The organism is Pyrobaculum ferrireducens, assembly GCF_000234805.1.
GTDB classification, from domain to species: Archaea; Thermoproteota; Thermoprotei; order Thermoproteales; family Thermoproteaceae; genus Pyrobaculum; species Pyrobaculum ferrireducens.
Genome location: NC_016645.1, coordinates 1 through 455,089, shown reverse-complemented (window position 1 = coordinate 455,089; position 455,089 = coordinate 1). Strand labels below are relative to the sequence as shown.

485 protein-coding genes, 12 tRNA genes, 3 rRNA genes, 8 pseudogenes, 1 CRISPR repeat array and 1 other annotated feature (1 of these 510 cut by a window edge) are annotated in these 455,089 nt (G+C 57.0%); of the genes and pseudogenes, 253 read left to right on the top strand and 255 right to left on the bottom strand.

Annotated features, from left to right (window positions below):
• The 3 genes in view from P186_RS02465 to P186_RS02455 are tightly spaced (at most 60 nt apart) and all read left to right on the top strand, a layout consistent with a single transcriptional unit that may run on beyond the window.
• A protein-coding gene (locus P186_RS02465; protein ID WP_014287810.1) for a hypothetical protein crosses the window boundary here: on the top strand, positions 1–83 show its 3' end. Its footprint begins 3,382 nt before the window's first position; 83 of the gene's 3,465 nt are visible here — the last part of the coding sequence; the start codon falls outside the window, past its left edge; its stop codon occupies positions 81–83.
• 60 nt (positions 84–143) lie between these two features.
• Entirely contained in the window at positions 144–302 is a 159-nt protein-coding gene (locus tag P186_RS02460) for a DNA-directed RNA polymerase subunit P (protein ID WP_014287809.1), read from the top strand.
• Entirely contained in the window at positions 302–538 is a 237-nt protein-coding gene (locus P186_RS02455; protein WP_014287808.1) for a hypothetical protein, read from the top strand. Before P186_RS02460 ends, P186_RS02455 begins: the two co-directional genes overlap by 1 nt.
• A 2-nt stretch (positions 539–540) precedes the next feature.
• On the opposite strand, the gene P186_RS02450 is transcribed toward P186_RS02455, so the two are convergent.
• Complete coding sequence (locus tag P186_RS02450) at positions 541–1,209, bottom strand: ABC transporter permease (protein ID WP_014287807.1); 669 nt, start codon at positions 1,207–1,209, stop codon at positions 541–543.
• Positions 1,210–1,539: 330 nt separating this feature from the next.
• On the opposite strand from P186_RS02450, the gene P186_RS02445 reads away from it, so the two are divergent.
• The gene (locus P186_RS02445) at positions 1,540–1,935 is read left to right on the top strand and encodes a hypothetical protein (RefSeq protein ID WP_014287805.1); all 396 of its coding nucleotides are present in this window, start codon (positions 1,540–1,542) and stop codon (positions 1,933–1,935) included.
• 118 nt (positions 1,936–2,053) lie between these two features.
• Positions 2,054–2,183 (top strand) — tRNA-Val (locus tag P186_RS02440).
• 210 nt (positions 2,184–2,393) lie between these two features.
• On the opposite strand, the gene P186_RS14530 is transcribed toward P186_RS02440, so the two are convergent.
• Positions 2,394–2,522, bottom strand: coding sequence for a hypothetical protein (locus tag P186_RS14530; RefSeq protein ID WP_014287804.1), 129 nt, complete (start codon positions 2,520–2,522; stop codon positions 2,394–2,396).
• A 198-nt stretch (positions 2,523–2,720) separates the two neighbouring features.
• Here P186_RS14530 and P186_RS02435 point away from each other — a divergent pair, with 198 nt between their 5' ends.
• From P186_RS02435 to P186_RS02415, 5 genes are all read left to right on the top strand, one after another.
• A complete protein-coding gene (locus P186_RS02435) occupies positions 2,721–3,335 on the top strand; it encodes a PD-(D/E)XK nuclease family protein (RefSeq protein WP_014287803.1) in 615 nt (204 codons plus the stop codon).
• Positions 3,336–3,657: 322 nt separating this feature from the next.
• Entirely contained in the window at positions 3,658–4,287 is a 630-nt protein-coding gene (locus P186_RS02430; protein ID WP_148682642.1) for an HAD family hydrolase, read from the top strand.
• Positions 4,278–4,400 (top strand) — tRNA-Pro (locus P186_RS02425). Before P186_RS02430 ends, P186_RS02425 begins: the two co-directional genes overlap by 10 nt.
• 236 nt (positions 4,401–4,636) lie before the next feature.
• Positions 4,637–5,200, top strand: a complete 564-nt coding sequence (locus tag P186_RS02420) for a hypothetical protein (protein WP_014287800.1) — start codon at positions 4,637–4,639, stop codon at positions 5,198–5,200.
• Positions 5,201–5,314: 114 nt separating this feature from the next.
• Positions 5,315–5,440: transfer RNA gene (locus P186_RS02415), tRNA-Ile, on the top strand.
• Between the two features lie 200 nt (positions 5,441–5,640).
• Here P186_RS02415 and P186_RS02410 read toward each other — a convergent pair.
• Positions 5,641–7,245, bottom strand: a complete 1,605-nt coding sequence (locus P186_RS02410) for an NHL repeat-containing protein (RefSeq protein WP_014287798.1) — start codon at positions 7,243–7,245, stop codon at positions 5,641–5,643.
• 77 nt (positions 7,246–7,322) lie between these two features.
• Here P186_RS02410 and P186_RS02405 point away from each other — a divergent pair, with 77 nt between their 5' ends.
• Positions 7,323–7,973: a hypothetical protein gene (locus tag P186_RS02405; protein ID WP_014287797.1), complete on the top strand. Its 651-nt coding sequence runs from the start codon at positions 7,323–7,325 to the stop codon at positions 7,971–7,973.
• 55 nt (positions 7,974–8,028) lie between these two features.
• Here the strand turns inward: P186_RS02405 and P186_RS02400 are convergent.
• The 3 genes from P186_RS02400 to P186_RS02390 form a co-directional block, all read right to left on the bottom strand.
• Positions 8,029–8,125 (bottom strand) — tRNA-Lys (locus tag P186_RS02400).
• A gap of 405 nt (positions 8,126–8,530) precedes the next feature.
• The gene (locus P186_RS02395; RefSeq protein ID WP_014287796.1) at positions 8,531–8,761 is read right to left on the bottom strand and encodes a hypothetical protein; all 231 of its coding nucleotides are present in this window, start codon (positions 8,759–8,761) and stop codon (positions 8,531–8,533) included.
• On the bottom strand, positions 8,749–9,816 hold the full coding sequence (locus P186_RS02390; RefSeq protein WP_014287795.1) for a glycosyltransferase family 2 protein: 1,068 nt from the start codon (positions 9,814–9,816) through the stop codon (positions 8,749–8,751). The genes P186_RS02395 and P186_RS02390 overlap by 13 nt, the downstream gene beginning before the upstream one ends.
• Positions 9,817–9,950: 134 nt before the next feature.
• On the opposite strand from P186_RS02390, the gene P186_RS02385 reads away from it, so the two are divergent.
• Together P186_RS02385 and P186_RS02380 are read left to right on the top strand one after the other, a co-directional pair.
• The gene (locus P186_RS02385) at positions 9,951–10,454 is read left to right on the top strand and encodes a ribbon-helix-helix protein, CopG family (protein WP_014287794.1); all 504 of its coding nucleotides are present in this window, start codon (positions 9,951–9,953) and stop codon (positions 10,452–10,454) included.
• A 30-nt stretch (positions 10,455–10,484) separates the two neighbouring features.
• Complete coding sequence (locus tag P186_RS02380) at positions 10,485–10,769, top strand: hypothetical protein (RefSeq protein WP_014287793.1); 285 nt, start codon at positions 10,485–10,487, stop codon at positions 10,767–10,769.
• On the opposite strand, the gene P186_RS02375 is transcribed toward P186_RS02380, so the two are convergent.
• A complete protein-coding gene (locus P186_RS02375; RefSeq protein ID WP_148683144.1) occupies positions 10,757–11,482 on the bottom strand; it encodes a hypothetical protein in 726 nt (241 codons plus the stop codon). The genes P186_RS02380 and P186_RS02375 overlap by 13 nt on opposite strands.
• Positions 11,483–11,522: 40 nt before the next feature.
• On the opposite strand from P186_RS02375, the gene P186_RS02370 reads away from it, so the two are divergent.
• Positions 11,523–12,527 (top strand): sugar phosphate transferase, encoded by a 1,005-nt coding sequence (locus P186_RS02370; protein WP_014287791.1) that lies wholly within the window; start codon positions 11,523–11,525, stop codon positions 12,525–12,527.
• On the opposite strand, the gene P186_RS02365 is transcribed toward P186_RS02370, so the two are convergent.
• Positions 12,504–15,290, bottom strand: coding sequence for a DEAD/DEAH box helicase (locus P186_RS02365; protein ID WP_014287790.1), 2,787 nt, complete (start codon positions 15,288–15,290; stop codon positions 12,504–12,506). The genes P186_RS02370 and P186_RS02365 overlap by 24 nt on opposite strands.
• Before the next feature lie 41 nt (positions 15,291–15,331).
• Between P186_RS02365 and P186_RS02360 the strand changes: the two genes are divergently transcribed.
• The gene (locus P186_RS02360) at positions 15,332–15,889 is read left to right on the top strand and encodes a hypothetical protein (RefSeq protein ID WP_014287789.1); all 558 of its coding nucleotides are present in this window, start codon (positions 15,332–15,334) and stop codon (positions 15,887–15,889) included.
• A 636-nt stretch (positions 15,890–16,525) separates the two neighbouring features.
• On the opposite strand, the gene P186_RS14200 is transcribed toward P186_RS02360, so the two are convergent.
• Entirely contained in the window at positions 16,526–16,684 is a 159-nt protein-coding gene (locus tag P186_RS14200) for a hypothetical protein (protein ID WP_014287788.1), read from the bottom strand.
• A 230-nt stretch (positions 16,685–16,914) separates the two neighbouring features.
• Here P186_RS14200 and P186_RS14195 point away from each other — a divergent pair, with 230 nt between their 5' ends.
• Together P186_RS14195 and P186_RS14190 are read left to right on the top strand one after the other, a co-directional pair.
• Positions 16,915–18,066, top strand: a complete 1,152-nt coding sequence (locus P186_RS14195) for a PaRep2b protein (RefSeq protein ID WP_014287786.1) — start codon at positions 16,915–16,917, stop codon at positions 18,064–18,066.
• The gene (locus tag P186_RS14190; RefSeq protein ID WP_237179447.1) at positions 18,021–18,731 is read left to right on the top strand and encodes a hypothetical protein; all 711 of its coding nucleotides are present in this window, start codon (positions 18,021–18,023) and stop codon (positions 18,729–18,731) included. Before P186_RS14195 ends, P186_RS14190 begins: the two co-directional genes overlap by 46 nt.
• 88 nt (positions 18,732–18,819) lie before the next feature.
• Here the strand turns inward: P186_RS14190 and P186_RS02345 are convergent, their stop codons facing one another.
• From P186_RS02345 to P186_RS02315, 7 genes are all read right to left on the bottom strand, one after another.
• Positions 18,820–19,665 carry a CBS domain-containing protein gene (locus tag P186_RS02345; RefSeq protein ID WP_014287784.1) on the bottom strand — a complete coding sequence of 282 codons (846 nt, stop codon included), beginning with the start codon at positions 19,663–19,665 and terminating at the stop codon, positions 18,820–18,822.
• Positions 19,666–19,681: 16 nt separating this feature from the next.
• A complete protein-coding gene (locus P186_RS02340) occupies positions 19,682–20,245 on the bottom strand; it encodes an XTP/dITP diphosphatase (RefSeq protein WP_014287783.1) in 564 nt (187 codons plus the stop codon).
• A complete protein-coding gene (pdo, locus tag P186_RS02335) occupies positions 20,245–20,976 on the bottom strand; it encodes a protein disulfide oxidoreductase (protein WP_014287782.1) in 732 nt (243 codons plus the stop codon). The genes P186_RS02340 and pdo overlap by 1 nt, the downstream gene beginning before the upstream one ends.
• Before the next feature lie 24 nt (positions 20,977–21,000).
• Positions 21,001–21,405 carry a hypothetical protein gene (locus P186_RS02330; RefSeq protein ID WP_014287781.1) on the bottom strand — a complete coding sequence of 135 codons (405 nt, stop codon included), beginning with the start codon at positions 21,403–21,405 and terminating at the stop codon, positions 21,001–21,003.
• A 30-nt stretch (positions 21,406–21,435) separates the two neighbouring features.
• Positions 21,436–22,365 carry an NAD-dependent malate dehydrogenase gene (gene mdh / locus P186_RS02325; RefSeq protein ID WP_014287780.1) on the bottom strand — a complete coding sequence of 310 codons (930 nt, stop codon included), beginning with the start codon at positions 22,363–22,365 and terminating at the stop codon, positions 21,436–21,438.
• A 66-nt stretch (positions 22,366–22,431) separates the two neighbouring features.
• Entirely contained in the window at positions 22,432–23,778 is a 1,347-nt protein-coding gene (locus P186_RS02320; RefSeq protein WP_014287779.1) for an FAD-dependent oxidoreductase, read from the bottom strand.
• 27 nt (positions 23,779–23,805) lie between these two features.
• On the bottom strand, positions 23,806–24,231 hold the full coding sequence (locus P186_RS02315; protein ID WP_014287778.1) for a thioredoxin family protein: 426 nt from the start codon (positions 24,229–24,231) through the stop codon (positions 23,806–23,808).
• A gap of 84 nt (positions 24,232–24,315) precedes the next feature.
• On the opposite strand from P186_RS02315, the gene P186_RS02310 reads away from it, so the two are divergent.
• Complete coding sequence (locus P186_RS02310; protein WP_014287777.1) at positions 24,316–25,191, top strand: UbiA-like polyprenyltransferase; 876 nt, start codon at positions 24,316–24,318, stop codon at positions 25,189–25,191.
• Here the strand turns inward: P186_RS02310 and P186_RS02305 are convergent.
• From P186_RS02305 to P186_RS02295, 3 genes are all read right to left on the bottom strand, one after another.
• On the bottom strand, positions 25,169–26,266 hold the full coding sequence (locus P186_RS02305) for an MFS transporter (protein ID WP_014287776.1): 1,098 nt from the start codon (positions 26,264–26,266) through the stop codon (positions 25,169–25,171). The genes P186_RS02310 and P186_RS02305 overlap by 23 nt on opposite strands.
• Positions 26,241–26,831, bottom strand: a complete 591-nt coding sequence (locus tag P186_RS02300) for a 50S ribosomal protein L6 (protein WP_014287775.1) — start codon at positions 26,829–26,831, stop codon at positions 26,241–26,243. The genes P186_RS02305 and P186_RS02300 overlap by 26 nt, the downstream gene beginning before the upstream one ends.
• 285 nt (positions 26,832–27,116) lie before the next feature.
• Complete coding sequence (locus P186_RS02295; protein WP_014287774.1) at positions 27,117–27,839, bottom strand: DUF72 domain-containing protein; 723 nt, start codon at positions 27,837–27,839, stop codon at positions 27,117–27,119.
• Positions 27,840–27,878: 39 nt separating this feature from the next.
• On the opposite strand from P186_RS02295, the gene P186_RS02290 reads away from it, so the two are divergent.
• Positions 27,879–28,232, top strand: a complete 354-nt coding sequence (locus P186_RS02290) for a hypothetical protein (RefSeq protein WP_148682640.1) — start codon at positions 27,879–27,881, stop codon at positions 28,230–28,232.
• A gap of 31 nt (positions 28,233–28,263) precedes the next feature.
• On the top strand, positions 28,264–28,464 hold the full coding sequence (locus P186_RS02285) for a hypothetical protein (protein ID WP_014287772.1): 201 nt from the start codon (positions 28,264–28,266) through the stop codon (positions 28,462–28,464).
• On the opposite strand, the gene P186_RS02280 is transcribed toward P186_RS02285, so the two are convergent.
• From P186_RS02280 to P186_RS02230, 10 genes are all read right to left on the bottom strand, one after another.
• Positions 28,461–29,366, bottom strand: coding sequence for an isoaspartyl peptidase/L-asparaginase (locus P186_RS02280; protein ID WP_014287771.1), 906 nt, complete (start codon positions 29,364–29,366; stop codon positions 28,461–28,463). The two genes, P186_RS02285 and P186_RS02280, sit on opposite strands and share 4 nt — an antisense overlap.
• Positions 29,363–29,842 carry a 30S ribosomal protein S4 gene (locus P186_RS02275; protein ID WP_014287770.1) on the bottom strand — a complete coding sequence of 160 codons (480 nt, stop codon included), beginning with the start codon at positions 29,840–29,842 and terminating at the stop codon, positions 29,363–29,365. The genes P186_RS02280 and P186_RS02275 overlap by 4 nt, the downstream gene beginning before the upstream one ends.
• A gap of 34 nt (positions 29,843–29,876) precedes the next feature.
• The gene (locus tag P186_RS02270) at positions 29,877–30,338 is read right to left on the bottom strand and encodes a 30S ribosomal protein S13 (protein WP_148682639.1); all 462 of its coding nucleotides are present in this window, start codon (positions 30,336–30,338) and stop codon (positions 29,877–29,879) included.
• Positions 30,339–30,368: 30 nt separating this feature from the next.
• Entirely contained in the window at positions 30,369–31,784 is a 1,416-nt protein-coding gene (locus P186_RS02265; RefSeq protein WP_014287768.1) for an ABC transporter permease, read from the bottom strand.
• Complete coding sequence (locus P186_RS02260; RefSeq protein WP_014287767.1) at positions 31,781–32,851, bottom strand: ABC transporter permease; 1,071 nt, start codon at positions 32,849–32,851, stop codon at positions 31,781–31,783. Before P186_RS02260 ends, P186_RS02265 begins: the two co-directional genes overlap by 4 nt.
• A 50-nt stretch (positions 32,852–32,901) precedes the next feature.
• Positions 32,902–35,532, bottom strand: coding sequence for an ABC transporter substrate-binding protein (locus P186_RS02255; RefSeq protein WP_014287766.1), 2,631 nt, complete (start codon positions 35,530–35,532; stop codon positions 32,902–32,904).
• Between the two features lie 235 nt (positions 35,533–35,767).
• Entirely contained in the window at positions 35,768–36,946 is a 1,179-nt protein-coding gene (locus tag P186_RS02245; RefSeq protein ID WP_148682638.1) for a glucodextranase DOMON-like domain-containing protein, read from the bottom strand.
• Positions 36,947–37,284: 338 nt separating this feature from the next.
• Positions 37,285–37,376 (bottom strand) — tRNA-Ala (locus P186_RS02240).
• Positions 37,377–37,627: 251 nt separating this feature from the next.
• Entirely contained in the window at positions 37,628–37,933 is a 306-nt protein-coding gene (locus P186_RS02235; protein WP_014287763.1) for a hypothetical protein, read from the bottom strand.
• Between the two features lie 25 nt (positions 37,934–37,958).
• Positions 37,959–38,858: a radical SAM protein gene (locus P186_RS02230; protein WP_014287762.1), complete on the bottom strand. Its 900-nt coding sequence runs from the start codon at positions 38,856–38,858 to the stop codon at positions 37,959–37,961.
• Positions 38,859–38,902: 44 nt separating this feature from the next.
• Here P186_RS02230 and P186_RS02225 point away from each other — a divergent pair, with 44 nt between their 5' ends.
• Complete coding sequence (locus P186_RS02225) at positions 38,903–39,466, top strand: transcription factor (RefSeq protein WP_014287761.1); 564 nt, start codon at positions 38,903–38,905, stop codon at positions 39,464–39,466.
• Here the strand turns inward: P186_RS02225 and P186_RS02220 are convergent.
• The 5 genes from P186_RS02220 to P186_RS02200 form a co-directional block, all read right to left on the bottom strand.
• Positions 39,425–39,919: an 8-oxo-dGTP diphosphatase gene (locus P186_RS02220; protein ID WP_014287760.1), complete on the bottom strand. Its 495-nt coding sequence runs from the start codon at positions 39,917–39,919 to the stop codon at positions 39,425–39,427. The two genes, P186_RS02225 and P186_RS02220, sit on opposite strands and share 42 nt — an antisense overlap.
• On the bottom strand, positions 39,916–41,097 hold the full coding sequence (locus tag P186_RS02215; protein ID WP_148682637.1) for a pyridoxal phosphate-dependent aminotransferase: 1,182 nt from the start codon (positions 41,095–41,097) through the stop codon (positions 39,916–39,918). Before P186_RS02215 ends, P186_RS02220 begins: the two co-directional genes overlap by 4 nt.
• Before the next feature lie 220 nt (positions 41,098–41,317).
• Complete coding sequence (locus P186_RS02210; RefSeq protein ID WP_014287757.1) at positions 41,318–42,067, bottom strand: DNA double-strand break repair nuclease NurA; 750 nt, start codon at positions 42,065–42,067, stop codon at positions 41,318–41,320.
• Entirely contained in the window at positions 42,067–42,579 is a 513-nt protein-coding gene (locus P186_RS02205; RefSeq protein WP_014287756.1) for a hypothetical protein, read from the bottom strand. Before P186_RS02205 ends, P186_RS02210 begins: the two co-directional genes overlap by 1 nt.
• A complete protein-coding gene (locus P186_RS02200) occupies positions 42,569–45,427 on the bottom strand; it encodes a hypothetical protein (RefSeq protein WP_014287755.1) in 2,859 nt (952 codons plus the stop codon). The genes P186_RS02205 and P186_RS02200 overlap by 11 nt, the downstream gene beginning before the upstream one ends.
• A gap of 84 nt (positions 45,428–45,511) precedes the next feature.
• Between P186_RS02200 and rimI the strand changes: the two genes are divergently transcribed.
• The 3 genes from rimI (at position 45,512) to P186_RS02185 (ending at position 47,437) form a co-directional block, all read left to right on the top strand.
• The gene (rimI, locus tag P186_RS02195) at positions 45,512–46,000 is read left to right on the top strand and encodes a ribosomal protein S18-alanine N-acetyltransferase (RefSeq protein WP_148682636.1); all 489 of its coding nucleotides are present in this window, start codon (positions 45,512–45,514) and stop codon (positions 45,998–46,000) included.
• Between the two features lie 135 nt (positions 46,001–46,135).
• On the top strand, positions 46,136–46,645 hold the full coding sequence (locus tag P186_RS02190; protein WP_148682635.1) for a hypothetical protein: 510 nt from the start codon (positions 46,136–46,138) through the stop codon (positions 46,643–46,645).
• 24 nt (positions 46,646–46,669) lie between these two features.
• Positions 46,670–47,437: a metallophosphoesterase gene (locus tag P186_RS02185; RefSeq protein WP_014287752.1), complete on the top strand. Its 768-nt coding sequence runs from the start codon at positions 46,670–46,672 to the stop codon at positions 47,435–47,437.
• Positions 47,438–47,535: 98 nt separating this feature from the next.
• Here the strand turns inward: P186_RS02185 and P186_RS14185 are convergent, their stop codons facing one another.
• The 3 genes from P186_RS14185 to P186_RS02170 all read right to left on the bottom strand — a co-directional run bounded on the left by P186_RS14185 (position 47,536) and on the right by P186_RS02170 (position 53,080).
• The gene (locus P186_RS14185) at positions 47,536–50,676 is read right to left on the bottom strand and encodes a PaRep2b-like protein (protein ID WP_014287750.1); all 3,141 of its coding nucleotides are present in this window, start codon (positions 50,674–50,676) and stop codon (positions 47,536–47,538) included.
• 49 nt (positions 50,677–50,725) lie between these two features.
• Positions 50,726–51,280 (bottom strand): hypothetical protein, encoded by a 555-nt coding sequence (locus P186_RS02175; protein ID WP_014287749.1) that lies wholly within the window; start codon positions 51,278–51,280, stop codon positions 50,726–50,728.
• Positions 51,281–51,802: 522 nt separating this feature from the next.
• The gene (locus P186_RS02170) at positions 51,803–53,080 is read right to left on the bottom strand and encodes a Clp1/GlmU family protein (protein ID WP_148682634.1); all 1,278 of its coding nucleotides are present in this window, start codon (positions 53,078–53,080) and stop codon (positions 51,803–51,805) included.
• Between the two features lie 84 nt (positions 53,081–53,164).
• Between P186_RS02170 and P186_RS02165 the strand changes: the two genes are divergently transcribed.
• Genes P186_RS02165 through P186_RS02150 form a run of 4 tightly spaced genes read left to right on the top strand, consistent with a single transcriptional unit; the run spans position 53,165 to position 56,966 of the window.
• Positions 53,165–54,079, top strand: a complete 915-nt coding sequence (locus P186_RS02165) for an AAA family ATPase (protein WP_148682633.1) — start codon at positions 53,165–53,167, stop codon at positions 54,077–54,079.
• Positions 54,072–55,148: a vWA domain-containing protein gene (locus P186_RS02160; protein ID WP_014287745.1), complete on the top strand. Its 1,077-nt coding sequence runs from the start codon at positions 54,072–54,074 to the stop codon at positions 55,146–55,148. Before P186_RS02165 ends, P186_RS02160 begins: the two co-directional genes overlap by 8 nt.
• A 32-nt stretch (positions 55,149–55,180) precedes the next feature.
• Positions 55,181–56,230, top strand: a complete 1,050-nt coding sequence (locus P186_RS02155) for a DNA primase large subunit PriL (protein WP_148682632.1) — start codon at positions 55,181–55,183, stop codon at positions 56,228–56,230.
• Positions 56,196–56,966 (top strand): N-glycosylase/DNA lyase, encoded by a 771-nt coding sequence (locus tag P186_RS02150; RefSeq protein ID WP_014287743.1) that lies wholly within the window; start codon positions 56,196–56,198, stop codon positions 56,964–56,966. Before P186_RS02155 ends, P186_RS02150 begins: the two co-directional genes overlap by 35 nt.
• On the opposite strand, the gene P186_RS02145 is transcribed toward P186_RS02150, so the two are convergent.
• The 5 genes from P186_RS02145 to albA are packed head-to-tail and all read right to left on the bottom strand — an operon-like array spanning position 56,917 to position 60,273.
• A complete protein-coding gene (locus P186_RS02145; RefSeq protein ID WP_014287742.1) occupies positions 56,917–57,210 on the bottom strand; it encodes a hypothetical protein in 294 nt (97 codons plus the stop codon). The two genes, P186_RS02150 and P186_RS02145, sit on opposite strands and share 50 nt — an antisense overlap.
• Entirely contained in the window at positions 57,197–57,547 is a 351-nt protein-coding gene (locus P186_RS02140) for an aconitase X swivel domain-containing protein (RefSeq protein WP_014287741.1), read from the bottom strand. The genes P186_RS02145 and P186_RS02140 overlap by 14 nt, the downstream gene beginning before the upstream one ends.
• Positions 57,540–58,661, bottom strand: a complete 1,122-nt coding sequence (locus tag P186_RS02135) for an aconitase X (protein WP_148682631.1) — start codon at positions 58,659–58,661, stop codon at positions 57,540–57,542. Before P186_RS02135 ends, P186_RS02140 begins: the two co-directional genes overlap by 8 nt.
• A 26-nt stretch (positions 58,662–58,687) precedes the next feature.
• Positions 58,688–59,962 carry a UbiD family decarboxylase gene (locus P186_RS02130; RefSeq protein ID WP_014287739.1) on the bottom strand — a complete coding sequence of 425 codons (1,275 nt, stop codon included), beginning with the start codon at positions 59,960–59,962 and terminating at the stop codon, positions 58,688–58,690.
• Positions 59,963–59,994: 32 nt separating this feature from the next.
• Complete coding sequence (gene albA, locus P186_RS02125) at positions 59,995–60,273, bottom strand: DNA-binding protein Alba (protein ID WP_014287738.1); 279 nt, start codon at positions 60,271–60,273, stop codon at positions 59,995–59,997.
• A gap of 83 nt (positions 60,274–60,356) precedes the next feature.
• On the opposite strand from albA, the gene P186_RS02120 reads away from it, so the two are divergent.
• Complete coding sequence (locus P186_RS02120) at positions 60,357–61,154, top strand: helix-turn-helix domain-containing protein (RefSeq protein WP_014287737.1); 798 nt, start codon at positions 60,357–60,359, stop codon at positions 61,152–61,154.
• A gap of 44 nt (positions 61,155–61,198) precedes the next feature.
• Positions 61,199–61,654: a class I SAM-dependent methyltransferase gene (locus P186_RS02115; RefSeq protein WP_237179446.1), complete on the top strand. Its 456-nt coding sequence runs from the start codon at positions 61,199–61,201 to the stop codon at positions 61,652–61,654.
• Here P186_RS02115 and P186_RS02110 read toward each other — a convergent pair.
• The 3 genes from P186_RS02110 to P186_RS02100 form a co-directional block, all read right to left on the bottom strand.
• Positions 61,623–62,636, bottom strand: coding sequence for a phosphate signaling complex PhoU family protein (locus tag P186_RS02110; RefSeq protein WP_148682630.1), 1,014 nt, complete (start codon positions 62,634–62,636; stop codon positions 61,623–61,625). The two genes, P186_RS02115 and P186_RS02110, sit on opposite strands and share 32 nt — an antisense overlap.
• Before the next feature lie 72 nt (positions 62,637–62,708).
• The gene (locus P186_RS02105) at positions 62,709–63,812 is read right to left on the bottom strand and encodes a DNA topoisomerase IV subunit A (RefSeq protein ID WP_014287734.1); all 1,104 of its coding nucleotides are present in this window, start codon (positions 63,810–63,812) and stop codon (positions 62,709–62,711) included.
• Between the two features lie 40 nt (positions 63,813–63,852).
• On the bottom strand, positions 63,853–65,433 hold the full coding sequence (locus P186_RS02100) for a DNA topoisomerase VI subunit B (protein ID WP_014287733.1): 1,581 nt from the start codon (positions 65,431–65,433) through the stop codon (positions 63,853–63,855).
• 164 nt (positions 65,434–65,597) lie between these two features.
• On the opposite strand from P186_RS02100, the gene psmA reads away from it, so the two are divergent.
• Positions 65,598–66,329 (top strand): archaeal proteasome endopeptidase complex subunit alpha, encoded by a 732-nt coding sequence (gene psmA, locus P186_RS02095; protein ID WP_148682629.1) that lies wholly within the window; start codon positions 65,598–65,600, stop codon positions 66,327–66,329.
• On the opposite strand, the gene P186_RS02090 is transcribed toward psmA, so the two are convergent.
• A complete protein-coding gene (locus P186_RS02090; protein WP_148682628.1) occupies positions 66,326–66,589 on the bottom strand; it encodes a hypothetical protein in 264 nt (87 codons plus the stop codon). The two genes, psmA and P186_RS02090, sit on opposite strands and share 4 nt — an antisense overlap.
• Before the next feature lie 47 nt (positions 66,590–66,636).
• Here P186_RS02090 and P186_RS02085 point away from each other — a divergent pair, with 47 nt between their 5' ends.
• Both P186_RS02085 and P186_RS02080 read left to right on the top strand, forming a co-directional pair.
• The gene (locus P186_RS02085; protein WP_014287730.1) at positions 66,637–67,053 is read left to right on the top strand and encodes an RNA-binding domain-containing protein; all 417 of its coding nucleotides are present in this window, start codon (positions 66,637–66,639) and stop codon (positions 67,051–67,053) included.
• A 14-nt stretch (positions 67,054–67,067) separates the two neighbouring features.
• Complete coding sequence (locus P186_RS02080; protein WP_014287729.1) at positions 67,068–67,292, top strand: hypothetical protein; 225 nt, start codon at positions 67,068–67,070, stop codon at positions 67,290–67,292.
• 25 nt (positions 67,293–67,317) lie between these two features.
• Here P186_RS02080 and P186_RS02075 read toward each other — a convergent pair whose 3' ends face one another.
• Entirely contained in the window at positions 67,318–68,241 is a 924-nt protein-coding gene (locus P186_RS02075) for an AAA family ATPase (RefSeq protein ID WP_014287728.1), read from the bottom strand.
• Between the two features lie 38 nt (positions 68,242–68,279).
• On the opposite strand from P186_RS02075, the gene P186_RS02070 reads away from it, so the two are divergent.
• The 12 genes from P186_RS02070 to P186_RS02015 all read left to right on the top strand — a co-directional run bounded on the left by P186_RS02070 (position 68,280) and on the right by P186_RS02015 (position 75,986).
• Positions 68,280–69,173 carry a thiamine-phosphate synthase family protein gene (locus P186_RS02070; protein WP_014287727.1) on the top strand — a complete coding sequence of 298 codons (894 nt, stop codon included), beginning with the start codon at positions 68,280–68,282 and terminating at the stop codon, positions 69,171–69,173.
• 11 nt (positions 69,174–69,184) lie between these two features.
• Entirely contained in the window at positions 69,185–69,883 is a 699-nt protein-coding gene (locus P186_RS02065; protein ID WP_014287726.1) for a ribosome assembly factor SBDS, read from the top strand.
• Positions 69,883–70,590, top strand: coding sequence for an exosome complex RNA-binding protein Rrp4 (rrp4, locus tag P186_RS02060; RefSeq protein ID WP_014287725.1), 708 nt, complete (start codon positions 69,883–69,885; stop codon positions 70,588–70,590). Before P186_RS02065 ends, rrp4 begins: the two co-directional genes overlap by 1 nt.
• On the top strand, positions 70,587–71,327 hold the full coding sequence (gene rrp41 / locus P186_RS02055) for an exosome complex exonuclease Rrp41 (protein ID WP_148682627.1): 741 nt from the start codon (positions 70,587–70,589) through the stop codon (positions 71,325–71,327). Before rrp4 ends, rrp41 begins: the two co-directional genes overlap by 4 nt.
• A gap of 1 nt (position 71,328) precedes the next feature.
• Positions 71,329–72,150 (top strand): exosome complex protein Rrp42, encoded by an 822-nt coding sequence (rrp42, locus tag P186_RS02050; protein ID WP_014287723.1) that lies wholly within the window; start codon positions 71,329–71,331, stop codon positions 72,148–72,150.
• A 132-nt stretch (positions 72,151–72,282) separates the two neighbouring features.
• A complete protein-coding gene (locus P186_RS02045; RefSeq protein WP_148682626.1) occupies positions 72,283–73,239 on the top strand; it encodes a hypothetical protein in 957 nt (318 codons plus the stop codon).
• A 148-nt stretch (positions 73,240–73,387) separates the two neighbouring features.
• Positions 73,388–73,693, top strand: coding sequence for a 50S ribosomal protein L37ae (locus tag P186_RS02040; RefSeq protein WP_014287721.1), 306 nt, complete (start codon positions 73,388–73,390; stop codon positions 73,691–73,693).
• Positions 73,672–74,217, top strand: coding sequence for a ribosomal biogenesis protein (locus P186_RS02035; protein WP_014287720.1), 546 nt, complete (start codon positions 73,672–73,674; stop codon positions 74,215–74,217). The genes P186_RS02040 and P186_RS02035 overlap by 22 nt, the downstream gene beginning before the upstream one ends.
• Complete coding sequence (locus P186_RS02030; RefSeq protein WP_148682624.1) at positions 74,210–74,428, top strand: hypothetical protein; 219 nt, start codon at positions 74,210–74,212, stop codon at positions 74,426–74,428. The genes P186_RS02035 and P186_RS02030 overlap by 8 nt, the downstream gene beginning before the upstream one ends.
• Before the next feature lie 21 nt (positions 74,429–74,449).
• Positions 74,450–74,830, top strand: a complete 381-nt coding sequence (locus P186_RS02025) for a prefoldin subunit beta (protein WP_014287718.1) — start codon at positions 74,450–74,452, stop codon at positions 74,828–74,830.
• 5 nt (positions 74,831–74,835) lie between these two features.
• Positions 74,836–75,111: a hypothetical protein gene (locus P186_RS02020; protein ID WP_014287717.1), complete on the top strand. Its 276-nt coding sequence runs from the start codon at positions 74,836–74,838 to the stop codon at positions 75,109–75,111.
• Entirely contained in the window at positions 75,096–75,986 is an 891-nt protein-coding gene (locus tag P186_RS02015; protein ID WP_014287716.1) for a DHH family phosphoesterase, read from the top strand. Before P186_RS02020 ends, P186_RS02015 begins: the two co-directional genes overlap by 16 nt.
• On the opposite strand, the gene P186_RS02010 is transcribed toward P186_RS02015, so the two are convergent.
• Positions 75,978–76,520: a hypothetical protein gene (locus tag P186_RS02010; protein ID WP_148682623.1), complete on the bottom strand. Its 543-nt coding sequence runs from the start codon at positions 76,518–76,520 to the stop codon at positions 75,978–75,980. The two genes, P186_RS02015 and P186_RS02010, sit on opposite strands and share 9 nt — an antisense overlap.
• Before the next feature lie 48 nt (positions 76,521–76,568).
• On the opposite strand from P186_RS02010, the gene P186_RS02005 reads away from it, so the two are divergent.
• Positions 76,569–76,739, top strand: a complete 171-nt coding sequence (locus P186_RS02005; RefSeq protein WP_237179445.1) for a metal-binding protein — start codon at positions 76,569–76,571, stop codon at positions 76,737–76,739.
• Positions 76,740–76,759: 20 nt separating this feature from the next.
• Positions 76,760–77,659 (top strand): hypothetical protein, encoded by a 900-nt coding sequence (locus tag P186_RS02000; RefSeq protein ID WP_014287713.1) that lies wholly within the window; start codon positions 76,760–76,762, stop codon positions 77,657–77,659.
• On the opposite strand, the gene P186_RS01995 is transcribed toward P186_RS02000, so the two are convergent.
• Entirely contained in the window at positions 77,652–78,773 is a 1,122-nt protein-coding gene (locus tag P186_RS01995) for a radical SAM protein (RefSeq protein ID WP_014287712.1), read from the bottom strand. The two genes, P186_RS02000 and P186_RS01995, sit on opposite strands and share 8 nt — an antisense overlap.
• A 44-nt stretch (positions 78,774–78,817) precedes the next feature.
• Between P186_RS01995 and P186_RS01990 the strand changes: the two genes are divergently transcribed.
• Together P186_RS01990 and P186_RS01985 are read left to right on the top strand one after the other, a co-directional pair.
• Complete coding sequence (locus tag P186_RS01990; protein ID WP_014287711.1) at positions 78,818–79,447, top strand: KEOPS complex kinase/ATPase Bud32; 630 nt, start codon at positions 78,818–78,820, stop codon at positions 79,445–79,447.
• 376 nt (positions 79,448–79,823) lie between these two features.
• Positions 79,824–81,107 (top strand): hypothetical protein, encoded by a 1,284-nt coding sequence (locus tag P186_RS01985; RefSeq protein WP_237179444.1) that lies wholly within the window; start codon positions 79,824–79,826, stop codon positions 81,105–81,107.
• Positions 81,108–81,115: 8 nt separating this feature from the next.
• Here the strand turns inward: P186_RS01985 and P186_RS01980 are convergent.
• The 3 genes from P186_RS01980 to P186_RS01970 all read right to left on the bottom strand — a co-directional run bounded on the left by P186_RS01980 (position 81,116) and on the right by P186_RS01970 (position 83,019).
• Positions 81,116–81,246, bottom strand: a tRNA-Arg gene (locus P186_RS01980).
• 23 nt (positions 81,247–81,269) lie between these two features.
• Complete coding sequence (locus P186_RS01975; protein WP_014287709.1) at positions 81,270–82,442, bottom strand: PaRep2b protein; 1,173 nt, start codon at positions 82,440–82,442, stop codon at positions 81,270–81,272.
• 124 nt (positions 82,443–82,566) lie between these two features.
• Positions 82,567–83,019, bottom strand: coding sequence for a hypothetical protein (locus P186_RS01970; RefSeq protein ID WP_014287708.1), 453 nt, complete (start codon positions 83,017–83,019; stop codon positions 82,567–82,569).
• 178 nt (positions 83,020–83,197) lie between these two features.
• Between P186_RS01970 and P186_RS01960 the strand changes: the two genes are divergently transcribed.
• On the top strand, positions 83,198–83,530 hold the full coding sequence (locus P186_RS01960; RefSeq protein ID WP_014287707.1) for a 30S ribosomal protein S25e: 333 nt from the start codon (positions 83,198–83,200) through the stop codon (positions 83,528–83,530).
• On the opposite strand, the gene P186_RS01955 is transcribed toward P186_RS01960, so the two are convergent.
• The 5 genes from P186_RS01955 to P186_RS01935 form a co-directional block, all read right to left on the bottom strand.
• On the bottom strand, positions 83,527–84,132 hold the full coding sequence (locus P186_RS01955; RefSeq protein ID WP_014287706.1) for a hypothetical protein: 606 nt from the start codon (positions 84,130–84,132) through the stop codon (positions 83,527–83,529). The genes P186_RS01960 and P186_RS01955 overlap by 4 nt on opposite strands.
• A gap of 30 nt (positions 84,133–84,162) precedes the next feature.
• Positions 84,163–84,387, bottom strand: a complete 225-nt coding sequence (locus tag P186_RS01950) for a FaeA/PapI family transcriptional regulator (RefSeq protein WP_014287705.1) — start codon at positions 84,385–84,387, stop codon at positions 84,163–84,165.
• Positions 84,388–84,469: 82 nt separating this feature from the next.
• Positions 84,470–85,522 (bottom strand): hydroxymethylglutaryl-CoA synthase, encoded by a 1,053-nt coding sequence (locus tag P186_RS01945; protein WP_014287704.1) that lies wholly within the window; start codon positions 85,520–85,522, stop codon positions 84,470–84,472.
• Positions 85,519–85,920 carry a Zn-ribbon domain-containing OB-fold protein gene (locus tag P186_RS01940; RefSeq protein ID WP_014287703.1) on the bottom strand — a complete coding sequence of 134 codons (402 nt, stop codon included), beginning with the start codon at positions 85,918–85,920 and terminating at the stop codon, positions 85,519–85,521. The genes P186_RS01945 and P186_RS01940 overlap by 4 nt, the downstream gene beginning before the upstream one ends.
• 34 nt (positions 85,921–85,954) lie before the next feature.
• On the bottom strand, positions 85,955–87,061 hold the full coding sequence (locus P186_RS01935) for a thiolase family protein (RefSeq protein ID WP_014287702.1): 1,107 nt from the start codon (positions 87,059–87,061) through the stop codon (positions 85,955–85,957).
• A gap of 28 nt (positions 87,062–87,089) precedes the next feature.
• On the opposite strand from P186_RS01935, the gene hmgA reads away from it, so the two are divergent.
• Positions 87,090–88,286: a hydroxymethylglutaryl-CoA reductase (NADPH) gene (hmgA, locus tag P186_RS01930; RefSeq protein ID WP_014287701.1), complete on the top strand. Its 1,197-nt coding sequence runs from the start codon at positions 87,090–87,092 to the stop codon at positions 88,284–88,286.
• Here the strand turns inward: hmgA and P186_RS01925 are convergent.
• Positions 88,279–88,689 carry a hypothetical protein gene (locus tag P186_RS01925; protein ID WP_014287700.1) on the bottom strand — a complete coding sequence of 137 codons (411 nt, stop codon included), beginning with the start codon at positions 88,687–88,689 and terminating at the stop codon, positions 88,279–88,281. The two genes, hmgA and P186_RS01925, sit on opposite strands and share 8 nt — an antisense overlap.
• A gap of 88 nt (positions 88,690–88,777) precedes the next feature.
• Here P186_RS01925 and P186_RS01920 point away from each other — a divergent pair, with 88 nt between their 5' ends.
• On the top strand, positions 88,778–91,345 hold the full coding sequence (locus P186_RS01920) for a DNA-directed DNA polymerase I (protein WP_014287699.1): 2,568 nt from the start codon (positions 88,778–88,780) through the stop codon (positions 91,343–91,345).
• On the opposite strand, the gene P186_RS01915 is transcribed toward P186_RS01920, so the two are convergent.
• The 7 genes from P186_RS01915 to P186_RS01885 form a co-directional block, all read right to left on the bottom strand.
• Positions 91,337–91,750: a DUF2286 domain-containing protein gene (locus P186_RS01915; protein WP_014287698.1), complete on the bottom strand. Its 414-nt coding sequence runs from the start codon at positions 91,748–91,750 to the stop codon at positions 91,337–91,339. The two genes, P186_RS01920 and P186_RS01915, sit on opposite strands and share 9 nt — an antisense overlap.
• Before the next feature lie 49 nt (positions 91,751–91,799).
• Positions 91,800–92,360 carry a CDP-alcohol phosphatidyltransferase family protein gene (locus P186_RS01910; protein ID WP_014287697.1) on the bottom strand — a complete coding sequence of 187 codons (561 nt, stop codon included), beginning with the start codon at positions 92,358–92,360 and terminating at the stop codon, positions 91,800–91,802.
• A 16-nt stretch (positions 92,361–92,376) separates the two neighbouring features.
• Positions 92,377–92,859 (bottom strand): tRNA (pseudouridine-N1)-methyltransferase, encoded by a 483-nt coding sequence (locus P186_RS01905; protein WP_014287696.1) that lies wholly within the window; start codon positions 92,857–92,859, stop codon positions 92,377–92,379.
• Positions 92,856–93,152: a 30S ribosomal protein S26e gene (locus P186_RS01900; RefSeq protein WP_014287695.1), complete on the bottom strand. Its 297-nt coding sequence runs from the start codon at positions 93,150–93,152 to the stop codon at positions 92,856–92,858. Before P186_RS01900 ends, P186_RS01905 begins: the two co-directional genes overlap by 4 nt.
• Before the next feature lie 176 nt (positions 93,153–93,328).
• On the bottom strand, positions 93,329–94,795 hold the full coding sequence (gene proS, locus P186_RS01895; protein WP_014287694.1) for a proline--tRNA ligase: 1,467 nt from the start codon (positions 94,793–94,795) through the stop codon (positions 93,329–93,331).
• Between the two features lie 187 nt (positions 94,796–94,982).
• Positions 94,983–95,747 carry a tRNA (adenine-N1)-methyltransferase gene (locus P186_RS01890; RefSeq protein WP_148682620.1) on the bottom strand — a complete coding sequence of 255 codons (765 nt, stop codon included), beginning with the start codon at positions 95,745–95,747 and terminating at the stop codon, positions 94,983–94,985.
• A 20-nt stretch (positions 95,748–95,767) separates the two neighbouring features.
• Entirely contained in the window at positions 95,768–96,262 is a 495-nt protein-coding gene (locus tag P186_RS01885; protein ID WP_014287692.1) for a hypothetical protein, read from the bottom strand.
• Between the two features lie 196 nt (positions 96,263–96,458).
• On the opposite strand from P186_RS01885, the gene P186_RS01880 reads away from it, so the two are divergent.
• The 15 genes from P186_RS01880 to P186_RS01810 all read left to right on the top strand — a co-directional run bounded on the left by P186_RS01880 (position 96,459) and on the right by P186_RS01810 (position 110,059).
• Positions 96,459–97,067, top strand: coding sequence for a TATA-box-binding protein (locus P186_RS01880; protein WP_148682618.1), 609 nt, complete (start codon positions 96,459–96,461; stop codon positions 97,065–97,067).
• Positions 97,064–97,552, top strand: a complete 489-nt coding sequence (locus P186_RS01875) for a hypothetical protein (protein ID WP_014287690.1) — start codon at positions 97,064–97,066, stop codon at positions 97,550–97,552. The genes P186_RS01880 and P186_RS01875 overlap by 4 nt, the downstream gene beginning before the upstream one ends.
• The gene (gene hjc / locus P186_RS01870; protein WP_014287689.1) at positions 97,549–97,950 is read left to right on the top strand and encodes a Holliday junction resolvase Hjc; all 402 of its coding nucleotides are present in this window, start codon (positions 97,549–97,551) and stop codon (positions 97,948–97,950) included. The genes P186_RS01875 and hjc overlap by 4 nt, the downstream gene beginning before the upstream one ends.
• Positions 97,951–97,971: 21 nt before the next feature.
• Positions 97,972–98,211, top strand: coding sequence for a hypothetical protein (locus tag P186_RS01865; protein ID WP_148682617.1), 240 nt, complete (start codon positions 97,972–97,974; stop codon positions 98,209–98,211).
• Positions 98,212–98,240: 29 nt separating this feature from the next.
• The gene (locus tag P186_RS01860) at positions 98,241–98,918 is read left to right on the top strand and encodes a metal-dependent hydrolase (RefSeq protein ID WP_014287687.1); all 678 of its coding nucleotides are present in this window, start codon (positions 98,241–98,243) and stop codon (positions 98,916–98,918) included.
• Between the two features lie 29 nt (positions 98,919–98,947).
• Positions 98,948–100,309, top strand: a complete 1,362-nt coding sequence (locus tag P186_RS01855) for a digeranylgeranylglycerophospholipid reductase (RefSeq protein WP_148682616.1) — start codon at positions 98,948–98,950, stop codon at positions 100,307–100,309.
• A gap of 58 nt (positions 100,310–100,367) precedes the next feature.
• Positions 100,368–102,626 (top strand): hypothetical protein, encoded by a 2,259-nt coding sequence (locus tag P186_RS01850; RefSeq protein ID WP_014287685.1) that lies wholly within the window; start codon positions 100,368–100,370, stop codon positions 102,624–102,626.
• Positions 102,627–102,728: 102 nt separating this feature from the next.
• Entirely contained in the window at positions 102,729–103,133 is a 405-nt protein-coding gene (locus P186_RS01845) for a hypothetical protein (RefSeq protein ID WP_237179443.1), read from the top strand.
• Positions 103,134–103,387: 254 nt separating this feature from the next.
• Entirely contained in the window at positions 103,388–104,947 is a 1,560-nt protein-coding gene (locus P186_RS01840; protein ID WP_148682615.1) for a hypothetical protein, read from the top strand.
• Between the two features lie 16 nt (positions 104,948–104,963).
• Positions 104,964–105,656, top strand: a complete 693-nt coding sequence (locus tag P186_RS01835; protein ID WP_148682614.1) for a hypothetical protein — start codon at positions 104,964–104,966, stop codon at positions 105,654–105,656.
• Entirely contained in the window at positions 105,613–106,158 is a 546-nt protein-coding gene (locus P186_RS01830) for a hypothetical protein (protein ID WP_148682613.1), read from the top strand. Before P186_RS01835 ends, P186_RS01830 begins: the two co-directional genes overlap by 44 nt.
• 168 nt (positions 106,159–106,326) lie before the next feature.
• A complete protein-coding gene (locus tag P186_RS01825; RefSeq protein WP_148682612.1) occupies positions 106,327–106,905 on the top strand; it encodes a class II aldolase/adducin family protein in 579 nt (192 codons plus the stop codon).
• The gene (locus tag P186_RS01820; RefSeq protein ID WP_148682611.1) at positions 106,881–107,513 is read left to right on the top strand and encodes a DUF120 domain-containing protein; all 633 of its coding nucleotides are present in this window, start codon (positions 106,881–106,883) and stop codon (positions 107,511–107,513) included. Before P186_RS01825 ends, P186_RS01820 begins: the two co-directional genes overlap by 25 nt.
• 20 nt (positions 107,514–107,533) lie before the next feature.
• Positions 107,534–108,892 carry an ATP-binding protein gene (locus P186_RS01815; protein WP_014287677.1) on the top strand — a complete coding sequence of 453 codons (1,359 nt, stop codon included), beginning with the start codon at positions 107,534–107,536 and terminating at the stop codon, positions 108,890–108,892.
• The gene (locus tag P186_RS01810; protein WP_014287676.1) at positions 108,893–110,059 is read left to right on the top strand and encodes a DNA double-strand break repair nuclease NurA; all 1,167 of its coding nucleotides are present in this window, start codon (positions 108,893–108,895) and stop codon (positions 110,057–110,059) included. It begins immediately after the preceding gene.
• Positions 110,060–110,070: 11 nt separating this feature from the next.
• Here P186_RS01810 and P186_RS01805 read toward each other — a convergent pair whose 3' ends face one another.
• From P186_RS01805 to P186_RS01790, 4 genes are read right to left on the bottom strand one after another with little or no spacing between them, the layout of a single operon-like run.
• Positions 110,071–111,144, bottom strand: coding sequence for a radical SAM protein (locus P186_RS01805; protein WP_014287675.1), 1,074 nt, complete (start codon positions 111,142–111,144; stop codon positions 110,071–110,073).
• Positions 111,110–111,658, bottom strand: coding sequence for an ASCH domain-containing protein (locus P186_RS01800; protein ID WP_014287674.1), 549 nt, complete (start codon positions 111,656–111,658; stop codon positions 111,110–111,112). Before P186_RS01800 ends, P186_RS01805 begins: the two co-directional genes overlap by 35 nt.
• Before the next feature lie 42 nt (positions 111,659–111,700).
• A complete protein-coding gene (locus P186_RS01795; RefSeq protein WP_148682609.1) occupies positions 111,701–112,663 on the bottom strand; it encodes a DUF711 family protein in 963 nt (320 codons plus the stop codon).
• A 56-nt stretch (positions 112,664–112,719) separates the two neighbouring features.
• Entirely contained in the window at positions 112,720–113,613 is an 894-nt protein-coding gene (locus tag P186_RS01790) for a hypothetical protein (RefSeq protein ID WP_014287672.1), read from the bottom strand.
• Positions 113,614–113,653: 40 nt separating this feature from the next.
• On the opposite strand from P186_RS01790, the gene P186_RS01785 reads away from it, so the two are divergent.
• Both P186_RS01785 and P186_RS01780 read left to right on the top strand, forming a co-directional pair.
• Entirely contained in the window at positions 113,654–114,034 is a 381-nt protein-coding gene (locus P186_RS01785) for a 6-carboxytetrahydropterin synthase (protein ID WP_148682608.1), read from the top strand.
• A gap of 29 nt (positions 114,035–114,063) precedes the next feature.
• Positions 114,064–114,387 (top strand): ubiquitin-like small modifier protein 1, encoded by a 324-nt coding sequence (locus P186_RS01780; RefSeq protein WP_014287670.1) that lies wholly within the window; start codon positions 114,064–114,066, stop codon positions 114,385–114,387.
• Here P186_RS01780 and P186_RS01775 read toward each other — a convergent pair.
• Entirely contained in the window at positions 114,342–114,764 is a 423-nt protein-coding gene (locus tag P186_RS01775; RefSeq protein ID WP_014287669.1) for a flavin reductase family protein, read from the bottom strand. The genes P186_RS01780 and P186_RS01775 overlap by 46 nt on opposite strands.
• A gap of 29 nt (positions 114,765–114,793) precedes the next feature.
• Here P186_RS01775 and P186_RS01770 point away from each other — a divergent pair, with 29 nt between their 5' ends.
• Positions 114,794–114,955 carry a ribbon-helix-helix domain-containing protein gene (locus P186_RS01770; protein WP_014287668.1) on the top strand — a complete coding sequence of 54 codons (162 nt, stop codon included), beginning with the start codon at positions 114,794–114,796 and terminating at the stop codon, positions 114,953–114,955.
• Here P186_RS01770 and P186_RS01765 read toward each other — a convergent pair.
• Positions 114,947–115,813, bottom strand: a complete 867-nt coding sequence (locus tag P186_RS01765) for a fumarate hydratase (RefSeq protein ID WP_148683138.1) — start codon at positions 115,811–115,813, stop codon at positions 114,947–114,949. The two genes, P186_RS01770 and P186_RS01765, sit on opposite strands and share 9 nt — an antisense overlap.
• 107 nt (positions 115,814–115,920) lie before the next feature.
• Between P186_RS01765 and P186_RS01760 the strand changes: the two genes are divergently transcribed.
• A complete protein-coding gene (locus P186_RS01760) occupies positions 115,921–116,526 on the top strand; it encodes a FumA C-terminus/TtdB family hydratase beta subunit (protein WP_014287666.1) in 606 nt (201 codons plus the stop codon).
• Between the two features lie 28 nt (positions 116,527–116,554).
• On the top strand, positions 116,555–119,302 hold the full coding sequence (locus P186_RS01755) for a DEAD/DEAH box helicase (protein ID WP_014287665.1): 2,748 nt from the start codon (positions 116,555–116,557) through the stop codon (positions 119,300–119,302).
• Here P186_RS01755 and P186_RS01750 read toward each other — a convergent pair.
• Together P186_RS01750 and P186_RS01745 are read right to left on the bottom strand one after the other, a co-directional pair.
• Positions 119,299–119,730 (bottom strand): Lsm family RNA-binding protein, encoded by a 432-nt coding sequence (locus tag P186_RS01750; protein WP_014287664.1) that lies wholly within the window; start codon positions 119,728–119,730, stop codon positions 119,299–119,301. The two genes, P186_RS01755 and P186_RS01750, sit on opposite strands and share 4 nt — an antisense overlap.
• Before the next feature lie 62 nt (positions 119,731–119,792).
• A complete protein-coding gene (locus P186_RS01745; RefSeq protein ID WP_014287663.1) occupies positions 119,793–120,107 on the bottom strand; it encodes a hypothetical protein in 315 nt (104 codons plus the stop codon).
• A gap of 135 nt (positions 120,108–120,242) precedes the next feature.
• Here P186_RS01745 and P186_RS01740 point away from each other — a divergent pair, with 135 nt between their 5' ends.
• The 3 genes from P186_RS01740 to P186_RS01730 are packed head-to-tail and all read left to right on the top strand — an operon-like array spanning position 120,243 to position 122,263.
• The gene (locus P186_RS01740) at positions 120,243–120,722 is read left to right on the top strand and encodes a TFIIB-type zinc ribbon-containing protein (RefSeq protein ID WP_014287662.1); all 480 of its coding nucleotides are present in this window, start codon (positions 120,243–120,245) and stop codon (positions 120,720–120,722) included.
• The gene (locus P186_RS01735) at positions 120,694–121,725 is read left to right on the top strand and encodes an ATPase, T2SS/T4P/T4SS family (protein WP_148682607.1); all 1,032 of its coding nucleotides are present in this window, start codon (positions 120,694–120,696) and stop codon (positions 121,723–121,725) included. The genes P186_RS01740 and P186_RS01735 overlap by 29 nt, the downstream gene beginning before the upstream one ends.
• The gene (locus P186_RS01730) at positions 121,715–122,263 is read left to right on the top strand and encodes a hypothetical protein (protein WP_014287660.1); all 549 of its coding nucleotides are present in this window, start codon (positions 121,715–121,717) and stop codon (positions 122,261–122,263) included. The genes P186_RS01735 and P186_RS01730 overlap by 11 nt, the downstream gene beginning before the upstream one ends.
• On the opposite strand, the gene thsB is transcribed toward P186_RS01730, so the two are convergent.
• Positions 122,260–123,909, bottom strand: a complete 1,650-nt coding sequence (gene thsB / locus P186_RS01725) for a thermosome subunit beta (protein WP_148682606.1) — start codon at positions 123,907–123,909, stop codon at positions 122,260–122,262. The two genes, P186_RS01730 and thsB, sit on opposite strands and share 4 nt — an antisense overlap.
• A 38-nt stretch (positions 123,910–123,947) precedes the next feature.
• Entirely contained in the window at positions 123,948–124,823 is an 876-nt protein-coding gene (gene map, locus P186_RS01720; protein WP_014287658.1) for a type II methionyl aminopeptidase, read from the bottom strand.
• A gap of 81 nt (positions 124,824–124,904) precedes the next feature.
• On the opposite strand from map, the gene dnaG reads away from it, so the two are divergent.
• The gene (gene dnaG, locus P186_RS01715) at positions 124,905–126,134 is read left to right on the top strand and encodes a DNA primase DnaG (protein WP_014287657.1); all 1,230 of its coding nucleotides are present in this window, start codon (positions 124,905–124,907) and stop codon (positions 126,132–126,134) included.
• A gap of 54 nt (positions 126,135–126,188) precedes the next feature.
• On the opposite strand, the gene P186_RS01710 is transcribed toward dnaG, so the two are convergent.
• Positions 126,189–127,754, bottom strand: coding sequence for a PaRep2b protein (locus P186_RS01710; RefSeq protein WP_237179442.1), 1,566 nt, complete (start codon positions 127,752–127,754; stop codon positions 126,189–126,191).
• A 110-nt stretch (positions 127,755–127,864) separates the two neighbouring features.
• On the opposite strand from P186_RS01710, the gene P186_RS01705 reads away from it, so the two are divergent.
• Positions 127,865–128,209, top strand: a complete 345-nt coding sequence (locus P186_RS01705) for a hypothetical protein (RefSeq protein WP_014287655.1) — start codon at positions 127,865–127,867, stop codon at positions 128,207–128,209.
• Positions 128,210–128,322: 113 nt separating this feature from the next.
• Here the strand turns inward: P186_RS01705 and P186_RS01700 are convergent, their stop codons facing one another.
• Complete coding sequence (locus P186_RS01700) at positions 128,323–130,680, bottom strand: DNA-directed DNA polymerase (protein ID WP_014287654.1); 2,358 nt, start codon at positions 130,678–130,680, stop codon at positions 128,323–128,325.
• A gap of 139 nt (positions 130,681–130,819) precedes the next feature.
• On the opposite strand from P186_RS01700, the gene P186_RS01695 reads away from it, so the two are divergent.
• The 4 genes from P186_RS01695 to P186_RS01680 all read left to right on the top strand — a co-directional run bounded on the left by P186_RS01695 (position 130,820) and on the right by P186_RS01680 (position 133,984).
• Positions 130,820–131,170, top strand: a complete 351-nt coding sequence (locus P186_RS01695; protein WP_014287653.1) for a hypothetical protein — start codon at positions 130,820–130,822, stop codon at positions 131,168–131,170.
• Positions 131,171–131,236: 66 nt separating this feature from the next.
• Positions 131,237–131,557, top strand: coding sequence for an archaellum operon transcriptional activator EarA family protein (locus P186_RS01690; protein WP_014287652.1), 321 nt, complete (start codon positions 131,237–131,239; stop codon positions 131,555–131,557).
• Positions 131,547–132,305: a hypothetical protein gene (locus P186_RS01685; protein ID WP_014287651.1), complete on the top strand. Its 759-nt coding sequence runs from the start codon at positions 131,547–131,549 to the stop codon at positions 132,303–132,305. Before P186_RS01690 ends, P186_RS01685 begins: the two co-directional genes overlap by 11 nt.
• A gap of 65 nt (positions 132,306–132,370) precedes the next feature.
• Positions 132,371–133,984, top strand: a complete 1,614-nt coding sequence (locus P186_RS01680) for an ATP-binding cassette domain-containing protein (RefSeq protein ID WP_014287650.1) — start codon at positions 132,371–132,373, stop codon at positions 133,982–133,984.
• Here the strand turns inward: P186_RS01680 and P186_RS01675 are convergent.
• Both P186_RS01675 and P186_RS01670 read right to left on the bottom strand, forming a co-directional pair.
• Positions 133,968–134,132, bottom strand: coding sequence for a 30S ribosomal protein S14 (locus tag P186_RS01675; protein WP_014287649.1), 165 nt, complete (start codon positions 134,130–134,132; stop codon positions 133,968–133,970). The two genes, P186_RS01680 and P186_RS01675, sit on opposite strands and share 17 nt — an antisense overlap.
• Before the next feature lie 30 nt (positions 134,133–134,162).
• A complete protein-coding gene (locus P186_RS01670) occupies positions 134,163–135,062 on the bottom strand; it encodes an ABC transporter substrate-binding protein (protein WP_014287648.1) in 900 nt (299 codons plus the stop codon).
• A 35-nt stretch (positions 135,063–135,097) separates the two neighbouring features.
• Between P186_RS01670 and dpdh the strand changes: the two genes are divergently transcribed.
• Positions 135,098–136,189 carry a D-proline dehydrogenase gene (gene dpdh / locus P186_RS01665; RefSeq protein WP_014287647.1) on the top strand — a complete coding sequence of 364 codons (1,092 nt, stop codon included), beginning with the start codon at positions 135,098–135,100 and terminating at the stop codon, positions 136,187–136,189.
• Here dpdh and P186_RS01660 read toward each other — a convergent pair.
• Positions 136,186–136,686, bottom strand: coding sequence for a DUF429 domain-containing protein (locus P186_RS01660; protein ID WP_014287646.1), 501 nt, complete (start codon positions 136,684–136,686; stop codon positions 136,186–136,188). The genes dpdh and P186_RS01660 overlap by 4 nt on opposite strands.
• Before the next feature lie 28 nt (positions 136,687–136,714).
• Here P186_RS01660 and P186_RS01655 point away from each other — a divergent pair, with 28 nt between their 5' ends.
• Together P186_RS01655 and P186_RS01650 are read left to right on the top strand one after the other, a co-directional pair.
• Positions 136,715–137,446, top strand: coding sequence for an SDR family NAD(P)-dependent oxidoreductase (locus P186_RS01655; RefSeq protein ID WP_014287645.1), 732 nt, complete (start codon positions 136,715–136,717; stop codon positions 137,444–137,446).
• A gap of 20 nt (positions 137,447–137,466) precedes the next feature.
• Positions 137,467–137,967, top strand: coding sequence for a hypothetical protein (locus P186_RS01650; RefSeq protein ID WP_148682605.1), 501 nt, complete (start codon positions 137,467–137,469; stop codon positions 137,965–137,967).
• 17 nt (positions 137,968–137,984) lie between these two features.
• Here the strand turns inward: P186_RS01650 and P186_RS01645 are convergent.
• Positions 137,985–138,062 (bottom strand): annotated as a pseudogene (locus tag P186_RS01645) (peroxiredoxin); the annotation flags it as partial.
• Between the two features lie 8 nt (positions 138,063–138,070).
• On the bottom strand, positions 138,071–139,045 hold the full coding sequence (locus P186_RS01640) for a hypothetical protein (protein WP_014287643.1): 975 nt from the start codon (positions 139,043–139,045) through the stop codon (positions 138,071–138,073).
• A gap of 85 nt (positions 139,046–139,130) precedes the next feature.
• Between P186_RS01640 and P186_RS13740 the strand changes: the two genes are divergently transcribed.
• Positions 139,131–139,268 (top strand): hypothetical protein, encoded by a 138-nt coding sequence (locus P186_RS13740; protein ID WP_014287642.1) that lies wholly within the window; start codon positions 139,131–139,133, stop codon positions 139,266–139,268.
• 345 nt (positions 139,269–139,613) lie between these two features.
• Here P186_RS13740 and P186_RS01635 read toward each other — a convergent pair whose 3' ends face one another.
• From P186_RS01635 to P186_RS01625, 3 genes are all read right to left on the bottom strand, one after another.
• Positions 139,614–140,267, bottom strand: coding sequence for a peroxiredoxin (locus P186_RS01635; protein ID WP_148682604.1), 654 nt, complete (start codon positions 140,265–140,267; stop codon positions 139,614–139,616).
• A gap of 196 nt (positions 140,268–140,463) precedes the next feature.
• Positions 140,464–141,564 carry a branched-chain amino acid ABC transporter permease gene (locus P186_RS01630; protein WP_014287639.1) on the bottom strand — a complete coding sequence of 367 codons (1,101 nt, stop codon included), beginning with the start codon at positions 141,562–141,564 and terminating at the stop codon, positions 140,464–140,466.
• Positions 141,561–142,523, bottom strand: coding sequence for a branched-chain amino acid ABC transporter permease (locus P186_RS01625; RefSeq protein ID WP_148682603.1), 963 nt, complete (start codon positions 142,521–142,523; stop codon positions 141,561–141,563). Before P186_RS01625 ends, P186_RS01630 begins: the two co-directional genes overlap by 4 nt.
• Before the next feature lie 57 nt (positions 142,524–142,580).
• On the opposite strand from P186_RS01625, the gene P186_RS01620 reads away from it, so the two are divergent.
• From P186_RS01620 to P186_RS01605, 4 genes are read left to right on the top strand one after another with little or no spacing between them, the layout of a single operon-like run.
• Entirely contained in the window at positions 142,581–143,999 is a 1,419-nt protein-coding gene (locus P186_RS01620) for an ABC transporter substrate-binding protein (RefSeq protein WP_014287637.1), read from the top strand.
• Entirely contained in the window at positions 143,971–144,714 is a 744-nt protein-coding gene (locus P186_RS01615; protein ID WP_014287636.1) for an ABC transporter ATP-binding protein, read from the top strand. Before P186_RS01620 ends, P186_RS01615 begins: the two co-directional genes overlap by 29 nt.
• Positions 144,711–145,418 (top strand): branched-chain amino acid ABC transporter ATP-binding protein, encoded by a 708-nt coding sequence (locus P186_RS01610; protein ID WP_014287635.1) that lies wholly within the window; start codon positions 144,711–144,713, stop codon positions 145,416–145,418. The genes P186_RS01615 and P186_RS01610 overlap by 4 nt, the downstream gene beginning before the upstream one ends.
• A complete protein-coding gene (locus tag P186_RS01605) occupies positions 145,415–145,849 on the top strand; it encodes a hypothetical protein (protein ID WP_014287634.1) in 435 nt (144 codons plus the stop codon). The genes P186_RS01610 and P186_RS01605 overlap by 4 nt, the downstream gene beginning before the upstream one ends.
• 21 nt (positions 145,850–145,870) lie before the next feature.
• Here P186_RS01605 and P186_RS01600 read toward each other — a convergent pair.
• From P186_RS01600 to P186_RS01570, 7 genes are all read right to left on the bottom strand, one after another.
• Positions 145,871–145,969: transfer RNA gene (locus tag P186_RS01600), tRNA-Asp, on the bottom strand.
• A gap of 177 nt (positions 145,970–146,146) precedes the next feature.
• On the bottom strand, positions 146,147–147,775 hold the full coding sequence (locus P186_RS01595; RefSeq protein WP_158307120.1) for a hypothetical protein: 1,629 nt from the start codon (positions 147,773–147,775) through the stop codon (positions 146,147–146,149).
• A 54-nt stretch (positions 147,776–147,829) separates the two neighbouring features.
• Positions 147,830–148,171 carry a hypothetical protein gene (locus P186_RS01590; RefSeq protein WP_148682601.1) on the bottom strand — a complete coding sequence of 114 codons (342 nt, stop codon included), beginning with the start codon at positions 148,169–148,171 and terminating at the stop codon, positions 147,830–147,832.
• Between the two features lie 459 nt (positions 148,172–148,630).
• Positions 148,631–148,813 carry a hypothetical protein gene (locus tag P186_RS01585; RefSeq protein WP_237179440.1) on the bottom strand — a complete coding sequence of 61 codons (183 nt, stop codon included), beginning with the start codon at positions 148,811–148,813 and terminating at the stop codon, positions 148,631–148,633.
• A gap of 50 nt (positions 148,814–148,863) precedes the next feature.
• Complete coding sequence (locus P186_RS01580; protein WP_014287629.1) at positions 148,864–149,673, bottom strand: DMT family transporter; 810 nt, start codon at positions 149,671–149,673, stop codon at positions 148,864–148,866.
• A complete protein-coding gene (locus tag P186_RS01575) occupies positions 149,670–151,214 on the bottom strand; it encodes a helix-turn-helix domain-containing protein (RefSeq protein ID WP_014287628.1) in 1,545 nt (514 codons plus the stop codon). The genes P186_RS01580 and P186_RS01575 overlap by 4 nt, the downstream gene beginning before the upstream one ends.
• Positions 151,215–151,397: 183 nt before the next feature.
• On the bottom strand, positions 151,398–151,916 hold the full coding sequence (locus tag P186_RS01570) for a hypothetical protein (RefSeq protein ID WP_014287627.1): 519 nt from the start codon (positions 151,914–151,916) through the stop codon (positions 151,398–151,400).
• A gap of 76 nt (positions 151,917–151,992) precedes the next feature.
• On the opposite strand from P186_RS01570, the gene P186_RS01565 reads away from it, so the two are divergent.
• Positions 151,993–152,694 carry a DUF72 domain-containing protein gene (locus tag P186_RS01565; protein WP_148682600.1) on the top strand — a complete coding sequence of 234 codons (702 nt, stop codon included), beginning with the start codon at positions 151,993–151,995 and terminating at the stop codon, positions 152,692–152,694.
• On the opposite strand, the gene P186_RS01560 is transcribed toward P186_RS01565, so the two are convergent.
• Positions 152,659–153,294 (bottom strand): LysE family transporter, encoded by a 636-nt coding sequence (locus P186_RS01560; protein ID WP_014287625.1) that lies wholly within the window; start codon positions 153,292–153,294, stop codon positions 152,659–152,661. The two genes, P186_RS01565 and P186_RS01560, sit on opposite strands and share 36 nt — an antisense overlap.
• Before the next feature lie 91 nt (positions 153,295–153,385).
• Between P186_RS01560 and P186_RS01555 the strand changes: the two genes are divergently transcribed.
• Positions 153,386–154,192, top strand: a complete 807-nt coding sequence (locus tag P186_RS01555; protein ID WP_014287624.1) for an MBL fold metallo-hydrolase — start codon at positions 153,386–153,388, stop codon at positions 154,190–154,192.
• Positions 154,193–154,221: 29 nt separating this feature from the next.
• On the top strand, positions 154,222–155,037 hold the full coding sequence (locus P186_RS01550; protein ID WP_014287623.1) for a carbon-nitrogen hydrolase family protein: 816 nt from the start codon (positions 154,222–154,224) through the stop codon (positions 155,035–155,037).
• 53 nt (positions 155,038–155,090) lie between these two features.
• Here P186_RS01550 and P186_RS01545 read toward each other — a convergent pair whose 3' ends face one another.
• From P186_RS01545 to P186_RS01530, 4 genes are read right to left on the bottom strand one after another with little or no spacing between them, the layout of a single operon-like run.
• On the bottom strand, positions 155,091–155,894 hold the full coding sequence (locus P186_RS01545; protein ID WP_014287622.1) for a 7-cyano-7-deazaguanine synthase: 804 nt from the start codon (positions 155,892–155,894) through the stop codon (positions 155,091–155,093).
• The gene (locus tag P186_RS01540; protein ID WP_148682599.1) at positions 155,891–156,307 is read right to left on the bottom strand and encodes a CBS domain-containing protein; all 417 of its coding nucleotides are present in this window, start codon (positions 156,305–156,307) and stop codon (positions 155,891–155,893) included. Before P186_RS01540 ends, P186_RS01545 begins: the two co-directional genes overlap by 4 nt.
• Positions 156,308–156,337: 30 nt before the next feature.
• Positions 156,338–157,030 (bottom strand): phosphoribosyltransferase family protein, encoded by a 693-nt coding sequence (locus tag P186_RS01535; protein ID WP_148682598.1) that lies wholly within the window; start codon positions 157,028–157,030, stop codon positions 156,338–156,340.
• A 22-nt stretch (positions 157,031–157,052) separates the two neighbouring features.
• Complete coding sequence (locus tag P186_RS01530) at positions 157,053–158,273, bottom strand: acyl-CoA dehydrogenase family protein (protein WP_014287619.1); 1,221 nt, start codon at positions 158,271–158,273, stop codon at positions 157,053–157,055.
• Between the two features lie 25 nt (positions 158,274–158,298).
• Here P186_RS01530 and P186_RS01525 point away from each other — a divergent pair, with 25 nt between their 5' ends.
• Complete coding sequence (locus P186_RS01525) at positions 158,299–158,910, top strand: hypothetical protein (RefSeq protein ID WP_148682597.1); 612 nt, start codon at positions 158,299–158,301, stop codon at positions 158,908–158,910.
• A 166-nt stretch (positions 158,911–159,076) separates the two neighbouring features.
• On the opposite strand, the gene P186_RS01520 is transcribed toward P186_RS01525, so the two are convergent.
• The 8 genes from P186_RS01520 to P186_RS01485 form a co-directional block, all read right to left on the bottom strand.
• Entirely contained in the window at positions 159,077–160,267 is a 1,191-nt protein-coding gene (locus P186_RS01520; RefSeq protein WP_014287617.1) for a CaiB/BaiF CoA transferase family protein, read from the bottom strand.
• Positions 160,264–162,318: a TRAP transporter permease gene (locus tag P186_RS01515; protein WP_014287616.1), complete on the bottom strand. Its 2,055-nt coding sequence runs from the start codon at positions 162,316–162,318 to the stop codon at positions 160,264–160,266. Before P186_RS01515 ends, P186_RS01520 begins: the two co-directional genes overlap by 4 nt.
• Before the next feature lie 325 nt (positions 162,319–162,643).
• Positions 162,644–163,732, bottom strand: coding sequence for a TAXI family TRAP transporter solute-binding subunit (locus P186_RS01510; RefSeq protein ID WP_148682596.1), 1,089 nt, complete (start codon positions 163,730–163,732; stop codon positions 162,644–162,646).
• Positions 163,733–163,967: 235 nt separating this feature from the next.
• Positions 163,968–164,306, bottom strand: a complete 339-nt coding sequence (locus tag P186_RS01505; protein WP_148682595.1) for a DUF1646 family protein — start codon at positions 164,304–164,306, stop codon at positions 163,968–163,970.
• A 498-nt stretch (positions 164,307–164,804) separates the two neighbouring features.
• A tRNA-Leu gene (locus P186_RS01500) sits at positions 164,805–164,892 on the bottom strand.
• Between the two features lie 150 nt (positions 164,893–165,042).
• Positions 165,043–165,169, bottom strand: a tRNA-Ile gene (locus tag P186_RS01495).
• A 22-nt stretch (positions 165,170–165,191) separates the two neighbouring features.
• Positions 165,192–170,045 carry a hypothetical protein gene (locus P186_RS14180; protein ID WP_237179438.1) on the bottom strand — a complete coding sequence of 1,618 codons (4,854 nt, stop codon included), beginning with the start codon at positions 170,043–170,045 and terminating at the stop codon, positions 165,192–165,194.
• The gene (locus tag P186_RS01485) at positions 169,958–175,858 is read right to left on the bottom strand and encodes a hypothetical protein (RefSeq protein ID WP_014287611.1); all 5,901 of its coding nucleotides are present in this window, start codon (positions 175,856–175,858) and stop codon (positions 169,958–169,960) included. The genes P186_RS14180 and P186_RS01485 overlap by 88 nt, the downstream gene beginning before the upstream one ends.
• Positions 175,859–175,915: 57 nt before the next feature.
• On the opposite strand from P186_RS01485, the gene P186_RS01480 reads away from it, so the two are divergent.
• The 3 genes from P186_RS01480 (at position 175,916) to P186_RS01475 (ending at position 178,258) form a co-directional block, all read left to right on the top strand.
• Positions 175,916–176,128: a hypothetical protein gene (locus P186_RS01480; protein ID WP_148682594.1), complete on the top strand. Its 213-nt coding sequence runs from the start codon at positions 175,916–175,918 to the stop codon at positions 176,126–176,128.
• Positions 176,125–176,259 carry a hypothetical protein gene (locus tag P186_RS14525; protein ID WP_014287610.1) on the top strand — a complete coding sequence of 45 codons (135 nt, stop codon included), beginning with the start codon at positions 176,125–176,127 and terminating at the stop codon, positions 176,257–176,259. The genes P186_RS01480 and P186_RS14525 overlap by 4 nt, the downstream gene beginning before the upstream one ends.
• 81 nt (positions 176,260–176,340) lie before the next feature.
• Positions 176,341–177,525: a CRISPR direct-repeat array (repeat unit 25 nt; unit sequence GTTTCAACTATCTTTTGATTTCTGG).
• 364 nt (positions 177,526–177,889) lie between these two features.
• Positions 177,890–178,258 carry a hypothetical protein gene (locus P186_RS01475; RefSeq protein ID WP_014287608.1) on the top strand — a complete coding sequence of 123 codons (369 nt, stop codon included), beginning with the start codon at positions 177,890–177,892 and terminating at the stop codon, positions 178,256–178,258.
• A gap of 239 nt (positions 178,259–178,497) precedes the next feature.
• Here P186_RS01475 and P186_RS01470 read toward each other — a convergent pair whose 3' ends face one another.
• From P186_RS01470 to P186_RS01415, 13 genes are all read right to left on the bottom strand, one after another.
• On the bottom strand, positions 178,498–179,343 hold the full coding sequence (locus P186_RS01470) for a hypothetical protein (RefSeq protein WP_148682593.1): 846 nt from the start codon (positions 179,341–179,343) through the stop codon (positions 178,498–178,500).
• Positions 179,340–179,867, bottom strand: a complete 528-nt coding sequence (locus P186_RS01465) for a hypothetical protein (protein ID WP_148682592.1) — start codon at positions 179,865–179,867, stop codon at positions 179,340–179,342. Before P186_RS01465 ends, P186_RS01470 begins: the two co-directional genes overlap by 4 nt.
• A 30-nt stretch (positions 179,868–179,897) precedes the next feature.
• A complete protein-coding gene (locus P186_RS13735) occupies positions 179,898–180,053 on the bottom strand; it encodes a hypothetical protein (protein ID WP_014287605.1) in 156 nt (51 codons plus the stop codon).
• A 187-nt stretch (positions 180,054–180,240) separates the two neighbouring features.
• Entirely contained in the window at positions 180,241–181,176 is a 936-nt protein-coding gene (locus P186_RS01460; protein ID WP_014287604.1) for a RecA family protein, read from the bottom strand.
• Positions 181,169–181,606 carry a hypothetical protein gene (locus P186_RS01455; RefSeq protein ID WP_014287603.1) on the bottom strand — a complete coding sequence of 146 codons (438 nt, stop codon included), beginning with the start codon at positions 181,604–181,606 and terminating at the stop codon, positions 181,169–181,171. The genes P186_RS01460 and P186_RS01455 overlap by 8 nt, the downstream gene beginning before the upstream one ends.
• Entirely contained in the window at positions 181,596–182,162 is a 567-nt protein-coding gene (locus P186_RS01450; protein WP_014287602.1) for a hypothetical protein, read from the bottom strand. Before P186_RS01450 ends, P186_RS01455 begins: the two co-directional genes overlap by 11 nt.
• Positions 182,152–183,063, bottom strand: coding sequence for an ATP-binding cassette domain-containing protein (locus P186_RS01445; protein ID WP_014287601.1), 912 nt, complete (start codon positions 183,061–183,063; stop codon positions 182,152–182,154). Before P186_RS01445 ends, P186_RS01450 begins: the two co-directional genes overlap by 11 nt.
• A complete protein-coding gene (locus P186_RS01440) occupies positions 183,060–183,836 on the bottom strand; it encodes a hypothetical protein (protein WP_014287600.1) in 777 nt (258 codons plus the stop codon). Before P186_RS01440 ends, P186_RS01445 begins: the two co-directional genes overlap by 4 nt.
• Entirely contained in the window at positions 183,837–184,550 is a 714-nt protein-coding gene (locus P186_RS01435) for a hypothetical protein (RefSeq protein WP_014287599.1), read from the bottom strand.
• The gene (locus tag P186_RS01430) at positions 184,547–186,529 is read right to left on the bottom strand and encodes a helicase HerA domain-containing protein (RefSeq protein ID WP_014287598.1); all 1,983 of its coding nucleotides are present in this window, start codon (positions 186,527–186,529) and stop codon (positions 184,547–184,549) included. The genes P186_RS01435 and P186_RS01430 overlap by 4 nt, the downstream gene beginning before the upstream one ends.
• A complete protein-coding gene (locus tag P186_RS01425) occupies positions 186,526–186,948 on the bottom strand; it encodes a hypothetical protein (RefSeq protein ID WP_014287597.1) in 423 nt (140 codons plus the stop codon). Before P186_RS01425 ends, P186_RS01430 begins: the two co-directional genes overlap by 4 nt.
• On the bottom strand, positions 186,945–187,418 hold the full coding sequence (locus P186_RS01420) for an ATP-binding protein (protein WP_237179437.1): 474 nt from the start codon (positions 187,416–187,418) through the stop codon (positions 186,945–186,947). Before P186_RS01420 ends, P186_RS01425 begins: the two co-directional genes overlap by 4 nt.
• Positions 187,419–187,512: 94 nt before the next feature.
• Positions 187,513–188,217, bottom strand: coding sequence for a ParA family protein (locus P186_RS01415; RefSeq protein ID WP_014287595.1), 705 nt, complete (start codon positions 188,215–188,217; stop codon positions 187,513–187,515).
• A 451-nt stretch (positions 188,218–188,668) separates the two neighbouring features.
• Here P186_RS01415 and P186_RS01410 point away from each other — a divergent pair, with 451 nt between their 5' ends.
• Entirely contained in the window at positions 188,669–189,130 is a 462-nt protein-coding gene (locus P186_RS01410; protein WP_014287594.1) for a hypothetical protein, read from the top strand.
• Between the two features lie 86 nt (positions 189,131–189,216).
• Here the strand turns inward: P186_RS01410 and P186_RS01405 are convergent, their stop codons facing one another.
• The gene (locus P186_RS01405) at positions 189,217–193,356 is read right to left on the bottom strand and encodes a hypothetical protein (RefSeq protein WP_014287593.1); all 4,140 of its coding nucleotides are present in this window, start codon (positions 193,354–193,356) and stop codon (positions 189,217–189,219) included.
• Positions 193,357–193,590: 234 nt separating this feature from the next.
• The gene (locus P186_RS01400) at positions 193,591–194,454 is read right to left on the bottom strand and encodes a hypothetical protein (protein ID WP_014287592.1); all 864 of its coding nucleotides are present in this window, start codon (positions 194,452–194,454) and stop codon (positions 193,591–193,593) included.
• Positions 194,455–194,668: 214 nt separating this feature from the next.
• On the opposite strand from P186_RS01400, the pseudogene P186_RS01395 reads away from it, so the two are divergent.
• Both P186_RS01395 and P186_RS01390 read left to right on the top strand, forming a co-directional pair.
• A pseudogene (locus tag P186_RS01395) lies at positions 194,669–194,809 on the top strand (N-acetyl-gamma-glutamyl-phosphate reductase); the annotation flags it as partial.
• Positions 194,806–194,946, top strand: a pseudogene (locus tag P186_RS01390) ([LysW]-aminoadipate/[LysW]-glutamate kinase); the annotation flags it as partial. The pseudogenes P186_RS01395 and P186_RS01390, both read left to right, overlap by 4 nt.
• 121 nt (positions 194,947–195,067) lie before the next feature.
• On the opposite strand, the gene P186_RS01385 reads toward P186_RS01390, so the two are convergent.
• Positions 195,068–196,198, bottom strand: coding sequence for a hypothetical protein (locus P186_RS01385; RefSeq protein WP_148682591.1), 1,131 nt, complete (start codon positions 196,196–196,198; stop codon positions 195,068–195,070).
• A 93-nt stretch (positions 196,199–196,291) separates the two neighbouring features.
• Here P186_RS01385 and P186_RS01380 point away from each other — a divergent pair, with 93 nt between their 5' ends.
• The 7 genes from P186_RS01380 (at position 196,292) to P186_RS13725 (ending at position 205,408) form a co-directional block, all read left to right on the top strand.
• Complete coding sequence (locus tag P186_RS01380; RefSeq protein WP_014287587.1) at positions 196,292–199,258, top strand: helicase-related protein; 2,967 nt, start codon at positions 196,292–196,294, stop codon at positions 199,256–199,258.
• Complete coding sequence (locus P186_RS01375) at positions 199,248–200,162, top strand: hypothetical protein (protein WP_148682590.1); 915 nt, start codon at positions 199,248–199,250, stop codon at positions 200,160–200,162. Before P186_RS01380 ends, P186_RS01375 begins: the two co-directional genes overlap by 11 nt.
• Positions 200,163–200,536: 374 nt before the next feature.
• Positions 200,537–201,772, top strand: a complete 1,236-nt coding sequence (locus P186_RS01370) for a hypothetical protein (RefSeq protein ID WP_148682589.1) — start codon at positions 200,537–200,539, stop codon at positions 201,770–201,772.
• Positions 201,769–204,507, top strand: coding sequence for a DUF499 domain-containing protein (locus P186_RS01365; protein ID WP_014287586.1), 2,739 nt, complete (start codon positions 201,769–201,771; stop codon positions 204,505–204,507). Before P186_RS01370 ends, P186_RS01365 begins: the two co-directional genes overlap by 4 nt.
• A gap of 2 nt (positions 204,508–204,509) precedes the next feature.
• On the top strand, positions 204,510–204,830 hold the full coding sequence (locus tag P186_RS01360) for a hypothetical protein (protein WP_148682588.1): 321 nt from the start codon (positions 204,510–204,512) through the stop codon (positions 204,828–204,830).
• A 172-nt stretch (positions 204,831–205,002) separates the two neighbouring features.
• Positions 205,003–205,167, top strand: coding sequence for a hypothetical protein (locus tag P186_RS13730; protein ID WP_014287584.1), 165 nt, complete (start codon positions 205,003–205,005; stop codon positions 205,165–205,167).
• Between the two features lie 85 nt (positions 205,168–205,252).
• Positions 205,253–205,408: a hypothetical protein gene (locus tag P186_RS13725; RefSeq protein WP_014287583.1), complete on the top strand. Its 156-nt coding sequence runs from the start codon at positions 205,253–205,255 to the stop codon at positions 205,406–205,408.
• An 8-nt stretch (positions 205,409–205,416) separates the two neighbouring features.
• On the opposite strand, the gene P186_RS01355 is transcribed toward P186_RS13725, so the two are convergent.
• Positions 205,417–205,644, bottom strand: coding sequence for a hypothetical protein (locus P186_RS01355; RefSeq protein ID WP_014287582.1), 228 nt, complete (start codon positions 205,642–205,644; stop codon positions 205,417–205,419).
• Between the two features lie 38 nt (positions 205,645–205,682).
• On the opposite strand from P186_RS01355, the gene P186_RS01350 reads away from it, so the two are divergent.
• The 5 genes from P186_RS01350 (at position 205,683) to P186_RS01330 (ending at position 207,647) form a co-directional block, all read left to right on the top strand.
• Positions 205,683–205,925 carry a hypothetical protein gene (locus P186_RS01350; RefSeq protein ID WP_237179436.1) on the top strand — a complete coding sequence of 81 codons (243 nt, stop codon included), beginning with the start codon at positions 205,683–205,685 and terminating at the stop codon, positions 205,923–205,925.
• 400 nt (positions 205,926–206,325) lie between these two features.
• On the top strand, positions 206,326–206,448 hold the full coding sequence (locus tag P186_RS14520; RefSeq protein ID WP_014287579.1) for a hypothetical protein: 123 nt from the start codon (positions 206,326–206,328) through the stop codon (positions 206,446–206,448).
• On the top strand, positions 206,445–206,708 hold the full coding sequence (locus tag P186_RS01340; protein ID WP_014287578.1) for a hypothetical protein: 264 nt from the start codon (positions 206,445–206,447) through the stop codon (positions 206,706–206,708). The genes P186_RS14520 and P186_RS01340 overlap by 4 nt, the downstream gene beginning before the upstream one ends.
• Before the next feature lie 306 nt (positions 206,709–207,014).
• A complete protein-coding gene (locus tag P186_RS01335; RefSeq protein WP_014287576.1) occupies positions 207,015–207,395 on the top strand; it encodes a hypothetical protein in 381 nt (126 codons plus the stop codon).
• Positions 207,396–207,404: 9 nt separating this feature from the next.
• Entirely contained in the window at positions 207,405–207,647 is a 243-nt protein-coding gene (locus P186_RS01330; RefSeq protein WP_014287575.1) for a hypothetical protein, read from the top strand.
• Positions 207,648–207,816: 169 nt separating this feature from the next.
• On the opposite strand, the gene P186_RS01325 is transcribed toward P186_RS01330, so the two are convergent.
• The gene (locus P186_RS01325) at positions 207,817–208,368 is read right to left on the bottom strand and encodes a YbhB/YbcL family Raf kinase inhibitor-like protein (RefSeq protein WP_014287573.1); all 552 of its coding nucleotides are present in this window, start codon (positions 208,366–208,368) and stop codon (positions 207,817–207,819) included.
• Between P186_RS01325 and P186_RS14615 the strand changes: the two are divergent.
• Positions 208,262–209,455: pseudogene (locus P186_RS14615) on the top strand (hypothetical protein); the annotation flags it as partial. The gene P186_RS01325 and the pseudogene P186_RS14615 sit on opposite strands and share 107 nt — an antisense overlap.
• A gap of 117 nt (positions 209,456–209,572) precedes the next feature.
• Here the strand turns inward: P186_RS14615 and P186_RS01315 are convergent.
• Positions 209,573–210,115 (bottom strand): flavin reductase family protein, encoded by a 543-nt coding sequence (locus P186_RS01315; protein ID WP_148682586.1) that lies wholly within the window; start codon positions 210,113–210,115, stop codon positions 209,573–209,575.
• A 47-nt stretch (positions 210,116–210,162) separates the two neighbouring features.
• Between P186_RS01315 and P186_RS01310 the strand changes: the two genes are divergently transcribed.
• The 3 genes from P186_RS01310 to P186_RS01300 are packed head-to-tail and all read left to right on the top strand — an operon-like array spanning position 210,163 to position 211,104.
• The gene (locus P186_RS01310) at positions 210,163–210,375 is read left to right on the top strand and encodes a hypothetical protein (protein ID WP_014287571.1); all 213 of its coding nucleotides are present in this window, start codon (positions 210,163–210,165) and stop codon (positions 210,373–210,375) included.
• Complete coding sequence (locus P186_RS01305) at positions 210,375–210,884, top strand: hypothetical protein (RefSeq protein ID WP_014287570.1); 510 nt, start codon at positions 210,375–210,377, stop codon at positions 210,882–210,884. The genes P186_RS01310 and P186_RS01305 overlap by 1 nt, the downstream gene beginning before the upstream one ends.
• A gap of 1 nt (position 210,885) precedes the next feature.
• Complete coding sequence (locus P186_RS01300) at positions 210,886–211,104, top strand: hypothetical protein (RefSeq protein WP_014287569.1); 219 nt, start codon at positions 210,886–210,888, stop codon at positions 211,102–211,104.
• Here P186_RS01300 and P186_RS01295 read toward each other — a convergent pair whose 3' ends face one another.
• Positions 211,105–211,317 (bottom strand): sulfurtransferase TusA family protein, encoded by a 213-nt coding sequence (locus tag P186_RS01295; protein ID WP_014287568.1) that lies wholly within the window; start codon positions 211,315–211,317, stop codon positions 211,105–211,107. It lies immediately after the preceding gene.
• A gap of 81 nt (positions 211,318–211,398) precedes the next feature.
• Between P186_RS01295 and P186_RS01290 the strand changes: the two genes are divergently transcribed.
• A complete protein-coding gene (locus tag P186_RS01290; protein ID WP_014287567.1) occupies positions 211,399–211,785 on the top strand; it encodes a metal-sulfur cluster assembly factor in 387 nt (128 codons plus the stop codon).
• On the opposite strand, the gene P186_RS01285 is transcribed toward P186_RS01290, so the two are convergent.
• Complete coding sequence (locus P186_RS01285; protein WP_014287566.1) at positions 211,782–212,219, bottom strand: hypothetical protein; 438 nt, start codon at positions 212,217–212,219, stop codon at positions 211,782–211,784. The two genes, P186_RS01290 and P186_RS01285, sit on opposite strands and share 4 nt — an antisense overlap.
• Before the next feature lie 29 nt (positions 212,220–212,248).
• Here P186_RS01285 and P186_RS01280 point away from each other — a divergent pair, with 29 nt between their 5' ends.
• Positions 212,249–213,463, top strand: a complete 1,215-nt coding sequence (locus tag P186_RS01280; RefSeq protein ID WP_014287565.1) for a DegT/DnrJ/EryC1/StrS family aminotransferase — start codon at positions 212,249–212,251, stop codon at positions 213,461–213,463.
• On the opposite strand, the pseudogene P186_RS01275 reads toward P186_RS01280, so the two are convergent.
• Both P186_RS01275 and P186_RS01270 read right to left on the bottom strand, forming a co-directional pair.
• Positions 213,443–215,250 (bottom strand): annotated as a pseudogene (locus tag P186_RS01275) (aldehyde ferredoxin oxidoreductase family protein). The gene P186_RS01280 and the pseudogene P186_RS01275 overlap by 21 nt on opposite strands.
• A 45-nt stretch (positions 215,251–215,295) precedes the next feature.
• Positions 215,296–216,156, bottom strand: a complete 861-nt coding sequence (locus P186_RS01270) for a TatD family hydrolase (RefSeq protein ID WP_014287564.1) — start codon at positions 216,154–216,156, stop codon at positions 215,296–215,298.
• A 105-nt stretch (positions 216,157–216,261) separates the two neighbouring features.
• On the opposite strand from P186_RS01270, the gene P186_RS14510 reads away from it, so the two are divergent.
• Positions 216,262–216,393 (top strand): hypothetical protein, encoded by a 132-nt coding sequence (locus P186_RS14510; protein WP_257719875.1) that lies wholly within the window; start codon positions 216,262–216,264, stop codon positions 216,391–216,393.
• On the opposite strand, the gene P186_RS01265 is transcribed toward P186_RS14510, so the two are convergent.
• Complete coding sequence (locus tag P186_RS01265) at positions 216,390–217,391, bottom strand: RAD55 family ATPase (RefSeq protein WP_014287562.1); 1,002 nt, start codon at positions 217,389–217,391, stop codon at positions 216,390–216,392. The genes P186_RS14510 and P186_RS01265 overlap by 4 nt on opposite strands.
• 203 nt (positions 217,392–217,594) lie before the next feature.
• Between P186_RS01265 and P186_RS01260 the strand changes: the two genes are divergently transcribed.
• The 5 genes from P186_RS01260 to P186_RS01240 all read left to right on the top strand — a co-directional run bounded on the left by P186_RS01260 (position 217,595) and on the right by P186_RS01240 (position 221,883).
• Positions 217,595–217,888, top strand: coding sequence for a hypothetical protein (locus tag P186_RS01260; protein WP_014287561.1), 294 nt, complete (start codon positions 217,595–217,597; stop codon positions 217,886–217,888).
• Complete coding sequence (locus tag P186_RS01255) at positions 217,885–219,063, top strand: RAD55 family ATPase (RefSeq protein ID WP_014287560.1); 1,179 nt, start codon at positions 217,885–217,887, stop codon at positions 219,061–219,063. The genes P186_RS01260 and P186_RS01255 overlap by 4 nt, the downstream gene beginning before the upstream one ends.
• A gap of 65 nt (positions 219,064–219,128) precedes the next feature.
• The gene (locus tag P186_RS01250) at positions 219,129–219,491 is read left to right on the top strand and encodes a helix-turn-helix domain-containing protein (RefSeq protein WP_014287559.1); all 363 of its coding nucleotides are present in this window, start codon (positions 219,129–219,131) and stop codon (positions 219,489–219,491) included.
• The gene (locus P186_RS01245) at positions 219,488–220,972 is read left to right on the top strand and encodes a DUF4129 domain-containing transglutaminase family protein (RefSeq protein ID WP_014287558.1); all 1,485 of its coding nucleotides are present in this window, start codon (positions 219,488–219,490) and stop codon (positions 220,970–220,972) included. Before P186_RS01250 ends, P186_RS01245 begins: the two co-directional genes overlap by 4 nt.
• Positions 220,969–221,883 carry a hypothetical protein gene (locus P186_RS01240; RefSeq protein WP_014287557.1) on the top strand — a complete coding sequence of 305 codons (915 nt, stop codon included), beginning with the start codon at positions 220,969–220,971 and terminating at the stop codon, positions 221,881–221,883. Before P186_RS01245 ends, P186_RS01240 begins: the two co-directional genes overlap by 4 nt.
• Here P186_RS01240 and P186_RS01235 read toward each other — a convergent pair whose 3' ends face one another.
• The gene (locus P186_RS01235) at positions 221,884–222,792 is read right to left on the bottom strand and encodes an AAA family ATPase (protein ID WP_014287556.1); all 909 of its coding nucleotides are present in this window, start codon (positions 222,790–222,792) and stop codon (positions 221,884–221,886) included. It lies immediately after the preceding gene.
• 39 nt (positions 222,793–222,831) lie between these two features.
• Here P186_RS01235 and P186_RS01230 point away from each other — a divergent pair, with 39 nt between their 5' ends.
• Together P186_RS01230 and P186_RS01225 are read left to right on the top strand one after the other, a co-directional pair.
• Entirely contained in the window at positions 222,832–223,764 is a 933-nt protein-coding gene (locus P186_RS01230) for a DUF58 domain-containing protein (protein ID WP_237179435.1), read from the top strand.
• Positions 223,761–224,240: a hypothetical protein gene (locus P186_RS01225; RefSeq protein ID WP_014287554.1), complete on the top strand. Its 480-nt coding sequence runs from the start codon at positions 223,761–223,763 to the stop codon at positions 224,238–224,240. The genes P186_RS01230 and P186_RS01225 overlap by 4 nt, the downstream gene beginning before the upstream one ends.
• On the opposite strand, the gene P186_RS01220 is transcribed toward P186_RS01225, so the two are convergent.
• Positions 224,218–225,546 (bottom strand): FAD-binding oxidoreductase, encoded by a 1,329-nt coding sequence (locus P186_RS01220; RefSeq protein WP_014287553.1) that lies wholly within the window; start codon positions 225,544–225,546, stop codon positions 224,218–224,220. The genes P186_RS01225 and P186_RS01220 overlap by 23 nt on opposite strands.
• Before the next feature lie 66 nt (positions 225,547–225,612).
• On the opposite strand from P186_RS01220, the gene vapB reads away from it, so the two are divergent.
• The 6 genes from vapB to P186_RS13960 all read left to right on the top strand — a co-directional run bounded on the left by vapB (position 225,613) and on the right by P186_RS13960 (position 230,868).
• On the top strand, positions 225,613–225,837 hold the full coding sequence (gene vapB, locus P186_RS01215; protein ID WP_148682585.1) for a type II toxin-antitoxin system VapB family antitoxin: 225 nt from the start codon (positions 225,613–225,615) through the stop codon (positions 225,835–225,837).
• Positions 225,821–226,240, top strand: a complete 420-nt coding sequence (locus P186_RS01210) for a type II toxin-antitoxin system VapC family toxin (protein WP_014287551.1) — start codon at positions 225,821–225,823, stop codon at positions 226,238–226,240. The genes vapB and P186_RS01210 overlap by 17 nt, the downstream gene beginning before the upstream one ends.
• 85 nt (positions 226,241–226,325) lie before the next feature.
• A tRNA-Arg gene (locus P186_RS01205) sits at positions 226,326–226,413 on the top strand.
• 340 nt (positions 226,414–226,753) lie between these two features.
• Positions 226,754–228,697 carry a hydantoinase/oxoprolinase family protein gene (locus tag P186_RS01200; protein WP_014287550.1) on the top strand — a complete coding sequence of 648 codons (1,944 nt, stop codon included), beginning with the start codon at positions 226,754–226,756 and terminating at the stop codon, positions 228,695–228,697.
• Positions 228,694–230,259, top strand: coding sequence for a hydantoinase B/oxoprolinase family protein (locus P186_RS01195; RefSeq protein WP_014287549.1), 1,566 nt, complete (start codon positions 228,694–228,696; stop codon positions 230,257–230,259). The genes P186_RS01200 and P186_RS01195 overlap by 4 nt, the downstream gene beginning before the upstream one ends.
• A 447-nt stretch (positions 230,260–230,706) precedes the next feature.
• The gene (locus tag P186_RS13960) at positions 230,707–230,868 is read left to right on the top strand and encodes a hypothetical protein (protein WP_162470308.1); all 162 of its coding nucleotides are present in this window, start codon (positions 230,707–230,709) and stop codon (positions 230,866–230,868) included.
• Here the strand turns inward: P186_RS13960 and P186_RS01190 are convergent.
• The 3 genes from P186_RS01190 to P186_RS01180 are packed head-to-tail and all read right to left on the bottom strand — an operon-like array spanning position 230,863 to position 232,573.
• Positions 230,863–231,834, bottom strand: a complete 972-nt coding sequence (locus tag P186_RS01190) for a M24 family metallopeptidase (RefSeq protein WP_014287547.1) — start codon at positions 231,832–231,834, stop codon at positions 230,863–230,865. The genes P186_RS13960 and P186_RS01190 overlap by 6 nt on opposite strands.
• Positions 231,831–232,208 (bottom strand): M67 family metallopeptidase, encoded by a 378-nt coding sequence (locus tag P186_RS01185; protein WP_014287546.1) that lies wholly within the window; start codon positions 232,206–232,208, stop codon positions 231,831–231,833. The genes P186_RS01190 and P186_RS01185 overlap by 4 nt, the downstream gene beginning before the upstream one ends.
• Positions 232,205–232,573, bottom strand: coding sequence for a CopG family ribbon-helix-helix protein (locus P186_RS01180; RefSeq protein WP_148682584.1), 369 nt, complete (start codon positions 232,571–232,573; stop codon positions 232,205–232,207). Before P186_RS01180 ends, P186_RS01185 begins: the two co-directional genes overlap by 4 nt.
• A 47-nt stretch (positions 232,574–232,620) precedes the next feature.
• Between P186_RS01180 and ribC the strand changes: the two genes are divergently transcribed.
• Positions 232,621–233,079 carry a riboflavin synthase gene (gene ribC / locus P186_RS01175; RefSeq protein WP_014287544.1) on the top strand — a complete coding sequence of 153 codons (459 nt, stop codon included), beginning with the start codon at positions 232,621–232,623 and terminating at the stop codon, positions 233,077–233,079.
• 230 nt (positions 233,080–233,309) lie between these two features.
• Here ribC and P186_RS01170 read toward each other — a convergent pair whose 3' ends face one another.
• The 7 genes from P186_RS01170 to P186_RS13980 form a co-directional block, all read right to left on the bottom strand.
• Positions 233,310–234,002 carry a DUF1614 domain-containing protein gene (locus tag P186_RS01170; RefSeq protein ID WP_014287543.1) on the bottom strand — a complete coding sequence of 231 codons (693 nt, stop codon included), beginning with the start codon at positions 234,000–234,002 and terminating at the stop codon, positions 233,310–233,312.
• Positions 233,999–234,892, bottom strand: a complete 894-nt coding sequence (locus tag P186_RS01165) for a phosphate signaling complex PhoU family protein (protein ID WP_014287542.1) — start codon at positions 234,890–234,892, stop codon at positions 233,999–234,001. The genes P186_RS01170 and P186_RS01165 overlap by 4 nt, the downstream gene beginning before the upstream one ends.
• Positions 234,893–234,987: 95 nt before the next feature.
• Entirely contained in the window at positions 234,988–235,605 is a 618-nt protein-coding gene (locus P186_RS01160; protein ID WP_014287541.1) for an HAD family hydrolase, read from the bottom strand.
• Positions 235,602–235,832 carry a ferredoxin gene (locus P186_RS01155; protein ID WP_148682583.1) on the bottom strand — a complete coding sequence of 77 codons (231 nt, stop codon included), beginning with the start codon at positions 235,830–235,832 and terminating at the stop codon, positions 235,602–235,604. The genes P186_RS01160 and P186_RS01155 overlap by 4 nt, the downstream gene beginning before the upstream one ends.
• Before the next feature lie 38 nt (positions 235,833–235,870).
• Positions 235,871–236,362, bottom strand: coding sequence for an MGMT family protein (locus P186_RS01150; protein WP_014287539.1), 492 nt, complete (start codon positions 236,360–236,362; stop codon positions 235,871–235,873).
• The gene (locus P186_RS13985) at positions 236,349–237,563 is read right to left on the bottom strand and encodes a zinc ribbon domain-containing protein (RefSeq protein WP_014287538.1); all 1,215 of its coding nucleotides are present in this window, start codon (positions 237,561–237,563) and stop codon (positions 236,349–236,351) included. Before P186_RS13985 ends, P186_RS01150 begins: the two co-directional genes overlap by 14 nt.
• The gene (locus P186_RS13980) at positions 237,547–237,720 is read right to left on the bottom strand and encodes a hypothetical protein (RefSeq protein WP_014287537.1); all 174 of its coding nucleotides are present in this window, start codon (positions 237,718–237,720) and stop codon (positions 237,547–237,549) included. The genes P186_RS13985 and P186_RS13980 overlap by 17 nt, the downstream gene beginning before the upstream one ends.
• Before the next feature lie 110 nt (positions 237,721–237,830).
• On the opposite strand from P186_RS13980, the gene P186_RS01140 reads away from it, so the two are divergent.
• Positions 237,831–238,103 (top strand): MoaD/ThiS family protein, encoded by a 273-nt coding sequence (locus tag P186_RS01140; RefSeq protein WP_014287536.1) that lies wholly within the window; start codon positions 237,831–237,833, stop codon positions 238,101–238,103.
• Here the strand turns inward: P186_RS01140 and P186_RS01135 are convergent.
• The gene (locus P186_RS01135) at positions 238,100–238,603 is read right to left on the bottom strand and encodes a hypothetical protein (RefSeq protein WP_148682582.1); all 504 of its coding nucleotides are present in this window, start codon (positions 238,601–238,603) and stop codon (positions 238,100–238,102) included. The two genes, P186_RS01140 and P186_RS01135, sit on opposite strands and share 4 nt — an antisense overlap.
• A 92-nt stretch (positions 238,604–238,695) precedes the next feature.
• Here P186_RS01135 and dcd point away from each other — a divergent pair, with 92 nt between their 5' ends.
• Positions 238,696–239,226: a dCTP deaminase gene (gene dcd, locus P186_RS01130; RefSeq protein WP_014287534.1), complete on the top strand. Its 531-nt coding sequence runs from the start codon at positions 238,696–238,698 to the stop codon at positions 239,224–239,226.
• Here the strand turns inward: dcd and P186_RS01125 are convergent.
• The 5 genes from P186_RS01125 to P186_RS01105 form a co-directional block, all read right to left on the bottom strand.
• Complete coding sequence (locus P186_RS01125) at positions 239,223–240,062, bottom strand: metallophosphoesterase family protein (protein WP_014287533.1); 840 nt, start codon at positions 240,060–240,062, stop codon at positions 239,223–239,225. The genes dcd and P186_RS01125 overlap by 4 nt on opposite strands.
• On the bottom strand, positions 240,050–240,754 hold the full coding sequence (locus P186_RS01120; protein WP_014287532.1) for a TatD family hydrolase: 705 nt from the start codon (positions 240,752–240,754) through the stop codon (positions 240,050–240,052). The genes P186_RS01125 and P186_RS01120 overlap by 13 nt, the downstream gene beginning before the upstream one ends.
• Before the next feature lie 484 nt (positions 240,755–241,238).
• Positions 241,239–243,101 (bottom strand): molybdopterin-dependent oxidoreductase, encoded by a 1,863-nt coding sequence (locus P186_RS01115; protein ID WP_014287531.1) that lies wholly within the window; start codon positions 243,099–243,101, stop codon positions 241,239–241,241.
• A gap of 20 nt (positions 243,102–243,121) precedes the next feature.
• Positions 243,122–243,856, bottom strand: coding sequence for an amino acid ABC transporter ATP-binding protein (locus tag P186_RS01110; protein ID WP_014287530.1), 735 nt, complete (start codon positions 243,854–243,856; stop codon positions 243,122–243,124).
• Positions 243,857–243,859: 3 nt separating this feature from the next.
• Positions 243,860–244,549: an amino acid ABC transporter permease gene (locus P186_RS01105; RefSeq protein ID WP_014287529.1), complete on the bottom strand. Its 690-nt coding sequence runs from the start codon at positions 244,547–244,549 to the stop codon at positions 243,860–243,862.
• Between the two features lie 74 nt (positions 244,550–244,623).
• On the opposite strand from P186_RS01105, the gene P186_RS01100 reads away from it, so the two are divergent.
• Positions 244,624–245,010, top strand: a complete 387-nt coding sequence (locus tag P186_RS01100; protein ID WP_014287528.1) for a putative metallopeptidase — start codon at positions 244,624–244,626, stop codon at positions 245,008–245,010.
• Between the two features lie 28 nt (positions 245,011–245,038).
• A complete protein-coding gene (locus P186_RS01095; protein WP_014287527.1) occupies positions 245,039–245,245 on the top strand; it encodes a hypothetical protein in 207 nt (68 codons plus the stop codon).
• On the opposite strand, the gene P186_RS01090 is transcribed toward P186_RS01095, so the two are convergent.
• From P186_RS01090 to P186_RS01080, 3 genes are all read right to left on the bottom strand, one after another.
• Entirely contained in the window at positions 245,242–246,492 is a 1,251-nt protein-coding gene (locus P186_RS01090) for a Glu/Leu/Phe/Val family dehydrogenase (RefSeq protein ID WP_014287526.1), read from the bottom strand. The two genes, P186_RS01095 and P186_RS01090, sit on opposite strands and share 4 nt — an antisense overlap.
• Positions 246,493–246,648: 156 nt before the next feature.
• Positions 246,649–247,626, bottom strand: a complete 978-nt coding sequence (locus P186_RS01085) for an isocitrate/isopropylmalate dehydrogenase family protein (protein WP_014287525.1) — start codon at positions 247,624–247,626, stop codon at positions 246,649–246,651.
• Positions 247,616–248,791 (bottom strand): homocitrate synthase family protein, encoded by a 1,176-nt coding sequence (locus P186_RS01080; protein ID WP_420835143.1) that lies wholly within the window; start codon positions 248,789–248,791, stop codon positions 247,616–247,618. Before P186_RS01080 ends, P186_RS01085 begins: the two co-directional genes overlap by 11 nt.
• Before the next feature lie 66 nt (positions 248,792–248,857).
• On the opposite strand from P186_RS01080, the gene P186_RS01075 reads away from it, so the two are divergent.
• Positions 248,858–249,343, top strand: coding sequence for a 3-isopropylmalate dehydratase small subunit (locus P186_RS01075; protein WP_148682580.1), 486 nt, complete (start codon positions 248,858–248,860; stop codon positions 249,341–249,343).
• 5 nt (positions 249,344–249,348) lie between these two features.
• On the opposite strand, the gene P186_RS01070 is transcribed toward P186_RS01075, so the two are convergent.
• A complete protein-coding gene (locus P186_RS01070; protein WP_014287521.1) occupies positions 249,349–249,747 on the bottom strand; it encodes a hypothetical protein in 399 nt (132 codons plus the stop codon).
• A gap of 217 nt (positions 249,748–249,964) precedes the next feature.
• On the opposite strand from P186_RS01070, the gene P186_RS13720 reads away from it, so the two are divergent.
• Together P186_RS13720 and P186_RS01065 are read left to right on the top strand one after the other, a co-directional pair.
• Positions 249,965–250,117: a hypothetical protein gene (locus tag P186_RS13720; RefSeq protein WP_158307119.1), complete on the top strand. Its 153-nt coding sequence runs from the start codon at positions 249,965–249,967 to the stop codon at positions 250,115–250,117.
• Positions 250,107–250,391, top strand: coding sequence for a hypothetical protein (locus P186_RS01065; protein ID WP_014287519.1), 285 nt, complete (start codon positions 250,107–250,109; stop codon positions 250,389–250,391). Before P186_RS13720 ends, P186_RS01065 begins: the two co-directional genes overlap by 11 nt.
• A 145-nt stretch (positions 250,392–250,536) precedes the next feature.
• Here P186_RS01065 and P186_RS01060 read toward each other — a convergent pair whose 3' ends face one another.
• A complete protein-coding gene (locus tag P186_RS01060) occupies positions 250,537–251,358 on the bottom strand; it encodes a PaRep2b protein (RefSeq protein WP_014287518.1) in 822 nt (273 codons plus the stop codon).
• A 38-nt stretch (positions 251,359–251,396) separates the two neighbouring features.
• On the opposite strand from P186_RS01060, the gene P186_RS01055 reads away from it, so the two are divergent.
• On the top strand, positions 251,397–251,678 hold the full coding sequence (locus P186_RS01055) for a hypothetical protein (protein WP_014287517.1): 282 nt from the start codon (positions 251,397–251,399) through the stop codon (positions 251,676–251,678).
• A gap of 19 nt (positions 251,679–251,697) precedes the next feature.
• On the opposite strand, the gene P186_RS01050 is transcribed toward P186_RS01055, so the two are convergent.
• A complete protein-coding gene (locus tag P186_RS01050; RefSeq protein ID WP_014287516.1) occupies positions 251,698–252,168 on the bottom strand; it encodes an archaemetzincin family Zn-dependent metalloprotease in 471 nt (156 codons plus the stop codon).
• Positions 252,158–253,945, bottom strand: a complete 1,788-nt coding sequence (locus P186_RS01045) for a phosphoadenosine phosphosulfate reductase domain-containing protein (RefSeq protein ID WP_148682579.1) — start codon at positions 253,943–253,945, stop codon at positions 252,158–252,160. The genes P186_RS01050 and P186_RS01045 overlap by 11 nt, the downstream gene beginning before the upstream one ends.
• A 69-nt stretch (positions 253,946–254,014) precedes the next feature.
• Between P186_RS01045 and lysS the strand changes: the two genes are divergently transcribed.
• Positions 254,015–255,445 (top strand): homocitrate synthase, encoded by a 1,431-nt coding sequence (lysS, locus tag P186_RS01040; protein WP_148682578.1) that lies wholly within the window; start codon positions 254,015–254,017, stop codon positions 255,443–255,445.
• Positions 255,446–255,500: 55 nt separating this feature from the next.
• A complete protein-coding gene (gene argF, locus P186_RS01035; RefSeq protein ID WP_014287513.1) occupies positions 255,501–256,418 on the top strand; it encodes an ornithine carbamoyltransferase in 918 nt (305 codons plus the stop codon).
• 82 nt (positions 256,419–256,500) lie between these two features.
• On the opposite strand, the gene P186_RS01030 is transcribed toward argF, so the two are convergent.
• From P186_RS01030 to P186_RS01005, 6 genes are read right to left on the bottom strand one after another with little or no spacing between them, the layout of a single operon-like run.
• On the bottom strand, positions 256,501–257,748 hold the full coding sequence (locus P186_RS01030; RefSeq protein WP_014287512.1) for a 3-isopropylmalate dehydratase large subunit: 1,248 nt from the start codon (positions 257,746–257,748) through the stop codon (positions 256,501–256,503).
• Positions 257,749–257,808: 60 nt separating this feature from the next.
• Positions 257,809–258,999, bottom strand: coding sequence for a S8 family peptidase (locus P186_RS01025; protein ID WP_014287511.1), 1,191 nt, complete (start codon positions 258,997–258,999; stop codon positions 257,809–257,811).
• Positions 259,000–259,036: 37 nt separating this feature from the next.
• Positions 259,037–259,786, bottom strand: coding sequence for an apurinic/apyrimidinic endonuclease family protein (locus P186_RS01020; RefSeq protein ID WP_014287510.1), 750 nt, complete (start codon positions 259,784–259,786; stop codon positions 259,037–259,039).
• The gene (locus P186_RS01015) at positions 259,783–260,448 is read right to left on the bottom strand and encodes a ribosome biogenesis protein (protein ID WP_014287509.1); all 666 of its coding nucleotides are present in this window, start codon (positions 260,446–260,448) and stop codon (positions 259,783–259,785) included. Before P186_RS01015 ends, P186_RS01020 begins: the two co-directional genes overlap by 4 nt.
• The gene (locus P186_RS01010) at positions 260,445–260,714 is read right to left on the bottom strand and encodes a DNA-directed RNA polymerase subunit L (protein WP_014287508.1); all 270 of its coding nucleotides are present in this window, start codon (positions 260,712–260,714) and stop codon (positions 260,445–260,447) included. The genes P186_RS01015 and P186_RS01010 overlap by 4 nt, the downstream gene beginning before the upstream one ends.
• Before the next feature lie 18 nt (positions 260,715–260,732).
• On the bottom strand, positions 260,733–261,320 hold the full coding sequence (locus P186_RS01005; protein WP_014287507.1) for a DUF2067 domain-containing protein: 588 nt from the start codon (positions 261,318–261,320) through the stop codon (positions 260,733–260,735).
• 54 nt (positions 261,321–261,374) lie between these two features.
• Here P186_RS01005 and P186_RS01000 point away from each other — a divergent pair, with 54 nt between their 5' ends.
• Positions 261,375–261,911: an exosome complex RNA-binding protein Csl4 gene (locus P186_RS01000; RefSeq protein ID WP_014287506.1), complete on the top strand. Its 537-nt coding sequence runs from the start codon at positions 261,375–261,377 to the stop codon at positions 261,909–261,911.
• Between the two features lie 30 nt (positions 261,912–261,941).
• The gene (locus P186_RS00995; protein WP_148682577.1) at positions 261,942–262,301 is read left to right on the top strand and encodes a hypothetical protein; all 360 of its coding nucleotides are present in this window, start codon (positions 261,942–261,944) and stop codon (positions 262,299–262,301) included.
• 79 nt (positions 262,302–262,380) lie between these two features.
• Here P186_RS00995 and P186_RS00990 read toward each other — a convergent pair whose 3' ends face one another.
• Genes P186_RS00990 through rpl3p form a run of 3 tightly spaced genes read right to left on the bottom strand, consistent with a single transcriptional unit; the run spans position 262,381 to position 264,510 of the window.
• Positions 262,381–262,626 (bottom strand): 50S ribosomal protein L23, encoded by a 246-nt coding sequence (locus tag P186_RS00990; protein ID WP_014287504.1) that lies wholly within the window; start codon positions 262,624–262,626, stop codon positions 262,381–262,383.
• On the bottom strand, positions 262,623–263,471 hold the full coding sequence (rpl4p, locus tag P186_RS00985) for a 50S ribosomal protein L4 (RefSeq protein ID WP_014287503.1): 849 nt from the start codon (positions 263,469–263,471) through the stop codon (positions 262,623–262,625). Before rpl4p ends, P186_RS00990 begins: the two co-directional genes overlap by 4 nt.
• A gap of 22 nt (positions 263,472–263,493) precedes the next feature.
• Positions 263,494–264,510: a 50S ribosomal protein L3 gene (gene rpl3p, locus P186_RS00980; protein ID WP_014287502.1), complete on the bottom strand. Its 1,017-nt coding sequence runs from the start codon at positions 264,508–264,510 to the stop codon at positions 263,494–263,496.
• A 74-nt stretch (positions 264,511–264,584) separates the two neighbouring features.
• Between rpl3p and P186_RS00975 the strand changes: the two genes are divergently transcribed.
• Both P186_RS00975 and malA read left to right on the top strand, forming a co-directional pair.
• The gene (locus P186_RS00975) at positions 264,585–264,902 is read left to right on the top strand and encodes a DUF2175 domain-containing protein (protein WP_014287501.1); all 318 of its coding nucleotides are present in this window, start codon (positions 264,585–264,587) and stop codon (positions 264,900–264,902) included.
• A gap of 317 nt (positions 264,903–265,219) precedes the next feature.
• The gene (gene malA / locus P186_RS00970; RefSeq protein ID WP_014287499.1) at positions 265,220–267,298 is read left to right on the top strand and encodes an alpha-glucosidase MalA; all 2,079 of its coding nucleotides are present in this window, start codon (positions 265,220–265,222) and stop codon (positions 267,296–267,298) included.
• Here the strand turns inward: malA and P186_RS00965 are convergent.
• Genes P186_RS00965 through P186_RS13715 form a run of 3 tightly spaced genes read right to left on the bottom strand, consistent with a single transcriptional unit; the run spans position 267,259 to position 269,266 of the window.
• Positions 267,259–268,074: a shikimate kinase gene (locus P186_RS00965; RefSeq protein WP_014287498.1), complete on the bottom strand. Its 816-nt coding sequence runs from the start codon at positions 268,072–268,074 to the stop codon at positions 267,259–267,261. The genes malA and P186_RS00965 overlap by 40 nt on opposite strands.
• A gap of 26 nt (positions 268,075–268,100) precedes the next feature.
• Positions 268,101–269,084 (bottom strand): pyridoxal phosphate-dependent aminotransferase, encoded by a 984-nt coding sequence (locus P186_RS00960; protein ID WP_014287497.1) that lies wholly within the window; start codon positions 269,082–269,084, stop codon positions 268,101–268,103.
• Between the two features lie 20 nt (positions 269,085–269,104).
• Complete coding sequence (locus P186_RS13715; protein ID WP_014287496.1) at positions 269,105–269,266, bottom strand: hypothetical protein; 162 nt, start codon at positions 269,264–269,266, stop codon at positions 269,105–269,107.
• Here P186_RS13715 and P186_RS00955 point away from each other — a divergent pair.
• Both P186_RS00955 and P186_RS00950 read left to right on the top strand, forming a co-directional pair.
• Positions 269,259–269,792 (top strand): hypothetical protein, encoded by a 534-nt coding sequence (locus tag P186_RS00955; protein WP_014287495.1) that lies wholly within the window; start codon positions 269,259–269,261, stop codon positions 269,790–269,792. The two genes, P186_RS13715 and P186_RS00955, sit on opposite strands and share 8 nt — an antisense overlap.
• A 204-nt stretch (positions 269,793–269,996) precedes the next feature.
• Complete coding sequence (locus tag P186_RS00950; protein WP_148682576.1) at positions 269,997–270,884, top strand: type I 3-dehydroquinate dehydratase; 888 nt, start codon at positions 269,997–269,999, stop codon at positions 270,882–270,884.
• 34 nt (positions 270,885–270,918) lie between these two features.
• On the opposite strand, the gene P186_RS00945 is transcribed toward P186_RS00950, so the two are convergent.
• Positions 270,919–271,509 (bottom strand): hypothetical protein, encoded by a 591-nt coding sequence (locus P186_RS00945; protein WP_148682575.1) that lies wholly within the window; start codon positions 271,507–271,509, stop codon positions 270,919–270,921.
• A gap of 311 nt (positions 271,510–271,820) precedes the next feature.
• Between P186_RS00945 and P186_RS00940 the strand changes: the two genes are divergently transcribed.
• The 9 genes from P186_RS00940 to P186_RS00900 all read left to right on the top strand — a co-directional run bounded on the left by P186_RS00940 (position 271,821) and on the right by P186_RS00900 (position 278,599).
• Positions 271,821–272,405, top strand: a complete 585-nt coding sequence (locus tag P186_RS00940; protein ID WP_014287492.1) for a hypothetical protein — start codon at positions 271,821–271,823, stop codon at positions 272,403–272,405.
• Entirely contained in the window at positions 272,405–273,643 is a 1,239-nt protein-coding gene (locus tag P186_RS00935) for a hypothetical protein (RefSeq protein WP_014287491.1), read from the top strand. Before P186_RS00940 ends, P186_RS00935 begins: the two co-directional genes overlap by 1 nt.
• A gap of 29 nt (positions 273,644–273,672) precedes the next feature.
• Positions 273,673–274,074, top strand: coding sequence for a hypothetical protein (locus P186_RS00930; protein WP_148682574.1), 402 nt, complete (start codon positions 273,673–273,675; stop codon positions 274,072–274,074).
• A 1-nt stretch (position 274,075) separates the two neighbouring features.
• Positions 274,076–274,438 carry a hypothetical protein gene (locus P186_RS00925; RefSeq protein ID WP_014287489.1) on the top strand — a complete coding sequence of 121 codons (363 nt, stop codon included), beginning with the start codon at positions 274,076–274,078 and terminating at the stop codon, positions 274,436–274,438.
• 57 nt (positions 274,439–274,495) lie between these two features.
• Positions 274,496–274,732 (top strand): hypothetical protein, encoded by a 237-nt coding sequence (locus P186_RS00920; RefSeq protein WP_148682573.1) that lies wholly within the window; start codon positions 274,496–274,498, stop codon positions 274,730–274,732.
• A gap of 96 nt (positions 274,733–274,828) precedes the next feature.
• Entirely contained in the window at positions 274,829–275,176 is a 348-nt protein-coding gene (locus tag P186_RS00915; protein WP_148682572.1) for a DUF86 domain-containing protein, read from the top strand.
• Positions 275,177–275,295: 119 nt separating this feature from the next.
• Positions 275,296–275,964 carry an ArsR/SmtB family transcription factor gene (locus tag P186_RS00910; RefSeq protein ID WP_014287486.1) on the top strand — a complete coding sequence of 223 codons (669 nt, stop codon included), beginning with the start codon at positions 275,296–275,298 and terminating at the stop codon, positions 275,962–275,964.
• Positions 275,961–278,096 carry a hypothetical protein gene (locus tag P186_RS00905; protein ID WP_014287485.1) on the top strand — a complete coding sequence of 712 codons (2,136 nt, stop codon included), beginning with the start codon at positions 275,961–275,963 and terminating at the stop codon, positions 278,094–278,096. Before P186_RS00910 ends, P186_RS00905 begins: the two co-directional genes overlap by 4 nt.
• Entirely contained in the window at positions 278,093–278,599 is a 507-nt protein-coding gene (locus P186_RS00900; RefSeq protein ID WP_014287484.1) for a hypothetical protein, read from the top strand. The genes P186_RS00905 and P186_RS00900 overlap by 4 nt, the downstream gene beginning before the upstream one ends.
• Here the strand turns inward: P186_RS00900 and P186_RS00895 are convergent, their stop codons facing one another.
• Positions 278,600–279,349: a PD-(D/E)XK nuclease family protein gene (locus tag P186_RS00895; protein WP_014287483.1), complete on the bottom strand. Its 750-nt coding sequence runs from the start codon at positions 279,347–279,349 to the stop codon at positions 278,600–278,602. It lies immediately after the preceding gene.
• Positions 279,350–279,397: 48 nt separating this feature from the next.
• Between P186_RS00895 and P186_RS00890 the strand changes: the two genes are divergently transcribed.
• From P186_RS00890 to P186_RS00870, 5 genes are read left to right on the top strand one after another with little or no spacing between them, the layout of a single operon-like run.
• Entirely contained in the window at positions 279,398–280,159 is a 762-nt protein-coding gene (locus P186_RS00890; protein WP_014287482.1) for a prephenate dehydrogenase, read from the top strand.
• 17 nt (positions 280,160–280,176) lie between these two features.
• Positions 280,177–280,995: an FAD binding domain-containing protein gene (locus tag P186_RS00885; RefSeq protein WP_014287481.1), complete on the top strand. Its 819-nt coding sequence runs from the start codon at positions 280,177–280,179 to the stop codon at positions 280,993–280,995.
• On the top strand, positions 280,992–281,435 hold the full coding sequence (locus P186_RS00880; RefSeq protein WP_014287480.1) for a (2Fe-2S)-binding protein: 444 nt from the start codon (positions 280,992–280,994) through the stop codon (positions 281,433–281,435). Before P186_RS00885 ends, P186_RS00880 begins: the two co-directional genes overlap by 4 nt.
• Positions 281,432–283,606, top strand: a complete 2,175-nt coding sequence (cutA, locus tag P186_RS00875; protein WP_014287479.1) for a glyceraldehyde dehydrogenase subunit alpha — start codon at positions 281,432–281,434, stop codon at positions 283,604–283,606. The genes P186_RS00880 and cutA overlap by 4 nt, the downstream gene beginning before the upstream one ends.
• A complete protein-coding gene (locus P186_RS00870; RefSeq protein ID WP_014287478.1) occupies positions 283,603–284,184 on the top strand; it encodes a nucleotidyltransferase family protein in 582 nt (193 codons plus the stop codon). The genes cutA and P186_RS00870 overlap by 4 nt, the downstream gene beginning before the upstream one ends.
• Here the strand turns inward: P186_RS00870 and aroF are convergent.
• Together aroF and P186_RS00860 are read right to left on the bottom strand one after the other, a co-directional pair.
• A complete protein-coding gene (gene aroF, locus P186_RS00865) occupies positions 284,150–285,136 on the bottom strand; it encodes a 3-deoxy-7-phosphoheptulonate synthase (RefSeq protein ID WP_014287477.1) in 987 nt (328 codons plus the stop codon). The genes P186_RS00870 and aroF overlap by 35 nt on opposite strands.
• A 26-nt stretch (positions 285,137–285,162) precedes the next feature.
• A complete protein-coding gene (locus tag P186_RS00860; protein WP_014287476.1) occupies positions 285,163–286,110 on the bottom strand; it encodes a tyrosine--tRNA ligase in 948 nt (315 codons plus the stop codon).
• Positions 286,111–286,210: 100 nt separating this feature from the next.
• Between P186_RS00860 and P186_RS00855 the strand changes: the two genes are divergently transcribed.
• The 5 genes from P186_RS00855 to P186_RS00835 are packed head-to-tail and all read left to right on the top strand — an operon-like array spanning position 286,211 to position 291,136.
• The gene (locus P186_RS00855; RefSeq protein ID WP_014287475.1) at positions 286,211–287,014 is read left to right on the top strand and encodes a transketolase; all 804 of its coding nucleotides are present in this window, start codon (positions 286,211–286,213) and stop codon (positions 287,012–287,014) included.
• The gene (locus P186_RS00850; protein ID WP_014287474.1) at positions 287,008–287,952 is read left to right on the top strand and encodes a transketolase family protein; all 945 of its coding nucleotides are present in this window, start codon (positions 287,008–287,010) and stop codon (positions 287,950–287,952) included. Before P186_RS00855 ends, P186_RS00850 begins: the two co-directional genes overlap by 7 nt.
• Positions 287,949–288,971 (top strand): 3-dehydroquinate synthase, encoded by a 1,023-nt coding sequence (locus tag P186_RS00845; RefSeq protein WP_014287473.1) that lies wholly within the window; start codon positions 287,949–287,951, stop codon positions 288,969–288,971. Before P186_RS00850 ends, P186_RS00845 begins: the two co-directional genes overlap by 4 nt.
• The gene (locus P186_RS00840) at positions 288,958–290,172 is read left to right on the top strand and encodes a 3-phosphoshikimate 1-carboxyvinyltransferase (RefSeq protein ID WP_014287472.1); all 1,215 of its coding nucleotides are present in this window, start codon (positions 288,958–288,960) and stop codon (positions 290,170–290,172) included. The genes P186_RS00845 and P186_RS00840 overlap by 14 nt, the downstream gene beginning before the upstream one ends.
• A gap of 19 nt (positions 290,173–290,191) precedes the next feature.
• Entirely contained in the window at positions 290,192–291,136 is a 945-nt protein-coding gene (locus tag P186_RS00835) for an NAD-dependent epimerase/dehydratase family protein (RefSeq protein ID WP_148682571.1), read from the top strand.
• 57 nt (positions 291,137–291,193) lie between these two features.
• Here P186_RS00835 and P186_RS00830 read toward each other — a convergent pair whose 3' ends face one another.
• Both P186_RS00830 and P186_RS00825 read right to left on the bottom strand, forming a co-directional pair.
• Entirely contained in the window at positions 291,194–292,189 is a 996-nt protein-coding gene (locus tag P186_RS00830) for an alcohol dehydrogenase catalytic domain-containing protein (protein WP_014287470.1), read from the bottom strand.
• A gap of 28 nt (positions 292,190–292,217) precedes the next feature.
• Entirely contained in the window at positions 292,218–293,333 is a 1,116-nt protein-coding gene (locus tag P186_RS00825; RefSeq protein ID WP_014287469.1) for a PhoH family protein, read from the bottom strand.
• A gap of 49 nt (positions 293,334–293,382) precedes the next feature.
• Between P186_RS00825 and P186_RS00820 the strand changes: the two genes are divergently transcribed.
• On the top strand, positions 293,383–293,793 hold the full coding sequence (locus tag P186_RS00820; RefSeq protein WP_014287468.1) for an NUDIX hydrolase: 411 nt from the start codon (positions 293,383–293,385) through the stop codon (positions 293,791–293,793).
• On the opposite strand, the gene P186_RS00815 is transcribed toward P186_RS00820, so the two are convergent.
• Entirely contained in the window at positions 293,776–294,492 is a 717-nt protein-coding gene (locus P186_RS00815; RefSeq protein ID WP_148682570.1) for a pyrroline-5-carboxylate reductase family protein, read from the bottom strand. The genes P186_RS00820 and P186_RS00815 overlap by 18 nt on opposite strands.
• 55 nt (positions 294,493–294,547) lie before the next feature.
• Between P186_RS00815 and P186_RS00810 the strand changes: the two genes are divergently transcribed.
• Together P186_RS00810 and aroC are read left to right on the top strand one after the other, a co-directional pair.
• Positions 294,548–295,336: a shikimate dehydrogenase family protein gene (locus tag P186_RS00810; RefSeq protein ID WP_014287466.1), complete on the top strand. Its 789-nt coding sequence runs from the start codon at positions 294,548–294,550 to the stop codon at positions 295,334–295,336.
• Positions 295,333–296,442, top strand: coding sequence for a chorismate synthase (gene aroC, locus P186_RS00805; protein WP_014287465.1), 1,110 nt, complete (start codon positions 295,333–295,335; stop codon positions 296,440–296,442). The genes P186_RS00810 and aroC overlap by 4 nt, the downstream gene beginning before the upstream one ends.
• A 56-nt stretch (positions 296,443–296,498) precedes the next feature.
• On the opposite strand, the gene P186_RS00800 is transcribed toward aroC, so the two are convergent.
• Both P186_RS00800 and P186_RS00795 read right to left on the bottom strand, forming a co-directional pair.
• Positions 296,499–296,975: a PIN domain-containing protein gene (locus P186_RS00800; protein WP_014287464.1), complete on the bottom strand. Its 477-nt coding sequence runs from the start codon at positions 296,973–296,975 to the stop codon at positions 296,499–296,501.
• Between the two features lies 1 nt (position 296,976).
• Positions 296,977–297,447 (bottom strand): hypothetical protein, encoded by a 471-nt coding sequence (locus P186_RS00795; protein ID WP_014287463.1) that lies wholly within the window; start codon positions 297,445–297,447, stop codon positions 296,977–296,979.
• A gap of 93 nt (positions 297,448–297,540) precedes the next feature.
• Here P186_RS00795 and P186_RS13710 point away from each other — a divergent pair, with 93 nt between their 5' ends.
• The 4 genes from P186_RS13710 (at position 297,541) to P186_RS00780 (ending at position 299,409) form a co-directional block, all read left to right on the top strand.
• The gene (locus tag P186_RS13710) at positions 297,541–297,753 is read left to right on the top strand and encodes a hypothetical protein (protein ID WP_158307118.1); all 213 of its coding nucleotides are present in this window, start codon (positions 297,541–297,543) and stop codon (positions 297,751–297,753) included.
• A 3-nt stretch (positions 297,754–297,756) separates the two neighbouring features.
• Complete coding sequence (locus P186_RS00790) at positions 297,757–298,044, top strand: hypothetical protein (RefSeq protein WP_014287462.1); 288 nt, start codon at positions 297,757–297,759, stop codon at positions 298,042–298,044.
• Between the two features lie 57 nt (positions 298,045–298,101).
• Positions 298,102–298,893: a zinc ribbon domain-containing protein gene (locus tag P186_RS14170; RefSeq protein ID WP_014287461.1), complete on the top strand. Its 792-nt coding sequence runs from the start codon at positions 298,102–298,104 to the stop codon at positions 298,891–298,893.
• 294 nt (positions 298,894–299,187) lie between these two features.
• Positions 299,188–299,409, top strand: coding sequence for a hypothetical protein (locus P186_RS00780; RefSeq protein ID WP_014287460.1), 222 nt, complete (start codon positions 299,188–299,190; stop codon positions 299,407–299,409).
• Between the two features lie 202 nt (positions 299,410–299,611).
• On the opposite strand, the gene P186_RS00775 is transcribed toward P186_RS00780, so the two are convergent.
• The 3 genes from P186_RS00775 to P186_RS00765 form a co-directional block, all read right to left on the bottom strand.
• Entirely contained in the window at positions 299,612–300,712 is a 1,101-nt protein-coding gene (locus P186_RS00775) for a hypothetical protein (protein WP_237179434.1), read from the bottom strand.
• Between the two features lie 152 nt (positions 300,713–300,864).
• A complete protein-coding gene (locus P186_RS00770; RefSeq protein ID WP_014287458.1) occupies positions 300,865–301,134 on the bottom strand; it encodes a hypothetical protein in 270 nt (89 codons plus the stop codon).
• 111 nt (positions 301,135–301,245) lie between these two features.
• Complete coding sequence (locus P186_RS00765; RefSeq protein WP_148682569.1) at positions 301,246–301,527, bottom strand: hypothetical protein; 282 nt, start codon at positions 301,525–301,527, stop codon at positions 301,246–301,248.
• 543 nt (positions 301,528–302,070) lie between these two features.
• On the opposite strand from P186_RS00765, the gene P186_RS00760 reads away from it, so the two are divergent.
• On the top strand, positions 302,071–302,292 hold the full coding sequence (locus tag P186_RS00760; protein WP_148682568.1) for a hypothetical protein: 222 nt from the start codon (positions 302,071–302,073) through the stop codon (positions 302,290–302,292).
• A 141-nt stretch (positions 302,293–302,433) separates the two neighbouring features.
• On the opposite strand, the gene P186_RS00755 is transcribed toward P186_RS00760, so the two are convergent.
• The gene (locus tag P186_RS00755; RefSeq protein ID WP_148682567.1) at positions 302,434–302,826 is read right to left on the bottom strand and encodes a hypothetical protein; all 393 of its coding nucleotides are present in this window, start codon (positions 302,824–302,826) and stop codon (positions 302,434–302,436) included.
• A gap of 150 nt (positions 302,827–302,976) precedes the next feature.
• On the bottom strand, positions 302,977–305,121 hold the full coding sequence (locus P186_RS00750; RefSeq protein ID WP_014287454.1) for a hypothetical protein: 2,145 nt from the start codon (positions 305,119–305,121) through the stop codon (positions 302,977–302,979).
• A gap of 363 nt (positions 305,122–305,484) precedes the next feature.
• Here P186_RS00750 and P186_RS14505 point away from each other — a divergent pair.
• Both P186_RS14505 and P186_RS00735 read left to right on the top strand, forming a co-directional pair.
• Positions 305,485–306,402: pseudogene (locus P186_RS14505) on the top strand (PaRep2b protein); the annotation flags it as partial.
• Between the two features lie 321 nt (positions 306,403–306,723).
• Positions 306,724–307,416: a hypothetical protein gene (locus tag P186_RS00735; protein WP_014287451.1), complete on the top strand. Its 693-nt coding sequence runs from the start codon at positions 306,724–306,726 to the stop codon at positions 307,414–307,416.
• Between the two features lie 70 nt (positions 307,417–307,486).
• Here the strand turns inward: P186_RS00735 and P186_RS00730 are convergent, their stop codons facing one another.
• Entirely contained in the window at positions 307,487–307,783 is a 297-nt protein-coding gene (locus P186_RS00730; RefSeq protein ID WP_014287450.1) for a PIN domain-containing protein, read from the bottom strand.
• Positions 307,784–307,903: 120 nt separating this feature from the next.
• Entirely contained in the window at positions 307,904–308,119 is a 216-nt protein-coding gene (locus P186_RS00725) for a hypothetical protein (protein ID WP_237179433.1), read from the bottom strand.
• Between the two features lie 363 nt (positions 308,120–308,482).
• On the opposite strand from P186_RS00725, the gene P186_RS00720 reads away from it, so the two are divergent.
• Both P186_RS00720 and P186_RS00715 read left to right on the top strand, forming a co-directional pair.
• The gene (locus tag P186_RS00720; protein ID WP_148682565.1) at positions 308,483–308,773 is read left to right on the top strand and encodes a hypothetical protein; all 291 of its coding nucleotides are present in this window, start codon (positions 308,483–308,485) and stop codon (positions 308,771–308,773) included.
• Positions 308,774–308,883: 110 nt separating this feature from the next.
• Positions 308,884–309,342 carry a PaREP1 family protein gene (locus P186_RS00715; protein WP_014287448.1) on the top strand — a complete coding sequence of 153 codons (459 nt, stop codon included), beginning with the start codon at positions 308,884–308,886 and terminating at the stop codon, positions 309,340–309,342.
• Here the strand turns inward: P186_RS00715 and P186_RS00710 are convergent.
• From P186_RS00710 to P186_RS14705, 17 genes and pseudogenes are all read right to left on the bottom strand, one after another.
• A complete protein-coding gene (locus tag P186_RS00710) occupies positions 309,311–309,595 on the bottom strand; it encodes a hypothetical protein (protein ID WP_148682564.1) in 285 nt (94 codons plus the stop codon). The two genes, P186_RS00715 and P186_RS00710, sit on opposite strands and share 32 nt — an antisense overlap.
• Positions 309,596–309,975: 380 nt before the next feature.
• The gene (locus P186_RS00705; protein WP_148682563.1) at positions 309,976–310,491 is read right to left on the bottom strand and encodes an MFS transporter; all 516 of its coding nucleotides are present in this window, start codon (positions 310,489–310,491) and stop codon (positions 309,976–309,978) included.
• 31 nt (positions 310,492–310,522) lie between these two features.
• The gene (locus P186_RS00700; protein ID WP_014287444.1) at positions 310,523–310,903 is read right to left on the bottom strand and encodes a hypothetical protein; all 381 of its coding nucleotides are present in this window, start codon (positions 310,901–310,903) and stop codon (positions 310,523–310,525) included.
• Positions 310,900–311,379, bottom strand: coding sequence for a hypothetical protein (locus P186_RS00695; protein ID WP_014287443.1), 480 nt, complete (start codon positions 311,377–311,379; stop codon positions 310,900–310,902). Before P186_RS00695 ends, P186_RS00700 begins: the two co-directional genes overlap by 4 nt.
• Positions 311,380–312,216: a hypothetical protein gene (locus tag P186_RS00690; RefSeq protein WP_014287442.1), complete on the bottom strand. Its 837-nt coding sequence runs from the start codon at positions 312,214–312,216 to the stop codon at positions 311,380–311,382.
• A complete protein-coding gene (locus tag P186_RS00685; protein WP_148682562.1) occupies positions 312,192–313,187 on the bottom strand; it encodes a hypothetical protein in 996 nt (331 codons plus the stop codon). Before P186_RS00685 ends, P186_RS00690 begins: the two co-directional genes overlap by 25 nt.
• A gap of 15 nt (positions 313,188–313,202) precedes the next feature.
• Entirely contained in the window at positions 313,203–314,993 is a 1,791-nt protein-coding gene (locus P186_RS00680; RefSeq protein ID WP_148682561.1) for a hypothetical protein, read from the bottom strand.
• Positions 314,994–315,020: 27 nt separating this feature from the next.
• Positions 315,021–316,136, bottom strand: coding sequence for a hypothetical protein (locus P186_RS00675; RefSeq protein WP_158307117.1), 1,116 nt, complete (start codon positions 316,134–316,136; stop codon positions 315,021–315,023).
• Positions 316,137–316,211: 75 nt separating this feature from the next.
• A complete protein-coding gene (locus P186_RS00670; protein ID WP_014287440.1) occupies positions 316,212–317,141 on the bottom strand; it encodes a hypothetical protein in 930 nt (309 codons plus the stop codon).
• Positions 317,138–318,214, bottom strand: coding sequence for a hypothetical protein (locus P186_RS00665; RefSeq protein ID WP_014287439.1), 1,077 nt, complete (start codon positions 318,212–318,214; stop codon positions 317,138–317,140). Before P186_RS00665 ends, P186_RS00670 begins: the two co-directional genes overlap by 4 nt.
• Positions 318,215–318,217: 3 nt before the next feature.
• The gene (locus tag P186_RS00660) at positions 318,218–319,792 is read right to left on the bottom strand and encodes a hypothetical protein (RefSeq protein ID WP_014287438.1); all 1,575 of its coding nucleotides are present in this window, start codon (positions 319,790–319,792) and stop codon (positions 318,218–318,220) included.
• Entirely contained in the window at positions 319,776–320,690 is a 915-nt protein-coding gene (locus P186_RS00655) for a hypothetical protein (protein WP_158307116.1), read from the bottom strand. The genes P186_RS00660 and P186_RS00655 overlap by 17 nt, the downstream gene beginning before the upstream one ends.
• A gap of 187 nt (positions 320,691–320,877) precedes the next feature.
• Complete coding sequence (locus P186_RS13700) at positions 320,878–321,048, bottom strand: hypothetical protein (protein ID WP_014287436.1); 171 nt, start codon at positions 321,046–321,048, stop codon at positions 320,878–320,880.
• A 137-nt stretch (positions 321,049–321,185) separates the two neighbouring features.
• A 23S ribosomal RNA gene (locus P186_RS00650) occupies positions 321,186–324,224 on the bottom strand.
• Positions 324,225–324,282: 58 nt separating this feature from the next.
• Positions 324,283–325,696, bottom strand: a 16S ribosomal RNA gene (locus tag P186_RS14715).
• A 129-nt stretch (positions 325,697–325,825) separates the two neighbouring features.
• Positions 325,826–326,356 (bottom strand): annotated as a pseudogene (locus tag P186_RS14710) (hypothetical protein); the annotation flags it as partial.
• Between the two features lie 77 nt (positions 326,357–326,433).
• Positions 326,434–326,621: a sequence feature (16S ribosomal RNA rRNA prediction is too short), on the bottom strand.
• 20 nt (positions 326,622–326,641) lie between these two features.
• Positions 326,642–327,873, bottom strand: a 16S ribosomal RNA gene (locus P186_RS14705).
• The 16S and 23S rRNA genes sit together here, the layout of an rRNA operon.
• A 256-nt stretch (positions 327,874–328,129) precedes the next feature.
• On the opposite strand from P186_RS14705, the gene P186_RS00640 reads away from it, so the two are divergent.
• From P186_RS00640 to P186_RS00615, 6 genes and pseudogenes are all read left to right on the top strand, one after another.
• Positions 328,130–328,552, top strand: a complete 423-nt coding sequence (locus P186_RS00640; protein WP_014287435.1) for a winged helix-turn-helix transcriptional regulator — start codon at positions 328,130–328,132, stop codon at positions 328,550–328,552.
• 21 nt (positions 328,553–328,573) lie between these two features.
• Complete coding sequence (locus tag P186_RS00635) at positions 328,574–329,482, top strand: VIT1/CCC1 transporter family protein (RefSeq protein ID WP_014287434.1); 909 nt, start codon at positions 328,574–328,576, stop codon at positions 329,480–329,482.
• Positions 329,483–329,530: 48 nt separating this feature from the next.
• Positions 329,531–330,965 (top strand): annotated as a pseudogene (locus P186_RS00630) (UbiD family decarboxylase).
• Between the two features lie 28 nt (positions 330,966–330,993).
• Complete coding sequence (locus tag P186_RS00625) at positions 330,994–331,629, top strand: hypothetical protein (RefSeq protein WP_014287433.1); 636 nt, start codon at positions 330,994–330,996, stop codon at positions 331,627–331,629.
• A gap of 34 nt (positions 331,630–331,663) precedes the next feature.
• Positions 331,664–332,623 (top strand): NAD-binding protein, encoded by a 960-nt coding sequence (locus P186_RS00620; protein WP_014287432.1) that lies wholly within the window; start codon positions 331,664–331,666, stop codon positions 332,621–332,623.
• Positions 332,624–332,651: 28 nt separating this feature from the next.
• Positions 332,652–334,100: a lysine--tRNA ligase gene (locus P186_RS00615; protein ID WP_014287431.1), complete on the top strand. Its 1,449-nt coding sequence runs from the start codon at positions 332,652–332,654 to the stop codon at positions 334,098–334,100.
• Here the strand turns inward: P186_RS00615 and P186_RS00610 are convergent.
• Positions 334,069–335,583: a glycosyltransferase family 2 protein gene (locus P186_RS00610; RefSeq protein WP_014287430.1), complete on the bottom strand. Its 1,515-nt coding sequence runs from the start codon at positions 335,581–335,583 to the stop codon at positions 334,069–334,071. The genes P186_RS00615 and P186_RS00610 overlap by 32 nt on opposite strands.
• A gap of 117 nt (positions 335,584–335,700) precedes the next feature.
• On the opposite strand from P186_RS00610, the gene P186_RS00605 reads away from it, so the two are divergent.
• Positions 335,701–336,438 (top strand): FAD-dependent thymidylate synthase, encoded by a 738-nt coding sequence (locus P186_RS00605; protein ID WP_148682558.1) that lies wholly within the window; start codon positions 335,701–335,703, stop codon positions 336,436–336,438.
• Entirely contained in the window at positions 336,428–337,291 is an 864-nt protein-coding gene (locus tag P186_RS00600; protein ID WP_014287428.1) for a hypothetical protein, read from the top strand. Before P186_RS00605 ends, P186_RS00600 begins: the two co-directional genes overlap by 11 nt.
• A gap of 161 nt (positions 337,292–337,452) precedes the next feature.
• Here the strand turns inward: P186_RS00600 and P186_RS00595 are convergent, their stop codons facing one another.
• Complete coding sequence (locus tag P186_RS00595; protein WP_148682557.1) at positions 337,453–338,019, bottom strand: 50S ribosomal protein L15e; 567 nt, start codon at positions 338,017–338,019, stop codon at positions 337,453–337,455.
• A 73-nt stretch (positions 338,020–338,092) separates the two neighbouring features.
• On the opposite strand from P186_RS00595, the gene P186_RS00590 reads away from it, so the two are divergent.
• From P186_RS00590 to P186_RS00580, 3 genes are read left to right on the top strand one after another with little or no spacing between them, the layout of a single operon-like run.
• Complete coding sequence (locus tag P186_RS00590; RefSeq protein WP_014287426.1) at positions 338,093–338,452, top strand: RNA-binding domain-containing protein; 360 nt, start codon at positions 338,093–338,095, stop codon at positions 338,450–338,452.
• Between the two features lie 33 nt (positions 338,453–338,485).
• Positions 338,486–339,019: a hypothetical protein gene (locus P186_RS00585; protein ID WP_237179432.1), complete on the top strand. Its 534-nt coding sequence runs from the start codon at positions 338,486–338,488 to the stop codon at positions 339,017–339,019.
• Entirely contained in the window at positions 339,012–339,335 is a 324-nt protein-coding gene (locus P186_RS00580; RefSeq protein ID WP_014287424.1) for a hypothetical protein, read from the top strand. Before P186_RS00585 ends, P186_RS00580 begins: the two co-directional genes overlap by 8 nt.
• Before the next feature lie 304 nt (positions 339,336–339,639).
• Here P186_RS00580 and P186_RS00575 read toward each other — a convergent pair whose 3' ends face one another.
• The 4 genes from P186_RS00575 to P186_RS14500 are packed head-to-tail and all read right to left on the bottom strand — an operon-like array spanning position 339,640 to position 342,735.
• Positions 339,640–340,539, bottom strand: coding sequence for an ATP-grasp domain-containing protein (locus P186_RS00575; RefSeq protein ID WP_014287423.1), 900 nt, complete (start codon positions 340,537–340,539; stop codon positions 339,640–339,642).
• The gene (locus tag P186_RS00570; protein WP_014287422.1) at positions 340,539–341,135 is read right to left on the bottom strand and encodes a hypothetical protein; all 597 of its coding nucleotides are present in this window, start codon (positions 341,133–341,135) and stop codon (positions 340,539–340,541) included. The genes P186_RS00575 and P186_RS00570 overlap by 1 nt, the downstream gene beginning before the upstream one ends.
• 32 nt (positions 341,136–341,167) lie before the next feature.
• The gene (gene sufB / locus P186_RS00565) at positions 341,168–342,592 is read right to left on the bottom strand and encodes a Fe-S cluster assembly protein SufB (RefSeq protein ID WP_148682556.1); all 1,425 of its coding nucleotides are present in this window, start codon (positions 342,590–342,592) and stop codon (positions 341,168–341,170) included.
• A gap of 17 nt (positions 342,593–342,609) precedes the next feature.
• Positions 342,610–342,735 (bottom strand): hypothetical protein, encoded by a 126-nt coding sequence (locus P186_RS14500; protein ID WP_014287420.1) that lies wholly within the window; start codon positions 342,733–342,735, stop codon positions 342,610–342,612.
• A gap of 914 nt (positions 342,736–343,649) precedes the next feature.
• Here P186_RS14500 and P186_RS00560 point away from each other — a divergent pair.
• The 4 genes from P186_RS00560 to P186_RS00545 all read left to right on the top strand — a co-directional run bounded on the left by P186_RS00560 (position 343,650) and on the right by P186_RS00545 (position 347,739).
• Positions 343,650–344,135: a hypothetical protein gene (locus P186_RS00560; RefSeq protein ID WP_014287418.1), complete on the top strand. Its 486-nt coding sequence runs from the start codon at positions 343,650–343,652 to the stop codon at positions 344,133–344,135.
• Positions 344,136–344,295: 160 nt separating this feature from the next.
• Positions 344,296–345,105 (top strand): hypothetical protein, encoded by an 810-nt coding sequence (locus P186_RS00555; RefSeq protein ID WP_014287417.1) that lies wholly within the window; start codon positions 344,296–344,298, stop codon positions 345,103–345,105.
• Between the two features lie 416 nt (positions 345,106–345,521).
• Entirely contained in the window at positions 345,522–346,295 is a 774-nt protein-coding gene (sufC, locus tag P186_RS00550; RefSeq protein ID WP_014287415.1) for a Fe-S cluster assembly ATPase SufC, read from the top strand.
• A 97-nt stretch (positions 346,296–346,392) separates the two neighbouring features.
• Complete coding sequence (locus P186_RS00545) at positions 346,393–347,739, top strand: acetyl ornithine aminotransferase family protein (RefSeq protein ID WP_014287414.1); 1,347 nt, start codon at positions 346,393–346,395, stop codon at positions 347,737–347,739.
• Here P186_RS00545 and P186_RS00540 read toward each other — a convergent pair.
• On the bottom strand, positions 347,722–347,946 hold the full coding sequence (locus tag P186_RS00540) for a hypothetical protein (protein ID WP_014287413.1): 225 nt from the start codon (positions 347,944–347,946) through the stop codon (positions 347,722–347,724). The two genes, P186_RS00545 and P186_RS00540, sit on opposite strands and share 18 nt — an antisense overlap.
• 200 nt (positions 347,947–348,146) lie before the next feature.
• A complete protein-coding gene (gene nucS / locus P186_RS00535; protein WP_237179431.1) occupies positions 348,147–348,890 on the bottom strand; it encodes an endonuclease NucS in 744 nt (247 codons plus the stop codon).
• A gap of 50 nt (positions 348,891–348,940) precedes the next feature.
• Between nucS and P186_RS00530 the strand changes: the two genes are divergently transcribed.
• On the top strand, positions 348,941–349,321 hold the full coding sequence (locus P186_RS00530; protein ID WP_014287410.1) for a GyrI-like domain-containing protein: 381 nt from the start codon (positions 348,941–348,943) through the stop codon (positions 349,319–349,321).
• A 57-nt stretch (positions 349,322–349,378) separates the two neighbouring features.
• On the opposite strand, the gene rnhA is transcribed toward P186_RS00530, so the two are convergent.
• On the bottom strand, positions 349,379–349,945 hold the full coding sequence (rnhA, locus tag P186_RS00525; protein WP_148682555.1) for a ribonuclease HI: 567 nt from the start codon (positions 349,943–349,945) through the stop codon (positions 349,379–349,381).
• A 47-nt stretch (positions 349,946–349,992) separates the two neighbouring features.
• Between rnhA and P186_RS00520 the strand changes: the two genes are divergently transcribed.
• Positions 349,993–353,064, top strand: a complete 3,072-nt coding sequence (locus P186_RS00520) for a polysaccharide deacetylase family protein (RefSeq protein ID WP_148682554.1) — start codon at positions 349,993–349,995, stop codon at positions 353,062–353,064.
• 25 nt (positions 353,065–353,089) lie between these two features.
• On the opposite strand, the gene P186_RS00515 is transcribed toward P186_RS00520, so the two are convergent.
• Both P186_RS00515 and P186_RS00510 read right to left on the bottom strand, forming a co-directional pair.
• A tRNA-Val gene (locus P186_RS00515) sits at positions 353,090–353,178 on the bottom strand.
• A gap of 89 nt (positions 353,179–353,267) precedes the next feature.
• Positions 353,268–353,480 carry a hypothetical protein gene (locus P186_RS00510; RefSeq protein ID WP_148682553.1) on the bottom strand — a complete coding sequence of 71 codons (213 nt, stop codon included), beginning with the start codon at positions 353,478–353,480 and terminating at the stop codon, positions 353,268–353,270.
• A 279-nt stretch (positions 353,481–353,759) separates the two neighbouring features.
• On the opposite strand from P186_RS00510, the gene P186_RS00505 reads away from it, so the two are divergent.
• From P186_RS00505 to P186_RS00490, 4 genes are all read left to right on the top strand, one after another.
• Positions 353,760–355,070, top strand: coding sequence for a hypothetical protein (locus P186_RS00505; RefSeq protein WP_148682552.1), 1,311 nt, complete (start codon positions 353,760–353,762; stop codon positions 355,068–355,070).
• Positions 355,071–355,648: 578 nt separating this feature from the next.
• On the top strand, positions 355,649–356,113 hold the full coding sequence (locus tag P186_RS00500) for a hypothetical protein (protein WP_014287405.1): 465 nt from the start codon (positions 355,649–355,651) through the stop codon (positions 356,111–356,113).
• 403 nt (positions 356,114–356,516) lie between these two features.
• Complete coding sequence (locus P186_RS00495; RefSeq protein ID WP_014287404.1) at positions 356,517–357,104, top strand: hypothetical protein; 588 nt, start codon at positions 356,517–356,519, stop codon at positions 357,102–357,104.
• The gene (locus P186_RS00490) at positions 357,080–357,322 is read left to right on the top strand and encodes a winged helix-turn-helix domain-containing protein (protein WP_014287403.1); all 243 of its coding nucleotides are present in this window, start codon (positions 357,080–357,082) and stop codon (positions 357,320–357,322) included. Before P186_RS00495 ends, P186_RS00490 begins: the two co-directional genes overlap by 25 nt.
• Before the next feature lie 318 nt (positions 357,323–357,640).
• Here P186_RS00490 and P186_RS00485 read toward each other — a convergent pair whose 3' ends face one another.
• Entirely contained in the window at positions 357,641–357,850 is a 210-nt protein-coding gene (locus P186_RS00485; protein ID WP_014287401.1) for a hypothetical protein, read from the bottom strand.
• Between the two features lie 21 nt (positions 357,851–357,871).
• Positions 357,872–359,206, bottom strand: a complete 1,335-nt coding sequence (locus P186_RS00480; RefSeq protein ID WP_148682551.1) for an ATP-binding protein — start codon at positions 359,204–359,206, stop codon at positions 357,872–357,874.
• 387 nt (positions 359,207–359,593) lie between these two features.
• On the opposite strand from P186_RS00480, the gene P186_RS00475 reads away from it, so the two are divergent.
• Positions 359,594–360,442, top strand: coding sequence for a mechanosensitive ion channel family protein (locus P186_RS00475; protein WP_148682550.1), 849 nt, complete (start codon positions 359,594–359,596; stop codon positions 360,440–360,442).
• Positions 360,443–360,671: 229 nt separating this feature from the next.
• On the top strand, positions 360,672–361,136 hold the full coding sequence (locus P186_RS00470; protein WP_014287397.1) for a hypothetical protein: 465 nt from the start codon (positions 360,672–360,674) through the stop codon (positions 361,134–361,136).
• On the opposite strand, the gene P186_RS00465 is transcribed toward P186_RS00470, so the two are convergent.
• Both P186_RS00465 and P186_RS00460 read right to left on the bottom strand, forming a co-directional pair.
• The gene (locus P186_RS00465) at positions 361,122–361,805 is read right to left on the bottom strand and encodes an HAD family hydrolase (protein WP_014287396.1); all 684 of its coding nucleotides are present in this window, start codon (positions 361,803–361,805) and stop codon (positions 361,122–361,124) included. The two genes, P186_RS00470 and P186_RS00465, sit on opposite strands and share 15 nt — an antisense overlap.
• On the bottom strand, positions 361,790–362,617 hold the full coding sequence (locus P186_RS00460) for a geranylgeranylglycerol-phosphate geranylgeranyltransferase (RefSeq protein ID WP_014287395.1): 828 nt from the start codon (positions 362,615–362,617) through the stop codon (positions 361,790–361,792). Before P186_RS00460 ends, P186_RS00465 begins: the two co-directional genes overlap by 16 nt.
• Before the next feature lie 75 nt (positions 362,618–362,692).
• Here P186_RS00460 and P186_RS00455 point away from each other — a divergent pair, with 75 nt between their 5' ends.
• From P186_RS00455 to P186_RS00440, 4 genes are all read left to right on the top strand, one after another.
• On the top strand, positions 362,693–363,259 hold the full coding sequence (locus tag P186_RS00455; protein ID WP_014287394.1) for a 50S ribosomal protein L22: 567 nt from the start codon (positions 362,693–362,695) through the stop codon (positions 363,257–363,259).
• Positions 363,260–363,571: 312 nt separating this feature from the next.
• Entirely contained in the window at positions 363,572–364,228 is a 657-nt protein-coding gene (locus tag P186_RS00450; RefSeq protein WP_014287393.1) for a 30S ribosomal protein S3, read from the top strand.
• A gap of 41 nt (positions 364,229–364,269) precedes the next feature.
• A complete protein-coding gene (gene rpmC / locus P186_RS00445; RefSeq protein ID WP_014287392.1) occupies positions 364,270–364,476 on the top strand; it encodes a 50S ribosomal protein L29 in 207 nt (68 codons plus the stop codon).
• Positions 364,476–364,718, top strand: coding sequence for a ribonuclease P protein subunit (locus tag P186_RS00440; protein ID WP_148682548.1), 243 nt, complete (start codon positions 364,476–364,478; stop codon positions 364,716–364,718). Before rpmC ends, P186_RS00440 begins: the two co-directional genes overlap by 1 nt.
• Here the strand turns inward: P186_RS00440 and P186_RS00435 are convergent.
• Together P186_RS00435 and P186_RS00430 are read right to left on the bottom strand one after the other, a co-directional pair.
• Positions 364,715–365,380, bottom strand: a complete 666-nt coding sequence (locus tag P186_RS00435) for a methylenetetrahydrofolate reductase (protein WP_014287390.1) — start codon at positions 365,378–365,380, stop codon at positions 364,715–364,717. The two genes, P186_RS00440 and P186_RS00435, sit on opposite strands and share 4 nt — an antisense overlap.
• Positions 365,381–367,684, bottom strand: a complete 2,304-nt coding sequence (locus P186_RS00430; protein ID WP_014287389.1) for a V-type ATPase 116kDa subunit family protein — start codon at positions 367,682–367,684, stop codon at positions 365,381–365,383.
• A gap of 99 nt (positions 367,685–367,783) precedes the next feature.
• Here P186_RS00430 and P186_RS00425 point away from each other — a divergent pair, with 99 nt between their 5' ends.
• The 7 genes from P186_RS00425 (at position 367,784) to P186_RS00395 (ending at position 375,853) form a co-directional block, all read left to right on the top strand.
• Positions 367,784–369,955 carry a sodium-translocating pyrophosphatase gene (locus P186_RS00425; protein WP_148682547.1) on the top strand — a complete coding sequence of 724 codons (2,172 nt, stop codon included), beginning with the start codon at positions 367,784–367,786 and terminating at the stop codon, positions 369,953–369,955.
• Between the two features lie 55 nt (positions 369,956–370,010).
• A complete protein-coding gene (locus P186_RS00420) occupies positions 370,011–371,564 on the top strand; it encodes a GTP-binding protein (RefSeq protein ID WP_148682546.1) in 1,554 nt (517 codons plus the stop codon).
• The gene (gene cas4, locus P186_RS00415) at positions 371,545–372,189 is read left to right on the top strand and encodes a CRISPR-associated protein Cas4 (protein WP_014287386.1); all 645 of its coding nucleotides are present in this window, start codon (positions 371,545–371,547) and stop codon (positions 372,187–372,189) included. Before P186_RS00420 ends, cas4 begins: the two co-directional genes overlap by 20 nt.
• 44 nt (positions 372,190–372,233) lie before the next feature.
• Positions 372,234–373,994: a (Fe-S)-binding protein gene (locus P186_RS00410; RefSeq protein ID WP_014287385.1), complete on the top strand. Its 1,761-nt coding sequence runs from the start codon at positions 372,234–372,236 to the stop codon at positions 373,992–373,994.
• 64 nt (positions 373,995–374,058) lie between these two features.
• On the top strand, positions 374,059–375,114 hold the full coding sequence (locus tag P186_RS00405) for an inositol-3-phosphate synthase (protein ID WP_014287384.1): 1,056 nt from the start codon (positions 374,059–374,061) through the stop codon (positions 375,112–375,114).
• Positions 375,111–375,413: a PadR family transcriptional regulator gene (locus P186_RS00400; RefSeq protein ID WP_014287383.1), complete on the top strand. Its 303-nt coding sequence runs from the start codon at positions 375,111–375,113 to the stop codon at positions 375,411–375,413. Before P186_RS00405 ends, P186_RS00400 begins: the two co-directional genes overlap by 4 nt.
• On the top strand, positions 375,410–375,853 hold the full coding sequence (locus P186_RS00395) for a molybdopterin-guanine dinucleotide biosynthesis protein B (protein WP_014287382.1): 444 nt from the start codon (positions 375,410–375,412) through the stop codon (positions 375,851–375,853). The genes P186_RS00400 and P186_RS00395 overlap by 4 nt, the downstream gene beginning before the upstream one ends.
• Here P186_RS00395 and P186_RS00390 read toward each other — a convergent pair.
• From P186_RS00390 to P186_RS00380, 3 genes are read right to left on the bottom strand one after another with little or no spacing between them, the layout of a single operon-like run.
• Positions 375,850–376,416: a hypothetical protein gene (locus P186_RS00390; protein WP_148682545.1), complete on the bottom strand. Its 567-nt coding sequence runs from the start codon at positions 376,414–376,416 to the stop codon at positions 375,850–375,852. The two genes, P186_RS00395 and P186_RS00390, sit on opposite strands and share 4 nt — an antisense overlap.
• Positions 376,406–376,918: a hypothetical protein gene (locus tag P186_RS00385; protein ID WP_148682544.1), complete on the bottom strand. Its 513-nt coding sequence runs from the start codon at positions 376,916–376,918 to the stop codon at positions 376,406–376,408. The genes P186_RS00390 and P186_RS00385 overlap by 11 nt, the downstream gene beginning before the upstream one ends.
• Entirely contained in the window at positions 376,887–377,345 is a 459-nt protein-coding gene (locus P186_RS00380) for an NUDIX hydrolase (protein WP_148682543.1), read from the bottom strand. Before P186_RS00380 ends, P186_RS00385 begins: the two co-directional genes overlap by 32 nt.
• A 261-nt stretch (positions 377,346–377,606) precedes the next feature.
• On the opposite strand from P186_RS00380, the gene P186_RS00375 reads away from it, so the two are divergent.
• The 3 genes from P186_RS00375 (at position 377,607) to P186_RS00365 (ending at position 379,348) form a co-directional block, all read left to right on the top strand.
• Positions 377,607–377,702 (top strand) — tRNA-Ser (locus P186_RS00375).
• Between the two features lie 241 nt (positions 377,703–377,943).
• Positions 377,944–378,420, top strand: coding sequence for a hypothetical protein (locus tag P186_RS00370; protein WP_237179430.1), 477 nt, complete (start codon positions 377,944–377,946; stop codon positions 378,418–378,420).
• A complete protein-coding gene (locus tag P186_RS00365; protein WP_014287377.1) occupies positions 378,392–379,348 on the top strand; it encodes a hypothetical protein in 957 nt (318 codons plus the stop codon). Before P186_RS00370 ends, P186_RS00365 begins: the two co-directional genes overlap by 29 nt.
• 2 nt (positions 379,349–379,350) lie before the next feature.
• Here P186_RS00365 and P186_RS00360 read toward each other — a convergent pair whose 3' ends face one another.
• Together P186_RS00360 and speD are read right to left on the bottom strand one after the other, a co-directional pair.
• On the bottom strand, positions 379,351–380,262 hold the full coding sequence (locus P186_RS00360; protein ID WP_014287376.1) for a hypothetical protein: 912 nt from the start codon (positions 380,260–380,262) through the stop codon (positions 379,351–379,353).
• Positions 380,263–380,282: 20 nt separating this feature from the next.
• Positions 380,283–380,669, bottom strand: a complete 387-nt coding sequence (gene speD, locus P186_RS00355) for an adenosylmethionine decarboxylase (protein WP_014287375.1) — start codon at positions 380,667–380,669, stop codon at positions 380,283–380,285.
• Between the two features lie 151 nt (positions 380,670–380,820).
• Between speD and P186_RS13695 the strand changes: the two genes are divergently transcribed.
• Positions 380,821–380,994 (top strand): hypothetical protein, encoded by a 174-nt coding sequence (locus tag P186_RS13695; protein ID WP_158307115.1) that lies wholly within the window; start codon positions 380,821–380,823, stop codon positions 380,992–380,994.
• A gap of 17 nt (positions 380,995–381,011) precedes the next feature.
• Here the strand turns inward: P186_RS13695 and P186_RS00350 are convergent, their stop codons facing one another.
• Together P186_RS00350 and P186_RS00345 are read right to left on the bottom strand one after the other, a co-directional pair.
• The gene (locus P186_RS00350) at positions 381,012–382,835 is read right to left on the bottom strand and encodes a threonine--tRNA ligase (RefSeq protein WP_014287373.1); all 1,824 of its coding nucleotides are present in this window, start codon (positions 382,833–382,835) and stop codon (positions 381,012–381,014) included.
• A gap of 31 nt (positions 382,836–382,866) precedes the next feature.
• On the bottom strand, positions 382,867–383,442 hold the full coding sequence (locus P186_RS00345; RefSeq protein ID WP_014287372.1) for a nucleotidyltransferase: 576 nt from the start codon (positions 383,440–383,442) through the stop codon (positions 382,867–382,869).
• Positions 383,443–383,557: 115 nt separating this feature from the next.
• Here P186_RS00345 and P186_RS00340 point away from each other — a divergent pair, with 115 nt between their 5' ends.
• From P186_RS00340 to P186_RS00330, 3 genes are read left to right on the top strand one after another with little or no spacing between them, the layout of a single operon-like run.
• A complete protein-coding gene (locus P186_RS00340; RefSeq protein WP_014287371.1) occupies positions 383,558–384,784 on the top strand; it encodes a phosphoglycerate kinase in 1,227 nt (408 codons plus the stop codon).
• Positions 384,781–385,812, top strand: a complete 1,032-nt coding sequence (locus tag P186_RS00335) for a type II glyceraldehyde-3-phosphate dehydrogenase (protein WP_014287370.1) — start codon at positions 384,781–384,783, stop codon at positions 385,810–385,812. The genes P186_RS00340 and P186_RS00335 overlap by 4 nt, the downstream gene beginning before the upstream one ends.
• Entirely contained in the window at positions 385,805–386,227 is a 423-nt protein-coding gene (locus P186_RS00330; protein WP_014287369.1) for a universal stress protein, read from the top strand. Before P186_RS00335 ends, P186_RS00330 begins: the two co-directional genes overlap by 8 nt.
• A gap of 7 nt (positions 386,228–386,234) precedes the next feature.
• Here the strand turns inward: P186_RS00330 and P186_RS00325 are convergent, their stop codons facing one another.
• A complete protein-coding gene (locus P186_RS00325; protein WP_014287368.1) occupies positions 386,235–387,950 on the bottom strand; it encodes a hypothetical protein in 1,716 nt (571 codons plus the stop codon).
• 258 nt (positions 387,951–388,208) lie between these two features.
• Between P186_RS00325 and P186_RS00320 the strand changes: the two genes are divergently transcribed.
• Positions 388,209–389,282 (top strand): family 1 glycosylhydrolase, encoded by a 1,074-nt coding sequence (locus tag P186_RS00320; RefSeq protein WP_148682542.1) that lies wholly within the window; start codon positions 388,209–388,211, stop codon positions 389,280–389,282.
• Here the strand turns inward: P186_RS00320 and P186_RS00315 are convergent.
• The 5 genes from P186_RS00315 to P186_RS00295 all read right to left on the bottom strand — a co-directional run bounded on the left by P186_RS00315 (position 389,279) and on the right by P186_RS00295 (position 393,701).
• The gene (locus P186_RS00315) at positions 389,279–389,932 is read right to left on the bottom strand and encodes an ERCC4 domain-containing protein (RefSeq protein WP_014287365.1); all 654 of its coding nucleotides are present in this window, start codon (positions 389,930–389,932) and stop codon (positions 389,279–389,281) included. The genes P186_RS00320 and P186_RS00315 overlap by 4 nt on opposite strands.
• A gap of 26 nt (positions 389,933–389,958) precedes the next feature.
• Positions 389,959–390,498 (bottom strand): hypothetical protein, encoded by a 540-nt coding sequence (locus P186_RS00310; protein ID WP_237179429.1) that lies wholly within the window; start codon positions 390,496–390,498, stop codon positions 389,959–389,961.
• Positions 390,468–392,681 carry a hypothetical protein gene (locus P186_RS00305; RefSeq protein ID WP_014287363.1) on the bottom strand — a complete coding sequence of 738 codons (2,214 nt, stop codon included), beginning with the start codon at positions 392,679–392,681 and terminating at the stop codon, positions 390,468–390,470. The genes P186_RS00310 and P186_RS00305 overlap by 31 nt, the downstream gene beginning before the upstream one ends.
• 101 nt (positions 392,682–392,782) lie before the next feature.
• Positions 392,783–393,223: a 30S ribosomal protein S17 gene (locus P186_RS00300; RefSeq protein ID WP_014287362.1), complete on the bottom strand. Its 441-nt coding sequence runs from the start codon at positions 393,221–393,223 to the stop codon at positions 392,783–392,785.
• Position 393,224: 1 nt separating this feature from the next.
• A complete protein-coding gene (locus tag P186_RS00295; protein ID WP_148682541.1) occupies positions 393,225–393,701 on the bottom strand; it encodes a 30S ribosomal protein S19 in 477 nt (158 codons plus the stop codon).
• A gap of 76 nt (positions 393,702–393,777) precedes the next feature.
• On the opposite strand from P186_RS00295, the gene P186_RS00290 reads away from it, so the two are divergent.
• Positions 393,778–394,743, top strand: coding sequence for an NAD(P)/FAD-dependent oxidoreductase (locus P186_RS00290; RefSeq protein ID WP_014287360.1), 966 nt, complete (start codon positions 393,778–393,780; stop codon positions 394,741–394,743).
• On the opposite strand, the gene P186_RS00285 is transcribed toward P186_RS00290, so the two are convergent.
• Positions 394,744–396,105, bottom strand: coding sequence for an MmgE/PrpD family protein (locus P186_RS00285; protein ID WP_014287359.1), 1,362 nt, complete (start codon positions 396,103–396,105; stop codon positions 394,744–394,746).
• On the bottom strand, positions 396,098–397,024 hold the full coding sequence (gene prpB / locus P186_RS00280) for a methylisocitrate lyase (protein WP_148682540.1): 927 nt from the start codon (positions 397,022–397,024) through the stop codon (positions 396,098–396,100). The genes P186_RS00285 and prpB overlap by 8 nt, the downstream gene beginning before the upstream one ends.
• Before the next feature lie 125 nt (positions 397,025–397,149).
• Between prpB and P186_RS00275 the strand changes: the two genes are divergently transcribed.
• The 3 genes from P186_RS00275 to rpl12p all read left to right on the top strand — a co-directional run bounded on the left by P186_RS00275 (position 397,150) and on the right by rpl12p (position 398,403).
• Entirely contained in the window at positions 397,150–397,677 is a 528-nt protein-coding gene (locus P186_RS00275; RefSeq protein WP_014287357.1) for an ATP:cob(I)alamin adenosyltransferase, read from the top strand.
• A 151-nt stretch (positions 397,678–397,828) separates the two neighbouring features.
• Complete coding sequence (locus tag P186_RS00270; protein ID WP_014287356.1) at positions 397,829–398,032, top strand: hypothetical protein; 204 nt, start codon at positions 397,829–397,831, stop codon at positions 398,030–398,032.
• 41 nt (positions 398,033–398,073) lie between these two features.
• Positions 398,074–398,403 carry a 50S ribosomal protein P1 gene (gene rpl12p, locus P186_RS00265; protein WP_014287355.1) on the top strand — a complete coding sequence of 110 codons (330 nt, stop codon included), beginning with the start codon at positions 398,074–398,076 and terminating at the stop codon, positions 398,401–398,403.
• On the opposite strand, the gene P186_RS00260 is transcribed toward rpl12p, so the two are convergent.
• Complete coding sequence (locus tag P186_RS00260) at positions 398,392–399,078, bottom strand: DUF2208 domain-containing protein (RefSeq protein WP_014287354.1); 687 nt, start codon at positions 399,076–399,078, stop codon at positions 398,392–398,394. The genes rpl12p and P186_RS00260 overlap by 12 nt on opposite strands.
• Before the next feature lie 47 nt (positions 399,079–399,125).
• Between P186_RS00260 and P186_RS00255 the strand changes: the two genes are divergently transcribed.
• From P186_RS00255 to P186_RS00245, 3 genes are read left to right on the top strand one after another with little or no spacing between them, the layout of a single operon-like run.
• Positions 399,126–399,698: a hypothetical protein gene (locus P186_RS00255; RefSeq protein ID WP_148682539.1), complete on the top strand. Its 573-nt coding sequence runs from the start codon at positions 399,126–399,128 to the stop codon at positions 399,696–399,698.
• Between the two features lie 27 nt (positions 399,699–399,725).
• Entirely contained in the window at positions 399,726–401,234 is a 1,509-nt protein-coding gene (locus P186_RS00250) for a M50 family metallopeptidase (RefSeq protein WP_014287352.1), read from the top strand.
• On the top strand, positions 401,231–401,743 hold the full coding sequence (locus P186_RS00245; protein WP_014287351.1) for a hypothetical protein: 513 nt from the start codon (positions 401,231–401,233) through the stop codon (positions 401,741–401,743). The genes P186_RS00250 and P186_RS00245 overlap by 4 nt, the downstream gene beginning before the upstream one ends.
• 11 nt (positions 401,744–401,754) lie before the next feature.
• Here P186_RS00245 and P186_RS00240 read toward each other — a convergent pair whose 3' ends face one another.
• Positions 401,755–403,110: a RuvB-like helicase gene (locus tag P186_RS00240; RefSeq protein WP_148682538.1), complete on the bottom strand. Its 1,356-nt coding sequence runs from the start codon at positions 403,108–403,110 to the stop codon at positions 401,755–401,757.
• A 55-nt stretch (positions 403,111–403,165) separates the two neighbouring features.
• On the opposite strand from P186_RS00240, the gene P186_RS00235 reads away from it, so the two are divergent.
• From P186_RS00235 to P186_RS00225, 4 genes are all read left to right on the top strand, one after another.
• Positions 403,166–403,729: a DUF4443 domain-containing protein gene (locus P186_RS00235; protein ID WP_014287349.1), complete on the top strand. Its 564-nt coding sequence runs from the start codon at positions 403,166–403,168 to the stop codon at positions 403,727–403,729.
• A 136-nt stretch (positions 403,730–403,865) separates the two neighbouring features.
• Positions 403,866–404,036, top strand: coding sequence for a hypothetical protein (locus tag P186_RS13975; protein ID WP_014287348.1), 171 nt, complete (start codon positions 403,866–403,868; stop codon positions 404,034–404,036).
• Positions 404,033–405,247, top strand: coding sequence for a zinc ribbon domain-containing protein (locus P186_RS14150; RefSeq protein WP_014287347.1), 1,215 nt, complete (start codon positions 404,033–404,035; stop codon positions 405,245–405,247). Before P186_RS13975 ends, P186_RS14150 begins: the two co-directional genes overlap by 4 nt.
• Before the next feature lie 131 nt (positions 405,248–405,378).
• On the top strand, positions 405,379–406,608 hold the full coding sequence (locus P186_RS00225; protein WP_014287346.1) for a citrate synthase/methylcitrate synthase: 1,230 nt from the start codon (positions 405,379–405,381) through the stop codon (positions 406,606–406,608).
• Positions 406,609–406,612: 4 nt separating this feature from the next.
• Here the strand turns inward: P186_RS00225 and P186_RS00220 are convergent, their stop codons facing one another.
• Positions 406,613–407,917 carry an NAD(P)-dependent malic enzyme gene (locus P186_RS00220; protein WP_014287345.1) on the bottom strand — a complete coding sequence of 435 codons (1,305 nt, stop codon included), beginning with the start codon at positions 407,915–407,917 and terminating at the stop codon, positions 406,613–406,615.
• Positions 407,918–408,156: 239 nt separating this feature from the next.
• Between P186_RS00220 and P186_RS14145 the strand changes: the two genes are divergently transcribed.
• Positions 408,157–408,357 (top strand): hypothetical protein, encoded by a 201-nt coding sequence (locus P186_RS14145; RefSeq protein WP_237179428.1) that lies wholly within the window; start codon positions 408,157–408,159, stop codon positions 408,355–408,357.
• A gap of 81 nt (positions 408,358–408,438) precedes the next feature.
• On the opposite strand, the gene P186_RS00210 is transcribed toward P186_RS14145, so the two are convergent.
• From P186_RS00210 to P186_RS00195, 4 genes are read right to left on the bottom strand one after another with little or no spacing between them, the layout of a single operon-like run.
• Positions 408,439–409,467, bottom strand: a complete 1,029-nt coding sequence (locus P186_RS00210) for a sn-glycerol-1-phosphate dehydrogenase (RefSeq protein ID WP_014287343.1) — start codon at positions 409,465–409,467, stop codon at positions 408,439–408,441.
• Entirely contained in the window at positions 409,454–410,008 is a 555-nt protein-coding gene (locus P186_RS00205) for a DJ-1/PfpI family protein (RefSeq protein ID WP_148682537.1), read from the bottom strand. The genes P186_RS00210 and P186_RS00205 overlap by 14 nt, the downstream gene beginning before the upstream one ends.
• Positions 410,009–410,030: 22 nt before the next feature.
• Complete coding sequence (locus P186_RS00200) at positions 410,031–410,624, bottom strand: adenylate kinase (protein WP_014287341.1); 594 nt, start codon at positions 410,622–410,624, stop codon at positions 410,031–410,033.
• Entirely contained in the window at positions 410,621–411,286 is a 666-nt protein-coding gene (locus P186_RS00195) for an orotidine 5'-phosphate decarboxylase / HUMPS family protein (RefSeq protein ID WP_014287340.1), read from the bottom strand. The genes P186_RS00200 and P186_RS00195 overlap by 4 nt, the downstream gene beginning before the upstream one ends.
• A gap of 47 nt (positions 411,287–411,333) precedes the next feature.
• Here P186_RS00195 and P186_RS00190 point away from each other — a divergent pair, with 47 nt between their 5' ends.
• The 4 genes from P186_RS00190 (at position 411,334) to P186_RS00175 (ending at position 412,886) form a co-directional block, all read left to right on the top strand.
• Positions 411,334–411,777 (top strand): archease, encoded by a 444-nt coding sequence (locus tag P186_RS00190; RefSeq protein ID WP_014287339.1) that lies wholly within the window; start codon positions 411,334–411,336, stop codon positions 411,775–411,777.
• The gene (locus P186_RS00185) at positions 411,774–412,190 is read left to right on the top strand and encodes an aminoacyl-tRNA deacylase (RefSeq protein ID WP_014287338.1); all 417 of its coding nucleotides are present in this window, start codon (positions 411,774–411,776) and stop codon (positions 412,188–412,190) included. Before P186_RS00190 ends, P186_RS00185 begins: the two co-directional genes overlap by 4 nt.
• Complete coding sequence (locus P186_RS00180) at positions 412,187–412,459, top strand: hypothetical protein (protein WP_014287337.1); 273 nt, start codon at positions 412,187–412,189, stop codon at positions 412,457–412,459. Before P186_RS00185 ends, P186_RS00180 begins: the two co-directional genes overlap by 4 nt.
• A 199-nt stretch (positions 412,460–412,658) precedes the next feature.
• Positions 412,659–412,886, top strand: a complete 228-nt coding sequence (locus P186_RS00175) for a hypothetical protein (protein ID WP_014287336.1) — start codon at positions 412,659–412,661, stop codon at positions 412,884–412,886.
• On the opposite strand, the gene P186_RS00170 is transcribed toward P186_RS00175, so the two are convergent.
• From P186_RS00170 to pheT, 3 genes are all read right to left on the bottom strand, one after another.
• Entirely contained in the window at positions 412,883–413,239 is a 357-nt protein-coding gene (locus tag P186_RS00170; protein WP_014287335.1) for a hypothetical protein, read from the bottom strand. The two genes, P186_RS00175 and P186_RS00170, sit on opposite strands and share 4 nt — an antisense overlap.
• Before the next feature lie 363 nt (positions 413,240–413,602).
• Positions 413,603–414,256, bottom strand: coding sequence for a hypothetical protein (locus tag P186_RS00165; RefSeq protein ID WP_148682536.1), 654 nt, complete (start codon positions 414,254–414,256; stop codon positions 413,603–413,605).
• A gap of 796 nt (positions 414,257–415,052) precedes the next feature.
• A complete protein-coding gene (gene pheT, locus P186_RS00160; RefSeq protein ID WP_014287332.1) occupies positions 415,053–416,609 on the bottom strand; it encodes a phenylalanine--tRNA ligase subunit beta in 1,557 nt (518 codons plus the stop codon).
• A 46-nt stretch (positions 416,610–416,655) separates the two neighbouring features.
• On the opposite strand from pheT, the gene P186_RS00155 reads away from it, so the two are divergent.
• Positions 416,656–416,964 (top strand): hypothetical protein, encoded by a 309-nt coding sequence (locus P186_RS00155; protein ID WP_014287331.1) that lies wholly within the window; start codon positions 416,656–416,658, stop codon positions 416,962–416,964.
• Here the strand turns inward: P186_RS00155 and P186_RS00150 are convergent.
• The gene (locus tag P186_RS00150) at positions 416,939–417,529 is read right to left on the bottom strand and encodes a hypothetical protein (protein WP_014287330.1); all 591 of its coding nucleotides are present in this window, start codon (positions 417,527–417,529) and stop codon (positions 416,939–416,941) included. The genes P186_RS00155 and P186_RS00150 overlap by 26 nt on opposite strands.
• 46 nt (positions 417,530–417,575) lie before the next feature.
• Here P186_RS00150 and P186_RS00145 point away from each other — a divergent pair, with 46 nt between their 5' ends.
• From P186_RS00145 to P186_RS00135, 3 genes are all read left to right on the top strand, one after another.
• Positions 417,576–418,526, top strand: a complete 951-nt coding sequence (locus tag P186_RS00145) for a DNA cytosine methyltransferase (protein WP_014287329.1) — start codon at positions 417,576–417,578, stop codon at positions 418,524–418,526.
• A gap of 4 nt (positions 418,527–418,530) precedes the next feature.
• Positions 418,531–419,397 carry an NMD3-related protein gene (locus tag P186_RS00140; RefSeq protein ID WP_014287328.1) on the top strand — a complete coding sequence of 289 codons (867 nt, stop codon included), beginning with the start codon at positions 418,531–418,533 and terminating at the stop codon, positions 419,395–419,397.
• A 136-nt stretch (positions 419,398–419,533) separates the two neighbouring features.
• On the top strand, positions 419,534–420,007 hold the full coding sequence (locus tag P186_RS00135; RefSeq protein ID WP_014287327.1) for a GNAT family N-acetyltransferase: 474 nt from the start codon (positions 419,534–419,536) through the stop codon (positions 420,005–420,007).
• On the opposite strand, the gene P186_RS00130 is transcribed toward P186_RS00135, so the two are convergent.
• Positions 420,004–421,323: an NADP-dependent isocitrate dehydrogenase gene (locus P186_RS00130; protein ID WP_014287326.1), complete on the bottom strand. Its 1,320-nt coding sequence runs from the start codon at positions 421,321–421,323 to the stop codon at positions 420,004–420,006. The two genes, P186_RS00135 and P186_RS00130, sit on opposite strands and share 4 nt — an antisense overlap.
• Before the next feature lie 45 nt (positions 421,324–421,368).
• Between P186_RS00130 and P186_RS00125 the strand changes: the two genes are divergently transcribed.
• The 6 genes from P186_RS00125 (at position 421,369) to P186_RS00100 (ending at position 426,104) form a co-directional block, all read left to right on the top strand.
• Complete coding sequence (locus tag P186_RS00125) at positions 421,369–422,049, top strand: enoyl-CoA hydratase/isomerase family protein (RefSeq protein ID WP_148682535.1); 681 nt, start codon at positions 421,369–421,371, stop codon at positions 422,047–422,049.
• 24 nt (positions 422,050–422,073) lie between these two features.
• Positions 422,074–423,243, top strand: coding sequence for a TGS domain-containing protein (locus tag P186_RS00120; protein ID WP_014287324.1), 1,170 nt, complete (start codon positions 422,074–422,076; stop codon positions 423,241–423,243).
• Between the two features lie 25 nt (positions 423,244–423,268).
• A complete protein-coding gene (locus P186_RS00115; RefSeq protein WP_014287323.1) occupies positions 423,269–423,709 on the top strand; it encodes a hypothetical protein in 441 nt (146 codons plus the stop codon).
• Complete coding sequence (locus P186_RS00110; RefSeq protein ID WP_014287322.1) at positions 423,706–424,665, top strand: replication factor C small subunit; 960 nt, start codon at positions 423,706–423,708, stop codon at positions 424,663–424,665. The genes P186_RS00115 and P186_RS00110 overlap by 4 nt, the downstream gene beginning before the upstream one ends.
• Before the next feature lie 75 nt (positions 424,666–424,740).
• Entirely contained in the window at positions 424,741–425,742 is a 1,002-nt protein-coding gene (locus P186_RS00105; RefSeq protein ID WP_014287321.1) for a transcription initiation factor IIB, read from the top strand.
• 32 nt (positions 425,743–425,774) lie between these two features.
• A complete protein-coding gene (locus tag P186_RS00100) occupies positions 425,775–426,104 on the top strand; it encodes an HIT family protein (RefSeq protein WP_014287320.1) in 330 nt (109 codons plus the stop codon).
• A 319-nt stretch (positions 426,105–426,423) separates the two neighbouring features.
• Here the strand turns inward: P186_RS00100 and P186_RS00090 are convergent, their stop codons facing one another.
• Positions 426,424–426,735 carry a hypothetical protein gene (locus tag P186_RS00090; protein ID WP_014287318.1) on the bottom strand — a complete coding sequence of 104 codons (312 nt, stop codon included), beginning with the start codon at positions 426,733–426,735 and terminating at the stop codon, positions 426,424–426,426.
• 73 nt (positions 426,736–426,808) lie between these two features.
• Here P186_RS00090 and P186_RS00085 point away from each other — a divergent pair, with 73 nt between their 5' ends.
• Positions 426,809–427,282, top strand: a complete 474-nt coding sequence (locus P186_RS00085) for a ribosomal protein L13e (protein ID WP_014287317.1) — start codon at positions 426,809–426,811, stop codon at positions 427,280–427,282.
• Here P186_RS00085 and P186_RS00080 read toward each other — a convergent pair whose 3' ends face one another.
• A complete protein-coding gene (locus tag P186_RS00080; protein WP_148682534.1) occupies positions 427,283–427,996 on the bottom strand; it encodes a helix-turn-helix domain-containing protein in 714 nt (237 codons plus the stop codon).
• Positions 427,997–428,100: 104 nt separating this feature from the next.
• Here P186_RS00080 and P186_RS00075 point away from each other — a divergent pair, with 104 nt between their 5' ends.
• The 3 genes from P186_RS00075 to P186_RS00065 are packed head-to-tail and all read left to right on the top strand — an operon-like array spanning position 428,101 to position 430,861.
• Positions 428,101–429,090 (top strand): coiled-coil protein, encoded by a 990-nt coding sequence (locus P186_RS00075; protein ID WP_014287315.1) that lies wholly within the window; start codon positions 428,101–428,103, stop codon positions 429,088–429,090.
• Positions 429,090–430,085: a DUF373 family protein gene (locus tag P186_RS00070; protein ID WP_014287314.1), complete on the top strand. Its 996-nt coding sequence runs from the start codon at positions 429,090–429,092 to the stop codon at positions 430,083–430,085. The genes P186_RS00075 and P186_RS00070 overlap by 1 nt, the downstream gene beginning before the upstream one ends.
• On the top strand, positions 430,085–430,861 hold the full coding sequence (locus P186_RS00065) for a TRM11 family SAM-dependent methyltransferase (RefSeq protein ID WP_014287313.1): 777 nt from the start codon (positions 430,085–430,087) through the stop codon (positions 430,859–430,861). Before P186_RS00070 ends, P186_RS00065 begins: the two co-directional genes overlap by 1 nt.
• Here P186_RS00065 and P186_RS00060 read toward each other — a convergent pair.
• The 4 genes from P186_RS00060 to P186_RS00045 are packed head-to-tail and all read right to left on the bottom strand — an operon-like array spanning position 430,764 to position 433,537.
• Positions 430,764–431,195 carry an RNA-binding domain-containing protein gene (locus P186_RS00060; RefSeq protein WP_148682533.1) on the bottom strand — a complete coding sequence of 144 codons (432 nt, stop codon included), beginning with the start codon at positions 431,193–431,195 and terminating at the stop codon, positions 430,764–430,766. The two genes, P186_RS00065 and P186_RS00060, sit on opposite strands and share 98 nt — an antisense overlap.
• Positions 431,192–431,701, bottom strand: coding sequence for an AAA family ATPase (locus P186_RS00055; RefSeq protein ID WP_014287312.1), 510 nt, complete (start codon positions 431,699–431,701; stop codon positions 431,192–431,194). Before P186_RS00055 ends, P186_RS00060 begins: the two co-directional genes overlap by 4 nt.
• 7 nt (positions 431,702–431,708) lie before the next feature.
• Positions 431,709–432,788, bottom strand: coding sequence for a tRNA (guanine(26)-N(2))-dimethyltransferase (locus P186_RS00050; RefSeq protein ID WP_014287311.1), 1,080 nt, complete (start codon positions 432,786–432,788; stop codon positions 431,709–431,711).
• A complete protein-coding gene (locus P186_RS00045; protein WP_014287310.1) occupies positions 432,785–433,537 on the bottom strand; it encodes a helix-turn-helix domain-containing protein in 753 nt (250 codons plus the stop codon). The genes P186_RS00050 and P186_RS00045 overlap by 4 nt, the downstream gene beginning before the upstream one ends.
• 148 nt (positions 433,538–433,685) lie before the next feature.
• On the opposite strand from P186_RS00045, the gene P186_RS00040 reads away from it, so the two are divergent.
• Positions 433,686–434,204 carry an RNA-binding protein gene (locus P186_RS00040; RefSeq protein WP_014287309.1) on the top strand — a complete coding sequence of 173 codons (519 nt, stop codon included), beginning with the start codon at positions 433,686–433,688 and terminating at the stop codon, positions 434,202–434,204.
• Here P186_RS00040 and P186_RS00035 read toward each other — a convergent pair.
• Entirely contained in the window at positions 434,178–434,861 is a 684-nt protein-coding gene (locus P186_RS00035) for a serine/threonine protein kinase (protein ID WP_193383986.1), read from the bottom strand. The two genes, P186_RS00040 and P186_RS00035, sit on opposite strands and share 27 nt — an antisense overlap.
• Before the next feature lie 46 nt (positions 434,862–434,907).
• Between P186_RS00035 and P186_RS00030 the strand changes: the two genes are divergently transcribed.
• On the top strand, positions 434,908–435,282 hold the full coding sequence (locus P186_RS00030; RefSeq protein WP_014287307.1) for an Sjogren's syndrome/scleroderma autoantigen 1 family protein: 375 nt from the start codon (positions 434,908–434,910) through the stop codon (positions 435,280–435,282).
• Here P186_RS00030 and P186_RS00025 read toward each other — a convergent pair.
• The 5 genes from P186_RS00025 to P186_RS00005 all read right to left on the bottom strand — a co-directional run bounded on the left by P186_RS00025 (position 435,269) and on the right by P186_RS00005 (position 454,798).
• Positions 435,269–436,426, bottom strand: a complete 1,158-nt coding sequence (locus P186_RS00025; protein ID WP_014287306.1) for a phospholipid carrier-dependent glycosyltransferase — start codon at positions 436,424–436,426, stop codon at positions 435,269–435,271. The genes P186_RS00030 and P186_RS00025 overlap by 14 nt on opposite strands.
• 197 nt (positions 436,427–436,623) lie before the next feature.
• Positions 436,624–439,557 (bottom strand): isoleucine--tRNA ligase, encoded by a 2,934-nt coding sequence (gene ileS / locus P186_RS00020; RefSeq protein ID WP_014287305.1) that lies wholly within the window; start codon positions 439,555–439,557, stop codon positions 436,624–436,626.
• 37 nt (positions 439,558–439,594) lie between these two features.
• Positions 439,595–453,379: a hypothetical protein gene (locus tag P186_RS00015; protein WP_014287304.1), complete on the bottom strand. Its 13,785-nt coding sequence runs from the start codon at positions 453,377–453,379 to the stop codon at positions 439,595–439,597.
• Positions 453,376–454,230 carry a hypothetical protein gene (locus tag P186_RS00010; RefSeq protein WP_014287303.1) on the bottom strand — a complete coding sequence of 285 codons (855 nt, stop codon included), beginning with the start codon at positions 454,228–454,230 and terminating at the stop codon, positions 453,376–453,378. The genes P186_RS00015 and P186_RS00010 overlap by 4 nt, the downstream gene beginning before the upstream one ends.
• Before the next feature lie 4 nt (positions 454,231–454,234).
• Positions 454,235–454,798, bottom strand: a complete 564-nt coding sequence (locus P186_RS00005) for a hypothetical protein (RefSeq protein ID WP_014287302.1) — start codon at positions 454,796–454,798, stop codon at positions 454,235–454,237.
• Positions 454,799–455,089 lie beyond the last annotated feature (291 nt).

The window sequence follows — 455,089 nt, the reverse complement described above, 5'->3', positions numbered from 1 at the left end:
TCCCCGGCATATACACGGTGGTGATTAAGGCTACAAGCGGATCCGTGACGAAATACCACACAATAAACATAATAGTATCCTAAACCCAACCCCCCTTTTTCCCCAAGCCTAAAATTTTTATAAAGCTACCAAACCTACCAAACGTGGCTGAGGAGAGGAAGCTCTACGTCTGCATGCGGTGCGGCAGAATATTTAGTAAGTCCGAGATGGAGATCCTCCCCGGCATAAGATGCCCGTACTGCAACTTCAAGATCATTATGAAGGTGAGGTCGCCGACGGTTAAGAGGATACCCGCCGTGTAATGGCGGCCGACTTCTCCCAAGCCGCCGAGCAGTTTAGAAAATCTAAGCTGGCAGAGGCGCTCCGGGTGGAGGTAGTAGGGGACCGCCTCCTCGTAGACGTGGAGACGGGGCGGGTCAGGGGCTACATAATCGCCGTGCGGAAGGGCAGGGTGAGGATGCGGGTGGACGGCTACACCGTGGTTTGGGACCCCGAGACAGACTCCGTCGTCTGGGCCGGCGGCAGAGGCCAGCAGTAGCGCTACTCCGCCGCCCACTTACCCAGCCTCCTAAACCTCTCGTACGCCGACTCCGCCGCGTATAGAGACCGCAGGCCAAGCCCCGCGGCCACGAGGAGCCCCGCCGCCAGGGTGAAGACCGGGTCCAGCAACCAGCGCCCCGTGGCTGAGTAAGTCACGGGGGCGACCACGTAGTGTAGCGGCGAGTAGGCGAACCACCGCGCCGCCTCCGGCGGCATGGCTGTGGGCGGGATCATGCCCCCCGACAGGGGGACGACCCACTGGACAACATTAGCCGCGAGGCTGGGGTTTCTAAACCTCGCGAAGAACATCGTAGCAGCCGCAGTTATGAAAGAAGACGACGCCAGAAATATTAAGAGGGAGGCGGCGAAATACGCCGGCTGGGCCATCGGAGGCGACTCGCCGAATAGTAGGTAATACACGGCAACTTGAATCCCCAACGCCGGCAGAGCCAGCAGAGAGGAGGCGAGGGAGGCCGCGGTTAGGTAGAGGTGGAGACGCGCCGGGGAGGCAACCACGTAGTCCATCACCCCGCTCCTCACGTAGTTGCTAAATGCCGCGGCACTCCAAGTCCCCTCCGGGAATATTGTAAACACCACACTCCCCCAGAAGACAACCTTCGCCACCTCTCTCAAATCCCCACCATACCACGCGATGGCCAGCAACACCACAGTAAGCTCTTCCTAAGACCAACCCCAACCACGAAACCCATACCAACAAGTACACATACCTATAAAACCCACCCAGTAAAGCCAAATAAACAACAAGGCGGAACCCATGTAAACCACAGACACCAAACCAAGACGCACAGCGGACCGCTCCCCCACAGGGCATTCACCGAAATTCCCCAACGGCGAGCCCTATGACGGCGGCCGCCGCGCATAGCCGCAGACGCCTCCTATCGGCGTCTAGATTCAAGTGGCCTACATGTGGGGTTCCAGCTAAATGGGGCGTAGCCAGACGGAGGCTCTCCAGATTTATATAGACGAGTAGTCTGGGTTGTGATTTACATTTTCTTTACCGTGTTTGCCCTCGTTGCTCTAGACAATGTATTATTTGCGTGGAGGATCTGCGGCGGGAGAGGCGACTTAGTCAAGGCGCACCAGCTCTTCGGAGTCCTAACCCTAGTCATAAACTACTCCACTACCTACGTACTCGCATCCACCGCCACACCGCTGGCCCTCCTGACCACCTCCACACACATCGTTTTCGGCATCCTCGCGCTGTACCTCGCTCTCCTCCAGACGACGATCTCCATGGCATCTTGGATATACGCCGCCACGTGCGTAGAAGGCGCCGCGAGATACACCTACGCCGCTCTCGCCGCCGCGGCGCTCCCGCCAGCCATCATCTACATCCTCTCAATAGAGACGCTGAAAACCCTACTACCGAGCTAGACAGGATACAAGAGGAGAGCGGCGAAGACCTGCGGGGCTGGGACGGCCTAGCATACGTGGCCGAGCGCTAAGCGGCGGAACCTGCAAAAAACTTAAAAATAGTGGAGTAAGGGGGGACGGGCCCGTAGTCTAGCGGTTATGATGCCCGCCTTACAAGGCACACCCGCAACAGCCGGAGAACGCGGGTGGTCCCGTCAAGCCCCCGCGTGGGGGCTTGGGACAAGGTTCGAATCCCGGCGGGCCCACCACAGATATACTAGCCATAGTGGCAGATCTACAATAAGGCTACCCAACTACAACTTAAGAGTATAACTCAGCTGAGGCGCGGGACGACCTCGATCCAGCACCCTTGTAATCCCCACGAGCCGCGACACAGGATTTAGTTAGACTCAGCCACATCGAGTAGGGCCGCCGGCCTCCACACCCTCGCCAGCCGCAACCCGTCGACATCGAGTCTTCTACTCCACCCCCGCCAGATCGCCGGCGTGGAAGCCAGCCGCCACATCTAGAAACACACCAGCGGCGATCCACACGTAACCCCGCGGAGGCGGGCCGCCGCTCCTCAACAGATCTTGACGCCGTCCCACACGTCCACCACAGACATACCGCCTGCCGCGGCTGGCAATCCGGCGCAGAGGCGGGAAACCGCGGTATGCGGCTAGGGGAGATTAAGAGGCGTGGCGATACGCCACAGCGCACTCTTCTCAGACTGAGACAGCCACGGCGATCTAGCCGACTCCGCACAAGCCGGAAAGGCTTTTAAATATCAGCGACGTATTAACCCGGTGAGTCTCGACTGGGGTAGGCTTGAGGAGGTTGTGGAGAGGGCTGTTAGGAGGGCTAGGTCCGATGAGCTTAGGGAAATGGCCGACGCCGTGAAAACCCTCGCCGAGTACATGAAGACGGGCTTCCAGGAGGTGAATAAGAGGCTGGAGTCGCAGGAGAAGCTTCTAGCAGAGCACAGCGAGAGGCTGGAAAAGCTGACAAAGGCCGTCGCTGAGCTTAAGGTTGCCATGGGCTCCCTTGGCCGCAGATGGGGCCGGGATTTGGAGCGCACAGTTCTCGAAATTTACCGAGACGCTCTTGAGAAGAGGGGCGTTGAGCCTGGCCGCGTCGATAAGTTTGTCTATACGGATGTGGATGGGCGTTATCTAAAGCCCGGCGCCCGTATTGAGGTTGACGTCCATATCCACGACGGGAGGACTTATCTCTTGGAGGTTAAGTCGCATGCAGAGCTTGAAGACGTGGAGTGGTTTGCCCAAAAGGCGGAGGCAGTGGAGAAGATACTCGGCAGAAAGGCAGACCGCCTCATAATAGTAGCCGTAAACATAGACAAAGAGGCGCTGGAGAGGGCGGCGCAACTGGGAATAGACGCGGTGTATGGGGCGGTAATAGAATAGGGGCTATTCGGCCAGACTGCCGAAGGAAATACCTGTACTGCCCCCTGGGGGGTGTTGTGGCGTCGCTGAGGGGGCGGGCTTCACGGCGATGTGGCTGGCGGGCGGAGGCCGGCTAGGGCGGCTAGGAGCATTAGCAACAGCGCCGCGGTGGCGGCGAGCAGAGCCAAGTCGACAAAAGTCTTCAGCCGCGTGTCCACGGAGAGGCGGCCCCCTATAAACTTGATTTACCCAAAGTACATCCTTGGCGAGGCGCTGACATGAGCGTGGCGGCGAGCCGGGGCGCCAGCGGGGGGTTATTTATATCTCTGTGGTATCTGCCGGCGTGTACGTCTTCGACCTGGACGGCACGCTTGTGGACTCCGTGGAAGCGCACATGGCGGCGTGGCTAGAGGCCCTCCGCGCCCTCGGTGTTAATAAGAGCTGGGACGAGGTGAGGCCCCTCATGGGACTCCCGGCGCACGACATCGCCAGAGCGCTGTTGCCTGAGCGCGCCGGGGAGCTCGCCGCTTTAAAAAACAAACTATTTCTAGAGAAGTACCTCCCCCTGGTGAGGGCATACGGCGACGCCGAGGTGCTCAGACTGCTCCCTAGGCCAATCGCCGTGGTGACGTCCTCAAGCGGACACGTGGCGAGAAGAGTTCTGGTGGCGGTGGGGCTCGCCCCCCACGTAGATCTGGTGCTGGGAGGCGACGAGGTCCCCAGAGGCAAGCCGGCCCCCGACCCCCTCTACCTAGTGAGCCAACGCCTCGGCGTAGACACCCGCGACATGGTCGTCGTCGGCGACTCAGACTACGACATGGAAATGGCCCAAGCCGCGGGCGCCGCCGCCGTCTGCATCGCCCGCAAGACCCCCTGCAGAAAAGCCCAACACGTGATACACACCCTACACGAGTTGCTAGAGCTACCAGTTAAAATTTTTAAAAACCCGCCATACGAGACACGGGGGCCGTAGTCTAGCCTGGTAGGATGCGTGGCTTGGGACCGGAGGCGGCGAGAACCCACGTGATCCCGTCAAGCCCCCGCGTGGGGGCTTGGGATAAGGTTCAAATCCCGGCGGCCCCACCACCCCACCTCCATAGTTTTACGCATGGCCTCTCCAATGCTTCGCCCGCCGTGGACATATTCGAGGGGCGGTTTCTTCGACCTGCCTTGTCTTTGCCCGCCGAGGCCCCGGCGCCGTGCTTCTCCGAATGTGCCCCGCGGCCGTCGGCAAACGGCGACAAGCCGCGAGGCCGCTGCTCTACGGCCGCCTCGGGGTATATGGCGCCTTAAAGCATTTATAATGTAGGCGTCGTCGAGACGTGGGCTCTGCGGCGGTCTGGCTGAGGGAGAGGCTCGGCTCCTGGTGCTATGTGTATGTGGTGTATAGGAGGGGGGCGCTCTGCTCGGCCGTGGTGAAGGCGCATGATGGGCTGGTCCTTGGCTTCAATAGGTGGGAGGTGGGGCCCGGCGACGTAAGAGCGGCCGGCATGTGCGGAGAGGAGAGGCTCTCCAAGTCGCCGCTTGCCACAGGAGCGGCCGGCATCGCCGTTGCAGTGCTTACGTATGTCTTTCTACGCACGTGGCTCGGGTCGCTGGCCTACGTAGCCGCCATAGCCCTGGGACTCGCCGCGGCCTACCTCTCCTTTCACATACTCGTGCTACTGTGCTGCGCCGCGGCCAAGAGGGGGGTGAACCCTGACCCCGAGCTGGAGAAAATCGCCGGGGAGGCCGCGGCCATTCTAAACGCCGAGGTGGGAGACGAGGTGCAACTAGCCGGCCGGACATACATCGTGGCCTCGAAAGGCTCAGACTTCCGCGGATACGCCGTGAGGCTCGTAGACTCTAGGTGTGTAGAGCCGGCGGTGACGACATCAGTTGGCTAGTCATAAGGAACCTGCGTCGTGGAGATATAGGTGGAAGCTGAGGGGGCTAAGTTCAACGTCTAAAAAGCCAGGGGATAGAGAAAAGCTTAAAAAGGCGTATGATATATGCAGATGGGGCCCGTGGCTTAGCCCGGTTAGAGCGCCCGGCTGATAAAGGGCATCCGCCCGGGCATCCGGGAGGTCCCGTCAGGCCCCCGCCAGGGGGTCTGGGACAGGGTTCAAATCCCGGCGGGCCCACCACCTCCGTTGCCGTAACTTGTCTCACTCAGCCCGGAGGCTGATACGTAACCAATGGCTACACGCCTGGCCTCGCCGAGGGGCTTCGCGGCTCGTGGCACCCAGCCGCCTAGAGGCGTCCCGCGGTGGGGGGTGTATATATCCCGTACGCCTCGTCCCGTGCGCCCGGCGGATTTGAAAGTAGATGAGCAGGTAGCTTGTGGTCAACCGCCGCGTCTTGTGGCTCTCCGCATCCCGACATACAGCACGGAGATGGCAGTCAGCAACGCCGCGGCAAGCAGGTATGCAAATGTCCTCCGCTCCTCTGGCGCCGTGATCACAATAACGTGCGTCTCTCCGGGCTTCAGCTCCACCGCCTCCTTGACGGCTCTCCCGCCGGCGTATACCTCGACAGTATACCTCCCAGCGGGCACCTCAGACCTTCCTGGGGCGTCTAGGCTGATCTCCACGGGGCCGCGGAGCACCACTACGCGCGGCCCCGCAGGCCGGCCGTCGACCACGGCCACCTCCACCACCGCGGTGGGGACTTGGATAGCCACGTAGCCCTCGGCGGCTGTGAAGGTGGCGTTGTACAGCCACGGGCCGTGGACCCTGGCTGTGTAGTTCTCCCCGGGCAACAGCTGGGCCTCCACCCTTCCCCTGCCTGTGGCCACCACCGCACCCGCCGGGTCCAGCACCTCTACCAGCCAGTCCCGCGGGGCTCCTGAGCCGTCCACCACAGCAACCGTGACGGGGGCCGTCAGCGAGATGGAGAGTATGAGCCAGCCGACGTCTGAAAAGACCCCGGCCTCCACGGCGGCGTACACGACGCCTCTCTCGTAGGCGGCCCTCTGGTGGATAACTCTGTAGGGGGCCTCGCCTACGTATACACGTCTCAACAACTGGGGCGTTAGGTCGGTCTCGTTGATTTTGGCCAGTAGGGAGCCGTAGCTGGGGCCGTAGACAGCCAACCTGTACCCGCCGTCCAGAGCGACGACGTAGAGCCGACCACCTGCGTACACGGCCCCGGTGGGGTCCCGTATCCTTGCCTCGGAGATAGGCTCCCCCTCTGCGCCAAACTTGACGACGCCGCCTACGCCGTAGACGTAGGCGTTGCCCACGCCGTCGAATGCCACGCCCACCGCGGGGCCGAACCAGCCGCCCAGCGCCCGCGCCTTGACCCGCCGTAGCTCTCTGTCTAGTATCTCCACCCACCAGATGTCTAGGGCGCTCCCCACGACCCACAGACGGCCCGTGGCCGGGTCGACGCCGATGCCCTTCGCCATGTCGCCGTAGCTGGTGGGGTTAGACGTGTAGACGGCCGCTAGGGAGAGGTCGCCGAGGCGCCTCTTCTCGACACGCCACTGCCAGTCACGCTCATTTACCTTCTCGTAGCCGGCCACGTAGAGGTACAGCCAGTCCGCCGCCGCGGAGTACGCGGCGCCTTCCACCTCCTCCATCAACTGCGCCAGGGGCTTGAGGTCTGCGTCTAGCACCGCCAGCGCCCACCTGCCGCCCGCGTGCCCCACCACGTAGATCCGGCCCCCTGCGGCGACGCACGAAGTGGGCCAATCGTCCAGCGGCGTGGGGTCCCACGTCCACACGCCCACAAGCCTCCCGTCAGTTGCGTCGCGCCTCTCGACGCGCCACCTCCCGCCGCCCAGAGCCCCATATTCGTACCCCACCACGTAGACGTAGCCGCCAGCGAGGCACAGCCCCCACGGAAGATCCGGGCCGCCGCTCGGGTTGGAAAAGACCGCCCACTTAACCTCAGCGGCGGCTATCAACGCGGCCAACACGGCGGCGGCAAGGAAGACCCGCCACCACACACTGATGCAGAGGGGTCTACTTATAAATATAGCCGTCCGCGCCGGCTGGGGCACATCAAATTTATACCCGAGTAGGTATGTACATGGACTATGGGGAGGTTGCAGACGCTTTTTGGTTGATAAAGAAGGCGTTAGTCATAGGCTTTCTAGTCCTCCTCTTCGCCCTGCCCTCAGCTGTCGTCATCTTCCTCTCGCCGTATGCGCTGGCCGCGTGGCTTGTCGCCGTCGCCGCAGCTTCCGCCTACCCCCTGTATCTGATGTGGAAGGCTTTTACAAAGCTACAGAAAAATTTCGAAAGCAACTTGTACGGCTACGCCTCCTCCCTCCTCCTCGCCGGCATAATTTTCACGCTGGCCGCCGGGCTGGGCTTAGCGATCTACGTACTGCACCTCGCGGCCACGGTGATGGCGGGGGTGCCGGCCGCCACGCTGGAGATACCCGGCGGCCTCGCGGCGTTGACGTGGCTCATCGGCGTAGCCCTGGGGATCTTCTGGTTTAAGGTATGGAGTCAACTGGAGGCCGACACGGGAGTGGGGACTTTCGGCGTCGTGGCTTGGCTACACGTGCTAGGCGCCGTCCTGTCCCCCATCCCAATAGCCTCAGCCGTCCTAGGCATAGCCTTCGTCATCGCTCTGTACAAAGCCTCCGACAGCGCCGAAAAGATCTTCTCCACCTCAGCCAACTCGCCACCCGGCACAGAGCCAAAGGCGCACCACAGCCAGGCCTAGAGATCTACAGAGGGCGAAGGCGCGAACGTTCCCATATCAGATGACACGGAAATACTGGCGGGCCCGGTGGGATTCGAACCCACGACCTACGGGTTACCCGGGCCGTAGCCCTTTAAAAGCCCGCCGCTCTAACCGGGCTGAGCTACGGGCCCCTTTACATATACAGTACGTGTTTTTAAGTTTTTTGGCATTGGCCTATGGCGGCGTATATGAGCTCTAGGCGCATGAGGGCGTCTAGTGCGCCTCCGGTGAGTAGTATCTGTTTTTCTTTTCTGGTTCACTTGTCTACTCCCAGCGTCTTCAGCACTGTGGCTGTTCTCGTGTAGTCTGCCTCGAGTCCGCCCTCAGCGCCGGCGTGTATGACTGCGTAGCACGCTGACTCGTCCCTTTTTATAGAATCTTGCCTCCTTCTCCACGGCCGCGTGGGTAACTGATGTAGGGCCCGTTGTCTTAATCTCAGCGACGGCCTTGACGTATACTGGGGCTGTGGATCTGTGACAGGTTTGTCTCGTCGCGGCGTAGCTGTGAGGCAGGGGCCCGTGACGTCTTAGGTGGGGCTACACCAGCGCTAGGAGTATTGAAATTATGATGGCTATCGCCAGTAGAGGCCCCACTACCCTCCGCGTCTTTTTAAACGCCCCCGATATGAAGAATAGCGCGGCGAATAGAAGCGCGGCCATGACCCGGCCGCCCGCCTCGCCGAGGCCCGGCGCGGCCAGTATAGATGCCGCCGCGTGGAAAATAGTTTTTATGACGGCCCACAGAGCAGAGTAGTCTATTGCCGGCATATCCTCCTCCCCCTCCAGCTGACGCACTTGACAAACGCAGAGGTCCACACTGCGAGTGGGATTACGAAGTTGCCCACTGCCCACGTCGCGACTACTGTGGCGGGGCTGATCGGCACGCCGGCGTGTTTCCTCACGCCCCGCGCCCTCACGGCGTCTTTAAGCAGATTAATTGGGTGGAGGGCGAGCCCGGCGAGTAGCCATCTGTCGCCAGTTAGGAGGCCGGCCGCCGGTAGCGCCACGGAGAGTAGGAAGCCCAGCGTGTATATAACAAGCCCGGCGTACCACCCCGCGGGGGCGTGCCATTTTACCATTAGGATCTGTCTAACTCCCCACCAGAATGCCTCGCCCAGTTTGCAGTCCGGGTCCGGCGTGGGGGCTATGGCGCCTTTTGCGAACCAGATCCCGCCTCCGTACTCCTTAATGGCTGAGTACACCGCGTAGTCGTCGCTTACGTATCTAGGCAGTCTGTCGGCGAGCCTTGTCTTCTCGGCGAAGTCCCTCCTAAAGGCCGTGGAGCCTCCCCACACAAACCTTGATCTCCTGTCTAGCATCGCTGGGAACCCCATGTTGCTGATGGCCAGCCTCACCTTGTGGCAGAGGCCTCTTCCGAGGTACCAGCGGTAGGTGGTCACTGCTGTGTAGCTGGAGAGCGGCGCCGTCATCTCCTCGAGCCAATGCGGCCCCGGCCTGATGTCGTCGTCTGCAAATACTATGCAGTCGCCGGTTGCTTTCCTAAGCGCGGTGGCCAGGGCGGCGCTCTTCCCCTCGCCCTCGCTGTGGAGAACCCTCCCGTATCTCTTGGCGACCTCATAGGCGGGATCCGCCGCCGAGTCTACGACGAAAACGTACTCAACCTCTGTGCTTACCTTCTGCGAGGTCAACGCCCTCAGATTTTCTTCGGTGGCTGCATGGACCCCCCTCATGGGGATCACCACGCTGATTTTTCTACAGGTCTGTACATGTCCCCCGCCTCCCCCCTTCCAGAAGCTGTACTCCCTGGCGAGGCCCGCCGCGGCGAGAAGCACGAAGGGTATTATTACCAACAGCTCCAACACGGCGGCGTTTTGCTGGGGGTTTAAAAAACGTGATTTATAAGGGCAATGGCTACCCCGTGGAGTGGGTGTATCCAAGTTGGTGTAAATATTGAATTTAGGCGTTTGGGGTATATAACTCTGGGAGTTTTTGAGATATGAGCGGCCAGGTTAGGGAATTTGACTTGACGTACAACGACTTGTTCAGGGCGCCGGACAAGGAGGGCGCGATTGTATCCGTAAGGGTGCACAGAAAGGTGAAGTCTGTGCTGGAGGAGCTGGCGAAGAGGGAGGGTCTCGATGGGGTTTCTGAACTAGTCCGCTACCTCATAGCTGGCTACCTTCTGGGCAAGTACAACATAGAGAGGCCTAGGGAGAGGGTCGTGGTGGAGCCTATTGTCCTCACGGTGAATGTGCAGAAAACCTCATCTGTAGACGACGTGGATTTCGAGCTGGCTGTAGACGAGGTGGCGTCTATAATTAGAGACGTGGAGGACTACTTGAGAAAGGTAAGGGCTGGGGTCATTCCTAGGAATCCCGAAATAGCTATGAAGCTGAATAAGAAGCTTGCCAGGGCTTTGAAGACGGCTAAGAGGCTGGGGATGGAGGAGGAGTACATGAAGCTTATGAGGCTCAAGGCTCAGTTGTCTGTAATTGAGTAAACTTTATTAACCGTGTTTTGAGTTGGCGCTATGCCTATCTGTGGCAAGTGGGAGAGGCTCATTATGTGGGCGGAGAAGGAGGGGAACTCCGCTAAAGCTCTTGAGTTCAGGGAGAAGCTGGTTGAGTGCGTCGTGTATACTGCGTATGAGAAGGTGAGGAAGAAGAGGCTGGAGGAGGCGGAGGAGCTTGTTAAGTACGGGAGGGAGGTGGCTAAGAAATTCGCCATTGAGGAGCTCGGCTTCCACCTCTCCCTCATCGAGAAGGAGGTGGCCAGAATCAGAGAGAGGAGGAAAGCCGCGGCTCAGACGAGGTAAACCGCATCTACCACCTTCTTTAACCTATTTAACTTCTTGGAGTTTGCGCCGGTTACCACGACGTATTTGCCGAGTCCCACGGCGAGGATGTCCACCGACACGCCGCCGATCTCCCTCCCCACGAGCACAAGGAAGCCGCGCTCTCTGAACAACCTCCAGTAGAAGTAGAGGTCTCTGAATTTTTTGTTTACAGTGGCTGAGATGGGCACCGAGTCTTCGATGAGCTTCCCGACGTTTGCCGATGTGTATAGGTAGTAGTAGGGCGGCTTCTGCGTCTTGACCACCTCGGCTAATACGCCCTCCGCGTCTGGCGTGGTTGTGATTTGTATAACGCTACGCATGTATTTCCTGCTTTTGGATGCGAGGTACTGCGACTTCCTCTTCTTGTCGAAAATAGGCACCACAGGTGTGTACGTCCCCCCGCCCCTCGCCGCGGCGGGGAGCGTGGAGCCGAACAGCTCTATGAACTCGGCGTGGTAGCCTAGACGCTCTATCAACTCCGCCGTTAGAAAAACCGATGCCTTCCTAATGCTGGCGCCGCCGGGTCGGAACTTGGCGAGGTTTGTTCTGTGCACCTCCGTAATTAACGGGGCTAGGTAGCTCACGGCGCTGTCCACGTCTAGGCCCTCTTCCACTTTTCTCAACACCTCTCTCTCCAGCCACTTAGGCGCGTCTTCTATCCCCAGGATCTTTTTCACGGCTTTTTCGATCATCGCCCCGCCACTTTTTAAAAACGTGTTAATAAGTCTATTCATGGAGATCGCCTTGACCGGCTCCATCGCGCCTGAGCTCGCGGCGCCGCCGCCGTACTTAATCGCTGGTGGGTTTAGGCTCGTGGAGCTGGCGGCGCTGTCGCTGTGCGAGGCGGGGAAGGTGGTCATATACGTAGAGGAGAAGATAGACCTCCCACTTATACTAGAGGGTTGCAGATTTGAAATTAGAGAGGGCATACCTCACGACGTCCCTAAGGTGGAGGTTGGCTGCGTGCCTCATCTACTTAAGACGAGGAATTTGGTTTGTGGAAGTACCCGAATTAATCTAGGCGGGGCGGAGCAGATGGCCACGCCTCTTGAATCTCTTGCAGATATCATAGAGAACAACGTGGAAATTATGCAGACTGCGCTTGCACGGCTGAGGGACCTCGGAGTGGAGTTGGTTAGAGGCGACGTGAGGGGCGACGTGCGCGGCGACGCCTACATCAGGGGGAGGGTGTACGAGCACACTTATATCGAGGGGCCTGTGGTCGTGGGGCCGTCGTCCGCAGTACTCCCGTTTACCTACGTCCGGCCGGGCACCGTTTTGTACTACGACTCCAAGGCCAGGGACGAGGTCAAGAACGCAGTCTTAGACGCCTACACCCGTAAGCAACACGGCGGGTATCTCGGCGACTCCTACGTATCCCCCTTTGTAAACTTCGGAGCTGGGACCAACGTGTCTAACCTAAAAAACACTCTGGGGCTGATAAGGCCCTCGTACACGTCGAAGAGCTACAGGAAGCTCGGGCCCGTAATCGGCGAGTTTGTCAAAACGGCGATAGGCACCTTGATATACGGGGGGAGGTTCATAGGTCCGCTTTCCCATCTCTACGGCGTTGTGGATAGAGACGTGCCGCCGCTCTCGATATACAAAGACGGGGAGGTGGTAGCTATGGATGCAGAAAAGGCGGCGGAGTACGTGAGGCGAGACTTGGCGCAGTTCGGCAGAGGTGATCTCTACGCCTCCTACCTACGCCGCCTATTCAAGAAGTCTCTGTTTTAGATACTCCTTCTCCATCTCCTGTATCTTCTCGGTTAAGCTGTTGATATCGGCTCCGTCGGCCTCCGCCAGCAGGCTCTCCACGGCCTCGATAGGCAGACGCGAGGCTAGTGCGTACAACCCAGCCCAGCCGTGTCTGCGCAGAATCTCGGCGGTCTTCTTCACCTCTTCGTAGTTGCGCCGGACCTCCCTCTCCAGGTTGTCGCTACGCACCACGCGCACGACTCCTATGTTGTTGCCGCCGCATCTGGGGCATGCCACTTCGTTGACCTCGCCGACGCGCACCATGCCGTACCACCCGCATTCTAGACACACGGCTAACATGGCGTAGTTTAGCAACCTGGCTTTTGCGCTGTCTAGCACCAGCCTCCTCAGCCTCTCGGGCGGTATAATCTCCAGCCTATGGGACAGCTTCTCGTAGAGGACGTCGCCTAGGTATGTCGGCGCCGCTGTGTAGACCACCGAGATCTCGCCCGTCTTTATCCTCTGGAGGATCTCCACAGTGTGCGAAAGGTCTAGGTCTTTCTCAAGCGCCTCTCTCAAAGCCTCGTCAAAAACGGGCGTTCCGCTAAACGCGTCGACCAGCTTCGACATGCTGATGTTGTAGACGTCTGCCTCCTTGTCCACGGCCCCCATTCTCTTAGCCACGTGGAGAATTCTGCGTTTAAACGAGCCGGATTTCACCAACGCCGACTTTATCAACTCAGCGAGCTCTCTCACATCCATTGAGGAGAGTTTACGAATCTGCGAGACGACGAGCTCCGCCGGGAGCTTGTCTGCGGACTGTATTATCACCCCGTAGGGGTCTTGGTGGACGCCGACGGGTCTCTCCAGAACTTTTATCAACAACTCGCCCAGAAGTTTGCCAAGTGCTCTGTTGACCAGCGTGCCGAAAGCGGCGTGTACAATAACCACGTTGTCTCTGTACTGCTCCACCACGACCGTCCTCTCGTCGGGCAGAGGCCCCCGGTGCTTCTCCATCTCCTCTACAATAAACCTGGCCGTCTCCTCGTTTATGCCGTACTCCTCCGCTATGGCCCCATAATCAAGCCCATTCCTGGCCATCCTCCGCAACTTTCCAACTTCCTGCGCCACTTCAAATGGCACAGGTATCTCCTCGCCTATCCAGCTCGGTATGGCGCCGGAGGGGTCTGAGACCTCCACCACCTTGATGCTCCTATCCTCGACGGCTGTAATAAGCCAGGGCCTGCCTCTGAATATGAACTTCACCCCCACGTTGCCGTACTCAGCCACGAACGACTCGTCGAGGGCGCCGACGAGCTCGCCCGTCTGGGCGTTTATAACTGCGTACTGCCTCTCGTCAGGTATCATAGACAGGGTCTCGTAGAAGTAGCGGTAGAAGCCGCGCCCCCTCGGCCTCGCCACGGTGTCGCTGTCCTCAAAATACACAGCCAGCCTCGGATAGAGGTCTTGCATAAATTTCACCACCCTCCTCAGCTCGTCCAGCGCGAGGTCTCTATATGGATACGCCTTCTTTATGACGCCGTAGAGCTCTTCAAGCTTCCACCGCGGCTTTAGTATTAAAAACGCCACTACTTGGTTCACCAATACGTCGTAGGGCTTGTTGGGTATCTGCGTCGGCTCTATGAAGCCGCTCCTGGCCATTTTGACGATGACAGCCGCCTCCATGACGTCGTTGACGTCTTCCCCTATCACAACCCCCTTCGGCACCGCGGTCAGTCTGTGCCCGCTTCTTCCCACCCTCTGTAGAAGCCGCGTCACCTGGTGGGGAGAGATGTACTGAATTACCAAATCCACGTGCCCGATGTCGATACCCAGCTCTAGGCTGGAGGTGGCCACCACAGCCTTCAACTCACCCCTCCTCAACCTCTCCTCCACCGAAACCCTCACCATTTTTGACAGCGAGGAGTGGTGAACTGCGGCCGGCAGGTCGGGGAAGAGGTATGAGAGCCGGAACCCGAGGAGCTCCGCCATGCTTCTCGTATTGACAAAAATCAACGTGCTACGGTTCTCCTCCACAAGCCTTTTTATCAGCCGCAACCGAGCCACGACGTCTGGAAACAGGCTGGAGGCCTCCGCCAGCTTCACGTCCTCCTCCTTTGGCCTAGGCCTCACAACGTCGAGCTTCATGTACCTAGTGACGCTGACCATCACGATCTTAAAGGGCCTGTCAGCCCCGATTAAGAACTTCGCCACCTCCACGGGGCTACCTACGGTGGCCGAGAGCCCCACTATCTGGAAGTCCCTACCCACGTGGTACCTCAGCCGCTCAAGCGCGAGGCTCAGCTGGACCCCCCGCTTGTCCTCAGCCAGCTCGTGAACCTCGTCGACTATGACCCACCGCAACTCCTTCAAGTGGCTCAACAGCCTCCTCCCAGTCATGATGGCTTGGAGCATCTCGGGCGTCGTTATCAATATGTGAGGCGGCGTCTTGCTCTGCCTCTGCCTATCAGCCTTGTCAGTATCGCCGTGCCTCACGTCCACCCTCAGCCCAAGCCTCTCGCCCCACCACCTAATCCTCTCCAGCAGATCTCTATTAAGCGCCCTAAGCGGAGTTATGTAGAGCACATAAATCCCGGCGTTCTCCAGACCCGTCGTAAGCATCATAGAAAGTATAGGCAACAGAGCCGCCTCGGTTTTCCCACTGCCCGTGGGGGCTATTATGAGGACGTTGTTGCCAGCCAGCACCTCGGGTATCGCCTTCATCTGAGGCTCGGTCGGCTCCTCTATCCCCCTCTCTCTCAACGCCTCCCTCACGGCGGGGTGAAGTAGATGAAAAACCACGCAATGCATAAGGTTTATTAAATTATCTAACACCGTCCTACATGCCTAGAGGCGCCTTGATCCTGCTAGTGGCCGTGGCCCTCGCCTCCGCGCAGAGCGTGGTGCTCGTGGTAAACGGCACGATCCCCTTCAAGGCAGTTGCGAAAGACAGCGTCTTGTCTATAAACGGCAGCGAGGTAGCTCTACCTCAGAAGCGACTCTCCTGGTATTTCAACGGCACATATACCGTCTTCGGCATAGACTACTCCAACCCACAGTGCCAGTTGGGTACATGGCCTAACCAGCCCAAATTCTACGTGGCGTGTTCAACAGGTAGCGACTTCACAGTAGTGGCTGTGAAAGATCCAAAGGCGAGGGCTGTGTGCTACGTCGGCGGCGGCTCTCGTAAAGATGTGCTAAAACCCGCGGCGGCAACCCCCACCGTGGAGATATACCAAACCAAAGGGCTGTATATAGAGTGCGAAGCGGGCTACCCAGCGGTGGCTTCGGCACCCAGCACGTTGCTGGGGATACTGGCTGGGATAACCAGCGCATCGGCGACGCTACTACTTGTAATGAGTGTGTTGCTACTACGCTCCCTCTTCAAAAAGGAGCATTAGCGTCTAATTTCTCACAGAGCGAGGGCTCTCTCAGCGCTAGGGGCTTGGCTGGCTAGTAATTAAATTAAGACCATGTGTAAAGTTATGGACCTCTTCAGCAGACCTGTGATCGAAATCATCATGGTGCCGTCGGCTCTGATGGGGATTTCTGAGGGCGGCGTTTTAGCTTCATGCCGAGACTGTCCCGTTTACATCCGGCGAAAAAACACCTGGCGAGCGGTTGGGAGATGTAAACTGGGTAGGGGGACGCGCCGCTCCGTTTACAATCAGCGGAGCCCCCGGCGCCCGTAGCCGTGGTGTAAACCGGGGATGGAGCCGTGGCGCAAAACGCAGGTAGCGGAGAGCCCGCTTCTGAGGCGGCGTGCGGGGGCTGGCGCAAGCCGCCGCTACGCCAGCATATGGGCTTCTGCCGGCGACTGTAGCAACCCACAGCGGCGAGGCAGACTACAACCCAACGCCCGTATATCGGAGTTCGCCCAACCCTCCGGCGCGCCACCCGGCGCCTCCCAGCCGCTTTTCGGCGTCTGCGACGCTACACATCTTTACGTACTGAGGTGTAGCCCTTCTCCCTTCTCTTCTTGACTCCTAGCTCCCCCTCGCCCTCCGCCACGGCTTTGTACATCAGGACTGCGGCTTTTAGAGCTGGCTTGTTGGCACCAGCCAGCCGCCCGCCAGCTTAACCACACCCACCACGAGGCCCCCCTCCAGGGCCCACTTCACAGCGCCGTGTATAGTCTCAATACATGAACCGCTACCCCCACAGATGTCGTACGCCACTCTAAACGCAGACCCCATGGGCGAAATCGAGAAGAGCCGTTCCAGAAAGGCCTCTAGAGGCCGCGGCGCCGATGTCTTGAAGACACCGCGCCAAGACGTTTGTAGCGCCTAGCGACGCGGCCCGGCGCGAGGCGCCGCCGAAAGGCGCCTGCGAGCCCCCAGCCTTCGGCGTAGGGGCGGAGGAGATACACTGGGGCCGCGGCGAGAGGGAGGGGAAGCCAGTCAAGATCTACGTCCCGTATTTTGATGTGGCTAGCGAGGGGCTGAGGCCTGTGTACCGTGTAGAGCTACACGGTAAATACGCCGAGGAGGTTTGGGATAGGCTTTCGGCGGCTTCCAACATGTCCGTTGAGGAGAGGAGGGCCGTCATAGACTTCGTGGTCGAGGGCTTGAGGGAGGTTAGGATAGGCGGCCGCGAACTCGACCCCGACCGCCTTGGGCAGAAGCTGGAGAAGTGGCTCGGCGAGTGGCCCAACAAGGCGCCGGAGATCACCGTATTTGATAAGGAATCCCGCATACTCCACACCCTAATAAACGCCTTTAGAGAGCTGGCGGGGAGCGGCGGTGAGGAGGCTAGGAAGCGCGCCGTGGGTATGCTCCTACACGCAGTGCTGGGAGACGGGACTGTGAGGGCAAACGAGATTACGCTGTACGTCGGCAAGGGCGATAAGATGTCGGCGGAGGACAAGGCAGATCTCTACAACGCACTGCTGAGGAGATTGGGGTACCAGCCGAAGATGACAAAAGCCGAGAGAGCAGTCTACATAAGGCTTTACGGCGGGGAGGCGGTGAAGTTCGCCCGGGATGCTTTGCCGTATCTAGCGGCTCTTGAGCCTATGCTTGAGGTAGTGAAGAGCGACGAACAGATTTATTCTAAAGTTGTAAAGATGATTGACATGGCTAAGGCGGAGAGGGTCAAGTCGTGGATAAAGGACTTCACCACAGAGGGCGAGAGGCCGAGGGCTAGGCTAGTTGTCGAGGCAGACGGCGTAGCGGCTGAGTTCTCAATAAGCCTGCATGAGAGTAACATGGTAGAGCTCCACTTCCGCACAACCAACCGCGAGGAGGCTGAGCGGAGGGCGGCAGTGCTTAGGGCTGTGGGGGTGAGGGCTGAGGTGAAGAAAGTTGGCGGCCGCGTTGAATGGCGTATAGTAGTCACCACCAACGCCCTCGCCGCTGAGTCGGTCCACGAAGCGGTCAGAAAGGCAGTGGCGGAGTTCCTTCAGCGGTGCAGAGAGGCCGGCGCCATCGAAGCGCAGACATACAGACGCCTCGCCGCGAAGTTCGAGAGGGGCGTGCCGGAGTGGGGAGACATAAGATTCTCAGTGACGTTGAGAAAAAAGCCGCTGTATTTGTGGAGTACAAACCCAGCGACCCGGAGTCCTACAATAAAGCTGTGAAGCTTCTGCGGGATCTGGGCATGAGGGACAGTTGCGAGGGGGAGTGGTGCGTTGTGCACTTCACAGCGAAAGAGCCGAGAGGGGGCGAGAGGGGCTTCGTACACATAACGGCAGACGGCCTCAGATACATCGGCTGGCTGGCCAGCCGCGGCGATGAGAGGGCGCAGTGGCTGAAGGAAATGCTCCTAAAAGAGGCCGAGGCGAAGGGAGAGGAGGTGCGCCGGCGCTTGGAGCAGTACTTCCGCGAAGGCGAGATGTGGGGCTCCGTAAAGCCGCCCGTCGAGAAGGAGGTCGAGGTAGAGGGCAGGAGGATGAAGGTACGCGTCGAGGAGGTGAAGGCGTGGACAGAGAAGAGCGAAAAGACGGAACACTTGGTCGTCAAGATAAAGGCAAAAGTTGAGGAGGATGGGCGGGAGGCGGCTATGGAGAAGGAGGCCAGGTTCTTTAAAAGCGGCGGCAGGGTCTACGGCTACGTCAACATACACGCCGGCGCCGAGGGAGGACACGAGGCGGACTACGCGAGGACGGCGGCGGTGCTGAAAGCACTAGGCGTGGAGAAGTGGGACCGAGAAGAAAGACGGATACGCCTCACCGGAAGCGCCCTAGACGCCCTAATGCGCCTAGAACCCACATGCGCCGCCCTGGGCATATGCCAAAAAGGTTGAAAAAGACACAAAGGCGAAGGCTGTGCGCTACGTCGGCGGCGGCTCTCGTAAGGAGGTGCTAAAAACCCGCGGCGTGGGCGTGTTGCTACTACGCCCCCTCTTCAAAAAGAAGCATCAGGGTCTTTTCTGTAACCATGCCGATCACGGCTGTGCCCTCTTCGTTTACCACGGGGACCCCACCTACGTCAAATTCCAGCATCTTTCTAATAACGTCTATGACCGGGTCGTTTGGCTTTGTGAGGAAAATTGGGGACTTGGCTATGTTGATGACGTAGTTGTTTACCACCTCCTCGACAGCCCCCTGGCGTATTTTCTCAACTGTCTCATCGTCTGCGAAGTACCTCAAGACGTCCTTGGCGTGCAACATTGACACAACTCGTCCGCTTTCGTCTACAATGGGGTACCGTCTGAATTTGTAAATGGTGATCCCCTCCAGGACGTCCATCACCGTGGAGTACGGGGTTAGGACGTAGATAATGCGCGTCATCACGTCTCTAACTCTGTGCGGGAAGTCTAGCTGGGAGGCGATTTTTAACACATCCCACTCTGTGAATATTCCCAAAAGCCTCCCGGCCTCGTCGACTATGGGCATAGATCCGAAGTTGTGTCTTAGGAAGAGGGAAATCACCTCAGCCACTGGGGTCTCGGGCCTGGCGGAAACTACACTTCTCGTGCCTATCTCAATCACGTTTTTCATATAGATGTCGCTGTAGAGAGAGCCCTCGGCGTTTTTATCACTAACCCATGAATATATCGCATCTAAGATGTCCAGCATTGTTATTATGCCTACTAGCTTATCTCCACGTACAATGGGGAGCCTCCTAATGTCGAGACTTACCATTGTCTTCATCGCGTTTAGGACTTTCTCCCGCTCTCCTACAGTCACTACATTTTTTGTGGCGAACTCAATTACAGGTCTGCTGAAGAGATCCACAACTTTACAAACGGCCTTATTTAAATAAATTCTTTTTAGTCAGCCAAGCCCCCAGCGCTGAGAAAGCCCTCGCTCTGTGAGAAATTTTATTCTTCACCTCTTCTCCGAGCTCTGCAAAGGTTTGGGACATGCCATCAGGTATGAAGATCGGGTCGTATCCAAACCCGCCGCGGCCCCTCGGCTCGTTCGCAATGTAGCCCCTGGCCTCCCCCGTAAAAACCTCGACCCTACCCCCTATACATATAGCCACTGCGCATTTAAAAAGCGCCCGCCGATTGGCCACCCCTTTGAGGAGTTTCAGAACCCCGCCTAGGCCGATGGTTCTGTAGACATACTCGGCGTAGGGCCCTGGGAAGCCGCCTAGAGCCTCTATATATAGGCCTGTGTCTTCCACGGCTACATAGTCGCCGTATCTACTGCATAGGAGCTCTGCGGCTCTCCGCGCGACGGCTTCCACATCGTCGTGTTGAATTTCTACCTTCTCCGCGTCCAGCCTCTCTACTTCAACGCCGAAGGGGGCGAGGATTTGAGAAACCTCGGCGAGCTTATGGGGGTTGTTTGTCGCAAGCCTTATTTTCATCAAGAGAGGCCCATGTGGTACCTGACACGGGCCAGGAGCTCGTGCTCCGGCGGCACGCCGACGAACTCCACATCTCCCACGGCGGCGTCCTCCGCCTGTAGAACCACCGTGGGGACTCCAGTTACTCCGTACATATCTGCCAGATCCGGGTTTTCATAAGCCTCTACAACCACCGACACGACCTTCCCCTTGCTTTCGAAAGCAAACATATTGGCCAACAACGCCGCGTATGGGCAGTAGGGGCAACTCGGCGTGACGAAAGTTAAGATATATACCCTCTTTGGCGCGTTCTGGGCGAGATTCGAGAGCTCGGCCCTGGTCTTCTGCCTCAATCCAGTCTTCCCCGTGCTGAGCCTAACCACAGTCTCTATGAAGGCCCTCACCTCCTCGCCCATGGGGGCCCCCCAGTACCTTATAAACCCGTCTCCGAAATATATCGCTGGGACTCTCTGAGGCTCCACTCCGAACCTCTTAAACGCCTCCATGTCTCTCTCGGCGTGGTACTTCTTGACATTGAGCTTACCTGGAGGCGCCAGTTTCACGAGTAGGTCTAGTAACTCCTCCGTAGGGACACACCAGTTGGTGTCGCGCCCAGCGCAGTTGGAACTTGTAAAGAAGTTTATATCTACCGAGCCCTCCATCTGTGATAACATCTCTTTAATTATTTCCTGAGTCTCCTCATCAACCTCGATATGAGGCACCTCCTCTGGACCTCCTATAGGGACGGCCATGAGCTGATGAACGAGTAGTATATATTAAGCTTGCCTCCTCTTCTTCCCTCCTTTCTTAGCCTTCTTGGTTTTTTTCCTGGATTTCCTCTTCTTCTTAGCTCTCTTCTTCTCCTCGGCAGTTTTAGAGGGGGCCGTCTCGAGGTACTGGAATATCTGATCTATAATCTCTCTGTACTTACCTTCAACCTTGTTCTTAATATCGTCGACATCGACTTGGGACTCCTGCCTCCATGCGGTTAAGTCTAGCAGGAAGCCTATCCCTTCTACATACCTCCACGGATCAAGAGTCATCTCTCTCACCTCTCTTAAAATGGTCGGATTCACCTTTCCGTTGAACGGCATGACGGCGAATACGTGGCCTAGCTCAGAGTCTTCATAAACCGCCACCTTACCCCTCTCACCTGCGACTTCAAACAGAACCTTGTCCACGGAAGGTCACGTAAAGATGTAGTTAAAAAATTATTGGAGGTAGGCCGGCGGGATTGAGGCCACGAGCTTCCGCACAGCCTCTACGCTCTGCATAAACTTCTGTTTCTCCTCCTCTGTGAGCTCCACCTCTAGGATTTTTACGACTCCGCCTCTCCCGAGGATTAGAGGCACCTCGACGGGTATGTCGCGTACGCCGTACTCCCCCTGTAGGACGACGGAGGCTATGAGCGATCTCTTGGCGTCGCGCTTCACAGCCTCTGCCATGATGGCAAGCCCGGCGCCGGGACCCCAGTTAGAGGAGAAGCCCCTCAACTCGGTTATCCTCGCGCCGGCCTTGACGGTGTCCTCAACTACCTCCCTCAGCTGCTCCTCTGTCAGTAGCTTGCTGAGCGGAACGCCGTGGAGGAAGCTCTTGCTCGGCACTGGGAACATGCTCTCGCCGTGTTGGCCAAGGACTATTGGCAGTATTGAGGCGGGGGAGGCGCCCAGCTTCTTGGCCGCGTAGTAGGCGAGTCTTCCCGCGTCGAGGACGCCGCTGAAGCCAATAACTCGCTCTCTCGGGAAACCTGTGGCTTTCCACATCACATACGTCATGGCGTCGAGTGGGTTTGTGGTTAATATCACCACGGAGTTAGGCGCGTATTTCCTAATCTCCCTGCCTATTTCCGCCACTATCTTGGCGTTTGCCTCTAGCAACTGCTCCCTCGTCATGCCGGGCTTTCTGGGGAGCCCAGCGGTGACTACCACCAGGTCACTCCCCTCCATGTCCCTGTACTCGTTGGAACCCACATACTCTACGTCTAGCCCTAGTATAGAACTCATGTGGTTCATGTCCAACGCCTCGCCCTGTGGCAACCCCTTTACAATATCAATAAGCAAGATCTTTGTATCTATCTTCATTAAGCCCATAATTATGGCGGCCGCCGCGCCCACCCTCCCACTTCCAATTATTGTTATCATAGATATCTAAATAAATCTAGGTAAAATGCTTTCTTTCCTATCTAGTCGAATGAGTACTAGCCAAAATTATAATTTACCGCGGCTGAGCACCCTAGCGGCCACTATCAAGGGGTGCCAGACAGGCGCCGTGTCTGGCATATAGCCTATGTCTGAGAAGAAGAGGTCGGAGACTGTGTAGCCCGACTGCAGAGCGACGGCTAATATGTCTGCGTAGGAGGCAACCACCTGGCTCCCCCCGACTATCTGGCCTCCTAGAATTCTACCGGTGGACTCCTCTGCTACCAGCTTCACGTGAACCACCCCGCCGCCGGGCATGTAGTGCGCCTTGGTCCTCGCCTTTATCAACGCGCTCTGCGTCTTGAAGCCCAGCTGAGCTGCCTCCCGCTCGCTTAGACCTGTCCGGGCTATGTAGAGGTTGAAAAACTTGGTGACTGCGGTGCCCACGACGCCGGGGAATTTCAACACGCGGCTCCTCACGGCGTTGCCCCCCGCCACCTGCCCCTCCTTGTTGGCGGTGGGCGCCAGCGGAATCCACACACGTCTGCCGGTTAATCTATGGACTTTCTCCGCCACGTCGCCGGCGGCATAGACGTCGGGAACCGTCGTCTCCATGTACTCATTTACGTAGACGGCCCCGGTCTCCCCAAGCTTAGCTCCCGTTCTCACTGCGAGATCTACGTCGGGCCGCACCCCGACGGCCAGCAGGACCTCGTCGACGGAGTATTCCCCCTTCTCCGTGACCACTTTGTTGACGTGGTCGTCCCCTCTAAACTCCACAACCTTCTCCCCCAGGTGTAGCTCGACCCCCCTCGCCTTCATCTCCTCAGCCACGAGAGCCGCCACGTCGGGGTCCAAAGCCGCGGGCAGTACCTGGTCAAACATTTCAAAAAGCAACACTTTCTTACCCATTTCAAGCATCACCTCCGACATCTCGACGCCGATGTATCCACCCCCAACGACGGCCACAGTCTTCGCCTTCTCTAGGTGTCCTTTCAAGCTGGGGACCTCGTCGGGGTGCCTCATGGTTAGGACGCCCTTCAGCTCCACCCCCGGTATCTTTGGGACTAGGGGCTTGGCGCCTGTTGCGATGACTAGCTTATCCCACGCAATCTTTTCGATGGATCCGCCCCGTTTAACTGTGACATTCCTCTTTTCAACATCAACATCGACGACTTCAGATCTTATGAGTACCTTTATGTTACGCTCTTTTTCAAACTCCTCGGGGCTGTACGTCATCAGATCGTCTTGGCTCTTAACAAGCCCCCCGATTGCATACGGCATGCCGCAGGGCGCATGTGTGATCATTGATCCGCGCTCGATGAGCGTCACCTCGGCGCTTGGGTCTAGCCTTCTGGCCCTAGCCGCCGCCGAGGCCCCGGCGGCTCCCCCGCCAATTACTACTACACGTACCATGGAGCTACACTTTTTCCGTTTTTTAAGTTATTTACAGCCCGCTCTCGAGAGCACCGACTCGACGAATATTTTAAACTGCGGGGCCGTCATGAAGCCGGGGGCGAGATCTACAGGCTGTCCGTTGTAGAAAGCCACTGTCGTGGGTGTTCCCATGACGCCTAGGGAGGCGGCTAGTTGGTAGAACTCCTCTATATCTGCCTTCACGAAATTTGCGACGTCGCTATAGCGCTCGCCTACCTGTCGGAAGATTGGGTCAAACATCTGGCAGTATGGACATGTCTTTCCGAAGAACATAATAAAAGTCACTTTACATCCATAAAGTGCGTTTTTTAGCTGGACCCCGCCTCTTAGGACGTGGCCTGGCGCGTAGCTGACTGTGCAACATCTGGGCTTCCTGTCTCCACTACTGAGCTCCAGAGCTTTTTTCCACAGCAATCTGTCGATTTCATCCATCAAGGGCTTTGTTTGAATCCCATTTTAAAACTATAGCGGCCGCGGCTCCTCATCTAAATTTTTATACTTGTTCCAAGGCGGGGCGTGTCGTTTGACCCCGAGGTCGTCGGCGCGACGACGGTTAGAATACTTAGATTTATTAGGGTTGAGCACACGGTTTTCACACTGCCAATGGCTTACGCCGCCGCGTTGCTAGCGGGAGGCGAACTAGATCTCTGGAGGGCCCTCTTTATAGGGCTTGCTGTATTTGGCCTACGGACCGCCGGCATGTCGTGGAACAACATAGCAGACTACCCGATAGATAAACTCAACCCCAGGACACAGCGCCGCATGTTGGTTTCGGGGAAGGTCAGCTTCAAGGAGGCGTACGGCGTCTTCTTATTCGGCGCCTTGACTTTTGTCCTGTCGGCGGCCGCGTTGGGGCCGTGGCCCCTGGCGCTGTCGATCCCATACCTGTTGGTAGTCGTTTCGTACCCATACGCGAAGAGGATCCACTGCCTCCCCCATATACACCTAGGCGCGGTCTACGCGCTTGTGCCCCTGGGCGCCAGCATCGCCGTGTATCCCTCAGACATCGTAGCCGCCCTGTCCAACACGCCTTGGCTTCTCGTACTCGCCGCAGCACTGTGGGTCGCCGGCTTTGACGTAATGTACTCAAAAAACGACTGTGAATTCGACAAGTCACACGGCCTCGGTAGCATACCAGCGTGCTTCGGCTTGAGGGCTGCCGACTACGCGGCGTTTGCACTACTGGCCACCTCAGCGGCGTTGAACATACTCAACTACCTAGTCCACCGTCTGGGGCCCGTCGGGCTTGCGGTGACTCTCGTAGGGGCGGCTCTTGAGGTCTACTCAGCAGTGCTCGGGGCGAGGGGGCAGGAAGCCACAGGATTCAACCTTAATCTGTCGGTGGGACTGCTGATACCGTTAGGGATATTTATCGGAGTTTTGAACATATAGCGGCGAGGAGCATCATTACGACAAGCGGCGCGACGGCGCTGAAAAAGGGATTTGCCAGCACTCCAGAGGCCGCCGCCCCCATGGCGTAGCCGAGGTTATTTACAGCTTGGTATATCCCGTAACCCCTGCCCCAGTAGGCGCCAGCCACGTACCTCGATAGTGACTGGTCAAGCGAGGTAGAGGCGATCGCCGTCCCCAGGCTCTCCAACACCCACCATAGGGAAAACACGACGGGGCTCTGCGCCGTGGCCATGCCGACTAAGGCGACGGCCATTAAGACGCCGCCAGCCAATAAAAGGGGCGCGTCTGGCCTGGCGAGTCTCGGCCCGTATAGCCACGAGAAGACGGCTGGGAGGTAGACTAGAATTGCTGAAAACGGCGAGAGAGAGAACTTACCGTGTAGATATGGCAGAATCTGAGGTCCGTACAAGCCGGTGGCTAGCCCCAGGAGAAACGCCACGGCGACTATACAACCCGCAACTCTGATATTTTCCTCCTTGTGACGGGCCGCCAGGTGGACAGTTTCACTCGGCAGTAGTAGGAGAGAGGTCGCAGATATTATAGCGAGGGCTAGGGCAGATGTCTTGAAGGCCGGCGCGTAGCCCCACAGCTTGTCTAGAAGGTATGTGATTGGTATAAACGCGCCGCCGCCTACTGCGCCGACAGCCGCCGCAATCCTCATTTTGGAGTACAAGTTGGGATTCTCCAGGCCCCCAATGTCAGATATATAGGCTATTGTGGCCACGTTGACTAGGCTTGAGGCAACCCCGGCGAGGAACAGCGCCATGTATATATGCAAAATTTGGCTGGAGCAACCTAGCAAAGCCATGGCGGCGACCAACACGGCGGCTCCCACCATGTTGGTAAGCCTCCTACCAAGAAGGTCGGCGGAGGCTCCCGCAACAGGACGTATCGCTACCACCGCCAGGGCGTACGTTGAGAACGCGAGGCCAATCTCCAGCTCCCCGCCGCCGAGCTCCAGGATGTAGAATGGGAGTAGGAAAACTACGAGGGAGTAGGGAGTGGAGAGTAGGGAATACGCCCTGAGATCAGCTTTTAATGTGCTCGTGTCCAACGACGTAGATCCCATCCACCACGCCCAGCCCACCCTCGCGGCCGTGGGGTGACGGCCTCTCCTCGCCGTGTAGCTCCGTGGCCGCTTGTATGGCGGCGGCGAACCGGCTCACCAACTCCCTGTCAATACCCTCGACAATTAGATCCTCCTTCCCCTTCACCTCCACCTTCACCCCCTTGGGGATCTCTAACACTATCTTGGACTTGCGGCCAAGGAAGTTTTCAATAATTAGCTGGTTCCCCTGCACCTTCACCAACATGGGGAAGTGCGTGTATATAACCTTGAGCTTATACCTCCACCCCTTAGTCACGCCGAGAAACATGTTTTTAAGAATACCCTTATACGTCCCAATTATTGCATAGTCTCTCTTCCTAGCGTTGAAAACCTCCAGGATAATCCTCCCGTCTTGGAGGCTCATCACCACCGGCGTGTTTCTAAACTCCTTCACAACCTCGCCAAGAGGCCCCTTTACCTTCACTAGGTAGTCAAAGGGCCCAGTCTTCTCAATAGCGACGCTGACGCCCTTCGGCACCTCAACCTCCTCGACGCTGTAAGCCACACGCATAAGCCGCGTTCAACGCCACATTTAAAAAGTTTGTCCACCACCACGCGGCGCCCTACAATACCTCTCAACGCCTCTGAACGACCCTGGCGGCTCCAACACAACTGCCTTCCCCGATAACCACATCCTCTGACGCCCTTGACACACCGGAAACTCGTTTCATTAGCGTACGTGCGCAGAGCGAGTTAGTGCATAAGGCGTTTTGCAGGTAAAGCCATAAGCGGCCGTCCGCAACTGACCGCCGCCCAGCCCCCGGGGGCAAATCTCGCTGACGGCGTCTTTTAGAGCCTATGTGTCCGGCGCCTCGCGGCTCAGCATCTGTTTCAACGCAACTGCGTCGTCATACATATAGATGTTGTTAAACATGACGTATACCGCGTCGCCCCGGAGCTTTCTTATAACCGCGGCTATTTTCTTTAAATCGTCATCGGTGTATTTGTAGCGGTAGTTAACCTCGCCCTTGCCAAGCCCGTGGAGTCTGAAGTAGTATAAATCGGCGGGCAACGGCTCCCTCCTCAACGGATCTACTACGATGAGGATGCCCAGGTCGGCCACCTTCCTTATGAGGCCGGGATCTCTATACGTCTCGCCTCTGGGTTCCCACGCCAGCCTCCAGCCACCGGCTACAGACCTAAAAAAGTCGTAGATGTGCGGCAACGGCTTGAGGCTTGGTGGAGTCTGGAAGACCAACACCTCGGGGCGCAGAGGCGCAACTGCCTCTAGAAACTCCTCCCAGAGCCTAAGGTTTTCCCTAGTCGGTTTTAACAAGCCGTGCCCCTCCCCCGGCTTGAAGCCCCTGGTCCTTTTAAATGTCGGGCTGTCGGGGGGGTGTGTAATGCCTTGAAACACCTTGGCCGTGAAGCGGAATTCTGGGGCCTCCCGCCTAAGCTCCGCCATCCTCTCCCGCCGGGGCATGTTGTAAAACGTCTCCTGCAACTCCACGACGTCTAAGGTCTCGTACACGACGCGGCGGGCTTTGGGGAAGCCGCACGTGCCAACTAACACCTTCACATAGATACTGCCTATTTAACTTATTAACAGTGCAGTGCCGTGGATAAGAAGTCAATATACTCCGGAGTACAGAGTTGCTACGCAACGGCGGAGGGCATGTATGTAGAGGGGGGCAAGATGGACTTAGCAAAGGCGGCGGCCCACCTCTACCTCCATATGAGAGATCTAGAGAGGGGCTATACATACGACCACGAGTGCCGACGTATTAAAATGACGCCTGAGTTATTCGAGGCTAGGTCTAAATTCCTAGTCAAACTATGCAGAGAGCAGACGGGGACAGACTGCGACGAGGTGGAGCGTCTAGTTAACCACGTCTTGAAGAAGTACGAGCTACCGCAGTGGGCATTGGAGATGGCCATGAAGAAGATTGTGAAGATATCGCGGCTTTTCTAAAACATTTATATATCCATAGCCCCATGGCCCAATGAGCGATAAACGGAGAAGCGTCGAGGAGAATCTTCGTAGGCTCCCTGTAGACTACACGGAAGAGGACGGCGAGATTGTGGTTAAGGTGGGCAAGGGGAAGAGGCTCCCAGAGTCCCAGTTTAGAGAAACTATCAACGAGCTAAAGAAGATGGGCTTTAAATTTGACCCAGACACCAAGACTTGGAGAAAGAGGGCTTAAATATCTACATAAATCTCGCCTCCTTTTCCCCACCCCCTCGCCATCCCCTTTGTGTTATAGGCGTAGGCCGGGCTCCCCTTGGAGTCTACTCCAATTATGCCCACGGTGTCTGGGCCGTAGATCTCGGTAACACGTCTCACGACAGTCTCCAGAGCAGTAGCCACGTCGCCCGTCTTTAAAAGCTCGTCGCGCGCCCTCAGCGACAGGGCAGACATTATTATGACCTCGCCCACGCCGGTGGCGCTGAAGGCCCCCACCCCGTTCTCCGCCCAGAAGCCAGCCCCGGGGATCGGGCTGTCGCCAATCCTCCCAGGCCACTTCAGCCACACCCCTCCTGTGGAGGTCGCGGCGGCCACGTTGCCGTCCCTATCCACAGCGACGGCGCCGACGGTGTCCCCCATAAATTCTACAAGTTTCTTGTAGTACCACCTCCCCTGCCTAGCCTCCTGGAGCACCTCGTAGAACCTTTTGTTTTTCTCCTCGGTGTAGAATTTATGGCTGTGATCCAGCAGGCCGGCTCTCGCAGCCAACAGCTTCGCGCCTTCGCCAGATATTATTACGTGGTCGGTGTTTTCTAAGACGTAGCGCGCCAGCCTCACGGCGCTCTTAACACCGTCGACGGCGGCGACGGCGCCCGCCTTCTTAACACGTCCATCCATCACCCCCGCGTCCATGTAGATTCTCCCATCTATGGCGTACACCGAGCCATACCCAGCGTTGAAGACGCCGCTCCTCTCCATATACTCCACAGCGGCGACCACGGCGTCGAGGGCGCTACCCCTCTCAGCCGCGTGCAAGCCCTCTACTATTGCATCTGCGAGGATCTTCAAAACGCGGTTCCTGCGCTGTTCATCAACCCTCCATTGCCCAGCCCCGCCGTGGACGGCGACTACCGGCTTCACTGGATGAGAGAAATCTTATCCTCAAGCTCCCTGGGCACTAGAAAGCCCGGGGAGGTAACCCTCCTCCCCGCCACAGCCACGTGTCCATGTACTATCAACTGCCTAGCGTGGTATATAGACTTCGCCAGCCCCATCCTGTATATAACTGTTTGCAACCTCCTCTCTAATACAGCCCTCACATCAAGCGACAGTATTCTATCTAGAGAGACGTTGGGATCTTCGATAAACCCCATCTTGTAGAGCTTCTCCTTAAACGGCATCTCAAGCGGCGCCCTCTCCTCGGCAGTCATAGAAAGCAGAGAGCGGGCGCGCCTCACAATCCACTTCAGCCTCGCCCTTGCAAGCCACAGCTCCTTCTTATTCCTAAGCCCGTACTCACCCATCAGCTGGAGCTCCTCTAGCAAAAGAGACTTGTTCCAGATCTTCTTCGGCTTACCGGCGAGGTATCTCTTCTTAGGCTTCTTCAAGCCACCCATACACCCGCCTCAGCACTGCACACTTTATAAGTTTTTACTTACCCCCAGCGGCGGCCTTCTTCTTAGTAACGCCGGCAGTAGCCCCAAACCTCCCAGTGGTAACCGTCCTCTGGCCTCTAACCTTTAAGCCAAGAGAGTGTCTGACACCCCTCCAGCTCTTCAACTTCTTCGCCAGGTCCACATCTCTCTTAGCCGCCAGCACGAGCTCAGAGCCAATCAAGTGGATATCTCTACCCGTCTCTGGGTCCTTCCTTCTATTTAAAAACCAGGCGGGCGCCAGTTCGTGGAGGTTCCGCACCGCCCAGTCAAGTTTGTTAATCTGCTCCTCCGGGAGCGCGCCTAGGATGGCGTGGGGATCTATACCCAGCTTCCAACAAATCGCATAGGCAGTGGCTATGCCAATTCCCTTGATTTTAGCCAGGGAGTAAGCCACCTCATTCCCCCCGTTAAGATCCGTATCGCCAATACGTACGATGGCCCTCATTTCCTGAGACACAGAAGGCGGGACGGCAGAGTTTTTAAATTTTTATTGCCGCTTGAGCCTGGGGTTGACAATAGGCTCCAGAGCGAAGAACACCAGCACAAACCCAACCGCCGTCACGATAATCAACAGGCCGGGCGGCAGGATCCACCACCACGCGAAGTTCTGAAGTGCGCCGTTGTCGAAAGCCTGTTGCAAAATCTGGCCCCAGGTGGGTATCGAGGGATCGCCCAGCCCCAGAAAGCTGAGGCTAGCCTCAGACAATATGGCCCCCGGTATTGCAAATATCATGAGGGCAAAGGCGTAGGGCAACACCGGCGGCAGTATATGCCTCCTCATAATCCACCAGCTACTAGCCCCAGCCAGCTTCGCAGCCTCGACGAACTGACTCGACTTTATGCTCAACACCATAGATCTGACAATAATCGCGGTGCCAGCCCAGCCAAAGACCACTAACACCAGTATTATGTTGAAAATACTGCGTCCAAGCACAAAGACAAATAGAATAAGGAGTGGGAGGGTGGGCAGGTTATTCATGACGTCTGCAAATCTCTGAATCCCCTCGTCTACTCTACCGCCGACGTAGCCACTGAGAATGCCCAAAGCCAGCCCCACCAAGGTGGAGAGCAACGCCACCACGCCGCCGATGAAGAGAGCCACGGGGAAGCCAAATAATAGGCCTTGGGCGAGGTCGCGGCCTAGGTAATCTGACCCCATCGCGCCGTAGACAGCGCCCTGGATGACGAGGCGGACGAGACCGATCTCATCTCTCGGGTCTCCCACCATCTCAACCTCGAAAACATAGGTGCCCTTCAGCGTCTTAAACGACTCAGCTACGCAGTTTTTGGAAAGGGGCTGGCCAAAGACTATGTAGGGCAACAAAGAGGCCTCTCTGACGTCCGAGGTGGTGCAGGCAACCCCCAGATCGTTAGCAAAGGCTGTCACCTTCCTTATAGCTTGGGGATCTGCGCTGAGGATAATAGATCTGGGGTTCTCCACAAACCTAACATACGGCGCCGCCTCTCCAGGCCTAGGCGGAGGTATACCTGTATCGTAGTCAAGCAAGACGACCTCTCTGCCGTCTGGCCTCTTTACTTTAAGAGAAATCACTGGGACATCTCCGTAGAAGGTCAGATTTGAGTATTTGAAAATTATCCCAGTGGGGAATTTATCTGAGTCTAGGGTATAATTAAACACCCACCTTTTCACATTTTCAGACACCTCACTAGGCCTATACATATTTTTAACATAATGCTGGGGTAATCTATACGGCACGAAGTAGTTGTACCAAACAGGCGGGACAAGCTTCGGATAGTCCTCCCAGAATTTCGGATTTGACCAGTACTTGGTGCCGTAGTCAAGCGGGAAGGTTAACACCACGTATATCGAAATCAGCGAGAACAGTATCAGAATCGCCGCTCCCGCCAGCCCCGCTGGACTCTTAAAAAACTCCCTAATCATGACAACCTAATACGCGGATCCACCACGACGTAGAGAACCTCCAGGATAAACCTAGCCACGATATAAACCAAGGTGAAGACATACGTCAAGGCGAAAATCACCGGCTCGTCCAGCGCCGTAATCGCTTGGTAATAAAGCGACCCCATCCCAGGCCAGTTGAAGACCCTCTCGGTAATTATGTAGCCAGAAATGGAATATGCAAGGCTTAGAATTAAGTTTGTCAATATAGGCGGCAGAGATGGCCGGAGAATATACCTACTCCTCACCACACCCTCCGGGAGGCCCTTAGCCCTGGCGAAGTTAACAAAATCCTCTTGCGACACGTTAAAGACTATGTTCCTGGTGGTATACGCCCAGCTTCCGAAGAACACAATGAATGAGGCCATGAGGGGCAGTGCTAGGTGCCACAACAAGTCGAGGGCATACGCCAGCGGCTCCTTGGGAGGGGGCACAGACACCATACCCCCCGGCGGGAATATCTGCACACCCCACAACACCTTAGGCCCATAGGCGAGGGCCAGTATTAAAACGAGGCCCGTAAACCACAGCGGGAGGGCGTAGGAAGCCGCCGATGAGATAGAGACAACCCTATCAGATCTGCTTCCAATATTAGAGCCTATGTACAGACCCATCCATATGCCCACAAGAGAGGTGAAGAGTATACCCGTGGTGGTGAGTATGATGGTGTTAGGTAGCCGATCTATGATTAGGTCAGATATCTTGTTAGATCCCCAAGACGACTGTAATGTCCTGGAATACCCCAAATCTAGAAATAACAACCTGTAGATTAACTGAGGCAACCTCACGTACCAAGGCTTGTCGAGACCCAGCGCCGCGGCCCTCTCCTTCTTATACTCCTCAACAGCCCTTTCCAAAACTGTAGGGTCCTTTATCTGCCTACTAAGCTGTTGTTTATATTCCTGCACCTCGGCAGTTAATGTGGAGTTTAGTACCTTATCAGACAGGCCTGTTGCCCCCATTATAATAGCTAATAGAAACAGTACGCCGATTAAAACAATTATGAGAGTTACGGCCTTTACGATAAGCGTTTTTGCAAGAGAAGCCATGGATCCAAAAAACAAGAAGTTTAAAAAAGCTATCGGAGGTTTATATAGATCTATCTAACCTTCGTCTCCTCTTTACCCCCGCCTCTCTTCCTAAGCGCGAAGGCTAAAGCACCTAACACGGCGAGTAAACCAACTACACCGGCGGCTAGAGCCTCTGTAGTGCCGGTGGCAGGCAAAGCCGTCGTGGTAGTCACCACGGTCGGAGGCGGCGGAGAAGTGGGCTGTGGCGATGGAGTTGGAGAAGGCGTGGGCGATGGGGTCGGGGTAGGCGTTGTGGTTGGCGTGGTGGGGGCCGCGGTCTTTGGTATGAATACCTGAGTCGCCTCGGAGACCACCGGCACGTTCTCCGCGTAAGTCAGTAGCCAGAATTTATACGCCTTGTTAGCCGTTAACTTCGACGCCACATCTGCAGGTATCGTAACTGTAAGAGGTGCGGCGCTCGCCGAGGCTAAATCCGATATGTATACAAATTTCCCAGTGGTTGGGTCTATAATGCCCCACTTGTAGTATATCTTACCGGCGTCCGGCGGCACCTCCAGCGAAATAGACACAGAGCCGGATTGGCCCACGGCGATCGTGGGAACATTAATCGCCTTGACAGACACAGGTGACGCGGTACCAAAGTAGAATGCACCTGGCTTGTAGGGGTAGGTGGGATCTCTATACGCCCTAAGCTCGATGTACTGCTTAGCTGTGTCTATCGCGTAGAGATAGAACGGGCCCTGGGATATCACCATGTGGCTGTACTTGTTGTACCAATCCACAGCGGCCCTGTACCTCGCCAAAGCTTCGTCTTTCGTAAATAGGACCTTGTCCCCGATCTTAAACCAGTTTTCTGGGAAAACGCCTTTATCAGCCGCCGACTGTAGAACAGTAGCGGCCGCCTTGGCGTGGTCTTTCAAAATCAGCGACAGCCACTGCACATTGTATTTGGTAGCCCCAGCCCTAGAAGCGGCGTATGTCTGATTCACGTAGACCAGCTGATCCACCGCGTAGTAGACCTCCCAAGGCATGTCTGGAGTTATCACGGCTTGCGCCGCTATGTAGTTGGGGTCGAAGTGCCAGTAGTCGACGTAGACCTCAATCGCCGTGTCGTTTATTATCCTAATCCCCTTAATTATCGCCATCGTGCTATTCACATATGAAGCAACGCCAGACTCGCGGGCCACCTTTTTCGGATCGTTAGAAATATCCCACAGGAATGCATAGATATACAACACATCGGCCAGCTTTATCGGCTGGCCGTCGTGCCACTTGGCACCTATGTATTTAGCGTAGTTGATGACTACCTTTGATTTGGCCTTGGCGCCGCCAGCGCTGACCCAAGCCTTCTGCTTTGCGTCCCATCTATAGGCATCAGCCGGAACGTCGAAATACCCGTCTGGCCCCTTAGTTTCCACAGAGTAGGTGGCCCTAAACGGCATCGGCTCGCCGGTAAACGGATGGTTCCACATCGCTGGGTCGTACATCATCCTGTACCAATCAACCGAATAGACGTCGGTGAAGCCGCCCTGCGGAACCGGGTTCCAGGCACTTGACGCGGTCCAGATCCACAGGTGGCCCACGTTAACCACGTCTTTACCTGGCACGTACCAGTTCCTTGCGTTGTACACAGAAGCCCTCAGCCCGGCGCCTAGGTCAACAGTTACACCTTTTAGGTTGGGTGAGGCTACGTAGGCGTTTAGATTTGTATTGACAAACACCCTTATCGACTCACTGACACACATTAAAGTGGCCTGTCTATAGAGATCTACATATTCTTGGAAGGACTTAAAGGCGCCCTTATATAACGTGTCCGTAATCTTGTCTATTGTCTCATTTGCGTAGTTGTACCAGCCAGTGGTGCCCCACCCGGGCATGTAGCCAAACCACGAGGCGCAGTACTGCGAAATAGAGCTTGTATCCCACCTGTCAAGTGCGCCCTTACCCCAGCCCTCGGTGTAGAAATGCCACTGGAACTCCTTGGGATCGGTTCCGTATACAGTCTGTATCGCCACGTCAAACGTTACATACTTCCTATCCACTGTGAATCCCAATTGCTCAAGGGCCGAGGCGAAGGCGTCGCCGATGTCCTTACGCTCGTCCTCGATGCGGATCAGACCTATTACCGTCACCGGCTTACCCCCACAGTACCACTTGCCGTCGGCGCCCTTCGTGGCGCCCAGCTGGGGCATTCTCCTATCCACCACAGACTTGGCGTAGTCTAGGTCGTACCTTATCCCAAGCTGTGAAATTATGTCAGCCACCACAGAATATGTGGGGTCGTAGGGGGACAGCCAGATGTACATCGGCACGGCGAACCCCTTGAAAATTTCATTCGCCACGTAGTCCCTATCCACAACAAACTGCATGGCGAACCTAATCTCGCGGTCGGAGAACGGGTTGAGACAAGGCGGATTTGTCGGCGCGGGGTTGAGAACTATGTCGTTGAAGCCGGCGGCAGCTGTGTAGAGCGCGACAGTCGGATCTCCCTTAAGCGGAGCCGCCAGCGACGCTCTCATGCCGAATATATAGACATCTATGTCGCCAGCCTTAACCGCGGCGGCCGCCTGGGCAATCGGTACAGATTTACCGATGATTTTATCAACAGCTGGACCTGGGCTTGTGGTGGGAGGCGTGTATTGGGCAAAAAGCGCCGCGCCTAGTATCATTATCGCCAATAGGACTATTTTGATTTTCATAAGTTACACGATTCATGTCCTTTTTAAATTTTCCTCTATTTTTACATTTATAAAAATAGTAACCGAATAGAGAAGAATAACGGCTCCCGCAATAAGTAGAAAAAGAGCCACGAGAACAAACAGAGGATCTACACATCGCCCCTCGCCACAGTGAGCCTGCCGATACGACTGCTGGAATGCGATAAATAAAGAAAAAAAGAGCAGTAAAAAACCTAATGCTATTAGGATTCCTATCCTACTTACGCCTCGCCGCGGCAAGCGCCCCCGCCAGCCCAGCGACGACGCCAAGCCCCATCACGGCGTAGCTAGTCGGATCGACATACGGCTTCTCCACATATATCTGCTGCGTCTGCGTGACGTATGAAGTATGAGTCTGCGTAACAGTACTGACGGACGTCGTAGTGACGTAGGATGTCTCTGTAATGGTTAACGTGTCGGTCCTCGTAACAGTCAGAGGCACAATCCTGTTCACAGTGGTGGTGGTGTACGCCAGCGGGAAGTTGCCCCAGCTCAAAGACTGCGGCTCCAAAACCGCGGAGGCATTCCTCGTGAATGTCCTGAGTGGCGTATTTGGCCCTAGTATGTCTAGGACCCTTGGCACGGTGCCGGAGAGCACCGCCGAGGCGTTAGCCGCGCCGACGCCCACAGTCCACTCCTGGGCCACCGGCCCGAAGGGCCTGATCCGGCCGGGGCCAAAGCCGTCGTATGACGTAACTAAGACGTAGTATCTCCACGTGGGTTGTGGGAAGTCGCTCATCAGCCTAGTGGTGGGAGGTATGAGCTCCCTCGGCACAACAGCCACTATGGAGTTGCCCTGGGCGTATACGCGGGGTAGCGGAGACACGCTGATGATTCCGCCAGTGACGTCCGCCACAGCCACATAGTTAACCGTCTCGTTACCCCACTTAGGCCCAATGAAAATAGCAACATCCCACGGAGCCTGCCCCGAAAATCTCACGCCGGGCGTGTACTTATACTGGGTTAGATTCGCCGGATCCGGACAGAAGAAGCGGGTGGCTTCGTCGAAGAAGGCGTTGCCAGACGCGACATCGCCGTCGTCCGGCCTAAGCACGGAGCAGGACACGGTGCCCCAGGGGTTGCCCGGGAACCCCCGGCTTATGTATATCTGGACGTACTGGAGCGAGAAGCCAGTCTCGGAGCCCCAGGGGTTGCCGCCTAGATCTGCAAAGGTTATTCTAAAGACGAGGGCATCCGCCGTTGCGTTGTAAAGCACCTCGAACTTAGTCAAGTCGAATACCGTGCCGTTTTTAAAAACGGGGTTCTGAGGTGGTGTAAACCAGCCAGGCCCCTTGTAGTCTTCAGTGGGGTCAGTGGCCGTTTGTACAGTAAGCACACCCTGTGCATATATCAATGCGGCAAATATAACTGCTAGGAACATCTTTCCCGAGTTCATAAATAAGTAGAAAAAAGACATATTTATAGATTGCCCCCGCGGCCCGCCAAAACCGCCACTCAACAACACCCTACACAAACCCTTGATAAACAAAAAACAGATCGCGTCAGTGAACCCTTATCCCGCGGATCCCCACGATGAGAGGCCAAGGCGCGGAAATGACGTGCAAAGTAGACATCAACCGCGGGGCTTGGAACCACACAGATTCAACAGATGCACGCATCCGTACCCCCCTCACGTGATGAGACAGGTGGGGTTTTACAAACCTCCTCAGGACTGAACTGAGGCAAAAATCAACTTGCTCCCATTGGGCTCTGCCTCGTAGAACGAGAGAAGAGTGGTGGACCGGCCGGGATTCGAACCCGGGATCTCCCGCAGTTTGGGCGCGGACGCCCGCCAAGCGGGCATCCTTCCGCTAGACTACCGGCCCTTTACATATATAGTACGTGTTTTTAAGCTTTTCTCTGCTGTGGATAGGTGCGGTGTGGGGGGCGAGGCGCTTCGCAGACTGTAGGTGGGCTCAAGGGCGCATCCAAGTTTGCAATTTCTTGTCGCAATGAGGCGGGAGCGAGGTTAAGGCGTCTGAGGGCGTCGCGGTGTTGCTTTTGTGGTGTGTTGTTGAGGCTGGCGGGGCGTCGGTGTATGTGTCTTGGCGTTGGGGCCGGAGAGTGGCTGGGGTTTCTAGAGTGTGCTTACGAATTCTGATAGGAGGTATAGCAGTAGGGCGCCTATTATCATGCCGCGTCCGCCGTATTTATTTAGGCCTGAAAAGTAGAGGAGAGCCCCGACGAGTCCGAGGATTACTGATAGTGTTTTCGAGATGGAGATTATGTGCGTCTTTAGTACATTTTTGAGGTTTTGTAGAAAGCTGTCTATTGACGAGAGTATGTTCTCTATTGTCTGGCTTATCTTGGCAAAGGGGTCTGTGGCGTTTGTAGCGGCTATTACGATGGGTGTTAGGATGAGGAGTGCTGTGAGTATCTTCACGTCTATTTAACACCTTAATAAGCAACTATATCTCGAGTTTTTTCGTGCCTACTGTCAGCCTTATCTTTATGTTGCTCGCCTTTAGGCTTCGCGGATGTGCTCCCCCCTCGTCGTAGTACACGGCTCCGTCGTCGCGCACATATTCGTTCGGCGCGGCCGTGGCCATGGCGTGTCTAAATAGGCGTGATCCAATCTGCACAATGTCTTTCGAACGGCCTGTACATACGTGGGCCGGCACAGCCACCATCTCGGCTATCTTCCTCGCCGCCTCTAGGCTCCCAGCCACGTTGAGGCCCTCCACTCTGAACCCCGCGGCCCTCAGCCTCTCCACGTTGCTTTCAGAGACGTCTAGCTCGTTGATGTTTACGAAGCTTATGTAGGGCGCCAAGGCGTTGACGGCATCGGCGATTTCTCTTTCATATCCCGGCAGGGCCGGCACCTCGGCGCCGAGGGTTTTCCCAGCCGCGGCAAGGGCCTTTAGATACTTCTCCCTCCCAGCCGCCTGCCCCCTCGACGTTATGTGTATCCTAACCTCGTCCACCCGGCTGGACGCCAAGATGCCGACTCTTTTGCCGTTTAGGTTGAGTATGTGGGTGTACATGTGTATGTGGAAGCCGTCGCCGAATTCTCTCTTTAAGATGTCCGCCACGACCTTGACTCTCTCGGCCACCACCGAGGGATCCCCCCCGGTCACGGCGGCGCCGTCGGAGGCGTACTCTGCGACGATTTTGGGTATATCTTCCAGCCTCTGTACAGGCACGTCGTTTACATAAACAACGTCGCGGCCGAACCTCTCGGCGCCCACGGGACAGTAGAAACAGCTAAGGGGACAGAGGCCTGTGATAAATATTACGCTTTTGGCGCCCAGGAGGCACAGCTCGCACCCCCTTGCGAAGCCCCCTCTAAACACCATGTTGTAATACACGTACGGGGCGCGGATCTTTATTTAAAAACTGTAAGTTTGTATACATGGCTGAGGAGGAGAGGACGGTAGAGAGGATACACGTGGAGGAGAGGGCGGGTAAGCAGATCCTCGTCATCCGGTGGAATACGGGTAAGACCTCGGCGGGGAGGCTATTCGGAAGATACGGCGCCGGGGGGAGGCCCGACTTCTTTAGGCTACTGTTTGGCGCAGTGGCGGGCTCCCTTAGGGAGAAGTTCGGGCCCCAGGGGGAGGAGATTTTTAACAAGATTAGGGACTCCGAGGAGTTTAGGAGAACCAGCAGAGAGATCTTCGACGAGATGAAAGAGTGGTTTTTCAACGAACAGGCGCCTAGACACGGCTTGGACAAAGGCGACATATTCATGGTAATAACCGAAATAGAGCTAGATCCCTCCACTGGGGAGCTCCGGTGGCGGAAAGACAAGACAGAGCTCTACTACTGGGTCAGAAGCGACAGGTGTCAACAAGTCGCGGCGCCGAGGGAGTGTAAAGACCTCGCAGAGGAAAACACGAAGCTGAGGCAGGAGGTGGAGAGGCTACGCGCCGAGCTAAACCAGATCAAGGAGAGGCTGGCTAGCCTCCTCAAGTAGGTAGAGGCTCCACCTCCTCAACTTCCATTTTTGAAACTCAAACCTCCCGTAGATCCGCCCTCCTCCCAGCACAACAGGGAGCCAGTAGCGGTCGTCTTCCCACATCTTGTCGTAAGGCACCTCCTCTTTCCTAAACCACTGGGGGATGGCCTCCTCGCTTTCCCGCGGCTCCCCCACGTAGCTATTCGACGTAAACACGTGGACGTAGTGGACGGACTCAACGCCGCCGTCTACAAAATTCCAAAACTCAAGAAGGCCGCCCCAATTCAGCTGCAACGGTTTCACGCCGATCTCCTCCACGGCCTCCCTCACGGCGGCCTCCTCCGGCGTCTCCCCCGGCTTCACCTTGCCGCCTACGCCGTTGTAGAGGCCCGCCCCGAGTCCCCGCTTCTTTAGGATCAGAAGGACCTCCCCGCCCCTGACCAGGTACAGAAGCGTCTCTACAAGTATCACGTGGCTCTAAGCGCCTCGCCGATCCTCCTAATCCCCTCCTCAATCCTCTGCGGCGTCTCCGTCACGAAGGAGATACGTACAGCGGCTTTGTACACATTGCTGAAGTAGGAGCCGGGGACCACCGCGACTCCGTACCTTTCCAGCAACTCCCTCGCGAAGATCTCCCCGTCGCTTATGTACCGCGAGAGGTCTGCAAATACGAACATGGACCCCGACGGCACCACAAACCTCGCCTCTGGCACGTACCTCCTCAACGCCGCCACGGCGACGTCTCTTTTCTGGCGGTATATCTCCACCACCTCCCTTATATACCTCGTCCTAGACTCGGAGCGGAGGTAGATAGCCACGAGCCTCTGGGCGAACGACGGGGGGCAGTAGACCATTTCCTCGTTGACCAGCTTGATTCTGGGTATCACCTCCGGCGGCCCGTATACGTAGCCAAGACGCCACCCGGGGATGGCCGGGTCCTTAGAAAAGGTATTGATTGAAATCGTGCGCTCTGGCGCCATTTTGTAGAGATACACGTGGCTCCCTTCGTAGATCAGTGTTTTGTAGGCCTCGTCGGTTATTAGCCAGAAGTCGTAGTCAACGGCGAGGTCTGCCACGGCCTTGGCCACGTCCTCTTTCAGAGTCCTCCCAGTGGGGTTGTCGGGGCTTACTAGTATCATAGCCTTCGTCTTTCTGCTAACTACACCTTTCAAAATCTCGGGGTCTGGTTGAAAACCGCCTTCCAGCGACGTGACTATGGGTTTTATAACTGCGCCGAAGTACTCCAACAGCGGTCTATAGCCGAAATACGTGGGGTCTGTCACCACGACTTCGTCTCCCGGCTCTATTAACGTCGCCAGTGTGGAAAACATGGCGGCCTGGCCCCCGGCTGTTAGGACTATCTGCTCTGGGGGCACCTCTAGGCCGCCTAGCCTCCTCAAGTCCTCTGATACCGCCTGCCTAACTTCATAAATACCTTGGCTTGGCGTGTACCCGTACAGCTCCATCGACTCTGTCTTGAGTAGTTCCCCGAGGGCCTCCCTCACCTCGCGGGGGGGTGGGATAGATGGCTGGCCTGTTGAGAGTAGAATTACGTCTCTGTTCTCTCTCTTAAGTTTTTCACGTAGTTCGTCAATTTTGCGGGTGGGCGACTCTCTAAGAGCCGAGATTCTGGGAGAAAGCCCTCGCATTATGTCCGTCGGATGGATTGTATATATATGTTTACGTGTACGTTTTTTGTAAAGGGGGTATATAACCAGGGCCATACACTTGGATATGGAACAGGTAGTAATTCCTCTTTCGGAGGAGGAATTAGAACATCTATATAAGATATGCAAGAGGTATAACCTCGACTCTCTTGACGATTGTATTAACATGGCTCTTGCACAACTTATATATGTGTATAAAGGGTTATAGAAAATCCCTGAAACGAGGCGGCGCGCCCAGTACCGTTGACAGCATTATCTTCACTGTTTTTAGATACTCTCTATTAACCTTTGCCAAGTGATGCGCCAGCCTCAGCCTTATGGGATACCTCCTAAATAGCTGGCACAAGACCTCCGGCCTATAGCTTTTTGGAAACTCTACATATATTACCCAGTCTGATTTGAAAAATGTGCCAGCCAGCTCCCCTAGATCCACCGGGGGTAGATACGAGCCTGAGGGGGCTCTGGCTAACAGAGCTTCTACGACTCCCCTCTCCCCTACGTATCTGGAGAGTTTTGTGAATTTGTCTCTTAGATCTGCGTCGGGTATTCTCGGCCCGTATCTCGCAAGCCGCGGATCTTTGGATACCCCCACGATTCTGGCCGTGTTTACATAGGGCGTGAGGGGGCCGTCCACCAGCACTATGTCTGAGTTTATGAACTCTGCAAAGCGTATTTCCCGGATGCGCGCTTCGACGTGGGGATCGCCCGTCACTGTAGTGACGATGTATTTTCTCTTGATGTCTCGCCCGATGGCGACTATTGACTGTATTAGGATGTCTCGTGGGCCTGCCCTCTGCACAACGTAGCCGGAGTCTACCGCGTAGTACTCAATAGGCTTACCCCCCTCCTCACATGGAGTGACTAATTCACTCAGCTCTCTGGGTATCTCCAGGAGCCTCGGCGGGGTCTCCAACTCAGCCAGCCTGAGCACGGCGGATAGGAGGTCTCTCATTAGTAAATCTCCTCAACTAGGCGGTCGAATAATTTCCTTATAGACTCCCTATCCAGCCCCCCCAGTAGATCTGCTAGGTGTGGGGGGAGTTCGTTAATTTCTCCTGCTACGTACTGCCCTAGTATTGAGAGAGTTTGTGACCTCTTGTGGCGCCGCCTCTCGGCGACGACGATTTCTTTTAGCTTTCGAAGCAATATGTCCGTCTCGTGGCTGGTTTTGCTGAGCGCCTCCGTCAACTCCTTTTCGAGAATCCCCATCTCGGCGTATAGGGTGAGGGGTACCCCCTTGATGTATATCTTCTCGCCTATCACCGCCGCCACGGGCTTCTTGGTATACTTACCCACGCCTATGGGGACCCCGGCGCTGACGGCTCCAGTGGCTACTATGGACTTCAGCTCTCTGCCGCTTAGGATTACTACGTCGAAGAACTGGGGCTGGCCTCTTGCGTCTATTATTACGTCTCCCTCCTCCGCGGCGGCTTCTTCTCTCAAAATTGTGATCCTAGGCGACATATTTCTTCTCAATTACACGGGCTTTGTAGAGCTTTTCTAGATCTCTCTCAACCTCCTCTTTCTCAACACCCGACTCCTTCGCCAGCTCGTCGACGTCTAGTACGGCGCCTCTTCCCCGGCGGGCCACGGACTCTAGCAACTTTCTACGTACGCCAGTTTTCGCGGCGGCTATGTCTAGGGCCTTGTCTAAATCCTCTTCCTCAATCCCGAGCTTAGCCCTTAGCCACTCCAAGGCGGCTTTTCTAGCCCTCTCCAGCTCCATCAACGCGCCGTATCTCTTCTCGATCTCGGCGGCGTATATCTTAAGAGCCGCCACGTAGTCGTCGAGCCAGGGCTCCGGTAGCTCCAGCAGAAGCTTTAGGTCCCTCTCCACGTCTAGCCGCGAGCCCACTGCGCTGGCCATCTGCCTAACGCCGCCCCAGATCTTCAACGCCTCCTCGGCCTTCTGGACGATTGACTCCTCTCTTCTTATAGTATTCTCGTCTAGCCTGCCTAGATCTATAAACTTCCTCCTCTGTGGATACTTGTCTAGCACCGTCGATATCTTCCTCAAAAGTTTGGCCTTTTCCTCGGCTTCTCGCTCCAGTTCTTCTTTGACTTTCTCGTACATTTCCCTGGCTTCGTGTAGTTTCAACACAGCTTCTCTCAAGGCCTTGGCATAGTCTTGTCTGTCTGCTACCGAAGTCTTTAACTCGCCTATGTCCATCTTCTTCACTAGTTTCACAGGCCCCAGCGGGGTCTGCTTCTCGACTCTTACCTCTCTGAGAGCCTCTAGCTGGCGCAGGATCTCGGAGATGTATCTCTTGGCTAGGTCGTCTCTGTACTTATACAGCCTCTCGCCGAGCGGCACCACGACGCCTCTTAGCTTCATTAACTCAATGAGGTCCTCTTCCCTCATCTCTCTCCATAGGTTTACTGGGAACAGCGTCGCTATGAGCGATTTCAGTTCTTTCTCATGTATCGACTCTTCGAAGGCTGAGAGTAGAATTTCCTCGATTTCGCGGTATGACCTAAGCCCCTCTACGTCCCCTCCGCCGTCCAGCGCCTCGGCGGCTTTTACAAGCGCCACGATCTTCTTCTCCCTGCCCTTCTTCAGCGCTATGGTGTATTTGAGTATGTTCTCTCTCGCCTTCTCCCTCCCGAGTCTCACGGCGTCTACAAACTCGGGTGGCTTTTCCCCTCTCTTCAACAACTTGTCAATCACGTATTTTACAATTTCCTGTTTCAGCTTCTCGTACTTGTCGGCGCCGTATATCTCCACAGTGGCGAATTTCGACACTGGGTCGCGGAAGTGGCGCTTCCAGTAGGCAGTCATCAGGGGGGCCAAGGCTTGTTGTATCGTGTCGGTGAGCAAGACGCGGCTTACGACAAAGACGTTGAGGTAGTCGACTACGTAGCCGTTTAAGACGCCCTGCGACGCCACTTCTGAGAGCTCTTCGGAGATTTTCCTCAACTCCTCCTCTCTGTCGATGTACAGGAATAGGTAGGCCTCGCGCAGGCCCATGTTGTTATTCCACAGCGCATAGCCACAGCAACGCCTCAGCCTTATTCCCTCCAGAGACAGCGCCCTCTCGGCTTCTTCCAGCAGGGCTACTGGGTTCTCCAGCCGCTGGCTGTACTCCTTTGCCACCGCGGCGATTGTCTGCGCCTCCTCCCAGCCGACGAGCTTCGCCACGTCTTCAGAAACGATGTATCCTCTGCCAAGTGAATATCTCTCTAGGGCAAGATCCTCTTCGGCGATTAGGTAGAGGAAGAGCCTCCCCCCCTCCACCAGGGAGTAGTACAGGTACGGCTCGTAGGATATGTTTTTAGGATCCTTTATGTCCAGCTCCTTGCCTCTCGCCGCGACGTACTCCCTAGCAACACTCATGGCGTCTTTATCCTCGAAGGGTATTCTGTAGAGGTACACCTCTTTTAGATACGCCTTTTTGTATTTCACCGGTATTGCGGCGAATGCGAGTTCCAGAATTTCGTCATCTACATCTAGGTCAAACCCCTCTTCTCTTAGGAGGCGCGCCAGCCTCCCCCCCTCTTTCTTTATCTGGAAAAGCCTTGCCATTAGCTTCAGCAGAGGCCTAGGCGCGGCCTCCCCTCTCCGCTTCGCCAGGTGGTACACCGCCGACAGCTCATGTATAGAGAAGGGGCTCAGCTGGTCTAGCTCGCCTCTCTCTATTTCTCTTATTCTCTCGTCGTCTGAATATGCGAGTAGTCTCTGCTTTACAAGCTCCACAAATTGCCAAAACGGAAATCTCGTGTCTATTACCACCTCTCTGTAGACTCTGCCGCTTGTCAGATCGAAGACATCTGGCACCACGTTCTTAAGTATGGTGTAGTAGAGCTGCGGCGTCAGCGCCGCCACGATAGCCACTTTGTTAAACCTCTCTGGTTCTCCTAGGAGGTATCTGTACGACCTGGGCTCTAGGAGGGCTCTTATGTAGGTGGCGACTTTCTGCACCATTTTGACAAATCTATCGTCGCTCAACGCGCCTAGTTTATGAACCGCGACGATGCGGGAGAGCTCATCTGCCTCGTCTATTAAGACCAGCATCGGCTTGTCCCGTTTTTTCGACGCCACCTCTATGACGAAGTCCTCCTCTAGCGAAAGCGCCGTTCTGTACACGTCGAACCCCTCCCCCTCTGCCAGGGACTCCAGCTCGTCTAGTAACTCGCTCTTGCCCCAGCCATAAGGCGCGATGACCACTGCAAGCACGTTGTTGTTGCCCTCCTTTACCGTCCTCAGCACCTCAGCCAGCTCTCTGAGCTCCTTGTCGAAGCCGACTGTCCTGTGTCTGCGCAGGAGGTGCGTCACCCCGCTGGGACTAAACGGCAGATCGACAAAGGCGTACACTTAACAACTCAGCGCCTCGTCTTATATGTTCTGTAGATAAATTACCGTGTAGAGATGTTAATATAGGTGCTATTTGGGCTTTGTGTGATTCGCCGCTGTCAAGCGCTTGACATTCCTCGTATTCTTGAAATTGAATATGTGTCGTTTAAACAAGACGACGTATATAGCGAGGATCTACTCAGGTTCTTATGCGCCTACTGCAACGATCACTCATATGTATATGTAACCTCCGGGGGCGTAGTCGGGTATATTATAACGTGTATAGAGGGCAACGCGGCGCACGTCATATCCATCGCCGTGGCGCCTGGATACCGGAGGCGCGGCGTGGGCAGGGCGTTGTTGTGCACCGCGTTGCAACTACTGGCAACAGGCAAGGTCGCCGAAGTTTTTCTCGAAGTTAGGGTTTCCAACACACCCGCGCTTAGCCTCTACAGAGCCGCTGGGTTTGAGATCTCGGAGATGATTAAGTCTTACTACGGCGATGGGGAAGACGGCTATAGGCTTGTCTTGAGAGATAAGAAAAGAGCTCGGGAGTTCTGTCTAGACGTCAAAGAGAAGCTTCACCAGGTATAGAGCAGGTCTGCACTTCTTTAGGTGGTGCAGCTTGACGTAGTCTTCCAGCTTTATGTAGCCCTCTAGGAACTTCCTATCCACGTCCCATATACGCTTTTTAGCTAACTATAGGTGGGTATAAATGCAATACAATGTGTGCGGATCTGCGTCACGAGCGGCGCCAAAGGGGGAACTGGAAAAAGTACATTTGCCGAGCTAATGGCGTTTGTCTGGAGGGCGCTGGGCAACCCGGCGCGTGTGGTGAAGCCGCTGGGGGGAAGCCCCGGCTCTGGGCTTCTGATCGTCGACTTCCCAGCCTTTCAATTGACTGATAGGCGCCACCTGGCTGAGCTTCTCCGTTGCAACTTTGTTATCTATGTTGCTGACGAGGACTACCAGACGCTGGCCTCCGTCGAGGTGGTGCACGCAATAGTCAGGAAGCCGGTGTTGGGGGTGGTGCTGAACAAGGTGATTAAGCGTCCAGGTAGAGACTTCCTTAGGCAATACGGCAGATTGGGAGAGATCCATGTGGTGCGTTTCGACGAGAAGATGGCGGTGCACAGAGCCGTGGGCGTGCCTCCCTATAGAGTTAGGTCAATAGCTACACTTGACATGGCTAAGGCGGCAGTGGAGCTTTACAAATGTGCCAACGCTGGGAAAAGATAAAATTGTATAGAACGGTGTAGCTACGTGAGAGGCGTGGTGCTGAGCCTCCGCCGCGAGAAGATCCTGCTACTAGCCGACACCCACGTGGGGTACGAGGTAGAGTTGAGGAGGGAACGCGGGATAAATGTTATGAGCCAGACCCGGAAGCTGATCGACGGCGTTCTCGAGCTTGTGGATCACCACGGCGTAACCTCGGTGGCTATATTAGGCGACGTGAAGCACGAGCTCCCGGTGCCCCGGGAAAGCGTCGAGGAGGTAAAGACGTTCCTCAGAGCCGTGGCGAGAAAGGTGCCGCTCCTCCTAATACCAGGCAACCACGACTCCCTCCTTCAGGAGATTGCAAGCGGCATAGAGGGCGTCGAGGTGGCGCCGGCCAGGGGGGTACTGCTTGAGAAGTACCTGCTCTTCCACGGACATGTAAAGCCGGCTAAGGAGGATTTAGAGCGGGCGGAGGGGGTTATCATGGGCCATACACACCCCGCCGTGGTGATTAGAGACGAGCTAGGCTACGCCGTGAAGGAGCCGGCGATACTCAAGATATATGCCTCACGAACGAAAATATGTAAAGCCCTCTACGAGGAGCCGTGTAGGAGGCGCGGCAGAGTTAAGGTGGTGGTGCTACCGGCTAGCCACCCATTGATTACAGGCGTCGACGTTAGAGAGATACCCAAAATGGCCGCCGAGGGACGTACATTTCTCAAATACATAGAGTGGAACCCGGAAAGCGTAGAGATCTACCTAACCGATTTTACATTTGTAGGAACTCTGTCAGACATAACCAACATAGTCTAGCTACGGCACATTCAACACCTTCTCTTGAGGCGCTATATCTACAAAACATATAAGACGAGGCGCTAGACTACGGCTCCGTTCCCCTTCCTTCACCGTTTTTAAGCTTTTTGGCATATGCCCAAAGCTCTGCACACAGGCTCCAGCCTCATCAGCGCATCCAGGGCGTCTCTGGTGAGCTGTATCTGATTTGGTTTTCTGCTCCACTTCTCCACCCCCAAGACCTTCAACACAGCCGCCGTCCTCACGTAGTCCGCCTCTGGCCCACCCTTGGCGCCGGCGTGTATGTTGACGTAGCCTCTCACGGCACCGCGCCTCTCTTTGTAAAACTTCGCCTCCTTCTCTACCGCTACTTCGCTGTTCCCCTCAAACACCTTTGCCCTTATTTTGACGACTAAGAGCTCTTTTGCTCTGCCGCGTTCTACGCCGGCCTCCACCTCCTCGATTAGCACCTTTAGCCTCCTGCCCTCAACCTCAACCTCCCTCTCGACGGGCGGCCTTACTCTACCCCACTCTTCCCCCTCGCCGAAGCGTTGCTCTAGCTGTTCACGCATCTTGACGCCCTTAACCTCGGCCTCCTTTAGCAACATTTCTTTCAGCCACTGCGCCCTCTCATCGCCGCGGCTGGCCAGCCAGCCGATGTACTTAAGTCCGTCGGCGGTGATGTAGACATAGCCCTCCTTACCCTCTCTAGGCTCCCTAGCCGTGAAGTGGATAAAGCACCAGTCGCTTTCACATGTGTCCCTTAGGCCGAGCTTCCTCAGAAACTCCACCGCCTTGCTGAAGGACTGGGGGTCGTTGGGTCTGTACTCCACAACCACAGCGCCGCCTCTCGTCAGATCCACAGAGAGCCTTACCTCGCCCCACTCCGGCATGCCCCTCTCGAACTTCGCGGCGAGGCGTCTGTACGCCTCCTCTTCGATGGCGCCAGCCTCTCTGCACTGCTTGAGGAACTCCAACACCGCCTTTCTAACAGCCTCGTGTACCGACTCGGCGGCTAGGGCGTTGGTCGAGACCTGTATGCGCCACACGTCGCGGTTGCGGGCTTTGTTGTGGCGTTTGTCAACTTCCACCATCACGCCCACTGCCCTCAGCACCGCCGCCCTCCGCTCAGCCTCTTCGCGGTTAGTTGTGCCGAATTCAAGCACTACTTCATTGTCTTTACGCAGGTACATCTGGTACTCCGCCGCTACGCCGTCTGCCTCAACTACCAGCCTAGACCTGAGCATCTTACCCTCCGTAGTCAAGTCCTTAATCCACGCCTTGACCCTCTCAGCCCTAGCGATGTCAATCATCTTTACAACTTTGGAATAAATTTGCTCATCTCTTTTCACAGCCTCAAGCACGCGTTCGAGGCCCACTAGATGCGGCAGAGCGGCCCGGGCGAATTTCTTAGCCTCTTCGCCATACAGAATTACGTTGATGGTGCCCTTGGCTTTGTACATCTTCGGCTGGCACCCCAACGCCCTCAACAGTGCGTAGTAGAGATCCGCCTTGACCTCCGCCGGCACTTCATCCTCCTCCCCGCCGCCGACGTATAGCACAACCTTGTCCGCCGTCACGGTTCCGTCCCCCAGCACTGCGTGGAGGAGCATACCCACGGCGCGCCTCCTCGCAACCTCGCGCTTTCCAGCATCCTGCTCGCTTCTCGCCATCTCTCTCAAGGAGTTCACCAGAGTGTGGAACACCCGGTGCTCCTTGAGACCCGGCGCCTTTGCAAGCCACTCGCCGATCCACTTCTCCAGCTTCTGCCTAAACGCCTCGTGATCTACGCCAGAGCCTTCTAGTAGCCTAGCCACGAAATCTATGAGCCTCTCCCTCTCCTCCTTAGGCATAGTGCGCGCCGCCGACAGCCTATCCCACGCCTCCTCTGCGTATTTGTCGTAAAGCTCAACTTGGTACGCAGGCCTCAGCCCCTCGCTAGTCACGTCGAAGTGCTTAACATAGATCTTGACAGGCTTCTTCCCCCTCTCGCCTCGGCCCCAGTGTATCTCCCCCGCCCTTACGCCGAAGGCGGAGAGGAACACCACGACCTGCTCCAAGGAGGCTGTTACCATAACTACTCTGCGCCCCTCTTCGCTAGTCTCCTCCACAGTGACATCGCTCAACAGCCAGCCGTCCTGCGCCTCGCGCAGAGGCAGAGGCGCCTTGCCCTTCTTCAGCATCTCCTCGTACTTCTCAACAGCCTTCCTTGCCTCGGCCAGCTTTTTGTCAGCCAGCGGGCCGGTCAGCTCGTCGACGTATAGCATAGCGCCGCCGCCCCTCAAGAGCTTCAGTTCCGCAGTCTTACCGCCGGCGTATATGACGTATTTGCCTTCGCCCCTCTTCTCCACCCTCGCCTTCCCACTCTCGAACGCCTCCACCAGAGGCTTCAGCTCGTCATTCACTTTTGCGTATCTCAAAGCTCTGCCCAGCTCCACCGCCAGCCTCTCCTCGAGCGGAAGGTCCCTCAGCTGCCCGCGTTTAACGCTTTGCGCCCTCCCCAGCAACTTGTTGTACGCACCGTGCGGCGTATTAGCAACAAGCGTGGCTAAGTCCTCCGCGGCGAAAGCCCTCAGCACAGTCAAGCCAACGATGTTGTCGTTAACAATGGCCTTTAGATACGCCACGGCCCTAGTGCCGTAGCTGGCGCCGGAGAATCTAGACAGTTCATCCCTAGTCGCCTCTGCCAGCCTCCTCGCCTCCAACGCGTCAACCTCTATCCACCTCGCCACCTTCTCCAGCGCTTTCGCGCCCTTCTTCTTAGCCGCGGTTTTTAGATGGACGGCGATGGTATTAAGCTCGTTCGCCACTTCTTCAGCGATTTTCAACACCTCCCCCTCGGCCTCCTCCAGCCTCTTCACTAAGCTGTAGAACTCCCTCCACTTCTCTCTGTCGTTACTCTCCAATGCCTGCTTCAAAACCGCGGCGGCTTCTTTTCTCACATTCCACATTTCCGCCAACTTGTCGTACAGCTCATGGGCGCGGCGCTGAAGCACAGCCCAAACGATTAGAAAAGCCGCCTTGGCGTACTCACTCCTCTCATCTTTGCTACGCGCCGGGTTGTACCAATTCCTCATAGCCTCAGCCACAGGCCCCAGCCAAGGCACCTTAACGCCCCCAGCCGCCTCCAGCAGATTTACAAGCCTCATTAGCCTCTTCTCGTCCACGTCGGCCGCGCCTCTGGAGAGCTGGTCAACAATGCTAAACAGCTCCTCAAGCGCCTTGCCCACATCCACACTTCTCTTTTTAGCCTCCTCCACCAGCTCCTCGGCGGCGGGAGGCTTCTCCGAGTCGCCGAATCCTATTGGCCTAAAAGCTAACGCAAACTTCCCCCAGCTCTATAGAGCCGAAGACGTCGCGGGCAAAGGCCCACACGATGATGTCAGCCGCCGCGGCCGCGGCGAGGAAAAGCCAAGCCCTGTGCTCATCCACCCATGCGACTACCCTAGCGATCGCCTCGACGAAAAGCTCATACAGCCTCTCCAGCGCTACCCTCGCCTTTTCGAAAACATCACGCAGAGCCTCATAAGCCGCCTCTGCGGCTCTCTTTACGTACTCTACCGCCCTCTCAAACCTACCCTCCTCAACAAGCGCTATGGCGCCAGCCACCGCCGACACAACAGCCTCGCTGTAGAGGCCGTGGTGGAGCGCAATTATGGATTCTGTAGCCGCCCCGGCAAATGCGGTAAGCCTAAGGGCTTGTTCAACTGTGGCCACCGCCTTGAGAGAGCCCTCGTGCACCGAGATCAACGCCTTAATCACCTCCCTACCCACCGCATACGCATAGCGCCAGGCCTCCCCCGCCGCCTCTCCGCCCAGCTCCGCCCTAATTCTCTCCAGCCTTTCGCGTATGTCTGCAAACACCCTCGCGGCGTCTGCCTCCGCTGAGCTCCTCGGCCCGAGGCCGCGGGCGGCGTCCTCGGCTCTATCCAGCTGTAGTCTTCACCAACACCACGACTCTAAACCAGCGCCTCCGTAAACCCCGCCGAAACTTCCAGAAACCCCCCATAAAGATAGGTAGCGGCGTGGAGAAGGCGGCGGGGGCTGAACGGCTGGGGGCTCGCAGGCGCCCCGCGGCGGCGCCGACGCGTTCCGATCCACGTCGCTGAGTGCTCCAAACGTCTTGGCGCGGGGCCTTCAAGGCATCGGCGCCGTGGCCTCTAGAGGCTCGAATAGTCGCCGACGGACGAGACGTCAAAAAGAAAGCGCCCTACAGCGGCAAATCACACAAAACCCAAACAACACCAACATCTCTACACGGCGTTGATATGGATATATGCGGATCACCGTGAGACGGTCTCGTCACAGCTCTGACGCTGCCCGCACCGCTCATCCAGTTAAATAACAGCGTGTAGGTTATATACGTTTCGCCCTTCGATTGTGGATCTACTCAGACTCGGCCTTGAGTATGTTCATGGCTTTTTCCACTTCGTTGAAATTGTCGTCTAGCCTCACGAGACCTAGCCTAATGCATTTTACCTCTCCCATTCTTTTTTCGACGTCGCTTGACGTATATATGATGGCCTTCCTCTTGTCGTAGTATATTTTCTTCACTACGCCGAGGCCCACCAAGAACCGCTCAGCGTCTTCAAGCCCTACTAACAGTCCCCGCTCGAAGTCGTGTGGCAGTCCTATCACTTGGAAGCCGCTGACTTTTCTCACAACCCATGTGTCGCCCTCAACAATGGCATATACCCGGCTACCCACTTGGTAAGCCTTCTCAACGCCTAGGCCTAACGCTCTGGAGAGTATCTTCCTGAGTTCCTCACCCATCTCGATCCCCTTGAAAATAGGTAAATTACATATTGGTATTTTATCAAGAGATACTGCGATCTCCACAGGTGGGAATATATAGCGGCCGTACCCCATCTCTCTGTGAATTTTCCTATCTTCCCGAGATCTCGACCTGGCGTGTGGAGGCGGCGGGAGAATCAGCACATTACTATACCCGTTAAGTATGGGGGCGAGCTCCTTCTCCACCTGTATCGCCACTATTAAAGACGGCTTTATCTTCTCTATTAACTGGCGCTTGAAAACTACGGCTTCTTCGTCGAGGACCCACCCGTCTGTATTTAGTATTACCGAATCGGCGCGCCACACCCTCCTGGCGTATTCCACAGCTCTGGCTATTTGCTCGACAGCCCTGGGCCATATACGTTCTAGACTAGTCGCCTGGAGGAAGATGCTCTTCTCGGCCACCAGCTGTCTAAGATGGGTGACATACCTCGTTAGCCGGGCCAGGGAGATTGTGGTGGGCGGGCCTAGGTCGTTCTGGCCCACATCTGCGTCTATAACGGCAACTCTATACCCCCGGGCCAGGGCTTTGTTCCCCAGCATAGCCGTCATGGTGGACTTGCCCACGTCTATCATACCAACCACGATTATCACGCCGCTTGGATCGACGGTTGAGATCCCGGCCTCCCACTCGTCGATTATCTCCTCGCCCGGCTCCGCCTTTTCTAACAACGCCCCAGGGCCTAGGACGAGCTCAACCTCCGAGTCTGTAACTGCTCTAACGGCAAGGGAGCGGGCCCTCAGCACAGTGAAGCTCTGCCCATCGGAGTACTCGACTCCAGTGGCGTAGATCCGCCCGCGCCTCACGACGACCTTCGCAGGGCCCTCTATCCTGTACATCTCGCCGGCCTTCATAACGCGGACAGACATACATAATTGGCTACTCAGATGTTTTTAACTTGTGTTTAGCGCCGCCTCCCAAATATCCTTTTAAACTACCTGCCGCGTAGATATGTGCGTCTTTCAGAGCTACTACAACGCCATCCGGTAGACATCGCAAAAAATATCAGAGATCGGGTGCGCCGCATCGGAGTAGACGAGATTAGGAATAGGGTAAATAAAGTGTTGAAGGGTCTCGATGACGTTGTTCTAGATGTATTAAGCGGTTTGATGATAGGCAGACCTGTGGTTTTAGTAGGCACGGTGGGGCTTGGCAAAACCACCCTGGCCGAGGCAGTTGCAGAAATTCTAGCGCTGAGCGATCCGCCGTATATAGAGGTGGCCTGCCACTCGCACATGACGGCGGTGGATCTCACAGGTGATATAGACATCGCCGTGGTGTTGCAGGCGGGGTTTGACCACCCGCTTTCTTACATACCGGGGCCTCTGGTAATGGCGCACGGAACAGTTCTGGTCATGGACGAGATTAATAGGCTAAACCCGTACGCCCAAGCGGCGTTGCTACAGGCAATACAGGAGCACTATGTCTACATTAGAGGATATAGGATTAGGACGGATTTCGCCTTGGTAGGCACGGCGAACCCGAGCGAGTACGAGGGCGTGTATGAGCTCACAGAGGCGCTGGCTGACAGGTTGAAATTTGTGGAGGTCAAAACGCCGGGCAGAGAACTCCTCCGATCTATACTCCTCTGGAAGGCGAGAGAAGCCCTTGGAGAGCTGGAGGTGGAAATACCGCCGCGCCTCGCAGATATACTAGCCAAGTTCGCCCACGAAGCTGAGAAGGCAGGCTACCCGCAGTCTGTGCGCTCTCTCAGCTACGCCCTCGCCGACGCGGCGGCGTCGGCGTGGTCTCAACGTAGAGATGTGGAGATACGCGACTTGAAGAAAGCGCTGATCTTAAACCTGCCTCACGACCAGGAGACGAAAAACATGCTCATTACAATATTCGACAAGGCTATCAATGAATAAAGTTGTTGAACTCCTCCTCGCAATTAGTAGCTGTCTAGGCGGGGTGTCTACGAGAAGTTTGATATATGCCGTGGCTGATGTATACGCAAGGTCGTATCTGGGGGATGTAGACGAGAAGAAGTTGATAGAGGTGATAGCGCAGAACTTGGCGGGTTCTCTAGGCGCCACGCCGGGGGAGGCTAGAAAAATTATAGAGGCCGCTCTGCGGTGCACATCCCCGCCAGCTGAGGCGCCCCCTGCGCCTTCTCTAGTCGGGTCGGTGGGTAGCGAAAAGGCACCCACCCTAGCCCATTTAGTAAATAGGCACGTTCCTGTCGACGCCACGCCTCGGGCTAAGCTCGAGGTGATTAGGAGGCTGAATCTCCCGGCCGAGGCTGTGGACGAGCTAGGTGGCAGGATATACGCGCGCGGGGAGGGGCTGGCTTTGAAATCGGCTGTGAGGCTTGTGAAGAGGTACTACCCCAACGCCTCGGTGGCTGACGTAGACATAATTAGAACCGCCATGTCTATATCAAGAAAATCTCTCCAAGGGAAGCCTATATCAGATGAGGATTTCTACCTACGGGAGTATACTTACATAGTTGACAAGCCTGTATACGTGGCTTTGGACGTATCCGGGTCGATGAAGGAGTACGTAGGAGGAGTCACTAAGCTCAGAGTTGCTAAGAACGTGTTGGCTAGATATCTGAGGCAGATGGCAGATTTAAGAGGCTTCGTATCACTAGTGCTATTTAATACAGAGGCCGACTTCTTGTGGACGCCGTATCCGCCGTATAAATATCTACGTGAGATGCTGGGGATTTTGAAATACGTATATGCGATGGGGGGGACAGAGCTGGCCTCTGCCCTAGAGCTACTTCATGCAAACAACGCCAATAGGGAGGTTGTGGTGGTGTCAGACGGGCGGACAAACGACCCGGAGAGAGTTCTACAGCTAGCTCGGAGGTTTAGACGTATCCACGTAGTGGCTACCGAGCGAAGCCAGTTTTTAAGACAAGTAGCTAAAATAACTGGCGGCAGATACAGAGAGCTTACGCCCACCACAGATCTCCTAGGTCTACATAGCTGAGGTGGTTTATATATCCGCGACCAGCTCAATACGTGTCATGCGACATCTCTTTAGGAGAGCTCTCATGCCACTTCCCATTCTTAAATAAATCTGCATCGTATCTCCAAAAAAGAGGAATGGCGCTAGACGCCGTAATAAATAGCAAAAACCTCCTGGACATGGCGCTTGAGAGGCTTAGGAAGTCGCTTGCGCGGGAGCCTCTTAATCCCAGGTCTTGTATAGACTCGCCAGAGGATTGGGCCGCGGCCGCCAGATTGGCGTTGTATATAGCGGCCGCCACGAAAAACCCCTATCTATTAAAGAGGTTTGCAGATAGTGAAAGTAAACGTTTTCTAGAGTTGATGAGGAAGGTTCCGGGCATCCAAGACCTGCGGTGTAAGATTGAAATTGCGAGAGATCTCGGCGTCGTCGCAAAGCCCGCGCATGAGGTGGTGACCGGCATAGTCGTGGCAACGTTTGGGAATCCGGTTGCCGTCAGATGGACTTCCTATCTAAGATACGCGCCTCAAGACCCCTTCTGGGCTATGATAAATAGGCCTGTCGTCAAGGGGTGGGTTGTGGTGCCCCTCGAGGATTTCGAGAGGTTGCTTGAAGAGGCTTATGAAGAACAGATTCTAAAGACGGCAAGAGAAAACGAGTTGGCCGTAGGCAGGGTAGCCGCATCTATAGACGCCTCCTTGGTAGAGGACTTGTTGAAAAAATACGCTCATAAGCCGTTAAAAGCGCCGTCTCAACCAGCAGAGGGGCCTCACCCCCCGTGTATGAAGGCGATTCTAGACGCCCTTAAGAGCGGCGACAACCTGCCCCACACAGCTAGGTTTGCCATAGCGACGTACCTACTACACAGGGGATGGGATGTGGAACAGATAGTAGATCTCTTTCGTACGTCGCCAGATTTTAATGAAAAGATTACACGCTACCAGGTGCAACACATAGCGGGCCAGGTTGGGGGAAGGAAGGAATACGCCGTGCCGAGTTGCGAGACCATGAATTCCTGGGGGCTCTGCCCCACGAATTTGGGATGCGGAGTGAAGAACCCGGTGCAGTATGGCCGCAAGGTCACAGTTAAGAAGAGTAATTGAGGCGCTTAGGAGCTTAGGTATAAACGCAATTCTGGAGCTGGAGAGGCGCGATCCGCAGTACCGCGCTGTGTGTAGCGTAGTAAGTAAACACGGGGAGTCGATAGGGGCGAGGCTGGCGATGCTAAACGCAGTTATAAGCTACCGCCTCACTGGCAGGGGGGAGGAGCATTGGGAGTTTTTCGGGAAATTCTTCACCAAGTTAGAGATACATGACGTATGCAGAGACTTTTTGAGATATCTAGACGCGAGCCCCTATTTGAGAATAGGCCTGGACGGCAGGAGAAAGAGGGTATTGAAGATTTGTAACTACGCGCCGAATCTGGAGGATCTAGGTGCTACACTGCGCCAGCTATCCAGTTTGTTAGAAGCTAGAAGCGAGCAGAAGACGATAGTATTCGCCGTTAAGATCCTTAACTATGTGTACATGTGTAGCAGGGGGGTGGACAGGATCCTGCCATTCGACATACCCATCCCAGTCGACTACCGGGTTGCCCACCTCACATGGTGTGCTGGGCTTATAGATCTCCCACCTCAGGAGGCGATGAGGCGCTACGAAGTTGTCCAAAGGATATGGGACGAGGTCGCCCACGAGGCTGGGATACCTCCCCTTCACATCGACACATTGCTATGGCTAGCCGGCAGGGCGGTACTCTACGGGGAAAACATACACGGCGTGCCGGAGGGGGTCATCGCCTTGTTCCAGTGGCGAAGAGATTGTAAACCTCTTTTAAAATAGAGTTGAGCGACCGCCCGTGCGTAAACCGCTTTACCAATACCACATACCTCCCCTCTACCTTTATGTACCCGCCTTCCGCCAGCTTCGCCACGATGCCGTCGGCGACGCCCCTCCCCAGCCAAAACACGGCCATTCTATATGTCTTCCAGTACCTGAGCTTCGCCTTGCCGTCTCTCCTCAGCGCCAGCTCCTCTAGCATCAACAAAGCCGCCCTAGCCAACACATCCCTATCAGCACTTGTCATACACCCCACTCTCTAAATCGATATTAATACACTCCTCTTCGAGATCCCCCTGGAAGAGCGGGACGCCGGCGAGTACACAAGCCGAGATAAGCATTAGATCCGGTTTCTGCGCCACTATCGCCAAAGGCGCCTTGCCCCTCCTAGCCGCCCCCCACAGCACGTAAGGCCCCACAGTAGAGCCCTTGACATAGGGCAACACCACTATTTTCCCAGAGACGTCAACCCCCGCAAGCGTGCCCCTCTCTGGATCTAGATCGCCGAGTAGCGACACAGGCGTTGTTATCTTTACAACACGGGAGGCGGCCCGGCCCCAGCCCCTTACTATCGGCTTAAGCATAGGCAAGTTCGAGACACTCCTCGCGTCTGCATGGGACAACTCTAACGCCGTGTAGCTTGGGGATGTAGAACATCGCCTTCAGCGAGTCGGTGGCTATTACCCTAAATCTACGGGTGTAGGGCGACACCACCAGACACGCGCCTGAAAATATCTTCACGTTGTAGCCGCTGACCTCCTCTACGAGTCTCTGTATCTGCTTATAGACGCCAGGGGAGGTGGATATGTACACCGGCCTTTTTGTAGGTCCCCTCCCCCTAACCTCTGCCACTATCTGTAAAACTGTCTCTAGATCTGCGAAGGGGCACCCGATATACACCACGTCGGGCGTCTCGACGTCTCTTACGTAGCTAGCGATGTCTTCTGCCGATATCTGGATCTTGTCTCGGAAATCCGCCAACTCGAGATATTGACGCCAGTTAGGCGTCGCGCCCTCAACCACGGCGAAAACCATGGCGGAGTAGGTGGAGAGGGCTGCGGCGAATTCCCTACGGCTCTCCTCATCGGCGAAGACGGCTCCCTTAATGTAGGGCACGCCGGAGCCGATGCGTTCCCCTATCAATGCCCCAACCACGCCAGCCTCCAGAGGCCCCAGAGGCCCTATGTTGACTTCTACAGCCGCGGTGGGGCGCCTCCCGTCTAGAGTATATAGAGCCGTCTTGGGCACAAACCCAGCAATAGCTCCCAACAGAGCCAGGGGGCCGGGATTCTTATCTGACCAGGAGTCCCTGAAGGTATTTATGTAGGTTATCGCGTTCGATTCCGCCCACGCGTGGTAAGTACGTGGCCTGGTGAGTATAAACTCATACGGCGCGCATGTATAGAAGATGCTCACCCCCATCGATCTAAGCGCCTTCGATATTCTGCTCTGCCCCTCCACCACCTTCTCGTCTACCTGCAACAAGCCGCTGAGGTCAATAGCCGCCGGATTAGACGTAGTTAAGATGGAAACCTTGGCGCCAGAGCTAGCTAGAAATTCGAGAAACTCCACTCCGTACTCTCCAATTGTGAAGTAAGATACCCCAGATATATGGGCGGTCTCCACGGGGACAACCTCTCCGCCCGACACCGCATCTGCAATTCTAAGCACCATCTCACGCGCATACTCACGAGACACATAGATTTATCGAACCCTCTAATTAACTATTCAGGTATCCTCGCCCGCTCGAACAATACTGGATCGACATCCAGTGGCCTCGTGGCGTCGATACCCACCTTGTGGGTCAACCCCTCCTCGTTTAAGGCAACGGGATCCAGCGTGGACCCCCTTACGTAGGGAATAACAAAGAGACCCCTATCCGCCCTGAGCCTCGTGGCCACAGCCCACTCCACCTCCACTGGGTTGTCGGGATCCACATCGCTGTCAACAGCTATGGCGATTTTTAAACTGGGGTGGGCCGCAAAAGCCGCCAGCAGTGCGTTCTTCGCGTCGCCCTCGACAGACTTGTCTAGCGAAATCACCGCCACTAGCCAGCCAAACCCCCCCTTTGTCAGCCTCACCTTCCTCACCATGGGAGCTACAGACTTAACAGCTCTCCAAATCTTTGCCTCTCTCTCGAAACCCATTAGGAGCATGTGCTCAGAGCCCGCCGGCAGTAGGTAGTGGACATACGCCTCCTCCCGCAACACGTATATCCTCTCCACTCTCACAACAGGCTGAAGCCTCACCCTGTCGTATACGCCTACTATATCGACAAAGGGCCCCTCCTCTGCCTGCTCCGAAGTTAAGAAGCCCTCAATAACTACAGAGGATAGAAACGGCGCAACGGCTCCGTTGTCGAGCTCCATCACCTTGAGCCCCCCCAGGAGGCGCGCGGCTACGCCGAGCTCAAAAACGCCGTAGGGCGGGGAGGTGGCGGCGGCGAGGAGCACCAGGGGGTGGACACCCCACGCCACAGCGATGGGCACCTCACGGCCTCTTGCAACGCTGGTCTTGTAGATGTGGTACAAATGCCTCGGGACAAGCCTCACAACAGCTTTCTTGCCTCCCACGGGCGAGAATCTGTGTATAGAGGCGTTGTACACACCGTCTAAACCCAAGCCCACGACGACGCCAGATGTGACGTAGGGGCGCGCCTCCTTCTCGTAGTACCTAACCATGGGCAACTCGTAGAGCGAATCTACAGTCCTATATAGGTCGCGCCACGTGGATATCCTCTCCACGGAAGCCGGGCTCTCTACCGCGGCTAGTAGTTTTTGATAAGCCTCCTCGTCTCTACTAACTCCGAGATATCGATACAGCTTTAACCTTGTGTCTATAATATTGCCTACCCCCACGTAGCCGGGTTTTACCTCTCTAAATACTGGCGTAGATCGGCCCTCTGTCTCTCTCAAAACCCTGGCGATGGTGAACTCGCCGTAGGGCGGGTTGTAGATCTGTATGTCAGGAAGGTTGCTGACCAGGTCGGAGACGCGCATCTAAAAAGATGGCGGTGGCGCGGAAAAAACGTCTAGGCCATTTCGAGTACTACCTCAATAGCCGCAACTGTTCTCTCCCTGCCGCCCTGGCCCTGTACCTTGTCGCTTAGCAACTTAACGTCTTTTATCTGCACCTTGCCTGGGAGGAATCTGTCCCTCACCATTACAGCAGTCGAGACGGCCTTGGAGATAGCTGCACCTCTAGCCTTCAACACCACTTTCTTAACACCGGCGTTGAACGCCATCACCGTTGCAATTACGTAGTTTGTAGCTGGTTTTTTCCCTACTAGTATTGTCTGTTCTGTTGCCATGGCCAACCCTTAACAGCTTGGGTATTTAACAATTTCGCCTCTCACGTAGTTGTGTAATAATTATAAAAGCCCTCTAGTACACAGTGGAACGCGTTATCTACGGAGCCTCTGTGGGAAGGCGGCGCGACATAATCCTCGTACTGCATAGAGAAGGCCCCATGACACTTGCAAGACTAAGGGCGGCGCTGGGGACGTCGGCATCCACCCTACTATTTGAACTCTCGGCTCTCGAGAGGCTGGGCATCGTGAAGAGGGAGGAGTCTCTGGTGTCTCTCACAGAACTTGGAGAGAAGGTTGCCTCTATCATCGCAACGGCGGAGCCTCTTAAATCGCTTAACTTCCTATCGGTAATAGGCCTGAGGCCGTTGGTTGTGTGGCTACTCATGTCGCCGTTGCTACCGGCGGCCGCCTTAGTTCTTCTAACTGGCTGGATTTTCAGCATTGTAGTAGGGAGTCTTCAAAATCCATCCCTCTCGATGATCTACGTACTGTATGTTGGGTACTACCTTCCACTTTCAATAAATCTACCACCACAAATATCAATGGCCGTCTCTCTACTTTCGTTATCGGGAATAATCCTTGCGATCTATCTCATAACTAATAAGAAGATGTCTCTCTATAAAACAGCGGTGGGGGTATCCCCCCTATCGATTTACCCAGCCACCCACCTAACCCTAGTACAACTCGCCCGCTCTCTCGACTATGTCTACCTCATCACCCTCTCTCAAATCCTGCTATTCGTAGCTCTTCTCTTCACTGCGACCATCTTCGCCACGGTTTACTCCCTTGAAGTTGGCACAACTTATGAAGCCGCTCTGGCCCGCTCCCTCTTGGCATTTTTCGTAATCCCAGCGCTCTTCTACCTCGCTCCACTACGCTAATGCCATATACACCAGCTGAAGACACATACCTAACTCTCGAGTCTGTGGAGGAGATAGAAGAAGGGGATATCTGCGTCGACGTCGGAACCGGCACTTGTATCGTGGGGATGGCGCTGGCCGCGAAGTGTAGAGTCACACTGGCCGTCGACATAGACCTGAATTCATGTAAAATGTGTAAACCACCTGTCGATGTTGTGTGTAGCGACGTGGCTAACGCTGTGCGGAGGGCAGACGTCGTAGTGTTTAATCTGCCATATCTACCGCCTGAGGAGCCAACTGACGCCGCGGTGCATGACACAGGCGTTGTGCCCCGGTTCTTGAGGTGGATATCGATGGTTAGACCCCGCGTCGTCGTTTTGACATTTAGCTCCCTTGGTAGGGCGGACTTTATACTAGACGCGTTAAGAGCGCAGTGCGCCGTAGTTAGAGCTAGGAAGATTCACCTCTTTTTCGAGACCATATACACAGTTACTGCTGTCTGCCCAAAGCCTCGCCAATGACTAAGGCCTTGTCTTTAAGCCTTATTCTCCCGAGCGACTCTACTATATCGCCGACATATTCGCCAATTCTCAAGGCGCTCTCCTTGGCGATAGTTGTGGCGGGGTCAGACGGCATCTCCTCCCGCCTCGCCTTCTGGCTCCACGCAATTATTTCGCCTTGCAACTCGGCTACCCTCTGCGCAGGCGTTTCGCTTACCAGCAAATTTTCAGCCTGTCTTAAAAACTCGGAGACCTTGGACAAGATCGGACCCAACAGGCGCATGTCCACCTTCTCCTCTTGATTTACATAAGCTATTCTACATATGTGGTCAGCCATTCTCTCAATAGACTTCGCTATTATTACATACTCCACTAAATCCCGCGGATCGTCGATCTTGAGTTCCAGCATCACATATCTAGACATAGCCGCCCTCTTCAATTGGCGCTCTATTAACCAATACAGCCTATCAACCTCGTCGTCTCTCTCTATAATATCTCTCAACATAGCCACGTCATCTCTCTCCAAGCCCGCCACTAAGTCGCTGAGCATGTTACTCACCAGCCGTAGCATTTTCACTGCTATGTCCATGACGGCCAGCTCCGTAGTCGACACCATTGACTGTACAATCAGTTTATCGCTGGCCTCCTCCACAATCTCCATATCGACTATACGCCTCCGTATAAACTCCTTAATCTGCTTTCGCAGACTCATAGCCGCTGGCGAGAACCTCACCACAATAACCTCTGCGCCGCCTATGTATAAAGTCATGAAGAGCCTCTCCAGCTCGGCCACATCCACCGGCCGGTTGATGACGAGTTCAGCCATCACCCCAGCCCGCTTTCCTAATTTCTTCGGTATGAGGACCAGCGTGTCGTCGGGCTGAGTCACCACCATCACCTCGTCACCTGGGGATAGCGAAATGCGCTTCGCCCACTCCTTCGGAAGACTCACAATGAGAGTCGCACCCCCGGTTAGCTGGACCTTTCTAACCTCTCCTCGCATAGCTCTAAATAGAAAACATATATAAATATACTACACCCAACTCCAAAAGAGCGGTATCTGACCTCTATATATCTAGTCGATAAACTTCCTGCCGCGTATCTTATCCCTGAGGTAGTCATGTAGAAACTTCAGGCCGTGCGTCGAAAGCGCCTCTATTTCCACCTTCTTCTTTTTCCTCAGGAACAGATTCACTTCACGAGTCCACTCAGGCTTCTGGAACCAGGGATACCTAAGCAACTCCTGGGCTCTCTTAATATCGCGATCATTTGCCGCAATGACGTAGTTGTCAGATATTTTATAAGCGTCTATGTCCGTGGCGGTCAACCCCAGAAACTTGGCATCCGGCGTAGCTAAGCGCTCACTTTCATAACTCAGCTTAATTGACCCACTTTTATAGACAGAGTATATGTACCACCCATAGGGATCGCCGTCTGTGAGCACATATACCGGGAGCTTGTACTCCTCATTCAACCTCCTAATAAACCGCCTAGTCGCTCTATCCGGCATGCCCTTCGCCGTAACTAATATGGCGTTTTCCTGGCTCCAGAACTTCTCTCTCACAAGACGCTGGAATATCGCGTCTTTCTCTACCACAAGTACGTAAGTAGCCTCCACCTTCACTATCTCCAAGGCGTCTACGTTAACTGGCAGGCTGAGAGCAGTCTCGCCGAACTTACTGGCGTCGAGCTCATAACCTTGAGACCTCACCACAATAGGCCCCACGATCTTTCCCTTAACATCAGCCGATACTCCCATCTCCTCCCGCAACACATTTGCAGCCACTTCAATATCCTCAATCACCGCATTGGACTCGGCTTGCTCATCCCACGTATTCTCTCTATGCGTCCTACCCAGGGGATCCTTAAAGACTATAGTGTGCTTCCCGTTGTAGTAGAGATCACGTATCGTGGGATACACGTCCTCCCTAATAGCCTCCACAATGAGACGCAACATCAAGACTGTCTGCATAAACCGCCTCGCCTCTTTCATGTCGAGAAATCTTCTCTGCAACTTCTCGGGGCCAAGTCTCAACATCCTCGCCTTCTCATCCCAAATAGTATTGCTAAGCGTACGCGCCGGTATCTCCATCACAGGTTCCTGAAGCTTGAGAATAGAGTTGGTCAGAGCGGCCCCCCAGTCCTCCAGACGCTTTAGAAACTCAGCCCGGCTACTCACAGATCGCCTAACTAGGCGCGGAATATAACTTTTTCACTCCCTACTGAGGCGCCGCCTCGGCCATCTCCTGCTGTGCCGACGACATTGATAGGGTGTGCTTTACTAATTCATCGACGGTGAGACCTATCTTCTTCTCAATCAACTTATGGAGATTCCTAGCTATCGACTCCTTATCTATCCGCGTGACAAGAGCAAGGTTGTAGGCTACCTCGTCTATGTACTTGGCAAGCGTAATGTAGCGGTTTAACATCTCCATCTCCTTCTCCTTTCTCGAGAGGTATAGCCTAAGCTTCTTTGCGGCGTCTCTCAAGGCGAGCCGCATCTCCTTCTCTATCTCGGGCACCTCTGCTATGGCCTCCTTCCCCGCGGAGGCGTAAGGTATTTTAGTGGAACAGACATGAATTATGACTGCGAGTGGCGCCGGGAATTTTACCTTGTAATTCTGCCAGTTAAACTCGTCAACCACCTTCCTCGCGACGTCAGCCCCCTCGTCGTAGAGCAACGGGATTTTGTTTGCGTAGCGGAGCAACACCGGCCTGTCGCCGGGGGGTATCTGCCCGCCCCACGCCACCGCAGCCTCAACGATAAAGGGATGGCCGCCGTAGGACTCCGGCTTCCGCGTCACGGCAAAGACGGCCTCCGCGCCCAGTATGGCCTTGGCGCCTATCTCCAGAAGCTCCGCACCGGCTGGGGAGAGCCAGTCGGAGCGCGGTCTCCGCCACCCCTCGTACTGCTTCATCTTCTCCACAAGCCTCACCAACTCCTCGGGTGTAAGCGCCCTGACCTTCATATTTGGGTTAAACCCCGCCCACTCCAGAAAGGCCTTGGCGGTGCCCTCGCCCACGGCGTCGAAGTTCTCCATTAGGAATTCCTGCAACGTCAGCCCTCTGCTTTCCTGAATCATCTGCTTTAATGTATCGACGTCAACACTTCTCGGGTGAGGAAGACCCTCCTTGGGAGCCGGCGGCAGTTTGGTAGTCCTCCTCTTTAGCCACAGCTCTAAATCAGGCCCTTTGAAGATGATCTCGGCGTAGGGGGCAATTATAGCGGTTCTCCTTAGATAGTCCTCAATACGCTTTTTGGAGGCTAGCCAGTTACCCTCTAGATACACCTTTACCGCAGTGCCGTGCCACCTGTACTTATTCGGATACTCCCTCCTGTCGAGGATAATGGGGCTGTTGCTATTGGTATCTATCATTATTTGATATTCAAAAATCTTGTCGGATTTCAGCGTAGCCGATCTCACTAGAACCGGCTTGTTTGTAGTGCTCTGGGCGTACAGCACCACCATCTTGAGACCTAGGCCGAAGACCCCTCTGTGTTGCTTAATGCGGTATTTGCTACTATAGAAAACCCGGCCAAAGACATTTGGGATCTCGTTGCCAGGTATCCCAATACCGTTGTCTTCTGCGTACACAGACACCCACCCCTTCTGCTCATCCTCTACGTTAACCCTTAGTAGTATAGTGGGGAGTATGCCGTACGTCTCCGTGGCGTCAAGAGAATTCTCCGTCAACTCCCTTATTGTCTGGTACAGCGCCCTAGTCGGGTTGTGAAAACCCGCCAGCTCCCGGTTCCTACGGAACCACTCAGCCACCGGCAAAGCCTCGTAAGCGTACATTGAGGTCACGACGAGCCACATGGTGAATTATTAAAAGTTTAACGCCGGCCCCTCTGACATGCGGCTATTCACAGAGACTGCACGCCGCTAGGCCGCCCTATTTTTAGACTGCGCGACATCCCCCTGGGTCATTATATTTATAAAGCCACAATCTCAGTGCGTGCATGTTTCCGCCTGCAATGGCCGGCTACGATAGAGCAATAACCATCTTCTCTCCTGAGGGTAAAATCTACCAGGTTGAGTACGCTGGCGAGGCTGTAAAAAGAGGGTGGCCCACCGTGGGGGTTAAGTGTAAATCTGGCGTCGTGCTTGCCGCTGAGAAAAGGAAAATATCGGCACTTTTCGACTCGTCGTCACTTGACAAAATTTATCTAATTGACGACCACGTCGCGGCGTCTCCCTCAGGCCTCCTTGCCGATGCGCGGATACTAATAGACTACGCCCGCGACGTGGCGCTGAGCCACCGGTTTATTTACGACGAGCCTATCGACGTTGAGTTTTTGACAAAGGCTGTGTGTAACCTGAAGCAACAGTACACACAGTTCGGCGGCGCGAGGCCCTTCGGCGTCGCCCTCCTAATCGCCGGCATAGACAGACACGGCGCGAGGCTGTACCAGACAGATCCCTCAGGAGTATACATCGGCTACTTTGCCGCAGCCATAGGCGCTGAGTCGGGCACAATCACCGAGTACCTAGAGAAGAACTACAAATTCGATCTAGAAATGGGCGACTGCATTGATCTGGCCGTGAAGGCGCTGGCGTCTGCCGTAGAGATCTCAGACAGCGCCAACATCGAGGTGGCGTATGCAACTATAGATGAGAAAAAGGTTAAGAAGTTGAGTCAAGACGACGTGGCCACGTTGCTGGCTAAGCTAGGCTTACTTAAGAAGAGTTAACACAGTCGTAGCAATACGAAAAGCTCCTTCACTAACTCCCCCGGTGTCTTACCAACCTTAAATACCGACGTCGAGATGTACAGCATAGTCGCATCCCCCCTCACGACTTTCATATAGTCGGCGTAGCTACTCCTCTTAACTGCTCCCTCTACACACTCCTGTGCTGCGCCTCTTACAATACACACGACTTCCTTGCCAGCGCCGTACTCCATGTCGCACTCAAGAGACACATCACTGCTTTGAAGAACATACACACTCACGGGCCCACCTCCAGAGCGGTTTAAATACATTTCAACACGTATCACACATGTCATGTCCAGTTTCCCTCCTCCACGCCAGGGTCTACATACACGCCACGGAAGATCCCGACAGGGTAATACAAGCACTTAAAAACGTGGTTTCTGGACGCTACGTCGCGACAGTCGCCAGAGGCCACCACGGCAATGTCATTAATATAGTACAAGTCAGGCTAGAGGACTGCGAGGCGTTGGAAGCCTTGAAGTCCATCGTGGCGAGGCTTGACGATATCGAGTTTTTAGTAATGCTTTCAGGTATAGAGGGGACTAGGCTATATGCAAAATTTGACAAACAGTATGCGTATAGGGGCGTCTTGAAGATTTCCCACAGCGACGATGTGGTCTACGTGGAGGTGCGGGGGAGGGCGCTGGCCGTCGACGACATGAGGAGTTTTCTTCTCTCGATGAGAGAAGCGTTAAAAAGATAGCTAAAAACCTCCATATGGAATACCTACCTGAAGATGTGGTAAAGAGACTCAGAGAGGTGGCAAACAGGCTAGAAGGCGCCGGGGCCAGGTCTATAGTAAACTACGTAATCTTCGAACTGGAGGTGGGGGGGCCCTCGAAAGAGGTTATACATGGGGCGGAGCAGATGGCTCGGCAAGAAATAGAAGAATTAAAAGAGCTTCTGAGGATTCTCGACGAGTTGAAAAACCTAGTTGCATAAAACAAAGTTTACGTGTAGTATACGTTTACAGCCTAATTTCAACTATGGCCTTGTCAGGTACTCCAATCCAGTCAACCACATCTCTGTGATGTACCTCTGCCACCAATTTAGTTGGTCTCTGTCTAAGTATTGAGGTGAGCGCCTCCGCTACGCTGGGCGTCAGGCAGTAGTCTAGGTTATCCACTACGAGAATGTCGGGCTTTAGCTCCAGCGCCACGGCGAGGGCGAGAAGGCTCTTTACAGAACACGGCGCCTTTCCCAGCGGCATCTTCAAGGTGCCAGTAGCAACAAAGGCGCCGATCTTGCCGGGCTTAGCCAAGCCCACAGACACCGTGAAGCCCACCTTCCTGAGGATGGCCCTTATCGAGTCATACGCCGTGGGTCTATAGAGCGCTAGATTTGACAAGACGGCAACTAAATTACGTCCATGGCGTTCAAGTAAATTCACGTTCTTAACCTCGGCGTCTACCACAGATCTGGGGGCTATGTAGGGGCCTAGAAGCTGTATCTTGACGCCGAGGGCCTTCCTGGCTGTTGCCAGCATGGAGTTAAACCTCTCGATATCCTCATCGGCCACCATTGACACGTGCTCCTCAGCCCTAACCAGCGGGATGACGACGTCGGCGTCGGCCACCGACATGTTTATAGGCTTCACTATCCGGTGCGCACTTCTCGAGGGGATGTACTCAAACACCAACTCCTCACCTCCCACAGCTACAGACTGTCTTACACGGCTTTTGCCCACAGTGATTAAATAAGCCACATCCCCGCTCTGCGCGTAGAAGCTCCACCCTCCTCCCACCCTTGGCAGTTTTTTACCCACGCTGGACAAAACTCTATACATAATCTCGATAAAGGTCGACTTACCTGTCCCCGTTATAAAAGTCGCGCTGGCGAGGCGCGCAGCCGCCTTCCTGCCGCGTATCTCGACCTCTACATAGTCCACCATCAAGCGAAAATCTATAATTGTATTAAAAATGTCGTACTGTGTTGCCCTTAGAGTTCGTCGTTGAGGTCGTGGTGACGCCCCTGAAGGGACTGGTAGCGCACCAACTCGCCGAGAGGGGGTACTCCCAGAGCCGTATAGGCCAGTTGCTGGGAATTTCGCAACCAGCAGTTAGCTCATATCTCAAAAATCCCAAACATCTCTACGAAGAGAAGTTGCTAAAGGTATTAGAGAGGCAGGAGCTCCAGCGCCTGCTCAGGACTTTGACAACCTTGGTGGAGTACGCAAGTGTGGAGGAGTTTCTGCGATATGTAAACAACTACTCGGTGGGACTCCTCTCCTCGCTACGGCTGTGTCCCCTCCACAGATCTGCGTATCCGGAGCTGGGTAATTGCGAAATATGTAGAGATCTCCAGGTGTATACAGAGACGGCAAAGAGGGTGGAGATGGCCTTCGACCTCCTGAAGAGGTGTAGAGACTGCTACAGACTGGTGCCCAAGGTGTTGATGAACATAGTAGAGCTGGGCCCCGAGGGCGGCGTCGGGTACCCGGGCAGGATCTACGTAGAGGGCGCCCAGATCATGGCGCGGGGGAGGCCTAGACCAGGAGCCTCCCGCTTCTTAACAAATTTAGTAAGTGAGGTGAATAAGCTACACCCAGAGATAAAGGCCGTGGCCAACGTGGCGTACGTCGCTAGAGACTGCGCGGGGAAAGTGTTTTCTGTGGCCGAGGTAGGGCCTAGCAACAGTGAGGAGGAGATCGTCGCCAACGTGACGGCGGCGTTTCAGAAAGGGATCTACGACGTCGTGTACGACATGGGAGGTAGCGGCATTGAGCCTAACGCCTACATCTTCGGCATCGACGCAGTCGACGTGGCGACTAAGGTTATTGAGCTGGCGAAGTGCCTAGGGCCTAAAGATTATAAACACGTCTAGAGAACAAGGCGATGACTAAAAAAGTCGCCGTTGCGAAGCTGGAGAAGGGGGGAGAGCACTTCGAGATATTGATAGATCCAGACGCGGCGTTGGAGCTAAAGATGGGGAAGCCCCTTGGGATAGACAAGGTGTTAGTTCACGAAGAGATATACAAAGACGCCAAGAAGGGGCTACGTGCCTCGGAGCAGGCGTTGAGAAAGGTGTTCGGCACCTCCGACGTGAGGAAGATCGCCGAGATTATTATAAAAGAGGGCGAGATACCACTCACCGCCGAGCAGAGGAGGAAGCTTATTGAGGATAAGAAGAGGCAGATAATTGAGTGGATATCCCGCAACTGTATAGATGTGAGGACGAAGACGCCGGTCCCCCCACAGAGAGTGGAAAACGCCCTAGAGCAAGCCCGGGTATCTATCGACCCATTTAAGTCCGCCGAGGAGCAGGTGCAGGAGATCTTAAAGGAGATACAGAGAATAATCCCAATAAAGATAGCTACGGCTAGGATAGCTCTATCAATCTCTTCAGCCTACGCCCAGAAGGTAAAGGGGCTGGTGGCTAAAATGGCTAGGATAGTAAACGAGAGGTACAGATCCGACGGCTCGTGGGAGGCGGTACTAGAGCTACCCGCAGGTCTGCAAGACGTCTTGATTGCCAGGGTAAACGACGTAACCCACGGCGACGCTGATATCAAAATCCTCGAAATAGTATACTAATGTACTTCGTAACCCCACGCCAGCTGATATTTCCAGGTGACGTAATAGCCACGACAGACAGCAAAGTCGAGGGGCCGGTGTATGTGGACAACGGTAGGTATAGAAGTCTAGTGGTTGGCCTCGTGGAGTTTCGGGAGGACGGCGTGGTTGTGGTCCCGCTCGAGGGGACCTACAAGCCGAAGAAGGGAGACGTCGTGGTGGGCTACGTTACAGACGTCCTGGCCACCGGCTGGGAGATCGACGTGAGGTCCTTCATGCCCGCCTACCTCCCCGTAAGCGAGGCGTTGCATAGACACGTGGACCTCGAGACCACGCCGCTTACAACCTTCCTCAACATAGGAGACGTGGTAATTGCCAAGGTCAAGGACGTCGATTTAACAGATGAATATCCCATAATCCTCACGCTGAAGGAGGAGCGCGTTGGCAAGGTGGAGAGCGGGACGGTCGTGGAGATAACCCCTGTAAAAGTCCCGCGGCTAATCGGAAAGAGGGGTAGCATGCTCAACACGTTGATGGAGGTGGGGTGCGACATAATAGTCGGGCAGAACGGCAGGGTGTGGATAAGGTGTAGGGATACAAGAGACGAGGTGTTTCTGGCAACGCTTATCAAGAAGATTGAGGCGGAGAGCCACGTCATGGGCCTCACCGACAGAATAAGGGCGGAGATAGAAAAGTATAAAACGCAGAGGCAACAAGGCGCCGTATGAAGAAGCCGCCGGTACCTTTACTTCAAAACGGTGTGAGGGCGGACGGAAGGGCGCCCGATCAGATGAGGGAGGTGAAGATCTCCGTGGGGGTCGTGAGCAACGCCGACGGCTCTGCCATGGTTTCCTACGGCACCACCACCGCCGTGGCCGCCGTATACGGCCCGCGGGAGATGCACCCCAGACACCTCTCGCTCCCCGACCGCGGGGTTATGCGAGTTAGGTACCACATGGCCCCCTTCAGTACCAAGGACGAGAGAAAGAGCCCCACCCCCAGCAGGCGCGAGATAGAGATTAGCAAGGTGTTGAGGGAGGCGCTTGAGCCCGCCATAATGCTTGAGCAGTACCCCAGATCTAGGATAGATGTCTTCGTCGAAATACTACAGGCAGACGGATCCACTAGAGTGGCCTCGCTAACGGCTGCGTCGCTGGCGCTGGCAGACGCCGGCATATACATGAGGGACTTGGTAATAGGCGTATCGGTAGGGCTTGTCGACGGCACTGTGGTGTTGGATCTCAACGGACTCGAGGATCAATACGGCGAGGGTGACCTCCCTGTGGGCTACATGCCCAACCTAAAGAGGTTTACCCTCCTCCAGCTAGACGGGGCGTGGACAAGAGAGGCGTTCCTCCAAGCGCTCAACCTCGCCGTGAGAGGCGCGGAGCACGTCTACCAAATAGCGAGAGATGCGTTGAAGACAAAATACACGTCAATCGCCGAGGAGATATACGGGAGGTAGCATGGCGTCGATAAGCCCCTACGGGAAGCGGTTTATCTCATACCTCAGACGGGAGCAGATCAGAAAGCTCCTCGCCGCCAAGTACAGGATAGACGGGAGGGGGCCCGATCAGATGAGAGATGTGGAGATAAAAACCGGCGTTGTGAAGACCGCCGACGGCTCCGCCGAGGTTAGGCTAGGCAAGACGCATGTAGTCGCCGGCGTCAAGGTGGGGCTGGGCCAGCCCTTCCCCGACGCCCCCGATGAGGGCGTGTTGGTGGTAAACGCAGAGGTCCTGCCCCACGCGTCGCCCTACACAGAGGTGGGCCCCCCCGACGAGTCGGCTATAGAACTCGCCAGGGTTGTTGACAGAGGCATAAGACACTGCGGATACGTAGACTTCAAAAAACTGGTCGTGGAGGGGGGGAAGGCGTATATACTCTGGATCGATCTATACGTAATAAATGACGACGGGAATCTAGTAGACGCGGCTAACCTAGCCTCCGTAGCCGCCCTCAAAAACACCCAACTCCCCACAGCTGTGAAAGACGAAGCCGGGGCTGTGAAGCTAGATCGCAATAACAAATTACCACTGCCGGTAGATGTCGCCAAGGCCCCCGTCGCGGCCTCGGTGGGGAAGATAGGAAACGTCCTATTCCTAGACCCCACCTTCGAGGAGGAGCTCAGCCTAGACGGCAGAATCACATTTACATTCTCAGAAGACAAAATAGTCGCCGCCCAGAAGACGCTCGGCTACTTCACACAGGCAGAGCTAGAAACAGCCCTCAGCCTAGCGCTAAAGGGAAGAGAAAAATTCCTCGAAACACTCAAGAGCGTTATTTAACGCCAGAGGTCCCGCCCTGAGCCCCGAAGTGCTACACGCGAAACGCTAGATCATTAAACCTTACCTTAAAATCGAAAGATTTACGTCTTTCCACAAGGAAAGGAATAAAAATCCATATGCACAACTAATAATGTGGATAGCTTATACAGATGGTTGCCACTGATAATAGGGATATCAGCAATAGTCGCTGTCGTATATGTTGCAACGATTATAATGGCCGTTGTTCCATATGGCTCATCCAACCGCCACACCGATATGATTCGTATTACACTAATGCATACTGATGGTGCCTTTGAACGCTTTCTTAACGGCTCTAATTTCTACTTCAGGCTGTATATAGACGGGGAGTGGTGTGACTTATGGAGTAGAGACGCCGCGTTTGTTGACAACGGCACGCACATCACGTTGATGTTAAAAGACGGGAGGGCTCAATGCCGCACGGGTTCGTATAGGGGGCGGGAGGAGGGCGGCTGGATACTCTTCGAGGTATACAACATAACTAAACAAGGCACCGTACGAGGTGTGGAGCCCTTCTACGTGCCCCCCGGGGTAAACGCGGTAGTTGTGTACAGAGACTACCAGTTGCCCGGCCTTACTGTTCTAAATAAAACAGCCTTCTTCGTAATCGTTGAGGAAGGCTCTATGAAGTACAACGCTGTGGTGATTGAGAGGGAGATTTCTGTCAGCCGGGAGACTGCCATGCACATGCTCAACGAAACGGCTAGGTTGGAGCCTTGGCTACGTAGCCAGGGGATAATACTGGCGCCTTTCAAGTGGCGTTATGAAGGCGGCAAACTATATCTAAAGCCAGACATAGAGCTGAGATTTTCAAGACCCGTAGATAGGCGGCCGCTGGCTACGGGAAACACCACCTACTACTTCTACTTCGACGGCGACGTGATGCTACTACCGGCTATGGACATATACAGATCGGCCACCTACATCCCCGAACACGGCGGCTGGTATAGGCTCTCGCGCCTAGTAGTGGCCCACAACTCGCTAGGCTACTTGCCACATCCACTGCCAGAGATATTTATGATACACCCAGCGTCAACAGGCAAGGGAGAAATCACAGTAATTCTAAAATAAGCCTCTTTTTCCCAAGGCCGCATTCACTAACGCTGTACACGGCGCTTTAGGCGCGGCAACCTAAGCACTTGGTCGAGTCGATGGGTAGTTGCCGACTCCCCATCCCCCCAGTCTTAAAATATATAAATTGCCTGTAGTCAAGTCCGTTATGCCCTTTAGCCACACGAAGATCGTTGGGCCTGCGGGGAGGTACGGCGCTAGGTACGGAATGGGCCTGCGCCGTAAGGTCGCCGCGATTGAGGTTAAGCAGAAGGGCAAGCACAGATGCCCGAGCTGCAGATCTCTTGTTAGGCTTGAGAGGCTGGCCTTCGGCATCTGGAGATGCCCGAAATGCGGCTTCACATTCGCCGGCGGCGCGTGGACTCCGCAGACCATAATGGGCAGAGCCCTCGCCCCCGAGGAGTTGAAAGAGGTCGAGGCGCAGAAAGCTAAATGGAAAGAGGCTGTGAAGTAGTTATAACCACCTCTAGAAACCCCTCTAAAAAAACCCTAGAGCTTGTAAATGACCTAGCTAACTCCCTCCCAGGCGCCAGGAAGATTGTACGCGGCAAGAGGTCCTTCGCCGCGCTTCTCGAAGAGGCTGTGGCCTGCGGGGCGCGGTACATAGCTTTTATCTGGGATAGACGCGGCATGCCCTCGGCGTTGCTCTTCTACGACGTAGCAAACAGGCGGTGGAAGCCCTACATGTTGAAAATCTCCGGCATCAAGACGCGTAGAGAGCTCCCCGTGTTCGTAGCCAGGAGGCCGCCTGCCAAAAGCGCCGTGATCGTAGACATGGCCGGCGGGGAGCTCGCCGAGATACTCGCCGAGGTATTTCACTACCCCATCATATATAGCCTGGACGCCGTGAGGGGGCTGTTCGACACGGTGATACTAATCACCCGCCGAGAGGGCTACCTAGTGGAGTTGCTCGGAGGCGACCTGGGGCCTAGGGCCTCCACGATAAAGATAAGAAAAGTGGTGTATAGACATGTATAGGCTAGTGATTAACGTAGGCGACGACGAACTCGTGCTACGCATCTTCAAAATCCTGGAGGGCGAGGTGCGCTTTCCCCGAGGCCGCCTCTACGTAGAGGGGGGAAGCATAGTGGCGGAGGCGGCCGACGCGGCGAGCCTCAGGTCGCTCCTCCACACAGTAATGCGGGCGTTGTACGTAGTGGAGCACATTGGGGAGTGGAAATCTTTATAAAGCAGAGGGTGCGTGTTGCCGATGGCGCAGATACCACCATCTCTCCAAGACCTAATTAACAGATTTAACCAAGCACAAGCCCAGTTGCAAAGCGTCTTGTTGAGGAAGCAGCAGTACGAGGCGGAGTTGAGAGAAGTGGAGAAGGCCATTGCGGAAATCGAGCGTCTATCTCCAGACGCGAGGATCTTTAAAAACGTCGGCAACTTCCTCGTGCCGCAGAGCCGCGACGCGGCGTTGCAGGAGTTGAAAGACAGGAAAGAGCTACTTGAGCTACACGTGAAGACGCTTTCGAGGCAGGAGTCCATGCTGAGGGAGCAGATTGATAAGCTCCGCGACGAGATAAACAAAGAGCTGGCGAGGCTCAAGGGAGGCGCCGCCGAGGCCGCGAAGGGCGGGGGCTAACATAGATGGATGACGTCAACGAGTTTATTTCTTCCCAAGTCCTTAGATACATAGAGAAGAAGCTGGGGGACGCGGTCAAGCACGTCACGGTCTTCGTTTCTTACACAGGTAACGACGTCGAGGTGGACGTGGACGTCGACGCAAGCGTGCTGGTGGACGACTCCTACCTGCAGAAAGTCGTCGAGGAGGCCGCCGAGTTGGGCGTGTGCATCGCAGATTTGGTAAAGGAGCGGGGGTGGCCCCTAGATCCAAGAGATGCCGAGAAATGTTGGAAAAGCTAAGGGATTTGTTGAGAGGCGCTGAGAGGGCCGCGGTAGTGACGCATAGGAGAGCTGACGCAGACGCCTTGGCATGTGCAGAGATAATGAAGCTGGTTTTGGAGAGGCTTGGCGTTGAGGTTGTCGCCGTCGTGTGTCCAGAGGGCTCCCCGCTGGGCGGATGCGTAGAGGAGGTCCCCAGCGGCGTTGATTTATACGTGCTGGCCGACGTGGCGTCTCTCAGCCAAATTCCCCCTATATGTGGGAGATGTGTGAGAGTGGATCACCACTTGGTCGGGGATGAGATACCCGGCGTCGTGGCCAACAGGCCGAGCTGTACCGAGGTCGCTCTGACGCTGGCCGAGGAGGCCGGCGTCGATATTCCGCCGGAGGTGGCGAGGCTAGCCGTTTTAGGCATCTACACAGACACCGGCCGGTTGAGGAGAGCCGATGCTGAGACTCTGAGGTGGGTTGCCTACCTCATGGAGAAGGTCGGCGGGGTCCTGGGAGATTTGGTAGGCGCCGAGGAGGGCCAGAGAGGGGAGCACGTGGCAATTGCGCTGTTGAAGGGGATGCAGAGGCTGGAGATTTACGAATCTTCATTAGGGATAATCTGCACGTCGCACGTAGGCGCGCACGAGTCCGACTTGGCGGCGTTGCTCCTATCGGCTGGTTGCAAGGTGGCTGTTGTGGCCTCTTTGAAAAAAGACGGCGTGCACCTCGTCTTTAGATCGCGGGAGGTGAACGTAGCCGAGATGGCGAAGTCGCTGGGGGCAGGCGGGGGGCATAGAGAAGCCGCAGTCGCCGTGCTGGGCGAGAGGACAAGCAAGAGAGAGTTGCCAAGCCTTCTGAGAGCGGTGATAAAGAAGCTGTTTCCCGACGCCGTCCCCCTAGTCTAGGAGATCTACCCTCCTGGCTTTGAAACTACAGCTGGGACACCCATATATGCTCTGCACAACCCGCCCCCTGTACCTCCTGGAAAAGTACTTCTCCTGTCTATATAGGTGGAGGAAATCCCGCCCGCATTGAGGACACACGTACTCCGTCTTAACCCCCCTCCCGAGCTTCGAGGGCTTCTCCACCAAAGCCCTGCCCAGAGCCTCCTCCAGACCCGTCTCGATCTCCACGGAGCTCACCCCCAGTAGCTTTAGGTCAAGCCGAATTCCATACCATCTATGAGCCCTCTCTAGCAAAGAGTTCAGGTAGTCAACCAACACGTAGGGCCTGTACGAAACCACCACCAACACGTCAAGCGAGTCGATACCCAGCGTCTTTCTAACCTCGTCGATATCATCAAAACCCGGGAACTCGTCCCGGGGGCACCAGAACCCTATCCGCAGATCCCCCACCGAGGCGAGCACGAGCTCCGCCCTCTCCCTCTTCGCCCCTATCCCCCTTTCGCCTAGATACTCCACCACAACGTCGCACTCCACACCTCTGGGAAAGGCAAACATATAAAAACAATGTTAACAAGGCGGCCTGTGCGGTGCCCCATGTTGCGCCCCACGGCAGACGGCTTGAGGTGCGTACTGATGCCGCCAGAGGAGTGGCGGACCAGGAAGACGCAGCTAGAAAAGTACTGTAACAACGGAGGTAGCGGTTGCGCGGTCTACGCCCAGTACCTCGCCAAGAGAGGGGGCCCACATTTATAAATAGCCGCTTACAAGCGGCCATGTTCTGCGCCTCTCTCCAGGAGTGTATCGAGTATATAAAGCCGGCGCAGGTGCTAGCCGCGTCCACCCCCCTCGGGGGGCTGGGCGTGTTGGCCCTGGCGCAGATTACCAAGCTGACCGTGGTGACGTCGGGCCCCATCTTTAACAAAATCGCCGTTCTAGAGGCCGTAGATAACTACGGCGCCGAGGTGAGGTACGCGCCGAGGCTACACACCTCCGTCTACAAGATGGTGGGCGAGAGGGAGTGCTGGGTCGCCGGGCCCCCCCTAGTGAAGTCCACGGTGGCGGGAAGCTCCACCTCCCTCTCCCTCTACACATGTACAAGGGTGGACGGGCTGGATAAACTCTTCACGGGGGGGAAGCCGGTGGAGTCGCTCAGCTCTAAGGTGGTGGGGGGAGGCAGAGACGGGCGCGACTTCGACATAGTGGTCAGACTGAGGGCGCTTCAAGTCAAGGGTGACGACGAGGAGGACGTGGCCGACAGGATAATAAGAAGCGGCGCCGTGGAGGCCGACGACCCCGACATAGTGTCGCAACTCCTGTGGCGCATCGCCTCTAGGTGGAGAAACAGATCGGCCATAATCTACAGAGACCCCTCCACGGGGCTGGGCATCACGATACCAATGCTCTACTACGCGGTGAAGGTGGTAGCCGCGGGCCGGGACTGCCCCAAGGGGCAGTGCGTCAAGACCACGACGAAGCTCCTAGAAAGAACCCTTAGACTTACGCCGCCGTCGAAAATACACGAGGCGTGGCAGACGGCGTTGAAAGACCCGCAGACGCGGAGGCGGATAGAGGAGAGCCCCCACATCCCAGCCCTGTTGATACTCACGGGGAAAATAGACGTGGAGCGCGAGGGGGCGCCCCCCGCCAAGCTCTACATGCTGAGAATCACCTAGTGACCTCCCGCCAGGCGAGGCCGAGGGCGTCTGCGTATCTATACGCCTCCTCCATCTCCTCCTCAGAGACCCTGCGCCTAAGCTCCCTGTAGCGGTTTAGCTTTACAACGAGGTACTCGGGCCTGTACTGATCCATGATATTCACAAGAGCGTGTCTACAGTTCTCCGCAAGCCACCTCAACACCGGCTTGGTGCAACACTCCACGTGGCCCGGCAACACCAGATGCCGCACAATGATATCCTCCCGCCTCCTGCAGATCACCGAGAAATTCCGCGTGGTTACCTCCCAGTACCGCGGCGCAACGGAATACCTAAGGGCATGCGAGTCGTCGCCGTATTTAAAATCCGGTAGCCATATGTCTACGACGTGGAGAATGAGAGAGAGGCCCTGGGGCGTGAGGTACATGTTGGAATTCCAAAGCTGAGGCACGTTCACACCCCTCCCAGCCAGGATTCTCAACGACTCGAGTATGTAGGGGATGTTCGGCGTTGGCTCGCCCCCAACCCAGTTGATGTTGCGGGCACCCTCCTCCCTCAGCCTCACTTGAATAGCCGCCAGAGCCCCCGCAGAGGCCTCCACGCCCGAATCTGGAAATTGGGAAATATCCCAGTTCTGGCAGTACACACAGCGGAAGTTACACCCGGCGAAAAACACAGTCCCCGACGGCACCAGCGGCGCCTCCTCCCCCAGGTGGTGGAAGTAGCTAGCCACCCTGGCCCTGGCGTCTAGAAGACACGCCCCGGCCCTCGCAGTCCTATCCACCCCACAGCGCCTCTCGCAGAGCATACAACGCCTCAGCTGCCTCCTAGCAAGCTCGATCTTAACATCTAGAAACGAAGCCCCCGGGAGGCCCCTCTTCACCAGCGAAATATCCGGCCTCTCCCTCTGGCGGCTCCACTCCTCGTCAAAGACGCGGCCCAGCTCGTCGTGCACCCTCCACAGCTCGTCGTCGCCCATCGAGGAGTAGTCCGCCGGCGCCTCCACCCTGGCGGCGATGTGAAACTTAGCCGGCGCCTCGTCCCGCATCACCGAGTAGTACCACCTAAGCCTCTCCCGAACCACCGGCTCCCGCCACACAGCCACCGCGTCGGGCCTATACAACACCCACGACACGTATAAGAGGCGAATCAGTTTAAAATCTTTAACAAGGCGACGCCGTGCAACTCATAGCCAAAGGCGCCGAGGCCGAGATTTACCTGATGGAGTGGTTCGGGCTTAAGGCCGTCCTCAAGTGGCGAAAACCCAAAGCCTACAGAGACCCCGAGCTAGACCGCTACATAAGGCGGAGGCGCACCATCAACGAGGTCAGGAATATGTACACGGCGCACACCCTCGGCGTGAGGACCCCCGCCGTGTATTTCTTCGACCCGGAGAAGGCCGTCATAATTATGGAGTACGTAGAGGGCAAAAACCTCCGAGACTTGATAGGCGAAGGCAGGTACAGCCACCTCCGCGACGTGGGCCGCCTCGTGGGGAGGATGCACAGCGCGGGCTTGATACACGGCGATCTCGCCCCCACAAACATAATCCTAACAAGGGGAGGGCTGTGCTTCATAGACTTCGGGCTAGGTGAACACAGGAAGGGCTGGACTAGGAGAACCGCGGTCCTACTCGCCCGAGACGTCAACGTGCTCCTACGGACACTCGACCTCTACGGCGAAAAAGCCGAAGAGCTGAAGGCGCTGTTCTGGGAAGGCTACCGCCAAGAAATGCACGAAAAAGCCACAGCCGTGGAGAAAGAAGTCGCGCGGATAAGAGCCTCGGGACGCTACGCCGAGCGCAGTTGAGAAAAGTAGCGGGCCCGGTGGGATTCGAACCCACGACCTACGGTTCAAGCTATAGACCAGATTTATAATTTGCTCAAGCCAGTCTTCTGTTGTTCTTGTGTGTAGAGCTTGGAGCCTGCTCCGATAGAAATATCGCTGGCCGTTTTTGAACAGGACAAGGGAATAGTGGCGAGTAAGGCGAAGCATAGAGGGAGGGCAAGACGCCGTAGTTGACTTTAATCTGAGTAAACATATGTGCCCACATCTACCACATCTACACAGCACAACCTATCTGATAGGAGTTATATGGAAATGTAGATCCCCATACCCATGGGGACTCTGCTTAGCTGGCATCTAGCGGAATTTTAATATGTCAAGCGAAGATGTTACCAGGCTGGTGGAAAGGTTGAAAGAGAGGTGTAGGTTGGCGTTGAGCAGTGAGGCCGAGCCGACTTTTGAGTCTGTGTTGAAAGAGTCTAGAGAGCGCGGAGTGTTGCGCGGCGGCGTCTATACGCTATTTAAAAAGTGGAGTCTGTATATGCAGTACGTAGCCGATGCAGTGCCTAGAGCCTTATCCTTGCCAGATGATGTTGCGGCGCAGTTTAGACAGTTCGTAGACAGCCTGTTTCCGTTGCTGGACAACGCCGAAAATCAATCTAGAGAAAAATTAGTAAAGATATGTAGAGCTGTAGAGGAAGGTAGTGTTAAAGTAGAGAAGGGGGACGGGGCTACTTTTTACGTTTGTTCTGGTGAAACATGTATCCACACGTATATGAGTAAGTCTGTAATATATACACTGCATCTACGTGGCGCGTCGGGAGAGCTGTATTTTCCCAACATATTACAAGGAGAAGAGTTAGAGGCGTTGCAGATCGGGTGGCGGGCATCTGACGAAGGCGTATTGAATAGTAGACCCAGGTTAAACACGACACAGCCGTGGCAAATTCTAGCCTGGGCCGCCACGCGACCCGGTAGGTTGTGGGTGCGTATAGACTTCATCGCCCTCACGGCAAGGGGACTATCCACGGTCTTTCACTTAATCGCCAAGGACTGGGAAGAGAGGTGGACTAAGCAAGAGGCCCAGCGCCTCGCCTTAGCCATGGCGAAAAGGGGCGTATACAGACCTCTCCTCACCTGGTGGCTTGGAGACGGCGTAGTAGATCGCCGCAGATGTCTCCAAATATCAATAAAAGACGTGTCAGGGCTAGAATCTGAACTAGGAACATTTACAAGCGGCCGCATAATTATATGTGGAGCTGAGGCTAGGCGGATTGCAAGAGCCATGGCGGAGGCTGGGACCTACGCACCGCTTCTCGATGTGCTACACTCTCATAAATGGGCCTACTTAAAGTGGCTAACCTCCTCCTCTGTCAGACGCTTTAATCCAACTTACATATTAATAAGCGGAGTAAAGATGCGCCTCCACCTCGCCGCCAAGACGCTGTACGCAGAGACGCGGCTAGCCAGCGAGGAAGAGGCTAAGAAGACCGCGGAAAAGCTCGCGCCGTACGCTAAGATGTACAAAGACAGAAGTCGATATGTAGTATACATCCCAGGCGGGGCGCTAATCCAGATGGCGAGAGGCGATCCAGAACTAAAGAAGAGAATTGCAGAATATTTGAAGACGGCAGAAAAGCCAATTGCGAAAAAGCTATTACAGAAACTGCTCCAACACTTATAAAATTCCTCTGGCGGGCCCGCCGGGATTCGAACCCTATCCCAAGCCCCCACGCGGGGGCTTGACGGGACCTACGGCTTAGGAGGCTCGGCGGACCTAGGCCGGGTCCACCGCCGCTCTATCCTGACTGAGCTACGGGCCCCCTTTACAATTTTTTGTGTGTTTTTAAGTTTTTCTGCATTGGCCTAGGGTGGTGCACACGGGTTCTAGGCGCATGAGGGTGTCTAGGGCGCCTCCGGTGAGGCGTATCCGTCCTTTCTGTCTGCTCCAGCTCTCTACGCCGAGGGTTTTCAGCACGGCGGCGGTGCGTATGTAGTCTGCCTCGCGTCCTCCCTCGGCGCCGGCGTGTATGTTGACGTAGCCCTTAATCATGTTGCGACTGGCTTTGTAGAACTTTGCATCTTTCTCCACTGCCGCTTCGCTGTTCCCGTCGAACACCTTTGCCTTCACTCTTACGACTAGGTGTTCCCTTGTCTTGCCTTGCTTTACGCCGGCTTCCACCTCCTCGATGCGTACCTTCACCCTCCTGCCCTCTACCTCGACCTCTTTCTCAATGGGCGGCTTTACGGTGCCCCACTGCTCGCCTTCGCGGAAGTACTCCTCCAGCCGCCGGCGCACCTCCCTCCCCCTTGCCTCCGCTTCCTTTAGCAACATTTCCTTCAGCCGCTGGGCTCTCTCGTCGCCGTGTAGGGCGAGCCAGCCGACGTACCTAAGGCCGTCGGCGGTGATGTATACGTAGCCCGGCCTGCCGCCCTCCGGCTCCCTAGCGGTGAAGTGTACTATGCACCACTCCCCTTCGCACGTGTCCCTCATGCCAAGCCCCAGCAGAAACTCCACCGCTTTGTTAAAGGACTGGGGGTCGTTGGGTCTATATTGTACTACCACGGCGCCGTCTTCTGTCAGCTTTACGGAGAACTTTACCTCTCCCCACTCCGGCATGCCCCTCTCAAACTTCGCGGCGAGGCGTCTGTAGGCCCCCTCTCCAATGGCGCCGGCCTCTCTGCACCGCTGAAGGAACTCAGCGACGGCCTTCCTAACAGCCTCGTGTACCGACTCGGCGGCTAGGGCGTTGGTCGAGACGTCTATGTGCCACTGGTCGCGGCCGAGGGATTTGTGGTAATATCTACCTACCTCCGCCCTCACCCCCACAGCCCTTAGCAAGGCGGCCCTCCGCTCAGCCTCCTCACGGCGAGTTGTGTTGAATTCAAGCACTACAGCGTTGCCTTCACGCAGGCGTATTGCGTACTCGGCCACGTCTCCGCCGAGCCTCACCACAAGCCTAGCCCTGGGCCTCTTGCCCTTGGCGGTGAGGCCCTCTATCCTCGCCTCCACGCCCACGGCCTCCAGGGCCCTGGAGTACTTAATCCTTATCTCGTCGCTTCCGCCGGCCAGCTCCGGCGCGTACAGCCAGAGAGAGGCGCTGGACAGAAAGCCCCTGGCCGCGTCGACGCCCCACGCCAGCTCAAACCACCGGCTCTCCCCCGTCGGCCTTGGCGTACACCCTCTCCGGCTCGTGCCCAGCCGCCTTCAGAACGGCCAGCGCCAGCGCCGCCTTGTGGACGTGGGTTACGGGCCCAGTCTTTTCCTCATCCGCGGAGAATCTGCCTACCGCCAGCGTCACCTCTCTAGTCTGTATGCTTCCGTCTCCCATCACCGCGGCGGTGAGGAACTCCGCTACCGCCTTATTGGCGGTGAGGGAGTCAGCCACCGCCTTCTCGTCGCCCTCCACAGCCCAGAGGTACATAGACAGCCACGAGAGGAAGTAGCGGGTCAGAGAGGCGTTTTCGAAGGCCATTTCCCGCACCACCCCGGCCCAGTGCTCCCCCGGCTGTGTGTAGCGGTCGAGGGTTATGCCAGCTTTTCTCGCCGCCTTCTCGTAGGCTTTCCTCAGCTCTTGCACCACCTCTTCAGCCACCTTCCGGGGATCTACTCAAGACCTCGGCGCCGCGGCCTCTAGAGGCGTTTCTGAAACGGCTCTCCTCGGCTGAGCCTAGGGGGTCTGCGTTTTAAGTTTTCTGTGCTTATTCGCAGACGCCGGATCGTAGATCTGTGGTGGGGGTAAAGTTTTTAATATAGTTGCGTCGTTGGTGGGTATGGGTGGTAAGAAGAGGCCTACGCTGTCTCAGCTTGCGAAGAAGGCTGAGAAGGAGAAGGCTCAGCCTGCCCAGAAGGGTAAGAAGGAGGTGAAGAAGGAGGAGGCCCCTGCTAAGAGGACTATTCAAGCGCTTGATGAAAAGGTGTTTCAAACTATTGCAAAGGAGGTGCAGAATATGAGAGTTATTACGCCGTACGATATTGCCTCTAAGTACGGTATCAAAATGTCGGTGGCGTTTAAAGTGTTGAGAAGTCTTCGTGAGAGGGGGGATCTAGTTCTGGTGGCTAAGGGTCACAGGACTGAGATTTATATACCGGCGAGGGGTAGCTAGAGTGGTATTTCGCCTCTTTTTAGGGGTTTTTTGAGGTTTACGACGCCCTCCTCCTTTAGCTCAATTACGTCGGCTGATCTTAGGATTTCTATTGTGGCTCTCACCGCCCTCTGGTCGGCTTTGGCGATGCGGGCTACGTCTTCTATTAGCCTAATTACGCCTACGCTGGGGTAGACGGCTAGGTAGTTCGCTACGGCGTCTAGTACAGACTCTGCCTTTGACTTGTCTATCTTTGCCTCGTTGGCTAGTAGAGTTGCGAGGGTGTCCCAGCTGGTTGTCTCTCTTGGCGGCTCTTGGCTCGGGGGGGTCTGTAGGGGCTTTTCTGCTGGCTGGCGGGGGGCCTCCTGCTTGGGGGCCTGCCTCGGCGCGGGTTGGGGCTGTCTGCGTTGTGTGGTGGTTTGCTTGGCTTGTTTTGTTTCTTTCTGGGGTGGCCGGGTCTGGGGGGTGAGGGTTATCGTCTCGGCGAGCTGTATCGTGGAGCCGGCGAAGGTTACCTCGGGTCCTGAGGCGAGGCAACCAGTTTTTATACATATTATTGTTTTGGCGAGGACTCCCAACGCCTCTCGCCTCACCTTGCCTGTTTTGTACAGCTCCGAGAGCACTGTCTATACCGGGGCTTGGGGGTTAAAAAGCTACGCCTCCTTGGTCTCTACAAGCCTCCAGTAGGCTATTTTGCCTCTTTTGACCTCCTTGACTATGCTTTCTTTTTCTAGGAGTTTGAGTATGTAGAATATCTGGGAGTGGCTGAGGCCTGTGAGTTGTATTAGTCTGCTGGTTGTAAGCTCGCCGTAGGTCTTGAGGTATTCTATTACCTGCTCCTTTCTCTCGAAGACCTTGTCTGTCTGTCTTCTAGGCATGTATATCTCGGGACGTGTGCTTTTTTTGCCGTTGTTTAATCAAGATAATACCTGGGTAATGTTGGAGTTTTTCGTGTCTGGTTTAGTCGAACAGCTTTATCATTTTCCTCATTTTTAAGTATTGGGCGTAGTCTACGTATATCTTGTCGCGTAGCATCTCCTCGACCGTCGGCACGCCCGCTTTCTGCCTTTCTGTTATTAAGTCTGTGGTTGTGAATACGAAGGCGTTTGACCCGGCGCCGCTGCCGAAGGGCACTAGTAGTATTTTGTCTCCCGGCTTTGCCGAGTCTAGCACCTTGGCGAAACCCATCAGCGCCGAGGCGTTGTAGGTATTTCCGATGTGCGTCACGACGATGCCGGGCTTCACCTTATCCATTGGTATGTTCAGCATAGACGCGGCGCGGACTGGGAATCTGCCGTTTGGCTGGTGGAACACGACGTAGGTGAAGTCCGAGGGCTTGTAGCCGTGTCTCTCCATTAAGCCCTTGGCCGCGCCTATTATGTGTCTGAAGTAGGCGGGTTCCCCGGTGAAGCCTTCGCCGTGCATTGGGTAGGGGGAGCCCTCCCTCCTCCAGAAGTCTGGCGTGTCGGACACGTACGAGTACACGGCCTCCAGCTCGGCGACGACGCCGTCCCGACCGACTACTAGAGCCGCGCCGCCGCTACTCGCCGAGTACTCCAAGTGCTCCCCCGGCTCGCCTTGGGACGTGTCGGTGCCTACCGTCATGCCGTACTCCACGCGTCCCGACTCCACCAGCCCCATGGCGGCTACGAGCCCCTCGCTACCCGCCTTGCACGCAAACTCCATATCCACGGCGAAGACGTTGTTGCTGAGGCCCAAGGCGTCTACTAGTATCGACGATATGGGCTTAACAGCATAGGGCTTGGACTCGGTGCCGGCGTACACAACGCCTATCCGCCTAGGATCTATCCCCGCCCTCTTTATGGCCCTCCTGGCCGCCTCGACGGCTATCGTCACGGCGTCTTCGTCAATTCCCTCTACGCTCTTCTCGTCGACTAGGTAGACGTCTACTATGCGGAGCGGGTCGTCGCCCCAGATCCTCGCCACCTCCTCGGTCCTAATCCGGTACTTTGGTATATAGGCGCCCCAGCTTACTATCCCCACCCTGCTCATACCCCCACGGGTCTGAATTTGTATCCGTACATCACGAGGCCGTGTTTGCCGTCGACGACAACTCTCCTAAATACAGCCTCTACCTTGACCCCCGGGGCGAGTTTCTCGGGTTGCGCGTCGACTATCTGGGCCACTATCTTGACTCCGTTTGTCAGCTCCACTAGGCCCAATATCAGCGGCTTCTGTTTTAAGAAATCGGTCCCCACCTGGTGCAAGACGGTGAATTCTAGTAGCTTCCCCTCTCTGGGGAGCTCCACGTCTTCCAGATCTTTGGAGCCGCATCCGCACCTAGCCACCGGCGGGTAGTGTATAGAGCCGCATTTTCTACACCTCTTGGCCACCAGGCGGTAGTACTGCGGTATGTTTCTCCAATATATCGGCACAGATTCGTGTCTCATATCTTTGTTCTTTCGTTATCCTTTTTATGTATTGTCATGATTCTAATACAACAACTGTCGATATCTTATCTATGCCCCCCATGCTGTGGATCACTCCGTGGCTACCGTCGACGCGCTTGAACTCCTTCCCCATCAACTGCCAAGCCACCTCCACCAGCTGGTATACCCCCGTGGCGCCGAGGATGTTTCCCCTGGCTTTAAAGCCTCCGCTTAGGTTCACCGGCAGGTCGCCCTCTCTCAAAGCCGCCAGCGCGCCGCCTCTCTTCACGAGGCCGAGGCCCTCGACGGCCAGCACCCCGAGTATTGAAAAGGAGTCGTGCACCTCAGCCGCCGCCACGTCTCTTGGGGTGACGCCGGCCTTGTCTAAGGCGCGTCTTGAGGCCTCTTGGAGGCTGTACAAGACGTCGTATTCCTGCCTGGCGTTGAAGCTTCTTGTGTTGGTTGCGGTGGTTGCGGTCAATATCCTCGGCCCATCTTTCTTGTTTGCGCATAGCACGGCCGCGGCGGCTCCGTCTGCGAGGGGGCCCACGTCGTATAGGCGGAGGGGCTCGCTGACCACTTCGCTGTTCGTTGCGTCTTCCAGCTTTATTGGGCGTTTAAAGTAGGCATAGGGGTTGCCCGCGCCGTGCGCGTGCATGTAGACAGCCCACCTGGCTAGGTCTTCGTATTTGTATTCGTATTTCTTGAGGTACATCTTGGCCATTAACGCGGCGAGTGAGAGGGGCGTGAAGCCGAAGTATCTTTCGAAATACGTGTCGAGGGTTGTGGTGTAGATATCTTGTTGCTGGTTGCTGAGGACGTCGTTTGGCTTGTCGACGCCCACCACGGCGACGCAGTTGTACTCCTCAGACTTCAAGGCGTGGTATGCAAGAGCCACGGCGGCGCCGCCTGAGCCGTCTCCGTTTTCGATTCTGAAAACTGGTATTTTATCTATGCCAATGGACTCCAGTATGTAGGCCCCCAATATTTGTTGCCTGTTGGCGAGCTCGGTAGTGGACGAGGCCACGAAGAGGGCGTCTATATCCGCCTTGGCGTCGGCGATTGCCTTGTCGAGCACGGCGGCGGCGAGGTCGTCGTGGTTCTTGTCGTAGTGGCGCCCCGCCGGGTAGAGCGCCCCGCCTACAACGTATACGTCTCTCATCGAAGAGTTATAAAGACAACTTATTAAAATGTTTCTAATGGAAGTGAAACTACACGAGTTTGAAAAGGTTTACGGCGACGCAAACAAAGCCGCCGAGGCGAGGAGGCAGTATCTGGAGAAGGCCACGGGCGCTAGGCTGGAGAACATTGGCAAAACGGTGATAGATCTCAACACTGTGGTTGGGAGGAATATTGAAAATGTGATTGGCGCCGTGCAGATCCCCGTAGGCGTCGCCGGCCCCCTCCTCGTCAGGGGGGACTACGCAGATGGCTACTTCTACGTCCCCCTAGCCACCACCGAGGGGGCTCTCGTGGCCTCGGTCAACAGAGGCGCCAAGCTAGTGACCGAGTCGGGAGGCGCCAGGGTGAAGGTGTTGAGAGACGGCATGGCCAGGGCCCCCCTGTTTAGACTGCCCTCGTTAACCGACGCCGTCGAGTTCGTCGACTGGGTCACGCAGCACTTTGAGGAGTTGAAGAAGGTGGCCGAGTCGACCACTAGGTTTGGCAAGTTGAGAGAGGTGCAGCCTTTCGTCGTGGGGAACTACGTGTGGCTTAGGCTGGTCTTCTCCACGGGGGACGCCATGGGGATGAACATGGTCACTATAGCTTCAGACGCCGTGGCTAGGTACATCCATGAGAACTTTCCGAAGGCTAGGCTGGTCGCGCTCAGCGGCAACATGTGTGTAGATAAGAAGGCTAACGCCGTCAACTTCATACTGGGGAGGGGGAAGACTGTGGTGGCCGAGGCGCTGGTCAAGAGGGAGCTGTTGGAGAAGATGGGGACCTCCCCCGAGGATGTTCACAACGTGAATGTTAGGAAGAATCTAGTAGGCTCGGCCTTGGCCCACTCCTACGGCTTTAATGCGCATTTCGCCAATATAGTCGCGGCGATTTTCATAGCGACGGGTCAAGACGCGGCGCAGGTTGTGGAGTCGAGTATGGGGATAACCTCCACGGAGGCTAGGGAGGAGGGGCTTTACATAGCTGTATATCTGCCGAGCCTGGAGGTGGGCACTGTAGGCGGCGGGACTGGGTTGCCCACGCAGAGAGAGGCGCTGGAGCTCCTGGGCGTGGCGGGCCCCGGCGATCCGCCGGGGAGAAACGCGTTGAAATTCGCCGAGATTGTTGCGGCCACCGTGCTGGCGGGGGAGCTGAATTTGCTGGTGGCACTTGCCAGGAACGAGCTCGCGTCGGCGCACCAGAGGCTGGGCAGGGGGGCTAGGTGAGGCTCTGGGCCATTCTGTGGGCAAACTGCCGGATTTTTGGCAACAAGTTTTCAATATGCCAGAGGGGGTTGACGAAAACTATGAGCCAGCCCCTTTTGTTTGGTAGCTCGAAGATGCCCACCTTGTAGTTGGCGTACTTGACGGTGACGTAGTTAAATTCCCCGAGGCTCTCGTCTTGGTTCTGCCTAATTATGTTGATGATCTCTATAAGGTTTGAGACTTGGCGGAGGGTCTTTGCCGTTAGGGTGTTTGGCAGGTGGTGTATAATGGGGACCCCTCTCTCGTCGAGGATAGTTACGCCGTGGATCGCCTCGTTTATTATCTCGGTTACGATAATTCGCTTGAGATCCGTCGCCATGGACATCTTGTTGTCCTTCTTATGCGGCGAAACATAAATTACCACGAAACTCAATGATAGAGCTCTTTATAAGCTTTTATACTGTGGAGGTAATACGCCGTTTTAGTTTTTAACCACTTCGACTACAACATATGTGGCCGAGTTTGAGGAGGAGTTTGAAGAGTTTGAACAAGAAGAGGTCAGAGAGTACGAGGGCGAAGCCATAGAGGAGGGGAAGATAAAGGGCATAGTCTCTGCCACGGCGCCGCCCTCTATCGTGCTGTCGGTTGTTTACGACGGGGCGGAGGGCAAGGCTTTGGTAAAGCTCTACGACCCCGTGACGGATAACGTGTACTACTGGTACGACACCACCAGCCACAAGCCGTATCTCATAGCGACAAAGACACCCGAGGAGATAATGGAGAAGTTCCCCAGCGTCCTGCGCCACCCGGGGTTCAGCCACTTCGGCGTAGAGGAGAAATACGACGCGCTAAACGACCGGAGGATTCTCGTGACTAAGGTATATGCAAAAGACCCTCTGTCGGTGGGCGGCGGCAGAAACTCGCTGAGGGACATCCTCAAGGAGACTTGGGAGTCGCGGATAAAGTACCACCACAGCTACCTCTTCGACAGAAACGTGATTCCAGGCATGTGGTATAGATCCAACGGGGGCGGCCTCACGCCCATCGAAATTTCAATACCCACGGAGGTCAAGTTCTCACTCGCTAACATCTTCAAACAGGAACACGGCAAGGTGGCAGAGGAGTGGATACCTCTATTCCAGGCACCCATCCCCCACATCAAGAGGGTCGCCATAGACGTGGAGGTCTACACCCCGCAGGAAAACAAAATCCCAGACCCAAAGAGCGCCGAGTATGAAATAATCTCGGTGGCTCTGGTGGGAAGCGACGGGCTGAGGCGGGTGTTGATGCTTAGACGCCCTGGCAGGGATGCCGAGCTGAGGTACAGGCCGGACTACGAGATTCTGTTTTTCGACAGCGAATACGATCTCTTAATGGAGGTCTTCAAAACCATAGTCCAGTACCCGATAGTCATCACCTTCAACGGCGACAACTTCGACCTTCCCTACCTCTACAACAGAGCCATTGCGCTCGGCATACCCAAGGAGGACTTGCCAATAGCCGCCAAGCGGGACTACGTCAGTGTAGCCCCCGGCGTCCACATAGACATGTTCAAGTTCTTTGCTATAAAGGCAATCGAGGCCTACGCCTTTGGCGGCGTGTACAGGGGGGAGAGGGGACTAGACGGGATAGCATACGCAATTCTAGGCGTCGGGAAGGTGGAGAGGCAGAAAAACGTCTCTAGAATGGGCTACTGGGAACTCGCCGAGTACAACTACAGAGACGCCCTCATTACCCTCTACTTCACGCTGTACAACAACGAAATGGTGATGAAGCTAATAATCCTCCTGTCTAGGATAGCTAAAATGCCCATAGAGGACATCACCAGGTCCCAGGTCTCGGCGTGGATCCGCAACATGCTGTACTACGAACACCGCAGGAGGGGGTGGCTTATACCAAACAAGGAGGATATTCTAAACGTAAAGGGGCAGACCCACACAAAAGCCATAATCAAGGGGAAGAAGTACGCGGGGGCCGTGGTGCTGGACCCCCCGCTTGGCATCTTCTTCGATGTGTACGTCCTCGACTTCGCCTCTCTGTACCCCTCGATAATCAGCAAGTGGAACCTCTCGTACGAGACCGTTAACTGTAGGCAAGACGCGGAGAGGCCGATACCGGAGCTACCCCACACAGTCTGCCGCGACAAGCCCGGCCTCACGAGCACCCTGGTGGGCATCTTAAGGGACTTAAGGGTGCACGTCTATAAGAAACTAGCCAAGAAGGCGCCGACGCCAGCCGAGAGGCAGCTGTACGACGTAGTCCAGAGCGCCATGAAGGTTTTTATAAACGCCTCCTACGGCGTTTTCGGCGCCGAGACATTTCCCCTATACTGCCCGCCAGTCGCCGAGCTCACAACAGCCCTGGCTAGGTACATAATGACCAGCACGGTGCTCAAGGCGACGGAGCTGGGCCTAATACCAGTATACGGGGATACGGACTCTCTCTTTCTCTGGAATGTCTCCGAGGAGAAGTTAAAGAAGCTCGTGGCCTACACAGAGGAGCTGGGGATAGATATAGAGCTTGACAAGGTGTATAAATTCGTCATGTTTAGCGGCCGCAAGAAGAACTACCTAGGCGTGACTAGCGACGGGAGCGTCATAGTCAAGGGGATCGTGGCGAAGAAACGCAACGCGCCGCCGCTTGTGAAGGAGCTGGTTGAGGAAATTATAGAAAGTCTAAAGAATATAAACACGGTGGAAGACATCACTAAGGTTCGCGATGCCGTTGTAGCTATGGTTAAAGATACGGAGACCAAGATCAGGGAGAGGAAAACCACTCTGGATAAGCTCGGGATAAAAATCGTTCTGAACAAGAACTTGAATGAATACACGAAGAACAAGCCTCAACACGTCAAGGCGGCTGAGCAGCTGTTGAAATACGGAATTAACGTGGGGCGGGGAGACGCCATAGTCCTAATCAAGACTAAAGACGCAATTGGAGTAAAGCCCATACAATTGGCGAGGATAGACGAGATAGACGAGAAGAAGTACCTGGAGTACATAAACACGTCGCTAGAACAGATACTGGAGGCGATGGGCGTCTCTATCGAGGAGCTACGCGGCGCTACTAGGCTACTCTAAATCCTCCCCCTCCTCCTGGCCAGCGAGGTTTTGCACCACCCCCCTCAGCACCTCCTCAGTCGTGGCGTCGTCGATATGGGGGAATACAACAACTGCGTCTCCGACGCTTAAGCTGTCCCCAGCCCACTGGGCCCCGTGGACAATTTCAAAAACCGGCAGGGTTACCTCCACTCTATTCTCTATTCTCTTCGGCGAGTACTTCCGAACTTTTTCGAGGAGCTCCTTAGAGAGGGGCGCTGGGTACGAGACTGAGTAGAAATCCCGTAGTATTATGAAGTCGGAGACCGCGGGGTTCCACGCCTTTAGGAGTTCTATCGCGACGTCCTTAACCGCCTCCATGACATCTTTATTAATAACCTCGCGCTTAGCCACTGTGTTTTTTGTGATATGCGCAACGACGCTCATTGATCCACGTCTAGGTGTGCTATATTAATATTTCTCCATAGGCGCCGGTTTAGGAGAGCTTCAGTTTTTTAAAAACGGCGTAGCCTCTATACGCCGCCGCGGAGTTGACCAGAAGCGTGTATAGGTACATCAACGGGTTGACGAGCTGGGGGAAGAAACCCAGCACCAACGAGAGTGCTAGGAGATAGAGAACTCTCTCTCCCCGCTCCATGAAGCCGACCCCCCTGACCTCCACCCCCAGAGACTCCCCCCTGCACCGCGCGTAACTTATCGCGAAGGTTCCCAAGAGGGCTAAAAACGCGGCGAGATGATCTACGTAGTTCCAGAAGTAGAGTATGTAGGCCGCGTCTGTATATCTATCCAGGTACGAATCTATGAACGCGCCCCTTCTAGATGCCCTGCCGCTACTACGGGCAACTGCGCCGTCTAACACATCCAAGACGCCGGAGGCCGCTATGAAGAGCCAAGGCGGCGCGGCGGACAGCCACACCGGCAAGACCCCACCCCAGGCCGCAAGTACAGACAGGAGAGTTAAGACGTTTGGGTTTACTGGGATGTATCTACCCAAGGCGTCTAGGTTAATTCTCTTCCTCAACCGCTCCAACACCACGGCGCTGGGGGTTGCCCTATATTAAACTTAATCGTCTCAATAAATATGCCAAGTACGCCGCGGCTTGCCAAGACATGTAGGGCGTCGCGCCCAGCGAGACCCGGGTGGCGTGTTTTTCCAAAAACTCCTCGTCTTCGCGGCTCAGCCCGTCGTGGTCGCCGAATACATACAGCCCCTCGCCGTCCAGCTTCACCTCCGAGACGTCTCTGCCACGTTCATGGAGGTAGTACACGTTTCTATACCTCCCCACGAGGGCCTTTAGGTTGGTTTTAAAAGGCGGATTCGAGAGCAACCACCTGGCCGCCTCGCGGGCCCTGAGCGGAGGCGCCGCAGACACCCGGTAAGTTGTGCCGTCGCACAACATTACATACACCTCGCGGGCTCCCCCTCTGATAGACTCAACAACGAAGTCAACTAACACGTCAAGTCGGTTTTTCACAAGCTCCTCCGGGCTTATCGACCAGGGACAAGCTACGTCGCTTTTTATTAAAAAGCTCAAACGACTTGCTGAAGCGGTATTTTCTTCTTCCTCTCCTCCCTAGACCTTACCTTTATTATGCCGAAGAAGACGGCGCAGTTTATACAGTAGGTCTTGGTCACCAAATACCGGGAGATTATGGCGCCCTGTTTCTCCAGCTCTCTCGCCAAATCTGGAGGCACCGGGGAATGCGGAACTGTTACCCTCACAGACTTCGACCTAGGCATAACCTTGCCGCAGTTATCGCAGTGGACATAGGGCTCCCGGCCCTTGTCGCCTTTTTTCCTACCTCGATTCTTCCTCTTTTTAGGCATAGCGGGACCAAAATTACGAGCCATTTAAAAAAATTTTGCCAAAGAGGCGCCGCCTCTGCTGAGTTGATAAACCGAGACTCACCTTTACTACAGACCGCGCGTAGTAAGGATACGGCCTCACAGCGCCGCCATATGTGATGCGTTGCGAGTGCGGCTGGGGCTTCTACACGGCGTGGTTAGTACCTTTCGGAAAGCCTCAGCCACACCTCGGCTCGCTTGTCTCTACACGCGAGGTCGCGTAGATCGTAGCCGCCCACTGATGTATCTGCGTCCATCGCCACCCCCAACGCGTCTGCGCCTACGAGCTCCTGTATCTTCATCCCACATTCGTTATCGCCGCTCCAAGGCACCTCCACCACCTTGCCCTCTCTTATCGCCGCCTTGGCCGCCTCCACTCCCTCTGCCTTCACCACACGCCTCCTCAGCTCCTCCCAAGCGTTCTTGCGTAGGTTTTCCTCGACGGCCCTCATCAACTCCCTAACGGCGTCTACCAAATTACCTAGGCCGACTGCGTATTTCTCTAGAGTATCTCTCCTAGTGACAACAGCCTGCCTCTTTTCGACATCTCTCTTACCGACTTCTACACGGAGGGGCACGCCCTTGAGCTCCCAGTAGTAGAACTTCCAGCCCGGCGTCTTGTCGGCTCTATCGTCGAGGTAGACGCGCACGCCGCCGCTTGCTAAGGAGTTAACCACCTCTCTCACGAAGGACATCACTACAGAGAGCTCCTCCTCCCCGTAGTAGATGGGAACTACGACTACTTGTATAGGCGCTAGCTTTGGAGGTATCGTGGTGCCGCCGTCATCGCCGTGGGTAATAAGCATCGCGGCTATGCTTCTCTCGGAAATCCCGTAGGAGGTTGTGTGAGCCAGCTTCCTCGATCCATCGGCGTCGAGGTACGTGACCTCGAACACCTCGGTAAAGTTTGTGCCTAGGTAGTGGACAGTTCCGATCTGGAGCGTCCTGCCGTCGGGCAGTACAGTGTCGAAGGCGATTGTGTACTCGGCGCCGGCGAACTTGTCCCAGTCAGGCCTCTTGTTCACCATATAGGCTAGGCACATCTCGTCGAAGATCTTCTTGTAAATCTCCACAGCCTCCCTCACCTGCCTCTCGGCGTCCTCCCTATCTACGTGGACTGTATGAGCCTCTTTAAACATGCTGATCTCCCTTAGCCTAATCATTGGATGCGTCATCTTGGTCTCGGCTCTAAACACGCTGACAATCTGGTAAAGCTTGAGGGGCAGATCCTTGTAGTCCTGCACCCACAGCTTCACCATCGGCATAATGGCGGTCTCTGAAGTGGGGCGCAGGACAAGCCTCTCGCCAGCCTCGCCGCCTTTAGAAACCCAAAACACCTCTTTCTCGAAGCCTCTGATGTGCTGGGACTCCTTGCCGAAGTACTCATAGGGTATAAAAACAGGAAATAAAACCTCCTGGTGACCCGCCTCGTCGTGTAGCTGTCGTATTAAGTTCTCGACGTTCCGCCTCAGCTTCATGCCATATGGACGCCAGACGTATGCCCCCTTCACGGGGTACCTCACGTCGTACATCTCCGCCTCTCTCAAGAGCCAGTGAAACCACTCAATCAAGTTGCTCCTCAGCTTATCACGGCCATGAGGCCTCGCGCCTCTGACAAGCTCCATAGCGACCTCTAACAACGGCAATAAAAAGTTTCACCTTAGACACGATACTAATCACAGATCCGGGAGGGCGGGCGCCGCCCTAACCACCCGCCACGAGATGCCGAAAATGCCGAAGTAGCTCAACAGAGCCTAGATAGGTTGGAGAATAATGCCGCCAAGGTTCTGCGTCGACGTCCTACTTCACAACTTAAACCAACCTCGCAGATATGATCCAGCCGGTGTGCGTGACATCGAAGGTTTCTGGCCTCAGCTCGCCAGGTACGCTCTTCCAGCGCCTGACCAGCACCTCCTCTATGGATATATTGACATAGTTCCTCTTTCTTAAGGCCTCGACGCTCTTAGCCATGTGCTCCACAGTCGTGGCGAAGATCACGACAACCCCGCCGGGTTTTAGAGCTTCTGAGACGCGGTCCAGCGCGTTCCACGGATCTCCCATATCGAGTACGACGGCGTCTACCCGTATAGAGCCGAAGCCTGTCCTTACCACGTCCCTCACCTGTAAATCGACGTAGTTCAGTAGGTCGATCCTTCCGAGATTGCGCACAGCGACTTTCATATGCTCTATTCTGTTGTCGAAACTGTACACAACCCCCCAAGGCCTTACGTACCAAGCCAGCACGGCAGTCAGGAAGCCCGAGCCGGTGCCGGCCTCAGCCACTCTAAAACCCGGACCTAGGCCTATTGCCTTTATGATGTAAACAGCGTCTTTGGGGTATATGGCTTGGGCTCTCAGCTCGAACTTATTCTCAATTACGTCGAAAATAGTAGCCGAAAGGGCTCTAAACTTGACGCCCAGCGAGGTTGTGATTTCGGAGCCGTGGGGCGCTCCTACGAGCTTATCGGTGTCTATAAAGCCTCTGATAGTCTGGATCCTCCCGCCGCCCACTCTAGCCACAGTTTTGTAGCCCCCCCGCTCCTCCACCAACAGCGCCCAGTCCCCCTTCCTAAACACGTGCGGCTTCACTCAGATATTTAAAACCTAGCCACAATGGGCCACCTGTCAAAATACCTCATCACGGCGGCGAGGTCCCTCTCCCCTCTGTATGCCGCGGCGCGGTAGCTTGCCAGGAGGACATCTCCCTCCTCGTACCCCGCCGCCGAGGCGGACACAGCCAGCGGCACAACCACCTCAGACACCACCTTGTACATAGGCTCGCGGCCTCTAAGCCGCAGGGCGACGCAGAGCTGGTACAGCTCTGGCAGAGCCTCGTACATAAGCTCGCACTTAGGGATGCCTCCCAGCCTCATCCCAAGCGCTGAGTTTAACAAGACGTCTGGAACGTCGCCCCCAACCTTTGTCGCGAGGAGAGACAACAGCTCCGGCCGTACCACCCTCTCCAGCCGCCGCCTCAATAAGCTACAGGGCGGAATCACCGAGGTACCCACCACAGCCAGATACGCAAACTCCGACGCCAGCCCCCACAAAACTTTTCTTAACTCGCTGTCTAAAACCGGGAGCACGTCCATCGAGAACCACGTCAAATATAAAGCCCGTGTGTAATCCCCGCGGGTGTAGACGCCGCAAGGCGCGTGGCGGCTCCAGCACGTCTAGCGCGGGCCGTATACTGCCGGTGCGGGGGTGGGCGGCCACTAGCCTGCTTGTGTGCCGTATTAGTGATATTTCCACTCAGGCATATTTAAATATGGGTTTATAAACTCTCATATGTCTCACTCAGGGCCGTCTTACCGTATTGAGAATATCGTCGCAACTGTGAACCTAGGCGTCGAGCTTGACCTTGAGCAGCTGGCAGAGAGGTTGACAATGGCCGAGTACAACCCGGACCAGTTCCCAGGCCTCATCCTACGCCTCACCAAGCCCAGGATCTCCGCCCTCATTTTCAGAACAGGTAAAATGGTCTGCACGGGGGCTAAAAACGAAGAGGATTTGAAAAACGCGGTGAGGGCTCTTGTAAAACTGCTTAAAGACCACGGGGCAGACGTGCCCTTCGACCCGGAGGTGCAGATCCAAAACATCGTTGCCAGCGGGAATCTCCACGCCGAGGTTGATCTCGAGCAGGCGGTGTTGATGCTGGAAAACGCCATGTATGAGCCGGAGCAGTTCCCAGGCCTCATATATAGGATGTCGTCCCCCAGGGTGGTGATCCTTATCTTCGGCTCGGGGAAGATTGTGTGCACCGGGGCCAAGTCGGAAAAGGACGTGGCCACGGCGGTGCAGAAGCTCTACGCCCAGTTGAAAGACTTAGGAGTCTTGTACGTCGAGGAGGGCGGAGAGGAGCTGGTGGAAGAGGAGGAGTTTGAAGAAGAGTTGTGATTCTGCTATACAGCGAAAAGTTTCTAGACGTTGATCTTCCCCAAGTGGTGCCTATCTGCGACGTCCACGATCCCAGGCTAATCCCGTTGGTAGGCGAAGATCTGCACTGCCTCCACAACGCTCTTAAAAAAGCAACCCGTGGAGTTGTTTTAAAGACTGCCAAGAGGCTGTGGGTAGGCCTCGCCCGGGAGTTGCGTCCAGATCTCACGATATACGTCTGGGGGGCCGCCGTGCGGGGCAGGAATATCGTCCCCATACGTGGGGCTGAGGAATACAGAGGCTACGGGGTGTACTACGTTAAGAATAGAGAGGGGCTTAAGTTGTTGGTGGGAAAGTCCGTGGCCGGCTTGTTGCTAGACGCGAGGCACTTTGACCCCCACCTAACTGAGCTCGTTGTGAAGGGTAGGGTTTCGTGCGGCTGTGAGAGGTGTAGCCTGGTCGAGAGGTTGTTGTGCAACCCGTATAGAGAGGTGGAGGTGCTATGAGCGTCAAGAGGAAGGGCTCCGCCAAGGAGAGGGAGCTGGCCAACTACTTTTGGGAGCGTGGGTGTGCGGTTTTGAGGGGGTGTTCGTCGGGGGGTGGTGTGAGGAAAAGGTACGTGCCCGATATAGTGGCGGTGTGCAGAGGGAGGGTCCTCGTGTTTGAGGTTAAGTACAGGGCTAAGTACGCCCCCGTCAAGATAGAGGCTGAGAAGGTGGAGAAGCTTCTAGTGTTTGCCAAGAGGGCTGGCGGCGAGGCGTATCTACTCGTCAAGTTCGGCAGGGGCCCGTGGAAGGTGCTGGGCGTATCGGAGAGGGTGGGTAGAGAGGAGTATGAAAAGGGGGTTGAGCTGAGGGCCTTCGTCGAGGCGTTGTTCTCTGAGAAAATAGATCAGTATTTTTAAACGGGTGGCATGACGCACGGCGTGAAGGATATTGAAAGGGTGGTTGAGCTTGTGAAGAAGCTGGGCGCCGGATCCGTGAAGTATGTGAAATACAGCTACTCCCCCGCCACCGACACCCACCACGTCAAGATAGTCCTGTTGCGTCCCGTGGAGTGGCGCCTCTTTAGCGAAGTGGTGAAGGAGCTGGAGCGGAGCTACACAGTGAGGGTATACGCGCCCCATGCAAACGCTATAAGACTTGACTTGAAGAAAAGGAGCTAAAGTTAAATACTAGACACAGGTCCCGCTATATGCAGATCAAGTGGTTTGGACACGCCGCGTTTCTAATAGAGACCGGCGGGCTTAGGATGTTGATAGATCCGTGGATCACCAACCCGCTGTCCCCCGCCTCCCCCCAGGAGGTCATAAACACAAAGCCTACCCACGTCTTGATAACACACGACCATTTTGACCACCTGGGGGAATCCGTCGACATCGCCAAGGCGGCGAAGGCGCCTATAGTTGGGACGTTTGAGCTTACGCTTGAGGTGGCTGAGAAGGGCATACCGGAGGCGCAGACGATGCCGATGAACATAGGCGGGACTATTAAGCTGGGGGACGGGGTGGAGGTCTACATGACGCCCGCCCTCCACACGGCGAATAGAGGCGCCCCCTCCGGCTTCGTAATAGCCACGCCTGAGGGTACGGTGTACCACGCCGGGGATACCGCGCTGTTTAGAGACATGGAGCTGATAGGGGAGCTGTACGACATAGACGTGGCCCTGTTGCCGATTGGCAGCGTCTTCACCATGGGACCCCGGGAGGCTGCGATAGCTACGCAACTACTGAGGCCTAGGAGGGTTGTGCCGATGCACTACAACACCTTCCCGCTGATTAAACAAGACCCCGAGGACTTCAAGACGCGTGTGGAGGCTGTGTCAAGAACGAAGGTTTTCGTGATGAAGCCAGGCGACGTTTTGAAAATATAATTTTAATACCACAAATCGCTGTGATTTCCATGTCTGAGAGATTTGACGTCGTCGTGGCCGGCGGCGGCACGGCCGGGGCATACGCCTCGTACCTCCTCGCCAAGGCTGGGTTCAAGGTGGCTCTTCTGGAGTCTAAAAGCGGCGAGCAGATAGGCGTAAAGACCTGCGGCGACGGCCTCGGCCTTCACCACGTGGAGAGGATGGCAAAGTATCTAACGCCCAACCCCAGGGTGTTCCAGAACAAGATAGAGGGGGTGGAGCTGATAAGTCCAGATGAAAAGACGAGGTTGATAATCAAGGGCGAGGGCTATGTGCTGGATCGATTTGCGTGGGGTAAGTGGCTAGTCGAGGAGGCGGTGAGGGCGGGCGCCGCGTTGTTTGAGGGGCACACGGCTACGGAGCCTATTGTAGAAAACGGCGCGGTTGTCGGCGTGAAGGCTGTGGAGAGGAGAAGCGGCATGGCTAAGGAGTTTAGGTCAAGGGTTGTGGTGGACGCCACGGGCTCAGCCGCGGTCCTCCGTAGCAAGTTGGCGGGCTGGCTCATATCCGAGCCGCTGCATCCCGAAGACGTGTCCCACGCATATAGGGAGATTGTGTACGTAGACGAGGCCCTTGAGAGCCCCCAGTACATCAAGATTTATCTCAACATGACGGTGGCGCCGGGCGGCTACTGGTGGATATTTCCGCGCAGCGCCACTATGCTCAACGTAGGCCTCGGCATTTGGGGCATTTTGAAGCAGAACCCCAGGAACTACTACGAGAAGTACATACTCCCACGCTTCAGAGTCAGCAAGAAGTACCACATAGGAGGGGGCTTTATACCCACTAGGAGGCCGTTGAAGTCGCTAGTGGGCAACGGCATAGTGGCCCTTGGCGACGCCGCGGCTGCCGTAAACCCCATCCACGGCGGCGGCATCGGGCAGGCGTTGCTAACCGCCGAGCTGTCCTCCAGGGTTATAGCAAAGGCCTTTGAAAAGGGCGACTTCTCCGAGAAGACGCTGTGGGAGTACAACGTGCTTTACATGAGGGAGTGGGGCCATAGACAGGCGCAGCTCGACGTGCTTAGGCTTATGCTACAAACCCTCGACAACGACGACCTCAACTTCGGCCTCTCCCGCAAGATTCTAAACGAAGACGAGATATACCACCTAGCGGCCAAGGGGACCAACCTATCCCTCATGGACAAGTTCAAGGTTATGATGCAGTTTTTAGGCAGACCCGCGCTTTTGAAAAAACTCAGCATCTCGATACAATACGCCAAGGAAATCGGCGACCTCTACCTGGCGTATCCAGAGAGCCAATCAGACCTCGACAAGTGGCACGCCGAGGTAGTCAAGAAGTATAACGAATTCCGCGAAAAAATAGGCCTCGGCCCGTTGCCACTGGCGTAATTAATCTATTGATATTAGCTAGCTACCAAACGAAAAAAGTCTTAGTTTTAGAGATACTATGCGGGAGGCGTGTCTGGTAACAACCATACTGGCGCTGTCTGCCCTAGCGTTGGGAGTCCCGTTGGACAATGTCTTGCTCGTGGCTGTTGACAAAATTCCAGACCATGTCTACGTCATCTTGAACAGCACGCCTGTGCCACTTCCAAAAGTCTATATCCTTGAGTTAAAGGACGCCATCTGGGCCGAGGGCACCTACAACCCTAAGAAGCCAATTAATTTAACTGTACCCATATTCTCTGGGCCTTACCTCGCTGTGCCTAAGAGAGCCGAGAAGGTCAATGTAGAAAGGGGCAAGAAGGCGGTGTTGGAAATCAACGGGGAGGCTTATGAAATATTATACACTGACAACCCGGAGAGAGACGGGCTCCCGCCAACGCGCATTGAGCTAGTTATAAAAGGGCGTGAAATACAGCCGGGGGTCTATGAGATAGATAATAGAACTGTGGCAATTGCCAGAGGTAGGTGGCGCGTCCAGCCAGAGGCGTCAACCGCAACCGTTGCTACCCCGGCCTTTGACAGGTATATATTCAGAATTCATTCACCGCCAGTATCCACCAGGGGCAGTTTCTCGGTGAGATTCACATACGCCACGGATTTCAACACAGCCGCAAAAACATACAGCTACACCACACAGACATACGCTTATGTCGGCCGTGGCGTTACTGCCATTAACGTGGCAATCCGCGGCGCGCCCGTCAGCTCTGTTCGCCTGAACATTTACTATAGCGACACCCCGACGGCACAGCCACCGGCATACACACAATCGCTTACAGCAAACGCCATTGTGAGCACAAACTATGGGTACATCTATTCTTTCCAAATACCCTCAAGTTTACGCTCAAAATACTTATGGATATCTGTAGACATCTCTACAGGCCCGTGGGATTTACCCGTGACATTTGAGCCTACAGTAACAGTGGAGTACGAGAGGCCTAGTCCCTTAGATTCCACATGGAGCCACATGGTTTATAGCTTTATAAGCGCCTTAGTCGAAGACAACTTCTACTCAAAGTACCAATACAAGACATCGCGCATATTTTTCATAGGCAAAGTGCCACAAGGCGCCGCGCCTAGCTATGTGACGTTGTATATCGGCGATATGGAGGTATACAACTGCGCCGGAAAGACCTATCAGTATGTGAGAGTTTATGTAGGAGGAACGCTTGCGGGGACTATATCCATGATCCTAAGCCAAAACGGGGGGCTTTGTCAAGTCTTTAAATCTCCTGCCATGTTATTTTACGCCGCCGGCGCGCTGAGGTTATTCCAATTCAACTCAAGCTTGACGGACATTACTCTTGAGTTCGATCCGCCGCTAATTCCACCCAGCGGGAGCAACTACTACCCCTATGTGAAGATGACATCGCTTAAGCTATACGGCTACAAATGGCCAGAGATCTGGGTGCATAACTCAACCACGTGGTCTCTTGGCAAGTTCATGATTAGAAGCAACCTGCTCCTTTACAATATAACTGGGGATGAAATACTAGTTAACATATGGAGAACCACGGCCGGCGGCGGCGTATATGATCCAAAGACGAATAGAAACGAAACCAACCCTCATATTCTAGCCAAGGCGGAGCTCACATCGGAGATCCCAACGGGCATATATGCAACGAGTGGTGAGTGGCCATTAAGGGCTACCTACACCCATGTGACTTACAACCTACCAGGCAACACTTATTTGTTATCGATATGTTGGGCCACCACGGCGCCTGCAGTGCTGTTTCCAAATACTAAGAGTTCTTCTGACTACTGGACGCCAATCAACTTCCTTATAGCCGCCACCCAGGCCTTTATAACAGGTATTCAAGCTTATAATGAATTAGCAGTGTTGTTGGGATGGACTACACTTTACTCAAACCCACTTGTTGGGCTTGGCCTTACTGCTTTATCCGTAATACTGTCCGCGGTTCAAGGGCCGTCGTATGGCGGGTGTTCGGTCACAGTTGGGGGCGTCACGTATAATGGTCCTTACTACTCCGCTGGTGTCGACCTTAACGTAGCCGTTAGAAGCGCCTTCGTGATATTGCTAGCGCCTGGCACCACGGGCGGCCTGACCTCTTACACTATTCCCAGCTATGTAAGAGTTTACTACTACAGAGATAACGAAGATAGTGCAAATTTCCTCATTGACGCTAAGTTTAAAGCGCCTGTCATTTCACTAAATTATTGGCAGGAGTATTTTAATGGTCCAAGGGAGTACTATGCGTATGGTTCTGTCGGCGGCGTTATCATACCGCTCGTTTATCCCTGAAATAGTCCCTTTTTCTGCGTTTTCTCCCTCTATATTGCTAAGTTCTTTATTTACGCACCCCAGTTGCTGGCGGCCGCGCCTCTTTCGGCTTACGGCTTTGCGGTGGCGTGGATAGCGAACCCGCTATTGGGACTCCCCCGCTGGTTGGCATTAGTACATCTATCGGCGCCCTACCTCTCCCTCCTATTTGGCTCTCTGGGCTGGTGGCTTCTCCTCTTCTGGCTTCTATATCTTATACTATGCATCTTTCTTCTGCCGCTATTTGTAATCAAGCCAGCCAGGGTGTTTTACAAGCCTTTCCTAACTGCTCTAATTCTCGTAACGCCATTGGCGGCGTTTCCATATACAGCGGGGTTGTTAGTGCCGCCGTCCTTCCTCTGGCACATAGGTGTGCCGCCGGAGTACGCCCGGCTGAGTTATGTACGCTACATTCACGACGTAGCTCTGCTCAGGGCTGTATACTGCTACGTGGGACGTTACGTGAGAAATCACGGTGCCGAAGAGTAAGGCATAAATGTGTAAAATTAAGTCTCTGTGTCTTAAAGATGTTCTTTTACGCATATAGAGAAATTAATCTCTCGTATATCCCCAAGAGGGGTCTGGTTCGGAGAGGTGGCACGCCGAGGTGGTCAAGCGCTACGACGAGTATAGAGAGAAGATAGGGCTAGGGCCTCAACCAACTATATAGTTTTCATGATTTGACAAATAAACTTATCGGTTATTGTCCAGCGATATATATATACAAATTCGCCTGGCATGGTATGAGGTGGGCAGAAGTGACGACAATAGTTGTGTTGGCGGTGTCCGCCATAGCCATGGCGATATCAAATTCGTTTGATGACGTAGTTCTCGTTGCTGTGGATAGAATACCGGAACATATATACGTTGTAATAAACGGCACGCCGGTTCCCCTCATCAAGGTACATATACTTGAGTTTAAAGACGCCGTATGGGCTGAGGGTAGTTTTGATCCACGGAGGCCCGTGAATCTCACCGTGCCCGTGTTCTCAGGCCCATTCCTGGCAATTCCTAAAAAGGCAGAAAGAGTACACATAAACAAGGGCAAAAGGGCTGTGTTGGTGGTGGGTGATAGAAAGATTGAGATTTTGTACAGCGATAATCCCGAGAAAGACGGCTTACCATCTGCATCAGCTACAATTATTCTGAGTGGCCGCGAAATTTCTCCTGACGTCTATGAGGTTAACAAGACCGTCATTAGGGTTTTAAGGGGGAGGTGGCAGTCACCTCCCGAAGTCTCGGTAGCCGCTACGGCGTCTTCGTATTCAAGATATATATTCAGAATTCATTCACCGCCAGTATCCACCAGGGGCAGTTTCTCGGTGAGATTCACATACGCCACGGATTTCAACACAGCCGCAAAAACATACAGCTACACCACACAGACATACGCTTATGTCGGCCGTGGCGTTACTGCCATTAACGTGGCCGTACGCGGCGCGCCTGCCTCCTCCGTACGTCTAACGTTGCACTACAGCGACATTCCCACCCAGACACTCCCCAGCCAGACATACGTCATGACGGCGACGTCCTACGTCACCACGAACTTTGGCTACATCTACACATTCCAGATACCTACACAGTTGCGTTCTAAATATCTATTCATCAGTGTAGACGTGTTCACAGGTCCGTGGGATGTGACGATACTCTTTGAGCCAACAGTGACCTTAGAGTACGAACGCCCCTGCCCATTTGACCCCACATGGGGCAATATAGTGTTTGACTACGTCAGCGCTTTAGTGGAGGATAACTTCTACTCAACATATTTCTACAAGACAAGGCGTATTCTCTTCATCGGAAAAATTCCTCAAGGAGCTTCAGTAGATTTTACATCATTATACATTGGAGATTTGGAATTATATAACTGTGCGGGAAGGACGAGTCAAACGGTAAGGATATATATTGGTGGGTATCTTGCTGGAACACTATACATGACTCTGACGAGCAACTCCGGTCTCTGTCAGACATTTAAATCTTCGGCTACCACTTTCTCAGCGCAAGGTGGATTTACACTGTTTAAGTTTAACTCGAGTTTGGTCCCCATAGTGTTGGAATTCGATCCGCCGTTGACACCCCTCAGCGGGAGTTCCTACTACCCCTACATTAAGATGGGCACCTTGAAGCTAAGTGGCTATAAATGGGCCGAGATATGGCTACACAACTCATCCACGTGGGTATACGGCAAATACATGTTTAGACGCGGCTTCCTTCTGTTTAACATCACGGGAGACGAGAGGTTTGTTAATATCTGGAGAAACGGCGTCTTCACATCTAACCAACAACCCCACGCAAAACCGCGGTGAAACAAATCCACACATAATGGCCAAGGCCGAGCTAGCCTCGCAAATTCTTCATGGTATACCAGTGTCATCTGCAGATTGGATATTCAGGGTGTCGTACACCCATGCGACTTACGACTTGCCAGGCAAGACCTATCTAATGAGCGTATGCTGGGCGTCGCCGTCAAATGCACTTAAACAATTATATGTAAATGCGGCCAGCTCTACGGGCTATTGGACGCCTGTAAACTTCTTAATTTCCATCGCCCAACTTACCACAGGTATACAGGTGTATAGCGAGTTGGCCGTGTTGTTAGGGTGGGTTGCACTTTATACAAACCCGCTGGTGGGACTAGGCCTAACTGCGTTCTCCATAATACTTTCCGGCGTGCAAGGGCCGGCTTACAGCGGTTGCTCCGTGACGGTAAACGGAGTCGCATACAGCGGGCCGGGATATTCGGCTGGGGTCGATACAAATGGAGCTGTGAGAAGCATGTTCTTGGCACAGTCTGTGCCTGGCTCGTTAGGTGGCATCAGATCCACTACGGTTACGTACTACATAAGGGTTTACTACTACCGCAACAATAACGACGATTCAAATTATGTAATAGGCACGACCTTCAAGGCGCCCGTGGCCTCGCCTTACGACTTCCAGAACTTATTTAACGATGCCCGCGAGTTCTATGCATATGGCTCCACGGGCGGAGTCATTATCCCGCTGGCTTATAACTGAACTCACGCCATTTTTTGGGGCCTTCTCCCTCTTCTCAGCTAGGTTCTTCCCATACGCACCGACTCTCCTTGCGGCGGCGCCCCTCTCCGCATACGGCTTTGCAGTTGCCTGGATCGCCAGCCCGATTATTGGATCTCCACGCTGGCTTTCTCTAGTCCATCTGCTCGTGCCTTACCTATCTATATTCATCGGAATTGGGGGTTGGTACTTCTTACTATTCTGGCTGATCTATCTCGTCGCTTACCTGCTTATACTACCCGCCTTCAGAATAAGACCCCGGCGGCTCTTCTACAAGCCTTTCTTCATTTCAATGATATTGATTACGCCTCTCTCCGCAATTCCCTACACCGCCGGCCTCGTAGTGTCGCCTAATTTTCTGGCTCATCTAGGAATTCCGCCTGAATACGCTAGGCTGAGCTGGATTCGCTATATCCACGACGTCATTCTACTTAGATTTGCGTTCTACTACATAGAACGGTATATGAAGAGGCATGGAAAATAAGTCAACAGCTAAAGCCGCGGTTCATAGAAGCCGAGGGCTTCCCTCGACATGGGCAACTTAAAGGTTAGAATTGTTGTTCCGCGTCGAATCCGACTCCATTGAGAGTTCGGCGTCGCCGGCTAGTGTAAGAGGACATAAAGCACAAATATGTCTATACCTCTTCTGCGTGTGTCTGTGGTAGATGAGTTGGTTAGATACACTCGTCTGCTTTATGAGAGGGGGCATTTGACTCTGCTCTCTGGTAATGTTTCTGTGTCTGTGGACGGGCTGTTTGTCGTCACGCCGACCTCCTACCCGAAGCCGTTTCTCGAGGCGGGGGACCTGGTGTGGATCAACGGCGAGGGAGAGGTGGTCAAGGGGAGGCTCAGGCCCACAAGCGAGTGGCGTATGCACGTCGCAATATATAGAAGGAGGAGGGATGTCGGCGCCGTCGTCCATACCCATGACGTATTGCCTACGCTACTCGCCGAGAGGATAGAGGCGGATCTCCTCTCCGAGGCCGAGGCCTACCTGGGGTCGGGGATAGCCGTGGTGCCCTACATCCAGCCGGGGACTGCCGAGCTCGCCGAGGCCGTCGCCGCGGCGCTTGAGAAGAGCAACGTGGCTATCTTGAAGCGACACGGCGTGGTGGCCGTGGGCAGAGACCTAGCCGAGGCTGTGAACAGGATAGAGGTCGTGGCTGATCTGGCGAGGGCCACGTTCTACAAGTGGGTAATGGAGTTATGGAGTGCCAAGAGAGGCGACTAGTGGGGGATCTAATAGCGCTCGCCTCGGTGGAGGGGTTGCCCGTAGCCGAGGCGGCTAGGAGGCTCTGCGTCACACGCCAGGGTTTATACAAGTTGCTAAAACAGCTGAGGGAAGAGGGCTACGTGGCAGAGAGTCCGGTGGTCAAGCTTACCCCAAAGGGGAGAGATCTCCTGAGTTCTGTCCTTAGAGATCTCCTACGCTACTTTAACATAGCTTCTATTAGGCTGGTGGGGCGCGTCGTAAGCGGCCTCGGCGAGGGCGCCTTCTACATATCGCTAGAAGGCTACAAGAGGGCTATAGAGGACAAGCTTGGCTTTGCGCCCTACCCGGGTACGCTTAACGTAAAGCTGGATCCGCAGTACCTCCCATACAGGAGGTATCTAGACGGGTTGCCTGGCGTCGTAATACCTGGGTTCTCAAACGGTCTGCGGACTTATGGAAGCGTCAAGGCATTTAGAGCGAGGGTCAACGGCGTCGAGGGCGCAGTCGTTATGCCGGAGCGGACTCACCACCCAACTGACGTCATCGAAGTCATCGCGCCTGTGAGGCTCCGCGACGTGCTGAACGTGAAAGACGGCGATATTGTGGAAGTGGAGGTTCTTTTATAAACGGTGGCTGTGTACCTACTGTGAAGGAGCTGGGGATAGTTGTGAGCGGCGCCACTATAGGCTCCATACCCGTCCAGATTTACCGCTCTGCCGAGCGCTACGCCGTCGAGGAGCAGCTAGTCGGGGTTGTGGATCGGGAAAACCCGGGCGAGGTCATCGTGGGTTTTCTGCGGCGCGTGACCAAGCTGGAGCCTGTGATACGCGACAGGGTGAGGACTCCGTATGTGGATAGGCCTGAGATGGTGGACTACGGCATACTCCTCCCCTACACCTCTGCGGTTGTTAAGCCCTACGTGGCGATTAGAGACGGCAGATTGACTGAGGTGACAAACGTAGTGACGCCGGGCTCAAAAGTGTACCTCCTAGACGCCTCGGCGCTGGAGGGCGTCTTCAAGGGGGACTACATCTACGTGGGGGCGCACAAATACTCAGGGTGGGCTCTTCCGCTTGACGTTCGCTACGTGACGCACCACGTGGGGGTCTTCGGGGCCACGGGCATGGGCAAGTCTAGGCTGGTGAGGGCGTTGATAAACGAGCTCTCGGCGAGGGGCTACAAGGTGATTGTTTTCGACCACACCGGCGTGGACTACGCCCCCTACTACGGCGCTGTTATAAAGTCCACCGAGGTTAAGATACCGCCGAACATCCTCGCCTCTGTGATAGCCAGGGTGGCTCAGCTTCAGTGGCAGACGCACGGGGAGTATCTCGAAATAGCCACCATGACGTATGAAGGGAAGTGGTCTAAAGATGCGTTTGTGGCACATCTGCGGAGAGTTATGAAGAGGCTGAACGCGCGGGACTCCACTATAGAGAAGGTGGAGCTGTACCTGAGGCAGCTTGTTGACAACGCCTTTTTTGAAGAGCTAAACAACAGAGTTAAAACTCCCGAGGACATCCTCTCTCTCGACGCCTCTCCCGTGGTTGTGGATCTAAGCTACGACACAGACCTCTCGGTAAAGCAAGCCATAATTGCCACAGTCATCGAAGCGGCTTGGGCGAGTGTGAAGAGCGGAAAGGCCCCGGCCCGCCTAGTGTTTGTGGTTGACGAGGCGCAGAACTACGCGCCACAGACCTGGACAATTTCAAAAGACGCCATAGAGACCACCGTCAGAGAGGGCCGTAAGTGGGGCCTCTCCATAATCCTGGCGAGTCAGAGAATAGTAGGCGACATCGACCCGTCGATAAGGGCAAATCTAGGCACCGTATTCTTCTCCCGCCTCACGGCCCCCACCGACGTGAGGGAAATATCCACATACCTAGATCTCGCCGACATAAACGAAGGCGTGTTAGCCCAGCTACAGCCCAGGGAGTTTTTCGTCGCCGGGCTTATGAACCCGCTGAGGAGGCCCGTGTTGATAAAGACAAAAGAGGTGGCGTAGATGGAGACCCTCGACTACTGGCTAGAGCCCGATCTGATAATCGCCTTAAGACACGACGTGGAGAGGCACGCCGAGAAAATCTCGCGGCTACGCAAAACACTGGAGGAACTCGCTTCTTTAAGAAACGCAGTTGAGGTGAGGCAGATCGGCCCCCCGCGGAGCTTCGACGTGTACGCCGTGGACTCCTCCTACGGCTCGCCCTCCCTTGAGCTTGTCGGCGGCGTCTTCACCGTCATCGCCTACGGCTACGTAGGCGTCTCCGGCGGGGTGCAGGACAGGTTTCTAACGGGGACGCTATACTTCGCCGACAGCAGAGAGGGCGATGTTTCGAGATATGCGGCGTTGCTGGAGAAGCGCCTCGCGGCGAGGCTCTTAGCGGGTAGGTTGAGGGGGGAGAAGAGGTTCGATCTTCTGGTGCTGGATGGCGAAATAGCTATCCACCCCCTGCCCTTCAACCTCGCCGTGAGGGGAGGGCGCCTCGAGGAGGTCAACAAGGTGGTGGATAGACTCCTCAACTACGCCGCGAGGAGCGGCGCCAGCATCGTCGCTGTGGCAAAGAGGGTTAGGTCGAGGTATCTATCCCTACTAGCTGGGAGGTGCCTACCTGTAAACGACAAGGTCGCCGCCTCGGCGATGCTGAGGCCCGGCGAATACTTCAGCCTAGGCAAGTTGCGAGATCTTCTGCCTAGGTGGGTTTCTATACACTATGCAGACTGCGAGGGAGGTCCGGAGAGGGAGGCTATTCTGAAATGCTACAAGGGGGAGCGGGTAGGCCTCAGTCCTAAGGGCGAGAGGCTTTGTAGAAGGCTGGTGGAGTTCGGCCAGAACTTTAACGCGGTGCTCACCACCTCGACGTATCCCCACTTGCGTCTGCTTGGCGACGTGGAGGTCGTGTACTACATGCCGCCGGGTCACAGAACGGCGGTGCGAGTAGAGGTCTTAGATATGGGGGGCCTGGGCGTGGGGGAGATAGTGTCCTACCTGGCGTCCACCACCTCGACGGTGACCGGATACCCCCAGATTCTCGACGCCGTGGATCAATACGTGAGGGTGAGCCCCGACCTCGTCGAGGCTGTGCTGACGGCTCTGCTGTCGAAAACGCCGGAGTCGCTCACACACCTCATGTGGCCTACGAATATGCAGAAGAGGCTAGCCAGCCGCTACTGACGACAAACGCCTCAGTTGCGTCCAGCCCCCTCCTTCACCGGTAGCCTCGTCGCCTGCTCTAGGAATATCTTGTCGACACGTGATATCTTTATGTTGAGGCGGATGCGTAGCCCCTCCACAGCCACGCCCGCGCCTCTGTAACCACGCGCCTCTAGATACTCCCTAATTTCCTCGGGGTCGGCTCTCAGCTTCTTTAAGTCGCCGCATGGCCCCCAGCGGCACAGGGCACACGCCTGTCCGTGGGCGACTACGTTGGAGGCGCAGGAGGCTGGCAAGACCTCAAATCCCAGCTCCTTCGCCGTAGCCACGACCCGGCTCTTGGGGTAGTTAATCGCCGTCTGCCGCCTCGGATGTAGCTCCTTGACATACGGCCTAACGTCGACCCCGAAAGCTTTGAGCCTGGCGGCTATTCCCGCCGTCACTCGGAGGGTGCCGAAAACAACCCTGCGGAAGCCCAGCTCACGTGCATAAGCTAGGAGCCGTGTCAGCTCTCTATCCGTGACGTCGGGCACCACCGGCCGGACGAAAAGTGTGACGTTGACGCCCCGCCTCAGCAACTCAGCACCCGCCCTGAGCCTATCCGCCGGGCTGGGCGCCTTCGGCTCCAGTCTACCGCTTAAGTCGGTGACGCTTATCAAGACGTCAAGCCCCTTCTGAACATCTGCGAGCTCGGCGGGAGGCGGCATTTTTGTCGAAACTTGGATCGGGTTGCCTAGGTAGGCGGCCACCGCCTTCATGTAGCCCACCGCCAGCTCTTTCGTCTCTGGGAGAAAGGGCTCCGTAACAGATCCCACAGCAACCAAGGTGCCCCACTCCCCCACCGCCACGTGGGGGTTCGCCGCAATGGCGTATGCCATTTGTAGAGGCGTTAGTCTGTAGGGCGACGCGGCACCGGGGAAACCCATGTCGTATATGTAGCAGTACGCACACGCCAGAGGGCAACCGACACCTGTGTGTATAGTTATGCCACAGGGCCTGGGCGGCCTCTTTGCGTGGTGGTCTCTCCTAGCCTCTAGAGTCTCCTCTCTGGCCAGCCTCTCCTCCAATGTCTTAATAGTCTTTAATTTCGCGGTCCAGGCCTCCATTCATGAGTAGCGACGCGGCTTTTCTTAAAATCTTCCTAATCACCCCCCTCTTCTCCACTGTTCCGTAGAGCTTAATCGCCGCCTTTCTGAGGCTCCCGGTCTCCACCACGGCTTTCAGCACTTTCTGCTCGCGTGGGCTTAGCCTAAGCTTATTCAAAGCCAGCGTCGCTATCTCCACCGGCGTCAGCCCTCCGTAGTGGGCGTCTTCTGGCATCTCCAACCTGCTCACCTTGCCGAATTTTACAACTGTGACCACCGCGTCGTCCCGCAGGCCGGGGTACCTCTTTTTTAGGTAAGCCACCAGCTCCTCCCGGGAGCTGAAGCCGTCTAGCAGGGCGTCTCTCTCGGTCAGCTCGGAAACCCGCTTGTACACCACCTCAGCCACCTCAGCCACGGCGACGATTTTCCCTCCGCTGTGTATGTAGACTCTCTCGGCTACCCTCAAGACCCCCGGCCTAATCGTGGACTTCTTGCTTCCCTCCAGCAACGCCTTGAGATACCTCTGCGACAGCATGAGGTGGCGAATCACGACCCCTCCCACTCTGCAATTTAAATCTTAGAGGCGGAGCGACGGAGTAGCGCCGAAGCCCTCGACGTCGTACTCATCCACGTCGACGGGGAATATCCGCACGCCTACCGGCCTCCCCTTGGCCTCTGCAACTGCGGCAAGGTCGTACAACATCTTCTTCAACGCTCCCCAATCCCTCACCCTTATCGGGGCCATGTCGAGGCCTGGGATGCACACCGATGTGTAGCTCACGAATTTGTCCAGCCCCAGCGCGCCTGCCCTAACCAGCCGCTTCAACTCCTCGTCCTCTGCCAGGGGTAGCATCACCTCGTTGAACCCCACCTTCCTAGCCCGGGCGGATTCAATAGCTTTGTTTAGCCGACGTATTGCATGGTGGGAGCCGGGCTCTCCCAGTCTTATCTGAAACAGCCGCTCCAACGCCTTGGCTACGCTCTCCTCGCCCCATGGAGATAGAGAACCGTCGACGCCGAGAAACTCGACGCCGAGCGAAGAGGCGATCTGCCTCCCGATCTCTTCCCCCCTCTTTAAGACTCTGTCCACGTCGTCTAGGCTTTCTAGGTCGCTTGGATACAACAACGACACCGAGACTCCCCTCTGCGTGGTGATGGATGCGGGGAAGTAGGGCGAGTTGAAAACAGCTCCCCCAAGCATTAGGGAGACGTAGCGGGAGAGGTGTACCTCGCCTTTGGTGTATATTTTCTGCAAGAATTTTATGTATTCACCAACGTCACTTAAGGAGGCGAATACATTGTATTGCGATACGTAGCGGTAGACCTCATCAGCGTCGTAGTAGAGGTGAATCACTGATATGTACTTAACGCCGCGCTCCTTCAGACTGGCTATCACTCTCTCCGCCTCATGCGGAGGAGGCGGCGACACCGAGACGCGTATAGTCAGAGGCGACGCCGCTTCCGCCCTCTGCAGAAACTGGTCTACTAAGGAAAAGTCGTCGTTCCACATCAAGTGCAAAGTTACAGATCTAACCTTCATAGCCACCCCCGAGGCACAGGTATATATCTACCTCCCCCGACGCCGCCATTAAACAGCTAATAGTACCACGTCAATAGGTGGAGGTGTTCAGGTGGGTATCTGCCCAGTCTATGAGCCCTGCAGACCTCTCTAAAGGGGCAGATCCCGCACTGCGGCCCCTCTCTTTTGCATATTTTCCTACCGAAATTCCAGAGGAAGTCGTCAAGCGCAAAGGGGTGCAGATCGGCGAATTTTGCCACTATTCTCCACGCGGTCTTTACCAGTTCTCTCAGCCTTATGTCCTCCTCCCGCGTCACCTCCACGCCGCTTTCCAGAAAGCCGAAGTCTATCTCCACAATCCCAAGCCTATACGCCACTCTACTTAGGTGGTTGTCGACCGGCACGTCGGCCTCCGCCGAGTCTCTGAAGCTCGCCAGGCCCCTACCCTCGAGAAACTTTGCGAGGAGCATGACTTTCTTACCCACCGGATCTTCGTAAGCTCTGAAGCTGGAGAGGGCGTCCCGAAGCTTCTTTACGCTGTCTACAGAGATAAGAGCCTCGAACCCGCCTCTCGCCGCCGCCTTCCTCCCGACATCTCTCAGAAGGAGGACCCTGGTGTGGAAATCCCACAGCCTTCTCCCGCCCAAGGTGAAGAGGGGCTCTGCCTCCGCTGGCGTTAGCTCGGCTAGTCTTCTTGCCTTGAAAAACCCTTTGTCATATGCTAGTCTGCCTAGGCGGTATAGGGCGTCGGTGCCGTGGAAAAACTCCCCCTCTATCACCCCCTCGAAGGGTTCCCACAGACTTGTGCGGTGGTCTACAGCCACCATCGAGACGAAGTACGCTACTTGGTCCTCGACTGCGTCGCCGGGAGGGGGGTAGAACCTCTGGTCTGTGTAGCTATCACGCCTCACCTCCAGCCCCTTCAGAATGTTGGCCACAGCCTCTGCCGCGTCTACGTCTATCGCGGCCACGGGCGTGTGTATAAAAAGGGATTAAAGCAATGCGTCCACTATGCGTACATGTGTCGAGTTGAGGGGAAGCATCTCCGTGGCTCATAGACCGGCTTTCTCGCCGGCGTGGGGGCGTGTTCACGGTCACGACTACCACATCACGGCTGGCTTCTGTAGAGACGGCTATCACGAACTGGTGGCGGACGCCGCCGAGGTCGGGGAGAGGTTTAGAGAAATTCTAGCCAGGATGGACGGCAGATACTTAGCATCTAGCTCCGAGCCCACGCAGTTCGGCGGGGACGAGGTATACGTAGTGCCCTGCGGCCTGGCGGGGGTCAGCGGGGAGTGTCTGGCGAGGCACATAGCCGAGCTGATCGGAGCGACGTGGGTAAGGGTGTGCGAGTCCGGCTTATGGTCACCTTGCTTCTATTTCGAGAGATAAGCCTTATAAAGCAGACACGCGGTGTAGACGTGAAAATCCGGGTTAAGTTCCTCGCCACACTCTTCGACTTAACGGGGGTGTTGAAGACTGAGGTGGAGGTCCCCGACGGCGTCACGGTTAGGAAGCTCATCGATATATTAGATGAGAGATTCCCCAGGCTTAAGTCCGAGTTGTTGCAGAATGGCGACCAGCTGAGGCCTATGTACAACATCTTGGTTAACGGCAGGGCTGTGGAGTGGCTCAGGGGGCTTGACACTGAGCTTAAAGACGGCGACGAGGTGGTGTTTATACCCCCCGCCGCGGGGGGCTATTTTGAACAGGGGTCCCACACGGCGTATTCGCCGCATCCGTAGGTTGCAACTGCTCTGCAGAAAACCACTACGTGGTCGCCTACCTCAACCTCGTGGCTGTATATACACTCCACAACTCTCGAGGCGTCGCCCAGCCTCCGACAGGGCACGACTTTACACTCGGCCGCGTTACCCCACCTATCCAGCTTATTCTCCCCCGGCTTTCCGAATATCTCGTAGGCCCTCTCGGCGTCTTGAACCAAGTTGATAGAGAAGACGCGCGCCTCTCTAACCACCTGGAGCGTCTTCCTAGCCTTATGCAGAGGCAACCCTATAAGGGGCTGGTCGCCGGGTATTACCAGAGGCCACCCCACCACTGCCCCGTGGCCAGAGGCCACGATCACCAAGACGGGGGTGGGGAGGGGGGAGCGCTCGCACACTCTTTAAAAAGAGGACCTAGTTAATATACATGGAGGCCGAGAGGGCAGTCTTGACCACCGTCACACTTCCCGCGTCTCTTGTAAAAAAAGTTGATAAGCTTGTCTCTAGGGGGTTTTTTCCAAATAGATGTGAGGCTGTGCGGTATGCTGTAGAGAAGTTGTTGGAAAAGTACGAGGGATCCCTAGATTAGCTCGTAGCGACCGTCTGGGTACACCCTGGCCCCGGCCCGTCTCGTGGCCCAGCAGGAGAACACGATGCCGATGGAGAACGTGGCTGGGTGGCGGTATACGTATTCGATGTGTACGTCGAGAGCTGTGACCTTCCCGCCCACGCCGTGTACCCCCATCCCGAGCTTGTTTATCGCCCTCAGAAGCTCCTCCTCCATCTTTGCAATTTCCGGCTCTGGGTGCCTCGAGCCGACGGGTCTAATGGTTGCGGCTTTTTTAGCCAGCTTAGCGGCTATGTCGACGGAGGGCCCTATGCCGACGCCCACTATCACCGGGGGACAGGGCATAGGCCCCGCGTCTACGACAGCCTCCAGCACTAGGCGCGGTAGCTCCTTCATGGCGACTCCGGGGGGTAGCGTAAAGGCTTTGCTCGGTAGCTCCGTGCCGCCTCCCTTCGGCACGTAGTAGAACTCTATGTAGTCGCCGTCGAAGAGCTCCACGTCGAACCAAGGTGCGCCTATTCCCGTGTTGTCTCCTGGATTCCTCTCGCTGAAGGGGTGCACCGTGTTAGGCCTCAAGGGAAGCTCTTTGGTGACTTCTCGCACCGCCTGGGTTAGTATGTCGTACACCCTGCTTCTGAGGGGGAAGCCGTCGCCGAGCTTTATGTAGAAAGTTGGGAATCCTGTGTCTTGACAGACCGCAATTTTCTCTGAGGTGGACAGCTCTATGTTTTTTAATATGGCGCTTAGCTGTATCCGGGCGGCCTCGCCCTCTTCCGCCTCGTGGGCCTTCTTAAGCGCGTTGTTTATATCAAAGGCTGGGCCTATGCTCGCGCGTATAATCGCATCTTTAGCAACTTTGAGGAGGATTTGCTCAAGCATGGCAATTTCCCTATTCATGTTAAAAATATTTTTCCTGGACCCCCTATCTAGTCTATTTACGTGGATTGTCGTTACTCATTTTTTTAATATGCCAGACACTTAGAGACATGCCTACGTACTACCTAAAGACGCCTCTCACGGCTGAGGAGGTTTCTAAGCTAAGGGTTGGAGATACGGTGTACGTCACAGGGGTGGTGATCAGTGCAAGAGACTCGGCGCATAAGCGGATGCTGGAGTACGTGGAGAGAGGCAACAGACTCCCGGTGGATCTGCGGGGTGGGGTTATCTACCACGCGGGGCCCGTGGCTAGAAAGAGAGACAGCACGTGGGAAATCCTGAGCATGGGGCCAACCACCTCTGCACGTATGGAGGCGTTCGAAGCCGAGGTGATAGAGAAGCTCGGCGTCAAGCTCGTGGTGGGTAAAGGCGGCATGGGGAAGAAAACGGCGGAAGCCATGAGGAGGCATGTGGCGGCCTACGCCATATTCACGGGCGGCGCCGGGGTCCTCGCAGCCAAGGCGATTAAGAGGGTGGTAGACGTCCACTGGCTTGACTTAGGCATCGCGGAGGCCATGTGGGTGCTGGAGGTGGAGAACTTCGGCCCCCTCACAGTGATGATCGACCCGACGGGTCGAAACTACTACGACGAGTTGAGAGAGGCGGCGAGGGCAAAGATACCAGAAATCCTCTCTGCAATTGAGTGGCCTCATTAGGACTTTATATCCAGGTTTTTTACGCTCCGTGGTTTTCCACCTCCTACATCCAGAGCTACGAGATGCGATAAGGGAGCTGGGCTACACAGAGCCCACACCGGCGCAGGCGGCTGGCATCCCCAGAATTTTGAGCGGGGCGCACGTCCTCCTCATCGCGCCGACGGGGTTCGGCAAGACCGAGGCGGCGCTGTTCCCGATTTTTTCTAGGCTTCTTGAGGCGGGGCCTGGGCCCGGGGTTAGGTGTCTATACATCACGCCGCTGAGGTCGCTGAACCGCGATCTGCTTCGCCGCCTTGTTGCCCTCTCCGAGAGGGTGGGGCTGTCTATAGGCGTGAGGCATGGGGACACGCCTGAGGGCGAGAGGAGGCTGTTGGCGTCGAGGCCGCCTGACGTCCTCATCACGACGCCGGAGACGTTGCAAATTCTGCTTCTGCATAAGCGGTTTAGGCAGAGTTTGAGAAATGTGAGGTTTGTCGTAGTTGACGAGGTTCACGAGCTTGTGAATAGTAAGAGGGGGGTCCAGCTGGCTGTTGGGCTAGAGCGGCTGGCGGAGCTCGCGGGGGAGTTTCAGCGGGTTGGCCTCTCGGCGACTGTGGGCTCGCCGGGGCTGGTGGCGGCCTTCCTGGGTGGGTACAGGAAGGTGGAGGTTGTCGACGTTTCGGGGGAGAAGAGATTTGAGATTGAGGTGGTTCTGCCGACGCCTGTCGACGAGGATTATATAGAGGCTGAGAAGTTTGACGCGACGCCTGAGGCGGTGGCGCGTGTTAAGAAGGTGGCTGAGTACGTCAAATCCGCGAGGGGCTCTGTCTTGGTTTTTACTAATACTAGGGATGGGGCCGAGTTTCTCGCCTCTCGTCTTAAGTTCGTCATGGGCGACGTGGTGGACGTGCACCACTCGTCGCTCTCCAGAGAGCACAGGGTGGCTGTGGAGGAGAGGTTGAAGAGGGGCGGGCTGAAGGCTGTGGTGGCCACCTCCAGCCTGGAGCTGGGGATTGACGTGGGGGAGGTGGATTTGGTGGTGCAGTACGGCTCGCCGAGGCAGATGTCTAAGCTTGTGCAGAGGGTGGGCCGTAGCGGCCATAGGCTGGGGCTGGTGTCTAGGGGCGTCGTAGTGGCGTCGGACGTGGAGGACTACCTCGAGTCTGAGGTAATTACAGAGTGGGCGTCGGGTGGAGTTCTTGAGAGAGATGTGGAGTACCATGAAAATGCGCTTGACGTCTTGTTGCATCAAGTTGTGGGTATTGTGCTGGAGGCGAGGCTGGAGGGGAGGGAGGTAGACGTTGGCTACGTGGCGAGGGTGGTGAAGAGGGCGCATCCCTATAGGAACTTGACTGAGGAGGATATCCGACTGGTGCTGGACTTCGCCGAGAGGCACGGCTTGATGAGGGGGATGCGGCCGAGGAGGGGTAGTATCCGCTACTATTTTGAAAATGTCTCGACTATCCCAGACGAGAAGAGCTACAGAGCTATGGATGACACTACTGGGAGGGTGGTTGGGGAGCTGGATAGAGAGTTTGTATACTCCATAGAGCCGGGCACGAAAATTGTCTTGTCCGGCCGCGTGTGGACTTTCGCCAGGCGCGAGGGCGACGTGGTGTACCTATACCCCGACTACGACGTCACCGGGGCCCTCCCGGCGTGGCTTGGCGAGCAGATCCCAGTGCCTTACGAGGTGGCTCAGGAGGTCTGCAGGCGGCGTGCCGAGGTTCTCCGCAGATCGCTCAGTGGCGAGGAGGAGCTTCCAGTAGACACAGAGGGGCTCACCCCAGACCTAATTCCAGAGCCGGAGAGGCTCCACATCCACGTCGTTGAGAATAGATATGCGGTTGTCCACAGCTGTCTTGGGCACAAGGGCAACGAAGCGCTTGGGGCGTATCTCTCTCATGCGCTTTCTGGCTACGTGGGGCCTGTGGGGTATAGATCCGATGCGTATAGAGTGCTCCTAATCTTCAGGGAGTTCGTACCGGTGCAGGCTTTGGAGGAGGTGTTTAAAAAACCGCAGTCTTTCGTATACACAACAATTAGAAACGCGGTGAGGAGCTCGAAGATGTCTAGATATAGATTTCTACAGGTGGCTAGGCGGGTTGGCCTAGTGTCGAAAGACGCCGAGGACGTGCCAGCTAGGCTTCCAGAGGTGTACGCCGACGATCTCCCGGGGGTGGAGGCTCTAAACGAGTTGTTTGTAGAGAGGCTGGATGTCAAGGCGCTTACGGAACTGCTCGGGAGAGTGTCCAGTGGGGAGGTGCCCCTAGTGGTGAAGAGGCTGGCGAGGCCTACGGCGTTGGAGAAGCCCATCTTGGAGGAGGCGTTGCGCCTCGACTTTTCCTTTAGGGGCCTGTCGAGGGAGTCCCTGGCCGACTTGGCGAGGAGGAGGATTTTGAATAAATACGTCACGTTGCTGTGTCTAAACTGTGGCTGGGTCTACGCCTCTAGGGCGTCTATGCTTCCGGAGGATGTACAGTGCCAGCGCTGTGGCGTGAGGGCGCTGGCGGTTGTTAAAAACATTGATTTGGAAAAGGCGAGGCTTGTGGTTAACAAGTTTAAAATTAGGCAGAGGCTGGGCCCCGACGAGAGGAGGGTTTTGGAGAACCTGCAGCTAAGCGCATCCCTCGTCTTGGAACACGGCAAGCTGGGCGTGTTGGTGCAACTAGCCCACGGGGTTGGGCCTAAAACCGCGGTGAAGATATTAAACAAGTTTCTCGAGGGCGCCGATCTCTGGGTGGCTATAATAGATGCGGAAAAACAGTTCGCGGCGACCAGGGCCTTCTGGGACTAGGTAAATCCCTGGGATTTTAGAAACTCTTCGAATAGCCTCTTTGCCCGCTCCGCCACAGGCCCTACGCCCTCTACGCCGATTTCGCTAACCCGGACCTTGTCGCCTATTAAGACTGTGTTGGTCTCCTCTACGTACTTCACCATGCCTGGGAATATCTTCTCCGCGTGTTTGGCGAATTCTCTCATGTCTATGCGCCTCTCCATGCTGTCTATGTGGACGATGTATCTATACATTATGAAGACTCTAGTGAACTTCTCGCCGGATTTATTCACGGCGTTTGCGAGGACGATGTTCAGCTGGTTGTCCACGGCGTGTAGCACGCCTCTGTAAACCTCGCCGTTTGAAAGAACTACCTGCACCTCTCTGCCTAATACGTTGTTGAGCTCCGCAACGAATCGCTTGCTGGCCTCCGCCAGTGTGCTCGCCATATGGGGGACAGTGCCCAAGTATTAAAATTTACAAGGCGGGGGCGTCAACGGGGCTCCGCCAGCTATTTTATACCTATGTAAACCTTCTCCCCCACCTTTAGCGGTAGCTCCGTCAGTATATCAAGTTGTAGCCCGCCGATTGATATACGCGTAACCCCGCCCCCGACGTGGTATACAAGGCCCCACATGTAGATCCTGTACTGGCTAAGATCTCCGTCTTTCTCCTTCCGGATTACTAACTTCACCTGGTCACCCGCCGCTAGCCTTACACCTATTTTATCAAGAGGTAGCTCCAGCGTGGCCTCCACATCACCCTTTAATTTTATTGTATTTGGAAAATTGTCGTCGACCTCAACGACGCGCAGTGAGAACTCCATGAGGTTTGGCCTATGGTGGCTTTATTAAAGTTTTAAGCCCGGCTCTTGGCGTCTACTGGTTCAAAACTTTTGATTAACTCTCTCCATAGAAAAAATATAAGTAGTTGTTTTAATAAATATAGGTTTCTCCCTTACGTGAACTGTCCATACTGCAAGTCAGAAAATATAGTATTAGTAGATGGCGAATATGTTTGTAAAGATTGTGGTAGCGTCATAGGGCCTGAGGTAGTGCCGCCTCGCGTCAAACAGATCAGCGCTGTAGCTCTTAGACGCCGCGTCGTGCTTATTCTACTAGAGAAAGAGACTAAAGAGAACGTGAAGAGGCGCTACGGCGAAGTGGTGGAGTTTTACATTACTAAAATTGCAAATGAGCTGGGTAGAGGAGACGTAGGAAAGGTAGCCATGGAGATATTTAGAAAACTAGACAAGAGGATCTACCAAGGGAAATCCCCCAGAGTGATAGCGGCGGCCCTCTCCTACCTAGCGGCTGAGCAGATAGGCTTTTACGTACATAAGCAAGTTATTGCAAAAATTCTGGGAATCAGTAAGTTCAGTATAAGAGACACCGCGTCGCGCCTCCGTAGATATGTACCACGTATTATTGAAAATTCTTGAGTGCGCAGAGTGCCGCTCATCTTGCGTAGAGAAGGGGTTCTGCGACTTCTCGGCAAGCGAGCTACCCGCAGTGCTGAAGATACTCTCACGTATATACAAAAAGACAATAGATGACACTCTCGATTTTAGATACGGAGTGTTGAAGAAGATAAATAAAGAACTGGCGCTGAGATGGACGCTGGCCACAGTCGGCCTAGTGGAAATCGCCGAGTTTCTAGAAGACGAGGATGTCGAGGACGTGGCTCTGATCCCCGGCAGGCCGATATACATAACGCGCAAGTGGGGGAAGGAGAACAGCGGAAAGATGTGTAAAGGAAAGGCGATAAGAGCCATACTCAAAATTGCCCACCTCAAATCTGTTGAGCTCTCCACCTCCACCCCTTCGCTGAGATACGGCCTCAAGATCGGCCCCCTTAGGCTGAGAATTTCGCTAGACCTCCCGCCGATAGTGCCGCTACCCCAGGCCTACTTGAGGATACACAGGGGTAGAATCACCCTAGCCCAGTTACTGAGATCCGGCTTCCTCACCGAGGATCAGCTCAGGGAGATATATAGATGGGTTAGAGAGGGCAGACACATAGTAGTCACAGGACCGCCCGGCTCGGGCAAGACCACGCTACTGTCTGCGCTTGATGACCTAATCCCGGGTGAGTGGCAGAGGGTCTACATAGACGAGGCGGACGAGTTCGAGGACGATCCTCAGAAGAACCAGATAAAGATTAGAAATGTCAACAAGGTGAAGGAGATCTACGCATCCCTCAATCGCAATATAGACGTAATCTTCATCGGCGAGCTTCAATACGAGGAACACTTCGCCGCGTTTAAAACCGCGGTGGAGATAGGGTTGCAGACCCTCGCGACGATGCACTCGGTAAACGTAAACGACGCAGTTACGCGGCTGAGGAGGAGGGAGATAGACGTCAAAAACCTCGGCATTGTCCAGCTAGGCAAGAAATACGCCGGCACAATAGAGAGGAGGGTAGTAGAGCTGTATGCTGAGTGAGTACATAGCGCGGAGAGTAGCCGAGATACATGAAAAAACCTACCACAGGCTAGTGGTGGCGCTGGCCGTAACCTCAACGACAAGCGTAATGTTCAGCGGCATCGCACTGTTTTTCAACCCTGCCTACAAATATATAGCACTCGCCGTGCTGGCCCTGGGAATAATGGTCTCTAAACGTATCCTCAGAGCGGGGGAGAGAAAAATAAGAAAAATATTGACACATTTTGATAGAGAGCTACTAGCCCAGAGGTACACCGCCGTGCTCAAAGACCGGTACGATCCCAGAGACTACATAGCTAGAATATTCACAGAGCCTCATATCGACGATCCGGTAATTAGCGGCGAAAGAAAGCGGCTTAAGGCGGCGCAGTCACTCTTTGCACAAGGCTACACATCACTAAGGACGAGGAATAGGCTGGTCATATTAGTCACGGCGTCGTCAATTATACTCCCACACGTATTAATAAGCCAAGATATAGAAATTATAATATTTACATTAGTATTAGTTATATTGTCACTTGAAAAAAGACTTGTTTAGTCGAACTCCTCCTTCTTCTCTTCTTTCTTCTCCTCCTTCTCCTTCTCTAGCTTGCTGGCGGCTATGATCTCGTCAATTCTGAGAATCATTGAGGCGGCCTCCACCGCCACCTTCAACGCGTTTAGCTTAACTGTGAGAGGCTCTATCAAGCCCAGGGAGACCATATCCACGACCTTGCCCTGGTACACATCTAAACCGTACCTCCAGCCATCGCCCTGCTCATGTTTGTGAGTCAGCTCAGTCAGTATGTCAATTGGGTCGAGACCTGCGTTCTCGGCGAGGGCCTTTGGAATAGCCTCCAGAGCTCTTGCAAAGGCCTCCACTGCGTACTGCTCCCTCCCGCCGACCTTGGTGGCGAAGGCCCTCACGGCCTTAGCCGCCTCGATCTCCGCCGCGCCGCCCGCGGGCAGTATATACGGATCCTCTACGACGTCGGCCACCACGGAAAGCGCGTCGTCGAGGTTCCTCTCAGCCTCGTCAACAAGCCTCTCGAAGCCGCCTCTCACTAGGATGGACACAGCCCTCGGGTTCTTACACTGCTCCACAAACACCATCTTCTCATCGCCTACACGCCTCTCCTCCACCAGGCCGGCGAAGCCCAGATCCGCCTCCGTCAAGTCCTCGATACTTGTGACCAGCCTGGCGCCGGTGGCCCTCACCAGCTTTTCAATGTCGCTACGCTTCACCCTCCTCACGGCGAGGATACCCGCCTTGGCTAGGTAGTACTGCGCAATATCGTCAATACCCTTAGTGGTGAACAGCGCCGTGACGCCGAGGGACCTCAGCTTATCAACATAGCCTCTGAGTATCTTCTCCTCCTCCTCTAGAAACGCCCTCATCTGAGTCGGGTCGTTTATCCTAATCTCCGCATCTATCTCCGGCTTCTCTACCTCCAGAGGCGCGTCCAGCAATGCAATCTTGGCATTTACAACACGCTTAGGCATAGCGGCGTGGACGACCTCCTTATCGACAACAATCCCGTAGACCAACTGCGTATCTAGCAGAGAGCCGCCGTGCTTCTTCACAATCTGGATATTGTCAAGATCCACATACCACTTGCCATTCCTCTCCTCGGCGACCTGCAACACAGCCTTCACAGCCAAATCCGCGAAGTACTCCTTCACAGTCTCCGAGATCTTCCCACCCATCGACGTCATGGCGATCTTCTTCAAGGTATCGACATCGCTACGGTTTACGGGAACCGCCGACTTGCGGAGGTGCTCGGCGGCGACGTCGAGAGCCTTCTTGTAGCCGCTCACAATTACCGTCGGGTGGATGTTCTTCTCAAGCAACTTCTCAGCCTCCTCCAGCAACGCGCCGGCGAGGACCACAGCTGTGGTGGTGCCGTCGCCAGCCTCCTCCTCCTGCGATTTAGAAATCTCAACAAGCAACTTGGCAATGGGATGTTGCACGTCCATCTCGTCGAGGATGGTGGCGCCGTCGTTAGTTATCGTGATGTCGCCGAGCGAGTCGATGAGCATTTTATCCATACCCTTCGGGCCGAGAGTGGTTCTCATAACCTCCGCAATAGCTCTGGCAATCATAATATTCAGCCTAACAGCCTCCTTTCCAAACGCCCTCTGGGTACCCTCCTTCAACACTAATACCGGGACGCCGCCAATTTGAGTTAACACTGCCTGACTCATGGCTTTGACAAAAATTGTGTATATAAAAACTTTTCCGCTTAGAGCAACTCCAGAGTACGCGCCAGCGGCACAACCTCGCCCTCGCCCACATAAACCGTGTCCTCAAACTGAGCCACAAAACCCCTGGACCTCTCCACCAAAACCTCGTAGCCGTGCAACACGCCGGCCTTCAGAGCCGTAGCTATGGTGGAGTCGTCCAGCTGGGGAAACCACCTAGGGGTAAAGGGCAGAGGCCCCACCTCGGCGCTCACCAAATCGATAACATGTTGCAGATTCTTATGCCGCATCCTCAACAACCGGTATATAGTCACCTCCCGGCCGTCGGCGACGTAACCCTCCCCATTAGTGACAAACGGCTCAATGGCGTACACATCCCCCGGCGCCAGCGCCTGCGAAGCCGACTTATCTGGATAATTAGGAATTACATAGCCGGCGTGGAGAATGAACCGCTCTATCTTATGCCCGGTGAGGTTGTACACCGGGTTAAAACCAAAATTCTTAATAACCTTCTCAACAGAGTCGCCGATCTGCCACGCCTTGACCCCAGGCCTCGCCGTGTTTAAAGCAGCCTCCAGCGCGGCCCTAGCCGCCTTCTGCAAATTTACAAACACCGATCCCAGCGCCACGGTGACAGCGGCGTCGACAATATAGCCATCACGCTGAGCCCCCACGTCTATCTTAACAAGACCCGACCTCGGAATCCTAAGCTGGTCCCCCCTCTTCGCCGTGTAGTGAGCCGCAACCTCGTTAATACTTACGTTCACCGGAAAAGCAGGCTTGGCGTCGCTAGACCTAATAAAAGCCTCCACCTTCTCGCAGAGCTCAAGCACAGGCATGTCCGGCTGCGCCAAGTCCATAGCGTACTTCAGCGACTTATGAACAACGTCGCCAACCTGCCTCAACGTCCTCAACATCGCCAACCCCAAGGGCAATGTGTTTAAATCTTTAAAATGCCTAGAGGAGAGAGTTTATAAAGGTAATAGTAGACCCCATCCATGGGCGCCCTAACAATAGTAGCCAAGTACATGATAGTCGCACAGATAGAGGTAAACGGCGGCGTAGACAAATCAGACATAATAGGAGCCCTCTTCTCACAGACAGAGGGACTACTGGGAAAAGACATGGACCTCAGAGAGCTACAGATGATGGGCAGAATAGGGAGAATTGAGGTGGACATATTCGAAAAAAACGGAAAAACAAAAGCAAAGATACACATACCAAGCAACCTCGATAGATACGAAACGGCGCTCGTCGCCGCGTTGATAGAAAGCATCGAGAGAGTAGGGCCCTACCCCGCCACCATCAAGGTAATAGAAATAAAAGACCTAAGAGAGGAAAAAAGAAAGAAAATCATTGAAAAAGCAAAAGAGCTGGTAAAACTAATAGAAGAGGAGATACTACCCGACACCAAGGAAATCATCGAAAAGCTGAAAGAAGACGTGGCAAAAGCCGAGATAGTCGAATACGGCCCCGAACGTCTGCCCGCCGGCCCCGACATAGACAAGTCAGACTCCATAATAATAGTCGAGGGCAGAGCCGACGTCGTCAACCTAGTAAAACATGGCTACAGAAACGTCATAGCCCTCGAAGGCATCAGCAGAGGCGTGCCCCAGACAATAATAGATCTCAGCAAGAAGAAAAACGTCACGGTATTCATCGACGGAGACAAAGGCGGAGAGCTAGTCCTCAAAGAGCTACTCAAAGTCGCCCACGTAGACTACATAGCCAGGGCACCACCAGGCAAAGAAGTAGAACAACTCACAGCGAAGGAGATCACCAAAGCCCTAAGAAATAAGGTAACGCTGGAGGAGTGGCTGGCCCAGCAGAAAGCCGCCGGCGAGAAAGCCGAAGCGCCGGCCCCGCAGCCGCCCCCCACACAGGCGGCGAAGGAGGAGGCGCCGGCTCCGCAGTTCCCCTTCGACGTAAATAAAAAAATTGAAGAGATGCTGGGGACGCTCGAGGCCGAGCTCTACGACGCCAGCTGGACCCCCATAAAACGGCTCCCAGTTAGGGAGCTCCCCGACTACCTCGCGACGTCGGCGGACTCCATACACGCCATAATACTCGACGGCATTACGACACAACGAATCGTAGACCTAGCCGCGAAAAAGGGAGTCAAGCTAATAGTCACAGCCCGCACAGGTCCGCTGACCAAGGTGCCTGAGGAGATGAAAATCGTCACATTTGATCAAATAATTACTTCATCTACGCGGTCGACGCCGTGAAAGTGTCTAGAATAAATGTCTTGAAAGCTCAGGTATGATTTTTCCAATTGGCTTTTACCGGCATATGCCCAGGGCGGCGCATACGGGTTCCAAGTTCATTAGCTTCTGCAGGGCGCCGCCTGTGAGTTTTATCTGCTTTGGTTTTCCTCTCTCCTTGGTTACCGACCACTCCTCTATTCCAAGGACTTCCAGCACGGCGGCTGTCCTCGCGTAGTCTGCCTCGCGCCCACCCTCCGCGTTGTCGTGTATGTTGACGTAGCCGTAGACCCTGCCGCCGCTCTCTTTGTAGAACTTTGCCTCTTTCTCCACTGCTACTTCGCTGTTTCCTTCAACCACCTTTGCTCTTATCCTGACAACTAGGTGCTCCTTCTTCTCGCCCTTCTCTCTCCAAGCCTCTACCTCTTCGACGCGCACCCTCACCTTTTTACCCTCTACCTCCACCTCTTTCTCAATGGGCGGCTTTACGGAGCCCCATATCTCGCCTTCGCGGAAGTACTGCTCTAGGCGTTCACGCACTTCCACGCCCTTCCTCTCTGCCTCCTTCAAAAGCGTCTCCTTCAGCCACTGCGCCCTCTCGTCGCCGCGGCTTGCCAGCCAGCCGATGTACTTAAGGCCGTCGGCTGTGATGTAGACATGGCCCGGTCTGCCGCCCTCCGGCTCCCTCGCCGTGAAGTGGACAAAGCACCACTCTCCTTCACAGCTATCCCGCATGCCCAGCTCCCGTAGGAAGTTTACCGCCTTGTTGAAGGACTGGGGATCGCTGGGTCTATATTGCACTACCACTGTGCCGTCTTTTGTCAGCTTTACGGAGAACCTAATTTCGCCCCACTCTGGCATGCCCCTTTCGAACTTCCCGGCGAGGTATCTGTATGCATCCTCTTCGAGGGCCTCGGCCTCTCTGCACTGCTTGAGGAACTCCACCACCGCCTTTCTAACCTCCTCGTGGACAGAGTCGGCGGCGAGGGCGTTTGTCGAGACGTCTATATACCACACGTCGCGACTACACTCCTTCTTCACCTCCGCCCTCACGCCAACGGCCCTAAGGAGGGCAATCCTCCGCTCAGCCTCGGCGCGGTCGGTGGTTATGAACCGCAACTTCACAGCACTACCTTTAACAAGGCGTATCTGGTACTCAGCCGCCGCGCCGTCTGCCTCAACTACAAGCCTAGCCCTCGGCCTCTTTCCTACGGTAAATCCCTCCACCCGCGCCTTTACTTTCTCCGCCCTGGCCATCTCAGTAAGCTTCGCCACCTTTGAATAAATTTGTTCGTCGCTCTTCACCACCTCAAGCATACGCTCGAGAGCCAATAGATAGGGTAGAGCCTCCCGGGCGAATTTCTTCGCCTCTCCGCCGTACAGCTTTATGTGGACGACGCCTCTCTCTTTGTACATCTCTGGCTCATATCCAATTCTCTTAAACAGCGAGTAGTAGAGATCCACCTTGTCCTCCGCCGGCACTTCATCCTCCTCCCCGCCGCCGACGTACAGCCTAACCTCCTTAGCGGTCACGGTCCCATCTCCCAGCACGTCGTGTAGGAGCATCCCCACGGCGCGTCTCTTCGCAACCTCGCGCTTTTCGGCATCTTGTTCGCCTTGCATCAGCTCTCTGAGGACGTTCACCAGTGTGTGGAACACCCGGTGCCCCTTGAGGCCAGGGGCCTTTGCAAGCCACTCGCCGAGCCACTTCTCCAGCTTCTCTCTAGACGCCGCGCGCCGGGCCGCGTCGCTGAGTGCTCCAAACGTCCTGGCGCGGGGTCTTCAAGGCATCGGCGCCGCGGCCTCTAGAGGCTTTTGTGGAGCGGCTTTCTGCAATTGCGCCTAGGGGTTCTGCGTTTAGAGTGGCGTACGACATCTGTGGTGGTAGCGGTTCATGTATAGAGACGATACGCGGCGCGGTGAAGTGGGCCGTGGAGAGGGGCCTTGTGGAGGGTGTGGTGAAGCTGGCAGGCGGCTGGCTGGTGCCAGCCAGCTGGCTCCCCTCTCTAAAAGCCGCCGTTTTGATGTACAAAGCCGTGGTGGAGGGAGAGGGGAAGCTGGGAGTCAAGAAGGGGAGGGGTGCGAGAAAGAGGGGATAATCGCCGTGTCGCTACACCCCCGTCGCCTCTACGTTACACGAGCTAAAAGTAACACGTGCTGTACACAGCTACATAGTTGAGTGGCTTATCAAGAGGCTTGAAGAAGTATAAAGCTATAGAAAGTCGAGCAGTGATTTTTCAACTCTACCGCTTTTCAAATCGGCCTCCTTGACGCCGATTACCTCGGCTATCCTAAGCGCCGCGGGTATGACCTGCCTCTCGATGTAGTAATCCACGTCGATTTTCTTCACATCGTCGACGAGGATGTACGGCACAGCCCTCTCCGAGATCTTCTCTCCGCCTTTCACAACGACGTAGCCCACAGTCGTGCCCTTCCCAACCTTGTAGCCCCTCCTCTTTAAGAGCAACGCCGCGTGGAGATGCGGGGTGTAGGCCTTGTACTCATCAAGCTCCTTATCCAGCGTCTTCCATATAACCAGGTCATCTAGGTCGAATCTGTAGTTCTTCAACGCGTCGACCACCTCCCTGACGTATTGAGTCACCCTACGCCTGGCCTCAGCCGCGTCCCGGGACTTGAGTATCAGCTCGATAACTCTAAGCTGGACCTCCTTGGCCAGCTCGCTCCAGTCGCCCCTGACCACTTCGAATCCAACTATGTCGATCCTCCCATCTCTCAACAGCCCGGCGTACCTCTTCTTCGCCTCTGTGAAGAGGACTGTAGAGTAGTCTTTATCCACCTTGATGTCGATGCCGTACTTCTCTTCTACGTACTTGACGAGTTTCTCGACGTCGCCGCCCCTCTTGACGAATAGGCTGTCTGTGTCGCCGTACACCACCACAACCCCTAACCTCTTCGCATAGTCGATCACGTCCCTTAGGATAGACCTGGCGAAGGCTGTGACGGACTCCGCCACCTCCCTCTTGTACCACCTAGCGCCCACCCAACCCATGTATCCATACATGGCGTTGGCCATGACCTTCAACGCCTTCTGCCTCTCGTCCAGAACTCTGTACTCCGGAGAGTCTGGGCTGTACCTCTTCATCTCCTCCCTAGCCAGCCTCCTAAGCTCCACCAATTGCCTAAGCACCTGCGGCACGAAGCCGGGGGGCTCCCTCCTAAACCTGTGCCCCACTTCCGGCGCTATGTAGACGCCGCTCGGCGGCTCCGGCTCCCCCGGCTCTAGATAGGTGTCGGGGGAGAGGTTGTACCTCATCATCACGTTGGGGTACATTGAGGAGAAGTCGAGCACCAATACGTCGTTGTAGAGGCCTGGCTTCGGCTCTAGCACAATGGCCCCCTTATACGGCTCGTACTCCCTCTCCTCTCTATTCGGCGCCACCTCGCCCATCTTATACGCATAGCGGAGGAGCATCCACTCCACACGGTTCCCCACGCTCGCCGCCGCCACCTGGTCTAGAGGCAGGCCCGACACGGAGGAGAGCTGAATCAAGAACGGGAGCAACCTCTCCGCCAAGCCGTAGGTAGACTTGACGTCGTCTACAACGTATTGACGCAACAGGGGCCTCTTAGATTCGTCCCTCCAATACTCGTAAATCTTGTGCCCCGGGATCAGCACCCGCTCATCCCTCCGCATCACGCCAAAGTACTCCGCCACCCTGTCCAAGGTCTTTAGCTTAATCTCGGGAAACTCCTCCACTATGTTAAACAGATCTACGTTAGCCCTCCCGACAACAGACCAGTGGCCGTATACGCTCTGCTGAGGCGCCCCGCCGACTCTGTCAACCCTCAGCGGGACCCCCAGCGCCTTAGCCCTCTCAGACAGATACGGCCAGTCGAATTTATTCGAGTTGTAGCCAACGACGACGTCTGGGTCGAACTCCCTCAAGGCGTCCACGAAAGAGCGGAGGACGCCCCTATCGTCGCGCCCAGACGCCTCGAAAACCTCCACACGCCCATCGCTGGTTTGCACAGCCAACATCACGACGGGGTCCCTCAACGGGTCCGGCGTCCCCCGCTCGTTGTACACCTCCACGTCAAACGCCAGCACCCGCAGAGGCGGCGGGAAGCCCCCCACCACGCCTCTCCACTCAGCCACTCTATAGACCGGCAGGCGGCCCAGCCTCTCCCCAGCATCCTCCACATCAGCCACATTCCAGCTACAGGGCACCACACCCATATCCACCAGATACCTCATGTAGAAGCGGATATCCGCCTCGTACACCCCCGACACCCCCGGCAGAGAGGCCGCCGCCTCCCTCAACCTACGCACATCCTCCGGTACCCTGGCCACCACCTTGACAAACCTCCTAGGCCTGCCGAGGAAGAGCCTCTCCACCACCTCGACCCCCTCCACTGGGGCGACCCTCCCAAGCTGGGATTTGACAACGGCGAGGTCACAGGAGGGGCAGTCCACGTAGAAGTAGGGCCTGAACCCCCTATCCACCAGCACGACCCTCCCTCCCCCCTCAGCCACGCCGAAGATCCTCACCTCCGGGACGCCGCCTACGACCGTATAGGTGGCGTCCAGAGGCCAGAACTTAATCTCCATAATACTTAAAACGCCTATAAATTAATTACCCAGTGGAGTCAATGGAAAATTTAAAGAGGTGTCTAGAGCAGATGCCGAGGAGGCCGGGGACTGCGCACAGCCACATAATTGAGTGGCTCATCAAGAGGCTTGAAGAGCTATGAGGCTATACGCCGCTCTGGCGGTGTTCACCGCCGTCTACGCCGTCGCCACGACGTTCGGCGCTACGGCGGACGCGCAGGCATTGGTCTGGAACGGCGTCGTGGGGGCCCTCCTGTCGCTAGCCCTCGCCGTCTCGCTAGTCCCACTAGCGGGGCCCGCGCTTTACGAGACGGCGCTCAGCGTACTGACAAGCGCGGCGAGGCCCCCGATAGAGCTCGGGCCTCTGGCCCACTTCCTACGGGCGGCGTCGTGGGGGATAAACATCGCCTTCACCGCCGCCTTGATACTCTACGTCGCGAAGATCAGAAGGCCGGTTGCGAGGAGGGTAATAAGAGCTCTGCTGTTCTAGCTCCCTGCGTACATCGCGGCGTGTTTCTCCAGCGAAAAGTTTATAAATAATCATGTGATTGATCACGTGATTCTGGCAAGTGCAGTACAGGGCATTGGGAGGGTGTTGAGGGCGCTTAGGAGGAGCAGAGTCAAGAGAGATGTGCTGAACTACCTATGCTCCATCTACCCAGAGTCGGCGTACCCCGCGTTGATCGCAGACGCAGTGGGGGCGAGCTATGAAAACGTCGTGGGGGCGCTGAGAGGGCTTGGGGAGAGGTACAGGAGGGAGGACTCGTTGCTGGGGCTGGGGCTCGTCGAGGAGGTGAACATGGGCAGGGCGAAGTTCTACCGCGTTAGAGACGGCGCGGTGGAGATCTGCAGATCGCTGGCCGGCCATGGGGGGTAGAGACTCCATTGAGAAAAAGGTGGTGAGGCACCTCTTTCTAAAACATCACGACTTAGACACGTCGATACGCAACCTCTCCCGCCAGCTGGGGGAGCCCTACAGCACAATCCGCGACGTGGTCCATAGGCTGGAGGCGGAGGGGGTAGTGGAGGTGCTGAGGCTGGAGCGGGAGTATATTGTAAGGCTGAAGGACGTCTCCAAGGCGCTGGAGAGGGGGTATCTCGACGAGGAGTTCGTGGCTGAGAACTTCGGCTATATAACGCCCGTAATGGCCCGGAAAAACGGCGTCTATCTAAGCGACGAGCTCTACGTCACCCTCCCCTTTAAGATCAAGAGGCACGAGGCCCACGCCAAGCTCGCAGAGCTCGACCTAAGGGCTAGGGAATTCATGGACCCCTACCTTGCCAAGCTGGGCGAGTGGCCGAGGCTCAGCCTCCTCTTCTACCGCATAGCCCTGGCGCCTGAAGACGACTTAAGAAGGCGGTGGATAAGTGAAAGAGGGCTGGAGAGCCTCGGCTACTACGAGCCGGCCTACGGCTTCTTTGCGTTCCTGCTCTACGCCCTGAGGAAGGCCGCGGGGCTGAGCTGGGAGGAGGCGTACTGCAGGGCCGCCCAGCTGATAAGAGAATATGTAGAAGAGACGAGGAGGGGGGACAGCGTCGTGGAGAGACTTGTAGACAGGGTGATAGAGGGTATGGAGAAGGCGTGCCGGCTCCATAAAAGCGGCGGCGCGGCCGGCGGCTTGTAGCTACAATATCAACTACATCAGCACCTGCAAAGCGGCGTATTTAAGCCAAGAAGCGGTAGAGGCGTATGAACGCCGCATCCCCGGCGGCTACCAGAGGCGGGGGTGTAAAGAGCTACTGGCACTACGCCCTTGGCTTCGCTAAGAGGTACTGGGTAGACGAGGCGGTGATCTTCTCGCTGTGGGGCGCCATGATTATACTCGGCGTCGCCCAGGCTCTGCTCATAAAGCAGATTGTCGACGAAGTTGTCTACGGGGCGGGGGACGCGGGGACGCTAGTTTTCCAGATCTCCGCCGTCGTCGGCATCGCCTTTCTCATACCCATTCTTAATTTCCTATCGGAGTACAGAGCCGCGGTGTGGGCGCAGAGAGCCATCATAGACATTTCGCACCGCATCGTCCACTCGGTGGTCTTATCCCCCGCCCACAACAGGGGGGAGGCGCTGTCGCGGATAAGCGGCGACGTTTTAAACGTCGTGTTGTACCTAGCCCTGCCGCTGGACGTGGCCCTACAGGCGGCGAGGTTCATAGCCGTGGTGGCCGCGTCGCTGTACATATCGCCGGAGATTACCCTCTTCGTAGCGCCTTTAATAGCTGTGTACTTCCTAGTGGCGAAGAAGCTGGGTCCGCCCATACTGGAGTGGGGGAGGAGGGAGAGGGAGCTCTACAGCCAGTGGTTTAGACGGGTAAAGGAGGTCGTGGACGGGGCCCACAGCCTCTACAGAGCCGGGGTAAGAGCCCTCCTCAAGATCCTACTGGAGGCCTCGGAGAAGTGGCTTGCGGGGTATAGAAAGTACGAGCTGTATTCAAAATCCCTCGGCTTCGGGGCCAACGCCATTACATTCGGCGTGCCCAACCTAGCCTTCGGCCTTGGACTTCTTCTGTCCCTCCAGGGGGTTGCCACCGTAGGCACGGCCGTGGCAATGAGGACGCTTCTAGCAGAGGCGTTTGAGCCGCTTGCCCAAATTATGATGAAATCGGGCTCGTACTACCAGCTTAAGAGGTCGTTTGAGAGGGTGGCCCCCTACCTCGACGCCGTCGTATCTAAAGAGCCGGCGCGCGGGGAGGCGCCGGTAGTAAAGGTGGAGAAAGTTACGCTGAGCTACGATGGCAACGTGGTGTTGCGCGGCGTACATCTTGTCTTTGTGCCAGGGGATTTTGTCTGGGTGCGCGGCCCCACCGGAGGCGGCAAGTCCACTCTTGGGAAGGCACTGGCCGGTTTGGTGAAGCCCCTGGAGGGCGAGATAGAGGCGCCGAGGGCGATCTACGTCGGCAACGACGACTACGTCTTCGACGCCTCTGTGTGGGATAACATCACGCTTTGGGAGGAGTTCCCGGAGGAGGAGGTGAGGAGAGCCGCCGAGCTCGCCCAGATAGACTTCCCACTAGACAAAAAATGCGGCGAAGGAGGCTCCGAGCTCTCCGAAGGCCAGAGACAAAGGGTGTTGATAGCCAGAGCCCTACTGAGGAGGCCGCGCGTCCTTGTGCTGGACGAGGTTACCTCCGGCCTGAACCAGGAGGTTGAGGAGAGGGTGCTGGACGCCTTGAGGAGGGTTGTCCCAATAGCCGTGGTGATTTCCCATAGACAAACCCCGGCGAGGTACGCCACGAAAATTGTAGAGGTGTCTGGCGGCGCTGCGAGGCTGGTGGAGGCCCGGCCCCTCCTTAGTAGTACTTCTTGAAGCCTAGCTGCGGCGCTACTTCGCGGAAGCACCTTCTGCAGAGGTATAGGCCGTATTTGCGTATAACGGCTTCCCGCGTGCCGCATCTGAGGCATCTTATCTTGCTCTTGCCGAACGGCCTCTCTTTTGGTGGTTTTATGGAGGGCACGGTGCGAAAAAGGGGTTTGTATTTAAAATTTTACGACTGGAGAAACAGCTCGAAGTTTTTCTGCATTATCTCATCAAGCCTCCCGGTCTGCATCAGGTTTTCAATAACCTGGTCAACAGCCAGCTTCAGGTCCTGGGCGCATTTTGGCATGGCCACGGATATGTATCCTGCGGATCCGGGGAGCTCAAAGGCGATTTTGAGATCTGGGAACTTCCTCACAAGCGCGGTGGCGATGGAGCGGTCTAGTATAATAGCGTCGACGTCGCCCCTCCTCAGCACCTCCACCATGTAGGGATACACCTTGTCGTATCTCCTAACGGAGGCCTTGCCAGGCTTCTCCAGGTTGGCGGCGGCCCACTCCTCGTGGGTCGTCCCTATCTGCACCCCCACGGTCTTGCCGTAGAGATCCTCCACCTTGTTAATATCATTGCGGGTGGCCTTGGTCACCACCACGATAGACTCGAGGTAGTAGGGCATCGAGAACTCCAGCACCTTCTCCCTCTCGGTGGTCCAGGTAATGGCGCTGATGGCGAGGTCGACGTCTCCGTTTCTCACAGCTTCTAGAAGCCCGGCGAACCTCATGTCGCGGATCTCCAGCTGTACACCAAGCGCATTGGCGATCTCCCTGGCGATATCCACGTCCCAGCCCACGATCTTGTCCCCCATGACCCACTCCCAGGGAGGCCAAGTAGCGTCTGTGCCTACGACAAGCTTACCACGTTTTTTAATAGCCTCCACAGACACGCGGCACGGAGCCGCCGTCTGGGTAACCGTCACCGTCGTGGTTGTGGCCACAGTGGTGGCCTGGGCGGTGGCCTGAGGCGCCGCCGTCTGGGATGGAGCCGCCTTCGGCGCTGTGTACATCCCCGCCAGGTAGCCTATGACTATGCCGAGGACCAACGCCACTACAGATAGCGCTACGCTTCTCATGCCAATACATTTAAACGTCTTTATAACTGTTAGCGATGAAAGTTGTCGTAGTAGGCGGCGGCGTCGTGGGGCTCTTCACCGCCTTCTACCTCGTAAAGGAGGGCGCGGAGGTGGTTATAGTAGAGCAGGACAAGCCGGGGGAGCTGTCCCGCGCCGCCGCCGGAATTCTCGAATTTACACGCTTTGTAATCAACCGGATAAACGTCAAGTCCTACCCCAAGAGGTATCTTACAATGATGCTCCGGGGAGACGCCAGGGTAAAGACCTGGGACTGGGGCTGGATCTCCACATACCTAAAGGTCTGGGGCAGGGAGCCGAGCCAGGAGATGTGGGAGGCCGTAAAGGCGCTGGGCGACTTCTCGCAACGGCAGTACAGAGCGCTCGCCGAGGCGGAGAACGACTTCGACTACGCCGAGGAGCCCCTCTACGAAGTTGGCGTAGACGTCGAGAAGGCGCTGGAGGAGGCCAAGAGAGACCCCCTGTCGCCTAAGGTGGAGGCCGGGGAGTGTTGCGGCAGAGAGGCGCTGGTGTACCTCGACGCCGCCAAGCTCTCCACAGACGCCTTCATCGAGAGGATGCTGAGAGAGTTGCGTGGGGTGCAGATAGTCAACAAAAGGGCCACGGAGGTAGCCGGCAGAGAGGTGTGGCTAGAGGGGGGAGACGTGGTCCAAGGCGACGCCGTAGTCGTGGCGGCGGGCTACTGGGCGAGGAAGTTCGGCATACCCGTAGCCCCCTTCAAAGGCTACGGGTTCAGGACGACGGCCAAGTCTCAAAAGATGTTTATAGAAATGGCTAAGGGCGTCGCGGTGGTGCCCCTCTCAAAGTGGACAAAGGTAACGGGACGCTTCGACCTAGACGGTAGCGGCGACCACAGCCCCGCGCAGAAAGTCCTCGAGAGGGCGAGGGAGGTGCTGGGGGACTTCGACGTGATAGACATGGCGGTGGGCTACAGGCCGTGCACCCCCGACGGCTTCCCGGTAGTGGACAGGATGGGCTCCGTGGTCGTCGTGACCGGGGCCTGCAGACTGGGCTGGACATACGGCCCGGCGCTGGGGAAGCTGGCCGCGGACCTAGCCCTCGGGAGGCGGGGCATAGAGGCGCTGTCCGCCGGCCGCTTCCGCCGCTAGAAGCACACCCTCGCCGTGGGGAGTATGAAGGGCCCGATCTCCCGGTAGAAGCCCCTGGCGTAGGCCACCGCGGTCAGCGCGGCCGCCGCCGCGTCGAGAAGATCTCTATGCCTCAGCCCCAAAACGCGAGAGAGCTCCTCCCTGGACATCCCCATAGCCCTGAGGCTGGTCAGTGGATGCACTTCTATAACCCTTCCGCCGAGCATTTTGCTGAGCCTAATCCCGCGCTCCGTAAGCCCCCGCATCGGCCCCATGAGCGGCGGCAGTAGCCTGTAGCCAAGGCGCCTCAGCTCCCTCTCGACATCCCTCAGCCCCCCGCCCCCCTCAGGCTTGGAAAGCGGCGCGTCTATAGCTACGATCGAGGGGCCCAGCAACGAGGCGACAGACACAATGTCGACGTCCGTCTGCGCCAGTCCGTAGTAAAGCGGCGTGCAGTCTCTAAAGACGGCTATAGCTGTGGGTCTGTTAACCGCCAGGTCGATACCGGCGACGATCACGTAAATAAACAACCAGTTTATAGAGTATATGCCCGTGGCAGTGGTGACGGGGGGCTCCACCGGCATCGGAGCCGCCACAGTCAAGGCCCTGGCTAGGAGGGGCTACGACGTCGCGTTTACCTATCTACGGAGCGAGGCCCAGGCCCGCGCCGTGGCTAAAGAGGCGGAGGGCCACGGAGTCCGCGTCCTCTACCGCAGGGCAGACGCCACGTCGTGGAACGATATGAAGATGTTCGCCGACGAGGTGGGCCGTACCTTCGGGAGGGTAGACGCACTGGTGGCCAACGCCGGGGGCCTGCCGCAACGCAGAACGCTGGAGGAGTCAGATCTGGAGTACTGGAGATCTTTGATAGATCTCAACCTCACCAGCGCCTACATAGCGACGAGGCTCTTCGTGCCATTGATGAAGGGGGGCGCCGTGATCTATGTAAGCTCGGTGGCGGCCTACACGGGGGGCGGCAGAGGCGCCTTTGCCTACGCCGCCGCCAAGGCGGGGCTCCTAGGCCTAACCAGAGCCCTCGCGAAGGAGCTGGGGCCGCGGGGGATTAGAGTCGTCGCTGTGTTGCCCGGCCTTATAGACACGCCGTTTCACGAAAAAGCGCAGACCGGGGATATAGAGACCTGGGCGAGGAACATGGTATATATTAGGAGGGTTGGGAAGCCCGAGGAGGTGGCTGAGGTAATCGCCTTTCTTGTGGGCGACGGGGCCTCCTACATCAACGGGGCCTTTATAGACGTCAACGGCGGGTGGTATGGTTAAATCTGCCACACGGATTCTACGTGGAGCTGAGGTCTAGGGCTGAGATAAGGGGAGTCTTGAAGATAAGAGTCGCCGAGGTGGAGAGGGCAGCGTATTTCACAGAGGTGACGTACGGCGGCGTGTGGAGAAGTAGGCCGGTCATCTCGGCGGAGGTCAGCCTCAGAGAGCTGGGGGAGGTGGTCAGGAGAGGGACTATTTGGCAAAACCAGTGGTTCCAGGACGCGGTGAAGATAGCCCTAGAAGACAAGACTGCGTGGTTCTTCGCCGCGTTTTCAGCATTCGACCGCTTCGTCTACCGCTTCAAGCTAGACCTCGGCATGGAGGTGGAGAAGACGGCGAGGGGCACGGCGCCCCTGGGCTGTGTATACGCAGACGCCGGCCTGCCGGGGTACATGTGGAGGGCCGCCTACGCCGCCTACAGAGGAGGGCTGGAGGAGCTGGAGAAGTGGCTACCAAGGCGATTTAGAAGGAGAGTGAGGTACGTCTATGAGACTTGGAAAAAGCTTGCGGATTGGTTTTAGGCCTTGACGACAAGCTCGTAGTTGGTGTCGACGCTGAGGCCCAGCAACTCGACGCCCCTCTTCCTAAACTCCTCGTACTTTCGGCTAAATGCCACTGGGGGATTTACTTACCGGGAAACGTAGGAGGATAGACAGTTTGTACGTTATTACATTGACAGTTTGTTATACTCCACGATTTGTCAGCTGGAATCCCATTTGGATATATCCACTGCCCAGTTACGCCGTCTATGCCTATCCATGGATAGCTGTAAAGCCATGTAGCGCCCGGACACATGAAATTAGAGTGGACCGCCACTGTCTGCACTGCTCCGTATCTATAATTAGCCGAATAATAAGCCTTACCTGGCGCATCTCTGTAACATACAGTTAGCCCAATATTGTAATTTGTGTCTAACCAGCCAGCTGGTAGTATATCCTTTACGCCTGTCTGCATATCTATAGCAAAGTAGCCAGCGGCGTATACCGATGTTGCCCATTGGTTGCCGAAGTACCACGTAACGCCGTAGTAGTTGTATACGGTGACTACTGCTAGCGGTTGAACTTGTGATTGATCATCTATATTAATTTTATATATGATACCGCGTATATTTATTACTATAGTTGTGTTTTGATCTATAGGTACCTTATATTCACCAGTTACTCTACTTTTTACAACTGTCCTAGACGGCACTCTCCTACCAGTTTCGACATCATACACTTCAAATCTTTCAGTGGGGTTTGTTACGCCCTGTGGAAGCGCCACCGCATACGTTTTACCATTAGCTTCTACAACAGCTACTGTGCGATTTAAAAGATGCTCAACAGCGGTGCCGCGTAGCTTAGACCTATTCAGATACCTAACGTTACTCTCTGACAACGCGGCTCTTAACCTTGAACTGAGAAAATCAGACACTCCCCTCAAGAAATTGTTTATATATTGAGTGGCTTCCTCATAACTATTGAACTCTACCTTCTGCCCGGCCGCCTCCGTGGGGTAGAAGCTTTCAGCGGCCTCTCTACCTGCGTAGGCCATATAGCCAGTAATTGCTAATACAACCACAGCAACTACGGCGATATACACCGTGTATTTATTGACCATGTAACTACACTTTCACACCTATTTTGTATTTTACTTACAGCAAAAAGATAAAACATCGACATAGAGGCTTAGGCGAGAACTAGACATGAAGCGCGTGGGGAGGCCCGAAGAGGTGGCTGTGGTAATTGCTATTTTCGCCAGTAGCACCTACATAGATGTAAACTGGGGTATAGATAAATCTTCCACACAACTAGAGACGTGTGGAGCCACGCTCCAGAGTTGAGATAAGAGGCTCTTTAAAAATACGTGTAGGAGATGAAGAAAAAGGCGCCGAGTTTAAATAAGTGGCATAAGGCGGCGCAGTGAAGATATCTCTCAAGTAGAGAACTGCATGGTTCTTTGCGACGTTCGCCGCTTTTGATTGATTTATCTACCGCTTCAAGCTAGACATGGGGATGTTAGTTGGACAAGTCGGCGGCCGTCTGCAAGCTGTATATATGCTGACGTGGGGTTGCCTTGGCGAATGTGGAAAGCGGCCTATAGAGGGGGAGCTTGAAAAATAAATCCCTGGCAGGTATAGGAGGATGAAATATGTGGTGGAGACTTGGAAAAAGCTTGTTGACTGGTTTTAGGCCTTGACGACTAGCTCGTACTTCTTTGTACAGAACCACCAGTATTTACAGTCGATGTCAGGCTCCTTAAGCCTCTTCTCGGCGGCCTCCGCCGTCGCCGGCGGCGGCACGATGACCGGGTCGCCGGGCTTCCAGTCGGCGGGGGTGGCGTAGCCGTACTTGTAGGAGAACTGAATTGCGTCGATGACTCTCAGTATCTCGTCGATGTTCCTGCCGTTGGTGTAGGGATAGGCGGCGAACCATGCCAGTTTCAAGTCGGGATCTATCAAAGCGACGGTCCTCACAGTGAGGTTTTGGCCCGGCGGCACGGCGTTGAAGATGCTGGCCACCTTCATATCCACGTCGGCGATTATCGGGAACGGCACCTTGACGCCGAAGGCCTGCTCAATCTGCTTCTTCCACTCTATGTGGCTGTAGGTGGTGTCGACGCTGAGGCCCAGCAACTCGACACCCCTCTTCTTAAACTCCTCGTACTTCCTACTAAACGCTACGAACTCCGTGGTGCACACCGGCGTGAAGTCGGCGGGGTGGCTGAAGAGCAACAGCCACTTACCCTTGTAGTCTCTGAAGCACTTCTGGCCGTGGTCGGTGTTGAAGCACAGATCCTCCGGGATCTTCATTCCGAGGTATGGACCCTTTATCTCTGTCATGTCTCTACTGCTGAACATGTATTTTTAAGCGTTTCTACTCCGAAGCAACTTCTAACAACACTAAATCGAAGAAATCGTGCGGACTGCGCTAACCGCTCGTGGAGAGCCGCAGGCATTGTAGCGGCATACAGGAAAGCAAGGTCGGACTAGGACGGCGCCCGGCGTACGCGCCGTCTCGACACGCCCCAGTTGGCGCCTATGAGCCCTGCCCCTCCCGCCTGGCGGTTGCCAGCCCCGCGGCTAGGGGCTTTACCTCCTCTGGGCGTATCCCCCTGGGCATTGTCAATATGATCACCATGGCCATGGCGCCGAACAGTATGTAGCCAAGCCACACCGGGTCGAAGCCCACCACGGCGCCCACTTCGTATTTGTATATATCGAGGAGGCGGTATATCACTATAAATATAAACACGCCCTCCACCACCCCGCGGCTGTTGCCCATGCCTCCCATCACCATTATAAGCCACGGGTAGAAGGTGAAGGTTATCCTCTCGAAACCCCTCGGATGCACGGCCCCCACGTAGAGGGCGTAGAGGAGACCCGCCACAGCCGACACGGCGCCGCCGATAGCCATGGTCCACGCCCTCAGCACCGCGGGGTCCCTCCCCAGCACAGAGACCAGTTCGGGATCTTCCCTATGTATTCTCAAAATCCTGCCAAAGGGCGATCTGTCCAGCCTCAGTAATAGGACGTAGGCGGCGGCCGCCACGGCGGCTGACACCAGCGCGGCCCCGATTGCCCTCGCGGCGCCGCCTCCAAAAAGCCTCTCGTATATCGGCGGCGTCGCCACGCCTAGAGTGCCGCCTACAAGCGGCTCGTAGTTGAGCCCCACGTAGTAAGCCACGTCGCCAAAGGCGAGCAACGTGATCGCCAGGTAGTCAGCCGACAGCCTCCTCGCCGGTAGAGAGGTGAGGGCGCCCAGCGCCGCGCCGACCAAGGCGCTGGCGGCCAGCCCCATGAGTAGGAGGAGGGCGGCTTGGGGTTGTGATAAGCCTCTCGCGAGGGCAGACACAGCGGAGGGGTTATCGGCCACGTAGTCGTAGTTAAGGCCGGCTATCCACAGCGCCGCTCTCCCCACGACGCCGCCGGCGATGTAGGCGCCGAAGGCAACGGTGAGCACCCTGCCGAAGTTGGGGATGCCGGCGATGCCAGCCTCTAGGTTAAGTGAGAGAGTTATGAGGAGATATACAGATATGTCAACCACTGTCGTGAGTAGGTAGCTAGCCGCGTCGCGTCCAGTGGCCCACACAAGCGCGGCGCTGGCCAGATACGCTACGAGTCCGACGTAGGGCCTCATCTCCCCAACAAGCCCCGCGGAGAGATAAGCAACGTCACGGCGATCGCAAGGAGAGGCACCAGCGGCCTGTAGGCAGTGACTTGGTACTGGGGGATTCCAAACAATAGGTAGAGGAGGCTGGCGAACTGAACAGTCCCCAGCACCTCCACAAAACCCATCAATACCCCCCCGGCCAAGGCCCCGTAGATATTGCTAAGACCACCCACTATACTCGCCGCGAAGAAGCTGGCGAGTAGCAACCACCCCACGTCCGGCGTGGCCTCGATGTAGAGCGGCAGAAAGACCCCAGCTATCCCCGCCACGGCGCCCGCTATGGCCCAGGCAATGGCGTACATCCTCTCCACATTTATCCCCAGAGACCTGGCCAGCTCCTCGTTCTCCACGGCGGCCCTCAAAGCCGCCCCCACCTTAGTCTTGAGAAAAAGATGTAGAGCGGCCGAGGTGGCGACCGCGGCTAGCGGCGCCAGGAGGTAGACCCCGGGTTGGCCCCCTATGGAGACGTCATACGGCATCAGGGTAATCCCTCTTGTAAATATGCCGTACGCCCTCCCGGCCCAGTCCGCATAGGCGTTTAAGACGCCTATAAACACAATGTTGTAGGCCATGGTGGCCATCATCATAACCTCCGGCGAGCTCTGCCGCCTGTAGAGAGGCAGGAGGAAGAAGTACAGCCCCAGCGCCGCGGCGGTGGACAGCGCAACGGCGAGGGGCAGTGCGACGTACGGCGCGGTTTTGTAAATCTGCGCCACCGAGAGGGCTGAGACCACGCCGATGTTGATAAAAACGCCGTGGGCAAAGTTGGGCACCTTCGTGGTCAGATAGGCGAGCGTCAAGCCGATTGAGGCCAGCACTAGAATAGAGGCGTACACCACGGCGTCCGCCACCTCCCTAGGCCAGAAACGCCAAGACACGGCTACCCACGCGGCGAATACGCCCCCCACTAGGTAGATTATCTTCATAAAGCCGAGACTAAACCAGCTTTTAAAAAGCTTAAAAATACAGCAAAACATCCAAGCATGAATAAGACGGTGATGGGAATAATCATAGCTGTTGTTGTAGTGGCAGTGGCGGCGCTTCTCTACTACGCCAGCGCCCCGCCTCAACAAACCACAACACCCAGACAGACACCCCCAGCCACCACCTCCACAGCGACGACGCCCCCCGCCGCAACCACTACACAGACAACGGCAACCACATCGCCGACAGCGACGTCCACCACGTCAGCCGCGCCTAGCTACAAGTGGACACTTATCGGGATGTACATAGCGGCCGACGACAAGGTGGTGAAGGGACAGCCCCCCGCGCAACAGCCCCCCTCCGGCTACCTCACCCCAGTCATAGTCGACGTCAAGCCCACCGAGGCGCCGAACGTCGTCGAGATCGGGGTGCTGCAGCCTCTCAGCGGGCGCCTCGCCTCCCTAGGCGAGTTGGCCGCCGCCGCGGCTAGGCTGGCGGAGCAAGACGTAAACGCGTATCTGACCAAGATAAACGCCACTTTTAGAGTTAGGGTAGTGGTGGCGGACACGGCGGCCGACCCCACAAAGGCCCTTGACCAGATGAAGGCTCTCCACAGCAGAGGCGTGAAGTTCTACGTGGTGAGGACCTCCGGCGAGGTTAGGACCATGAAGCCCTACGCCGACGAGAATAAGCTGGTCACAATATCCATATCCTCCACGGCGCCGGCGCTGGCGATACCTAACGACTACATATTCAGACTCCCGCCAGACGACAACAAACAGGTGAGGGCCATATCTAAGATTCTACAGGACGCGGGGGTGAAGGCCGTCGTGGTGATATGGCGCAACGACGACTGGGGCAACGGCCTCGTTAAGGGCCTGGAGTCCCTAGTCCAGTCCAGAGGCTTCGAGGTGGTCCGCGCCGCGACTTACGACCCCCAGAAAGGCGAGTTCTCCACTGAGGTAAGCGTCTTGGCCCAGAGGGTTAGAGACGCCGTGTCTAAATACGGCGCAGATAAGGTAGCCGTCGCCGCCTTTGGATTCGCCGAGTTGCAGACCATATTCATCACCGCCGCCAAATACCCCGAGCTGAGGCAAGTCAAATGGTACGGCGCAGACGGCTCCACCGGACTCAAAGAGTTGCTAGTCCCCGACGCCGCCGAGTTCGCCGCGGTGGTCGGCGGGTTTGTCAGCCCCAAGTTCGCCCCGGCCCGCAGCCCCTACTACGACAGAGTCCGCAACTACATACTCCAGAACTACAACAGAGAGCCAGACTCCTATGCATACAACGCCTACGACGCCATCTGGCTAATCACATACTCCATACTACAAGCCGGCACCACAGACACCCAGAAGATACAGCAGATATTCCCCGAAGTCGCCGGCAGGTACTTCGGCGCCTCGGGATACACCAAGCTAAACGAGGCGGGGGACAGAGACAGCGCCGATTATGAAATCTGGGCCATTACTAAGAGCTGAGCAGGTAGTCAAGCGCTTCGGTGGGGTCAAGGCCCTCGACGGGGCCACCGTCGAGGTAAAACCAGGTTTTTTCACCCTCCTAGCCGGGCCAAACGGCTCTGGGAAGACGACACTCATAAACGTAATCACCGGCGTAATCCCCCCAGACGGGGGGAGGATATACTACGGCGGGAGGGATATAACAAAGGTGCCGCCCCACGAGCGGAGGAGGCTCGGCATATTCAGAACCTTCCAGACCCCCCGCATTGCGCATAGGCTCACAGTCCTAGACAACGTGGTGGTGGGCCACCTCCAGCAGGAGAGGCCGACCCTCGGCGGGTGGCAGAGGGGGGAGAGGGAACTCGCCGAGAGGGCCCTCCAGTTGCTGAAACTAGTGGGGCTAGACCACATGTGGGACAGGCCCGCGGGGGAGCTCAGCGGCGGCCAGATGAAGCTACTTGAGCTGGCCCGGGCGGTGATGTCAGGGGCGGAGGTCCTCCTACTAGACGAACCGGCGGCGGGGCTAAACCCGAGCCTCGCCCTAGACCTCTTCAAGAGGCTCAGAGATCTGGCCAAGAGCGGCGTGGCGCTCCTAGTCGTGGAGCACCGGCTCGACCTAGCCATAGACTACGCTGACTACGCCTACTTCATGCACGAAGGTAAAGTAGTGCTCGAGGGGCCGCCCCAGCAAGTCTTCACAAACCCCCTAGTAGCCCAGATATACCTAGGGGAATGATCGCCGCGAAATCCCTCAACGCGGGCTACGGAAAGTTGCAGATACTCTACGAGGTGGATCTCGAAGCTAGGCCCGGCGAGATAACCGCAGTCGTGGGGCCAAACGGAAGCGGTAAATCCACCCTCCTCAAAGCCATCGCAGGTATCGCAAAGATCTTCGGAGGCCGCGTCTACATAGGAGACAGAGACGCCACCAAGATGCCCGCACATGAACGGGCCAGGCTCGGCCTAGCCTACCTACAGCAGACAAAAAACGTCTTCCAAAACCTCACAGTACTAGAAAACCTCAGAATGGCCGCCTACACCCTAGACGCCGAGAGGTTCAGAGACAAGCTGGAGGAGGTGCTGGAGATAGTCCCTATAAAACCCTACCTAAACAGACCAGCCCGCGAACTCAGCGGAGGCTGGAGGCAGATGGTGGCTGTGGCAATGGCCTTGATGAGAGACGCCAGATACTTCCTATTCGACGAACCCACCGCCCAGCTATCCCCCAAATTCGCCGCAGACATCCTAACCCTCATCCAGAAACTCAGAGACATGGGCCACACCATAATACTCGCAGAGCAAAACGCCAAAAAGGCACTCGAAATCTCCGACAAAGCCTACCTACTGGTATCAGGACGCGTAAACTACGCAGGACCCGCCGGCGATCTACTAAACAACAAAGAGCTAGGCAGACTCTACCTAGGCCTAGTCAAGCCGTGACTAGATATCTATCGGCGACTCTTGGACTCGCAATATACCTATACCTAGCCCTGGCCGTAGCCACCGGCGAGCGGGGTCTTCTCTCAGCTTCACTAGCGGCCCTAGCCGCGCTCGGCTACAGCATCTACATACGCAAAACACACAACTACAGAGTAAGGGAAGTGCTGTGCAAGCTATCCAATCAGCGATACATTTCCCTTACGCTACTGATCATGATACTGGCTTTCGCAACCGCTGTATACAGCTCCATAAATAACTACGCTCAGATATTCCACATAGTTAACACTATCAATTACATACTTGGATACGCACTTCTCACCTTCATGATTAGCTTCTTTATGTGTATCATATCAGAACACGAAGAAGAGACACAGCGCCAAAAACAACAAACCTCCACCAAGCGGCCATCAGACACTCGTGAGGATAATTAACGCAACGAGAAGTGAAGAGTGTGGCGCCCCGGCCGGGATTTGAACCCGGGTCACGGGCTCGACAGGCCCGCATCCTAGACCAGACTAGACTACCGGTTGGAGCGGCCGGCACGCCGCGGCTCCCCATGTTTCAGGCGGGGCTGTGTTGCCCAATTTGGTTGTTTATAAGTTTTTTGTGTCTGTAAATAATACTAGCTGACGCGCCTGTGATCCTCGCGGGACTCCATCATTGCAACAACATAGCGGCTTTTCTCATTGACTAGAGCAATAAACCCCACCATAAGATGGTCGTCACTCTTAGCCGGTCTTATGCCCGCTCTTCAAGATTTCAAGTATGCCGAGGTGCTTCTTCTTTATCTCGTCTTCACTACCGCCTAGCTTTGTGGAGTATAGGTGAAGCGTGGCGTTGGAAAAGATCTCCCTTGCCCCCTCTAGATCCCACTTTAGTTCAAACCACTTACCTGTCTTACCAACTTTAGCATATATGGCCACCGGCGCCTTGTTGATAGCTTGGAGAATCCCAAGTACTAGCGCCGTCTTGTGAATGTGGCTCATCCTTAGCGCATCCCCCTCCTCTGTGGACGACTCACCTATGGCCAATCTCACGTCATTCCCAATTGTCCCATCTCCTACTATCGTAGCGGTTATAAAGTCTGCAACAGCCCTATTATTTCCCTCCTTAGCCCATAGATACGCCATTATCCACGGTAAAAATAATCTACTCACTAAGCGATGTCCAAATATCTTATCCTCTAGAGCGCCACCTTCTTCTATGTATCTTTTCAATGAAGTGTACATGTCGGCGGCTACCTCACTAGGCTCCACTTTTCTCAACTCGTCAGCCCCTCTTCCACTGGCTTTCTCTCGTAATAACTTCATACCATTCCTAACAAGCTCCTTAACCTCCTCTGTGCCACCCTCCCTAAGCCACCTCAACACACGGCTATACTCAGAAACTATTTCAGAGGATAGCTTTACCTTGACTACCATCTGTGGTCTCTCGCCCTTATCCGTGTGTATGAACCCCCCTATGTAGAAGTGTTTAAAGCCAGCTAATTTCACGAAAAGCTCGACCAACCCCAGTTGCGTCGTAGTTACTCTCAGAGATTTACTGTCTTTGTCAAAGGAAAAATCTGTTGCAATAAAGCCCATAAGCGCTGGCAAGTTGTATATTCTCTCTATCTTTTCAATTTCTTCATTAAGAATTTCCTTTAGTTTAATACGTATAATCTTATTTGTCTTTTCAAGAACTTCTTGTTCTACTCTTGCGACGGCCTCTTCTAGCCTTCTTTGAAGATCTTCAACAGCCAAGCCAGGCGCCAGCTTAACACCTAGCTTAACTTTTTCAATATAGCTTTGTCCATAGCTGGCGTATCTGCTATAAGCTGTGTAGGGCGCCACTCTTAATAAGTGTACGAGCTCACCCTTATAAAAGGCACCCGCCACAGCCTTCGCGTAGGCTCCACCCCTCATTAGCGTATGAATAACAGCCATGCCCTTCTCAGCCACAGTAACACCACCATATTGAGAAAGCTCATCTCTATTAGCGTTAGCCAAAGTCTTAGCTCTCTCCTCATCAAGCTCTAATTGTTTAATCGCCTCGTCGATAAACTGCCGTATATTTGACGGACTGCCCTCCAGTTTCTTCCTCAGCCTCTCAAGACCTCTTCTCACGTCGTCAAGCTCGAGTCTTAGCCACCTCTCCACCTCTCTCCACCCCTCTCGCAGATACACCTCAACCGCCCCCTTAAGAGCATGGGCGACTAGCATAGCCGCGATGTGTTTAGAGCCCAGTGCTGTGTCTTCATCAAGCTTTACACCTTTTAAATCGCCTGTCCTTACGGCTTCATACAGCCTCTTAACCTGTCCTAGTAGCGGCTCTCCCCGCCTCAGCCACTCCTCCACCACCTCCCTCCTCACCCTCACCGGCCTCGCCGGAGCCACCCTAGCTTTTGCGATATCTGTGGCTAGTGGCGCCATTTAGCCTACAAACTCCGCATAAGTCTTGTCCAATGTGGCGTCCATAAATGCCGACTTGGTAAACCCCAGCTGTAGACAGAGAAACGGCAAAATTGAGATATTGCTAGCGCTCTGTGGCCCAGCCACAGCTACTGATTCCATGGCCATGCACATGTATCCACTGAGAGAAAATTTCCAGAAACCTCCGCCTAACAACATCGATTCATGCAGAGCATCGGCTTTGGTTACTATATACATTTTCCAATCATGCAGATTATCTAAGTCGCCATGTTTCTGGAGGGAAGATTTTCTCGTACAAGCCATAGCGGAGATGTCTGATCCATGGCTTACATCTACATCCACACAGTATACACCTCTTAAAAACCAGCTACTGCGCGAAAACTCAACTAGCGACGTCAATACCTCCTGTAGAGTTGGGTGAAGTGTTGTATGTCGTGAAAATCGCCGTGACTTTGGTGAGGAGGTTTCGTAGAGAGACCTCCACAAGTCATTTGGAGGGGGGTTTCTATGCTGAAGGCGGCCCAGTGACTTGGCCTACTCAAGTGGACTAGGGTGGAGAGGGGAGGCGAGACTAAGGAGGTAGACCACCTCGCCAGGCGGACGGCTAATGTGTTCGACATCGAAAAATAGACGTCCCATTGACTCAGAGAATATGTAATGCCAATATATGGACTGAAGCTAATAAACATGAGCCGTGATAGGCCGTGATAGGTCAAGTCCATCTGGCTTAGTTGGAGCTGTAGAGAACGACCAAATATTAGCGCATACGTCGGAAAAATACAGAAGTGTCAACTGCCAGCCTCATCCTGGGATACGCCCCGCCTCAGCCACGGCCGCGGCCAGCCCCTCGACGTCGGGGCTCTCGGCGCTGTCTAGGAGGTAGCTGACGGCTAGCGACACCCTGCGCCCCAGCCTGGCCTCCAGCTTGACTCTGAACTGGATGAGTCGGCGCTTCGTGTCGCCCCTCACCTTGATAGACTCCACATTTTCCACCTTCTCAACCTAATCAAAAATTACGTTCGCTGAATGAGACGCTATCTCCCTTCGATTGTTGAAATGGCGCCAGCCGCGATTATCAAGGCGCCTCCTAGCAACGCGCCCGGGGGCGGCGTCTGGCCGAGGAATATGTATCCGAATACTGTGGCGAATACTGGGTCTAGGTAGCTCAGCACTGCGGCTAGGTGTATGTCTAGTTTTTTCAAGGCGTCGTACCAGAGGGCCAGCGCCAGCAAGGTATTTACAATCGATGCGAATATGGCCGCGGCCAGCGCCGTGGGGGTTATGTCTATGTGTGTAATTACGAGGAACGGCGACGTGATGACGGAGGCGTATACCGCTTGGTTGAATACCAGATCTAGGGGCCTAGTCTTGGCGGAGGCGTATTTATTTGTGACGATCAGCCCGCCGTAGGCGGCGCCGCTCGCCAAGGCGACGGCCGCCCCCGCGCCGGCGTTGCTGAAGCTGGGGGCGACTGTTAGCGCGACGCCTGTAAAAGCCAGCGCGGCGGCCAGCGCCTTAGCCTGCGTCAGCCTCATGCCTAGGAGGTGTGCGATCAACATCGCGAAGATGGGCCCTGTGTAGTAGAGCAGAACCGCCTCCGACACTGTTACCAGCCTCACCGCGTAGAACAGCAGGACCCAGTTGAGGGCTAGGAAGACGCCGGACAACGCCACGTGGAGATCTAAAACGAGCCGCGCCTTTAGCAGGAGCCAGAGAACACACGCGGCTATAGATACTCTAAAGAAGACGAAGACAGGCGCGGGCAGTCCCGAGTATATAGCCACTACGGGGACGCTCCCCCACAGGGCGGTTACCACAACCATCTCAAGAACCCCCAGCTTCATACCTTCTTGAAGACAAGGACGTGGGTTCCGCTCCCCCACTTCCCAGGCCCCGTGGAGTAGACCTTATAGTGGCTCAACAACCTCAGCCCGTGCTCTGCCGCCTCATCTATAAACCTCGCTACTGAGGTCTTCCTCTCCTCTATGTTGGCGACGCCTAATAATAACGCCGAGAGTTCTAGGTAGAAGAAGTTAAGAAACGCCTCTTCTACGCCGATGCTCAGATCTCCGATTTTTTCATATACTTCTATATACGCCTTAGCTGTAAATGCAAGCGCTGGCCTTAGCCGACCCCTTGACGCGTAGAAGTAGGCGAATTCGAGAGCTTCGCGGCAACACTTAATAGGTATGTCTAGGAGGTAGGTGAGGTGGTGCTGTATGAGGCTCAGCGCTCTGCTCTTCTCGTCGTGGTGCTCTCCGATAAATTCGTCGGATACTATTAGAATGCCCCCCTCTCTTAGGCGGCTACTTACCTCTCCAAGGAAATTTGGTATGTGGTGAGAGGCGCCGAATGAAATAACGGCGCCGGCCCCGCTGGGTATCTCGTCCACTGTTTTATAGCCGGAGAGAGCCCTAAACACGGCGGTGGGCTCTACGCATAAGATTTCAATTCCGAGTATTTCCCTGAGCGCCGCCTCGCGTATCCCGGGGCCGCACCCCACGCTGACTGCCCTATCTACGCCGCGGCGGTACAGCTCGTAGGCCACGTACACCACCTGCTCGGCGTAGCCCGGGTGCAGAGGCTCATATACGAAATACCGAACTGCATCGATATTAGACTCAAACGTCGAGCTCCCCCTCTCGATCCCGGCCCCTTTGACTTTTTTAAAGTTGTCAGCCACCACCTGGGGCACCGCAAGCCTCCCCGACAGCGTCTCTAACTCTGCGGTTAATATATCGCCGGCTAGACTTTCGCGCTCCGGCCGCTGCCGGGTGTTGACTGCACTCACCAAGTCAGAGAGTAGCTCGTTGCTGACCACGTCATCTATGAGATCTCTATAACGCGGGAAGTGTGGAGCGGCACGCCTCGCGGGCGGTGGAGATTCCTCAAACCTCTCGCCGTATCTCATTACGACAAGGGCGACCGTTTCGCCGGCCACCCCCAGGTATATATGTTCTAGACCTCCATTAAAAACTGCCCTCTTCCCCCGCCGTACGAACTGGGGATTCTCTACACATCCCGTAACCATCGCCCCCTCCACCACATACACCTCCTCAAGGGGATTGCCCCCGTGGGGCGCAGCCCTCCTGTAGCCGCCGCGGCCTAGCTTCATTAGATACACCTCCCGGCCGTGTCTACGTTCTATAAGACGAACCTCGATGCCGCCGTCTTTGACTACAATATCGTAGGGCGCCAGTTCGCCAAAGGTGACCCCCAACGCGTTGGCGATGCTCCACAAAGTGGTTATGGTTGGCATAATCTTGCCGTTTTCAATATCCCACAGAGTAGATTTCGACACGCCGGCCAGCTTCGCCAATTGAGTAATGCTCAGCCCCCTCCTCTCTCTCAATTCAGAAATCCTTCTCCCCAGCGAATTATCCACGCCAGTTCGAAATTACGAACTTAAAAACATTCTAATCTCGGATACAGCCTTGATGCATTTGAGTTTTGACAACTTAGTACAAGACGTAGCTACACCCCGTCTAATAGTGAAGTGGCCTAATAAGGTGCTAGCTGAGATACAGAAGAAAGACTAAAGTGTGGAGGGGAGGAAAAAACCGGGCTTTTAGGATATTTGGAGCGTGGCTGTGCCGTTGTATGTAGCGTAGCCGGGCTGGCCTAGTGTCTTGACCACGGCGCGGTACTGCCCGTTGTAGTAGTGGAGGGATATCAAGGCGTTGCCGGTGTAGATGGTTAGGCGGGCTCCGCGGGGGCCGACGGCGCCGTACACGCTCTTGGCCGTGTATGTGTTGCCGCCTAGCTGGACGGTGCCTGTGCCGTATACAACCCTGCCGTAGGGCGACGTGGCGTTGGCGTTTACCACGTCTACGTCTAGGCTGACGTTTATGCCGTCTCCGCTCATGGTAAGCTTTCTACTGGCCGCGTATAGGGTGGCGTTGGCCCCCCACCCTCCGCAACGGCCGGCGGCGGTCCAGCCGCTCTTGGCTCCGTGCCACCAGTGCTTGACCGTGGATTTTTCCGCGGCCACCTGTGCCGTGTTGGCCGTGTTTTGGGCGTAGGCCAGCGCGGCCGCGGCGATTACGAGCGCCGCGGCCACCGCCAGCGCCGCTGTTCGCGCCTTCATGGGTGTGGGTTGTGCCGCGGTTTATAAAGTGGACTCACTTTTGGTGAGTTTTTTAAGGCCGGGGGCTGGGCGTTGTGTGGAGGTTTACGTGGGGACCTCCGGCTGGCTGTATTCGTGGAATTTGGGGAGGTCGCTGAGGTGGTATGTGGAGAACTCGGGCCTCAACGCGGTGGAGCTCAACGCCAGTTTCTACAGAATGCCGACGGCGAGGCAGGTGAGGGGCTGGGCTGAGGTGGGGCGCGGGTTGAGGTGGTCTGTGAAGGTGTTCCGGGGCGTCACCCACTTCGGCAAGCTCTCAGAGAGGTCGATGGAGCTTCTAAGGCGGTTTCTTGCGCTGTCCGAGCCCATGGAGGGGCTGGTGGATTTCTACCTATTCCAGATGCCGCCCGCGTTCCGGAGAAGCGGCGTCAACATGTCCAGGGTGGAGAGGGTGGCCTCCCTCCTGGGCGGGAGGGCCGCCTTCGAGTTTAGACACCCCTCTTGGTTTGTTGAGGACGTGGTGGAGTGGGCTGAGCGAATCGGCGTCACCTTAGTGTCTGTGGATTCGCCCGACGCGTCGTGGGTCGTGTCCACAGGCGGCGTCGTGTATTTGAGGATGCACGGGAGGACTTTCTGGTACTCCCACTACTACGAGGCTGAGGAGCTTAGGGAGGTCGCGGAGAGGGTAGCCGCCCTCCGCCCCCGCAGGGTGTACATCTTTTTCAACAACAACCACGCCATGCTTGAAAACGCGAGGTCTATGCTAGCTCTTCTGCGGGGCGAGTACGCCCGCTATTAGCTCCGCGCCGAAGTACATAAGGAGCGCCGCCAGCGCCGCGAGGAACACGGCGTACAGCCTGGCAGAGAGCAGGCGGGCCGCGGCGCGGCCTAGGGAGGCCATTAGGGTCAGCCAGAAGTAGTCCATCCAGACGTGCGCGGCGTATACAACCGCAAAGACGTGGAGGGGCTGCGCCGAGAGGGCGGTGACTACGGGCAGAGCCACGGTGACCCACCAGATTAGGAAATAGGGGTTTAGGGCGGTCAGCGCGAGGCCAGCGACGAGGGGGTTCGCAAACCGGGAGGCCGGCAACGACGGCGGGACCCCCCTCGCTATGGCCCAGGCGTCTCTCAGCAGGAGGTATGAGAAGTAGGCTATGAAGAAGACGGCGGCCAGCGCCATGGGGATTTTGTAGCCCCCCACGTCTATCTGCTTTAGGATGTAGGCCAACGCGGCTACGTAGGGCAGTTCAAAAGCCATGTGGCCCAGGGCAATCAACAGCCCCGCCCTCCACCCCCTCGCAGAGCCCAGGGCCACAGCAGAGGCGGTTAGGGGGCCGGGGGAAAAGGCCCCCGAGGGGGTGATGGCCATAACCGAGATGACCAGGGGAAGCGCGTCCATGACCACTAGATATATTGCTATTATATCTTTCGCTACGGTTTCAATAGAGCAGTCGTTGTATATGTTTTAATAGAGCAATCGGAGCATATATATGCGGGTTGCGGTATTAGTAGATAACTACTTAACAAACCTCACCACCCTCAGGCTTAGGCTGTTGGCCGAGTGGGGCTTCGCGGCGTATCTCTACGACTACAGAATTCTATACGACACCGGCCTCTCCGGCAAGGCCCTTCTCAACAATATGCAGGCCCTCGGGATCGGGCCAGACGAGCCGGAGGTGCTGGTGTTTAGCCACCGCCATATTGACCACACGGGCGGGCTAAAAGCCCTGCTCAATGCCAGGAGCAAGCCCCTCACCATCATAGCACATGAAAATCTCTTCGCGAAGGCCTACGCCAAGGACGACATGGGGGAGGTGGAGATAGGCGTCGACTTTACAAAAGACTTTCTAGAGTCGAGGAGGGCAAAGCTCATCCTGGTAAAGGGGCCGTATAAAGTGGCGGAGGGGGTATGGGCCTCGGGCGAGATTCCGAGGCGCTGGGGGCCGAGCCACACCGGCGCCGTGGCGGACCCCGTCCCGGACGACATGGCTCTCTACGTTAAGCACCCCCGCGGGCTGGTTGCGTTGACCGGCTGCGGCCACGCGGGGGTTGAGAACATAGTGGAGCACGGCCTGGAGGTGACCGGGGCGGAGAGGCTCTATGCCATAATCGGCGGCCTCCACCTCATAGGCCTTCCAGAAGCCAGAATTCGCGAAGTCGCGGAGTACCTAAAGAAGAGGAGCCCAGGCCTAGTGGTGGGCACGCACTGCACCGGCATTTCCGGCATCGCCGCGCTCCAAGCGGCGCTGCCCGGCGCCGCGAGGCAGGGCGGGGCCGGCCTGGTGCTGGATCTATAGCTTTTAAAAAAGGCCTTTTTTAAACCGACATGTTTAGGCTTGGGATTGTGCAGAGGGCGCCGGGTCCTGTGGAGAAGGTTGTGGACATGGTGGCTGGGGCCAGGGCTGACCTAATCATACTGCCGGAGTATTCTCTCTTCGACCCCACGGGGATGGGGCCGGAGGAGGTGTGGAGCAACGCCTCGGCGCTGGATAAATTCGCCGAGGGGCTGGCTAAAATCGCCGCTGAGACCGGGGCCTATGTGGCTGGCGCGTTTCTCGAAAGGGGGCCGCGGCCGAGGGTGTACAACACCACCGTGCTCGTGGAGCCTGGCGGCGGGGTCGTCGGCCTCTATAGAAAAACCCACCTCTTCGACGCATACGGCTACAGGGAGTCCGACGTGGTGGAGCCGGGCGCCGAGCTTTCTCAGATATACGACGTGAGGGGGGTAAAGGTGGGCTTCGCCGTGTGCTTCGAGCTGAGGTTCCCCGAGGTGTTTAGAGAGCTGGCCCTGGGGGGCGCCCAGCTGGTGGCTGTCCCCGCCGCGTGGTACTCGGGGCCACTGAAGGAAGAGACCCTACACATCCTGGCACGGGCCCGGGCCATTGAGAACGGCGTATATGTGGCGGTGGCCGCATCGTACAGCCAGCGCTTCACCGGCCGCTCGCTGGTGGTCAACCCCTTCGGCGTGGTGGAGGCCGAGCTGGGGATAGGCGAGAGGTTTAGAGTAGTGGAGGTCGACCCCAGCCTGGTGGAGGAGGCGAGGAGGACGGTGCCAGTTTTAAATCTCAGGAAGCCCCACCTCTACAAGAGGACCTGCGGCTGTGATGAACATGGGAACGGCCGACAGGTGGCGAAGGCTTGATTAGCTGATCAGCTCCGCCGGAATTATCACCGCTCCTAGCAGCGAAGAGCTCATCACCGCCGTTTACAGCTTATATGGATATAAAACTGTCCCCGCCTCTCGAAACCCTGGCCGGGGGGCTTGGCATATGTAGTGCAGTCAGGGATCCCCGCCTCTAGAAACGCGGCGTGTCTATTCCTACAGCTCTCGCACTCCCCGCAGTGGGCCTCGCCAGATTTGTAGCACGACCAGGTCTCGTACACCAAGTCGCCGACCTCGTCGTAACACATCTTAAGCAGTTGCGACTTCCTGAGCCCCTCTCTGGATGGTGTCCAAATCTCTACCGTACGCTCGGCGCGGAAGTGGCAGATGCGCAGGGCGGCCTGCAGAGCCTCTACACATTCGGGCGAGCAGTCGGGGTACAGAGGCTCCCATGTATCCTCCCGAGGCCTCACGTCGTCGTAGTGGGAGCCCAGTATTACATAGGTCTTCACTCCCCTCCCCACGGTGTAGGCGTAGGCCGCGGCCACGGCGGCCATCACCACGTTCCTGATGGGCACCACGACCGTTGGGGTGTAGCTCGCCTCCACGTTCACCGCGGCGTCTGTAAGCTGAGTGCCGCGCCAAAGCTCCCTCAGCGATGAGAGGTCTACCACTCTGTGCTCCACCACGCGGCCCCAGCCCCTCCCCGCCGCCACCTCGTCGAGCCTCCGGAGGAGGACCTGCGCCCTCTCAACCTCGACAACGGCCTTCTGGCCGTAGAGGAAGGAGAGGGCGTGGACGTCGCAACCCCTCCTCAGCCACAGCGCCGTGTAGCAGGTGCTGTCAGGCCCGCCTGAGACCACCGCGACGGCTTTACAAGGCTTTTCAATAATCACGGCGTCGCGGGCGCCTCGGCGGCGGCCAGCTCGATAAGGATTGCCCTTTCAAAACAGAGATCGCGTATTGACAAGACGCCTACAAGATCGCCGTTTCTATCCACCACCACCACGTGCCTAATATTGTGCCGCCTCATCTTCTCCGCGGCGACGCGGACCGGGTCCGTGTCCAGCACCGTAATCGGCGGGTTAGCTATCGACGAGGCGGGGCCGTCGAGATCCAGCCTCTGCGCCACGGCCCTCAAGACATCTCGCTCGGAGACCACCGCCACAGGCTTTTTAGGATTATCCCTAGCAGTAAGCACGGCAAGCCCCACCCTGTTCTTCGCCAGCTCCACAGCGACCTCCCTAATCGTGGCCATCTCCGGAAGAGAGACAGCGGGCCTCTTTAGAAGATCTCTGACTGCCAACATATACACAACATGTCCCTTTGTTTATATACTTTAATACGTGTAAAGCACATCGACGGGAAACCCCAGATCTATATTCAGCCCGCTCCTCGCCACCAGCACAGAGGCCCCCACGACGCGTGCCCCCGCCTTGGCGGCGAGGCCCGCCAGGGCTCTCAGCGTCTTGCCAGTCCGCGCGATGTCGTCGACTATGAACACCGCATCGCCGCGCCTCAGCTGGGCGGCGGGCACGTAGAGAGTCACAGGCCTGCCCTCCCTGAGGTATGTATATTCGTAGTTCTCCACCCCCGGCTCCCTATACGTCTTAGCCACCACCAGCGGCGCCTCAAACCTCGACGCCGCCGCCACGGCGAGGGGTATGCCGTCTGCCGCCGCCGTGAGCACCACGTCCACCTCCACATCGGGGAACCTCCACGTGAGGTAGATCTCGTAGAGGCGCCAGAAGTCCGGCGTGTTTACAAACGACATGTCGACATACGTGTCGTACATCCGGAACCTCGCCCTAACAACCTCAGTTATTGGATACCTCTCCCTCAACCTCGCCAAAATCTCCCCCGCAGTCTCCACAGATGGAAGCATATCGCCAGTGACGTAGCGGGATAAGACGCTCTCGGGTATGTCCAGCACGGCGGACAGCTCCCTGTAGGTCACCCCCAGCAGGCCCTTGACGGACTTCAAGTAGCCAACGGCGTCCAGCTGTGTCCTCACCCCCTCAATCCGCTTCACATACACCAAACACTGGGAGAAATTAAACAAATTCCCTGCCTACCACATTCCTCGCGATGATTAGCTTAAGGATATTTTCAGCACCTTCCGCCCCCACGTAGTAGGACAGCACCCCGAGGAGGGACCTCGCCACGTTCGTCTCCTTGAAATAAGAGGCGCCGCCGAACCACTTCATAACCTCCAGCCCCACCTCCACCGCCAGGCTGACAGCCAGGAATTTAGCCGAGGCCCCCGCGGTGGCGACCTCCTGCATCGAGAAGGCGGGGTCCCCGCCGTAGTGCCTATCCGCCACCCACGCCGCTTTATAGACCGCGAGCCTAGCCGCCTCCAGCCTCGCGTACAGCTCGGCGAATTTAAACGACACCGCCTGGTAGGAGGCGATGGGCCTCCCGAAGACAACTCTCTGCTTAATCCACTCCAGCGCCCGGTCCATAAGCCACCTCGCCGCCCCGATGGAGGCGGCCCCTATGATGGTTCTCGCCAGGTTGAAGCCCTCCATCGCCACCTTAAACCCCCCATTCAGCTCACCCAGCATAAAAACCTCCTCCACCGGCAGCCCCTCCAACATGAGGTAGCCAGTGGGCAGGCCGTGCCTCCCCACCTCCTCCCAGTCCCTGTGGCTGAAGCCCGGGCTCACCCTCCCCCTCCTCTTCAACATGGCGAGGAACACCGTCACCCCCCTGTGCTTCTCCTCGGGTCTGCCTGTCCGCGTAATAGCCACCACGCCCCCGCCGTACGGCAGGTTTAGGATAGTGGACACCCCCGTAACCATGTTCTTCTCCCCGTAGAGCCTCCAGACGCCGCCATCCTCCCTCACAGCCTTCGTCTGCACAGAAGCCACGTCGCTACCCCCCTGCGGCTCTGTGGAGCCTATGCCGATAAACGCGCGGCCCCTGGCCACCTCCGGCAGAACCTCGCCCTTCACCTCCTCCCTACCATAGCGCTGAACCACGTAAGGCCACGCAGTCTCCAGCAACATGTAGACAGCGGTGGCGAGGGAGGGATCCGCGTAAGCCAGCTCCTCAGCCGCCAAGGCGGCTTGGAGAAACGTGCCGTCCTGACCCCCGTATTTAGAACTCAGAGGAATCCCCAACAGGCCCACCTCCCCAAGCCTCGCCGCCACCTCCTCAATAGGCCACTTCCTCTCGTCAATCTCAACCCACCGGGGGGCAATAACCCTCTCCGCAAAAGCCCTAACCGACTCTAGAAAAAGCTTGTCCTCCCTCGACAAGCCGAAGTCCATATATTCCACTACATACTCTATTTAAATGATGCTCTACCAGCTGTACCAAGACAGCTTCGCCATCTACTACAAAGGCCGGAAAATACCCACCATAGCACTATATACAACCCCCACACTCCACTACATACAACACGTCGCGCCGTACGTAGCCAAGAGGCTGGCGGAGGCGGGGATAACAGAGTTCAGACACGACAACCCCCACGCGGCGAGAATAATCGAAATCGCATGCAACTGGCAATGCAGACAATCCCCAGCAGGCGCCGACATAGACAAGGTGCTGGAGGAGGCGTACTACAACCACCTAGCCGACAGAATAATGGCACAGACCCCCTCGGCAGACGCGCTGGTAATACCCTGCGCAGACAAGCCCCTGGCGCGCGCCCTAGCCAAAAGAGCGAGAGAACACGCCCCAGACCTCACCCTAATAGCGTCGAGATACGGAGGAGACTGCCCCCAGGCAGACTACACCCACGACCCACAGCCCATAGACACCCCCATCCCCCTAGGCCCCACCTCCAGAGCCGCCCTACACACAGCCACCTGGGCCATAGACGAGGGAGTGGCAGAGGCCCCCCTAACGCCACTATTAGACGCGGATTGCGTCATTGCGCACCAGAGAGAAAGCCAGACCTCATGAACGTCGAAGCCGCGAAAGATAGCAACGGCGGCTTCTGTAGATCTTTCCTACTGTCGCCCGCTACCTAACGCACCAAATCAATGTATGAGCTACGGGTCTGCACACAGGATCTTTAAAAAGTAGACGGAGCTAGAAGTGTCGAGTCTGAGGAGGTTTATCAGGATAACTACGGCGGCGGCTTGTGCGTAGCTATGACGCCTTTTTCGGCGAGCGTCTTTATGTCGTCGTCGGTGTACCCCAACTCTCTTAGTACTTCTTCTGTGTGCTGGCCCAAGGCCGGCGGAGGTGTGTAGTTGCCTACCTCCATGGAGTGGGTATTTATCGGCGATCTCAACATCTTTACTACGCCGTGAGGACCCCGCCGCTCTATTACAACCCCCCTATAAAGCATATGGGGATCTGAAAAAACTTGTGCAAGGTTGTACACCGGAGCCGCTGGGACCCCGCTACTCCATAATAACTTAACCCAGTAACTAACCTCCCTATCTGCAAATAACTGCTCTAGTATTTTCACTAGCAACTCCCTATTTCTTACTCTGTCCGTATTTGTCTTGAAGCGCGGGTCCTCGGCGAGATCGGGCCTGCCTATTGCATCGCAAAACCGCCGCCATATATGGTCACTACCAACAGCGAGTATGAAGTATCCGTCTTTTGCCTTAAAGGCTTGATACGGCACTATGGTGGGGTGAGCACTTCCCATGCGCCTTGGCACCTCCCCACTGGCGAAGTAGTAGCCAGCTTGGTGTGTTAGTAACGAAACCGCTACCTCTATCAGCGGAATCTCAATGAAACCATGAAGGTTGCTGAGGACAGCCGCCGTCACCGCTAGGGCACAGTAGAAGCCCGCGGCTATGTCGGTAATAGGGACGGCAAATTTTACAGGTGGGCCATCTGGCTCACCTGTTAAGTCCATCAAGCCAGACATAGCCAAAGCCACTAGATCGTAGGCCGGTAGCTCCCTATAGGGCCCCTCCCCGAACCCCGAGATAGAGCAGTAGACAATATTGGGGTTGTGTCTCTTTAATGTGTTGTAATCAACACCTAACTTCTCAGCCACGCCAGGTCTGAAGTTTTCCACAACTACACGCGCCGTCTTTACCAAGCGGTACACCACCTCCCTACCCTCGCTCCTCTTCAAGTCTAGAACAACAGACTTCTTACCTCTGTTAACACTTGCGAAATACGCGCTGTACTTCTCCCCATAGGAGGGCGGCCCCCAGTCTCTGGCGTGATCCCCCTCCGGGGGCTCTATCTTAATCACGTCGGCGCCAAGATCTGCCAAAAGCATAGTGGCGAAGGGACCTGCCATCGCAGCTGTGAAATCCAAAACCCTAACACCTGAAAGCGGTCTGCTCATAGTAACCTAAACCTAGCCAATAGGTAAAACACTGCCAATGCTACTGCGCCCACGGCGTTCAGCACCCAGCTCGGCGCGATTAACAAAACGCCGGTGAAAAGCGCGAGCAATCTATACAAAGTCCCTATATCCCTGCCAGCCACCCACCCAACATTAGCAATTGTAAAAGCCCATATAGCACCTAGCGTTAACAACATCTTCATAGTGAACATAGTTATGGTAAACTGTACGCCGGTTGTGAGTAGAGTAGGCATTATTAAAATCGCCGTAGACTCGTAGCTTGTTAGGAACAGCGCCACCACTATGTACTTAGGAAGCGCCACCTTGGCGGCTTTTATACCAACATCAATTGGATTGGTCCCAAAGACCGAGGCCGCTGCGAAGTTTGAGAGTCCCACCGGGGGCGTAATGTCGGCTAACACAGCGTAGTAAAACAGGAACATGTGGGTAGCGAGTACAGCAGCCTGCTCCGGCATACCCGAGGCCGTGGCGAATCTTATAACCGCAGGCGCGGTCAGTAGCGAGGCAGTGATATAGGTAGCGGTCGGCGGTACCCCCATGCCTAGTATTAGAGAAAACACTGCTACAAATAACAGAGCGACGTAGAGAGACTTCGCGAGATTCATCAGAAAAACTGAGAAAGTAGTCCCTAATCCAGAGACGACTACCATAGACATTATGAAGTTGGCCACGACTATCGAGCTACCGACTGAGATAAGGAGTTTAAATCCATTAGCCAGCCCCTCTATAATCGCGCCTCCACTTGGCTTCGTCTTAGTAAAAAACGCTATAATAATTGATATAATTGTAGAAATAACCACCGCAGCTGTGATAGTATAGCCTAGAAACAATATGGCAAGAACTGAAATGATAGGCAGAACGCCGGCCCAGCCATCGTTTTTAAACCAGTCAAGCAACCTCTCTTTTTCAATATCCAGCTCTCTCAGACCAACCTTTGCGACGTAATACTCATTATAAAGCAGAATAGAAGTTATGTAGAGTATAATTACCGGTACTGACATTACCATAATCCAAGCGTATGGTATAGCTAGTATCTCAGCCATTACAAAGGCTACAGCTCCAAGAATCGGCGGCGTGATCAACGCCACAGTTCCAACATTAGCCACAAGCCCAGCGGCTGTGACGTCATCATAGCCGGCTTTTCTAAAGGCATCTTTCAAGGCATTGCCTACATACGCCGCATCAGCAGCACCTGACCCAGACACCATGCCCTGCACAACGCCCATAATAGCCGCGGCGCGGCCAACACTCTGAGGCCTTCTGCCCAATACCGCAAATACTCCCCTAGCCAGCTTATCGCCGAGCTTCAGAGAGGACAGCAACGCGCCGAATATGGCAAAATAAACTATGTAAGAAACCGACACGTCGGTGACGGTGCCAAAGAGTGCTGCCTCAGTCTCGATATAAGTTTTGCCAATCAGGAAGTCGACGCCGAAGCCGGGTATCTTCCAAGGCGGAGGAAATATGAAGCCAAACATGTTATAAAGCATGAAAATTAACGCGAGTATTGACAACACGCCACCCACAAATCTGTAAACCACGCCCATTAGCAACAGAGTGAGACCCCAGCCCATTGCTAGATCCCAAGGCTCCGGCGTGACCGCCCTATAAATCAACTGCTCGTAATTAACGACTAGATATACATACGGCAAGAACGCCATGGCCGCCCCCACCAAATCCAGTTCCTTCTTGTATCTAGCAGTCAGCGGCCCCACGGCTATGATATAGGCGAGGAACACGAATAAGATCTCAAGAGGCCCAATATGCGGTATTAGGTAAAGCGTCGGTATCAACGCAAGCACCGCTATTAAATACCCTGCGAATGGGGATGGCCGCGGCGGATATACATATGAGTGGAGATACCCAGCGGTGACTATAAACCACACGTGCGTAGCTCTAACGACCTGAGTGAGGTCAAAAATTGGTATCCTGGCTACATAGCTTAGGGGAGTGTATGGGTGGAAGAATAGGTAGAGGTGGTAAACAGAGGCAACTGCCAGATAGTACTGGAGAAGCTTTGACTTCTCCATATAACCGCTATTAGGCAGTCTTTTATACGTTTAAACTTAATCACTCCACTATCTATACGAATTGCAACGTCATATTCTAGCGAGCTACAGAAATATACTCTATTTAATCTTGTAGAAATCGCTACGCTACCCAGTTGGTACAGCCCAGATGTGTAGTAGTCATAAGTTTTTTCATCTGTCATCATCCAGGGCACGAAGCCGTCTGGCGATACGTCAAAATTGAGAATCACAGGTGACAATGTTACAGAATTTACAAAATAAATCTGTATTGTATATATTTTATAAGAAAAAATTAATGTGTTATTCAGTAAAACTAATATCTCAATCACTTTAGAGCCCCAACCTCCTTGTAGTAGCGGAGCGCGCCGGGGTGATAGGGTATGGTGCCTCCGTAGTAGAGCAAAGCGTTCTTAAGCGTGGTGTCTTTAGCCGCGGCGACCGATTTTTGGAGTATGTCAAGGTGTTCAAAAACTGTCTTTGTTATCTGGTAGGCTAATTCATCTGGCATGTCCTTGTGGCATACAAACATATTCCAGAAGGACAAAGTCTGCACATCCTTATCAGTACCATAAACGTTTTTAGGAATCACGCCCTTAGTAGCTAGACCCGGGAATTTTTGGGTAAAGGCGTTTATCGCATCGTCCGGCACCTCCACCAGCACTATGCCCCCACGTTGCTTCAACGCGGCTGCCAGCTCCACTATTGAAGACGTCGGGAGGCCCCCGCTCCAGAAGTAGGCATCTATAGCGCCGTCCTTAAGAGCGTTGGCGCTTTCAGCCGCGCCCAGCCTCTCCCACTTGGAGAAGTCCTTCGCCGGGTCTATGCCCAACACCTGCAACAGTAGGAGAGCCTCTACCTCAGTCCCGCTCCCCGGCGCCCCGGTAGATACGCGCTTGCCCTTGAGGTCGTACACCGTCTTGATGCCCGTGTCGCTCCTAGTAACTATATGTAGATAGTTTGGATACATAGCCCACATTATCGCAATCGGCGCCCTCCTGTCCTTGAATCTACTGTCCTGGCCCGTGTAGGCCAGGTAGGCCGAGTCAGGCAGAACTGTGGCGCAGTAGTATATCCCCTTCGTGGGATCAGACTTGTCTCTAATCAAGAGCAAGTTGTCTATAGAAGCCGCTGTTTGTATCGACGTCGCGTCGATATTTGTGAAGTTTTTGAGCATGCCCGCAACTACGCCGCCGTAGTAATAATAGACGCCTCCTGTGCCCCCCGTGGCTATAATCACGCTGTAGCTAGCAGGCGCCTTCTGCTGTGGCTGAGACGTCTGGGTCTGCGCCGTCTGTGTGGACCCGGTACGCGTCTGTGTAGTGGGAGGAGCTACGTTCTGCCCAATAGTAGCCACCAATATTGCTATAATTGCTAGAACCACCACAACACCAATCATCAATAGTGTGGTCCTCATGCTCCCTATACAAATTCGACATTATTAAATATTGACCTCGTTGAACTCTTTATATTTATTGAAGCGATGGCACTTCACCACTAAAGAAATTTATAAACTTCTGCCAATATAAAACCGCAGAAATAAAACATCTCTATAGGGCTAGGAAAACTAGGCTAACAAAAGTCAATACAGATCTCTAGAGACAAAATCACTAATAATCATAAGGCCACGAAATCAAAAATAATACAAAAATCTAAAGTAAGGGATATGGAACGAGCCATAATACATATATGCCAGCGGCTATGAAAATCATGATGCCTATTGGCAGTGCCAGCTTCATCCACTCTCTAAAACTTATTTTCAAGACATTCGCCAGCACTATGTTAGGCGCGTTCCCAGGTATTGTGAAGCCCCCCGATATGACTATCGACACTACAAAACTCCTCAAGGCGTCAACTGCAATATCTCCGTTTATCAGCGCGGCTACTAATGTGGCGTTGTCTGCTACAGCGGACATCAAGTCAAAAACGTACAAAGCCTCTCTGCCCAAACCAGCCGCGGCCTGGGTTAGGGGTTTAAAAAACTCCCCCAGAGCCGACGTCCACCCGCACCACTAACAACACAAAGAAGAGCCCCCTACAATACGTCAGCCCTCCAGGTGGCTATCACCAATCCATAGTGTCCCGACGCCCTCATCACATCCACGAAACAGACACCACTAAATAAACCCACACGATATACAAAACAGGCAGGTGCTAGATACTCAAGACAGACGCCCACGTCACACAACACAGCCATAAAACAAAACACCACATCAGCCAGACGACAAACACCCACACAAAGGCGTCGCCACACCTAGCACCGCAACGCCAAAAGAAAGAACACCCTCAAAACAAAACACCACACCGCTAATCATAAGCCACATCTGAGAAACACAGGCCACAACAACCCACATGTTGAGCCGACAAGAAGCCAGACCGGCAACGGCCAAGAACCCCCACGTAACCCCCCGAAGGCAAGGCACTAGCCCGGCCACCCCCAGATACAGGAAGACACAAACCCCGCCCTAAAGCAGAGAACAAAGGCGAAGTGGTGCGGGGGGTGGGATTTGAACCCACGCAGGCCTACGCCACAGGGACCTGAACCCTGCCCCTTTGACCTGGCTCGGGCACCCCCGCCCAATGCCAAATGGATACAGAATTTTAAGTTTTACTCCCCGTGGCGGCGCCCTAGCGCAACTACTCGTTGCCGGTGGCTTTGTGACGACATAAGAAAGCATCACTGCTACAACCACTCACTGCTCCAAAACCTTAACTCAAGCGCAGAAATGGTGCCGCCGCCGGGATTTGAACCTTATCCCAAGCCCCCTGGCGGGGGCTTGACGGGACCTCCCGGTTATGAGCCATACACGGGGCGCCGCCCCAGGGCGCACTAACCAGGCTGTGCAACGGCGGCGTTTCTATATATTTGTATGTTTTTAAGTTTTCTTCTGGTATATGCCTAAAGTAGCGCACACTGGCCCTAGGCGCATGAAGGCGTCTAGGGCGCCGCCTGTGAGGCGTATCCGTCTTTCCTCTCTGCGCCATTTCTCCACGCCGAGGGTCTTAAGCACTGCGGCCGTTCTCATGTAGTCAGCCTCGCGCGTCTCTTCGGTATCACCGTGTATGTTAACGTAGCCTCTCACAGCGCCATGTCTCTCTTTGTAAAACCTCGCCTCCTTCTCCACCGCTACTTCGCTGTTCCCTTCAATCACCTTTGCCTTTATCTTGATGACTAGGAGCTCTTTTGTCTCCCCGCGTTCAACGCCGGCCTCCACCTCCTCGACGCGTACCTTCAGCCGCTTGCCGTCTACGTCGACTTCCTTCTCTATCGGCGGCTTTACGGAGCCCCACATCTCGCCTTCGCGGAAGTACTCCTCCAGCCGTTCACGCACTTCCACGCCCTTTGCCTCGGCTTCCTTTAGCAACATTTCTTTCAGCCGCTGGGCCTTCTCGTCGCCGTGTAGGGCGAGCCAGCCGATGTACCTAAGGCCGTCTACGGTGATACGGATGTATCCCTGTCTGCCGCCCTCCGGCTCCCTAGCGGTGAAGTGGACGATGCACCAGTCGCCCTCACAGCTATCCCTCATGCCAAGTCCCCGTAGAAGCTCCACCGCCTTTGTGAAGGACTGGGGATCTCTGGGTTCAAATTTTACATCCACGACGCCGTCTTTTGTCAGCCATATGGAGAACCTTAGATCGCCCCACTCCGGCACACCCCTCTCGAACTTCGCGGCTAGGCGTCTGTAGGTGTCTTCTGCCAATCCCCCCACCTCTCTGCACCGCTGAAGGAACTCAGCCACGGCTTTTCTAACAGCTTCGTGTACGGAGTCGGCGGCTAGGGCGTTGGTGGTTGCGACTATGTGCCACTTGTCGCGGTTGCGAGATTTCTCATAGTGTTTACCTACCTCAGCCCTCACCCCCACAGCCTTAAGCACCGCCGCCCTACGCTCAGCCTCCTCGCGGTCGGTGGTTTCGAAGAGAAGCTGTACGGCGTTGCTTTTACTGAGGCGTATTGGGAACTCAACCTCCTCTCCGCCGAGCCTCACCACCAGGCTGGCACTCGGCCTCTTTCCCTTCGCGGTGAAGTCCTCTAGCCTCGCTTCTACGCCCACGACCTCCAGTGCCTTCTGGAATTTTTGTTTTATGTTGTCGTTTCCGCCAGCCAGCTCCACCGCGTACAGCCAGAGAGAGGCGTTAGACAGAAAGCTCTTGGCCGCGTCGACGCCCCACGCCAGCTCAAACCACCGGCTCTTCCCCTCAACCTTGGCGTACACCCTCTCCGGCGCATAGCCCGCCCTTGCCAAGACGCCCAGCGCCAGCGCCGCCTTGTGGACGTGGGTTACGGACCCGGTCTTCTCCTCATCCGCGGAGAATCTGCCCACCGCCAGCGTCACCTCTCTAGTCTGTATACTCCCGTCGCCCATGACGGCGGCGGTGAGGTACTCCGCCACCGCCTTATTGGCGGTGAGGAAGTCAGCCACGGCTCTCTCCTCCCTACCCTCCGCCGCCCAGAGGTAGGCGGAGAGCCACGAGAGGAAGTAGCGGGTCAGCGACGCGTTTTCGAAGGCCATTTCCCGCGCCACCCCGGCCCAGTACTCCTCTGGCTGTGTGTAGCGGTCTAGAGTCTCGCCGACTTCTTTCACCGCCTCCTCGTAGACCTTCCTCAACTCATGCACCACCTCCTCAGCCACCCTCCGCGGATCTACTTTCCGCACCTCGCCGTCCCCCTCACCCACAGCCTTCTTCAGCATCTCGACGCCTTCCTTCACTATATTCCTGAGCTGTTCCCAGCCGCCTTCCTCCGCCAGCCACTTCAGCACGCGGCCGTATTGTTGAAGCAACTCCTGTGGCGGCTCGGCCCTCAGCTCCATCTGAGGCCTCCCGCCGTGCCTCGTCTCCCTGAAGTTGACCGAGATGCTGGAGAGACCGAACACCCTCACAAACAGCTCCGCCATACCCAGATGCGTAGTACTCAACTTCACCGCCCTATTCTCCTTCTCGAAAGTTACGTCTGTAGCCAGCAGGCCGGCGAGAGCCAGCACGTTAACCGGCGCCTTCTCCACCCCTCTAAGGCGGCTCTGCAGTATCTCCCCGACTCTTTTAGCGGCCTCTTTTTTGTTGGCCGCTTCGGCGGCCGCCCTCTCCAGCTCCTTTTGCAACTCCTCCTCGGCGAAGCCGGGGGCTAGCCGTCTTTCGAGCTTAACCTTTTCTATGAGGTTTTGGACTGTGCCGCGCCAATTTTCATAATACCTCTCGTAGGCCGTCTTTGGCTCCGTCTCCAGAAGCTCTACGAATTTGTGCAAGTGCAGGGCGCCGGCCACCGCCTTTGTGTAGGCGCCTCCCGCCTCCAGCGTGTGCAGAGCCGCCAGAGCCTTCTCTGCGGCTGTGGCGCCCTCCAGCCCCCTCACCACGTTACGATTTCCGTAAGCCAAAGCCTCAACCCTTCCCTCGTCTATCTCAAGCTGTTGCAAAACCTGCTGGATAAACCCGCCACCCCAAGGCTCCTTCTTTATGATCTTTTTGAGGCCCTCCCTCACGACGTTCAGCTCTTGCTTAAACACAACCACAGCCCTCTCCGACCCCTCCCTCAGATACGCCTCAGCCGCCTTCCTAAAGGCGTGGGCCACCAACACAGCCGCCGCCCTCTCGGGGCTACCGAGGCTACGCAACTCTTCCGGCCCAGCCTTCCCCTCCTTAACAGCTTCGTAGAGCTTTTCCCTCTCCCTAAGCAAAGGCTCGCCCCTCTCCACCCATGCCTCCGCCACCTCCCTCTTCACCCTCTCCGGCCTAGCCGGCGCCTCCCGGGCAAAGAGAGGCGCTACGCTGACAGCCTCAGCCAGCTTGCCGAGTTGCACCGAGCCGAAGACGTCGTGGGCGAAGGTCCACGCGATGATGCCGGCGGAGGCGGCCGCCGCCAAAAACAGCCAAGCCCTGTGCTCATCAATCCAGGCTACTACCCTGGCGACAACCTCTACAAACAGCTCATACACCCTCTCCAACGCGATTTTAGCCCTCTCCAGCCACTCCCGCAGAGCCTCGTAGGCAGTCTCGGCGGCTTTCTTTACGTGTTCAACTGCCTTGTCGTAGGCGCCTTCTTTGGCCAGGGCTATGGCGGCGGCTGTGGCTGAAACCACCGCCGTTGAGAGCAGGGCGTCGTGTGTAGCCGCCAGCGCCGCGGCCCCCGCGGCCGTTGCGGCGGCCGCCGCCAGGGCCCTCTCCACAGAGGCCACTCCTCTATACGCCTCGTCCCACAGCCTCTGGGCCTCCTTAAGGACGGCCTCCGCCACAGCTCTTGCAAAGCTCCACACAAGCAACCCCTCGCCGAACTCCGCCTCTGCCCTCCTCACATACTCCCCCACCTTTGCGAAGATCTTCGACGCGTCTGCCTCCATCGGCGTCCTCGGCTTGAGGCCGAAGACTGGGCCCTCCGCCGCGTCCAGTAGCTCTAACACGTAGGCAACCGCCCCCCGCGAGCTTGCCACAGCCAGCGCGGCGTCGTACGCCCACCGCGCCGCCTGCTCAGCAAGCTCAAGAAGAGCCTCGCCGCCTCTCCTCAACCTCTCCCCATACCTCGCCTTTACCCTCTCCACCGCCCTGTCAGCCCTCCTCTTAAACACCTCCCCCAGCTCCCCCCGGCCCATACGCCCGGCGAGCCACTCAGCCGCCTCCACATCCCTAAGCCTAGGCGGAATAACGCCGACGACCACCGCCGCGGCCCCTTCCCGCCCCCCGGCCGCCTCCGCCCTCCCGGCGTCTCTAGACGCCTGGGCGGGCTTCTCAACGGACTTAGCCGCGTGCGCCTCTGTGGTTTTTCCCCTCTCCTCCTCCCTAAGCGCTGGGGGCTGTATTTCTCTTAACCTCCTCACCGCCTCGCCCCACGCGGCGTCAAACCTCCTTCCCGTCGCCTCTGCGTATATCCTCACCGCGGTTTGAAACAGCGGGTTGTCTGTCCTCCACTGGCTGGGGTCCGTCTCGGGGGCCAGCTGGCTGGGGGAGGCCAGCCATTTAAGAAAGGCTTTTAACACCTCTAGCTTGTACTGAGCCTCCGCGGCGTTTCTCTCTGCGATGTTCTCCGCAACCGCCAGGAGGACTCCCGGGGCGATAGGCGGGTCTACAAACCACTCCCACAACACAGATCTGTCTCTGCCGGCCTCCCTCCTCCACAACTCCACAAGCCTCCTCCCAACCTCGTAGCCCACCGCCGCCTCTACCACCCTCCACCACTCGCCCCTGGCCTCAACCCCCTCGTCGCCTTTTAGCAACTCAACCACCGGCTTGTACCTCTCCTGCGCCTCTACCCACTTGTACAGCCCGTAGTTTAACAAAAGCCTCAGCTCCCTCCCCACAGAGGGCCTATACTCCCCCAGCCTAGGCGCATGCCTCGCGATTTCAAAAACTCTATCTACTACGCTACGGAACGCCTCGACCGCCCCCTCCACCTCCCCCGGAACCCCCAGTGTGTGTAGAAACTCCCTCGGCGCGATGCCCAGATGCCTCAAGCCGCCGGCGGCGGCCATCCCCAAGAGGCGCTCCACCACCTCCCCCAGCGCCGGGTGGTAGACAAAGAAACGCACCGCGGCCCCCTCCTCCCCCGCCACCAGCGCCGGCGCCGCCACAAGCCTACGCAACGCCCTCAGCGACTTGGCCATAAACACCACCGCGAGGCCCTCGGGGACGGGGGCCCGGCCCCTCTCTAAATACTTCATATAGACATCTCTCGACACCTCGGCCCACCTGCCGAGCGCCCTGTAGACGGCCTCAGCCGCCAGCTCCTCGCCGCCAGCCCCCACTCCCCCCTCGCCATCGCCTCCTCTACCCCGGCCACCGTCTGCGAGAGCGTCTTTACGAGAGAGGCGTGTTCCTCCGCCAGCTTGGCAGTTTTCTCAACGTCGGGCGGCCTCAGCTGTTTTACAGCTTTTTTCACAAGCCTCTCCACCTCCCTCGCCCGCCTCTCCGCGGCGCGGGCCTCCCTCCTCGCCCTCTCCACGTCTCTCTCCAGCTGGACTACCCTCTCCGCGGTCTTAAAAGCCTCGGCCAAGGCGCCTAGGGCGTCTTCATCCACCCGCACTACGCCCAGCTTCACCTCCAGCTCCCTGCCTCTATACACCTCTCTCAACACGGAGAGGAACTCCCCCCTCCTCTCCCTTACCAACTCCCACAGCGCCTCAGCTTCAGCTTTTATCTTCCCCACGTCGCCGCTGGCGCGGGCCGCCTCCCACCGCTCTCTTAACGCAACGGCGACAAGATACAGCAGAGGATCTGGGAGATACCCACCGCTCTCCTCCGCATACACAGCTCTGTACAACAACCTACCCAGCTCCTCCACCCCGGCGCCTTGGAGGTCGCGGATGTAGTAAAGGGCCATGGGCGCCTCCTCCGCCTTTTCTAAAACCTGCATCTGTCTAACCAACTCCCTCAGCCTAGCCGCGGAGAGGGCCGCCTCGGCCCCCACCGCTTTTAAATACGCCTCGGCTCTACGCGCCTCCCCCTCCGCCCTCGCCAGCCTAGCCTCCGCCTCTCTCAACGCCCTCTCGGCGTGTACAAGCCTCTCCGGGTTGAGGGAGGCGGTGGCTTTTAGATACTCGGCCTCTTGCCTAAGCCTCTCCGCCTCGGCAAACCCCCCGGCCTCCACAGCCCTCTCCGCCAGCCTTTCCAACTCCTCAACGCGCCTCGACAGCTCCCTCCTCCACTTCTCCACCTCTTCGCTGATCCTGTCGAACTCCGCCTTCAGCCTCTTGTACTCAGCCTCGGCCTCCGCCACCTCCCTCCTCCACTTTAGATACTCCTCCAAGGCCCGTCTCAGGCTCATCTTGTGTTGTTCAAACCTAGCCAGCTCCTCCTCCGCCTGCCTTCTCAACGCCGCGTGTTCCCGCGCCACCCTCTCCAGCTCGGCTAGCGTGTTCTCCACCTCTACTAAGACGCGCCTCGCCGCCCAGGCCGCCTCTGCCAGATGCCCCTCGCCTCTTGCATACAGCTCAAGAGCCCTCTTGGCGGTCTCCACGTCGGCGGTTTTCTCCAACAGCTCTCTAAGCGCGGCCGCCCTCTCCCCCGGCTTCACCACGTCTACAGAGGCCATCTTCTTGGCGACGTCTGTAGGCAACTTCTCTAACAGCTTGGCGTACTCCCTCTCCAGCCTCTCCACGGTCTTAACCTCGTCGACGCCGCCGCGTTGTTGATAAAACACGCGTAGCTCCCCGGCTCTCTCGTGTAGAATTCGAATTGCCTCCTCCCTCCCCCTCTCTACAAACACTCTCAACGCCTCGTCGAAGGCTCTCCGCATCTCAGCCGCGCCGGGCCTCTCGACGGCGTATATCCTCTCGCCGACGTACTTAACCCAGAGGTACCGCTCGCCAAATTCTCTAAACCAGCGCCAGCTCTCTTCAAGAACCTCCCTCCTCACCTCCTCCAGCCTCTCAAGCGCCTTCTCCACGGCCCCTCCGCCTCCCCCCGCCCTCTGCGCCTCCTCCACAGCCCTCACAGCTTTTTCCAAAAGCCGCAGGGCCCTCCCCTCCGCCTCGTGGAGTTCTCTAACTCTCTCCACTCTCACCAGCTCCACCTCGCCAGCCTTGACGCGGCCCAGCTCCGCCGCGCCCTCGCCGAAGAAAGACGGCCCGACGGCCTCGCCAGGCCTCACAGCCACCACCTCCACAGACTTAACCCGCGCCGTCTTTGTCTCCAAAACCCTCTTACCCTCCTCCAGAGAGCGGGCGCCCAGCACAAGCCCCCTGGCCAGCCCCACTACGTACAGCGTCGGCAGTTCTAGATGCATTCGGCGCAACGCCTCCGCCTCTGCATATCTGTGGGCTGAGTAGGGCGTCTTGGCCGAGCTCCAGTGGGCAATCCACACATCTCTCCACGCCTCCAGCAACCTCCCCCCAGCCTCCAGAACCCTCTCCCTATTCTCCACAAGCCACTGGGCCAGCTCCCTCGGCCCGCTGATCTCCCTAGGCGCCCCGGCGCCTAGAAACACCTGGTGCAGTCTGTCGAAGGCCCTGGGGTGCATTCTGGCAACAGGCTGGTAGACAGCCCTCAGCCTAGCCTCCACCCGCTCCACAGCCGTCTTTAGATCTGAGGCCTCCAGCACCGCCAAGTCGTATAGAAGGGCGTAGAAGGCCCCGGTGGACTGCCTCACAGCTCTTTCGTGTAGCTCCACGGCGGCGCGGAGGGCGGCCACCTCGTCGACTCTCTCCCTTACGTACTTCGCCCACTGAGCCGCCCTAGCCGCGGCTACGTACCGCCTAAGCTCCATGAGCTGTTGGTACTGCTCTTGGCTAATCCTCCCCTCAGCCAGCAGTCTGTGGAGATAAGCAGGGTTGATTAGGGCAATCCAGCGGGGCTTGTCGTCTATCTGCGATAGAAATAGGGAGTAGGCCGCGGGACGTCTCTGGGCTACCTCGCGCATCCACTGCTCAAACCTCGCGTCGAACTGCGGCCAGAGCTGTCTCAGCCACTGCAACGCGTCCATCTCGGTGTAGGGCTGCGCCCTCTTGTACAGCTCATACGCCCACCTCCCCGCCTCAGCCGCAACCGCGACCCCCCTCTCCACAGCCCTCTCGGCCCTCGTAAACGCCTTCTCCACCACCTTCCCTATCCTCTCGTGTATCCTCTCCTCTATGTAGGCCTCGAATCTGCGTCTAACAGCCCGCTCCCCCGGCCTCTCTCTGTACTTAGCCCACCCCCTGTGGGCGAGCCTCCTAACCAGCCTGGCGGAGGCCCTCTTGACTGGGGAGCCGGCGGCCCTGCCCAGCCTATACGCCAGCCTCGCCTTGAGAAACAGCCTAATGCCCAGCCAGTAGGTGAGGTCTTGAATTACGTTTATAACTATGTAAAGCAGATAGCGAGAGGCGGAGGGGAAGCCGAACACCGCCGCCAACGCCTCGAAGACAAAAACCGGCGTCAGCAACGCCACGTAGATACTCCACCAGAGCCTACCCAGCAACGTGCCGAAGAGCTCGATGGGGTTTAGAACAAGCCCCACGTCCCACATAGACACGCCCCACCTGGGGTCGGGCGGCGGCATTGGGGGCGCGTCCGCCGGCTTGTATGGGAGGGAGGTCCAGTTATTCCAGGGAATGGGCCAGCGAGGCGCCAACGAGGCGGGCGGGGGAGGGGGCGGGTGCGCCAGCATCCACCTCCACCTCTCCGCCAGGGCTGAGATAGACTCCCTCGTGGCTCTGGAATCCCCCAGGGAGTAGCCGAAGAGCCACACCTCCTCCCCCGGGTGCAGGAGGAGCCTCCCCCAGGCGGCTTTGCCGCCCTCGCCGTTGTTATCCCAGGCGAAGCGGGCGCAGAGTATTTTAAACTGCCCGGCTTTATAACTCCTCGGCTCTAGGTCAGGCATTGGGAAGAAGAGCCTCGGGGCAATAGACGCGAAGTACCCCAGCTCGCCCCCCGCCGCCTCAGCCACCGGGCTTGAGGTATTCGGCGGAATCAGCCGGGAGAGGGCCTCTACGTATCTACGGCTGTAGTTCCCACCTGCGAGGACAGATAGGAAGTAGTCCCGGGAGGTTTTAGACATGTTTCCAGCCGCCATGGGCACGTGGCGCCAATTTGGCTCATCTGCGCCGTAGTAAGCCACGTGGCACTCTTGGTCGTACTCCGCGCCGCGGAGGAGATTCACCACCGCCACCCCGTCGCCGTCGGCAACCGGCGCGTCTCCGTATTCATCTGGAAGCGCGGAGCGGCGGTCGTCCACCTCCACGGCGACCCCCCGCATCCAGACAAAACCGTAGACGTATCTAGCGGCGCGTTGGACGTCCCAAAACCTAATTCTCATATAGGTGCGGTTGTCGTGTACGTAGCAGTAGGCGGCGGGGGGAGGCTCCCCGTCTCCCTCCCAATCGCCGTATTTCACCTCGTGCCAAACCTCCCAGTCTCTATAGGTGTAGGGCATAGCCGCGTCCACCTTCGGGATCTCTGCGCCGTTCCGCACCTCCAAGGGCTCCCAGGGCTTACCTAGGTGTATAGTAGCTATCTGTAGCTGGCGGGTTTCCAGCTTCTTGCGGTACCGCGGCTCCTGCCACTCCTCTCTAGTTGAGGAACACCGCTCTACACACGTGCCGTTGACGTAGCGGCAACACCACTCACAAGTCCGCCTCCACTTGTAGAAGTCTATAGAGCCGTCTTTTACAGGTCTGGGGGCGTTGGGCAGAAGAATAGAGAAGTTTGACCACGCCGTGTTTAAAACTGGCCTCCTCCACTCCAGCCTGTCCCAGCCTACGTCGTATTTCAACTGGCCTGGCCTCTCGGCGACGTCTAGCGCGCGGCAGTCCCCAGCGGCGTTGCCGACGCCGCACGCCTCGACATCCGGCTTAACAACCCAGCCCCAGACCCCGACGGCGCCTCTCCTCTCCCCCCTTTCTAACTCACCGCCGTATGTCACCGTGGCGTTGACCCCGGCGTGTAGCAACCGCCAATGGCTGGGCTTAGAGGTGTCTACAACGTAGAGGGGGTAAAGCGCCGACAGCAGTCGGCACTCCTCAGCCCTAGCCCTCCTAAGCCACCGCTCGCCGCTCTCTCCGGAGGGCATCGTGCCGTTGGGCAGGGGGGTCTCCGGGTAGTTGAGGCAGAGGGAGGCGTTTGTAATAGAGGCTGGGTAGTCCAGCCAGACGTAGACGGCGTATGGGGAGCCAGCCCCCAGCCCTGTGAAGTTCTTCCTCCCCACGTAGAGCACGGCAGGCGCCCCCGGCCCCGCCGCCGCCCAGTCACTACCGTTAACCGCCAGTATCTTCACGCCGCTGAGGAGGTCAAATCTGGGAACCCCCCTAGAGAGGTTTAGAGAGGTCCAGGTTTTGTTAAGCTCCTCCACAAGCCAGCGGCGTGAGAAGTAGTTGTGGTAGCGGAGGAGGGCGACCCCCTCCCCCCGCGTTGCGAGATACGAGAGAGAGCCCGTGGAGCTGGGGGCCGACTTAGCCCATTCTGCCGTCTCCTCCGCCCACTGGGCCACCGCCAGCCCTAACGGCGAGAGGTAGGCGCCCACCGCGGCGGCTGTGTATAACGCCAGCGCCAGCGCCGTGAGAAAGGCGCCCCAAGTCCTCACGCGGGGGAACAGCAGGAGGAATAGCCCAGCCGCCATTAAGAGGCCAAACCACTTCTCAGCCCAGGAGGCGAGTATCTCTAGCAAGTGGAACACCATATACACCCCAACGGCCGCTTGATACGCCGCGTTGGCCAACTGAAACACCGGGTCCATGTAGCGCCAGGCGGCGAGCGCGAAGACAGCCGCCGCCAGAGACCCCCCGCCGGTGAGCGGAGCCGCCGCCACCGCGCCGAGGAACATCAAAGTCTGTAGTACAGAAGAGGCCACCGCCGCCCCCTCCAACGCGGAGGCCGCCGCCTCAGCCGCCAGCCTTGCCGCCTCGGCGGTGGCTCTAATTCTCTCCGCCCACCCCCCAGGCGCCTCGTAGAAGCCGTAGATGTAGAGGGGGTTCGGGACGTAGGGGGCGGAGAACTGAAGCACAAAGCCCGTCACCAGCGGCACAGCCCACACCACAGTGACAACTGCAAATATGGGAAAATACCACTCCTCATCCCCCCTCCACAACAGTAGATACAGAGCAGACAAGGCAGCCGCCAGGTGGAGAGCCGCAACCCAGTCAGACACGAAGCGAGGCCCCCCACGAGGCGGGAAAAACCTTACCAGAGCCTCAGAAGAGAGGCCGTGAAGGGGGCTCGGAGCGCGGGGAGGAGTGGAGTAGTTGGGAGTCTAGGAAAAGGGGGCCGTCCCATCTACGGCGCCGTCCCAGAACGCCGTACAGATTACCACATCCCTACCCTGGCGGCCGGCTGTATGTCCGCAGAGAGGCGCTTTACTAGCAGGAGAGGGGGTGGGGAGGAGTGCTGGGAGCACTACAGCTACTACGACCAGCCTTGAGGTCGGAGTCCAGGGGCTTCACAACCCCAGCCTCTACCCCATACGCCTCTCCCGGCGGCGCATGTGGAGGTAGATTGCAACTGCTGGCCGGAGCCGCGGACTCCGCCGTTGAGCGCGCGAGGCCAGCTTAAGTATATGCCCCCAACGGCCAGCGGCACGTCCGCGCGCCGCACGTCGAAATCCCTACTCACTCCTTTTTTTCATAACAACTAGTTTCAACTATCTTTTGATTTCCGGGCGCCCCCGATCTCCTGCTGGACTACACTGGGACATCGCTGGTGGGGTTTCAACTATCTTTTGATTTCTGGGTGGCGTCTATAGAGATGGTCTACACTACCGGTGGTAAGTACGAGTTTCAACTATCTTTTGATTTCTGGAAAGACGGAGCACGCGGGCATACCGCCGGGCAACCCCATTGCGTTTCAACTATCTTTTGATTTCTGGCCACGACACCCTCCTGCGGGAGGCGAGAGACGTCATAGAGCACGCGTTTCAACTATCTTTTGATTTCTGGGAGATGGCTGAGGGATCACTGCCAGCCTATGAAGTTGCTCTACGTTTCAACTATCTTTTGATTTCTGGAGCAAGATTCCAGATTTACCCAAGCTTCTGCTTGAAAATCTGTTTCAACTATCTTTTGATTTCTGGGGCGACGCAGGTGCCAGCAACCACGTGGCAGGTGCAGAGGCCGTTTCAACTATCTTTTGATTTCTGGACGTCTACAGAGGCTTACTACACATTGAACTTCATGGTGGACGTTTCAACTATCTTTTGATTTCTGGTTAGGTTGGTTGCCTTGGACATGTACCTACCTGCGCAAAGGTATTGTTTCAACTATCTTTTGATTTCTGGCGGCCCACCTGGCACGGGCAAGTCATACGCGCCAATATTCTTTTCGTTTCAACTATCTTTTGATTTCTGGGTAAAAAACTGAAGCGCCGGGATTATGACTGAGGATCCCATCATCAGTTTCAACTATCTTTTGATTTCTGGCTGCTGGTTTTCCGGGGGGCGCGACAGCGCTGTGGCGTGCGCTCTGGCGTTTCAACTATCTTTTGATTTCTGGTCCGTCTGCGTTTGTGTGGATTAAAGACAGTCAGTATGCGTTTCAACTATCTTTTGATTTCTGGTGGATAGCCAAGCTAGTATCTTTCCTGGCGAAAGAAGAGATCAGTTTCAACTATCTTTTGATTTCTGGCCACTGTAACCCTCCGATTGGCAACCGCCGAGATACTCGCGTTTCAACTATCTTTTGATTTCTGGTCGGCCGCCCCCCACCACCGCCTAACTCCCTCCCCCAAAATAAGTTTCAACTATCTTTTGATTTCTGGGCGAGCAAACCCACACCCCCACGCCGATCCGTTAGATATATGTTTCAACTATCTTTTGATTTCTGGGGCTGGTTTTGATTGTTTTTGTGGGTTTTTAAGTTTTTCGTCTGTTTTTTGCTTCTTCGGTGGACGCTTTTCCGCCACGCTTTACATTCATACATGTCTCTTTTCAGGCTTGCCGATCGCCATTCTTCGCAGAGGCGGCGGGCCAGAGGTGTAGAGAAAGCCGAGACCCAGCGCCGTTCTTCGCCGCGCCGTGCACATGTTTATATGTTTGTAAATGGGGTTCTGGACTTGTAAAAATGGTTAAATGCCGGGGCTCCCAGGGGGGTATGTTTAGGGAGATTAGAGCGAGGGTGTTGGAGACAGCGGCTCAGAAGGCGCGGGTTGTTGCGGAGGCTGAAGGCGCATGCTGTCGGTACGGGGCGGTATGTACCTATACATAGGGAGGGTTGATATCGGCGGCGTCTCTGGCTATATGTGGGTTTTGGGGTTGAGGCTTTACGTGAAGCTGGGGTGGCGTCCCAGCGACACGGTCTATCTAGGCAACCTCTCTGACCCCCTCTCCGTGGCTCTGCGGATTAGGCGCCTAGCCCCCAGGCTGGTTGACGTGAGGAGGCTGGCGTATACAGTGGCCAGGGCGCTGGCCGCGGCGCGTTACGTGGCGGAGCGCTGCCGGGACAGCCCGAGGTGGAGGATAAGAACCTGGGAAGCCCTAGCCCTCATCGACGAGGCGATCTCCGCAGTTGTAAACGCCTGGCCCCCCACGGCGAGAGTATTTTGGAAAAGACGCTGGTGAGAGAAGCCCCGCGGGGCAGATTGCCAGGCGGAGGTAGCAAAATATCGGCGCCAGGCGGCTGCGGAGGGCGCAGGCCAAGCCCAAATCTTCGGCGCAGATACGTCTTTCAACCTCGTCTATGTTTTTCCTTACCCGTCGTCGTATTTCTTAACAGGAAGAGTGTTAAATACAAACGCTGACAGCTCGGCGCCGGCGCGCGGGGCTGGCGCAGAGAGGGCGGAGGCGCGGCGGAGGGGGGTTTACTCTATTGCTAAATGCGCCCCGGCGTGGTCGAATATTCTAGATATGGCGTAGGCGGCGGCTGCGGCTACTGATAGCGCTGTCACCGTCACGGCGGCTACCGCCGCGGCGTCTGCGGCGACGCCTATCAGTGAGCTGAAGAGTATGTACTTACTCCAGTCTACCTCCGGCACTTTTATAGTTTGTAGGACGTCTGCCCCTCCCGCCAGCGCCGGGGGGAAGCCCGCGGCGACTCCTAGTATCAACGCGCCGAGGTGTCTAGTTTTTTCTTCAGCGACTAGAACGGCGCCTAGGCCCATTAATAAGACAAAGCCGTATGTGACGTATGTGGCCGCCACGGCGGCGGCTAGGGCTAGCAACGCGCTTGTGGCGGCGGAGCTGTAGGGCATGGCGGCTTGGGAGAGGCCCATGGAGTAGCCCCCAGTTATTACCAACACCCCCGTCAGCGCCGTGGCTGTGAATATAGAGCCGTAGCCGCTGGCTATGGCGTCGAAATAACGCCTGTAGACCCCGACGGCGCATTGATAAGCCTTCTCCACGGCGCGGAGGTAGTCTCTATCTGTAAAGTGGGAGAGACACACGGGTTTAAACTCCCCCGCCACCTGCGGCGTCTTGAAGGCGGCGGAGGCCTGGCTTATGAAAAAAGTCACCGCGGCGCCTAGGGCGATGGTGATCACCGTGGCGGCGGCGAAGAGTAAAAACCCGACGCCTCCTCTATGCCACACGTCGAGAGCCCTCTCCTTGCCGTGGGTGCCGCCGAAGGAGTACAAGACGGCGCCGTACAGCAAGTAGGCGGAGAGGACGGCGAGGGGGAAAAAGAGGTGTGGGGGGAGGTCGAACATCACCAAAACTTTAGATTCCCAAATGCGTCCACCAGCGATTTTACTAACAGCCCGTTTAGAAAGTCCAGAGCTGTTCTGCCGGCGTCTGCGATGCTCCCCGCGCCGTAGCCCGTGGTGATTAGATTGGCGGCGAATATCACCGCGGCTAGGATAAAGGGTACCGCCGCCAGGCCGATTAGTATCGATTTGTAGTGGTCGACGATGGTCACAATAGCCGACCAACGCGCCCAGGTAGTGGGGCTTGCTATCCAGCTAACTGCGGCGTAGATCGCCAGAAGCACCACGACGGTCCAGAATATGAGGGCGTAGGCCGCCGCCAGGTTCTTTACGGCTTGTTGCACCTGCTCCTTAAATGGGAAGTTGTAGACACCGCCGCCGGCGCCGCCGGTCTTATTGCCGCCTTGCTGAGCCAGCGCGGCGGGCGCCAGCACCATCAACAAAAACAGCGCCGCCGCCACCACAGCCCTCCCAGTCCTCCCCTCCTCCTTTTCGGCTTTGGGCTCCTCCTTGGGTTTTTTCAAAGGCATGTAGAACCCCAACCAGTGAGCGGAAAAACCTTAGAAAGATCTCATAAACGCTCCAGACCGCCTCTCTACCCTCCCAGCCTCTAGTATATGAGATCTGCCGTGGGGCCTTATGGGTACACGTAGAGCCCCCGCGGCGTTTTTCAAAGCGTGGACGTGGAGGCGTTGCGACAGCTGTTCTGATGCCATGTACTGCGGCCGCCTAGAATTCCGCCGGGTGTAAACTGTGCGCCGTGTCTCCTCCCCAGTTTATACCCGGCGGCAGAAACGCCGCATCTAGGCTGAGTGTAAACAGGTCGCCGGGCGTACACGCGGCACAAAACGCGTCCCGGCTCCTGTGTAAATAAACACTGCCAACCAGCCGGAGGCGCGGCGGTTAGTAGAGGCCGTCGCTCCGTATTTCATACTCAATTTCTGTATCTGGAGACATCCCGGGCACGTCTAGAGGCCACATCTTTCCCTTAAGCTTCTGTTTAGATGGCCTCTCCATCATAAACAACGCGTGGACGGTATGTAGCAGTACGTTGCCTCCGGCGGGTCTTTTTGTAGAAAACATAGTGGGCACGTCCATAACTTGGTCAGTGACAATAGCCAACTTGCCCAGTCTCGTATAGCGCTGTAAAATATTCAAGGCGTAGAGCATGGCTTGTTGCCTAGGGGCTAGCAACTGCCTCCCCCGGTACTCCGCGCGGAACGGGGCCACTAGGGAGTCTACCACTATCACGTCCACGTCCTCTGGAAGCTCCCTAATTTGTTCTATCAACTGGAAGGAGTCTGTGGGGCGGTAGAGATAAAACTGGGTAACAGCCTCGTTAGAGACGCCGAATCTTTTAAAGAGGTTTTCTATTGTGGCGGAATCCACGTCGAAGGTGCCTTCTGTGTCGAAATAAGCCACTTTAAGCCCTCCCGCCAGCGCAACCGCCGAAATCTGCTTAGCGAATAACGACTTGCCAGTGCCGTACTCCCCGGCGAATCCATATATGAGGCCGAATTTCACCCCCCTCCAAGGGGTTTTAGAATCGAACTCCTCAACGCCGGTTTTTAAAACGCGGTCTTGTCTCTGCCTCAGCTGGGCAAGGGTCACCGGCCGGGAGTCGACGCCGGCCGCCTCTCTCAGCCTCCTAGCCGCCTTCTCCGCGTCAGTCACCTCGTCGTAGCCCAGAAGATCTGCCAGCTCCATCGGCGTCAACAACGCCATTTTCCTAAGCGTATAGCCCCGGAGGCACAGCTCCACAGCCCTCTCAGCCTTTTCTCCACTAAAGACGTCAAACACCCACCTACACTCCTCCGGCGCGTTAGCCCTCTTAGGCACGGCTACCGCCAGCGCCCGGGGGGAAATACCTTACCCTCCACATGCGGCCTCTGCGGAGTAGCAACACGGCGCATTTCCCCGCCCTAAGAGCCGCGTCGTAATCCCTAGTCAAAACTGCGCACCCCACCCCGCACTCCGCCTCGCAGAGCTCAACGGCGTAGAGCTCGGCGGGCTTCTGCTCAGAGAGGCGGCAGTCTACGCTGTGTCTACGGCACAGCTCGAGGAAGCGCCTTGCAAGGGGCATGTGGGTCTCGCTCCAGGCGTCTACCACGAAGACGGCGTCGAGCCCCGCCTCAGCCGCCGACTTAAAAAGCTCTTCAGGCTGGCTCAGCGCCGCCGCTATGGAGAAGACGTCTACGTAAAGGCGGCGGTACCTCTGCCAGGCGTCTGGCACTAACTCAAAGACTCCCTTCCTCGTCTTAACTCTCATAACTCTCCGCCAGGAATTTGGCGGTGGCCAGGGGGACTTCCTCCCCCTCGGCCTCCGCTACGACGTAGCCGCCGCATTTAATGACAATACGCCTCTCCTCTGATATGACAAATACGCGGTAGCGGGGGCTGGCGAAGAGGGGGAGGCTTCTCACAGGCTTTAGGTAGAGCTCTCCGTTGGCGGCGATTTTCTGCCGGCGCTCCACCTCAGCCTCGGCGATGTAGACCCGCCTATGTTGAACCCTCTCCAATGCTTTCTTGTAGCGCCTAAAGAGAAGCACAGCGGCTACGTGGGTGCATATATCCCGCCTTCTGCGGAGGCCGAATTGCGTAAGGTAACAACTGCAGTACCACCTCCTGTCGGCGTTGGAAAACCAGACTTGATACAGAGGCTTCCAATCGCCGAGCTCTCTACGGCCTTCGACGAGGTAGAGGCCGTCCCTCACCTCTCTCACGTCGCCGAGCCTCAGCAAGGCCCTTTTAATCCAGCTGTGGGACTTGCCTGGGAAGTCGCGCCTCAGCTTCTCCACGGCGTCTCTAAGGGGGTCACGGCGCATAGGGAGGCACGGTTATTCTAAACTGGCCCCACGTGCCTCTCAGCGGCACGAGCCTAGAGAGGGCCTCCATCGCCTTGACGGAGGCCGCTCTGACAACCACCAAGGCCTCCGAGGGCTGTAGCGGCGTTGTTTTGGACTCGTCTAGGTCCCAGTCTGGGAATCGGATAATGAGCTTGACGTAGCCTAGGTGCCTCTGGAATTCGCGAAAGCTGTGGCTAATAAGCACGAAGAAGCGCCCCGAAGCGCGGCCGGTGCGCATGTGGTCTGTCAATAGGCTGTACCGATTCACGAACATCAAAAATCTATGCGCCTCGTCCACCACATATATCACGTTTTTGACACCGCGGGTTAGTTCTAAATGCGCCAGCACGTAGGCCAGCCTCCCCACGCGGTCTAGCCCGCTGATGTCAATACAAGTAGAGCGGCCGACCTCGAGAGGCGCCTCCGTCTTTTCGAACTGTTGCGTATCAAAATGGGCTAATCTACGGCGCACTGCATAGGCCGTGTCCACCTCGTGGGCCTCCGCCACCTCCACAACGCGGCGCCGGATTTCGCCAAGCGTCTTCATCCCCCTCTCAACGCTACGTAGCAACAGCTCAGCCATCGCCGGAGTGAGCAGATACGGATACTCCCCGTAAGTGGCAGTGAGGCTCTCCTCAAGAATTTCAACAACCCTAGGCGCCGGGAGGTCCAGGGGGTTTACCGGAAAGCGGCCGTGGTAGTCGCAGAGGCCGTGTTGCTGGAAGTCACCGGCGGTGTCGTATACAACAACGGCGTAGTCCGGGGGGAGGTCTCCCAGGCTCCACTTGACGAGAGAAGTCTTGCCGCTCCCCGGCAACCCAGTAATTAAGGCGTTTCCCTCCGCGGAGGCCACTAGGCGGAATAGGTAGCGGTGTATCACGCCCCCAGCGCCCTAAGACCTAAATCCGTAATCCTAACAGTGAGGGTGAGGGCGTCTATCTTCACAAGCCCCATTTGACTAGCCCTAACCACAGCCCGGCCGTGCCTCTCCAGGGCGTATTTAAGCGATAGGAAGCCCCCAGACTCCCAAATAGTCTTCAACAACTCCAACACCTCCCCGTCTCTAATCTCCACAACTGGCTCAGGTACGGAGGTCCTGCACAGCGGGGCGCCGGCCCACTGCCTCTTCACCGCGAGGGCCTCGTACGTCAGAGAGGAGGCGGCCATGACGACGCGGTCTGCCACCAACGCCCGCTGGTCGTATACAGAGGTGTAAATTCGGAGAACTCCCCCCAGCGCCTTGGCCGCGGCTAGTACGTCAGTGAACTGAGGCCACACGTCGCTGTACACCTCCACGGCCCACCCCCCGCCGTATTTTGAATCTAGGTGGTGGGCCAGGGCGAGGCCGAGGGCTAGTTGCACAGGGTCGGCCAGGGCTATCCTCAGCTGGTACCGGCCCGGCCCCTCCGCGAGTTTAGAATAGTCGACAAATCTAAACAATAGACACAGCGGCGCCGAGCACTGAGCCAGCTCAGAGGTGTGGCGGGGGAGGGGGATGGGGCTGTTGTATCTAACAAAAATTGTAATTAACGCGGCGGCGCCCCCCGGCGTCAGCTCAAAGCCGAGGCCGCTTACGCGATCCGCCGGGCAGATGGTGTACCGCATCTCTGCGGGAGGCGGATCTGCGAGGCCGCCTACGACAATCTCCAGCATTTAACAAACTAGCTGAATTGAAACTCCTATCAGTTGCAACAGCTGGTTTGCCCAGAGGCTGTATATGGGACAGCCCTTGTTGAAGAAACTCAGCGCTATCCTGGGCTTCGCACCGCCGCCGAGGCGGACCACCGCCAGCCTAGCCGGAGAGGCGTTGACGATGTAGCCCTCGTGGCGCCATATTTGCTGTAGTTCAAAACTGCGGGGGGGCTTAACAACGGCGCGGCGGTCGCAACCCAGCACGATGGCGTACATGCCGGAGCGGAATAGCTGGGCTATTAGCTCGACAGAGCCGCGTAGTATGAAGCCGTAGATGCAGTACTGTTTTTCAACACGGCCCTGGATGTAGAGAGAGCCCGGCGGCTCCAGCCACCTCTCCGCCTTTTTCTCACGCCTCAAGACGTACGCCTCCTGGGGGCTCTTCACCACCACCACGTCCCCCAGCTGGGCAAACGGAGTGTTGACGAGGCGCCAATACGTGTTGAAAATTCTCCTCACCCTTATCGGCGCCTCCCACTGGAAGTGGAGAGGCGTCGGCAACGGAGGGGCGGGGACGGGGGGCGGGCCCGGCGCCGCGGGCAACTCCGGCCCGGGGGGGTGTCCGAGTAGCTCTCTGGCCGCCTCCGCCGCGCCGGGGCCCGCGGCGCGGGGCTCCTCTCTGGCCAGGCCTTGGGGGTCGCAGAGATCTGGCCTTTTTGTACAGATCTCAGTCATTTTCTCCGCGGCTTCAGCTCCGGGTCTAGGGGGATTTTCACCTGGTATTTAATCTCCCTGGGGGCCAGCAACAGGACGCCCGTGGCGTACGGCCTCCCTCCCAGCGAAGCCTCGTAGGGCGTGAGGGCGCTTGTGAGATACGCGAGGTCTGACTGGCTGAGGCCTAGTATCTCCGCGGCGCCTCTAATTGCCCGGGAGGTGCCCCCCAGCACCAGAACCAGAGAGGCGCTTCTCAGCAGGTCGCGCTCCAGCTGAGTTTCTAGCTGTATAATAAACCACGCGGCGTACCCCTCCTTACGGCCCCCCTGCACCAGCTCGAGCAGCGCCCTCACAAGCTCGCCGGAGGCCGGGTTTCTCGGGTCGCCGACGAGCCTAGCCTCGTCGATTACAATTATCCTCCGGAGCATCTCAGGAGGCTCCTCCTCCGGCGCCTTGAACTTGCGGAATAGGTAGAGCATGAGAGCCGCCGTGAAGAAGGCGGCTACGTCATACGCCTCTCTAATAGACCGCAGGACGAAGACCGTGTGGCTGGAGCCGTCCCACTGGATGTACTGCGGCGCCGCGCCCACCAGCGATGCCACCCTCTCCACGGCCGACCTCGCCGACTCGGCCCCCGCCACCTCAAAGCCGTACGCCCTGGCCACCCTCTGGAAGTCTAGACTGGCGGCGAGCACCTCGGCGAAGTCGGCAGGCAGTTGCCGGGGCACCTCAACTACCACCGCGCCGTTTAGCTTAGCCCAGCGGCGGAAGTCCCCGTGCGGGTCGACGACGGTGATAACAACGCCGCTACGGACAAGGGCGTTTAGCCACGACCCGACTGTCCACGACTTGCCCATACCCGACGGGCCGATAATAACGCCGTGTGCGTTAGGCAGAGAGTCTATGGGCACCGCCACGGGCCTCCCAAATCTGTCATACGCCAACGTGACGTACCTCCCCCTACCCAGGAGCTGCCCTCCGTAGAATATGGGGAAGCGCATGAGATCCCCAGTGAGGGCCTTAACTCCGTCTCTCAGCCGCCACAACTCCGCCTGCGCCAGAAGGTCGTGGGAGACGTTTTGTGTGTGGACGTCCGCGGTGCCGAAGGGGTACAGCAACACAGGCCTCTCGTTGTGTTGCGAAACGCGTTCAAGCACCGGGGCCAGCTCCCCAAGCCTCACCAGCCTCTTCCCGGTGTCCCTCCCCTCGTAGATACGTTGAAACTTCTTCACCACCTCCAGCGGCGGCCTGTCGGCCACCGCCACAGCCCAGCGGGGCATGTTGGCATACACCCTCGCGTCGGGCCCCGACAGAAGCTCCAAAACCTGCCTAGAGGCCGGCCAGCTCTCGGCCGTGGATCTGTGGGTGAACCTCACCATGAGGGGCACCTCCAGATACCCCCTGGCGAATCTACGCACAACCCAGAGCCAGACGGGGAGCACCACCGCCAGCGCCCAAGGCCCGGCGAAGGCGCTGTAGAAAAGCCAGAAGAAGGCGGTGGCGTATACCCTCCTATCCACAGGCCTCCCCCAACCGACCCAAGCCCCCTCTCTCGTGGCGACGTAGAACTCCTGCAACACCGCCTCCACCTGGCTGACCCGGGCGGGGTCGAACCTCCGCGAGGTGAACCGTATAAACTTCTCGTCGCCAATTACAACAAACGTCAGCCACTCCCCCCTCTGCAGAGACAGCTTATTGTAAAACTCGTGCACAGCCTCGGCGCTCTCCACCCCGAATAGACTGCGGTTAGGCTCCACTCTCCAAAGCCAGTGGTACAGCCCGCGGCGGGGGTCGTAGGCGCATCTCTCGTCGTCTGGATGTCTGACTCTAACCGGCTCAATCGGGGCGAATCTAGAGTAGAGCCACACTAAGAGATCCTCTCCGTGTATGTAGACAAGCGGCAGGAGCAGAAGCGCCGCCGGAGGCCACTGCGGGGCGAGGAGGGCTACGAAAAACAGCCCCCCGGCGAAGTAGAGCAACACCCGGCTGTAGAACTTCATCTCCGCCCCGCCACAAGCTCGTCTATTTGTTGCGCGGGAGCCCTGCCTCTGTAGACGAGCTCCCTAGCCTTCTGAAAATCGCCGCGGCTCAGCGCGTCCACCACCGCCTTGACGTCGGCGCCGAACATAACGGCTCTCAGCACCAGGGCGTAGGCGTCCTTGTTGCCCCACAGCTTAACCGCCTTGTGGTAGCAGTCCAAATCCCCCAGGAAATTTACACAGAGATCCCAAGCCTCAGGATTCCTCGGCCTCACCCGCAACGCCCTGGGCCAGGCCTCCGCCGGCAAGACGCCGATTTTCAACCCAGGCGGCTTGGGATCCGGCAACACTCTGACGCCCCTCGCCGCCTTCCCCAACTCCTCCATCTTCCTCTTAAGCTCCCGCCTAAGCTCTAAGTAGCCCGCCTCCCCCCGCCTCATAGCCCATCCCCGATCTCCTTCACCACCTTCACAATTCTCTTCCTAGTCCTCTCGAAGCCCTTGATGTCTGCGACCACGGGCGGCACGCCCGCCTGCATAGCCCAGGAGATTCTGCTGTCGAAAGGTATCCCTCTTAGAGACCACCGCGAGGTTTTGTTCACCACCACGTACACCCCCTCCCCCGTGAAGTATCTGAGGTCTGTGGGCTCTAAGACGAAGATGTATACATCCGCCGGGGGCACGTCGTAGGGGGCCGCGTCGATGACGACGTAGTCAACGCCCAGCTCCGCCGCCTCCTCCACGTCGGCGGCCAGTGGCAGGTAGCTCTTCACCAAGCCGGCGCCCGCCTTCGTAACAGACTTGTCTACATAAGCCACGCCGGCGGTGGCTAGGTGTAGGTAAAGCGCCAGCGACGTGGCCACCAGCGTCTTGCCAGCGCCGGGAGGCCCCACGACGGCCACAGACTTCACGCCCACCTGCGCCTGGCGGGGGGAAAAACTTTCTACACACACGCCGCTCCCGCGGAGCCCCCTCCGCCTCCAGCCGCACGCCGGCCGCCCCTCATCACGACGTTTTTAACGCGGCGAGCACGTAGTCTATCGACTTGCGGTTTTCTCTATCTCTCAACACGGCTTCGGCGACGGACACGCCGCGGCGGTCTCCGACGGCAACCCTCTTAATAGCCGCGGGCGTCAACTTCCTCGCGATTTTCAACTCGTCCCTCTCCAAAAGATTCAACACAGCCACCGAGGAGTAGGCCAGGTACCGGCGGTACTGCTCAGCCTTCGCCTCTGAAATTTTTGAGACGAGGCGGCGGTCTCCCACAAACACGCCGTAGACCCCCATCTTCCGCATCTCTGCCAGAATCCCCAGCCGCAGCGCCGCCGCGGTGTCGATTACCACGAGGTCTACGGGGATTCCCAGCCTCTGAGCCAGCGCGGGGAGGCGCTCGGCGAAGTCGAGAAAAGCCTCCTCCACCTCTCTGGCGAAGTCCTCCCCACGCCTCGTGTAGAGAAGAGCCGCCTCGTAGCCCGGTATTAGGTAAAGCGTTGGGGAGACGCGGTGTACATACGGCACCCCCGCGCCTAAATACGGCGCAAGCCAACCCGGCCTCCTAGGCGCTTTGAAGAGCTGAGACAGCCCAGCCCTCTCCCAGTCCATATCAACCATGAGGACATACCCCCTAGCCACAGAAAGGACAGCGGACAAGGTGGTCCTCCCCACCCCTCCGTCTAGGGAGTAGACAACCACAGTTTTAACCGGCCTCACCTCCCCTTGTACGACACGGCGTATTGTACAAAAACTCGGCGCCTCTCAAAATTTGTACAAACCGCCGCTCCGCACACGCCGGCTTCGACTCAACACACACCACGTCTAACAAGCCGTTTAAAAACAGCTAAACGCGGCGGAAGACTCCAAAAGGCCCCTCCACAGCCGGCGGATGCCCCCTTCTGACGGCCCAGCCAAAACTCCGGCGAGGACTGGGCAACGAGAGGTCAAAGGGCAGGCTGGCCGAGTCCGCACCCAATGCCCTCTCCCAGCCCGTGGGCAGGCGCCTAAATACGCGGCTGTTAATTAAGTCCGCTGTCGACCCCCGGCGCCCCGCTTTACTTTCCCCCACTCAGTGTTTATAGGGGAAAGGCGTGTTTTTAGTTTCGGTCCACCCCTCTACCTGTGTAAAATACCTGATGGGGATTTTTGGCGGTGCTATACATACGGAGTGGATTTTGTGGAGCTTGGCAAGGTCTGGCGTGCGGTGAAAATCGCCGTTGGGCTGGGCGGCGAGGTGTCTTACTGGGATCTGCACAGGGCCTTCGGCGGGGATGCTGTCTACGTGTTGGAGAAGGCCCAGGAGCTATGCCTCCTCAAGTGGACGAGGGTTGAGAGGGGCGGGAGGACACGCGTCGTCTACCGCCTCACGAAGAGGGCCATCGAGATGATAGACATGACAATGGACCGGTGCCCCGTGGAGGCGGAGGTGAGGAGGGGCCGTTTGTTGATCAGAACCCCACTCGGCTCCTACGCCGTCGGCTACAGCCCGTCGGCTCTGCTGTCTCTGGCCGAGAAGCTGGCCGAGGCATGCGGAGAAGACAGAAGGGAGATGTACGACAAGTTGAAGAAGGCGGCGGAGAGAGCGGTCAGGTGTGCCAGAGGGCTGGAGAAGTGGCTGGTCCAGGCATAGCTCCACCCAGCGAGGCTTATTAACCGCTGTGGTGAGGCGGGGTAGTCTAAAGACGCCTCTGCCAGCTATCCACCAGCTTCGGCCGACTAGATGTGAAGGTAGTAGAGCTTGAGCAACGCCAGCTTTAAGTCCTCGCAGTTGTTCGTATAGCCGCCGCATTTCTTAACAGCATCGGCTACCCAGCCGAAAAGCGTCTCGCCTATAGTCCCCCTATACTCATATTTGCCTGCCAGCGCGTGTGTCCGCGCCAGCTCGAGAAGCCTCTCCCGCTCTGCGCCCTCGGCGCCTCTAGCCTCGTCGAGGGTCCTAAGCAGAAGAATAAGCCGGCCACGTGAGCGTATAGGCGCTAACACTTGCACCAGCCCCACAGCATCAAGCCGATCTAGTACAGAAAGGAGCTCTGACCCTTCCATTAACCACTCTTTTACACGCTCACGTATTCGGTTAAGCGCCTCCATGTCGCCTGTAACGGCTTTGTAGGCGTCGAGACAAAACGCGAAAGGCCAAGCGTATTCCCCCAGTTGAGACAGGTCAACATCCCCCTCTGTAGTTTCAATCACACGTTTGTACAAATCGGGTGTCACCTCGGCGGCTTCAGCACACATCGACGCTACATCTATGGGCTTTGGCGGAGCGCCAAGCGAAGCCGCTAGAGCTGGCTTAAGAAGCGGATGGGCGTATCTTTCCAACGCCTTTAACAGCTCGCCGGTGTCTGGCGCCTCCGCCACAACGCCTAACAATCTCAACATATAGAGAGTTGCGATGTGTGCATCGCTTCTATAACTAAGCAACCAACCGAGTTCTCTTAACGCCTCAGCCGCCTTTTCTATACTGCCGGAAGCCGCCAGGTAGACAAGATACTTAGCTAATACGCCAGAGGCAACATACATCATACCAGCAGTCGGCTCTATGTGCTCTTTCGTTTCTTTCCACAGTTTTTCAAAAATCTCAGCGGCGTTAAGAAGGTCAACAGCTTTCAACACACCGGCTCTAGCGGCCAAAGAAGAAGCAACTAAGTAGTTTTCCCACTGCCCCAGCTTTTTATAAAGTTCAGCCGCCATGGTATAGTATTTCTTTGCCTCTTCTAGCTTGCCAGCATATAGTTTGACCCTCGCAAAGCTGTGGTACAGCGTAGCCTCAGCCACTGACAGCACTATCTGAATCGCCACTGGTGGCCTCGCTAGAGATAAGGCGGCTAGGTACTTCTCCAGTTCCGGGCTTAGTTTGTTTTTCTTCACTTTTTCCCTCAGCTCCTCCAGTTTTGACAACAGCTCGCCTTTCTTCCTTTCAAACGCCTTTTCCAGAAACTCCATACAGCCCTCTCTTGCCTCTTCTGTACACATGTCGACACCACACGGTGAGAGGCCTCCCTCGGCAAGGGGCATAAGCGTATTTATCTCTGCCAGAGTTTTTAAATCAGGGTCATGAATACCGCCTAGAAGCCGACATAAATCTCCACGTGATTCCTCAGACCCGGTATATTTTGTAGGCACTGTTGCATAGGCAACGGCGAGTAGCGCTCTTGCCCAGTCTTCTTCCACACGCTCCTTAGCCCACTCAACCTCTTCTAAAATACGTTCTGCCAGTTCCTTTTGCTCAACCACAGCCGGCGTAGCCGCGGCGTAAAGCACGGCGACCCACCAGCTCGGCGCGTGTTCCTTCAACTGCGAAAGCACGTCGAGAATAACACCAACAGCGATCGGAGATCCCGCCCGTTGCACAGCTGGCACAGCCGCCTCCAGCGCCTTTTCAGCCGCATCTCTATCCAGCGCCTCCGCCCTCGCAACCACTGCGGCCAAGCCAAGACCGTAGATAGCCTCCCACCGCTTGAAGCCTCCCCTCTCCCTCCACGTCTTTACCAGCTTCTCCACCTCCTCCAGAGCTTTGCCGTGTTGGCTTGCGAAGGGCTTCGGCATCTTGCCTTCTAAGGCCATTGCCCGCAGAAGCTCGCGGGTGAATGGCGTCAGCTCGCCGTCGGCCAGCAGATAGCCGTCTATCACACACCTCCTCCCTATCCTTTCGGCGGCGTCCTTTAGGTCTTCTTCAGCCTCCTCTGCCGCTTCGGCAAATGGCTTGTATGGTTGGTCAGCGATGGCGGCGCCGAGCATCAATGCAAATTTCTCTAGACAGGTGGCCCCCTCCCACTCCCTTTCTAAATCGGGGCCGTATTCTACAAGAAAGTGGACAACGGTGTAGGGGCTTGTCTTCGCCCTTTTCCAAACTCTCAACTCCACCTCCGCGTCTTCAACTATTTTACGGACGTCTTCTCTATCCGCTTTTTCTAACAGATTTGCATACGCGGCTAGAGTCAGTGCGGTTTCTATCAGGTCGTGGTGCCTCCGGGAGAGCCAGCTGTACACCTCTTTGGGCGGGAGCTCTCTGGGACATCTCTCGCTCTTAAATAACTTGGCACATCTCCACCTAGCCCATCTCTCCAAGAGAAGCGGCGGCGCGACCACGCGCCCCGGGCCTAGGTCTCGGCTGTAGTATTGCCTCGCCGCTAGAATTTGTGAAAAAATCTCGGCCACATCCTCGTCTTCATACGTGCCGGAGGGATCCCTCCACCTAACTCTCAACATCTCGTTGACGTAAATAAGCATAAACCTAAGGGCCTTCCCCCCGGCCGCCTTCACCATCTCCTCCACCTTCTCAAGCTGGCAGCCCCGCCTGCCCAACTCCTCGCCGACTAGTCTGGCGATTAGGGTGTGGCCCTCGTCGGATTTCGCAATTTCCTCGGCCAGCGCCCTCAGTCTCTCTCCTTCCAGCTGGCAACCGGAGTACCGCCTCATTATCTCGGCGAGGAAATCCACGCTCCTCAAGTCAAGAACGACGGGAGTAATGCGCCTCTTCACCTCCTCGCCCAGCGCGTTGTAGACGTCCACCGGCAGTACCAAAACCGCCGACGCTATGTGCCGCCCCCCGCGGTGCGCTAAGTTGACAAGCTCAGCCACTACGCCGGGGGCCTCAGGACTCGGCCCTTCCAGTGGCTTTTCAAGACCACCCAGCTCGTAGAATCTAGGCGTAGAGGGATCGTAGAACAGGACATAGCTACGGCCTACTCTCTCAACCACATATGGCAAATCCTTGTGCCCCAGCCTCCCCACGTCCACGACGCCTCTAACCGCCGCCCTTCTCAGAACCTCCGCCAGCATGGCCCTAGCCAGTGTGGACTTGCCGACTCCTCTTGGGCCGACTATGGCAAGGACGCCGCCCCTCTCCACCACCTCCCGCACCTTCCTCTCCACCTCATCCACGGCTTGTGCTAGGCCGTGCCGCGCCGGATCTACGTACGGCGCGCCCATTACGTACAACACGCCGTCTCTGCGCTCCACGCCCAGCTCCTCTGGCTCTGTATAGACGGCGTTGACGGGCTTGAGCCTATCCTCAAGCCTAGAGACCCCACTCTCCAGCTCGGCGAGCTTCTCCTCGATTTTCTTCACCACCTCCTCCAGCTTTGTGGTGTCTATTCCGTAGAGCGCGTCCAGCGCCTTCTCCACCTCCTCTCCGCTTCTTCCCAGCTTCGCGGCGGCTCTCCACGCCAACACCTTCCGCAGGTCTTCGTGTAGGCCTCTCCACCTCTCCCCCTGCTCTATCCACTGCGTAATCCAGTTTTTGCCGAAGACTTTTATGACAGCCGCCACCAGATCTAGAAATTTAGAAACGAGGGGGACGGATTTAGAAACGGGGAGAGCGCCGGCGATACACAATACCTCCGTCAAAAACGACACCGCCTCCCTCAAGGTGAAGTAGCCAATTCTCTTAAACACTTCACGTACCCTATCCCACTTGTCCGGCGCCAGCAACGTGGAGAATTTTTCGTAGGCCTCCCGTTGCTCTTCTAGGTACTTCACGGCGGCTCCCTCGCCGCCCTCCTCCAGCCTCCTCACCACCTCAGCCACGAAGCCAGGCGGCATGTATCTTACCCCGAGGTACTCCACAGGCGTAAAATGCCGTTTGATTAGCTCGACGGCCCTCTTTGCGTCGCCGCTGGCGTATCTCTCCGCGTCGTCCCACGGGATGTAGTAGACCAGCCTATACGGCCCCCCACCCGCCTCCTCGGCGAGTTCGCTCTTCTCGACGGCGATCTTCTCCCCGGCCTCCACCCCGTAGTTAGTTCTAAAGAATGTCTTGCCGCTACGAGGCGGTCCAACCACCACAGCGGGGAAGGGGTACCGGTCAGCCCTCTCCTTATTATACGGCGCAAACAAGTCGCCAGCGACAACCACGGTGATGTGGGCGGGTTTATATATATCACTTATCTCTCAGCCGGGTTGTTACAGCGGCCGCCTCTAGCTCTCTGTATATGTATTGTGTGGGAGTTTGGAAGTCTTGGCACGGTTTTAGATTGGGGTTCACTAGTACATTTTCGAAACCTCTGCCACTTCTAAAAGCGGGAAAGAGGAACAGACACTTCTCTAAACCGGCGATCTGGGGCTTAGACGTCTAGGGGTGTAGGTGGATTACCCCTCCCCTCCTCCTCCCACCATATCTATGAAGTCGCGTAGTGGAATTAGCTCTAAGGTAGACGTTAGGACATATAGATATGGGGCCTCGTGTGGAGCTTCTTGCAAATAAGACGCTACCATTTTCAACAAGTCCTTGGCTTCTTCATCCAGTTTGCCAAATTTACACTTTATTAGACAACAAAGCAAATTGGCTAGATCTATTATTTTTAGTTGTCCGCACTCTTGAGTCCATATTCTGCCTATGGCGTAGTTACAAGCATATCTTTCACATGTACAAGTGGCAAAATAGCGCCATACAAAATCCCGCCGGTATGTAACACGTGTAAGATCTACAAAGTAAACACGTCTAGGATCTATATCACAATCGCGAAATAGATAACGAAACCAGATATATCCACTAGTTATATTTAACGTCGTAGTGTTCTTTTGACTTAGCATTGTTAGGCATCGTCCGGCGTCGTTTGGAGGTACGAAGGCTGTGGTTAGAGGCGCGTAGCGAAATGTCGCGTCGCCGTTAGGCGGGGCTCTGGATGGCTTGACCAAGCCGTGTACCAGACCTAAGAACAGCAACCCTTTACTGGCTAGCTGTAAGTATTTGTTAAAGAGGCTACTCCTTACTTGTCCAATTTCATACCTCCAGCATTTCCTCCAGTTGCACGTAGCTAGCTCTGGGGCTTTAAATTCAATTACTACAACCTTGGCGTTTTTGTAGACTAGGGATAAATCCCCAGGACCCTTGATGGTCTGTTTTAGATAACTCTCATAAAGCCTCTCCCCCAAGATAAAGTCGACGACGGCGACAGCTGAAATAATAGCCCCGATCGAGGGGTCTTCGTATACATACCGGCCTCTAGACATGAGGCGTGGGGTTTAACAAATTATTAAATGAACTACTACATCTACACCCTCCATGCCCACATCTTCCTACTGCCTGCCATCTGGTAGTTGAAAGGAAATTAGGCCCTACGAGTGTAGCCCTGTTGAAAGGGGGGGCGCCGGAGACCAAAGATAGTTGAAACACATACAGGCACCGAGCTCACGCCGACGACGTAGCCAGAAATCGAACTGCCACCGCCTCGGCTGGGCAGTCGCCTTTGCCGCGATAGACATCCTAGTTAGAGGCGCCGCAGGCCAGGCTGTGCAGGCTTTTAACATCGCCATGGGCTTCCCAGAGGATGAGGGGCTGAGGACAATACCCACCGCCCCCATATGATAGTCATAAAGATCGGGGGGTCGGTAGTCTTCAAAGACCCCACCAAGACAATACAAAACCTCCCTAAATACGCAGACCGAGCCGTCGTGGTAAACGGAGGCGGCTACATGGTAAACGACCTGATGAGGCGACTAGGCCCAGATCAACAATCGCAAACGGATTCGTCGATAACCCTATAGGCACAGCCCTAAATGGAACCGGAACACACAAGCCGGCGTAATACAAAGTTATATATCTACAATACTTTCATTATCAACCCTAAATTTTTTCCTCTTTAGAGATTAAAATCTTGCAAAGGCCCTTCATTATATACAAAGATCGATAAAATACAGAATTAGCCTCTACAAAGTCTACATCCGGCTTCGGGGTATGAGCCACATAATTCCGCATCTTGCGCATCTTCTCTAACTCATGTGGGTCAACGTTAATGTCAGCTATTCTCCTCAACTCCTCAGAAATTCTGTCGTAGTCTATACGCTTCTTTCCATCTTTTGCACCGCTCTCTTTAAAAGCACCAAGAAGACTAGCGACTTTGTCAAGAGCCGAGTCAAGACATATTAACACCCGTTGCAATGCTGATTCCAGATGACCATTCACGTATTCCCCAATTGCAGTAATTACACAGCTTTTCCACTTATCTGGGCACTCCAAGTCCCTCAACCACTTGCCTAAATCTCCCACAATCTGTATTATTTCTCTCCCCCCACTTACTGATGTATCTAGTTCCCAAAACCACGTAGGAACTAAAACCCTACTTCCATGAGGTACAATTATTCCAACTCTACTTAGGCTCCAAGCCACATATTTCTTTGTATCAGTCCACCAATACACGTATAGAGCTCGATGTTGCTCCACTGGTTTGATAGGCGAGAGTAGAGACTTAAACCCTTTTACATATTTTTCTAACCCGTGGATCTTTATCAAGTAGCGTGCTACAGAAATATAGCCTTTCATTATTTCCTCCTCATATTTATCCAACCATGTGAGAACGGTTTCACGAATAACCCGCCTCACTACCCCTTCGTCAGAATACCTACCTGCTATTTGCAACATCTCTTCAAGCCAGCGCTTCGCATTTTCCATAGCTAATGTCTTTAATCCTTCATCACCCCAATTCTGAACGAGACGCGAAAGGCGTCGATCAACGACTTCTTTTAGTCTTTCGATAGAAGAAAACCTAGAACTATGAGTGTACAAAAATACCAAACTGATTATTATGAATAAGACAAATCCACCTATACTAATAATAGCTCTATTTCTAAGATCATCTATTTCAGATATATCACTTATATTATTTAATCTACGTGCAGTTGCTTTTAACTCAGCAATTGAAGTGGATGATGATGTAAGCCGGCCAGATCCTCCATGCCTATTGGTGGGCAGGGTCATCTATAGATGGAGCGTGCTGATTTATAAGACCATAAATTACAGAGTGATCATAAACGCGTAATAAAGTTAATTTGTCCGTTTTTGCGCGTTTTTATGGCCTCTAGCGGGGGATATTCCCCGTATCCATATAACTTGCTTTCACTGCTTGCCTTGAGGATTCATCTACTTAGTAACTACACGCCGTGTGTAAATCCTTCGCATAGTAGAGTTGATGCTCTTAGGTATCAGCTTGATTTTGTAAATTTTGGACTGCGTCGCTACTACGAGGAGGGGGCAGTTAGGCTGTTACTCGCCGACGATGTCGGCCTCGGCAAAACCGTCATGGCCGGCCTCTTGATAAAAGAGCTAATGATGAGAGGCCACGTAAAGAAGGTGCTACTCGTCGTGCCGAAGATGCTGGTCTTCCAGTGGATGAGAGAACTGGCGGAGAAATTCGACATAGAGTGCCAAGTCTGCAGAGAGCGTTGCGATACCAACTGCGGCATCGTCTCCATAGATTTCTTGAAAAGGAGGGTAGATGACTTTCTTCAACAGGGGTGGGACTTCGTGGTATTCGACGAGGCACATAACCTAACCGCAAGGGGCCGCGAACCCACCAAGAGGTACCAAGCCGCCGAGAGGCTGGCCTCCGCTACGAAAAACGTCCTGCTCCTCTCGGCCACTCCACACCACGGGGATAGGCTAGACTTCATGGCACGGATAAGGCTCATAGACCGCTCAGTTACAGACGACGACTCTCTTAGACTTGCCGTTAAGAGGTACGTCGTTAGGAGACTAAGAGAGGACGTCCACGACGAAACCGGCATACCAGAGAGACACTCCACAACGTTGAAAATAGCCCCCTCACCTGACGAGGCGCAGTTCTACGGAGAGGTCGAGAAGTACGTCCGGTACTACTACGGAATAGCCCAGAAGTACAAGGGGAAGCGCAGGGCGGCCATAGGCCTCGTGGCTACGGTATTCCTAAAGAGAGCGTCCTCAAGCACATACGCCGCCATGAGGACCATCGAGAGAAGACTAAAAGCCTTAGAAGCCATAAAGAGGGGCCTGCTCAAGCCAACCGAAACCCCGAAAAGCGAGCTTGAGGCTATACAACGCGTAGTCGACGAGACCCAGCTAGACAAGGAGATTGAAATGCTAAGGAGATTACACCAGCTTGGCCAAGCCCTCGCCACTGACACCAAGTATAACACATTGAAAAAGGTACTAGGAGAGGTCTTGGGAAAGGTCTCAGAAAAGATAATCGTCTTCACCCAGTACAGAGACACAATGCACTATCTCGCAGAGAGGCTAAGAAAAGACGGCTACCACGTAGTTCTCCTCCACGGAGGCATGTCAGACGAGGAGCGCAAAGCGGCCGAGGCCGAGTTCAGAGACAAAGGCCAGATCCTAGTGGCAACAGACGCCGCCTCAGAAGGCCTCAACCTCCAAGTCGCGAATCTCCTAATCAACTACGACCTCCCGTGGAACCCCACACGCATAGATCAGAGAATCGGCAGAGTGCACAGATACGGCCAGAGGAGGCCCGTCTTAGTCTACAACTTCCTACTCGACGGCACCATAGACGGACGCGTCTACGAACTCCTCCTCAAGAAGTTAGAGGAGATAAGAAAAGCGCTCGGCAGAGTGTTTGAATACCTAGGAAACCTCGCCGACGAGAGAGACTTCGCCAAGCTAATCGACGCAGCGCTGAAAGGCCGAGACCCCTCAGAAGAAGTAGAACGCCTCGCGCAGTCAAAAGCCACCCTTAAAGATCTAGAGGACCTGCTAGTAAAAGACCGAGTCAGACTCCAAAAAGATCCTAGATGTATAGACTACGTCACGGATGAGGAACTCCAAACCCTGGTACTCGGCACGCTAAACACCCTCGACCCCAGATCATACGACGAGGCAGGTGGTTGCTTCAGAATAAAATACCTACCAAAAGAGCTAGCCAGTCTCTGCCGCGGGGCGTGCACAGGCCTAGTCGGCTTCGGCCTCTCGTCAAACTGCCCCGAGAGGATAACTGTAGAACACCCCCTCGCCAAGGCAGTAATTCAGTACCACCTAGAAAAACTCCCAAGCTCCATATTGGCAGAGGTAGACAAGCCGTGCTACGCAGACGGCAACCTCTGGGTCATAAAAGGCACGGCAGAGGTTGCTATTCCCGAAGGACACCGCTTAGAAAAATACACACTAAGCCACGTAGCCGCCTACTACCAGCCCAACACCACCCAGTGCCAAAAAGGCCAAGTCCCACTCTCCGCTATTACCCTCCCCATATATATACAGGAGTCAAAACAAAGCCCACAGCCACCCGAAGAGGCACTAGGTGAAGTGAAGGCAAAGCTACAGGAGCAAGTCAAAAAACTCTGTCAAAACAAGGAAAACGCCATACTCGCCGAGTACACCTCCATGCTAAAAGCAATAGACAAGAAAAAGGGCCTAACAGAAGCACAAAAAGCCAGCCAAAAAGAAGAGCTCCTACAGAAACTAGAGGCAACAGTTAACATGCTGAGAGAGGCATGCGGCAATGCCAAGATAGAGACGGCAACCTTATTCACAGCCATATACAAGCCACTAGGCTACCTCACGCTAGGAGTCGAGTGGGGAAGCGACTTGATGGAACAAGGCGCCAAAGGCGAGGAAATAGCCATGGAACTAGATAGAAAAGAGGGGTGCCACATAGTTGATCTGAGACACATACCAATGACAGGTGTCGACTACATAGCTGTATGCCCCGACGGAGTCAGACTGGTGGAGGTAAAGACGGTAAAAGGCCCAGACAGCAAAATCCACATTCAGCCAGTGGAGTGGGCCGCGCTGTGCGCCAGCAAGACAAACCGCGCCCGCCGCGCCGCCCTACTCGTAGATCTACAGTACACAAAGGCGCTTAAAAACCACATGTATCTATACGTGGTAGACCTAAGCAACAATACAGTGAAAAAATACCGCGATCCCTGTACCCACTTGGCAAACCACGTACGTAAATACAAAGTAACACAAGAGAAATACGTAATACCCTACAACGAATTCACCAAACTAATAACACCAACAGTAGAGCTACCATATGATAATTGAGAGACCTTTTTCAGGACCCTGGAAAGAAATAAAGAGACAAGTAGACGCACTCGCGGTCAAAGAGAGAAGTTACAGACCCCCTCACTTCGAAATGGCCACCTCCCTTGCACGAGCCCCCCTAATAGTCTCCAGATTCATACTACTCACAGCCCTCTTCGAGGATCTGGATCACCAACTGGCAAAGAAGGCGTTAGGCCTACCAGAGGAAGGCTTTGAGAAAAATCCCCCAGCTGAAATCAAAGAAAGGCTCAAAGGCGTCAAAATCCTTGATCCATTCGCCGGAGGGGGCTCCATCCCCCTCGAAGCTATAAGGCTTGGGGCAGATGCTGTAGCTATAGACTATAACCCCGTACAGTGGCTGGCACTGAAAACCATTGAAATAATCCAAAGGAGACGCGATCTCATCAACGTAAAAGTATGGGAAGAGCTAAAGAAGAGGTACAGAAGGGGCTTCGGAGCAGATATGAAGGCCTTATGCAACGATCCCCAGGTAGACAAAGCCGGCGTCTTGCTCAAAGAGGCGTGTAGAATAGCTAAAGAGTTAGAGGAAGAATTGGCGCAGTACTACCCCCCATATGACGGGGATGAGGTAGCCCACTACCTGTGGGTAAAACAGGTGAGGTGTCCAAAATGCGGAGCGTGGGTCCCACTAGTGCTGGATTACGGCCTTGACTCAAAGCGGGGCGTTTATTGGAGGCCCGTTTACAAAGACGGGGACTACGAAGTTGAAATAACCAATGAGGATATAGAAGGGACAATCAGAGAAGGAGACGGGAAGTGTCCCAAGTGCGGAGCCGCCATAAGCAACAGCTACATAAGAGAAAAAATAAAGGGAAACGATCGGCTCGTCTTAGTCATCACCAAAGATAAAAAAATAAAAAGTTTTACCCCGCAAGATCGGTAGACAGACAGGCCTACGATGCAGTTCCACACACCGATGTAATAGAGGAGCTGATAGCGCCGAACGATCCACGTAACGTCGTTCCGCCTCTATATGGATACAAGAAGTTCGGAGACTTATTCAATAAGAGGCAACACTACTACCTGAATAAACTAGTGGAGAAAATTAAATCTCTAAATGATGGCGACATTAAGACTGTCCTAGCGTGGCTGGTGGCCAAACAAGCAGACTACAACTCGCTCCTTACGACATGGCATAAATCTAAATTAATAGTAGGGCACACGCTTTCACATAAGGTGTTGAGGATGTCTTGGGATTATGTTGAAACAAATCCATTTTCGTTAAGTTCTGGATCGCTGTGGGGGGCGTTGCATGACGTGATTGATGGCGTGGCTTTTCTCCACAGCGCCACTGAAGGGGCTGGGAGGCTTGACGCCGTTCTCGGCTCTGCTCTAAGACTGCCGTTTCCCAATAAGTCTATTAAGTATGTCGTCACGGATCCTCCCTATTTCGATAATATACCGTATCCAGAGTCTTACGACTTTGTGTACGTATGGCTTAAGAGAGTAGTGGGAGATCTGTATCCAGAGGCCTTCTCTTTCTTGACGCTGTGGCGCGACCGTTCAGCAGAGGACTTAAGTGTAGGTGGCGGGAGAAGCGAGGAACACTTTAGGAATCTCACAAAGTTGGCGTTTAAGGAAATCAGAAGAGTGTTACAAGACGATGGGCTACTTGTGCTGTATTACGCCCACTCTAGGAGAGAGGCTTGGGTCTTTATTCTCGAGGCCTTGATAGAGGCGGGTTTCAGAGTTGTGAACGTCTTTCCCATTAAGTCCTTTGCAGAGGCAGACGTGCAAGCTGTTGGTAAGGCCTCTTTTATTTCGTCGCTTATCATAGTGGCGAAACCTCGTCTGGAGGAGTCTGTGGCTTACGTGGAGAAGCTGAAGCCGTCGATGGAGAGCGAAATTAAGAAGACGGTAAGGGAACTGTGGGGGGAGGGCTACAGGGGGGTGGATCTTACAATTGCGGCTTACGGCGTGGCGCTTAAAATCGCCACCCAAGCGGGTAGGCTGGAGTCTCTTAGGGGGAACCCGGTGGAGAATGTAATCACCTTTGCCGACGAGATAGCGGCAAAAGCCGTAGTGGAGTTTCTATATGGGGGATCTGCGCCAGATAAGTACACAGCGTTTTACGTATACGTCGTTAACAACTATCCTGGAGGTTTCGATAGTGATACTCTCCACCTCCTTTCTAAAATCTTTGCCTCCAGCACAGAGCTTCAGAGAATGGGCCTGATAAGAGAGCGGAAGAAGACCAAAGAGAAGGTGTTTGAGCTGGTGGATTTTACCGATAGGTGCAAAGTCGCTGGTAAGTTCCCCAATGCCCTCGTCGACGTGGTTCACGCCATGTTGTGCAAATTCAAGAGCAAAGGTAGTCAGGAGGTGAATAGCTATCTGCAGAATGCTAACTTTCCGTTTACCATGCAGGATGTGTGTAGGTTTATTGAGGCTGTGTACAAGAACTGGGGTGTTGACAAGAATACTGTCAATAACTTCGCCGCTATGTTTTGTAGATCGGTCTTTAAAGATAGGGGTGTTCTAGAGTTTGTATGATTGAGTTGAGGGAGGAGATCGCAGCTGGGCGCTTTACTAAGGAGGACGTTGCTGTTTCTCTGTGGAGGATCTTGAGGGGCAACGCCCCGCCGCCGTACGACGACGCTGTCAAGTTTTTTGAATATACCCACTTGACTGAGACTTTACAAAAGGTTTTATCAAATGTGTTGGGTAGGGTTTCTGGGAGGGGTGGTGATACGGTTTTGATTTTGAAATCTGGCTTTGGCGGGGGTAAGACGCATATCTTGGCCGCTGTGTATTACTTGTTCAGGGTGGATCTAGGGCGTATTGAAAACACAGAGGTGGGGAGTTTTGTTAGCCGATATGGTGTCCCCGAGGCCTCGGTGTGCGCGGTGGATATGTCTGCTGAGAATCTGTGGCCGCCGTGGTTGTTTCTAGAGCGTTGTCTTAACCGGAGTCTTGGCCGCGAGGTGCCTGAGACCGATGTGTTGAAGTCAGCTCTTGAGGGCAAGGGGCCTGTTGTTATTATCGTTGACGAGCTGGGTGAGTTTTTCAGGTTTTTGGAGACGCGGAGGCCCCAGCAAAGGGATCAGGAGGCGTCGGCTACTCTGCTTTTCTTCCGTAGGCTTACTGACGCTCTTGGAAACCGCGATATTCTCGTCGTGTCGATGCCTGATGATTCCGCGCCTTATTCTGATTGGGTTAAGAAGAAGCTGTCGGATTTGTATGAGGTGCTTAGAAGGGGTGGGACCGACCATGTGCCTATTGCCAGTGTTGAGGAGGTCTATAAGATTATCAAGAGGAGGCTGTTTAGACGGGTTGATGAGGCCGATGCCGAGGCCGCGGCTGCTGAATACGCCAATTACTACAAGAAGTGGGGTGAGTTGTTTAATAGCGGGTGGGTGGGCATTAATGAGCTGAGGCTGGCTTATCCGTTTCACCCAGCTTTTATCAGGACTTTGTGGGAGAGGACGTCGACGATACCGGAGTTTCAGAGGACTCGTGACTTGATATATATCTTGTCGCTTGCCGCTTATAAAAAGCTGTCTGGCGTCAAGGAGTTCCGCGACTTTATTTTGCCCGGAGATCTGGATCTGCTGGATAGGGAGTTTAAGGACTTCTTTACGGTAGGTGTAGGGAGGCCTTCGTATGCGGGTATAATAGATCACGACTTGGCGGAGGCTCGGCGGCTTGGGGAGTTGCATTACTACGCCGCGGCTGGGCTATACGTGTATTCCCTCATTGGCGGCGACGTGAAGAAGACAGGTGCGACTCTTGCCGACATCAGGACGCTAGCCGCCAAGCCGAAATTAACAGATCCAAAAGCGGTTGACAAGGCGGTGGAGGAGTTGCTGGAGAGGCTGTGGTACATGGAGACTGAGGGGAATAGGTACTGGTTCCAAGCAGAGCCTAATATTAACAAGGTTCTTGAAGAGAGCAAGAACGCTGTGCGGGACGACGAGGCTTTTGAGGTGCTGGCAGAGGAGGTGGACCGCCTCAAGAGATCTCTCAAGTGGTGGAGATTCCACATAGACGTCTTGACGGCGCCCTCTGAGGTTAAGGACGAGAAGGCGTTCCGGCTTTATATATGGTCGCCTAGGTCCCCCGGTGTTGACTGCAATCGAGGTTTGGAAGAGCTTGTGAGTATGGCTGACCGCCTGAAGTATAGGAATAGCTTCGTTGTGCTTCTACACGGCGGGGTCCCGCTTGACCAGGCTAAGTACCTAGTGGCATGTGAGTCGCTTAAGAAGAGGTTTCAGGGTGATCAGTTGAGGAGATTAGAGGCGCTCTGTGAGAAGAAGGCTCTTGACTTCTACATCACGTTCTATAGATCGTTTAACTGTCTTGCTATTCCATATGGAAGGGATGTCTTGTTCCAGAAGATTGAGCTGGAGCTCGGGGGGCCGTTGGAGAGGGGGGAGAAGGCGGCTGTTAAGCTTAGGGAGCTTTTATCAGCTCAGATAAAGAGGACGCTGGAGGATATAGCAAAATTCGTCGAGTCGCTTAATGACAAGTTTTACTTCCAGACCTATCTAGAGCCTAGGTTAAGAAATGCTGGTAGAGTCCTTATATCTGAGGCAAAGGAAGACTTATACCGAGATCCCGACCTCCCCATCACCAGCCCAGACGAGATAGATAGTGTTTTGAAAAGGCTCGCAGAGGAGGGTAAAGTCGTGCTGAGTTGCGGTACCACGTATTACTGGCCGCAAGCTGAGAAAGAGCTGAGGAGTCTGCCAGATTCGGAAATCGTTAGGAAGGCGTTAAAGATGCTTGAGTGTGATCCTAGAGATGCGCAGTCCATCCTACTGAGTCCTCCGAAGGAAGTGGTTGATCGTGTCGAGACGGCAAAAAAGGCCGTCAAGCCTGTTGAAGTTGTTGATGTAGCAAAGCCGCAGCCTACGTGTGTAGAGAAAATTGTCCCGCTGGGCGAGGCTGTGGGCTCCTCTCTACTCCACCTGAGTATAAGCGGCGAAGACGTCTATAGGGTGAAGTTGTTGATAGAGCAACTATCCACCGTGGGGGTAGAGGTGGTAGACGCCAGCGCCTCTGCGGAGTTTAGCGACGAGGGGATCACTTCTACATGGAGCGCCAAGGATCTCGCCGCAGTAAAGAAGCTTTTGTCGTATCTAATCACCTTAGGGAGTGAGGGGGGTAGGGCTAGTGTTTCGCTAGAGGTTGATGTGAAGGAGAAAGAGATAACGCAACCGGTGGCGAATCTTGCTAAGATTTACAACGATGTGAAGATACTGGCACGCGTAAGGAGTTGCTCATGATAGTGCTGAGAGTTGTAGGTCGCAGGGCTGTGTTGATGCAGAGGGGTACAAAGCTTGCATCGTTTAGCGCAGAGGGTGTGAAGTGGTGGTATGAGCTCTTTGGCGGAACTCTTGAGTTGAGGGATGACTGGAGTAATCTCCCACAGGTAGCCAAGGCGTACGTCTTCGCAAAAATATACCCCTACGTGGAGGACAAGTATCGCCTTGTTAAAGTCTTAAGAGAGGAGATTGACGACTTTGAAGCTGTGTATTGGAAGCTTATGATAAGACGAAAGGGGTTAGTCGCTGTTTCGGCTTTTAAAAAGCTATACTCACTTAGGTAGGACTTGACTCAGCCGCTCTTAACGTTGTTCAAAGTTTTGGTATACTTGAGAGGATTGTTCCGAGCTTTGTCAGTATTTTATGGCGGTTTGGGAGGTGGCTGGGGAGTGGAGGTGATCGAGGATGGCGAGGAGAGGAAGGGGAGGGTTAAGTACCCGTGGATTGTTGAGGCCGGTGGCCCGCGGGATCCTGAGGATAGGCGACGCCTCACAGAAGCTTAGGGAATTCGGCGTGGGATCGCCTATGGCGTCGGTGGAGGTGGAGCGTCTAGAGCATCTAGAGGAGCTCATAGACCTCAGAGCCTCCACCGTGGACAGCTTCCAGGAGAGGGAGTTGTGATATACTCCATGGTGGCCGATAAGATACACGACGCCTTAACTACGCGCGGCTGAACGTAGCCATCAGCAGAGTTAAGAGGAAGATCTTGGTTGTATCGTCTTTAAAACACGGCCTCGAGATCCTCTCCTGGATCGATCTGCTTAGGAGGAGGGCTAGAAAAGCCGCCATCGACCGGAGTAGGCTAGAGTCGTCGTGGAGAGAGCCGCCGCGGCGTTGCAAGAGGCCTAGACGAGGGGCGTAGAGGCTTTGTCAGTTGCCGTGGGGGTATTGCCTAACTGCCGCTATCGTTGCCTCCACCAGGGCTTTTATCTGCTGGTCTTCTGTCGGCTTCCCGTCGACGTATATCCTCTCCCCGTCGTACTCAATCACTGTCTTGTCTTCTAGCACGATGAAGGCGCCTACCTCGAAGAGGTGCACCTCCGCGGTTTTGTCGCCTATTTTGACGCGGTAGGCGGAGGGGCCTATTCTCTCCACCACACCCCCTCAATATTTAATACTTAAAGATGTTTGGGGGTGTGTGGCTCTACTACATGGATGAGTTTGTAGAGGTGGACTGCGGCGGCCTTTCTCTACTGGAATGCGCCTTGGCTAAGGCCGGTGAGGCCGGGTGCCGCGCCTCCAGAGCCTGCCTCTGGGACGGCGTAGTTGAGATCTTCTGCGCCGGGGGAGGCGCCGCCAAGCTGTTGCCAACCCCCCACGCGCTTTACCAATACTACCAACACCAAACCGAGGCGCGCTGTCTAGAAGGACTAAACTAACAGCCGGCGTCACGCCGAGAGCTGAAGAGACAAACACGTAAAGCCGCCCCGGCGCCGAGAGGAGGATCCGTAGCTAGAAGACTGAGGGGTGGGGCCATGACTCCACCGCATACCTAACATACCTAGTCAACTCCAACTCTTCGGCCGGTGAAGGAGGTGTTTGATTTGACCTGGGGCCCTATGTACTGTTGGGATTTCCCGAGCTGTTTTAGCGGTCGGCGCGGCGCTGGAATAACCAAGCCGCCGCGTCAAGTTCTGCTACATGAAGGGGCTTTGGCTGGCCTCTGCCGACTTTCTGTTTTTCAATAAATCACGGTTGTCTATAGAATTTGTACATATGTACGCCGTATATATTTGTAGGTTTTGCAACAGGTTTTTAAAGCCCCCTGCATGGGTGGGCATGGGCTGGGCAAAAAGCAGGGGGGTGGGTAAAACCAGTGTTTTTCCCAAGGCGGGTGCCCCGCAAGGCGGGGCCGCGGCGGCTGGGTGTGTGCTGTGGGTGTGGCGTGGGGGTGGGGTATGAGGGTGCTGTCTGTTGCTGAGTTGAAGAGGTGCGTCGAGGGGTGTAGGTGGGTCTGCGGCGGCGTTATCGTCGCCGACGTGGGGGGCGCGGCTGAGCTGGCGCTTGTATTGAAGAAGGCGCTGGGGGGAGAGGCCTACGTAAATGGGAGGGACATCCACCTAATCTCAGAGAGGTGTTACATTGTGTTGACTGTGGAGGAGGGGGCCGGCGGCGTGGCCGTAAGAGACGCGCTGGGATGGGGCTCCGTGGAGAAGAGCTGAGAAACGCGGCGCCTCCACCGAGATGGCTTATTCAGACGCGGGTTGCGGTGCCCAGAGGAGTGGGGCAACCGCGGTGAAAAAAGCGGCTTTAGTTGGACCCGCGTTGCGGGGCGCGGCGGGTGGCCGTTCGCTAGGTAGAAGAGGCGTATCTAAAGGCCGTGTTGCCGGAGGCAGATTTGCAACAACAGGTTTTTCGCCGTTGATTTTTCCAAAACCTTTAGATATTTGTCAAACTGTACATAATATCAACTGATATTTTTAACGCTTTCAAGAAAAAGTTTATAAATTCCAGAGTTTCTTCAGGTCATGGCCGGGTTTATAAAGGCAGTGGCTAAAATAAACAGGGCGCGGGGTCTTCCCAAGCCTCAGCGCTACGGCCTCTACCTAGAGGCTTTTGTGGAGTGGCTCTCCTCTATTGCGCCTAGGGGGTCGGCGTTTAGGGTGGAGTATGAAATCTGTGGTGGTAGCGGTTCATGCATAGATACGATACACGGCGCGGTGAAGTGGGCCGTGGACAGGGGCTTGGTGGTGGGTGTGGTGAAGCTGGCCAGCGGCTGGCTGATACCAACCAGCCAACTCCCCTCTCTAAAAGCCGCCGTCTTGATGTACAAGGCGGTGGTGGAGGGAGAGGGGAAGCTGGGAGTCAAGAGGAGAGGGGAGAGGAGAGCTAAACCCCCCAGTACGTAAGGATATGTAATGCCGCAGGCGCCGAGAAGTGGCTGGGAGACGCCGGGCATGAGCGGCGGGTTGAAATTTACAAAAGGCATGGGAGACCCGCCGGGTGAGGAAAAGCGCCGGGCGGGGCTGGATGTGGGGGGTCTGGCTATACGCAAGCTCACACACGCCGAGCGCTACTGGTGTACGGAGACGGGAGTCAGCAACGTAGCTTTCTCAGCCTGGAAGAGCGCTCTGGGGCCCAGCCCCGCGTACGGCTCATAACCGGGTCGTCCCGACGAGCCCCCTACGGGGGGTTCGGAACAGGGTTCAAATCCCGGCGGCGGCACCAATGGTCTGTGTTTTAATGTATCTAGGCGTGTTTAGCCGGAGGTGTCGGTGGTTGGGGGGCGTGGCGGCCATGTGTCTTGGTTTTGTGGCTGTGGGGTTGGAGCTACCTTCTGTAGAGTCCTACTAGTTGTCCGGCGGCTATTATGTGTGGGGTGGCTTCTCTGATTACGTCTTGGTGTGGGGAGCCGGGGGGCGTTCTTAGCTTGGTGTCTAGGGCGTATATTGTGAATATGTATCTATGTGGGGGGCCTGGGGGTGGGCAGGGGCCGCCGTAGCCGACTTTTCCGAAGTCGTTCATGGCTTGGTGTCCGTATCTGGTGGTTGGGGTCTTCTCCAGGTTTGGGGGTAGTTCGGTGGTGTTTGGGTCTATGTTGTAGATTACCCAGTGTGTGAAGGGTCCGCGGGGGGCGTCTGGGTCTACCACTACTATCATCAGCGACTTGGCGCCTGGCGGCACGCCGCTCCACCTCAGCGGCGGGGAGGCGTCGGCGCCGTCGCATGTGTACTGTGGGGGTATCCGGGTGCCGTTGGCGAAGGCCGGCGACTCTATGTATATCTTGAGGGGCGGCTGTGTCGCCGGGCGTGGGGCGAGGTATATAGCCGCGGCTATCAACAGCGCCAGGGCGGCGCCGATCAGTACGACGCGTCTTTTCATTATGTGGTGGGGAGCTGAGGTTTTTATAGCTGTAGTAGGTAACGTGGGTCTCCTCTTGAATGTGGACTACGGGGATGCGCTTGTCAGGGCTAGGGCCTTCAGGGTTTTGAGGGCGGCTGGGGTTAAGTCGGTGGGCGTCGAGGAGGCGGCCGACGCGTACTACATTCACTACCGGACGCCTATCTTCGGCGGGAGGTCGGCCAGCGCTGTGTGGAGGAGGTTTGTGCTTGACTACGTCAAGTCGCCGTACTACGAGGCGGTGGCGCGGGTGTGTAGGCTGAGCCACAGGGCGTCTATGGAGGCGGCGGTTAGGCTTTTGAGGGCTTTCGAGGGGTATCTGCGCTACCTCGACGCCGGGGGGCGCGCGTGGTTCGGCAGGGGGAGGCGCGAGGCGTGGGTGGAGGCCATGCGGCACATCAGGAGGCACCTGGGCGACCCCGCGGACGTGGAGGAGCTCCACCGCGTGTTTAAGAAGCTCGGGGAGGTGCTGGGGAGGGGCAGGTCTGGGGACCCGGCGGCGCTCGCCCTGTCGGTAGCCTCGGATCCCCGGAGGCTGAGGCTCGCCGGGGTTCTGGCCAAGGCGCTTCGGCTGGCCCCTAGGCTCGGGGCGTTTCTTGAGGGCCGCGGCGCGTCTGGCTTCGAGGCGGAGAGGTCGCACGGCTCGTTGGAGAGGGTTAGGAGAGCCACGCTGTTCGCCAAGGCGCTGTCGGTGGGGGCCCCCCTCCTCTTTCTCCACAAGGCGGCGTCGGCCGAGTTGCCCGTCCTCCGCGCCAGGTGGGGCGGGGACAGGGGGGTCTATCTCCTGGTGGATAAGTCGGGATCTATGTACGGCGCCGTGAAAGGGGTGGAGAGGATAGCTGTGGCAACGGCATATGTCATAGCGGTGTTGAGGAGGTTTAGAAATGTTGTTGTCCGCTTCTTCGACGCGGATGTGTACGAGCCTGTGGGCGATGTGGAGAGGCTTGTCGATGTGCTCACCAAAGTGGTTGCCGGCGGCGGCACCGACATCACTAGAGCCGTGGAGGCCGCCGTTGGCGACGCCAGGGCGCGGGGGCTGAGGGGCTACACGCTCGTCGTTGTTACCGACGGGGAGGACGATAGGGTGAATCCTTTTGTGGTTAGGGAGGCCAGGGCCGTGTTTAGAGACGTGGTGTTTATCTTGGTGGGCGACGCGAAGCCGCCGCCGTATGTGCGGGCGGTTAGGCTACTTCTTGGCGAAGACGGGCTTGGGGTCGACGCGGTAGAAGGCCCTCCCCGCGCCGTGGAGGGGGATGTTGACCTTTTTAAAGTCGAATCCCCACTGGTCGGCCGCGCCCGGGGCGGCCCAGGTCTCTAAGACGTGGAAGATGTAGAGCGTCACCTCGCCCACCTCCACCTCTTTGTACACCTCCACCTCGTAGACCGCCAGGGCGCCGGCGACTCTCGGCACGTCTACCTTTGTGGAGGGCTCCAGCTTTACCCCGAACTGCGACGCCTTGTCCACATCTCTGCCGCTTACGGTGCCGAGTTTGTATATCAAGTCGGCGGCGTCTATGGGGAGTACGTTGAGGGTGGCGTATCTGTGGTGCTGGAGGCACTGGTGTGTATACGCCTCCCTCTCCACGGCCACGGCGATCGTGGGCGGCTCTTCTGAGACGGGGGTGTTCCAGGAGGCCGGCATGAGGTTTACGCGGCCGTTGGGGCATCTCGACGCGATGATAACGGTGGGCCTCGGGTGGAGGAGGCGGTAGAACTTCCCCTCGTACATGTCTGGAGCGTGGGCAAAGGTTTATAACACTACGCCCCCGGGAGTGCGTGGCAGAGTGGCTGGAGCTCCTCAAGGAAGCCCGGGAGATTAGGAGGAGGGAGGCCGACTGGGATTTTATAAATAGGCAACCGCCTAAGCTTAAATACGCCCTTATCTACTACGTCGAGACTGGCGATATATACGTGGCGTCGCGGATAGCCGGCATGAGGGTGGAGCAATTCGACGGGCTGAGGAGGAGGGCCAAGATACCTACTGTGTAATGGAGGCAATAGCCGATACCTCCTTTCTGATAGACTGGGCGCGTTACAGCAGGCGCAATCTTCTGTACACCCTCTTTACGGTGGTAAACATTCCTGAGTCTGTACTCGCCGAGATTTTCAGCGAGAACACGCTGGCGTGGATTACAGAGGGCCTCGCCTCGGGCAAAATGGCGCTTTTCACAGAAACAGAAGAGTTGGTTACGTACGCTAGGCGTGTCGTATCGCTGTCCCGCGCCCTCCCCATGAGAGGCGTGGACTTGCCGGAGGCCGTCTGCCTGGCGGCGGGGGTTAGGTTTGGATACACGGTGCTTACGGAAAATGGAGGGGCCGCGATGGCCCCCAGCTTTGTTCAAGAGCTTAGCGGCGTTAGGGTGATGCGCGCCGTAGACGTGCTCCACGCCCTCGCGCAACGCGGCGTAATTAGCCTAAGGGAAGAGATAGAGAGGTACCAGGCGGAGACGGGCCACCGCTTCGCCAAAAGAGATTTAAGAAGGCTGGGCGTTGAGTAGCGTGGAGAGGGAGTTCTGGCTGGCGTTTATAGAGGAGGCCAGGCAGATTAGGAGGAGGGAGGCCAACTGGGACTTCATAAACAAACTGCCGCCGAGGCTGAGGCACGCCCTTGTCTACTACGTGGAGACTGGGGACTTCAGAACCGCGGCGAGGCTGGCCGGGCTCGGGGTTGAGGAGTTTTTAGAAAAGGCGAGGGAGGCGGGGATACCCCTGGTCTAGCTACTTCTCTACTACCAGCACGTAGGGCCCGCCCTCCTCGGCTTCTAGAATTTTCACGTCGTTGAGGGCCATGAGCCTCCTGAGCATCATGTAGCACATGTAGTCGTCAGTCACTATCCTGTACCTGGCACCCGCCGGGGCGTTGGCCAGCGCAGACGCCACGGTTTTGAGGGGGTCGGGGCACTGCTGTCCGCTTACATCAATCACCTCCACGCCCGCCTCTACGTTCTGTTTATTAAAGTTAACCAGCTAGGCCCCCCTTAACGTTTTTAACTGTAATTCGACAAGTTGACCATGGAAGACGAGAAGCCTATATTTGAGACAAATCTCCCGCCGGATAAGGCTAAGAAGGTGGTGGAGGTGCTTAGAGAGGTTTTCGACCCGGAGATCCCGATAAACGTCTACGACCTGGGGCTGATTAGGAAGGTGGTGCTGGAGAACGGCGTCTTGAAGGTTGTCATGACCCTGACCGCTGTGGGTTGCCCCGTCGCCGGTAGCGTGGCGCAGGAGGTGGGCTACGCGATTCAGTCGGCGGTGCCCGAGGCCCAGGACGTGGAGGTGGAGGTTGATTTCGAAAGGCCCTGGGACCCGACGCAGATGACGCCGCGCGGCAGGGAGATGTTCAAGGCGATCTACGGCTACGACATCGTCGAGCAGTACCTAGCCGCGCAACAGGCCTAGAGAGACAGGACCCCGGCGAGGGAAATCGAGGCGGCTACCCACAGTATATACCGCCCCCACTCCACCTTCCTCCTCTTTCCTAGCTTCTGCGCCAGCGGGTGCCACCTAGCCGCCTCTTCCATGAAGAGGAGCGCCACGTGGTAGACCGCGGCGTGGAGAAGCGCCTGTGCGGCCCCGAGGGCGGCGGCCGCCGCGGCTGTCGCCGCGCCGTATACAGTGGCGGCGTATAGAAGCGCGGGGTAGGACAAGGCGGCGACTATGGCGAAGTCCGCCGCGGCTTGGGCGAACCTCTGCTCGTAGGGTAGCGACGAGGTTTCGTTTATCGCCTGGGCCACCGCCTCCGGCCTTATTGGCGGGTGCCCCGCGGCGGTTAGCAGAAGCGCAATGAGGAAGGCGGACCAGTACACCACATATGTGAGGTAGAGCCACCTCACAGCTTTAATATGTCTCTACTTTAAAACCTATGCTCGCCATAGAGGGCGGCAAGCCGGTGAGGGAGACGCCAATCGTGGCCAGGCCCGTGGTGTACAGCGACGAGGTCCTCCAGGCTATTGCCGAGGTGCTGAAGTCCGGGGTCTTGACGGCGCAGCACGGCAGGTGGGTAAAGGCCTTCGAGTCGGAGCTGGCCTCCTACCTGGGCGTGAGGCACGTCCTCGCCGTTTCAAACGGCACGACGGCTCTCCACACCGCGCTGAAAGCCGTGGGGGTGGGGCCGGGGGACGAGGTGATAACGACGCCTTTCACCTTCGCCGCGTCGGCGACCGCCGTCCTCCACGCAAACGCCGTGCCCATATTTGCAGACATCGACAGAGAGACGCTGAACCTAGACCCGGCCTCCGTCGAGGAGAGGATTACGGACAAGACCAAGGCCGTGGTGGTGGTGCACCTAGCCGGCATGCCCGCCGAGATGGACCAGTTCATGAAGCTTGCCGAGAGGCACGGGGTCAAGATCGTGGAGGACGTGGCCCAGGCCCTCGGCGCGGAGTACAGGGGGAGGAGGGCCGGCTCCATAGGCCACATCTCCACCTTCAGCCTATACGCCACGAAGCACATAACCTCGGGCGAGGGGGGCGCCGTCGCCACGGACACGGCGGCCTACGCCGAGAGGGCCCGCCTCATAAGGGCACACGGCGAGGTGGGGAAGTACAGCTACGAGATGCTGGGCTACAACTACCGCATGACGGAGATACAGGGCGTGCTGGCGTATTACCAGCTTAAGCAACTGCCGGAGATGCAGAGGCGGAGGGAGGCCTACGTCAAGACTCTGCTTGAGGAGCTGGCGCCGCTGGAGGGCGACCTAGTCACAATACCCAAGCCGAGGCCCTACATGAAGCACTCCTGGCACCTCGTCCAGATCCTCGTCGCCGTGGAGAAGCTGAGGAGGCCCAGGGACTACATCGTCGAGGCGCTGAGGGCGGAGGGCGTGGGGAACGTCTTCGTGGCCTACCCAACCCCCCTCTACAGAACCCCCCTCTTCCAGAGACAGGAGGGCCACGGCCTCGGCTGCCCCTGGACGTGTCCATACTACAGGCGCAGGGTGGAGTACAAGCCCCTCCCCAACGCCGAGTGGGCCGCGGAGCGGGTAGTCACCCTGCTAGTCATGCCAAACCTCACGGAGCAAGACGCCGTGGACACGGCCGCGGCAGTGAAAAAGGTGCTAAACGCCCTGCGGCGTTAAGAAGTCTAGTTGTAGCCTCCGCAACGTCTCGGGCAGAGGCCTCCCCTCGCCGTCCCACCCCCTCAGCCCGTAGTAGATCTTGAGCGCGTTTTCCAGCTCCTCGCGGGTCAGCACGTACTCCTTGTCCTCGAACCGCACCGGTTTGAAAAACCTCTCGGGGAGGGAGTCGGGGCCCGCCCCCATTTGGAGATTTAGGAGGCGCGTCATGTTCACTATCCTAACCGCCGCCTCACGCGCCGAGGCCCCCGTCCACGACTCCCCGGTGACGTAGGTAAGGAGCTCGGCTATTGTGTCAAAGCCCCTGCCGCCTGGATACATGTCGTACACCCCCCTGCCGAATTTACACAACACAAGCGAGTCGAACAGCGCAGAGACCTCCTCCATATACGCCACGGCCCTCACCTTCTCCTCGCCGAGGCTCTGAGGCCCGCCGGCGTAGCCTCCGATGTCCAGTGCATAAGCCATAGTGGCCAGGTGGTCGGCGCCCCGGTACCCAACGGCGTAGTTAAGCGCCATCCCCTTCAAAACCCTCGGGTCGTAGCCAGCCGGCTCGAGCCCCCGCACATGCACAGCGACGTGCTCAAGCCCCAGCCTCCTCGCCGCCTCCCTAACCCCCTCGGCGAGCAGATCCCCCACCCCCCTCCGGTAGGCAATGTCCTCCACAAGCCTCGCCAAGCCCCCCGCAACCCCCAGTCAACCACCATATTCAGCCTACCCAGCTTCGCCGCCTCGATGGCGAACGCGACCACGCCCCCCAGCGAGATGGTGTCCATCCCCAGCCTATCAGCCAAGTCATTTAGCTTAATAAGCTCGTCGGGGTCGGCGCAACCCGTGAGGCCCCCCAGCGCGAATATGGTCTCGTACTCAATATCCACATCCATCCCGTATTTCCTCGACCTCACGAGGCGGTGGCAAGCCGCTGGGCAGTGCATACACGCCGCAGGCTTCACGAAGTATCCCTTCTTAAAGGCAGGCCACGCGACGGACTCCCAGCCGTCTAGAGACACCCTTTGCCAGTTGTAAGCCGGGAAGAACCCCATCTGATTGGCAATCTCCACGAGGCGCACCGTGCCTCCCTCGAAGAGCGCCTTTACGCTCTTCTCCCCCACGAAGTAGGGCGTAAACCTCCTGAGAAAGTCGCTGAGCTTCTCCGGCATAGCCACGTCCACCTGCCTCTTCTCCGGCACGAAGATCACCGCCTTCAGCTTCTTAGCCCCCATCACCGCGCCCCCGCCAGTCCTCCCAAACTGCCTCCACATATCGTGATTAATAGAGGCGAACCTCACAAGGTTCTCCCCCGCCGGGCCTATGGCGAGGACGGCGGCGTTGCGCCCGTGCTCCCTAAGCAACACCTCCTCAGTCTCAATAGCATCCATCCCCCAGAGGTGCGACGCGTCTCTAAACTCGACGCGGCCCTCCTGCACAACGAGATAAGTCGGCCTCACGGCCCTGCCCAGCACCACCAGCACATCAACCCCCGCGAAGCGCATAACCGGGCCCAGCTTACCACCCAGATTAGAAGCCCCGAGAATCCCCGTCAGCGGCGACCGGAAAACCGCGGCGGCCCTCCCCGACATAGGGACGCCGGTCCCAGTAAGAGGCCCCGCCGCGAAGATGAGCGGATTATCCCCAGACAGGGGATCGGCCAGGTGGCCCCCAAACCTCCAGAAGTAGTAAGTAGCCACCCCCCGGCCGCCCCCAAACAGCCTAGCCGCCCTACCGACGTCTTCGAGAGGATTCGCCGCTCTTTTCGATAGGTCAACTGCCAACCCTCTAACTGACTGCACTACCAGTAAACTTCTGTAAAATATAAATATAATTACAGATGGCCTCTATAGAGGGAGCCTCCATCTGTATATACTCCTCACGTTTTCTACGCATATCTTGTACATATCGTCCGCCGAGAGGACCCCCTTCGATACATACTGCCTAAGCTTCGAGGCCAGGGTCCACGGCGGAATCACAGCCCCCGGCCTAGACCTGTCGTCTATGTAGTCGCTCTCCACCACAAACACGGGGCCAGCCTTAAGCGCCTCTTCGAACTCCCCCCTGCGGCCCATGGGCACGGACGGCGAGAGGCCCCTGGCGTGGGCGTACCCCGCCAAGGCCCCCTCTATGTGGTGCATAACCACCCGCCTGGGATCGACCCCTGCCTCCGCCGCGAGGCGCGCCACCGAGTCCACAGTGGCCTGGCCCTCCCGCTCCAGGTGGAGGTGGACAGCCGCGTCGACGTCCCTAGCCCTCTGCAACACATAGAGGACAACCCTGTCGCAGAGCTCCCTCACCTCCCGCGGCACGGGCCAGTGAGGCCTCCCAAACTCCCCCAGCCCCACCGCCCTCCCCTCCTCCACGTACCTAGCCGCGAGGTCGGCGGCCCACCGCATAAACTCCTCCACCTCCCCCGGCGCCCACCCAGCCTCCAGAAGCTTCACACACTCGGCGGGGTGCACCCCAACCACGGCCCCCGACACCAGCCCAGCCCCCCGAGCCACCTCCACGTTCCTCACAGTGTGGTCGTACAGCTTCACAACCCAGTACCTGTCCCCCGGCCTCCCACCGATAGACCACGTGAGAAGCGAGACAAATATTATGCCGCTCCCCCCAGCCGCCCTAAACCTCCTCACCACCTCAACAGCACCAATACCCAAATACTCATTACCATGAGCATGGTTGTCAAAAACCCCAAACTCCATGTAGAGAGAGGAAACTTCAACCTTATTCTATTTTTTGGATTGCCAAACAAAAAATATTACACGCCTACTTGTATGCACCCACCGGAGAGGTGCAGAACACAGTACATGAAGGTGGTTAAAACATTTGAAACAGTCAGGGTGGTAATGAAATTCGGAATATTTGGAGTATCTGTGGTATTAGCGCTCACGGGCGTGCTACCCACCAACGGCGTAGACGTCGGCTTTGGCATATTCTAAACTTCAATAATATCCTCACAGTATTTTTTAAGACGATCTGTCTCTTCTTTTGATCCCACATCTACAAGCAGTAGGAAGTCCACAAAGTTCAGTGCTATACCTAGGGTGAGAAGATACTCTTTGCGGTCTTCTTCTGACATGTTGAGGAGACCTCCCACTACTAGGTAGCTTGCTTTTGGGCCGTTAGTGGCTAGGTCATAAATTAATTTGTAAATATCGTGAAATATCCTTACAATCTGTATCTGATCTTCCTTTATTTCTAGTCCGTGGAATGATGTCCAATAGCTTACCTTTAAAAATATCGACCTATCTTTTATTTTAGAAAGAAGATCCACAATATTCTTTACTTTCTCTGAGTGTATGCATATTATGCTTCGGCGTGGCGCCGTGATGCCTAGCTTCTCGTCTTCGATCACTTCGCCTTTTCCTCTTGCGGGGGTGGGGTATATGTACATTATGCCTGCTCCCTCAATTATTTCGAACATGTAGCGGGGGCTTGGTGGTCGTGTTCTTGATTTTTCTAGCTGTATGTATCTGACTATGTGGCCTAGGCTGTTTATCCTGTACCACACGTGTATTACGTGGTCTGCCACGTATGCCACTCGGGGTGTCTCCTCTTCTGCGACTAGGATGACTGGCTTCTCCTTCGCTACTTGATATAGGACTGAGTGGGTGACGACGTCTATGTTCTGCCGGCCGGCGACGCCCTCCACTGAGTCTATTACCAAGGCGCTGTAGCTGGGTACGTGGTCTAGGATGTAGCGGGCTATGTCTTTTTGGAAGGCGCGGGGGAAGTCTAGGAAGTTGAATTTGGAGGGGTCTACCGCCAGCCTCTTGGCGGTTTCTGTTAGGAGGTCGGGGCCCTCCGCGGTTGATATCCAGAGCACTTTGCCGTCTATTTTGCTGGCTAGGCGCATGGCGATTGAGGTCTTTCCCGAACCTGGCGGCCCATATATCAGAGTCATGCCGCGCGTGCCGACTTCTGCTATTTCAAACACGGCGTTTTATATCCGCCGATTTATATACTCTTTGGTATAGATCGCGGGGTGTAACGTAAGGGTCAGCCCTCTCGAGCTGTCTTCACTTGTCGGCAGCGCCTGGCTACATCACTGTATGTATCTGTGGCGTGGTTTAAATGCTTCTTCTGGTGGGGTCCGCCGTGTATATAGTAAGGTATTTAAGGTGGTGGTAGTTGAAGCCCGTGGACGCGTATCAACTGTTTCGGGAGTTCTACATGTCGCTGGGGGTGCCGCTGAGGGCGGTGGTGGAGTTTAAGGTCAGGCGGAGAGGTGGAAACCCTGGGGAGGTTTTTGAAAAGCCGTGGCTTTTTCTGCGGTATGTGGAGGCGGCTATGGGGCGGCACAACGCCGAGCTTATCTCAATGCTTTTTGTAGAGTTTGTGAGGAGGTATAGGGTTGACGCGGGTGCGGCGGCTGAGGCGCTTTGGAGTGAGGAGGGGTGGCGGCGTTTTGTCCAGAGGCTCGGCGGGGTATGAAGGATTTCTTCCAGGGGTTTACCCTTGTCTACGGCCCGCCTGGCTCTGGGAAGACCTCTCTGGCTCTCTACGCCGCGGCTCAGATGGGTGGGCGGGTTTTGTACGTGGGTTTCTACGAGACGGGGGATAAGGTGCGGGGGAAGATAGAGGGGCTCGGCCTCGACTCCTCTAGGTTCGTGGTGCTGGACTACGTCTCGATTTCAGACGCCGACCTTCTGCTGAACGGCGTGGTGGAGCAGTACGTCAAGGTTTCTCCCGACGTGGTGATTCTCGACGGCATCAACGCGCTTCCGCAGAGCAGGGAGGCGGCGTCTTCCATGTACCGCCTCTTCAGCGGCCCGGTTATAGCCATCGGGGAGGAGGGCGTCGGGGGTTCCCACTTCGCCTACATGGCCGACGCCCTGCTGGAGGTGGCTCAGTTCTTCCACCGGGGGGCCCGCTACAGGCGGATTAGGGTTGTCAAGACTAGGCTGGGGCCGGCGCCGGGGGCGGAGTTCTACTTCACGATTTCTAGGAGGGGTGTGCGTATAATTAGGAGGTGGTCTCAGAGCGAGCTTGGGGATAGGTCTGTGGCTGTGGCGTCTGGGAGGAGGGTGGTGTTTGCGGAGGATGTGGCGAAGTCTCTTGCCGAGCTCATGCCTAGGGTTAGGCGGCCGGGGTTGTTGAATAATAGTAGGGTTGCCACGTTTATCTGTGAGCACCCCAAGTGTCTCAGGATCAGCGCGGGGTACCTCTGCGACTATATGGATAACGTGAGGGTGGGCGTCTTGTCCACGTCGCGTTTCATCGGCCTTGTGGCGAGGCAAATGGGTTGCGATGTGGAGGAGGTGGTGGTGCCCGCGTCGGCGCTGGCGGAGGACTACGTCTTGGAGGAGGCGGTGGAGAAGTTGGCAGGGGCGCCGGTGGTTTCGCTGTACGGCTTGGAGGAGGTGCTGGCGATGTACGGCCCCGAGAGGGTGGCCTACGTCCTCGATTTTATCCAAAGCGCTTTGCCGGGGGTGGCTGTGCTGGCCACCTTTAGGGGCGTGGAGCCGACTCCGGAGTTGCTCAACTTGTTCAACACTGTGTGGAGGTACCTCCCCGACCGCGCCGTCGTGGTGAAGTCGGCGCTTGGGTGGCCCATCCACGAGCTTAAGGTGGTGGAGGAGGGGGGGAGGATCGTGTTTAGGGCGTAGCCGGCGTCGCTGGCCTTTGTTGTAATTGTGGCGTTAGGTTAATAAATGGGGCTTCTACACACACTGTGGGGAGTAGGGACCCCAAGGAGGCTATTTTGGATATTCTGCGCCGCGAGGGCCCTGTGCCCATATACAGGCTGGCGAAGGAGCTGGGGCTTTCGTACGGCGCTGTGCAGTGGTACGTCTTTTCTCTGGAGCGGGACGGCGTCGTCGAGACTGTTAAGATAGGTAAGAGGCGCTACGTGGCGCTGAAGGCCACGGACTGGATGGGCAACGTGAGGGTTTCCGACGTCCTTGAGGACTTCCTCCTCACCCTCTCGGCTTTTGGAGTGAAGCCTGATATGACCGTCGGCGAGGCCCTTGGGGTTCTAGAGAGGAAGGCTCCCCACATCGCCGAACTTTTGAGAAAGATGATGGGCAAATCGTGAGGTGGGTACTCGCCGTAGTCGGAGTCCTCCTCGCCGCGGTGGGGTTGACATCCCTAATCCACCCCGCCTACGCGCCCGGCCGGGCCCCCCCGTTTGGCCAGGGCGGCTTCGCGGCGCCGCAGCCCCCGGTCGTCAGCGTGTCGGGCGGGCTGTACTTCAAGGCATACATAGAGGCGAGGGGGGCGGGGGGCGAGATGTACCTCAGGTGCTACGTCTTCGACACATACGCGGGGGGTTTGTGGAGCTGGTCGGGGCAGGGCGGCCGCGCCTTCGGCGACGGGGTGGTGACCGTGGGGGCCGGGCCGCTTAGGCTCGGCGGCGAGCTGAACCTCTCCGGGCCACTCATGGGGAGCTGCGTCCCGGTGGCGTCTCCCCCAGTGGACGGCTTGGCCATCGGCTCTTTTAGGGAGGTGGCGCCGGGGGCCAGGCTTTCTGCAGACATAGAGGGCCTCTACGTCTCGCTGGCGGGTGGCTCGCCTAGATACGTGGCCTCGTACATAGGCCAAGGCACTGCCGTGGAGAAGCCGGACGGGCGCTATCTGCAGGTGCCGCCGGAGCTGAGGCCCGTCCTTGAGAAGATCGTCGCCAACGTGACCGCCGGGTGCCGCGACGCCGCCTGCGCGGCGTCGCGGATTAAGGAGTACCTCACCACCGGCTTTAAATACGACGGCACAATGGACGCCTTGTGGCCGGAGATCCCACCCGGGGCCGACCCCGTGCTGTGGTTCCTCACCGAGGGGAGGCGGGGGGTTTGTATACACTTCGCCTCGGCCTTCGTGTTGCTGGCCCGAGCCGCCGGCGTCCCCGCCCGCCTCGTGATCGGCTACCTGTCCGACGGCCCCGTCCCCCAGGAGTGGTCAGTCAAGGCCTTCAGCCCCCACGCCTGGGCGGAGTACTACGTGGAGGGGGTGGGCTGGGTGGGCGTCGAGGCGACCCCTGGCGGAGGGGTGCAGATCCCCGTCGCGCCCCCGATACCCCTCACCGCTCTGCCTCCGCAACCCAGCCCACCGCAGACCCCCGACCTCCCCGCGCCCCCCTCTCCGGCTTTGCCCACCTGGCTTTTTATAGCGGTTGCCTCTGCCGCCGCCGCGGCGTCGCTGGCCGTGTTTGCCTCTCGTAGGTACGTCACCTTGGGCCTCGGCGAGGAGTTCGTGGTGAGGGGGCCGCCGTGGTTTTCGGTATATGTAAACAAGAGGCGTGTGGGCAGGCCGCCGGTGAGGCTGGTGTTTGACAAGCCTGGCCTCTACCTGGTGAGGGCAGGACCCGTGATCTACCTGGTGAGGGTGCTGGACTACAAGAGGCTGGCGGGGGCTATCTATCTTAGGGTGTTGAGGAGGCTGGGTCTGCCGCCTACGGTGACGCCGAGGGAGCTCGCCGCCATTAGGCCGGAGTACGGGGAGTTTGCCCTCATCTTTGAGAGAATTAGGTTTGGCCCCTCCGCGGGGAGGGGTGACGTGGAGAGGCTGAGGAGGGCGTTATGACCTACATAGCGCTGGGTCTTCTCCTCCTACTCCTGGGCTATATGGAGCCTGTGCTGAGGCTGGTCTCCCAGCCCCTGGGGGCCTTCTTCACGGCGTTCGGCGTGGGCCAGCTGTTGCACAGGCGGGGGCGGCACGTCTGGGGCTACCTAGCCGCCTTTCTGGGGGTCGCGGCGGCGGTGTACCTCATCCCCCTGCCTGCGCTGACTCCTAGGCACAGGGAGTACCTCGTGGTGGTTGCCTTCGGCTTTTTTCTCAACTCGGCGAGGTTCTTCACCCGCCGGCTCAAGAAGCCCCTGGCCCCGGTCTCCATAGCCGTGTCTTCCTGGGGGCTGGGCTCGTTTCTGCAACTCACCCACCTCCACTGGCTCTCCTCCGCGGTCTGGGGCGTAGGGGCCGGCGGCGCCGCCGCCTCTGCGCTAGGGTTGCTGGGCGGCCGCCTGCGGAGAGTAGGGAGGTTCTTCGCCCGGCACACAGCGGCCTTCGGCGTCCTCGGGGGCCTCCTATCCGTGTTGTACCAAGTGGCTTCTCTGACGGGGGCGACGTGGCTGTTCTACTCTGTGGCCGTCGGCTCGGTGGCGGCTATATTGTTGCTGGGCGGCGACGCCGTGAGGCCGCGCCCAGTCCGGCTCTACGACGACCTCGACGTGGCTGAGGTGAAGAGGCTAGAGAAGAGGTTTATCGAGACCGGCGACGTTGCCCTCCTGGCTACCTACGTGGCGTACCACATGGCGCGCGGCGGCGTGGACGAGGGGAAGGCGCTGGAGGTGGTCAGAGCCGCTCTCGACTATAGGGATGTCACCCCCTCCCCCTTCGCGCCTCCGCTGGTGGTTAAGCTCCTGCGCCGGCTGAATAGGCGCAGACGCGCGCGGCACCTCAAGAGGGTGATGGCTCTCCTGGAGAGGTACCTGTAGCTACTTGTAGGGTATCGGGGTCTTGTCCAGAACCTCTCTCACGAGGTCTCTGGGGTCCCCCTCCTTCGGCGCTATTCTGTGGGCCAGCGCGGCCGCCGCCGCCTTCTTGACGTCGTCGGGCGTGACGTAGTTTCTCCCGTCGAGGAGGGCCAGGGCCCTCGCCATCTTCATCAAAGCTATGGAGCCCCGGGGGCTGGGGCCGTAGGTGTTGAGGGGGTGGGTTCTGAGGCTCTGCGAAATCTTCACAATGTACTGGACCACCGCCTCGTCGACGTACACAGCCTCGGCGTACTGCGCCCACTGCATAACCTCCTCCCTGGTGGTCACCGGCTTTACATACACAGAGGGGTCGTCGCCGCGCCATGAGAGGCGGCGTTTTAAAATCTCCGCCTCCTCGGCCGGACCGGGGTAGCCCACCGAGAGCTGTATTAGGAACCTGTCGAGCTGGGCCTCTGGCAATGGGTAGACGCCGCGGAACTCCACCGGGTTCTGGGTGGCCAGGACGATGAAGGGCTCCTCCAGCCTGTAGGTCACGCCGTCCACCGTCACCTGCCTCTCCTCCATGGCCTCTAGGAGGGCCGCCTGGGTCTTCGGAGGCGCCCTGTTTATCTCGTCGGCGAGGAGGACGTTGGTGAATACGGGCCCCCTCACAAACTCGAACCTCCCCTCGTGGGGCCTCCACACGTTTACGCCGATGACGTCGCTGGGCAACATGTCTGGCGTGAACTGTATCCTCTTGAAGGCGAGGCCGAGGGCCCTCGCCACCAGCTTAGCCAGGGTGGTCTTCCCCAGCCCAGGGGGGTCGTTGAAGAGTATGTGCCCCCTGGCGATCACCGCGGCGAGGATGAGCTCCAGCGTCTGTCTCGGCGCCACGTAGAAGCTAGACAGCACCTCCACCACCCTCCTCACGGCTGAGAAGTGTTATATCTATAAAAGATGTTGAGAGGCGTGGCTAGGAATCTGCTGGCGGCGGCCGCGGTGTTGATAACGGCGGGCCTAGCGCTGGCTAATACAGACCTGGCCCTCCTCTCCCTCATCCCGCTATTCGCCTACGGCGTAAACGCGGCGCTTGACCCCCCGAAGGTGTCTGCGTCGAGGAGGCGGGTCGGTAGCGAGGTGGAGGTGGTGGTGGAGGCGGACAGGCGCCCCGGGGTCCTCTACATATACGACGCGGCGCCAATCGACGCCCCCGTGGAGGCGCCTCGGTGGAGAGTTTTCAAACCCCCCTTCAAGAGGGTGGTGAGGCTGAGGTACCGCCTGACGGAGAGGTCTCAACCCCTCCCCCTGGTGGTTGTGTCGTACAACCCCGTATTCACAAGGAGGAGGGACGTGGTGTATGTAGAGGATCGGCGCCCCGCCGCGAACCCCGCACAGCGGGGACGCGGCGTCGAGGAGTTTGTGGAGGTGAGGCAGTACCAGCCGGGGGACCCGATGAAGCTTATCAACTGGAAGGCTTCTGCAAAAACCGGGGAGCTCTATGTAAATGTGCGCACGGGCCCCGAGCTGAGAAACGCGGTGGTGGTGGTAGACGCGAGGCGCCTCCGCTCCCTAGTCGCGGCCGAGGCGGCCAGAGCCGCCGAGATACTCTCAGAGAAGGGTTTTGAGGTGACTTACTACGTCCTGGGACACGGCCCGGCCACCTCGCTACCCGGCGACTTCACGCCTACATGCGGCGGCAACCCGCCGTGCGGCGACGTGACTGTGTACGTCGGCTCGCTGTCCGACGTATGCATCGTCATGAACTGCAGGCCTATGTACTACGTCGACGTCGCGGGGGCCAACGCCTTGGTCGCCCTGAGGAGGCTCGCCCTCTACAAGAGGCTTAGAGGCTCCGGCGCAGTAGTCCTGAGAGGCGCCGAGGCCCTCAGGAAGGCGCTATGAGGCCCATCATCGGGGCTCTGTCGGGAGTTCTCCAGTACATGATGTTCAGCGCCCACCCCATACTCTCGATATACCCCAGGTCCGTGGACGGGGCCCTGGGGCAGGGGGCCTTCGCCGCGTTGCTAATAGTGGTAAACCTCGCCGTCTCTACGCGCTACCCCTACACATCGGCGTTCAGCACGCTGACCCTCTATCTGGCTGAGGCGGCGCTGTCATCGCCGACTCTGCGCCTGGCCCTGCCCCTCCCCGAGCTACCGCCCCCAGACACGGCGCTCGGCGTAGCCGCGGTGTTGTTGCTCGTCGCGTCAAGCGCCGAGGGGATTCACGGCCTTTACCTAGCCTCGGCGGCGGCGCCCGCAGCCGCCCTGATCCTGCTGAAAGATCTCGCCCCCCGCCTCGACTACCCAGCGGCCCTCGCCCTCTTCCTCTTAGGCCTCTCCCTGGTGGTGTACGCTACAAAATCTTCCCGGGGTTGAGTATGTTGTAGGGATCGAAAACTCTCTTCAGCTCCCTCATGTAGTTAAGCGCCTCCTCTCCCAGCTCCATTTTTATAAGGTCTTTCTTGAGGACGCCGATTCCGTGCTCAGCCGACACAGTCCCGTTTAGCTTCACCACGAGCTCCGCCATGTCTCTGAGGAATTTCTCAACTCTCCCAGGCCCCTCCCCCCTCCTGTACCAAGTGGCTGGGTGCAGGTTGCCGTCGCCTATGTGTCCGCCTAGCAGTAGCGGCAGGCCGTGTCTCTCCGCCAACTTCTTCAACCCGCGCACAGCCTCGGGAAGCTTCGAAATTGGGACGGCCACGTCCTCAATTACAAGCACCCCGCCGTCTCTCTGGGCGGTGGATATCTGGCCGTAGAAGAGCCTCCTCCTCGGCTCTAGTAGCTTCATGGCGTTGCCCCAGTCCAGTGCCCTCTGCGCCACCTCGCCCCTGACCAGAGACTCCAACCTCCTCAAGGCCCTCTCCTCGGCGCCTCCATTGACGTCCACCCCGAGGAACAGGGCGTTCCTACTCTCCAGCCCCACGACGGCCGAGGTGGGGGCGTCGAGGAACTCGGCGAACAGCGGCCACAGCCTCCCTGCCCTCACCCTAACCACGTCCTCCACCAAAGTCTCGAGGTCGTCGTAGTAGGCCAGCACAGCCACGGCGGACTCCGGCACCGGCGCCAGCTTGAGGATCGCCTCCGTAACGAGGCCGAGAGTCCCCTCGCTACCCACGAAAAGCCTCACCAAGTCGTAGCCGTTGCGGCACTTATACGTCCTGCAGCCAACCCTCAAGAGGTCCCCCCTGCCCGTCACCACCCTCAGCCCCAGCACCCAGTCCTTCATGGTGCCGTACTTGGCCCCCCTCATTCCCCCCGCCCCGTTGGCTATGGCGCCGCCCACCGTCGCGCTCTTCACCGAGCCGGGGTCCACCGGGAAGAAGAGGCCGTATCTCGCCAGCTCCACGTTCAGCTCCTCCAGCCTCACCCCAGGCCCCACCACCGCGACGCCGTCCACCGGGTCCACCTCAACCTTATCCATCTTCTCGAAGCTCACCACAACGCCCTTCGCAGTGGCCGAGGCGTTACCAGAAAGGCTGGTGGCGCTCCCCTGGGGGAACAGAGGCACCTTGTTTCTCGCCGCCCAGCGCACCAGTTTAACCACCTCCTCCTCGTCGACGGGGAAGACAACCCCGGCGATGGACTCGGAAAACTCCATAAAAGAGGCGTCGCGTACGTACAGACGCGCCGTCACCCCGTCCTCGATAAACCTCTCCCCAAACTCCTTCCTCAAAAACTCCACACATCTCTCGACGCACAGCTTATAAAGTTATACGTTAACTTTTTAAAGTAAACATTGTATGTAAACGTGAGCGTGGTAATCGGCGTGAGGGTGCCCAGGAGGCTGAAGGAGGAGCTTGAAAAACTCGGCATAAACTACGCAGAGGAGATAAGAAGGTACCTAGAGCAGAGGGTGCGGGAGGAGAAAGCCAGGAGGCTGGCCGCCGCGCTGGACAGCCTATCAGCCGGGCTGGAGATAGACAGCGACTACTCCACCCAGTGGATAAGAGAGGAGCGTGAGGCTCGTAGTTGACGCCTCGGTAGTCGTCAAGTGGGCGCTCCCCGAGCCCCACCACCAAGAGGCGAGGAAGCTGAGAGATGATCACCTAGCCGGCAGAGTGAGGGCCTCCGCCCCGCCGTGCCTATGGCTTGAGGTGGCCAGCGCCCTGCGGAAATACGCACTCAGAGGGATAATCAGCAGAGACAAGGCGGTAGAGGCGCTTAAGCTCCTCCACCAGACGGATATCGAGATTATCGACGTCGAGCCGGCGCGGGTGCTAGAAACGGCGCTGAGGCTGGGCGTCACTGTTTACGACGCGGCGTACATATCGCTGGCGGAGTCCCTGGGCGTTGACTTCTACACAGCAGACGAGAAGCTACTAAACCACACAAACGCGAAGCACATCACACAGTACAAAAGACCAAGGGGGCAGTAGCCACGAAACTTAACCACATCGCCACCTCTCCGAATTTCATGATCACTTCAAGAAAATATTTAAAAATCCACATGATAAATGTAAAGGGCCCGTGGCTCAGCCCGGTAGAGCGGCGGCCTTCGGAGCGCGGCGGAGAGAGCCGTAGGTCGTGGGTTCAAATCCCACCGGGCCCGCCTCGACGCCGTCGCCTATGTCACTCCTGATGACTTAGCTGTGTGCATGTGGTACCGACAACGGCGTAGCTTCATATGTGTCGTATCATCGCTGTTGAATAATTGTAATAACACACGACTTTCATCGCTGAGATGCATCCCATACATGCCCGCGCCGCTGGACTCTCTGCCACTTATCAATTAACCATGCCATTTTTTGCGGCGGCCGCCTCCCTCATCACGACATGGACTCCACAACGGGCAGATGGTGAACGCGGGGCAGGGCTTCTCAACGCATCTATTTATATAGTCGTTCTACACCTATGACAGCCATTATATTTGGAATTTTTAGGAAGAGGTCGTGATAGTCGCAGTAGACGTGGGTGGTACCTTCACCGACTTCGTGGCGGTGGATGAGGAGGGGCGCCTCTTGGCGTACAAAATCCTTTCGACGCCTAGAAAGCCGGAACAAGCTGTCATCGACGGCCTCTCCCGGTTGCCGAAGGTGGAGGAGGTCCTCCACGCCTCCACAATAGGGACAAACGCCTTGCTGGGGCAGATAGGGCTGGAGTTGCCGAAGGTGGCTCTCTTCACCACAAGGGGGTTTAGGGACGTGATTGAAATTGGGAGGCAGAACCGGCCGAGGCTGTACGATCTCTATTTCGACAAGCCCAGGTCCATAGTGCCCAGAGAGCTGAGGTTTGAAGTTGACGAGAGGACACTCGCCGACGGGACCGTGCTGAAGGAGGTGGACCCCGGCGAGGTTGAGCGGTACGCGAAGGAGGCTGTGGAGTCGGGCGTGGTTTCCGTAGCCGTGTCTTTCCTCCACTCGTATATAAACCCTTCAAACGAGGCGAGGGCCGGCGAGGTTCTGAGGAGGTTTTTCCGCTACGTGTCCCTATCCAGCGAGGTGGCGCCGGAGCCTAGGGAGTACGAGAGGACCTCGACGGCGGTGGTCAACGCCGCCTTGATGCCGCTGGTGGGCCGCTACCTGGAGGAGCTGGGGAGATATGTAGAGTCGCGGGGCGGCAGGCTCTACGTCATGTCCAGCTCCGGCGGGCTGGTGACCGTGGAGGAGGCCGCCAGGAGGCCGGTGCATTTAATAGAGTCCGGCCCGGCTGGCGGCGTCGTGGCCGCGGCGGAGTTCGCGAAGATTCTCGGACTGCCCCGTGTGATAAGCTTCGACATGGGGGGCACCACGGCCAAGGCCGGGACGGTGGTCAACTCGGAGCCCAGCATCACCACGGAGTACGAGGTGGGCGGCGAGGCGCACCACGGCAGGTTGGTAAAGGGCTCGGGGTACCCGGTGAGGTTTCCGTTTATCGACCTGGCGGAGGTGTCAGCCGGGGGCGGCACCATCATATGGAGAGACGAGGGCGGGGCGCTTAGGGTGGGGCCCGTCAGCGCGGGGGCGGAGCCCGGCCCGGTGTGCTACGGACGGGGCGGCGTGGAGCCCACTATCACAGACGCAAACGTCGTCCTGGGTCGCGTGGCGCAGTTGCTGGGGGGAGAGATGAAGCTAGACGCGGACGCCGCCTATAAATCCTTCAGGCGGCTGGGCGACCCCGTGGAGGTTGCCTGGAGCGCCGTCCAGCTCGCCAATCTCGAAATGGCCAGGGCTGTGAGGCTGGTTACCGTGGAGAGGGGCCTCGACCCGTCCGAGTTCGCCCTGTTTGCCTTCGGCGGCGCCGGCCCACAGCACGCCGCGGAGCTGGCAGAGGAGCTGGGCGTCAAGACGGTGGTGATCCCCCCAGGGCCCGGCGTCTTCACGGCACTCGGCATGTTGTTTGCAGACAGCAAATTCGAGGCTAGGGCCTCCTACCCGAGAGACCTGGAGGAGGCCTACAGAAGACTTGAGGAGTCTCTCTCGCCCGTCGGCCCCACTTACTACGTCAGGCTGGCGGACGTGAGGTACCAAGGCCAGGGCTGGGAGCTAGTGGTGCCGGTGGGTAGACCCGCCTCTCTGGAGGAGGTGAGGAGGGCGTTTGAAGAGAAGCACCTCGCCACCTACGGCTTCAGGCTAGACAAGCCGATTGAGGTTGTGACGGTGAGGGTGTTCGCGGTGGTGGCGCGGAGGAGGCCGAGACTGCGCGAGCCGGAAGCAACCGGCGAGCCCAGGCCTACATACCGCAGGGTATACTTCGGGGAGTGGGTAGAGACTCCCGTATACAAGAGGGAGGAGCTACCGCGCGGATTTAAGACGGAGGGGCCGGCTGTTATAGAGGAGAGGCACTCGGCGACGGTGGTGCCGCCTAGGTGGAGAGTGGAGGTGGGTCCGCTCGGATCACTTGTGCTGAGGTTATGAGCTGGGAGCTTATCTACAGGGCCACGGTGTATATAGCCGAGGAGGCGGGGATTGCGCTTAGGAATTCTGCGTTTTCTCCAAACATAAGGGAACGTATGGATCACAGCGTTGCCGTGCTGAACGCCGATGGGGAGATAGTGGCGCAGGCTGAGCACATCCCCGTACACCTGGGCTCGTTCTACATCGGCGTGAAGAACATGTTCAAGGCTCTGCGCGGGGCTGGGGTTGAGCTTGAGGAGGGCGATGTGGTGGTTTTAAACGACCCGTACATATCGGGCACCCATCTAAACGACGTCATGGTTGTCACGCCGGTTTTCTGGCGCGGCCGCCTCGTGGCGTATTTGGTGAATAAGGCCCACCACGTAGACGTAGGGGGGCCCGTGCCGGGGAGTATAAACCCAAATGCCAAGACTATATACGAAGAGGGCTTCGTACTGCCGCCGGTGAAGATTATGAGGAGGGGGGAGCTCAATAGAGAGGTCCTCTCCGTCTGGCTGTCTAACGTCAAGACACCTGAGGCTACTCTAGGCGATTTAAACGCCCAGATAGCGGCTAATGTGGTGGGTAGCCGCCGCGTCGTCGACCTCTTTGAGAAATACGGCGGACGCGTCGCGGAGGCTTGGAGGGCGGCCATCGACTACGGGCGCCGCGTGGCGGAGGAGGAGATAGCCAAGTGGCCGAGGGGGGTCTACGCCGCCGAGGACTATCTAGAACTCGGCGATGGGTTTGTAAAGATCTCCGTGAGGCTCGCGGTGGATAGATGCGTCGAGGCGGATTACACCGGCACAAGCCCGCAGGTGGAGGCCCCCCTCAACGCGGTTCTGGGGGTAACCTACGCCGCGACTTCCTTCCCCATTAGAAGCCTCATGCGGGGCGAGGTACCCACCAACGAGGGGTTCTACTCATGCATCTCCGTGAGGGCCCCCGAGGGGAGTCTGCTCAATCCCAGAAAGCCGGCGCCCGTGGCTGGGGGCAATCTCGAGACTAGCCAGAGGGCGGCTGACGCCGTCTTTAAGGCGCTGTCGCAGGCCCTGCCGGACAGGGTGCCCGCGGCGGGGTCTGGGACGATGATGAACGTGATGATGGGCGGCGTCTACCAAGGGAGGTACTGGAGCTACTATGAAACTATCGGAGGAGGGACCGGCGGGAGGCCGGGTAAGCACGGCGTCTCGGGGGTCCATGTAAACATGACAAATACGCTAAACACCCCCATAGAAATCGCTGAGAGGGTATACCCACTGATATTCACGGCGTACAGAATAAGGGAGGGTAGCGGCGGCCGGGGGAGGTGGAGGGGAGGCGACGGCATTATAAGAGCTTTTAAAGTGGCGGCGCCCGCGCGTCTGGCAGTACTTGCAGATAGGTTCAAAACAGGCCCCTGGGGCCTACACGGGGGAGAGCCCGGCAAGCCGGGCCGCGTCTACATAAAGAAGGCAAGCGGCGAGGTGTTGGAGCTCCAGAGCAAGTCGGTGGTAGATCTAGATCCAGGAGACGAGGTTGTAATCGAGACGCCGGGCGGCGGGGGCTGGGGCCCGCCCGATAGGCAACCCACAACTTTTTAAACTAATACTCTGTGCTATACCGGCGGGGGGCTGCACGGCGTGCCTGCCGTGCTCCGCCGACAGGCGGACCCAGGCTAGGGGGCCCGAAACCGGGGCCGGGCGCGGCCTCCAGCGACGTGCCGTCTGGGCTTACCGATGAGCCCCGGTCCAGGGGGGCGCCGGTCCCCAGGCTACTCCGGCCGTAGGACCGGGGGGACCTGGGCATGCGGGGAAACGGCGGAGGTCCGGGAGGGAGCACGCCTAACCCGCAGCCGGCGCGTTCCCTGGGAAGCCGGGGGGAGAGACGCCTGGGCGGGCGCCGTATGGAGGCCGCGTCGGCTCCGGGTAGCCGCCGCCTATCCCCCGACTCCGGCGGATTCGACACTCTCAACGGCGTGTTTAGACGCTGGGCGCCTCGGCGGCCACGGCGCTACGGAGGATTTTTTAAAATGGATGTACGGTGTACACATGGCCTTGGTTGCTGAGGTAATGGGGATCCACACCCACGTCTTGAGGAGGTATGGAGTGTCTCCAAACGACGACGTCGACACCGCCGTCGCGAAGCTCTCCAACGTAGCTCCACATCTGGCGAAGTTTCTCAGAGAGGCGAGTTGCGTACTCTCGTCATAAAACCTCCACCCCTTTTTCCCTAACCACCACGTCTATTTCAAGCCGCGCGCCGTAGCGTCCCGGCAGGTAGATGCCGGGCTCTATTGTAAATACCATGCCTGGGCGCAGGACATCTCCCGAGCCCGGGGAGATGTCCGGCGCCTCGTGGATCTCCAGACCCAGCCCGTGCCCTGTCCGGTGTATAAAATACCGGCCGTATCCCCCCTCCTCTATCACTCGACGAGCCGCGGCGTCTACCTCACGCGCGGCTACGCCCGGCGCCGCGGATCTCAGAGCCGCCTGCTGAGCCTCTCTAACTATTTCAAGTAGCTCTGCGTACTGGGGAGGCGTGTCGCCGTAGAAAAAGGAGTTGGTCAAGTCTCCGAAGTAGCCGCGGTAGGACGCGGCGACGTCCAGCACCACCGCCTCACCTACTTGGAGCCTCTTGTCTGTGGGCTCCTGGTGGGGCACGGTCGTGTTGGCTCCGAACTGCGCCAAGATGGGCCCCGGCTGGAGACCTGCGTTGTACAACGCGCCGTATATTCTAAAGGCCACCTCCCGCTCCGTGACGCCGGGAGAAAGCTCCACAGCCTCCAAAACCTCCCGTATCTTCGCAACGGCCGTCCTAATCCTCTCGATCTCCTCTTCCCGCTTCACGGCGCGCATCTCTCTCAGCAAATCGTCGGCGAGGCGGAACTCCGCATGGGGGAACGCTCTCTTTATAATTTCAAAATGGCGGAGCGTGGTGCCGCCGTCGACGTAGACCACCTCCTGTGGGCAACCCCGCGCCGCATCCCTCAGCACAAGCGCCGGGTCCTCCCCGTCTCTATACGCATACACCTCGCCGCCCACCCTGCCCGCGTCCAGGGCCGGGACAACCACAGCGATGCGCTCTCCGCACCTCACCGCCGCCTTGAAGCGCTCGTAGGACTCGACCCACACCCCCGTGAGATAGGCGAAGTTGACTGTGGTGGTCGCCACTATCATACAAACTCCAGCGGCACCTCTCTCAAATCCCCACCCCCCGCCCGCCACGCCGCGGTCCTCCAGCTGTAGACGTCGGATATCACCCAAACCACAGGCCAGAGCCTCATGTAGCGCATATCCACAGCGCTCGGCACGGGGGGGCCCGGGTGGCTGTGGAATATGGCCAGAAGCTCCAGGCCGGACTCCTCCGCCTCTGTAATGGCTCTGTACATCTCCTCGGGGTCTATCCTGAAGGCCAGGGGGCTCCCCGCCACGTTCCTCACCCACGTCCACCTCATAACAGTGTCCCCCCTGCCTAGTAGAAGCGCGACGCACTCCTCCCTGGGCACGCACCTCTGCCTCGCCTCCTTCAGGAATCTGCCGGGTATCTTCATCTAAGCGGCACGTAACGGGTGAGCTGCGCCTTTCTAGACATGGCTAGGCTTAGCCTCTCGATTTCGCTACCGCTCCCCCTAACCACCGCAATTGTCAAGCACTTTCCGTCTACATGTAGGTGGGTGTACGCCACTATGTGCCCCTTGTTGTCTTCAATAATCTCCCCTATGTCTGAAAAAGAGTCGCTGACCGCCAGCACGACGCCGAGGCACTCATGGGCGGCGTCGGCGTGGTCCCTCCTCGCCTCTAGATACTCCTGCAGAGCAACCGCCACGATCTCGCTCCTCGTGACGCCCATGTCTTGAGACATCTTCTCCACCTCCTCAGCCACCTCCTTAGGCAGTGACACGCCAAACCTCTTCACACCAACCACCTGGAATCAGCTATTTATATACTATGCTCTATTAAGCCGTGTCTTGCATAGGCGTCGTCGACACAACCTTCGCCAGGGTGGACATGGGCGCGGTGGCTATCGACGAGCTGAAAAGCCTGCTCCCACACACCGCGGTGCGGAGGCTGACTGTGCCTGGCATAAAAAACACCGTGTGGGGGGCCCTGAAGCTGATAAAAGAGGGGTGCGACGCGGTGATCGTGCTGGGGTGGGTGGGCCCCACCCCGGTGGATAAATACAGCTACCTAGCCACCTCCATAGGCCTCATGCATCTACAGATAGAAACCGGCGTCTTGGTGCTAGACGTGACTGTACACGAGGAGGAGGGGGGCGGCGACGACAAGAAGTTGAAGGAAATTGCGCTGGATAGGACGAGGAAACATGTATGGAACCTGGTGCAGATGCTGAGAGGCGGCTTGGAGCAGTACGCGGGGAAGGGGGTGAGACAGGGGTACCCCCACGCGGGGGAGATTATATAAATTTTTATCAATGTTACACTATATGACATATTTAAAATCCATCTATATTAATAAAGGGGACGCCGCGCCAGACCTATAAAAAACAAATAAAAGAAATATAATTTTTAAATTTGACTCATCTTTTATCTTTTTCAATAGAAATCTATTTAAAGTATTGAAGTCTTAAACCCAGGGCGGCTACGGCAAGGCGCCCCCACGCCTCCCGCCGTTGCCGTAGATCCGCCTCCTCTCTAGAATAATTTTGAGAGGAGGGTAGCGACGACTCCGCTTAGGAATATGCCGTCGAAGACGCCGGCCCCGCCGATAGAGACAAAGGGCGGCTTGTGCCTGAGCACCCTCCTTAGATTTAGCAAATCCGCCCCGATGATGGTGCCATACACAGCAGTTATGTAAGTGGCTACAGGCCCTCCTCCGGCAAGGAGGGCGGAAAGCACGGCGATGATGGGGGGAGCCAGCGCGGGGGTCACAACCCCTATGTTAGGCACCACGCGGCTCACTGCGTTTGTCAACACAGACGCCGCCGCTATGGAGGCTAGGAGCTCCGGCTTAAAAAACTGAGCCATGAGGAAGGTGGCCACCGCCAGCGGAACCACGGCGCCGCCTAGGTTAACAGCCAGGTAGGATCTCTCCTCTCTAAAAACCACCTGGGGTATCGGCACGGGGATTCCGAACACAACTACGTAGTCCACCACTGGGAGGTACTCCCTCCGAGAGAAGGAGTACACCACGACGTTGACGGGGCTCGTGACGAGGCTCAGGAGCGTTATTGAGCTACCTAGAAGTAAAGCCGCGACTATGTGCATGCCCGAAGTCCTCAAGACGTCTACAAAGGAGAGTGTGAAGAAGGGCATGAGCAAGACGGCCAGCCCGGCGTAGAGCAGGCCCAGCACCCCGTAAAAAGGCCACGCTATGATTATCCTCATCTCCTCACCGCCTTTGAATAGGCGGCCTCCGCAATATCGGCCGCGAAACCTACAATAGAAGCCGCCTCGTGCATGATGGCCGCGGCCTGCGGACATATGATCTGGAGAGCCTCCTTCTCCAGCTTGGCGCGCCTAGTCAAGACGGCCAGCGCCTTCCCCGTCTCGTTGTTGTAGAAGGCGTTGAACGCGTCCTGCATAAATGTATACACCTTTTTGAAGAGGTCCAGCACCTCCGCCTTGCAAGCCACGACGTTCTGCAGATAGTAGTTAGTGGCGCGGTCAATCGCGTCGCCGACATGTTCAAGATTCTTTATCGTAATTACGTAATCCACGTAGTGCTCAGGCCTCTGTACAATATTCCGCTTAACAGTCCTAAGAGAAAAGAAGTAGAGGCGGTCGAGCTGATCGTCGAGGCGGAGGATCTCCTCAGCCAGCTCCCTCCTGTCTAGGCTAAGCATCTGGAGAAACAAGGCGAACATGGCGTCCACCGTGGTGTACATACTCCTAACCGCCTCGTCGATGTTTATATCCTCCCTAGTAACAATCCTCAGCCTCAAGACGCCGCTGAGCTCCATCAACACAACCCCCGGCAACTTGCCCTCAATCCTCGTCACAACCTCCGAAATATTCCTCGTCTCAATCTCCAACTCATCCGCCCCCTCTATATAGTACGCAATAACGTCACGCACAATCTTCTCCACGTCGTCGCCCTTGATCGACACCCTCCTCGCCGCCCCCGCCTCCGAGCTAGGCAAAACAGTTATCTTCTCCCTATCCACAATAACCTTCACAGGTGAGCCCACCCCCAGCCCGTGCACCTCAACCCACTCCTTAGGCAGAGTAATCCCAAAAGACCTCTCCCCCACCCTGATAATTCTCCTCAACTCCACAGCCCACCCAAATACCCGCTATATATCTCTATAGGGCTGATCGTCAGCCTGGGACGGCCCCATCACAACTCAAAATCGGATGTGGTCATCACAACCTATCTTAACAAGGCCTTTAAAAACTTGGCCAGGGGGTGAAGCGACTCAGCCCTAATAACCGCCTTAGCCGCCCTGGCGACCTCCTCGCTGGCTGGGTTAAACGCAATGGAGTAGCCAGCCCTCCTCAACATGGGCAGGTCGGCCTCGCCGTCTCCCACCGCCACGGCCTCCTCCCACCCCACGCCGAGGTGCTCAAGAATCTTGCCGGCCACTTCCTCCTTATTTTTGTCACTCACGGAGACAGACACCGAGTACACAGCCCCGTCTCTATACACCAGGTCGTTCACCACGTAGAAGTGGAAGCAGTGAGACACCCTCCTGGTGTAGCCCACCCCCGCCGAAACGGCGACGGTGTACACACCCGCCTCCCGCAACACGTTGCACAAGGCCTCCAGCCCCCTAGTCGTTTGGAAATACGCCTCCACAACCCCCCTCGGGGCGCCGTGCCAAAGCAAGGCGTCGTAAAGCGCCCACTCGTAGTAGTCAATAACCCCCAGCTTGTACAGCGCCCGGTTCAGAGAGCCGTCGGTGCCCAGAACCGCGTGTAGCCTCTGCCACGCGGAGCGGAAAGGCGTCACAACGCCGTCGACGTCGAGGATAACCGCCCTGTACCTCATTCCCTGTACACCTTAATAGCCCTCGAGGGGCAGTGCCTCTCAGCCTCCCTGACCTGTTCGTAGAGCTCGTCAGGCACAACCCCCTCCTCGACGCTACCGTCCTTTGCATACTCAGAGGAGACAACCGGCTTCCCCCCGTCTCCCGGTATGAAGACCGTGGGGGCGTAGAATAGGCAGAAATGCGCCACGACGCACCTAGATCTGTCAATTCTCACTCTCACTGGCATAGTCCAAAAAGCGAAGTCTATATATAACATTACCCCCCTCAACGAAGTCCCAGGCTTTCCAGAAGCGCCACTCCCCAGTCCTCCACAAGCCGAGGCCTGGCGACGCGGCAAGGCCTACCCCCACACAGCGCACCTTCGTAGGCGAGGAGGGCCCTCTTCACCTCCACCCCTGCCGTGTAGCCCCCCAGCGACAGATCGCTCTTAACCACCCGGTGGCAGGGCAGGACGACGGGGAGGGGGTTTGAAGCCATTAGCCTCCCCACGTGCCGGGGGCTCGTGCCCAGCACCTCGGCGTATAGCTTGTAGGTCGTGACGTAGCCCCTCGGCACCCCCAGCAGATATAGAAGCCGCCTGTCCACTCCCTCCAGCCTCACCTCGCCGACAAGCTCCCGGAGAGACACCCACCGAGAGCAACCAGCGGGGTTCGTGAAGATCCTAGCGCCGTCCCACCCGACGACGACGGGGCCGTATTTGGAGCAGCTGACCTCCTCCCCGCCCTGAGGGGCGGAGGTTCCCTTAGGGCGGCTCATGGGCGCCCTCGATCCCCGCCGGGATCACCGTCTCCTCGCCCGGCGGGGTCATGGGGCTGGCCCGGGCCAGCACGTCGGGCCCTTCGGCTTCGAGGACTGTCCTGCTCCACTCCTCCAGTATCTTCTCGTCCACAGTGGATAGTGCTTGTTTTACGATCTCCGAGTATTCCGGCTCTAGCCTCTCCACAGCCCTCCACAGCATATTCAACACAGCCGCGACATCTCTGTGTACCCAGTGTCCCCTTGGGCAGAGGCCTATCTTAGGCTCCGTCGGGAAGGACAGCCGCTCTCCGTGTATTGGGCAGATCTGCGAGTTCTTGTACGAAGACACAAGCACCAACCTTAAGCCGCGTTCAGTCGCCTTGTCGGCTACCTTGCCGACTACTGCCTTCATAGGCGTCTGCTTTATGCGGTGCCTCAGCTGTGGACTCCTTTTGTCCACAATCATTTCCTCCTGCGGCTTCTTGCCCACGTTCTCCGTTACTAGAATGGTAGGCTCTTTAGTAAGCGCGTGAGCTATCCTGTTGACCCTATCCCGCTTTCTGTCCCCCTCCCTCAACCTCTTGACTCTCTTCTTGTACTCCCTCGTGTGGGCGCCAGACGTTCTCTTCCCGTTTATCTCTACGGAGAGCTCCTCCGCCCACCTCCTTCTGATCGCGCCGTAGCGCTTGGCCAGCCTTCCGAAGTCGGTGAGGAGCACCTTAATCGAGATGGGGGGTTGCACCCACTGCCGGTTCCACTGGGCGACTCTGTCTACCGTGGCTTTAAGGTCGACTCTAGCCGCGACGATGGTGTTCTCGTTCACGTCGAAAGCGACTACAGCTGTAGGCTCCCTCGGCGCCTCCGGCTCCACCTCGTATACGAAGACGGCGTAAACTCGGTTTCCGACGCGCCTCAGCCTAATCGTGGAGGCCCTTGTGGCCCTGCCCGTCTTGGCAAGCCACTCGTAGAGCCAGAACCGCTTGTGAGGCCAGAGCTCCGCCACTATGCGGCCGCTCATAAGACGTAGAGAGATGGCAGTTAGTCTATCAAACCGCCAAGCCCTTTCGTCTCCGTAGGGGGAGACGCGCCTAACCGCGGGAGGCTTTCCCCCAGCTTCAGCCCACGAGTTGTAGGCCTCCACGGCGTCCTTCACTGCCTGTTGCTGGTAGGCGAAGGGGAGTCCAGTCTGCTTGACGGCCTCCTTAACCTCGCCCCACACCTTGAAGAAGTTTTGCCTTCTTTCCCCTATACGTCTGGACGAGGTGGCCCACCACGGCCTTCTTCGCTTTTCTGTACCCTCTCTCCAGCTCCAGGTAGTCCAGAAGCTGGTTCCCGTCCAGTAGAAGCGGGACGGCGACGGACCTCGTTACCACCATGCTTAAATTAATGTCTGCTAAAAAGCTTTACCCCGCCCTAAAGGTCGAGGCTTGCAGTTGCCTTTATCGCCTTCCTAAACAGAGTTATATATTAAAGCTACTACATAGAGGTGCCCAGGGTTAAGCTCGCCGGGGTGCTTGTGGCCCTCGCGGGTGGAAGGGACGAGCTAGAGGTGGAGGGGGCTACGGTCAAGGAGGTGCTCAGCAACTTGTCTGCCGTTTCCCAGAAGCTGTACCGACGCGTGGTGGGGGAGGACGGGAGGCCGAGAGCCGACATATACATAGCCGTGAACGACGTAGACATAAGGCTACTGTCCGGCCTCTCTACGCCTGTGAAAAAAGAGGACGTGGTTTTGATACTAGCCTACATCCACCCGGGCTAGCGCCTCTTTTTCCTGTTGTCCACCACCACTACCGGCGCCTTTCTCTTCTCGGCCTGCGGCGCCGCCACGTTGGCGTCGGGGTTCGCGATAACCACCTCCTGTCTGTAGTAAACAACGCCGCTGGGGAGCTCCTCACGTGCGAATATTGCTCTGAGCAACAGCGTAGACCCGAAGAAGAGGAAGGTGGCCATCCCAGTCAGCACCGCGCTCCACACAGAGGCGTACTCCAGGTAGCCCTCGAGCGGCGTGAAGGGCAGTATCAGCCTCTGCCCCATGACTTCCCGTATGGCCCATATCCCGTTGACCACGAACCACACCAGAATCCCGGCCAGGCCCCACTTGATGAAGAAGTCGCCAACCCACCCGGACAGCGGCCGCCTCGGCGGCATCGATGCTATGAACGCGATGGCGAAGGCAATTATCATAAACCACATCCAGCCCCCCACAACGGGGTGGCTCATGTACTGCGATACTGACTCAACTAGCTGTCTCAGATCCATCGCCACCACCCCGCCGGGGGAATATAAGAGTATTGTTGGGAATGGCGACGTATACTGGCTACAGCCCTTTTAACGCACCCCATTAATTAGGCATGATTCTGGCAAACGACGAGTTGAAAAAACTAATCTCGACGGGGAGGCTTAGGGTGGATCCCCTCTACCCGGACACGGTCAGGGAGAACGGCCTCGACTTGCGGATAGGCGGCGAGTATGCACTCTACGCCTACGAGGGGTCCGTGGTGGCCCCATGTGAGCTTGAAAACGCGAGGCATCTATTCCGCATTGTGAAGGCCGACGAGGTGGTGATACCGCCCCGCAACTTCGTCCTGCTCACAACGGAGGAGTACGTCAAGATGCCCGACGACGTGGTGGGCCTCGCGAACCTCCGCTCCACCCTGGCTCGCTACGGGCTTGTCATACCTCCGACGATCGTCGACGCGGGTTTTGAGGGCAACATAACGATAGAAGTTGTAAACAACAGCCCCAACACCATTGTGCTGAGGAGGGGCATGCGCTTCCTGCACCTAGTCCTCGTCAAGGCGGAGGGCAGGGCGCAGTACGCCGGCCTCTACCAGGGGCAGAGGGGCGTCACCCCGCCCAAGGGCTTAAGGGGCGAGTGTTAAAACACGTCTACGTCCTCGGGGCACTGGGCAGGCTTCTTTGCATCTAAGTCGTAGACCTGGACCGCGTCGTCGACCAGCGCTATCTTGGGTCTGGTTTTTCTGTAGGGCCCCGCGGTTGAGGTGAAGACCGTGACTACGGCGCCTCCGTGGTGGGAGGCGCAGCCCTGGGGTATGTAGGTGTGGCCCCTCAAGACAGTGGCCGTGTTGTGCGTCCTGTGGAAGGCCTTGGTGGCTTCCCTCCCGAAGAGCCATATGCCGGGGCCCCGGGGGCTTGGGGCGTATTTGTCGCAGGGACAGGGGTCGTTCCACAGTACTTGGAACGCCAGTGGGTCTTGGGGGGTGGTTAGGTCTCCTGATATTTTTTCTAGTTCTCCCAGCGTCGCGGGGCTCATGTCGTCTCTCAGCGGGATGCCGCCGTGCAACGCAACCACCCTGCCGTTCAACAGCGCCGCTAACGGTAGAGAGGCGAAGGTTTTTTCAAACTCCTTGTAGATGTAGCCGCACCGCCTCCCCAGTTTTTCGCAGAGCTCGTCTAGGAAGCCGCCGTCGATGTTCATGAGGGGCGACTCGTGGTTGCCTCTCAACACAACCGCCTTCCCCTCGACGTATAGCTGGAACACCTGGGTCACCACCTCCAGGCCTCTGTTTCCCCTGTCCACGTAGTCGCCTAGGAAGAGGTAGGGCGCGGGCCACTCCTCCAGTACCTTCTCCAGAGTGTCCACGTCGCCGTGCAGATCCCCAACCGCCGTGTATCTGCCCTCTAGGCGCAGGACAAACCCGGCGCCTCTCGCCCTCACCCTGGCCAGGAGGTCCACTATCTCCTCTACAGACGCCATAGGCGCCTGGCGTTTGCCTCCACGATCTCTACGACGTGGTCTGTGGGGGTTCCCCAGAGCTCCGCCAGCTTCTCCACCGTGTTTCTAATGGCGGGGGGCGCCAGTCTCATCCCCCTATATTCGTACGGCCCGTCGCTCTCCAGAAGGACAATTCTCCGGTCGGCGTTTTTGGCGACCTCCTGGTGCTTCTTCTGTATGGCCACCGCGGGGTTTATCGAGATGTAGTAGCCGAGGTCGCGGATGGTTTCTAGCAGGTCGAGGGGCCCCGTGTACCAGTGGATGAGGGCCCTGTCCACGTCTGCCCTTCTCAGCATATCTACGGCGTCGGCCCACGCGTCAGGGGCGTGGACGTTCACAACCAAGTCGAGCTCCCTGGCGAGGCGGAGGAACTCGCGGAAGAACTCCACCTGCTTCCCGTAGCTGTGGGGGACGAACTTTTTGTCCAGCCCTACCTCTCCCACGCAAGGCGCCTCCGACTTCTCCACCATGCGGAGGACTGCGGACAGGTCCCCCGGCTCCGCCTTCTCCACCTGCCACGGGTGTATCCCCAGACACCGCACCACACCGTCTAGCTCCGCCGTCTTTCTCGACGACGCAAGGTCGTCTGAGACGCACACAAGAGTCCACTCCCCCCTGTACTGGGAGAGCTCTTCCCCCGGAAATTCGTGGCAGTGGATGTGATTGTCGAACACGTACCCTCCACGCGAGTGGGTTAAATAAAGTCTCGCTTCCCCACACCCACATACGCCACCCGCCCCCCGGCCACGGCCAGATAGACGTAGTGGACAGCCCCCACGTATACGCCAGGGTTTAAAACCAGCTACAGCTTTCTACTCTCCCTTCTATATTCTTCCTGACTCGCCGCCGTATGTTCTTCCTGAATCAAGAAAAATGTCAAACGTTAACTCAAGAAGAGCGTCTGACGTGAACAGACGCCGCCTCTGCGTAATTAAGTGCCGATCGTTAATTCATAAATAGGGGATCTGTTTCTAGAAACATGGATATGCCGACGCCCGCCCCGCCTCCCGCGAGGGCTCCGGGAGGCGAAACTGCGCTTATATTCGGGCTCGCCGAAGGGGCGGCGCCGACCCTCCTGGCGGCCCCGTCCGGGGAATCACCAGGGACCCCCCAGGCCCCTAGGGACGCCCGGAGAGCAGAAAGGGGGCATAAATAAAGTCAACACCTCCTCATTTTTACGTAGGTTGTGTACAGCTTGGGGGTGCCGCCGTACGGGCCCGGCTCGCCTCTCGCCACCGCGTTGATGGGCTTACCTTTTAGATCTCTGCCGATGCCGTAGTATGCCAACACGCCGCGCGGGACGTCTGGGCTCTGCCTAGCCCTCAGGACCACCTCGCCGGCGTCGTTGTACAGCACCACGCAGTCGCCGACGTAGTCCTCGGGGTTTACATAGATCACGGGCTCAGGTTCGCCGTAGACGTCTCTAAACTGGCTGTTTGTGTAGAGTGGGTTTGGGGGGAAGGTTAGTATGTAGAGCCCCTCGGGGGGCCTTCTGTACTGTGGCAGGGGGTGTAGCCCGCGGCTGGCGGCGGTTACGCTGTAGAACTCCACCCTGCCCGTCGCCGTGGGGTAGCTGTAGTAGTCGGGGCTTCTCAGCTTGACGACGCCCCGCTCCTTGAGCTCCTTAAGCGTGACGCCGGTGCCCTTGATGGCTCTGTCCACCGCGTCCCAAGGATCTTCCTTCATTAATGGGTGCTCGGCGGCGCCTAGAAGCTCGGCGAGCTTCTTCACCACCCACGTCTCCCTCCTCGCCTCGCCGGGGGGGTCGGCCACTGCTGAGTTGTACACGAGGTAGTTGTGCCAGTAGCTGTACACCACATCGTCCTTTTCGAGGTAGAGGGGGGCGGGGAGCACTATGTGGGCGGCCTCGGACGTCTCGTCCATGAGGGGGGTGTGCACAGCCAGAGTAACGTCGCCCCTCGCCGCGGCCTCCGCTATTCTATCCCCTTGGGGGAGCGTCAGCACCGGGTTGGCGTTCCACACGTACACCACGTCGAACTGCTGTATTAACGTACCGACGAGGCCCATGGGCACCGTTCTGCTCGGCTTGGAGGCGTAGAGGCCGCGGAGGTACGCGAAGTCTATCCCCCACGCCCCCGTGTTGGAGTAGTAGAAGCCCCCGGGATCCCCCAGCAACGCGTGCAGTAGCGATATGGCCCTCGCCGCCTCGCCGCCGTTCTCAGTGCGGCCAATGGCGAAGCCAATGACTGTCACAGGCTTCTTGAGGTAGAACTCAGCCAGCCGGTGGAGGACCTCTCTGGGCACCCCCGCCTCCTCCTCCACGTACTTGGGGGTGAAGCTCTCTATGTACTGTCTAAACTGCTCAAAGCCGTATGTGTACCTCTCCACGAACTCCCTGTCGTAGGCCTCCAGCCGGATTAACTCCCGGGCGAGGCCCAGCGCCAGCACGACGTCCCGCCCCGGCCTCACGAGGACGGGGAGGTCCACGTGCTTCATCGTGTTTGTCCACAACACGTCCACGGCGGCGGTAGGCTTCCTCCCCCTCTTGGCCAGGGCCCAGCCGTGGATGAAGGAGGCCGCCGCGTCGAGGGCCCAGAAAACCACCGGCCTCCTCCCCAGCTCCTCGGGCATGGCGCCGTAGGACCTCCCCCAGTGTAGCTTAATCGCCTCGTGCCCCTCTGCGCTACATATCGAATAGTCGGTGGAGGCGGTTTTGAGGAGGTTGAAAAGCCTCTGGGGGTAGTACCACGTCAGCAGGCCCTGGTTCCCGTCGTAGTCTATGTGCAATACGCGGCTCGGATCGGCCTCTCTGATCCTCTCCGCGAGCTCGGACAAGGCGCGGCCCCAGCTGACCTCCACCACCTGCCTCTCCCCTCTGAGCAGAGGTGCCTTCACCCTCCTCGGCGAGGCGAGGCGCTTCACATCCGCACGCCCCCTCGCGCAGGTGAAGCCAAGGGTTGGAAACTCGCCTATCGGCGTCAGTCTGAGGCCCCCGTTGCCCGCCTCCGCCTTGAATATACAGGTGTCGTAGCAGTCCCTCGTGCAAGCTACGACTGGCATATACTTCCCGACTTCCCTTCTTAAGCTGTTCTCTTGTGGAGCCTTTTTAGGAATTGTCTAAAACGCTCCGTGGCTGGGTTGTATAAAATGTCGGGGGGGCCCTCCTCCACGATCTTGCCCCCGTCGAAGAAGACCACCCTGTCGGCCACGTCTAGGGCGAAGTCCACTTCGTGGGTAACTATCAGCATAGTCGTCCCCCTCCGCGCGACGTCTTCCAGCACCTGTAGCACCTCCTCCACGAGCTCGGGGTCGAGGGCGCTGGTGGGCTCGTCGAGCATCAGCAACCTGGGCCTTATGGCCAGCGCCCTCGCTATGGCTACCCTCTGTTGTTGCCCGCCGGAGAGCTGTAGGGGGTAGGACCTGGCCTTCTCCAAGAGGCCCACCACCCTCAGGGCCTCTTCAGCCCTCTGGAGGGCCTCGGCGCGGGTGAGCTTGTGGACTTTTACGAGGGGGAGCACGATGTTGTCCACCACTCTGAGGTGCGGGAAGAGGTTGTAGTGCTGAAATACAAAGCCGATCTTTTTCCTAACCTCCATGAGGGTTTGCGGCGAGACCTCGACGCCGTCGATCACCACGCGGCCGCTTCTGGGCTTTACCAGCCAGATAAGCGACCGGAGGAAGGTGGATTTGCCTGAGCCGGAGGGGCCCATTATCACCACCTTCTCCCCCTGTGCCACGTCGAGATCCACGCCTTTCACAACCTCCAAGGCTCCGTAGGACACGTGGAGGTCTCTTACGGAGACTATGGCGGACATGGCCTATATTATGCCTCTTCTTAAATATCCAGGTATGGCGTACTTCCGCTCGATGAGGTGGCTGATCTTCACCATGGTGTAGCAGATTATGAAGTATATAGTCGCGGCCGCCATGTAGGCTTCGAAGTAGGCGAATTTAGACGCGGAGTAGTAGTCTGCTCTTCTAAATATGTCGGGGGGCGTGACGCCTATGACGGCCACTAGGGAGGAGTCTTTTATCAGGAGGACCAGCTCATTCATCAGGGCGGGGAGGGCGATTCTAAGGGCTTGAGGCATGATGATGTGGCGAAACGTCTGGGTTTTCGTAAAGGCGTAGGCCTCGGCGGTTAGGTACTGCTCCATAGGGATGGCTTGGACCGCCGAGCGGAATATCTCGGCTTGGTAGGCGGCGCTGTTGAGCCCCAAGGCTATCACCCCGGCGGTGAACGGATCTATGTTAATGCCGTAGCTCTTCAAGTAGCCTCCCACCCCGAAGTATATTATGAATATCTGCACCAGGAGGGGTGTTCCGCGGAACGCCTCTACGTAGGCGGAGGCCAGCCAAGGCAGCGGCTTCGGCAGGAAGAACCTGACCAGCAGGAGTATGGAGCCCAGAACTAGCCCTATTACAAAAGAGAGGAGTGCAAGAGACATGGTTGTGGGTATGCCGAGTACGACGTATTGAAGAGCTTCTAAATAGTTTTCTATAGCCATACCGCGGCTAGTTCGCCGATTTAAAAAGCTTTTTACGGCGCGGCTGATTTATAACCTACTATCTGGCGCGCGACGTGGCTTATATCAGACTCGCCGAGGTGGAGACAGATCTAAAAAACGCCGTTGTGAGACACGGCATAGGTCACCTGCTCGGTGTCGACATCGCGGTGGTCTACAATCCCAACTCCCGCTCCCGGGCTGTGGCGAGGATCTGGGGGCTAAACAAGATATTTCAGGAAGTCTACGGGCTACGCCCCCTCTACGTCGTGGAGCTTCTGAGACACTTCGCAGAGCTTAGTTGCGAGGCGAGGGTCCGGGCTGTGGCCCATGAGCTGGCGCACATACCCTCTACAGGTAGCGGGGCGCTGAGGCCACACAATAGATACTTCTGGAGGGACTACAGGAGATACGTCAAGCTTTTTAAATGCGACGACTTTCCCTCTCTCAAAAAGCAACTATAGGCTTAAAAAACACGAGGCAACGAAATACGTGTACTACCTCGCAGACGCCAGGCTGAAAGCCGCTGTGGAGAAATTCACAGCAGACCTCACGTTGAAGTGCAGAACTGTATACCAGCTCTACAAGCTGTATAAACAAGGCCTCGTGACTCAGAAAGTAGGCGAGCGGGCGCGGGAAATCCTCGAGACAGAGTGCCCGAAAGACCTAATCGAGCTTATAGCCCCCACCGTGGACTAGATCCATCCTCTTGTTTTCATTGTTTTGTATATTCTCTCTAGGGCTGTGACTATCGCTACGTCTCTCATAGTCCACTGCTTTTCCCTTTCCCACCTCTGGTATACCCGGTTGAAGTTGGTGGTCATTATAGACTCCAGCCTGCGCCTAGTCTCTTCCTCGTCCCATATATACCACTGGAGATTCTCCACCCACTCCAAGTAGGACATCACCACCCCCCCGGCGTTTGCAAGGATGTCTGGCACCACCAAGACACCCCGCTGGTACAAAACCCGCTCAGCCTCCGGCGTAGTAGGGCCATTAGCCCCCTCCACCACAACCCTAGCTCTAACACCACCCACATTATCCCCACGAATAACATTCTCAATAGCAGCAGGAATAAGCACGTCGGCCTCTACATAGAGCGGGAGATCTGTACTCTCGCTTTTCTCCCCCTCAAGCTCCAGTATCGATTTCTCGCGCGTATAGACTTTCAAAATTTCGTCGGCAGGTATACCCACCTTATTGAAGACAGACCCCTTGGTATTCGACACCGCTACGATCTTCGCCCCCATTTTCTCCAGCCAGTAGGCGGCCCATGCGCCCGTGTTTCCCGCGCCGTGGATGGCGACAGTTCTACCCTCGATCCCACCCCACAGCTTGTCGGCCGCCGCCTTCGCCGCCGCCGCCACTCCGAAGCCTGTGGCGTATTCTCTTACTGGGTTTCCCCAGAGCTCTGGGGGTTTGGAGGTGAATACGCCGGGCACGTTGTAGCCCTTTAGTTTGGAGTATTCGTCTACCATCCATGCCATTATCTGGGCGTTTGTCCCCACGTCTGGGGCTGGGATGTCAACCACGTCTCCTATCAGCGGGGCTATGGCTCTGGCGTAGCCTCTCGACAGTTCTTCAAGCTCCCGCTGGGAGAGCTTCTTGGGGTCAACTCTAACAGCCCCCTTAGCCCCTCCGTAGGGAAGACCCGCGAGGCTGTTTTTAAGCGTCATCAAAACAGCCAAAGCCACGTCGTCGGCAAGAGTAACCTCAGGATGAAAACGAACACCACCCTTAAAAGGACCAAGAACGTCACAATGCTGAACACGATAACCCTCAAACACCTCGTACCTGCCGTTATCCATTTTCACAGGGATAGAGACTTGGAGTATTCTCTTCGGCTTAGAAATTATTTTATAGAAGTCCTCTGGAAAGCCGCCGAGCTCAACCCCTCTCTTCAAGTTTTGAAGCACGTAGCTAAGGAATTTACCGTTTTCCGCCATATTGAGACATATTATGATGTGTTAATAAATATTTACAAACCATATATATATACCATATTTATACTGCGTGGCGTTGAAAATATATGAAATTCGCACAGCAACGAGACGGAAAATTACTGCGAATGTTCAACAAGTTGCGCAGTAACTTCTTCCGTACTATAGAATTGATGCAATATACTTCCCTACTTCTATTGTTGAGCTTCTGCCACCAATATCTGGAGTTTTTATACCAGCCTCTAAACTTTTCTCAACAGCTCTTCTTATGGCTTCGGCGGCGTCTCTCCTCCCAAGCCATTCAAACATCAAGGCGGCTGAGAGTATTGTGGCGATGGGGTTGGCCACCCCCCTGCCGGCGATGTCGAAGGCCGCCCCGTGCACAGGCTCGAACATGGCCTTATAGTCGCCGATGTTGCCGCTCGGCGCTAGGCCTATCCCCCCGGCCACCTGCGCCGCGAGGTCGGTTAATATATCGCCGTACTGGTTGGTCGTCAAAACCACGTCGAACCTCGCGGGGTTCCTCACAAGCTCCATAGCCGCCGCGTCGACGTACATCTGGTCAACTTCAAGCCCCTTCAGCTCCTCCAGCGCCACGTCTCTAAAAAAGCCGTCTGTGATCCTCAGCACGTTGGCCTTGTGGACGACAGTCACCTTCCGCCGCCGCGCCTCGGCGTAGCGCCTCGCCACCCTCGCCACGCGCCTCGTGCCTTGTTCGGTAATGACCTTAAGCGCAATGGCGACGCCCCCCACTTTATACTCGGCGCCTACATACACGTCCTCCACGTTCTCTCTGACGAACACGCAGTCTATATCCTTGACCGCAGGCACGCCGGGCAGGTTCTTCACCGGCCTGATATTTGCGTAAAGGGTGTACCGCATCCTAATTAGCGAAGTCACGTCGTAGGCAGATTCGCCGATAGGGCCTTTAAAAATGACGTCGGCGGCGTCGGCGAGTTTCAAAACATCCTGCGGCATCGCGGCGCCGTATTTCCTCAAAGCAACGTCGCCAGCCTCTCCCGTCTTTATCTCAAACTCAACGCCGTATCTAGACGCCGCGGCCCTTATGACATGCATAGCCGCCTCCACAACCTCCGGCCCGATGCCGTCGCCGGGGATTACCAGTAGTCTATACGGCATGAGTCGCTGAAACTCCCCGGTTATATCTATTCACGAGTTCCCTAAGCACCACCTCGTCGACTCTGACCTTCCTCACAGCCAGCTCCTTGACGGCGTCCAGCACGTAGTCCACCAGCTCGTCGCTCGGCTCCACGCCCATGTTCTTCAACGCCCACGCCACTGAGTGCCGGCCCGAGTGCTTGCCCAGCACAATCCTCCTTTTATTGCCAACGTCTTCGGGCCTCATGGGCTCGTAGGTGAAGGGGTTGTTCAGCACCCCGTGTACGTGGATGCCCGCCTCGTGGCTAAAGGCGTTTTCCCCCACCACCGCCTTGTTAGGCGGGACCGGCACGCCGAACAGCTTAGAAACCAGCTGAGACAGCCCGTACAGCTTCTCAAGCTTTACGTTAGTTCTCAAGCCCAGGAGGTAGTGCACCGCCGCCACCACCTCCTCCAGCGCCGCGTTGCCCGCCCTCTCGCCGAAGTTGTTAACCACAACCTGCGCCACGTCCGCGCCGTTTTCAATGGCGGTGACCGTGTTGGCCACAGCCATGCCGAAGTCGTCGTGGCAGTGCACGTGCATAGGCACAGGAGGCAGACGCTCCTTTAGGTACCTCACCAAGTAGGCCATTCTGCTGGGGGTCATGACCCCCACGGTGTCGGGCACGTTTATCTCGTCAGCCCCCGCCTCAACGGCCCTCCTATAAGCCTCCGCCAGGTACTCCAAGTCGCTCCTCGTCGCGTCCTCCGCGCTGAACAAGACCTCCACGCCGTGGGACTTCGCATAGGACACCACCTCCTCTATCCTCCTAAGAGCCTCCTCCCTGGAGATGCCTAGCTTGTACTTCAGATGGATGTCGGAAGTCGCGATAAATACGTGGACCATGTCCACGTCGGCATCCAACGCGGCGTCCACGTCGGCTTTAGACATCCTGGCTAGGCTGACTACCTTTGCGGTGGAAACCTCCTTAGAGATCTGCCTAATCGCCATCTTCTCGTCTCTCGAAACGGCGGCGAAGCCCGCCTCAATCATATCCACACCAGCCTCGTCCAGCGCCAAGGCGATCTGGAGCTTCTCGCCGGGGGATAAGGCGACGCCGGGCATCTGCTCGCCGTCTCTCAGAGTTGTATCGAAGATCCTTATTGTACGAGCCCCGAAGCCATATGTGCCTAAATCTGCATCTATATAAATCTTTCCTCTTATATATCACCCACAAGGAATGTATATATACCCACGCCCATTAGCCACTCTATGAAGATTAGAGGGAGGGCAATTACATACGGCGACAAAATCGACACAGATGTCATTATCCCTGCTAAATATCTCGTGTACACAGACCCAGCCGTGCTGGGCCAACACGCCATGGAGCCACTCGACCCAGAGTTCCCCAAGAAAGCGAAAGGCGCGGTCTTGGTAGCCGGCAAGGCGTTCGGCATGGGCTCATCGCGGGAACAAGCTGCCATCGCCCTAAAGGGCGCCGGGGTGCTGGCCGTGGTGGCGGAGAGCTTCGCCAGGATATTCTTCCGAAACGCCGTCAACGTGGGGCTCCCAGTCCTCCAAGCGCCCGGAATAAGGCAGAGGGTCAGGGAGGGAGACGAGCTAGAGGTCGATGTGGAAAGCGGGACTGTGAAGAACCTGACGACGGGCGAGGATGTAGTGGGCAAACCGCTGAGAGGCCTGCCTCTTGAGATACTGAAAGCAGGGGGACTCCTCAGCTATCTAAAGAGACCTCAGTAGACATTTCATTTTGGTTTTTGGCATATGCCCATGGCGGCGCATACGGGTTCTATGCGCATGAGGGTGTCTAGGGCGCCGCCGGTGAGGCGTATCTTTTTCAGCTTTCCCCCTTCTTTACTGACTGACCACCCCTCTATCCCCAGGGTTTTCAGCACAGTTGCCGTCCTCGCGTAGTCCGCCTCGCGCTCTTTCTCTGTGTCGCCGCGTATAATTACATAGCCATAGATCATGCCGTCAGTGATCTTGAAGAAACTCGCATCCTTTTCTAATGTAACTTCGCTACTCTTTTCCACAGCCACCCCCTGCCCCTCCTCGAACACCCTTGCCCTTATCTTAACGACTAGGTGCTCCCTCGTCTTGCTTTGCTTTACGCCAGCCTCTACCTCCTCGACGCATACCTTCACTCTCTTGCCCTCTACCTCAACCTCCTTCTCGAAAGGCGGCTTTACGGAGCCCCACTGCTCTCCCTCCCGGAAGTATTCCTCCGTTTGCCATGTTCGAAAACGGTATGTCTGGCTACTCCGTTCACTACCCCGAAAGCGAAATAATAGACAATATTAACCAACTTTTTGAGAATTAGTAAAGCGAAAAACTTAAATGTTGCTTTTTCTTTCGTCTCTTATGAAAAGTGTGGGGATTTCTCAGAAAGTGTATGAGAAACTGAGGGAGTTGGGGAATCTCTCAGCATCTAAGAAAATAGAGGCCTTATTGGAACTATGTGAAAGACATAAAGAGGAATGCATAGAGCTATTGAAGAGCAAATATGCAGAGTAACATATCTCTGTTATTTGCCACAAAAAAAGGTACAAGGCTTAAAGTTAAGCTTTTGGATAATGCCGTAGATTGGCTGAAGTATTACTATTGTATAGGCCGCGTTGACAGGATAATAGTAATTGAACTAAGCGAGAGAAAAACGTCGGATAACTGCAAACAGGCAATACTGTCTTACAGAACATTGCTTATTCCAATCAAGAAGGACTTAATGCCTGACGGTACTTACGTGCTGAAAAAATTAGATGAGACGAGGTGGGTGATAGAGCTGAGATAATACATGCCTAGGGGCATTTCACATAAAGTAGCTGAGAGGGTCAACGAGATATATGAGTATGTAAACAATGTAGCTTGTGTCTTAGAATCTGAAATATCGAGAGTCATAGGTTTAACTTCTACCGAGGCCTACTATGCTTTAAATTTTATAGCCGCCTACGCACCTCCACACCCTTCGCCTCGGCTTCTCTTAGGAGCATTTCTTTCAGCCGCTGGGCCTTCTCCCTCGCCTCGCCATCTCCGTGTAGGGCGAGCCACCCGATGTACTTAAGGCCGTCTACGGTAATGCGTACGTAGCCCGGCCTGCCCCCCTCCGGCTCCCTAGCGGTGAAGTGTACTATGCACCAGTCGCCTTCGCATCTATCCCGCATGCCCAGCCCCCGCAGAAACTCCACCACCTTGCTGAAGGACTGGGGGTCGTTGGGTCTATATTGTACTACCACGGCGCCGTCTTCTGTCAGCTTTACGGAGAACTTTACCTCTCCCCACTCCGGCATGCCCCTCTCAAACTTCGCGGCTAGGCGTCTGTAGGCGTCTTCCGCCAACACGCCCACCTCTCTGCACCACAGAAGGAACTCAGCCACAGCCTTTCTAACCGCCTCGTGCACAGACTCGGCGGCTAGGGCGTTTGTTGAGACGTTTATGTACCACATGTCGCGGCCTAGCGATTTGTGGTAGTATTTACCTACCTCAGCCCTCACCCCAGTAGCCCTAAGCACCGCCGCCCTCCGCTCGGCCTCCTCGCGGTTGGTGGTGTCGAGGCGAAGCCTTACTGCGTTGTGTTCACCTAGGCTTATCGGATACTCCGCCGCCGCGCCGTCCGCCTCGACAACCAGCCTAGCCCTTGGCCTCCCGCCCTCTGCGGTGAATCCCTCCACCAGCGCTCCTACCCTCTCCGCCCTCGCCATGTCGGCCATCTTCTCAACCTTTGAATAAATCTGTTCATCGCTCTTCACCTCTTTAAGCATACGCTCAAGAGCCGCTAGATACGGCTCTAGAGGTTTTTGTGGAGTGGCTCTCCTCGATTTCGCCCATGGGATCTGCGTTTAGAGTGGCGTACGACACATGCGGAGGTAGTAGCTCATGTATAGAGGCGATACACGGCGCTGTGAAGCGGGCCGTGGAGAGGGGCCTCGTGGAGGGCGAGGCGAAGCTGGCCAGCGGCTGGCTGGTGCCAACAAGCCAACTCCCCTCTCTAAAACCCGCAGTCTTGATGTACAAAGCCGTGATGGAGGGAGAGGGAAAGCTGGGAGTCAAGAAGGGGAGGGGTGCGAGAAGGAGGGGATAATTCACGCATTTAGGGTTAATTACCTAAGAGACCTCAGTAGACGTCTTCTACAATTATCACAGAAGAAAGGAGATTTGTAATCTGTGTCAAGCAACGAGTTGCTGAAGTGCATTACGCATCTGGGGTTTTGACAGTGGCCGAGGCCGTATAGGTGTCCTGCCTCGTGTGTAATTTCTTTTACTAGCCTCTCCTCGAACCGGGGCCCTCTGAGTCTGGCCGTGAAGACGGCGGCCGTCTTAAGGGCGGGCGCCGCGAGGCCAAAGACGAAGTTCAGCCCCGGGTAGTAGCCGTCGCAGTCCACGACGTAGACGGTGGGCTCCGCGACGCCGCTGGACAGGGCGGCGACGAGTTTATCTGCTCTGCACTGGCCCCTCGCGGGCTCTATAAACTTCGTATATGGGATCTCCGCGGCGCGCCACTCCACGTCGAATTCGGGCACCTCCAGCGGCCCCACGCCTGGGGGGGCCGCCACCACTAGCCTAGGCCTCATTTCTATAGACGAGGTACTGGGCGGCGGGGCACGCGGCGCTACACATAAGACAGCCGATGCACTTGCTCTCGTCCACCTTGAAGGATCTGCCGGGGCCTGTCCTCCTCAAGGCGCCGGTGGGGCACCACCTCACGCAGAGGTCGCAGTCGCCGCATATGGCAGACCTCACGAGTAGGCCGGCGGCGTCCAGCGCGGTTTTTCTGTCGACGCCGTGGATAAGCCACAGCCTCCCCAGTCTCTCCAGCTTGACGACGCCCTTCTTTGTGTGGACCGCCGTGCCCTCAACCCTCCCCATCATCTTCAGCAACTCCCCCAGCGTCTCCATATTCGGCTCGCCGTCGATATGTATTTTCAACGCCCCGCCGCCGCCCTCTATTCTGACGGGCAACGGCTTGCCCTCGTAGTTCTTAACCCACCTGGCCATGTCCCCCGGCACCCTCCCCCGCCACCTCCAGAGCCCCCACCGGATCTCCTCCTCGCTGTACTGCCTCCTAAGCGCCTTCTCCATCTTGTCGTAAACCTCTGGGTAGCTCCTCTTCACAAGCTCCAGCTCGGCCAGCTCGTTCGCGGGGCACACCACGCATCCCAGCCTGTCGAAGCCTTTCTCATACGCCTTGTTGTACGGAAGCTTGTGGAGGAATATGTAGAGCCACACCTCCAGCGCCGTCCAGTCCTGCAGAGGCGCCGCCACTATGGAGCCGGCGGCCCACCTACTTGGAGACACCCTGGGGAGCCTGGCCCTCTGGAGAGACTCGGCCCCCCTCTGCCCAACCACGCTGATGTAGCCCTCGGGGAACCTCGACTTGAGAGCCTCAGCCGTGGGCCCCAGCTTAATAACCTTGCAACACCACCTGTAGTCCCGCGCGGGCGGGCCGAACCTCTCCATGGCCTCCCAGAACCGCGTTCCCGCCGACCCGGTGACGACCTCGACGCCGTATCTCTCGGCCACCACCTTCAAGTTTTCATAAGTCTCGGGGGGCTCCAGCCCCGTGTCGTTGAAGTAGATGAGGAAAGCCACCCCGCTCCTCGCCGTCAAGTCAAGCGCGACTAGGCTGTCTTTCCCGCCGGAGTAGGAGACGACCACCGGCTTTCTGTACTTCGCCGCGACGGATTTTATAAACTCCACAGCCTCAGCCGCCTTCGCCTCTATATACTCTCGGTTGAACTCCGCGGCCTCGGCTAGAGAAGAGGGCCTCCCCGGCGGAAGCGGCTTCCTGGCCCGCCACGACTTGACCACGTGGAGCCGCCTCCCCCGGAAGAGCTTCGCGACGCCGTGCGTCCTGCCGTCGGCGGTGGCCACCGCCACATGTCTAAACTTTTCCTCCGGCAGGCGCCCCTCCACCACCCTCTCCGGATGTATGTCGTATCCCTCCGGGAGATCAGCCATGTCGACAACAGCCCAGTACCCCCTCCTCATGTCTAGAGCCGTGGCCACCCCCTCGTACAGCGGTCTGAACCTCCACCGGCCCTCCAACACGTCGTAAAACCTGTGGCCGATGAGCCTCCCCCTCACCACCACCTCGTCGGCCTGATCGGCGTAGCCAGGTATCTTGTTTAAGAGAACCACCTCGTCTCCGGGCACCAGAACCTCCGCGAGCTCCCAGTCCCCCAGCTCGTTGGCCACTGCCTCTCTCGTAATGGCTATATCCGCGGGGAAAGCCGGCCTCGGGTCGGCCGGTTGGGTCAGCCTAACTTCTATAAAGCCGTTGCATCTATCCGCCGCCCTCTTGGGGTCCAGCACCGGGATGTTTAAATCCTCGCACCACCAGAGAGGCACCTGGAGATACGAGCTGTATAAATTAAGCTTTATAGCTACTCTATATACGTGGCGAAGGTTTATAAATAGGTGGATTTCGCCATTTATGCACCAGGGGAAAGAAGGGTCAAGATCCTCGACTCCACTCTGAGAGAGGGCGAGCAAACGCCGGGCGTCGTATTTTCAGAAGAGTGGCGTGTTAGAATCGCCAAGGCGCTGTCCGACATCGGCGTTGGAATGATCGAGGTGGGGGATCCCAACGTCGCCCCCGACATTAAATCCGCCATTAAGAGGATTGTCCAGCTGAAGAAGGAGGGGGTCATCCAGAGCGAGATTGTGGTGCACAGCCGGGCGGTTAAGCAGGATTTGGAGACGGCGGCGTCGCTGGAGCCCGACCGGGTGGCGGTGTTCTACGGCGTGAGCGACATCCACCTGAAGTACAAGCACCGGAAGACGAGAGAGGAGGCCCTCTCAATAATCGCAGACATGGTGTCCCTGGTGAAGGCCCACGGAGTGTCTGTGAGGTTCACGGCGGAGGACGCGTCTAGGGCTGACCTAGACTACCTTATACAGGTGGTGAAGATCGCCCGGGACGCCGGGGCCGACAGGGTGAGCATAGCAGACACCGTGGGCGTGTTCACGCCGGAGAGGGCGCGGGAGTACTTCTCCAAGGTGAAGGCCGCGGTGCCCGACGTGGGGTTAGACATACACGCCCACAACGACTTCGGCATGGCTGTGGCCAACAGCCTCGCGGCGGTCGAGGGCGGGGCCGACGTGGTGCACACCACAGTCAACGGCCTTGGGGAGAGGGCGGGCATAACGCCTCTGCAGGTCTTCGCCGCCGCCTATTACTACCACAAGGGGGTCAAGCTGGTGAAGCTTGAAAAGCTACCGGAGATCACCGCCATGGTCGAGGCGGCCACCGGCATCACGCTGATGCCCACCTTCCCCGTGTCTGGGGAAAACGCCTTTACCCACAAGGCGGGGGTGCACCAGGCAGGTGTGCTGTCCAACCCGGAGACCTACGAGCCCATCCCGCCGGAGGTCGTCGGGAGGGCTAGAGACTTCTCCCTGGATAAGTACAGCGGGAGGAAGGCAGTCCAGCACCGCCTGGAGAGGCTGGGCATCTCCGTGCCGCCGGATGTCGTCGACAAGGTTGTGGAGGAGGTAAAGAGGAGCAACGTGCCCAGACTTAGAGACGAGGACCTCCTGGAGATTCTGGAGAGGGTCACAAATATGAAGTTCAAGGCCATTGTAAATAGACACATAGAGGCCTTCGTCTGGCTGAAGGTGGCGAACAACGTCTACACCACGTCAGTGGCTAGGCGGGTCGCCGCGTTGAAAAATGTGGTGTCTGTATCTGAGATCACCGGCGACTACGACGTGGTGGTGAAGGTTGTCGCCGAAAACGCGGAGGAGCTAAACCGCGTGATTGAAAACATAAGAGAGATCAAGGGCGTGGCGGCGACGCTGACAAGCCTAGTTCTAAAAGAGCTACCTGTCAACTCCCATACTATATAGCGGACAGGGTTTCTATACATATCAACGTTTTTAATAGCCGGGGGTTTGTCTCTCTATGAGGCACCTCCTGACGCTTATGGAGTTCGCCCCGCATGAGGTGGAGTACCTACTACGCCTCTCGAGAGATTTCAAGACGCGGTATCTGGCTGGGGAGGTCTACACGCCTCTGTTTCCAGGGAGAATTGTACTGCTCTATTTTGAGAAGCACAGCACGAGGACCCGCCTGTCTCTCACCGCGGCGGCGGCTCAGCTGGGGATGCAGGCGGTGTACACCACGCCGAGCGAGCTCCAGCTGGCGAGGGGGGAGACCATCGCAGACACCATGAGGGTTGTGTCGAGGTACGCCGCGGCCGTCGCCGCCCGGGTATATAGACACGAGACTCTTGAGGAGATGGCTCGCCACAGCTCTATACCGGTGATAAACGCGCTGTCCGACAGACACCACCCACTCCAAGCCCTGGCAGACGCCTTGACGCTGTGGGAGAGAGCCGGCCGGCTCCACCACGTCAAGGTGGCTTTTGTAGGCGACGTCTCTAACAACGTAGCCACGAGCCTCGCGGTTGTAGGCGCCAAGCTGGGCTGGGAGGTGAGGCTGGTGGGGCCGAAGCAACTGTGGAACCAGAAGCTGGTGGACGAACTCGCCGAGGACCTCTCCAAGACCGGGGGCAGGATCTACTTCACAGACTCGATAAACGAGGTGGCCGATGTGGACGGGGTCTACACAGACGTCTGGGTCTCCATGGGCTTTGAGAAGGAGGCGGAGGAGAGGAAGCGCCTTCTGAAGCCCTACCAGGTCAACCAGAGGGTGATGGATATCGCGGGGAGGAGGGCCGTCTTCCTACACTGCCTACCGGCCCACAGAGGCGAGGAGGTAACAGACGAGGTCATCGACGGCCCCCAGTCAGCCGTCTGGGACCAGGCGGAGAACAGGATGCACACGGCAAAGGCCGTCTTCGCCTACCTCCTAAAATAAGGCCGGGGCGCTCTGCCACCGCAACTGCGTCGGGCACATGGGTGGGGCGCGGCGGGGCTACGTATTTAATTTGATGGGGCTTTCAACTTCTGAGGTACGGTCTTGGATCTACTATCTTCCCCTCGGCGGCCGCGGCGGCGGCGACGGCGGGGTTTGCTAGATATACCTTAGAGTCGGGGTGGCCCACCCTCCCCTTGAAGTTTCTATTACTCGTCGTCACCACTACCTCGCCAGGCCCGGCGACGCCGAAGTGTCCGCCGAGGCAGGGGCCGCAAGTGCCGTAGGTTACTACGCAACCTGCCTCTGTCAAGACGTCTATGTAGCCGAGCTTCATAGCCCTCCTGAATATCTCGTAGCTGGCGGGTATGGCTATGCATCTGGTCTTCACCCGACGGCCCTTCAGAATCTTGGCTGCAATCTCCACGTCGCTGAGCCGCCCGTTGGTGCAACTACCTATAAACACCTGGTCCACCTCCACGCCCTCCACCTCCCTCACGGATTTTACGTTGTCTACGCTGTATGGCGCGGCCACCAGCGGCTCAAGCCTCCCGAGCTCCACCGTGTACTTGTCGGCGTATTTGCCGGGCTCTATGCTGGGCGGGGTGTAGTCCACTCCTCTCTCCGTCTTCAGATAGCTGGCGGTGACTGAGTCTGGGATGAACATCAAGGCGTCGGCGCCCATCTCAGTGGACATGTTGGCCACGGTCGCCCTGTCGTCCATTGGGAAGGCCTTTGGCTTCTCTACAAACACCTCTACCGAGTACCCGTTGAAGCCCTCCGCCCCGAACTGGGCCAGTAGGTGCAGAGCCACGTCCTTCCCCACCACGCCCGGGGGGAACTCCCCAGCCACGTCTACTCTAAAAGGCGTGGGGACCACGAGCCAAGTCTTGCCGAGCTTCAGCGCGGCGGCTATGTCCGTGGCCCCCATGCCGTGGGCGAAGGCGCCCACGGCGCCGGCGGTGTTGGTGTGGCTGTCGGCGGCGAAGATCACCTGCTCCGGAAGCGCGTACTTCTCCAGTATTATCTGGTGGAGTATGCCGCCCCCCACGTCGTAGAAGTTGGGTAGGCCCAGCGACTTGACGTGCTTTCTTATGTAGACCATGATCTCCGCCGCCCTCTGGTTAGGCGCCGGCGAGAGGTGGTCAAAGGCCACCACTACGCGGCCCTTATCGAAGACCTCCACCTTCCCCATGTGTTCCAGGACTTCGAGAACGTGGTAGCCAGTCAAGTCGTGGAACCCCACGAGGTCCGGCACCACCTCGACGACGTCACCTGGCGAGGGGACGCGGCCAATTTTTTTGTAGAATATGTACTCGGTCCAGGTTGGCATATAGCCCCGTAGATTTCTATATAAAAAGTTGTCTTCAGGTGAAAAATGGTGGGGTTTCTCTCAGCGGCTGAGTGCGGCGGTGGCGGCGGCGTAGGCGTCTACCAGCCCGTATCCCGTGAAGACGTCAAAGCCGGGCGGCCCGATGTCTCTGGCTGTGGAGGTGATTACTTGGTAGACCTCGTCTGGGGTGAGCATGGGCTTCCCCGCGGCTAGCCTCAGCGCCTGTATCAACGCCACGACACCTGTTACATGCGGCGTAGCCATGGAGGTGCCAGACATGTAGGCATATCTCCCGCCGGGGTAGGTAGATAGTATGTTCACGCCGGGGGCCGCCACGTCTACCTCAGGACCGTCGCTACTCCACGTGGGCGTGGCGTAGTTCTGATCCACGGCGGCTACCGCTATGACCCAGCTGTACCTAGCGGGGTACGCGACGTTGTCTGTGGCGGGGTTGCCGTCGCCTGAGTTTCCGGCGGCGGCCACCTGCACCGCGCCTTGCTGATACGCCCAGTACGAGGCGTCCCTCAGCACTGAGGAGTCCGCCGAGCCGCCGAGAGACATGGAGAGTATCTTCGCGCCGGCCTTTACAGACTCGATTATGCCCTCAGCTATATCGCTGTAGTAGCCCGAGCCCGAGTCGCTGAGGACTTTCACAGCCATTAACCTCACCTTCGGCGCCACGCCTGCCACGCCTGTGTTGTCCAGCGAGGCGGCGATTATGCCCGCCACATGGGTGCCGTGTCCATTTCTATCGGCGCAGTTCCTTAGATCCGTGCCTTTGTACAGCCTTGTACCTACCGTGTAGATACAGTACACCACCTTGCCGTACAGCTCGGGGTGTTTGTAGTCGATTCCCGTGTCCAGAACCGCCACGGTTACGCCGTAGCCAAACGCCGCGTCTCTAAGCGTGGTGAAGTAGTTGTCCCACACCAAGGGGGCGTTGACCATCTTGACGTTCCACTGAACGTCTGCATAGTCGCCGAAGCCCACTGCACGCGCGACGCCGTCCTCCTCTACGTACCTCGCGTTTTTCAGCTTGTCTTTAAGCTCCTTGACTTTGTGATCGGGCACGTTGAGCACAACCGCCTTTATCTCCTTTAGGTGCTTGAGCATCTTCACCTCCCCCGTCTTGTTAAGCTCTGCCAATTCCTTAGTGGGGGGCGCGTCGACGTATCCAACTACTATCCGGGCGGCGTGGGCGAAGACCACCAGCAACACTATCGCCACGAGCACCACTACTTTAGACGACATGGAAGGAGGAATGTCCACAGTTTTATATATTGCTGTGTCAGGTCATTAACTCATTAATGATTGCAGATACGCGTTTTTGGACCTTCTTGGAGACGCCGATGTTTCTGGCGGTGTCGAGGACCTCCGCCCCTATCCTCAGCTGTAGATCCAGCTCGTTGAAGTACTGAGGCGCTTGTCTAATGGTGAGTCTGCCCTCCCACTGGATTAGGTGGAGGACTTGGAGGATCTCTACGAAGTTTATCCTGCCTATGGGGTTGAAGGGCGGGAGGCGGGGCCCCCTCTCCCCCCTCCTGTTGGAGAGGTAGATTTCTCTTATGTAGCCGCTGAGGGCGATGAGGGAGGTGTATATCTCCTTGACGCCGCGGGCCTTCACGGGGTCGTACACTATCCTAGCGGCGGTGGTCCTCACCTGGCGGGCAACCGTCTCCACGTCTTTTATCCTCGTCATCGGCGGCGTTCCATATACCCAGTTGACCTCCACGCCGTACCCCACGGCCCTGTCGTAGAATCTGGCAATGTCTTCGAGGGAGGGGGGCGGCGGGATAACCAGCCTCTTGACCTCCAGCGCGTCTGCAAGCATTACGTACCAGTCTAGCTTCTCTATGGACACCGGCGGCAGAACCAGCGCCTCTGGCCGCGTCTCCTCCAGCTCCACCGCAACGGCTATTGGGGAGCGGGAGGTGTCCAGCGGCCCGGTGTCTAGGACGAGGGGGGCGCCCCGCTCGCTCACCAGCCTCAAGAACTCCCTCCACCTCCCCCGCCGCTTTAGATATACCTGAAACTTCATACCAGCCCCGCCGCCGCCTCAGCCGCCGCAACCGCTCTGCAGACTACCTGAGCCGCGTCTAGACTCTCCTCCCCGAGGCTGTATCTAGCCGCGGCCCTCTCCAACAGCCACCTGTTTTCAAAATCGCCGTGTGGAAAGCCGCCGACCACCACTACGGAGTTTAGCACATCGACGCCTATTTCGTAGAGGGGCTTCCTCGAGCCGGATTCGTGAAACACAACCCACCTACCCCCCAACTCGCCTAGGAGGTCCCCCAGCCCCTCTCTGCGGAGCTCCATAAGCGGCTCACCCCGCGGGGGCACCCTCCCGAGGGCGTATAGCTGCTCCACAAGTGAGACGAAGTTGTTGTAGTTCTTGGGAATGCGGGCTCTGGGGTCCACAGCTATTACGTAGCCGTCGCGTGTGTGTATATACGCCCTCCCCATGCCCCTCCTCGTGTGGAGGCTGTACTGGAAGACCAGCAGAACTTGGTGGACTATGTCGGGCCTCCCCCTCCTCTCAGCGTCGACTAGCCCCGACATGGCTGGGTGGTGCCTCGCCCTGTCTAGCAAAATCTCGCCGGGCCTCTTCCCCCTCCGCCTGGCGTCTGCCAGCACCGCCGGGTGCCGCCAGAGCTCCCTCGGCACGAGCTCAAGGGCAGACTCGGCCAAGACCAGGATCACGAAAAGAAGCTCTTCTCCAGCTCCTCTAGGTCGGACAGTATCGCATTTACCGCCCTCTGCACAGCGTCTAGCGGGTTGCCCCTCTTCATCTTTATTTTGAAGTATACGTTTTCCTGCAGGGGGTGATCTACGTCGAACTGCACGTACTCCACGTCGGGGTCGTTTGAGAGGTACTCCACGAGGGGGGAGAATAGGGTGTACGTGTCCCCCCTGGCCTTGATCTCTAGGTAGCGGTCATCTAGCTTCAGGATTTCGATCTGCAACACGCCTCAAACCACCTAGACTTATTTAAATTTTGATTGAAGCATACGCCTAGCCTCCTCCAGTCTGTACCTCAAGCTGATGACTCCGCCTCTGTTCAAAAACCCCTCGCTTACTAGCTCCTCTACTGCCTTCTCCACCGGCAGACCCTTTGCGAAGGCGTAGACAACGGCTACCTTCTTGGCCTGGGGGGTGAGCGGTAGCTTCTCAGCCTCTTCATACAGCCTTGACAGCTTTTCAGCTGTGGAGAGCACCTCCTCGTAGCTGGCGGATGTTACTAGGACGTCTCCGCGGACTGTGGAGGGGCGCCCCGTCGCAGATAGGGCGTCTGCAACTGCGTCGGGGGGCACAGGCCTCACCAATTCCGCATCTCTAAACAACACAAGGAGGGGGATTTGGAGACTTCGCCGGGCGCCCTTGGCGAGGCCCGCCAAGCTCTTCACCACGGCGGCGGCGTCTTTAAGCTCCCTGGCGTCGCCCTCCAGCTGGATGTAGACGTGTGTAAGGCGCGTGTTCACTAAGTAAGGCGTCTTCACGTGTCTCTCCAGCAGTGTGAGGAAGCGCTCCACCTCCTCTCTCGTTCGGAATTTGAAAGACAGAGTTAAATACACCTACTCCCCACGGGGCTGGGGTTAAAAATTTAAAGAAGCCGATGAAGACAAGCCATGAGGAAGATAATAGTGACGCCAGGCGAGCTGGTGGCATACGCCGAGGAGTTTGAGACAAAGGGCGCGGTGTACGCCGTCGACTACCGGTACATAGCCGCGGCGCTGGGGGTCGCGGCGTACGACGAGAAGACCCACACGGCCGTTGTAAAGCCGGTGAGGCCGCCCGCGATTCCGCAGACGGGCTCCGTAGTCTACTGCCAGGTCACCGGCGAGGGGAGGAGGGCCTACCAGTTGAGATGCTTCGCAGTTGAGGAGGGCAGGGGGCCCTCTGAGCTGAAATATATAGTATCCGGCGTCTTGCCGCACTTCTTCTCAGACGGCGAGGTGGGCATAGGAGACTACATAAGAGGGAGAGTTGTGTCAACACGCGGGCCTCCCATCGTCGTCTCTATAAGAGGCCCCACCTACGGCGTGGTGCTGTCCCGCTGCCCCAGGTGCGGATCTGTACTGAGGAGGAGGGGCTCCGCGCTGTACTGCCCCAACTGCGGTGTGGAGGTTAAGAGAAAGATGGCAATAGGGCACTATTCCACGTAACTTTTATAAAAACACTAAACTATCGACTTGGTGGAGTCTATTTTAAAAGAACTCAAGCAGTACTGGGGCCAGTTTACCTCCACAGACATCGCAAAGGCCTTCAACGCCGAGTTAGAGAAATTCGAAAAGTGGCTAAGAGAGGTGGGTGTGAAGCTCTTCTCGATAAGGGCGAGAGAGGCGGCTGAGAGGGGCAACCCAGTCGCTAGAGACTACCCCGAGCAGTACGTCAAGGGGCTCGTGAGGAGGGGGCAGGCCAAGATTTTGGTAAATATGTTCGCCGCCTACCTAGTCCACAACGGGTTAACGACACAGTACTGGCTAATACGCAATAAATATGTAGCAGGCGGCGAGTCTATAGCCACGTGGCTCAGACTCCTCAGAAAAATATAATAGAGGGCAGGAGGGAGATAGAGGTGATGCAGGTCTTTAGTTCGGATTGGTGAAGAGGAACCCACGAACTGATCAAAGGTTACAACACGCCGAGTCTGCTGAGGAGATCCATTGCGTTATGCTCTTTGGTTAGCTTCACATAGGCCTTCTTCTCGCCCCGTGGCGTTATCACAGTGTTGACCTTCTCTACGTCGACGCCGTAGAGCCTCTTCACCTCATCCGCTATCTGCTTCTTGGTGGCGTCCCTCTCAACGACTAGGGTAATCTTGTTCTCCTTCTCGGCGAGCCGCAGCGCCTTCTCCGTCACAACCAGCCTCCTAATCATAAGAACAACCCGCCGAGTTTTTCTACAGCCGGGACAGTCCAGAGGGTCAGCCTCCCCGGGACGCCTCCAGGCGCGAGAACCAGCATATTTAGGTTATTCACAGCGACTACGTCGACGCCTGGGAAATTCCTCACAGCCGCCACCAGAGGCGCCTTCGCGTCTGAGACCACTACCAACACGCTCTTGGGCTCCTTGTACCGCCTCCCCCTCATCTTGCCCTTGCCAGACCTAATCTTAACCCCCTCCGCGGCCCTTTCGACGTCTAGCCACAGCCCCAGCGCCTGTAACAACTTCCTCGCCTCCCTCGCCCTGCCTATCTTCTCCACGTCTCCCGTAACCACGACCGGAAGCGCCGGCACCTTGTCAACCACGTGGCCCCTCGCCGCCACCCACGACTTGTAGCCCGTGGCCGCGATGGCCGACCTAATAGCCAAGTTCTTCTCCTTCTTGTTAATCTCCTCGTGGAGCTTCTTCTCCACCCTAGGCGGGTGGGCCCTCCTGCCGCCTCTGGTGTTGGGGGCAAAACAGCCCCTGGGCCAGAGAGAGCCCTTGTACCGCGGAATTCTGGCTATCCCAAGCCCCACGCCGAACGACTCACAGCTGTGCTCCTTGCCGGCGCCTTCGTACACGCCCTTTGGCTGGAACCGCGCGCTCAGAGCGCTTAGATACGCCCTCCTGATTAAATCCGGCCGAACCGGCTCTAGGAAGTGTATGGGGGCGTCTATATCCGCCACGTAGGCCCCGTCCGGGCCGTATACCTTCAGCTTGCGCACAGGCCCCTCCGGCAATGGCTGTAGATAGGGGCTGAGATCCAGCAACTTAAACTTAAGCAACACCTCGTTCATCACTGCGCCTGTTGCGCCCCGTTTATAAACTTTGTGAACTTACCCAAACCACCTGCGGCTCCGCGGCGGGCGGCGCCTTGCGAGGCGGCCTCACTGGGTACCTAAGCACCACCAGCCTCTTCCTCGCCCCGGGGACACTGCCCTGCACGAGGATGTACGGCCCCTTCACCACTCCGTAGTGGAGGAAGCCGGACTTCGGCGTAATCTCGGCACCGTTCTCGCCGATTTTCAACAGCCTCTTGTTATACTCAGTCCTCTGGTGGAACCCCATCTGGCCGGGCCTCGGCTGTGTAAACATCAAAGCCGGAGCCTGGGGGCCTATGGTGCCGGTCCTCCTGTGGCCCTTCCTGTGCTTATGCCAACGGGGCAGGATGGTGACGCCAAACCTCTTAACGACGCCCTGGTAGCCCTTCCCCTTGGTAACTGCAATCACGTCGACAAGCTGACCCGCCGTAAACACATCCTTGGGCGACACGGTCTTGCCGAGTAGAGAGACGGCGTATTTTATCCTCTCATCTATGCTCGGCACTCCCCCAACCGGTATCTCCAACAGCTCGGGGGTCTTCTTGCCGATGCCAGAGAGGTGGGGTTGCATCGCGACTAGAGCCCTCACGTCCACCGCTACGTCTCTAAACTCCTCCAGCTTCTTCATCTGCTTCTCCACATCCACCTTCTCCGGCAGTGTCAAAACCCTATGGAGGTACTTCGGCAACTCCGCAGACCAGACCTCAGCCACTGCGCGCCGGTAGCCGTTTGCCGGGTCTAGGGTGTAGAGCCTCACCCCCCAGACGTAAAGCGGCGGGGCATCCAGCACAGTAACCGCCCTCACCACCTCCTTGCCGTAGAGCGGGCTGGTGGGCCTGTCGTCCACCACCACTGCGTGAACCATCCCGGCTTTATACGCCGCGAACCCCAGCAACGTGGGCCTGCCAAGATTTACATCTGGCCAGTTGCGCACCCTGGGCACGATATCCGCGGCGCGCTTCCTCGGGTACACCCCCATCGAGCCGCGGCGCGGCCTATTAATCTTAAGACCCATAGCGCCCCGCAACGGCCTAGTTTATAAACTTTCAAACTCCACCAATCTATAAATACGCAATTCGGTGGCGATACATGCGCCAGTTAAAGAAGTGGAAATGCGCGGTGTGTGGAGAGGAGGTGGTGGAGGGGCAGGTCTTCACTTTCTACGCCAAGGGCCCCGTCCACTGGGAGTGTCTAGAAAAAGAGCTGTCCGGCATGCTGTACAAAGACGTCGACGCCGCGGCGTTGCTCAGACTAGACCACTACCTACACGAAGGCATAGTCCTCGCCAAACAGCTAGAATACCTAGCCCAAAACGAAAAAACCAAAGAACGCATAAGAGAAATACGCAAACAGCTAGAGACTCTAGCCGCCAAGCTGACAAATGAAATCACCACTAGCCAACCCTAGCCCCCTTTTTTAACATAGCCGCATCCTCTACAGCCTTTTAACAAACTCCTCCATCGCGTCGGCGAGATCTCGCTGTCTGGATTAAGGCCGTTGAGCCGAAGAGCGTGTAGGTTAAGGGCAATCTAAACGTGTAACCCAGCCCCGGGGGCCGCCTAACACCTCCGCGTCGCGGAGGGCCTCTCTAAGCCTATCCCGTTTATACCGCTCAGTATCTATCCGCCACTTCACAGGCCCACGGTTTTTCCAGTCTATTAGATCTTTAATGGTCCGGCGCCCGGCACGGGGGGTGATTTAAATAGCGCCAATATTCACCACCGGTGTCTCTGCAGGTGGGAAAGAAAAGCGTAAAGCTGACGTTGGGTAGGCAGATACTTACATTCGATCTACCCCCCGGCGAGCCGCGGCCCCACGCAACCTTCGACGGCAGGTCGCTTAGGGCTTCGTGTTGCGGCGTGGAGACGGAGCTGGTCGTCGAGCAGACACGCGGCGGCGTGGCTATACGGAAGAGGCTGGGAGCCAGGGAGCACGTCTTCGGCCTCGGCACCAGGGCTTATCCGCCTGATAGGAGGAGGGGCCGCTTTGTGCTTTTCAACAACGACCTCTACGGCTACCAGCTAGGGATGGACCCCCTCTACGCCTCAATCCCCCTCCTCGTCTTTGTGGAGGGGGGCAGGGCCTTTGGCGTTGCGGTTAACAGCCCGGCCTACGGCGTCGCCGACATAGGAGCTACTAGATACGGCGAGGTGGTGGTGGAGGTGGAGGACATGCCGGAGGTGTACCTCTTCTTCGGGCCAGCCCCCCTTGAGGTGTACGAGACATACAGCGAGGCGACCGGCAGACCCTTCCTGCCGCCGAGGTGGGCCATGGGGCTTCACATATCGAGATACTCCTACGAGCCCCAGACGGCCGCCGCCGAGGTGGTGAAGGAGGTGCTAGAGGCGGCGCCTGTAGAGGCGGTGTATCTAGACATCGACTACATGGACCGCTACAAGCAGTTCACTTGGGATTTCAAGAAGTTCCCGGACCCCCGCGGCTTTGTGGAGGAGATGCACGAGCTGGGGGTGAGGGTAGTCGCGATTATAGATCCGTACATCAAGGCGGAGCCCGGCTATAAGCCCTTCGAGAAACTGCTAGACTGTCTACTCGTCACGGAGAACGACGAGATCTTCCTCGCGAGGGGGTGGCCCGGCCTCTCGGCGTTGCCCGACTTCCTAAACCCCCGGTGTAGGGAGGCTTGGGCGGCGTTGGTGGAGGAGTTCGTCGCCAGCTTCGGGATAGACGGCGTGTGGCTAGACATGAACGAGCCCACGGTTTTCAACTGCGACGCGCTGGCCACCAGGTCTAGGATCTACGCCCTGGCGGGGGCCACGCCGCACCCCCTCACGAGGGAAGAGCTTTACTGCAGGGCGCCCCGCGGCGCCTACCACGTCTTCAACGGAGAGAAGATCCCCCATGAAAAAGTGCGGGGGCTATACCCCTACTTCGAGGCCGAGGCCACGTACGAGGCGTTGCGGAGGGCTGGGAGGGAGCCCTTCATACTCTCCAGATCGGGCTACCTGGGTATTCAGAAATACGCCGCTTTGTGGACCGGCGACGTGCCCAGCACCTGGGAGGGGCTTAGGCTGACCGTGATGGCGGTGCTCGGCCTCTCGGCCTCCGGAGTCCCCTTCGTGGGGGCCGACGTGGGGGGCTTCGCCGGCGTCGGCGATTACGAGCTGGTGGCTAGGTGGTACCAGGCGGCGGCTCTGTTCCCCTTGTTCCGCGTCCATAGGGACAAGGCCACGCCAGACGCGGAGCTCACCAGACTACCCGCTAAGTACAGGCAGATGGCTCTGGAGGCAGTGAGGCTGAGGCTGAGGCTCATGCCGTACCTCCGCCACCTCGCATGGGCCGCCCATCTACACGGCTACCCCATAGTGAGGCCCCTCGGCTTAGAGTTCCCCGACGACGAAGACGCGTTTAAGATACACGACGAGTACATGGTGGGGCCCCACCTCCTCTACGCCCCCATACTAGACAAGGGGGCGAGGGGGAGGGACGTCTACCTCCCCAGGGGGGCCTGGCTGGAGCTGGAGACCGGGAGGGCCCACCTAGGCCCCAGCTGGGTCGCCTCGGAGTCCCAGATGCCTCTCTACATAAGGGCGGGCTCCGCCGTGCCCACCCAGGAGGGCTTGTTGATATATGGAGAGGGGGAGTGGACCATATACACAGACGAGGGCCCCGTGCGCGTAGAGCGCAGAGGTAACTCTGTGAAGGCCGGATGCAGGTGGCGCGGCATATACATACTGGGGGAGGCGCTGGTGGAGGTTGAGGTAGACGGCGTGAGGGCGCGGGGGGCCGCCGCGAGGATCGGCACCTACGTGGAGCAGGGCGACTGCGGTATGTCCACTACGTAGACCCTGCCGTATTTAGACAGAGCCTCGGCGAGGCCCTCCGGGTCGTCTGTGATAAAGACGTGGGAGGGCCCGGTGCCCGACACCCCGCCCACGGCCCCCCTCCTCAGCGCCTCTAGCCACGGCTCCGGCGGGTAGCCCAGGGCGTAGCCGTAAGCCGCGGCGTTTATCATCATCGCCTCTCTCCACATGCCCAGCCCCGCGTAGGCCACCGCGGTCCTAACCAGAGGCGCCACGGCCCTCATCTCCTCGAGCCTATGCCTCCTCTTCTCGTAAGGCGGTATCAACACGACGGCCCTCCCAGACACGTCCAGCTCTCTAATCACCACAAGCTTGTGGTTGTCGGTGAGGTAGCTCCTCCCCACGGCGCTCGCCACGGCGTCGTCAAAAGCCCCCGTGACGCTTATCCCAGCCCACTTGCTCAACTCGGCGTTTAGCCTAGCCACGTCGAAGAGATCCACCTCGGCCCCGGCCAGCGACGCCGCCGCCCTGATAATTGCGTTGACCGTGGCGCTACTAGACTTAAGCCCACCCGCAGTGGGCAAGTCGCCGGTGATTCTGACGGCGAGTGGCCCAGTCCCGAACCTCTCGGCAACCCTCTCCACGATCCTCACCACAGGCCCCACGTCCACGTCGGCGTAGGTAGAGACCGAGGTCCGGTCGGAGCGGCACACCTCAGCCACCACCCTCAGCGATATGGGGAAAGCCGCCCCGTGCCCAGTGGCTATGGCGTTGATCACAGTCCCCCCTCCGTATGCACACGCAACGGCGCACTGCACTAGAGGCGGTACGCACCTCTATAAATCTATCTACACACCTCGTTCAACACAGAGAAGGCCTCCGACAGGGCCCCCTCCCCCTCCACTAGGGCAATCCTCACGTGGCCGCCCCTCCCGTAGAGCTCCCCAGGAAGGACAGAGACGCCTCTGCCCAGCGCCTTCTCGAAACAGCCCTCCCCCGCCTCTGCAAATATGTAAAACGCCCCCCCTGGCTTCACAAACCGGAGCCTCAGCAACCGCGCCGCGAGCTCCGCCCTGCCGCGGTATATCTCGGAAACCTCCCGCCTCCTCCTCGGCAGTATGTCTATCACAGACGCCACAGCCCTCTGGGCGTGGGTCGGGGGGACATTGATAGTCGCCTTGTTAAAGCGGGCCACCTCCCTAGCCACCTCCCTAGGCGCAATCACCGCCCCCAGCCTAAGACCGGGCACCGAGAAGACCTTAGAAAAGCTGTGCACAACAGCCACGTTAGGCGACATGTCGAGGGGAGAGGTGAACTCCGTAAACACAATGTCGCGGTAAATCTCGTCGCTAATCACAAACTCGGCCACGTCCACAAGCTCCCTCACCCTCTCCCTCGGCAACACAACCCCCGTGGGGTTATTCGGGTAGTTCACCACGTACACCCCCCTCTCCGCGAATCTAGGCAACCACCCATCGCCGGACTCCACAAGCCCCAGCCCCAGCCCGAAGACCTCCGCAATTTCGAAATAGCCCGGGTAGTAAGGCGACGGCGTCAGGAGCCGCCTCCTGCGGAAAGCCCACATAAGCGCGGCGAGGCCGTGCCTCCCGCCGGCCACCGCCACCACCTCCCCAGGCTCCACCCCAAAAACAGAAGCCACAGCCTCTCTAAACTCCGGCAAACCCTCCGGAGGGCCGTAGCGCATATCCCCAACACGCGACAAAGCCTCCAGAAGCTCCCCCGGCGGAGGCACGTCGGGATCCCCAATATCAAGCCTATGACGCGGCCCCGCCTCCCCAATACGCCTAAGAACAGAGGCAAAATCCACAGAAGAGATAAGAAGGGTAATTATACATAGCCACACCCAAAAACACGCCACCGAAAAAGCACGCGGCAACCAGCCAACCACGCCGCAACCACCTGCGGCAACGACACCAGCCCAACGGCAGACGCCCGCCACAACAACACCACCAAGCTTTTAAGCCCAAGCCCCCTCTGTAACATGTCCATCGACCTCAAGACGCTTGAGGAGGTTGTGGAGAGGGCTGTAAAGAGGGCGCTGGAGGAGGCCCGTGGCGAGGAGATGAAGGCAGTGGCCGAGGCTTTGAAGGCGCTTGCGGACTACACCAAGGCAGGCTTCGCCCAGCTGACAATACGAGTTGAGAAGCTGGAGAAACGCGTATCCACGCTTGAGGATAGTGTGGGCTCTCTAACCGAGGCCACTCTCTCCCGGTACGTCTGGGAGGATTTAAGACTTGAGGTGGAGGGGCGTGGGGAGAGGGTGCTCGCCAGACGCCGCAACGCCCGTGTGGACGGCCTCGACGTCGATCTGCTCGTGGAGACGGACAGGGCGGTGTACGTGGTGGAGGTCAAGACTAGGGCGAGAAGGAGAGACGTCGACGCCGTGGCTAGGAAGGCTGAGGCGGCCCGCGGAGCATACGGCAAGCCCGCCGTCGCCATCCTCGCCGGCGTCAGAATAGGAGACGACGTGGAGAAATACGCAAAAGGCAAGGGGGTGCTTGTGTATAGGTACTGAGCTGGGCCTACCGAGTTCTGGCGCCGGCGTAAACAGCTGAGTCAAGACGCAGACGGCGGTAAATGGGGGCCGGTCAGCTACGTCGGACAAAGACCGGTAGCCCATGTGGGTCTCACCCCCCGGGTGCGGCGAGCCGCGCCGGGTCTATATAAGACCGGCGTCTTCTATATTTTAAAGCCCAGACATCAATGGCCACATGGGGTATTGATATGCGGCGCGGTCCCCGTGAGGAAGGCGAGAGACGTCGAGAGAGCGCTTGAGGCCCCCGTCCCGTGCCTCGAGCTGAGACTCGACTACCTAGAGGCCGGCCTCGTCGAGGTCAGACGCGTCCTAGAGGAGGCCGTTGCCAGGCGGACGGTTATATTCACCGTGAGGCGGAGGGAGGAAGGCGGAGCCTGGCGCGGCGGCGAGGAGGAGAGGGCGGAGCTCTACCTCAAACTCCTAGACCTCTCCCCCCACTATATAGACGTAGAAGCCGAGTCTCCCATCATAAGACAGGTGGCCGGGGCCAAGGGAGGGTCACGGCTCATCGCCAGCAGACACGACTTTGAAAAAACGCCCCCCCTCGAGGTGCTGACCCAGTGGGCCCGCAGAGCCGCGGAGCTGGGCGACGTAGTTAAGATAGTGACGTATGCCAGGGAGCCTGGAGACGGCTTGCGGGTCCTCTCCCTAATAGGCGCGGCCCCCAAGCCCACCGTCGCCTTCGCCATGGGCCCCGCCGGCGCCTACACGAGAGTAGCCGCCGCGGCCCTGGGGAGCCCCATTATGTACGTCTCCCTCGGCGAGGCCACGGCCCCCGGCCAGATAAGCGCAGACGCCTACTACGCCGCTCTGCTCGCTGTTGGTATAGCACCGGAGGGGGAGGGGCTACCCGCCATGAGAGAGGCCCTAGACTGGATAGACGGGGGCCTCATGTACCTCCTCAAGAGGAGGCTGGAGGTGTGCAGAGACATGGGCCGGCTGAAGAAAGCCGCAGGCCTCGCCATATACGACGACGCCCGCGAAGCCCAGGTGCTGAGGAGGGCAGGCGACTTCAAACAAATATTCGAGTTAGTGGTCCAGATGTGCAAAGCAGTACAGATAGTAGCCTAGGAAAGGAATAGGAGAAAAAGGGGGTTTAGACCTGTTACTGTATCGTCATCTGGATGTCCACCTGGTAGGTGGCCAGTATAGTCTTGCCGTCGGCGTAATCAGCCGGCAGGTCCGGGTCGATTCTTATGTATACGCCAGCAGTGGCGCACTGGCCTGGATCAATCGTAACAGACGCCGACTGCGGGTAGTTCGTAGTCGTTATGAAGCCGGTGCCCGGCTGGGCGTATGGATCGGTCCAGTAGACGTAGAACGCCTTGACATAGCGGGCGAGGCTGTTTGGATTGTCCACAATGCCTCTGTAGTACATAGTAGCCACCACCGAGGTTGTGCCGTAGTAGTTGCACACGCGGATTACATCAGTATAGTTGACGGGGTCGCCGGTGAAGCCGATGACTGAGATTTTTGTGATGTTGTAGCCGTTGGCGCTGTCGAAGTAGTAGCTGACCTTGGCGTATCTACCCCCAGCAACGGTGGTGTCTACGCCGGGGTACTTCATTGCTGGCGGCCTTGTGGCGTTCACAACCCAGTACGTTATGTTGGTAAACGTAACCGCAGCCGCCACCAGCGCCACCGCGGCCAACGCCGCCAGCACCACCAGCGGTTTGTAATTCCTTTTCCTTGCCATGAGTCCCATAAACACACCTCTTTATATATTCAACGTTGCGCCGTGAAGATTCGCACGACTATCCAGACGGCGCGATACAGGCAACAACACCACCCGCTGCCGTAGATTTATACCACCCACTTATAAAGAATGTTTTTATCATTTGGTGTAGTCAAACAGGGAGACACAGGCGAAATGTCAGAGGGTGGTGTGGCGGGGCGGTTGCTCCGTGCCGTCTGTGTTTTGATATATACAGTCCCTATATTCGTATCCCTATTTGTATATTCTCGTCGCAACGTTGAATATTTAAACCTTGGAGAAATACGCTACACATGGCTGGGAGAAGTAGAACCAGGTTGCTGGGGTTGCTTGCGGTGTTGCTGGGAGCCGCCGCGCTGTTTGCAACTGTGTCTATTCTAAACGTGACGTATTGGTACGTCAACACCACGCAACCCCCAGTCAAGAAGTACGTTGGCAACGACACCTATGTAATGAACGGCGCATTTGTCAAGGCCGACTGGTACTACGACCCCAACACCGGTCTCAACATCACTAGGGTATACGTCACAGGCGTCCCTGGCGACATAGTCAACATCACCAACGCCCTCCGCGTCTGCAACAACTACAACGTGTCGGTGAAGATAAGAATCAAGGACGCCAGCCTACTACAGGACTTCTACCCCGGCTCTAACTATATCAGGTACATGGCTGTAAAGTTCATACAGCCAACCAACGCAACCGACAACCAGGCGGTGATTCAAAACGAGGCTGTGGTGGACCCGTCCACGGGCTACGTGACGCTTCAGCCGGGCCAGTGCGCGATTCTAGGCGTCGACTTGATCATTGACGCCAACGCCCCCTACTACAAGACCCTGGCCGCCTACCAGATAAACATTGAGAAGGTGCCATCTGGCTGATGAGAAGCGAGGCGGCGGCTAGAACCCTACTTCTCTTCTTCCCCGCCCTCGTCTTCCTAATCGCCCTCACCGCGCCGGGGGGCGACTACGCATTCCGCACAGGCCCCCTGGCCGAGGTGGCGGTGGGCGAGGTGCCTAGCCACGTCGCCGTGGAGGGCAAGACTCTGTACCTATACAGCTCCCCATACGCCGTGTGGAGCTACCCGCGGGCCATAGCGGTGAGCATATTCTACCCAACCTCTGTCCTCGTCTCCTCCACCTGCGGCGCCGTTGCAGTGGCGTCTGTGGGCGGGGCGCCGGGCAAGTACTACGTAGACCTGGCCGTGCCCCCCGGCGTCCAGGGCGACTGTTTTATCAACTTCACACACCCCTCCGGGTGGAGAAACGCGGTCCTCCTCAAGATTAAGCTAATCGACTGGTACCCCGGCGCCGTGGAGAGGGCAGTGGTGGTTCTCAACGGCTCTGGCTGGCAGTTCGTCCAGGTGGGGGCAGACGGCATGTTCTACGTGTGGGAGCGGCCCCTGGCGAGGTTGCCTGTGGCTGGCTGCGTCTTTGTGTACAACAAGTCGGTGCTCCTCACCGAGATTCTGAACTACGGCGAGGCTGTGCCGAACATAGTGCCGCCCGTATACGTCCCGTCCCCCGGCGGCCAGCCCCGCTTCGGCGCCTTTATAAAGCTTGAGGGCACCTCCACGCTGTATGTCTACCAGGCCCCGTGCCCCCGCGCCGTGAACCTCACAGTGCCGCCCCCGCCCTCACTGAGGGCGAAGCTCGGCGTGTTGCTCCCCGGCTACGCGGGGCCCTACTTCGACTCGCCGACGCCGCGGACACACAGCGAATATAAAACTGCGCTGAGGGTCGTGAACTATACCGTGTCCGCCGGGAGGTCCTACAGACTCTATATATACAGCTACAGCACCCCGGTGGGCATGTGGGGGGCTGTGCTGAGGTACGACTTCGGAGTGTCTACATTCCTCACCACAGAGGTTTCGCTGTTTAGGCCTGCCGCCGCGGCGGAACCCGCGAGGGCGGGCGACGTCTGGCTTTACGTGGCTAACGGCACTAGGTACTGGGTGTACAGCAGGACGCCGCCGTACAACACCTGCAACCCGCCCTGCGGCGCCCCGTCGGGATGGACTGAGCCGCTGTACGTCGTGGCCGACCCGGGGGGTAGCTGGGGCGGGTGGCCGGCGGTCGTGAAGGCGGAGAGGGAATTTCTAAGGCCTTGGAAAACGTAAAACTTATATAAATAGACTTCGTGGGGGCTGTGAACTGGGTTGCCCTCCTCGTCGGGGTGGCTTCGGGGATGGCGGTGGCGTTTGGCAGGGTGTACGCGGAGCGGCTGACGGCGAGGTACTACGGCCTCGCCCCCCAGCTCCTCTTTAAGCACAGAGACGTAATCGTGCCCTTTTTGGTGCTGGCTGGGGCCGCGAATATATACGCGGTCTGGATAACCGTGGCCTACGGCGGCATCTCGGCGTGGAGGCTGTCGGCGCTTATAGGAATGGCCCTCGTGCTGGCGGCGCAGATAATCCAGCTAAACGTAGCCCTGAGGCCTTCGAAAAAGGACTTGGAGCTCGCCCTCGCGTCGTGCGTCGCCTACGTCTACCTCTTCGCCCTGTACGTAGTTGCCTTGGCAACGGGGAGGTACAGCCTCTGGCTGTTTTGATATGGACGGGGTCGAGTCCCTCTTGATATCCGCCGCGGGCGGCGTGATCGCGGCCCTGGCGCCCCTCATCTACCTGATGTACTATACGAGGCCGGTTACCTTCACCGTGTGGACGGGAGTCCTCGTCTCCTTCATCGCCGGGTTCGTCTTCACGCTCCTAATCCAGCAGTGGAGCCACTTCTACGCCAGATTCACCTACCTACTGGCCCTGGCGCTGTTGCTCACCTCCCTGGCCTACACCTACTGGGGGATGTACAAGAGGCGCTGGACGATGTACCTCTTCGCAGCCGCGGCCTGGATCTACATCATACTCCTCGCAGTGGTGTCCAGGGCCCTGGGGCTGGGAGACCCCTTCATCATATAGCTGTGCCAACGCCGGCGGAACCCGGCTGAGGCGCTTGATCGCGGAGAGGTACGGCTGATGTGTGCTGTTCGCCACGCTTTTCGGCTCCGTAGCCAGGGGGGGACGGGGCCTCTCAGCGACGTCGACGTGGCGGTTAAGCTGGCCAGCGGTTGCGGGTACCTCGAGTTCTTGATAAGCTTTTCAGCAGACGCCTCAGAGGTTTTGGGAATCGACTACGTGGACGTCTTGATACCTACCGACGACTTGCCCTACGTGCCGGGCGGCGTCGGGGAGGCTGATATACGCCAGGGGTAGCTATGTGGAATGCGTGGCGACCTCCTTCTCCCTCTGGGCAGATTTCCAGATCCACCTGGCAAAGACCAAGGCTCGGGAGAGGTTTGCGGAGTCGCTATGGGTAAAATAGCGTCGCTAATCGCCTTGGTGAAGAGGAACTTGGAGACGCTTGACGAGCTGGTGAGGAGGCACGGCGCCGCGGAGGTGGTGGAGGACTATGGGTTGCTAAATGCGTCTCTCCACTTGATGCAGGCGGCGATACAGACGCTGATAGACGCCGCCCACCTGCTCGTGGAGCTAGGGGCCGAGCCGCCGAGCAGATATTCAGACGTGCCCTCCGCCCTAGCTCAGCACGGCCTCTTAAACAGCAACCTTGTTCAGAAAGGTAATTTTTTAGAGACGTCGTGGTCCACGGCTACGGGACTCCGGGCTGGTTCAGAAGATTCTAGAGGAGGGCCTATATAGAGACTTACTACGGCTAGCCTCCGTGATTTACAGAGAGGCGCTTAGACGCGGAGTAGATCCGTAGATATTAGCCCACGCCACAACGTTAAATATTTATCTACCGCACTATCCGTGTCTATGTGAATGTTACAGTGTTTGTTGTCTTGGCGCCGTTGGCTATGTGGATGTTTCCAGTCTACGTGCCGCCTAACTCCACTGCCACGATCTACGCAAGTCTGCCGCCCGGCCTCTGCAACGCCACCGGCGTAATCCACGTGAGCCAGCTGGTGGCGATCGCCTGCGTGAACAAGGCGCTGGCTCCCACCACCGTCAGCGGGTACGTGGCGGTGGAGTACCCCAAGCCCCCGCCTCCGCCCAGCGTCCCGGCGCCTGAGGCGCCTATACTGGCGGTGGCGGCCGGCGCCGCGGCGGCGGCTGGCCTCAGCCACGTTGCTAGCAACCGCCGCGAACTGCTCGCCGCCCCGCTGGCGCCGATAGTCGCCCGCATCAAGAGGGCAACTGGCGAGGATCCCGCTAGGCGTGAGATACTGCGGGTGGTTGAACAGCTGGGCGCCGCGACGCTGGCCCAGATAGCCAAGGCCACGGGCAAGGGCTGGGGCGCCGTCCAGTGGCACGTCTACGTGCTGGAGAGGGAGGGCAGGCTGAGGTCTATTAGGATAGGCCCCATGACCTACTACTTCACAAACCCAAAGAAGGCGGCTGAGGTAATCCTCGCCTCAGTGGATCCAGACGCACTGCCGCTGGAGGATAGGGAGAAGCTAGACTTCCTCGCGGCGTCGGCCTCATGAGGCGCCTGGCTTACCCCCTCTTTTTTCTACTAGGAGTTGCGGCCGCCTACGCGGTTCTTTCATTTCTCAACCCAGTCCACTGGCGCCTCAACGCCACCCTGCCCCCAGTGTCTAAAGACGTCAACACGTCGCTGTACCCCCTCGTGAGGGGGTGGTACACCGCCGTCGATGTGAACGCAACGTATTACTACATGAAGTTTATGCCGGGGTGGCCTGAGCAGTACGTCGTCGGCTTGTTCCGGGCGAGAGACCCCGGGTGGCAGGCCAGGCTTGAGGCCGTCGCTAGGGCGGGGTCGCCCGGCGGCACCTACGCCATCTCCCTGGGGGGTCAGGTGCAGATCACCGACGTGCAGAGCGGGGGGCCGTATGTCCCCACCACCGCGCCGCTGGTGTGGACAACCACGACCACGAGCCGCTACTCGGTGCTGGCCAGGGCCTGGTTTAACCAAGGCGGGATATACGCGTGGCAGTGGGTAAACTTCACAGCGGAGCCCATGGCCAAGCTCTACAACCAGGCGTTTAGTTGCGGCGTTTCCCAATATGTAGATAATTTCGCAAGCTACTGTAGTTGGATCGTCGAGGGATTTGATCAACTCCCGCCGTGGGCCGAGACATATACAACCGGCGGCTCTGAAGTAACACTTGACTATAAAAGGGGGATTCCGCCTCCTTCTATCTACACTGATGGGAAAAACGGCTACGGCGTAGTTTTCATAGACGTTTCTCAGTGGATTGGCGGCTTCCCAGCTACCTCCAGCTTTAAAATTGACTACATGGTTCAAGCCGCCTTGACTGGTAATGACTATATGCAACTTAACTTTTTCATAGATACAAACGGCGACGGCTTTCCCGACATCGAGGTGGTGTGGTACACCTCAGTTGACGGCAGACAGCCAGTTTCCCTATCGAGCGTAATATACGGCAGGTCGCTACCCTACGTCGCCATATTAAACTCCTCCAAGTCGCCCCCCTCGTCAACCTGGCTAACCTGGACTATCAACAAGATCTATGACACCGGCGTCGTCGTCGGCGTCGCCTTTGGTATGTATTCTCCAAATGGCGATACTAAGGGCTACTGGGATAACTTCGCCGCATTAAAGTGTGTCCTCCCGTCTAGCGTCGCGGCGCTGACGAGGGGGGCGGACTCACGGGTATATGTAGACGCCAGCTACAGCCCCTCGACGCCGCCTTCTTTAGCTACTGAGGTGGATGCCTACGGCTCCACCGGCGTCGTCTCTAACGACTACGGCTACTCCGTCGCCGTGTATAGACTGCCGTCCCCGGTACCAGCGGCCGGCGCCTCCATATCTGTGAGGGGGCTGTATGTGAGAGATGCCGCGGATGTTCAGAACAACGCCGCTTTTCTAGCCGTCGGCGTCGACACAAACGGCGACGGGGTTGCCGACGTGGAGTATATCTACTACCGCACAGACGGCGACGCGTACGCCATAGTCTCCTCCTTCGTAAACCCCGGCTCGCTTATATGCACCGACGCGTGTGTCAACACGACGCAGTACCGCTTCATAAACCTCGGCACAATGGCCAGCGGAAGCACCTACACCTGGTCTATCACCCTCGGCGACCTCCCCGGCGCAGTCGTCGGCGTGGCGCTGGGCGTGGCGGACGCCAGCGGCTACCAAGACGGCACCGTAGACGACTTCTGGGTGTTTTGGGACGACTTGACTGTGACGTACAGCGCGTGTCCTCCGCCTGCCGGCTGGAGCTCGCTGGGCTACGTCTGGCAGTCTTACGGCTGCCTGCTGGCGACGGCGGGGGGCGTGGGCTACGCGGCGCTTGTCCCAAACGCCCTTACCTACGTGGCTAACTTCACTGGCGTTGGTACATACGCCGTGTTTGACTCGGCTCTAAACGTGGTCTTCGGCGTGTATAGGGGTGCCTCTGGCTTCAGCGCGGTGTGCGGCTCTGCGCTGTACGCGCTCGGCCCTCTTCCAGCCGCGAGATACGTGGAGCTGAGGCCGCTGGGCGGCTTCGGCGACGTTATAATAAGAGACGCAAACGGCAACATACTGGCGAGATACGGCTGTAGCTACACCACAACACCCACATACATCGGCGTAAAGACGGAAGCCGGAGAGGCGATAAAACTATACACGCTGGAGGCGTGGGGATGACGGAGGTTAAGCCCGTGGAGAGGGCGCAGGCTGTGGAGGAGGTTTTGCCGGAGGATCGTAGGAGGGTGTTTGCGATTTTGCTTCTGGGCGCCTTTGCGGTTTTGGGCTTGTTTTTTGGCGCGTCTGGTGTGGGTGGGGGCGGCGGGGGGGCTCCGGCGGCTTTGATGGGGGTGGGGCTGAACGGTACGCAGATCTTCTGGCTGGAGGCGCCGGGGGGCTCTGTGGTGTTTTTCAAGATGCCGCTGTGCAACTTGGCGGAGTCTCCGGCGGCTGTGTGGGCGCGGGTGGTGGAGGTGCCGCCGGAGGTTAGGGTTTTCGCTGTGCATGTTGACGGGTCTTACTTCGGCGTTAGGTGGGGGAACTGGTCTGAGTGGCGGGGCGTCGTCGAGCCTAGGAGGTGTATCGAGGCCGTGGTGGAGGTGGTTGTCGACGCGAAGACGCCTCTGAACAAGACGCTGAGGGTGGTGGCGCGTGTCAACTCGACGTTGCTGGGCGGGGGCTGACTAGGGGCCTGGCGCCTCCTCCGGCTTTATTATCCTTATGCCGAGTTTCTGCGCCGCGGCGACCACATGCGGCGGGTTTTTGTCGTGTATAAACGGCGTGATTACGTAAACCCCCTCCACCCTCCTCCCAGTCACGTCTTGATACAGCTCGGCCTTCCGCCGCAGATAGGCCAAGTGGGCTCTTCTGACTGCCGAGACTATTTCTACTAGGAAGGTCTTGCCGTCTTTTACAACTACGTCAAGCTCCACCTCGCTTGGGTAGCCGTAGACCTGGCCTTTGTCGTCGAAGTAGGTCCACCGCTCCACCACGTAGCCGGCCTCCCTAAGCAACTCCCTAACCCCCTCTCTGAAGGCCTCCTCACTCCACACACCCCACATAGCACCAAGCGCCTCTATCCTTAGATTCAGCCGCCTCTCAAGCGCCGCGAGATCCTCCTTGGTGGCGAAAGCCTTCAAATCCTCCTTGGTTGCGAAGGCTTTTAGGTCCTCCTTTGTGGCGAAAACTCTTAGATCCTCTTTCGTGGCAAAGGCTTTGAGATCTTCCTTTGTCGCCATTGCGTTTTTAATCTCTTCTAGTTCTTTTTTCGTGGCCATGGTGTTTTTGATCTCCTCAATCTCCTTCATCAACTTCTCCCAGGGTAGTAGCTTGGCGAGGGCTTCGTACACAATGTGAGGCCTAGCGGTCAGCACCTCCACTAAAATCTCCGGGTGCTCTAGCAAGACTCGGCGTATTTCTTCGGCGAGGGACACGTATATGGGTGTGTATCTACGTTTATAAGGTTGTTGGTGTGTCCCCGTGTGAGGGTTGGTGTCGTGGGGGGTGGGGCTATGGGGTCGTGGCTGAGGAGGGAGTTCTCCTCGGTGCATGAGGTGGCTGTGTTTGACGTGGATAGGTCGAGGTCTGACGTGGGGTCTCTGGGGGAGCTTGTGGGGTGGGCTGAGGTTGTTGTGGTGGCTGTTCCTTTCTGGGAGGTTGCCGGGGTTTTGAAGTCTCTTGCGCCTCTGTCCTCGGGGAGGCTTGTGATGGATATAGCGACCTTTAAGGAGGGTGTGGCCGAGGCTTACCGCCTCTTTCCGCCGGACGCGCTCGTGGCTTCGGTTCACCCGCTTTTTGGCCCTGGTGCGCCTTCTATAAGGGGGCAGAGGGTGTTGGTTATGGAGGTGCCCGGGCGCCGGGGGGCGGCTGAGGCTTACCGCTTCTGGGCGGAGCTGGGGGCTAGGGTTGAGTGGGGGGATTTGGAGAGGCACGACTTCTACGTGTCGAGGACCATAGCCCTGAGCTACGCCGTGGGGCTGGCCCTTGCGAGGGTGTACGCCGAGCTGGGGGAGGAGGTCTTTAGGTACGGGGGGACTTCTTTTAGGTACCTCGCCACCTTCGCCTTCTCTCTGCTCCGTGATCCCAACGCGTTGAGATACGCGGAGAAGGCGCCCCTTGAGGAGTTTGTAGAGGCGCTTAGGAGGGGGGACGCCCCGCGTCCTCTTAGGGATCCCGACGCGGCTTACAAGGCGTTTTACGAAGCTCTCAAGGCTATAGAGGCGGTGGGTGACATTTTTAAATAGAGTGGGAGTTGCTCGGTATGATTCCGCCGAGTTTTGACTACGTGAGGGCCTCTTCTCTGGGGGAGGCCTTGAGGATCTTGGATAGGGAGGAGGGGGCCGTCCCCCTCGCCGGGGGGCAGAGCCTCGTTCCCTTGCTCAAGTTGAGGGCCGTCTCCTACAGATTGCTGGTGGATATTGGGCGGCTGGCTGAGCTCCGCTATGTGAGGTATGGGGACGAGGTGGCGGTGGGGGCTTTGGCTAGGCACTACGAGCTGGAGGAGTCGCCGTGCCCCTTTCTTAGACAGGTGGCGTCGAGGATTGGGGATGTGCAGGTCAGGTCGCTGGGGACCGTCGGCGGCTCTCTAGCCCACGCCGACCCTTTCGGCGACTGGCCGGCGGCGGTGCTGGCTTTAGACGCGGTGGTGAAGATCGTCGGCCCCGCCGGGGTCCGCGAGTTGGGGGCGGTGGAGTTTATAAGGGGGCCGTACTCCACCGCGTTGGGGAGGGGGGAGCTTGTGGCTGAGGTTAGGTTTAGGTGCCCTCCTCGCGGTGCGTACGTCAAGTTTTCCAGGAGGCATAACGACTTCGCGCTGGCGGCGGCCGCCGTCGCGGCTGAGGTTAGGGATGGCCACGTGGTGTGGGCTAGGGTGGCGGCGCTGGGGGCTGGGGAGGCGCCTAGGAGGCTGAGGAAGGCCGAGGCCGTGCTGGCGGGGGCTCCGCTGAATAGAGACACAATCGCCGAGGCGGCTGAGGCGGCGAGGAGGGAGGCTGAGCCGCCCGGCGATTTCCGCGCATCTAGCGAGTACAGGCGGGCGCTGGTTGGGGTGGCCGTGAAGAGGGCGCTGGAGAGGTTATGAGGATTGCGCTGAGGGTAAACGGGGTTCTTCACGAGGTGGATGTGGAGCCGAGGAAGTTATTAGTGCACCTCTTGAGGGAGCTGGGCTACACCTCTGTGCGGATTGGTTGCGACACGGCGACGTGCGGAGCCTGTACTGTAATTATGAACGGCAGGCCTGTTAAGAGCTGTAACGTGCTTGCGGTGCAGGCGGACGGCGCCGAGATATACACCGCCGAGTACAGCGACGAGGTTATGCAGAGGCTGAGAGACGCCTTTAAGAGGCACCACGCCGCTCAGTGCGGCTTCTGCACCTCCGGCATGTTGATGACAGCATACCACCTGGTGAAGAGGGGCGTGAGGTCTGAGGAGGAGATTGTCGAAGGCCTCAGCGGCGTTTTGTGCAGATGTACGGGGTACCAGAACATTGTAGAGGCGGTGAGGGAGGCGGCGGGGGTATGAGGTACATCGGGAGGCCCATACCGCGCGTCGAGGACGACGTTATTCTCAGCGGGAGGGCCCAGTATTTAGACGACATCGAGCCCCCCGGCGTGCTCTACGCCGGTTTTGTGAGGTCGCCCTACGCCCACGCCAAGGTGCTGAGGGTAGATCTGTCCGACGTAAGGCAGTCGAAGGGTGTGGTGGCGGCGTTCGGCCCCGGGGAGGGGTTCGACTTCGCGCCGGGGGGCAAGGTGCGGTACCAGGGCGAGGCTGTGGCCATGGTGGTGGCTCGGGATAGGTACTTGCTACAAGACGCCATTGAGAAGGCTGTGGTGGATTACGAGCCCTTGCCTGCCGTTGTGGATATGTTCGAGGCGATGAGAGAGGGGGCGCCTCTAGTCGACGAGAGCCTGGGCACGAACATCGCCTACGAGGCGGTTTACCAGGGGGGCGATGTTGAGAAGGCCATGAGAGAGGCCGAGGTGAGGATTGAGGGGAGGATTTCGACGCAACGCCTAGTGCCTTCTGCGATGGAGCCGCGGGGCGTCCTGGCGGTGTATGACGGGCACAGCTTGACTATTTGGAGCTCGACGCAGGTCCCGTTTGATATTAGGAAGGAGGTTGCGAAGCATCTCGACCTACCCCTCTCGAGGGTGAGGGTCATACAGCCCTTCGTCGGAGGCGCCTTCGGCTCCAAGCTCTTGGTGTACCCCGAGGAGCTCTGGGTCTCCAAGGCGGCTTACCTCATGAAGGCCGCCGTGAAGTGGGTGGCCACGCGGACCGAGGACTTCAAGACGACGACGCACGGCCGCGCCCTGGTGCTGGATTACAAAGTCGGCGCGGCGAGAGACGGCAGGGTGCTGGCCATAGAGGGCGTTGTGTACGCCGACGCCGGCGCCTACTACTGGGGGGAGGGGCTCGCAGACACTGCGGCGCAGATGTTGCCCGGGCCCTACGACATACGCCACGGGAGGGTGAGGGCCGTGGCTGTGTTGACTAACAAGACTCCGCTCAGCGCGTACCGCGGCGCGGGGAGGCCGGAGGCCACCTTCTTCATAGAGAGGATTATGGACCGCCTCGCCGATGAGCTGGGCCTCGACCGGGTGGAGATTAGAAGGAGGAACCTCATAAGGGAGCTACCCTACACCAACGTCTTCGGCATAACATACGACACTGGGGACTATCCAGGCACTTTCGAGAGGGGGCTGGAGAGGCTCGGCTACCGCCAGCTGAAGAAGTGGGCAGACGAAGAGTTTAAAAAGGGGAGGGTGTTGGGGGTTGGCTTCTCCATATACGTCGAGATAACCACATTCGGCTTCGAGGTGGCTGTGCTGAGGGCTGAGAGAGACGGCAGCTTCACCCTCTACACGGCCGTCACTCCCCACGGCCAGGGGCTCGCCACGGCGCTTGCGCAAGTGGTCGCGGACGAGCTGGAGGTGCCTATGGAGAGGGTCAGAGTTGTGTGGGGCGACACGGCGTATGTGCCCGACGGCATTGGGACTATGGGTAGCCGCTCAATAACGGCGGGCGGCTCCGCCGCGGTGTTAGCCGCCAGGAAGCTGAAGGGGGAGCTGGCAAAGGCCGCTGAGAAGTTGCTCGGATGCAGGCCGGAGTACAGGGAGGGGTCGTTTATCTGCGGTGGAAACAGCCTCTCCATCAGCGATGTGGTAAAGGCCGTCTATAGAGGCAAGGTGGAGGCTAACTTGACGGTGGAGGCGGTGTACCAGGCGGACGCCACCTTCCCGTTCGGCGTCCACGTAGCTGTGGTTGAGCTGGATCCCGAAACCGGGTTTGTGAAGCCCCTCCTCTACAAGTCTTACGACGATGTAGGCGTCGTGGTTAACCCGTTGCTGGCCGCGGGGCAGGTCATGGGCGGCGCCCTGCAGGGGATCGCCCAGGCGCTGTATGAAGAGGCCATATACGACCAGTCGGGCAATTTAGTGACGGCGAACCTCGCCTTTTACTACGTGCCCACGGCGGCTGAGGCGCCTAGATACGAGGTGTACTTCGCAGAGCCGCATCATCCCTCTAAACACCCCACCGGCACCAAGGGCATAGGCGAGGCCGCCGCCATCGCCTCCACTCCGGCGGTGGTAGCCGCGGTGGAAGATGCAATTAGGAGGCTGAAGCCCGGTGTGAGGATCGACAAGACTCCCATAACGCCTGAGGAGATCTGGAGAGCCTTGAGGTGAGGTGTGTAGGCGTCGTCCTCGCGGCCGGCGGATCCACGCGCTTCGGCGGCGACAAGCTTTTGACAAACTTCAGAGGGCGGCCGCTGGTCTGGTGGCCCGCTGAGGCGTTGCGGGAGGCGGATCTCGAGACGTATATTGTGGTCAATAGGCGGGAGGTGGCGGAGGCCGCGGGCCCCCTCGCTGGCGTTATCTACAACCCGTGGTGGAGAGGCGGGCTGTCCACAAGCGTAAAGGCGGCCGTAGCCGCGTTGTACGACAAGCCTTGTATTGTGTGGATGCTCGGCGACATGCCGTGTGTCTCCCCCTACACAGTACGCAGAGTTACAGAGGCTTGCAGATCTGGCTTGGCCGTGCCTGTGTATAGGGGGGCTAGGGGGAACCCGGTGGCCTCTGCTAGAGATGTCTACGGGCTGGCGCTGGGGCTCGCGGGGGACGTTGGGCTGAGGGCTCTCCTCGGCGCCGTGCCCGTGGCCTATGTCGAGGTGGAGGATCCAGGCGTGGTTATAGACGTCGACACGCCGGAGGATTTGGAAAAACTCGCCTCTAAGACCTGCCCAGGGCCCTCGCCAGCTCCCTAGCCTTGGCCACCAGCTCTCTAAACTGGTCAAAGGTGAGCTGCTGCTTGGCGTCGCTCCACGCCTTGTCGGGATCTGGATGCACCTCGACTATTAGGCCGTCCGCCCCCGCGGCGAGTATGGCGAGGGCTAGCGGTATTACGTAGCGCCTGTCGCCGGCTGGGTGGCTGGGGTCGCCGATGACCGGCAGGTGTGTCTGTTGCTTGGCGTAGGCAATGGCCCCCACGTCTAGAGTAAATCTAAGAGTTCTGTCAAACGTCCTTATGCCCCTCTCCACAAGCACCACGTCGCCGTTGCCGTGTAGCGCTACGTACTCCGCCGCCAGCAACCACTCATCTATCGTATTTCCAAACCCCCTCTTGAGCAGTACGGGCTTCCCCGCCCGCCCCAGTTTTTTAAGAAGGGTGAAGTTCTGCATATTCCGCGCCCCCACCTGGATGGCGTCTGCGTACTTAGCCACCAGGGGGAGGTCCTCAGGATCCATCAGCTCGGTGGTGATGGGGAGGCCCGTGGCGTCTCTCGCCTTGGCTAAGAGGACGAGGCCTCTCTCGCCGAGCCCCTGGAAGGTATACGGGCTTGTCCTGGGCTTGAAGGCGCCGCCTCTCAGCGCGTCGCCGCCGGCCTCCTTCACCACTTTAGCCGTCGACAAGATCTGCTCCTCTGTCTCCACAGAGCAGGGCCCTGCTATTATGAAGATCTTCCCCTCTTTAATTTCCCTATCCCCAATCTTGACCGGCGTGGGGTCGCGCTTCCACTGTCTAGAGACCAGCTGGTAGTCGGTTTTCAGATCCACCACGGCCTTAACGGGCGTCTTCAGCCCCTCGACTTTGGAGCCGGGCGGCGTGGCCACTATGTAGTTGCCCCAGAGCTCTACATACCACGCCGGGATGCCCCTGGACTCTATCTCCTCCCTCAACGCGCGCCCCCTCTCACGCGTGTCGGCGATATAGAGCATATGTAGAGAAACCTCGGTCTTTATAGCTATTTCAGCTTTGTGAGAAGCTCCACGAGGGCTGCGGAGACCGCCTCTTTTAGGGCTTGGGGCGTCGCGATCCCCTCCCTGTAGTCTTTCTCTAGCGCCTCGGCTGATTCGTACCTCCTCCCGCCGACCTCCAGAGGCCCTCCGTACGGAATTAAGAGGTAAGCCGCTATTTCAAACACCGGGTTGAATCTAGTCTCCTTTGGGGGGCAGTAGGCGGCCCACACCTTGCGCCTCACCTCCTCCTCCGAGTCGGTTATAAATATGGCGCTCTGGGGCTTCGACTTGGACATTTTATACATGGCGTAGACCTCGTCTATCTCTCTGTGGCTACCCTCCATCCTGCCGGTGCCGGACAGCGATGTTATTATCGGAGTGTGAAGCGCCACAGGCTTCTTGAAGCCCAGCTTCTCCGCCACGTCGCGGGCCAGCATGTGGGCCCTCCGCTGGTCCATGCCCCCCACCGCCACGTCCACCCCTAGGTAGAAGATGTCGGCTACCTGCATAATGGGGTATAGCAACTTGGAGAAGTCTAGCTCCACCTCCTCAGCCCGCCTCCCCATGACAGGCGTGGCCCTCCTCACCCTAGCCAGAGAAGTCTCCTTTGCGATCTTCACCACCAGCTCCCAGTACCTGGGGTCTTTCGCCACCTCGTCGCCGTAGACATATCTAAACCTGCCGATTTTATCCAGCACGGCCCTGATCTTCTCGCCCTGGGCCCTCAGCTCCTCCACAGACCCCTTGTCGTTTATCCACGCGTGCCACGTAGCAACCAGCACCACCACGTCGAAGCCAGCCTCCTTGAGCTCCGCCAGCTTGTAGGCCCAGATAAGCCACCCGATGTGTATAGGCCACAGAGGCTCGAAGCCTAGATACGCCAAGCCGCCTCTCAGCGCCTTAAACTCCTCGACGGTCACCACCTCTTCTATATTTCTCAAAAGCTTCTCCATAGAGGAGCCACCTCACCTATTTATTAAGATGTTGCCTAGGTCAAAGGTTAAATATGGCTATTTTCGTCAGTTACATGTCCCAGGGGTATCTGCTGTCGGGGTGGAGAGGAGAGCCTCTGAGCTTGAGCCTCTGATCTGCAAGGCTAGGAAGTACGTCGTGTTGATGGCCGGCTACGATCCCGGCATACACCTCGGCTCCTCCCTCTCGGTTATGGAGATAGTGGCGGCGCTGTACGGCACCGGACGCGTAAAGTTCAACATGGCCAACGGGGTGCACAACCGGAACTACTTCGTGCTGTCGAAGGGGCACGCCATACACGCTGTCTACGCCCTGGCCGCCGCCATGGGCTACCTCACCCTCGACGAGCTTAGGGAGACCGGCAGCCTTGGGAGCCGCCTCCAGAACCACCCAGAGGTGGACACGCCTTTTGTAGACGTGGCGAACTCAGGATCGCTGGGGCAGGGTATTAGCCTCGCCGTGGGGCTGGCCCTCGGCCTGAAGATCAGAGGCGAGAAGGGCAGAGTCTATCTAGTGGTGGGCGACGGGGAGCTTGACGAGGGGCAGAGCTGGGAGTCCTTTGCCGTGGCGGCTCACTATGGCTTGACTAACCTAATCACCATCGTCGACTTCAACGGAGTGCAGCTAGACGGACACAGCGAGGAGGTTTTGAGAAAGGGAGATCTGGCAGGTAGGTTTAAGTCGCTGGGCTACGAGGTGTTTGAGGTAGACGGCCACGACGTCGGTCAGATAATATCTGCTCTAGAGAAGGCCGAAAACGCCGGGAGGCCAGCCGTGATTATTGCAAAGACGGTGAGGGGGAGGGGGGTGGCCGAGATAGAGGACACCGCTAAGCAGAGGCTTTCGAGAGACGACGCCCTTAGATACGCGGGGAATATATGCTAGACATAGAGTCTTTAACCCCTAGGGAGGCGCTGGGGCGGGCTCTGGCAGATCTAGGCGACTTGAGGCAAGACGTCGTCGTCCTCGTAGCCGACACTGGAGAGACGACCCGCGCCAAGTTCTTCGCCGAGAGGCATCCCGAGAGGTTTTTCAACGTTGGCATCGCGGAGCAGGCGCTGGTGGGCATCGCCGCAGGGCTGGCCATAGCAGGGTTTATGCCCTACGCCCTGACCTTCGCCGCCTTTATGACAAGGGCGTGGGAGCAGGCGAGGAACTCCGTCGATAGGCTCGCCCTGCCGGTGCGCCTAGTGGGGACACATGCAGGCTTCGCAGATGCGTACGACGGCCCCTCCCACCAGGCGCTGGAGGACATAGCCCTATTCCGGGTCCTGCCGAATTTCACGGTGATCGCCCCGGCTGATTCCTGCGAGGTGTACAAGGCCGTCACGGCCTCGGCGGCTTTGAAGGGGCCTGTCTACATAAGGGTGGGGAGGGATTTCCACATACCCACCACCTGCGGGCTATACGACAGGTTTGAGGTGGGGCGGGCCTACACAGTCGCGGATGGGGGCGACGTGGCTATATTCACCACGGGGGCTGTGTTGCCCTTCGCCGTGGAGGCGGCCCAGTTGTTGAGAGACAGGGGGGTTTCCGCCGCCGTTGTGCACTTCCCCACTGTGAAGCCGCTGGACTACTCCGCCGTTGAGAAATACGCCGCCTCTACCGGCGCTGTGTTGACCGTGGAGGAGCACATGGTCTACGGCGGCTTCGGCTCCGCAGTCGCCGAGTATCTATCGCAGACTAGGCCTACTAAGATGGCTATAATGGGGCTTAAGTCCTACGGGAGGACAGCCAAAAGCCCCCAGGAGCTGTATCAGTACTTCGGCCTCACGCCTGAGAACATAGCGGCGAGGGCGGAGGAGTTGGTTAAGCTGAGATGAGGAGGTTTTACTACCGACACAGCAGGGGGGTCACAGAGGTGGTGGTGGGGAGGGGGGTCAACTATAGCGATTACGTGGAAAGGCCGGTGGTTGTAATTGAGGAGGGGCTTAGAAACCCCCTCCCCGGCGCGCCCGCCCTGGTGCTGAGAGGCGGGGAGTCTGTAAAAAGCCTCGATGTGTTGACTCAGGTATATCAGTTCCTCCACGACGCAGAGGCCGACAGGAGCTCCACCCTCGTGGCAGTGGGCGGGGGGGCCCTGCTCGACCTGGCCACCTTTGCCGCGGGGACGTATATGAGGGGCATACGCCTAGTCCAGGTCCCCACTACGCTACTGGCCATGGTGGACGCCGCGCTGGGTGGCAAAGGCGCGGTGGACTGGGGCCCTGTGAAGAACCTCGTGGGGGTGTTTCACCAACCCGCCGCGGTTCTCAGCGACTTGGAGTGGATCAGCTCACTGCCGCAGAGGATCTACGTCTCTGCCTTTGCCGAGGTCGTCAAGTACGGAGTGGCGCTGGACGGCGACTTCTACGAATGGCTCATGCGCAACGTCGACCCCCTCCTCGGGAGATCTGAAGCCGAGCTTGAGGAGGCGGTTTTCCGCTCCCTTAGGCTGAAGGCGGCTGTGGTGGAGGCTGACGAGTTCGAGGAGAGGGGGATTAGGCAGGTGCTGAACGTCGGCCACACGGTGGGCCACGCATTGGAGCGCGTCCTCGGCTTGCTACACGGCGAGGCCGTGTCGCTTGGCATCGTCGCAGAGCTCCGCCTGTGGGCGAAGCTCGGGTACCTAGCCGAGAGATACGCCGAGGAGGTGAGGGCCCTCCTCGCCGCGTTCGGACTCCCCACGGAGGTTAAGGCCGACAGAGAGCAGGTCGAGGCGGCTAAGAGCCTCGTTAGGTACGACAAGAAGAGGAGGGGGGACTACATATACGTCCCGGTGGTGGTTAGGCCCGGCAGGTGGTTTCTAGAGAGGCTGAGGCCGGGGGAGGTGGCCGGGGCTGTGGAGTATGTACTGTCTTGAGGCTGGGCGTCTAGAGGGGAGGTTCGCGATGCCCCCCTCGAAGCCGATGGCGCAGAGGCTTCTCCTCGCCTCGGCGCTGGCCGAGGGGGAGACCGTCGTGAGGGGCGTCGAGTGGAGCGACGACGCTGTGGCTATGCTCAGGGCCATACAGCCCATCTCAGTCCTTAGGGTGAGGGGGAGCGACGTTGTCGTCTCTCGACGTGAGCCGGACTTCTTCAGAGCCTTCAGCGTGGGCGAGAGCGGCTTCACGCTTAGAACAGCCGTCGCCCTCTACGCCGGCGTGCCCGGCGTAACCGCTGTCTACTTCGGAGGCACCCTCAGGGGGAGGCCGATAGACGACTTAATAGCCGTGTTGAGGAAGCTGACGGAAGTGGTTAAGTTACCAGGTGCCGTGGTTATACGGGGCAGAAGGCTGGGGAGGTTTAGAGTTGAGGTAAGGGCCGACGTCTCTTCTCAATACATATCCGGCTTGATGTTCCTAGCCGCGGCTGGGGAGGGCGGCGTAATTACGCCCGTCGGCGAGAGGAAGTCGTGGAGTTTTGTAGAAGCCACGGCAGATGTGTTGAGGCTTTTCGGCGCCAAGGTCGAGCTCGGCGACGGCGTTGCAGTAGACGGCGGGCTGAGGAGCCCCGGGGAGGTGGACGTGCCGGGGGACTTCAGCCTAGCCTCATACCTGGCTGTGGCGGCGGTGGCCACCGGCGGAGAGGTCGAGCTGACAGGCCGCCTAACTAAGCTCGACGCTACGCTTGTAGATATCTTCAGAGCCATGGGGGCAGACGTCAGTTATGATGGTCACGTGGTCAAGGCTAGGGGAGCATTTACAAAGGGTGTCGAGGTGGATCTAGGCGGAAACCCCGACTTGGTGATGCCGGTGGCGCTAGCCGCCGCCGTCGTAGACGACGTATCGACTATAAGAGGCGTAGAACATCTACGCTTCAAGGAGAGCGATAGGATAGCAACAGTCGCCGACATCTTGGAGAGGCTCGGCGTAGAAGTCCAGTATAGAGACGGGGCTCTGCACATCCGCGGCCCCCCCAGGCGTAGAGGAGTGGAGTTCAAAACACATGGAGATCACCGAATTGGGCTAATGGCGCTGGCCGCGTCTAGAATCGTGGGAGGCTGCGTAGACGATATAGGACCCGTCGCCAAGTCCTGGCCCTCGGCTGTGTTGTACTTCGCCGCGGGGGAAATCAATAAATAGCCGGCGCGTGGGGAGAGGCATGAGAATTGTCGTCACGGGCGGGGCAGGCTTCATCGGGAGCCACCTAGTGGATCGCTTGGTGGAGATGGGGCATGACGTGGCGGTGGTGGATAACTTGTCAAGTGGGAGGAGGGAGTTTGTAAACAAAGCCGCCGAGTTGCATGTAAGAGATTTAAAAGACGCCGACTGGGGCGTCGGCATACGCGGGGAGGTGGTCTTCCACTTCGCGGCTAATCCAGAGGTTAGACTATCCACAACCGAGCCTGTGGTTCACTTCAATGAGAACGTACTCGCCACTTTTAACGTGCTTGAGTGGGCGAGGCAGACGGGGGTGAAGACTGTGGTATTCGCCTCGTCGTCCACTGTGTACGGCGACGCCGAGGTTATACCGACGCCGGAGGAGGCGCCTTATAAGCCGATTTCCGTCTACGGCGCCGCCAAGGCGGCGGGGGAGGTTATGTGCGCCACGTACGCCAGGCTCTACGGAATTAAATGTCTAGCGATTAGATACGCCAACATAGTGGGCCCCAGGCTTAGGCACGGCGTCATATACGACTTCATTATGAAGCTTAGAAAAAACCCCAACGTGCTGGAGGTGCTGGGCGACGGCACCCAGAGAAAGAGCTACCTCTACATAACAGACGCCATGGACGCCACTATCCAAGCTTGGCAGAAACTCGAAGAGGAGAAGGAGCCGTACATGGCGCTCAACGTGGGGAATCTAGACGCCGTTAGAGTTCTCGACATCGCCAAGATAGTGTCTGAGGTCCTCGGCCTAAGGCCCGAGATTAAGCTAGTGCCGGCGACTGAAGACGGGAGGGGGTGGCCAGGCGATGTTAAATACATGACGCTGTCAATATCAAAGCTGATGAAGCTGACGGGCTGGAGGCCGACTATGACCAGCGCGGAGGCCGTGAGGAAAACAGCCGAGGATTTGGCGAGGGAGCTATGGCGGACACTGTAATATCAGCCGCGCTCCTCGCGGCTGTGATAATCTACACCTGGCTCAGACACCGCAGGTCTAGTTGCCGATCTTGACAACTCTCCTGCCGATGTGAGATGCCTTGGGGGTCTCCTCCAGCAACCTAGGCAATTCGGCAAAGCTGTGGGTTGTGTACACGGGCTTCACGGCGCCTGTCGCCAGTAGCCGAAGAGCCTCTTGCAAATCCGCCCTCCCTCCCTGCAGTACGGGGAGGAGCTCCACCTCCTTTAGGATTAGGAGGCCCAGCGCGATGGGAGTCGGCTGGGGATCTACGTTGCCTATCAGTGCTATCCTGCCGCCCCAGTTCACGGCGCGTATAGTCTGCTCCAGCGTAGGTCCTCCGACTGACTCAACAGCGCCGTCCGCGCCCCCTAGTTTCTTAACCTCGTCAGCAAAAGATTTCCCAGTGATCACGTGGTCTGCGTATTTAGCCACGTATTCAGCCTTCTGGGGGCTTGTAACAGCCACAACCCTCGCGCCGTATGCCTTGGCGATCTGCACCGCGTGTATCCCCACGCCGCCTCCCGCCCCCGTGACTAAAATCTGGCGGCCGGGGGAGACGCCTATCTTCCTCACGCCCCTAACCACGGTGGACAAGACACATGCGGCATAGGAAGCCGCCTCGAGAGATACGCCAGGCGGGATCTTCACAAGCGATTTCCTATCCGCAGAGATGTACTCGGCAAAGGCCCCCGGCAGGTCCTCGCCGTATACCTTTCTGCTTCTACAGAGGTACTCCCTCCCCGTTCTGCAGAATTCACACTCGCCGCAGAATTCATATATCATCCCAGCCACCGCGTCGCCCGGCTTAAACTCGTCGACTCCCTCGCCCACCTCCTCCACCACCCCGGCAAATTCATGACCGGGGACCATGGGCAACTTCACCCTTTGAAAGCCCTGTAGCGCCAGGTAGTCTCTATAGCAAACTCCAGCCGCGGCGACTTTAACCAAAACCCTCCCCGGCCCCGGTTTGGGTTTCTCCAACTCCACAAGACTGGGGGGCTCTTTAAAATTCTTCAGTAGATACCCCCTCATTACTGAGGTGCCTATCCGGTGTTTTTATTTATTCTTCCGCCTCGACGGCCCTTACGCCTATGCCGAAGAGCCTTCTAAACACCCTGTCGATTAGACGTATATAGGCGCCCCTCTGTCCAATAAATGCGCCGAATTCGCTCCTCCTTACCTGCACCTGTAGCTCAGGCCCGGCGAAGTCCACATCTGTTATATGTTTAGATATCCAGCCCACGGGGTGTATAGCCCTAATCCACTGTTTAAAGTCCAGAGACATCTCCAGAAGCCTAAGCCTCGCCCCCACCTCCCCCTCAATCGTCTTTATACGCTCACCCCCCCGGCCCACGACCCTCCCCAGCTGCCCCTCCTTTACGATAATAATGGCGTCGGGAACGTTCTCCCCCTTAATGCCGAGGGAGTCCTTGTCAGCTCTAAACTCCACCGCGGTTATTATGTCGGCGTCCGGGGCGAATATCCTCGCGGTTTCGTATATATACCTCTCCGTCTCCGAGAGGTGGCGCTTCCTCATCCTCAGCTCAAGCGCCAGCTTTATCCCCCGCCTCGCCCCGGGCCTTACGATGTCCTTAACACCCAGGTCCACCACCTCGGCCTTCTCCTCGCCGAGAAGCGCCTCGCGGAGGAGGGTTGCGCCGTCCTTCTCCGCGTCTGTGGGCTTTTGGAAAATGGGGTCGCCGGCGACGATCATCCTACTCCCCCTCCCCAGCCTTATCAAAATCTCAGCCGCGCTCTCAGGCCTCACGTTCTGCGCGTCGTCTAGAAAAATCACGCTGTCGTCGAAAGTGCGGCCCCTGAGATAGGAGACGTCGGTCACAATCACCTTCTCCTCCTTAAGCAAGCCCTCGATGTAGCTCCTCTCGGCGTAGGGCCCCAGTATGTCTTCGAGATAGGCCGCGGCGATGCGGTAGTACATCTCGCCAAGCTTCTCCGGCGTCAGCACCTCGCCAGTCGCCACATCTACAATAGGCCTCGCGATGATGAGGCGCTTAGCCCTCCCGCCCTCCACCGCCCATATGCCGTAGGCGATGCTGATAAGCGACTTCCCAGTCCCCGTCGGGCCGAAGAGGCCAACCAGCTCGTTGTTAGGATCCCTCAAGACGTTCACAGCCCTCTCCTGCCCCACCGTCATCGGCTTAATCTTGTCAAACATAAGACGCCAGTATAAAAAGAGCTTAAAAACATTGAAATAACCAATGTCGATGGATAGGCCAGCCGTCGCCGTCGCCGCGGTGGCGGTGAAAAACGGCGAGGTTGTCCTAGTCAAGAGGAAGTACCCGCCGAACCCAGGCAAGTGGAGTCTGCCGGGGGGCCGCGTGGAGCTAGGCGAGAGGCTTGAAGAGGCGGTGCTGAGGGAGTTGAGAGAGGAGACGGGCCTGGCGGGGAGGGTCGTCAGATTCCTCCAGCCCGTCGAGTATATAGAGAGGGAGGGCCCCCGGGTGAATTACCACTTTGTAATCCTCGTCTACCTAGTGGAGCTGGGGGGCGACGCCAGTCCCACAGCCAGCGACGACGCGGAGGACGTCGCTGTGGTGCCGGTTGGGAAGGCTCTTGAGATGGACTTGACAAAAACCACCAGGGAGGTTTTGGAGAGGCTACTGTCTAAGTTTTGAAATTCTGAGATACGCCTCCTCCACAGCCCTGCCGACTAGTTGCCCCACGGGTGCCATCTCCACAAGCGCCTTTATAGTGGTGCCCCCCGGCGTTGCCACGTACTGCGCCAGCTTCTCCAGGGAGAACCTATCGTCGAGGGAGGGCATGCTCGCCATTAGGGAGAGGACCACCTCCCTAGCCAAGTCCCAGGGTATCCCTATGTTCACCCCCGCCCTAATGAGGGCCGTCGCGAGCTCTGCAACAATTGCGGGGCCAGAGCCGAGCAACACCGTCAACGGGTCTATAAGCCTCTCGTCGACCCAGAACGTGGGGGCGATGTAAGACAGCAGTTTATTAACCTCCTCGTCGTAGGCGCCAGCTACGGCTATGGCTGTCAGCCCCACGTTTGTCATCGCCCTGTAGGGCCTCGACGTGAGTCTCCTCAGCGACTCAAGGGTGGCGCCCGCGACGAAAGATATGAGGGGCTTATCCACGTAGAAGGCCAGCTCCGGCAGGTTGGCCGGCTTGACGGCGACCATAAGCACGTCGCTGTTCTCAACGACAAGTCTGTTGTCGGTATACACCTCAAGCCCCAGAGAGGCGAGGCGTTGTCTAGACCTCTCCGTCTTTACAGAGGCGAGGACCCTCACGCTGTTGCCGTGTAGCCTAAGCGCTATCTGCGAGCCCAACTTACCAGCCCCGATAACCCCAACCGTCAGCTGGGGGACGCATGTGACGAGAAAAACACTTATTTAAATAGTTAAACAAGGAGCTATGTACTTCGCCGTCATCGGCGCCCACGTCCGAGGGAAGTCTGCGAGCCCAGCCATGCATATGGCGTCGTTCAAAGCGCTGGGCATCAACGCGGTGTACATAGCCATAGACGTGCCGAGGCAGGAGCTGGGCTGCTTCGCCCAGCTGGCCCGCCTAAACTTTAGAGGCTTCAACGTAACGATCCCCCACAAGGAGGGGGTGGTGAAGTTCCTCGACGCGGTGTCTGCCGAGGCCCGGGCCGTCGGCGCCGTCAACACAGTCCTCGTGGAGAGGAACCTCCTGGTGGGCTACAACACAGACGCCCACGCGGTGTACCACCTAGCCGGCGGCTATATGAAAGGCGCCGACGTCTATATAATCGGCGCGGGGGGCGCCGCCAGAGCAGCGCTCTTCGCCGCGGTGAAGGCGGAAGCCAGGAGGATATACATCACAAACCGCACGGCCGAGAGAGCCGCGTCCCTCGCCGAGGAGTTCCGCCAGAAGTTCGGACGGACAGTAGAAGCCGTGCCCTGGGGAGGTGGCGTGAAGGCCGACGTCGTGGTAAACGCCACCCCCATACACGACGCGGTACTCGCCGACCTCGGCGGCGCCTCGCTCTACGTAGACTTCGTCTACATACCGACTCCAAGGACTAGGATGGTGGAGGAGGCCCGGAGGCTCGGGGTGCGGGTGGTGGACGGCGTCGACCTCCTGGTGGAGCAGGGAGCACAAGCCGAGAAGATCTGGCTCGGGGTGGAGCCAGACAGAGAGGTGATGAGGAGGGCGGTGGAGGAGTTCCTGGGGATATGAACACCTTCGGGAGGGAGTTCAGGATTACCACATTCGGCGAGTCCCACGGCAGGGCCTTAGGCGTGGTGATTGACGGAGTCCCCGCCGGCCTCCCCATCTCCGAAGAGGACATAAGGAGGGAGCTTGACAGGAGGATGTTCTGCCACATCCACTGGCTAAACCCCAGGTGCGAGCCCGAGGAGTTTGAAATACTCTCAGGAGTGAAAGACGGCCACACCCAGGGCACCCCCATCGCCATTGTGATCTGGAATAAGAAGGCGATATCTAGCTACTACGACGAGCTCTGGCTGAAGCCCAGGCCGGGGCACGCAGACCTCGCCTACTACCTCAAATACGGGAAGTTCTACGACCACAGAGGCGGGGGGCGGGCGTCGGGGCGCACCACCGCCGCGGTGGTGGCCGCCGGCGCCGTGGCGAAGAAGTTGCTAGCCCAGCTGGGGGTGGAGGTGGCGGGGCACATAATCGAGCTGGGGGGCGTCGAGGTAAAAGGAAGCTACACCTTCGACGACGTTAAGAAGAGCTGGGAGAAGCCCCTCCCGGTGGTAGACGGCGAGGCCCTAGCCGCTATGCTCGAGTTGCTGAGGAGGGCCGCGGCTGAGGGAGACAGCGTTGGGGGCGGCGTGGAGGTTTGGGCAGTCGGCGTGCCGCCGGGGCTCGGGGAGCCCCACTTCGGCAAAATAAAAGCGGAGCTCGCCATGGCCGCCTTCTCCATACCTGCGGTGGTGGCGCTGGACTGGGGCGCCGGCAGAGCGCTGGCCAAGATGAAGGGAAGCGAGGCCAACGACCCCATAATAGTAAAGGAGGGAAGACTCGCGCTAGAGAGTAATAAGGCAGGCGGCGTTCTCGGCGGCGTAACAGTCGGCGAGCCTGTATACTTTAGAGTTTGGTTTAAGCCAACTCCGTCAGTGCGAAAACCTCAGAAGACTGTAGACTTGGCCAAGATGGAGCCGACGATTTTAGAATTTAAGGGGAGATACGACGTCTCGGTGGTGCCAAAGGCCTTAGTAGCTCTTGAAGCAATGGCCGCTATTACACTGGCCGACCACGCGCTTAGGGCAGGCCTCGTGAGGAGAGACAAGCCGCTTAGAGATCCCATTGCGCGGTAAAACCCAAGTACTCTAGAGTTGGGAGCAACTAGGGACGTTGGCTTGAGATCCGCCTCTTATGTTCTTCTGTTTCTTAATCTCTTTATTTCATCTAATGACTCTACTATATCAAAAGATCTCTTACTAACAATATTAACTAATTGATCCCTATTTTCCAACATTACTCTATCTGATGTTATAAAATATCTACACTCGCTGTCCGACATGGCAGATGCAAGTATGAAAACATCACTTGGCCCCATCCATTGAAGCCATCCCCTCAAGCTATCTACATACTGACAGAAATCGTCAAAATTCTCCCTCTTTATAATATATAGCTCTATATCGCCGCTTTCTATATAGGAAATCACATCATCTAGCACTACTCGCTCCTCCCTTCTTCTTGATGCTAGGGCGCTAAGCTCCGCCAAGACGTAAGGAGAAATACGTATTTTAAACCTCCCACTTTTCACCAAATGGCTCGAAACCAACCTATTGAGTATATCTCCTTCAACTATCGTGCTTGTATCCAGGTGTATGTACTGAAGCGCCACACTACCCTAGCCCCAGATCTTTGAGAACTTGAAGCGCGGCGACTATATCCTCATCGTCAACCCAGGGTTTTATCCTGCGGGTAAGGCCCTTCGCCTCTTCGAGATTTCCCTTAACGGCTGCTAGCTCAGCCAACGTGGCGGCCACCTCCAGCGTGCGGAGGTCGATCTCGCCGAGGTATTCAAGCAATCCGTCGAGCTTCTGACATTCGGCACACTCCTCGGCGACGCGGCTGATGTACTCGTCGCCCTTCCTGGCGAGCCACATGTAGTCGTCTGCCAGCTGCGTGGAGTAGGGCCCGTGGAGGTACAAGTCAAAGACGTAGCCCCTCATAAGCCCAAGCCTCTGGAGGAAATAGACGGCCTTCTGCACTAAAACCCTGGTTTCAAACCCCCTATCGCCCTGATCCAATAGGTCCTGCGCCCTAATTCCCAATCGGTAGATGACGTAGGCCACGTTTTTTACCTCATCCACGGTGGTATAAGAGATAACAGGTATATATTCCTTATAGAGTCGACTGAAAACCTCGCCATTCAAGGCGAGGTAAAGCTTTTAGCTGGCTTCAATTTGGACAGCTGGTTAGGCGTTCTGTGGCCGTTCCGCTTCTGCTGGACGGCAACCAATACCTGGAGCTGGAGCTGGAGAGGAGGTACAAGAGGGCAAGCAGTTGGTGGTAAGCTACCTCGTGGAGAGGTACGGGGGGCCAGCTACTTCAAGGTGTGGAGCGAGGTGAAAGACTTGACTGGGCAGACCGGTCTGCCATCTGCCTATCAGCAATAGGCTGTGAAAGACGCCGTGGAGGCGTACAGCGCCTGGGCTGAAACAGAGGGAAAGCCCCCCGTGGTTAAGCGCGTAGCGCCTTACTCAGACGAGAGGACGTGGCACTTCGGCTCTCCCACAGCGGTATCGATAAGGCTCATGTCCGGCAGACACATCGTGGAGCTCTGGCCGCGCAAGAGGTTTTGGAGGTTTGAGTGGATGGTGATGACAGGAAGGGCCCAGAGATCGTCCACCATTAGGCTCAAGCGAGTGAAGAACAAGGTGTACGCCATATTCACCTACGAAGTGTAGCCAGAGAGGCCTAAAGAGCCAGCCGCCGTTATCGCCTTTGACGTCAATGAGAACACTGTGGTCGCGGCTAGAGTAGATTTGAAGGCCTCGGCCGATGTGGTGGCTAGGTGGAACGGAGAGTGGATGTCTCCGCCCATCTCGATTAAGGTGTTCCGTACCGACTTCGGCAGGCTGGCCAGGCGCTACGACGCGATCAGAAGGAGGTGGGCCGAGGAGCTCTCCGTGGAGATAAACGGAAAGAGGCTTTCCGGCACCCACACGAGGGAGTACAGAAAGCGCGTCAAGAAGCTGAGGGAGAGGGACAGGAAGCGGGATAGAGTGAACAAGATCGCCCACGAACTGACTAAGGAGCCGGCATTTCTAGTGACTGAGAATGTCGGTAAAAAGCCGCAGGAGGGGATGATTGAGGACAAGGGGAGCCCCCAGTTAAGGCACCGGATAAAGCAGACGCCTATCAAAACTGTGGTGGAGAAGACGAGGGATAAAGCCGCGGAGCGCGGCTTGAGGTTTGTGGTGGTGTCTTCGTACAGGAACTCCAAAACATGTCCCGTACACGGCGCAGAGCTTTCCTTTCCCCTCGGCCCCAAGATAGGCCTCTGCCCGCACAACCACTGGGTGCACCGGGATGTGGCCTCGGTGTTGAACATGCTGAGGAGGGCTGTGGAGAAGCTGGAGCCCGTGTGCGCAGAGGCGGTCAAAAGGGCGCTGTCAGCTGTAGACGAAAAGACGCTGGAGGAGTGGTCTCAGTACGTACTGGAGGCTGAGGGATACGTCCAATGGCCCGACGTGCTGGCCCGGGCCAGCCCCATGACCCCCGCCCGCCTGGGCGGGGGACGAGGGCACCTGTGAGCCGCTCTGAGGGGAACCTCCGCCCTTCAAGGCGGGGAGGAGATCGGCTAATAGTCCGAGCTCTACGGAATATCCCGCCACCCTCGTCAAGACGTTCAGCACCGCCTCGTAGAGTATGTGTCCCATTAGCAGAGGACTGGCGAGACTACAAGGGCTGGCGAAGGGAAGCCCCCCCCCCCCACTATGCCGTTTCACCCACCACACGGAAGACTCGCCACCAAATCTCTCACCACTTGTTGCTGACATCCAGCCTTCCATATAAAGAGTTTTTAAATACCAGCCTTGATTAATGGCGTGGAGGAGTTGGCTAAGTATTTTGAGGATCTGGACGAGGCGAGGCGCATTAGGCGGGAGAGGGCGGACTGGAGTTTTATACACAGCCTACCCCCCAGACAGAGGGCGGCGCTACAGTACTACATAGAAACCGGGGATCTATACATCGCGTCGCGCATCGCCGGCATGTCTATGGAGGAGTTCAACGAATTGAGGAGGAGGGCCAAGATCCCAAGCACGTGATGCAGGCGGTGGCGGACACCTGCTTTCTCCTAGACTGGGTGAAGTTCAGCAGACGCGACCTGAGGGCGACGTTGTAGTACTATGTAGAGATCGGAAATATGAGAAGGGCCGCCAAGCTCGCCGGGATCCCCCTGGAGGATTTTAGAGAACTCATGAGGAGGGCAAAAATCCCCCTCGCCGCGTAGCGCGCGGCCGGCGGGCTCTACATAAACTCGTCGAGCCTCCTCGACTGCTTAATGAGGGCGAGGGGGTCCCTCCCCACCAGCGCCACGTACCTCCCATACTCCTCGTCGAGAGGCTTGAGTCTGATCCGGCGCAGAGTTTCCCTAATCTGCCAATTCCCCACAGACACGTAGTAGCCCTCCCCAATCCACCTAACAATAGAGACAGTCCCCCTCCTACCCAAGGCGGCCAGCGTCTCCAGCACAGCCACCCTCGCCGCCTCGAAGCCCCCGTCCACGGTGCTCCTCCGGCCGCGGGGATCCTCCACCACCTCGATCTCGGCCACCCTCCCCCCGTAGACCCAGCGCTCCAGGTAGAAAAACCGCAGCGGCCCCGGCACCACGGCGACTAGGTAGCGGTTGTCGAGATACTCGCCGTAGCCGTACAGCGCCCCGTCCACCTCAGGCATATCCCTCACCCTACCCGCCAGGTAGTCCCCCACAGCAACGTCCACCGCCGTTATCCCCCAGCGCGTCGGCACCAGCCTACGTCTGTGCCCCGCCCCCAGCAACCCCAGCGAAAACGCCCTCTGGATAATGTAGAGGTCAACCCCCCGGCGGTACAGCTCAACCACAGCCTCCCCCGCCTTTACGTCGTCGGACATCAGCTTGTCGAGAGGCCTCGGGACGGCTGGGTTCCCATCTATACGCACCCTCTCCAGAGGCGCCCTAGGGCCCATGGGCTTCTCCCTAAGGTCAAACCTAACCCCCGGCGCCGGGTCCCTCGCAAGCCTCATCTCCACATCCACCGGCCTCTCAGACACGGCGAGGAGGGGAAGCTCCCCCAGCTCCCACGGCCCCACCGACGTCCTGTATCCAAACGCCATGTAGCTCCTAAGCTTAATAATCTCCTCGAGGCCGCGCCCCCAGAGAAGCCGGGGGTCGTCATACGCCCTAGCCTCCTCCCCCCAGACCTCCGGCGGCTCCCCTATGTAAACCCTCACCCTGGGCCAACCCGCCTCCCCCACTACGGCGCTGGGAGGAGTGGCGCCGAACACCTCGCGGCCCCTAATCCTAAACATAGAAGACTTAACCGCCCTAACCCTCTCCAAAATAGGGCACCGGGGAAGTCCACACAGCATCCTCCGCCCACCACACTTAGCACAGATGGAATACATCCCGTGGAAAACCACCAACGTCAATAAAAACCCCACACTCAACAACCCCCCGTCCATGTGACCGGCCCGCGCCGGGCGGACAACGGCGCCTTAACGCGCCTCTTGCCACAGCGCCGTCAAGTTCCAGTTGCTAAAAAAGAGGGGCACCCCTCCCTCTCCGCAAACGACTTGGCGTATCTATAGTACACATCTCCGGGCGACTCGGCGTAGGCCAGAGCCAGCGCCCTCACGCCGTGGCGGCGCGCCGCCGCAAGCCACCACTTGACGACGCCCTCCTCCACGTATCCAACCCTCCCCCGGGAAGCCACATACGTCCCAAAATCCTCAAGCAAGACAAAATCTATGTACCTCGACATGTTGGAAAGAACTGCAAAGCCCCTATTCATCCCTATGACGGCCCAGGGATAGGACTCCCTAACCCCCTTAATAACTCCACCATTCCCCGCGCGGCAGAGGGGTACTCCTCAGCCACATCCACATCGTCAAGCATAACACAGTCAAACCCCCATCTCCATAACATGCCTAACCTGGCACTTGATATACTCCACCCACTCAGGCGACGAGGCGTTCACAACATGCCGACCCCACAGCTGGTCATACCCCACAAACACGCCACGGCCAACCGCACAGTCCCCCAGCTCCATAGCTACGTATTCCCCAAGATCTAGGTAAGACACCTTCACAGCCCTAATCCTACTCAGAAACCCCCAATCGACATTCGTAGGGTCAACCACCACATGATCATACCTATTCAACACCTCCACGACCGCGTCGTCCACGGGACCGTAATACACGGCGAATCTAAAAACCTGGCCCCCATCCCTCCCCACCACGCCGCGGACCCAGCACGTACACCACAGCAAAAACCGCCAAAGAAACCGCAACACCAAGCAACCCCCTCACCTAGCCCACACCGACACCACAATATAAAAATTAAACCGCCACAAAACACCCCAAGGCGCAACCTCCCCAAGACAAACACCACAATCAAAACAACATAACCCAATCCACCATCTAAAAAATGCCACCAAACCCAGCCGCCAGATTTGGCGCTACCACAGCTATTGGAGACATGACACACGACACCAGTCAACAGACGGAACCCCCCCCGGCTAAGAAATCTCCGGATAGGCCCCAGCCCACCGGCCCTTTACAACTCTCCCTGCGACGCATGCACCTACGCGCTGGAGTTCGCACTCGCCGCTGAGAGGCGCGGGTGGACACCTCAATCTAGGGGTAAGGGAGGTCCCAGTGGGGCGAGCTTGCACTCGGCCGCCTGGCGCAGTCACCTCCGCGAACCCCTCAAGCAAGGCTTTTTAGGTGTGAAAAGCGCTACACGCCATCCACAAGGCGGCAGACAGAAATCCGCTAGCCAGCAGGCATCCAGACGTCGTAAAAATAGAACCGACAAGACTAGGTCCAGGATCCACCTAATAATTGCGGATGTGCCGACCTCCCGGAGGCGGGAGATCGCCGGACTACTAGCGGAGAGACACTACTGGGATATGCTCCACCTTACCGAAATTGCTCTGAGCATACACTAATTCCAGTACAACAACCCCGACAGAGAATGCGACGCCGGCAGATATACGAACCCCGACGACGTGAAAAGAGACGTAGAGCACCTAGTTGATGAGATACAAGTAGGCAGGTCAGCCTAGGGCTTCAATAAAATCGGCGAAGAACTAGGACTGAGAAATCCTCCTTTGGCGAGGACACGACAACTCTCCTCCCCATCTTTTAGCCACGCATTGAATTCTCCACCAGACGTAGAACCCAGCAACGTAGACAGGCACATCGAGGGGCGACGGCACGCCGTAGATAGGCTTGGGATACAGCGGCGGCACCATAAACCTATAGAGGTAGCCTAGTGAGTAGACAACAACGCCGCTCGCCAACGCCCCCAACATGTAAAATACAAGAGAGGCAACCCTCCCCACACCTCTACCAAATAGGAGACCAGCAAAAAACCACAGCAGAAGATATATCTCCATCAACGTAGTTCTTAGTGGAAGATCTAGGTATACTACGAGAAGCTCCAACAGAAGAAAAACCACGTAGGCAAAGACCCAAGCCACCCTCCTCGACACCGCAAACAGATAAGAAGATCCATAAGCAAAAAATGCAGAAAATGCCAGTGCATATAGAAAAACACCATATAATAATCTATATAAAATAAAATTAATTACTGAAATTAAAAAAATAGAAATTAAAAATAAAAAATAGGATTATCTATATTTATCAATATTGCACGAATACGCATTTCCACCTGACGTTAGGTCCTCCTGGGCTCCGCAGGTGAAGGTCCTATACAGATCTATGCCCGCTGTGGCGTAGTTGTAGATATAGCTCTTCGGCATATAGTACTCAGCACCCCCGATACTAGACATACCCTTATCATAAAGCACCTTACCACACATCTCCACCCTCTTCACCACAACCACATAGTCGTCGTAGCCGCCTAGAGAGCTAAGAGGACAGTAAAAGTTCACGCCAAACGCCACGGGCTTGCCCGCGTCTTGGTAATTTACATAGAGCTGTATCACCAAGTCGCCTGCAGACGTCTTGTACCACGACACGCTTGAGGCCGACGACACTGAACTGTAGAGATCCGCGGCGAACATCACCCAACCGAACCACTCACCCAACGCATTTGCTATCCAGCCAGCAGCTTCAAACAATCTTATTAATAACTCGACAACCAGCTTGAAGAAGATCAGCTGTGGCTCGCTGGAGCCCTGCGTCTGGATGGAGGCTTGCCCGACGTCCCAATCCCTTATTAAGGAGCCATCCCACCCTCTATATAGATCTAGATACAGCCTTAATGCAGGATTTCCGCTATCGCTAGTACAGACCAAGTAATTCTGCCACGGCGACAACACGCCGACTAGACGAACGCCATCTAACTGAATAGACCCCGCCCTGTCAACTATTCTTATATCTGCTCTGTACATATACAAATTTGCTACGCCACCATACGGTATATACACGTAAGTAGCCTGCAACCAAGGCGTCGCGGCGTCTCTAAAAATTCTCGACATTGGTCTATTTATCTCAGGCCTTGCGGTGCCCTCTACGCCTATGTTTTCGATAAACATATAGTAGCCGTCGACGGGGCCTATTATCAAGCTGTCCGCTACGCCGCCAGTCCTCAAATGCTCTCTAGCATCAAATGTGGTAGCCACGCTGTACCTTACAACACCGCCAAGATCCGTTCCGGTTACCGTAGCGACAGGCGTAGATCCCAGATATATGTTGACAGTACTTGGATAAACCATGCCGGAGTATCCCACGGTTATGTCCGCCCTTAGCAACGGGTTAATTACAGAACCAGGTGGTATGTGGACACCGGGCACTATCACATATACGCCTCTTCTATAGACCTGGCCTCCTATGCCTCCCATAATTATATTATGCCACAGGGTTGGGTACATGGACACCGCCCCCTCAAGATATATGAAGGCGTCTATAGCGGCGGTTTTGATAGTGTCTATATCCATAGGGCATACTGCAACCGCAATCGTCCTGGGTGACTGTGTTGACTGGAAGTAGTGGCTGACAACGGCGTAGGGAGCACCGTCAGGAAGAGGGGCAACATATTGATGAGTACCAGTATCGTCAGTTACATACACATACCACGTGGTCTTAGTCGACGCCGCCGTTATTACTACATCTATCCGCGGGACCCCCGGCGGCACCTCCACGTTCCCACTACCGCACCTCTTCGTCATATAGTCCAGCCTGGTCATGTCTGTGTTTTTCAGCTTAAATGCACCACCTATGGTGCCCTGCCAGCTCAGCGACCAATCCCTCGAAGACGTGTACTGAAGCGTTGAGTCTGGCAAAGACACAGCCACCTGTGCTACCGCGCCGGCAACTTGCCGCGGTCCCCCTCCCTTGCCGTTTCTCACCACCTCTAAAACTTCTGCGTTCACCATCTCAGCCGTTAAATTCATGGGCACAGCCCCCGGGATGTCGGTGGCTATGAAGATGTAGTACTCATCCCCCGCCTCAACACGCACCCTAGCCATAACACCGGGATGCCCTGGTGGCCCCGGCCTCTGTCGCACACGCAACCTGGGCAGGTACATACAGATCTTTGTCAAATTACTAAACACAGGCGGAAGCAACATCACGCGGTGTATCGAGGGATTTGTTTTATTAAGATCCCATATATACACCGCGTTGACCACATCACCCTCTACAAATATAGGCGTCGATATCCACATAGTGCCATTCCAATACATACCAGACACAACAGGTCTCTCACCAGCGAGGCCCAACCCCCCAGCACTCAGACACACCTTTAAAGAGTGCTGAGCCATGCCAGCAAGCGCCAAAGACAGCATCAAAAACACTAATTTCTTCAACATAAGCCAAAAAAATCATATTTAAAAATATTACTCCCAAAGATAATAGACTTAAGTAACATCTCAGCTTTGTTAAGACATTTAGCTCATGGCTACTCGGAGCTACGCCTCTGTAGCCTTAGACTGAAGCCACCGAGACTGGCACATAATCCCCACTGAGGAAACCACAGATCACGCAACGCTCTAAAACCTCCTCATCCATCAAGTATTTATTAACTGGCGGAATCCGGCACTGTGTTTAATTTGGAGATAGACAGCTTTAAGCTGGGAGGCGGGGCTCCCAGGGCCGTCCTCCTATTTAGAGGCGAGGGCGGGGCCGAGGCGGCTCGGATAACCCTCTACTAGCACCAGGGCAAGCTCTTCGCCAAGTACAAGGGCTCCCGGGAGGGGGCTGAGCGCCTCGCCTCGATGCTCAGAGCGATGGGAGGCGAGGCCGCGGCGAGGCAGTACGGCGGGAGCCGGTACGTAGTCCTCATCACAAACCAGGTGCTGGCCGTGTGAAACCCGGCGTGGGCCGGCGCCGTGAGGCAGTTCCTAGACAAGCTCCGCCAGGCGGAGACCATAGACGAGGCAAGACACAAGTCGCTAGTCGGCAGGCTGGAGGAGGCCGGCGCCCCCACACTCGCCGGAGTCCGCTTCGCGGTGAGCATCGAGAAGTCGGGCAGACTCTCCGCGGTACACAAGCCCAGAAGCGAGACGCGGTTCGCCGAGGCAGTGGAGAGGCTCCGGAGCCGCGGCCTCGCAGAGGGCCCCCACTTCACAGCTGGCAGAACCCCCAGCGGCCGGTTCTACATACGCCTCACCAGACCAGGCCTCCTGGAGGTGGCCAGGAGGGCAGGCGCGGGGGATCCAGAGGCGGCGCGCTTCATAAAACAGCTGAGGCAAAAAGCCGGGGAGCTAGGCGTAGCCGACGCAGTGCCGCCCCCAGCCTCGAGAAGGCTACCCCTCGCCGTCAACACGGGGGACGTCGCCGCCGTCGTCAAGAAGCTCGCCGCGGAAATCGACGCGGGGCGCCTAAGGATTACCGCGGAGTACGAATCGGCAGGGGCGCCGGGCGCCCTCGCCATAACTTTCAGATGGGAAAAAACCACCGGGGGATACGCCGCCAGGGCCGAGGTACGCGTCTCAGACCCCACCAAAGCCGCCATACTCAAGGCGCTGGTAGGAGACTACCCAGCCACCCGGGGGAAGGCGAAGCTCACCATGCGCCACCTAGAACGCCTAAGAGAATTCGAAGGAATAGCCCAGGTGGTAGACAGCTGGCTAGCCACAAAAAACCAGTAAACATCCCCGCCGCCCCCCACCCCACACAGCCACCACGCAACCACCTCAAGCAGACAGGACAAAACAGCCCGGTGGCAGACACGCGTCAGACGCAGAGATCCCGGCAGCTGATCCCATCAGCCGCAGACGCCGAAGCCACTAAAAGGCCACAGTAGTGAAAATAAAGACGGGGACCTCCGCACTAGACGGCCCCCGCCGACACGTCGGGCAGGTGGATAGGTAACGCCGCCCCAAACAGAGACAGCCAGCTACGTAGCCAAAGACACCTCCATAAGCGCCGGCCGAAAGATTAAGTTTATAACCAGCAACGGATACCCTACAGTGGTTAACGTAGATGTTGTAATCAGTTCGCTTATAGCCCAGGCGCCGCTTGTCGCCGCCGCAGTTATCGTGCTGTACTACTCACTCGACAGAAAGATAGAAGATGTAAAAAACAAACTCAGTAAGGAAATTGACTCCGTGAGGGGGGAGCTAGGCGGCCGCATCGACAGCCTAAAGGAGCATATCCATGGGCTAGAGACGCGAGTCGAGAATCTTGAAGGGCGTGTAGATAGAATTGAGAACCGCATCAGCAATCTCGAGAGGCGTATTGACGTGCTTGAGACCCGTGTTGGGGAGGTGGCCAGGGGCCTTCTGGAGTTTAGAGAGGCTTTCTACAGCTACCAAAATACCCTCATCGACTTCCTCGCGGCTAAGGGAGTGGTGACGGAGCCTGAGGCTGTGCTTCTGCGGGGTTCTCTGAAGACCCTCGCCCCCGCCGCTAGGTCGAGGTACTACACAGAGGAGGTGAGGAAGAGGCTTCTAGACCTCCTCGACAAGGAGATCAGAGACTACACCTGGGAGGACGTGGCTGAGCTCGAGAAAATAGCAGAAGCCATAGACAGAGAGGCGCGGGAGACGGGAAGAGAAGACCTAATCAAATACTACCCCAAACTAATGATGTACATAGCAATAGTAAAAGGCCTGCTGAGGAGGAGGGAAATGGAAAAGAAAGAAAAACAAACAAAGGAATAGACAGCCCCCTCCCCGCCCACCCCCACGCCGCCTCCGAAATCCCTCGCCGCGGCGTATCCATCTACTCCATCTACAAATGGTGACCTCTCCACAGCTCATAGACGTGCCCCAGCCGCCCGTCTACGAGAAGCGCCGCGTCACGAGTTTTAGATATAGGCAACGTTGTTACCCTCAGCCGCAGTCCGAGGACACCTGCGGCCTCCGCTATTACGTCGAAATCCCTATCTCTCGTCGCCAGCTCTTCGCCGCGGTTTATCGCCACAGCCGCCACCAGCAAGTCAGAAAACGCCTGCGGCTTGCCCAAGCCGATCAGCGCCAGCTGTAGTCTATGAGCCACTATGTAGTCCTCATAGATGGGGAAAATCACGCCCCCCGAGAAGCGCTTATAATAAATGTTTGGGGTATTCTACTAGTGTGACGGCCGTTATATCCTCCACAACCGATCGCCGCGCCCTTACTCTCTCAATTACGGCACTTGTGTCCAATATCACAGCGGCAACCTCTCCCTCTCCCGCGCCTCAAGGATCTCCACGTCGACCGCCTCCAGATCCTCGACCAAATCCTCAGGCCCTATGCCGAGCCTCCTCCTGAGCTCCTGCACCGGGACCCTCCCCCCCAGCCTCTTAACAACCTCCTCCACAACTCTTCTAAACTCCTCCTCGTCAATCCAAGGCGGGATGCTCACAGCCGCCGTTTTGCCCACGGCCAAACCCCACCCAGCTAATTTAAAAGTTTCTCTCTCCATTGGGAGGGCGGTGGGGCCTAGAAGTCCGGCACGCTGTCCAACGCCGACGCGGCTTCTCAATACGCCGGGAAGTTACGGAGAGGTCTCCAGACATAGGGAGAGCTCCGTGTGTCTACTAAACGACAGCCCGGAGGCTCCCCACATACACCCAAGTGCCGCCGGGTGTATCTGCGCCATCACACAGCCGTGGACCCGGGCAACCTTGCTGTCGGCGAGCACCGGCTCGGCTACAGACAACAAGCCCCTCTGGCGATCTTCGAATAAGAGCCCCCTTCTCCGTTTAGGTATATCATAGGCTTCTGCTCTCAGGCAGAGACGTGGTTGTGGTCGCGGTCCGTAGGAGCGAGGGATAAGCAGACGACCCTCGGCGCAGATCGCCGCGGAAAAAATAGCGCAGAGGCTAGGTACGAGGCACCGCCCCACACCCTCCAAGTTTGTGCAACCGCCAGCCGCACAGCCGAGCACTCCCGCGAAAAGACCCCCGCCAAGACCGTCGCACAGTCATGGAGGCACAGCGCCGGCTTGATCAGACAGGGCACCTCCCTGTTGACGATGCACCACGTTGACGCCCGCCCCACGGCGTGCGGCATGATACCGAGGCCGAAGTATTGAAAGATAGGTAGGGGCAGACGCGCCACGCGGCGCCTGTCGAAAACGGCGGAGGTGGGAAAGGTTTAAAACTCTCTCCACGGTTGTAGACGTACTCTCTCACAAAGCCCTGGGTGGATTTAGAGAAGTACCGGCGAGATCGCCTAAAGGAGGCTATATACGAGGCAGAGCTCGCAGAGGAGTTCCTAAAAAACGGCCTCCTTCGAAACGCCGCCGGCAAGGCATTTCAAGCAGTCAAGGCCTACCTGGCGGCAGTGGCCGCGGCGCAGAGAGATAAGGTAGTAGCCGCCTTCCCAGGCAGGCGCAGGCTCGGACCCAACAAAATCGTGGAGAGGGGAGAGTGGATAATTGCCACAATGCCCACATCTAGAATGCGGAAAGTGGCGGCTCTAGTCGGCGACAGAGAGCTACGGCTAATAGTCGAGCTCGCCCTGAACCTACACGAGTTCCAATACAACGGCCTAGACAGAGACGCCGAGGCGTCCAGATACGCCAACGAGGATATGGTAAAGAGAGACGTAGAGGAGGTAGTGTCCCATATCAAAAGAGCGGCATCCAGCCCACAGTCTTAACACGGAGCCTCAAAAGGCCCCCTCCGGCCCACTCCAACACCCTATCAGCGAGCTCCTCAACCAACCTACTTACTCTTTCAACACCTCTGCTACTCGCCCCCCGCGTAGCCCAGCCCTCGTAGAAGTCTGCATACACGGCATTCCAAGCGTCGTGCACCCAACCGCCCAGCACCCAACTAGCACAGCGCCACAGCTCCCCCATGCGAGGAGAGCCTAGCCCCCCGCCGGCATTCAGACGCCCGACGGCAGGCACAGCCACCCCCAAATCCTCTCACCAGCCCGGCGCAGATCCCCCTAACTACCCCCTCTCCTGCGGCGGGAAGCAACTCCCCCGCCGCCTCTACAAAAGCCCGGCCCTCTCCGGAGGATCTGCCTCTGCCAACGCCGCCATTCCACGCCTCTTCGTCAATGCCTCCAGCAAGTAGAGCAATTCCACGCGTACCCGTTGTCTCAAAAGCGTCGACAACAGGGCGGCATCCTTCCAACTGCAAACCCAGCCAGCGCCTCTGCCAGCAGGCCCCACCCACACACAACTCTTTTCTTAGTCTATGTAGGCCCTATCTGCAGATGCGCCGCCGCTTGTGCTTCTGACCCCTTGCGGCGGGCCGCGCCTCTAAGAACAGAAAGGGGACGTTATTTATAACTCCAAACGCTTTTAATAATTAACAACAACCCAAATGCCGATACTATAATCATTACATAGAAGATGACTGCGGGTCCCAGGGATGTCCACAAAACAGTACTTATACCAGGGCTTATCCACGAGACCAGCCCTGTAGATGTCCCCAACAAACCCATCGCAGAACCTCTAAGATCCTCCGGCGATTTCTTTGCCACATATGAAGTTTCGGGAGCCTCATGCATTAAGAATATCATACTCGCCAAAGCCCACAGCGCCAGGAATGCATACGGGTCTTTTGCCATTGATAGCGAGAATAAAATCAGGACGTTTAGGAGGAGGGATAACGCAATCACTTTACCTCTGCCGATTAGATCAGACGCAAAACCCCCAAGCAAATACCCGACGAGGGTTGCGATATTCGCCGCTGAGAACATAAAACCCAGGGTTAGAGGACCCATGCCGATTATCGTAGCGGCATAAAGCGGCAGTATGCCCACTACCATTTCAGTACCTATAGTGTAAATCATCCAATTTTTATAGAGTGCTCTTTTATACAACTCAGAGGAAGGAGAGAAAGCAGTAGGATAATCTGCCGCCACTGACGTAGTCCCCGCCGATGAAGCGCGTCCAGCGAAACTCGCCGCTGCTTAGATAAGGGGCGGGAGGCGCCGGGTAGTCAGCCACAGGCGGAGGCCCGGACTCTGCGTAGATTAGATAAAGGCCGTCCTGCGCGGGTAGCACCACGTAGTGCCCTCCGCCGCCTTCTGTAAACAGCGCAAGCCCCCACGTTGAGACCCTTCTAAACATCTCCCTCCCCCCAGCCGGTGTGCGGACAAATCTAAAGCCGACCCTCCTCACGCCAGCCGTCAGCCCCAGCCCTCCCTCGAAAGAGAGAGCCTCCCCGCACCCGTCGCCGCAGACAATAACCTCGGGAATCACCGCAGAAACTGGGGAGTACCCACAAATTCCGTAGCCACACGATTAACAACCTCCGGTATTGGCTTGCCCCCCGCGAGCTCCACCTGGTAGAAGTTGTCATAAGCGTCGCCAGCCACACGCTTTAAGAAATCCGGCGTCAGCGAACCCAGCTCAGTCTCCACCGCGTAGACAACCCCCCTACCCAGCCTCATCTCCACAAGCACCAGAGAAAACACAACCGGCGTCTTCTCGCCACGCCAGTTCAGCTTTGCAATACGCGGCTCATATACAAAAGTACTAGTGGCCCCGGAGGCTCCTACCCCGCTGAACCCAGCCCCGTTGAACGCCGCTATGTAATACGACAAAATTTCACCAGCAGATAGCCCACCTCTAGCAAGTTTCCCAACAGAGACAAGGGCGCCCACTTTCCTATACACCTCATACATATCGTTTATAAGCCGCTCCCAGGCGCCCTCCCTCAACACCGCCGGACGCATCTAGCCGCGCTTCCGGCGCGCCTCCGCGCACAAATCCCGCAACCTCGACGCCGCGGCCGACACGTCAACCCGCTCAACCGGCCACATGGTAACCCCCCGGAAAACCTCGCCATCGTCGAGACAAACCCCCTTGTAGCTGACAGAACCACCACCGCCACATATCGGAAAACCCGGCGTCGAAGCCGCCGCAAAGCCCAAATACGGCGGCCCTTCTATTTTCCTTACGTCGTCTTGATAGGGGCCTACCACCTCCACATAGCCAAACCTCTCCCCGTCCTCCCGTCTGTGGAAAACCCCCACATACAAGCCGTCTCTACCCATAAGCACCCACCCCCCATCCACCACGCCCAGAACGAAATTCAAAACAAAATCCACACCCCAAGGAGCCTCCATAAGAAGATACTCCCCCACCCTCCTATACACCACAAACCTCTCACCAAAAAGAGAACCTCTCCCGGGTATACTCAACCCCTCAAAAATGGACTGGGCCGACGCCCCATATTTTCTAGACAGCGGACGGAGGTAGAAGGCCAAATACCTGGCATTTGTCCACAACTTACTAAAGACCTCGCCCAGCCTGCGTTCACCAAGCGGAGGCTTCAACGTGTGGATAAAACTCGGAGATCCGCCGAGGATCTCCCGAGCTGTATAAGCCGAGGTTAGGGTAAGCCTCACGACGTGACACGTCGACGTCAGAGCCAGAACTGGAACAGCTCTGCAACCCCTCCACAGATTGCACTCGGCCACCCCACCTACCCCGACAACCTCTAGATAATATGGAACCGTGTGGTCCTCCTCAACAACAGGCGGAGCTAGTAGGTACACGCCGGCCAACATAGCGTCTGCAAATCCCCCTGCCTAACTTCAAAATAATTATCCGAGTCCTCATACATCTGAACCTCCCCGGGCTTGCACCCAGTCGCCCGGGCCACCTCCTGCGTGCAGAAGACGTGCGGAATCAAGTCGGTAGGCCCTTCTACTTTCCTTACGTCGTCTTGATAGGGGCCTACCACCTCCACATAGCCAAACCTCTCCCCGTCCTCCCGCCTGTGGAAAACCCCCACATACAAGCCGTCTCTACCCATAAGCACCCACCCCCCATCCACCACACCCAAGACAAAATTCAAAACAAAATCCACACCCCAAGGAGCCTCCATAAGAAGATACTCCCCCACCCTTCTGTAGACTGCGAACCTCTCGCCTATGTGGGCGCCGCCGCCAGGCGCCTTGAACTCCAGCAGTATGTGGCCCCCCGCGACGCCGTAGAGCGCCCCCACGGCGCCGGCGTAGAGCACCGGGTACCCCGAGACGCCGCGGATAACAGACTCAGCCCCGCCGGGACGCACCGCGGCGCCGCCCCACAGAAGCCTAGCAGGCCTCCACCCAGCCGCCGCCGAAGGCGGCCAGAGATGGCGCCGCCACCGAGGAGCCGCCGCGCCCACCTCCACCAGCAGAGAGCCGGGTCTGAAGACACCCCCCTCAAAGACGTAGGTCGGCGCCAGGACCCTCCCCCTCCCGCCGCACACCACGTACACCAGGGGGCAGGGGGAGATGTCGATAGGAACCAGGTAGAGCGAAGCCCCGGCGGAGCCCACCTGCGCATACCCCCTGCAACTAGGCGCCGAGAAGTAGACGCGGACCTCCTCCAAGAGGCAGGAGGCGTCGCGCTCCACCGTGGCCAAAAGCCCAACGGAGCTGTCCAAAACCCAGCCGCCGGCCCAGCGGCGGGCGAGGCTCTCCATGAAGAAGACGTCTACCCGAGCCTCCTCCAACACGTCGAAAAGCGGCGAGGCAACGGGGACGGCCACGCCCACAGTAGGCTACTATTTTAAAAACTCTACGTACCACGTGTACGCCCTGTAGCGGTCGGCCACCCTCCCCACAGCCTCCCCTATGCCGTACAGGCGCTCCCGCGCCTCGGCTTCCCTAAACCCGTAGTAAACCTCCTCGGCCACCCTATTCAAAAAGCTGACATCCCGAAGCTGGTCCAGCGACACGTCGTATGTAAAAACCACGGCTCTCTTTGCGTCCGCCGCCACCACGACGAACTTCACCCCGCCGGGGGCGAAGATCTTCTTCAGGTCTGGAAATATCAAAACCTGGCTGGCCATAAACGAGCTGGAGACCCTCCCCCCGCCCGGCAACCTCCCCCCGTTGTATACAGAAACCAACGCGCTTAGCAACGCGGCGTTATCCCTAAGGAGGTCAGCCAGCACCGCAGCCCTACCCGCCATCTTGTCGAGCTCCAAATCTGCAGGTCCGCCCAGGCCCTCCATATTCTTAACCTCCCCAATCAACAACCTGCCGTCGTCCAGAACCCCCAAGATGTCAAGCCGGTAGCCCGCGGGGCTTAGAGGTATGAAGGCACTCTTCCTCCCAAAGGCGGTTTCGCTAATAGCCACGTCCCACACCCACCTCCCATCCCGGTAAACCGCCGGCAGAGTAACCTCGGCACCCACCACGGCGGGGTTTACGCCGGCAATCTCCGGCATCAAAGCCGCAGAGAGGTACTTGTAGAAAGTCTCCGGCTTGCCCTCCAGCACATATAGAGAAGAGCCGTATGAGAGGACGTACACCTCGCGGTTCCGGTACACCCCCCTATACACGTCGCCACTAAACCCACGCGCAATAGCCAAGGCGGTAAACATGTCGTTATAGCCAATAACAACAGGGCGGCCGCTCTTTACATCCACAACCTCACTCACCAGATAACCCGCGGTACCCACACTATATTTCGAAATCCTTATCTCAAACCCACCACCCCCGCCAACCACCACCGAAGACACCCGCGTAAGGCCGGTCACTTCGAAACGCCTCCCCAAATCCCTCGCCCTCATAACCGCCACGTCCCCAGACTCCCTCACCCCCACAATATGTTTCCCAAACATAACCGCATCAACACCACCCTTAACACGGCGCAGAAGCTCACTATCTCTAAACACCGGCACGGGAGGCTCGTAGCTGAAGGCGGCCATTGCGGCGAGCTGTCTGTTGCCTAGCCAGTCTTTGTTGTTGGCGAGGTCGCTGAGGTCTACGAAAGCCGACGCGATGCCCAGCCACCTAGCCGCCTCCACCTCCTGGGCGTAGGTAGAGAAGGCTTGGAGAGCCCCGTCTACGAAACAGTCGGCGTACGCGCCGTACCGCCCCGCCTCCGAGTAGAGCTCCCCAGCGAATTCAGAAGCCGCGTCGAAGGGCTCCCCCAGAAACAGCATAACAGCCCCGCCCCCGGCAAGAGCCGCGGCGATGGGCTTAACCCTAGCCGCAACAGGCCCGCCGGCCAGAAGCGCCGCGTCTGCGACGGCCTCCCACCTGACCCTGCCCGACGACGCCTCTAGATACACGTCCCAGCCCAGGAGGACTCCATGGGCGAGGAGATCCGCAAGCGACAGCGCCTTAGCCACCAGCCACGCCTTCCTAGCCAGCTCCGCCGCCTTAGCCGCCGCCGCGCCGGCGGAGGCCCCCAGCTTAACCGCCCCCAGCGAGCCCCCGGTAGCCACCAGAAGCGCCCCGCCAGCAGCCGCGTCCAGCTCAGTAGCCACCCCAGCCAGCCCCAGCCTCTCCGCCGCCCACCGCCTCCCAGCCCCACGCGCCGACAGACACTGATCCCCAGCCACAAACCCCCAGAACTGCTCCGCGACACCCTAGAGGTAGTTGAGAACCGAGCCGTTCTGCGTCGCCAACCTGCCCCCTACGTAGAACGTATAGCTACCCCACGAAACCGACTCATTCAAAACACGCAACTTATACGAAACGACGTAGAAACCCCCCTCCCTCGCCAAGCCGTAGACATAGAAACTACGCATAGACCCCGCAGGCACAACCACGTCGAAAGACCCCGCCTCCGCCCCCCTAGGCCTCCCCTCGCCAGACTTATTCGACACGTGAAGCTCCAGCCTCCACGCCACAGACACGTTGCTGGGATTCACCAGGAAAAGCCGCCCCTGGCCCCCAAGCTGGACGTCGAAAACAAGCGGCACCACGTAGGTCAAGTCGGGCTGGAGGCGGAAGACGGCCGTGCCGTACCTCCTCTCAACGGCAGTAACGTTGTAGCCAAAAGGCCGCGTGAGAAGCGACGCCTCAGACGCGTTGAGGCCGAAAACCGCGGCGAAGGCGAGAGCCTCCTGGAGGGCAGGAGGGCCGCACGCCCCCTCCACAATATCTTGAGAGACAGAGACGCCGGGGCGGGAGGGCCAGTTAAAGGCGTATGTAATGCGCTGGCCCACGAGCACCCCGCCCCGCCACAAGGCGCAAGCCACGCGCTGAGGCGACACGTCAGCCAGCTTAAGCGACCCGGCCGCCGCGGCGACCCTCACCGTCTGCTGAGCCCACGCGTCGACGAGAACTATGTAGTAGACCCCGGGGGACAGCACACCCGACACACGGCACGTCTGGCCGCCCCCCGTCGAGCACTCCATGACGGAGAGCCCCGCGTCCGACACCACGTAAGCCATCGTACACGGAAGCTGATACGACCACCAGCCCGAGATCTCTAGAGAAGTGTGCCTCCCCAGCTCCACCGCCACCACGTAGAACCCCATAGCCGAGGGGTCACCCGACGTGTCAAAGACAATAGAGGTGGAGTTGAGCGAGAGGAAGCGCCCCTCGGCGTTGGGATAAGGACACGAGCCGACATCGCAGTGGATAAACTCACCCCAGAAGACGCTATACCCAAACACAGAAACCCCAACAACCAGAACAAGCCACCAAACCCCCAGCCCAACGAAAAAAGTATCAAACATCACGTAGACAACATACAACGCCGCGGCGGGATACGCTAGACACAAAGAGGGAGAGAGGCTACGGAGATAAACACCCCACGCCGCCGCTTTTCCCTAACCCCAACATTTGTAACACGTCTCCGTAGTCAACAACCCCAGCGGATCTCTATCCGCGGCCGCCAAGACGTGGGGACACGGATCCGCCAGAGGCCAGTCAAGCAAGACGCGGCTAGGCACATCCACCTCAACCAGCTCCGGGATGACAAACGACCCCCCACAAGACCAGCCGCCGGGGAGAAACCTACCCACGTCAAAAACCCCAGACCCCCTCAAAACACCCTCCACATACTCCAACAACGCCCTGGCCACCTCCACGCCCTCCTCACCACATGCGACAAGCCTGGGAGCGCCGCAGGGAGACTGCACCAAATCCACGTCGCCCACATACGGCCCCACAACCCTAACATAGCCAACCTCGCCAAAAACCTCCAGCGGGTCCTTCACCGTAGGCGTAAACACAGCCTCGTAAAGCCCGTCGTCCCCGACGAGGACCCACCTACCGTTGTCGAGCAAGCCCAGCACCCTGTGCCATGCCAGCCAAGAGCCGACGCGGAGGTAGCCATCCCTGCGCCTAACCACTGGGAGCTCCGCGCCGGTGAGAGAGCCGGCGCCAGGGTTATAACTGCAGTTGGGGTTTTTTCGAAAATGCAAATCCAGTTTCACCACCATGAAATCTTCGGTAACTGCAACATCTCTCAGCCACAGATACAACAAGCCTGAAGATGTCTCGCTCATGAAGACTCCGCCACTAAACCACCAACGAGTAAATCCACTCCCCAACCGCAATGAAGGTATACAGATAGACCTAAAATCGTAGACATTTTCCACCCGTTCACATCTATCGTCAACATATAGACACAAACCCTCATACCACCTACTCCTCAACTTCTCGTAGAAATCCGCGTCGCCGATGTACTTATACCACGTCTCATCACAACTAAATACAACAAAGCCACTACCAGACCTACCAAATACGTATTTCATACACCAACATCTAAAGGAGTCAAGACGCCGTACAGCCCGCGTTTGAGAACAGCCCCACAACTATCACTCAGCGGCCAATCTATCAACTCCCGGCCCAGCTCAACCTCAACAGCGTCTCCCAAAACCACATGCGGAACACCCCCCTCCGCCTCGCACCTATGCCCAGCCGCGGCCAAGGCCTCCCTCGTATCTTCAACACATGCGACAAGCCTGGGAGCGCCGCAGGGAGACTGCACATCGTCAACATCGCCTCTATAGGGGCCGGCCACCCTAACATAGCCAACCTCGCCAAAAACCTCCAAAGGCCTCTCCACAGTGGCCGTAAAAACAGCCTCGTACAGCCCGTCGTCTCCAATCAACACCCACCTACCGCCGTCTAGCGTGCCGAGGACGCGGTGCCATGCCAGCCAAGAGCCGACGCGGAGGTAGCCATCCCTGCGCCTAACCACTGGGAGCTCCGCCCCTAAAAGAGCGCCCCGTCCCGGCGCCGCGACAGGGGGGCCGACTGGGGAGTGGTACACGGCGGCTTTAGCTAGGGAGAATTTACACGAGCTGTGGATATTGGGATCAAACCCGCACTCCTTGCAGTACGTCGAGATGCCCCCCTCGGCGAGTATAAAAACCGCGTCACATACGTCTCTCGGGTAGTTCAGCCCGACGAGTTCAAAAACATCAGAACAGCCAGCGACGTACACCCACCACCTAGACCCCGCCAGGGGCGCCGCGCACAGAGGCTTAAAAAACCCCCCATAAGGCCCTTCAAGCCTCATGACAACTCTATCCAGCAGATAGACAGGCGACGCCGAGAAGAGGCTGCACCTCCCGCCGTAGTCAACACCAGCCGGCCACCTACCCCCCCAAAACTGCGCCGGCTCCCCCCACGCCAAGCCGTGCCTCTCCCAAAAAGATCTGTCGACATCCGCACATACATAAGCCACGAACCCGCCCCCTGCCCTGCCCACCACCGCCGCCGCCGAGCCCTCAACCAAGCCGACGCCGCACACCCCCACGTAGCTCCTCAACCCAAACCTCCCCACCCCCAGCCAGCGCCTCCACAAAAGACCCAAATCCACAGACTAGCTAAAACAGCTCTTTAAAATATCGTAACTTATACCCACTCCATCTAGCAAAACAGCCCTCACCCTGTAACTAGGCCCACTCCCTTGGTAGTCGGCTAAAAGCAAAGCCGCTCTGTTCCTCCCCCCAAGAGCCTCAGCCCACTTCACAAGGCCGCTCCTCGCCTGGGGATATGCGAGGACGGAGTCGTCGACGGGGCCGCTTCCCAAGGCGTTGCCCCCCACAGTAACCCCACGCAAGACGTCAACCCTAAAGGCGGCCAGGGCTATGCCGTAGTCAGTAAATCTGTCACCCGCAAGCACACCTGCAGAAATTAAGTTACCAATTGTGTTAGTTGCTTTCTCAACTAACTTACGGATGAGCTTTGATTGATCCACATCGCTTTGTACAACCTCAGCAATCACAACTCTTAAACCACCCCATCTAATCAGCGCAAGTCCATCAGGCGCTGCCCCGCCCGCCCTAACGCCCTTCAGTTGGTAGTAGTCTCCCACACTACCTAGAGTAACGCTACCAGTATCCTTAAGAAAACCAACAACACCCGACATAGAAACAGGATATTCTAAACGCTCAATAACACTAGTAGGTCCGCCCAGATCCACCTCATACGCCGCTTGCTCAACTCTTACAACCCCGGACAATATCTTGAAAAGCGGCATTGAAGCAAGTCTCTGATCCCAGCCACCACGCGGATCTGTTGACACTAATCCACGCACTGCCGAGAAAAATTCAGAGTCATAATTTACGCTATAATGAACACAGATAAAATTACCCTTACCTTCCAATTTCTCCACAGAGACACTAGCTAATCCCCGACGTTCTAACTCTTCAAAAAACTCAGGTGATGTATGCCTCACAACCTTTTTCACATCGTAGAAAGCCGCGTAAAGGCCGCCGCCTTCTTCACCGCCAAGCTCGTAATACAGCCTCCCCCCTCTGATATCAGCCTTGTCATAGACTATTTTCGTATTGAAGTAATAAGTACTCTTTTTCAGCCCTAGATTTGTCACAATATGTAAATTGCCATCATTCTTCACAAAACCAGCCCTACCAGCAGCAACAATTACGGCATCCACCCTCCCTGTCAGCGCCTCTGCCAGCCTTTCATAAGCCTTAACCCACTCCCTCTCGTCGACGCCGTACGGCCCCCACGCCTTCGCCGCGACGTACCCCAGATGGGTGCTAAAAGAGAAAACTCTACTCCTCTCACCTACGCCGACGAACGACTTGCCGAATTTCTCCAGGGCGTCTTTCGACACCTTGGCGTATAGGTTGGAGGCCAGGTCGACGACGGCGGACACTCTCTGCACCCAGGAAACGTAAACCGCGGCGTAGTACCTGCCGGCGTTGCGGCACGACTGCTCCGTCAGCACCCCGGCGTGGAACCGCTCCACCTCAGACAACTCAACCCCAAAAGCGGAGAACACCTCCCCAGCCTCCTGAGGCGCAAGAAGCCGCCGGAGATCCTCCGCAATGAAGACGTCGGGCAGTACGTAGCCCGCCGCGGACCCCGCAGCCCTAGCCCACCTGCTAGCGGACAAGGCAGTCACGGCAGACCTAACAGCGGAGATCAAGTCGCCGATCTCCCCAAGCCCCCTGGCCCCCCCTCGCCAGCCACTTCCCGAAAAAGCCCACGATCCTCCCCACCGGCACGACGGTGAGAGCCACTTCCCCCAGCAGAGAGTAGTCGTAGGGATCCGCCACCTTGTCAAAAGCATCCCAAAAAGCCTTGTTACACCAATCCACGGCGTCCACAAGCCTCTTCGCCTCAGGCGGGAGAAAAACCGCGTGAAGCGGCCACAACAAAACAGAGCGGTTCCCAGCCACGAGGCGGGGCTTGTCAAAAGAAACAGAGAAGTTGCCCAGCGAGTACGTGCCGGCAGGGGCGTAGAGGAAGAGAGACGCCTCAGACACCCCGTCAACTCCCCGAAACACCGCCGGCGACACCACCACGGCGTCTAGAGCAGGCACCGTGAGGTTAAAACGCAACACCCCGCTGACCCCGCCCCTGGAAAACTTCAAAACAGCCAAATAAGTCACGTTGCCACAAGAGGGGTTACCCACCACGAAAAGCCCCGTCCCGTTAGACTGCACCTCAAAAAACACAGGCACAGACACCACAGAGCCGTTAGACAAGACAAAACGCACCACCCCATCCCCCCGGTCAACCCTCCGCACAGACAGACCAAACCCCCTCAAAAGGGCACCCGCCTCCCCCGCGTCAAGCCCCACAGCCGCCGCCCACCCCAACGCGGCAAGCGGCGACCGGCACAAAGCACCCCGAGAGTAGAAAACAGCATAGGAATCCGCCCGCAGATCCCCAAGAGACCTCAAATCAACCCGCAGAACATCCCCGACAAACTCACCCACCGGCCCACTCCCCATGGAGCCGCCGTAGTGGGTAAAGAAGAGAGACCCATTCACATAAACCTCGTGGCCAAACCCACCCTGGTGCCACAAAACCTGAACCACCCACCTACCCCCACGTAGACAACCCTCAAAATCTCATCCTCAATACAAAGTACCCACATTCTTCACAGGAGGAGGCTCGTCAGAGTCACACCACGTACAATCCTCCCAAAACAAAGCAAAGTCGAGAACAGACCCCTCGATGCGGCTAAACCTCCACTCGGCACCCACAGAAGCCCTCACCAAAACCTCAGAATACCCCCAAATCCCACCAACGCTGAAGATCAAACACCTTCAGATAATACACACCCCTATAGTCACCAGTATCATTACCCACAAAAACAGCCCCACTAGACTCCACATTACCACCCAACACAAACACCACAGCCAGAACCCCCAGAACAAGCCACCAAACCCGCATACCCCACGAAAAAACGTATTATTTAACATTACGTGGACAACGTACGAAGACACCGGCCGCCGCACCCCAGAAAAACGGAGTAAAAAGGAGGCTGAAAGACAGACACCCCACGCCGCCGCCTCGGCCCATTCGCCCGCCGCCCCGCACGCTCGGGCGATTGGGAGGGGCCGGCTCCCCCCTCGGGAAAACCCTCGGAGGTTACACCGCCCCCCCATCAACCCCGTCTTCTACGGGAGCCCTCGTGCCCCGGGGTTGCCCCCAGGGCAACGGCCGCCTCGTCTCGGGGAGGGCTTCCCGCTTAGATGCATTCAGCGGTTATCCCCCACGGCGTGGCTGCCCGGCAGTGCCCTGCCGGACAACCGGCACACTAGAGGCCGCGGCGCCCCGTTCCTCTCGTACTGAGGGCACCTTCCCCTCAGGCGGCCAGCGCCCCCGACAGGTAGAGACCGACCTGTCTCGCGACGGTCTGAACCCATCTCACGTTCCCCTTTAATGGGCGGGCAGCCCCACCCTTGGCGGCTGCTGCACCGCCAGGATGGGAAGAGACGACGTCTGGGTACCAAACCGCGGGGTCGATGGGGACTCTCACCCGCGACGAGCCGGTTATTCCTAGGGTAACTTTTCTGTCATGCCCGGCCCCCACTGGTGGGGGCACGAGCGTTCTCTAGGCCCCGGTTTCCCGCCTGGGCCCCTTGCGTTCAAGGGCCCAGTCAGCCCGGCTTTTGCCCTTACACTCTACGGCGGATTTCTGACCCGCCTGAGCCGAGCTTTGGGCACCCCCGATATCTTTTCAGGGGTGTGCCGCCCCAGCCGAACAGCCCGCCTGCCGCTGTCCCCGCCTTGCGGCGGGTAAGCGGAGGGGCGGAGAGTGGGTGGTGTTCCAGGGCCGCATCCACGGAGCCCGGAGACCCCGTTTCATCGCTCCCACCTACGCTCTGCACCCCCCGCCCCCCCGCAACGACAGGCTGCTGTGAAGCTCCATAGGGACTTCTCGCCCCGTCGGGGGTCCCAGGACTGTGCACCTGGAGGTGGGTTCGCCGGGCCCCGGGCCGGGACAGTGGGGACCTCGTTGATCCATTCATGCACGCCGGAACTTACCCGGCAAGGCATTTGGCTACCTTAAGAGGGTCAGAGTTACCCCCGGCCTTCAGCGGCGCTTCGCCCGGTTGTACCCGGGGTTCACGTACCGCCAGTGGCCAGGATTCAGCCCCCGTACACACCCTTACGGGCTCGCGGGGACCTATGTTTTTGTTAAACAGTCAGGTCCCCCTTGTCACTGCGACCTGCGGCCCCGGGGGTGTACCCCAAGACCGCAGGCACCCCTTCTCCCGAAGTTACGGGGCTAATTTGCCGAGTTCCCTGGCCCGGGGTCACCCGAGCCGCCTTGGGCTTCTCACCCAGGAACACCTGCGTCGGTTCTCGGTACGGGCGCGGGGGCTCGTTCCCCGCCTCCTTTTCACGGGCCCCAGGAGTCGGGCGGACCGGGGAAACCCCCGGCTATTCCCGCCTTCAGCCGGTTCTCGCCATTACGGCACTCCCCGGCCTTCGACGGTTAAGCGGGACGGCGGTCCCGCCCGCCCTATCCCGAGGCGTCGGAGGCGGGGCCTGCGTTGCCGCAGAGCCTACCCCCGCGGCACGGGAATATTAACCCGTTTCCCCTTCGGCGGGTGCCAGCTAGGCCCCGCCTTAGGACCGGCTTACTCCTGGCCTATTGAAGTTGCCAGGAAAACCTGGTCCTTTCCGGCGGAGGGGCTTCTCACCCCTCTTCGCTGCTACTACCGCCGGGATCTTCGTCGGCCGCGGGTCCACCGGACCTCTCGGCCCGGCTTCTGCCCCACGGCCGCGCCCCCCTACCGCACTCCGGCCAACGGCCGGAGGCCCGGGGTATCGGCGGCGGGCTTAGTCCCTCTGCATCTTCGGGGCCCCCCGCCTCGGCGGGTCCGCTGTTACGCGTTGCTTAGCCGATGGCTGCTGTTAGGCCCACGGCCCCGCTGTCTTGGGCGGGGGACGCCCTTTGAGATTGACACTAAGCCCGCACTTGGGGGCCTTAACCCCGGTCTCGGTTGTTCCCGTCTCGGAGCGGAGGCTTACCCCACCGCCCCCGCCTCCCCCCTTCTGCGGCGCCGGCAGGTTCGGAGTTTGACCGGGGGCCGGAGCCTTTCGGCTCCCGCACCCCCGATCAGTGCTCTACCCCACCGGCCGCCTCCGGGGAGGCCGGGCTGGGACCCGCTTCGGGGGGAACCAGCTATCACCGGGCTTGATTGGTCTTTTGCCCCTAGCCCCAGGTCATGGGAACGATTTGCACATCAGAACCCTTTCGGGCCTCCACGGGGCTTTCGCCCCGCTTCGCCCTGCCCAGGGCTAGATCGCCCGGTTTCTGGTCTCACGGCCGTGACTACGGGCCCTTTCAGACCCCGCCCCTCGCGGGTTTCCCCGCTGCGGGCTGTCGGTTTCCCTACGCCTCCGGGGTTGAACCCCTTAGGCTCGCCACGGCCGTGAACTCCCCGGCCCGTGTTTCTAGACGTAAGGGCGGACCCTGGACCCCCTCCCTCGTACTCCCCCGTCACCGGGGTTTCCTTCGGGAGGGGGCATCCTTACAGGCCCGCCCCACTGTAGCCGCCCGGTTTCAGGCTCTTTTCACCCCCCTTCCGGGGTTCTTTTCAGCTTTCCCTCACGGTACTAGTGCGCTATCGGACTCGGGACGTGCTTAGCCTTGCCGGCCAGTGGCCGGCGTATTCCCCCGGCAAAACTAAGCCGAGGTACTCCGGGACCCCGGGACTCCGCCACGGGCGGTTTCGCCTACGGGGCTATCACCCTCTACGGCGGGGCTTTCCAGCCCACTTCGGCTACCGCCCGCCGGCGGTTGCCCAGGCCCACGCACCACATCTCCCCGCGGTTGTCCCGCGGGGATTTGGTTTGGGCTCTCCCCCTTTCGGTCGCCCCTACTCAGGGGGTCCCTTTTGGCTTCCCTTCCTGCGGGTACTAAGATGTTTCCGTTCCCCGCGTTCCCGCCCCTTACGGGGCGCCGGGGCTTGTTCAGCCCCGACGGGAAGCCCCATTCGGGGATCCCGGGTTCTAGGCCTGCCTGCGGCTACCCCGGGCTTATCGCAGCTTGCCACGCCCTTCCTCGGCGCCCGAGCCGAGCCATCCACCGGGCGGCTTTGCCGTGCGGAGCGGCGGCTTGCGGGGCCGAGGAGAAGCCCTTTGGACTACCCACCCCCGGGTGGAGGTGATCCAGCCGCAGGTTCCCCTACGGCTACCTTGTTACGACTTCACCCCCCTTGGGAGCCCCCTGCTCGTCCCCCCACCTCGTCGGCAAGGGGCCTCGCAGGGGACTCCCTCGGGTGGTGCGACGGGCGGTGTGTGCAAGGGGCAGGGACGTATTCACCGCGCGTTGGTGACACGCGGTTACTAGGGATTCCACGTTCACGAGGGCGAGTTGCAGCCCTCGATCCCTACTGGGGCGGGGTTTACGGGATTGCCTCCCCCTTTCGGGGTCGGATCCCGCTGTCCCCGCCATTGCAGCTCGCGTGCAGCCCCGGGGTTTCGGGGCATACTGACCTGCCGTGGCCCCCTCCTTCCTCCGGCTTACGCCGGCAGTCCCCCTAGTGTGCCCCCCGCCCCGTAGAGCGGGGTAGCAACTAGGGGTGGGGGTCTCGCTCGTTGCCGGACTTTCGGCCCCGGGCTGGAGGGTGGAATTTTGGGTGCCGGAGGGGGATGGCTTGGAGAGTTTTTTCTATGTTTTCCTTGCCGTATATGACTACTCTGTATCTCTGCTTTTCACCGTGTTTTGCCTTTCCGTAGGGTTTGACTTCGGCGTTTATGCAGATAGTTTGGAGGATTTTTACAATGGGGTGCAGAAGCTCTGGTTTTGTGTTGGTTATAGCTATTCGTATGGAGCCTTTTCTGGGTTTTTGAAGTGAGCCTTCGGCGTCTATTAAGCCTGCTACGAAGTGTGGAGTTGGACTTTCTAGCAACTGCCGTGTTCGCAGTTTTATTGTGTAATAAAGTTCTTTGTTTGAGATCTCTAGTGTATATGCGTTTTTCTGCCCTTGTCTATAGATGTGGCTTCTGATCCCTATTTTTAGTAACTCATTTTTTAACATTTCTAGGAAGTCTCTGCTTTTGTCAGTGATCCTGACGTAATACTTCCCCTCTTTTCTGTAGTGGTACAGGTAGCCATCCCCCAGGACAAGTCCCGTTAAGTAGTCAAGCCACTGATCAAGATCCATGGAAGTATACTGATCCCGGTATTTAACCCTCCTGGCCCGGGTTAACCGGACACCTCACGGCACGAGCTGACGACGGCCATGCACCTCCTCTCAGCTCGTCCGGCAAGGTCGTTAGCCTGGCCTTCATCCTGCTGTCGCCCCGGGTGAGGTTTCCGGCGTTGACTCCAATTAAGCCGCAAGCTTCACCCCTTGTGGTGCCCCCCCGCCAATTCCTTTAAGTTTCAGCCTTGCGGCCGTACTCCCCAGGCGGCGGGCTTAACGGTTTCCCTTCGCCACCGGCCGGGCCCTAAGCCCGACCGACAGCTAGCCCGCATCGTTTACGGCCGGGACTACAGGGGTATCTAATCCCCTCTGAGCCCGGGCCAGGCCGGCGTGGGGGTGAGAAAGATGATGGGTCACAGAGCTGCGGGGAAAAAGGGGTCGAGCGCGTGGGGATCTTCGTAGGATTTCACGACGAGGTCGAGTAACGTGTTCTTTTCTATTCCGCCGAACCTTTTCGAGTTCCTTGTTACCTTGACCCCGTCGAGGAATCTGATCTCTTGTGCGTATTTCACCAAATCCTCCTTGTTGCTTATGTATATGTGTTTGTCCCTATCGTCGTGTGGCCTATATCCGAGAGTTCTCCACAGCTCCGCTATCTGGCTCCTGATATCTGGGTCTTTGGCGGTGATGAAGACCCTCCTGACTAAGAACCTATACTTGCCCCTCTTTCCGAGCATGACCGAGATACCTCCGTCGCATGATGCGTAGACCTTTATGAACCACTTGGCCACATCCGCGTGTCGGTACAGCTCCTGCGGCAACTTCACCGCGCAACGCGGCTTACAAACCACTTCGGGGACCACATCGGCTAGACACTCGACGTAGCCTCTGCCCTTGATCCTCACCACATACGCGCCGTTGCTCCTCTTCACGACGTACCCTTTATAGCCGAACGCCTCGTGAGCCACGGCTCTGAAGTGCTCCACGAGGGCCTCGTCAGTACTTGTGAAGTAGATCTCCCGTCCCCTATACACACCTCCATCCGACAGGACAAATGGAAGCAACCTTATCGCTGAGCGCCTGTCGCAACCCATAATACACATCTGGCTGTTTGTTAAATCTCTTTCCTCTTTCGAGCCGGCCTTGAGCCCGGTTTGCTCCCCCGGCTTTCGCCCCTCACCGTCGGGCGCGTTCTGGCCGCCCGCTTTCGCCACTGGTGGTCCTCCGGGGATTAACGGATTTCGCCCCTACCCCCGGAGTACCGGCGGCCTCTCCCGCCCCCTAGCCCGGCAGTATCGCCCCCCGCCCCCGGGTTGAGCCCGGGGATTTCAGGAGCGACTTACCGGGCCGGCTACGGGCGCTTTAAGCCCAGTAAACACCCCGACCACTCGCGGAGCTGGTATTACCGCGGCGGCTGACACCAGACTTGCCCCCCGCTTATTCGCCCGGCTTTTTAGACCGGGCAAAAGCCGGGCTCTTCGCCCGGCACTCGGGGTAGCCCCGTCGCGGTTGCCCGCATTCCGCTGGGGGAGGCCGGCGTGGGAGGGATGAAGATTAGAAAAGGGGGGGTCTTGGTTGGGTTTCTTGGTTTGATTGTGTACAGTAGGTTTTTTACCTCGTCTCTGCCTAGGAGAACCGCTGCGTAGATGGGTCTCTCCTTCTCGGCCCATGTGTACAGCTTTGGCTTGAAGCCAAGTGTTGTTAGGCATTTTATGTAGAATTCAATTGTCTTCTTGTTTCTCTGCTTTACGACCACGCCTATTGTTCTCGAAATTTTCTTTATAGAGCCTTCTGTGTCGAAGAGGCCTCTGACAAACGCCTGCATATACCTCTCGTCTGTTAGTATCCACTCTATTAATGGGAGGTCCTCTGTCCCGGTGCGCTGACCTATGGGGAATTTTAGCACTCTGTGTTTGAACGTGCCGATTGCTTGGGACATTATCTCAATTCTCGCGTTTCTTACCGGCGGCTTGTAGCCGTATAGTTCTCCGAGTAGTTCTGCTACCGCTTTGGCGTAGTCTACCTCGGTTTTTGGGTTTAGGCCGATGCCGTATCTGTAGCTGTGGTCTTTGGCGTCGTAGAAGAGGTAGCCGTCGCCTAGATGTATGGCAACTTCCTCGGCTAGGTTTTCTGATGGCTTTTCTGGTATCTTTATGCCTCTTCTACGGTCGAATTTGGAGTAGACTACGGGGCTTAGGTCGAATATGTAGCCCATGGTGAGCCGACCGTCCCCCATTTGCGGAGTATTCGCGCCTGCTGCACCCCGTAGGGCCTCGGCCCTTGTCTCAGTGCCGATCTCGGGGCTCGCGGCTCTCACCGCCCCTACCCGTCTTCGGCTTGGCGGGCCTTTAACCCGCCAACTACCTGATGGGCCGTGCCCCCATCCTCGGGCGGGCGGCGGCGGATCGGCCGCCGCCCCTTTGGGGGAAGGGGCCTTCCAGCGCCCTTCCCCTATGGGGGATTGGCCCCAGTTTCCCGGGGGTGTCCCCCTCCCGAGGGTAGGTTAGGCACGTGTTACTGAGCCGTGCGCCGCTCCCGGGCGCCCCCGGGCGCGCGACTCGCATGGCTTAGCCCTACCCCGATAGCGGTCGGGTCCGGCAGGATCAACCGGTTTCGGACGGCCGCAAGGCCGCCCGGGGGGTGGGTTTGTCCGGGCTTCTCCTCGGCGGCGGCGTGGGGTTTTCTCCCCGGCGCCCCGGCCTGGAGTCTCCAGGGGGGGACGTCCGGGGAACATTAGGGTGATTTCGGCCGGGCTTTTGCCCGGCCTCACTAGAAAGGCGCGCGTCTTTTCTTGAACTTGGCTGTTTATAAATTTTTCTCTGCTCTCTCTCCCTCTTGTCTTTTTATACTGGTGTTTTGTTTGGGGTGTGGAGCCTGTGGAGGTTAGGCGCCGCATCGTGGAGTATCTGAGGGCTACTGGGGGGGCTTCTGTGTACCAGATTGCGAAGGCTTTGGGGATTTCCTACGGGGCGGCGCAGTGGCATCTGTATGTGCTGGAGCGGGATGGGGTTGTGTTTACGGTTTCGCATGGGCGTAAGAGGGTGGCTGTGCTTAGGGATTCTCTGGATGCGTATCTCCACTCGCTTAAGATGGCGGATTTCTTTAAGGAGCTGTGGGCTTTTCTGCGGGCTAGGGGGGTGTCCAGCGAGTCGTCTTTTATGGAGGTGGTGAGGGGGCTGGAGGCCGACTGGCGCGACGTGGCCTCGGCCCTGCTTGCGATTGCCAAGAATTTGTATCACGTGAAGAGGGCCGGTGGGGAGGGGCAGGGGGGAGGGGCGTCAGGTTTATAAACTCCAGTCTGTAGCCACTTCGTGGTAGAAGTGGCTTCTAGTCAGAAGTTGGTTGAAGTTGCGCGGGAGGCGGCGCTGGACGAGTATAGGGAGTATGTGACGTACAGCGTGTTGGCGAGGGTGGAGCGGAGTGCGTCTCGGCGGGTGGTGCTGGAGCGGCTGGCGGCGCAGGAGCTGGAGCACTTCCGCTTCTGGAACAGGTTCGCCGGCGTCAAGCCGCCGGAGGGGCGGACGCGGCTGTATGCCTACTTCATGGCGTTTCTCCGCCTGTTGCTGGGGGTTACCTTTGTGGCGAAGCTGATGGAGAGGGGGGAGCGGGAGGCGATCGCCCGCTACAGGTCTGTGGAGGGGCTCCTGTCGGGCGGGGACCGGGAGGCGCTTCGGCGGATTATCGCCGACGAGGAGGAGCACGAGGGGGCGCTGATTTCTCAGCTTGACGAGGCTATTGTGAAGTACATGGGGGCTCTGGTGCTGGGTCTGGCGGACGCGATTATCGAAATCACGGGGGCCCACGCGGGGACTCTGGGCACCACGAACAGCACGGTGGTGGCGGGGGTTATCGGCCTCATCGTGGGGGTTGGGGCGGCCATCTCCATGGCCTCGGCGTCATACCTCCAGACTAAGCACGAGGTGGGGAAGTCGCCGGCCGTGGCGGCGGTGGTGACTGGGGTTGGCTACACGGCGGCTGTGGCTCTCATGTCTCTGCCGTACTTCCTCCTGCACGACGTCTACCTGGCCTTCGCGGCGTCTATCGCGGTGGGGATCGCCCTGTCCTTTGTCTTGACCTTCCAGGCGGCTGTCTACGGGGAGAGGGACTTCAAGTTTGAGTTTGTGCAGACGGTGGGCCTCCTGCTGGGCACCGCCTTTCTGACCTACCTCCTGGGGGAGTGGCTGGGCCGCCTCTTCGGCATAGAGAGGCTGTTCCACTAGGCGTGTTTTCTCAAACCACTGTTTTTATACCCGGGGCACCCTCCCCCCGTGTTTTCGGACTTGCGGGAGTTTTTGGAGGCGCTTGAGGGGCGGGGGTGGCTTAGGAGGGTTTCGGAGCCTCTGTCGCCTGAGCTGGAGATTCCTGAGGTTCTGCGGGGGGTTATGTACGGGAGGGGGCCCGCGGTGCTGTTTGAGTCTGTGAGGGGGTTCCCGGGGTGGAGGGTTGTGGGGAATCTCTTCGGCTCTCTTGAGAGGATTAAGCTGGCGCTTGGGGTGGGGGAGCTGGAGGAGGTGGGGAGGAGGCTTCTGGAGCCCCTCTCCGCCCCTCCTCCGCTGACTCTCTTGGATAAGTTCAGGGCGGCTGTGGGGTTTTTTGAGCTGGGGCGCTACGCGCCTAGGGCGGTGCGGGGGGGCCCTGTCAAGGAGGTGGTGGAGGAGGCGCCTAACCTCCTCTCCATCCCTGCGTTTAAGAGCTGGCCGGGGGACGCGGGGCGCTACATAACATACGGCCTTTTGGTGACGAGGGATGTGAGGGGGATATATAACGTGGGGGTGTACAGAATTCAGCTTCTGAACGAGAGGGAGGCCCTCGTCCACGCGCAGATACACAAGAGGGCGGCTGACCTCTTCTCGTCGTCCGGCGGCTGTGTGGAGGCCGCGGTGGTGATTGGGGGGGACCCGGCGTTTCTCCTCAGCGGGATGATGCCGACTCCCTACCCCCTGGACGAGTACCTATTCGCGGGGGTCCTCAGGGGGGCCGGTCTTGAGGTGACCAAGGGCGTGGCCACCGACCTGTACATCCCGGCGAGGGCCGAGGCGGTGGTGGAGGGGTGTGTCGACGTCGGCGACTTGCGGAGGGAGGGGCCCTTCGGGGGACCACTACGGGGTTTACGACCAGGGGGGTCTCTACCCCGTCTTCAAGGCCAGGGCTCTTCTGCGTAGGGAGGACCCCATCTACTACGGCACCGTGGTGGGGAGGCCGCCTCTTGAGGACGCCTACATGGGGAAGGCGGTTGAGAGGGTCTTCCTACCCGTCCTCCGCTTCCTACTGCCGGAGGTTGTGGACTTGAACCTGCCTGAGTTCGGCCTATTCCAGGGTGTGGCAATCGTGTCGATTAGGAAGAGGTTTCCGGGGCATGGGAAGAAGGTGATGTTCGCCTTGTGGGGGCTGGGCCACATGCTGTCTCTTACTAAAATTGTTATAGTGGTTGACCACGACGTGAATGTCCACGACTTGAATGAGGTTTTGTTTGCAGTGGCGCAGAGGGTGGACCCGCAGCGGGATGTGGTGGTGGTGCCGGGGGCCCACGTGGACGTCCTCGACACGGGGTCGCCCATCCCCGGGTACGGCTCTAAGCTTGGGATAGACGCGACGCGGAAGCTTCCGGAGGAGTACGGGGGGAGGCGGTGGCCTGAGGAGGTGTCTCCCGACCCGGAGACGGCGGCGCGGGTGAGGGCGGTGGTGGAGAGGATTCTCGGCTAGTTTTATATACCCCGGCGGCTGGCCGTGGGTGTGGCGGCTTGTCGTGGAGGGGGGTGTTGTGAAGAGGGTGGAGGAGCCGGCTTTGAGGGTCCCGAGGGGGCGCGTGGGGGTGAAGGTGAAGGCTTTTCTTCTAGACGACTTTTCTCAGTGGGTTCTGCGGCGGGGGTGGGGTCCTCTGTCTAGGTGGGCCCTGGGCGTGGTGGTGGCCGGGGGGGAGGTGGGGCGGTATGTGGTGGCCTACGCGGAGAACGCCGCGGCGCAGTACATAGCCGCGGACCGCTACGTCTACGTCGGCTCGGGGGATCCGTCGGCGCTTGAGGCGGCGGCTGTGGCCTACGTGGTGGAGGCCCTGCGGCGCGTGCCGAGGTTCGCCAGGGTGGAGGTCCTGGGGGACGACCCGAGGAGGGCGGCGCTGGAGCGGCTGGCGGAGGTGGGGCCTTCTAGATGGCGCGTGGCGCTCAGCGGGGCGTCTGTGGGGGGCGGCCGCGTGGTGGCTCTCTCGCGTCTGGTGGAGCTGGTGGGGAACTGCAGGGTGTATTTCGTAGACGTGCCTAGCCGCGGGGCTTTGGAGAGGGCGGCTTCCCTCGGGCTGAGGCTGGGCCTGCCGGTGAGGGGACTGGGTGGGGAGGCGCCGGGGGGCTGGGCCGTCGTTCTGGTGGACTAACGTAGCGTATATATCACGCCCCCCTCGCTACCTTATGCGCGTGGTGGTGGTCGGAGGGGGCGTGGCTGGGCTTTACTTTGCTAGTGAGTTTCTGAAATTTGCCCCTCACGTCACTCTCGTTGTTGTTGATCCCAAGCCTATTCATGAGTTTGTTATCGGCATCCCTCTGGCCTTCGCCGGGCTTGTGGATTTTGAAGATTTGGCGTTTCCATTTTCAGATTTGAGGAGGGTAGTGCATGTAAAGGCGGCGGTTGTTTCCGTGGAGGGGGGCTGTGTGAGGACTAACACGGGGCCTGTGCAGGTTTGTGGAGACTATGTAGTACTCGCGCCGGGGGGTTATAAGGTGGGGAGTGCTGAGTACTGGAGTGTTGAGGGTTCTAGGAGGCTTTTCCAAGCTGTGGAGGGTAGCAGGGCTGTTAGGTTTGTTGTAAATGAGTTTACCCCGGTTGCCGGCTTTGCCGAAATTGCATATGCTATTAAAACTAGGTTTCCTGAGAAGGATGTATCTATTCATGTAGTTTTCATACACGACGACTATAAAATGTTCATGTCTATACAGCGTGAGCATATGGTTAAATCGGGCGTGGAAATTAGTGAAGAGCCTCCTCCTTATAGAGAGGGGGAGTTGAGAGTTTCTGTCCCCGCTGTGAGGATACACCCCATCGCCGCGGGGCTTGATGTTGATCCTGTGACTTTTGAGACTCAGCACGAGCGTGTATATCTCATAGGGGACTCCTCCTTGTTGAAGCTTGGCTTGCCTCCCATTGGGTGGGGAGCTCTGTGGCAGGCCTCGACGCTGGCGCGGGCATTGGCGCAGGAGGTGTCCACCGGCGTGTTTGAGGTGGAGGCTACTGATTGGGTGGTCGCCGGCGATAGAGAGAGGTTTTTGAAGTGGCTTACGTATCGCATGACGACTGGTACGCCGGTGGTTCACCTAAAGGGGCTTTTCGACCTCTGGAGGGCGAGCGTGTTGAGGCCGCTGTCGGGGGAGTAGTTTTTAAACTGGTTGGTTTGTCTGCGCGATGGCTGAGAGGCAGAGTTCTGAGAGGGTGGAGGAGTGGAGGCGTCTGTTTGCCTCGTTGCGGGGGGCCGGGGTGGAGCCGTTTCCCCACTCCTACTCGCCTACCCACAGCGTGAAGGCGCTTAACGAGCTTAGGAGGCAGGCTCTTCTGGAGCCGTGGCTGGGGATGGTGGTGAGGACCGCCGGGAGGGTCACCGACGTGAGGAGGCACCCCAACGTCGTGTTTATAGATCTTTACGAAGACGGCGCCCGCTTTCAAGTGATGGCGGATCCCAAGTTGCCGATTCTGGAGCACGTCTGGCGGGGGGATTTCATCGGTGTGGAGGGGCCTATTGTGAAGACCCAGCGGGGGGACTACGCGGTTAAGGCGTCGTCGGTGGTTCTGCTGGCTAAGGCGGCTCAGCCCCTCCCCGAGTGGGGGAAGGTGGATAGAGACTCACCGTTTTACATGAGGTACAGGTCGGTGGCGATGGTTCTCGACCTTCAGCTGAGGTGGAGGGTTGCGGCTAGGGCTAGGCTTATACAGGCGCTTAGGGAGGCTATGTGGAGGCGCGGCTTTTTGGAGATCCCCACGCCGGTTCTCCAGCCTATCTACGGCGGGGCGGCGGCTAGGCCCTTCACCACCAGGGTCTGGGCGATTGACGAGGAGTGGTACCTCCGCATTTCTCCTGAGCTCTACTTGAAGCGCTACGTAATAGCGGGGTTTCCTAAGGTGTTTGAAATAGGCCCCCAGTTCCGCAACGAGGATATCGACGCCCTCCACAACCCGGAGTTCTGGTCGCTGGAGGCGTACCAGGCCTACGCAGACTACAAAGACATTATGTCTCTCACGGAGGAGGTGGTGTACGAGGCTGTGAGCTCGGTGCTGGGGACCGGGGTGGTTAGGTACAGGGAGTGGAGCATCAACTTCAGCCCGCCGTGGAGGAGGGTCTCGCTCCACGACGCCTTGAGGGAGTTCGCCGGGGTGGACCCCGACAGGCTGACAGACGACGAGATTAAGGACAGGCTGAGGGAGCTCCAGGTGCCGCTGAGGGTTTACAACAGGGGGATTGCCCTCGTCAAGCTGTTTGAGAAGCTTGTGGAGAAGAAGCTCGTGGAGCCCACCTTTGTTGTGGACTACCCGGAGGAGTCGACGCCTCTCTGCAAGCCCCACAGAGAGAGACCTGGCCTGGTGGAGAGGTTTGAGGCTTTTGTAGGCGGCCACGAGGTGGCGAACGCCTACACCGAGCTCAACGATCCGGTTAGGCAGTACGAGTACTTCGCCAGGGAGGAGCAACTCTTCCCCAAGGAGGAGGCGCATCCCCTGGACTGGGACTTCGTGGAGGAGCTTTCCTTCGGCATGCCGCCCACCGGCGGGGTGGGCATAGGCGTGGATAGGCTTGCTATGATAATAACAAACGCCGAGTCTATTAAGGACGTCATCCCCTACCCAATTGTGAAGAGGGGATAGCCACCCTGGCCAGGGCGTGCAACACGGCCAATATAAGGAACGCGGCGCTGGACGCCAGGACCCAGTTAGAGATGTAGAGGGCGTAGGCCAGCAGGACCGCCAGAGCCGCGGCGAGGCCCAGCTCGTATAGGCCGAGGCGGCCGGCCACCGAGGCGAGGCCCTTCGGCGTGACGTGCCACCTGATCCTCCTCTTGAGGAGCCCCATGAGGACGTAGAGGGTTAGGTATGGGCTTAGGGCTAGGAGGAGGGCTCCCGAGGTTATCAGCTTGCCCGCCACGGCGGGGAAGCTGTAGCCGTCTCTCGCGGCTAGTCTATAGACGTAGTAGCTCTGCATCAACGCGGCTACGCCTAGGGCCAGCTGGAGTATCAAGATGTGGAGGGGTGGGAGGATTATCCCCATGTAGCCCATGGCCACTCCTGCCAGCATTATGGAGAAGGTGGTTAGTATCATGAGGGGGTGGGTGGCTACGTTTAGAAATACGCTGAGTCTGTGGGCCAGGGGCATTTTCAGCTTGAAGATCTCCGCGCCGTATACGGCGAGGAGATACGCCGAGTTGTAGGTCCACCTGGCGTACTGTTTTTTAAACGCGTCGTAGCCCGCCGGCACCTCTACGTAGACCGGGGGCCCCGGAGCGTAGGCCACCCGCCCGCCGTGCAGGTAGGCCTTCATCGAGATGTCGTAGTCGTCGGCCGTGCAGTTGCAGAACCCGCCCACCTCTCTGAAGAACTCCCGTCTGACGGCTATCCCGGAGCCTAGTGCGAATACTGGGTGGCCGGTGTTGTGGCGGCCTAGTATCGACACGTGGAGGAGGAGGTATTTGTAGAGGAATAGCTGTAGCTGCGCCACGGGGGTCTTGACGGGGGCGTAGCCGTCCCACCCGAGGAACAGTATCTCCCTCTCCCCCACCGCCCTGGCCCTCTGGCACATGTCGGGGGGCGGCACGCTGTCGACGTCGAGAAATACCAACACGTCGCCCTCCGCCATCTCGGCGGCCCAGTTCAGCGCCACCCCCTTGTACCCCTGGGGGGTGGGCCTTCTCAACACCTTGACGTTGGGACTGCCCAGGGCCTCCACGGCGCGTTTAACCTCCTCAAACACGTCGGGGGGGTCGTCGGATACGATTAAAATCTCGGCGTGGGGACACTGGAGGGCGCCGAGCCTCTTCACAGCCTCGGCCACGGTTTCGGGCTTCTCGTTTTTCACCGGTATGATTATGGAGAGGGGGACCTCCGCCGGGGCGCCCGCGGGGCCCGGGGGGTCCGACCTGGCGTGTCTGGCGTAGAACACGTAGTGGGCGATGAGGAGTATGGACAGCACCAGCAACGCCATGTAGAGAGAGAGGAGCGCGTGTTGAAGCCACGGAGGTATAACCGGCGCGTTGGGAATCGTCACGGGGCCCTCCCTCGTCTTGTTTAAAACCTGGAGGGTGTCGTTGATGAGATTCCTGGGTACTGTAACAGTGGGAAAGGTTATATTAACCACAAGCCGCGTTGGGAGAATAATTTAAAGTCTTCACGCGGAGGGCCTTGGTGACGTGATACCTAGATACTCCACTAATGTGACGCAGAGGAGGTTTTTATACGCTCCTATAGTAACGTGGTGGCTATCTACGAAACTCCCAGGGTTCTGCTTGTGGGGAGCTGGGGATCCGAGGCGCTTGTGTCCGCCTTCACCGACGCCTTGTATAGGGGGGTGGAGTGGGGGGAGGCTGTGGGGGCCCAGACGGGGGAGCTGGTGGCCAAGCGCATATCTGCCTTCTACAGACAGGGCCACTGGTCTGTCTTCGAGTTTATGGGGGCGCAGTTCCTCGTGGAGTGCTCAAGGGCGTGCCACACCCAGTTCATCCGCCACAGGCTGGCCTCCTACTGGAGCGAGTCCCAGCGCTACGTGGACTACGCCAAGAGGGAGATTAGGTTTGTGGTGCCGAGGGGCTTCCCCGCCGACATTTTGAAGAGGGCCTACGAGGACTACGTAAGGCTGAGGGAGTCCTTCAAGCCGGAGTACGCCAGGATGGCGCTTCCAAACGCCGCGGCTACGGCCTTCGCGGTGCAGATGAACGCCCGGGAGCTCCTCCTCAACTTCGTCCCGCTGAGGTGCGCCTACGCCGCCCAGGCGGAGATTAGACACGTCTGCTGGCAGATGTTCGCAACGGCGTGGAGGCTCTGGCCCACCCTGGCGAGGCACGTGTGGGAGGATCTGCCCAGCCTCCACAGAGACTTCTGCACCAAGGTGCCCAGAGGCGAGGACTGCCGCCTATACGCCATCAAAGACGCCGAGGAGAGACACGGCCCACTGCCAGAGAAGCCCTGGCTCGCCGCGGCTGTGCATGGCCCCTAGGAGGGTGTTGATAAGGGGTCTCGAGGCGGGGTCGGCGTACCTCGCCTACCTCCTAAGAGAGAGCGGGGTGGAGGTGGATGTGCTGACTGCGAACCCCTCAGACCCTCTGCTAGACGTGCCGCCGTTTGAGCCGCTCTTCACTCTCGACTTTCTGAGAGACGTCTTGGCGGTTAGGTTTGTGGAGCAGGTCTCGGGCAACTACGACGCCGTCGTGGACTCCTGCGACGTTTTTAAATTTGAGGAGGTGAAGGGGGCCCTCTCGGGGGACAAGCCGGTCTACGTCGTGGGGGACAGCTGGCTCTCCGCCTCGCTTTCCCTCTACAGATCTCTCCCAGTGCCCGACGTAGATATCGACCTGCCCGTGGAGAAAACCGGCGAGTTTTTAGAGGTGCAGGTGAGGTACAGGCCCTACGTGGGTGGCAGCTACTCCCTCTGCGGGGGCTTCCGCGACGCTTGGGGCGGATGTCTCTACACGCCCATGCGGACCTTGGAGAGGGTGTTCGCCGCCGCCGACGTCTACGCCTCCATGATGGGGCTCGAGGCCCCTGGTAGGAGGCTGAGGCTGGAGTACGCCGTGGGGAGGGATAGGTTCTACGCCGCTGTGGGCTGCAGACCCGAGGGCAAGGTCTCGAAGATAAATATAGGCGATGCCCAGGTGTGGATATACGGCGAGGGGGGCGCGCCGCGGTACGTCTTCTTCCAAGGCAAGCCGGAGCACGCGCCCTGGTTCTTCTCCATGTATAACCTGGCCAGGGCTGTCAACTCGGCGTATTTATACGACTTCACGCAACGCGGCAGAGGGGGGCTCAACCTCGCCTACGTGGGCCACCTCTTCCGGGAGCTGAGGGGCTAGCCATACGGCGTAGAGACGGATCCCCGAGTGGCGTACAGCTCCCCGCTTCAAGATGGAGACTTAAGAGATGTCCCCAGACACCGTCGGGCTGTCTCACGGCGCCGCGTGTGCGGCCCTCCCAGCCCGTCGCGGTGGTGTAAAATGTGTCTATGTTTAAAAACTTACTGCCCCGTCTTGAGCTTGGGGAGCAACGTCTTCTTTAGATACTCGATCGTCTTCTTCTGCCTCTCCCTCAGCCTCCTCGCGACCCTCCTCCTGGGCGCCTCTCTGCCGCATATGCCGGAGTAGAGCGGGTCGCTTCTCACGGTGGGGGCGTTGCAGTCGACTAATATAACTTCAAAGTATCTGTACATGCCGTCGTCTGCTACCCAATAGCTGTTGAGGACTTCTAGGTTGGGGAACTTCCTGGCGGCTCTCTCCTCCGCCACCTGCCGCCAGGATTTCCACGCCGCTATGCCGTAGACGCCCATCCTCTTGGGCCTCCTCCCCGAGTCAGGCCTCCTCCTGTTGAAGGGCCCCCTTATTAACCTCACCCTCACGACCACGACGCCTTGCTTCGCCTTGTAGCCCAGCTTCCTGGCGCGCTCCAGCCGGAAGGGCCTCTCCACCCTCACGATCGAGGGCGCCCTCCTCCACTCTATCAACACTTTTCTCATCAACCGCTCGTGCACCTCCCTCCCCAGCTTCCTGTACCACATCGCCATATAGCTATACGCCGACCGAGCCACGGCCCAGTGCTAAGCCGTCTTTATAAGCTTTTCCCGCCCCGACACAGCTATAAACCCCCAGCCGCCCAGCTCCGTGCGGTGTAGATACGTCGAGATCAGCGTCATAATACACGCCACGGAGTCGCTGGAAAGGGTCCTCGAGGCGCTCCGCAACTTCTTTGGCCCCCTCCCCATAGTGGTTGAGGTCTACGAGGGGCACCACGGCAACCCCATATACCTCGCCACGTCGTACGTAGAGGACTGCGACGGCCTCCTCGACAAGCTCTGCGCCGCCTTCAGCAGAGAGGTGCCGGCCTCCCGGGGGGAGGGTGAGGGGCTGTACTACCTAAGGCTAGACAAGCAGGCTCTGGCGAGGGGCCAGGTCAGGGCTGTGGACCACGACGACGTTGTTAGGCTTAAGATTAGGACAAAAGGCGATCTCTGCACCGGGTGAGGCTTGTTTTTAAATAGGCCTCATGTGTGTCCTGTGTCTGGCGTCGTGGTGAGGAGGGGGTTTGTGGAGTGGGACTTGGCGTCGCCGGGGCCGGCTGTGGAGAGGGCGCTGTGGGAGGTGGGGGTCAGGGCCGTCTTGCTGAGGGAGGAGGCCGAGACGAGTCTGCTGGCCCCCTTTGTCCGGGGGGTGGATGTAAAGTGGGCGGAGGCCAGGGGGAGAGATAAGTTCAACGTCTATGTCTACAAGCCGGACGTTCAGCTCATCAGAGTAAGCCCACACGCCCCGCTCACCCGCGATCAGGTCAGGGCCGCGGTGAGGTATGGGAAGTATGTGGAGCTCCAGCTAAGGCCCCTCCTCTCCAACCTGGCACTCCTCGCCGAGTGGCTCAAAGTCCTCGAGCCTGAGGCTGTTGTCTTCTCCACCCCCGTGGAGGGCCTCCGGGATGTCAAGTCTCCGCTGGACGTGGCGGCTCTTCTTGTGGAGATCAGCGGCGGCGACGACTGGATCTACCCTTTTAAAAACTCCCTCGCGGTGCTGACGGAGCTCGTAGCTGGCAGAGATGACTAAGTGGCGCTACCTCGTCATTAGGAGTCTGGACCCCGCCTCTTGCTACGTGGAGTTGCTCGAACTGTACCCGCTGGTGGGCTTCGCCTCGTTGATACACCCGCCTAGGCTAGTCGCCATGTACGACGACGTGTTGGTAATAGGCGTCCCCAGAGACGTGGCGAGGAGGGTCAGAGCCGCCGTCGCCCTGCTGGACGGTTGCTACACGGTTAAGGTGGTGGGCACCTCTAGGCGGGCGAGGGCCGTGGCGGCGTCTATAAGAAATTTAACCAGGGCCGTTGATCTAGACGTGATGACGAGTACCAAAGCCGATGTGTGACGTGCTCGCGACGGACTGATCCACCATCCCCTGGGCATGGGCACCTTGACAAACGCGCCGTCAGCCGCCTCCAGCGGCCAGCCCGCCCTCAACCTCGAAGGATCCAGCCCTACGCGGAGTGAAAAGCCGAAGAGGTAGAGCACAGAGGCGACTCCATAGCCGCCTCTTAGATACACACCGCCGCCGAAGACTATATTCCTGCCGTCGACCGGAGGCGCGGCCACCGCCTCGCCTGTTTTCAAGTCCAAAGCCCATACCGGCCGTAGGCATTAACCAAGTGCTTTCTTGGATGTGGATTGGGGGCCTATTTTCTAGTCTTTTCTATTAGGTAGTCTATGATGTGTTCCGCTGGGTTTATGCCTGTGGCTTGTTTAAAGCCTTGCCAGCTCATTGTGGGGTTTACCTCTAGTATGTAGTAGCCCTCTTTTGTCTCTGCTATGTCCACGCCTCCGTAGTCTAGTCCAAGCACCTCCACAGCTCTTACGGCGAGTTCTTCAAGCTCCGGCGTGGTTTTGGCGGGCTCGGGCCTCGCGCCCTGGGCCACGTTGCTCTTCCACCCCTCTGCCCTCCTGAACTCTGCGCCGACTACGCGCCCCCCGACCACGACCACTCTGTAGTCGCCGCCGCCTTTTTCAAGAAATTTCTGGACGTATATCGGCTTGTTTATATTTACAAGCATGGAGAATATGTGGAAGGCCACGTCTGGGTTGTCCACTAGAAACACGCCGTAGCCCATGGCGCCGCGTAGTTGCTTGACGACCGCCCTCCCGAACTCCCCCACCGCCCTGTAGCCTATGAACATGTTCTCAGTCACGACGGTGGGGGGCACCGGGAGGTTGGCCTTGGCCAGCTTCATCAAGGCGGCCATCTTATCGCCCGCCGCCACCCACGGCAACACCGGGTTCATTACGTAGACGCCGGCCTCCTCAAGCGCCTTCACAGCCCACACTCTGTAGAGGAACTGTTCAAAATCGCGGAAAATCCCCAGATGTCTAAGAACGGCGCCGGGCGCCTCGACGGCGACGGGCTGCCCCCTCCCCACGGCCTGCCGTATTCTCAAGACGCCTCTCTCAATCCCCACCTCCAGCATATCTACGTAGATCTTCACGGGGGTGTGGCCCCGCCTTCTAACAGCCTCCTCCAGATCGGCGACGTCCCCGGGGTTAAACTCCACCTCAAAAGGCCTAACTATACCTATCTGCATTACGGCACGTAGACCCCCCAGAGATCTCTACAGAGCCCCGGGAGGAGGGCCCTGGCCACAGGCTCGGGCTCGGCAACTTTTAACTGCCTCAAGGCGTTGACCACGGCGGCCACGGGCTGGTCTGTCAAAACCAGCGGCGGGTTGTAAAACATACAGCCGGTGGGGTGTTCGTACAGGGCTATTGGCTCCGGCGCCACCTCTCTGCAAGCGCCCCCTTCGCATATGTACACTCCGTAGGGCCTCTGGACTATATACCCTCCGCCCCCCAGGGGGGCAAGGGGGGCCACTGGACATATACAGCCCCCCCTCTGCGCCTGGTAGAGCCTCAACAGCTCCCTCTCCACCTTCTCATAGCCGTGCACTCTGCCGTATCTAGCCAGGAAGGTGGCCACGGGCCTCTTCACGTGGCCGGAGATCTCCAGGGCCAGCTTCTTCTTTGCCTCCAGCGGATCGGCGCCGAAGGCGACGGCTAGGCCTATCAAGTCGTAGGGAGAGGCCGCCAGCGCCTCGCCGATCTCCAGCGCCGCCTTCAAAACCTCCCCCTTATCCACCTGGGGGTTGCAGAGTGAGAATTTCTCAAATGTGCAGAGAGACACGCAGTGGCTAAACTCTAGGTATTTAAGTTGTGTCAGCCCACTTTAGACAGTCTTCCGAACTCCAGCTCGATGACTCTGCCGAGCACCACCGCGTACTCAAACGGCAGGTCTTTTAGGATGTCTCCGACGAAGCCCAGTACTATGGCGGCCTTGGCGTCGTCCTCTGTGAACCCCCTGGCTCTTAGATACGCAAGCTTCTCCTCTGATATCGTCGAGGCGGTGGCTTCGTGGGTAACCACGGCGGTCTCCTCGAATACTTGGTCGTGGGGCACCGTCAGCGTCGCCGACTCTTTGTCTAGGACTAGGGAGTCGCACTGCACGTGGGACTTGGCGTATTTGGCGCCTCTCTGGACGTGCACCACGCCTCTGTACACCGCCACGCCGCCCTCGGCAGATATGCTTTTGTTCACCACCCTGCTACTAGTCCGCGGAGCTAGGTGCCACACCTTGGCCCCGTTTTCCTTCCAGTGGGGCCCCTTGGCCGCGGTTATGCCTACGATCTCGGTTGAGGCCCCCTCCCCCTTGAGCACTGTGGAGGGGAAGGTGTACGTGGTTTTGCTACCGATGGAGCCCTCTACCCAATGCACCTTGGCCCCCGCCTCTGCGATTGCCCTCTTGTTGTTGAAATTCACCACGTTACGCGACCAGTTCTGCACCGTGGTTATCTTCAGCGTGGCGCCTTCGTGGGCGTAGCCCTCCACCATCCCGTTGTGGAAGGAGTACTTCAACAGACGGGGCGCGGAGCACCCCTCTATCCAGTGGACGTAGGCCCCCCTGTCAGCCACCACTATTGAGTGCTCCATCTGGCTCTCCATCGACTGGCCTATGAAGAAGAAGGTCTCGAGGGGTTGCTCAATCCTCACGCCGGGGGGCACATATATGAAGACTCCGCCGGACCACAACGCGCCGTGGAGCGCGGCGAACTTATGTTCAGGCGGAAACACCTTCATGAAGTACCTCTGTACGAGGTCTGGGTACCGCCTCACGGCCTCCTCCATGGGGAGCATAACGACGCCCCTCTCCTGCAACTTCTTCTTCAAGTTGAAGTAGATGATCTCGCTGTCGAACTGCGCCCCCAGCCCCAGGAGTGCCTTAGCCTCTATCTCAGGCAGACCCAGCTTCTCGTAGTACTGCCTAATCTCCTTCGGCACCTGATCCCAGCTCGACACGGTCTCCACCTGAGGCTTTGCGTAATGCACAAGAGCCTCCAGATCTATCTCCTCCACAGCCCTCACCCACCTCGGCGTTGGGAGCTTTTCAAAAAGCTCAAGCATCCTCAGCCTAAGCCTCCTCATCCAGTCCGGCTCCCCCTTGAGGCGGCTCACCTCCTCCACCATATCCCTAGTAATGCGGCCCTTCAGCTCCACCTGGTACGCAAACTTCTTCTCAAGGCCGAGCGCCTCCTCCACAGACTCCACATGGCTAATCGTGGCGCGGAGAGACTCCATCTCTTGCATGGATACATCCGCGATTGCTAGCTATAAGTCTTTCTAGTAGCTTGTCTGGTGCGGCACAACCCCAGCGCTCTGCATACCAGCTCTGGGCGCATGAGGGCGTCTAAGGCGTCGTCTATGAACTGTAACTTGGTCCTCCTCTTCATCTTATACTGTCGATTAGCTTCACCCACCTTTAGAATAAATTTGTCGGCCGCTTTTCACTCCTTCCGGCAGATGCTCAAGCCCCATTAGAAACGGCAGAGCCTCCCTAGCTAGGCGCCCAGCCTCAACGCCGTGCAGTCTTATATGGACGGTATCTTTGGCTTTTGCCATCTATGGCCGGTAACCCAGCCCCCTCAGCAGTGCGTAGTAGAGAGCCGCCTTCCCCTCGGCGGCCATCTTATCCCTCCTCCCGCCGCCGACGTACAGCAAAACCTCCCTCGCTTCACAGTCCCGTCTCCCAGAACGGCGTCTTCACTGCATATCTCCTCGCATCTTCGCTACCGCCAGCATTCCGAAAACGTTCGCCAGTGTGTGGAAAGGAGTCTTTGTCAAACTCCGTTATATTTGGCGCCCTTTTAGGTCACTAGCCCAGCCACTCCACGAGCTTCGCCCTATATGCCTTGCGATTAGCGCCGCAACCCTATAGGTTCTTAATAACCAAACCGGCGACGACCTTCTTTCCCTCCTCATACATATTCAAAGCGGCGCGTATTCACTCATGAACTTTCTAAAGACGCTCTTTACAAACAAAATTCTACGGCATCACGAAGAAAGCGGATAGCGGCAGGTCATGCTTAGCTGAGAGATATTATGCAAATCCAGATCTCCAGAAACTAGCCAGTCCCACCACACTGAAATAAAACTGGGTATTTTGGATTGGGCGGTTCTAGTTATATGTAATGGCAGTTTGTGCAAATGTCAACACCCCTAGAACTAATAGCGCATTCCCATGTCGGTTAATATGGAGTACATTGGCGGCAGTAACGTATCTGCTTGAGAGAATAGACTATCAACAGCGATAAGAAAACGATTCGTATTGAGTTAAATTTATATAAATAAAGTTTCAAAACTATTTATGAAAAATAGATTATTGAAGGGACTGTATCTCAAAAGAGAAATCAAGGTGAGTGGCGCGGTGCTAGCGACTGCTATACTGTTGCTGTTAATAGCGACTGCCTCACATACATGTGCGGCTGGCGCATGCGATACAGAAGACTTCTATCCCTCGTCATACTACCATTCCAAATGGTCTTACACAGATTCAAGTGGACAAAAAAGAGACTATATATTTACCGATAATCTCTGGACAAAAAAATCTCAATACTTTACAAGTGATAATTACTTCTCCTTTGACTTCTACAGAACCGTGAGCTGTACCGATGGTACCGATAAAGACGTTTATGATTTCTGGAATTACCTCACTAACCTCCCCTCACCTGTTAGAATAGATGTAGAGGAGTGGAGGTGGTGGGATCCGACATGTTACGCTGTGCCTAGGATGTGTAATGAAGAAGTGGAAATAGGTACAAAAAGCCCGCAGAATATACAAACTAATACATAGTATTATGTAGATGCATACTTCATAGTTAAAAAAGAGGAAAACTACGCTATGCGTATCGAGCCTGAGGTGGAGCCCGCATCTACTATTACGCCACCTCCGTGGGAGGAGTGGTGTGAACTAGCTTGCTACAATACAAAAGCTGGATCTAGCGGGTGGTAGTATGAGGTCAAGGTATCTAGGCATACTCATGGCGCTTGCTATAGCTACCGTGGCTATCTACGTGGGCGTGGGTGGGGCTGGCGTAAGAGAGGGGAAAGTGGTGGACGAGCTGGGTGAGGTGCATGAAGTCGTAATGGCTGGGCCTTACGTCGTTATTAAACACGGCCCCAGCGCCTACCAGATAGGCGGGGATTTTAACAAAACGGTAAAATACATAGAGGCGCGGAGAGCCTCCTGGGAGAGGTGGAAGAGGCTTTTAGATAAACATGGAAATGAAACATATAAAGCCTATGTAGTGCCGTGCAGAATATACCAAATAGAGGAGTTCCCCACGCTGGCTAAAAATCTCAGCCTTACAGACAAAATAGTCGAAATTGTGACTTACGTCTACTACAAAAACGGCACCTACACATCGCTAGGCTACAGCGTTAGGCCGGAGGGCTATAGCCTCGACGCGTGGCTGAAGTCGATAAGGGAGGTTGCACTAATCTCAACGGGTAGACACATCTTATTTCTAGAGTGGTGGCGTAGCAACAACGGCACCGGCACGCCCCCGCCCCCCAACATAACTAAGGCTGTTGAGGTGGGCGGCTCCGTGGCTGAGGTGTACGTCGGCGCCTTCGTAGTGGAGGCTCCTCTCAGGGAGCTGTACGCCCTTTCGAAGAAGCCGGAGATACTAATGGTAGACACCCCCCTAGATCTCATATGGAAGTATAGGGAAGAGGGTAAAACCGTAGTTGTGAAAAGAGTAACCTACGGCGAAAAATACCTAATAGAGAAGAAAAACCTCTGCCAAGGTAGAGACAAGTAGCTTTTTTAAAAAAGGCCTATCCGACTTTTTCGGTTCGCCCAGAGGGGTGTGTTTCCTGTCTAGCTACTTTATGTGATAATGGCTCTGTCTGCCTAGCCGCGACACAAGCCGCGGCTTAGAGAGATTTAGCTTATCAGCAACTCCACTCAGCCTCCTAAAAAGGGCTAAGAGCCCGAGCCTCAGAGCGGGGATGGAGGCCTCCAAATCTCTATCCCAGCAGACTCTCCACTGTGTAGATTAGTCTCGGACTCTTCAGCGAGTGAGCACCAGCCCCGCCGTTGTAACTTTGTGGTGGCAACTCTCCCACCCGAGCTGTACACTACATAGAGTGGATCGGCGTATGAGGCGGGGTGGCACTTCTTACGGCCCGACTTTGTAAATCTTTGCACTTTTTAACCTCAATTCGACTCTGCCATATGCACAAACTCGAGGTCAGGAACCTCAGAGTGGCGGTGGGCGGCAGGGAGATCCTCAAGGGAGTGTCGCTGTCAGTCGCCACGGGCGAGGTGGTGGTGTTGATGGGGCCCAACGGCAGCGGCAAATCGACGCTATTCCAGACAATTGCGGGCAACCCGAGATACGAGGTCCTAGACGGCGACATTCTACTAGACGGCGAATCTATAAAAGAGCTACCCCCAGAGGAGCGGTTCGCCCGAGGCATATTCGTGGGGTTCCAGTCCCCCGTGGCCGTGCCCGAGGTTAGATTCGCCTTCCTTCTACAAGCCATGATTAACATAAGGGCTGGCAAAAAGCTCACGGACCCCAACCCCCAGGTGCTGGCGCAGGCCCAGAGGCTGGCGGCGGAGCTGGGGCTTAAGCCGGAGGTTTTCAACAGAGGGGTGGGGGCGGGCTTCAGCGGGGGGGAGTTCAAAAGGGCTGAGGTGTTGCAGGCCCTCCTCCTCTCTCCCAAGTTCACGGTTCTCGACGAGCCGGACAGCGGCCTTGATATAGACGGCATAGCGGCCGTGGGCAGGGCTGTGACTAGGCTGGCCGCCTCGGGGAGCGGCATCCTGCTCTCCACACACTACGCCAGGGTGTTGAAATTCATAAAGCCGACGAGGGTATACGTAATGGCCGAGGGCCGCGTGGTCTTGGAGGGGGATGAGAACGTGATTAGAAAGATAGAGGAGGTGGGTTACCAGAGCTACTTCAACGAAATTAGGCAGGAGCTCGGATCAGCTGGCTCCTAAGTCGCCACATTTCGGAAACCCAGCCCTCATCACCACGCCCCCCGGCCTTCTGGGTTTTAAGTGTGAGTCTTTATATATAGATAAATTTAGCTTATTTATGCCTAAATGGCACTGGCCCATCAACCCTGAGGAGGTGCCTCGTATAGTAGTGGAGCCCCCCGGCCCCAGGGCGCTGGAGGTCGTCAGACGAGACGAGGAGCTGATAATGCAGTCGTTCACGAGGTGGTACCCCCTCGTCATCGCGAGGGGCTACGGCCCCGTGGTGGAGGACGTGGACGGCAACCTGTACATAGACCTCAACGCCGGCATCGCCGTCGCCAACGTGGGGCACTCCCACCCAAAGGTCGTGGAGGCCGTCAAGAGGCAGGCTGAGCTCTTCCTCCACTACTCCCTCACAGACTTCTACTACGAGGTGGCGGTTAAGCTGGCAGAGAAGCTCGCCTCAATAGCCCCCATATCGGGTAGTAAGAGGGTGTTTTTCACAAACAGCGGCACAGAGTCTGTGGAGGGGGTTTTGAAAATCGCCAGGGGGTACTTCAAGGGGCAGAGGCCGTATGTAATCGCCTTTATGGGGGCCTTCCACGGGAGGACCTACGGCTCTATGAGCCTCTCAGCCTCTAAGCCGGTGCACCGGCGGCACTTCTCGCCGCTGGTCCCCGGAGTGATACACGTGCCCTATCCACACCCGGTGCACTGCCCCTTCAAAGCCTCTACTCCGGAGGAGTGCGGCGAATACGCCCTGGCGTTTCTAGAAGACTGGGTGTTTAAGAGGCTGGTGGACCCCTCTGAGGTTTCACTGGTGATTATCGAGCCGGTGCAGGGCGAGGGGGGCTACGTGGTGCCCCCCAGAAACTTCATAAGGGGGCTTAGGAAACTCACCCATGAACACGGCATCCTCTTCGCCGTCGACGAGGTGCAGACGGGATTCGGCAGGACGGGGAGGTGGTTCGCCGTGGAGCACTTCGGCGTGGAGCCGGACCTAGTGGCGACGGCTAAGGCAATAGCTGCGGGGCTCCCCCTCGGAGCCATAATCGGGAGGGCTGAGGTTATGTCTCTCCCCCGGGGGTCCCACGCCAACACCTTCGGCGGAAACCCCGTGGCGGCCGCCGCGGCCCTCGCCTCGATAGAGGTTATCGAGGAGGAGGGGCTTATGCAACACGCCGAGGCGCTGGGGGAGGAGTTGAAAAAATTCTTTTTAGAGGAGGTGGGGGGTAGACACGACGTGAGAGGCCTAGGCTTGATGATAGGCGTCGAGCTCCTAGACGAGGGGGGGAGGCCCGCTAAGTACCTCGACGAGGTTCTTCTAAAGGCGTTTAAACGGGGCGTGGCTGTCATCGGGGCTGGCTTCTCCACTGTGAGGGTGGCGCCGCCGCTAGTTATCCCCCGCGAGATGGCGCTTAGGGCGGCGTATATTATAGCTGAAATTCTACGCGGCTATAGATAAGCCTTTTACAAATTTCTTTTTGACTTCTTCGTCGTAGTACCACTCAACAATCTCGTCGTCTGCTATCTCCATGGCATATTCAAAAGCGTCCTCCCAGTCAAACGACTCGTAGACAAGCTCCCACCCCTCGTCCAACAACCTGAGATCCCTGTCCTTCCCCGTCACGAGAATCCTACCCCTCTCCCGGTTAACCATCACTCTAAACACGTACGTATACGTATACGTATTTAAAAATCGCTTGAGAATTTTAACATATTACCTGAACTCCATGAAACAACCTAATTATATCTATGTAAAATTTATTAAGAAATCAATTAAACTAGATATCAAAATTATACAGAAAATTACGCCTCAATAATTATGAATAAGACTACTCCTAGAATCCTCTGCTTTACAAGTTCAACAGCTTACTTGGAATTTAGTGTATTTTTATTTGTTGATACTGTCAACTCTCTCGGATTGACCTTTACAAATACCAAGTCATATCTTTTTAAATATTCAAGCGCTGTGGAGGAGATGTCGCTGGCCACTAAAACCCCCCTCACCTCGTGGCCCTTCCTCCTGTAGAGCTCTACATACCTCGCCAATTGGAAAACCGCGTCATGCGTAGCTACGTCTCTCTTCACCTCGATAATTACATACCTGCCGCCTCTGTCCCGGGCTAGGATATCTATGTGGCCGACGTCCGTCGGCACCTCGACCCCCACCACCTCCAGCCCCTCCTCAATTATTGAGGGGTTCCTCACCAGGGCCTCCACCACGTCGCTTTCAGTTCCGACGAGGGCGAGCTCCGACGTCCCCACGTCGAACGCCGACGCGAAATCCACCTGGCGAAACACCACCCGCACAGTCTCAAAAGGCCTAGACCTGACGCTCTTCACCACGAGCACGCCCCCCTCCACGTAAGCCGCCGTGAAGCTACCAGGCGGGTTCCAAATCTTCGGCTGGGCCTTCTCAGCCTCGTGCAACAACAAAGTCCCGTCTCTCTTTAAAATTAGGAGGCGGCGCCCAGGCCCCAGCGCCGCCGCGGCCCTCCCCGTGTACGACACCTCGCAGATCCCCACCACAACCACGACACCCCGCCTCTTCCCAGAGTTTATGAGGCGGGCGGCCTCCTCCGGCTTAGGAGCACCTGCCACGTTAGCAACCACAGCCGGTTTAAAGAGCAATAAATTAATATACCACGTAGAAGATCCGCGCCATGTCTAAGGTAGAGGTAAAGGAAGTTCAGGAGGTTAGGGGCTTCAGCGTCGTGAAGAAGGTGCCTAACAGAGCCGCGCTGACCGGCGACTTGAAGCCCAACACCATCCTGGTATTCCACGGCAAGGAGGGGCACGAGATGGTTGTGGAAATCTTCACCCCAAACCCCAACGGCGACAAGACCCTGCCGGCGGCTAAGATGGCCTCTACGAAATTCAGCGGAAACGCTGAGAAGGTAGACAACGCATATGCCACCCTGCTGTTCTGGGCCCTCAAGGAGGGCAAAACCCTCGGCACCCCCACACGGGAGATCTACACAAAGGTAGATGCCAGCCAGAGCCCACCAGAGGTGGAGGTTGAGGTACAAGCACCGCTACAGTAACACGCGCCCAACGGCATTCGCCGCGCCGCACAACCGGCTCCGTGCTTTATATCTGTCCTAGCCACCCCCCAGACGTCTTATCAACCTCGACGCCTCGGCTCTCGTGAGGCACACGTCGGCGTCTACGCCAAGCCGCCTAAGCGCGGCCAGCTGCCTCCCGGTGGCGAGCCACCGGCTGTACCTCTCCCGGAGCTCCGGCCTCGCCTTCAAGTAGTCGCAGTAAGCCCTCTTCGAGTAGTAGTCGGCGCGGCTGTTCTCCCCCCGGGGCACCCAGGAAATGGAAAACCCCTTGAAGCGGCCCGCCAGCTCCAGCGCCCTCTCGTACAGCGGCTTTAGGTGGGGAGCCCTAACCGCGTACTCACCTAAGACCTGCCTCACCACCAGCTGGCTGTCGCCGTAGACAGCCACGCACTCCACGCCGTTTGACAGAGCCCATTCAAGCGCCCTCACCAACGCGGAGTACTCCGCGTAGTTGTTAGTACACCACCGCTCCCCGACGCACACCACACCCCCCTCTCCATACACCTCCCTTTCGCCGTCAAACACGGCGAAGCCATATGCCCCGACGCCCCCCGGGTTGACGGGCTCGCACGCCCCGTCGAAAAATATTTTGAGGCAATTCACGTCGTAAAGAAACAAAATACATATAAATTATTCATTATACAGCTAATATGAACAGACATTTTTTAATGCTACAAGCAGTTCTGTTTGCCGCGGTTGCCGCGGCTCAAAACGTCGTGTTTGTGTGGCATCTACACCAGCCCCCCTATTACATACCAGAAAGCTCCGTCCCTACAGACACCGGCAAGGGAGTGGCAGAGGCTCCCTGGGTAAGGCTGTGGACTGCGAAGGCGTACTACCCTATGTTGTTGCTGGTGGAGGAGACCGGGGTAAAAGTAACTTTTGACGTGACGCCTACCCTGCTCGAGCAGATTGAGATGTACGCCTCAGGTAGGCTGATTGATAGGTATCTACAACTCTCTCTCAAAAGCGCCGAGGAGTTAACAGAAGAAGAAAAGGCGTTTATAGCCAACAGATTTTTCGACATAAGCTGGGAGGTTCAGATCCCGAAGTTTCCGCGGTATCAATGTCTACTCCAGAAGAGAAACAGCGGTCTGCAGTTCGACACGGCGGACTACCGCGACTTACAGGTATTATTCAACCTGGCGTGGATTAACGAGAAGCTACTCGTCGAAGACCCGGAGCTGAGGCCTATATACGAAAAGGCTAGAAACAGCAACTGCGGCACCCACTTCACAGACCTAGAGAAGGCGGTGGTCTTGACAAAGCACCTAAAGTACCCCAAGCTGTTTCTAGACAAGCTAGCGAAGCTGTATAGAGGCGGGTGGATAGATGTAGTCATGACGCCGTACTACTACCCCATAGCTCCACTTGTTGAAAACACCAGCAACGCCCTACTCACAGACCCCGGCATAATAACCCTGCCACGGCCCTTCGCGCATCCTGAAGACGTCGCCGCGCAGATCCAGCTCTCTAGACACAAATTCAAAACGTTCTTCAAGTCGGAGCTCCTGGGCGTGTGGCCCCCCGAGCTGGCAGTCGACGACCTCTTTTTAGAAATACTGTCTCAAAACTCTATTAGGTACACCATAGCCGATCAGGCGGCTCTGCAACGCTACCTGGGTAGGGAGGCGGAGCCTAGGGAGCTCCACACGCCGTGGGTTAGACACGGGGTCTTAATCTTCTTCAGAGATAGAGAGCTGTCGGACTGGATAGGCTTCAGAGGCTCGGAGCTGTCACGGCAATTCGGCGAGGACTACGCCGCGGGGCAGTTCCTACAGATCTTAAGCAGTAGAACCGGCGATGGCTACGTCGTAGTAGCCCTCGACGGCGAAAACCCGTGGGAGTGGTACCCCCACGACGGCTACATCTTCCTCACCAAGATATACAACGCGGTTAAGGACCGCGCCACGACTCTAAGGGAGGTAGCCGGGAGAGCCACGCCGCTACCCATGAACTCGCCGTTGCCCCCCTCCAGCTGGGCCGGGGGGAGCCTCTCCGTGTGGATAGGGGAGTGGGAGGAGAACCTGGCATGGAGGATACTAAAAGAGGCGAGGCAAGCCGCCCAGAACAAGGCCTGGGCGCAGTTGCTATACCCGGCTGAGGCAGGCGACTGGTTCTGGTGGTACGGACGGGATAGGGAATCGCCAGTGGAGAACGTCTTCGACTACCTATTCCGCTATGCTATTAAGAAGTTTTACAACAAGACAGGTCTGCCCTACAGCTACACGTGGCCTCTCGACGAGCCTATTCACTACAGAAGCCAGGTCACAGTTGACTGGGCTGGAGCTCCCTTCAACAGACTGATATTCAGCGAGGTGGAAAACGTGACGGTCACCGTCGAGGTGTATTCACAAACCGCCGGCACCGCCAGCCCCGGCAGAGCCGGGGGCATTAGGGCGGTGGCGCACTGGGGCCCGGTGGATGTGTGGGGCGGGGCGTGGAGGGACTTGTTCTTCGCCCCCATGGCGTACGCCGGGGACGTGGGGAACAACGACGTATATGCGCTACAGCTGAGACTCCCACCTGGTAAGTACGAGTTCACCTTCATAGCCCAGGGCTCCAACGAGGTCTACGCAACGGCGCTTGGGAAGAACTATAGAGTGGAGGTGGTGCCCAGAACCGGCGGCTACGTCTGCGGCGTCGAGCTGAGCCGCGTGGAGGTATACGACTCTGGGGGCAACCTAATCGCTATCTATACCGGAAACGCCACGGCGTACGTCGGCAACGTAATTAAGGCCTACTACAGGATATGCAGAAGCGGCGACGTCTACGTAGCTGCGTCCATGGCCCTCCTGAGGGATGTAGGGGCGCCGTGGGACGAGATGTACATATACGCGGAGCCCGCCGGCGGCGACCTCTACGTGGCCGAGTTTAGGCTCAACTACAGCGGCGTGTTTGTACTAAGGGTCAAGGCCATGGGTAGCAACGTGTCCTACTCGCCGCCGACCTACATCAAGGCGCTCGGCGGCCCAGGCCCGAGATTCGTAGACGGAGACCCCAGCGACTGGATCGGCCAACCGCCTCAGCAGACCCCCGGGGCAACCGCCAGTATGTATGAGCTAATAGTCGCAGACCCCGAGGGCGATCAGTACAGGTACTACCGCCCAGATTGGAACTGGCCCCCCACAGACGACTTAGATGCAGTGGAGCTCAGACTCTACATAGATGGAAACAACCTCTACGGGCTGGTAAAGCTGAGGCAACACGGCAACATCTACGCGCCGTACGTCATGGTGGCGATCGGACTCCCAGGCGGCGGGTTCAGCGAGTGGCTACCCGACTGGAGCGATACGAAGCTCGCCTTTAAGTGGGACTACGTAATAGGCATAAACTATGGAAAAGGCGCTCCACTCTTCCTATTCAACCACTCCTGGGATCCAAAACCAGTGGGGCAAATAGCCAGATCTGGAAACGTCATAGAATTCGCCATACCGCTAGACCAGCTACCACTACTAAAAGACGCAAAAGAAATCTACATAACGGCGGCGGTGTTTGCAAACAGCTACGGAGGCATATGGGACCCCGGCAAAAACAACGCATACGACCCAGCAAGAGGCATATACATAAACGAAGACATCTACGCATCCAACATATACGACGTATTCGGACAGGCGCCGACATGGGAAGAAGTCCACGGAGGCTGGAACGGCGGCGACTACACCATCAACTTCTACATCACAGCACATCTACAAAACGGCAGAATAGTCGCGCTCTCCTAAATCCCCACCTTTTTAGAAAAATCAATGGGCCCGCCGGGATTTGAACCCGGGACCACCCGCGCGCCCAGGCAACCGCCGCGTGAGGCGGGCATCATACCGCTAGACTACGGGCCCCCGAGGATATAAGCCCCTAATTTTTAAGTTTTTCTCCGTAGCGACGGCGCCTGGCGCCGTTAAGGCGGCCAGATACGCCGCTGCCCTCTTCACAGCCTAACATTCAGCCCCAGCGCCCTAGCCCTATTCACAAGACGGAGAACCTCCTGCCAAGATCGGGTTTTATATATGTAAAACCGGCCAGCCGGCTCCGCCTCGACGCCCAGCACCTGCCTAGCGTAGAGCCCCAGCACCACCACGTAGTACCCATCCGGCGTCTTCCTCCTAGAAGTCCACACGGCGTCCACAGGCGGCCGCGCCACGTGATTTATGACATGCTGGTGATCTATATAAAAATCGCGGCCGCCACAGCAGTAGCTGTGTATCACCCCCAGGAACCTGAATACATCTCCAGCGACTAGAAGCGCCGATGCCGCGGCTCCACCCCACCCCGCACCCAGCCGCCTCCGATCCCGCCAGCGAGGTCTACGCCTCTCTCCACAGCCCGGGCCGCCTGAGGGGGAGACATGGTGTAATTGCAATCTTTCGATTAATTCGATTTTTTATAAAAGTAAAAATAAATAGCGGAAGTTATTACCCACATGAATCGGCTAGGGTGGATAGCTGTGGGCTTCGCGCTGGCTTTAGTTACGTTGCTGTCATTCACAACGGCGAATCGGGGAGGCGCCGTCTACGACAAGTTCGGCGTCAAAGTGACGGTGCAACAGTCAAGAGAAGGCGCCGAGGAAATCCAGATAGTCTTAAAGCATAGAGGAGGGAGTCTTGAACACGCCGCGTTTATATACGCCCCGGGCGAGGGTGGGTGGCTCTATCTCGGCAACGGATCCCACAGGAGGGCGGTGCCGCTCGGCAGGTTCGCGGCTGAGGGGGAGAGGCTAATCAACCGGCTGGGGTACAGGGGCGTGAGGGGGGTCAAGGTGGAGCTAGGCCTGCTGGTTTTTGCCCAGGTTTTTAACGTGACGGAGAGAGGCGGCAAGAAAATTCTAGAGATCTACACAGACATATTCGCCGTCCCTCTCAACCCCTCTGAAGTTAGAGGAAGGCGCGTGGTGGTTGAGCGGGAGTTCATGCCCGTCTACAAGATAGAACAACCGCTAGATGAGGACGCCTCCCAGCAGATGGGCGCGTGGACCGGGGGGCCGGGGACGCCGCCCATAGGCGCGAGCCCGTGCTACGACCCGCGCAACCCCAAGCAGTTTGAGTACTGCTACTCGGGAAGCGCCTACACTTATTGCTACTACTGGGCCCAGGCCTCCTCCACATTTGCAGACACCGTAATAGCCCCACTAGCCACAGTATACCTAGACAGCTACGCCGGGCCGAAGATTCAGAGAATGCAAACCGATGTGTGGATATACCTAAGTAGCTCCACAACAACATCTCTCAGTTTCGACATATCTATGGAGGTGCGCGGCTTGAAGCTACCGCGCTTGAGGCTGTCGCTAGCTACTGGAATAAGCTTTACACTCAGCGATATTTCCCAACGCATAGATTTTATAGATGTGTCAGGATTTGTATATAACTCTAGGTACGACTCTACACCGGCCCGGCTCTGGGATTACTTAAGAGGGAGATACGGTCCCGTTTATCCGGGCGACAGCATACACGACGACGGAGTTGTATATATCGGGATTCTGGGCGAGTTGAGGTATACCAAGTGGGTCTATGTGTATAACCGCTTCTCCCCGCCTAATTACTGCGAAGTGCAGAACCTAGACTACGCCGACGGTATTGCGTTCTATCCGTGGGGCGATCCCAGCTACAACGGCGCCTTCTACCCGTACCTGGTGATAGACGACGCGCCGTTTGCATTGAAGGAAACAAAGGCGCTGAGCGCCGCCATGTCGGCCCCAAACGTAATCATGGACATCACTAACTCAGCGTACTGGTAGAGACTACTCAATAAGGCAACACGAAGTCATTGAAAAAGCAAGTACCCTAGACATATCTCTCACCTCAATCCCCCTGGCCTACGCGGCTACTAGTAGCGGATCCGTCAGCGAGAGCCTTGACTATGGACTGCCAATAAACGTAAGGCTGTCTAGTAGCGCGAAGTCGACTAGCGTCACCTACATTCAATTCACCTTGACAGGCTATAAGGACGGCTTGAGCTGGGGTGGTAACGCCTTATCTATTGGCAACATTAAGGCCTATCTAGATCCGTACGGCAACACGATCTTAACAAATCAGCGGCTAGCTGTCCAGCTTATTAAACCGACTGTAAGCGGATAGCGGCAAGCTCTCTTTTCCTTCCCTTCCGCCTATTGTCTGGAAGTCTTGCCCGCCCGAGTGCCTATAACTTCGCGCAGGTGGCCAATAGCGGTGACCACCCGCAGTTTTCAAGGGCGTTGAAGATGACGTGAGAATATATGGTAGCTTTGCTAGTCGTGGCCGTGCACTTCTCTATATACAATGCAAAACCTCTACTTTAAGTAGATTAAGTTTTTAAGTAGAGAGAGGTGGTGTTGCCATGCTGGCGATCCACCTGTTAATAACGCTGGCGGCTGTGGCGCAGATGATGTCGCCAAGCGTAGCGGTAAATACCTGTAGCTTCAACGACGTTGTCTACGTAGTGTCTGGGCAATATACTTGGAAGAGCTACCATTTGCCATCTGCCACAGACGTGTGGATGGGAGACGCGGTAACCAACGTGCCCGAGGTCTACTATACATACTACTGGGACAGCAATTCGAAAACTTTAACAGCCATCTTTTTCGATCTCGGGCCTGAAAGCGGCTACGTTACCTACAAGGTGTACTTCACAACGCAAGGCGCCTGCCCTACAGAACCTCCAAAAGGTACAGAAATAGTGCTAAAGGCGTATCGGCCCAAGGTTGTTGATAAAGTTGAGCCCGTGAGCACCAAGCCGCGGTCTATCACAGCAGTTGAGAGAATTCTACCGGCATATAAAGCACAGATGAAACAAACAAAATAATATTTTTAATTTTATAATTTTTTATGAATATTCATAGTGATTTTTACCTGAGTTATTGATAATGTGGAATATAAGCTTATCCTTGGTTCTCGAGATATCGATAGGTTGGCGGATCGGCTAAAACGCGCTTGGCGGAGATCGTCATGAAAATTGTAGATTATGGGGCGGCGTGTGAATAGCCGTGACTTGTGGTTATAACGAGGCAGAGACTGTATCCCACTCCGAAGATTTCTTCTACAGTTTATAATGCGGCGCGGCGCCGCTCTAGGCGGGTCTCTTTTGTGGTGCTCTCCATGCGCGTGTTTTAACTTGTAGTTTCATGTACTCCACGATACCGCCCCAATCGCCGAATTCCATCTACTTTAAGTAGATCAACTTTTTATCAGAATGATGTTATTGAGTCGTGAGGTTGTTCATCATATTAATAGTAAGCGTTGTCGTTCTTGTCTTTGTTGCATATTCGCTAGTAGACAGGTACTATGGCATATGCGTCTCCCACGGATCCAGCTACGACTGCGTTATCTACAAGGGGTTTAGCGAAGTGGGCAGATTTACCCTCTTCCAAAACGGCACGATGGATCTAAGATGGGGCACGATATCGGCACGCGCCCCCTTGAGGTGTGTAAGCAACTGCACGCCCGGGAGCCTAACCGCCATCGGTGTGAGGGGCATGTATGTCGTTAAGGGCGGAGAGGCCATCAGCGTCGTCTTCTACCACCTAAACGCCTACCTCGGCTACGTCTTGGCGGTGCCCATAGCCCTGTACGCATACGCCCTGGCCCTAATCGCAAGCGGCACCCTCGAAAAAATCTACCGCGGCCTCAAGACCGCAGTCGTAGCCGGAGTTGCGGCCACCGCGATCTCCCTACCCACTGCGCCGCTGGAGCCCATCTCGGCGGCGGCGCTGTCCGCATGCGGCCTATCCACCGCGGCCCTGGGGCTACACGCCATTAGACGGGTGAGGCGATGGGTAACGTCGATGTTGACGTAGTCGTCAGGCTACTATCCCTCCTCCTAGAGAGGCCCATGAGGAAAACCGAGCTGTGGAGACTCAGCAAGCTGAACTACTACAGCTTCGAGAAATACCTCCAGCTGTTAAAAGAGAAGGGACTCGTAGCTGAGAGAGACGGATTTTACCACCTAACTGAGAAGGGGACGAGGGAGACTTTGGCGATTTTAGAATGGTTACGTAGAGTCCTTTACTTCTGACTCCTCTTCCCGCTGAGGGGGCGAGGCTTCCTGGATGGCTTATTGGCGCCCTCTTCTGGCTGTGGAGTTGGCCCAGCTGACACGTCAGATCTCTCCGCTTGAAGCGCCGGACAGATCCACTCTCTAACAGCTTCTCGTCTCGTGTCAAGAGTCTATTTCACTACACTGTGACTCAGCTTTTCAAATGTTTTTCTCAGCAACAAACTATCGCGTCGCCAGAGACATAGGGATTGTGGCAACTAGAAACACCTCCCTTGCCCCAAAGTGTGAAGTTGTTAATCGTCTTGTCAAGAGAATTCTCGCCGGGGGGATTAAGCCCTAGCTTCTGACGTCTAGTCCTAACTCCCGCGCTTTGTTAACTAAGCGGAGGATTTCTTGCCACGACTTGGTCTTGTATATGTAAAACCGGCCTGCTGGCTCTGCATCTACTCCCAATATCTCCTTAGCGTATAGGCCCAGCACCACTACGTAGTAGCCGTCGGGGGTTTTTCTCCTCGATGTCCAGACGGCTTTTATAGGCGGCCGCATGTCCTCTATAGAGGCCGGGGTTTAAGTTGCCTCTGCGCAGAGTTTTATCCTACTGCCGCTCTCCAAGACGTCGAAAATCTCCTGTAGTGTGTAGGAGTTAGCTGTTCTTTTCCTGAACCCCCTGGCCACTACTATATAGACGTCGCCCTCGGCCTTTCTAACGAGATTTCTCATTACAGTTTCTGCGTCGACGTCCTCCGACCACTTCACTTCTCCATATATTCTACAGCCGTGGGCTTCCCCCGCCAAGTCGATGTCGACATTGCCTTTTACATACTTCCCTAGCCTCACGCCGAATATAGACGGCGAGTAGCGCCTTATAAATTCTTCAAACATTTCGCCGAAGTACTGGGAGAGGGCTTCTCCGTCTTGGAGAGGCCTCACGTCGCCTTGCTCCAACGCGGAGAGGTTGGGGTAGACGAAGCGGAACCAAAACTGGAAGAGGTTGTCTGAGATGTAGTAGAGACCTCTCTTCTTGCCCACGGGCACCTCTCTGCGCACAATTTCGAGGTGTTGCAGTACCCACAGATACTTAGACGCCTTGCTCCTGTCCAGCCCCGCCCAGTCGGCTATTTCCCCCAGGGCGTGTCTCCCGCCGGCAATTGCCTCGAGTATAGACACGTACACCCGGGGCTCTCTCAACTCCTCTCTTAACAAAAACATCGGCTCCTCGTAGAGGGGGCCGCCCTTCCTGAAGAGACGCAGTAAGTTCTCCTCAAAGCCCCTATTGGCGTCGAAAAGAGAGAGGTAGTACGGCACGCCTCCCACCACAGCCCACGCCTTAAATACGTCGACGGAGTTCCAGCCGGGGAGAAACTCGCGTATCCTCCCCGGGGGTAGCTCCCCCATTTTCCAACTCCCAGTGCGCCGGCCGTATAGAGGCGACTTACGCGACAAAACCCTCTCTTCGATCATCCCCACGCTAGACCCCACCAATATTAAGAAGATTTTTGTCCTAGACAGCGAGAGGTCCCAAGCCCTCTGCAACACAGAGGGGATAGAGGGGTCCAGCTCCACGAGGTATTGAAACTCGTCTAGCGCCAGCACCACTCTCTCCTCCGCAGACACGCGGGCGAGGACGTCTAAAAAGACGTCAAATCTCGGCTCCAGATGGCGTAGATACTCCAGCCTTGTGAGCTCCGCCAACTTGTCCAAAAGCTCCCGTACGTTTTTCTCAATAGAGTCGTAGGTACACATGTGGTAAATCCCCCTCTTCCCTCTCAAAAACCACACCACCAGCGCCGTCTTCCCTATCCTCCTCCTGCCGTACAAGACGAGCATCTGAGCCGCAGGCGACTTGTAAGCCTCCTCCAACCACTGCAACTCAGCCTCTCTATCGATAAATTTTGACTCCACAAGTATTATACTCAAGAGGTAAATAAATATTAAGGCGCCGGGAAGAAGAATCTCCATCCGGTAACCCGCGCCGCATATCAATACTTTGCACTAACTATATTCTATAATTCAAATTTCTATAAGTCTTACTAATCTACTATTGTAAATAGAATAGTAACTGCTTTCTTCATTTAAATATTTTTTAAATATTATAGCTCGTGGACAAGTTTTAGTTAGCTTAAACATCCTATACAAACCTTGTTTTACACCTGCCGATTTAAATTTCGCAGTGTTAGCTTGTGCCAGCTAACACTGCGGCTGGCACACGCCGTGTTTCCCCTGTTAACTGTGTTAATAGCGTGGGTGTTCGTATCGACAATATTTAAAAAGTACAACGGTAGTAGGGTTATGTTGCTACAGTTTGGGATTAACTGGGACAAACTAGTGAGCGACTTGATAAACTACAGCATAGAGGGCGCAGTCGCCATCTTGATTATCCTCATTGCGTGGGTGGTGGGCTCCGTGGTGGGGAGGGCTGTGAATAGGCTGGTGGAGAGGACTGGTTTAGAGAAGGCTTTTGATAAGACTGACGTTGGTAAGGCTTTTAGGGCGGCGGGGATAGACCTATCCAACCTCATAGGGATGCTCGTGACGGCCTTTATAGTTGTGATCGGCGTGGTCATCGCCATTGGCTACCTGCGGATAGGGGGAGAGGCCGGGGCTCTGCTGGCCCAGGTGGCGCAGTACCTGCCCCGCCTCATCGGCGGCATTATACTGCTCACAGTTGGTGTAATTCTGGTGGCGCTTCTAACCGACTACATCGGCAAGCTCATGACGGGCTTGTTCCCTAAGCAGTTTGTGGAGATCGGCGAGATGCTGAGAAACCTTCTGCTTATCGGGCTGATCGCGTTGATCGTGTCGGTGGCGCTTGACCTAATGCTCTTCACCGGGCCACTCGTATATCCGCTTATCTTAGGCACAGTCATCATCGGCGCCGGCATCTTCATCGGCCACACCATCGTGCGGAACATCGTAGAGGACCACGGCGAGTTCGCAAGCGTGGCTCCCTACGCCAAGTTCCTCCTGTACCTCATATTCCTGATGGTTGGCCTCGGCGCGATCTTCGCCAACTTCCCCAACACGGCGCACGTGGTGCAGAACGTGGCTTGGGGCGTCGCGATAGCGGCCGGCATAATGCTGGCCCCCATTATCTACACACTTGCAAAGAAAATGATCAAAGAAGAGATAAAGGAGTAATCCCCTCCTCTTTTTCCCCTCTCCAGGGTGGTACTCCCTCCTCCTCGCCATTCATCCAACTCGTGTACATACCCGCCTTATTTGGCACACGGCTCCTGTTGATATGTCTAAGGCTTACGGTCATGTCTGTTGCTAGTGCGCGGCTGGTGCACAAGCTGGTAGCGGGGCCTGGCTTTTCCCTCCGCCGTCTGTGTCGTAATCTTTATATAGTTTTATATACTGTGGGATCATGCATATTGAGGTTAGGGATCCCTCGCTGGTGGAGCGTCTTAGGAGACTTCTACCGAGGCCGGACGCCCCTTTTGACGACGTCATTATCAAGCTCCTGGAGCAGCCGTGTAAGCTGAGGATTAGGGAGATTGTGGAGGAGGTATTAGCTACGCTTGACCTGGAAGGGCGGGTTGTAAAAATTGTGGAGGAGGCGGTGGCGCGGAGCGTGGGCGACGTTGAGAGGAGGGTGGCGCGCGCTGTGGAGAGGGCGTTGAGGGATGTGGTGCGTCAGTTGCAGGAGAGGGGCTTGGAGGTGGGGGGCGGCTGGGAGGCGGTGGTTCGGGAGGCCGGCAAGAGGCCGGATGGCTGTCTGACCTTTGCCGAGATTAGGAGGTACTACGGTAAGAATCTCAACAGCGTCATGCTTAGGAAGAGGGGGTTCGTGCAGAGGGAGAGGGGGCTTTGGTGTCTACCTAAGAGCTAGCACGCGCCTCACCGCGTCTGGTAGCTCCTTTAGGTTTTTCACCACATGGTCTGGGCGGACCGCGTCTATAGATATGGCGAGGCGTCGGGAGTGCTCCGCGGCTTCTCTCTCCCAGTCGCCGTAGAATATGGCGAGTAGGCCGAAGCGTTTTGGGAAGTAGACGTCGAAGATCGGGTTGTCCCCCACCATTAGGTCGGCGTCTTGGAAGTACTGGGGGCAAGTCTTGGGGCATCTATAGGCGTCGGAGGTCCTCACTCCGTCGACTATCTCGTCGAGGCCTAGGCGCCGGATTACGGGTAGCTGGTAGGAGGCGTGGCCGTTGGTGGCTATCTCGACGCGGTGCCCCATGGCCCTCAGCTCCCGCAGAGCCTCCAGGGCGCCGTCGGTTGGGCGGAAGCGCGGTAGGTGCTTGTCTAGCACCTCCAGGACGCTTGGCGCCCTCCCGGCCCCCAGCTCCTCCGCCACGGCGTCGAAGAGCTGTTGCCAGTCGAATGCCCGCCAGTCTAGCCTCCTCATGAGGATGAGGTTCTTCTCCCTGGCCCTTCTCCACACCTCGTCGGGCGGGGCGCCGGCCCTCTCGGCTATCGCCTTGCAGATCTCGGCGAAGACTGGGTTCCAAGCGTCGAGGGGTAGCAACGTCCCGTCTAGGTCTACTAGAATAGTCGCCATAGCCCCTCGGCGACTAGAGCCACCAGCGTCGTCCCGAAGGCGGCGAGTGTGCCGTTGCGGAACCTCCGCCAACGCCCTCTCGCGGCTTCGATGGAGAGGTATAGCAACATGGCGCTTGTGGCCGCGGCGCCAGCCGCGAGTAGGTACAGCCCGGCGGAGAGGGAGGCGTACGCCAGCCACAGGCCGAGGGCCGTGGAGGTTGCGGTGGTCCAGGCCCCCAGCGCCGCGGTCTTCTCCGGGCCTATGCGGGCCGCCAGGGTGGTGACGCCGGCTTTTAAATCCCCCTCGTAGTCCATGGCCGTCTTCACAAACTCCCGGCCGAGGTTCGCCACTAGGGACGAGGCGAAGAGGAGGTTGAGGACAGCCGATGCGGCGCCTGCCGCGGCCATGCCGTATATGTAGGTCATGGATGTGAGGAAGGCGACTACTAGGTTGCCGGCGAGGGGTACCCGCTTGAGTCTGGAGTTGTACAACACGCCGAAGACCGCGGCCGCCGTGTATATGGCCAGGGGGGCCGGGCCCAGTATAGCCGCCAGAGCGGCGCCGAGGGCCAGCGACCCGTACGCGACGAGGCGCGCCGCCTCTACGCTGACGTCTCCCTTCACAAGCGGCGCATCTGGCCTGTTAACACGGTCCTCCTCTAGGTTCGCCAGGTCGTTGTGGGCGAAGAGGCCGGCTTCGGCTAGGAAGGTGGAGGCGGCCAGCAACGCCATGGCCGAGGGGTCTCTCCCGCCCGCCACGGCGTAGGAGGCGGTGGACGCCAGGGCTGCCAGGACTCCGTGTTCGCCTCTTATGAGTCTCCAGAGCGACACGGCTTCTCGTTCGTCTGGAGATTAAAGTTATTTACGCCGTGGGCTGTAGGCATCAATTTTATAAATGTCTTTTTCATGGGGGCCGTGCCTCGGCATCAGAACTTCTCGCTTGGCGACGAGGAGGTTGTTAGGCTGGTGTTTAGGGAGTACGGGGTTAAGATTACGGCGGAGCAGATAGCGAGGGCGTATGCCCCGGAACAGAGGATGTCGTGGAAGAAGAGTGTGGAGGTGGCGAGGTTTATAAAGGGCATGACGCTGAGGCAGGCGAGGGCTTGGCTGGAGGACGTGGTGAGGCTCAAGCGCCCGGTGCCGATTAGGACTTTTAAGAAGAAGCAGGCTCACCACGCGGCTCCCTGGGAGGGGTGGCCGGTGGCGAAGTGGCCTGTTAAGGTGGCGAGGCACTACCTCAAGCTGTTGGAAAATCTCGAGAACAATGCCAAGTTCAGGGGGCTAGACGTGGAGCGGGTGGTGATTGTCCACGCCGCGGCTCACAAGGGGATTAGAATCCCCAACATCATGCCGCGGGCCTTCGGCAGAGCCACGCGTTTCGACGAGCAGACGGTGAACATCGAGCTGGTGGCCGCGGAGTTGCCCAGAGAGGTGGTGCCTAAGCACTACAAGCTTAACCTAGTTAAAAAGTAAAATCGACACTACAGTTAGCACGACTCTACGGCTTTTAATAGTGTTATTTACTGAACCACGGGTGGTTGTAGAAGGTCAGCAAGGGGTGAATCGGTCACCTGTCTCCCTAAAGGAATTTCCATCACCGCTTGTTGTATTGCGTTGAGGTTTTAATTTTTTGCGTGTGCGTCCCATGTAGGTGGACGCCGGCTCAAGGCGCACGGTGGCGTTTGGCGCGCCACCTGTGAGTGGCATCTGCCTTTCTTCTCTTGTCCGGCCTGCCAGAGGTGCTGTGGGCGAAAAAGTTTAAATATGGCGTGATGTGTGGGTGCGATGTCTGCCCAGCAGAGGAGGTTGCCTGTCTACAAGAAGATTCTTGAGGAGAATAAGAAGAAGTGGATGATTAAGGAGTTTCTGGAGTATAGGCTTAGCAGGTACGGCTATATCGATTCTGAGATTTTGAAGACGCCGCTGGGGACTCGTATAGTGATATACGCGGAGAGGCCTTCTAGAATTATTGGGAGGAAGGGGGCTATCGTCAAGGAGATTAGTAACATACTTACGACGAAGCTCGGCGTCGAGAATCCGCAGATTGACGTGATAGATGTGTCTAAGATCGAGGCGCCTGAGATGTTCCCCAAGGTCGTGGCGTACCGCATTGCCAACGCCATGGCTAAAGGCGTGAGGTTTAGGAGGGTTATGTTTGTGGCTATTAGACAGCTCATGGAGGCGGGGGCCAAGGGCTTCGAGATTGTGGTAAGCGGCAAGCTCTCCACCGAGAGGGCGCGGTTTGAGAAGCAGACCTACGGCAAGCTGTACAAAATCGGCTACGACGCGAGGAACAGGGTTAGGAGAGCGGTGATCCACATATTGCTCAAGCCCGGCATCTACGGGATTGAGGTTAGGATTGCGCCAGCCACGCTCCAGTACTCCGACGAGTATAAAATTAAGCCGCCGATCAGACCCGAGGCGGCTCAGCAACAGGCCTAGCCCGGGTTTAAAACTTTTAAACCTCCACGAACCGCGCCTCTATGTCGTCTGAGAAGAAGCTTAAGCCCAGCGTGCTTAGGGAGATGAAGCCCGAGGAGCGGAGGGAGCTTCTCAACCAGCTCAGGGCTGAGCTGGTGAGGCTGGAGACGCAACGGGCCCGGGGCTTCGTGGAGAAGCCTGGAAGGATTAGACAGGTTCGGCGGGCTATTGCGAGGATTTTGACTATTGAGAGGGAGTTGAGGAAGTAGTGCCTGCTCGTTGCGTGGATTTGCTGGGGAGGGAGGTCGCCACCTACAAGTGTCCCTATCGGGTTAGGGGGGTGGTTGTCGGCGAGACCTACAACACGTTCCTCGTCTTCGCCCGCGGCCGTGTGGTCACCGTTCCGAAGGCTCTCTGCCACTTTTTTGTCTATGGGGATAATGTCTTGGTAAACGGGATGTATCTAGTCGGCTACCGCGACAAGAGGCTTTTCGACTGCGGGCTCCGCTAGCTCCTCAGCTTTTCCAGGAGCTGTAGAAGGGCGTGGTGGTCCCCGGGCGCGGATAGAACTACACCCGGTGCCGCCTCTTGTAGCTGGTGTATAAGCCCCAGGGCCTCCCCCGGCGTGACTGCCGTCTGTCCCAGCTTCTCTAAAATGGAAGCGTTTCTGCCTGTCTTGACGAGTATGTAGGGGTACACGACCGGCGGGAGGCCTTGTAGTTGCTTTGGCTCTGTGAAGTGTAGGGCTAGGTAGAAGTCAGCCCCTATCTCCAGCCTCTTTGCGTAGTCCCTCCTGAGGCTTAGAAGGGCTCCTGTCTTGAAGCCCATACTCTTCGCGGCGGCTACGGCCTCCTCTGTTGTTATTTCTCCCACTGGCTTGCCCTCGGCGGGGGGATCGCCTTGTAGCACCACGACGTATCTAATATCTAAGATGTGGGCCCCGCCTAGGAGGGATTTGAAGGCCGTCTTGTTTAGGTCTACCAGCCTGATGTGGACGATGGGCTCCAGCCCGAGCTGTTTGGCCAAGACTCCGACGGCTAGGGAGTGGGCTGTGGGCTTCCCCCCGGGGGCCTCTGGTATGTCCACCTTCTCCACATACCGCCTGACGGCCTCTAGCCTCCCTACCAACTTGGCCTTGTTGAGGGACGGGGTTATTTCGGCGATTATCTCCATTTACGGCAACCTCAGCGGAAGGAATAGGCGGCCTCTGCCCTCGTAGAACTTGGAGAGGGTTTCGTAGAAGGAGAGACGTAGCGATTGCACAAGGGAGAACAAGCCCTCCGCCGTGGCTATCAGCGAGTGGCCGAATATGGCGAAGGCTACCCCGGCGGGGCCTAGGGAGAGGGCCACGCCGTTGACTAGCTTGGTCAAGACTCCGTGAATGAGGACGAGAATTACGAGGCGGGCGAAGCTGGGTATGTTTGCCAGAGCTCCGAGGGACCCCTCGACGAAGCCGAGTATAAGCTCCTCGGTGATGGGCGGCGCCTCCTCGTGGTGTCTGTACTTCGCCCTTAGCGCCAGGGCTCCTGCAAAGCTCCAGAGGAGGGCTATTAGGAAGACGTAGATCCAGGGGAGTTGCAGTATTGGCGACATGAACTCTAGATGCAGAGCCTCCTTCACCAGCGAGAAGAAGACCATGGCGAGGGAGAAGAAGAGCACCACCTGTGGCAGTATTAATCCAAGAGCCACGTCGGGCTCTCCCTTCAGCCAGGTGTTGACGAACTTGGCAAGGAACGACAGCAGTATCAAGAAGAAGCCTAGGATGAAGGCGGCTCTAATCGCCATGATCACGCCTTCTGTAGCCACTAGCTGGTGTTCTCCAAACAGATGGAAGAGGGGGGCGCCTGGCACCTCTATGCCGAAGGCGCTTAGGGGGAAGCCGAAGGCCTCTTGGTACACGAACGCGCCGAAGAACATGGCGGTTAGGCCTGTCACCGCCCATATGACGCCCCAGTCTCTGTGGCGGCCTCCGTAGAGCTTAGTCATTAGTAGCACGCCTAGCAAGAACAGCAGGAAGCCGTGGCCTAGGTCGCCGTACATCCAGCCGAAGAACAGCGGGAACATCAGCGCCACGAGGGGCACGGGGCTGATCTCGTAGGGCCTGGGCACCCCGTACATGTATACAATATGGGTAAACTGCCTAATAGGCGCCGGGTACCTCTCCAGGGTGGGCCTTCTCTCCATGGGGACGCTGTCGAAGTACCTGTAGCGTGTTCTCCTGAGTATGTCTAACTTCGCCGAGTTCCGCCTCGCGAATTCAGAAAGGGCGTCGTCGATCTTCTTCACGTCTCTCTCCAAGACGTAGAAGACTAGAGTGGCGACGTCTCTATGCTCCTCCCACCTCCTGTCGCCGTAGAGGGAGAACTCGCCATATTGTTTTTCCAAAACCTCCAAGTCTCTTTTCAGCTTCCTCAGCGCCGCCTCGGCGGAGGCGATGGCGCCCTCCACAAGCTGCCTGCCCGTCTTTATATCTGCGAGGTACTCGGGCGGCACTTCGAGGCCCCTGGCCTCGCCCCTCACGAGGGCCACCTTGACTCCGTTTATCTCCTGGAGCACATGCGGCGCCTCTATGGGCAGTTCGGGATCTACATACAGCTTGAACCCCTCAGGCAGTTTTAGGCTCTCCCTCCCCGAGAGCCCCTCCAGCACCTGTTTAATCCTTCTGAGATCCGCCAGCTGTTTCTCAGTTCTCCTAATCTCGTTTTCATATGACTCGAAGAGGTGGCCGACTTCGGCCCCTTCGTCTATCGCGGATTTGTTGAAGACGTCTATGACGGAGGACGCGGCGTTCCTGAGAGTGTATGCGTAGTTTATCAAGTCGCTGTGCCGCCGCACCGTGGATTTAAGCTCCTCTTCAACTCTCCTCAACCTCTCCTCCACGACGTCGGGCGGCTCGATCTCAGCTACCTCCTGCAACGTGAGGACCCTGGCGCCGAGCTTCTCCAAGGCGGCCCTCAGCTGCGGGGCCCTCCCCCGCTCCGCCACCACCAGGAGGGCGTTGCCCCGTTGCGCCACCGTGGCGTTGGCGGCCTTAACCAGCTCCACCGCCTCCTTCAACGCCCTGCCTGGGATGGCCACGAAGGCGTCCAGCATCTCAGTCCTCGGCTGTTGCTGAGTCTTTACAGTAGCTACCTCACGCGAGGTGGAGAGCTTGCTTCTTAGCTCGTCGAGTAGGCGTGTGTAGTACGCCACCTCCTTCTGCACGGCGCCCAGCTTCTCCAGCACCGAGTCCACTTGGGACTCAAGCGGCTCGAGTGGGAGGCTGACTTGCTGCGGCTGGAAGTAGATCTGTAGCTGGTTGAGAAACTCGTCGATTTTCTTGACTTTGTGAAATAGAGCGGGGTCGCGAGGTCTGGGAAGTTTTTCCGGCCTCTCCTCAAACATGGCGGCGCCTGTTTTCCCCACATAGAAAATCAACTCAGGTAGGAGGTCTACATTGGCGGCTACTCTGAACTCCACGACGCGTTCAAGAGGCACAGATCCGCAGAATTAACTCGTTTTTAAATACATGCCGTATACGTGTTGATTACATATACAGTGCCAATAAAGCTTTTAAACCGCCCCAATAGGGAAGCTATGCAACTGACCGACACCCACGTCGCTGTACTCGGCATTTTTATAGGTCTTGCAGGAATAGCATACGCTGTTTTCCTGGCCAGGTGGGTACTGAAGCAGGATCCAGGTAATGAAAAAATGCGTTTTATCTCCCAAGCCATCGCCACGGGCGCCAAGGCGTATCTCTTCAGGCAGTACAGGACATTGGCGATTCTGCTGGTGGTGTTAGCCGTACTAATCTTTGCTATTATCGACAGAGGACGCGGCACCTTTGGCCTAACCACGTTGGGATTTGTGGTGGGGGCTCTGGGCTCCATGCTGGCGGGCTTTCTGGGGATGTACGTCACGACTAGGTCGGCTTCCCGCGTGGCCCAGGCCGCGGCTACGGGCGGCATGGGCAGGGCTTTGTTAGTGTCGTGGCGCGCTGGCGCGGTGATGGGGCTTTCGCTTGCCAGCATCGCGTTGCTTCTGATATCTGGATTCTACCTGGTTTTCAAGACTATTCTGAAGGAGGGCTGGGAGGTGCCTCTGGTGGCGCTGGGGTTCGGCGCCTCGCTGGTTACTCTGTTTATGAGAGTGGGCGGGGGGATTTACACAAAGGCGGCCGACTTGGGCGCAGATCTCGTCGGCAAGATCGAGGCGGGCATTCCTGAAGACGACCCCCGCAACCCCGGGGTTATTGCCGATAACGTGGGCGACAACGTAGGCGATGTGGCCGGCATGGCGGCGGACGTCTACGAGTCTTACATAGTTACGGTAACCGCGGCTCTGTTCCTAGCGGCGATACTGGGACTGCCGTCTCAATACTACAGCGCAATTATACTATTCGCCACCCTGGCGCTTGTGGCAACTTTCGCCGGTGTCAATCTGCTAAAGACGTCGGGGGTTAAGCACCCGCTCTCTTCGATAAACATGGCTGTATACGCCACCATCGGACTTTCAGTAGTGCTCTTCTTCCTAGGCGCCTTAGCACTAGGCCTCGATACGGCGAAGGCGCTGGCGCTGGCGGCGGCCACATCTCTGGGGGCTGTGCTGGCTCCGTTTATTGTCAAAATCACAGACTACTTCACTTCTTACAACTACGGGCCTGTTAGGAGGATAGCGGAGCAGGCCAAGATCAGCCCGGCCACCGTCATCGTGACGGGGTACGGCATCGGCCTCATGAGCGCTATACCCGTGATAGCGGTGATAGCCGCCGTGCTTGGGATATCCTACATGATTGGCTACTTCACAGTCCCTGTGCAGGGCTTCGGAGAGCTCTCTAAGTATCTGGCTGGCATATTCGGCACGGCCATGGCCAGCGTGGGGTTGCTAGTGATCGCCGGCATAATAATCACGGCGGACTCGTACGGCCCCGTCTCAGACAACGCCGGCGGTGTGGTGGAGATGGCTGGCTTGCCGGATGAGGTGAGGGAAATCACCGACGTGCTAGACTCGGTTGGCAACACGACCAAGGCCACTACGAAGGGGTACGCCATTGCCAGCGCCGCGCTGGCCGCCCTGGTCCTCTTCGTGGCTTTGATATTTGAAATAGTAGGTGCTGCATCGCAAATTACGAAGCAAAACCTGGTCCAGGTCATGTCGCAGAGCTTGACGGGGCTTTCTGTGATTAACGCCAATGTGTTGATAGGCTCCCTCATCGGCGTGGCGCTGGTCTACTTCTTCACGAGCAGGACGCTTGAGGCTGTGGGGAGGACCGCCATGGAGATCGTGGAGGAGATTAGGAGGCAGTTTAGAGAGAAGCCCGGCATTCTTGAGTGGAAGGAGCAGCCGGACTACGCCCGGGTGGTGGACATAGCGACGAGGAGGGCCTTGGGCGAGTTTTTGATACCGGGGCTGGCCGCCATAATAGTCCCGTTGCTGACCGGCTTGTTGCTGGGGTGGAACGCCCTGGCGGGTCTCATCATGGGCGCCATTGTGGCGGGTGTGCCCCGGGCTTTGCTGATGGCAAACGCAGGAGGCGCCTGGGACAACGCCAAGAAGTATATCGAAATCCAGGGCCTTAAGAAGACGGATATGCACAAGGCCGCTGTGATAGGCGACACCGTCGGCGATCCTTTCAAAGACACGTCTGGCCCCTCACTGAACCCGTTGATAAAGGTGTTGAACACGCTGTCTGTGGTGTTCGCCTATGCTATAGTATCTGCCAATTCTGCGCTGGGGATATTCCCATTCGGCTTGTTGCCGCTCTAACCTCTCAAGACTGGTTTTTCATCATTGTTTTTAACTGGACGTAGATATTTTTGTGGTGTTTCCTCCTGAGTCGGAGGAGGGCAATGTGGAGTATAAGCTTACTCTTGACTCTCAAGACGTCGACAGGTTGGCGGGTCAGCTGAAGCGCAGGTTGGCGGAGGGCGGGGGGGAGGCGGTGTATCTAATCGGCGTGTCTAACGACGGGAGGCCGCTGGGACTGCCCGATGAAGAGTTGCTGAGGGCGTTAGGCGTGTTGCGGGAGATGGCTAGGCGTGTAGGGGCCTCTTTCTACATTCTTAGAGTGTCGGATGGCATTAGGGGGAAGGTGGCCGAGGTTCTGCTTAGGATTGCCACTAGAGAGGAGCCTCCGCCTACCGTGACGGTGGTGGCTATGGGGAACGTGGACGCTGGTAAGTCCACTCTAGTGGGCGTGTTGACCACGGGCAGGCTTGACGACGGCAACGGGCTGGCGAGGTCTTACGCCTCTAGGTATAAGCACGAGGTTTTGGTGGGGCGTACCTCGGCTGTGTCGCTTAGGCTTCTTGGCTTCAGCGGCGACAAGGTGGTTAACCACGGGCTGGTGGATCCTCTAGACGAGGCCGAGGTCTACAGGAGGTCTGACAAGCTGGTTCTGCTCGTCGACGTGGGGGGCCACGAGAGGTATTTAAGGACGGCGTTGAGGGGGCTTTTCAGCTCCCAGCCGGACTACGTCATGCTGGTGGTAGCCGCAAACTCCGGCGTCCAGAAAATGACGAAGGAGCATCTAGGCATAGCGGTTGCCCTCGGCGTGCCCGTGTTTGTGGTGGTGACTAGGATAGACATCGCCCCGGAGGAGGTGTTTCGGAGGACCGTCGACGAAGTTGTTAAGATTCTTAAAATGCCCGGCGTGAGTAAAATACCCTATGTAGTTAAGGACGTGAGCGACGTGGTGCTGGCGGCCAAGGCCATGCCGGCCGGCCGGGTGGCGCCCGTGTTCTACGTCTCCAGCGTGACGGGACACGGGCTCGACCTACTGCTTAAATTCTTCTCCCTCCTGCCTAGGAGGAGGCGCTGGGACCTCAACGGGGAGCCCCTTATGTACGTCTCGGAGATTTATCTAGTGAAGGGCGTGGGGGTTGTGGTGGGGGGGCTGATAGAGAGGGGTGTACTGCATATGGGGGAAAGGATATGGGTGGGGCCCTACAGCGACGGCAGGTGGGCGCAGGCAACTGTCAAGTCTATACACCTCAACAGGACGCCTGTTGAGAAGGCCAGGGCAGGTAGCTTCGTCACCATAGCTCTGGATCGGGTTGATAAGATTGAGAAGGGGATGGCCATATCGACGAGGCCTTTAAAAGCCGTGAGGGAAATTACGGCTGAGGTCCTGGTTTTGAGACACCCGACGGTCATCAGGTCAGGATTCTCGGGCGTCTTTCACTACAAGGCTGTGAGGACCGGCGGATATATAAAGGAGATTGATAGGGGGGAGCTCATGGTGGGGGACAGCGGCGTCGTCAAGATAGAGCTGTCTAGGCCGTGGTATATAGACGGAGGGGTTTTCGTCTTCAGAAACGGCCCGACAAGGATATTCGGCCGCATCCTGGGGGTAGATGGAGCTCCTCTTGCCTAAGCCCATCTGTAGCTTAGTTAACTGCGACGATCTGGAGAAAGTTGACGTGGACACGGCGCTGGGCGAGCTCGGGAAGGAGCGGCCGATCTTTAAACTACTGCCAGAGGTATATGCGTATAGATACGACTTTAGGCACATATCCCCCTCAGTTATAAACGACTTCGAGTTTTGCCCGAGGTTTTTGTGGCTGCAGTACAAGCTAGGCCTTAAGCTCTTCACCAGAGACTCGGCGGTTTCCATAATCCGGGGAAAGCTGTTACACGAGAGGTACGAGAGAGCCGTCGCGGCGTTTGACAACGTTATTACAGAGTTTAAGTTAGAGATAGGAGAGTTGGTGGGGGTGGTGGATGTGGTGATTAAGAAGGGCAGGGAGTATATACCGGTGGAGGTCAAGTCTGGGCTGGCCAGCAGGGAGGCCCACAAGAGACAGCTCCAGATCTATATCTACATGTTGAAGTCCCGCCACGGATATCTCGTATATAGAAATAGGGTGGAGAGAGTGGAGAGAGACGACAGGGCGTTGGAGGTGTTGCGCCAGATTAAGTCCGTGCTTGAGATGGATAAGCCGCCTAAGGTGGAGTGCAGACGTTGTCCGTTCAAGCCGCTGTGTAGGAACATAACGTAGTTGTCGAAGTCAATATTTATTTATCGTCTTCTCCGCATTTTTACATGATAAATGAAGTTTTATTGATATTATTTTTAATAACATTAATAATTTTCATAATAAATCTAGTTAAGAGAATACGTTTATATAATATGGAGATAGACTTTATCAATTTGATAATTTATGAGTTTAAAGAAGCGATGAGAGGCGGCGTTGGCTACATGCACTTCTCCATAGCCGCCGGCATTGTGCTGTCCGTGTTGCTAGCCTTGTTGCACCCACTTCAGCCCCTTGCCACTGTCCTGTGGATTATCGGCGTGCCGGTGATGGCGGGCCTCCTCGCCGCGGCGATTTACCGTGTAGGGGTTTTCGTCAGAAGCGGCGTGATACATAGGAGGCTAGGCGAGGGGCGCGGCTTCGTCGCAGAATCTGAGAAAATGCAGCTGGTTTTGCTGTTTATAATAGTGCTGACGTTTACCGACATATTTACCTCAATTTTCCTCAGCTGGCTTTCGCTAGCCGTGGGGGTTGTGAGGAACTTGTTACTCGCGGTTTTCTACGTCAAGCCGGCGGCTAATCTAATAGTTAACCACAAGAGGGAAATTACGTCGTTCAGAACCCCCTTTAAGCTAGAGGACGTAATTGAGGGCAGGGTGAAGCCTGAGGATGTTAAGTTTGGCTACGAGAAGGTGGCAGACGTAGATAGGGACGTGTTGCTGTCGTGCGAGTCCTGCGGCGAGATTGGGGCGTGCGACGCCGGCTGTCCCGCGGTGGCGGCGGGCAGGTTGCTATCGCCTAGGGTAGTGGTGAGGACCGTGGCGCTGAATTCTAAAAACCCCGACTACCAACTGGCGGTTAAGCTGGAGCAACAAGTCTGGGCGTGCACCACCTGCGGCATGTGTGTCTACAGCTGTCCCGTGAGGGTGAACCACCTAGATGTGATCTACGGCGTGAGGAGGGCCCTCGTGGCCCAGAGCAAGGTGGATAAGAAGATAGCAGACGTACTCATGTCCGTATCCCAGTACGGCAACACCATGTCCGTGGCTAACGCAGGTAGGCACGACTGGCTGAGGGAACTCGGCGTGAGGCTGATAGGGGAGAACCCAGAGGCCGAGTACCTGCTCTGGGTTGGCTGCATGGGTAGCTTCGACGGCAGGACTAGGGAAATTGTCAAATCGCTCGTGGAGGTTTTGAAAAAAGCCGGCATGCTTGAGAAAATCGCCGTGCTTGGAGATGAGGAGACTTGTTGCGGCGATCCGGTGAGGAGAATCGGCGAGGAGAGCAGGTTCCAGGAAATTGTGCTGGCGAACAAGGCTGTGTTTGAAAAATACGGAGTTAAGAAGCTCATCACCATCTGCCCACACGGCTACAACGTCTTCAAAAACGAATACCCCAGCTTCGGGGTGAAGCTCGAGGTCTATCACCACTCACAGATTATCCAGCGGCTGGTTGAAGAGGGGAAGATAGCTGTGAGGCCCGGCGGCGAACTTTTGACAATACACGACCCCTGCTACCTAGCGAGATACAACAAAGTGGTAGAGCCCCAGAGGAAGGTGTTGGTGAAGCTGGGCCCTGTGAAGGAGCCTCCGAGACGCGGGGAGAAGACCTTCTGTTGCGGGGCGGGTGGAGGCAACTACTGGTACGACGTCCCCGAGGAGAAGAGAATTAGCCACATACGTTTCGAGGAGCTCGTGGCCACCGGCGCCAAGACCATCGTCACGCTGTGCCCCTTCTGCAACGCCATGCTGTCAGACGCCAAGAGGACAAAGGAGAGCCCAGTAGCTGTGAAAGATCTGGCGGAGGTGATAGCCGAGAAAATGCAGTAGTCCGCCGCTGGGGAAAGCCATCATCTAAACAGAATTGTTTATTAACACAGCTGTTTAGATAGCTATGCCCATCAGAGTTGGTATAGTGGGCGTCGGCAACTGCGCCTCCGCCCTAGTCCAAGGCATAGAGATGTACAAGAGAAATAGGGAGGTGGAGCCCATAGTGGCGTTTAGAGACGTCGGGGGCTACACGCCCCATGATATAGTCTTCACCTCAGCCTTTGAGGTAGACGCGAGGAAGGTGGGGCTGGATCTGGCGGAGGCCATATTCCAGCCGCCTAACAACGCCACTGTGGTCTATAAACCTCCGAAGCTCGGCGTAGTGGTGAGGCCGGGTCCTGCGCTCGACGGCGTGCCGGCGGGCGGCCTCGTGCCGAAGATAGTGGAGGGCACCGTCGAGGACGTGGTTAGGGAGCTGAACTCGACAAATACGGAGGTTTTGGTTAACTACCTGCCCACTGGGGCTCAGAAGGCGGCTGAGGCCTATGCAGAAGCGGCGCTTAGGGCGGGCGCCGCCTTTGTAAACGCCATGCCTGCGTCGATAGCGACGAGTGAGTACTGGCAGAGGAAATTCGCCGAGAGGGGGGTGCCCCTCCTCGGAGACGACACCCAGAACCAGATAGGGGCGACCGTCCTGCATAAAACTTTGGTGAGGTTGCTGGCGCTTAGGGGGGTCAGGATTAGGCATACCTACCAGATAAATGTAGGCGGCACCCCGGATTTCGTGAACTTGATGTATAGGCGGGGGGATAAGGAGAAGACGAAGACCGCCGCGGTGAAGATGATGGCCCTCGGCCAGGAGTTCGACGCCTACATCTCGCCGGTGGCCCACATCGGCTTCCTTGGCGATAGAAAAATAGCGCATACCTTGATAGAGGCGGAGATATTCGGCGGCCTCCAGATAAGGATAGAGGCCACCCTAGACGTACACGACGCGTGGAACAGCGCCGCGGTTGTCACCGACTCGGTGAGGCTGGCGAAGCTAGCGCTGGACAGAGGAGTCGGCGGCCCGCTGATAAGCGCATCTGCCTGGGGCTTCAAAAACCCGCCGGTGCACATGAGCCCAGACGAGGCCTACAGAGCTGTGCTGGAGTTTATAGAGGGGAGGCGCGATAGATGAGGGCATACCAGCGGTTTAAACGTTGCATAGGCCAGGGCAACCTCTGGCTATATGTAGTGAGTACACTTGACAAGAGGGGGCCGCTACATGGATACGCAATAATACAGGAGCTGAGGAGGCTCGGCTTCAACATCAGCGCCGTATATGGCTACGTCCTCATTAAGCGGATGGTCGCCGACGGCGTCCTGGTGGAGGTGGAGAGGGAAGGGAGGAAGCTATACGCCCCCTCGGAAGAGGCGAGAGAGAAGTTAAAACACGTCGTAGATGACCTCCGCAACTTGTTACAACTCCTCACATGACCTGCGTCATACAGCTCACCGGGGGCAAAGACGTGGGCAAGACGGCGCTGGCTGAGAAAATAATTGCAAAGTTAAAAGAGGAGGGATACACCGTGGCCGCCATAAAGATAAGCCACCACGACCCCGAGCCCCCCACCAAAGACACGCACAGGCTGAGGAGGGCCGGGGCGGACAAGGTCTTGTTCTACAACGGCGAGATATATGTACTCTACACCCGCTCTATAGACTGCAGAGATGTAGACGCTGATTATGTGGTGGTGGAGGGACTCCGCGACAAAAAAGTCGGCTACAAAATCCACATAGGCCCAGATCCGCCCCCCGACGCCGACGTAGTTATTGAAGGCCCAGAAGGAGAGGTCGAGGTTAGGTGTGTAGAGGAGGACATCTGCAAAGTCCTCGCAGTAGTAGCGACATACAGAGGCAGGAAGGTCGCAGACTAAAGACAACGGCCACCGCAGTTCGCCACAGCCCCTCGCCTAAGATCGCACGCGATGCGGCCTGGCCTTGTTGTTGCGAGCACAAGCGCCGAGGATACATACGCCGTAGATACTGCAATAAATATCGCATAAGGCATCCACATGCCCACAGCCGCGCCCGCCAGCGCGCCTAGATCTCTCATGAAGTAGTGGAAACCCAAATCCCCACCTCTCTCGGCGGATCTCCGAATAATTAGCCCAACCGAGGCTCTGTATGCGCCAGCCATTATGTTGACGGCGAAATAGACTAGGGCGGCCTCAACTCCTCTAAGTACCGAAAGTAGGTAGAGGAGAAAAGCCTCGACAACTCTAAATACGGCGACTTCCTCCGCCTTGAACTCGGACCGGGCCGCAAGCTGTACAAACGCCCTTATTAAAACCGAGGCCGAGAGTGCGGCTGGGAGTAGCGACTCGCCTACCGAAATCTTCAAAGCCACCGGGACTGTCAAAGCCAGCCCCATGTTGAGAAAAAATTCGGAGACTGCCACTGGAATAATCCCCCGGGAAATAGCCAATCTAAAATCCACACGCCCGCTCTGCATTTTGGCGGGGGAGAAACAGCGCCGTGAGGAGAATGTAGAGAGCGTAGATAACCGGCCGCGGGGCTATATATGCCGAGAGGTAGCCCGCCGCCATGGCTAGCTCCGTGTAGCCGTATAGCTTTCTGAAGTGTATATGGGCGGAGCCTTCCAGCACTCCAACTATCATGGCGCTGGTGGCGAACCCCCTTAAAAAACGGCCTAGCGAAAGCAGGTAGTAGTCGTCTGAAAAGCCTGTAAAAACGCTGGCCGCGATCTGCATCGCCAACGACGTGCGGAGAAGGGCGCCGCCGCCTAACAGATCTACAAAATAGCCGGAGAGGATCCTCGACATGGCGAGCGATAGGTAGTACCACAGAAAGACGCCGAAGAATCTGGCGGGGTCAAGCACGTAGGCTAGGTAGACGGCGTCTGAGGCGTAAGACGCCTGTATTAGAGCGAGGCAGGCGACCAATGCGTTATAGGAAAAACTCGCCGTAGGTCCTGCCATGTAGGAAGTAGTCGGCCACCGCTTTTTTAACATAAGGCACTACGTTACCTGGGAGCGAGTCCAGTTTAAAGTAGGCGAGGTGCTCCGCCTTCTCCGGCTCTGCGTTTGTAGGCACGCCCTTATACTCCAGCGCCTTGAAGAAGAAGTCGACGCGGTAGTGGCCCTCGAACCTATGCATGACGTATGCAAACTCCACAGACCTAAGCGTTATCCCCAGCTCTTCACGCGCCTCGCGGATAACCGCTTGAACCGCGGTCTCGCCCTCCTCGACATGTCCAGCAGGCACGCTGTAGTATCCGTCAAAATAGCCGGTGTTCCTACGCTTTAGGAAAAGAATCCTCCCGTCTTCCACTAAGAAAAGGTGAGAAGCAACTACATGAGGCGGACGCCTATCCAAGCGCTTCTGGGGCCCGCCCGGGCCATTCATATTTCCACTTACGTACTTGTTTAAAAGTTACATGAAGGTTCTATTTTACTCGGCTTAAGGAAAAACATAGAGGAACTATATGCCATACGTAAGGTCCTCGTTAGTAAGTACATAGAGCTGGTTCCAAAAATGTAGTGGCACTCCAGTCGCTTTTTTAAATACGCCTATACCTCTCAGTGAATCGTATACAAAGTTTAAGAACAGTCTGTAAGCCAGTCTCTTTGGACAAGTTTTTAATATAGGACGTGTTGTGTGTTGATAGCCGGGGTGGCCGAGCGGCCCAAGGCGCGGGACTTGAGGCCTCGCAGGAGATCCCGTCCCCGCGAGGGGGCGTGGGTTCAAATCCCACCCCCGGCGCTTTTCTTCACAGCCTCTCTTAAATCCGTAAATCATAATGCTGTGAGGATCTTGAGGGCTAGGCGTAGAGTAGGCAATATGACGGCGGGGTTTCAAACGACATAGATCCCAGACAGGGCTTGCTACAGTGCGGCGCCGCATGTGGGCTGGGGCGTGTAGGCGGCACGCATAGGCGGGCGCCCGACGTGGGGGCGCACCTGGCTAGAATTAAGATTTTAATTTATTAGGCTGTGATTTGTTAGTGAGTGGGGCAGTGTTTTACTACGTAATTCCCTGGTTGAAGAAGGCGGTGGGATTTTACAGAGTTATGGTGATCGCGGATGTGAAGGCTCGGGGTTTTGTTAAGGCGGATGTATATGTCAATGATATGGATAGGCGAGAGGTGGAGTATTCTCCGGATTACGGCGGCTATGTTTGTACTGTGGAGCAGTGTTATGCAGATATTTTAAGTTATGGAGAGGCTGGGCCCTATCTTGTGGATTTGTTGTGGTCTCGGGGGCTCTACGACGTGGATAAGATCTACGCGCTGTCTGGGCCGCGGGGCAGGGCTATTCTGGCCGCGTTGGTGGTGTGGGACATGTTGCTGAGAGGTCGGAGCGTCTCCTGGGGGGCCTTTGACCCTTACCGCGAGGAATTTCTCCCGTGGCTTAACTACGTAGCTAGGTGGGCGACGGGGTATATACTTGAGGATGGGGCGAGAGACATTACGTCAATTTAGAGAGGTTCTGCGCCTAGTCCCTACCATCGACGAGATTAGGCAGGTACTGACACGGCTGGGCTGGCCGCACGCCCCGTCTCAGCAACTGCTTTCTGATGGCGAGAGGGTGGCCTACATGATTAGGTATTCCCAGATTATGAATAGACGCGGCTTCGTTATCGGAGGCGGCTTCTCGATAAACTACGTCGTGTTGCCCGACGTAGGAGAGCCGCCTAGATTTACATTTGATGTAGATACCGCTCCGCCTACGCCTACTTCTAAACTTTCTGTGTTAGAAATGGTGGCAGAGACGAACCGCGAGCTGGTAGAGGAGGGATACGCAGTTGCTGTATGGGTGGGGAGGCATGTCTATTTCGGTTTGTTTGAACACGACGTTGAGAAAGACGTCTTTCCATACCTACTGCCGCTGAGGGTGCCTGTGGTGACTAGGTGGTCTGGTGTGCCTCTGTGGACTTACCTACGGCGTATGGGCGTGGAGGTCGGCTACGACGTTGTTGCTGAGGTGAAGAGAATGTCGGCAGAAATTCTGGGCGTCGACACGCCCAGGGTAGACTTTCTCAGAATTGGCGTCTCGGTCGAGCTAAATCCGCCCGTTGAGCTGTACGGCGGCTTTAAAATCTCTTCAGTGGCTTGGCAACTGGCGGAGAAGGCTAGGCGCAAGATAGTAGACCCCCTGAGACGTGGTTATGTGGATCACGACGTGTTAAAGGCGTTGCTAGATCTAAGAGCTGTGTGGGCCGTGCCGCGTAGTTCTCTCGCCAGATATTTCGACGAGGGGCTTAGGGCAGAGCTGGTGGAACTCCTACCGCAAGCCGCCGAGAGAACAGACATATACTGGCAGAGCCACCACTACGCGCTTGTGAAAGGTAAGTACGGTTCCCCAAGAGAAGTAGCTGAAAGAATTCTAGACTTTTTGAAACGTATCTAATTTCAGAATTCGCCTTTCCACCTGTCTTGTACATATCTTTCTTTTAGTATTCTATAGGCTGCGTATTCCCTTCCCAGGTAGAACGCGTGGTCTGGCAACAGCTTCTGCGCCTCTCTCCTTACGTTGACCTCTGTCAGCTCTATCTGTCTAAGCAACACGCCGCGGGGGCTGTAGTGATACAGCGAGTCGGCCAAGACGAAATTGCCGTGTGGGTCGTATACATCTCTTCCGTAGATCCCCACATCGACTAAGGCGGCCGCTTTTTGTAGCTCCCGTTTCTTGACGTACGCCGGGGTGGCCATGAAAACGTCGGCTCTCCCCAAGCCGCAGGGCCAGTCTTCTAAGAGGTCGCACGGCCCCGCCGCGTAGCCCCCGCCGTCTCCACGTTGTAGTATCAGGACGCTGTAGATGACGTCTCTAGTCTCGACGCCGTAGGTCAAGATATAGTCGACAGCCTTGGCCCTCAGCGTGGCGGGGTCCGGGTCGTAGATCACATGGGGTCCACGGTACTGTAGCCTTTTGTCCGGAGGCTCTAGAGCCACCTCGCGCCTCTCCCTAGCGGGCGTATTCCTTGGCTTATAGAGCATCGCCACGACCTCCCTCAGCGTGTTGTCGTCTCTCCATCTGAGATCCACCACTTGGACCCCGAGCTCTTTTATGTATTGACAGGGGACTCTCACAGCGTCGTTACATTCACCCCTCAGAGCCTGCACAACGTAGTCGCCCGCGCCGCTGAGATCAGGCCCGTATACAACCACCGTGTCGACGTGTGTATAGATCTCGTAGAGAGCCTTGACGACGTGGTTCACTACGTCTGCCGAATACGCGGTGCCGACGTAAGCCGCCTTTTCGCGGATGTCCAAGGGCAGGTCCTCAGCCCTACGCCACAGTACGATGAGTAGAATGTTGGACACGGGGAAAAAGAAGAGAAGGATTACTTATATGAACGGTCCGAGTAGTTGACGGTGAACCGCTTGGGGGATAGTTGCGATACTATGTATCTAAAGGCTGCCATCGGGTCGGAGTGTTCGCCGCATGTATAGACGTCTACAGTAGCAAATCCGTAGGTTGGCCAGGTGTGGATCGCAATGTGGCTCTCCAGCACGAGCGCGATTACGGAAACCCCCTCCTTGTCGCCGCCTTTAAACCTCCACGAGTTTACCTCCACCAGGTGCATGTTGGCTATATGGGCGGCCTCTATAACGACCCTTCGGAGTCGGTCTTCGTCTCGGAGCAACCCCTCGTCGACGCCGTATAGCTCGCCGTAGACGTGCTTACCCACCACGGGGGTTTTCGTCTGGGCTTGGGTTGTTGCTTGCATTGCGACCGCGCCGTAGGTACCCCTATATAAACTTTTCGCTTGAATAAATATATCGGTTACTCACAAACCTCTGGCTCAGGAGCTTCGAGAGTTACTTATATGAACGGTCCGAGTAGTTGACGGTGAACCGCTTGGGGGATAGCTACTACATTTGTGTCGTAGGCGCGGGGCGGACTACGCGAGGACGGTTGCGGTGCTGAAGACGCTGGGCGTGGAGAGCTGGAGTAAACAGAAAAAGCAGATACGCCTCACTGGCGGCGCCCTAGACGCATTGATGAGGCTAGAGCCCGTGTGCACCGCCCTAGGCCAGTGCGGAAAAACATAATAAACAGACAGTCAGAGCTACCGCGACGGCCTCTGGCTTAGGAGCCTCGGCATGTAGAGAGGCCTCTGTGGATAGCCCCTAAGCTCCTCCTTGATCTTCGCCGCAAGCTCCTCCGGCTTCGCCTTGTACTGCCCCCCGCCCCTCTCCCTAACAGCCAAGACCCCCTCGGCCTCCTCCCTGGCCCCGACTACGGCGATGTAGGGCACCCAGCTGGTCTCGGCGTCTCTAATCCTCTTCGACAAAGTCTCCTCCCTGTCGTCGACGTCGACGCGGATGCCCTCGGCCTCTAGGTAGTCGGCAACGGCCATGGCGTATTTCAAGTTCTCTCTAGAGACGGGGATTACGCGTACCTGCACCGGCGAGAGCCACGTGGGTAGCCTCGGAGACCTGCCCTGCCTCTCCGCCAGGGCCATGGTGTCGAACACCGCGTAGAGGTACCTCTCCACACTGCCTAAGATGGCTGTGTGGATAATGACGGGGTGCCTCACCTGGTTGTTTTCATCTACGTACTTAATGCCGAAGCGCTGGGCGTTGCCCACGTCTATTTGAAAAGTGGCGATTTCCCTAGGCCGCCCCAGCTCGTCCACTATGTGGAACTCCACGTTGAGCACCCAATAGTACCTCTGCCCGGGGAGGACCCTCACCAAAATGGGCTTGCCCTCCCTCCTGGCCAGCTCGGCTAGGTAGCTCCTGTGGGTCTTGTAGAAGTCCTCTGTGACGTTGTATAGAGAGACGTAGGTCCTCCCCAGCTTCCCAATTTCTCTAAATATAGCCTCGTGGAGTTTGTAGGTGACCTCAATAGCCTCTCCCAGGTCTTTTGTAAATATGTGGAGGTCGGGCATGTAGAAACGCCTAAGTCTAAACAGGAGCACCGTCTCGCCGGGTTGCTCGTGGCGGTAGGAGTCGGCTATTTCCAACATCCCGAAGGGGAGGTGTCTGTAGCTTATGACCCAGTCCTTCGCCATGGCGAACTGCTGGAAGCAGGCGGCGTATCTAAGTATCAAATCTGTGTCGGACTCCACGATGTAGAGCCTCTCGCCGAAGAGCCTCGCGTGGGACTCAATGGCGCGCTCCGAGAGTTTAAACATGTTGGTGCCTCTGATCTTAAACACCGGGATCCCCAGCGACTTGGCCACTATGTAGGCGTAGTCCTCAACCAGCTCCATCATGATGGTGGCCTCCGGCGCGTAGCGCATATGGCCGGCGTCTGACATAGTCTCCCACTCAAAGCCGAATTTCCTGAGGTAGTCCAGGTACCTGGGCTCCCCCCCGCCCAGCTCTTTCTTAAAAACCTCCTTCTCCACCAAAGCTTTTAAATCGCCGTAGCCGCTGTAGTCGAACTTGGCGGGGTCGTGCTCCTCCCCCGCCGGCGTGATGATTACGTAGTAGTCCCTCTTCTCCTCCGCCTTATTCTCGCTCCTAGACTCGCCAGGCTTAAAACTCCGGCTGAGCTCCGAAAGCGGGTGGCCGAGGCACTTCAGCTCGAAGGCTTTGTAGTAGCCAAAGGGCGCCTTGTAGACCCCGTCGCCGAACTGTGACTTTACCGCTTCATACAGCTTATCTAGCACCTCCCTCGCCACGTAAGGCCTAGCTAAGTCGCTGGAGAGGTGGGCGTAGGGGTATATAACCACCGAGGCCGCCTTGACCCTCCTCGCCATGTCCACCACGTCGCCCGCCACGGCCTTTAGAAAACCCTCGTCTGCGGTGTCGCCCCTCTCCACCGAGACGAAGACCACCAAGGCGTTAGAGGCGGCTCCGGAAGACGGCTCGTCTCTGATGTCGAGAGCCGGTTCTCTAGGCTCCCAGCTAAAACGCTCGGCGTGTATGTAGAGAACTCTCATACTACCCGCCTTCCGCCTATTTTATAACTGTTTATTCTACGTAGATCCCGTTTCTCCTAAGCCTCTTCAAAATACCTTCGGCGTCTTCAGGATACGCACCGGCGTATTTCCTTATCTTGTCGTAGTCGAGCTTGATGCCGCGCTCCAGCACGTACCTAGCCACCTCGTTTATGAAATCCTCAGCCTCCTTAGTCGCTATCTTGGCCTTCAAGACGAGGAGTTGCTCCAGCCCGATAGCCCTAACCCTGATGCCGTCGACATCGACCTCTCTGAGATCTGCCAAAAGCTCCGGCGGTATATATATGTCTAGGATATTCTCCAGCAGATCTACCCTTACGGTCTCCCCACCCACTATCAACTCGTAGTATATAGTGCCGTGGTCAGAGGTGCCCATATCCCAGTCGTTTTCCTCGGCAATTTCTTCAAACAGCTCGTTATCCAACACTGTGGATTTGTTAATTACAAAAATATCCAAGTCCCTGGGGTCGTAGTCTATATTATAGAGAAATGGCAAGATTGCGCTTCCGATCAGCACATGCTCGACGCCTTTCTCATTCAGACTCTTCGCCACCCTTTTCAGCGCGGTTTTGTATTTGTCAAGACGCATAGCCCCAAAGAGGCACTTATTAATAACAGTTTGTGGCTTATCCTAAATATACTATATATTGATAAATAGTGGGTGTAGCCAGTAATACTTATTAACCCTAGTAATAACTTTCCACATGTTGCTTAATGAAATAGTAGATCAGATTCCAAATATAAACAAATGCCTACATAGAGGAAAAACTCTAATTATTAGAATTGACATAAATTCGCCTATTGTAAATGGAAAGATAGTAGATGATTTCAGAATACGTATGCACGCCTACACACTACGCGTCGCCTCCGAGGCCGGGACAAAGGTGGTCGTCCTGGCGCACCAGGGCAGGCCCGGCCAAGACGACTTCACATCTCTAGACCTCCACAAACCCTACATAGAGAAGTACTTAGAAAAGCCGATAAAATTCGTCGACGACGTCATTGGGCCAGAGGCGAGGAGGCAGATACGGGAGCTCAGGGAGGGCGAGATACTGCTACTGGAGAACGTCCGCGTGCTGGCTGAGGAGGTTATTGAAAAAGTCCCCGAGGCCCAGGCCGACACGTTTCTAGTGCGGAAGCTGGCCCCCCTCGCAGACTACTTCGTCTTTGACGGCTTCGCCGTGGCCCACAGATCGCAACCAAGCGTCGTGGGGTTCCCCATGGTGTTGCCCTCATGCGCCGGCCCCGTATTCGAGCGGGAGCTCAGAGCGCTGGGGGCTGTGTTCGAGAAGAAGGGCCGGGGCGTCGTGTTGATGGCCGGCGGGGCCAAGATACCAGACACGTTGAAGGCTGTGGAGCAGTTGTTGAAAAACGGCTTCGTGGAGAAGGTGGCTGTCGGGGGCCTTGTGGGCTTTGTCTTCGCCGTGGCTAAACACGGCGTGTTAAACACGGCGCTTAAGCAGGTGGTGGAGCAAGGCGGCTACCTCCCGTACATAGACAAGGCGAAGCAGTTGCTGGCAAAATACGGCGGGCAGATACACACGCCCGTCGACTTCGCCGTGAACCAAAACGGCAGGATGGACATGGACGTCTACTCGCTAGCCCAGTCGCCGCTCGACATAGGAAGGCTGACGATCCTAGCCTTTAAAGAGCTCGTCGACCAAAGCGAGTTGGTAATATTCAGCGGCCCGATGGGGTATATAGAAGATGAGAGATTTGCAGCGGGCACAATGGAGCTGTTAAAGGCGGCGGCCCGTAGAAAGCTCATTCTAGGGGGCGGCCACACAATAATGGCCGCGGAGAAGGCCGGGGTGCTGGACAAAGCCTTCCACGTATCCACAGGAGGCAGAGCATTCATACAGACCATAGGCGGAGAGGAGATGCCTGCGGTGAAGGCACTTTTAACATCCGCCAGGAAGTTCAAACTATGAAAGTGGGAATAGTTGGCTACGGGACGATAGGCAAGCGCATTGCCGACGCAGTGGCGGCGCAGGACGACATGAAGATCTCCGGAGTCCTGAAGGTGACGCCGGACTACGAGGCGAAGGTGGCGCTGGAGAGAGGCTTCAGGGTGTACACTCTGCCGGATAGGCTGGACAAGTTTAGAAAAGCCGGCATCGAGCCGGCGGGTACGATAGAAGATTTGATAAAAGCCTCAGACGTCATAATAGACGCCTCCCCCGAGGACGTCGGCAGAGACAACAAGGAGAAGTACTACAGCAGGTTTGACAAGCCCGTGGTTTTTCAAGGTGGGGAGGACGCCGACGTGGCTGAGGTGAGCTTCAACGCCCTCGCCAACTACGAAGAGGCGAGGGGCAGGCGCTACGTGAGGGTGGTGAGTTGCAACACCACGGGCATTACGAGAGTTCTCACGTCGCTGATGCTAAACGGCATAGGGATCAAAAAGGCGAGGATATTCATCGCGAGGCGCGGCGCCGACCCCAAGGAGCACAAGAAGGGGCCTATCAACGACGTCGTCCCAAACCCGGCGAGCGTCCCCAGCCACCACGGCCCCGACGTCCAGACGATCCTGCGGAACGTAGACATCGTAACCATGGCTGTCGCGGTGCCAGTAACGATTATGCACATGCACATGGCGTACGTCGAGCTAGACGGGGGCTACACCAGAGACGCGGTGCTCGAGGCCTTTGCAAAGACGCCGCGGCTCTTCCTAGCCGACGTGGGCGCCGGCTTACTAAGCCTCGCGCAGATCATAGAGTATGCCAGAGACCTCGGCAGACCCAGGGGCGACTTTCCAGAGGTTGCCATATTCAGAGACTCCGTGACGGTCAGAGGCGGGGAGCTGTACCTAATGTACGGCGTCCACCAAGAGTCCATCGTCGTGCCGGAAAACATAGACGTGATAAGAGCTATATTCGGCGTCATGCCCAAGTGGCCCTCCATAGAAAAAACAGACAAAACACTTAAACTGATAACAGAGGGGAAGAGATATGGGTGACGAGCCCTTCTACGAGCTGGCTTACAAATTCAGGAGAATTCTAGTCCCCATCTCGCCGATGAGCCCCGCGAGGCTTAGAGAGTTGCTGAATGTGGCCGTGGACTTCGGCGAGAGATACGGCGCGGAGATAGTCTTCCTATACGTGGCCCCCACGGAGGGGGATGCTTCAGAGGAGCTGAAAAAGACCGTGGATGATTTCGTGGGGAAGCGGGGGGTGAGGTACCACTTCAAGACTAGGAAGATGGGGGAGGGCGAGACCGTTGCCTCGGAAATAGTCAAAGAGCTGTCTGAAAACACCTACGACATGGTAATCCTCCTCTCACGCGGCTACTACGGGGCCTCCGCCCTGCTGTACAACAGCACATCCATAGCAGTGGCGCTGGCGGCCAACACCTCAGTCTTGATACTGCGATAGCTCTAGTCTACGGACACTTTGTGGAGTAGGGCCAGTAAGCCGCTGTGACCGGCTGTATTAACTCACCTCTTGTCCAGGAGGTGGAAACTGATGGCTCGAGGTGTATCTGCGGCGCGTAGTACCTCCTAAGCTCAACTGTGCCGCATGCTCCTGCCAGCACGGTGTGGGTTACAGAGGCGTATCCAAACTGAGTAGATGAAGTGCCGAATTCCACACCTAAGCCGAACACTAGTAGTGGAAAGCTAAGCGCGAAGAACTTAACATTCTCCGACGTGTAATACATACCGGCTTGTAAATCTGTTAGCGATTGGTCGGGGGAAAGCATGCGCGTGGCTACTGTGTTATATTTCTGTCCTGAAACTAGCAACCACTTATTCCAGTATTGCGCCAAGCCATCGTCTATAATTGTATAGGGATACCACGTCTGGGTATCAGGATTTAGTTGTGGCGCCACCCAGTGCAACCTATCTGTTAACTTCTTTGTGCAGTAAAACGCCACGGTACTGCAACTGAAGCCATCGCTGGTGGGGCATGAACATTCGAGGTAGTCATATACGCCTATTTTGTACATGCCGTAGGTACCAGTGGCTAAAATAACATCTTTATAAAATGTCGGTAAGTCCCAGGAGCGCGTGGTGCCGTCCTTGGCAATATAGATAGAACATGTACCGGGGGAGCTTATGAAAAATGAGTTTGTGTATACACAGTTCATCTTGAATATGTTCCAGTTAGAGTTGCCAGCTGCAATGGTGAAGCCAGGTCCGGGGAGGTTGAGGTAACCAAGCTGAGTCTCTACTCCTAGCTCAAATCCAACGGCTTTATTAGCATATATCGCTACATCTACGTCGTGAGTTACTTGTTTAATCGCCTCGCCGTCAATACTGTCAAGGTGAGTAGTGGCGAACATTATACCGTCCCACCCGTCGTATTGTGTGTAGCTATATCTCCAGATGTAGCAAACCAGCTTCCAGCTAGGGAGCCCCGGATCAATCCACACACAATAGTCGGTGACCGGGTCTGGTAAGGAGGAAGAGGCTGTAGCGGTTGCCACATTGTGAGAAGCGGCGGCTTGGCTGATGGGCACAGCAGATCCATTTATCTTGTGTCTTCTGTGGGGCTTGAAGTTCACATCTACGACAATATCGCGGCCGGACACTTTCCCGGGGATTACCGGCACGGCAATTATTTGAGTGCCGACGTACGTCTCGTTGCCATCCTTCCAGCTAGTCGTAATGTGTAAAATAAGGCTGGGCCCCGCCTGGTTGGGAGTGTAGCCGAGCTCTCTTACAAGCCTCACGGCTTCGCCCAGGTAGTGGCCTATGGATATTTTTGCCTCGCCCCCTCCACGGGTTCTGCCCACTTCTACAAATCCCTTTGGAGAAGGCGCGGTGACGTACATGCCGAAATCAACAGGCGTACCATTAAGCTTGACTCTAACTATGATATTTGTATCGTTATCAAAAGGCAACTTAGCTGTGTAGTGCACAGCGTAGTCGGGGCGGTTCACTATTCTTTCTACTAGACTCTCAGGAATGGACGATGCGGTCGTCCCTAGGTAGGGAGCCAGGTATGCAAGTTGCATAAGCGCTGTAAGAAACAATATAAGCAAAATAAGTGAACCTGCGGCTCCAATCATTCTTATCAGCTTTGATTGATTGGGCATATACCTAGTATCTAGTTCTATTGACTTATTTATGTTTCTATCTGATCTGTTATCTTCCACGTAATGTACTTTAATTCTGTATATATATTTGACTCAATACGAATCGTATTCGTACCTATGTTTATCGCAAGCTCTTTCGGCGCCGCGCTTGCCCAGACGCCTCTCCCAACAAGGTGGCTGGCGGAGATCCCCCTGATACCTCTTCTTTATCATGAACATATGCCGCACTTTTACTTAGCCATCTGCTGAAATAAAAGGACATCAAAGATCATAAGCTTCGTGGAGCTAATCGTTTTTAAATGATGGCTGGTGTGGGGTGTGAAGATCGGCGCCGCGATTTCGCCTTACCAACACTTCGGCTTCTGTAGGTGCGACATGCCGGACGAGCCGGGGGCTCACCACCTGCTTTTCTACAACGAGGACATAAGCCTGGCCAAGGCTGTTGGGCTTGAGATCTTTAGGACTGGCGTGGAGTGGGCTATGGTGGAGCCCGTGGAGGGGCGCTACGACCGGGAGGCGCTTAGGCTCTTCGAGAGATACCTTGGCGACGTCAAGGAGGCGGGGTTGGAGACCTGGGTCACCCTACACCACTTCACCAACCCCCGCTGGGTGTGGAGACACGGGGGGTGGGAGAGCCGGATGGTCGCGGCGAGGTTCCTCTCATATGTAGACCTCGTGGCTAGGGAGCTGGGGGACTACATAGACGTCGCCATTATCTTTAACGAGCCGAATATGTACACCTACCTGGCGTACGGAAGGGGCGACCTGCCCCCATTCGCCTTCCTCTCTATTAAAAACATGAGAAGAGCCCAGTCGGTGATTGACCACGCCATCACAGAGGCGCGGGACGTGTTGAAGAGCTACGGCGTCAAAGCCACCTTCACCCACTCATACACTAAATTCGAGGCGAGGAGCCCCGTCTTCAAGGCGGTGCTGCACTTCCTAAACAAGCAGAACGACAGGTATATGAGTATGTTTCGGGAGATGGACTACGCCGCCCTCAACTTCTACGTGGTGGGGAAATACGACGACTTCTCGCTGAGGTTCGTGCTGAGGCCCGGGGCTCTTCTGGAGGTAAGGCCGCCCCGGCCCCTCGCCGTGACGGAGTTCGGCATAGCCACAAGAGACGAGGAGCTGAGGTACAGCTACCTATGCGCCATGGCCGGCATATTCAAAGAGGTGAAACCGGAGGCCGCGATATGGTGGAGCTTTCTACACGGCTACGAGTGGGGCCTGGGGTATCAGCCCTTCTTCGCGCTCATAGACGTCAAGGGGACACGCAGAGTGCCTACAAAACTCGCCCACGTATTTAGAGAGACGTTGAGAAACCCCCCCGCCTGTAGGCTGGAGAATCTCGACCTTGGCCATGAGTGGCGCTGGCAACCGCTCTAGCCGAGGAAGTCGTCGAGAGTCGAGCTGTCGCCGTATGGGGTCTCCAGCACCCTTTTTATGGCCATGTGGCTCCTGTCGTCGACATTCCAAGATCTGTAGTTCAGCAGGGCGTTGAGCGGCGTGCCGTACCGCCTCAGCAACTCCTCGGCACGCCTAGGCCCTATGCCGGGGAGCGAGGCCAGAAGGGCAATCTGCAGAGATCTGACGTCGACCCCGCGCTTCCTAGCCACCGGGGCCTTGACCCCCCTCCTAGACGACTCGCGCCTAGCGGCGAGACACACCAAAGCCCCCGTCTGGGCCCTATCCTCGGTGTAGATCAGCCCGACGCCCATAGACGCCAGGGCCAGCAGAGCCCCCAAAACCGCGTTGGGCGACACCCTCCTAAACCTCAGCTCGCCCCACAGATCTCCCTCCACCACCACGACGGGCCTCATGCCGGATGATCTAAGTCTCTCCGCCTGTTCAAACAACCTCCCCTCCACCACCGAGTTTACGAAGTCGTCTACACTCTTCCTCTCAAAGACAAAATCCCCAGCGACGTAGTCGCCCACCTCGAGCCTCGTCTTCAAGACGCCGCACCCCGCCTCCTTTATGGCCCTAACCACCTCCAGAGCCCACTCTCTCGTGTCGACCAGCACCACCGGGTTCACGTCCCACTGCAACCCGGGTCTTAAATCTACTTTCTAGAGCACCAGCACCTGAGCTCTGGCTCCTCAATGTGCCTCTGGCACCGGTTCACAGCTCTTCCGTGGGTTTGGTATATACTCCAGTACACGGCCACGTAGAGGGGGTACTCCCAGAGGTTGGGCAGGGGGGCGCCGAAGACTGGGCCGAACAACAGAAACAGCGGGAGGCTTACGACGAAGGGGGCGACCTGCGACATCAGCCAGAAAACCGCCAGAGACACGAGGCGGCAACCCCTATTTCCCAGAGACAGCGCTAAGAGGTACGCCAAAACGGTGGTAAACACGGTGTACCAGAGAACCCACACAGCGTCGAGAACACCCAGGCGGTATAAGACGGGCACGATGAAGGCGGGGGGCCAGAGTGCCAGAAGCCGCGGCCTAAACGCGGCGATGTAGGCGAGCGAAAACCCGAGTGGTGCGACCGAGTGGAAAGAGGGATCTAGAAAATAAAGCGGTAAAAAGAGTAGGAACAAGACGGCGGCGGAGAAAATAGGCACCATTATCTGAACCCGCCGTAGTTGCAGATCCATCCGGTAGCCGCTACCTCGTTAAAAAGGCAGAAGAAGTTACGGAATAGGTATACATCCTCCGCGGCCCTACTTAGCCTTATAGGCGCGGTGGAACTTATAGCTAACGTATAAGTTCTAACCCAGCTCCCCTCCCATATAGATACACTTTCGATATTGATAATAGCTGGATCATTTCTAGCATCTATTTGTATATATAGCGCAGTCGCGTGCTGTGTGCGCTTCTCGGCCCATCCTATGTTCACCATCACGGTAGTAGTGTAAGACGCGGCACTAGAAGTGGTGACAGTGCTATAGGCGGAGCTTACCACACGCTGCCCTACACTGCTTATGAAAGACATGGCAACGGCGGCGCCAGCCACGTACGGATTCTTAGCAAAATAATTTACAAACTGAAGACCCTTGGCCAAGATCCCAAGGCCGTCGAGCACGGCCGATATAGATTCAAAAGCTTGTCTACCACTAGGATCTGGGATTAGAGTTTTCCCGCCGCCTACGAGTCCAGGTGAGTACATGGCATAGGGGCTTCTCAGCATTATGTCTACCCTATCAGGCTGGCTATACACTATAGAAGAGGTTGGCGTTGTTATCCTAAGTGGAGAGAGGGCTATAGGAATGTATGGGATAGCGCTACTTCCACCTGAAAATTGTGTCCTTACGTCTATTCTAATGCCCACGCCAGATGTGCCCCTCACATTTAGATAGTTTAGTACAACATCTGCGAAGTTGTGGGCGTAGCCTGAGTAAATACTCGAATCCGGTGGCGCTATGTCGGGCCTCCTCTGGCCTCTGTAGTAAAGCGTGTTAATAACGGCGTCCGAGTACACGATGGCGCTGGAGCTGGGTATAGGGCCTAGGATTACTGGGAACCCGAGTGGATTTCTCAGCGAATATGCCGTGGCGACTTGATCCTGGGCGTTTATCCAGCTCCAGGTATTGGCCCTGTAGGTGCAGCAGTAGAGACTGTAGCCGCCAATACTCTGCCAGCCGCAACTCTGCGCCGCCACGGATGTTGAGGCTACCCAGTAGGGGCCGTAGTACAGGTTCAGCGGTCCGAAGTAGGAGGGCGGCGGCGTGGAGGAGCTCGTGGTGCAGAGCTTAATTGTGACGTCGGCGGCCAGCGCGCCGGTTCCTACCCAGTGGCCGGGCGGAGTTTCGAAAGGCGGAAGGACTACGTGAGTGGTGTTAGAGTACATATCATTTAGGCTGGGGCTTGTAAGGGTGTTTTTCACAACAACCACGGCGCCGGGCTGGATGGGGTAGCGCACATAGTCGGCGTAGTAGTCACTCGTCCGCACCCTAAACACGATGTATCCATCTAAAACACCGGGCGGGCCGCCGCAGGTCCACACCTCTAAATATATGATTCTGTCCTGAGCCGCGGGTGGCACATCCACGTGCCTAGCTAGGTAGGTCGGCGACCTCTTATCGACAGTCACACGCTGTCCATATACGTCGTAAAACACCGTAGCGCCCCCCACCGGGGCGTCGTATATATCTATATAAACTGTATAGTCTCCACGCGTCGTCGCGTTGGTGAGGATAAACTCAATCCACAACGTGCCGTTGGGTAGGGCAATCCGGTATGGATTCCTCGTGCAACCGCCCGGGTATCTCGTGAAGTTATACGCAACGCTACGGATGTAGCCCACCACGTCGCCCACGTTAGCCGTGACCGAGGCCACCGGCTCCCCGCCCCTCTTGCCGCCCCGCGGCACGACCTCCCGCCTATCTGTCGGCTTCGCCGTGGCGCCGCCGCCGGGCCACTTAACAAAAGGCGGGATATCAGCAGTTCGGTTCTCCACCAAGAGGTAGCCGCGTCCTTTCGGGGTAGCGACTGCGTATAGGTGCCCCTTTGCCCTCGCGTATGCCTCTGCGGCCCTCTGCACGGAATCTGGCGCAGAGTTAGAAATAGGCAGGTCAAGACAGACCCTCTTAGCTTTTTGCGGCATCACCACTGTATACACCACGTTTGTTATGTTTGGAAAGACTCCTGACACGACATCGCCCTCGACGTACAGGGCGGTTGGGCGGAACCCCTCGCCGTCTACGTAGACGCTCAGCGCGACGCTATGGGGATTAGAAATCCCCACGTCTAAAGCATCCAGACAGATGTAATCCGACGTATACGCTGGCCTGTGTGGAGAGGCGGCTGACATGGCCGCCGCTAGCGCGGCTATCAACAACGCGGTTTGGAAAAAATCTCCCTTCCATGGGTTCTTGGAAATGTGTCCAATATATAATTGACGCAGTACGAATCCTATTCGGGCCTCCTATGGTTGCTAGTTTAGGTCCCCAGGACTTCGTGCTTGGCAGTCCACTCAGTTACGTCCTCCTTTTTGCCTATGACTACCCAGGATATTGTCTTGGAGAGCGGCCTCGTTTCTGCTATGATCACCTTGTCCCCCGGCTTCACCTCGATACACTCGGGGACTCTCACCCTCATTCTCCTCCTCCTGCGCTCATACCTGTTGTACTTCCTGATGTAGTGTACCCACTCGTGGGTCACCACGGCGGCTTTGTGCATCCTCACCTTCTCGACGGTCACCTCGAGGAGCTTCAGCCTAATTTTTAAATGGCCGTGCCACGGGCAGAGCGGGTCGTCGCAGACGGCGGCTGGCGGCAGGACGTAGGGCACGCCTATGTCCCTCACCTCTACCCTCTTTCCATTAGGTAGCGTAAAGGTGTCGCCTGGCTTTGGCCTTGCCTGGAGCTTGACCGTGGTCATACTACTTCGCCGCTATGTGTAGCGAGGACCTCGTGGCCTTCAGCCCGGGTTCGCCGTGTTGCACGACTTTCGTCGTTAGTGCGAATTCGCCTAGGTAGTGCCCTATGTGCCACGGCGATATGTACACAGGTATGTAGGTGATGCCGTTGTACACCTGGATAGTCAAGCCGACCATCTCTGGGAATATTATCATGTCGCGGGCGTGGGTCTTTATCACGACCTTCTTCCCCTGAGCGGCCAGCCTCTTGGCCTTCCTGATCTTCTCCAGTAGCTTTCTGTGCTCTGGCTTCAGCCCCCTCTTTAGGCTCCTCCTCTGGCGAGCTGGCAGAAGTTTAATAAACTCGTCCATTGGCATATTTAGCAACTCTTCCAGCGTCTTACCTCGGTATCTAAAAGTGGCCCACTCCTCCGGCGGTATCACCGCCGGAGTGATCCAGCCCTGCTTGCCTTTCTGAGCCTCCTGCTCTTTTGAAGACACGAAGGTGGCCAATGGACCCCTTTTAAAAACTTTACTGCTGTAGAAATCTTAAAAATGGACATTGGAAACGGTGGTCATGGAGGTGGACTACGATGTGATTATCGTAGGCGCGGGCATCGCCGGGCTGTCCGCGGCGTTGTACACGGCGCGTCAGAGGCTGAAGACGCTGGTGATCAGCAAGGACCTCGGCGGCCAGCTCAACATGACGACTCTCATCGAGAACTACCCAGCTATCCACAAAATCTCGGGGCCTGAGCTCGCCAAGAGAGTTGAGCAACAGGCGAGGACCTTCGGCGCTGAGATTATATTCGACGAGGTTAAGACCGTGGAGAAGCAGGGCGACGTGTTTGTCGTGAGGACCGAGGGCGGCGACGAGTACAAGAGCCTCGCCTTGATACTGGCGTTTGGCAAGACGCCGAAGGAGCTGGGGGTGCCGGGCGAGGCCAAGTTTAAAAACAAGGGCGTCTCCTACTGCACCATCTGCGACGCGCCGTTTTTCAAAGGGCAAGACATCGCCCTGGTCAGCTGGGGCGACTTGGCGAGGGAGCCTGTGACAATCCTCTCCTCCACCTCTAACAAGTTCTACTGGATATTCCCCTCGGAGAGGCCAATCCACGACGAGGAGTTTCTAGAGCAGGCAAAGAAGCTCGGCAAGGCTGTGCTTGTGCCCAACAGCGAGGTGGTGGAGATAAAAGGCGATACAAAGGTGAGAGCCGTCGTCGTGAAAAACAGGAAGACCGGAGAGGTGCAGGAGCTTCCAGTCGCGGCGGTTTTTGTAGAAGTGGGCTACGTCACCAAGAGCGACTTCGTAAGGCACCTAGTGGATCTAAACGAGAGGGGCGAAATCATCGCAGACTGGGAAGGCAGGACGAAGACGCCGGGGGTGTTCGCCGCCGGCGACATAGTGGCCTACCCCTATAAACAAGCCGTGATCTCAGCCGCCATGGGGGTCGCCGCGGCGCTTTCAGCCACGGCGCACGTAATGAAAATGAAGGGCAGGCCTGTGCACAGCCTCGTAGATTGGAAAGCAGAGAAAAAATAGCTACTTTACAAGAGCCTCGAGGAGGTCCGCCGCGCTGTAGTCCTCCAGTCTCCACATAATCTCCAGCGCCCTCCTCCTAGCCTCCTCCGGCAGTACGTCGCGGGTTAGTGTGTTGAACTTATCCTCAAGCTCGGCGTCGGTCATGGGGTTTTTGGGGTGCCCCTTTGCGTAGTCCACTCTCTCGGTGTATTTACCCCCTCCCTTGGTGTAGACCGTAATTACTGTGGGGAAGGCCTGCGGGTAGAGCTTGTCGAGCTCCGGGTCGAGGTTGACCTCTATCTTCTTCATTAGGGAGAGGACGGCGGGGTTCCTCACGTCTCTGTAGTGCTCTATTTTTATCGGGCCCCAGAAGAACGCCGCGGCGGTGATCCACATTATGGAGTGGTCCGCCGTCTCCTTGGTGTGGGGGTCCCACTTCTCGGGGTCTTTGGGGCCGATGATTGTGTAGGCCGCCTCGTAGGTGTCTATCCTAATCTTCTCGATCTCCTCAACTCTGACCCTTTCCCTGAGCTTCAGGGCGGCCTCGACGGCGGTCTGGGCGTGGTACTCCACTGGGTACGGCTTGATGTACGTGTCGAGTATCCTACGGGGCGGCCTCCCCTCCTCCATGCTCTTCAACACACCCAGGTCGAAGTCGCCCTGCAACAGTTGCTTGAAGAAGGCCATCTCCCCCTCAAACGGCTTGTAGGGACCCGTGTAGCCCTCTTGTGCGAGCAACGTGGCGAATACCGCGTTGCGGCTTGAGTTGGCGGCGGCGGCGCCCTTCCACATAGACAGCTCGCCCACCCTCGTCTGGCGCATCGCGGCGTGGGGGACGGCGTAGATGGCCAGGGCGTGCTGTGTCTTGGCCGCGTCGAGGCGTAGTAGCTTGGCGGCGGCCAGCACGCTGCCAATCCCCAGGAAATTGACGTGGTCCCAGCCCCTCTTCCGCAGGGTTCCGCCGTCGCAGAAGGTGACCGACGCCTCGTAGCCTATGGCTACGGCTGTGATGAGGTCTGTCCCCTCCGCGCCGACGTAGTCGCCCACCGCCAGGGCGGCGCCGATCAAGTCGCTGGGGTGGAGGGGCTCTTTGGAGAGGTAGGTGTCGTTGTAGTCGTGGTAGCGGATCATGAGGCCGTTTACAAAAGTGGCCCAGTCTGGCGTGGTTTCGTAGCGCGTGCCCAGCAGCCTGGCCCCCCTCGAAGTGGCGAATTTCGACGCGACTCTCCTGGCGATAGCCACGGGCTCTGCGTTGTACGCCGCGAAGGCCACCGCCATGGAGTCGATGATCCTGCGCTTAACCTCGTGACGAGTCTCTAGAGGCACCTTGGAGTAGTCTACGGCGCTGGTGTACTCCGCCAGGATCTTCGTGACTCTATCCATGGCGCCCACCCCGCCCGCTCTTATAAATATTGTCTATATGTCTAGAAATTTCTGTGTCCAACTTCTCGTAGTCGTAGTACTTAATCAAGTCGTAGAGCTCCTTCCGTGTGAACATCTTGTCCAGCCACCGCTCCTGCGTCCCCTCGTTCATTATAGCTCTGAAGACCTCTCTAATGGCGTGCATAGCCACCCTCAGCGCGGTGACTGGGAAAATTACAAATTTGTAGCCGAACTCCTCCAGCCGCCTGGCCGGTATGAGGGGGGAGACGCCGAACTCCGTCATGTTGGCAAGCAACGGGGCCTTGACCCTCCTGGCGAATTCTCTAAACTCCTCCTCAGTCCGGAGGGCCTCTGGGAATATGACGTCGGCCCCCGCCTCTAGGTAGAGCTGGGCCCGCTCCACCGCATCCTCAAACCCCGTCACCCCAACAGCGTCTGTCCGTGCGATTATGACGAAGTCTGGACTTCTCCGGGCCTCCACGGCGGCGCGGATTTTCTTAGCCATTTCGTCCGGCGGCACGACGGCCTTGCCGCTGAGGTGGCCGCACTTTTTCGGCAGGACCTGATCCTCTAGCTGAATCCCGGCGGCGCCCACCGCCTCAAACTCCCTAACGGCGCGCATGACGTTGAGCGCCTCGCCGTAGCCCGTGTCGGCGTCTACAATCACTGGCACATCTACGGCGTCTACAATGTACTTCACGGTCTTTACCATCTCGTCGAGAGTTATCAAGCCGAGGTCGGGCAAGGCCATGGAGGCCGTGACAGCCGCCCCCGATACGTACACAGCCCTGAAGCCCAGCTGCTGGGCCATTAAAGCAGTCAACGCGTTGAAGACGCCGGGGACCAGCACGATGCCGGGCCTCCGCAACTCCTCTCTCAACAGCGCGGCGCCGTCCGCCCTAGACTTTCTAAACAACATATCCCCCAACTTTCTACACACTCTTAACAATTCAGCCGGCTGAAATTACGTCACCACTCCAAGCTCAGCGGCCTCATCACGGCATTTTGACTGATTCATTTATATTTAGACTTTGGGGAGGTGTAGTGCTGTCTAAACCATGTCTACTGCTCTTTGCATGTCCGGGTGATGGTGGAGAGACTTTGGTATACTGGAGGGGGGAGGCTAGGAGGGCGAGGAAGGACGACCCGTTGATTAAGCTCTTCGGCGCGCTGGACTCGGCGGTGGTGTACAGCCACAAGGCGGCTAACCTCCTGCCCCGCCCCCAGGCCCGGATCATGCGCCTCGTGGCCTTCGCCGTGATGGAGCTCGGCTTCTACCTAGCCACCGGGAAGGCGGAGTACCTAGACACAGCCACCGCGCTGTACAAGAGGGCTCTGAAGCTGGCCTACGCCGCGGCGCCTGAGGAGCCGCTTAGAAGCTGGATAGCCTGCGCCTCCCCCGAGTGCTCGGCGGTGGACGAAGCCCGGGTGTGGATTAGGTGGGCCGAGAGGAGGCTGGTCACGCTGGGAGAGTCCGCCGGGGCCAAGCTGTTAAACCAGCTCTCCAACCTAGCCTTCGAGGTGATGAGAACCCTCCCCCATATCAAGTACAGACACAGAAGCGTGAGCTAGGGGCCTGGAGTCGTGGAGGTATTTGCCGGCCGTAAAGAATATATACATGTGGATATATAGGAAACGCCCTGGGCAACTCCCCTGTAGGGGGGCGAATGAGCCTGGTGGGTTACCCCGGCCAAATTTTATATACCCCTCCCTACTGTGGGCTATGCCAAAAGAGGTGTTCTTGCTGGCGATTTGGAAGCAGTACGGGGAGAAGGCTGAGGAGGTCCGGGTAAGGCGCTATCAAGACTACGTGAAGCTTAAGGCCAGGCTCGCCGGGTATCTCTACACTATTAAACTCCCCCCAGACAAGGCAGAGCAGGTTTTGGCAGAGCTCAAGTCTAAGAACGTGAAGATCGAAGAGGTGTAGGGTGGCTAAAATTTTTAAATGCCTCCTTCCCGACCTTTTCCATGGAGTACATATACGGGGCGTTGTTGCTTCACTACGCTAAGCAGGAGATAAACGAAGAGAATCTGGCGAAGGTACTGCAGGCGGCAGGCATTTCGCCAGACGAGGTTAGGATAAAGACTCTCGTGGCGGCTCTCAAGGAGGTAAACATAGAGGAGGCTATTAAGTCGGCGGCGTTTGCGCCGGTGGCCGCCGCGGCGCCCGCGGCGGCGCCAGCAGCCGGCGGGGCCGCCCCCGCAGCGCCTGCAAAGGCTGAGGAGAAGAAAGAAGAAGAGGAGAAGAAGGGGCCGAGCGAGGAGGAAATCGCCGGCTCGCTGGCTTCACTGTTTTAGAGGCTTAACTAGTTTAGATAAAACACTATCAAGCTCTTTTATATCTTTGTAGTAGATTCTAAATATTTGGTTATTTAGCTTAAATTCGATAAATCTCCTCTCCTCGCTGACTTTGTAATCCGCCACTTCTATAGGCGCCTTGAGGCCCAGACTCTTGTCTATGACGAGGCCGGCGTCGTACACCTTTAGACTCCTCACTATCCTCGGGGCGGTAGGCGGCTTGAAAGTCGCCATGGAGATCAAGGTGAATATGCCAAATACAGCCACGTAGCCGAGAAATCTCGCGGGGAGCTTTCCTATGCTGGGGCCAAGCGCCGACTCGGTTGCGGGCGGCAGTGTTGGAAATAGGAACGTGGCTAGTAGTATAAATAGAGGTAGTGTTAACATCGGCAGAAATGACCCCCTGACCATTTTTTTATACTCATTTACAAGCTCTTTATCTTTTTCTAAGAGTTTATTAACTTCTTTCTCATCTATTTCAATTATGGGGCGGCCTTTAGACACCTCCTGCACCGTTGCCATGCCTCTCCTGTACGACCTCACCCCCATTAGTATAGAGACTCCGAAGAATAGGACGAAGTACAGTAATATAGCTGTGAAGTACTCGCCAGGGAAGAAGGTGAGAATCGCTGAGAAAACTAGTATCGACGCCACGCTCAGCACGGCTCGCCTCATGCCTCGCCATTTGCTAATCAGTTTAAATACGTTCTCCACATCTCGACGTGGTGAGGATAACTGCCGTGTGTTCTGAGCACCCAGGAGTGCTTGAGCCTAGCCACGGATTTGGAGTCTTGATAAACGACGCGGTTTTGTTCGACAGCTGTAGTAGAGACGCCGCCTTGCAATTCGCCGCGAAGTCGAAGGCCAAGCCGTCAATCGGCGTGGTGGGGGTCGCCGGCAACGAGCACCACTCCGGCGGGTTTGGGCTGTATAAGATCCCCGTCGTGAACCCACCCCTCGACGTTGAGCTGGTGGTGCTTGGGGTCAGGTACAAGGTGTTTAAAGAACGTGGGGAGAACATTCTTTATGTAGATGGGGTGGTGGTGTCGCCCTGCGGCCTCTTCTCCGTGCCTTACCACAAGCTCTCGCAGAGGGGGGTGAAGGCCCGGTGTTTTGTCGGGGGGCTGGGCGGCACCAGCTACAGCCCCTACCTGCTCCACAGAGTAGCGGCGGAGCTTAGGCTACTGGGGGTGCGGTGCGTCGTAGCTATGCACACGGCGCCTCAGCTCGCCAAGGAGCTGGAGAAGAAATTCAACGTCTATAGGCTGGGGGCGGGGGCCTCGCTGGAGGTCTAAAATTAATATACAGTTCGTTTAGGGGTCGTGGACGGGCTGTTAGCACTGGCCATCAGCTGGTTCGTGCTGGTTGGCATCGTATACCTGTTGAATAGAAGCGCCGTGAGGTATTTCCTAGCCATCTACTGGAAGAGCGAGAGGCTCGTAAGGTACGTCGAGGCGTTTACTAGGAGGCTGAGTTTTGTACCTCTCAGAGCCTACCTCGTCGTGGCGCTGACTCTCTTCGCGGTGCCTGTATTCGTGGCTATCCCCTTTGTGAGGCCAGACGGGCAGGTCCAGATTTTATGGGGCTTTCTCTACATGTTGGTTGGAGGTACTTTAAACGCCCTCGGCGCGCTCTTCAGAGGGGCGCCGCCGGAGGAGGCCGCGGCGCGCTCAGCCGGGGTTACTCCAATTATCCCAGGAGTCACACTCCCATGGGATCAACTGCCCTACATGGCTGTCGCCGTCGCTGTCGGCGTCGTTCTGCACGAGCTAATGCACGGATACGCTGCCTTGAGATACGGGATCCCGGTGAGGTCCGTCGGGGTCTTCTCCCTCTTCTACATCCTAAGCGGGGCTTTTGTAGAGCCCGACGAGGAGCAGTTCAAGAAGGCAAATACAGAAGCCAAGCTCGCCGTCTTGGCGAGCGGCGTCGCTGTAAACGTCGTTGTGGCGCTGTCGGCGATGTTGTTAGGGGTCGCCGGCGCCTGGGCCGGCTTACAAGGCGCGGTGTTCGGCGTCCCGGCCTACGGCGTCCAGCCAGGAGACAGGGTTATTGGAATCCACGGTTGCGGGCTACAGGACGCCGTCTACACCCCTGATGACCTGTTGACGAAGTTAAATGTGCTCGCCGGCCTCGGGCCGCTTATGGGAATAAACAAAACTGTCAACTGCAAGCCAGGCGACAAGGTGACCCTCGTCGCCGCCTCGTGGCTGCATCGATACGAAGTCACGCTGGATTACACAAGCTTCACCACGCCCCCCAGGATAAACTGGCTCTACACAGACGGCTCGCTGTACCTCGGCGGCGTCAGGCCGGGGGACGTGGTGACGAAGATAGAGGGTTGCGGCAGGACGTGGGAAACGCCGACGAGCGGCCAGCTACTAAGCGCAGTAATTGAGACGAGGGCTGTGTGCAGAGCGGGGGACTCGGTTAGGGTCTACGTGGAGAGAAACGGCACGCTCCACGTCTTTAACGTGACGCTGGTGGAGAAGGGGGGGAAGATTTTCTACGGGCTGGGGCCCGGTAGCCTGCCCATGATCGGCTACGACGCGGGGCCTATAAAAAGGGACCAGTTGTACAACACCGACTTCACAAAACTCGTGTTCTGGCTAATTGTGGTGAACTACGGCCTCGCCGTGCTCAACGCGTTGCCCATATACCCACTAGACGGGGGGCAGCTACTCGCCGCGGCGATTCAGCGGAGGCTGGGGGAGAAGAGGGGCAACGCCGTGGTAAGCGCAGTGACGTGGGTCCTCGCCGCCATGCTTATCTTCAACATAGCCCTCGGCGTGTTGGGAGAGCAGTACAGAATTCTGCAGTCGATAAGATGAAGCTCTGGCTCTTGGTAGCCATAGTGGCGGCTCTCGCCGCGGCGTCCGCCTTTCTGCCAGTTGAGGTATTTGTCTCAGACGCCTTCAGGCCCCCGCCTAACAAAATCCTCACCCCAGACGGCGTCAAGGCCGTGTCTGCGCCGCCTCTGTGGCTGTATATGTGGAGAGTTACGGTGGTCTTTACACTTCTCCTCTTCGCCGCCGTGGTGGCCACCTTCTTCACAAAGCCCAACGACCGCGCCAGGTGGACGCTGGCGACGCTCTCCATCGCAACCGCCGCGTTCCACTACCTAACCCTCCTATTTACATCATCCCCGCCGGGCTACGGCGTGGCGATATACCCACTCTTCTACACCATAACGGTGAAAAACACCACCCAGATATACCTAGACATAGGCCAAGTGTTGATACTATACGCCATCTACAACGTCTACGTGGTGGAGAAGAGGGTGAAAAAGAGAGGCGAGGGAGGTCTAAAAGCCAAGATCTTTACAATAGAAGAGGCTTAGCGAGCCGAGCCCTATCTCAAAAACTTCTCCTCCAGCGACTTGACGTACTCCACAGACTCCTTCACAGATACGAAGTGCCTCTTGACGTACTCCACCTCCTCTCTCGTCACCGTGGATCTGCCCCGCTCCTTGGCTATTATATAAGCCGGCGTGAGCAACTGAAGCGCATATCTCAAGGAGTGCTCCGCGCCTATTGCGGTCAAGAGCTCGAGGGCGTCTCTCCCAAGCGGCACGTTCTGCTCACGAGCCTTAATCGTTATGATTTCCCTCACCTCGTCGGCCGTGTAGGGCCTTGTGCGGATGATAACCAGCCTATCCAACATGTCCTGCGGTATCCCGTGGGGCGACTCCACGTCGGTCCCCCTAATCTTAGCTATCCCCCTATTAGTGGCCATGATGATAATCGGGGCGAACTCAGTCTCCATAGCCCTCATGAGGAACGAGAAGCTCTCGATGTCCAGGAGATGGGCGTCGTCTATAAACAAAACCCCCGGCACAAGCTCCGCCTTGCCCTCCTCCACAGTCTTCTTCACAATTTCATCACTCTGCCTCCTAACCTCGTCTGGGATTTCCTTAACCTCTTCGGCAAATCCGAAAATCATGGCGGAGATTAGACCTCTCTGCCTCGCCAGAGACATATCGACGTCGTGAAGCGTGAAGAACCTCACAATCTCCTTCTCCTTGTAGACGGGGCCCTTGGGCAACTCCGCCCTCTTCCTCACAGCTATGTCGTACTGCTCCCCGCCCTCCCCCCTCCCCACCACAGACACGGCGCCTGTCTCCTCGTCAATCATAATGACGTCGCCCTCCTCCACCCCCAGCTCAATCAGCTGCTGCGCAATCTCAGCCGGGATCCTCAACGTCTTCTCCTCGTCCCTAGTCCTCAGCTTAATAGTGGCGCCGAGCACCCTCTGTATATACGGGTTGTAGGGGTGGCGGCCGTATCTAAACTCCAGCGACCTCACCTCCCCCTCGTACACCTTCCTCCACTCCCTCACCTTTATCCCAATCGCCCTCCTAAGCGCCCTCATCAAAAACTCCGACTTCTTAACCTCCAGGGAATATATCTCCCCGCCGGAAAGCGCCACAAACGGAGTCTCGGAACCCAGCTCCCTCGCGATACCCAGGGCCAGCGCCGTCTTGCCGGTGCCCGGCGGCCCTACGATCAACACGCCTTTCCCAGCGAATTTCCCCTCCTTAATCATCTTCACCACTATGTAAGCCGCCTCCCGCGCCTCTGTCTGCCCCACAAACCCGTCGCCGACGAACTCCACCTTCCCCTCCCTGACGCCGAGGCCCTTAATGTGGCTGTGAGCGGCGAAGCGCTCGAACTGTGTCCTAACTTCCTCAATCTTAACCGACGACATGACACCCTCCATGTATCCCTTTTAAAAATTTTTAAGGCGCGGGAAACTAAGACATGTGAAGAACCGCGAGGTGGCGTATCTACAGCTACTCGCGTTACTCAGCACGTCGAACACCCCACGAGGCCGGAAGAATCTGGCGGAGGAGCTCAAAATCGGCGAGGGAATCGTCAGAACACTACTCGAAGGCGGCCGGGAGTTCGGCCACGTCTTGATAATGAAGGGGGGAGTCAAGATAACCGAGGCAGGTCAGACATTTCTAAAAGACGCACTCGACATCTGCGGAATAGGCGGCATATTCGCCGTAGAGGAAGCCAAAGACCTACTCTGCGGCCGGAGGTGCGTGGCACACGTAGTAAGAGGCGCCTTGGGAGACGTCATCAAGATACGCGACTCGCTGGTGAGGCTAGGCGCATGCGGCGCCTTGATAATTGAGAAAAAAGGCGGCAAGACATACCTCCCCCCCATCGGAGAGCCACTAGAAAAATACCACGCCAACCTCGCAAAAAAACTAGAACACCACATAGCACAAGACACCTCGGTGGTCATCACCTGCGGCGACACCTTCGCAGACGCCCTCACGCCAATAGAGTTGATGTGCCACGACGCGCTAAGACTTTAAAATAGGATCTACACCAAACCTGTGATGATTAGAACCCGCAGGATAGGTGACAGGCGGCATCCTATCTGATTCTAGACGACCACAAGCCTCGCCCTTTAGGGCGGGGTAAGGCTTTAAACGAGGCTTCAATTTGGACATGGTGGCTAGACGCTCTGTCGCTGTTCCGCTTCTGCTGGACGGCAACCAATTCCTCGACTTCCTAGAGCTGGAGAAGGGATACAGAAAGGTGAAGCGGATGGCGGTGGAGTACCTCGTGGAGAAGTATGGGGGAGGAGAGCCAGCTACTTCCGTGTATGGCATGAGGTGAAGGAGGTCGTGAAACAGACCGGGCTACCGTTTGCATACGCCCAGCAAGCCGTCAAGGAAGCGGTCGAGGCCTACAACTCTTGGGCCGAGGCGGGCGGGAGGCCTCCTGAGGTGAGGCGCGTAGCGCCTTACGTAGACGAGAGGACGTGGCGCTTTGACTCGGCGACCGCTCTATCCATAAGGCTCATGTCTGGGAGGCACGCCGCGGAGCTGTGGCCGCACAAGCGGTTCTGGCTCTTCGAGTGGCTTGTCAGGGGTGGGAGGGCCAAGAGGGCGTCTACGATTAGGCTGAGGCGGGTGAAGAACAGGGTATACGCCATGTTTACATACGAGGTGGAGCCAGAGGCGGAAAAAGAGCCCGCCGCCGTTGCGGCCTTCGACGTGAACGATAACACAGTGGTGGTAGCTAGAGTCGATCTTAAGGCCTCAGCCGACAGAGTTGCCCAGTGGAACCGCAAGTGGGTGCAGCCCTCCACCTCGATTAAGGTGTTCAAGACAGATTTCGGCAGGCTGGCCAAGCGCTACGCCGCGATTAGACGCAAGTGGGCCGAGGGGCTCTCCGTGGAGGTGAGCGGGAGGAAGCTCTCCGGCGTCCACACTAGGGAGTTTCGAAAGAGGGTGAAGAGGCTTAGGGAGGGGAAGAGGAAGCGGGATAGAGTTAACAAGATAGCTCATGAGCTTACGAGAGAGCCGGTGATCCTCGTCGCTGAGGACTTGGGCAGAAGGCCTCAGGAGGAGATGGTGGAGAGGGCGAAAAGCGCCGGGCTTAGGCACCGCATTAAGCAGATGCCTATCAAAGCCGTAGTAGGAAAAGTACGGGACAGAGCCGCGGAGCGCGGTTTGAGGTTTGTATTTGTGTCAGCCAGCAGGTACTCCAAGACCTGCCCAGTACACAGAGAGCCTCTGTCGTTCCCCCTCGGCCCCAAGATGGGGCTCTGCCCCCACGGCCACTGGGTCCACAGAGACGTTGCGGCCGTGTTAAACATTCTGAAGAAAGCCGCGGAGGAGCTGGAGCCGAAATACGCCGAGGTGGTCAGACATGCACTATCCACAGTGGACAAAAGACAGCTGGAGGAGTGGTCTGCTATTGTGCTGAGGGCGGAGCGTACTGTTAAAGCCAGGTGGCCCGCCGTGCTGGCCCGGGCCGGCCCCATGACCCCGCCGGGCGCCATAATCCCGGCAGGGGACGAGGGCGCCTATGACCCGCCCTAGAGGAGCCCCCGCCCCTCAGGACGGGAGGAGGTCAGTCCGAGCAGATCAGCACCTAGATTCGACTTAAGTGAAAATATTCTTACACGATTAATCAAACACAATATAAATTTAGAAGTATAGCTAAAATACTTATGAGTGAACAAGCTGTTCAAATAAGAACAGGAGGCAAAATTTTACAGTCTCCATGCGGCCCAATCATCCACGGCCTAGAAGACGTACTGATAAAAAACACATCAATAAGCGACATTGACGGCGACAAGGGCATCCTCTGGTACAGAGGTTACAGAATAGAGGATCTAGCCCAGCACTCAACGTACGAAGAAGTGTCGTACCTCATACTGTACGGGAAGCTACCTACTAAAAAAGACTTCGAGGACTATGTGAGCAGGTTGCGGAAGAACAGAGATCTACGTCCAGAGACCATCGAAGTAATTAGAAACCTCGCAAAGGCCCACCCCATGTTTGCACTTGAGGCGGCCGTCGCCGCAGAAGGAGCCTACGACGAGGATAATCACAAGCTCGCCGAGGCGCTGAGGTTAGGCCGGTACAAGGCAGAGGAAAAGGAGCTCGCGTATAAAATTGCTGAGAAGCTCGTGGCGAAGATGCCCACCATAGTGGCCTACCACTACAGACTCTCCCGCAACCTCGATATTGTAAAGCCCAGGGAGGACCTGTCGCACTCAGCCAACTTCCTCTACATGATGTTTGGAAAAGAGCCCGATCCACTCGCCGTCAGAGGGATTGACCTCTACCTGATGCTTCACGCCGACCACGAGGTCCCCGCCAGCACCTTCACGGCGCACGTCGTTGCCTCTACCCTCAGCGATCTCTACTCCGCTGTGGCCGCCGCCGTGGCGGCGTTGAAGGGTCCGCTCCACGGAGGTGCTAACGAAATGGCGGTTAGGAGCTACCTAGAGATAGGCGACCCATCGAAGGCGAGGGACGTAGTGGAGGCCGCGACTAAGCCCGGCGGCCCTAAGTTGATGGGAGTTGGGCACAGGGTGTATAAGGCCTATGACCCGAGGGCGAAGATTTTTAGGGAGTTTTCAAAAAACTACGTCGCTAAGTTCGGCGATCCTAAGAATCTATACGCGATTGCCAGCGCTATTGAGCACGAGGTCTTGAACCACCCCTACTTCCAGCAGAGGAGGCTCTACCCCAACGTAGATTTCTGGTCTGGCATAGCTTTTTACTACATGGGGGTGCCCTACGAGTACTTCACGCCTATATTCGCCGTGTCGAGAGTAGTTGGGTGGGTTGCGCATATACTGGAGTACTGGGAGAACAACAGAATATTCAGACCCAGGGCTTGCTACGTTGGTCCCCACGATTTGCAGTACGTACCGATTGAACAGAGGTGAAAAACTACTCGATAATTTTTTCCCTCATTAAAATTTCGAGGGTCTTTATGCTCTTCCCGATGACTGTCCTCGCTACTTCTAGCTCCTCGTTGTAGGACCGTGGTATCCTGGCTACCTTCTGCGCCGAGGCGGTTGCGGCGACTGCGGCGGCTTCTCTGACATAGACCTCCCACTCAGTCATTTTGGGTATTATGTACTCCTCGTGTATGCCTTTTTCCTCTGCGAATTTGGCCACCTCCTCCGCGGCCGCAATGAGCATCTCGTCGGTTATAGTAGTGGCTCTCACGTCGAGTGCGCCTCTGAACACCGCTGGGAATATTAGTGAGTTGTTAACTTGGTTGGGGAAATCGCTGCGGCCTGTCGCCACGATTTTAGCGCCGGCTTCTTTTGCCTCCCACGGCCATATCTCGGGGACGGGGTTGGCCAGGGCGAATACGATGGCGTCTTTGTTCATTGAGGCTACCCACTCCTTCTTTATCACGCCGGGGCCTGGTCTCGACGCCGCGATTATGACGTCTGCGCCTTTCATGGCCTCGGGTATGCCGCCGCGGCGCCTCTCTGCGTTTGTCTCAATGGCGTATTTGTACTTCCACGGGTTTTCAATCATCATCTTGTCGATGTCGTCGCGTTCTGGGTGTAGAATGCCTTTGCTATCTACTAGTATGAGGTTGCCCGGCTTTGCCCCGTATTTGATTAATATGCGGGCTGTGTAGATATTAGAGGCCCCGGCTCCCACAAGCGCTATGGTGACGTCGCTGATCTTCTTCCCCACGAGCTTCAGGGCGTTTATTAAACCGGCAAGGGTGGCCGTGGCCGTGCCTTGCTGGTCGTCGTGCCACACGGGTATCTGCAGTTCCTTTCTCAACTTGTCAAGAAGGTAGAAACATTTCGGCGACTCGATATCTTCGAGGTTGACCCCGCCCAGCGCTGGCTCGAGGGCCTTTGCGACTGAGATGAACTCCTCCGGCGTCTTCACTCTTATGGGGATGGGTATGGCGTCGACGCCGCCGAGATATTTAAAAATCAGGGCTTTGCCCTCCATCACCGGATAGGCGGCTTCTGGCCCAATATTTCCGAGGCCCAGCACCCTCGTGCCGTCTGTAATGACTCCGATGATATTCCACCTTGAGGTTAGCTCAAAGGCTAGCTCTGGGTTTTTGTGTATTTGTCTAGAGACTTCTGCGATTCCTGGGGTGTAGTATATGGCAAATTCCTCCATTGAGCTAATGGGGACTTTTGGAATGATCGATATTTTGCCGCCGTATTTTTTATGTACCTCTACGGAGAGCTGATACCACTTCTCTGTCACGGAAACTGTAACAGATATATAATTAAATATTTCGCAGAGCCGTGGTAAGCGGATTCACCAATACCAAGGTAAATATAAAAATCTATAGAAGCAGATTCAATAGTAGTAAATGTATGATAAAAATAAAATATAGAAAAACTATTATGAAAGTAATGTTGTGTAATTTAGCAAAGACCTATATTAAGAAATTATTTGATAAAAATTTTACAAGAAAGATAAAAATAGTAGATATTGAGGGTATGTATATAAAAATAGATAGTAAGCTGTGGGCGTCTGGGTGGCTGTACTTCCCACATAGTAGAAAGTTGATAGGGGCGGTTTTTTATGGGGATAGGGGTGTCGTGGCGTCGCCGAGGCTACCAGAGGAGTACGCAGTCTTTATACCTCTCGACGCGCCTATTATTAATCTGCTTGACGCAGACGTGGCGGATTTCTACTAGTCAGCTCCACGGCTCCGCTCATCTATCGCTCCGGAAACCTCTGCATCACCACGTCTCGTTGCTCCCGAGTTTATAATTTTTCTAGAGAAGGCCTGTGTTTTCCAGGGCGCGTCTAGCGGCTTCGCGGTCAATTCCATCTCCGAGTATTGTGTATCTATCTGGGCGTAGGCTGTGGGCCGTGGTGAGCGCCTCTACGGCGAGGTCGATATCTACGCCGGCTTGTTTTAACGTGGTGGGGAGGCCTACAGTCTCGGCTATCTTCTTTATTCTCTGCCATTTTATTCCGTGGAGGTAGGCCATGACGATGGAGCCTATAGCTACGAGCTCTCCGTGGATAGCCTCGTCGTTCTTCTCTTGTAGGCGCATCTCGATGGCGTGTGCAAATAGGTGCTCCGAGCCGCTACACGGCCGCGAGGAGCCGGCTATGCCCATGGCCACTCCGCAACCTATCAACGCCTTGACTAAGACCCTCACGTCCTCCTCCCTTGCGAAGTTCCGTATCCTCGCGGCGTTGGAGGCCACGATTCTGTAGCTGGTGAGGGAGAGGTGTGCCGCGTATTCGCTGTACTCCTCTCCCTTGAGTCTATGCGCCAGTTGCCAGTCTCTCACAGCCACTATTTTCCCCAGCAGGTCGCCTATGCCGGCTCTCAACAGACGGGACGGGGCGCTTAGTATTACCGAGGTGTCTGCTATGATCGCGGTGGGGGGCGCCACTATCTTGCCGCGAGAATACATTCTCCTCGACAGCACGTAGGAGACGTATGGAGACGCGATGCCGTCGTGGCTTGCCGAGGTGGGGATTACCACCAGCGGCTTCTTATGTATGTATGCATATACCTTAGCCATGTCGAGAGGTCTGCCGCCGCCCACGCCCAGCACTAGGTCGTACCCCGTCTTTTCTAGGTCAACCTCGTCGTATTTAACTACGTCGACGGTGTACCCGCTGAGTAGCTGAGCTACCTGGCTGGCGTAGTGCAACGTCGTAGATCTCCCCGTTACGATGAGTATTTTTCCAGCTCTTAACCCGGCGACGACGAGCGGGGTCTTTGTTATGGCACCAGGTCCAAATATTACTGTACGTGGGATTTCAAAACTTTCAAGTTGCTTCACGGAAAACTTCTATAAACTCTTTTTCGCTTGTGGTGGTGATGTCTTTCACGGTTACCACGCCCCCGCTCCTGACTACCTGGCGGTTTACAAACTTAGCACCCCCCTCTCTAAGTATTTTAATGAGCTCGGTGGTGGGGTATACCGTGGCTTCCTTGCCTCTTAACAGGCCTAGCTGGGCTAGATAGCCCGGCACGGCAAGCGGGGCCACGACTGTCTTGCCTTCTCTGTGGAATTTGTCAACGACTGCGTTTAGCTTTGCTAGGTCTATGTTTAGGTCCCATATCTTCAAGGGGGGCTTTTTTCCCAGCACGTGGTAGTAGATCTTGTAGCCTCCTGCCAGCCCCAGTAGGTCGTACTCGTCGGCGATTTTGGCGGCGTCGTCGGCGGACATGGTCATGAAATCTACGTCGTAGTTGATGTTTACGTCTCTGGAGCCGACGGCGGATTTAACCTCGTAGCCTGCCTTTGTCAAGAAGTTCTTCAAAACGGAGTACTCCTCTCTCTTTGCCATGTCAATTACAAATATCAACGCCTTGGGCATGCCCTCCACAACAAGAGGATATTTAAGACTTCTGCCTAGATCTCAAAATAAGGTTGGCGATGTAGTCAGCCGCGGCTTCTGCATGTTCAAAAGGTCTGCTCTCGGGGCGGCCTCTGAAACTCAGTACATGTACCGTACTCTCGCCGGCGTTCGCGGCGGCGAATGCAAATAGCCTATTGGCTTGTTGTTGCATTTCTATCTCCTCCTCGCTTTCCACGTCTCTAAACCTCCCCGGATCTTTCCTCCTCCTCTCCAGAATGACCTTTGGATCGTACTCAATCAGAAGAATTACGTCGGGCTTCAGCTTTGAGATTATCCTGTCGGGCAGACCGGGGTAGTACCCCCCTCCGATTTTAATAGAAGCGTGGGTGTCTATCAACACGTCGCCGGGGAGAGACGCTATGTACTCGGCGGCCTCCTCCTGTATCTTCCGGTATTCCTCTACTGGAATCTTCTTCCTCATCTCGTCTCTGTGCTGTATGCCGAACCTCTGCTTGGCTATTTCAAACATGACATCTCCATAATTCACGATCTTGACGTCTGGTAGTCGTTGTCTAATGAAATTCATTATTGTAGTCTTGCCGCTCCCCGGCAGAGCGACAACTACTATTTTCACAAAGCCACGGCGTTGGTGTGTTTTAAAATTTTATTAATCATTACAAATTTCGCTCTAGGCGACGGGTCGCCGACGATAGCCCTCCCCACTATTATAACGTCAATTAGCTTCCCGCTTCTAGCTACTAGCTCCACTTCCCGCTCGGTGATGCCGCCGGCGATGGCCACGCCGACGCCTTCGTCTCTCAGCCTCCACGCCACTTCGAGGAGATTTTCAAATCTGAGCCCTGTCCTCCTCTGCACGTCTATGCCGAGGTGCACCACGAAGAGGTCGGGGCGCGCCTTCTGCAGGATCTCCCGCGCCCGGCTCAGCGGGTCGCCGACGCCGATTAGATCCACCGCCGACTTAAGGCCGACGGCTCTGCCCTCCCTCACAAACTCCTCTATAGTCTCTATATTGGTGGCGCCGAGGACGGTGCCCCAGTCCGCGCCGAACTCCCTAGCCATCCTCGCCTCGAGGCTCCCCACGTCGGCGGTTTTCAAGTCGGCCACAACCTCGGCTCTGGGGCACGCGGTCTTCAAGGCGCTTACCGCGGGCATCCCGAACATCTTAATGAGGGGGGTCCCCGCCTCCACCACCTCCAGCCCCGCCTCGCAGAGCTCCCTTGTCAGCTCCACCGCCTTTCTAAGATCCACCAAGTCGAGAGCTACCTGGATTTTCATAACTACGACGAGATTAACGATTTAAAACAGATATCTCCACGGGAGCTGTGACCTGCGGCAAGCCCGGCGACTATAGATACGGCGAGCACACAGCCGACGTCTTGGTGCAGGCCTTCGGCTGTACCTTAGAGGAGGCGTTTAAAAACGCCGCGGTGGCCCTCGCCGACTTGACGTACCACAGCCAGCGGGTAGAGCCAAGGGAGAGCAGGTCAGTGGTGATCGAGTACGACGACTTGGAGGGCCTCTTGTTCAAGTGGATTGATGAGCTCCTCTACCTATTCGATGCCGAGAAATTTGCCTTGAGCAGAAAGATTGAGCTGAGCGTGGATAAGGGCGAGAAATACGTCGTAAGAGCGACGGTATACGGCGAGCGGTACGACATTGAGAAGCACGGCTTCACGGGCCTCATCGTGAAGGCCATGACTTTCCACATGATGGAGATAAGGAAGGTGGGGGACTACTGGGTGTTGCAGTACGTCGTCGATATATGAGCCTCGGCGCGGGACGACCGGCTCTAGAGGAGTTTGGACAACTGATAAGGCTGGGGGAGCCTGTGCGTACAGTAAGACAAGCGGCCAAGGCTGTGGGCGTAGACGAGAGCAGAATTATAAAGACCCTCGTTGTTAACTGCGGCGGCGAGTACAGGGCCTACGTACTCCGAGGCGTCAAGAAACTCGATTTAGAAAGACTCGGGTGCCGCATGGCCACCCCCGAGGAGGTACTCAGCGTCACCGGCTACGCCGTCGGCGGGGTTCCCCCCGTCCTCCCCATACCAGTCTACATAGACAGAGAACTACTAGAGGAGGAGTACGTATATGGGGGAGGCGGCGACGACCACAGTCTTTTGAAATTCCGGCCGCTTACACTTGTGGAGAGAGGCGTCGCCGTGCCGATAGATCTGTGAGCTTCTACGACTTCCTCTGGGAGGCGGTGAGGCGCCCCTTCCTCATCGTGGAGTACGCCAAGGCTGTGGGGGTGGAGTTGCCGAACCCCCCGGAGGACTTCTACGCGCGGCTTGAATACGTGGCGAGGGCCGCGGTGCTTGTGCTCGAGGCCGAGAGGGGGGAGGACGAGTTTTGGCTAAGTAGATGTAGAGAAGTTAAGAAATTCTACCTAGAGGCCCAAGCCGACCTCAGAGAAAGAAAAAACCTGCCGGTATTTACAATTTGCTAGTGTCCCCTGGATTGGGTCTCAGAACATCGCTGGAAGCTATATCACTTCCATGTCGTCTTTTAGCTGTTCTATTAGTTTCTTTTTCTCGGCGCCTACTAGCTTGAGTATGAGTTTTATCACGGCTAGGGGGAGGTGGTTGGTTTAAACGGAGGTGGTTAATTTATCTGTTTGTCTTTTTAAGGGGCGGGGGGCAGGTTACATGGATTTGACCGTTGTCGAGGTGGCTAATAGGTGTCCCCTCTGTGGTGGGGCTTTGGAGATTGTGGAGGATAGGTCGTATATCTGGTTTGGCTGTAGGCGCTGTATGCGTTACGTGAAGAGGGAGAAGAGGGAGCTGGCCCGGAGGTATGTCGACTACGCGTCTAGGAGGTTTGACTGGAGGGGGCTGGTGTCGGAGCTCTACGCGGTTTACCTAGACGGGGGCTAGGCCTCGCCTAGTTTATACTCTCTTCCGTGTCTCACTATCTTCACCTCGGTCTTCACTGGTACCCTCATGCCCGCCCTCAGCAGTATTTGGTAGAGTTCGTAGTCTTCCAACTCCTTTATTACGCCTTGTAGGTGTAGCTCTGCTATTTTTTTGAAGAGTGCGACTGCGTGTTGTTGATACAGAGCCAGGGCGTTTTCAATTATCTCGCCGGCTCTCTCGCCCTTGGTTATCTTCCTCACGATTTGGACAGCCTCCTCGCCTGTTACGACCTTCTGTTTGGGCGGCTCCTCCCTCTTGCTCGTCTTGGCCAGCTCTAGGGCTTTTTTCCTCAGTAGCGTGTCTATCTCGTCCACGTAGTTGGGGTTTTGGCTCTATTTAAGAATTAGCTCATATACAGTTCGGGCGGCGCGGGGCGTGGGCCGGCCTTTCGGCGTGCCCGGGCGGAGTTGCCAGATGAGCGGAGATGGGGGTATATTCCTTAGCTGTTGATGGATTACATAGCCAAGCTCTTTATCCACTGTATAAGTTCCCGATACCTCATAGTTTTTATTAATCCTCTGCATACGCAATCGTTGCACGATAACTTTTCTTCCACAAAGGCGGCGAGTTTTTTGTCTTCTGTTAGAAACAGTAAGATTCCCTTGGTTATGCCGGCGACCGTCCTCCTAGGCCTGTGGCGAGTAGGTCGTATGAGTACAGCAGAGAGGCCAGTACCTCTAGGATATCCTCCGAGGGACAGTAGTGTATTCATTCACTTTTTCGCTCCAACACACCCTACGCGTCTCTCTACTCTCCAGTGCGCGCCTCTGCCTAGCGAGGGCTCCGCCGTCCTCCACGATCCTAATGTGGCGTGATTGGGCGAGATCGGAATAGGCCGTCAGGGCTATGTTAAACATGGACTCTACATCGAGATGCGGCCAGCCGTGCCTCGCCCGATCCACCGATTTTAATATGTTTTTTAACGCATCGGGGAGCTCCCTATTTACGGCTTTATCAATGTAGATAACCAAGCCCTGTTCCATCGCTATTTCTACCAGCGGCTTAGGTCTTTTCGAGACGCGCGTCGCCGCAACTGCGTAGACTATCCGCGCCAAGACGCTTGTGTCAGCGAAGAGGTGTACGTTCTTAAACATTGCTGAAGAGGTCGGGGAATTCTTCGACTTCGTCTGTGTATTTTGTTTTTTCAGGGTCTCCTTCAACCTGCGCCGGAAGTCTAGATACGCGTTTAGATCTACGTTGAACGCCAGGGCTTTTACGTCCCCCTCCAAGCCGAGTTTTTTAAGGGCTAGCTCCGCGAGCTCCTCCTCTGATTTACGGCCGTAGGCCTCAACCACTTTCATGGCCGTCTCGGCGAGCTCGCCGAGCCCCATGCGTCTAAGCGCCGCCGCGCCCTCCGCCGCGACCTCTCCCGGTTTTTGACGTAATACGAGTCGCCTACCCGAACCACGTCTATTCCGCACCTCTCCGCAAGCTTGTCTATAGGCATAAACGGCCCTTTTAGATATATGGTGAAGCGCTCTGGTGATCTTAATACGGGCTCGCCCTCTCCGTAAAGTGTAAAGAATAATAGCTTGGACACCACCTCGGCCGAGGGGCCTCTGCGGTAGAGCTCTAGATACCTTCCAACGATTATTCTGATCTGAGCAGATGCCTAAACACCTCACAGCCTACTTGTATAACTAACACTAGGAAAATATACACAACAGGTTAAAAACTTCTTTCATTGACTTTTAGGGATTGGCTCTTCAAACTCGGCGAACGCGTCGCCGTGGCGGTCTAGGGCATCATGCCTCCGGTGACGTGGGTACTTAAACCTTCATTGCCTTCCAGCTCCTTCAGTTTCCTTCTGTATTCGCCCAGTCTGTTCCTTAGTCGCAATCGCCCCCAGCCTAGCTGTGGAACGAGAGGATTTTCCTCTCCTGCTCCGGTAGCTTTTTCTGCCACTGCGCCGTGCGCGGCCCCTATACATTCTACCTGTCCTCACGTCGTATGAACCTCCTGATTTAGGTAAAACGTGTGACGAGAGGTCGGGAGGGATGTATATGGGGGCAGAAAGCTGCGGCTAGCTTTAAGCCCTGAGGTACGTGAGGCTGGAATCCACTACGCGTGTCTGGCGCTGGCCGGTGGGCGCGCGGCGCATGTGGGTGTGGGGAGGCAGAGAGGGGGCTACGATTGCATGTGTATAAACAGCTCGGCGGCCACGGTGGGCGTTGTGTGTCTCAGCTTTGTCAAGATGTCGGGGTTTACCTCCGCGACGTACCCCGCGACGTCTCCCACAACCTCGGCGGCTCTGCTGGGCAGGGCCCACGCCGCCTCCAGCGGCTTAAACTTGCAGCTCCAGCCGAGGCGGTGGCACAGCGCTTTTATTGCAGATAGCCCGTCTGTAAGCGTCGCCCCCTCGCGGCTTATGAGGAGGGCGAGGGCTCTGACTGTTCTGCCCTCCCGCACCACTTCCCCTACTTCGAATAGCTTAACCTCCCGCCTCTTGACTGCGGCGGCTGTTGCCACGAGTTGCGGAACTAGGGAGCACCTCACGGTGGTGTAGAGCTCAGATATGGGGTTGGCCACCCGCGCCGGCCTGCAGAAATCTCCCACCGAGTCGTCTGTCAAGACGTAGTTATTCACCTCTGTAAAGCCCATCGAGAGTAGGGACTTCCGTAGCTCCTGCGTCGCCACCTCGACGCGGTGCCTCCTCCCAGCCGCCATGACCCTGGGAGCCTCCCTGGGTAGCTGGTTGTAGCCTATCATCACGGCCACCTCCTCGGCCACGTCTACCCACGACAGTACGTTAATGCGGTAGGGCGGCACCACCACGTGGCCGTCCACGTAATCGAAGCGCGCCATTTTGACATACCTAAGAAAGTCGGCCCGGCTGAGCTCCACGCCGAGTAGATCACCCACGGCCCTCTCGTCGGTCTCTATCTTTACGTATTCGTGGCTGTAGCCCGTACCCCCCTCGACCAACTCCACCTGCCTGGGGCCGCTCCGCTCGAGGAGGGCGTATATCAATATGGATAGGGCGTTGACGACGGCGCGGGGATCGGTGCCGGTCACGTCTATCAGCACGTCGGTGGTGCGTTCGGTGATTTTACAACACTCCGAGCCCAGGACTGGGATCACGACCATTATCTGCCCTGCCGAGTCCACCAGCGCCGGGGGCCGCTCTATGTGGATCAAGGGGCTGTACCTACGGCCCTGCTCAGTTAGCTGGTACATGTCTCTAACTTTTATCGGCTTGTCGAAGCCGAGGGGCGTGTACTCGTCATCTTGTGAAATCCTTCTGTAGTATATAGGCGGCTTTATCTTAGAGACGTCGTAGTAGCCGATGGCTATCCGCCGCCTCCCCCTGCCGTAGGTCTCGTGTATCTTTTCTTGTAGCTGTATGAGTTGCCTCACCGCCTCGTCGTCTAGCCGGACTCCCCTAACCACCGCCATGGAGATGTAGGGCCTCTCCTCTATGTGCCCAGCGACGAGTTTAATGGGGGAGGGCCCCAGCTTGATAACTGGGAGTCCCGTCTCGACGCCTGCGACGCCCTTTAGGGTTCTGGCAAGCCCCTCCGCGGAGAAGTGGTCCGGCCTGTCATGAGTAACCTCGACCTTTACCCTCTCGCCGTCGGCCTCCTCCACCTCGCACTTGACGTGTTCCAGTAGCTTCGCCACCTCCTCGAATTTGAGACCTGTCAGCCTCTCTATGTCGAATTTCGCAATGTCTATAACAGGCACTGGTTTAGGAAAGCCCAACTATTTAAAGAGAGATCTAGCTACCCATATGCGGCAGAGGGTAGAGCAGTACTTCAGAGAGCTAGGGGAGAGGATAGATAGGGAGGTAGAGGCCTTCACAGTGGAGTGGCGGCAGAGCGAGGCTCTTGCGCAGATACAGATCGGGGACGACTTCTATGTATTCATCGTCTTTAGCTGGAGCGACGAAGAGGACTGTTATGTCGAGTTTATGATCGGCGACGAGAATGCCGTGGTGCAGACCCGCCACCTGGATAAGCTAGACGCCGCGGTGTCTATAGTGAAGCAGGCCTATCAGCTGGCTAGGGAGAGGTTTACCTGCCTTCGACGGCCCTCTTAAGCCTTTCGCGGAGGACGCTTAGAAGCGTCTCGTCGTCCTTCTCGTCGTTTGGATATATGAACACCTCCTCCTCCGGCGTCACGCTTGTTCCATTGTCGACGAAGTATATTAGGCGTAGCGGGTAGTCGTAGCCAGCTTTTCTGTACAGCATGCGCATTATCTTAGTAGCTAGGGACCACTCGGCCTTGGTCTTCCACTCGCCTTTCTTAAGTATGTGGGACTTGAGCTCCACCAGCTCCCTCTTGCCGTCTGCGTACTTCACAATGAAGTCCGCCTGCGCCGTGATGGTGACCCCGTCTATCTGGAAAAACACGGGAGGGGCCGGCTCTATCTCGACTACTTTCTTCGCCCACGGCGTCAGCTTCACCAACTTGCTGAAGGCGCCGGTGTGGGGCTCGCCGTAGTTCTCTATAAACGTGCGGAGGGCCACAACGGCGTCTCTAGCCTTGATCAGCGTCAGCACAGCCTTCTCAAACGCCTTGCCGTAGCGGGAGCTCCAGGCGTCTGGCTTCTCCAGTCGTATCAAATCGCTAAGGCGGTACTTCAGCCTCTTGGCAAAGCCCATAAAGGGGGTGGGTTGTGTATTTAAATAATTTACTCACTAACGGGAAGTGTATAACGTAGTTGATCTATTTGCAGGTGGCGGGGGGTTCGGCCTGGGGTTCGCCAAGGCCGGGTTTAGAATCAGGGTTGCAGTTGATGTGGATAGAGACGCGGCGCGGACCTACAGCGCTAACCACAGCAAAACGGTGGTGATGCAGGAGGACGTGAGGCTCGTCAGCTACAGAGACTTATTGAAGTATTCAAACACCGTCGACGTTGTGATCGGTAGTCCGCCTTGTGAACCCTTCACGGCAGCTAACCCTGAGAGAATGGAGGAACCTGCCGACAGGCTCTACGTAGACCCCGCCGGGCAACTGACGCTGGAATTTATAAGACTCGTAGGTGAAATAGGGCCGAGGGTATTTGTAATGGAAAACGTCGCGGCGCTGGCTGAGGAGCCTTTAAAGACGTACATAAGGAGGGAGTTCAAGAGGGTGGGCTACGACGAAGTATACTTCAACGTCTTGCATGCCGAGGACTACGGCGTGCCCAGCAGAAGGCGCCGGGTCTTCATATCAAATATCGAGATAAAGCCCCCCAAGACCGGCGGCGTTACGGTCAGACAAGCGCTCCACGGCCTGCCTCCACCCGACAGCGCCTACCCGCCGAATCACGACACTGTGACCATCAGCATAAAGAAACAGGAGAGGATAGCTAAGATGAGGCCTGGCGAGGCCTTGATGAGGTTCCGGGGGGCCGGCGGCTTCTATGAAAACTATATAAGGCTGGTGTGGGACGACGTGGCGCCCACCGTCATGGGCTCCCGGAGGTTTATCCACCCCGAGGAGCACAGGCTCCTCACTGTGAGAGAGCAGGCCAGGTTGATGGGATATCCAGACGACTACGTCTTCCTCGGCTCAAAAGACTCCCAATTCAACCAAGTCGGGGAGAGTGTCCCCCCTCCCCTCGCCTACGCAATAGCGGTAGAAGTGCGAAAATATTTAGAGGGGAGGGGATAGATACGTGGCTAAAGTTCCATGTCCCTACTGCGGCCGTCTTGTGGACAGACTTATTGAGGGTCAGTGTGAAGAGTGTTACATTGAGAGGCACCCCCTGGTGTTGGTGAAGGAGCGGAGGTTGCTGAGATGTAAATACTGCGGCGCGGTGTTCCTAGGGGGTAAATGGGTGAGGGGGAAGAGAGGCGACTTAGGGGAGGTGGCTAGGAGGATCATATCTGAAAAGACCTCGATCAGAGGTGTTTTAGAGAAGGCGGAGGTTTCGCAAAGTGATGGTGAGATAGTAATCAACGTAGTTGTTAAAGGCTCTCCACACCCCTCTATTGAGCCGAGGTCGTTAAGCTACGTAGTGGAGTTCGAATACGAATACGACATTTGTAATACCTGTAGAGAAATGCTGAGTCGTAGAGAGGTTGCTCTACTACAGATAAGAGGCACCCCTCGAGGACTCGATGACACATATAAAAAGAAAATACTTAATATAATTGAACAAGAACTATTAAAATTTAAAGATAAGAAAATCGGATTTATTAGTGAAATAAAATATTTGAAAGATGGGCTGGATATTTATACTACTAATTCAAATTTAGCTAGACATTTAGCATATGTCTTGCATAGGCAGTTCCCCAGTTCTATAAAGGAGACCGCAAAGGTGGTTGGTGTTAAAGACGGCAGGAAAGTATACCACATGACTTATTCATTGCGTCTAGTTACGTATAAGCCCGGCGACGTGGTGAGGATACGGGGGGAGGAGAAGAGGATTGTCGACATCGGTAGTAGGCACGTGGTTCTTTACTCTGTAGAAACAGGTAAGTACGATCAATTGACGATTTCGGAGCTCTTGAATAGTGAAATAATACTTATAGGTCAATAAATAGGCTATACATAATATTAACTTAGTTTTAAATAGTAAATTTTTTATAGAAATAATAAAAGTTTTATATTTATCTTTAATAGACTAAATATTTGGCTATTGGGAATACTTAAAAATGTATTGATAGATCATGTGCATGTATCCAACTGTAGTAATTAGGCCTGCTACAAAAGAAGACCTTGACTCAGCTGTTCAACTAGTAGTGAGGTTGAAGAAGCTAAATGCCGAGTTTGACCCCTTGTTACAGGTGGCGCCAGACATAGAACAAGCCGCCCGTAAGTATTTAGAAAACGCCTTGAATAACCCCTCCTCTGTGCTGGTGGTTGCGGTGGAGGGCAGTAAGGTGGTGGGTTTGCTGAAAGGCGACGTCGAGGATAGGATATTCTACTACCCAAAGTACGCCGGCATTATCAGGGAGTTCTATATACTACCTGAGTACCGGAGGAAGGGTATTGGCAAGAGGTTGATGATGGAGGGGATGGAGCAGCTGAGGAAGAGAGGCGCCGAGGTGATTATGGCCTCTTTCCCGGCCCTTAACGAAATAGCTATTAACTTTTATAAAAAGATGGGCTTTAGGCCTGTCGAGTACCTATTTGCAAAAGAAGTCTAGAGGTTTTTTATTATCTCAACTACTTTATCTGCAAATTCCTGAGTTCCGAGTACCTCCTTAACTCTTTGTTTTCTCTCATCCTCGTCCATCTGTCTAGCGAGATCTCCCGTGAAGTACCCCTCTCTATACGCGGTCTCAACGCCCTTGATTATGTAGTTTGCTGCCTCCCTCCACCCAATGAAGCGGAGTAGTAGCTCCAGGGCTAATATCGTCGCCGTCGGATTGACGTAGTTTTTGCCTCTGTACTTCGGGGCTGTTCCATGCACGGGCTCCGCCATCATTCCCCAGTCCCCCACGTCGATGCCAGGCGCCACGCCGAGTCCTCCGACGAGTCCGGCGGCCTCGTCAGAGACGTAGTCTCCGTTGAGGTTCGGCGCTAGTATTACATCGTACTCGCCTGTCCTCGTGAGTAGTTGCTGTAGCATATTGTCGGCGATTCTGTCATTCACCAAGATCTTGCCTTCAGGCACCTTGCCGCCGTATTGAGCCAGCTCGTCTTCAAACACCACGTAGTTCCTAAATTCATTCCTAGCCACCTCAAAGGCCCACTCTTTGAAGGCTCCTTCTGTATACTTCTGTATATTGCCCTTGTGCATCACAGTTACGACACGCCTCTTGTTCTCCACGGCGAACTTCAGAGCCAGCCTCGCTATTCTCTGCGTGCCGAATTTACTTATCGGCTTTATGGCGATGCCAGCGTCATCTCTTAGGCTGACCCCGAACTCCCTCTTCAAGATTTCTCTCAGCTTAGCGGCTTCTGGGCTGTTGTATGGCCACTCAATACCGGCGTATACGTCCTCGGTGTTTTCTCTGAAAATAACCAGATCAACGAACTCCGGCCTCTTTAGGGGGGAGGGGAGGCCGGGGAAGTACTTAACCGGCCTTATATTGGCGTAGAGATCAAAAAGCTGGCGCAGAGTGACGTTTATGCTCCTGAAACCCCCACCCACCGGAGTCTCCAGGGGGGCTTTGAGGAATACCCTCACCTTTTTCAACACCTCAACGCTCTGGTCCGGCAACCGGCTTCCGAAGATTTTTTCGGCTTTTTCCCCAACCACAACCTCGTACCAGGTTATTCTCCTCGATTTGCCATACGCCTTCTCTACGGCGGCGTTGGCAACCTTTATGGCGGCGTACGCCACCTCTGGCCCTATTCCGTCGCCCTCTATGTACCCTATCACAACCTTGTCCGGCACCTTCAGCTGGCCTGGACCTGTGTATTGTACGTATTCACCCTCAGGCGGCTCTACATACCTACCGGCGTATGGCACTATGTTTGTTATGTTGCTTTTAATTTTCTCAATATCTGTAGCCATATGCCTCTCGACGAATAGTTTAAAATGTCTTTATTAGGCGGAATTGTGATAAGGATAGAAACAATTGGCAAATACGACAGAGTTGTCCTCATAGGTGAGAAGAGAAACGCGTTTACGCCAAATCTTCTCGAGGATCTACTAGGGCTGAGATGTGAGAGAGATGTAGTAATTACGAACGAGGGTCCGGTTTTCTCCGCTGGGCTAGATCTGTCGATATTTCTAGAGGGGAGGGAAAAGGCGTTTGAGTACCTTTTGAAGATTCATGAGCTTGTTAAGAAGTTGCTTGAATGCGAGAGGCGGGTGGTGGCGCATGTACGGGGAGACGTCTACGGCTTCGGGGTCGAGTTATTGTACTTCCTAGACTACGTCGTCGCGGCTCACGAGTCGGTGAAATTTTCTCTGCAGGGCATAAACCTGGGGCTTTTCCCGCCGTACACCGTGGCGATAGGGAGCCGTCTGTTTTCACATGGCCATCTGAGGATTATGTTGAGCAGAGATTTCACGGCGCGTGAAGCTTTATCGTTCGGCGTCGTTTCTGAAATAGGCGGGCTGGAGCTTGAGAAGTTATTCTCGCCGCCTAGCCACGTCGCGAGCTTCGCCTCGCCGAAGAGGCGCCTTCTTGAAGTGGTGGACGACGCGGTTCCCTATCTACACAAACTGGCTGAGGTGGGCACCAGCGAGGAGACTAGAGAGAGGCTTAGGAAGTTCTTCGGCAGGAAAGTCTAAAAAGCCCCGGGCGTAGTTTTTCCAGTGCCGGCGAATTTACCAGCCGAGGCCAAGGCCGCGTGGCTGAAGGTGATGGAGGCTAAGACGCCGGAGGACAAGATCAGGGCCATGGAGGAGTTTCTCTCGACGGTGCCTAAGCACAAGGGCACTGAGAAGCTTATAAAACACGTCAGGAGGAGAATGGCTGAGCTGAAGAGAGAGCTCTACGAGAGGCGGGAGAAAGAGAGGGCAATACGCGGCGGAGGCGGGGCCCGCCTCTACGTGGCTAAGGAGGGCGACATCCAGGTGGCTGTTGTGGGGCCGCCCAGCTCTGGGAAGACCTCCCTCCTCCAGTGTCTTACAAACACAACGCTTAGACCTGACGACCTGCCGTTTTCCACCGTGGAGCCAGTGCCCTCAATGTTTGTAGAAGACGGCGTCTATGTACAGCTGGTCAAGACGCCGAGTCTAGTTTTGGAACAGAGTAGCGAGCTAAACACCATTACCCTGGCCACGGTGAGAAACGCCGACGCCGTCTTGCTGGTGGTGGGCGCCGACGCCGACCTCAGAGCCTTGGAGAAAATTCTCAGCTTTTTTGAAGACGAGGGTGTGCACCTTACGCCGCCTAGCAACTACGTGAAAATTGAGAGGCGTGGCCTCGGCGGTATACAGATAATTGGAGGGGGGAGGGTGCTGGGCGGCACTTTAAACGATGTCAAGAGGATTCTAAACGAGTACGGGATACACCACGCTGTTGTCTACATAGAAGGCGCAGTGGCGCTCGACGAGGTAGAGGAAGCCCTGTACGTCGACAAGATGTATAAACCCACAATCGCCGTGGTCACAAAAATAGACTCCATAAAGCCGGCGGCCGACGTCGTGGATTTCTTTTCTAAAAGCGGCGTTAGGTACTACCTAGCCGACTTGAGGAGTTGCTCTCTAGACAGGAGGAGGTTGCTAGAGGATCTTCTCCAAGCCACGGGGAGGATAAGAGTATTTACAAAACCTATCCACTCAAAGACCTATGTAAACAAGCCTATTGTGGTGAAGGCCGGCTCCACAGTGGGCGAGGTGGCGGCTTTAATACACTCCTCACTCGCCGAGACGTTTAAATACGCAGTGGTGTGGCGCAGAGAGACATTCCCCAGCCACCCAAAGAGAGTGGGGCGCGACTACGTCCTCCACGACAACGACGTGGTAGAGATACACGCCTAGATATTTAATTCGGTACAAGAGTTACGTGGTGTGCGAAGACGTTAAGCGGGTTCTGGAGAGGCTAGACGAGATAGAGATAATGCTAAACACAGTCCTTGAGGAGTTGCGGGAGTTGAAAAAATCGGCGCCGGGAGCGCGTCAGCCCCAGAAGTCTTCTTTTATAGACATGCTCCGGGAGAAGAAGTTTGTACAGCTGTCGGAGATTAAGTCGAGGCAGGCGCTGAGGCAGGCCCTGGAGAGAGGCCTTGTGCTGGTGCTGCGAGACGAAGGGACGAACAGAGAGTATGTAGTGCTGAAAGAAGCCGCGCGTGAGTTGCTAGAGAAGCTCCCCATATCTGTGTCTGATGCGGAAAAACTCGGCGGGAGGGAGTACGAACTTTTACAAATCTTGAACCGCCTTGGCTACGTATTGCTTAAAGGAGGTCAATACATAAAAACAGAGCTGGCAGAGGAGTTCTACATATGAGCGAGTTGTTTTGGTTTGAGAAGTATCGTCCTCGTTCTTTTGATGAGGTGGTGGATTTGGAGGAGGTTAAGGCTAGGCTTAGGGGTTTTGTGAAGAGCGGCGACATGCCGCATCTCCTCTTCTACGGCCCTCCCGGCACTGGGAAGACCACCATGGCCCTTGTCTTGGCTAGAGAACTCTACGGTGAATACTGGCGGGAGAACACGCTGGAGCTCAATGCATCAGACGAGAGAGGGATAAACGTAATCCGGGAGAGAGTAAAGGAATTCGCGCGGACGGCGCCCGTGGGCAAAGCCCCCTTCAAACTAGTCATACTAGACGAAGCAGACAACATGACTTCAGACGCACAACAAGCACTACGCAGAATAATGGAAATATACGCACAAAACACAAGATTCATACTACTAGCAAACTACATCAGCGGGATTATCGAGCCTATCCAGTCCCGCACTGTAATGTTTAGGTTCTCCCCCCTCCCCAAGGAGGCGGTTTTTACACGGCTCCGCTACATAGCCGAGAACGAGGGGGTTAAGATCTCAGACGACGCGCTAGAGACGATATATGAATTCACCCAGGGCGATATGAGGAGGGCTATAAACGCCCTGCAGATAGCCGCCTCTGTAGATAAGGAGGTGACTGAGGAGGTGGTGGCCAGAGCCCTCGGCATGGTGAGCCCCCGTCTTTTGAGAGAGGCTCTTCACGAGGCTGTGAAGGGGAGTTTTGGAAAAGCCGCCACTCAGATATATGGATTCGTGGTGGACGGCGGCGTCGGCGAGCTGGAGATTATAAAGCAGATACACAGAGAGGTGCTGAGGCTAGACGTGCCGGAGTATGTAAAACCCGAGCTTGCCTACATAATAGCCGAGGCTCACTACGCCATCTTGAGGGGGGCCCACGGACTTACACAGATCTACGGCGCGCTTGCTAAAGTTAGGAAACTTCTAAGGTCTAGATAGCTACATCTGTCCCAGAACCAGTCTCGTGTTATAAACGAAAGATTTTTATACCCCAGAAAAGCTTATAAACACGCCATGTCCGGGACTAACCCCACGTCCTCAGGCAAGCCTCTTAAACTCCGCATCAACAGAGATAGTGAGGGGTATTTAAGTCTTGTTACAGACACTGGCGAGGTATACCGATGCCCCATCTGCGGGAATGACAAGTTCGTATACAACTACGAGAAGGGTGAGGTGGTGTGTATAGTATGCGGCGCAGTTGTCCAGGAACAGCTCCTCGACCTGGGGCCGGAGTGGAGGGCCTTTACCTCAGAGGAAAAGGGCCAGAGGGCCCGTACCGGCGCCCCCCTCACGAGACTCATCTCAGAGGCTCTAACCACGGTAATAGACTGGAGAGACAAAGACGTATCTGGGAAAGAGCTCGACATTAAGAGAAAGCTAGAGGTCATTAGGCTGAGGAAATGGCAGACAAGGGCCAGGGTACAGACGTCGTACGAGAGAAACTTCATACAAGCCGCCCAGGAGCTAGAGAGGCTGAGGAGCTCCATGGGCATACCAAGGCCCTGTATAGAACAGGCGCTGGAGATCTACAGACAGGCACTAGAGAAGGAGCTAGTCAGAGGGAGGTCTGTAGAGGCCATGGCAGCCGCCGCCCTCTACATGGCCTGCCGTATGATGAAGATGCCAAGACCTCTAGACGAGCTAGTTAGGTATACAAAAGCGTCGAGGAGAGAGGTGGCTAGGTGCTACAGACTCCTCCTCAGAGAGCTAAATGTAAAGGTGCCTATAAGCGACCCAATCCTCTACATCTCAAGGATAGCGGAACAGTTAAAACTCAGCGGTGAGGTGATCAAGTCTGCAATAGACATACTTCAGAAGGCGAAGAAAGCCGGCATAACCGCCGGTAAGGATCCGGCTGGCCTCGCCGCCGCCGCGGTGTACATCGCCTCGCTAATGCACGGCGACAACAGAACTCAGAAAGACTTCGCGGTGGCCGCCGGAGTCACAGAGGTCACAGTCAGGAATAGGTACAAAGAATTAGCTAAGGCGCTTAACATCAAGGTACCTATAAAGTAAAATTTTTTAAAAACCTCTCCTCTAGGTCCGCGGTGGTAGCTGACGTAGTGGTAGAGGCCGCGGAGAGGCCTTTCAACGGCGGCCACGTGGTGATCAAATTAAAGAACCCCGTCCTCGAACTCGGGGAGAGAGAACTCGCAACTCTAAAAAACGTCATAGATAACGTGGTGAGGTACATGAAGGCCGAGTTCTCCCCGGAGGGTTTTAATATCTACATCAAAGACCGGGAGGTGCATATAATACCTCGTTGGTGTGGGGATGTAAATGTGGCGTTTTTCGGCGGCATAAAGGTAATTCCGCTAGCTCCCAGCGACGTATATGAGAGGGTTATTGAAAAATGTTGCCATGAATCTAACGCTTGAGGCCGTATCCTCGGCGATTGTACTAGCTATAGGCGTTTTCTTAGCCCAGAGAATCCACCACGACTACAAATTAGTTACAATTTTTAAAAATTATCCACTGCCACAATCAGTAAAGAGTAATAGTATAATCGACTTAGATAAACTATATATATTTATTCAGAACTTCAAATACAAAGTAGAGCCTAAAGGCGTTCAGCTAAAAGTGGAGGGTAACCTCATAAAGATCTTATCTGGCGTAGGTGAAGTAGACATAGTACTTGAGGCGTGGGGGTATCTAGATATGTATAGAGTCCGCAGGGTGATTAAGGTGGTGGAGTAGTCACGTCCGTAGGATTTGTCTAAGGAGCATTAGTACCTGGATGTCCCACACCACGAGAAACGCATACGCCAGCACCACCCTCAGCGATAGTAAAGTAAAGGAGAGGAGTAGACCTATAACGTCTATGAGCAGTATAAGCCCCACTAGGATGAAGGCAACCTCGGCCTCCTCAACTATGCGGATAATTAATGCAGATATTGTCATCAACAAGACGCTTACTAGCAGAACCGCGTCGATGGTGGATGTAGTAAAAAACACGACGAGCGATAAGAAAAGCTTAAACACAGCCACCGTGGCTAAGGCTCTGTGCACCAGCAGATGGATAGCACCGGTAAATAAGCTTGTTGCGTGTGAAGATTTATAAAGAGGTCAATAAGAGGGCTTGATGACCAAGGCGCCGAAGCCGCTTGTGAAAGTACCCGCGAGGATAGCCCAAGGCGGCGTGACTAGGTGGAAGACCGGCAGAGGCTACTCTCTTGAGGAGCTACGCGCAGTAGGCATAAACGCTGATCAGGCGAGGTTGCTTGGAATCCCGGTGGACGAGAGGAGGAGATCCTCGTGGCCTCAGAACGTGGAGAATCTGCGGAAGTGGCTTCTCGACGTGTTGGAGGGCAAGATCGCGCCGCCTGAGCCGACGTATCCAAAACTAGTGGAGATAAAGCGGAAGCGCGGGAGGGCGTACAGAGGCTTGACCTCCGCCGGCAGGGCGTCCAGAGGGCTGACCTCTGTGAAGCTCAGAGAGACTCACAACTACAAGTTCAAGAAGAAGGCCAGGGAGAGGGCGTTGAAGAAGAGGCACGAGGCGACGAAGGGATTAGGAAACGTATTGAGAATATCAAAAATTATAAACCGGAAGTAGCTACTTAAACTGTCTCAAGTTCTCTATCAGCTTTTCAATACTCATAGTAGTTGTCGCAAGCGGTATATGGCTTCTCTTTGCAATCTCCACGGCGAGTTGGTCAATGGCGTCGGGCTTCAGCCCGTGGAGCACCACAAGCGACGGCTTTACACTTAGGACAGAGGACATGGACTTTATCGCTATCATCGGAGAGCGGCCGGTGGATACCTTTGTAAATATCGCCGCGCGCTGAGTCGTACTTCCATAAAGCCGGACATACTCGGCGGCAGGCACCTCCAGCACCAGCTTGACGCTGTCGACGACCGTGTAGCCGTGTATGTCGAGGCCCGGGGGCGGGCGGACCACAACCTCCGCCCCTATCGCCTGTAGAAAAGCCGAAGCCGGCACAGGCTCTGAGAATTCCCGCATATCGAGCACCGCTATCCAGAACTTCTCTTTTAACAGCTGGCGCTCGAGGAGGTTTATAACCATGCCGCCCCTCTCTAGATCTGTCTCTATTAGCGCCTGTACAAATTTCTTAACGAATCTAGAGCCTGGGAACTTCCTACGGCCCGACTCGTAGTCGCTGATAACGCTGGGGGATGTGTTTAGCCTAGTCGCTATGGCTGTCTGCGTAAGCCCAAAAATAAGTCTCCACTTCTTTATAGCCTCCCCTGGATTATCCGAGACTATTATATCGCCAGCTATGTATATAGCTACGTGGTGATGACTCACGTGTGTATGTAATATGTGATTTTTAATTTTTACTTTTTGGCTAAACGCCGAGGGAGGCATGTAGTGCCGGGATATAAGATTTAAATTAGGGGTTTTCTATAGGCGTGCTTAGTAAGGAAGAGTTGCTTGAGAAAATCCGTGAAATAAATTCTCGAATTGACGAGGTCCAGAGACAGATAGACGAAACCACTAGCGAAATAAACAACAAAAGAACTCTCCTGGAGGAAATCCGGAAGGAGCTCGCCGAGGTGAGGTCGCATATCGAGGGCGCTAGGGGGCGGCTTCAGAAAACTAGAGAGTTGATAAGCTCCCTAGTGGAGAGAAAGAGTCAGATAATAAACCAGATAAGAAGTCTTAGGAGTGAATTACTAAATATGAATATAACTATGCAGAAATATAGAGAAAAACTAGTTATCTATAGAAATCTATTGAGTACAATAAATGAGTATGTGGGGGGGAAGACGCTTGAGAAGGATAAGTTGAAGCGGATAATTGAACAACTTGAGTACTTCTTCGAAACCTCGCCTACAAACCCCGAGTGGGAGAGGCAGTTTATCAAGTACATAAGTGAGATAGAGAAGGAGTTGAACCTGGCGGACTCCATGGAGAAGATAAAGGCGCATATAGCTGAGTTAAAGTCTCAAATTGACGAATTTAAAAGCAAGAGAGAGGCCATTAGAAGCGAAATAGCTAGATTAGTTCAAGATCTAAATACTGTAAAACAAGAGCTGGCCCAGCTAAAGGCAAGTAGGCAGGAGGTGTACAAGGAGCTTGCGAAGCTGAAGGAGAGGAGAGAAGAGCTGAAAAAACGCCGGGAGGAAATCAAGTCGGAGATTCTACAGCTGGCTCTGAAGCGGAAGGAGCTTAGAGAGAAGAGGAGGGCTCTCCAGGAGGAGCTGGAGAAATACAACGTACTGCTAAAGGCTTTAGAGCTAGCCGAGAGGAACAAGGCGAGGGCTAGGGCGAGAGAGGAGCGGGTTGAGTCTCTGAAGGAGAGGGCGGAGGTCTTGTATAACAGGTTGCTAAATGGAGAGAGGTTGACTCATGACGAAATTAAGATATTGATAGAGGCTGGATACCTGCCGGAAGAGTAGTGCGTGTTCTTGTTTTATACGTCGATAGAGACGGCGATTTAAAGGCCCAGGGATTTGAGACGCCTGTTGTAGGGAGAGACGAGGTGTTGAGGCTGGCAATTAGGTATATACTGGCAAACCCGGACGACTCAGACGCAAACGCCGTGTTTGCCGCAGTGAAGATATACGATAGGCTGACCTCTGAATATGGAGTTGAGAACACAAATGTGGCTGTGATTAGCGGCTCTCCAGACCCGGCTGTGGCTGACGTAGTTGTGGTTAAGGAGTTGGAACAGGTGTTGGCGCTGTACGACGCGGATGCTATTTATTTCGTCTCTGACGGGCCCAGCGACGAGGCGGCGATCCCAGCAATTCAGTCGAAGAGGCCTGTGATGTCTGTCTATAGAGTAGTGGTAAAACAGGCGAGAGGCGTCGAGGAGACGGTCACGCTTTTTAGATACTATCTAAACAAGGCGGTTAAAGAGCCGGAGTATCGCAGATACACCGTGGGCATACCTGCGCTTCTAATCTTTATCCTACTTTTTGGAAACACTTTTAACATAGAAATTATTAGATACATGATAAATATTGTATTTTTATTTATGGCTTTCTTTATAATGATATATGGATTCGGTATTTATGATTTTCTTAGAGACGTGTTAAAGAGATATGAAGTGACTTTTATCATAACGGTGGTATCTATGTTTATAGTAGTTATCTACTTGGCGTCTCTCTTTCTAGGAGTGCAGATAATACCTAACTACGTACTGTTAGCGGTCGTAGTCATTCCCTACGTGTCCTATGTAAGTGAGGCGTATATAATAAACAAGAAAATTAAGTACGGCGGTATAGTAGCGGGGGGCGTAACCTTCTCCTTCTTTTACCTCCTCTTCCCAGTTATTACCAAACAGGAGGGTAATCTCGTAGAGGTGTTGACGGCTATCGGCGAGTTTCTAGCCGCGGTGTTTCTCATCGTGGTGGCGGTTTATATCGCTAGGCGTGTTTTAGAGAGGTAATGGAGATCTGTGTGGTGGGGCTGGGGCAGAGGTACCCGTGCCTCGCGCGCGAGGAGGCGATGGCGCTGGCGGAGATAGGCAGGTGCGAGCCGGCTGAGGTAGGCGCGCGCTACGCGGTATTTACCTGTCCTAGTTGTGAAATTTTCAAGAGGGCTTCCTTGGCTAAGTCAGTAAATGGGGAGAGGATTAGGAAAGAGAAGCCGCAGATCGAGAGGTCCACCAAGACGCTGGACTACATAACAGCCAGGCTCATGGTTAACCTGGCCCGGGTGGCAGAGGGGAGTAGGATCTGGGAGCCGTTCGTGGGCACGGGCGCCGTGGCGCACGAGGTCGAGAGGGCGGGGGGCTACGTGGTTGGGACGGACCTGGACTTGGAGGCCCTGTTCATAGCTAGGCGTAATACGTCTGGCGACGTGGCGCAGGCAAACGCGGTTCTCCCCCCGCTTAGGGGGGGTCTCGACGCCGCCGTGGGCGATCCGCCCTACGGCCGGCTGGCGAAGTCGGAGTTGGAGATAAGAGCTCTTATACAAGAGTTCGCCGAGGTGGCCTCTAGAGTTGTAAAGAGCGGAGGTTACGTGGTCTTCGCCTCTCCCATATATGTGGACGTTCCTGCTCTGAGGAGCTGTGTTATGTATCTCCACGGCGGCCTCTACCGGGTGGTTTACATATGGAGAGTTTCTAATCGGGGGGAGGGGCTTGGTAGTACACCTTGCCTCTGTAAGTCCGCGGCGCCAGCCAGTCGAGAAATTGACGCACATCTCTCGTCCTCACGGTAAAAGTTATGGGGCCTAGGGGGGACTCCCCCGGCTCTGTGACGAAACTAACAACGCCCACATACGCCGCCTGTTTATTAATTGAAAATACTACCGTGTCCTCGCCGACTATCCCCCTGGAGATCACGCCCCTCGCCGCGTCTTGTATCCCCTGGCGCCAGATGGCCCCCCTCATTTTCTCAAGACACTCACTCCCGTCGCACGTAGCGACTAGAACTACTCCGGTGTCTCCCCTCCTCTCCTCTATAGAGGTGGGGGTGAATACGTTTTCCAGCGCCTTCAAAACTTTGTTCTTGTCCTCGGTCAGCCTAACCTCAACCACCGCTTCGACTCTCATAACAAGCCTCTTAACTCGCGTTCAAGCTCCTCAATAGGCTTCTCGTTGACAACGATGTAGTCGGCCCTGGCGAGGAGATCCGCGAGGCCGAACCTCAACTCTCTGAGATCTCTTAGGAGGAACTGGGAATAAACAGCCGGATCATCACTCCTACCCCTCGCCGCGAGTCTCTGATACCTCGTTCTTCTAGAGGCGACTACGTATATGAGAAAGGTGGGGCCTAGGTGCTCCTCGATGGCCTCAACCTCCTCTAGGCTCCTCACTCCGTCGATTACAATCTTTCCGCCAGGCTCGACGTTTTTTAGAAGTATGTTTACCACGGCCCTCCTCCCCATTTCTAGGCGTAGGTTCACCGCCGCCTTGTCAGGCGTGTACCCACGCCTCTGAGCGTCTAGCCTAACCACGTCGCCTAGGCTGTAGTAGCTGTACCCCATCTTCTCAATTAACCTAGCCAGTGTAGTCTTCCCAGCCCCGGGGAGTCCAGCTACAGCTACTACGTCAGCCACGAAGTTTCTAAGTGGCGTAGTTATATGTTTTCAGTACCCTCGCCACCTCGCCGTAGCTAGAGTCGGTTTTGAAACCATCTGGAGACATATGCGTCGCAGTTGAGTATATACCTGCCTCCCTGAGGATCTTCAAGGCCTCTTTTAGAGTTACACTCCTGCCACCCACAGCGAATTCAGGCATTCTGTAGTACCAAGGGGCGGCTACGGAGTACTCCTCAGCCAGTAGTTTCAGGAAATCTTGGTGAGGTCCGAACTCCGCCATTTTGTATATAATCAGCGGCTCCCCCATGGGTCCTATCCACAGAGGCCCCAGGTAGCTCGCGCCGGGCCGCGTAGTTACCCTCCTCAGCCCACCCTTGTACTCGAGGTAGCCGATGTTGCGGAAGTTGTCGTCAGCGTCTCTGGCCCCCCTGACGGCGTATGCGCAGAATCTGAAGTAGTGGCCCTCCCAGTAAGACATCAGCGGCTCTATTTTGTAGTCCTCCGACGCGGCGACCCTAGCCACGAAACCGATTAAGTTTCTAAGACCCACCTCTATATAGAAGGGGGTCCTAAACGCCACAGAGCCGTATCTCCTTAGGCATTTTCGCGGATAGCGCCCAACCAAGACCGCCGTGTCGGTGGCTGTGGCGCAGATAAGTCCCTCCTCCCTCAAGGCTCTGAAGGCCGCCTGCATAAACGGCGCGGGGGAGCCGAAGGGATCTATATCCACCACGTCGCAGGTATCCCTCAGCCTATGCAACAAGACGTTGGCATCTTCATTATATACCTCGGCGTCGACGCCGTTTATCTCTAGGTTCTTCTTAATGAGCTCAGTCGCTTCTTTGGATATGTCGTTAAGCACCAGTCTGCCGACGGCTCCGCTCTCCACGGCATATCTAATCCCCCTGATCCCCGTCCCACTGAGCGGCTCACATACGGTGAGGCCGGTCTTGCCGTACGCCTTTAGTATCAACACGGAGAGAGTCCTGTTCTTCTCCATAGCTGGGTTGTAAAAAACCGGCGCCGAGTATATGCCGCCATACTTCTCGGGATCTGGAGTGTAGAACTCCACGGCGCCCTCCCTCCTCAAAGCTAGGTGCCTCACGCCTTGTCCACCTCTGCGCTAAGCGCCTGCGCCAGCTCAATAGTTTTTCTAAGCCTTTCACGATCTGAAGTAATGAATATGGTCCTGCCGTCGTGTTTAATGGCGTCTGGATGTGACTCGACGAGCTTATATGTATTTGGAGAGATCTGCCTACTAGCCAGCTCCTCAGGTGTGGCCCTTGGCTTCTCGCCCACCTCTATCTTCTTCATAATATCGTCGCCGAATATAGAAGCCAGCCTCTCGGCGACTCTCAGCGGCGCCTCTATCTCGCCGCGCTCGTAGCGGTACACCGTCTCTCTCGTCACGCCGAGGCTGTGCGCCAGCGCGCCTAGACTCATACCCATCTTCTGCCTCCTCTCCCTCAGCTTCTCTCCATCTATCGAGGCTGTGATGATGCCGCGGCTTAGCTTATACACAGGTTCTCTGCCCTCTAACACGTCGGTGAACGTTGCCAGAGACATAAAGACCACGCTGTCCTTTATGTGGACAACGCCGCGTTGCAAAACTTGAGACTTGACGGTAGACACCACACATATACTAGCCGCGTCGGTGTACATACTGAGGAGTTTAAGATCCTTTAGCGAGCTCTGCGAAACTTGATCCGCGTCAGGCGCAATCCTCATTATGTACTTATACCTGTCAAATTTCGCTACTAATGTATAGGCGTAGGGCCTACTGACGTCTATGAACAGTTGTTCTCCCCTACTCCTAACTATATTTACTGTGGCTTCTATCAACTTACTTCCCATCTCCAGTAATTGGGAGTGCGTGAATATTTAAAAGATTTTGTGGCTATCAAAACGGTGAAGAGACCCGGCAAGGCCAATCAGTGACGAGATATTCATGCACAGATCTACGCCGGCTCAACAATTTTAACTTTCTGGAAGTGGTACGCTTGTGAGGAGGATAAGGTTGAGCAACAGGGAGATAAAGGAGCTACGCGAGTCCCACAAATTCGCGGCGCCGATAATGAGTAATGTAGATACTGTTGAAATAGTCCCGTTGACTGAGAAAGAATCCATAATACTTGTAGACGGCGAGCCCCTCCTCTCTAAGGTATCCGTTAAAGACCTGGGCGAGTTCATAATACCCTCGTTATATCTAATTCACAAATCACCAAAGGGGGCGTTGCTACCGCCCCTCCCCAAGGCCGTGGTAGACGCAGGGGCCGTGAAGAGGATCATAGACGGCGCAGATGTGATGCGGCCTGGGATAAAAAAACTAGAGGGAGAGTTTAACAAGGGGGATACAGTCTTTGTTGTTGACGAGAAGGGCCGCGCAATTGCGATAGCCGTCGCCCTCCACTCCAGCGAAGAGATCCAGCAGATGGAGAAGGGGAAGGTACTGCTGAATTTACACTACCTGGGAGACCGCATCTGGCGGGCATCGCTAGAGCTGGCTAAGAAAACCTCTTAAGACCTCGTCGAGGGCGTCGCGGCACATACAAGACTTGTACCTCCTCAAGGCATCTACAGGCGGCTTCAAGCCTAGGCGCATCAAGCCGTTTGCCACCTGGGTGACATTTCTGCCGCCGCCTAGAGTCGCCGATTCGAAATCGATAATGACAGGCCGCCCACCCTCGACTATTACGTGCCTCTCCAGTCTAGACAACTCGTTGTGAGAAACGCCGGCGGCGTCGAGCCTAAAGGCTTGAGTCAACAAATCCTCGACGAGATCCCTCCTCTGCTGACTCCCAGCGCCGCCCCACCACCTCTCCAGCGGCACCCCGTCTACATATCGGTAGGCAATTACGTCTCTGCTGTATGTGTACAGCCTGGGCCCCACGCCAACAGAGTTGGCAATGTGGAGAAGTTGCCCCTCTTGAGCCAGCGAGGGCCTCGTAGAGTCGCCGCGCCTGATCTTACACGCCAAGTCAAAGCCCCCAAGCCTAGGCCTACACCTATACACAACGCTGTTGGTGCCCTTACCCACTACGTAAAAGCCGTTAAGCATCACCGAGCCCCCCTCTAGAACCTCTAGCTGTAGCTCCTCTATCTGGAGAAGCACAGAAGCCACGTGCCTAACCCCGCCTCCCAGAGTGTGGAGGAGCAGAACCGCCGCGCTGTCCGGCACATAACTCCGTAGCAAGAATTTTATAAACACATGGAGGGAGTACGTCGTGGAGAAAGACGTCGTAAAGAAAATAGCCCAGTTGGTGAGGGCGGGGGCTACCCTCACCTCCTATACCTGTCCAGTCTGCGGCACTGTACTAGTCAGACTCAAAACCGGGGAGCTCTACTGCGCAAACTGCGAACGCACCGTTGTTCTCGTAAAGACCGAGGAAGAGGCGCAACAAGCCGTGGAGGTGGTACAGCTGAGAGAGGTGAGGAGAATTGTATTCGACAAGATACTCCAGCTGGGGAGAGAGATCGAGAAGCTGTCTGCCCCGGAGATGATCGAGCATCTAAGGTCGATGAGCCTGCTCCTGGACATATACGAGAGGCTGAGCCGCATCCACACCGAGGCCTCGAAGCAGCAGGCTAAGTCTTTTTAGACAAGTCTGCGAAGAGCCTCGCCAGCACTATATGGGCCAGGGGGGTGAAGTGCGCCGTGTAGAAGCTGTAGAGGGTGTGGTTCCCCGCGAGGTACACAAGCCAGTAGCCGCCGTAGGTAGAGAGGTAGAGGATAGACACGTCATCCCTCCTATACAAACTGTAGATCAGCGCTATTAAGTAGGCCGGCGTGCCGCTGGCGTAGATATCGGGGTTTATGTAGAGGGCGAAGCTGTTCTGCATAATCAGCCAGTCCAGCGGACTAGACGCCGTCGGGCCAGGAGGCCTAGATGTGGTGTGCCAAGACAAGGCGCCGAGGATCTCCCTGACCCACCTCTCCAACCCCAGCCCTCCCGCTATCGGCATATTGACAATGAGGAAGACGGAGACGGCCATTAAAAGCACCGCCGCGAAGTTCCTAACGCCGCGCCTCGCCAGGAGGTAGGCCAGCCCAAAGATGGGGAAGGCGCCCGAGTACTTGACAGAGGCGGCTAGCCCAAGGGCGGCCCCCGTCCCCAGGAGCCTGCCGGAGAGGTAGAGATAGGCCAGCAACGCTGTGAAGAAGCCGAGGTACACGTCCAGCATGGCGATGCCAGCCATCGCTCTAAAGGTGTTGTCAAAAAGCATAAGCGCGGCGGCTATCAACGCGTACAGCTCGCCGGCCACCCGCCTAGCCGCCAGAAACACAAACACCAAGGTCAGAGAACCCAGGACGATAGACGGCAACCTCCAAAACAGAGGCTCATCCCTCACAGCCTCAACGGCGGCGATCACGTACTTGGCTAGGGGCGGGTGCTCCAGGTTGTAGTAGCTAAGGATACCCTCCTTGTCGGGATAGGGAAACCCCCTCCTCAAATAACACGCAACTCCACCCTCGACAGTAACCGCATCTATCTTCGTATACTCCTTGACAATCCTGCTCTCATTAGTGAGGCAGTTTGTAGTTGTTGTGAAATATGGCGAATTAGCAGTTGACCTGAAAAAGTCGTGTAGCAAATTTCTCGCCGAGGTCACATACCAAACCTCGTCAGAGATGTACCCCGGCCCGCCCGGCAACCCGTCGGAGCCAGGCAACTGCGCCACCGTGTAGGCCAGGTACGCAAAGACCGCAACCACCAAGACGAGGCCAGCATAGGCGTATTTCATTAGCCCGGGTCTAAACACCCTTATTAAAGAAAATTTACTAAAACCTAGTAGACGTGTGGAGTGGGTGATGAGTAAGACCGCTGGCGATCGGTGGGCGGGGTATGCAGCGCTGAGTTTTTAATAAGGAGATTTAGAGTGGGTGTGATGCGGTGGTTCTTCGCCGACGCCGACAGATGAGGACGCCCCTACCCAGCTGATCAAGCCTTTTGCACCTCTATGTTGACCTCTTCTCCGGAGATGTCCCACCTGCGCCCGTTTTTAGCCTCGCCGATCGCCACCTCTACGGCCCTTGTCTCGCGGGCGATGTAGTCTCTGTAGCGGCTTACGGCTTCTTTGACGTCGGCTGAGCTGGTGTCCACCACAACTCTGATCGTGTCTCCGATGTCCAGCCCGGCCTCTTTTCTCATCACCTGTATGCGTCTTATGAGTTCTCTTGCCAGCGCCTCGTAGTAGAGGTCGGGCTCCAGCTTGCCGGGGATGCACGCCTCTACTCCCCCCTCGGCGGCTTTTACATAGTCCTGGGGGCAGGGCCCCGTCTTCACCTCCTTCACGTTTCCGAGATATTTCAACAGCTCGGCGTAGCGCTCTGTGTACCTGCCGCCGTTTATATACGCCTCCCTTACCGGCCACCTGAGCTTTATGCCGGCCCTGTTTCTCGCCTCGGCTAGCGCCGAGAAGGCTGTGAAGAGCTCACGGAAGGCCTCCACAAGCTCCCTCTCGACGGGGCCCGGGGTCGGGTACTGGGATAGGTGGACAGACTCGGGGGCCTCCTTGTCGTACTTCCTCACGTAGGCCTGCCACAGATACTCGGCGACGAAGGGCACCATTATCGAGGCGAGGATCAGTACATTTTTCAACACGTGGTGCAGAACGGCGTACGCGGCGTATTTGTCGGGGGTCTGCTCCTCGCTCCAGACGCGCCTCCTGAGGAGCCTCACATAGCGGTGGCTGAGGGTTTCGACAATGAACTCCCTCAAGGCGTTGGCCGCCTTGTGTAGCTCTATGTTCTTCACGTAGTCTGAGAAGTTTGCCACAAGCATGCTTAGCTCTGAGAGGAGCCACCTATCCTCGTCGAGGGCCTTGTCTACCCACTGGCTTAGTGGATACTTATCTGCGGTAAAGCCGTCGAGTGACATGTAGGTGTCGGCGAACCTCACCACGTTCCACAAGATGTTTAAGTCGCTGACTACGTGCTTAACCTCGTCGGGGTCGAAGGAGAGGTCTTCCCAAGGCGCGGCTTTGGAGAGTATGTACAGCCTCACGGGATCCGCGCCGTATTTCTCAAATAGATCCCTCGCCCAGATGACGTTGCCCCTGCTCTTAGACATCTTCTGGCCGTGTTTGTCTAGGATAAGTCCCTGGATCAGCACAGTTTTGTACGGCGCCTTGCCGGTGTAGAGCACCGACGTGGCCAGGAGGGAGTAGAACCACCCCCTCGTCTGGTCAATGCCCTCCGTCACGAAGTCGTAGGGGTAAAGCCTCTGCCAGAGCTCCCTATTCCTCTCCCCATCTACTGCAGCTATCCACGCGATCCCGCTGTCTAGCCAGACGTCCATTACATACGGCTCACGCACCCACTCCTCGCAGTCAGGTGTGGAGATCTTAACTTGGTCTATCCAAGGCCTGTGGACTAGCCTAAAGTCGTCCACTGGGGGCAGCTCCTTGGCCAGCTTCTTCAACTCCTCCAGGGAGCCTACGACCAGTATACGCCCATCTTTTCTACACCTCCAGACGGGGAGCGGCGTGCCCCACACCCTGCTTCTCGAAATATTCCAGTCTCTGGCGTTTTGGACAAACACGTCGAACCTATCCCTCAGCTTCGTCGGCACCACGTTAACTCTCTGCAACTCTGAATACATCCTCTCGCGGATGCGGGAGATGGCGATGAACCACTGCCTGTCCGCCCTCAGTATTAGCTTAGAGCCGCAACGCCAGCAGTGGGGGTACTCGTGCCTCACCCTCTCCTCATGCACCAGCAACCCCTTAGCCCTGAGGTCTTTGATGACTTCCTTATCCACGTCGTATACATGCATCCCCGCATACTTCCCCCCCAGCTCGTTGTACACGCCGTTTATCTCCACGCTGTTGGTAACCGGCAGGCCGTGCTTCTTAGCCAGTTCGAAATCCTCGGGGCCGTGGCCAGGCGCGATGTGGACAAGCCCAGTGCCCTGATCCAGCGTCACGAAGTCGGCGGCAACCACCCGGTGGCTCCTCCCAGCCCTCTCCGGCACCTCATCGGCAAGGGGGTGCACGTACGCAGTCCCCACCAGCTCGGAGCCCCTCCTCGTCTCCAACACCCGCCAGCTCCTAACCCCGAATTTAGCCATTAGAGCGGGCACAAGGGCTTCGGCGAGCCACCACCTCTCACCCCCCTCTACCTCCACCTTAGCGTAGACGTAATCGGGGTGCACAGCCACGGCCTCGTTGTCGACTATGGTCCACGGCGTCGTCGTCCAGATGACTAGATACTCGTCGCGACTCCCCTCCACCCTAAACTTGACGTAGATCGACGGGTCCTCCCTCTCGTCGTAACCCAGCGCCACCTCGTGATCGCTGAGAGAAGTCTCGCAACGGGGGCAGAACCACAACACCCTGTAGTCCTCGACGAGGAGGCCCTCTTCGTGAGCCTTCTTCACGACGCGCCAGGCGTATTCAAGATAGCGGGGTTGCCTAGTCTCGTAGGCGTTCTCCAAATCTAGCCACAGCCCCAGCCGCCTCGTCCCCCACTCCCTCCAGTAGCTGAGATATTCCTCCACCAGCGAGTTGCACTCCAAGGCGAACCTCTCCAGCCCGTACCGCTCAATATCCTTCTTCGACCTCAGCTTGAGCTTCTTCTCAACCTCCCACTCAACCGGCATACCCTGCATATCCCAGCCGCCCTGGACCCACACGTCGTACCCCAGCAGACGGTGGAAGCGTATGACGACGTCTTTATAAGTGCGGCCCCTGATGTGGCCCACATGGGGCATCCCGTTTGTGGTAGGCGGCCCCTCAAGAAACGCGAACACAGGCCCGCCGCGCCACGACTTCCACCTCTCAAAAATCTTGCGCTTCTCCCAAAATTCCCCAACGGCTCTCTCTACTGCGTGGGGGTTGTAGTTCGGAAGCAACCTGAAATCCCCATGCGCCATTTAATGTCGGTAAACCTATATTTTTTAAAAGTAACCCCTATCTGCTCAATACAGCGTAGCACACCGGCTCTAGGTGCATGAGGGCGTTTAGGGCGCCTCCGGTGAGTTGTATCTGTTCTTTATGTCTGCTCCAGCTCTCTACGCCGAGGGCTTTCAGCACGGCGGCTGTTCTCGCGTAGTCCGCCGCGCGTTCCTCATCGGTGTCGCCGCGTATAGTTATGTAGCCTTTAATCCTACCGCCGCTGGTTTTGTAGAACTTCACCTCCTTCTGCACAGTTATTTCGCGTCCACCCTCCATAACCTTCGCCCGCATCTTGACGACTAAGTACTCCTTCCTCTCGCCGCGTTCTATGCCGGCTTCCACCTCATCTATACGCACCCTCAGCCGCCTACCCTCCACCTCAACCTCCTTCTCTATCGGCGGCTTCACAGAGCCCCACTGCTCGCCTTCGCGGAAGTACTCCTCCAAGCGCTTGCGCACCTCCTCCCCCCTCGCTTCGGCCTCCTTGAGGAGCATTTCCTTCAGCCACTGCGCTCTCTCATCGCCGCGGCTGGCCAGCCAGCCGACGTACCTAAGGCCGTCCGCCGTTATGCGCACAAAGCCCTTCTCGCCCCTTCTCGGCTCCCTAGCCGTGAAGTGTACTACACACCACTCCCCTTCGCATGCATCCCTCATCCCTAGCCCCCGCAGAAGCTCCACCGCTTTGTTAAAGGACTGGGGATCTCTGGGTTCGTACGTTACTTCTACAGCGCCGTGTTTCGTCAGCTTTACGGAGTACCTTACCTCTCCCCACTCAGGCACGCCCCTCTCGAACTTCCCGGCTAGGCGTCTGTACGTCTCCTCTCCGAGGACGCCGGCCTCTCTGCACTGTTTGAGGAACTCCACCACCGCCCTTCTAACCGCCTCGTGCACCGACTCCGCGGCTAGAGCGTTCGTCGAGACGTCTATACGCCACACGTCGCGGCCGCGGGACTTGTGGTAGTATTTGCCTACCTCCGCTCTCACGCCCATAACCCTCAGCACCGCCGCCCTCCGCTCAGCCTCGGCGCGGTTAGTTGTGCCGAATTCAAGCGCTACGGCATTGTTTCTTTGTAGATGTATTATGTACTCCGCCGCCGCGCCTTCAGCCTCGACAACCAGCCTAGCCCTCGGCCTGCCGCCCTCGGCGGTGAAGCCCTCCACCCGCGCCTTCACTTTTTCTGCCTTGGCCATGTCGGCCATCTTCTCCACTTTGGAATAAATCTGTTCATCGCTCCTCACCTCCTCAAGCACACGCTCAAGAGCCACCAGATACGGCAGAGCATCCCGGGCGAACTTCCTCGCCTCCCCGCCGTAAAGCCTTATGTGGACGACGCCTCTGTCTTCGTGCATCTTCGGCTCATACCCAATTCTCTTAAGCAATGTGTAGTAGAGAGCCGCCTTGACCTCCGCCGGCACCTCATCCTCCTCACCGCCGCCGACGGTTAGCCTAATCTCGTTTGAATACACAGAACCGTCCCCCAGCACGGCGTGGAGGAGCATACCCACGGCGCGCCTCCTCGCAACCTCGCGCTTTTCGGCATCTTGTTCGCTCTGCGCCAGCTCTTTCAAGACGTTCACAAGGGTGTGGAACACCCGGTGATGCTTTAAGCCCGGCGCCTTTGCAAGCCACTCACCAAGCCACCTCTCCAGCTTCTGCCTAAACGCCTCGTGATCTACGCCAGAGCCCTCCAGGGTCTTAGCCACGAAGTCGATAAACCTCTTCCTCTCATCCTCCGGCATGCTACGCGCCGCCGACAGCCTTTCCCACACCTCCTCGGCGTATCTGCCGTAAAGCTCTACGCGGTACATGGGCTTCAGCCCCTCGCTGGTTATGCTGAAGCGCTCGACGTAGATCTTGACCGGCTTCTTCCCCCTCTCGCCGCCTCCCCAGTGTATCTCCTCAGCCCCCACGCCGAAGGCCGAGATAAACGCCACCACTTGTTCCAAGGAGGTGGTCGCCATAACGACTATGCGCCCCTCTTCGCTGATCTCCACCACAGAGGCGTCGCTTAACAGCCATCCGTCCTGCGCCTCGCGCAGAGGCGGAGGCGCTGTGCCGGCGATACGCATCTTCTCGTACTTCTCCACAGCCCTTTTGGCCTCCTCCAGCTTCCTCTCCGCCAGCGGGCGGGTCAGCTCGCCGACTGACAGCGTGGCGCCGCCCTTCAAAAGCTCCAGCTCCGCCTTCTTACCGCCGGCGTAGATGACGTACTCCCCCTCCTTCTCTGTCTTCACCACCCTCGCCTCGCCCTTTTCAAACGCCTCCACCAGGTGCTTCAGTTCTTCGCGCTCCTCAGCGTCTTTCAGAACTCTGCCCAGCTCCACAACCAGCCTCTCTTCAAGCGGAAGCTCCCTCAGCCGCCCGCGTCTGACGCTTTGCGCCCTCCCCAGCAACTTGTTGTACGCACCATGCGGCGTATTAGCCACAAGCGAAGCCAAGTCCTCCGCGGCGAAAGCCCTCAGCACAGTCAAGCCAACGATGTTGTCGCTGACGACGGCCTTTAGATACGCCACGGCCCTGGTGCCGTAGTTGGCGCCGGAGAATCTAGACAGCTTATCCCTAGTCGCCTCTGCCAGCCTCCTCGCCTCTATCGCGTTCACCTCCACCCACTCCGCCACCTTCTCCAGCGCCTTTACGCCCTTCTTCTCAGCCGCGGTTTTTAGATGGACGGCGATGGTGTTAAGCTCGTTCGCCACTTCTTCAGCGATTTTCAAAACCCTCCCCTCGGCCTCCTCCAGTCTGTTCAATACGTTGTAGAACTCCCTCCACTTCTCTCTATCGTTACCCTCCAGCGCCTGCCTCAGAACCGCGGCGGCCTCCTCTCTCGCCTTCCGCATCTCCACAAGCCTCTCGTACACCTCATGGGCGCGGCGCTGAAGCACAGCCCACACGATTAGAAAAGCCGCCTTGGCGTATTCGTTCTTCTCCTCCTTGCTACGCTTACCCCTCTCCCAGTACTTAAGCGCCTCAGCCGCCGGCCCCAGCCACGGCACCCTAACGCCCCTAGCCGCCTCCAGCAGATTTACAAGCTTCAAAAGCCCTTCCTCGTCTACCTTGGCTGCGCCCCTATAAAGCTGGTCCACAACGCTAAACAGCTCCTCGAGCGCCTTGCCCACATCTACATTCCTCTTCTTTGCCGCCTCCACCAGCTCCTGCACTGTTGGCGGCTTCTTAAACTCGCCGTACTTAATCAGCCCAGCCGCTAAAGCCAGCTTCCCCAGCTGAATAGAGCCGAAGACGTCGTGGGCAAAGGCCCACGTGACTACGCCGGCGGTTGTAGCCGCGGCGAGGAACAGCCACGCCCTGTGCTCATCCACCCACGCGATTATGCGAGCTACAGCCTCTACAAACAGCTCGTAAAGCCTCTCAAGCGCGATTTTAGCCCTCTCAAACCACTCCCGCAGAGCCTCGTAGGCAGTCTCGGCGGCTCTCTTTACGTACTCAACCGCCTTCTCGAAACGGCCCTCTTCCACAAGCGCCATGGCGCCGGCCACTGCGGAGACAACAGCCTCGCTGTACAGCCCTTGGTGCAGTGCGATTAAGGACTCGGCCGCGGCGCTTGCAAACACAGTAAGCCTCAGAGCCTGCTCCACCGTGGCGACGGCTCTGAGGGCGCCTTCATGCGTTGAGATCAACGCCTTCAGCACCTCTCTGCCCACCGCATACGCGTAGCGCCAGGCTTCCTCAGCCGCCTCCTCGCCGAGTTCCGCCCTTATCCTCTCAAACCTCTCCCTAACCTCCGCGAAGACCCTAGCCGCGTCTGCCTCCACTGGGCTTCTCGGCTCCATGCCGTGTACCACGTCCTCTGCCCTTTCGAGGAGGATCGCCAGATAGTTCAGCGCCTCCGGGGAGTCGGCGGCGTGCCATATCAAGCTGTAGACGTCTCTCGCCAGAGACTCGGCCGCCTCGACGAGCGCCGCGCCGCCCCTCCTCACCAGCCTCTCGGCGTACCTCGCCCTCACCCTCTCCACAGCCCTCCTCGCCGCCTTGCCAACCGCCTCAGCCGCCTCCCCATCCAGCTCCACCCTCCCCTTCACCGAGGCCAGCCAGGACACGGCAGAGGAACCCCTCAAGTGAGGAGGTATGAAGCCGAGAGGCGGCTTCTCCTTAACCTCTTCAGACGGCTTCTCGCCCTCCGCCGCCCTCTCTTTAACCTCCTTGGCCGGCTTCAGAGCGGCTTTTTCAGCCGGCTTCTCCGCCTGCTTCATGGCTTTTTCAAGCTCCTCGGCCGCGGTTTTGGCCTCCTCCCTCAGTATTGAGCGTAGCCTCTCCAGCGCATACCTCTCCACCTCTCTCACGTCGACGCCCCTAACCTCCGAGTACAGCTTGGCCGCGGCGTAGAAGGCGACGTCGACGCCGCCGGGAGGCGCCAGCCTATCCGCCAGAAGCCACTCAAGCCACTTCTTCACCCTATCCACCACAATAGGCGCGTCCTCCAGCTCCCTCAGCGTAACCAACCGCCCAGCCCTCTCCGCCAGGTGGAGGAGGATCCCCTCGCCCCAGCTCCCCGGCACCCAGCTCCAAAGCGCCTCGTACCTACCCTCCCTCGCCTGCCTAACAAACTCGTTAAACATAACGGCGGCGGCCTTCGATGCTAGGTAGGTTCTGAGAGCTCTCTGGTGATCGCCGTACAGCACCCACAGCCTTCTGTACTCGACGTCCACGGCCTTCAGATAGGCGTGGAGAGCCGGGCCGTGGTCTTTGACCGCTCTGTCCACGTGCTGGCCCCAGACCGACACCCCCTTGTCAGCCACACTCTTCAACACGCCAAAGACGTCGTCCACCCAGCGGTTGGGATACGCAAAGACCCCTCCCTCCCCTACGTGAGCCACCAGCGCCTTGTTTACAAAGACGTATTCGGGAGGCGCCACGCCGAGGCGCACCTCCACCGGATCTCTCGACCTAGCCACCTTAGCCACCAGCAGGTCAAGCGCCTTCCCAAGCACCTCCCTCAGCGCGGGGTGGTAGAGGAAGTAGTAGACGTGGCCTCTCTTCAAGACGTCTGGTCTGTACTCGCCCACCTCAACGGCCAGGCGCCTGGCCAAGAAGTCCGCCACCTTCTTGCTCCTAGTCACGTAGACCTGCACTAGGCCGCGGGGGACGGGGAACTCGCCGCGCGCCAGATACTGGCGGTATGCCTCGAGAGCCTCCTCAACGTCTCTATCCATTGCCCTATACAGCGCCTCTAGGAGGAGCTCCCTGGACTTGGCTATGCGGCCCACCGCCTCCGCGGCGGCTTTCAGAAGCTCTGCGGCGCCGTAGCCGAGGCCGAGGGCGTTTGTCCTCACCAGATGAGCCGCCGCCTCCGCCACGGCGTCACCCGCCTTGACAGCCCTCTCGTAGAGAGCCGGGTCGTCCAGTGACGACTCCGCCAGCTGTCTCAACGCCGAGACAGCCCTCTCCGCCACTTCGTCTGGAAGGTCGCCTCTACCTGCCAACGCCTCGACCCTGGCAATAAGCCTCTCGGCGTACTCCCTCGGGTCTCTACCTTCCCTTTCCCTCAGCCAGAGGGCTCTCCACACCGGCTTTAGCGCGGAGTCGTAGAAGCCCTCCCTAACGAGAGCCCTCTCCACGTCTGCAACCTCGGCCTCCGCCATCCGCCTAAGCTCTTCGGGGAGCTGTCTGAAGAGCGCGGCCTCCCTCGCGCGGGCTGGCTCGATCCGAGCCAGCTCTTGTAGCGCAATCACAGCTACGTAGCGCCTTAGGCCTCCCTCGCCGTACCACTCCTTCGCGACGCGCTCCACCTCGTGTTTTGCCCCCGGCGAGAACTTCGCCACTGCCTTGAGCTCCTCAACGACGCCCCTCACCGCGTCTCTATAGACGCGGTAGATATCCTCGGCTGGCTGAACCTCCTTCAGCAACCTGCCGAGGTCGTAGTAGCCCCTCTCCCAGAGCCACTGCGCCACGGCGCTTGGCAACTCGATTCTGCCCTCCGAGTGGTGCCTCGCCAGCTGAGACGCTATTCTGCCCACCTCCTCCTCAAGCCTCCTAACCCGCTGAGAGGCCCACCTACCGACGCTTCTAACCACAGCGTCTTCTAGCCTGGAGGGCTGGTACCTCGCCTCGACATCAAGAGCCTTTGCCACGGAGAGGACGCCGCCCTCCCTCACAAACGTGCGCCTCGGCTCCATCCACCTCTCAAACCTCTTGTAGATGCGGTAGGCCTCTATCGACTTCGCAACAGCGTCGGCGGCGCCCTCCAGCTTAAGATCAACCAGCCACGCCAAAACCCTCTCAGGCGTAGACCACTTAATCAACCTACTGGCGGCCTCCTCAGGATCCAGCCTAGTCAAAGACAGAGCGCCCGGCCCGAACCACCTCCGAAGCTCCTCCGCCTTTTTCTCGTCTATATTCATCAACGCCTCTCTCAGCTGTTTTACGTATCTGCTGTACTTCTTCGCCGCGCTTTCCGCCACCACCCTCGCCCTGTCCCTATCCACCTTCTCCGCGGCTTTTGCAAGAGCCGCCTCCTCCCTAGCCGCCCTGGCAAGCAGAGCTGTAACTACGACGTCAGGCGCCTTTCCCTTTAACGCGTAAGCCGCCTCTTCGAGAGCCAGCGCCACCCCGCCTCTGGCCAGAAGCTCGGCCAGAGCTCTGTGCCTCCTGCCCTCGGTAGTACGCATATAGCGCTGGATGCCTTTGCGCACGCCGGCCCAGTCCCACTTGGCGATGAAGCGGGCTACTCTGTCTGGGTAGTGTCTGCCGCCGGCCTCCTCCTCTATCAGCCTAATCCTCGGCCGTCTGAAGACGTAGGTGGGCATGCCCACCCTCAGCGGGACGTCCGCCAGAACGGCCACGTCGCCGACAACATCCTTCAGCTCTGTGAAGACGGGGTACCTAACGAAGACCCTCCCCGCCAGCTCCCCAAGCCTATTCACCACGTAGACGGCCGGCGGGGCTCTCAGAAGCGCTCTCTCAGGCTCCCAGCCCAAATACGGCAGAAGCTGGTCGTACAGCGTGTTGAAAAGCCTCTCCCGGCCGTAGGCGTCGAAAAGCTCGTAGGCCCTCCCCAGAGCCCTAAGCATCTCCGACGCCGTTTTGAGGCCAAGCCTCTCGGCGGCCCATATTACATACGCCAGCTCCCTCTCCCCCAACACGGGAGACCTCAGATACTCCACGAGACGCGGATACGCCTCAAGAGCCTTGACGTACTCCCTCAACACAGCCCTCGCCCTCTCCACGTCCTTGGCGCCGCCTACAACCTCCCTCGCTGAGTACAGAGCCAGAGCCGCCTCCGCCGCGGAGGGCGAGATAGAGGCGATTCTAATCAACAGCCTCGCCGAGTCGGGGTCTAGGTACTTCTCAAGCTCTGTACGTAACTTCGCAAGCTCTGCAGAAGCGGCCTCCACCGCCTCCCTCCTAAACGTCTCAACAAGCCTAACAGCCTCCTCACCCGGCCCGGCGCCGGCCTTCTGCAGAAGGGAAATGGCGGCGGGCGCCTCTTGGCTTAGGCGCCTAAGCTCCTCCTCTCTAGTCCTGTCCTGTGTCTTTCTAAATTCTTCTAGAGTTTTGAAATACCTAACGACGGCCTCGGCGGCTCCGGGCTTCGTCAGCTCGACAGCCGCCTCCACGGCCTTTGTCCTCACGCCGAGTCTGCCGGCTACTTCGAGAACAGCCTCGGCCGCCCTCCTCAAGGCGTGTACGTCGGCGTCGCCGGTGGACAGCTTCGCAAAGGGAGGCTGGAGAGCCTCCCGAGCCTCCTTTATGGCCCTGCCCCAGATGCGCTTAGCCTCCTCTACCCCCACCCTCTGCCCGAGGTCTGTAAGGGCGTTTATGGCGATGGCCTCTATCCTCTTGCCTATATGCTCCGCCACGCTCTTCTCGCGCCTAGCCAGCTCAGCCAGCAACACCACAGCCAAAGCCCTCTCGAAGACCTCCGCCGGCACAGTAGGCTGTTTAAACACCGGAACCTCCACCTCCCTACCCAGCAACTTCACCGTTGTGAAGTAGGGCTCGTATTCCTTTCTGACAGCCGCCACCGCCTCCGCCAGCTCCCGCCCTCTGCCGCTGTACAGCTCTCTAAGGGCGTTAGCCAAGGCACGCCTCTCCCCCTCTGTATACAGCAGAGAGGCCGCCGTTGATAACCTCACGGCTGTCCACGCGTCTAGGTAGAGCGAGACGTCGCTAGGCGCCTCTATCTTCGTAGACCTGGCGCCTACCGCCCTCTCCACTCTGTTAAGAGCTTCGGCGAGAGACTTCGCATGCGCCAACAGCCCCTCAGCCTCTACGTACCTCCCGGCTCTAGCCAGGGCCTCCGCCTCCTCCACCAGCCTAGAAACCCTCTCCAGGGCCTCTCTGTAGCCCGGCAGCCTAACCTCGACCTTTCTCAAAGGCTCTAATTCCTTCGACACGTCTCTCTTGACTTTCTCCAGCGCCGCCGCCCTCTCCGCGGTCTGCCACAGGCGGAGAGCCACGTCGTACTGCGCCTCTCTCACCACCACATACGGCTCTTTCCCAGCGTACACAGCTCTAAACACCTCCGCCACCTCCTTCGCGGAGGCGTGTCTGTGAGCCAGCTCGACTAGGGCGGATAGCTCCGCGGCTATCCGCTTCACCGCCTCGCCACCGCCGGCCGCCTTGGCGGCTCTCAGCTCCTCAACAAGTCTTCTGTGCTCCGCCGCAATGGCGTAGAGCAACGGGTCGGGAATCCAGAACTCCGCCAGGGGCCTGGGCGAGTAGGCCCTCCCCAGCTCCTCTCCTATCTGCGCCGCCGCCCTCAGCCTCTCCTCCCTGTCTGCAACTCTCATGCGGTACAGCTGTATGTAAGCCTCGGCGAGTTTTACATAAAACTCGGGAGGCGCCTCCACTACACGCAACCGCTCAGACACTGCCCCAGCCCTCCTCCTCAAAGCCTCCGCTGTCTGCACCAGCGCAGACTCAAACCTCCCCCTCTCCGCCGGGGAGGCCTCCAGGTATCTGCGGAGTAACGGCCTCAGGTTTTCATACTGCCTAAGCACCTCCCGCGCCTCCGAGGCCGCGTCCACCACGGCTCTATGCCTGGCGGCGGCCTCCTCCACCCTCCCCACCAGCCCTCTGTACAGCAGAGAAAGACCAGCCGCCCCGACGTCACCCTCCCTGAACAGCTCCCAGCCCTCCCTCGCAGACCTCGCCTCCGAAAGCCTCTCGAGGACAGCCCTCAGCCTCTGGGCCTCCCTCGCCGAGTGCTCAACGGGGGCGAGGTCTCTCAACACCTCCGGCCTAACCTTCTCCAGAAGCTTGACGTACTCCCATTCAAGCCTCTCGATGGTCCTCACTGCGGATTCGCCTCCCCTAGCGGCGTAGAACTCCCTCAGCCTCTCCACCTCGGCTTTGAACTGCCTCATCGCCTCCTCCCTATCGCCAGACAAAGCCGTCTTCACGGCTTTCTCAAATGCCCTCAGCACCTCAACAGCCTCCGGCTTCTCCACTGCGTATACCCGCCTCATGTACGCCAGCCAGGAGTGCTCCGCGCCGAATCTGCGGAAGTACTCAAAGGACTCCCGCAGAACCTCCCTCCTAGCCTTCTCGTCGCCTTCCTTCACAGCCTTGACGGCCTTCTCCAGAAGCTTGACGGCCCACGGCTCCGCGGCCATGGGCGTCAAGGCGGAGACGACGTAGACTTCTCTATACGCCGACTCCGCCACTCTCTCAGCCTTCAACACGGCCAGCCTCTCGGCCAAGCCCTCTCTCGACACATAGGGCTTTATCGATACGCCTCTCTCAAGAGGCGTCGCTCTACCCACATACTCCTCGGCGCCCAGCGTCAGCTCTTTCACGGGAGGCCTCAGCATCCGCTCGGCCTCCTCCGGCCTCACCGCGCCTATGGCCACCGCCCTGGCGACGGCCACGGCGCGTAGCGTCGGCAGACTCGCCCTAATCTCGTCCACAGCCACAGCCCTGGCGTATCTACGAGCGTCGTATGGCACCGGGCGGGACAGCCAGTACTCCTCCCAAAGCGCCCAGAACTGCTCCGCGTGTCTTAGGAATTTAGCTCTGAGAGAGGGGTCGACCACAACCCTCTCCCCCTCTATCCTAGCCCCCACCAGAAGTTCGGCCGCCTCCCTAGCCGACTTCGGCTCTACGCCAGTTATCTGCCTAAAGAAGGCGGCGAATTTGGAGAAGGCCCCCATGTGCATCTCGAGGAGGGGCTCGTATACCCCCCTAACAAGCCTCTCCACATCTCCAACCACCTCGGAGACAGCCCTCCTCGCCGCCTCCTCTCTCGACATGCCGGCTTTGAGAAGCTCCTCTACGCTTTTCGCGATTTCGCCCTCCCAGTCCTTGACGGCTAGCTTCCTAATCAGCTCCATGTAGGCTTGTCTAGAGCGCTGGACCGCCTCGCGCTCTATCTCCCTCATCTTCTGAGCTACTGCGAATTCCTCAACACGCTCGGCGACGGCCCTCGCCTTCGCCGCCGCCCTCCTGGCCAAGAGATATTCACGCACAGCCATAAACTGCTCATATTTCTCCCTCGTGATTTTGCCCTCTAGATACAGCCTCCGAATGTAGGCTGGGTTGATAAGGGCAAGCCACCTCGGCTTGTCGTCTATATGCCATAACAGCGTATAGTAGAGCCACGGGTAGCGCCTCGCAACCTCCTCCATGAGGGCGTCTATGGCGTAGTCCACCTTCGGGAAAATCCTCCGCAGTAAGTGGATAAGGTCCCCTCTCGTGTATTCATGCACCGTCTTCGCAACGCGGTAGGCCTCTCTAGCCGCCTTGTAGGCGGCCTTCGCCGCCTCTCTGCCTCCCTTCACAAGAGCCTCCTCGGCCTGCCTCAGCCTCTGCCACACCGCCTCCTCGATGCGCCTCCTCACCTGCTCGTTGACGGCGTCTGGGTGTACGCCGAATCTCCTCTCAACGTACTCCCTAGCCCTATCCCTATACCGCTTGGCGATTACGGCCCCCTTCAGCGCCAGCCTCCTCACCAGCCTCACCGAGGCCCTCTTCACAGGAGAGCTCATGAACCTCGCCAGACGGGTGAACCACTTCGATCTCAGCAGTAGGCGGATTTGGAACCAGAAGGCGAGCTCCTGCACTACGTGTATAGCCAGCCTCATTACGTACTGGCCAAACGACGGAAAGCCAAACACCGCGGAGAGCACCTCCAGCACCACCACCGGCGCGAATACGGCGACGAACAGCGCAACGAAGAGCCTCCCCCAAATCTCCGCCACAGCCCACCGCAGATTCAACGTAAAGCCAACATCCCAGATAGAAACGCCCCACCTCTTGTCGGGTCTGGGCATGGGCGGGGTGTCGGCGGGCTTGTAGGAGAGGGCCACCGTGCCGTTCCAGGGTATGGGCCACTGAGCCGCCAGCTCCTTGGGAGGCGGCGGTGGCGGGTTGTTCATCAGCCACCTCCACCTCTGGATCCAGACGCCGATTATCCTACGCGTGGTGTTTGAGTCGCCGACGGGGTAGTGGAGAAGCCAAGTGGCGTTGCCTGGGTACAGCACGGCGCGTCCGTAGGCCTCCTTGGTGTTGTCCACGCCCACGGGCCTCCAGTCAAACCTAACACACGCCACGTAGAAGTTGTAAGGCGTGTACCCCCTCGGCTCAGTCTCTGGCATTGGGTGGAGGGGCCTTGGCTTTATTGCGCCGTAGTAGTAGCGCCAGACGGAGGCCGCCGGCTCTATGTCGCTGACGTTTGGAGCCAGCCACTTCAAAAAGTCTAGATACGCCCGGCTGTAGTTCCCGCTTGCCAGCAGGGCGAAGAAGAGGTCGCGGTTCACCCGGGTCATGTTCTCCGCGGCCTTCGGCACCAGACGCCACTTAGGCTCGTCTGCGGAAAGCACAAAGGTGGAGCATTCCTGGTCGTACTCTGCGCCTCTCAGCAGGTTTATCAACTCGACGCCGTCTTCGCTTGTCGGCGCCTCGTCGTAGGTGTCTGGTAGCTGTACGCTCTGGGGGTTTACGGAGAGAGCCACTCCGCCGAGCCAGGCGAAGCCGTATACGTAGGCGAAACTGCGCTGTACGTCCCAGAACACTACGCGCTTGTAGACGTGCTTGTTCTCAATCCGGCACGTGGCGCCGCTGGGCGGCTCCCCGTTGCTCCACTCGCCGTACTTCTCCTCAGCCCAGACCCTCCAGTCCCTATACGTGAATGGGATCGACAGCACGGCGTCGCTACGGTTCTCCGGCACCCAAGGCCTTCTGTAGGACAGCGCCGTCAGCGCCGCGGCCGAGGGCTTCAGCTCCTTCTGGTACTTCGGCTCCTCCCACTCCTCCCGCGACGTGGAGCACCACTCGTCACACCAACAGTAGCCATTGGGGTCACACGTCCACCCGCAACACCACTCACACACCCTAGTCCACTTGTAGAAGTCTTGATGACCGTCTTTTACAGGCCTGTCTGCATTGGGCACCAGAAGCGTAAAGTTCGACTCCGCCGGCCTCGCCGCGGGCTTTGTGTAGTTCGTCGCGTTGAGGCCTACGTCGTACCTCAAAATACCCCTCTTCACAGTGACGTTGCCGCCCTTGTAGACCTCCGAGGCGGGCGGCACCAGCCAGCCCCATACGCCTACATAGCCGGCCCTCGTCTCGTTGAGGAGGGTTTTGTTGTTGTATGTCACGGTGATGTTGAGGTCTGCGGTGAGCATCCGCCAGAAGGGCTGAGGCCCGGCGTATATCCTGGCCCATGGTAACAGCTTCTTGTAGTACTTGCACTCGGCCTCTTTTATCCTGTCCATCCACTCCTGGGCCGACACGTTGGCAATAGTGGCGTTGCCGACGGCCGCTCTGAAATACGGCTCAATCATTGAGTAGTCCGGGCACCAGTATAGGATCTCGACGGGACGCGGAACGTCAAGCCACGTGTGGACTATGTAGGGACGGCTTTGGTTTAGCCCGGTCCAGTTCTTGACGCCCACCAGCGTAGGCGTCCACCACCCCGCCGCCACCCAGTCGCTCCCGTTCTTCGCCAGCGATGAGAAGAAGTCTAGGGCGTACCTCAGCGTTGTGTTGTTTACAAGAGAGAAGGGGTATGCCGATTTGTTTAGCTCCAAAATTGCCTCCCTCACCTGGCTCAAATAAACAGTGGCGTTGTATCTCAACAACGCAATTCCGTCACCCTCGACGGCTAATGCCGTGTATATCTGTGGCTCTGGCTTGGGGGCGCTGTTAGCCCACTGGCTTGTCGCATTCAGCCACTGCAACAGCGGAATGCCTTGTAGAGTTGTATAAGCCCCGGCTATCGTGGCGACGTAGAGGAAGAGGCCGACTCCGAAAAGCAGAGCCCCGAGCCCCCGCACGCGGGGTAGTAACATGAGGAGCATGCCGGTGAAGAACAGCGTTGGGACCCACCTCTCTGCTATTTCGCCGAGCCAGTGCATGATGTGGTATGTCATCATTGCGCCCGTCGACACGTTGTATCCCGTCGCCGCTACGTGGTATATTGCATCGGCGATTTCGTAGATACGCATGGCGGCGGCTGTGATGGCCACAGAGCCTCCGCCGGTGAGAGGCGCCAGAACAACTCCGAGGACTATGGCGGCGAGGGCGGCCGTCATGGCAACGGCGGCGCCCTCAATGGCGTAGGCGAAGGTCAGTGCAGTACTGTAGGCCAAGTCGAAGGCCTCCTTCATACGCCTCACACTCTCCTTGAGGACGTGCTCTACGTCGTAGAAGCCGTAGAGGTAAACCGGCGTAGGGGCGAAGGGAGCCACCAGCCTAAAGGCGAAGTCCACCACGAAGGGGGTGAGCAGAACCAGCCCTAGGGCGAATATGGGGAAGTACCACTCCTCGTCTCCCCTGACGAAGAGTAGGTAGAGGGCGGAGAGGACTCCTGCGATAATTAGGGCTTCTGTTATGGGTATCATTCCACCGAGATTCTCTCTGGTATCTTGGTGAAGGCGTATGTAATGGCGGCGGTGACCGCGCTGGCCATGGTGAAGGCGAGGGCCGCGGCGGCGGCTATGTTTGCGGCTGGCACGACTGCGTTCAGCACAGCGCCGTAGAGAATGGGGTATCCGAAGGAGGTCACCTCCACCTCTCTCACGTAGTCGGCGTATGCGGCCAGGGCGGGGGGCATGGCCATGTTGAAAGCCGCGATGACGGCCCCCAGCAACTCAAGCCTCTCTATGGCTATCAGCACGGCGGCGAGGCCGGCCAGCGCCAGGAGGCCTATTGCTAAGAGAGAGGCGGCGTAGGCCGTCGCGAGGGACAGCATTGCCCCGTTTGCCGCGCCTGAGAAGGGCATGGCTACTTGGAATAGAGACATGGAGAGCGGCGAGGTTACGCCGGCCAGCCCAGTTATGGTAGTGGCGGAGAATATCGTGCTGTATGCGTCTACATAACGGCTGAACTTCTCGCTGAATGTCTTGGCGGAGCACTCAAGCGCCCTGGCCCCCGCGGCGAAGTACACATCGATGTTGAAGGAGGGCGCCAGGTCGAAGTACTTGAGGCAGTAGGGCTGGAGGGGCTTGCTCCCCGTCTCGGCGGCCGCCGCCTCCACAGCCTCCAAAAAGCCCCTAACGCCGAATCCCACCAGCGCCGTGGAGAGCATAACGGCGGCGAAGAGCAACCCGGCGATTAGGGCTCTGTACAGGGTGTGGCGGGCCTCCTCCCTCTCCCTAGCCCCCCCAATGGCGTATAGGACGGAGGCGTAGAGGCCGTAGATGAAGATGATGGAGGAGGAAAAAAGAGTGATTATTTCGGGTGTGGTCAGCATTATCTCAGCTAGTAGTCCAGAAGGCCAGCTTCTCACCCGCTTTTATGACGCTCTGAATGAGGACTTGGCTTAGGAAGTCCGTCACGGTCTTCAGAGGGTCTAGCTGGCTCTGAACTGACTGGCCCCAGGCCTCGGCGGCTAGGTTTACTCCAAGCACCACGAGGCCAACAGCGAAGGGCGACAGTATCATAGCCAGTAGTAGCCACTTGTACTTGTCGACTAGATCGTTGATGTATCCCCACCTCGCCCAGCTTGCCGGTGCCAGCTTGCTCATTACGAAGTAGTAGATGCCGAAGATTATGAGCGACGCCCACCACGCTATGCCCCATACGGCCATGAGAGCGCCGGCGGCTGACTGGACGCTCTGAACCGCGCCGCTTTTAAGCACGAGGTCCCTACCTTGACTAACGCCGCCGCCCCCGCCGCCACCGCCAGTGGCGTTGCCAGCCTGCTGGGCGAGTATGGGCATTGCCAGCACCAGCAACGCCAGCGCGGCTATTGCAAGCTTCTTAACCTTCTCCCCAGCCTTCTCCTTGTCTTTGATTTGGGAGACGTTTTTCGGGGGCATGTACGCCTCGCTCGGGAGGGCCGAAAAAACCTTGCCAATCCCCTAAATTCCCCCACGCGCCGAGCTGTGTAAAGCGGCCAACGGCGTTGGCATCCTCCGCCTTTATTGACCACGGCGTGGGCAATACCCAGCGTTTGTGTCTCAGGTGTAGACAGCCGACGGGGGTTGCCCCTATGTAGGCGGGGAGCCGCTGTGGATATAACGCGGCGTGTAATGCCCGCGCCGTGGACAAAATCCGATGAGAAATGTCCCCAGCGGGGACAAAACCCGCCGTTTTATGTCAACGCCGAG

Bases quoted from the DNA above. Each gene is read 5' to 3' on its own strand.
- P186_RS02100 (WP_014287733.1), bottom strand. From the start codon at position 65,433: ATGTACGCTTACGAGGCTTTGCCGGTGGCTGAGTGGTTCCGTAGGAAC.
- P186_RS01695 (WP_014287653.1), top strand. From the start codon at position 130,820: ATGAGGCTATACGCCGCTCTGGCGGTGTTCACCGCCGTCTACGCCGTC.
- P186_RS01655 (WP_014287645.1), top strand. From the start codon at position 136,715: ATGCCCGTGGCAGTGGTGACGGGGGGCTCCACCGGCATCGGAGCCGCC.
- P186_RS00330 (WP_014287369.1), top strand. From the start codon at position 385,805: ATGGGTGACGAGCCCTTCTACGAGCTGGCTTACAAATTCAGGAGAATT.
- speD (WP_014287375.1), bottom strand. From the start codon at position 380,669: ATGCAAGCAACAACCCAAGCCCAGACGAAAACCCCCGTGGTGGGTAAG.
- P186_RS00085 (WP_014287317.1), top strand. From the start codon at position 426,809: ATGACCAAGGCGCCGAAGCCGCTTGTGAAAGTACCCGCGAGGATAGCC.
- P186_RS01950 (WP_014287705.1), bottom strand. From the start codon at position 84,387: ATGCCTAGAAGACAGACAGACAAGGTCTTCGAGAGAAAGGAGCAGGTA.
- P186_RS02285 (WP_014287772.1), top strand. From the start codon at position 28,264: ATGAGCGATAAACGGAGAAGCGTCGAGGAGAATCTTCGTAGGCTCCCT.
- psmA (WP_148682629.1), top strand. From the start codon at position 65,598: ATGTTTCCGCCTGCAATGGCCGGCTACGATAGAGCAATAACCATCTTC.
- P186_RS01425 (WP_014287597.1), bottom strand. From the start codon at position 186,948: ATGAGGCGGGGGGAGGCGGGCTACTTAGAGCTTAGGCGGGAGCTTAAG.
- P186_RS13715 (WP_014287496.1), bottom strand. From the start codon at position 269,266: ATGGACATGTTACAGAGGGGGCTTGGGCTTAAAAGCTTGGTGGTGTTG.
- P186_RS00135 (WP_014287327.1), top strand. From the start codon at position 419,534: ATGTATCCAACTGTAGTAATTAGGCCTGCTACAAAAGAAGACCTTGAC.
- P186_RS01430 (WP_014287598.1), bottom strand. From the start codon at position 186,529: ATGAAGTTCTACAGCCGGGTGTTGCTCTACTTCGCCGGGGGGCTGTTT.
- ileS (WP_014287305.1), bottom strand. From the start codon at position 439,557: ATGGCGCATGGGGATTTCAGGTTGCTTCCGAACTACAACCCCCACGCA.
- P186_RS00770 (WP_014287458.1), bottom strand. From the start codon at position 301,134: ATGAATAGGGGCTTTGCAGTTCTTTCCAACATGTCGAGGTACATAGAT.
- P186_RS00060 (WP_148682533.1), bottom strand. From the start codon at position 431,195: ATGAGAGTCGAAGCGGTGGTTGAGGTTAGGCTGACCGAGGACAAGAAC.
- dpdh (WP_014287647.1), top strand. From the start codon at position 135,098: ATGAAAGTTGTCGTAGTAGGCGGCGGCGTCGTGGGGCTCTTCACCGCC.
- P186_RS01030 (WP_014287512.1), bottom strand. From the start codon at position 257,748: ATGCCAACCTGGACCGAGTACATATTCTACAAAAAAATTGGCCGCGTC.
- P186_RS00935 (WP_014287491.1), top strand. From the start codon at position 272,405: ATGAGAAGCGAGGCGGCGGCTAGAACCCTACTTCTCTTCTTCCCCGCC.
- P186_RS00105 (WP_014287321.1), top strand. From the start codon at position 424,741: ATGTCCGGGACTAACCCCACGTCCTCAGGCAAGCCTCTTAAACTCCGC.
- P186_RS01745 (WP_014287663.1), bottom strand. From the start codon at position 120,107: ATGGAGTTCTCACTGCGCGTCGTTGAGGTCGACGACAATTTTCCAAAT.
- P186_RS01625 (WP_148682603.1), bottom strand. From the start codon at position 142,523: ATGAAGATAATCTACCTAGTGGGGGGCGTATTCGCCGCGTGGGTAGCC.
- P186_RS00695 (WP_014287443.1), bottom strand. From the start codon at position 311,379: ATGCGTCCGGCGGTGTTGAGGGAGGGCGCCTGGGAGCGGCTTATAAAC.
- rrp4 (WP_014287725.1), top strand. From the start codon at position 69,883: ATGTACTTCGTAACCCCACGCCAGCTGATATTTCCAGGTGACGTAATA.
- P186_RS00300 (WP_014287362.1), bottom strand. From the start codon at position 393,223: ATGACCACGGTCAAGCTCCAGGCAAGGCCAAAGCCAGGCGACACCTTT.
- P186_RS01885 (WP_014287692.1), bottom strand. From the start codon at position 96,262: ATGGACGTGCTCCCGGTTTTAGACAGCGAGTTAAGAAAAGTTTTGTGG.
- P186_RS01805 (WP_014287675.1), bottom strand. From the start codon at position 111,144: ATGGAGGCCTGGACCGCGAAATTAAAGACTATTAAGACATTGGAGGAG.
- P186_RS01050 (WP_014287516.1), bottom strand. From the start codon at position 252,168: ATGAGGCCTAGGCTAGTGGTGGCGGCCCCCCCAGGCGTGGGGCCGCTG.
- P186_RS00245 (WP_014287351.1), top strand. From the start codon at position 401,231: ATGAAGCTCTGGCTCTTGGTAGCCATAGTGGCGGCTCTCGCCGCGGCG.
- P186_RS01065 (WP_014287519.1), top strand. From the start codon at position 250,107: ATGCAGAGTAACATATCTCTGTTATTTGCCACAAAAAAAGGTACAAGG.
- P186_RS00350 (WP_014287373.1), bottom strand. From the start codon at position 382,835: ATGAGAGTTCTCTACATACACGCCGAGCGTTTTAGCTGGGAGCCTAGA.
- P186_RS01935 (WP_014287702.1), bottom strand. From the start codon at position 87,061: ATGAGAGACGTATACGTTGTAGGCGGGGCGCTCTACCCGGCGGGGCGC.
- aroF (WP_014287477.1), bottom strand. From the start codon at position 285,136: ATGCTCTATATCGCCGACACGCGTGAGAGGGGGCGCGCGTTGAGGGAG.
- P186_RS00260 (WP_014287354.1), bottom strand. From the start codon at position 399,078: ATGAGGCGAGCCGTGCTGAGCGTGGCGTCGATACTAGTTTTCTCAGCG.
- P186_RS13700 (WP_014287436.1), bottom strand. From the start codon at position 321,048: ATGCGGGTTTGGTGGCTTGTTCTGGGGGTTCTGGCTGTGGTGTTTGTG.
- P186_RS00670 (WP_014287440.1), bottom strand. From the start codon at position 317,141: ATGAAATACGTATTTGGTAGGTCTGGTAGTGGCTTTGTTGTATTTAGT.
- P186_RS00195 (WP_014287340.1), bottom strand. From the start codon at position 411,286: ATGAAAATCCAGGTAGCTCTCGACTTGGTGGATCTTAGAAAGGCGGTG.
- P186_RS00395 (WP_014287382.1), top strand. From the start codon at position 375,410: ATGACCTGCGTCATACAGCTCACCGGGGGCAAAGACGTGGGCAAGACG.
- P186_RS00500 (WP_014287405.1), top strand. From the start codon at position 355,649: ATGCTGGCGATCCACCTGTTAATAACGCTGGCGGCTGTGGCGCAGATG.
- P186_RS01510 (WP_148682596.1), bottom strand. From the start codon at position 163,732: ATGAGGACCACACTATTGATGATTGGTGTTGTGGTGGTTCTAGCAATT.
- rpl12p (WP_014287355.1), top strand. From the start codon at position 398,074: ATGGAGTACATATACGGGGCGTTGTTGCTTCACTACGCTAAGCAGGAG.
- P186_RS00015 (WP_014287304.1), bottom strand. From the start codon at position 453,379: ATGATACCCATAACAGAAGCCCTAATTATCGCAGGAGTCCTCTCCGCC.
- P186_RS00905 (WP_014287485.1), top strand. From the start codon at position 275,961: ATGAGGCGCCTGGCTTACCCCCTCTTTTTTCTACTAGGAGTTGCGGCC.
- P186_RS00285 (WP_014287359.1), bottom strand. From the start codon at position 396,105: ATGGATAGAGTCACGAAGATCCTGGCGGAGTACACCAGCGCCGTAGAC.
- P186_RS01375 (WP_148682590.1), top strand. From the start codon at position 199,248: ATGATAATTGAGAGACCTTTTTCAGGACCCTGGAAAGAAATAAAGAGA.
- P186_RS01795 (WP_148682609.1), bottom strand. From the start codon at position 112,663: ATGAAGGTTAGATCTGTAACTTTGCACTTGATGTGGAACGACGACTTT.
- P186_RS14200 (WP_014287788.1), bottom strand. From the start codon at position 16,684: ATGGGGTCTGCGTTTAGAGTGGCGTACGACATCTGTGGGGGTAGCGGT.
- P186_RS02145 (WP_014287742.1), bottom strand. From the start codon at position 57,210: ATGACAAGTGCTGATAGGGATGTGTTGGCTAGGGCGGCTTTGTTGATG.
- P186_RS02025 (WP_014287718.1), top strand. From the start codon at position 74,450: ATGGCGCAGATACCACCATCTCTCCAAGACCTAATTAACAGATTTAAC.
- P186_RS00425 (WP_148682547.1), top strand. From the start codon at position 367,784: ATGCAACTGACCGACACCCACGTCGCTGTACTCGGCATTTTTATAGGT.
- P186_RS01105 (WP_014287529.1), bottom strand. From the start codon at position 244,549: ATGGCTATAGAAAACTATTTAGAAGCTCTTCAATACGTCGTACTCGGC.
- P186_RS01255 (WP_014287560.1), top strand. From the start codon at position 217,885: ATGAAGGATTTCTTCCAGGGGTTTACCCTTGTCTACGGCCCGCCTGGC.
- P186_RS02380 (WP_014287793.1), top strand. From the start codon at position 10,485: ATGCCTATCTGTGGCAAGTGGGAGAGGCTCATTATGTGGGCGGAGAAG.
- P186_RS01305 (WP_014287570.1), top strand. From the start codon at position 210,375: ATGGAGGCAATAGCCGATACCTCCTTTCTGATAGACTGGGCGCGTTAC.
- rrp42 (WP_014287723.1), top strand. From the start codon at position 71,329: ATGGCGTCGATAAGCCCCTACGGGAAGCGGTTTATCTCATACCTCAGA.
- P186_RS01915 (WP_014287698.1), bottom strand. From the start codon at position 91,750: ATGAGCGTCGTTGCGCATATCACAAAAAACACAGTGGCTAAGCGCGAG.
- P186_RS02260 (WP_014287767.1), bottom strand. From the start codon at position 32,851: ATGGCTTCTCTTGCAAAAACGCTTATCGTAAAGGCCGTAACTCTCATA.
- rpmC (WP_014287392.1), top strand. From the start codon at position 364,270: ATGTCGTCTGAGAAGAAGCTTAAGCCCAGCGTGCTTAGGGAGATGAAG.
- P186_RS02150 (WP_014287743.1), top strand. From the start codon at position 56,196: ATGGCCGCAAGGTCACAGTTAAGAAGAGTAATTGAGGCGCTTAGGAGC.
- P186_RS02385 (WP_014287794.1), top strand. From the start codon at position 9,951: ATGAGCGGCCAGGTTAGGGAATTTGACTTGACGTACAACGACTTGTTC.
- P186_RS00435 (WP_014287390.1), bottom strand. From the start codon at position 365,380: ATGGAGATAATCGCCGAAATAACCCCGTCCCTCAACAAGGCCAAGTTG.
- P186_RS00845 (WP_014287473.1), top strand. From the start codon at position 287,949: ATGAGGAGGTTTTACTACCGACACAGCAGGGGGGTCACAGAGGTGGTG.
- proS (WP_014287694.1), bottom strand. From the start codon at position 94,795: ATGGAGCTTGTCAGAGGCGCGAGGCCTCATGGCCGTGATAAGCTGAGG.
- P186_RS00110 (WP_014287322.1), top strand. From the start codon at position 423,706: ATGAGCGAGTTGTTTTGGTTTGAGAAGTATCGTCCTCGTTCTTTTGAT.
- P186_RS01800 (WP_014287674.1), bottom strand. From the start codon at position 111,658: ATGCTGTCGCAGAGGTATCTCAAGGCGTTGCTGGAGGGAAGCAAGAAG.
- P186_RS00955 (WP_014287495.1), top strand. From the start codon at position 269,259: ATGTCCATCGACCTCAAGACGCTTGAGGAGGTTGTGGAGAGGGCTGTA.
- P186_RS00065 (WP_014287313.1), top strand. From the start codon at position 430,085: ATGGAGATCTGTGTGGTGGGGCTGGGGCAGAGGTACCCGTGCCTCGCG.
- P186_RS00505 (WP_148682552.1), top strand. From the start codon at position 353,760: ATGAATCGGCTAGGGTGGATAGCTGTGGGCTTCGCGCTGGCTTTAGTT.
- P186_RS02360 (WP_014287789.1), top strand. From the start codon at position 15,332: ATGCCTAGAGGCGCCTTGATCCTGCTAGTGGCCGTGGCCCTCGCCTCC.
- dcd (WP_014287534.1), top strand. From the start codon at position 238,696: ATGATTCTGGCAAACGACGAGTTGAAAAAACTAATCTCGACGGGGAGG.
- P186_RS14510 (WP_257719875.1), top strand. From the start codon at position 216,262: ATGAAGGTGGTTAAAACATTTGAAACAGTCAGGGTGGTAATGAAATTC.
- P186_RS00010 (WP_014287303.1), bottom strand. From the start codon at position 454,230: ATGCTGACCACACCCGAAATAATCACTCTTTTTTCCTCCTCCATCATC.
- P186_RS01730 (WP_014287660.1), top strand. From the start codon at position 121,715: ATGCTGAGTGAGTACATAGCGCGGAGAGTAGCCGAGATACATGAAAAA.
- P186_RS01700 (WP_014287654.1), bottom strand. From the start codon at position 130,680: ATGGAGATTAAGTTCTGGCCTCTGGACGCCACCTATACGGTCGTAGGC.
- P186_RS01075 (WP_148682580.1), top strand. From the start codon at position 248,858: ATGAAGATTAGAGGGAGGGCAATTACATACGGCGACAAAATCGACACA.
- P186_RS02320 (WP_014287779.1), bottom strand. From the start codon at position 23,778: ATGGTACGTGTAGTAGTAATTGGCGGGGGAGCCGCCGGGGCCTCGGCG.
- P186_RS01335 (WP_014287576.1), top strand. From the start codon at position 207,015: ATGGCCGGGTTTATAAAGGCAGTGGCTAAAATAAACAGGGCGCGGGGT.
- P186_RS00555 (WP_014287417.1), top strand. From the start codon at position 344,296: ATGAGGTCAAGGTATCTAGGCATACTCATGGCGCTTGCTATAGCTACC.
- P186_RS00205 (WP_148682537.1), bottom strand. From the start codon at position 410,008: ATGCCCAAGGCGTTGATATTTGTAATTGACATGGCAAAGAGAGAGGAG.
- P186_RS02455 (WP_014287808.1), top strand. From the start codon at position 302: ATGGCGGCCGACTTCTCCCAAGCCGCCGAGCAGTTTAGAAAATCTAAG.
- P186_RS02225 (WP_014287761.1), top strand. From the start codon at position 38,903: ATGGCTGAGGAGGAGAGGACGGTAGAGAGGATACACGTGGAGGAGAGG.
- P186_RS02080 (WP_014287729.1), top strand. From the start codon at position 67,068: ATGGAATACCTACCTGAAGATGTGGTAAAGAGACTCAGAGAGGTGGCA.
- P186_RS00835 (WP_148682571.1), top strand. From the start codon at position 290,192: ATGAGAATTGTCGTCACGGGCGGGGCAGGCTTCATCGGGAGCCACCTA.
- P186_RS01525 (WP_148682597.1), top strand. From the start codon at position 158,299: ATGATGCTCTACCAGCTGTACCAAGACAGCTTCGCCATCTACTACAAA.
- P186_RS01680 (WP_014287650.1), top strand. From the start codon at position 132,371: ATGAACGCCGCATCCCCGGCGGCTACCAGAGGCGGGGGTGTAAAGAGC.
- P186_RS01735 (WP_148682607.1), top strand. From the start codon at position 120,694: ATGTACCACGTATTATTGAAAATTCTTGAGTGCGCAGAGTGCCGCTCA.
- P186_RS01945 (WP_014287704.1), bottom strand. From the start codon at position 85,522: ATGAGCAGGGTGGGGATAGTAAGCTGGGGCGCCTATATACCAAAGTAC.
- P186_RS01840 (WP_148682615.1), top strand. From the start codon at position 103,388: ATGAGGTGGGCAGAAGTGACGACAATAGTTGTGTTGGCGGTGTCCGCC.
- P186_RS02275 (WP_014287770.1), bottom strand. From the start codon at position 29,842: ATGGGTGGCTTGAAGAAGCCTAAGAAGAGATACCTCGCCGGTAAGCCG.
- P186_RS02245 (WP_148682638.1), bottom strand. From the start codon at position 36,946: ATGAACTCGGGAAAGATGTTCCTAGCAGTTATATTTGCCGCATTGATA.
- P186_RS13980 (WP_014287537.1), bottom strand. From the start codon at position 237,720: ATGGTGGTAACGAGGTCCGTCGCCGTCCCGCTTCTACTGGACGGGAAC.
- P186_RS00225 (WP_014287346.1), top strand. From the start codon at position 405,379: ATGAGTGAACAAGCTGTTCAAATAAGAACAGGAGGCAAAATTTTACAG.
- P186_RS01880 (WP_148682618.1), top strand. From the start codon at position 96,459: ATGTCTCACTCAGGGCCGTCTTACCGTATTGAGAATATCGTCGCAACT.
- P186_RS01195 (WP_014287549.1), top strand. From the start codon at position 228,694: ATGAGCTGGGAGCTTATCTACAGGGCCACGGTGTATATAGCCGAGGAG.
- P186_RS02215 (WP_148682637.1), bottom strand. From the start codon at position 41,097: ATGCGAGGGCTTTCTCCCAGAATCTCGGCTCTTAGAGAGTCGCCCACC.
- P186_RS02315 (WP_014287778.1), bottom strand. From the start codon at position 24,231: ATGGATGAAATCGACAGATTGCTGTGGAAAAAAGCTCTGGAGCTCAGT.
- P186_RS13735 (WP_014287605.1), bottom strand. From the start codon at position 180,053: ATGGCATCAGAACAGCTGTCGCAACGCCTCCACGTCCACGCTTTGAAA.
- cas4 (WP_014287386.1), top strand. From the start codon at position 371,545: ATGGAGCTCCTCTTGCCTAAGCCCATCTGTAGCTTAGTTAACTGCGAC.
- rpl3p (WP_014287502.1), bottom strand. From the start codon at position 264,510: ATGGGTCTTAAGATTAATAGGCCGCGCCGCGGCTCGATGGGGGTGTAC.
- P186_RS01630 (WP_014287639.1), bottom strand. From the start codon at position 141,564: ATGAGGCCCTACGTCGGACTCGTAGCGTATCTGGCCAGCGCCGCGCTT.
- pdo (WP_014287782.1), bottom strand. From the start codon at position 20,976: ATGGCCGTCCCTATAGGAGGTCCAGAGGAGGTGCCTCATATCGAGGTT.
- P186_RS01155 (WP_148682583.1), bottom strand. From the start codon at position 235,832: ATGCCAGTGAGAGTGAGAATTGACAGATCTAGGTGCGTCGTGGCGCAT.
- P186_RS01820 (WP_148682611.1), top strand. From the start codon at position 106,881: ATGGAGTGCCAAGAGAGGCGACTAGTGGGGGATCTAATAGCGCTCGCC.
- P186_RS00005 (WP_014287302.1), bottom strand. From the start codon at position 454,798: ATGCCCCCGAAAAACGTCTCCCAAATCAAAGACAAGGAGAAGGCTGGG.
- P186_RS00490 (WP_014287403.1), top strand. From the start codon at position 357,080: ATGGGTAACGTCGATGTTGACGTAGTCGTCAGGCTACTATCCCTCCTC.
- P186_RS00615 (WP_014287431.1), top strand. From the start codon at position 332,652: ATGGCTGAGAGGCAGAGTTCTGAGAGGGTGGAGGAGTGGAGGCGTCTG.
- P186_RS00385 (WP_148682544.1), bottom strand. From the start codon at position 376,918: ATGGCAGGACCTACGGCGAGTTTTTCCTATAACGCATTGGTCGCCTGC.
- P186_RS01020 (WP_014287510.1), bottom strand. From the start codon at position 259,786: ATGAAGTTTCAGGTATATCTAAAGCGGCGGGGGAGGTGGAGGGAGTTC.
- P186_RS00900 (WP_014287484.1), top strand. From the start codon at position 278,093: ATGACGGAGGTTAAGCCCGTGGAGAGGGCGCAGGCTGTGGAGGAGGTT.
- P186_RS01110 (WP_014287530.1), bottom strand. From the start codon at position 243,856: ATGTCCGCCATAGTCTCCGTAAGAGACCTCCACGTGTCCTACGGAGCC.
- P186_RS01550 (WP_014287623.1), top strand. From the start codon at position 154,222: ATGTTTAGGCTTGGGATTGTGCAGAGGGCGCCGGGTCCTGTGGAGAAG.
- P186_RS00750 (WP_014287454.1), bottom strand. From the start codon at position 305,121: ATGTTGAAGAAATTAGTGTTTTTGATGCTGTCTTTGGCGCTTGCTGGC.
- P186_RS02015 (WP_014287716.1), top strand. From the start codon at position 75,096: ATGTTGGAAAAGCTAAGGGATTTGTTGAGAGGCGCTGAGAGGGCCGCG.
- P186_RS01515 (WP_014287616.1), bottom strand. From the start codon at position 162,318: ATGGAGAAGTCAAAGCTTCTCCAGTACTATCTGGCAGTTGCCTCTGTT.
- P186_RS02370 (WP_014287791.1), top strand. From the start codon at position 11,523: ATGGAGATCGCCTTGACCGGCTCCATCGCGCCTGAGCTCGCGGCGCCG.
- mdh (WP_014287780.1), bottom strand. From the start codon at position 22,365: ATGATAACAATAATTGGAAGTGGGAGGGTGGGCGCGGCGGCCGCCATA.
- P186_RS00945 (WP_148682575.1), bottom strand. From the start codon at position 271,509: ATGGCAAGGAAAAGGAATTACAAACCGCTGGTGGTGCTGGCGGCGTTG.
- P186_RS01635 (WP_148682604.1), bottom strand. From the start codon at position 140,267: ATGACAGAGATAAAGGGTCCATACCTCGGAATGAAGATCCCGGAGGAT.
- P186_RS00575 (WP_014287423.1), bottom strand. From the start codon at position 340,539: ATGCAGATAGGTATAGTTAGGCCTTTTGAGGTGGAGTTTAACCCCGGG.
- P186_RS01785 (WP_148682608.1), top strand. From the start codon at position 113,654: ATGCGTACATGTGTCGAGTTGAGGGGAAGCATCTCCGTGGCTCATAGA.
- P186_RS00925 (WP_014287489.1), top strand. From the start codon at position 274,076: ATGGACGGGGTCGAGTCCCTCTTGATATCCGCCGCGGGCGGCGTGATC.
- P186_RS13740 (WP_014287642.1), top strand. From the start codon at position 139,131: ATGAAGCGCGTGGGGAGGCCCGAAGAGGTGGCTGTGGTAATTGCTATT.
- P186_RS02395 (WP_014287796.1), bottom strand. From the start codon at position 8,761: ATGCCGGCAATAGACTACTCTGCTCTGTGGGCCGTCATAAAAACTATT.
- P186_RS01855 (WP_148682616.1), top strand. From the start codon at position 98,948: ATGTCTGAGAGATTTGACGTCGTCGTGGCCGGCGGCGGCACGGCCGGG.
- P186_RS01125 (WP_014287533.1), bottom strand. From the start codon at position 240,062: ATGGCGTCTGTAGAGGAGATAGTGGACCTCCTGGCCAGGGTGAGGGCG.
- sufB (WP_148682556.1), bottom strand. From the start codon at position 342,592: ATGCAAGAGATGGAGTCTCTCCGCGCCACGATTAGCCATGTGGAGTCT.
- P186_RS02020 (WP_014287717.1), top strand. From the start codon at position 74,836: ATGGATGACGTCAACGAGTTTATTTCTTCCCAAGTCCTTAGATACATA.
- P186_RS02265 (WP_014287768.1), bottom strand. From the start codon at position 31,784: ATGATTAGGGAGTTTTTTAAGAGTCCAGCGGGGCTGGCGGGAGCGGCG.
- P186_RS00920 (WP_148682573.1), top strand. From the start codon at position 274,496: ATGTGTGCTGTTCGCCACGCTTTTCGGCTCCGTAGCCAGGGGGGGACG.
- map (WP_014287658.1), bottom strand. From the start codon at position 124,823: ATGTTGAGGACGTTGAGGCAGGTTGGCGACGTTGTTCATAAGTCGCTG.
- P186_RS01085 (WP_014287525.1), bottom strand. From the start codon at position 247,626: ATGCCGTATAGACTACTGGTAATCCCCGGCGACGGCATCGGGCCGGAG.
- P186_RS01900 (WP_014287695.1), bottom strand. From the start codon at position 93,152: ATGCCTAAAAAGAGGAAGAATCGAGGTAGGAAAAAAGGCGACAAGGGC.
- P186_RS01850 (WP_014287685.1), top strand. From the start codon at position 100,368: ATGCGGGAGGCGTGTCTGGTAACAACCATACTGGCGCTGTCTGCCCTA.
- P186_RS14145 (WP_237179428.1), top strand. From the start codon at position 408,157: ATGTATATAAAAATAGATAGTAAGCTGTGGGCGTCTGGGTGGCTGTAC.
- P186_RS14500 (WP_014287420.1), bottom strand. From the start codon at position 342,735: ATGAAGAGGAGGACCAAGTTACAGTTCATAGACGACGCCTTAGACGCC.
- P186_RS00860 (WP_014287476.1), bottom strand. From the start codon at position 286,110: ATGGAGAAGCTTTTGAGAAATATAGAAGAGGTGGTGACCGTCGAGGAG.
- P186_RS00880 (WP_014287480.1), top strand. From the start codon at position 280,992: ATGAGGATTGCGCTGAGGGTAAACGGGGTTCTTCACGAGGTGGATGTG.
- P186_RS00560 (WP_014287418.1), top strand. From the start codon at position 343,650: ATGAAAAATAGATTATTGAAGGGACTGTATCTCAAAAGAGAAATCAAG.
- P186_RS01160 (WP_014287541.1), bottom strand. From the start codon at position 235,605: ATGAGGTACAGGGCGGTTATCCTCGACGTCGACGGCGTTGTGACGCCT.
- P186_RS00975 (WP_014287501.1), top strand. From the start codon at position 264,585: ATGCGCCAGTTAAAGAAGTGGAAATGCGCGGTGTGTGGAGAGGAGGTG.
- P186_RS01520 (WP_014287617.1), bottom strand. From the start codon at position 160,267: ATGAGCAGACCGCTTTCAGGTGTTAGGGTTTTGGATTTCACAGCTGCG.
- P186_RS01760 (WP_014287666.1), top strand. From the start codon at position 115,921: ATGCCTACGTACTACCTAAAGACGCCTCTCACGGCTGAGGAGGTTTCT.
- P186_RS01465 (WP_148682592.1), bottom strand. From the start codon at position 179,867: ATGCCTTTGAAAAAACCCAAGGAGGAGCCCAAAGCCGAAAAGGAGGAG.
- P186_RS00155 (WP_014287331.1), top strand. From the start codon at position 416,656: ATGCGGCAGAGGGTAGAGCAGTACTTCAGAGAGCTAGGGGAGAGGATA.
- P186_RS01610 (WP_014287635.1), top strand. From the start codon at position 144,711: ATGATCGCCGCGAAATCCCTCAACGCGGGCTACGGAAAGTTGCAGATA.
- P186_RS01455 (WP_014287603.1), bottom strand. From the start codon at position 181,606: ATGAGAGTTAAGACGAGGAAGGGAGTCTTTGAGTTAGTGCCAGACGCC.
- P186_RS01670 (WP_014287648.1), bottom strand. From the start codon at position 135,062: ATGAGAAGCGTAGCGCTATCTGTAGTGGCGTTGGTCCTCGGCATAGTC.
- P186_RS13720 (WP_158307119.1), top strand. From the start codon at position 249,965: ATGAAAAGTGTGGGGATTTCTCAGAAAGTGTATGAGAAACTGAGGGAG.
- thsB (WP_148682606.1), bottom strand. From the start codon at position 123,909: ATGAGTCAGGCAGTGTTAACTCAAATTGGCGGCGTCCCGGTATTAGTG.
- P186_RS00690 (WP_014287442.1), bottom strand. From the start codon at position 312,216: ATGTTGGCCGGCGTGTACCTACTAGCTCCGCCTGTTGTTGAGGAGGAC.
- P186_RS00705 (WP_148682563.1), bottom strand. From the start codon at position 310,491: ATGATTTACACTATAGGTACTGAAATGGTAGTGGGCATACTGCCGCTT.
- P186_RS02075 (WP_014287728.1), bottom strand. From the start codon at position 68,241: ATGGTGGACTATGTAGAGGTCGAGATACGCGGCAGGAAGGCGGCTGCG.
- P186_RS02405 (WP_014287797.1), top strand. From the start codon at position 7,323: ATGTACATGGACTATGGGGAGGTTGCAGACGCTTTTTGGTTGATAAAG.
- P186_RS00580 (WP_014287424.1), top strand. From the start codon at position 339,012: ATGACTAAGTGGCGCTACCTCGTCATTAGGAGTCTGGACCCCGCCTCT.
- P186_RS02085 (WP_014287730.1), top strand. From the start codon at position 66,637: ATGTCATGTCCAGTTTCCCTCCTCCACGCCAGGGTCTACATACACGCC.
- P186_RS00290 (WP_014287360.1), top strand. From the start codon at position 393,778: ATGGAGGTGGACTACGATGTGATTATCGTAGGCGCGGGCATCGCCGGG.
- P186_RS00340 (WP_014287371.1), top strand. From the start codon at position 383,558: ATGTTGCTTAATGAAATAGTAGATCAGATTCCAAATATAAACAAATGC.
- P186_RS01750 (WP_014287664.1), bottom strand. From the start codon at position 119,730: ATGGCGAGCACACTGGCGGAGGCCAGCAAGCGATTCGTTGCGGAGCTC.
- P186_RS01330 (WP_014287575.1), top strand. From the start codon at position 207,405: ATGCCGCAGGCGCCGAGAAGTGGCTGGGAGACGCCGGGCATGAGCGGC.
- P186_RS02205 (WP_014287756.1), bottom strand. From the start codon at position 42,579: ATGTCGCCTAGGATCACAATTTTGAGAGAAGAAGCCGCCGCGGAGGAG.
- P186_RS00600 (WP_014287428.1), top strand. From the start codon at position 336,428: ATGGCCCCTAGGAGGGTGTTGATAAGGGGTCTCGAGGCGGGGTCGGCG.
- P186_RS02170 (WP_148682634.1), bottom strand. From the start codon at position 53,080: ATGTCTGTCCGCGTTATGAAGGCCGGCGAGATGTACAGGATAGAGGGC.
- P186_RS01440 (WP_014287600.1), bottom strand. From the start codon at position 183,836: ATGCTGGAGATTGTCGTAGGCGGCCTCGCAGATCCGCCTCCCGCAGAG.
- P186_RS00150 (WP_014287330.1), bottom strand. From the start codon at position 417,529: ATGGGCTTTGCCAAGAGGCTGAAGTACCGCCTTAGCGATTTGATACGA.
- P186_RS00380 (WP_148682543.1), bottom strand. From the start codon at position 377,345: ATGAATGGCCCGGGCGGGCCCCAGAAGCGCTTGGATAGGCGTCCGCCT.
- P186_RS02340 (WP_014287783.1), bottom strand. From the start codon at position 20,245: ATGAAAATAAGGCTTGCGACAAACAACCCCCATAAGCTCGCCGAGGTT.
- P186_RS00825 (WP_014287469.1), bottom strand. From the start codon at position 293,333: ATGTTTGACAAGATTAAGCCGATGACGGTGGGGCAGGAGAGGGCTGTG.
- P186_RS00620 (WP_014287432.1), top strand. From the start codon at position 331,664: ATGCGCGTGGTGGTGGTCGGAGGGGGCGTGGCTGGGCTTTACTTTGCT.
- P186_RS01810 (WP_014287676.1), top strand. From the start codon at position 108,893: ATGGAGACCCTCGACTACTGGCTAGAGCCCGATCTGATAATCGCCTTA.
- P186_RS00830 (WP_014287470.1), bottom strand. From the start codon at position 292,189: ATGAGGGGGTATCTACTGAAGAATTTTAAAGAGCCCCCCAGTCTTGTG.
- P186_RS01860 (WP_014287687.1), top strand. From the start codon at position 98,241: ATGCAGATCAAGTGGTTTGGACACGCCGCGTTTCTAATAGAGACCGGC.
- P186_RS02065 (WP_014287726.1), top strand. From the start codon at position 69,185: ATGACTAAAAAAGTCGCCGTTGCGAAGCTGGAGAAGGGGGGAGAGCAC.
- P186_RS02160 (WP_014287745.1), top strand. From the start codon at position 54,072: ATGAATAAAGTTGTTGAACTCCTCCTCGCAATTAGTAGCTGTCTAGGC.
- P186_RS01620 (WP_014287637.1), top strand. From the start codon at position 142,581: ATGAATAAGACGGTGATGGGAATAATCATAGCTGTTGTTGTAGTGGCA.
- P186_RS01830 (WP_148682613.1), top strand. From the start codon at position 105,613: ATGGCTCCACGGGCGGAGTCATTATCCCGCTGGCTTATAACTGAACTC.
- P186_RS01290 (WP_014287567.1), top strand. From the start codon at position 211,399: ATGGAAGACGAGAAGCCTATATTTGAGACAAATCTCCCGCCGGATAAG.
- P186_RS00810 (WP_014287466.1), top strand. From the start codon at position 294,548: ATGTACTTCGCCGTCATCGGCGCCCACGTCCGAGGGAAGTCTGCGAGC.
- P186_RS01765 (WP_148683138.1), bottom strand. From the start codon at position 115,813: ATGCTTGAGCAAATCCTCCTCAAAGTTGCTAAAGATGCGATTATACGC.
- cutA (WP_014287479.1), top strand. From the start codon at position 281,432: ATGAGGTACATCGGGAGGCCCATACCGCGCGTCGAGGACGACGTTATT.
- P186_RS01190 (WP_014287547.1), bottom strand. From the start codon at position 231,834: ATGATAGTGGCGACCACCACAGTCAACTTCGCCTATCTCACGGGGGTG.
- P186_RS00850 (WP_014287474.1), top strand. From the start codon at position 287,008: ATGCTAGACATAGAGTCTTTAACCCCTAGGGAGGCGCTGGGGCGGGCT.
- P186_RS02000 (WP_014287713.1), top strand. From the start codon at position 76,760: ATGTTCTGCGCCTCTCTCCAGGAGTGTATCGAGTATATAAAGCCGGCG.
- P186_RS00885 (WP_014287481.1), top strand. From the start codon at position 280,177: ATGATTCCGCCGAGTTTTGACTACGTGAGGGCCTCTTCTCTGGGGGAG.
- P186_RS02300 (WP_014287775.1), bottom strand. From the start codon at position 26,831: ATGCGTGTGGCTTACAGCGTCGAGGAGGTTGAGGTGCCGAAGGGCGTC.
- P186_RS02255 (WP_014287766.1), bottom strand. From the start codon at position 35,532: ATGAAAATCAAAATAGTCCTATTGGCGATAATGATACTAGGCGCGGCG.
- P186_RS01570 (WP_014287627.1), bottom strand. From the start codon at position 151,916: ATGAAGGCGCGAACAGCGGCGCTGGCGGTGGCCGCGGCGCTCGTAATC.
- dnaG (WP_014287657.1), top strand. From the start codon at position 124,905: ATGGGCGCCCTAACAATAGTAGCCAAGTACATGATAGTCGCACAGATA.
- P186_RS01960 (WP_014287707.1), top strand. From the start codon at position 83,198: ATGGGTGGTAAGAAGAGGCCTACGCTGTCTCAGCTTGCGAAGAAGGCT.
- P186_RS01135 (WP_148682582.1), bottom strand. From the start codon at position 238,603: ATGGATCTGAGACAGCTAGTTGAGTCAGTATCGCAGTACATGAGCCAC.
- P186_RS01060 (WP_014287518.1), bottom strand. From the start codon at position 251,358: ATGCTTAAAGAGGTGAAGAGCGATGAACAGATTTATTCAAAGGTTGAG.
- P186_RS02130 (WP_014287739.1), bottom strand. From the start codon at position 59,962: ATGCGCGTCTCCGACCTGGTCAGCAACCTTCCTGACATACAGATCTAC.
- P186_RS00335 (WP_014287370.1), top strand. From the start codon at position 384,781: ATGAAAGTGGGAATAGTTGGCTACGGGACGATAGGCAAGCGCATTGCC.
- P186_RS01225 (WP_014287554.1), top strand. From the start codon at position 223,761: ATGAGGCCCATCATCGGGGCTCTGTCGGGAGTTCTCCAGTACATGATG.
- P186_RS01640 (WP_014287643.1), bottom strand. From the start codon at position 139,045: ATGGTCAATAAATACACGGTGTATATCGCCGTAGTTGCTGTGGTTGTA.
- P186_RS13960 (WP_162470308.1), top strand. From the start codon at position 230,707: ATGGCCTTGGTTGCTGAGGTAATGGGGATCCACACCCACGTCTTGAGG.
- P186_RS00240 (WP_148682538.1), bottom strand. From the start codon at position 403,110: ATGTCGTCGGTTAAGATTGAGGAAGTTAGGACACAGTTCGAGCGCTTC.
- rrp41 (WP_148682627.1), top strand. From the start codon at position 70,587: ATGAAGAAGCCGCCGGTACCTTTACTTCAAAACGGTGTGAGGGCGGAC.
- P186_RS00470 (WP_014287397.1), top strand. From the start codon at position 360,672: ATGCATATTGAGGTTAGGGATCCCTCGCTGGTGGAGCGTCTTAGGAGA.
- P186_RS01150 (WP_014287539.1), bottom strand. From the start codon at position 236,362: ATGAGCCGCCCTAAGGGAACCTCCGCCCCTCAGGGCGGGGAGGAGGTC.
- P186_RS01400 (WP_014287592.1), bottom strand. From the start codon at position 194,454: ATGTCTAGAGGCCGGTATGTATACGAAGACCCCTCGATCGGGGCTATT.
- P186_RS02035 (WP_014287720.1), top strand. From the start codon at position 73,672: ATGGAAAGAGGCTGTGAAGTAGTTATAACCACCTCTAGAAACCCCTCT.
- P186_RS00365 (WP_014287377.1), top strand. From the start codon at position 378,392: ATGGGGCGAGAGACATTACGTCAATTTAGAGAGGTTCTGCGCCTAGTC.
- P186_RS02140 (WP_014287741.1), bottom strand. From the start codon at position 57,547: ATGCTTAAGCCGATAGTAAGGGGCTGGGGCCGGGCCGCCTCCCGTGTT.
- P186_RS02040 (WP_014287721.1), top strand. From the start codon at position 73,388: ATGCCCTTTAGCCACACGAAGATCGTTGGGCCTGCGGGGAGGTACGGC.
- P186_RS00840 (WP_014287472.1), top strand. From the start codon at position 288,958: ATGTACTGTCTTGAGGCTGGGCGTCTAGAGGGGAGGTTCGCGATGCCC.
- P186_RS02375 (WP_148683144.1), bottom strand. From the start codon at position 11,482: ATGATCGAAAAAGCCGTGAAAAAGATCCTGGGGATAGAAGACGCGCCT.
- P186_RS01475 (WP_014287608.1), top strand. From the start codon at position 177,890: ATGTACCTATACATAGGGAGGGTTGATATCGGCGGCGTCTCTGGCTAT.
- argF (WP_014287513.1), top strand. From the start codon at position 255,501: ATGAGGCACCTCCTGACGCTTATGGAGTTCGCCCCGCATGAGGTGGAG.
- P186_RS00990 (WP_014287504.1), bottom strand. From the start codon at position 262,626: ATGATTAGGAGGCTGGTTGTGACGGAGAAGGCGCTGCGGCTCGCCGAG.
- P186_RS01530 (WP_014287619.1), bottom strand. From the start codon at position 158,273: ATGGACTTCGGCTTGTCGAGGGAGGACAAGCTTTTTCTAGAGTCGGTT.
- P186_RS01685 (WP_014287651.1), top strand. From the start codon at position 131,547: ATGGGGGGTAGAGACTCCATTGAGAAAAAGGTGGTGAGGCACCTCTTT.
- P186_RS00270 (WP_014287356.1), top strand. From the start codon at position 397,829: ATGCCAAAAGAGGTGTTCTTGCTGGCGATTTGGAAGCAGTACGGGGAG.
- P186_RS00820 (WP_014287468.1), top strand. From the start codon at position 293,383: ATGGATAGGCCAGCCGTCGCCGTCGCCGCGGTGGCGGTGAAAAACGGC.
- P186_RS00165 (WP_148682536.1), bottom strand. From the start codon at position 414,256: ATGGGGCTCGGCGAGCTCGCCGAGACGGCCATGAAAGTGGTTGAGGCC.
- P186_RS14520 (WP_014287579.1), top strand. From the start codon at position 206,326: ATGGGCTGGGCAAAAAGCAGGGGGGTGGGTAAAACCAGTGTTTTTCCC.
- P186_RS00345 (WP_014287372.1), bottom strand. From the start codon at position 383,442: ATGCGTCTTGACAAATACAAAACCGCGCTGAAAAGGGTGGCGAAGAGT.
- P186_RS02110 (WP_148682630.1), bottom strand. From the start codon at position 62,636: ATGCGAGGAGAGGTTAGAAAGGTCCAGCTAACCGGGGGTGCGACTCTC.
- P186_RS01435 (WP_014287599.1), bottom strand. From the start codon at position 184,550: ATGACTGAGATCTGTACAAAAAGGCCAGATCTCTGCGACCCCCAAGGC.
- P186_RS01240 (WP_014287557.1), top strand. From the start codon at position 220,969: ATGACCTACATAGCGCTGGGTCTTCTCCTCCTACTCCTGGGCTATATG.
- P186_RS00045 (WP_014287310.1), bottom strand. From the start codon at position 433,537: ATGGGAAGTAAGTTGATAGAAGCCACAGTAAATATAGTTAGGAGTAGG.
- P186_RS00450 (WP_014287393.1), top strand. From the start codon at position 363,572: ATGTCTGCCCAGCAGAGGAGGTTGCCTGTCTACAAGAAGATTCTTGAG.
- P186_RS00940 (WP_014287492.1), top strand. From the start codon at position 271,821: ATGGCTGGGAGAAGTAGAACCAGGTTGCTGGGGTTGCTTGCGGTGTTG.
- prpB (WP_148682540.1), bottom strand. From the start codon at position 397,024: ATGTTGTTTAGAAAGTCTAGGGCGGACGGCGCCGCGCTGTTGAGAGAG.
- P186_RS13975 (WP_014287348.1), top strand. From the start codon at position 403,866: ATGGTGGCTAGACGCTCTGTCGCTGTTCCGCTTCTGCTGGACGGCAAC.
- P186_RS01365 (WP_014287586.1), top strand. From the start codon at position 201,769: ATGATTGAGTTGAGGGAGGAGATCGCAGCTGGGCGCTTTACTAAGGAG.
- P186_RS01615 (WP_014287636.1), top strand. From the start codon at position 143,971: ATGAAATCTGGGCCATTACTAAGAGCTGAGCAGGTAGTCAAGCGCTTC.
- hjc (WP_014287689.1), top strand. From the start codon at position 97,549: ATGAGCGTCAAGAGGAAGGGCTCCGCCAAGGAGAGGGAGCTGGCCAAC.
- P186_RS00465 (WP_014287396.1), bottom strand. From the start codon at position 361,805: ATGGCGACTATTCTAGTAGACCTAGACGGGACGTTGCTACCCCTCGAC.
- P186_RS00310 (WP_237179429.1), bottom strand. From the start codon at position 390,498: ATGGATCTGCAACTACGGCGGGTTCAGATAATGGTGCCTATTTTCTCC.
- P186_RS00175 (WP_014287336.1), top strand. From the start codon at position 412,659: ATGGATTTGACCGTTGTCGAGGTGGCTAATAGGTGTCCCCTCTGTGGT.
- P186_RS01325 (WP_014287573.1), bottom strand. From the start codon at position 208,368: ATGAAAAGACGCGTCGTACTGATCGGCGCCGCCCTGGCGCTGTTGATA.
- P186_RS00130 (WP_014287326.1), bottom strand. From the start codon at position 421,323: ATGGCTACAGATATTGAGAAAATTAAAAGCAACATAACAAACATAGTG.
- P186_RS01170 (WP_014287543.1), bottom strand. From the start codon at position 234,002: ATGAGGATAATCATAGCGTGGCCTTTTTACGGGGTGCTGGGCCTGCTC.
- P186_RS01025 (WP_014287511.1), bottom strand. From the start codon at position 258,999: ATGTCGTCTAAAGTAGTGGTGCTCGTGGCGATAGTGTTGCTGGTGGTC.
- aroC (WP_014287465.1), top strand. From the start codon at position 295,333: ATGAACACCTTCGGGAGGGAGTTCAGGATTACCACATTCGGCGAGTCC.
- P186_RS01385 (WP_148682591.1), bottom strand. From the start codon at position 196,198: ATGACCCTGCCCACCAATAGGCATGGAGGATCTGGCCGGCTTACATCA.
- P186_RS01280 (WP_014287565.1), top strand. From the start codon at position 212,249: ATGCTCGCCATAGAGGGCGGCAAGCCGGTGAGGGAGACGCCAATCGTG.
- P186_RS00410 (WP_014287385.1), top strand. From the start codon at position 372,234: ATGATAAATGAAGTTTTATTGATATTATTTTTAATAACATTAATAATT.
- P186_RS01450 (WP_014287602.1), bottom strand. From the start codon at position 182,162: ATGCGCCGTGACCCCCTTAGAGACGCCGTGGAGAAGCTGAGGCGCGAC.
- P186_RS01090 (WP_014287526.1), bottom strand. From the start codon at position 246,492: ATGGCGGAAAACGGTAAATTCCTTAGCTACGTGCTTCAAAACTTGAAG.
- P186_RS01940 (WP_014287703.1), bottom strand. From the start codon at position 85,920: ATGAGACACGAATCTGTGCCGATATATTGGAGAAACATACCGCAGTAC.
- P186_RS00520 (WP_148682554.1), top strand. From the start codon at position 349,993: ATGAACAGACATTTTTTAATGCTACAAGCAGTTCTGTTTGCCGCGGTT.
- P186_RS01340 (WP_014287578.1), top strand. From the start codon at position 206,445: ATGAGGGTGCTGTCTGTTGCTGAGTTGAAGAGGTGCGTCGAGGGGTGT.
- P186_RS01540 (WP_148682599.1), bottom strand. From the start codon at position 156,307: ATGTTGGCAGTCAGAGATCTTCTAAAGAGGCCCGCTGTCTCTCTTCCG.
- P186_RS01555 (WP_014287624.1), top strand. From the start codon at position 153,386: ATGCGGGTTGCGGTATTAGTAGATAACTACTTAACAAACCTCACCACC.
- P186_RS00545 (WP_014287414.1), top strand. From the start codon at position 346,393: ATGCCTAAATGGCACTGGCCCATCAACCCTGAGGAGGTGCCTCGTATA.
- P186_RS00400 (WP_014287383.1), top strand. From the start codon at position 375,111: ATGAGGGCATACCAGCGGTTTAAACGTTGCATAGGCCAGGGCAACCTC.
- P186_RS00025 (WP_014287306.1), bottom strand. From the start codon at position 436,426: ATGAAATACGCCTATGCTGGCCTCGTCTTGGTGGTTGCGGTCTTTGCG.
- P186_RS00530 (WP_014287410.1), top strand. From the start codon at position 348,941: ATGTCTAAGGTAGAGGTAAAGGAAGTTCAGGAGGTTAGGGGCTTCAGC.
- P186_RS01560 (WP_014287625.1), bottom strand. From the start codon at position 153,294: ATGGACGCGCTTCCCCTGGTCATCTCGGTTATGGCCATCACCCCCTCG.
- P186_RS00915 (WP_148682572.1), top strand. From the start codon at position 274,829: ATGGGTAAAATAGCGTCGCTAATCGCCTTGGTGAAGAGGAACTTGGAG.
- hmgA (WP_014287701.1), top strand. From the start codon at position 87,090: ATGTTTCTAATGGAAGTGAAACTACACGAGTTTGAAAAGGTTTACGGC.
- rpl4p (WP_014287503.1), bottom strand. From the start codon at position 263,471: ATGAACGAGGTGTTGCTTAAGTTTAAGTTGCTGGATCTCAGCCCCTAT.
- albA (WP_014287738.1), bottom strand. From the start codon at position 60,273: ATGGCAACAGAACAGACAATACTAGTAGGGAAAAAACCAGCTACAAAC.
- P186_RS01580 (WP_014287629.1), bottom strand. From the start codon at position 149,673: ATGAAGCTGGGGGTTCTTGAGATGGTTGTGGTAACCGCCCTGTGGGGG.
- sufC (WP_014287415.1), top strand. From the start codon at position 345,522: ATGCACAAACTCGAGGTCAGGAACCTCAGAGTGGCGGTGGGCGGCAGG.
- P186_RS00455 (WP_014287394.1), top strand. From the start codon at position 362,693: ATGGGGGCCGTGCCTCGGCATCAGAACTTCTCGCTTGGCGACGAGGAG.
- P186_RS00485 (WP_014287401.1), bottom strand. From the start codon at position 357,850: ATGCGGCCGCCTATAAAAGCCGTCTGGACATCGAGGAGAAAAACCCCC.
- P186_RS01380 (WP_014287587.1), top strand. From the start codon at position 196,292: ATGGCCTCTAGCGGGGGATATTCCCCGTATCCATATAACTTGCTTTCA.
- P186_RS00185 (WP_014287338.1), top strand. From the start codon at position 411,774: ATGAGCCTCGGCGCGGGACGACCGGCTCTAGAGGAGTTTGGACAACTG.
- P186_RS02210 (WP_014287757.1), bottom strand. From the start codon at position 42,067: ATGAGAGACCTCCTATCCGCCGTGCTCAGGCTGGCTGAGTTGGAGACC.
- P186_RS01000 (WP_014287506.1), top strand. From the start codon at position 261,375: ATGAGGAAGATAATAGTGACGCCAGGCGAGCTGGTGGCATACGCCGAG.
- P186_RS01770 (WP_014287668.1), top strand. From the start codon at position 114,794: ATGGAGGCCGAGAGGGCAGTCTTGACCACCGTCACACTTCCCGCGTCT.
- P186_RS01835 (WP_148682614.1), top strand. From the start codon at position 104,964: ATGGCCAAGGCCGAGCTAGCCTCGCAAATTCTTCATGGTATACCAGTG.
- P186_RS01315 (WP_148682586.1), bottom strand. From the start codon at position 210,115: ATGTACGAGGGGAAGTTCTACCGCCTCCTCCACCCGAGGCCCACCGTT.
- P186_RS00475 (WP_148682550.1), top strand. From the start codon at position 359,594: ATGTTGCTACAGTTTGGGATTAACTGGGACAAACTAGTGAGCGACTTG.
- P186_RS01185 (WP_014287546.1), bottom strand. From the start codon at position 232,208: ATGAAGATACCCGGCAGATTCCTGAAGGAGGCGAGGCAGAGGTGCGTG.
- P186_RS02030 (WP_148682624.1), top strand. From the start codon at position 74,210: ATGTATAGGCTAGTGATTAACGTAGGCGACGACGAACTCGTGCTACGC.
- P186_RS00775 (WP_237179434.1), bottom strand. From the start codon at position 300,712: ATGCTGTGTGGACTTCCCCGGTGCCCTATTTTGGAGAGGGTTAGGGCG.
- P186_RS01270 (WP_014287564.1), bottom strand. From the start codon at position 216,156: ATGGAGTTTGGGGTTTTTGACAACCATGCTCATGGTAATGAGTATTTG.
- P186_RS01115 (WP_014287531.1), bottom strand. From the start codon at position 243,101: ATGCCAGTCGTAGCTTGCACGAGGGACTGCTACGACACCTGTATATTC.
- P186_RS00405 (WP_014287384.1), top strand. From the start codon at position 374,059: ATGCCCATCAGAGTTGGTATAGTGGGCGTCGGCAACTGCGCCTCCGCC.